Below are 461,373 nucleotides of genomic sequence, written 5' to 3'. Positions count from 1 at the left end.
GTGGCCGAGAAGCGCACCTGCGGCCAGCGCTCCTGCGCCAGCTGGAGGTTGACGCGCGACGGTGCCAGGTACACCAACTCGCCGGCCGCGTCGATCGCCAGGTTCATGGCGTTCTTCTCGCGGAACTCCTCGAGCTTCTTCGAATCGTCGCAGTGGATCCAGCGCGCGGTCGAAACGCCGACGGCCTCGAATGACGCATCCACGCCGTATTCGTCCTTGAGGCGGTAGGCCACCACGTCAAACTGCAGCACACCCACCGCGCCAAGCACGAGGTCGTTGCTCATCAGCGGCCTGAAGAACTGCGTGGCACCCTCTTCGGACAGCTGCGCCAGGCCCTTCTGCAGGGCTTTCATCTTGAGCGGATCGCGCAGTCGCGCGCGGCGGAACAGCTCCGGCGCAAAGTTCGGGATGCCGGTGAACGAGACCATCTCGCCTTCGGTGAAAGTGTCGCCGATGCTGATGGTGCCGTGGTTATGCAGGCCGATCACGTCGCCCGGGAAGGCGCTTTCGACGATCTCGCGGTCGCTGGCCATGAAGGTCAACGCGTTGGCGATGCGCACTTCCTTGCCCGTGCGCGTCTGGATCATCTTCATGCCGGCGGTGTACGTGCCCGAGCACACGCGCATGAAAGCGACGCGGTCACGGTGCGCCGGGTCCATGTTGGCCTGGATCTTGAACACGAAGCCGCTGAGCTTTTCTTCGGTCGGCTGGATCTCGCGCGACAGCGTGGCGCGGGGCTTGGGCGAGGGCGCGTGCTCGATGAAGAAGTCGAGCAGCAGCTGCACGCCGAAGTTGTTCACGGCCGAGCCGAAGAACACCGGCGTGAGCTTGCCGGCGAGATACTGCTGCAGGTCGAACGGATGCGACGCACCCTGCACGAGCTCCAGTTCGTCACGCAGTTCGCGCAGCGCCTCGGCACCGACAACCTCTTCGAGGCCCGGAGCATCAAGACCCTTGAAGATGGTCGAATCCTGGCGCGTAAAATTCTTGCCCTGCTCGAACACGTGCACTTCGTCGAGCAGCATGTGGTACACGCCCTTGAGGCGCTTGCCCATGCCGATCGGCCAGGTCAGCGGCGCGCAGGCGATGCCAAGCACCGACTCCACTTCGTCGAGCAGCTCGATCGGCGAACGGCCTTCGCGGTCGAGCTTGTTGATGAAGGTCATGATGGGGGTGTCGCGCAGGCGACAGACTTCCATCAGCTTGATCGTGCGTTCCTCGACGCCCTTGGCGCAGTCGATCACCATCAACGCGGAGTCGACGGCGGTGAGCACGCGGTAGGTGTCTTCGGAGAAGTCCGCGTGGCCCGGGGTATCGAGCAGGTTGACGATCTTGCCTTCGTACGGGAACTGCATCACCGACGAGGTCACCGAGATGCCGCGCTCCTTTTCGAGCGCCATCCAGTCCGAGGTGGCGTGGCGCGCGGCCTTGCGGCCCTTCACGGAGCCGGCCATCTGGATGGCACCGCCGAACAGCAGCAGCTTTTCGGTGAGCGTGGTCTTGCCGGCGTCAGGGTGGCTGACGATGGCGAAGGTACGGCGGCGAAGGGTTTCGTCGAGATGCGTGGACATGGGGAGCAAGGCTGGAAGGCGAACCCCTAATGATACCTCGCGCGCCCCCGGGCTGCCCGCCGACCGTCTCAGGCCGTCAGCAGATCCTCGTAGAATGCCCCGTAGGCCTCGGTCGGGTGGGCGATCTGGATCTCCAGGATCCACAGGCCGCTGGCCGGCGTGGCGGGCAATTCACCCAGGTCGCCGCCCTTGTGGACCGAATGGGGGAAATCGCTGACGCGGTGGCCCTTGATGGCGTGGTTGAACCGCCAGCCCATGGCCTGGGCCTGTTGCCCGGCGTAGGCGTAGAGCGCCTCGCCGGTCATGCCCTGGGTGCGCCAGACGCTGGCGACGTCGTTGAACAAGGCCCTGGCGGCATCGGCGCAGGCCTGTTGCTCCGGGGCGTGGCCCACCGTGAAGGTATCGCCGACGTCGCCCTCGTGGCCGTCAAACACCAGGCCCAGGTCGATGAAGTAGATGTCGTTCTCGCCGAGGCGAACATCCGGGTTGGATCGTTCGCGATAGATTTTCGTCGTGTTTTCGCCGATGCGGATGAGCACCGGGTGCCACAGGCGCTCCATGCCCAGGCTGGCAAAGACCTGCATGGCTTCGGCACGGGCTTCATCCTCGCTGATGCCCGGTCGCATGCGTTCCTTGATGCCTTCGAGCGCGGCCCAGCTGAGCTCGCGCGACTTCAGCATCAGGCTTGCGTCGAAACGATGGCCGACGGCTTCGCGCTGGGGGACGGGGGTATCGGTCATGGCGGGCTCACAGCAGGGTCAGGGTCAGGCCGATGGCGGCCGGGAGTGCCTGGATCCAGAGGATCTTGCGGGAGGCGGTCATGCCCCCGTAAATGCCTGCCACCACCACGCAGCCGAGGAAGAAACGCGCCACGGCCAGGCCATCCGGCCCCAGCCACAGGCTCCAGAGCAGGCCGGCGGCAAGGAAACCGTTGTAAAGCCCCTGATTGGCGGCCAGCGTTTTTGTCTGCTCGGCGAACTCCGCGCTGAGGCCGAAGGCGCGACGACCCGTGGGACGGGTCCAGAGGAACATTTCCAGGACCAGGAACCAGACATGCAGCAGCGCGACCAGCGCGATGACCAGGGTGGCGAAAAGGGACACGTCAGCTTCCTGCAAAGTGGAGCGCAAAGTGTACGTCAGGGCGTCGGCCGTCCAGGCGATTGTGGGGCGCGGTGTGTCGGCGTAGCTTGAAACAGCTGGGATTCTGGAGGCTGCCCTTACAGGGGCACGGGACATCCCCCGGCGGTTCCTGGCCCTCGAATCCATTGTGGAGGGACAGACATGAAAACGTCCGTACGTGCCGCCGTCCTGGCGGCCTGCCTTGCGCCCACGTGCCTCTGGGCGGCGAGCGCCTTCGACGGCGCCTGGAAGATGGACCTGAGCAAGGCGCAGTTGTCCAGCAAGCCTGATGTCCTGGTGATCAAGGACGGCATGTACCACTGCAAGACTTGCGTGCCGGCCATCGACATCAAGGCGGATGGCACCGATCAGCCGGTAAGCGGCCACCCGTATTTCGACACGCTGGCAATGACTGTCGTCGACGATCACACCGTGCGCGAAGTGGGCAAGAAGGGCGGTCGTGATGTGCTGACGGAAACCACGGTGGTATCGGCTGATGGCAAGACGGCTACCAGCGATTTCAGCGACAGCAGTGCGGGCAACGGCACGCCGGTGACGGGTAAGGCCACCATGGCAAAGGTGGCCGCGGGTCCGGCAGGGGCCCATGCGTTGTCGGGCTCGTGGCGTACCACCAAGTACGAAGGTGTTTCGGATAACGCACTCACCATGAACTTCAAGGAAGACGGCGGCATGCTCAGCATGGACAGCCCCATGGGAACGTCTTACAGCGCCAGGCTCGATGGCAGTGACGCGCCGTACAAGGGCGACCCGGGCATCGACTCGGTGGCCGTGATGAAGAAGGGCAAGAACACCATCGTCGAAACCGACAAGCGCCAGGGCAAAGTGATCGACGTGGTGACGATGACTGTGCAACCCGATGGCAAGACCATGAAGGTCGGCATCGAAGACAAGCTGCATGGGACGCACAGCGAGTTCATCGCGATGAAGCAGTGACGCAAGCGGGGCGGTCGCGCGTGCGGCCGCCCTTCGGCGTTACTTCGCTTCCTTGAGAGTCACCACCAGCACATCGCGATGCGCAGGTCGGGTGGCGTCCTGTGGCGTCACGGCGGTTACCCCGTGGCAGACCCGGGCGTCGTCCACCAGTGCGGCATCCAGCGGGCGCGTCAGCGTGAAGCTGCCCAGCTCAGTGCCATCCGGCAAATGGATGGTGGTGGTGCCGCTTTCGATGTTCTCGCGATCGATCAGCAGCACCAGCACGTAGTTCACCCCGTCCCGGTGCACGCCCTCCGGCGTCGGCTCGCCGAGCTGGAGGGCGCTGGCTTCGATGCGGAACTGGTGGATTTCCACCCGCCACTGGGCGACCTGGGGTGCCAGCGGGCCGAAGAAGTCGCGGGCGTGATGGAGGATGGCCCGGAGGCTGGCGCCTTCGCCGATCGTCATTTCCACCGGGGCAAACCAGCGCTCGATGCCGCCCTGCAGGGCGTTGTAGTCCAGGCTCTGGTAGTGCGGCTGGTGGGTCAGGCGCTCGAACGGGCCCGTCGGGCCCGCCCGGAAGACCGCATGCCGCCGCCGGCGCTGGCGACCTTTGGCGGCCAGGTAGGTATCGGGCTCAAGGGCGTTCCAGCTCGCCACGAAGGCCGGCCAGTCGGCTGGGGTGCCCTCGGGCCAGAGCAGGTCAGCCATGGCGGGGCCATCCACGAAGGCAAAGCCATCTTGTTGCAGGAGCTGGGCGACCTCGGGGTCGGTGGTGGCGTGGGACATGGGGTCGCGGGGAGGTTGGGGAGCCCTAAGGATAGCGCCGATTGGTCCGGGAGGCCTTGGTGGGGTTGGCTTTCGCCGGGTCGCCCGGGGCGGCTTTCAATTGGATGTCCAAACGAAAGATGGACATATAGACGTCTAAACGGCTATTGACATGCCGGCAGATCGCGCCTAAAGTCCATCCCACTCATCGAGACCGGCTGAGGGACAGGCCCTTTGAAGCCGGGGCAACCTGCGGAGCGATTCCGCGACGGTGCCAACTCCTGCGGAAGCGCTAAGGCGCAGCCGAGAGATGGGGGAGCTCAGCGCTCGGCGTTCTGCCGTCGCTGCAAGCCAACCTCTCCAGGTTCCGCAGAGTCGATGCCGACCGGAGAGAAATGCGATGTCCAACCCGTCCCAAGCCCTTGCCTCCAGCGATGCCAGCCACTGTCCGGTAGCGGCTGCCGTGCGTCCGGACCTCACCACCCAGCGGAGCTCCCGTCGCATCACGTTGTCGCCGAAGTACGGCCAGCGCGCCTGCGAAGTGGACGTGCGTTACACCTGGTGTGGCGCGCCTGACGCGCCGACGGTGATCGTGCAGGGCGGGATCTCCGCCACGCGTGACGTGGTGGCGCTGGACGGCGAGGAGGCCGCGGGCTGGTGGCAGGACACCGTTGGCGCCGGCAAGCCGGTCGACCTTGAGCGCTACCGGGTGCTGTGCATCGACTGGCTGACTCCGGCGGACCTGGATGGCGCCAGCGCGGTGTCGAGCGAGGATCAGGCGGATGCCCTGGCCTCCCTGGTCGATGCGCTGGGCATCGTCCGCGTCCATGCCTTCATCGGCTCGTCCTACGGCGCCATGACCGGCCTGGCCTTCGCGGCCCGCCATCCCTACGCCGTGGATCGCCTCGTGCTGCTGGCCGGGGCACATCGTCCGCATCCGCTGGCCACTGCGCAGCGCTCCGTGCAGCGCGGGATCGTTCGCCTCGGTCAGAGCAGCGGCCAGCCGGAACAGGCGCTGGCGCTGGCCCGTCAGCTGGCCATGACCACGTATCGCGGTAGCGAAGAGTTCTCGCGCCGTTTCACGGCCGCTCCGGAATTTCGCGACGGTCGTTTCCACTTCCCGGTCGAGGATTACCTCGAGCACGCCGGTCGTCGCTTCGTCGAGCGTTTCGATATCGAGCGCTACCTGTCGCTGTCGGAGTCCATCGACCTGCACGACGTGAAGCCCGAACAGGTTGCCACGCCCGCCACGCTGATCGGTTTTCCCTCCGATCGCCTGGTGCCGCTGTCGGATCTGTGCGAACTGCAGCGCCGCCTGCATGGCTCGGCGACGCTGGAAGTCCTCGAATCCCCCTATGGCCACGACGCTTTCCTCAAGGAAGCCGACCGCCTCGCGCCGTTGCTGCGCGAAGCACTGGCCTGAGCTGTTTCCCCGATACCAAGACCCACGCAACACCGCAGCACACGGAGATCCACCATGAGCGACACCATCGCCCCCTGTACCCGCGCCGTTCGCGCCGGCATCGAATCGGACACGCAGCACGGCGCCGTCGTGCCGCCGCTGCATCTGTCGACCAACTACGCTTTCGATGGCCTGGGCGGCAAGCGTCCGTACGACTACTCGCGCAGCGGCAACCCGACGCGTGACCTGCTGGGCAACGCGCTGGCCGAGCTGGAGCAGGGCGTGGGCGCCGTGGTGACGGCCAGTGGCATGGCCGCGGTAGCGTTGGCGCTGGAGCTGGTGCCGGCCGGCGCGAAAGTGCTGGCGGCGCACGATTGCTACGGCGGTACCTGGCGTTTGCTCGACGCGTGGGCAAAGAAGGGCCGCTTCTCGGTCGAGTTCGTCGACCTGACCGATAACGCCGCGCTGGCGGCGGGCCTGGCTTCGCGCCCGGCGCTGGTGTGGGTCGAAACCCCGTCGAACCCGCTGCTGCGCATCACCGATGTGCGCCACGTCGCCCAGGCCGCGCATGCGGTGGGTGCGTTGGTCGTGGTCGACAACACCTTCCTGTCGCCGGCCCTCCAGCAGCCGCTGGCGCTGGGCGCAGACATCGTCGTGCACTCGACGACCAAGTACATCAACGGCCACAGCGATGTGGTGGGTGGCGCGGTAGTGGCGCGCGACCAGGCCATTGCCGATCAGCTGAAGTGGTGGGGCAACTGCAACGGTCTTACCGGTGCCCCCTTCGACAGCTTCCTGACGCTGCGCGGCCTGCGCACGCTGGGCGTGCGTCTGCGCCAGCATCAGGAAAGCGCCGCGCGCATCGCCGAGCTTCTGGACGGCCATGCGTCCGTTCGCAAGGTCTACTACCCGGGTCTCGCGAACCACGCAGGCCATGCGCTGGCCGCACGCCAGCAGCAGGGTTTCGGCGCCATGCTCAGTTTCGAAGTCGAAGGCGACGTGCCGCAGATCGAAGCGTTTGTCGATGGTCTGCAATTCTTCTCGCTGGCCGAGTCGCTGGGTGGCGTGGAAAGCCTCGTGGCGCACCCGGCGTCGATGACGCACGCCGCCATGGCACCGGAAGCGCGCCGCGCCGCCGGTATCGCCGATAGTTTGCTGCGCCTTTCCGTGGGTATCGAAGACGGCGACGACTTGCTGCGTGATCTCTCGGCTGCACTGGATCGTGCCGCTGCTTCCCGGGACGGCAAACGTCGGGTGAGCGCATGAGCGCGGTGCTGGCGTCCGAAGCTGTCGTTCCCGTCGCGGTGCCTCAGGTCGACGGTACGGCCATCGTGCTGCTGGGTACCGGTGTTGTCGGTGGGGCGCTGCTGAAGCTTCTCAATACGCCGGCCGCGAGTGCGCTGCGATTGGTTGGCGTAGCGAATTCACGTCGCCAGCAGACCGATCCCGAGCACCTTGCCGATCGCGGTCTGCGCGAAAAACTCAAAACGCATGGTGAGCCACGCGACGATGCGAGCCTGCTTGATGCGCTGGAGCGCAGTGGTGCTTCCATCAAGGTGATCATCGACGCCACGGCTAACAACGCACTCGCCGCGCGTCATGCCGAATGGCTGGAGCAGGGCTATCACGTGGTCACGGCCAACAAGGCGCTGGCCGGCGGTGCACTGGCCGGCTGGCGCGCCTTGCAGGCGGCGCGCGAGAAGCGCACGTACGGCGATGCGGCGACGGTCGGTGCCGGCCTGCCGGTGCTTTCCACGCTGCGCCGCCTGCGCCAGTGTGGCGACGCCCTGCTCACCCTCGAAGGTGTGTTCTCCGGCTCGCTGTCGTATCTGTTCAATCAGTACGACGGCAGCCAGCCGTTCTCGGTGCTGCTCGCCGAAGCGCGCAAGCTCGGCTACACCGAGCCCGATCCGCGTTCGGATCTCTCGGGCGAAGACGTGGCGCGCAAACTGCTGATCATTGCGCGCAATGCGGGTTTTGCGCTCGGTACCGATGAAGTGGAAGTCGAGAGCCTTGTCCCCGAAGCCTTGCGCGGCGTGGACACCGAAACTTTCCTCGCACGCCTGGAAGAACTGGACGAGCCCCTGGCTCGTCGACACGCCGAGGCGAAGGCACGCGGTGGCGTGCTGCGCTTTCTGGCGCGGCTGAATCAGCGCGGCAAGGCGCGCGTGGGCCTGGTGGAAGTGCCCGCCACCCATCCGGCAGCGCGCCTCTATGGCACTGACAACCAGTTCGCTCTCACCACCACGCGTTATCACTCCCAGCCGCTGGTGATCCAGGGGCCGGGTGCGGGTCCGGAAGTGACGGCGCAGGCGCTGCTGGGTGACGTGCTCGCGATTGGGTGAGAGGAGGTCGCCCGCTACGCGGGCTGTAAACGGTGAACAGTAAAGCGTGGGTTCGGGCAGCCGGGATGCTCTTCTCCGTTCACCGTTCACAGCGCCAAAGGCGCGACATCCCCGGCGGCGCCAGCCGCCGCAAACAAAAAACGCGCGGCTTGCGCCGCGCGTTTTTTTGCATCTGCTGATCGGTAACCGGTCAGTTGCCCGATGTGTGTTCCAGCTCGGCCGCTTCGACCGACGGCGTACGCCAGCCGGACTTCACGCCCCACACGTAGAACACCAGGCCGACGACACCGACCACGACCAGATCCATGCCGTACGACAGGTAGCCGTGGCCGCCGAACATGTCGCTGCCCGCCCATGACACCAGGGCCAGGGTCGGCAGGTAGCAGATCAGCCACCACGCGCCCTTCAGCTGGCGACCGAAGTCGTGCCAGCCGCTCTTGGCCTGGTAGTAGAAGTACACCGGCAGCGCGACGACCATCAGCAGGATGATCTCGCCGGTCAGCGGCCAACGTGCCCAGTACAGCAGCTCGGTGGCGAGGATGAAGGCGACGCCGGCAAGCACGGGCAGGCCGACGATGCGCAGCGGGCGGTGCAGATGGGGCGCGGTGCGGCGCAGCGTCATCGCGCTGACCGGGCCGGTCAGGTACGAAATGATCGTGGCCACCGAGATCACCGCAGCCAGCGTGCCCCAGCCGCGGAAGAAGAACAGGAACGCGAACGAGACCACGAGGTTGAGCCACATGGCCGGACGCGGCACGCCCCACTTCGGATGGATCGTGCCCAGCACCTTCGGCATCGTGCCGTTGCGCTCCATGCCGTAAATCATGCGGGCGGTGGTCGCGGTGTAGGTGATGCCAGTGCCGCTGGGGCTGATGAAGGCGTCGATGTAGAGCAGCATCGCCAGCCAGTGCAGGTTGACGATGATCGCCAGCTCGGCGAACGGCGAGCGGAAGTCGATGCCGTGCCAGCCGGCCTTGGCCAGCATCTCCGGCGGGACCGCACCGATGTAGGCGACCTGCAGGATGATGTAGACGATGGTGGCCAGGACGATCGAGCCGACCACGGCGAACGGAATGCTCTTGCCGGGGTTGTGCGCTTCGCCCGCCAGGTTCACCGGGCTCTGGAAGCCGTTGAAGCTGAAGACGATGCCAGCGGTCGCCACGGCCGTAAGCACGGCCGCGAGATCCAGCGCATGCGCGTCGCCATGGATGCCGACGGAGAAGTTCTCCGAATGGAAGCCGCTGGCGATCAGCGCCAGGCCGGTGGCGGCCGGTACGACCAGCTTGAAGACCGTGATGGCGGTGTTTGAGCGAGCGAACAGCTTCACGCTCCAGAAGTTAAGCAGGAAGTAGATGACGACCAGCACGGCAGCAATGGCCAAGCCCGGATGTGTCAGCTCACCGCCTCCATTGGGCATGTGCACATACATGTCCTGCGCCCACTTCCATGGCCACGAGGCCATGTACTGCACCGACGCTTCGGCTTCCACCGGGATCACCGAAACGATGGCGATCCAGTTGGCCCAGGCGCCGATGAAGCCCACCAGCGAACCGTGCGAATAGTGGCTGTAGCGCACCATGCCGCCCGATTCCGGGAACATGGCGCCCAGTTCGGCGTAGGTCAGCGCGATGGTCATGATGATCGCTGCGCCGAGGACCCAGGCCCAGACGGCGCCAGGACCGGCCAGGCCGGCCGCTTTCCAAGCGCCGAACAGCCAGCCCGAGCCAATGATGGATCCCAGGCCGGTAAGCATGAGCGCGAAAGGACCGACTTCGCGTCGGATGTTGCTGGAAGAGGACATGCAGGCTCCCGCAAGAATGAATCGAATGGGCCGCCCCTGGACGGCACAAGGGCGCGATGATGACAGGGCCGGGACGGGCTGTCAGCCTGCAGAAGTCATGCTGCGGTGCGGCGTGGCGCCGTTCGCGGGGGTATGGGGCGAAGTGCTGCAAACGGCTCGAAGTGCCTGATTTCGTGGGGTCGGCCGCACCCGGTGCGTACGAAATGCGGCACCCACGCCACGTCCCCGGTAAGCCGGGAACGCAGTGATTCAGATGGTTCGCTCTTCAGAAAAGGACGAATGTCGGCGCGAGCGTTGTTGTAGCCCAGGAAAGAGGCGGAGTCCGCCTCAGCACTCGATCACGTTCACCGCGAGGCCACCGCGCGAGGTTTCCTTGTACTTGTCCTTCATGTCGCGCCCGGTGTCGCGCATTGTCGCAATCACCTTATCCAGGGATACGCGATGCTTGCCGTCGCTCTTGAGCGCCATGCGGCTGGCGTTGATCGCCTTGACCGAGCCCATGGCATTGCGCTCGATGCAGGGGATCTGCACCAGGCCGCCGATCGGGTCGCAGGTGAGGCCCAGATTGTGCTCCATGCCGATTTCGGCAGCGTTTTCCACCTGCAGCACGTTACCGCCCAGCGCTGCGGTCAGACCGCCGGCTGCCATGGAGCAGGCCACGCCGACTTCGCCCTGGCAGCCCACTTCGGCGCCGGAGATCGAGGCGTTCTCCTTATAAAGGATGCCGATGGCGGCAGCCGTCAACAGGAAGGCGATGACGCCATCGTCGTTCGATTTGGGGCAGAACCGGTGGTAGTAGTGCAGGACGGCGGGCACGATGCCGGCCGCGCCGTTGGTCGGGGCGGTGACAACGCGGCCACCGGCGGCGTTTTCCTCGTTCACCGCCAGGGCGTACAGATTGACCCAGTCCAGGATGGTCAGCGGGTCCTTGAGCGCCGCTTCCGGTTGGGCGCGCAGTTCGTCCGCCATCGCAGGTGCGCGGCGGGTCACTTTGAGGCCGCCCGGCAGAACGCCCGGCGAGCGCAAGCCGCGGGCAACGCAGTCCTGCATGGCCTTCCAGATCACCAGCAGGCCCTCGCGCGTTTCCGCCTCGGGGCGCCACACCTTTTCATTCTCGAGCATCAGCTCGGCGATGGTCAGGCCGTGCTGTGCGCACAGTGCGAGCAGTTCGTCGCCGGTGGAGAAGGGGTAGGGCTGGGCCGTGGTATCGGCCACGATTCGATCTTCGGCCGCCTCGTCCTGGTTGACGACGAAGCCGCCGCCCACTGAGTAATAGTCGCGCGTGCCCAGCTCATTGCCATCGGCGTCATAGGCCGTGAAGCGCATGCCGTTGGTGTGGAAGGGCAGCTTCTGGCGCTTGTTGAAGACCAGGTCGCGTTTCTCGTCGAACTCGATCTCGTGCTTGCCCAGCACGCGCAGGCGCTTGGTATGGCGGATGCGGTCAAGCGTTTCGGGGATCTGGTCGGGATCGACGGTGTCCGGATGCGCACCCTCGAAGCCCAGCAGGACGGCCTTGTCGGTGCCGTGACCGCGCCCGGTCATCGCCAGCGAACCGTAAAGCTCCGCGCGCAGTCGCGCCACCCGGTTAAGCACGCCTTTTTCTTCGAGCCAGCGCTCGGCGAAACGAGCGGCGGCGCGCATCGGACCCACCGTATGGGACGAGGAAGGACCGATACCAATCTTGAAAAGGTCGAAAACGCTGACGGCCATGGCGCACTGCGAGGCTGGGGAATGAACCGGCTATTCTACGCGTCGCCCTCCCGTCTGGCAGTCCATACGCTGCCGTCTGTTGATCCCATGACCGATCTGATCCTTTTCCAGCGCGACTACTGCCATCTCTGCGACCAGGCCCTGGCCGTGATGGCGCAGGCGCGCGCACCGGATTTCGACAGCGTGTGGGTGGACGACGATGAACAGCTCGAAGTGCGCTACGGCGTGCGCGTGCCCGTGCTGCGCGATGAGCGTGATGGGCGCGAACTCGACTGGCCGTTTGACGCCGAGGCCGTGCGCGCTTTTCTTGCCGAACGCGCTTGATGCCGTCGGCCGTTCGCGACAGCAACGCGAAAGCCACGCGGTTTTACTGCCCGCCGTACGTATCACGCTCCCGGTAGAAATACCTAAGCGACTGAGTTTGCGTAGATTTACCTAATGCATTCCCGCGCGGCGCGGACGCACAATCCAGCCGCGTGGTGCCGTCGCGACAAAACTCAGCCAGGTAGTGAAGCGACCTCCATGGTGGGCCGCCTGCTCAGGGTGCAGGTGACAGTTGGGGATACAAACGGTCGCCAGTGTTTATTCGCGTGATAGCCCTGGCGTTTGCCCGGCCGCTTGTCGAATCGGCGTTGCAGACATGTCGCGAATGATTTCCCTGCATTTCGGATCCTTCAGCGCGCGGCCTCGTCCGTGGCGACTGGCTGAGCCTCTCAGGGCCTGCCTGGCCTGTCATCACCGTCCTTGCCATCGCACTGGCCGTGTTCGATCCGACCCGTGCCCAACCGCATCGACATCCATCGCGTCAGCCATAGCCGCAGGATCACCGGAGATTGTCGCGTGAAGCCGAAACTACGCTGGATTTGCCTCGCGTGCGCCACGGCGCTGGTTGCGCTGCATGGCTGCAAGGATGAGAAGGGCGGCGCGGCCGGACCCCATGCCCTGCCGGTGGGCGTGGTGACGATCGGTCAGGCCGACGTCCCCATGGTCTATGAATTCGTCGGTGAGACCGAAAGCTCGCAGGAAGTGGAAATCCGCGCGCGCGTCAGCGGCTTCCTGGAGCAGCGTGTCTACACCGAGGGCTCGATGGTGCACGCCGGCGATGTCCTGTTCCGCATGGACGCCAAGCCGTTCAAAGCCGCACTCGATGCCGCCCAGGCCGAGCTGCGGCAGCAAAAGGCACGCTTGCAGACGGCCCAGGCCAACCTCAATCGCGTGAAGCCACTGGCCGCCAAGAACGCTTTGAGCCAGAAGGACCTGGACGATGCCACCGGCCAGCAACAGGCCGCGGCCGCCGCTTTCGAGCAGGCGCGCGCCAACGTCACCAGCGCAGAGCTCAACCTGGGCTATACCACGATCACCTCACCCGTTGATGGCCTCTCCAGCTTCGCCAAGAAGCAGGACGGCTCCTATATCGATGCCACCAACAGCTTGCTCACCTACGTCGCAAAGCTCGATCCAATGCGGGTCAACTTCAGCCTGTCGGAAAACGAATTCCTGCAGTTCCGCAACCAGACCAAGAGCGGCGTGCTCAAGACACCTGCCAAGGGCGGCCTGGATGTACAGATCCTCCTGGCCGACGGCAGTGCGTACCAGACGCACGGCAAGATCTCCTTCTCCGATGCTGCGCTCAACTCCGAAACCGGCACCTATTTGATTCGCGCTGACTTCGCCAATCCCGAGGGCGTGCTGCGACCGGGCCAGTTCGTGCGCGTAAAGATCCGTGGCGCGCGCCTTTCCGGCGCGATCTCGGTACCGCAGGTCGCGGTGCAGCAGGGTGACCGCGGTGCCTATGTCTGGACCGTGGACAAAGACGGCAAGGCTGCCCAGCGCGTGATCGAAAGCAGCGGCTGGAACGACACCGCCTGGATCGTGCGCTCGGGCCTGCATGCCGGCGACCGCGTCGTGGTGGACAACATCGTCAAGCTCGCCCCCGGCATGCCGCTCAGCCCTCATCCCGCCACGGCGGCCGAGCAAGGCGCTGATATCGCCAGGGCCGGAAGCACCGGAGCGGCGCAATGAGCCTCTCACGGTTCTTTATCGATCGACCGATCTTCGCATCGGTGATCTCGATCATCCTGGTGGTGGCCGGCCTGGTTGCGATGATCGGATTGCCGATTGCGCAGTTTCCGGAGATATCGCCACCGCAGATCACGGTGACCGCAACCTACCCAGGCGCCAGTTCGGACGTCATCGCACAGAACGTCGCGGCGCCGATCGAGCAGCAGGTGAATGGCGCGGACAACATGATGTACATGAGCTCCACCAGCTCATCGACCGGCAACATGACGTTGACGGCCTATTTCAATATCGGCACCGATCCGTCGCTCGCACAGGTGGACGTGCAGAACCGCGTAAACCTCGCCTTGCCGCAGTTGCCTGATGCCGTGACCTCGCAAGGCGTCTCGGTGCAGAAGCGCTCCTCGGCTTTCATGATGGTGATTGCCATCTATTCGCCGGACAACTCGCTGGATCAGCCGTACGTGGCGAACTACGCCAACGTGTATGTGCTCGATGCGATCAAGCGCATTCCCGGCGCCAACCAGGCCTCGATTTTCGGCACCGCCGACTACGCCATGCGCATCTGGCTCAAGCCTGATCGCATGGCCAAACTCGGCGTGACCGCAGGTGACGTGAAGAACGCCGTCGCCAGCCAGAACCAACAGTTCTCCGCCGGTCGCATCGGCCAGTCGCCGACGCCCACGCCGGTGTTGCAGACCTTCCCGATCGCCACCAAGGGTCAGATGACCGAACCCTCGGAGTTCGAAAACATCATCCTGCGTGGCGGCGCGAGTGACGCAGCCGCACTGGTTCGCGTGAAAGATATCGGGCGCGCCGAACTGGGTTCGAAAGACTATGGTCTGCGCGGCCGATACAACGGCAAGACCGCAACGTTGATTGCCGTTTACCAACAACCGGGTGCCAACGCGCTGGATGTGGCCAAACAGGTGCGCAAGACGCTGGATGACCTGAAGAAGAGCTTCCCCCCGGGCCTCGACTACCAGATTGCGCTGGACACGACGGAGTTCGTCAACGAGTCCATTGCCGAGGTGATCCATACGCTGCGTGACGCGGTAATCCTGGTGATACTGGTCGTTTACATCTTCCTGCAAAGCCTGCGCGCTACCCTGGTGCCGCTGCTGGCGGTGCCGGTGTCGATCATCGGTACCTTCATCGGCATGTCGGCGCTGGGTTTCTCGGTGAACATGCTGACCTTGTTTGGCATGGTGCTCGCGATCGGCATCGTGGTCGACGATGCAATTGTGGTGATCGAAAACGTCGAACGAAACATGACGGAGTTTGGATTGCCGCCGAAGGAGGCGGCCAAGCGGGCCATGGACGAGGTGAGCGGGCCCGTTGTAGCCATCGTCCTGGTGCTGCTGGCGGTATTCGTGCCAGTGGCCTTTCTCACGGGCATCACCGGACAGCTTTACAAGCAGTTCGCTGTGACCATCGCGATTTCGGTGGTGCTGTCGGGCGTGGTGGCGCTGACCCTGTCGCCCGCGCTGGCGGCCATCCTGCTCAAGCCCGGATCGCACAAGAAGAACAAGTTCTTCACCTGGTTCAACACCAAGTTCGACAAGTGGACCAACAGTTACGGCCGTGGCGTGCAGCTGGCGATCAAACGCGTGACGATGTCATTGTTGCTGATCGGCGGCATGCTCGTGATTACGGGTGGCCTGTTCAAATCGATTCCATCGTCGTTCCTTCCGGTGGAAGACCAGGGCTACCTGCTGGCGGCGGTGATGCTGCCCGATGCGGCCAGTCTGGATCGCACCGGCGATCTCTCCAAGAAGGCCGAGGACTGGTTTGCCAAGCAACCGAGCGTGAAATCCGTGGCGGCGCCTATTGGCTACAGCCTGATCGATTCGCAGAACAAGGCCAATGCGGGCACCTTGTTCGTGACGCTCAAGGGTTTCCATGACCGCGACCAGACCGCCAATGACCTGATCCGCGAAGGCAGCAAGGAATTTGCCAAGTACAGCGATGGCGTCATCGTTCCCATCAACCCGCCGTCCATTCCTGGCCTGGGAACGACCGGTGGTTTCGAGTTCTGGCTGCAGAGCACGGGCAATGGCAACTACCAGGCGTTGGAAGCCAAGGCACGTGAATTCATCGCCAAGGCCAAGCAGCGTCCGGAACTGCGCGGCATCAACTCGACCATCAACACCAAGTCGCGTCAGTTCATGGTGGAAGTCGATCGGGAGCGCGCGGAATCACAGGGCGTGGCCGTGCAGGACGTGTACCAGGCCCTACAGGTGATGTTTGGTTCGCTTTACGTGAGCCAGTTCCCCAAGAGCAGCCGCCTGTTCCAGGTGATCCTGCAGGCCGAGCCCAGTTATCGCATGAAGCCGGATGACTTGCTGAACCTGTACGTGCGCAACAAGGATGGCCAGATGGTGCCGATCAAGTCGGTCACCACGACGCATTTCGTGCCGGGTGCCGATATCGTCACGCGCTTCAATAATTTCCCTGCAGCGAAGATCACCGGTGACGCAGCCGAAGGCTACAGCTCGGGCCAGGCCATCCAGGCCATGGAGCAGGTGGCGAACGAAGTGCTCGGCAGTGGCTATGCCTTTGCATGGAGCGGCCAGGCGTATGAAGAGAAGTCGGCTGGTTCGACGGCGGTGGCGGTGTTCGGTTTCGCCATCCTGATGGTGTTCCTGATTCTCGCGGCGCAGTACGAGAAGTGGTCGTTGCCGCTGGGCGTGATCATGGCCGTGCCCTTCGCGTTGTTCGGTGCGCTGGTCGGCATCCTGCTGCGCGGCATGGAGAACGATGTCTATTTCCAGATTGGCTTGACGGTACTGATTGCGCTGGCGGCAAAGAACGCCATCCTGATCTTCGAGTTCGCGGTGGAGATGGCGCACAAGGAGCACATGTCGCCTTACGAGGCGGCGATCCATGCCGCCAAGATGCGCCTGCGTCCCATCATCATGACCTCGCTGGCCTTCATCCTGGGTTGCGTGCCACTCGCCATCGCCAGCGGCGCATCCGCCGCGAGTCGCCGGTCACTCGGCACCGGCGTGATCTTCGGCATGCTCGGCGCCACGGTGATCGCGGTGTTCTTCATTCCGATGTTCTACTGGGGTCTTGAAGTGATGTCCGGGCGCAAGAAGAAGCAGGCCGAGGACAAGCCGGTGGAACCGGCGTCGACACCCAGCTTGCCGACGCCGGGCGAGGAGGGCTGACATGAAGATGCGACGTCACGTCTTGCTGACCTGCATCCTGGTGAGCCTGATGGCCGGCTGCGCCGTGGGTCCGGATTACCACCGTCCCGAGGTTACGTCTCCGGAGTCCTATCGCTTTGCCGATCCGAATGCGACCAGCAGCTTCAACGCCGAGTGGTGGCATCAGTTCAACGATCCCGTGCTCGATCAGCTGGTGAGCAAGGCGGTGGCACAGAACAAGGATCTGGCCATTGCCACCGCGCGCATCGATGAGTATCGCGGCCGGGTGATGGAAACCAGTTCGCAGCTCTATCCTCAGATTGGCCTGGGGGCATCGGGCGGGCGCCAACGCAACGCCGCCACCAAGCTCACACCCAACTATGAGACGTCGCAGGTGCAGGTGGCTGCGGCGATGTCGTGGGAGATTGACCTGTTCGGGCGGCTGCGTCGCCTCAGGGAATCGGCCAAGGCCGACCTGCTGTCGACCGAGTTCGCGCGGCAGGGTACCCTGGTGTCGTTGGAGGCCAGCGTGGCTTCGGCCTATATCACCCTGCGGGATCTCGACCAGCGTCTGGTGATCGCCCAGGCAACGGTTGCCACCCGCCTGGATGCACTGAATTTGTTTCAGGAGCGGTTTGCCGGTGGCGTGGTGTCCCAGGTGCAGCTGTCGCAGGCCGAGTCGGAATACGCCGTGGCGCAGACCTCCGAATCAGCCATCGCCCAGCAGATCGCGCAACAGGAAAACGCCATATCGCTGTTGCTTGGCGAAAATCCTGGGCCGATTCCGCGCGGCAAGTCCATCGATCAGATCAGCCTCCCGGCGATTCCGGCGGGATTACCCTCGGCATTGTTGCAGCAACGTCCTGATATTCAGGAGGCGGAGCAGAACCTGGTCTCTGCCAATGCACAGATTGGCGCGGCGCGCGCGCAGTACTTCCCTGTCATCAGTCTGACCGGTCTGCTGGGACGTGCGAGTACGGGACTGGGTTCGTTATGGAGCGGCCCGGCCAAGATGTGGTCGTATGCCGGCGCGATCAGCCAGCCGATTTTCACGGGCGGCGCGATTCGCGGTTCGGTGCATGTCGCCGAGGCTCGCCAGCAGCAGGCGCTCTTCGCGTATCAGGCGGCCATCCAGAACGCCTTTGCCGATGTCGACAATGCGTTGGTGGGCGAGCAGCGCTCCAAGGAGCAACTGGTTTCCACCAACGACCAGGTCAAGGCGCTGGGGCAGTATGCGTCCCTGTCGCGCGATCTCTACGAAGGTGGCTACACCAGCTATCTGGAGGTGCTCGACGCGGAGCGCAGTCTCTTCAACGCACAGCTCACGCAGTCGGGTCTGCAGGCACAGCAGTTGATCGAGGTGATCAACGTCTACAAGGCGTTGGGTTACGGATGGCCGGCAGGGAAGGAGGGGCTGGCGGACGATCGTCCCCAGTGAATCACGGGCGGCGACCGCCGCCCAGGTGGCCCATGAAGGTGCGGGCGACGATGTCATCCAGATCCACGACGGTGGTGGCACCGGCGCCCAGCAACATGCGGCGGCGCAGGTCACTGTCGCTGAAGACGACGATTTCGAGCGCCGGGTTGACGGTGCGCGCCATCAGGGTGATGGCGAGGTTGTGCGTGGCGTCGGTGCCGGTAAGCAGGAGCGAGCGGGCCATGTCGAGCTGCGCCCGGCCGATGACCTTGTCGAAGGATCCCGGATCACCGCAGATGGCCAGATAACCATCCTCGGTCGCTTCGGTAGCGCGCTTTTCATCGATGTCGATGATCAGCACTGTTTCACCGAGTTGGCGCACATGGCCTGCCACCAGGCGTCCCACGGGGCCGAACGTCGCGATGACGACGTGGCTGCTCAGTTGGTCGAGCTTGCGCGACATGGCGCGGTTCTCCCGAAAGGCCGTCACCGCGTCGCTGGAAAGCACGCCCGACAGCGTGGTGATGGCGTAACCGACGAAAATCATGGCGACGACCGCGCCCAAGGATAGGAAAAGCTTCTGCGGTACGTTGAGGTCGGCGAACGAACCCAGCGTGGCGATCAGGTTGACCGCGTTCCACACCGCGTTCTGCAGTTTCCCCATGGGCGGTGCGGTGGTGCTGTCCAGGAACCACACGCCCAGCGTGAGGATCGCGATCGCACCCAGCAGCAGGCCCACCAGGCGCTTGCCTCGACGCCGCCATTCCGTCAGCCGCCGTCCGCCCAGGCGTGGCTCGTCGATGCGGTACATGCCCGTCGTCAGCCCGGACTAGAAGCGGTACTTCAGCAGGACCTGGCCGCCACTAAAGCGGAACGTCGCGTTGCCGCGGAAGCGATCCTTGTTCACGTCCGCGTCGATCTTGTTGTACGAGTACTGGGTGATGACGGCCCAGTTTTCGAACGGATAGAACTCCACGCCCACGCGTGCGTTATAGAGCGTGGCATCGATGTCGGCGATGTTCGCCTTGAACGCGCCAAGGTCGGCCGTCAGTCGGGCCCATGAGGCCATCTGGTAGCGGAATGCCACGCCGATGGACGGATCGGGCAGGTCGGTATTGGCCTTGGCTTTGGCCTGGCGTGTAGCCGTCCCTCCGCCGCCGGGACCATTGGCGCTCACGGTGCCGTCGAGCTTGAGGTCGAAGCTGTAGGCCTGCAGGCCGCCGGTCAGTGCAAAGGCCGCTTCGTCACCGATCCAGGCCCAGTAGCGATAGGTAAAGCCGAACGTATCGAGCGTGAACTTCGAGCGCAGCGTCGAGCCGACCACCAGTTCCTGGTTGTTGAACTGCAGGTTACGCGTGAGCGTGCGGTTGCCGTCGGTGGAGTCGTGGTAGTAGCTGAACTCGAACTCATGGCGATCCCAGGGTCGCCACGACACGGCAAAGTAAGGCAGGTAGCGCGAGTCGTCCTGGCCCAGGTCGCGTGAGAAGTTCAGCGTGGTACCGGAATTCTTGACCTGGCCATCGGCGCGAAGTCCGCCGTCGAAATTGTTGGCGAAGAAGCCCGCGCTCACCGAAAAGGTGTCCAGCATCGGGTGGTCATCGGCATGCACGACGGGAACGGCAAACGACAGGCTCAGTGCAAGTGTTGCGACGATCAGACGAGGAGAGCGCATAAGACCTCCGATGGCTAATGATCATCCCGAACGTGCGTGTGGGGCGCGATCATTCTCCGCCGAGTCTTGCGAGGAAACCATAGCGCGGAGTGTCTATGCGGGATATTTTTCGACGCTTTCTTGCGGGCGTTTTTCAACTCCAGTGTTCTTACTTAAGAGGACACAAGTAGTCCCACGGTAGTGCCCTGCGGTTTGTACTTAGGCCGACGGCGAAGGCAAAAAAAACCGGGGCGACGGACCGGCCGTCGCCCCGGTGGGATGGGTGAAATTACTTCGCCGTGAGTGTCAGGTGTGCGTTGATCTTCACGTCGGCACCGATCACGGAGGTGTCGGCGTAGTCGCCCGTGCCGACGCCGAAATCCAGGCGCTTCACGCTGCCACTGACGTCGAGCGTTGCGCCACTGCCAGCCGGCTTGAACGTCACGTTGAGACTGACCGGCTTGGTCACGCCGCGCAGCGTGAGATGGCCGTCGGCGATGACCTGGCTGCCGCTCTGGCGAAATGCCGTGGTGACGAAGTGCGCCTGGGGGAACTTGGCGACGTTGAAGAAGTCCGCGCCGGGAAGTGCTCCGTCGCGATCGCTGTCGCCCGTCTTCACGCTGGCCAGATCCACCGTGACGTCGAACCTGGACGCGGCCACGTTGGCGGCGTCATAGGTGATGGCCGCATTCCATTTGTTGAAGCTGCCATCGAACGTGGCGCCCTGAAAGGTGCCGGTGAAGCCGAGCTTGCTGCTGGACGGCTGCACGGTGTACTCGGCGGCCTGGGCGGCGAAGGGCAGGGCCAGCGCCAGGACAAGTGGCGCGAGCAGGCGTGCGTAGGACTTCATGAGCGGTCTCCTTGGGTGGGGGCATCGTCGCGCACGCGGCGGAAGGGGAGCATGCGGCGGAGGGTGTTATCGCGTTCGAACAGGTGATGCTTCAGGGCGCCACCGACGTGGGCGACCAACAGGAGCACAAGCAGCCAAAACAGGTATTCGTGCACCGAATGGGCCTGGTCCTTGAGCTCCGGGTTGGCGGCAGCGATGGCCGGCAGGTTGAACTGCTTGAAGAACTGAAGCGGCTTGCCGGCGACCGAATTGAGCCACCAGCCGCTGAGCGGAATCAGTGCAATCAGCACATACAGGCCCAGATGCACCGCGTGCGCGGCCCATTGTTGCCAGCGCGGGGCCGGGTCTTCGGCCGGTCGCTTGTCGAACGCCCGCCAGATGACGCGCAGCAGGAAGAGTGCGAGCACGGTCAGGCCAAACGACTTGTGCAGTGCAAGCCAGGTGATCTTCTGCATCGGATTGGCGGCCAGGTCCATGCACAGGCCAAAGATGCCATTGCCCAGGATGATCAGCGCGGTGATCCAGTGGAAGAATTTCGCCACCGATCCCCACTGCTGACGGGTGCTCAACAAACTCATGGTGTTTCCTTTTCCTTGCCTGCGTTGTCGTCCTGGATGGCTTCCAGCTCCAGCCAGATGCTGACGCTGCTGCCGATGGCGTTCGGGTTGGATGTCATGCCGAATTCGTTGCGGTCCAGGGTGGCGATGCCCGAAAAGCCGGCCACCTTGTGCATGCCATAGACCGTCGTGCCAATGCGATTGACCGTAAAGGAGATCTCGATGTTCCGCGTCACGCCCTTGAGCGTGAGTTGGCCGTGCAGGATGCCGTGGCTGTCGTCCTTGCGTTCGACCGACGTACTGACGAAGTGGGCGTAGCGCTGGCCGGCGCCATCGAGGAAGCCGGGCTTGAGGACGGCCTGGTTCCAGGCGGCATCGCCCATGTCCAGCGAGCCCAGATCGATATCGAGCTCGGTCGCGGCCCGGTCCCACGCCTTCGGATCGAAGCGCAGCCAGCCTTTGGCGATATGCAGCCGCCCGAACGGCCGTGAGTAGCCATTGTGCGAAATGCTGAAGAGGATCTGGCTGTGCACCGTGTCGTAGCGATAGGTGTCATCGGCGGCCATCGCGGCCAGCGGCAGCGCGGCGAGAACGATGCAGGCGAGCCATCGGCGAAGGCGGGTGAAGGCAGTCATGGCGAAAGTCTGGATGAATGTCGGTGAACGTACCAGCGGCAACGACGGGAACGGATTGTTTCTTCTGTGTGCCTGATCAAGGGCGGCAAGGATGTAAGCCGTCATTCGGTGATGGCGCTGATTCGGACCGGGCCGCCCAGGTCGCGCCGACGTCGAAAGTCGGCGCGCTCGTTCGTCGCGTTGGAGTGGACCCGCTTGCCGGCGGGTCGTGATGGCCGGCAGCCGACGTCGCTGGACAGGGGTGGCATATAGGTCGAAAGACACCTGCCCATGGCACACCCTGCGGCGTTATGTTGACGAATCTGACGAATGGGTACAATAATGAGAATGAACGTTCATTCTCTACTTCCCACGGTCGCCCCCACCCCAGGGACGAGGTCTTTCATGTCTTTCACATGCCCCTACATGCGCCCGCTCAAGGCGGGTGCGCTGGTTTTCGCTTTGGTTGCCCTCACCGCCTGCGGCAGCCATGCCGCTGCCCCCCAGGCGGGGCCTGCCGAGGTCACCGTGGTCACGCTCAAGCCGCAGCCGGTCACGGTGTCGCGTGAGTTGCCCGGGCGCACTCAGGCTTTCCTGATTGCCGAGGTCCGGCCGCAGGTCAATGGCGTGATCAAGCAGCGCCTGTTCGTCGAAGGCGCGCTGGTGAAGGCCGGCCAGCCGCTCTACCAGCTGGAAGATGCGCAGTACCGCGCCGATCACAACAGCGCCAAGGCAGCGCTCGCCAAGGCGAAAGCCGCGCTGTATTCGGCCGAGCTCAATGCGAAACGCTCCAGTGAGCTGGCGCGCATCGATGCGGTGAGCAAGCAGGACGACGAGACGGCAACCGCGGCGTGGCGCCAGGCGGAGGCCGACGTGGCCGCCGCGCAGGCCTCCGTGGAGAGCACGAAGGTGACGCTCGACTTTGCGCACATCGTGTCGCCCATCACCGGGCGCATTGGCAAGTCCAATGTCACGCAAGGTGCGCTGGTGACCGCGAACCAGGCCGACCCCATGGCGCGCGTGCAGCAGATCGATCCGGTGTACGTGGACGTCACCCAGTCCAGCGGCGAACTGCTGGCGTTGCGCAAGCAGATCGCTTCAGGCGCCCTGAAGCAGGCCGACGGCACGCCGGTGAAGATCCTTCTCGAAGATGGCAGCCGCTATGCGCATGACGGCAAGCTGCAGTTCTCGGATGTCAGCGTGGATCCGACGACGGGCAGCTTCGCGCTGCGTGTGATCGTGCCGAACCCGGAGCACATCCTGATGCCGGGCATGTACGTTCGCGCCGTGGTCGACAAGGGCACCAGTCCGCAGGCGCTGCTGGTGCCGCAGGCCGGCATCACGCGTGACGCCAAGGGCGGCGCCACCGCCATGGTGGTCGACCATGACGGCAAGGCCGCGCTGCGCGACGTGCAGGTGAGCCGCACCATGGGCGACAAGTGGCTGGTCGACGGAGGGCTCGCCGCCGGTGACAAGGTCATCGTCGAGGGCTTGCAGATGATCCAGCCGGGCATGCCGGTGCACGCCACCGAGGCGGGCGTCGCGGCCGCGCCGGCAAGGACGGCCGCGGCGGCATCCAACGCTGCGGCGGCTCACTGAGGGATCCGACCCATGGCCCGATTCTTCATCGATCGACCCATCTTCGCGTGGGTCATCGCGATCATCATCATGCTGGCCGGTGCGCTGTCACTGGTACGCCTACCCATCTCCCAGTACCCCCTGATCGCACCGCCGCAGGTGGTCATCAACGCGAACTACCCCGGTGCGTCCGCGCAGGCCGCGGAAGACTCGGTGACGCAGATCATTGAGCAGAACATGAAGGGCCTCGATGGCCTGCTGTACATGTCGGCAACCAGTGACTCCGACGGTTCGGTGCAGATCACGCTGACCTTCCAGAACGGCACCAATCCCGACATCGCCCAGGTGCAGGTGCAGAACAAGTTGCAGCTGGCGACGCCGTTGTTGCCGCAGATCGTGCAGCAGCAGGGCATCAACGTGGTGAAGTCCAATTCGGGCTTCCTGATGGTAGTGGGCTTCGTATCCGAAGACGGTCGCCTTGACGGTGATGACATCGCGGACTTCGTCACGGCCAATCTCGTCGATCCGCTCAGCCGCCTCGAAGGCGTCGGCAGCATCGAAGTGTTCGGCTCCAAGTACGCAATGCGCATCTGGCTGGATCCGAACAAGCTCGACACCTACAAGCTCACGCCCACCGAGGTGGTGACGGCGCTGCGCGCGCAGAACCAGCAGGTGGCAGTGGGGCAGATCGGCGGCAATCCGGCGGTGAAGGGCCAGCAGCTCAACGCCACGGTGATTGCGCAGCAGCGCCTGCAGTCGCCCGAGCAGTTCCGGCAGATCGTCGTGCGCAGCAATACCGATGGCTCGGTGCTGCACCTGGGCGACGTGGCGCGCGTGGAGCTTGGCCTGCAGGACTATGGCTTCACCAGCAAGTACAACGGCAAGCCGGCCACCGGCATCGCCGTGTCGCTGACGTCCGGCGCCAACGCGCTGGCGACGGCGGGGCGCGTGACGTCGGCGCTCAAACAGATGGAGCCTTCGTTTCCGCGCGGCGTGAAGTCGGTGGTTGCTTTCGACACCACGCCGTTCGTGAAAGTCTCCATCGAGGGCGTGATCAAGACGCTGCTGGAAGCCATTGTGCTGGTCTTCCTGGTGATGTATCTGTTCCTGCAAAACTTCCGTGCCACGCTCATTCCCACTATCGCTGTACCGGTGGTGTTGCTCGGTACGTTTGCCGTGCTCGCGGCGCTGGGCTATTCGATCAACATGCTCACCATGTTCGCCATGGTGCTGGCCATCGGCTTGCTGGTGGATGATGCGATCGTGGTGGTGGAAAACGTCGAACGCGTGATGAGCGAGGAAGGGCTGTCGCCACTCGAAGCCACGCGCAAGTCCATGACGCAGATCACCGGCGCGTTGATCGGCATCGCCATGGTGCTTTCGGCGGTGTTCGTGCCGATGGCGTTCCTCAGCGGTTCAACGGGCGTGATCTACCGGCAGTTCTCGGTGACCATCGTGTCTTCGATGGCTTTGTCCGTGCTTGTCGCCATCGTGCTGACGCCAGCGCTCTGCGCGACGTTGCTTAAGCCCATCGCCAAGGGACACCACGCGTCGGAGCGTGGCTTCTTTGGCTGGTTCAACCGACGCTTCGACCAGGGCACGAAGAAGTACCAGGGTGCGGTCAGCGGCATCGTCGGGCGCGGGCGTCGCTTCCTGTTTGCGTTCGTGGTGATGAGTGCCGTCATGGTGGTGGTGTTCCTGCGCCTGCCGACCTCGTTCCTTCCGATGGAAGACCAGGGCTTCGCTTTCACCATGATCCAGACGCCTGTGGGTGCAACCACTGAGCGCACAAGTCATGTCGTTGAGACCGTCGAGAAGCACTTCATGGAAGATCCGGCGGTTGACTCGGTGTTCTCCGTGCAGGGCTTCAGCTTTGCCGGTGGCGGGCAGAACGCCGCTATGGCCTTCGTGCAGTTGAAGGACTGGAGCAAGCGAAAAGCAGCTGACCTGAGCCTGGATTCGGTGATCGGTCGCGCGATGGGTGCCTTCAGCCAGATCAAGTCGGCGCTGGTGTTTGCGTTCGCGCCGCCGGCCGTGCCCGAGCTCGGCAATTCGGCTGGCTTCGATTTCTATCTGAAAGACAACGCGGGCCTTGGCCACACAAAACTCGTGGCTGCGCGCGATGCGTTCCTGCAGGCGGCAGGTCAAAGCAAGGTGCTGGCGAATGTCCGCGCCAATGGGCAGGACGACACGCCGCAGTTCCGCATCGATGTCGACTACAGCAAGGCCGCGGCGCAAGGGCTTTCCATTGGTGAAGTCAACGACACCTTGTCGATGGCCTGGGGCGGGCAGTACGTCGATGACTTCATGGATCGCGGGCGCGTGAAGCGCGTTTTCGTCCAGGCCGATGCACCCTTCCGCATGGCGCCGGAAGACTTCGAGAAATGGTCGGTGCGCAATGCCGCTGGTGCGATGGTGCCGTTCCGGGCCTTCGCCAGCTCGCGCTGGGATTTCGGTTCGCCGCGCCTTGAGCGTTACAACGGCGTGTCCGCCATGCAGATCAACGGCGAAGCGGCACCGGGCGTGAGTTCGGGCGTCGCCATGGCCGAGGTGGAGAAGCTCGTGTCGCAGCTGCCGGCCGGCATCGGCATGGAATGGACCGGCCAGTCGTACCAGGAGCGCGAGGCAGGATCGCAGGCGCCGCTGCTTTACACGTTGTCGGTGCTGGTGGTGTTCCTCTGCCTTGCGGCGCTTTACGAGAGCTGGTCGGTGCCGACGGCCGTGTTGCTGGTCGCGCCCCTGGGCATTCTCGGCACGGTGACGGCGGCGACGCTGTTCGGGCTGGATCGCGATGTGTACTTCCAGGTGGCGATGCTCACGACGGTTGGCCTGTCGAGCAAGAATGCGATCCTGATCGTTGAGTTCGCCAAGGAGAACATCGAAAAGGGCATGGACCTGGTGGCTGCCACGTTGCTGGCGGTACGCACGCGCCTGCGCCCCATCCTGATGACGTCGCTGGCCTTCGGCCTGGGCGTGTTGCCGCTGGCGCTGGCCAGTGGTGCCGGCTCGGGCGCGCAGCGTGCGATCGGTACGGGCGTGCTCGGCGGCATGATCGCTGGCACCTCGTTCGGCCTCTTCTTTGTGCCGCTTTTCTTCGTGACCGTGCAGCGTGTGTTCGGCAAGACCAAGGCCGTGGCTGGCGACATGCCAGCGGCGGGAGAACTGAATCATGAGTAAGCCCATCTTCGCCGCATGCGGCATGGCCATCGCCCTGGCCCTCGGTGGCTGCGTCAGCATGGCGCCCAGGGTCCCCGCGCCGCAGGCGGACATTCCCGCTTCGTGGCCCCTGGCAGAGACAACGCCCGTGGGGCCGGGCAGTGCGACAGACATCGGCTGGCGCCAGTTCTTCGCCGATCCGAAGCTCGTGCGCCTGATCGAACGGTCGCTCGATAACAATCGCGACCTGCGCGTGGCCGTGCTCAATGTCGAGAAGGCCCGCGCGCAGTACCGCATCCAGCGCGCCGATCGCGTGCCGTCGGTCAATGTGGTTGGGCAATCGACGCGCACGGGTGTCAGCGGCTTGCCCGTGTCCGAAGTGGATCGTGTCGACCTGGGCACGACGGCCTTTGAACTGGATCTGTTCGGTCGCGTGCACTCGCTGAGCACGGCGGCACTCGAACGCTACCTGGCTGAAGACGCTGCCCAACGCAGTACGCAACTGAGCCTGATTGCCGAAGTCGCCAATGCCTATCTGACGCTTGCGGCCGATCAGGAGTTGCTCAAGGTGGCGCAGGCGACGCGCGACAACCAGGAATCGGCATTCAAGCTGACCCAGCAACGCCATGCGCTGGGCGGTGCGTCGAGCCTAGACGTGAGCCAGGCGCAGACGACGGTGGAGAACGCGCGTGCGGACGTCGCGCGTTACAACGGCCAGGTAGCGCAGGACATCAATGCGCTGCGACTCCTCGTCGGCGCGCAGCTGGACGACGACCTGTTGCCGGATGGCCTGAATGGCGACGTCACGATGCTTGGTGCCTTGCCGGCCGGGCTGCCTTCCGATGTCCTGCTTCGCCGTCCGGACATCGTGCAAACCGAGCATCTGCTGCGTGCGGCCAACGCGGATATCGGCGCCGCACGCGCGGCGTTCTTCCCGTCGATCCAGCTCACCGGGAGCGTCGGCACGGTCAGTAACGAGTTGTCGGGTCTGTTCAAGAGCGGCAGCGGCACCTGGACCTTCCTGCCGCAGATCACCGTGCCCATTTTCCAGGGCGGTCGCCTGACGGCGCAGCTGGCGGGTGCCAAGGCGGACCAGCAGATTGCGCTGGCCCAGTACGAGAAAGCGATCCAGTCCGGTTTTCGCGAGGTATCCGATGCACTGGCGCTGACGCGTACGCTGGCTGACCAGCGAGTCGCCCAGGAGGCCCTGGTGTCCGCCGCGGCGCGGGCGGATGAGCTGTCGCGCGCGCGCTACAAGGCCGGCCGCGACAGCTACCTCGTGTCGCTGATCTCGCAGCGCGAGCTGTACACGGCGCAGCAGCAACTTATTGCGGTGCGCCTGGCGGAGCAGAACAATCGCGTCACTTTGTATAAAGTGCTCGGAGGCGGCTGGAATCCACGCGCACCATGAATGACGAGACATCCGACGACAAGCCACTGAGCGGCCGGGCGAAGGCCCAGCGCGAGCGCATCCTCGCGGCCGCGCAGCATTGCTTCGTCAAGTTCGGATTCCATGCGGCAAGCATGTCCAACATCGCGGACGAGGCCGGCATGAGTGCGGGCCTCATCTATCGCTACTTTCCGAACAAAAGCGCGATCGTGCTCGCCATCATCGAGCGCCAGACGGACATCGAGCTGGAGGACATGCGCGAGTTCAGCGCTGCGACCGACCCGGTCGAGGCCATCGTCGAGTGCTTCGCCACCTGGAGCCGTCCCACGCCGGACATGCGCATGATGAATGCTGCGCTGTTCCTGGAGACCTGCGCGGAAAGCACGCGCGATGACGCGGTAGCACAGGCGACGCGGACGGCGGACCGCATTGGCATGGACGCTTTCCAGGAGCTTCTGACCAAGCCGGCGTCGGAAGGTGGCTTTGGGATGTCGCCTGAACTGGCACAGCGCCGGGCGCTGGCCTTCCTCTGCCTGATTGAAGGCCTGGCGGTACGAGCGGCGCGCGACCCGGACCTGGACCTCGGCCAGTTGCGCGATGCTCTCCGGGACGTCGTCCCCCGGCTATTCCAGCCGTAGGCCTGCGGCCCGGCCCAGGCCTTCACATCGGCCCCTCTCGGCAGCCTGCTCCAGATTTGGCATGATCACCGGCTACTGGGGGAGATCATGCTGTCGTCATTGCTGCTCGGCATCGCGCTTCTTGCATCCCCGGCGACCGCGCAGTCCAGCCAGGGCAGTGCGCCCGTCGCCAGCGACGGCATGCTCGCCACTCCCCAGTTTCGCAGCTACGGCACGGCCAACGGGCTGCCCAGCAGCAGCGTCTACACCGTGGCGCAGGGGCCGGACGGCGCCATGTGGTTCGGCACCAAGGGTGGCATTGCCCGGTATGACGGCGTCGGATTCCGGGTGTTCCGCCATCTGGCGGACGATCCCAACTCGCTGCACGACAACGGCATTTCCACCCTCATGGTGGACAAGTCGGGCCATCTGTGGGCGGGTGGCCTTGAAGCCGGCCTCAACCGGTATGACCCCATCACCGAACGCTTCCAGCACTGGGGACACGACCCGTCGAACCCGGACAGTCTGAGCAGCGACAAGGTCTGGGTGATCAAACAGACCTATGACGGCTCGATCTGGGTTGGCACGGCCCATGGCCTGGATCGCATGCGCCTGGACGGGCACAGCTTTGATCACATCGCCGCGCCGGGGCCGGATAACGATGCAGCGGGGTTCGGTGCCGTCGCCGCGCTCTTCATGGATGCCCGCAAACGCCTGTGGATCGGCAGCGCGAAGGGCGTGTTCATGCGTGACGAGCAAGGCAACATCCGGCCGATTCCGCAGGAGCACAGCAGCGAACCGATCGACGCCTGGCGCATCGAAGGCGATGGCGATGAAATTCGCATCGCATCGGCGCGCGGTCTGCTCACGGTAGGCGCCGATGGCATCGCGCGCATGTTTTGCGACGACATTGCCCAGATCAATGTGCTGAGCAGCGCCCGCGATACCGAAGGTCGCCTTTGGATCGGCACGCAGCGAGGCCTGTATCTGCAGGAGGCGCCGGGGCAGGCAGTGAAGCCCGTCGCCAATCAGCCGCTGCTGGCAGGCAACCTCCCTGGCACCTGGGTGTGGAAGGTGCAGCCTGATCGCGAAGGTGGGTTGTGGATAGCGTTGTTCGATGGTGGCGTTGCGTATCTCGCGCCGGGTTGGAACAACGTCAGCCGTTTCACGCACGTGCCTGACGAGCCGACCAGCCTGCGTGACTCCGTCGCCACCGCGTTGGCGCGCGGGCGCGATGGGCGCGTCTGGGTGGGCGCCCGCAGCGGTCGCGTGGACAAGCTCGATCCGCACACGGGCGCCGTGGAACATGTGTTGTCGGACATGCGCGGCGATGTCGTGGGCATGACCGAAGATGCGCAGCGGCGCTTGTGGATCGCCGTGCAGGGCGGCTTGTATCGTTATGCGGACGGCAAGCTCGATCGCGTGTCTTCGGCCGACAGTGGCATGGCCCATCCGCTCGAAGTGGAGCTGGGTCCCGACGGCAAGTTGTATGCGCGCACTTTCAGCGAGGGCCTGTTCCGCGTCGATCAGGAGACGCTGGCAGTGACGCCGGTGGCGATCAAGCCAGCCGATGAAAAGGCGCGCTGGGGCAGCCAGCTGACACTCAAACGCGGCGTGTTCTGGTACGCGAGCGATGGTGGCCTGCGCCGGCTCGATGCCGGCAACGATCACTTTGAACCGGTGCCCGGCATCAGCAACGAACGCGCCGTGGATGCCTTTGACTTCGACAAGGACGGCATCTGGCTGGCGCGTCCCGATGGTCTGGAGCATTACCATCACCAGGGCGATGCGATGGTGCTCGATCGAAAGGTCGATGCGCACCATGGCTGGCCGTCGATCAACGTGGTCGATCTTGCGGTCGATGACGAGGGCCGGGTGTGGATGCTCGGTCGTGATGGCATGTGGCGCTTCGATACCGAAACCGGACAGTTCCGATCGTTCGGCTTGCAGGATGGCCTGACCAACGGCGAGTTCTTCCGCGGCTTCGCGCGCATGCCGGATGGCAATATCTATGCGCCGACCATGGGTGGCGTCGTCGGCTTCAATCCGAACCAGGTGGACGCCGAAGTGCATGCGCCGCAGCTGGCGCTGACGGGACTGGGTCTGCGCAGGCAAGGCGTGTTGCATGCGCAACCGGTCAGCCATGGCGTCCTGGAGCTGGGATGGCGCGACCGTAACCTCAATGTCGAGGCGCGCGTCTTTTCGTACGTCAACATCAATGCCAATCGCTACCGATTCCGCCTTGGTGGCCTCGATGCCGATTGGGTCGACACGGGCAACCGCGGCGAGCGCGAATTCGCCAACCTGGAAGCCGGCGATTATTTGCTCGATGTGATGGCGGCCGGTGCCGATGGCGAGTGGGGCAAGCTCAGCACGCCGCTGCGCATTCACGTGGAGGCTGCACCATGGGTGCGTTGGTGGGCATGGTGTATCTACGTTGCCCTCGTGGCGATGCTGGCGTGGGTTGCGTTGTTGATCTGGCGCCGTCGCCTCGCGCAGCGCCATCAGATCCAGCTGGCCGAACAGCGCAGTCGACTCGCCGAGCAGGCGAGCGCGGCGAAGACGCAGTTCCTCGCGACGTTGAGCCATGAAATCCGCACGCCGATGACAGGCGTGATGGGCATGGCCGAATTGCTGCTCAGCACGGACCTGGACAAGCAGCAGCTCGAATACGCCGAAGCGATTCGTCGTTCGGGCAGCATGTTGCTCAAGCTTTTGAACGATGCGCTGGATCTGGCGCGGATCGAGGCGGGGAAGCTGTCGCTCGACGTCGCGCCGTTCGATCCGCGTGCCCTGGTCGAGGAAGTCGCCTTGCTCGAACGTGGGCAGGCCTTGTCCAAGGGGCTGCAGTTCAACGTCGACATGGCCGACAGCCTGCCGCCGCGGGTGTTGGGAGATGCACTGCGCATCAAACAGATACTGCTGAATCTCGCGAACAATGCATTGAAGTTCACCGAGCATGGCAGCGTCACGCTGCGTGCGACGTTCGACGAACGAGGCTTGCATCTGAGCGTCATCGACACGGGCCCCGGCATTCCCGAGGCCAGCCAGGCGCGCCTGTTCCAGCGTTTCGAGCAGGCGACGGGGCCACAGCGTCGCGTCGGTAGTGGCCTGGGTCTGGCGATCTGTCGCGAGCTGGTGGCGCTGATGGGTGGGCATATCGAACTGGAGTCGCGCGTGGCGCACGGCTCGAGCTTCCATGTGCGGCTGCCCCTGGATGCGCTGCACGCGCCGGAGCCGGTGCACGCGCCAGCGGCAGCGCGTGCTCCTGCCAGCGGAGGCCTGGATATCCTGCTGGTCGAGGACGATGTGATCGTCGCCGCGGTGGTTCGCGGCATGCTCGAAAAGCAAGGGCATCACGTCATCTTCGTCGGCAACGGGCTGGCGGCCATGACCGAGCTGACGCAGAAGCGCTTCGATGTCGCTCTGCTTGATCTCGACCTTCCGGGCGTCGACGGCTTCCAGATCGCCCGACTGATTCGCCAGCGCGAAACCGGTGTCGAACGCATGCCCATCGTGGCGATTACGGCTCGCTCCGGTGGCGACGAGGAAGTCCATGCGCGCAATGCCGGCATGGACGCGTTCCTGCGCAAGCCGCTCACGGGTGAGCAGCTGGCGGATGTGCTGGCGGAAATGACGGGCGAGCGGGCGTAAGCGCCCGCCGTTACATGTCGTGCTTGCTGACGTTCACGCCGCGGCGCGCGTATTCCTTCCAGCGCTCGCGCGAGCCTTCGCGTTCGGCCGGATCGGCCGCCACCACTTCCAGCACGCGATCGAACTGGCCCGTGGGGCAGGTATCGCGAAGGTTGATGACCATCGGTCGATCCGGCGTATCGATGCCCGGCGGGACGATCAGCACCGCGGTGTTCTGGTCATCGTCGTCACCGGCAAGCTGGTGCGGGATGAAGGCATCTTCGTCGAAGGCCCAGAGCAGTTCGTCGATGGCCTCGGCCTGCTCGAAATCGCGGGCGAGGATCAGGGTGGGCTGTTGGGCTGAGAACGCCTTGCGTGCCAGCTCGCAAACCAGCAGCAAGGGCTGCTCGCGGAAACGCGGTTTGTCGATCAGGTAGAAGTCAGCGCGCATAGGGTGTGAATGGTGAATGGTTAATGGGTGGCTGTCGCGACTTGAGAACATTGGCCTGCTCGTGCGGGAAGGGTGTCGGCTAACGCAGACACCCCATTTCCCCATTAACTATTGACCATTTACAGGCCGGCCGCGCGATCGATCAACCACTGCGCGAGCAACGGCACCGGCCGGCCCGTCGCCAGCCCCTTGCGACCCTCGTCCCATGCCGTGCCGGCGATATCCAGATGCGCCCAGCGCTGGCCTTCGGTGAAGCGTGCGAGGAAGCAACCGGCCGTGATGGCGCCGGCGTTCTTGCCGCCAATGTTGGCGACGTCGGCGAAACCGGAGTCGAGCTGCACCTGGTAGTCGTCCCACAGTGGCAGGCGCCAGGCGCGATCGAGCGAGGCTTCACCGGCGGCGAGCAGTTCGGCGGCGAGATCGTCATGCTTGGACATCAGGCCGCTGGCGTGCTTGCCCAGCGCGATGACGCAGGCGCCGGTCAGCGTGGCGGCATCGATGATCACCTGCGGCTGGAACGTCTGCGCGGTATAGGTCAGCGCATCGCACAGGATCAGGCGACCTTCGGCATCGGTATTGAGCACTTCGATGGTGAGGCCGGAGAGGCTGGTCAGCACATCGCTGGGACGGTAGCTGTCGCCGTCGGGCATGTTTTCCACGGCCGGCACCACGCACACCAGGTTGAGCGGCAGGTCCATTTCCACGGCAGCAACGAAGGCACCGAGCACGCCAGCGGCGCCGCCCATGTCGAACTTCATTTCTTCCATGCCCGGGCCCGGCTTGAGGCTGATGCCGCCGGTATCGAAGGTGATGCCCTTGCCAACAAAGGCATACGGCTTGTCGCCCTCGTTGCCGCCCTGGTAGTTGAGCACCACCAGCTTGGGCTTGTTGGCCGCGCCACGACCGACGGCCAGCAGCGAGCCGAAGCCGAGCTTTTCCATCTCGGCGTCGTCGAGCACGTTGCAGCTGACCTTGGCGTGCTTCTCGCCCAGCTGCGTCGCCTGGGCGGCGATGTAGGCGGGATTGCAGATGTTGGGAGGCAGGTTGGCCAGTTCGCGCGCGAAGCGCACGCCATGGGCGATGGCGATGGCCTGATCCAGCCCGGCCTGCGCGTCATCAGCGCCGGCGAACGTGACCTTGGTCAGCTCGGGCTGGGCGGCCTTCTCGCGCGGCTTGAAAGTGGCGGTGTAACGGTAGGCGGCATGGTCCGCGGCCAGGGCGGCGGTGCGCACGCGCCAGGTGGCGTCCCGGCCGGGGACGTCCGCTTCGGTCAGGCAGGACACGGCGGCGTCGATCGGCAGGCGGCCGAGGGCACGTGCCGCCTCGAGGCAGACCTTCTGGAACTTGGCACCGTCAAACGACTTCTGCGAACCCAGGCCAACCACGAGGACGCGGCGGGCGGCCATGCCTTCGGGCGCGAACAGCACGTTGGTGGACGCGGCCTTGCCGGTGATGTCGCCGCTTTCCACCTGGCGCTTGATGGCGCCGCCACTGGCCGTGTCGACGCGGGCGGCGGCGCTGGTGAGCACGCCGTTTTCATACACGCCGACCACAATGCAAGGCGTTTCAACGGTTTCGGGAGCCACGGGGCCAAGGCTGAACTGGAGCGTCATCGATAAGATCCTGCGAAGGTCGCGCGAAGAGGCGGACAAGCTAAACTTGGGGTTTGCCGGCCCGGTTGGGGCGAGGCACGGAGCCCTTCACTTTACCTCATGCTGAGCATCCTCGACCGATACTTCCTGCGCGAGCTGGCCCAGACGGTGGCCGCGACAGCTGTCGTGCTGCTGGTCATCATGGCCGGCTCAGCGTTTGCGCGCGTGCTCCAGCAGGTGGCGAACGGCAGCTTCCCGGCCAGCGTGATGTTCCAGGTGCTGGGCCTGAACATGCTCGACGGCCTGTCCAACCTGCTGCCGCTGGCGGGCTTCCTCGGCGTGTTCTGGTCGCTCGGTCGCATGTACCGCGAGAGCGAGATGCACGTGCTGGCGTCCTCGGGGATGGGGCCGCGTGGCCTGTTGCGTCCGATCGGCATCCTCGCCGCCGTGCTGGCCGCCATGGTGGCCATGGTCTCCACCTGGCTGGGACCCTGGGCGGCGCGCACCTCCGACCAGCTCGTGGCCGAGGCCAATCGCTCGGTCATCGCCGCCGGTCTGGATGCCGGTCGTTTTACCGAACTTCCGGGCAAGGGCGGCATCATCTTTGTCGACACGCTGAGCCGCGACGGCAGCCAGCTGGGTAATACGCTGCTGGTCACGGAGCGCCCGGGCAAGGACAAGGACAGCCCGGCGGTGGTCAAGCTGGTGACCGGCAAGAGCGGTCAGCTCTATCAGGACACCAACGGCGAAGGCCGCTTTTTGTCACTGCGCGATGGCTGGCAGTACGAAATTCCGCTCGGTGGCGACAACTGGCGCAAGATGCAGTACGAGCGCAACGATGCCTCGCTGTCGAACGTGCAGAATGACGACAGCGATGAGGATCCCGCACACACCGTTCCCACCTTCGACCTGGCGCGCGTGACCACGCCCGACGGTCGCGCCGAGTTCGCCTGGCGCATTACCGTGCCGGTGATGTCGATCGTGCTGATGATGCTGTCTCTGCCGCTGTCGCGCCAAAGTCCGCGTGAGCCGCGTTACGGCCGCATGTTGCTTGCCGTGCTGGCGTTCTTCCTCTACTTCAATCTGCTGGCGCTGTGCCGCGCGCAGATCATCAAGGGGCATTGGCATAACGCCGGTTCGATGTGGGCGGTGAGCCTGCTGGTGTTCGCCGGTGCCGCCTGGATGTTCCGCAACCAGTACGCCGCGCGCAACGTGCGCAAAGGCAAGGCGTAATGGCCGTGTCGCTCAAACTCAAGCGGGTCGATTATCTGATCGGCACGACGGTGCTCGGTTCGCTGCTGATGGTGTGGCTGTTGCTGACCGGCCTTGATGCCGTGCTGCAGTTCCTGCGCCAGCTCGGTGCGGTGGGCAAGAACGGTTACACGCTCAACAACGCGGTGATCTACATCCTGGTCACTTTCCCGCGTCGCATGTACGAGATGTTTGGCCATTCAGCGCTGATCGGCGGCCTGCTGGGCCTGGGCGGCCTGGCCTCCAGCGGCGAGCTGACGGCCCTGCGTGCAGCGGGCATGTCCAAGTTCCGCATCGGTGCATCGGCGGTGGGCGTGGTGGCGCTGTTGATCGCTGGCGTGGTGATCCTGGGCGAGACGGCGGCGCCCTGGGGCGATCGCCAGGCGCAGGCGATGCAACTGCGCATGAAGTCCAGCAACCTGGGCATGGCCAGCAATACGGGCCTGTGGGCGCGCGATGGCGAACGGATCATCAACGCGAAGGCCGCCATGGCCAAGCAGACTGGCACGCACAACACCGTGCAGCTGGCAGACGTGCGCGTTTATACGCTGACGCCCAACGGCGAGGTGTCGCGTTTCGACTGGGCGAAAACCGCCGAGCACGACGGTCGCCAGTGGGTGCTGAGCGGTGTGCGTTCGACGACACTGGATGACGCGGGCACGCACAGCACGACAGCCGCCACACAGCGCTGGGATTCCACGCTCAATCCGCAGGTGCTGGAGCAGTCGGTGATCCAGCCGCAGTACCTGCCGATGCGCGACCTCAATCGCAACATCGAATACCTGAAATCCAACGGCCAGAATCCCGGCGTCTACGCCGTGGCCTTCTGGACGCGCGCGCTGTATCCGCTGAATGTCCTCGTGCTGGTGCTTTGCGCCATGCCTTTTGCCTTCGGCGCACTGCGCTCGGGTGGCCTGGGCAAACGCATGTTCATCGGCATCCTGCTCGCCATCGGCTGGTACTTCCTGCAGAAGGCGATGGTGAATTTCGGTACGGTGTACGGCATTCCGCCGCTGGTCGCGAACCTGCTCCCCGCCGTCGTGCTGGCGGTCGCGGCGTGGTTGTACTTCCGCAAGAACGGATAGCGGGCCTCAGGCCAGCTCTTCGCCTTCACCCACGGGTTCCGCGTCCGGCGCGAACTTGCCATCTTCGGCGAGGCGGGCGAACAGTCCGCCTTGCGCGATCAGCGCATCGAATCGTCCGCGTTCCACCAACCGGCCCTGATCGAGGACGAGGATCAGGTCGGCGTGACGCACGGTGGACAAGCGGTGCGCGATCACAAATGTCGTACGTCCCTTGGTCAGGGTCGCCAATGCGCGCTGGATGCGAACTTCAGTGGCGTTATCCAGCGCACTGGTCGCCTCGTCGAGCACCAGGATGGGCGCGTTCTTGAGCATGGCGCGCGCGATGGCCAGGCGCTGGCGCTCGCCACCCGACAAGGAGCGGCCACGTTCGGCGACCAGGGTTTCCATGCCTTCGGGTTTGCGTGCGATGAAGACGGCTGCCTCCGCGGCGGCCACGGCTTGTTCGATCTCGTCAATGGGCGCATCCGGCCTGCCGATGCGCAGGTTTTCGAGGATCGAGCGGTAGAACATGCCCGGGTCCTGAAACACGACGCCGACGTTGCGACGCAGTGAGTCGAGCGTGACATCGCGGATGTCGTGCCCATCGATGGTGATGCGTCCGGCGCTGGGGTCGTAGGCGCGATAGAGCAGGCTCAGTGCCGTGGTCTTGCCCGCGCCGGTGGGGCCCACCAGCGCGACCGTGCTTCCGGCGGGCACGTTGAAGCTCAGTCCATGCAGGGCAGGTTGCACAGGGTCGTAGCCGAAGCTGACGTGTTCGAAGGCGACGTCGCCGCGCACGCTGACCAGTTCAAGTGCATCGGGGCGTTCGACGATGGCCGGACGCTCGTCCAGCACCGCGAAGAAATCGCGCAGCGACTGTGTCTGAAAGAACAGGCCGGAAATGAACGAGGCGAACTGCTCCAGTCGCCCGATCAAGAGCATCGAAAAACCGACGAAACTCACGATGCCACCCACGGTGATTTCGCCGCGCGCATGCAGTGACGCGCCCAGCGCAAAGATCGCGACGATGGTGAGGGTGCTCGCGGCGCGATTGAGCACGGAGAGAATCGCCCAGCCGCGCAGCACGGGATACTGGGCGGCAAGAACCTGCCGCATCATGCCGCGCAAGTCGGCCGCCTCGGCGGCGAGGCGCGTAAAACTCTGCACGATGGAAACGTTGCCGAAAACGTCGCCGGCACGCGTGGCAATCTCGTGATGCAGTTCTTCCACCTCGGCCTGCGCACGATGCGTCTTGCGAATGGCGAAGGCGTTGGAGAATGCAAAGATCGCCATCAGCGCGATCATCAGCAAGGCCAGCTTCCAGTTCATCCACAATGCGAGCGGGATCATCACGACGATGGCGAAGAGCGTCGCGAGATGTTCGCGAAAGAAACTCAGCCACAGGCCAAACAGATTGCCGACGCCATTGTTCATGATGCGGGCAAGGCGCCCGGTGTGGTGCTCGCTGTGGAATCCGATCGACAGCGATGCCGCGTGTTCGAAGAACAGGGCGATGGCGGCCAGCCGCCGTCGATGGGCAAGGCGGTCCGCATGCAGCGAAGCCCAGACACCCGCGGCCACGCCAACGAACCCCACCGCCGCCCAGAGCGCGATCAGGCGTGGGGCAGCCCCGGGCGTGGATGCCCCAAGGGCGTCGACCACCTTGCCAAAGAGCACCGGCTCGATGAAGAACACGCCGGCCAGGGCCAGATTGGCGACCGCCAGGGTGACGGCCAGACGCCGTTCGGGAGCGAGCAGGGCCAGCACGCGCATATACAGGCGGAGCAGGGACATGTGCGGGATCCAGGCGATCGGGGCGCGGCGAGTCTAGCGGCGCCAAGCCTTCGGGCTCGTGAAGCCGGGGGTGCTTGTCGTCTGGTGGCGGTGGCGCGAAGCTAGGCCTCTTTTTGGCAGCGGCGGTGCGGTATGAACTGGGTGGATCTGCGCAGTGACACGGTGACCCGGCCCACGCCGGCCATGCGGGCGGCCATGCTCGACGCCGACGTCGGCGATGATGTCTATGGGGAAGATCCGACGGTCAACGCGCTGCAGGCACGTCTGGCGGCTGACCTTGGTTTCGAGGCCGGCCTGTTCGTGCCCTCCGGTACGCAGTCCAATTTGCTGGCCCTGATGTCGCATTGCGAGCGCGGCGACGAGTATCTCGTCGGTGCCGATGCCCATACTTACAAGTTCGAAGGCGGTGGCGCGGCGGTGCTCGGCTCGATCCAGCCGCAGCCGATCCCGCACGATGTCGATGGCAGTCTGCCGCTGGACAAGATCGCCGCCGCGATCAAGCCGGTGGACCCCCATTTCGCACGCACGCGACTGCTGGCGCTGGAGAACACCTGGCATGGCCGCGTCTTGCCCATCGAGTATCTGCGCGATGCCAGCCACTTCGCACGCGAGCGCAAGCTGGCCTTCCATCTGGATGGTGCACGTTTGTTCAATGCCGCCGTGGCTTCTGGGTGCCCGGCGCGAGACATCGCGAGTCTGTTCGACAGCGTGTCGATCTGTTTGTCCAAGGGATTGGGCGCACCGGTCGGCTCAGTGCTGGTTGGCTCCGGCGCACTTATCGAGAAGGCGCGTCGCTGGCGCAAAGTTGCCGGTGGTGGCTGGCGTCAGGCCGGCATGTTGGCCGCGGCGGGATCGTATGCGCTCGACCATCATGTGGAGCGGTTGGCGGAAGACCACGCGCGCGCGGCGTCAATGGCAGAACGGCTGGGCCAGATCGCTGGCATCAAGCTTTTGGGTCAGCACACCAACATGGTGTTCATCGATGTGCCCGCCGAGCGCTTGCGTGAACTGGATGCTCATTTGCGCGAGCAGAAGGTGCGGATCAGCATCGGCTATTTGCCGACTTTGCGGCTCGTGACGCATATGGACGTCGATGACGAAGGTCTCGAGCGGACAGTGGGAGCGTTCCGGACGTTCTTTGCCAGGGGCTAGCAAGGTGTCGACGACGGGATGCGTCATCACACGGTTATCGGAAGGGAGCCAGCCGAGCATCGAACTCAGCGCATTGGAGAAGGCTGTCCTCATGAAAATCGCCAGTCAGGTCAATGACTCGCGTTTAAGTGACGCGCTTGTGACGCAGGTGAATGCGGTGAATGTCTCTGCTCGAACTGACAAATCCGGAGGCGGCTATTACCTCGATTTCAGTGGTTTGGAAGGGCTTTCCACGGATTGCCTGGCAAGACATCCGTTGGAGTTGGACGTGGCGGCACCGGATGGCAAGAACCGCCTCTTCTTCCATCTCTATCTGGAGCACGGGCGCATGTCATTCATGGAGCTCTCTTCAACCGGAGAATGGCCTGAAGACGAAACCGAGATTCGACTGGACGTTGGGTGACATCAACTTTTGGTGGCAGCCCAGGCTGGCCGACCTGCCCCTGATGTCGTCATTCCGGCGCAGGCCGGAATCCACCATGGGCGACTACCTTCCGACGTGGAAACAAAGGCGCGGGGACGAACTTTGTTTGCACTGATTCAATTCTGTCGCCACTGGAATCCGGCGTTCGCCGGAATGACGACGGATGGGGGGCTCATCTGTCCGACGATGCCCGGCATTCGATGCGCGGGCAGTCAGACAGCGAGATCCATCACTTCACCGCCACAAGCGCCTGCTGCTTGCGAATGAATTCCCGCACCTGCGGATAAACCACTTCGCGCCAGCGGCGACCGCTGAAGATGCCGTAATGGCCGGCGCCTTCGATCACCTTGTGCGCCCGTCGGTCCGCCGGAATGCCGGTGCACAGATCGTGCGCCGCTTCGGTCTGGCCCAGGCCGGAAATATCATCCAGCTCGCCTTCAATCGTGAGCAGGGCACTTTGCTTGATTGCCGACGGTGTCACCCGCTCGCCGTTCACGTCCCACAGGCCGCGCGGCAGCAGGAACTGCTGGAAGACGGTTTCGATCGTGTCGAGGTAGTACTCCGCCGGCATGTCGAGCACGGCGTTGTATTCGTCGTAGAACTTGCGGTGGGCAGCAGCGTCATCCTGATCGCCGCGCAGCAGGTTCAGATAGAAATCCCAGTGCGAGCTCAGGTGGCGGCCGGGGTTCATGGCGACGAAGCCGGCGTGCTGCAGGAAACCCGGGTAAACCTCGCGCCCGCGGCCGGGGTAGTTCGGCGGGACAGTGTGGATCACGTTGCCCTTGAACCAGCTCAGCGGCTGTTTGGTGGCGAGATTGTTCACGCTGGTGGGATTGCTGCGCGGATCGATCGGGCCGCCCATCATCGTCAGGCTCAGCGGCGTGTCTTCACCACGCGCGGCCATCAGTGACACGGCGGCGAGCACCGGTACCGTGGGCTGGCACACCGAGATCACGTGCAGCTGTCGCGCGCCGATGAAACGGATGAATTCCTCAATGTAGGCGACGTAGTCGTCGAGACGGAACGCGCCGTCGCTGAGCGGCACCATGCGCGCGTCGACCCAGTCGGTGATGTAGACCTTGTGGTCGCGCAGCAGGGTGCGCACGGTATCGCGGAGCAGGGTGGCGTGGTGGCCGGACAGCGGGGCCACGACGAGCACGACCGGCTCCTCTTTCATCTTTTCGATGGTGTCCGGATCGTCGCTGAAGCGCTTGAAGCGTTTGAGCTGGCAGAACGGCTTGTCCAGCGCCACGCGTTCGACGATGGCGATTTCCTGGCCATGCGATTCGATCTTGTGGATGCCGAATTCAGGTTTTTCGTACTCCTTGCCCAGTCGATGCAGCAACTCGTAACCGGCTGCCATGCGCTGCGCGCCGGGCAACTGCGAGAAGGGACTGCCCTGGTCGGTCAGCAGGTGCGCGGTGGCATCGGCGTAATAGCTGAGCGGGCCGAGGATGGAGCGCTGCCATTCGTGGATCTGGTAGAGCATGCGAAGAGACCGGGCGGTACGAAAGGTCGCATCTTACCCGGTCTTGTGTGGCATTGCTGCGACGCCGCAAAATTTGTGTTAAGCCGATCAATCGCTTAGGGCGATTTTGATGCAGGGCGCCGTTCGCGGGCGTTCTCAGGCGACTGCGCGATTCAAAGGATGCGGCGGATTTCCGTGCGCGCGACCATGTCGTGGATGGCACGATGGCGACGGTCGAACAGCCCGACACCGAACCAGATGGCCCAACCGGCCACGACCGCCCAGAGCGCGAACCGGGTGCCGGACCATGTCGCCAGTGAGAGCAGGAGGATCGGGGCGCCCGCGACGAGCACCCGAATGATGGCCTGACCAAGGGCAATCCGCGAGCCGTCCTCGCGCGTCAGGCGCAGGCGCCAGGCGCGCATGCCCAGCGTATGACCGCCCCGCATCCACGAGATGACGAAGTAAGCCGCGACGACCAGACCCTGCAAGGGCTGGTACCACCACGGGATGTCCGTATGCGCGCCGGTGTGGATCAACTCGCCGCCCGTGATGCGCTGGCAGACGTAGCCGACCATCATCACGATCGCGACGACCGCAAGCAGGTCGTAGACCATGGCAACGAGGCGGCGCCAAACGGGGCAGTACACAGCTTGCGGGGAGGTGCTCATGAAGTGGCTTGCGTCCGGTGCGCGCGATGTCCAGCATGTCGCGCATGTCAGAAAAGACCGTAAGTATCGCCGAAGCCGACCAGCGCAGCATTGCCGCCTTCGTGGAGCGTGTGTGGTCGGAAGATGGTTTGTCAGATCGCACGCTGGAAGCCTATCGCCGCGATCTGGAGGGTTTGGCGCGCTGGCTGGGCCGGCAGGGCGTGGGCCTGGAATCCGCGGGACGCGAGCATCTGTCCGCCTACCACGGCGCCCAGCCGGTTGCAGTGCGCTCCCTGGCTCGCCGCCAGTCGACGTTCCGCCGCTATTACGGCTTCCTGGCCCGGGAGAAACCGGGGTTCGAGGATCCGACCCTGCTGATCGAGCGGCCCAAGATGCCCCGCAGCCTGCCCAAGGCGCTGGCCGAGCGTGAGATCGAGGGCTTGCTGACCGCGCCTGACGTCGAGACCCCGCTGGGCCTGCGTGACCGGGCGATGCTCGAGTTGATGTATGCCTCGGGTCTCCGTGTGTCGGAACTGGTGGAGCTGCCATTGTCCGCGCTTAATCCACGCCAGGGCGTGCTTCGCGTGACTGGCAAGGGCGGCAAGGATCGTCTGGTGCCGGTGGGCGAGCTGGCGCTGGAGCGCATTCAGTCCTATCTGGCGGCCGTGCGTCCGACGCTGGCCCGGGGGCGGCAACCGGTGGCGCTTTTCCTCACCAGGCGCGGTGAGGGCATGACGCGCCAGATGTTCTGGACCCTGGTGAAGCGTTACGCACAGCAGGTGGGCATCGTGGCCAAGCGGATCTCGCCGCATGTGCTGCGTCACTCGTTTGCGACACACCTGCTCAATCACGGCGCCGATCTGCGCGCGCTGCAGATGTTGCTGGGGCACAGCGCGCTCAGTACCACGCAGATTTATACCCTGGTGGCCAAGGAAGGTCTCAAGCGCCTTCACGCCCAGCATCACCCGCGCGGATGACGATGTTTGCCGCAGATGGGGCGGTGCTCCGCCCGGTTTGCGAAGTTTCTGAGCAGGTCGTTCAGGCGGCTGTGCGAGAATGGATTATTCCCCCTGCGGTTCCGCCTGGAGCCCTGTAAGCGAGGTTCCCATGTCGAAGAAATGGTTGCTGGCGATTGGCGTCAGTCTGTTGGCGGCTCAGGCGTTTGCGGCCGAGCCGGCGTCGCCGGAAGACACCGTTCGCAAGGCCGTGCTCAGCATCGCCAACGTCAAGATCGATTCGCTCAAGCCGGCGCCGATGCCTGGCTATTACCAGGTGATCGCTTCCGGGCAGATGGTTTACGTCAGTGCGGACGGCAAGTACCTGTTCAACGGCGACGTGCTCGACGTCGGCTCGCGCAAGAATCTCTCGGATGCTGAGTGGGCCGCGTTCCGCAAGGCGGAGCTTGCCAAGTTGCCTGTATCCGACCGCATCGTGTTCGCGCCGGAAAAGCCCCGATACACGGTGACCGTCTTTACCGACGTCACCTGCACCTATTGCCGGGCGTTGCACAAGCACATCGAGGACTTCAACAAGGCCGGCATCGCCGTGGAATACGTGGCCTGGCCGCGCGAAGGCGTGACCACTACGGCCGGTCGCCCGACCGACACCTACAAGGAAATGGTGTCCGTGTGGTGCGCCGCCGACCGCAAGTCGGCCTTCACGGAAGCGAAGGCGGGCAAGGCGCCCAAGTCCAGCAACTGCGATAACCCGGTCAAGGCGGAGTACGACCTGGGTGAGCGCCTGGGCGTGAACGGTACGCCCATGGTCGTGGCCGAGGATGGACGGGTGCTGGGTGGCTACATGACGCCGGCACAGATGCTCGAGAAGCTCACGAACAAGGGTTCGTAAGGTTACCGTCCCCGGGTCTTGGCGGGTAAACCGAATACGAGGGCGCGCAGTCGAAGGGCTGGCGCCCTGGTGGCGCGTGCCGTTGCCAATGCTGTAGCCGGGTGGGGCATCGGACCCGCACGATCACGGTCACTTGCCTGCATTTCGCCGAACTTGTCGTTTCGGCGCCCGGGGGAGCCGGGCGGCCCTCACTGCCTCCTCACCATGTTGTCGTGCAGCATCAGGTAGAATGGGCGTTTTCCCACGCATAGCTCCGTTCCCCGCATGATCGCACTCGACGGGCAGAGCGCCCTCTCGCCGTTTCGCCTCGAACGCCTCAACGCACGCCTGGATGCCCTGCATCGTGGTGCCCGCGTGCAGGCTTCGTGGTTCGTCTATTTCATCGACGCCGACATCGCCCCGGAAGGCGAGGTGCGCCAGCGATTGCTGGAGGTGCTGGAGGCCAGGGACGCGGCGGTGGGCCAGGCTTCGTTCTGGGTGGTGCCACGACTGGGCACGATTTCGCCCTGGTCGAGCAAGGCCACCGACATCCTGCATGGCGCCGGCTTCAAGGTTCGGCGCGTCGAGCGCGGGCTGGGTTACCAGGTCAGCGGCATGCCGTCCCCGGGTGACGACACCTACGATGCCGTGATGGCGGTGCTCTGGGACGCGATGACGCAATCGGTGCTGCATGCCATCGATGACGCGAAGGGCTTGTTCCTCGCCGGGCAACCGGGCCCGCTGGTCTATATCGAGCTGGGCAAGGATCCGCGCGCCGCACTGGCGACGGCCAACGCCGAGCTGGGCCTAGCCCTGGCTGACGACGAAATCGACTACCTCGCCGAGCGCTATGCCGAGCTGGGTCGCGATCCGACCGACGCCGAACTTTTCATGTTCGCGCAGGCCAACTCCGAGCACTGCCGCCACAAGGTATTCAACGCCAGCTGGACCGTGGATGGTCAGGCGCAGGACAAGAGCCTGTTCGCCATGATCAAGAACACGCACCAGCACTCGCCGGCCTACACGCTGTCCGCCTACAAGGACAACGCTGCGGTGGTGGAGGGCAGCGATGGCAATCGCTTCTTCAGCGATCACGATGGCATCTGGCGCGGTCATCCCGAGCGCATCGACTACGCGATCAAGGTGGAAACGCATAACCACCCGACGGCGATCGCGCCGTGGCCGGGTGCGGCGACCGGTGCGGGTGGTGAGATTCGCGACGAAGGCGCTACCGGCCGTGGCGCCAAGCCGAAAGCCGGCCTGACGGGTTTCTCCGTATCCGATCTGCGCATTCCGGGTCATCCGCAGCCGTGGGAGGTCAATCGACCGCTGCCGCCGCGCATGGCCAGCGCCTTCGAAATCATGCGCGATGGCCCGCTGGGTGCCGCCGCGTTCAATAACGAATTCGGTCGTCCCTGCCTGGGCGGCTATCTCCGTACCTTCGAGCATGAAACCGGCGAAGCCGGCCTGCGTCGCGGTTACGACAAGCCGATCATGATTGCCGGCGGTCTCGCCAACATTCGTTCCGAGCATGTGCAGAAGCGCTTGCTGCAGCCGGGTCACAAGGTGATCGTGCTGGGCGGCCCGGCCATGTTGATCGGACTGGGCGGTGGTGCGGCCTCCTCGGTGGCGTCGGGCACATCGAGCGCGGAACTGGATTTCGCCTCCGTGCAGCGCGACAACGCCGAGATGGAGCGTCGCTGCCAGCAGGTCATCGACAGCTGTTGGGCGCGTGGCGACAAGAACCCGATCGTCAGTGTCCATGACGTCGGTGCGGGTGGCCTGTCGAATGCCATTCCGGAATTGCTCAACGACGCCGACGTCGGCGGCGTGATCGATCTTTCGAAGGTGCCTTGCGACGACCCGTCGCTCTCGCCCATGCAGGTGTGGAGCAACGAATCGCAGGAGCGTTACGTGCTGGCCATTGCGCCGGAAGACCTGCCGGAATTCGAAGGCTACTGCGCCCGTGAACGTTGTCCGTATGCCGTTGTCGGCGACGCCACGGCCGAGCGCCGCCTGACTGTGCGCGATCCGCGCCGCGATCTGTTGGTGATCGACCTGCCGATGGACGTGCTGTTCGGCAAGGCGCCGCGCATGCATCGTGACGCCAAGCGCGTGAAGCCGCGCATCGACCTGGTGCCGGATCTCACTGGCATCGGCATGGATGAGGCACTGCTTCGCGTGCTGCGCCTGCCGACCGTGGGCAGCAAGAGCTTCCTCATCACGATTGGCGATCGCACCGTCGGTGGCCTCAATCATCGTGATCCGATGGTCGGCCCATGGCAGGTGCCGGTGGCCGATTGCGCGGTCACCATCGCGGATTTCGACGGCTATCGCGGTGAAGCCATGGCGATGGCCGAGCGTGCGCCGGTGGCCTTGCTGAGCAGCGCCGATGCCGCGCGCATGGCGGTCGGCGAAGCGATTACCAACATGGCGGCAGCAGCGATCGATTCGCTGGGCGAAGTGCGCCTTTCGGCCAACTGGATGGCAGCGGTGAACCATCCGGGTGAAGACGCTGCCCTGTTCGACGCGGTCAAGGCCGTGGGCATGGAGCTGTGCCCGGAGTTGGATATTTCCATTCCGGTCGGCAAGGACTCGCTGTCGATGCAGACGGTGTGGACCGAAGGCGACCAGGCGCAGCGCACGGTATCGCCGGTGTCGCTGGTGATCACCGGCTTTGCCCGCGTGTCGGACGTGCGTCGCACGCTGACGCCACAGATCCGCCTGGATCGCGGTGATTCCGACCTGTGGCTGGTCGACCTCGGTGACGGTCGCGACCGCCTTGGCGGTTCCGCGCTGACGCAGGTGTTCAATCGCGGTGGCGGTGTGCCGCCGGATCTCGATGACGCCAAGCGCCTGAAGGGTCTGTTCGACCTCGTGCAGGAAGCGAACAAGGGTGGCCTGATCCTCGCGTATCACGACCGCTCCGACGGCGGCGCCATCGTTACCTTGCTCGAAATGGCTTTTGCCGGTCGTTGCGGTCTCGAAATCCAGCTCGAAGGCTGGGGCGAGGCGACGCTGCGCTCACTCTTCAACGAAGAGCTCGGTGCGGTGCTGCAGATCTCACGCGCCAACCGCGAGGCCTTCGAAGCCCTGCTCATCAAGCATGGCCTGGCCGGCATGAGCTACCGCATCGGCCAGCCGAAGGAAAAGCTCGGCATCAAGCTGTTCCACGGCACGGAAAAGCAGTTCGCCTGGAAGTGGACCGATCTGTTCGGTGCATGGAACGAAACCAGTCATCACATGCAGCGTCTGCGCGACAACCCGCTCAGCGCCGACCAGGAGCACGAGTGGCGCCTGGATGATGACGATCCGGGCATCAGCCCGAAGCTGAGCTTCGATCCGGCGGACGATATCGCCGCGCCGTTCATCGCCAAGGGCGCGCGTCCGCGGGTGGCGATCCTGCGCGAACAGGGCGTCAACGGCCAGGTGGAAATGGCGGCGGCGTTCACGCGTGCCGGTTTCGAGGCGGTGGACGTGCATATGTCCGATCTCGCCAGCGGCCGCATCTCGCTGGCCGATTTCCGTGGCATCGCGGCTTGTGGCGGCTTCTCGTATGGTGACGTGCTGGGTGCCGGCCGTGGCTGGGCAACATCGATCCTGTACAACGAAAAACTGCGCGCCGAGTTCACGGCCTTCTTCGCCGACAGCACCAAGTTCGCGCTGGGTGTGTGCAACGGTTGCCAGATGCTGTCGCAGCTCAAGGACATCATCCCGGGTGCCGCGCACTGGCCGAAGTTCCTGCGCAACACATCCGAACAGTACGAAGGTCGCGTGTCGACGCTGGAGATCCTCGATTCGCCGAGCATCTTCTTCAAGGGCATGCAGGGCTCGCGCATTCCGGTCGCCGTTGCGCATGGCGAAGGCCGCGTGAGTTTCCCGCAGGTGTGCAGTCCGTCGAAGTCGGGCGGCGCGGTGCGCTTCGTCGACAACCGCGGCAAGCCAACGGAGCACTATCCGCTCAATCCGAACGGTTCGCCGGGCGGCCTGGCTGGCTTCACGGCGGCCGACGGGCGCGTCACCATCATGATGCCGCACCCGGAGCGCGTGTTCCGCAGCGTCCAGATGAGCTGGCACCCCGATCAGTGGGGCGAGGACTCGCCCTGGATGCGCATGTTCCGCAATGCGCGGGCATGGTGCGGCTGATCCAGCGAAAGCCCGTCCTCATGGACGGGCTTTTTTCATGCCGGCGCGTGCAACCATGATCGCGCCGCCCGGGCACGGTGCCGCTGTCTGGCTTTTGCTGGCCGGTTGGGTGGTCTTGCTGGCGTTGCTGCCCTGGTGGCTTGGGCTGGCGCTGCTGATCTTGCTGGCGGCCGCCGTCGTCTATTACGCCCATCGCTCGGCCAGTCTTGCCGAAAGTTGTGGCACGGCACTCAAATGGGGCTTGCCGGGCTGTCTGTTCGCCGTGCAGCGCGCGTTGGGCGGCGATCTGCTGGCTTGGGGTGCGGCGTTGCTGGGCGCGCTGGTGGGTTTCTCACTCGTCGCCCTGCTCGAATCGCTGCTGTTTCGGCGCCATGCTCCTGCGCCGAAGGTCGCACATGCTCCATCCGGCCCGATGCCGGAATGGAAGGACATGGCCATGGCACCGATCGGGCCGCCGGGCCACATCATCGAGCTCGAACGCCCGGATTGGCAGGAGGCCCAGGCAACCCAGACGGATTCGCGGGGCCGTACGTTTGGCTATGAAACCGAGACGGCCGGGCAGGGTATATACCGCTTCGAGGGCGGGCGTCAGTTCGAAGGTCTCAGTGCCCGATACACCATCGGACCTCACGGCCGGTGGTTCGTGGCGAATTTACCGAAGGGAGAGGGCAACCTGCTTTACGACCGCAGGACAGGCAGAGCCTGGCGGCTTCGGCACTGGCAGTTATGCGGCTGGGAGGACGAGATGCCCTGGTTGTCGCGTCAGGTGGATGGCGTCCCCGTGCCACTCCATGAAGTTCTGGGGCAACCGGCCGACTGAGGGAGTGTTCACGCCCCCCACACGTCGACGCGTTGCGGGAGGACATACCTCGAACGTCCTGTCCTCCGAAGCAGGTTCTTACGCATGGCTTGCTATCGCCGCGACCTCCCGTCCCTCATACTTGCGCTGTTATGACGAGCACGCTTTCCAGTACCGATCCACTCGCAGTGAGCATCATCATTGTCGCGGCCGACAGCGGCCCGACATTACGCGAGGGTGTGCGCCATGTTCTGGCCTGCAAGGTCCCTCTCGAACTGATCCTGGTCGACAACGGTTCTTCCGATGGCATCCCCCAGGCGATCCAGCGAGCGCACCAGAACGATCACCGCCTGCGCTGCCTCTACAACCACGCGAACCTGGGTTTCGGCCCGGCCGTGAATCGTGGTGCGGCCCTGGCGCACAGCGACGTGCTTCTTATCCTCAACCCGGATTGCATGCTCGACGAAGCCAGCCTGCGTCGCCTGCTCCAGTTGCTGGAGGAAACGCCCAAGGCAGGGCTGATCGGCGCCGTGGTATGTGATGAGCAGGGTGTGCCGGACCCGGCTTCTTATCGTCGCGATCCCTTGCTGCGTCGGGCATTGCGCAGCATGTTCGGCGGCGACAAGAGCGGTGAAGGCGTGCACATCGCCGGTGGCATGCCCGACCATCCCGTCCAGGCCGAGGCGGTATCCGGCGCGTTGATGGTGATGCCACGCCGCGTCTTCGAGTTCTTGCGGGGATTCGATGAAGCTTACTTCCTGCACTGCGAGGACCTCGACCTGTGTCGCCGCGCGCGCGATGCCGGTTACCAGGTGTGGCTCGCTGGTGACGTGCGCGTCCTGCATGGCAAGGGCGGGTCGAGCCGGCATCGGCCGGTCTTCGTCAGCTGGCATAAGCATCGCGGCATGTGGCGTTGGTTCCGCAAGTTCGATCCGGCGTCGCGCCATCTGTTCGTGCGCATCTTCGTCTGGAGCGGCATCTGGGCGCATTTCGTGTTGAACCTGCCACGATTGTGGCTGCGCCTCTTGCGCTACAAGCCGCGCACCGACACGGCATGAGTCAGCCGATCCATCACCACGCCAAACTTGCCATGCTGGGCCTGATCGCGGTCACCGCCATCTGGGGTTCGACGTTTTTCATGATCAAGGATCTGGTCGACCGGATGCCTCCGGCCGACTTTTTGGCGGTGCGCTTCCTGATCGCGGCGCTGGCGATGATGGCGCTTTTCTTCAGGCAGGTGGGGCAGTTGACCGCGCGCGAATGGCGCCAGGGCCTGCTGCTGGGAACCGTCTACGCGATCGGACAGCTGACTCAAACGGCGGGGCTGGCGCACACCGAAGCGAGCATCAGTGGATTCGCGACCGGCATGTATGTGGTTTTTACGCCACTGCTTGGCACGGTGTTGCTGCGCCAGCGACTGCCGCGCATCACGTGGGTGGCCGTCCTGCTTTCGGTCGGTGGCCTGGCGGTGCTCGCCTTGCGCGGATTGAGCCTGGGTTTTGGCGTGTGGATCACGCTGGCTTCCGCTGTGTTGTATGCGATGCATATCGTGGGACTGGGCCTTTGGTCGCGACCGGGTAGCGCGTTTGCACTGTCTACCGTGCAGATGATCGCCATCAGCGTGATCTGCATGCTCGCCACGTTGCCGCACGGCCCCATGTTGCCGCCGGATGGCAAGGCCTGGCTGGCCGTCATCTATATGGCGCTGGCCGCCGGCGCCGGCGCCATGCTCGTGCAAACCTGGGCGCAGGCGCACCTGTCGGCCACGCGCGCAGCGATCGTCATGACCCTGGAGCCCGTTTTCGCGGCGGCGTTTGCCGTGATGTTCGGTGGCGAGGGTCTGACGTGGCGCATGATCGTTGGCGGCGTGTTGGTGCTGGCCGCCATGTATCTGGTGGAGCTGGTGCCACGGCGCGATCCGGAGCTGCACGCGGAGGCGCTGCACCACGAGGTGTAGCGCAGCTCGCCTGGAGGGAGGTGCGGCGGTGTAAGGGCGATGCCAGCCTCCGTCGCCTGATCGCCTCAAGGGTTTGTCGTATCCTCGTTGTGCATGGCGTCAGCGTTGTGTGCTGGCCCAACCATGTCGTTTGACGACGTTCCGTTGCCAACCGGAGCTTTCGTTCGCGTGTTGATGCGAATCAGGCTGCCGTCGATCGTGATGCCGCGCTCATCAATGACAATCGATCCGCCGGGCGCGCGAATCTCGATACGTTCCCGCGCATCCAGCTGGTAATGCGCAGTCTTGCGCTCAATGCCTTGCATGGCATCCAGCCGCTGGCGACCCTGCACCACTTTCCATGCATTGCCGCCGACGCTGACGCTCTGGTTGGCGGCAATGCTGTCGCGCCGGTGATGGCCGATGCTCTCGGTTTTGTCATGGCCCACGATGACGTGCTCATTGCGCTCGACGCGGCTCGTGGCATCCCTTCCGATCTGTTCGTGCCGGTCTTGTGCCACCGATACACGTTCGTCATGGCCCACATGGCGACGCGCATCGTGGCCGACAATCGTCGTGTCGTCATGCTCCACCGCATCCTGTCGATCATGGCCGACGAACGAATCCTGGTCATGATCCACGCGACTGCGCAGGTCTCGCCCCGCGCGAAGAAGCATTTCCTCCTTGCCTGCGGCGTCTTCGAAGCTCAGCTCGTTGATGACGTCGCCCCCGAGGCTGCGGCTGCGCAGGGTGATGCGCGACGGTTCCAGTGGCAGGTCCTGCGGCGGCATCTGGCTGGGAGTGAACGTGCTTCCGATGATGACGGGCTGATCGCAGTCGCCCTGCAGATACGACACGATCACTTCCTGTCCCACCCGGGGCACCGCCATTTGCCCCATGCCGGCGCCTGCCCAGCCCTGGGCGACGCGAATCCAGCATGAGCTCTCTCCATCGCGCGCGCCGTCGTGGTCCCACGCAAACCGGACTTTCACGCGCCCCAGTTCGTCGCAGTGGATCGGTTTATTCGCGGGACCCACCACGGTGGCCAGGTGCGGCCCTGACACCCTGGGCTTTTCGATGAGCGGCGGCCGCCAGGTGGCGCGGTCGGGGATGACGTGCGCCGTGTAGCGGTAATCGGTGCGCAGCCGTGCATCGGCACCCATGGCACCTTCGGCGGGGCGCTGCACGCCACGATGCACCATGCGGACGACACGCCAGCCACGATTCCAGTCGGCGCGCGGGTGGTTGACCAAATCAAACGCCAGGCCCGGCTGCAGGCGGGCATCGTTACCCTCTACGGCGGCGCTGACTTCGTTCTTCGCACCGGAAGGGTAAGCCGGCGTTGCGTCAGGCGCGGCCGACCCGGCTGCATCCGGCGAGGATGCCCAGTGCGCGATCGGTGAGCCGTCGTCGGCAGGAGCGACTTGAGGACCCTGCGCATCGCGATACTCGGCATAGCGAAGCGACCACAATCCGGGCTCGCCACCGGGTTCCGGATGCCGGGCGTGGAAGGGCACCGTCTCGCCGGCGACCAGGCCATGGATGTAGAGATCGTCGCCCTGGACCAGGGTGTGCCCATCCGATGCGTGTGCAAATGCGTAGTACAGGCCGCACTCGGCGCTCAGACGCTCGAAGAAGGCACGATCGGATTCCCCCGCCTGCACGCAGTAATCGCGCGGCGGATAGTGACCGACCAGTGATTGCTCGAAACGCGTGAGGCGATGCCGCTGGAGAATGGATGCGGCGATCTGCGGCAGCGATTGTCCCTGGTGTATGCGCCACGCGCTGGTGCGCGAGAGTTTCGCAAGCACCGGCTCGACCACGGCCCGATAGCGTGCGTGGGTTGCCTCATGCGAGTTCTGTTCGAAGCGGGATACCACGCCGTGGACATAGCGCTGAGGCTCGTCCGCCACCCAGATCGTGAACAGCGCCGACTGATCGAGGATGCGCGAAAACTCGACGCCGGTGTCCGCCGATACCAGCTCCAGTTGCAGGACAAAGGACTCGGACAGGCCTTCCTCCAGTCGGAACGCCATCACCTGGAAGAAGGCGTCGGGCACGCCTTCGCTGGTGAACGTAAACGCAAAACGGCCCTCGGGGGACATCGCCGGCTCCTTGGCGCGTGAAGGGGCGCCAAGCATGCCAAGGCGACGCCGGACGATGAATCCGGAATCTTCCTAGTTTTGGATGCGCATCGGCCGTATGAGTGGCGGCGTCCGCATGGGGGTTACCGTTTTGTCGGTCGCGGCTGCAAGGCAATGCGTACCAGGTACACCACGATCACTACGTTGCCGACCAGCGCGCCGAGCTTCAACCAGCTGAAGTGCATGACCGATTCATAGAGTTCGATCGGAATCAGCGAGCCGGTCGCGATGACGGTGAACCATTCGGCCCAATGCTTGCGCAACCACAGGCCCGTGCCTTCGGTGGCGAAGATGGCGGCATAGCCGAGCGCAACGATGCCGATCGCCACGAACTTGCTCGGTCCCCATTCCTCGAGCGTGTGCACGAGCTGCCAGCGAAAGTTGTTGGTGTCCGAGAGCGACAGGTGTTCGAGCCAGTGCACGAGGTGTTCGAAATTCGCCTGCTGTTCCAGCCGGAAGGCGACGATCGCGACCAGGATAAGGCACACCGTTTTGATCGCCTTGTAGATGGCGATGATGCGCAGGCCCAGGCTGTGCTGCGCTTCGACCTCTGACGAGGGTTCCGTCAGGTGGTGGTGGCCTTGGGTCATGGGAGGCGGGTGTGGGATCGGGGAGACCGAGTCTAACGGCCCGGGAAAGAAAAGGGCCATGCCTGTGACGGCATGGCCCGGGTTGGTCGGGTGGTACAGCCGCTCAGCAGCAGCGTCCGCCCATGCCTTTGTAGCGGGCTTCTTGGCGTTCGCGGAAGAATTGCGCGTAAGTGGGCACCGGGCGCTCCGGATGATGCTCGCGCAGGTGCTTCACGTACACGTCGTAATCCGGCACGCCGCAGCACAACCGGGCCGTTTGCACGGCCCATTTGCGGATGGACTGGAAGCTCGGTTTCATGGCTTCACCTCTCATCGGGCTGGCACGCTCGCCAGGGCCACGTAGGGCTCTTCCTGAGCCGTGGGGTGGTTGACGCCCCAAGCCTTGACGATCGCGCGGATAGCAAAGGCCGTCATCACCACGATCAACGCCATGAAGATGCCCGTCATCGTGGCGTCCACATAGTTGTTGGTGATGATGCGCTGCATCTCTTCTGCCGTCTTTGCCGGCGCAAGCACCTTGCCGTCAGCCATAGCCTGCGCGTATTTCTGTGCGGCAGCTGTGAAGCTGATCGGGCCGGTGAGTTTCTGCCAGCCGGCGGTCAGCGTGCAGATGATCAGCCAGATGGCCGGGATGCCCGGCACCCAAACATACCGCTCGCGCTTCTGCTTGACGGTGACCACGGTGGCCAGCATCAGTGCGACAGCGGCGAGCATCTGGTTGGCGATGCCGAACAGAGGCCACAGCGTGTTGATGCCGCCCAGCGGATCGACGGCGCCCTGATACAGAAAGTAACCCCACAGGCCGACGCAGATGGCGGTTGCGACCAGATTGCCGGTCCACGATTCAGTGTGCTTGAGCGGCTCGTGAATGAGGCCGGCAATCTCCTGGATCATGAAACGACCCACGCGCGTGCCCGCATCGACCGTCGTCAGGATGAACAGCGCTTCGAACAGGATGGCGTAGTGGTACCAAAACGCCATCATGCCTTCGCCCGGGATGATCCCGTGCAGCAACTGCGCCATGCCTACGGCGAGCGTGGGCGCGCCACCTGCGCGGCTGAGAATGCTGCTTTCGCCGATGTTCTTGGCGGTCGTCAGCAACTCGTCCGGCGTGACCACGAAGCCCCACTGGCTGATCGCCGTGGCGGCATCCTGCGCCGTCGTGCCGATCAGCGCGGCCGGCGAATTCATGGCGAAGTACACACCCGGATGCAGCGAGGAGGCCGCCACCAGGGCCATGATGGCGACGAAGGCTTCCATCAACATGCCGCCGTAACCCACCATCCGCGCTTCGCCTTCATTGGCGAGCAGTTTCGGCGTGGTGCCCGAGGCGATGATCGAATGCCAGCCTGAGACCGCACCACAGGCGATGGTGATGAAGAGGAACGGGAACAGGTTGCCCTGGAACACCGGGCCGGTGCCATCGATGAACTTGGTCACCGCCGGCATCTGCAGCGTCGGTGCCGCCAGGAAGATAGCCAGTGCCAGCAGCGCGATCGTGCCGATCTTCAGGAAGGTCGACAGGTAGTCGCGCGGTGCCAGCAGCAGCCACACTGGCAACACCGAGGCGCAGAAGCCGTAGCCGATCAGCAACCATGCCAGCGCCTTGGCATCGAAGTCGAACATGGCTGACAGCGTGGCCGAATCGGCGACATGCTTGCCGTACCAGATCGACAGCAGCAACAGCACGAGGCCGATAATCGACACCTCGAGAATCTTGCCCGGTCGGAACCAGCGCAGGTACACGCCCATCAGCAGGGCGATCGGAATGGTGCAGGCCACCGTAAACGTGCCCCAGGGGCTGTGCGTCAGCGCCTTCACCACCACCAGCGCGAGCACCGCCAGCACGATCATCATCAGCACCAGCACGCCGAACATCGCCACGACGCCGGCGACGGGCCCAAGCTCATCGCGCAGCATGTTGCCGAGTGAACGCCCGTCGCGACGGATCGACAGGCCCAGGATCATGAAGTCCTGCACCGCACCGGCAAACACCACGCCGAACAGGATCCACAGCGTGCCAGGCAGATAACCCATCTGCGCGGCGAGCACGGGGCCGACGAGGGGGCCCGCACCGGCGATGGCCGCAAAGTGATGGCCGAACACCACCCACTTGTCGGTGGGCACGTAGTCCAGGCCGTCATTGCGCAGCACGGCGGGTGTGGCGCGCGACGGATCGAGCTTCAGCACGCGCTCGGTGATGAACTTGCTATAGAAGCGATAGCCGATGACGAAGACGGCAATGGATGCCGCCACCAGCCAGATCGCGTTGATGGGCTCCCCGCGTCGCAGCGCGACGACGCCCAGACACCATGCGCCCACGATGGCGATGGCGACCCACAGGATCTTTGCTGCGGGGCTTTGTTTCATGACAGCCGTTTGCATGGAAGGACTCCCTCTGACAGTCACTCGCAAGGGTCGTCCTGCCCGCTGCGGGGGTCAATGCCATTCTGGGCTCCGATGTATTAGCCATTGGTCGAATATTCGTGCAGCGCTTCACCCGGAGCCGTCACCCACAAGCCGCTACACTTGTAAGAACTACACGTAGGTACCCGGCAGCACGTGATGGGTTGCCGATGGTCCGGCGACGATGTTGCAGTTGCAGCATGGCTCCCACTTTCCCGCGAGGCCGACATGATTCGTGAAATCCTGAAGATGGGTGACCCGCGCCTGTTGCGCGTGGCGCCGCCGGTACCCGACGCGATGATGGGCAGCGAGGAACTCGATGCGCTGATCGCCGACATGTTCGACACCATGCACCACGCTGGCGGCGTGGGCCTGGCCGCGCCGCAGATCGGCGTCGACCTGCAATTGGTGATCTTCGGATTCGACAGCTCCGAGCGTTACCCCGGTGCACCTGCGGTGCCGGAGACCATCCTGCTCAATCCGCTTATCACCCCCTTGTCCCAGGATCTGGAGGAGGGCTGGGAAGGCTGCCTTTCGGTGCCGGGACTTCGCGGTGCGGTCAGCCGGTTCAGCATGATTCGCTACCAGGGCGTCGACCCGAAGGGCCAGCCGATCGACCGGCGCGCCGACGGCTTCCATGCCCGCGTCGTGCAGCACGAGTGCGATCACCTGATCGGCCGGCTGTACCCGTCGCGTATCACCGATTTCACGAAGTTCGGCTACACGGAAGTGCTTTTCCCGGGGATGGATCCGGGCGTCGACGAATAATCGGGCCGCGCGAGGCTCCGGGCTGCGCCTCAGGCAGCTGCCTGGCCGCCTGGCGCCTGAAAAATTGACTCCCGCGCCGAAGCTGGCGACCCTAGGCCATCGAAGCGGCCCCAGAGCCGTGTTCCGATCCACTTGCCAAGGGGAGCTTCCAGCATGACGAGGGCATACGCGTGAGCGCCAATCTCGCGACGGGCGCGGATTCGCGCAAGGAACTGACGGTACGAGGGATCATCCTCGGCGTCGTCATCACGGTGGTCTTCACCGCCGCCAATGTGTTCTTCGGCCTCAAGGCGGGCCTGACTTTCGCTACGTCGATCCCCGCCGCGGTGATTTCAATGGCGCTGCTGCGGCAGTTCAAGGGCTCGACGATTCAGGAAAACAACATCGTGCAGACGATCGCTTCGGCGGCGGGCACGTTGTCGTCGATCATCTTCGTGCTGCCGGGCATGATCATGATCGGTTGGTGGAACGGCTTCCCGTTCTGGACGTCGTTCGCCGTCTGCGCGCTGGGTGGCGTGCTGGGCGTGATGTACTCGATTCCGCTGCGCCGCGCTCTGGTGACCAATTCCGACCTGCCGTACCCGGAAGGCCTGGCGTGTGCCGAGGTGCTCAAGGTCGGTAGCGGTGAGCATGACGACGGCAGCGTGGAAGAGGGCCGGGCGGGGCTGATGGCCGTGTTGTGGGGTTCGGTCGTTTCTGCTGTGTTCGCGATCGTCGTTACCACGCAGGTGTTTGCCGCGAGCGTGGTCAACTACTTCCGCGTGAACGACAAAGGAGCCGTCTCCGGCTTCGACCTCAACCTGTCGTTCGCGCTGTTCGCGATCGGCCACCTGGTTGGCTTGTCGGTCGGCATTGCGATGCTGGTCGGTGCGCTGATCGGCTGGGGCTGGGGCGTGCCTCATTATTCACTGCTTGAGCCGGCCGCCGATTCGTTGGCCGCGCTGGCGCAGGCGACGTGGAGCCACAAGGTGCGCTACATCGGCGCGGGCGCCATCGGCGTCTCGGCCATCTGGACGCTGGCCAAGCTGGTCAAGCCCGTCATCAGTGGCCTGGCCGGCGCCATGGCAGCGGCACGTGTGCGCAAGGCGGGCAACGCCGAATCGCTGCCGCGTACCGAGCGTGATATTCCGATTGGCATCGTCGGCGCCGTGACCCTGGCCTGCTTCGTGCCGATCGCATGGCTGCTCGGCTATTTCGGCAAAACCGCAGGCCTGGGCGACCAGGTCGGCGTGCTGGCCATCGGCGGCGTGGCATTCGTGGTGCTGATGGGCTTCTTCGTGTCGACCGTGTGCGGCTACATGGCTGGCCTGATCGGTTCGTCGAACAGCCCGCTGTCGGGCGTAGGCATCCTGGTGGTCATCGCGGCGGCGCTGTTGCTCGTGGCCTTCGTCAAGCCGCACGTGGGGCCCGAATCGGGCAATGCGCTGGTGGCCTTTGCGCTGTTCATCACCTCGGTGGTGTTCACCGTGGCGGCCATTGCCAACAACAACCTGCAGGACCTCAAGACAGGTCAGCTGGTTGACGCCACCCCGTGGCGTCAGCAGGTCGCCCTGGTGATCGGCGTGGTCGCCGGCGCCGCGGTGATCCCGCCGGTGCTGGACGTGCTCAACAACGCCTACGGCTTCGTTGGCGTGGCCGGCGCCGGTCCCAAGGCCCTGCCGGCACCGCAGGCGGGCCTGATCTCGGCGCTCGCCCAGGGTGTGATCACCAACAATATCGACTGGAGCCTGATCGTCACGGGTGTCTGGATCGGCATGGCCGTGATCGCCATCGACGAACTGCTGGCCCGTTTTGGCAAGGGCACCCGTCTGCCGCCGCTGGCCGTGGGCCTGGGCATTTACCTCCCGACGGTGAGCACCCTGATGGTCGTGGTCGGCGCAGTGGTTGGCTGGTACTTCGACCGGCGCGCGGATCGCGGCCCCCGGCCCGAAGCAACCAAGCAACTGGGCGTGCTGCTGGCATCGGGCCTGATCGTTGGCGAGAGCATCGTCGGCGTGCTGGTGGCCTTCGTCGTCGGTGCACTCGGGTCGCCGGACAAACTTGCCCTGGTGGGCGAGGGCTTTGCCAGTTCGGCCCAGTGGCTGGGTGGCCTGGTGTTCGCCGCCATCGTGGTGGTGCTGTATCGCTGGGTAGCCAGGATGGGTCGCGCCACCTGACCCCCTGGCTGACGGACTGCCTTGCTGGGCCCCGGCGCACGTCGGGGCCCTTTGGTTTGCGGCTCCCGAATGCCTGACATGCCGGTGTCACCTGTCCCGGCCATCCACCCCTTACACTCCCGCCCGTCCGTCCCCGGCAGCGCATACCGATGCGCATTGTCGGGCCTGCGGAAAAACGGGGGAGATCGGCATCCAGTTCGAACGGATGCAGGTCCGACAGGCTATTCTTAATCTCTGTGACCCGTCGGTTTTCATCCGGCCCGGCCCTGCTGCGCGCCAGACGGCGACGGGGGCTGGGGATGACGCGACCGTCAGGTCTTTTATGGCATGCATCGCATGTCCTTTCGATGTGGAGGCTGGGGCAGCGTGGTGGAGCACAGAGGGGCGGAGGCCCCGGATCCGGCGGAGGCCTTGGTCACTCCGAGCGCGGGCACGGTGTGGATGCGCCGTCTTGCCGGGCCTTTGCTGTCGGTCGGCATGCTTTGCCTTGCCTTGTGGGCGTTGCGTGCGCTTGCCAGCGAAGTCAGCTATCGCGAAGTCGCGCGCTATGTCCACAGTCTGGAAAACCACGACATCATCCTTGCCGTCCTGCTGACAGCCGCCAGCTACGGGGTGATGACGCTGTACGACTGGTTCGGCCTGGCTTCCATCGGCAAGCGCCTGCCGCGTGCCCAGGTCACCCTGATCTCGTTTATCAGCTATGCCTTCAGCAATGCCCTGGGCATGGCGCTGCTGATCTCCGGTTCGATCCGCTACCGCTTCTACATCCAGGCCGGACTGAGTACGGCGGAAGTCGCCAAGGTCGTCCTGTACTGCACGCTCAGCTTCTGGCTGGGACTGTTCGCGCTTACCGGCGTCACCTTGTTGCTGGTGCCGGTGCCGCCATTCATTCCACTGGCGGGGCTGCGCATCCCCGCCGGCATCGTGCTGACCCTGATTCCCTTGCTCTGGCTCGGTGGCAGTCGCCTGATCCGCAAGCCGCTGCGCGTGTGGCGATGGGGCGTCAGCCTGCCGTCACCGCTGGTCGCGGCGCGCCAGGTGCTGGTGGGTGCGATCGACTGGGGTCTGGCGGCGTGGGTGCTGTACCTGTTGATGCCCAACGAAGTGGACACCGGCTTCGGCCACTTCCTGGCGATCTTCGTGCTGGCGCAAATCGCGGGCCTGGTCAGTCACGTGCCGGGCGGCCTGGGTGTGTTCGAGGCGGTGATGCTGGCCGGCTTCGGCGCCACCGGTAACCAGGGCCTCGAAGCCCCGATCCTCGGTGCGCTGGCCGCCTATCGCCTGATCTACTACTTCTTGCCGTTATGTGCGGCGACCGTGGTAGTGCTGTTGCGAGAAGCGCGCGGCCTGCGTCGCAAGTCGCTGCTCGCGCCGTGGTTCACCGAACTGCTGCCACCGTTCTTTGCCGGTCTCACCCTCGTGTCGGGCGCGGTGCTGCTTTTCTCCGGTGCGACGTCGGCATTGCCGGGACGCATGGAAGTCCTGCGCCATGTCCTGCCGCTGCCGGTGCTGGAAGCCTCGCACTTCCTTGCCAGCATGGTCGGTATGTGCCTGTTGATCCTGGCGCGTGGCCTGCAGCGCCGCCTGGACGCTGCCTACGTGCTGACCCTCGTCCTGTTGCTGCTCGGTGCGGTGCTCTCGCTGCTCAAGGGCATCGACTACGAGGAAGCCACGTTGCTGTCGTTGCTGGCCCTGGCACTCGCACCGGCACACCAGTTGTTCTATCGGCGTGCATCGCTTTTCAGCGCCACCTTTTCGATGGGCTGGATCATCGCCATCCTCGCCGTGCTCGGCTGCGCCACCTGGCTGGTGATGTTCAGCTACAAGCACGTCGAGTACAGCAACAACCTGTGGTGGGAATTCAGCTTCTACCACGGCGGTGCGCCACGCGCCCTGCGCGCGCTGGTCGGTGCCACCGCGGTGGGCCTGTTGTTCGCGCTGGCCAACCTGATTCGCCCGGTGCGCCCCACGCCGCACCTGCCGACGGAGACCGAACTCGATCGCGCGCTTCCCCTCATCAAACACTACTCGTCGGCGCAGGCGCACCTGGCCCTGATGGCAGACAAGACCCTGCTGTTCGATGACGAGGGCAAGGCCTTCGTGATGTACGACGTTGAAGGTCGCAGCTGGGTCGCCATGGGCGATCCGATCGGTAACGACGAGGACGCGCGCCGCGAGCTGGTGTGGAGTTTCCGCGACCTCGCCGAACGGGCCGGTGGTTGGCCGCTGTTCTACCAGGTGCGTCCGGAGGATCTGGATCTTTACCTGGAAACCGGCATGAACCTCATCAAGATCGGTGAGGAAGCACGCGTTGAGCTGGGTGGTTTCAACCTCGACGGCAAATCAAAGAAGGTCTTGCGCAACACGGTCAACAAACTCAAGCGCGACGGCATGCGCATGGAGATCGTGCCGGCCGATGCCGTCGCCGCGCTGATCCCGCGCCTCAAGCCCATTTCCGATGCCTGGATGCGCGACAAGGGCGTACGCGAGAAGGGCTTCTCGCTGGGCACCTTCGATCCGCGTTATCTGGCGCGCACGCCGATGGCGCTGGTGTGGCAGAACGACCAGCTGGTGGCCTTTGCCAATCTGTTCCTGACCGACAGCAAGGACGAGGCATCCATCGACCTGATGCGCCACGTGCCCGACGGCACGGCCGGCATCATGGATTTCATGTTCATCGAGCTGATGCAGTGGGCGAAGGGCGAAGGCTTCCGCTGGTTCAATCTCGGCATGGCGCCGCTGTCGGGCCTGCAGAATCGCCGCAATGCACCCCTGTGGAGCCGCCTTGGCGCGATGCTGTTCGGGCGTGGCGAGCGCTTCTACAACTTCCGTGGCCTGCACAAGTACAAGGACAAATTCGATCCGGAATGGGAGCCGCGTTATCTCGCGGTGCCGGCCGGCATCGCCTTGCCCCTGGTGCTGGCCAATGTAGCCAGTCTGATTTCCGGTGGTCTCTCCGGCATGGTGCGTCGATGAAGCGAGTCTTCAAGTGGGTGCTGGTGGTATGGCTGCTGCTGATCCTGGCAGGGCTGTTGGCATGGCATCCCTGGCACCACGCCAGCATGGACGATTCGCTTGTGGTGCTGCCCGCCAAAGAGGGCGTGACGCCGGCAGCCGGGCGTGAGGATGTGCTGACCGTGTTCTATTCCGGCGACGGTGGCTGGCGCGACCTGGACAAGACCATGGGCGGCATCCTCGCCGATCACGGCATGCCGGTACTGGGCGTGAGTCTCCTCAAGTACTACTGGCGCGATCGTTCGCCCGAGGCGTCGGCCGCCGACCTGGATGCGCTGATCAAGCGCTACGGCGATCAACTGGGCAAGAAGCGCGTGTGGCTGATTGGCTTTTCGTTCGGTGCCGATGTGCTGCCGTCGGTCGTGGATCGACTGCCGCCGGAGACGCGTGCGCGCATCGCCCAGGTCGTGCTGCTGTCGCCCAGCAAGGACGTGAACTTCGAGATCGAGATGCAGGGTTACATGGTGGAGGGATGGTGGAAAACCCAGACCCAGAACCTGATGCAGTCGATCAATCCGGTCCACCATTACGATGCCTTGCCGCCGTTGCTGGCACTGGGCGGCAAGCCGCCTGTGATCTGCTACTACGGCAAGGAAGACGAAGACGACACCATTTGCGCGCGCACCGATCTGCCCTCGTGGATCACCGTGCACGTCAAGAAAGGCGATCATCACTTCGATTACGACTACGAAGGCCTGGCGCGGCAGATGATCGAAGAATTGCCGGCAAGTACCACGGCAACGCCCTGAAGATCCGCATCTACTCCAGTAAATCTACGTCGTAGAACTACTGGGCGCCTCCGCGACCATCGTGTCACGCAGGGAACAGCTGCGCGCAGCTGCGAAGTGAAAACTCGCACACCTCGCCGTCAATGGAGGTGCAGCGATGACCTGCCTTTTCGCCCATCAGTCTGCTGATCGCCAGTTCAAGGCGGCGTGGTGCGCGCATTTGCCTGCGCTGCAAAGACATGCGCGGCGACTTACACGCGGCGATGCCGATCAGGCGGACGACTTGCTGGCCACGACGGCACTCAAGGCGCTCACCTACATGCGCCGTGCACCGCAGTGGCTGGAGCATCCGAAGAGCTTCCTGTTCGTCATCATGCGTCACGCGCATCTCGATGGCATCCGTTCACGACGTCGCGAAGAGGACTTGATCGACACCAGCGTCGACATTCAGTCGGAGCGTTGCGAAGTCGATGATGCCTGCGCGCCCTCGGCGCTCGAATGCACGCAATGGCGGGAAAAACTCGCGCATATCGATCTGGCCGTGCGCGCCATGCCCGCGGCCCAGCGCCATCTTTTCGTGCTGCGATTCCTTGAGGATCGCTCGTATCCATCGATTGCTGCACGGTTGGGCATCCATCAGGACCTGGTGCGCAAGCGCGTTCAGCTGATTCGTCGGCGCCTGCGCCTGGCGCTTGCCGAGCCGATGGATGCCCCGCGTGTCATCCCGACGCCCGCGCCGTTCACAGATTCGCGTGGCCGTCGTTACGACAGAAGCAACGCCACACGCGACGACTCGCACTCCACGCACCGCAAAGGACACGTCCATGTCTGAGGTCAATGCGCAGATCACCGATGCCGTCACTCAGACCAATGTGAAGGTCGTGGCGGAAGCCCCCGCGCAGGCCATTGCGGCGCTTTATCAGGTTGCCAGCCACTCCGCGGGCATGGCGTTGCAGAACGCCGTCCACGCCCAGCACGCGCTCAACCAGATCTCCACCGCCGTCGTGTCGCGCGCGGTGACGATGATCATGGACGTGGGCACCAAGTGACTGGCCCGGCGCGCTGAGGAGAGACCGACATGACGCCCTGGTCTTCATGGACGCGCATCGGTGCCGGGCCGCGAGCCGCCGTGGGAGAGGGCGGTGAGGACGCGGGTGGCGGCAGTGGCCAGGGCGCGAACGCGAGTGGCGCGTCGCAAGCCGGTGGGTCCACGCCGCCATCTGCTCCACCCGCGCCACCGCCGAGCACGTTGGCGCACATGACGTCGCGCATGCTCGCAGGAAGCATGGGCGCCAGTGCCAACACCACCGCCCTCAATCCGTCCATCGTGCAAGCCGTGCAGATGACCAATGCCGAGACGACCGGGTACGCGCCGAGTCAGATCGCCATCGGTCCGGACATGATGATCAGCCAGGCCGCGGGACTGGTTGCGCATTCGGCGGCGAACTATTTCGACGGTGTCAGCAAACTTGTTCTGGCCAGCCAGGGCGTGCTGCTCAAAGAGCTCGCGCAGAACCTGGTGGAGCAGAACATCGAGGGCGCTGCCGAAGATGCGCTTGGCATCGTTGCCACGGACCTGCTGTTGGGCGCGGCCGCCGCCGTCGCCGCGGCAGCAGGCGCGATGGAGGCGGAGTCCGCCAGTTTTGCCATCGACAAGATCGACAAGAGCATCGCTACGTACAGCAGCCTGCTTTCGAAGAAACCTCCGGCAGAACCCGCAAGCGCCCCGGCCAGTTCGCCTGCCAGCGCGCCGGCTCCTGCGCCCGCCGATCCTCCCGCCACCACGTGAATGGAACTGAGCCATGGCCTACTTCCAGCTGTCCGAGCCCACCGAACTCTATGTGTACCCCTTCGACTACCACAGCCACATTGGCGGGGTCCTTCCCGTGCGGCAGAAAGGTGCGCCGAGCCTGGTCGGTTGGTTGGGGAAGGGTGACGAGGACGATGGTGAGCTGTTGTTGTTCGAGCATGCGATCAAGTTCATGCAGTCAGCTGGCAATCCCTTGTCACTGCTTGCCTCCCGCACGGGAACGACGACCTATGAACGCGGCGAGTGTGCCGCCGAGAACATCTACATCGCCTGTATTGCGTTGGCACAGAAGCTCTCACTGGGCGCAGTGACCGAGTCCCTTCCGCCCACGGACATGCGCCTCTACCAGCGCGTGCTGGAGGGTGTCAGACATGAAGCGAAGCAGCAGCCACTCGCGCGCTGGTTATTGCCATGGCTGCGTTATTTCAACAGCAAGATTTTCTCGAGCAACAAGTACACGCCATTCGACGATGCGTACAAGACGCGCTCGGTCCTGACCGATCAGGTGAGGGCCGAGCCTGGCAAGGGCGAGGCAAACTTCAAGGCGTGGATCGATGCTTCGCTCGATTATCTCTATGTCGAGGGCATTCACTGCACGCAGATTCCCGCTGGCTTTGGCGATATCCCGCTGCTGGACGCAAGCATTCAGGCGTTCAACAAGACGAAACATGTGTGCTATCGGGCACTGGTGCATAGCCCGAACGCCTATGTCGGTGGCAAGAAGTTCCAGGATGATCTTGAGAAGATGCTTCCCGTGCTCACCGATGCTGCGCTACCGGCGACTATCGGCCTGGATCTGCTTGGTGTGGAAAACCGCGTGGCGGATTATCAGAAACTCTTCGAGTTTCTTGCGGAGCGTCAGAGGCGAATCAGGAAGCACTATGGGCCCGACAACGACAAGCAAAGTGCCAGGTGCATCATCCACATACACTGTGGCGAAGGAGCCGGGGCAAGTCACGACAACCGTTCGTTGATCGGCTACTACGTGACAAGTCGACGTCGATGGCCTGGACAGGATTTCTGGCACGCCATGTCGTCCTGTATTCGTGACTGCGTGGAAACGGCGGTCGAGCGTCTGGCTGAGGTCGAAGGCGATCCCTCCGGTCCGCACGGGGCGCACGGACGCAAGGGCAAGGTGCACGGGCTGTCGGGTTTGTTCGATGAGTTGTTCAAGTACAACTCGCTTACTGTCGATGGGTGCAAGTTGCTCCGCTTTGACATCACCAGTGCGCGAACCCGTGCCCTGGTTGACTACAACGGCAAGCGCAGCGTCATGGCGTTCAGCGAAGCGCTGGATGCGCCCTCCAGCGGGAACGGTAGCCCAAGCTGGTACAAGGTTCTCAGCGAACTTGATGATGTCTATGCATTTCGTCTCGGTCACGCCTACTACTACCGCAGCTTCATTGCGGCGAAGTACCCCTTGTTGGTTTTTGACACCAATCTGGGAAGCAATGCCATTACCGGAGCCGCCGGATTCTTCGAATCCGCCGAAGCTTATCGGATCAATCGTGGCTTCAGGCATATGGACGGCTATATCGATACCAGCGTGATGCCCGCGGTCACCGATGCCATCGCCTACATGTCCAGCGACAGCCTCACCGAATCACAGATTGCGTTCTTTCTCGAAACCAGCCAGGTGCAGAAGCCGCTCAGGGAAGTGCTGGAGAATGAGGCCGTGGCTGCCCGGATTTCGCAGTATGTGAAGTCCGCGCTGGCGCCGATATCGGATGACGGCGAAACGTTGGGCGCATTCTTCGGCGCGTACAAGGAGCTTGTCCTGGCGACGGTCGGTACCGTGGACTTGAGTTCGTACCGTTACCAGGCCATGACCCGCGTGCTTGCACTGATGCGCAACTGGCGCTCGTACCTGCTCGGAGCTGACGGACAGGGCGTGGAACACACGCGTATCCAGAACGAATTCCTGCGCATGGTCATCCTGCTGGCTTACAACCTGCAGCCGGCCGGGAAGGAGGTCATCGAGCAGATCATGCTGGATAACCTCCAGTCGCTACTCATCGTGATTGCGTCCAACTACTGGCAATACACGGTCGGCCCCTACGACGGAATGATTGATTCCAACAAAAAGGGTCTGACGAAGTTCGAGGGATTCAAGGCGCCTGCTTCAGTGATCACGCTGAGGCGGGAAATCATCGGCATCTGAAGCCTCGGGGCGACGCGATATGGCACGGGAGTCGCAGGACGAGATGATCGATTTCATAGCCGCTTCCGGGCTCGATCGTGCAGCCGGGAAGCCCGGCATGGCCGACCGACCCACACCCTCCGGGCGTGGCAAGCGCCGCCCGATGTCACGCGAACAGAAGTTGATGCTTGCACTGCTTCGGCTGGCGCTGCGCCACCGCTGATGACCTGGTGAGGACGAATCCATGAGCGCCACTGACCAACAGAAACTCGCGGGCCTGGCGGATCTGATCAAGCTGTTGCTTTCGCTGACCCAGCAGACGCAGGCCCAGCAGCGCGTGAGTCCGCCTCCCGTCGCACAGGCGCCTGCGCAAGCGACTCCGCCCACGGGCGCCGCCGGGTCGCTGCTGGGCGCGGCCGAGGTCGTTGAGAAACAAAGCGCGCATGCCGTCGAATCGATTCGTGGCGGCATGGACGCCGCCCGCGCCGCGCTGGTGCAGCTCGCCCAGGCGCGCGACCAGGAACAGCAGGCGCTTGAGCGCGTGATGGTCGCGCTGACCGAACTGAAGAACCTGCAACCGAAAGCCGGGTCCGCGCCCGCGCCCTCCGCCGTGGTCACACCTGCGGCGCCACCTCCTGCCACGCGCAAACGCTGATCCGTCGCGGGCAGTTGTTCGACCTCTCGTACGGATCACCGTACTCACCAAGGAGCATCGCTATGCCCATGCCCATTCCCGTCAACTCGCAGGTCACCGACGCCGTCACCCAGACCAATGTGAAAGTGCTGGCCGACGGCCCCGCTCTCGCGATGGGTTCGATTTTCCAGACCCTTTCGCACTCCACCGGCATTCTCTATGAGAACGCCGTGTCCGCCGCGCAGCAACAGAACACGCTCGGCCAGGCTGCCTCCAACCAGGGCGTGATGCAGATCTACAGCCTCGACACCACCGCCACGGCGGCCGCCACCGAGAAGGTGGCGCAGGGTGGCGTGGCCGACAACCTGACCAGCCTGCTCAGCGTGATGAACGCTTTCAATCCGCAGTAAGTCGCGGCCATCGGTCGCCCTGGGCGCCCGCTGGACCGATACCTTCGAAGCATATCGCGGCCTAGCCGCCTTTCCGCAAAGGGAGTTCGATCATGACCGTTAACAGCCAGATCACCGATGCCGTCACCCAGACCAACGTCAAGGTGGTCGCCGAAGCACCCGCCATGGCGATGGGTTCGATCTACCAGACCATGGCCCATTCCACCGGCATCCTGTTCGAGAACGCCGTGTCGTCGCAGCAACAGCAGAACACCCTGGCGCAGGCCGCGGCCAACCAGGGGGTGATGCAGATCTACAGTCTCGATACCACCGCTACGGCGGCGGCCAGCGAGAAGGTGGCGCAGGGCGGCGTCGCCGATAACCTCACCAGCCTGCTCAGCGTGATCAACGCGTTTCGCAATAGCTGACGCCACGTTTGCGCGGCACAGGGCCGGGCAGGGCGACCTGTCCGGTTCTCGCCCGATCGCGGCATCACGTCGCCGTTATTGGCGCGCGGGCAAGGTGCCGTCCACGGGATCAGGGATGTGGGATGAACGTACCCGACGTGGAGTCGGGTATCGGGCGATCACGACGCGTGACCGGCGCGCGTCGACGTGATCGTCGGAACCGGTGCGCGGACGCCCTTTGGCGTCATGCACCGTCCTTCGGTGCCATAGCCATCTGCCTGGCGCGACGTTCCAGGTCGCCAGCCAGCGGATGATCGGTGGCTCCCGTTGTTCCTGGGGGTAGGCCTGCGTGGCCCGCGCGGGTCGATGGCTTTCTGCACGACAGGGGTATTGGCGGGCGTCAGCACAACTATGAGCCGGGTTCTCGACATCGAACGGCGCCAGGCGCTGCTGGCGAAGTCGTCGCTGTTTCAGGGGCTGCCAGAATCCCTGGTCGACGATATGGCGCGTGGCGCGATCGGGCGCGAGCTCGAAGCGGGCGAGCTGGTGTTTCGCAAGAACGACCCTACCGATTTCGCGGCGCTGGTGGTGGAGGGGCTCATCTACGCCATCGTGTACGGGCCGGACGGCCGTGAACTGATCCTCGACAGCGCCGAAGCCGGGCAGTCCATCGGGGAAAGTGCGCTGTTAGGTGCGCATTGCCATTACTTCAGTGCCGTCGCCGCGGGTGCCGCCATCGTCTTGTTGCTGCGGCGGTGCCACCTCCTTCGCTTGATGACGGAGCCGGCATTCATCGACCGGGTGCTTTCCTTGCTGGCACGCCGCGTCAGCCGCTCGGCCCTGGCGCTTGAGACGCTTTGCCTCTACAGCCTGGAATCCCGTCTGGCGCGATATCTGCTGGATCTCGCCGAGCGTAGCGGGGACGTCGCCGATGGTGTTCGCGTGGTCCTTCCCAAAACCCAGACCATCCTGGCGGCGATGCTCAATGCGAGTCGCCCCAAGATCAATGCCATGCTTCAGGACTGGCAGCGATCCGGCCTGATCGATCGAATGCGCAACGAACTGACCATCAACGACCTGGCTGAACTGAGGCGGCGCGCATGGTCGGAGTGACGGGCGCGCGAAATGACGCATGGGCGGGGACGCCGATATGGACGGGGCGCCGTCCATGCTCTTGTTGATGCGCCCGGGCGCGTAGTCGCCTGGTCTCGCGCAGACCCGCTGGCACAAGGGTTTTTTGCGAACATTCCTATCTATGCTCGCTTCCGGCACGCGTCGATTTATAGGGTTGGACTCGCTATGGCGAAGCCACCTTATGCTTCGCATTACGTTCCGGTAGCAGCCGACGGGGATGCCGGCTCGCCGCGTGGATGGTGGCCGCCGCCCGGGTGGAGCCGGGGTGGAATGCGGAGAGCTTCCGTATCCCCTCGCGTAAAGGACCTTCTTTTATGACGGCGCCATTTCATGGCACGAAGCGCGCACTTTGCATAGCGCTTTCATTTTCGATCTACAGTCATCCGTACGCCGCGTTCGCCAAGCCGGTGACGGGTCAGTCATCGTTCGGCGGTGGTTCGACGACGGCAACCTCAAGTCCGTCCACGAGCACGTCAGGCGGATCCCCGTTTGGCGGTGGCTCATCAATCAGCACAGGCAAACCGTCGGCAGGCGCTACGGGCGACTCTCCGTTCGGTGGCAGCGGCTCTTCGTCCGGCACGAGCAAGCCACCGAAGCCCGCCGATCAGGCGCCCATTGGTGGTGGCACGCCCTCGACGGCAACGAGCAAGCCTCCGGCGACCAGCAACAATGCGCCGATTGGCGGCGCGCAGACGCCCGGCACCACGAAGCCGCCGGCAGCGTCGACCGTTCGTAACGATCTGGTGGGTGACCTCAAGGGGCAGGTCGATTTCGCGCAGACGCATGTCGTTGCGTCCAAGCGCCGCATCTTCGACCCGTTCCTCGTGCCCGGGAAGGAGGCGCTCGTTCTCTTCACGCCCGAAAGCTCGCTGGCTGGCGTCAACCTCGTCGTGGAGCTCGACGGCACCCGTCACGAATTCCGCATGAACGATCCATCGGACATGCCGCGTACCGCGCGATTCGACGTTTCCCATACGTATTCGGGCGAGTACGTCAAGGGCGAGTATGCCGCCTATCGGGCCAACGCGTTCAGTTTCCAGATTCCCTGGAACCTTTTCCATGCCCGCGCACGGATCAGTTTCGAAGAAGTTGGCGGCAAGGGTGCGCCCATCAAGGCACCGGGTTCCGAAGAGTATGTGCGCAGGGGTTCACTACCGTCCGAACATTTCGTCTTTATGCAGCAGGAGAGCGAAGGCCTGGTGCTGATGAACATCAAGGGTTGTGTATTCAAGCCCGAAAATGAGTGTGATGTCGATGTTGCGCAATTTGATCAGGAGCTGAATCCGGAGCTGGCAAAGTTGGCGGCCCGCGAGATGTTCTCGTACTTGCCGGTGCAAAGGCTCCACCTTGGCACGGGCAAGGCGTACTGGCCTTACGCGGTTGCACTGGGACCTGATTCGAAGCCGCATGTTTACAACGCCTCCAACTGGTCAAGCTGGGCCGAACATGGCGACGTTACGCTTCCGGCAAAGCTTGGCATGGGTGCCTATTGGCGCCAGGCGTCGGATCTGGCCAACAAGGCGGAAGGTCGTTACGTGGCCATCACGGGATCGATGCTGGACGGGCCGGCGGGGATGAACATGTTGCCGCCGGGTGTTGCGGCAAGCTGCAATGGAAGCAGCTGTCATTATCCGAGCCGGCCCCATGGGTTCTGGCACGAAACGGGTCATGGCCTGGGCCTGCCGCACGACACGCCTGGCCGCTACGAGGACTGGGCCTATCGAGGCTACGACCACACGCTCGTGCCCAACGTCTACCCGGACGCCGTGAAGCAGGGCTGGCCGGTCGATCACCTGGGCAATTACTACTTCGGGCATCCGCTGGGTTACCTGTCGGACGCACACTGGGCGACGGGCACGGCGTCGGCACCGCTCATTGATGAGTTCGAGTCGCTTCGCCGCTGGAACGCGAATAAAGCCGCGGCATGGAATACGTACGTTGTGCCGTACACGCATCAGCAGACGCTGAAGGTGCAGCAGCGCTTTGGCTCATTCCCGGCAGGCGTTGCGTTTGCGGGACCGGGTGACGACCATCGTCCCTCGAGCGGGAGTAGCCACGACAACTCAGTAACTGGCGGCAAGAAGGCTCATTCGGGCGACATCCGCACGGCTTCCATGGAGCTCTTGCAGTCCGGTGCGGCACCGACGCGAACGGGCGTGCCCATTCATACCATTGTCGCCACGTTCTCTGACCCCTCGCACAACGCGGATGGCATCAACCAGATTTACCCGGCCATTGTGTCGAACTACGGTGACGTCTTCGACCTCTCCGATCTGACCCACGCTGCGCGCAGCCGGTCGGCTTCGGGGCACCAGGACAACCGGTCGAGCGATCAGTACCTGCTTTCGCTCGATGGAACTTGCCTGATCCAGCAGGGATCGCAGGCCAAGCGCGGCGATTGCCTTTCTTCCGAAGCCGTGCTGAATTTCGAAGAGCTTCAGATCAGTGATTCGAGCGAAGCAAGCATGGGACCCATCCTGGCTATCAAAGGACAGGACGGCCAGTGCCTTAACAATGCGCTTGCATTCGTCACCTGCCATACCGGGGATCGCACGATGCAGTGGCGCGGCCGCACGGATATCACGGGCGACCATGCTGCACTGAAGTTGCAGAATCCGGTCAACGGCCTGTTCATGACGCCCGCCGGTAGCGACGCATTTGAGATGCAGGCAAACAGCGACGGCAATCTCATGTTGCGTGTCGACGTCGGGTCACAGCTTCCCTTCCATCGCTATGAGTTGAAAGTGGATTACCAGGGCGGTGCTTCGGAAAACGTCGTCCTGTACGACGGCGTGATGAAGAAGGATGACCTGGTCAGTCGGGCGGTCAACCTCGATTCCGGGCGCAAGCCATCCAAGGTCGCGTTGCTGGTGGATGGTAAGCAGGTGTTCGAGCGCGCGCTGGAAGCCAATGACTTGCCGCCGGCCATCCATGTCGGTGCCGAATTTGGCTATCCGGCCGCCGACGAATTGCTGCCGATGAAGTGGCTCCGATCATCTTCGACCGGGCATTGCCTCAGGACGCAGTCCAATCGTCTGGTGCAGGGCAGTTGTGATGTCCGTGCATCGTGGCGGGTCAAGGGAGTCGGCGCCCATGACGCCGTGCTCGACACCGTCGAGTTGAAGGCTGCTTCGGGTGATTGCCTGCGCTACAACATGGTACTGGGCACCTGCGCCGGAAAGCTCGACGATCGTCAGTGGCTTACCCGTACGGATCTGACCGGGTCGGAAGGCAAGGTCTACCTCCAGGGTGCGCGCGAAGGAAAGTTCCTTTCGGCATCGATGGACGGGACGCTGAGTCTGGCCGATCTCCATGCGGCGACTGGACAGGTCTTTGAATCCGTTACGCCCGGTGTCGCATCGTGGTTGCGGTCCCGCGAAACGGGCAAATGCCTTGGCGTTTCCGGCGGCGTCATGGTCCAGGGGCGCTGCGACAGCTTCGCCAACAAGTGGCAGATCATCGATGACGTTGCCCAGGGCGCTTCTTTCATCCTTATGTCGACCGGCCAGCAGTGCGTGGATCACCAGCTCTCCGCGAAGACGTGCGCGCGCGCGGATGAAGCGTCGTATCAGTGGCGGGGGCGTGCGGACCTGACGCAAAGCGATCGCGTCACGCGACTGCAGGATGGCGTGCTCGGCCGCTTCGTGACGGCATTGGGTTCGGGCAAGGTCACCATGGGCGGCCTGGCCAACGGTGCCGGCCAGGAGTTCGAGCGGCTTGGGCTTGCGGATGTGGCTCAGGCCTACCAGTTGCGTTCGGTGCAGAGCGGGAAGTGCCTTGCACGCGGCGAGAACGGCCTGACGCTGGGAACCTGCGCGGGTGAGCCGTCGGTGTGGAACGTCCTCAAGCGTGAGCACGAGGACGCGGGGACCTCTCTGTTCGCACTGGTTGATCGCGGCAATTCGCAATGTCTGTCTGGCGATCTGTCGATGAAAGCCTGTTCGGATGACAACCGACTCAACTGGCGTGGACGCGAGGACCTGACGGGCTCCGATACCCGTATCAAGCTTCAGGCCTGGGAGCACGGCACGTTTGTCACGGTAAACGAGTCGGGTGAGATCAGCCTCGAAGGTAACTGGGGCAGCACGAACCAGCACTTTGACCTGGTACCTCTGCCTTAAGAACCCATAAGGAATGCGGTCGATGTGCCAGGGTTCGCCCTGGCACATTTTTTTTGGCCGTTACCCCGGCGCGGCGATAGGTGTCATGGCCAGCCGCGCACCCCTGGGCGCCACTCGTGCCTGGCCAGTACTTCCTTGGCCATGCATGACTTCTGACGGGTTGGCCCCGGCGACGGCAATGCTACGGTGCCGACTTCGCCATCGGTGGAGGGACGGTGCATGGATCGTCGTGACTTTCTTCGTTCGTCGCTCGCTGCCGGTGCCGCCGCCAGCCTCTGGACCGGACTGCCGGCCCAGGCCCAGGCTTCCGGTTCGCCGAAGAGCCCGCAGGATCCGCAAGGCATCAACAAGGCCGTCGTCCTGATGGGCGATGACGTGCCGCATTACGGGCGCGACCAGGTGGCGCATCTGGACGACATCCTCGCGCGGAAGGACAAGTTCCGCGATTCCTACCTTCGGCATGGTGCCGTCGAGGAACTGGAGGCGCGCTTTGCAGCGTTGCTTGGCAAGCAGGATGCTGCCTTCATGCCGACGGGAACGCTGGCCAACCAGGTCGCCATTCGCCTGCTTTGCGGCGAGAAACGCCGCGCCATCGTGCAGCAGGAAAGCCATGTCTACATGGACGAGAGCGACGCCGTGAGCACCTTGAGTGACATCAACCTGCTTCCCATCGCGCCTGGCAAGGCGACGCCAACGATGGCAGAGTTCGACGCGGCCCTGAAAGTATCCGACGACGCGGTGTATCCGATGCCGGTGGGGGCGATCTCGATCGAAAGCCCGGTCCGTCGTGCCGACGGTGCGTTCGTGCCGCTGGACGTCATCCAAGGCGTGGCGGAAAGGGCAAAGGCCAAAGGCATCGGCATGCACCTTGATGGTGCGCGGCTGCTCCTCAATAGCGGCGCGCCTGGTTTCGACGTGAAGTCGTACAGTGCGCCCTTCGATACGGTTTATGTATCGCTCTACAAGTACCTGGGCGCGCCGTTCGGCGCGATCCTCGCCGGTTCTAAGGAAATGATCGAGAAGGCCCGCGCCACGCGGCACATCTTTGGTGGCACGATCGCGCAAGGCTGGATGTCGGCGGCCTTCGCGCTGGATGCGCTGGATGGTTTCCAGGATCGCTTCGCCCGCGTGAGGGCCGCTGGCGATGCCTTGCTCGACGGGCTCGCCAGGCTGGATGGCTACACGGTGCAGCGTGTTCCCCATGGCACCAACATCCACTTTCTGCAGGTGAGCGAAGCGCGGCAGGCCGGCTTGCAGGAGCGCCTTAAGAAATCCGGCGTGATGGTGGGCGGTCTGCGTGACAATCGCCTGATGCTGACCTTCAACGAATCGCTGCTGCGCAAGCCGACGCCAGAGGTTGTTCGTGCCTTCGCTGGTTGAGCCTGTACCTTCATCGTCACGCAATCCGGGGATCGACCTGCTGCGTGGCCTTGCCATCTTCCTGGTCGTGCTGCATCACATTGGGCTGCGCATTCCGCTGAAGAAAACGATGCTGGCGGAGGTGTTGCCGACGCGGTTGCTCAGTGCCTTGAACTTCAATGGCTACCAGGGCGTGTTTGTTTTCTTCGTGATTTCCGGGTTCCTGATCGCCGGCAACAGCCTGCGGCGATGGGGTTCGCTGGAGCGGATCGACATGCGGGCGTTCTATGCCCGGCGATTCGCGCGCATTGCACCGTGCCTGCTTGTGCTGCTGGCTGTGCTGAGCGTCCTGCATCTGCTGGGTGCGCAGGACTACGTCATTCAGCGGGAGGGGCAGAGCCTGCATGGTGCCCTGTTGTCAGCGTTTGGCCTGTACTTGAATTGGTACGAGGGGTTGACGGGATACCTGCCTGGCGGATGGGACGTGCTGTGGTCGCTGTCCATCGAAGAGGCGTTTTATGTCGGCTTCCCCGTCGCTTGCCTGCTGTTGCGCAAGGAGCGCGTGTTGTTGCCGCTGCTGCTGATCTTCGCGATGGCGCTGCCGTGGTTCCTGTCGTCCATCGAGGGCAATGAGGTCTGGAAGGAGAAGGCTTACCTTCCGGGCATGGCGGCTATTGCACTGGGCGTGGCGATCGCCATCGTCGTGGCGCGCTGGACCCCGAAGGCCTGGGTCGCGTGGACATTTCTTGGGATGGGTGTGGCGGGGCTCATCACTGGCTTCATTGGACTCAAGTTCCTTTGGCCTTTGCTTCACGACGGCGTGATGTTGCTGCTGACGCTCTCCACGGCACTGACGCTGATGGCCATGCACTGGCGGCGCGAGGCGGGCGCATCGATGCGCATGCGTGGTTTGGGTTGGCTGCGTCGCTGGGGGCAGCTGAGCTACGAGATCTACCTGACCCACATGTTCGTGGTGACCGCGCTCGTGCAGATCTACAAAGCCTATGGCGAAAACATCGCCTGGGGCTGGCTCTGGTACGTGCCGGCATTGCCGGCTTGCTGGCTGCTGGGCACCTTGGTGGAGCGTTGGGTGTCCGTGCCGAGTGAGCGATGGCTCAAGGTCCGTTTGGGACTCGATCACCGGGTGGCGGCGCCTTCGCTCGCGGAGAACGCGTCGGCATGAAGCATGGTCGCGCGATGGCGCGACCTCTTCGCCTAGCGGAAGCGATTGATCGTATCGCGAAGTTCGATGGCCGCATCGCGTGCGCGCGCGGCGAAATCCTCGCCGTTGCCGGCGTAAAGAATGGCGCGCGAGGAACTGATCATCAGGCCCGTGCCGTCGGCGCTGCGGCCGTGCTTGAGCACCGCTTCCACGTCGCCACCCTGGGCACCGATGCCCGGGACGAGCAGGGGCATGTCGCCGACGACGGCGCGCACCTTGCCCAGCTCTTCCGGCCACGTGGCGCCGGTCACCAGCGCGCAGTTGCCATGCGTGTTCCAGTCGCGCGCGACGGTCTCGGCGACGCGCAGGTAGAGCGGTTCACCGCCGCAATCGAGCGCCTGGAAATCGGCGCCGCCCGGGTTGGACGTGCGGCACAGCAGGATCACGCCCTTGTCGGCCCGGTCCAGGAACGGCTGGATGGAGTCGCGACCCAGGTAAGGGTTGAGCGTGACCGCATCCGCCTGGAAACGATCGAAAGCTTCGGTGACGTAATGCTGGGCCGTGCTGCCGATGTCGCCACGCTTGGCGTCGAGAATCACCGGGATGCTCGGATGCCTGGCGTGGATGTGCGCGACCAGGCGCTCGAGCGCCTCTTCCGCACGCAGCGCGGCGAAGTGTGCGATCTGCGGCTTGTAAGTGCATACGACGTCGGCGGTAGCGTCGACGATGGCGGCGCAGAATTCGAAGACGGCGTCGGCGCGGTTTTTCAGATGCGCGGGAAACTTCGCAGGCTCCGGATCGAGGCCGACGCACACCAGTGAATGGTTGCGCTGCCAGGCGGCTTGCAGGGAGTTCATGAAGTGCATGGGTGGGCTCCTTGGTGCCGCGGGCTCGCGAGTTTGAAAGACAGCTTGATCGTTCGCTCCGACTCCCTTCCCCGAAGGGAAGGGAGTCGGAGGGTGCGGGCTTACGCCAGCTTCTTGTACTTCACGCGGTGCGGCTTGGACGCTTCGTCGCCCAGGCGGCGCTTCTTGTCGGCTTCGTACTCGTTGTAGTTGCCGGGGAAGAATTCGACGTGCGAGTCGCCTTCGAACGCGATGATGTGCGTGGCGATGCGGTCCAGGAACCAGCGATCATGCGAAATGACCACGGCGCAGCCCGGGAACTCGAGCAGCGCGTCTTCCAGGGCGCGCAAGGTTTCGACGTCAAGGTCGTTTGACGGTTCGTCGAGCAGCAGCACGTTGCCACCCTGCAGCAGGGTCTTGGCCATGTGCAGGCGACCGCGTTCACCACCGGACAGCTGGCCAACGATCTTCTGCTGGTCGGTGCCCTTGAAGTTGAAGCGGCCGATGTAGGCGCGCGACTGGATCTCGAAGGTGCCGATGGTCAGGATGTCCGAACCGCCGGACACTTCCTGCCACACGTTGTTCTTCGGATCGAGCGCGTCACGCGACTGGTCGACATAGGCGAGCTTGACCGTGTGGCCCAGCTTCACTTCGCCCGAATCGGCCTGCTCCTTGCCCATGATCATCTTCATGAACGTGGATTTACCGGCACCGTTCGGGCCGATCACGCCGACAATGGCGCCCGGCGGGATCTTGAACGACAGGTCTTCGATCAGCACGCGATCGCCGAACGACTTGGTGACGTTCTTGAACTCGATCACTTCCTGGCCCAGGCGCTCGCCCGGCGGAATGAAGATTTCATTGGTTTCGTTGCGACGCTGGTACTCGACCGAGTTCAGCTCCTCGAAACGGTTGAGGCGCGCCTTGCCCTTCGACTGACGGCCCTTGGCGGCCGAGCGCACCCACTCCAGTTCCTTTTCGATGGCCTTTTGGCGGGACTTTTCCTGCGAGGCTTCCTGCTTGAGGCGGGCGTCCTTCTGTTCCAGCCACTCGGTGTAGTTGCCCTTCCACGGAATGCCGCGACCGCGATCGAGCTCGAGGATCCACTCGGCGGCGTTGTCGAGGAAGTAGCGGTCATGGGTGACGGCCACGACGGTGCCCGGGTAGTTCGAGAGGAACTGCTCCAGCCAGTCCACCGACTCGGCGTCCAGATGGTTGGTCGGTTCGTCGAGCAGCAGCATGTCCGGCTTGGACAGCAGCAGGCGGCACAGCGCCACGCGGCGCTTCTCACCACCGGACAGCGGCCCGATCTTGGCGTCCCACGGCGGCAGGCGCAGCGCGTCGGCGGCCACTTCGAGCTGGCGCTCGAGCGCGTGGGCGTCGTTCACGGCGAGGATGTTTTCCAGCTCCTGCTGCTCGGCGGCGAGCTTGTCGAAGTCCGCGCCTTCTTCACCGTAGGCGGCATAGACCTCTTCGAGGCGCTTCTGGGCATCCAGAATGACGGACACGCCTTCTTCCACCGCTTCGCGGACGGTCTTCTCCGGGTTCAGATCCGGCTCCTGCGCCAGGTAACCGATCTTGACGCCCGGCTGCGGGCGGGCTTCACCCTGAAAATCCTTGTCGACGCCAGCCATGATGCGCAGCACCGTGGACTTGCCCGCGCCGTTCACGCCCAGCAGACCGATCTTGGCGCCGGGGAAGAAGGACAGGGAGATGTCCTTGATGATATGGCGCTTCGGGGGAACGATCTTGCTGACCCCGTTCATGGTGTAGATGTACTGCATGGAGCCTCCGGAGGCGTGCGTTTGGCTGGCCCGCGGACGGGTCAGGCGCTTTGCATGGGTATCAAACCCTGCATTATAGCCGTTTGTGGGGTCGCTCCGGTGACGTCCATGCCCCGAATTGGCGGCCGTTCCGCCCGCAATCAGCCTCAACAGGGCATGGCCTTGCCCGGCCCGGGTCGCACGCTGCGGACCTTCGATGGCGGGGAGCGGGAACGATGGCGGGAGCGTTATGGGTGAGCACGTCGCGCTGGCTGGCGCCGGTGGTGGCCCTGGACGAACGTGTGGCCGGATGGGCCGCAGGGCAAGGCCGCTGGGCGGTCTTCCTGCACGAGTTCGTCTGTTTCGGCATCCGCCAGGCACGGGCCTGCCTGTTCGGTGGCTGCCTGCTTTTCCTGTTGCTGGCGACCTGGGTCTGGTACCCGGATGACGCCTGGCTGGCGCGCTACGACTTCCTGGTGCTTGCCGCCCTCGGGCTGCAAGTGGGCCTGATCGCACTGGGTTTGGAGACGGTCGAAGAGGCCAGGGTCATTTTCTGCTTCCACGTCGTCGGCACGATCATGGAGATCTTCAAGACGGCGATGGGGTCCTGGGTGTATCCGGAGGCCTCGGTGTTGCGCATCGGTGGCGTGCCGCTTTTCACCGGGTTCATGTACGGCGCGGTGGGCAGCTATATCGCACGGGCCTGGCGACTGTTCGATTTCCGCTTCACGCACCATCCGCCGTTCGCGGCGACCGCGTGGTTGGCCGTCGCGATCTATGTGAACTTCTTCACCCATCATTTCTTGCCGGACATGCGCGGGCTGCTGTTTGTGGCGCTGGCGGTTCTGTTCGGGCGGACCTGGGTGTACTACCGCATTCGACACGTGCACCGACGCATGCCGTTGCTGCTGGGCTTTGTCCTGGTGGCGCTTTTCATCTGGCTGGCCGAGAACGTCGGGACGTTTGCCGCCGCCTGGCGTTATCCGGCGCAGCGTCACGGATGGTCGGTGGTGCCCCTGAGCAAGCTGGGCGCGTGGTTGTTGCTGATGATCATCAGCTACGTGCTGGTGTCGGGGATACGCCGGAGCAGGAGGTAGCGGTTTCAGGTCCTGGGCTTGGCTGCGTCGAAAAGCGTTCCGGCCGTGCGCGTGTGCAGCGATGCGGCGTCGTAGCCTTCGGGAAGCATGCCGGCGATTTCGAGCATGACCGCACCATGCAAGGCCGCCCAGATCTGATGGCCGAGGATGGGTGCGTCGGCTTCCAGCACACCTTCGGCGATCATTACTTCGACGTGCGCGGCAATCGTCGCCCACATGCGCTCGAACGCTACGCGATAGGCGGGGTCGTCGCGTCGCGTCTGCGGAAACTCGAACATCAGGCGGTACGTTGCCACGTTATGGCGTGCGAACTGGATGTAAGCGTCGCGCACGGCGCGGCTTCGCGTGCGGCCATCGCCCGGCGAATCGAGCGCGCGCTCCAGGGCTTCGGAGCAACGATTCAGGCCGCGAGTTCGCACGGCCGTGATGATGTCTTCCTTGTTGTCGAAGTAGCGGTAGGGCGTCATGGTGCCGACACCCAGCTCGCCCGCCAGCCGGCGCATCGTTACCGCAGCCGGGCCTTCCTCCACATAGATCCGCGCCGCCGCTTCGCACATGCGTTCGCGGAAGGCTTCGGTTTCCAGTTCGCTGAGCGCGCGGGGCATGTCAGTGCGCTTCCACCTTGAGCGTTTTGCGGAAGAAGTTGAACGCGTCTTCGTTGATCTGGTCGTGCCATTGCACGCGGTCGACGCCTTTGGGATCCGCGCACAGCACCGGAATGTCCTTGATCAGGTCCGGCGTGCAGGGCACGAGGAAAACCCAGTGATCGGCGTTGGGGATTTCCTTGACCGCGTAAAGCTGCTTGATGAGCGGCTGGATATGGCGCGCATTGAATGCCGGCTTCAGCACGCTGTCGTGCTGGCCGTAGTAGAGATAGATCGGGGCGGTGACCTTGTCGAAGGCGTGCTCGTCGAAGATCAGGCTGAGCGGTGCCATCACGAACGCCGCCTTGACGCGCGGATCGGCGGTGGGGCCGTACTTGTCAAGCTCCGCCTGCATGCCCTGGGCGTATTGCAGCAGCGAACGGCCTGATTGGGCCGCTTCGGCGCGCAACTCGCCGACCTTGCCGCAGATGTTGGCATCGTCCGCATGCGCCTCGCAGTAGCTGACGAAACGATCGAAGCGCGGCATCGCGCCGACCACCATCAGGCTGGTGTAGCCACCGGCGGAAAAGCCGGCGACGCCCACGCGGTTCGGGTCGATCAGCTTCTGCCAGCGCGGGTCGGCCAGCAGCATCGAGATCGTGGCGCGCACCTGCACCGGACGACCGGCCAGCACCTCGATATGACCGACGCCGCTGGTGTCTTCGAAGTCGTCCTTCGGATGGTTGAGCGTGGCGACGATGAAGCCGCGACTGGCCAGGTAGGTCGCCATGTCGTGGTGGCCCAGGCGTGAACCGCCGTTGCCGTGTGAAATGACGACCAGGGGTTTGGCGCCGGGCAGGGCGGGCGTGCCGAAATTGGCCGACACGTCATAGGGCCCGATCTGATTGAGCTTCCCGACCGGCGTGGCCGAGGGATAGAACACGAAGCCATCGGTGGTCTCGCCGCTGACCGGATCGGGGATCTTGATCGGCGCGATGCCGACACCCGTGATGGCGCCGGCCGATGCGACGAGGGGAAGCCACAAGGCCAGGAACAGGGTGAGGCGGTACAGCAGGCCGGACCGGGTCATGCGCAGTTCCTTTCGGGGATGTCGTGCAACGTACGGTACGATGTACGCAATGCCTCTGCAAGTGCCTCCAAGGTGGCCCCCATACCACATGGCAGCTACACTTTTGGGTTCCAGCCCCTTCTTCCGCCCCCTACGAGGTCAGGATGTTCCCCAAGAACGAGACGATTGCCGGTTACGACGATGAACTGGCCCAGGCCATTGCCAACGAAGCCCGTCGCCAGGAGGACCACGTTGAACTGATCGCCTCGGAGAACTACGCCAGCCCGCGCGTGATGGAAGCGCAGGGCAGCGTGCTGACCAACAAGTACGCCGAGGGTTACCCGGGCAAGCGCTACTACGGCGGTTGCGAGTACGTGGACGTGGCCGAGAAGCTGGCCATCGACCGCCTCAAGGAGCTCTTCGGCGCCACCTACGCCAACGTGCAGCCGCACTCCGGTTCGCAGGCCAACCAGGCGGTGTACTTCGCGCTGCTGCAGCCGGGCGACACCATCCTGGGCATGAGCCTGGCGCACGGCGGCCACCTGACCCACGGCGCGTCGGTCAACATCTCCGGCAAGCTGCTCAAGGCCGTGCAGTACGGCGTGAACGAGCAGGGCCTGGTTGATTACGACGAAGTCGAGCGCCTGGCGCTTGAGCACAAGCCGAAGATGATCGTTGCCGGTTTCAGCGCCTATTCGCAGGTGATGGACTGGGCGCGCTTCCGCGCCATCGCCGACAAGGTCGGTGCCTACCTGTTCGTCGACATGGCCCACGTTGCCGGCCTGATCGCCGCAGGCGTGTACCCGAACCCGGTGCCGCACGCGCACGTGGTGACCTCGACCACGCACAAGACCCTGCGCGGTCCGCGCGGCGGCATCATCGTGGCCAAGGACGCTGGCGAAGAGATCGAGAAGAAGCTGCAGTCGATCGTGTTCCCGGGCATCCAGGGCGGTCCGCTGATGCACGTCATCGCCGCCAAGGCGGTGGCTTTCAAGGAAGCACTGGAGCCGGCGTTCAAGGATTACCAGACCCAGGTCGTGAAGAACGCCAAGGCCATGGCCAAGACCTTCATCGACCGCGGCTACAAGATCGTCTCCGGTGGCACCGAAAACCACCTGATGCTGGTCGACCTGATCGGTCGTGATGTCACCGGCAAGGAAGCGGAAGAGGCCCTCGGCCGCGCCCACATCACGGTCAACAAGAACGCGGTGCCGAACGATCCGCGCAAGCCCTTCGTCACCTCGGGCCTTCGCGTCGGTACACCGGCCGTCACCACGCGTGGCTACAAGGAAGCCGACGTGGTCGAGCTGACCGGCTGGATCTGCGATGTGCTGGACAACCCGAAGGACGAGGCGGTGATCGCCCGCGTGCGTGACCTGGTCACGGCGCAGTGCCGCAAGTACCCGGTGTATGGCTGATAGCGCCACGGGTCTCCGTGGCTGGAGCAAGGTAGCCTTCGCGCTTTTGGCGGTGGGCTACCTGGTTCCGTTGGTGATGTGGTCGGCCGTGTTCACGGGGCTTTCGGTTTACTTCCTTGCCGAATCAACGGGCATCATCAAGTTTCAGGCCGACCCCGCGATGTCTCTGTTCTCCTGGGCGGCGCTGACCGTCCTGGTGGGTCTGGTGATGCTGCCGTCGGCCGTTCTGGCGACGGGCCTGACTTTGGGCTACTGGCGCAAGGGGTTCCATTGGCTGACCGCCCGGTGGAAGGGACTGCTGGTGGCGGGGCTCTTTGGCCCATTGGCTATGGTGGTCTATGTGGTGATGATGGCCGGGATGGCCTATTCCACCAGCCAGGACGGACTGGGTATGCCGTTGCCGGAAGGCTTCTGGCAGCGGTTCGTCCTGAAGCATGCGCTGACGATCCTGTGGTCCTTGCTGTTCCTGCCTCTCCTGGCATGGATGCGTTTTTCCGCGCGGCGACGTACTGTTTAGCCCCATGCATTGTCCGTTTTGTCAGCACGAAGATACCCGCGTCATCGATTCCCGCCTGGCCGAGGACGGCTCGACCGTGCGTCGCCGCCGTGAATGCCCCCAGTGCGGGGAGCGCTTCAACACCTTCGAAACCGCCGAGCTCAAGCTCCCGACCATCGTCAAGAGCGCCGAACGCCGCGAGGCCTTCGACGAGCGCAAGCTGCGCGTGAGCTTCGATCGCGCATTGCAGAAGCGCCCAGTCTCCAGCGACGAAGTCGACCTGGCCGTGCGCACCATCATCAACGACCTGCGCAAATGCGGTGACCGCGAAGTCCCGTCGCGCCAGGTGGGTGAGTTGGTCATGCGCGAGCTGAAGAAACTGGACCAGGTCGCCTACGTCCGTTTCGCCTCGGTCTATCGGAAATTCGAGGACGTCCAGGCGTTTCGCGAAGAAATCGAGAAGCTCGAGCGTGACTTGCCGGGCCTCGAGTCTCTGCAGCTGTCCCTGCTCGGTGAAGCCGCGGCGCGCCGCAAGAAGTAAGCGCGTCGCGTAGACTGTCGGCCGCCTTGGCCCTGGGTTGCGCGATGAATTCCCCGTTTGACGCCACCGATCATGCCCTGATGGCCCGCGCCCTGCGGCTGGCCGGGCGGGGCCTCTTCACCACGCAGCCGAATCCCCGGGTGGGTTGCGTCATTGCCCAGGGTGAGCGGGTGGTCGGCGAAGGCTTCCACCTTCGTGCCGGCGAGCCCCACGCCGAAGTGCATGCCTTGCGCGCGGCGGGCGAACAGGCGCGTGGCGCCACGGCCTACGTCACGCTCGAGCCCTGCGCCCACCATGGCCGAACGCCGCCCTGTGCGGATGCCCTTGTCGCAGCGGGTGTCGGACGTGTTGTCGTCGCCGCGGAAGATCCTTTTCCGCAGGTCGCCGGTCGCGGCATGGCCAAACTGCGCGATGCGGGCATCGTTGTCGAAAGCGGCCTGCTGCGCGATGCCGCGCGCGAACTCAACCTCGGTTTCTTCAGTCGCATTGAACGCGGACGACCCTGGTTGCGCGTGAAGCTGGCCATGAGCCTGGACGGACGCACCGCACTATCCAACGGCAAATCCCAGTGGATTACCGGAGAAGCCGCACGCGACGACGTGCAGCGCTGGCGGGCGCGCAGTTCCGCGATCCTGACGGGCAGTGGCACCGTGCTGGCCGATGACCCCCGGTTGACGGTCCGCCTCCGGGACGGCGCGTCCTTTGCGCCACCGACGCGGGTGGTGCTGGACCGGTTGCTGCGCACGCCGGCTGGTCACCATGTGCTGGACGACGCGGCGCCCACCGTGTTGATCCATGACGAGGGCATCGACGCGCCATCGCATTTGCAGGGCCATGAGCGCGTGGCGCTGGCGACGCTGGCTGGGCGCATGGACCTGAGGCGTGTCATGGCATGGCTGGGGTCGCGCGGTTGTAACGAAGTGCACGTCGAAGCGGGGCCGACGCTTTGCGGTGCGCTGCTGGCGGATGGCCTGGTGGACGAAGTGGTGCTCTACCTGGCCCCGATGTTCCTCGGCGACGATGCCCGGCCGCTGATGCATCTGCCGACGCTGTCAGATATGTCGCAACGATGGGACATGCGCGTGACGGATCAGCGGATGGTGGGGCAGGACCTTCGGCTGGTTATGCGTCAGGCCTGACGGCTTTTTCCGGGAAGGGCAGGGAAGCTGTCCTGGCCACCTTCTCCCTGCCCGGGAGAAGGACGAGAATAGGCATCTCGCACACCTTTGCCCGCCGCCGTGACCCACCTGCACACGCCACTCTCCACGACCGAGCTCACGCAGTTTCGCGACCTGGGCTATCTCGTCCGGGATGTGATCGATGCGGATACCGTGGCGCGCTATATCGAAGCCGTCGAAGCGGCCCATCGTGCCCGCCCGAATGCCGGCCGCATGATGAACCTGCAGTTCCTGCAACCCGGCAGGGATGTCAGGGCCATCCAGGACGTGATCTGTCATGACGGCTTGCGAGCCATCGCTGCCGGCTTGCTGGGCGAAAGGATCGTCATCGATGGCGCTTCGCTGTTTTATGCGGAGGCGGGCGTCGACTACCGGCAGGGCTGGCATCGCGACCTGATGCAGGTGCCCGACGACCGGATCGATCCGGCGTGGTTCACCCCGGACTACCACTACAACTACGTGCAGGTGAACGTGCCGCTCACCGTCGATCCCTGCCTGTGGATCGTGCCCGGCAGTCACCGTCGCCCGCTCAATGCGCAGGAACGCAGCATCTTCGGTAACGACCCTCGCATCGCGCCCGTGGGCGCGGAGCTTGACGAGGGCATGCAGCTGGTGCTGCAGCCGGGGCAGGCTGTGTTCTACAACAATTACGCCGTGCATCGAGGCTTTGGTGGCGTGTTGCAGGACAAGCGCATCACGATCCATCTTGGCTTTCACTCGCGCGAGCACGCGCCGACCTGTCACTTCGGCGTGCTCGATCATCGCGAGTACACCGACGAGTATCTGGCGCACTTGTCGCCCTCCGTGCGCGCCGCTTTGCGCGAGCACATCGACGAGCGTGCGAGGTATCCGGAAGTCGACGAGTACCACGCATGGCACCAGCAATTCATCACGCGGGAGTTCGTCACCCAATGAACGGAAAAACAGTGCGCTGGGGCATTGTCGGTTGCGGCAACGTGACCGAAGTGAAAAGCGGGCCGGGCTTCCAGAAGGCGCCCCGTTCGCAACTGGTGGCCGTGATGCGCCGCGATGGCGCCAAGGCGAAAGACTATGCCGAGCGCCATGGCGTGCCGCGCTGGTACGACGATGCGGCGGCTCTGATCAACGATGCGGACGTCGATGCCGTGTACGTTGCGACACCGCCGTCGACGCATAAGCAGTACGCGCTTATGGCCATTGCGGCAGGCAAGCCCGTGTACGTCGAAAAACCCATGGCGATGAACCATGCGGAATGCGAGGACATCATCCGCGCCGGTCGCGAGGCGGGCGTGCCGGTATTCGTCGCGTACTACCGCCGCATGCTGCCGCGCTTCCACAAAGTGCGTGAACTATTGCAGGCCGGTGCGATCGGTAAGCCGCGCATCGTCAACGTCGTGCTGCACGAGCCGCACCATCGGCGTTACCACGATCCGGCGAATCTGCCCTGGCACGTGCAGACGTCTATTTCCGGTGGCGGTGTGTTCATGGATATCGGCTGCCACACGCTCGATATCCTCGACTGGCTGCTGGGGCCCATCACCCAGGTGGAAGGGCAGGCGAGCAACCAGCTTGGCGCCTATCCGCCCGAAGATACGGTGGCCATGTCATTCGGATTCGAAAGCGGCGTGCTCGGCACCGGCGTGTGGAATTTCGACAGTTTCAAATACCACGACAGCATCGAGCTGGTCGGCGATGAAGGGCGGCTGGCGTTTGCGACCTTCGGCGACGGTCCGATCACCCTGGAGACCAGGCAGGGTGTGCAAACCTTCGCCGTAGCCAACCCCCCGCATATCCAGCAGCCGCTGATCGAAACCATCGTGGCCGAACTGACGGGAACGGCGGGGGTCTGTCCCTCGACAGCCGAAACCGGCGCCCGGACCACGTGGGTCATGGACCGGGTGCTCCATGTCTGGCGCGCCCAAACGGGCCAGCCCTGAGGCGGATACGGCAACGCAGTGTCCGGCTGGGTGGACAGCGCGTCGGAGCGCCCTGGCCGGAAACTGATAGAATCGGCAGGCCGGTGACCCCGGCAACATTTGAATCAACGTCTTCAGGGCGGGGTGCGATTCCCCACCGGCGGTAGGTGAAAAGGCGGCGCTAGCCGCACGGACACGAGCCCGCGAGCGCCTTCGCCACCCGGTGAAGGGTCAGCAGATCCGGTCAGATGCCGGAGCCGACGGTTGGAAGCTGGTGGCAGCTTCCAGAAAGTCCGGATGAGAGAAGACGGTACGGCGCCCTCCCTCGTGGAGTGCGCGTGCCATGCGCCTTGGGGCGTTTTTCGCTGGCTTTTCACTGCGGGAAACGTTTCATGATGACTCCAATCCTGTTTGGCCTGACCTCCTTCCTTGCGGAGGTGCGCTGATGTTCACGGGCATCATTCAATCGGTCGGTCGCATCGCGCGACTGGAAAGCCGTGGCGGCGACGTCCGCCTGTATGTCGACACCGCCGACCTCGATCTCGCTGACGTGCAGTTGGGCGACAGCATCGCTGTCTCGGGCGTGTGCCTGACGGCGGTGACGCTGGAGGCGCGAGGCTTCAGCGCCGACGTTTCCAACGAAACCCTGTCGCTGACCACGCTGGGCAAGCACAAGCCGGGCGATCCGGTGAACCTGGAAAAAGCCTTGCGCCTGGCTGACCGGTTGGGCGGACACCTGGTGTCTGGCCACGTCGATGGCGTCGGCAAAGTCGTGTCGATCGCGCCAGACGGCCGCTCGTTGCGATGGACGTTCGAAGTGCCGGCTGCGTTGTCGCGTTACATCGCGCACAAAGGCTCCATCTGCATCGACGGCACCAGCCTCACGGTGAATGAAGTCGATGGCCATCGCTTCGGTGTGAACCTTATCCCCCACACCGTGGAACACACAGCGTTCCATGCGCGTCGCGCAGGTGATCCGGTGAACATCGAAGTGGACGTTGTCGCGCGCTACATCGAGCGACTGATGGGCAACGGTCAGGCGCCTCGCATTGACGAAGCGTTCCTGAAACAGCATGGTTTTGCGTAGGCCGCAAATGGCCATCGAATCATAAGATTACGAGTACTGGAATCCTCTCATGGCATTCAACACCATTCCCGAAATCCTCGAAGACATCCGTGCCGGTCGCATGGTGGTGATTCTCGACGATGAAGATCGTGAGAACGAGGGCGATCTGATCATGGCGGCGCAGATGGTGCGCCCGGAAGACATCAACTTCATGGTGCGCGAAGCGCGCGGCCTGGTGTGCCTCACGTTGACCGAGCAACGCACGCGCCAGTTGGGCCTGCGTCCGATGGTCAGTGACAACACTTCGTCGTACCACACCAACTTCACCGTTTCGATCGAAGCGGCAGAAGGCGTCACCACCGGCATCTCCGCCCACGATCGCGCGCGTACGATCCAGGTGGCGGTGAAGTCGGATGCCAAGCCGAAAGATCTGGCGCAGCCGGGGCACATTTTTCCGCTGACGGCGCAGTCTGGCGGCGTGCTCACCCGGGCCGGCCATACCGAGGCCGGTTGCGACCTTGCTGCATTGGCCGGACTCGAACCGTCGGCCGTGCTGATCGAAATCCTGCACGAAGACGGCTCGATGGCGCGCCGCCCCGAACTGGAAGTGTTCGCCGCCAAGCACGGACTGAAGATCGGCACCATCGCCGACCTGATCCGCTATCGCCTGCAGAACGAGAAAACCGTGCAGCGCGTGCACGAGGAGCAGGTGGAGACCGAATTCGGGCCGTTCCGCCTGGTGGCCTATCGCGATGCGATCCACCAGGGCCTGCATTTCGCGCTGGTGCGCGGGAAGGTCAATGATGGCGCGCCGGTGCTGACGCGCGTGCATGTGCGCAACACCTTGTCCGATGTCTTGCACCTCCAGCGCGACGATCTTGGCCTCACGGTGACGGCGGCCCTGCGTCGCATCGCCGATGAGGAGCGCGGCGTGATGATTGTCCTTTCGGGTGAGGACACGGCGGATGCGCTGTTGCGCCGCCTGAGCCGCGAACCGGCCAATGTCGCCCCGGAAGAGGCGCAGCAGCAGGAATGGCGTCAGCTTGGCCTGGGCGCGCAGATCCTGGCTGACCTGGGCATCCATCGCCTGCAGGTGCTGGGCACGCCGCGCAAGCTGGTGGGACTGGCCGGCTTCGGTCTGGAAGTGGTCGGGTACGTCTGATCGCTGGCCGTGAATGGCCAGCCGCACGCCATGCGGCAGGCCACATAATGACCGCCACCTGTCGACCACGATCGAGCTCATGGACCCCTTGCGCATACGACTGATCGCCCCCTCCGGTTACCCCCACGATCGCGCCGCCATGGCGCGTGGCATGGCGCGCCTGGAGGCAGCGGGAGGCGCAGTCGAAGGGAAGGAGGCGCTGGATCGCACCGAGCTCCGTTTTGCCGGTAGCGACGCCGAGCGGGCCGCTGAACTCAACGCCCTGGCGCGCGACGAACACCCGCCGCATCTGGCCATGGCCGTGCGCGGTGGTTACGGCGCTACGCGGCTGCTGGAACACGTCGACTGGGCCGCACTGGGTGCCCGCCTGCGCGAATCCGGCACCTTGCTGATGGGGCACAGCGACTTCACTGCCATCCAGCTCGCCCTCCATGCGCTGGGCGGCGCCCCGATCACCTTCGGCGGCCCGATGCTCGGCGCGGACTTTGGTCGTCCTGAGCTTCATGGCTTCATGTGGGAGCATTGCTGGCGCACCCTCGGGCAGCCCACATCGACGGCACGCTGGACGACCGGCGAGCAGCAGGTCGACGTCGAGGGCCCGCTGTGGGGTGGCAATCTCGCCGTCCTGTGCAGCCTGATCGGTACGCCGTATTTCCCGCGCATCGATGGCGGCATCCTGTACGTCGAGGACATCGGCGAGCCACCGTTCCGCATCGAGCGCCTGCTGTACCAACTCAAGCTGTCCGGGGTTCTCGATCGCCAGCAGGCCCTGCTGCTGGGCCACTTCACGCACTGCCGCCCCGCCCATTACGACAACGGCTACGACCTGCCGGAAGCCTTCGCCCAACTGGCGCGCGAAACCCGCGTGCCGGTGGTGCACGGGCTGCCCTGGGGGCACGAGCCGGACAAGCTGACCCTGCCATTCGGGGCCCAGGCGCGCCTGCGGGTGGCTGGCGGGTCGGCCGAACTGAGTTTTTCGGGCTATCCGCACCTGCCAGCGAGCGTGGTGCGGCCGGATCCGGGCAGGCTCCCCGAAATCACGTAAAATAGCCGGCCCCCATGGGCCCGGCCCATCGAAGGATACCCATGACCATGAAGATCATCGAAGGCGATTTCGCCACGCCCAAGGGCCGTTTCGCCATCGTCGCCGGCCGATTCAACGGCTTTGTCGTCGAGCCGCTCGTTGCCGGCGCCCGTGATGCACTGGTGCGCCACGGCGTGAAGGAAAGCGATATCGACCTCATCCGCGTGCCGGGTGCCTGGGAAATCGCGCTGGCCGCGCACAAGGTGGCCAACACCGGCAACTATGCTGCCGTGATTGCGCTGGGCGCCGTCATCCGCGGTTCCACGCCGCATTTCGACTACGTCGCCGGCGAGTGCGCCAAGGGCCTGGCCCAGGCGGCGTACGCATCCGGCGTGCCGGTCGCGTTTGGCGTTCTGACCACCGACAACATCGAACAGGCGATCGAGCGCTCCGGCACCAAGGCCGGCAACAAGGGCGCCGACGCCGCCATCGCCGCTTTGGAGATGGTCAACTTGTACGGGAAGCTGTGATGAACCAGCGTCCGGAAGGCATCGACCTGGCCGCGCGCTCGCGCGCCCGCCGCCGCGCCCTGCAGGCGCTGTACGCGTGGCAGATGAGCGGCAGCCACATGAATGCGGTCATCGACCAGTTCCGCCACGAGCAGGACATGGAAGTGGCCGACCTGGAGTATTTCGAGGATCTGCTGCACGGCGTCGAGCGCCATGTCGAACAGCTCGATGACGCGCTCAAGCCCTTCGTCGATCGTGACGTCGGCCAGATCGACCCGATCGAACGCGCGGCGCTGCGCCTGGCCGCTTACGAGCTGAAGTACCGCCCCGACGTGCCGTACCGCGTGATCATCAACGAGGCCATCGAAGTGACCAAGCGGTTCGGCGCCGATCACGGCCACAGCTATGTCAACGGCGTGCTGGATAAACTCGCCACGCATCTGCGCACGGCGGAGAAAAAGGCTTGAATCAAGCCCTGGTGGACGCGATCACGGCACATGTGCCGGTCCTTGAGACCGAACGCCTGCGCCTTCGCGCTCACCGAATCGACGACTACGACGCGTGTTATGCGACGTGGTCCGATCCCGCGGTCACCCGCTTCATCGGCGGCGTGCCGCAAACCACCGAACAGGTATGGGACCGCATGCTCCGCTCGCTGGGCATGTGGGGCATGCTCGGCTACGGCTACTGGGCCGTCGAAGAAAAGAGCAGCGGTCGCTACGTGGGTGACGTCGGCCATGCCGACCTGCGCCGGGACATCGAGCCTTCGCTGCGCGGCATGCTGGAATTCGGCTGGGTGCTGGCGCCGTGGGCGCACGGCCAGGGCTACGCCAGCGAGGCTGTGAATGCAGCGACGTCGTGGTCGCGCGAACATCTGCCAGAGCTCAACGCCGTGTGCATCATCGCGCCGGAAAATGCGCCTTCGATCCGCGTTGCGGAGAAAGCCGGTTTTGCCAAGTGGGTGGATACGACTTACCACGGCAGCCCGATCGGCGTTTATCGGCGGGCGTAGTTCCCCCCGCATCGTCATGCCTGCGCAGGCATGACGATTGGGTCAGGTGCGGTTTGCACTTCACGTGCTTCGAGTCATGGGGATTGCGGGCGCATGCCCATCATCCGGTCCTGCTTGCTACCTTGCATCACTTCCCGGCGCACGTCGCATGCTGGTTATCGGCGATGCCGGCAACCAGCCACTTGCCGTCACGCTTCACCAGATGCGCGATGTCGGTGCCGCAATGGTCGACCTTGCCATCCACCAGGAACTCATACGGCGCCCAGATGATGGCGATGTCGTCATCAATACGGATCAGCGGATCGTGGATGCGCTCGGCCAGCTGCTGCGTGCCGGTCGTGGGAATGCGGTCGATGAACGCATCGAAGTGAAGCTGCGAAATCTTGTCCGCGCGCTTGAGCGTGATCATGCCGCCCGGCAGCAAAGCCGCGCGCATCATGTTGTGATCGCGTTTGCCGATGCCATCGAGCAGGGCCTGGAATGGCGCGAGCACGGCCTGTTCTTCCGGCGTCGCGGCGGCAACGGGCAAGGCAGCGCAGGCCAGCGCGGCGCAAGCACCCAGGGTCAGCAACGAGCGGCGAACGGCACGACGATTCATGATCGACTCCAGGCGTGTCAGATGGTCCCGCGATTCTAGGTAGACGCCGGGCCTGCCACAGCCATGACTAATGGGCGGGGTGTTCGGCGGCCATCGGCTTGCGTAAGCCCCGGGCAGGTGGTCTGCTTGCGAGCTATGGAATTTCGTCTGATCGACCGCATTCGCGCGCACACGGCCCAGCAGCGCGACGACGTGAAACTGGGCATTGGCGACGATGCGGCCGTATTGGCGGTGCCAGCGGGGCAGGAGCTGGTGGTGGCCATCGACACCATGGTCGAAGGCGTCCACTTTCCGCGGGGTACATCGCCGGAAGACATCGGCTGGAAGGCGCTGGCGGTGAACCTCTCCGACCTCGCGGCCATGGGCGCGACGCCAGCCTGGGCGCTGCTGGCGCTGACCATGCCGCGCAATGACGCTGCGGTGACGGCGGACTTCGTCGACGGCCTGGCCACGGGTTTCTTCGAACTGGCGCAGTCATGGCGCCTTGCCCTGGTGGGTGGCGACACCACCAGCGGGCCTTTGTGCCTGAGCGTTGCCGTGCACGGCTTCGTTCCGCCGGGGCAGGCGCTGACGCGCAGCGGTGCGCGGGCTGGCGACATCGTGCTGGTTACCGGAACCCTCGGCGATGCGGCGGCGGGGCTGCACCTGCTGCAGCGAGGTGAACACGAGGCGGCGCTGATCGGGCGTCTCAATCGTCCGACGCCACGCCTGTCGGCGGGCTTGGCATTGCGAGGCCAGGCCTCCGCCTGCCTTGACGTGTCCGACGGCCTGATCGCTGATCTGGGGCACGTCGCCGAAGCGAGCGGACTCGGCGCACACATTGACGCCGGCCTGTTGCCGCTGTCTCCATCCATGCTCGCGATGTTTGATGACGAGCAGGCGCGCATGTTCGCGCTGACCGGCGGCGACGACTACGAATTGTGCTTTACGGTTCCGGCCAACCGCGTTGCGGACGTTCAGGCCGACCTGGCGCGTATCGGTTGTGGCGCCACGCGGATTGGTCGCATGGTCGAAGGGGCAGGTGTGCAGGTGCTGGACGCCAACGGCGAACCCATGGCGATCTCGCGCAAGGGCTGGGATCATTTCGCCGCATGACCGACAAGAAAATCCTCACCGCCGAGCAGCGACGCATCCTGCTTTCTTCCCCCGCCGGATGGCTTGCCTGCGGCTTCGGTTCCGGCCTGACGCCCAAGGCGCAGGGCACGTTTGGTTCGCTCGCGGCCCTGCTGCCGTGGCTGCTGCTGCGGCATCTGTCGCTGCCGGTGTATGTGCTGGTCCTCGTCGTGGCCTTTGCCATCGGCGTCTGGGCCTGCACCGTCGCTGGCCGCGCGCTGGGCGTCGACGATCACCGTTCGCTGGTCTGGGATGAATTCGTCGGACTCTGGATCGCACTGATTCCCGCGATGCTGGCGCCCTGGTGGATGGTGATCGCGGGCTTCGCGCTGTTTCGCCTGTTCGATGTCGCCAAGCCGTGGCCGATCAGTTGGCTGGACCGACGCCTCAAAGGCGGACTGGGCGTGATGGTGGATGACGTTGTCGCAGGTGTTTTCGCCGCGATCGTGCTGGCGATCCTTGGCGCGGTTTTCGCGGGGACGTAAGTCTTACCCACGCTCCGCCAGCGCCTTCAGTGACGCAAGCACTTCACCAAAATCCGAGGTGATTGCCGGTCCGATGTCACTGGCATCCGGCCCGGTAATCATCGTTCCGTAAGTCACCTTTGAATGGTGTGCGTCGATCGCCTCGATGCGATGCGTCACCACCACGGTGGTCTCGTCGATCGTGGTTTCGTCGGTAAAGAGTCGATCGGTCTGCACTTCGATCAAAGTGCTGGTGAACGCATCGACCCCCGGCGGCTTCATGGTGAAGCTCGTTCCCTCGGAGAACGAGCCATGCAGCTCAATATGTTCGATACCGGCATTCCAGCGTTTCCAGCCGGGTACATCCGCGAAGATCGTCCAGATCTTCGCCGGCTTCGCGGCGATTTCGATGCTCTCTTCATGCGTCCACACGGCGTGCTCCGGGGCGTCCTGTGAAAAGCCTGCACTATTCCGGCACGCGTGTGTGGTCAAGGTCAACGCGTGGCGTGCCCAGAGGGCGGTCCCAGGTATCAAGACGAAGGTTCTTGCCGAGATACGATGCCAGGGCAGCATCGACAGGGTCATCCACACGACCGCCCAGGGATCGCGCCAGCGCCGCTTCAAGCAGGTAAAGCGTCGCCAGGCGCGCTTGCGGTGCTTCGAGCTGATGGCCCGAGTCCGGATCCACCAGCAGGGCGACGGGCTTGTGCGCCGCCGCCAGCTGGCCCGCATAGTCGGTGACGCTGGCGACCGAAACGAGGTCATCCTTGGCGCCCGCGATCAGTACCAGCGGTCGATTCATCTGCGCGATGGCGCGCGCCGGCGCCTCGCGACTCAGCCGGTCCATTGCAGCTACGTTGTCGACGCCACTTCCCAGTTCGCTCAGCTCCGCACCCACCGGGATGGCGCCCGGTGAGGTGGGATTCGCGGCGATCTGCCGGAATGCCGCGGCGAGGTCGGGCGGTGACGCCATGCCCACGCCTGCCAGGAAGCGGGCGCTGTCGTAGGTCAGTCCAAGCAGCGTCGCGAAGCCACCGTAGGAATGCCCGACGATGGCCTGCCGGTGTCGATCACCCACCCCCTGCGCGAGCAACCAGTCCATGCCTTCGAGCATGTCGCGGTAATTGCGCCCATGTCCCCAGTCGCCGTGAGCGGCGAACAGATACGTGCGACCGTAGCCCACCGACGTGCGGTAATTCGGTTCGAACACGGCATAGCCGCGATTGACCAGAAACTGCGTGATCATGTCGTAGCCCGGACGTGTCTGCGCCTTCGGGCCACCATGAGGCCGGAGCACCAATGGCACCTTCGCAGGATCAAGGCCGGGCGGGAGGCTGAGGAAGCCGTACAGTCGCATGCCATCGCTCGCCGTCCAGCTGACGGGAATGCGGTAAGCCATCGCGGTTTCGGGAAGCTTGCGCGCGGATGTTTGCTGGTCTTCTGCAATGGGCGTCAACGCCTGCTTGCTCGGATCGAACACGAAATAGCGGTCCCGTTGCAGGCGGTCGCTGCGCTCAATGACAAGAAGTACACCATTGCTTGCCCGGTCGACATCGAGGTTGGAGCGCGCGAAGTGTCGATCCAGCCATTGCATCGCGGGTCGCAGGTCGTCGCGCACCGCATAGGTGTGATGTCTGTCGGTGTCGTAAGCGGCAAAAAGGGGCTGCGCCGTGCGTTGATCCAGGGTCACGTCCGCCAGATCGGCGATGCCTTCCGGATCTTTGTGCAGCGTGGTGCTCCGCTTCGTCGAAGGGTCGATGGCGACCAGTTGCTGCAGGTCGCTTTCCCGCCCGCTGCGCATCAGCAGGCGGCCATCCGCCATCACTGCGATCGGCGCGCAGCGGGTGAGGGCGCTGCAATCGAAAAAGCGTTGCCATCCGGTGACGGTGTTCCGGCGCACATGGCGACCCTGCATGTCGGCGGTGCTGACAAAGGCGAGTTTGCCCTCGCGATCAAACGCCAGATCGGCCGGAGCATCCACGTCGTCGTAGAGCACCTCCTGATGCTGGTCGGTCGTTACGCGCAGCAGGCGAAAGTGCTTGCTTTCGGGGTCGCGCTCGCGCACCAGGAAACGGTTCGGAAACGTGGCATCGGGTCCCAGCAGCAACTGCTCACGAACCGCGTCGAGAGAAGTCACCCACCGTGCTTCGCCTCCATCCATCGGCAGCACCGCGACACGACCACGTTGTTCAAGCAGAAGCTGCTTGCCGTCGGCCATCCATTCCAGTGAGCTGGCCTGCGTGGAGGCAAGGAGCTGGCGAGGCTTGCCGGTGGCCACGTCCATCAACCAAACGCTGCTGCCATTGGGCTGAACCCATATCCAGCTCACATGCAGGCCGTCGGGTGACAGTCGCACGAAACGAAGACCCGTTCGCGTCTGGAAATCAGCGCGTGGCAGGAGCGGTGCGGTGGGTTGCTCGCGGGATTCGCGCAGTACTTGCTGCAAGCGATCCGCCGGGCTGGTGGCAGAAGCCGTGCCGAAGGGAAGAAGCAGGGCGCACAAGGCCACCGCCCTCAGCGAGGTCGTCAGGACAGGCATGGGTTGTCTCCGGTGAAGGCGTCGCACCGGGCGACGCCCTGGATGGGTCAGGCAGGCGCGCTGGCGGTCCGGGGCAGCACTGGCTTTGCCGTTCGTTCGCGTGATGGGTAAAGGAGCAGGCAGGCAATCAGTCCGGGAAGACCGACGATGCCGTTTGCGACGATCCAGGTGAGACGCGACGTCCGGCTCATGCGCACGGCGGACAGCCACCACGCTGTTGCCGCCAGGCACAACAGTCCGAGCGTCGCGATCATCATCCCGATCGATGTTGGCAGGCCTTCGGCGTCGTCAGAGGCGATCCAGCCAAGTCGGTGCTGCAAGCCGTAATAGACCGGCGATGCCCACCAGCCCAGATGGCGGAACCACACGGGGTAGTCGCGGCCGAGTTCGCGGCGATTCAATAGCTCAGCACGCCCGTCTTCATGGATGCGATAGACCGTCTGCCAGGCGGCCACGTCCTGGTGATAGCTCTGCCGGCCGTGCAGGAATGACACCAGATAGCCGTCGAGCAGTTCGGCCACGTCGACACGCCCCATGTTGTCGATGGCGCCATCGAGCGGAAGCACATATTCGTCATGCAGGACATCGCGTTGCTGCGTGAGGTCATGGGCATTGACCATGTGCAGTCGACGCGAGCCAAGGATCATCACGCGCCCGCCCAGGGTTTTCGGCGCCGCGGTGAAGTGTTCGTCGTCAGGAAAATTCACGCGAAGATGCATGGACTGATCGTTGGCGTCGAACTGGTAGAGCTGGTGCTCGGTGATCAGATAGCGATCTTCGAAGACAAGCGGGGGCTGCTCGAAGCGATCGGCATCCGTGAGTGTTCCCTGCACGATGCCATCGCGCCCCAGCCATCCGGCATCGCTCTGGTCTGTAAGCCGGATGCCGTGGAACGCACCGTGGTCATGACTGAAACTCCACCGCACATGGCGCGTTTCGTCCTCGATTTCCAAGGGCATGGGCGCACTGATCTGGCCGTAGCGCGGATAGTTCGCTACACCGGGACCCCAGGCGGCCTGTTCGGCGATGCCGGCCTGCTCGCGCAGCAGGGCGTGCGCCGGCGCCAGGCCAATACCATGGCGAAGAAGCGTCGCGCTGTCTGCCCGCTCCGCTTCCGCATAGCCACCGCTGGGCGGGATGCCATTGAGCGGATGGCGGCCGATGGCCATCAGGCCAAATTCGGTGCCGAGCGTCAGTGCCCAGTACAGCGCAATCGTCACACCTATCTGCATGAGCACGATCACGGTGACGTGTGCGATGGGGGAACGTGGCATCCCTTGCAGATTCGGTTTGAAGAACGCAAGTAACACGCCTCCCGCGAGGGCAACAACCGCCAGCTGCACGAGCAGCGCGTAGACGCCGCTGAATGGCGCGAGCATCGCCAGTGGCAGGCAAAGCAGGAACACCATGCCGCGCCGTGGAGCAAGCACGATGCAGGCACAGGTGAGATAACTGGCGAAGGCGATCGCCCAGCCACACATCGGCAACAGCCAGTGACGGGCGTCGACGATGCGTACGGTCATCCACTCCACGCCAAGCAGCGCAAGTAGCACGGGCAGGGCGATGGCAACAAACAGTGCGCAGGCCGCTGCGCCGGAAAGCGCCATGGCGATGCCGGCGGGAGCGACCGGGCGATGCAAGAGATACAGCCATGCGTTGGGCCGGCGATGCATCGCCATCTGCACGGCCGCCAGCAGGATGCCCATGAAGGCCGCGATGAAGGCGCCAACGCGATAGACCAGCAGCGGTTGCTGAAGCAGATCGACCATCCGCGTCATGAAGGCGAGCAGAAACAGTGTGACGGCGCCGACGATGCAGGCGAGGCGCATGAAGCGTCGCCATTCGGCCTTGAACAGATCAACCATGGCGGGCCTCCCTGGCCAGCGGAGCCGCGTGGTCTTTCGCCAGGAAACCATTGACGGCGCTATCGAGACTCACCGGCATGCTCTGGACATGACGTGCGCCGTTCTCGCGCAGGAAGGCAGCGAAGTCGTCGTCCTGGTCGAGGACGGTGTAGTGGTAGAGGTTGTCGATTTTCTGCGCAAGCAGGAGGCCGGGAATCTGCGCGCGCTCCGGGCCGCGGAAGGGAATGTCGGCGACCCAGTGACGGACGCGTTCGCAGAACTCATCGGGCGGCGACATGTGCTTCAGTTCGCCGCGTTCGAGAATGATCAGGTTGTCGGCGAGGCGTTCGATCTCTTCCATCTGGTGGGAGCAATAGATCACCGTGCAATGCTCGGCAGCGTTGGAGTCCAGCAGCGACTGCAGGAAGGCGCGCTTTGCGACGACGTCGAGTCCCAGTGTGGGCTCGTCAAGGATGAGCAATTCAGGCGACTGGGCCAGCGCGAGCGCAAGGTTAAGTCCGGCGCGCTCGCCGCGTGATAGCTGGCTGATCTTCTGGCGCGGACCGACGTGATAGTGGCCGAGCACATCGCGGTACATGTCTTCGTTCCAGCGCGGGTATTGACGGCGCTGCATGTCAGTCACTTCGTCAGCACGCATCCAGCCCGGCAGGGTGTGCTCTTCGTTGACGAAGCCAATGCGGGCGCGGTGGCCTGGCGTGAGTGAATGACTGTCCTGACCGAGCAGACGGGACCGGCCTTCGGTTGGCGACAGGAAGCCAAGCAGGATGCGAAACAGTGTCGATTTGCCTGCGCCGTTGGCGCCCACGATGGCGTGGATCCGCCCGCGGGGAATCTGCAAGGAAAGGCGGTTGAGAGCGAGCTTGTCGCCGTAGCGTTTGGTCAGCTCGCAAGTTTCGATGACGAAGTCCGACATGGCTCAGGCGCTCTTGCGCGTGTCGAGGGCCCTGAGCTCGTCGCTCAGGCGTTCAAGCACGGTATCGGTAGGGTAATCGAGCGAGACCACATCGTTGACGAAGCGCTGGATGGCATCGTCCAGGCGACGCTCGCGTTCCTTGCTGTTGAGGCGTTGGCGCGGCGCGGCGACGAACAGGCCCAGGCCCGGGCGCGATTCCAGCCAGCCTTCGGCCACCAGTTCGGCGTAGGCCTTGGCGACCGTGTTGGGATTGATGGTCAGCTGCTGGGCGAGGCCGCGCACGCTGGGCAACTGCCAACCCGGCGTGAGTTCGCCGGTGGCTACTTTCATGCGGACGCCATCGATGATCTGTTTGCTGATGGAGCGTACGTCGCCTGTGGCGATTTCGATCATCAGGGGTTGCTGTCGGGCCATGGTCGATCCAGCTGTACTATGTGTACTAGTACAGTACGAACGTGGTGGCGCCGAAGTCAATAGGCCTGTTGGACGCTTCACGCGCGCCTTGGCATGCTCCCCGGTCTGGCTTACCCCTTGAGGAGATTCCCCATGCTTTATCGCCGCCTCGGCACATCCGGCCTGCAACTTTCCGCGCTGTCGTTCGGCGCATGGGTCACCTTCGGGCAACAGGTGGGGCGCTCGCTTGCGCGCGACCTGCTGGCCATGGCCCACGATCGTGGCGTGAACTTTTTCGACAACGCCGAGGTGTACAACCACGGCGTCGCCGAGACCCTGATGGGCGATGTGCTCGCCGACCTGCGTTTCCCGCGCGACAGCTACTGCGTGTCCAGCAAGGTGTTCTTCGGTTCACGCGCCAATCCATTGCCGACGCAGCGTGGCCTCTCGCGCAAGCATGTGATCGAAGCCTGTCACCAGGCATTGCAACGCCTGCGCGTCGAGCACCTGGATCTTTACTTCTGCCATCGCGCCGATCCTGACACGCCGATCGAGGAAACCGTCGCCGCCATGGACATGCTCGTGCGCCAGGGCAAGGTGTTGTACTGGGGTACCAGCGAGTGGTCGGCGGACGAGATCCGCGAGGCCCACCGCGTCGCGCGCGAAAACCACATGGTTGCGCCGCGCATGGAGCAACCGCAATACAACCTGCTGCACCGCGAGCGCGTCGAAAAGGAGTACGCCGACCTCTACGGCGCGTTCGGCATGGGCACCACGATCTGGTCGCCGCTGGCATCGGGCCTGCTGACCGGCAAGTACAACGACGGCATCCCCGATGAGTCGCGTCTTGCGCAGCCGGGCTATGAATGGCTGCGCAGCGCGGTGCTGGAGGAGGGTGGTGATCGCCTCACCAAGGTACGCAAGCTCGCACCGATCGCCGCTGACCTCGGCGTCACGCAGACGCAGCTCGCCGTCGCCTGGTGCCTCCTCAATCCGCACGTGTCGACGGTGATGCTGGGAGCGAGCCGCCTGGAGCAGCTTGAACACAATTTGCGCGCGCTGGATGTCGTCGCGAAGCTGGATGATGCGGTGATCAAGCGCATTGAGGCCGCGGTGGGGTGAGGGTTTCGCGTGCTGCGCACGCTGTAAACGGTGAACAGTAAACGGTAAGGGCGCGTCGTCCCTTCGCTCTTGGCTCTTACCGTTTACAGCCCACAACGTGGGCGAGTTTCCCTGTTCACAGCCCCGCAGGGGCGCCCACCCTTGACACTCAAATGCGAATCATTATCATTCAGGACGACACCCACCACGGAGAGTGCGTATGTCGGCCTCGACCCTTTCGCTGCTGCCCCAGCCTTCCGATCTGCTGGCCCGCCCCCTGGGCCTGCTGCGCCTGAAGAAGTCCGTCCCGCCGGCCGACAGTGCGCGGCGCGTATCCAGCCAGGCGCTGCTCGATGGCGCCCGTGAGGTGGTCATTACCCATCAGGGCAATGAGTACCACCTGCGCCTGACGCGCAACGACAAGCTCATCCTCACCAAGTAACTCCCCCGGGCAGGGACGCCCACCGCCGGCGCCCGTCGGCGGACCTATTCGTCAGGCCTGCCTCATCCGCGGTGATCGCGGCCACGGCATGCCCGGTTTTCGCACAGGAGATCGCCATGTTCGGTTGGTTGACCCGCTTTCCCTGGTGTTCACGCACACATGGTGCGTGCCAGCGCTGGCTGGCGTTCGATCCCGGGCAGCTGGCCGCGCATTTGCCGGCGCTGGGAAGCGTTTTGTACCAGTGGACTCGGGACGCCGAGTACGACGCCATGGCGCCGACGCGTGGCTGGCTGGTGCAGCAGCCGCACCTGCGAGCAGTCGTGGGTGTCACTCATATCCAGTGCGTGAGCATGGTCGGCGCGCGCGGGCCACGCGAATGGTTCGATTGCATCGACATGGCAGGGCAGGTGCGCGCACGTATCTACTTGCTTCCGGATACCGACTACCTCGCCTGGGATGCGCTCATGGCGTCGGGCACGCCGGTACAGGCGCCGCCGTCATGGCGTCCCACCTATAGCCATCGTCGCGCCACCGCGAAACCCGTGCAGTTTCAGTGTCGAACGCTGCCGGGCCTGACTCTGCTGCAGGCGCGTCGTGTCGAGGTGCTCTCGACGTTGGGGCGTGACGTGGCGGAGGAGTGCGCCGGAGCTGAAATGCCGGGGCGCTAACCGTCACTCACGTTGCGGATGTAGAGGCCAGAAACCTGCGTGGCCGGCCACCATCACAATCTGCTTCAAACGGGAAGGGCTGCACAACCTGGTGTGCTGTGGCCCTATTTGTCCAGGGATAGGTAAAGGCCCACGAAGAGCTGAATCATGAACAGCGAGGCCGTCACATACAGCAGGCGTTTCGTTGAATGCACTGCACGCAATGTGTCAGCGCTAAGCGTCGCTCGACTTGCGGCGTGCACGGGTTCAATCATCACCTTGTAGGCAACCCGAAGATTGCTCATCTTCATGACCGAATCCCGCTGAATCTGACGCATCGTTTCCGGGCTTTCGCTGCCCAGTCGGTTCGACAGCTGATGAAGCTTGAAGAAGTAGGTCAGCGTCATGGCCACAATGATGAAGAACAAGCCAAACATCAGCGCTGCAAGCCACTCGTTCAAAGTCATAAGCATATCCCCCGTCACGATTCGAACCCGGGGCAGCGTACCCGTTCCGGACCCAGGTATCTCCTTGCCGGCATAAACCTGGCACAGCGGCCGATGCGCTTCTAGCTGCTGATGAAGTGAAGCCGGCATCTTTGGCGGGCATGACCTCCGGCCTACGCTTGCTCCGTGTCCGTCCACACAAAAACCGTCCGGACACTATCCGCCCCTGTCCGCCCCACTGTCCGCGGACATCGTCCTGTCATCTTTCGCCGCATGTAACCCGCTGATCTGTTGAGCAAATCGCGGTTGGCACGGCGATTGCTCTACTGACTCCGGGGCCACCTTTCCGTGGCCAGGGACAGTTCCATGATTCGCGATACCTCTGCTCAAGACCGCCTGGTCGAAGTCAAGCCCAACAAGAAGCGCCGCTATGCGCTGATCGGCGCGGGCGTGGCCGTGGCGGCGCTCCTGGCGATGGTCCTGCCGTGGGCCAGTCGCATCTTCTCGGCCGATGCTTCCGTCAGCAGCACCCGTCTCGCCTTCGCTACCGTCGAGCGCGGCACGTTCGTGCGTGACATTGCGGCCGAAGGCAAGGTGGTCGCCGCTGTCAGCCCGACGATGTACGCGACGTATGGTGGCGCCGTCACCTTGAAGGTGCACGCCGGCGACGTCGTCAAGAAAGGCCAGATCCTCGCCACCATCGACAGCCCGGAGCTGGCGAACAAGCTGGCGCAGGAGCAGAGCGCCGCCGATGCGATGGAGGTCGACTACCGCCGCGCCCAGATCGATGCGCGCAAGAAGACGGGCGAGCTGCAGAAGGCCTTCGACAATGCGCGCATCGACCAGACCACGGCCGAGCGCGACCTGGATCGCTACCAGAAGGCATTCAGCAAGGGCGCCGTGCCGGATATGGACGTCCAGAAGGCCAAGGATGTCTTGCAGAAGGCACAAATCACCACGCAGCATGCCAAGTCCGATCTTGGCATGGACAACGACAGCCTCAAGTTCGATATCGAATCGAAGAAGCTGGCTCACGATCGCCAGGTGCTGCTGGTCAAGGATCTGCAACGCCAGGTCGACGACCTCAACGTGAAGTCCCCGGTGGACGGCCAGGTCGGCCAGCTCTTCATCGCTGAGCGCGCCACGGTTGCCAAGGACGCCCAACTGCTGAGCGTCATCGACCTGAGCGCACTGGAAGTCGAAATGAAGGTGCCGGAAAGCTTTGCACGTGACCTGGGCATCGGCATGGGCGGTGAAATCAGCGGCAATGGCAAGACCTGGAAGGGCCTGGTCAGCGCGATCTCGCCGGAAGTGGTCAACGGCGAAGTGGCCGCACGCCTGCGCTTCGAAGGCGAAACGCCCAAGCAGCTTCGCCAGAACCAGCGTCTGTCGGTGCGCGTGCTGCTCGATCGCCGCGACAACGTGATGACGGTGCAGCGCGGCTCCTTCGTCGACGAATCCGGTGGCTCGTATGCCTACCTGGTCAACGACGGCGTGGCCGCCAAGACGCCGATCCGCGTGGGTGCCAGCAGCATCGACAAGGTCGAAATCCTCGATGGCCTGAAGGAAGGCGACCGCATCGTGATCTCCGGTACCGATAGCTTCAAGGGCGCGGCACGCGTTGCCATCAGTCGCTGATCGCCTGAAATAAATGTGCGCGATGTCTAAACCATCGCGCACGCAACTGCATCAAGTAGTGACACCACCGCCACTTCCATGAGGGAAGCAACAATGCTCAAGATGACTCATCTGTCCAAGGTCTATCGCACCGAAGTGGTGGAGACCTATGCGCTGCGCGACTTCAACATCGACGTGAAGGAAGGCGAATTCGTCGCCGTGACCGGTCCGTCGGGCTCGGGCAAGACCACCTTCCTGACCATCGCCGGCCTGCTCGAAACCTTCACCGGTGGTGAGTACCACCTCGACGGCGTGGAAGTGAGCAACCTCAATGACAACGCTCGCTCCAAGATCCGCAACGAGAAGATCGGCTTCATCTTCCAGGCCTTCAACCTGATCCCCGACCTCAACGTGTACGACAACGTTGAAGTCCCGCTGCGCTATCGCGGCATGAAGGGTCCGGAGCGCAAGCAGCGCATCATGGACGCACTGGAGCGCGTGGGTCTGGCCTCGCGTGCCAAGCATTATCCGGCGGAACTCTCCGGTGGTCAGCAGCAGCGCGTCGCCATTGCCCGCGCACTGGCCGGCACGCCGCGCCTGCTCCTGGCCGACGAACCGACCGGTAACCTGGACACGCAGATGGCCCGCGGCGTGATGGAGCTGCTCGAAGAGATCCATCGCGAAGGCGCCACCATCGTCATGGTGACGCATGATCCGGAGCTGGCCGCACGCGCCCAGCGCAACGTGCACATCATCGACGGCCAGGTCGTGGACCTCGCGGAAGATCCGCGCTTCCACCACCAGCAGCAGAACGCACGCGCCGGCTCCCCGGCCTGATCCTTCGCGTCATCCAAGGACACCTCCCGCTTCGGCGGGAGGCCTTACCCCCTGACGGACACACGGTATGTTCGCCTATTACTTCCAGCTTGGCGTGCGCAGCCTGCGCCGCAATCCCGTCCTGACCGCGCTGATGGTGATGGCGATCGGTTTCGGCGTGGCCGCATCGATGATCACCTACTCGGTGTTCCGCGCGACCTCGAACAACCCGATTCCCAGCAAGTCGTCGCAGCTGTTCGTGCCGCAGGTCGACAACTGGGGGCCGGAAGACAATGTTCATCGCAAGGGCGAGCCGCCGAATGCGATGAGCTACCAGGACGCCGTGGCACTGATGCGCGAGCATCGCGCACCGCGCCAGACCGTCCTGTATCCGCTGGGCCTGAGCATCATTCCTGCGGATGCGAACAAGGCGCCGTTCCACGAGAACACCTACGCGGCGTATGCGGACACCTTCAAGATGTTCGACATCCCGTTCATCTACGGCGGTGGCTGGACGGCCGACGAAGATAATGCGCACGCCCAGGTTGCCGTGATTGGCAAGCAGCTTAACGACAAGATGTTCCAGGGCCAGAACAGCGTCGGCAAGGAGCTGAACCTCGACGGTCGCAGCTACAAGATCGTCGGCGTGATGGACTCCTGGAATCCGCAGCCGTTGTTCTTCGATGCGGTGAACACCGGCGGCTTCGACGATCCGACGCAGTTGTTCGTGCCGTTCACGCGCGCCATCGACCTGAAGCTCAGCACCAACGGCAACAACAATTGCAATGCTGACCCGGGTCCGGGTTGGGATAACTACCTGCGTTCGGAATGCGTGTGGCTGGCCTACTGGGTTGAGCTGCCGAGCAAGTCCGACCAGGAAGCCTTCCGCTCCTACCTCACGGGCTACGCCGCCGAACAGCAGCGCGCCGGTCGCTTCAAGTGGGCGCCGAATGTTCGCCTGCGCAACGTGGAAGAGTGGCTGGATTACCAGGAAGTGGTGCCGACCGAAGCGAAGGTCTCGCTGCTGGTGGCCTTCGGTTTCCTGGTGATCTGCCTGGTCAACACCATTGGCCTGCTGCTGGCCAAGTTCATGAAGCGTTCGTCGGAGATTGGTGTGCGCCGTGCGCTGGGCGCTTCGCGCCGCGAGGTGTACGCACAGTTCCTGATCGAAGCGTCGACGGTGGGCCTGGCGGGCGGTGTGCTGGGGTTGATCCTCACCGGCCTTGGCATGCTCGGCGTGACCGTTGTGTTCGACCAACAGGTCGCGCGTCTGGCAACGCTCGATGTCTCCCTGGTGCTGCTCACCCTGGTCGTGGCGGTGGTCTCGACTCTGCTGGCGGCTTTCTATCCCACGTGGCGTGCGGCGCAGGTGCAGCCTGCCTGGCAGCTGAAATCCAACTGAGGCGACGACCATGCTGCAGATCAAGCCCATTCTCGCCGCTCTCAAGCGCCACAAGGCCGGCACGATCCTGATTGCCGTGCAGATCGCGCTGACCCTCGCCATCGTGTGCAACGCGCTGTTCATCATTCAGCAGCGCGTCGATCGCCTCTCTCGCCCGACCGGCATGGACGAGCGCAATCTCATTGCCATCGAAAACCGCTGGGTGAGCAAGAAGGAAGAAGACACCTCGTCGCTCAGCCGCACCGATCTGGCCGCGCTGCGCAGCATGCCCGGCGTGCAGGATGCCATCATGATCAACTCGTTCCCGCTGCGCGGCGGCGGCTGGTCGACCGGCATTCGCCTGGTGCCTGACGAAAAGGTCAAGTCGAAGGCGCAGACCACGCTGTATTTCACCGACGACCACGCTATTGCCACCATGGGCGTGAAGCTGATTGCCGGCCGCAACTTCCTGCCGTCGGAAATCACCTCTGTCTCACCGCGCGAAGTGAAGACCACGCCCCAGGTGATCGTGACCAAGGCCCTTGCCGACAAGTTGTTCCCGGACGGCTCGGCGCTCGGCAAGCAGGTCTACATGAACGACTCGACCAATCCGCCGGCGACCATCATCGGCATCGTGGAGCGCACGCAGGTGCCGTGGTCCGGCCTGTGGGCGAATGACTTTGTCGAGAACGCCATGTTCCTGCCGGTCCAGCTGACGGGTGACTACGCGATCTATCTGATCCGCGCCAAGCCGGGCCAGCAGATGAACGTGTTCAAGGATGCGCCGGCGACGCTGATCAAGACCGACCGCCTGCGCGTGTTCTCCTCGGAGCGTGGCGTGCGCACGTTCGAGCAGGTCCGTGCCAACAGCTATTCGACCGACCGCGGCATGGCGATCCTGATGGGCGTGATCTGTTTCGTGCTCCTGGGCATCACTGCGGCGGGCATTGTGGGCCTGACAAGCTTCTGGGTGGGGCAGCGTCGCAAGCAAATTGGCGTGCGTCGCGCACTGGGCGCCACCAAGAACGACATCCTGAGCTACTTCCTCACCGAGAACCTGATGATCAGCGTCGCTGGCGTCGTCATCGGTGCGGCGCTGGCCATCGGGCTCAACCTCTGGATGGTGACGCAGTTCGAGATGGCGCGCCTGTCGATGATCTACGTGATCTGCGGTGTCATCGCGCTGCTGTTGCTCGGCCAGGCGGCGGTGCTGGCGCCGGCGATGCGCGCATCGCGAGTGTCGCCGGTCGAAGCGACGCGTTCTGTCTGAGTCTGACGTTGGTGACCCTGTTTCACTCTGACGCGAGGAAAGCATGAGCGGCATGTTTGTCCATAACCTGCGACTTGGTGCGAAGAGCCTGCGCCGTAATCCGGTGCTGACGGCGCTGATGATCATGTCGATCGGTATCGGCGTGGCCGCCTCCATGATCACCTACGCGGTATTCAGGGCGGTGTCGGGTAATCCGATACCGCAGAAATCCTCGGTGCTGTTCGTGCCGCAGATCGACAACTGGGGGCCTACGTACAACCGCGCCGGCGAGCCGCCGCCGGCGCTCAACTATACGGACGCCATGGCGCTGATGAAGGCGAAGAAGGCCGAACGGCAGACGGTGTTCTTTCCGATCTCCGCCTCGGTGATCTCCACCACGACCGAGCGATTGCCGTTCAAGGTGCGCGGGTACGCCACTTTCGGCGATTTCTTTCCGATGTTCGAGGTGCCGTTCCTGTATGGCTCCGGCTGGAGCCACGAGAGCGATGACGCCCACGAGGCGGTGGCCGTCATCAGCAAGGAGCTCAACAAGAAGCTCTTCGATGGGGCCAACAGCGTCGGAAAGGACATTCAGCTGGACGATGGCACGTACCGCATCGTCGGTGTGACGGACACCTATGACCCCAAGCCGCGCTTTTTCGACATGTTCAACAGCGACGGCTATACCGATCCGGCCCAGGTCTACGTGCCGTTCCATCACATGATGGACCTGAAGGTGGATACCTGGGGCAACAACACCTGCGGTGGCGGTCCGAACCGCGGCAACGACTACCAGAGCTGGTTGCGCGGCGAGTGCGTGTGGCTGGCCGCATGGGTCGAGCTGCCGACCAAGGCGGACGAGGATGCCTACCGCAGCTGGCTGCGTGGCTACGCGGAAGAACAGCAGCGTTCCGGGCGCTTCGGATGGGCACCCAATGTGCGCCTGCGCAACGTGGTCGACTGGCTCGACTACCGTCATGCCGTGCCGCCGGAAAGCCGGATCGCGCTGACCATTGCCGTGAGCTTCCTGATCATCTGCCTGGTCAATACGGTGGGCCTCTTGCTCGCGAAATTTATGCGCCGTGCTCCGGAAATTGGCGTGCGTCGTGCGCTGGGTGCCTCGCGAGCGGAGATCTACAAACAGTTCCTGGCCGAGGCAGGCATGGTCGGACTCAGTGGCGGTGTACTCGGGCTGATTCTCACAGGCGCCGGCATGTTCGGCACCGGTCTGGTGTTCGGCAAGGAGATCGCCAAACTGGCGCAACTCGACTTCTCGCTGGTGTTGCTCACGCTCGTCGTCGCCGTGCTCAGCACGCTGATCGCCGCCTTCTATCCCACCTGGCGGGCTGCGCAAGTGCAACCCGCCTGGCAGCTGAAGTCGAACTGAGGAGCGCGCCATGCAGATCAAGCCGATCCTCGCCGCACTGCGCCGCCACAAGGCGGGTACCTTCCTCATCGCCATGCAGATTGCCCTGACGCTGGCGATCGTGTGCAACGCGCTGTTCATCATCCAGCAGCGCGTGACCCATCTCTCCGAGCCCACCGGCATCGACGAGGCGGACATCTTCACCATCCAGAACGAATGGGTGGGCAAGCACACCGACGTCGAACTGAATGCGCAGATGCAGGCCGATCTCCAGGCCATGCGCAGCGTGCCCTCCGTGGCGGATGCCACCGCGAGCAACTCCTTTCCGCTGCGCGGCGGCGGCTGGGACGACGGCATCAAGCTCGACCCCGCCCAGGTGCAGGATTCGTCAGGTACGGCGATCTACTTTGCCGATCCGAACACGATTGACACCTTTGGGTTGAAACTGATTGCGGGCCGCAATTTCACGGCCGATGAAGTGCGCTCGATGGGCATGCGCGACAACCTGAAGCCGGCGTCGGTCATTGTGACGCGGACGCTCGCAGACAAGCTGTTTCCCGATGGCAGCGCTTTAGGTAAGCCCATTTATCTGGCGGGCGAACAAACCACGATCGTCGGTATCGTCGACATGTTGCAGACCCAGAGCGTGGATCGTTGGGCGTCGAGTTTCCGCTACCGTTCGCTGCTCGTGCCCGCGCGCCTGACGATCGAGTTGGGTGGCTTCTACATCGTGCGCGCCAAGCCCGGGCAGCGCGACGAGGCCATGAAGGCCGTCAAGCAGGCCTTGTTCGCACAGAACCCGCGACGTGTCATCGACGACGAGGTCGGCATGCTGACCTTCGATCAGGTGCGCGCCATTGCCTATGACCGCGACCGCGGCATGGCCATTCTGATGGGCATCATCAGCGTGGCGTTGCTCGCCATTACGGCAGCAGGCATCGTCGGCCTGACCAGTTTCTGGGTAGGGCAGCGGCGCAAGCAGATTGGCGTACGCCGCGCGCTGGGTGCCACGCGTCGCGACATTCTCGGCTACTTCATGACCGAGAACCTGCTGATTACCTCCGGCGGAATCATCGCGGGCGCCCTGCTCGCCGTGATCATGAATCTCTGGCTGGTCACCCGATTTGAAATGAGCCGCCTGTCGCTGGCGTACCTGCTGGTGGGCGTGATTTTGCTGTTGCTGTTGGGGCAGGGTGCGGTCCTCGCGCCCGCGATGAGGGCTTCCAAGGTTTCGCCGGTTGAGGCGACGCGGTCGATCTGATCGACGCGACAAAGGGGAGGGTAAACGGATGTTTGGTTACTACTTGGATCTCGCCTTGCGCAGCTTGAAGCGTAACAAGGTGCTGACCGCGCTGATGGTGCTGGCCATTGCCCTGGGCATTGGCGCCTGCATGACCACCTTCACCGTGCTGCACGTGCTCTCGGGAGATCCCATTCCGAGCAAGAGCGCACGGCTGTTCTATCCGCAGCTTGACCCGCAGGATATGGACGGCTATCGCGAAGGTGGCGAGCCGCCGGATCAGGTCACCTGGATCGACGGCATGAACCTGCTGAAGGCCAAGCGCGGCGCGCGCCAGGCGCTGATGACGGGTGGCGCGGTGCCGATTCAGCCGGCGAAGGCGGATATCGACCCGTTCTACAGCGACTCGCGTTACACCACGTCCAATTTCTTCGCGATGTTCGACGCACCGTTCCTGTATGGCCATGGCTGGTCGGATGCGGATGACGAGAGCAAGTCGCGTGTCGTCGTCATCACCCGCACCCTCAACGACAAGCTGTTTGGCGACAAGGACAGCACCGGTCAGACCATCCGCTTGCAGGATGCCGACTTCCGCGTCATCGGCGTGCTCGACACCTGGCGCCCGAACCCGCATTTCTACGATCTCAATACCGGCAACTACACCGAGCTCGAAGAAGTCTTCGTGCCGCTGTCCACCTCGCGCGATCTGAAGATGCCGCGCAACGGCAGCATGGATTGCTGGGGCAAGGGCGGTGCGGATTCCGACCATCTGGAAAATGCCGAGTGCGTCTGGATGCAGTTCTGGGTGGAGTTGGCCGATGCGTCGAAGGCGGCCGAGTACAAAGCGTTCGTCGAGAACTACTCCAAGGAGCAGAAGACGCTCGGTCGCTTCCAGCGTCCGGTGAACGTCAAGCTGCGCAACGTCAACGAATGGCTGGACTACCAGAAGGTCGTGCCCAGCGACGTGCGCCTGCAGAGCTGGCTGGCGCTGGGCTTCCTGATCGTCTGTCTGGTGAACACGATTGGCCTGATGCTGGCCAAGTTCCTGCGCAAATCCGGCGAGCTCGGCGTGCGTCGCGCGCTGGGTGCGTCCAAAGGCGAGGTGTTCAAGCAGCTGCTCATCGAGGCTTGCATCATCGGTATGGCAGGCGGTATCTGCGGCCTGGGCCTGGCCTTCCTGGGTCTGTGGCTGGTGCGTCAGCAGCCGGCGGACTATGCCTCTCTGGCCCATCTGGATCTCAGCATGCTGGCCATCACGTTCGTACTCGCCCTGGTTTCGAGCCTCCTGGCCGGTCTGTTGCCCGCGTGGCGTGCCTGCCAGATCACCCCCGCCCTGCAGCTCAAGAGTCAGTGAGGAACGACATGGAAATCTTCCCGATTCTTTCGACTCTGCGTCGACACAAAACCACCGCGCTGCTGGTGATCCTGGAAATCGCACTGACCTGCGCCATCGTGTGCAACGCGGTGTTCCTGGTCACGCAGCGTATTGAGCGCATCAACATGCCCAGTGGCGTGGCCGAACAAGAGCTGATTCAGGTGGCGATGGCGGATATTGGCAAAACCACCGATGAACACGCGCGTTCCCTGCAGGATCTGGCCGCCTTGCGCGCCATTCCGGGCGTCAAGGAAGTGGCGTCGGTGAACCAGGTGCCCTTCGGGCGCTCGTCCAACAACAGCGGCATCAAGATCGACCCGAAGCAGAAGCTGAGCACGCTCAACGCCACCAACTACTACGGCGTGAACGTCGCCCAGACGCTAGGCGTGCAACTGGTTGCCGGTCGCCTGTTGCAGGAAAGTGACTACGTCACCATGGACGACGCCAAGAAGGCGTTCATCTCGGGCAAGACCGAGGGCCTGCCGCATATCGTGGTCATCACCCAGGACATGGCCGAGCGCATGTGGCCGGGGCAGTCGGCCCTGGGCAAGCAGCTGTGGATGGGTTCGGACATGCCGCTGCAGGTGGTTGGCGTGGTGAAGAACCTGGTTCGTCCGTCGATCTGGAAAGACGCCGAAGCGCAATACAGCATGATGATTCCGATCGGCGTGGACGATGGCCAGTACATCATTCGCACCTCGCCGGCGGATCGCGAACGCGTACGTGACGCGGCGCTTGAGACGCTGAAAAAGAACAACCCGCATCGCATCGTCTGGAAGAAGGAGCTGTGGACCGACGTGCGCGCCAAGTACTTCCAGGGCGACCGCGCGATGACCGGCTTGCTGATCGGCGTCTGCGTCGCGCTGCTGGTTGTCACAGCGCTGGGCATCGTCGGCCTGGGCAGCTTCTGGGTGGCACAGCGTCGCCGTCAGATCGGCGTGCGTCGCGCACTGGGTGCCACGCGCGGACACATCCTGCGTTACTTCCAGACCGAAAACTTCCTGCTGGCCACCATTGGCATAGTCATCGGCATGGCGCTCGCTTACGGCATCAATGTATTCCTGATGTCGAAGTACGAGCTCCCGCGGTTGCCCGGTTTCTATCTGCCCATTGGCGCTGTCGCCTTGTGGCTGATCGGGCAGGCCGCGGTACTTGGTCCGGCTATGCGTGCAGCAGCCGTGCCGCCTGTCGTGGCGACGCGTTCGGTGTGATTTGAGTTGAAACGGGCCCGTCGTACGGCGGGCCCGATCCATGGAGATTCGGATGTTCGGTTACTACCTCGATCTTGCGCTGCGTAGCCTGAAACGCAACAAAGTGCTGACGGCGCTGATGGTGCTGGCGATTGCCGTCGGCATCGGTGCCAGCATGACCACCTTGACGGTGTTGCACCTGTTGTCCGGCGATCCGTTGCCGGGTCGTAGCCAGCACCTGTTCTACGCCCAGGTCGACGGCAACCCGAATCCGGGCGACTTCAAGGAGCCGCTCGACATGCTGGACTACCAGTCCGCCATGGACCTGTGGAGCACGCACAAGGCGGATCGGCAGGCGATTCTCAATACCAGCGACATCAAACTGCGTTCGCCGGAATCGAAGCTGCCACCTTTGCTGCTTCAGATGATGTCGACGCATACTGACTTCTTCGCCATGTTCGATGTGCCGTTCCAGTATGGCGGTCCGTGGACGGCGCAGGATGACGCAAGCCGATCGCGTGTAGTCGTCATCTCCAGTGACCTCAATCAAAAGCTCTTCGGCGGCACCAATAGCGTGGGCAAGACGCTGCGCCTGCGTGACACCGATGCCCGCATCATCGGTGTGCTTGCACCGTGGCGTCCATCACCGGTGTTTTACACAGTGGCGGGCGGTCGGTTTTCGGCTGGTCAGACGTCTGGCTTCTACGGCAAGACGCAGGACGTGTTCGTCCCGTTCCTCAGTGGCCTCGATATCAATGATGGCAACTTCTCGCAATTCACTTGCTGGTCTTCGGCGCCCAACCCAGGTCATCTGATCAACTCGCCCTGCGTGTGGCTGATCTTGTGGGTGCAGCTCAATGACAGTAGCAAGGTCGCCGAGTACAAGCGGATGCTCGATGGTTATGCAGCCGCCCAGCATCAGCTTGGTCGCGTTGCACGCCCGCAGAACACGCGCCTGCGTGATTTGATGTCCTGGCTGGATTTCAACGGCGTGGTACCGAGTGACGTACGGCTGCAGACGTGGCTGGCCTTTGCCTTCCTGGCGATCTGCCTGTTCAACACCATTGGTCTGTTACTGGCCAAGTTCCTGCGCCGTGCCGGTGAGATTGGTGTGCGCCGTGCATTGGGGGCCACACGTGGTGCGATCTTCGCGCAGTGTCTGGTTGAAGCCGGTGTCGTGGGTCTGGTGGGCGGCATCCTTGGGTTGTTCTTCACCCTGGGTGGTCTGGCCGTGGTGCGGTCGCAGCCGGTGGAGTTTGCCGACCTGGCGCACCTGGATTCGTCCATGTTCATCATCACTTTTGCGCTGGCGTTGCTGACCAGCCTCCTGGCTGGTCTGCTCCCCGCGATCCGTGCCAGTCGCGTCGCCCCCGGCCTGCAGTTGAAGACGCTCTGAGGAGGGCGACATGCATATCAAGCCCATACTCAGCGCACTGCGCAAACACCGCCTGGCGACCCTGCTGATCGCGCTCGAGATTGCGCTCGCCTGCGCGGTACTCTGCAACGCCTGTTTCCTCATCGTGCATCGCATCGAAATGATGCAGATCGACAGCGGCGTGGAAGAAGCGTCGCTTGGAACGATTCAGATCGACGGTTATGAAGACAATCAGGCAACGGATCTCAATGCACGCATTCTGACCGGTCTGCGTAGCATCCCCGGCGTGCAGTCGGTCACGCAGCTAAACTCGATCCCCTTCGGCCGTCGCCGCGGCACCATGGGTGTCATGCGCGATGTGGATGGGAAGACGCGCGCCGGTGTCGTCGAAATGTACCTCGGTGGCCCCGGCAGCTTTGACGCGCTTGGCCTGCGTCTGGTGGCCGGTCGCAAGCCGACGGTGGACGAATACCAGACGTTCAACGACTTGCTTCCGCATGCGGCCCCGGTGGTCACCACACGTGCGTTCGCCGAACACGTTTGGCCGGGCGAAGACCCGCTGGGTAAGTTCTTGTACTCGGGCGACTGGCGCTATCAGGTCGTCGGCATCGTCGATCATTTCACGGTGCCTCAGCCCGGTGGGATGACGGGTGTGGGTAGTGAATGGTCGGTCTTCGTACCCGGTGGCTCGGGCCGTTTCCTGGCTGGCAGTTATCTGATCAAAGCCGCCCCTGGCGATCTCGAACGGGTGATGCGCCAGGCCAAGGACAGTATTGCCACCATCGCGCCGGACGTGGTGCTCGATCAGGATTACAGCAAGAGCCTGGGCGATCTGCGTCACTACTACTTCCGTCAGGACCGCACCATGGCGGGTATTCTGATCGGCGTGATTTTTGCCCTGTTGCTGGTGACGGCTCTGGGCATCGTGGGCCTGGCGAGCTTCTGGGTACAACAGCGCCGCAAGCAGATCGGTATCCGCCGTGCCATCGGCGCGACGCGGGGCGACATCCTGCATTACTTCCAGACAGAAAATTTCCTGATCGTCACAGGCGGCATCGCGCTGGGCATGTTCATGGCTTATGGCCTGAACCTGACCCTGATGCACCTGTACGAACTGCCGCGCTTGCCGTTGTTCTACTTGCCGTTGGGCGCGGCAGTGCTGTGGGGGCTCGGCCAGCTGGCCGTGCTTGGGCCTGCCATGCGGGCGGCGGCAGTCCCGCCGGTGGTAGCGACGCGCTCGGTGTGAAACCATGCGCGGCGGCGCAGGCAGGGTGGGGACTCTGCCTGCGTCCGTCCCGTTTCCCTGCGAGGTTCGTCATGAAGCATGCGTTGCGCGCGTTTTGCACGAGTGGGTTGGCCCTGGCCTGTGCGGCCGCATTCGCCCAGTCGGGCTCTCCGGATGTGGCAGCGCGGGTGAAGGCGCTGCATACCCTGCTCGATGAGCAGTGGCAGCACGAACTGGCGGTGTCGCCTGAGACGGCGACGCTTCTGGGCGACCTCCGCTACAACACGCGCTGGAGCGACTATTCGCCCGAATTCGCGGCGAAGGAGCGCAAGCTCAACGAACAGTATCTGCAGCGCTTCGAAGCCATCGACGCCACGGGCTTCAGCGACGACGAGCGACTGAACCAGGAGCTCATGGTTCGCCAACTCAAGGACGCGATCCGCAGCTACGACGCCAAACTGCATGAAATGCCGCTGGATCAGTTGAATGGCGTGCAGCTGTCGTTGCCCGGCTTCGTCAGCTCCATCCCGTTCGACAACGCCAAACAGTACGACGACTACATTGCGCGTCTGAATGCCATTCCGGACGTGCTGGCCCAGGTCACCGCCATGGCACAGCAGGGCAAGCGCGATGGCCTCATGCAGCCGCGCTATCTGCTGGATGCCGTGGCCGGCCAGATCGACAGTATAGCCAAGCCGGCGGGCCCCCAGAATGCGTTTGCCGAGCCGTTGAAGCAGTTTCCTGCGAGCATCTCCGCCGCTGATCGCAAGCGCCTGCAGGACGCCATCGTCAAGGCCATCGATACCAAGGTGCGTCCGGCGTATCGCAAGCTTGGCGACTTCGTGCGCAAGGACTACGCGCCTTACGGTCGCACTGAACCGGGCGTCTGGCAGCTGCCCAATGGCGATGCGATGTACCGCCTCAACGTCGAGCTGATGACGACGACGCACGAGACACCGGAGCGCATCCATGAGATCGGCCTGGCTGAGGTCAAACGCATCGAAGACGAGATGACGGCCATTGCGAAGGCCAAGGGTTATCCGGATCTCGCCAGTTTCCGCGCGGCTCTGAAAACCGACGCATCGCTGCATCCCAAATCACGGGAGGACCTGCTCAATCGCTATCGCGGCTTCGTCGCGCAGATGGAGCCGGAGTTGCCCAAGCTCTTTGGTGTGCTGCCCAAGACCGAAGTGAAAGTGGTGCCGGTCGAGACCTATCGCGAAGACGAATCGCCGGCCGCCGAATACCACCAGGGCACGCCGGACGGTTCGCGTCCGGGCCAGGTGTTCATCAATACCGGCGATGTCGAACACCGCACGATTCTCACCATCGAATCGACGGCGTATCACGAAGGCATTCCCGGCCATCACATGCAGATTTCGATCGCGCAGACGCTGCCGAACCTGCCGACGTTTCGCCAGCAGGCCAGTTACAACGCTTACCAGGAAGGCTGGGCGCTCTATGCCGAGCGCCTGGGCAAGGACATCGGCTTCTATCGCGATCCGCTGTCGGACTACGGCCGCCTTTGCGATGAGTTGTTGCGCGCCAATCGTCTGGTGCTCGATACGGGCGTCCACTACAAACACTGGACGCGGCAGCAGATGGTCGATTTCTTCCATGCGCATTCCAGCGACGACGAGCCGGATATTCAGGCCGAGACCGATCGCTATATCGCGTGGCCGGGCCAGGCCCTGGGCTACAAGATGGGTCAGCTGAAGATCCTGGCGCTGCGCGATCGCGCCAAGGCTGAGCTGGGCGATCGTTTCGACATCCGGGCTTTCCATGACCATGTCCTGGGCGGTGGGGCGTTGCCGCTGGACGTGCTTGAGGAGCGGATCAACGCCTGGATCGAGGATTCGAAGGGCGGCCGCCGGCCGAAAAACACACGGGTCAATTCCCAGGTTGCCCCCTGAACGACAGGGGTTTACGTCCCTGTCGTTCCCTGAACGACACTGGGCCAATAGTCATAGCAACGTTTTGCCGGCACGATGCATCCAAACCGGCATGCCAAAGAGTCCGATGCGCACAGTCCTGATCATTGACGACAACCCGGCGGTGGGCGAAGCCCTGTCGCTGGCCCTGTCCCTGCACGAAATCCGCCCGCTGACCGCGCTGACGCCGGAACAGGGCCTGGAGCTGCTCGAGCGCGAACGCATCGACGTGGTGATCCAGGACATGAACTTCACGGCCGACACTACGTCGGGCGAGGAGGGCATCGCGCTGTTCCGCGCCCTCCGCCAACGCCATACCGACCTGCCGGTGATCCTGCTGACCGCATGGACCCACCTGGAGACGGCCGTGGAGCTGGTGAAGGCCGGTGCGGCCGATTACCTGGCCAAACCCTGGGATGACGCCAAATTGCTCGCCACCGTGGAAAACCTCCTGGAGCTGTCCGAGTCCACGCGTGAGGTCGCGCGTGCCCGCAACGAGCGTCGTCGTCGCCGCGAGGACCTGCAGCGTCGTTACGACCTGACCGGTCTGGTATTCGCCTCCGAAGCCATGGCGCGCACGCTGGAGCTCGCCTGCCAGGTGGCCCGTTCCGAAGTGCCGGTTTTGATCACCGGTCCGAACGGCGCGGGCAAGGAGCGCATCGCGGCCATCGTGCATGCCAATTCGCCGGCCAGGCGCGGCACCTTCATTGCGGTCAACTGCGGTGCATTGCCGGGCGAGCTGATCGAAGCGGAGCTGTTCGGTGCGGAAGCCGGCGCTTACACCGGTGCCAACAAGGCGCGCGAGGGCCGCTTCGAGCTGGCTGACGGCGGCACGCTGTTCCTGGACGAGATTGGCAACCTGCCGCTGTCGGGCCAGGTGAAACTGCTGCGCGTGCTCGAAACGGGGCAGTTCGAGCGCCTGGGGTCCGGTCGCACGCGCCAGGTGAAGGTGCGCGTGCTCAGCGCCACCAATGCCGACCTCAAGGCCATGATCCGCGCCGGCACGTTCCGCGAAGATCTCTACTACCGCCTCAACGTGATCGAGGTGAATCTGCCGCCGCTGTCCGAGCGCACGGATGACATCCTGCCACTGGCGGAATTCTTCCTCGACGGACGCGCCGAGCTGGGCGATGCCGCCCGCGAGGCGCTGCTGACCTATTCGTGGCCCGGCAACGTGCGTGAGCTGAAGAATGCCATCGAGCGCGCGGCCCTCCTGGCGACCGACGGCCGGGTGAATCCGGAGCAGCTCAACCTGCCGCAGTCGCCGGTGGTGTCCAACCGTAACCTGGACGAGCCGAGCAAGGAGGCCGTCGAGGCCGCCCTGGACAAGGCCGAGGGCGTGGTCAGTCGCGCGGCCCAGGCGCTGGGGCTTTCGCGGCAGGCGCTGTACCGTCGCATGGAGCGCTACGGGCTGGCCACGAGCTGACGTGCCATAAGACATTTGCCTCGACGATGGCCGGCATATCAAGATGCCGGTCAACGCCGCCACCAGGATGTCTGACCATGCGCATGCCGATGTTCGCTGGCCCGGCCTTCCTCCTGGTTGCCGCCTCGTTTTGCGCGGGCGCGCAGACGGCGCCGCAGGCCAGCAGCAAGCGCGATACCTGGTCCGCGCCGGTGAGTGCCAGCAGCGTGACGTACCAGAGCACCCCGGCATCCGTTCGCGACGTCAGTCAGGAGTCGCATTTCAAACCGAAGGACGATTCCCGCCGGATCAGCGTGGAGTCGCAGCACCGTCCGAATGGACGTCCGCAAACGTTGTGCCAGCAAAATCCCACGGCCTCCACGTGCCGTTGACCTGAACTTTTCCGGGGAGCTTGGCGTGCTGCGTCGCCTCAATACGCTCGAAACGCGCCTGGCGCTACTGCTGTTCCTCGCCTATGTCTCCGGCGCGCTGATCTTCATCGGCGTGACGCAATGGCCGTTGCCGATGATCCTCCAGTGGATCCGGCAGGACCTGGGCGTCACCCTTGAAACACCGGCGCACATGAGTGTGTGGACGGGTTTGCTGGTGAGCGCCGGCATTGCCCTGTTGCTGTCCATTTTCCTGGCGGATCGCGTCATGAGTCCGCTCAACCGGCTGCTGCGTGCGCTGGAAGGCGCCGTCACCAGCTATCGCGATGGTGACTTCAGCTTTTCGATCGCCGCGACGCGCACCGATGAACTGGGCAAGCTGATCCGCATGCACAACGCGCTGGGCCAGACCCTGCGCGAGCAGCGCCAGCATCTGGCACAGCGCGAGCTGTTGCTCGATACCGTCGTGCAGAACACACCGGTGGCCCTGGTGCTCACCGATGCGAGCGGGCGCGTCACCTACGCGAATATTGCCGCGCGCCATCTTTTCAATGAAGGCCGCACGCTGCACGGCCTCGACTTCAACGAGCTGATCGAGACGTCGCCGGAAGCCCTGCGCCGCGCGGTGAAGAGCGGTGAAGACGCCTTGCTGACCGTCGAGATGGATGGCAGCGAGGAAACGTTCCATCTGTCCCAGCGTAGTTTCCGGCTGCAGGGCCGGCCGCATCGCCTGCAGCTGTTCCGGCGCATGACGCGCGAACTGTCGCGCCAGGAAGTGGCGACGTGGAAGCGCGTGATCCGCGTCATCAGCCACGAGCTCAACAATTCGCTTGCGCCGATTTCCTCGCTGGCGCACTCGGGCGCCGAGCTGGCGCGACGCGGCGATACCGCGCGATTGCCGGGCGTGTTTGCCACCATCAGTGAGCGCGCAAAACACTTGCACGGGTTCATTGCCGGCTACGCCAGTTTTGCGAAGTTGCCCGCGCCGCAGCCGGTGGAAATCCGGTGGCAGCCATTCCTTGAAAGCCTGGCCTTGCATTGCCGCTTCATCCTGACCGGAAGCCTGCCGGAGCAAAACGGCTGGTTCGATGCCGGGCAGATCGAGCAGGTACTGATCAACCTGGTGAAGAACGCCCACGAATCCGGCAGTGCCGAAGACGGCGTCAGTATTTCACTGGCCGTGATCGGCCGTGATGTGCGCATCGAGGTGGCCGATCGCGGGCCGGGCATGAGCGAAACCGTCCTCGCGCAAGCCTTGTTGCCGTTTTACTCGACCAAGCGTTCGGGTACCGGCCTGGGGTTGGCGCTGGCGCGGGAAATCACCGAGGCGCACGGCGGCCGCATCACGCTGGCCAATCGCGAAGACGGCGGTCTGCGGGTCAGCTTGCTGCTGCCTCTGAAGCAGGCCTGAGACCGGGCACGGCGGACCATACGGCCGCGTTCTTGCGTCCGACATGAAAGCCTAACGCTGATATTCGCGGGACTCGCCTATACTCCGCCTGCCATCAGAGACAGGAGTCAGGGGAATGGGTCAGTTGCTTGCGTTGGTTGTCGTCATTGCTGTCGTCATCGTGCTGTCGAAACTGGTGCGCATCGTGCCGCAGGGCTACGAGTGGACCGTGGAACGCTTCGGCAAATACACGCGGACGCTGACGCCCGGATTGCATTTCCTGATTCCCATGGTCTACGGCATCGGCCGCAAGATGAACATGATGGAGCAGGTGCTGGATGTCCCCTCGCAAGACGTCATCACCAAGGACAACGCCGTGGTGCGCGTGGACGGCGTGGTGTTCTACCAGGTGCTCGATGCGGCCAAGGCGGCGTATGAAGTTGCCAACCTCGAACAGGCAGCGCTGGCGCTGGTGATGACCAACATCCGAACCGTGCTCGGTTCGATGGACCTGGATGAATCGCTCAGCCAGCGTGACGCGATCAATGCGAAGCTGCTGAACGTGGTGGACGAGGCGACCCATCCGTGGGGCGTCAAGGTCAACCGCATCGAGATCAAGGACATTGCGCCGCCGCGCGACCTGGTGGATTCCATGGCGCGCCAGATGAAGGCCGAACGCGAAAAGCGCGCGCAGATTCTCGAGGCGGAAGGTCTGCGCCAGTCGGCGATCCTTCGTGCCGACGGCGAAAAGCAGTCGACGATCCTGGCAGCCGATGGCAAGAAAGAGGCCGCTTTTCGTGAGGCCGAAGCGCGCATCCGTCTGGCCGAGGCCGAAGCGCAGGCGACCAAGCTGGTGTCCGACGCCATCGCGAGCGGCGACGTCAACGCGCTCAATTACTTCGTGGCCAACAAGTACGTCGAGGCGCTGAAGGAAATGGCGCATTCGCCGAACCAGAAGATGCTGCTGTTGCCGATGGAAGCCACCGGCGTACTCGGCTCGCTGGCAGGCATCGCCGAACTGGCCAAGGAGTCACTGTCCCAGCAGCAGGAGACGACGGCCGCGCGTCGCGCGCCGCCGCGTTGAGTCTTCGCGTCTGGGAAGGGGGCGGCGCGAGCCGTGGACACGAACACATGCGGAGCGTTTCATGTTGAACGACCTGGGCTTGCACTATCTGTGGTGGATCCTGGCCCTCGTGCTGATTGCAGCCGAGACCCTGTTGCCGGGCTATTTCCTGTTGTGGATCGGCATTGGCGCGGCGTTCACGGGCCTGGCCATGCTGGTCTTGCCGGGCCTGGGGCTGCTGACGCAGGCCGTGCTTTTCGGCGTCTTCGCCTTCCTGTCCTGCGCGGGCTATTGGTACCTGGTACGACCGCGCCTGCAGGCACGCGAACCGGGCGATGCGCGCCTCAACCGCCGTGGCGAACAGAGCATCGGCCAGCATTACGTGCTCGCGGAAGCCATCGTCAATGGCCGCGGCCGTGCCCGCGTGGGCGACACGCTTTGGACCGTGAGCGGACCGGACCTCCCCGTCGGTGCGACGGTGGAAGTGGTTTCGGTGGATGGCAACACGCTCAGGGTGAAGGCGCCCGGGTGAGCATGGGTTCCCGGTCTGGACGGCCAAACGTATTCAAGCCGCGGCGATCCGGGTAAGAATGCGCCATGAGTTTGCCCAGCACCTCCACGCCATCGTCCTTGCCCACCGCGCCCACTGTGGCGAAGGTGACGTCGCAGTTTGCGACGACGGCACTCAATACCCGTATCGCCTTTCTGGTTGAGCTGGCGCGACGGCTCCATCAGTACGGCACGTCCGCGCCGCGCCTGGAAATGGCGATCTCTGGCTCGGCGCAGCGGCTGGGCATGACTGCCGAGGTCTGGTCGAGCCCGACGGCGCTGATCATCTCCTTCGCGGACATGGGGCAGGGTGACGAAGGTATCGCGCAGGTGACCCAGGTGATGCGTCTGTCGCCTGGTGACGTCAATCTGGCGCGCCTGTGTCAGGCCGATCAGATCGCGGACCAGGTGATTGCCGGTGAACTGGATATGCGCGAAGGCTTTCGCCTTCTTCGCGAGCTGGGCAGGCCTGACACGAAACGCGAGCAGGCTGGCGTCATCGCAAGCTATGGTCTGGCATCCGCCAGCGTGGTTGCCCTGCTGTTGCACAGTGCCTGGCCCGACCTGCTGACGGCCGCCGTCATCGGCCTGATTATCGGCACGATTACCGTGCTCTCGGCGACGCGGCCACGACTGGCCGTGGCCAGCGAGGCGATCAGTGCGCTGGTGGGTACCGTGTTCGCGATCATGGTCAGCGCGTTCGTGATTCCGCTGGCGATCAAGTCGGTGGTTCTGGCGAGCCTGATCGTGCTGTTGCCCGGTATGGCGCTCACGACGGCCGTACGCGAGATTTCGAGCCAGCATCTGGTGTCTGGCATGGCGCGCATGGGTGGCGCGGTTGCAACCTTGCTGAAACTGACCTTCGGCACGGTGGCCGGTACCCAGTTGTGTGCGGCTTTCGGCATCTACCCGCGCGACTTCCTGCTGCCGCCGCTGCCCGCGTGGACGGATTATCCGGCGCTCATCGTGGCGGCATTCGCCTTCGCTGTTGCCTTCCGTGCAGCGCGGCGGGACTGGCTGGTAGTGATGGCGGCGGTCGTGCTCGGATATCTCGCGACCCGCTGGGGTGGTGCGATTTCCGGCGCGTTGCCGGCGGCGCCTTTCGGTGTGTTCCTCGGCGGCTTCATGCTCAGCGCGCTGGCGAATGTCTATGCGCGCTATGCGCATCGACCAGGCGCGGTGATTCGCGAGCCGGGCATCATCCTGCTGGTGCCCGGAAGCGTGGGTTTTCGCAGTGTGTCCTATCTGTTGGAACGCGACGCCTCACTCGGGCTGGATACGGGCGTCCTGCTGGTAACGCTGCTGATTTCACTGGTAGCGGGTCTTTTGTTCGGTGATCTCATGGTGCCGCCACGTCGTTCGCTGTGATCGCAAACCGGATGTCCGGATGCGAAAACGCCGGCTTCATGCCGGCGTTTTCGCAATCCTGATTGGCGGAAGTCAGATCAGGAGATCCTTTTCCTTCTTGCCGCCTTTCAGTGCGTCGTTGAACCAGCGCGGACGCTTGCCACGACCGGACCAGGTTTGTTCCGGCAACGCCGGATTGCGGTACTTCGGCGGAACGATGCCGCCGGACTTGCGTACCTTGACGCGACCCTGGCCGAAGATGTCCTCGAATGTATAACCCTCGGCCTTGATCAGGGCGTGGATTTTCTCACGCAGCTTGGACACCTTTTCCTTGCGCAGTTCCTGCTGGCGGACGGTGGCTTTGTTGATCAGGTCATTGAGCTGGTTGTGATTGAGATTCTTGATGTCTACTGCCATGACTATCTCCCGGGAAGTCCATGAGCCAATGCGTGAAAATATATTCTTTAAACTGGTTACAGCGTCTAATGGCTCTGCGATTCTGTACGAATGAAACCGCAATTGCAAAGTAGCCTGCTAATACCGGGGATTATGATTGTCTTAACTTTCTCGGATATTTCCAATTAATGACCGGAAAGCGAGAATGAGTGCAAGATTAATAATGTCGTATTTTGGATATGAAAACGGCCGCATTATGCGGCCGTTTCCTAACGGGATTTCCGAATCAAGCCTGGGCGAGCATTAGGCGGTCGGATCGAGAATCGAGAAAAGCTCGTCGCGCGTAATGGCGCGCGCTTCGGCTTCGTCGCGGGCGCGATATTCCAGCGTGCCGGCAGCCAGGCCACGCTCGCTCACGACCACGCGATGCGGGATGCCGATCAGTTCCATGTCGGCGAACATCGCACCCGGGCGCAGGCCGCGATCGTCGAGCACCGACTCCACGCCACGCACGGTCAGTTCGCGGTGCAGGGATTCGGCGGCTTCGGCAATCTCGGGGCTGTTCTTCGGATTGATGACGCAAACGGCGACGCGCCAGGGCGCCATCGCTTCGGGCCACACGATGCCGGCGTCGTCGTGGCGCTGTTCGATGGCGGCCGCCACGATGCGGCTGACGCCGATGCCGTAGCAGCCCATCGTCATGACCTGCTTCTTGCCCTGCTCGTCGAGGACCGTGGCTTCCATCGCCTGGGCGTACTTCTGGCCGAGCTGGAAGACGTGGCCCACTTCGATGCCACGGGCAAAGCGCAACGTGCCCTGGCCGTCCGGCGAGGCGTCGCCTTCGACCACGTTGCGGATGTCTTCCACGCGCGTCATGCGCGCGTCGCGATCCCAGTTGGCGCCTACGTAGTGCGTGCCGTCGGCGTTGCCGCCGCAGACGAAATCGGCGAGCAGGGCGGCATCGCGGTCGACGATGACCGGAATGTTCGCCGGCAGACCGACCACGCCGATGAAGCCGGGACGGGTGCCGGTGGCGGCGAGGATCTCTTCTTCGCTGGCGAGCACGGAGTCGCCCGGCATTTCGGCCAGCTTGCCGGCCTTCACCAGGTTCACTTCGTGGTCGCCGCGCAGGCACAGCGCCACCAGGCCTTCGCTTCCGCGTACCAGCAGCGTCTTCAGGCACTGCTGCGGGCTGACCTTGAGGAAAGCGGCCACGTCTTCAATGGACTTCTGCGTGGGCGTATCGACGCGCTGCAATTCAGCGGTGGCGGCGGGGCGCGTGCCGCTCGGCGCGAGTGCCTCGGCCTTTTCGATGTTGGCCGCGTAATCCGAACCGTCCGAGAACGCGATCGCGTCTTCACCGGAATCAGCCAGCACCTGGAACTCGTGGCTGGCATTGCCGCCAATCGCACCGGTATCCGCCTGCACCGCGCGGAACTTCAGGCCCAGGCGCGTGAAGATGCGCGTGTAGGCCTGGTACATGGCGTCATAGGTCTGCTGCAGGGATTCCTGCGACAGGTGGAAGGAGTAGGCGTCCTTCATGATGAATTCGCGCGCGCGCATCACGCCAAAGCGCGGGCGGATCTCGTCGCGGAACTTGGTCTGGATCTGGTAGAAGTTGACCGGCAGCTGCTTGTAGCTCTTCAGCTCGTTGCGCGCGAAATCCGTGACGACTTCTTCGGCCGTCGGCGCGTAGCAGAACGACTGCTCCTTGCGATCCTTCAGCTTGAGCAGCTGATCGCCGAACTTGTCCCAACGGCCGGATTCTTCCCACAGCTCCTTCGGCTGCACGGTCGGCATCAGGATTTCAATGGCGCCGGCGCGGTTCATTTCTTCGCGAACGACGTGCTCCACCTTGCGCATCACGCGCAGGCCCAGCGGCGCCCAGGTGTAAAGACCGGCGGCCAGCTTGCGGATCATGCCGGCGCGCAGCATCAACTGATGGCTGGCGATCTCGGCATCGGCGGGGACTTCCTTGACGGTGGCCAGGTGGAATTGGCTGAGGCGCATGGGGCGGGGTTCCGGCGTCGAAAGATGCCGATTATAGCCGGTGGGGTGCGCCGGATTGCGGCGCGTGCGCAAGGAATGGCCGCCTTGCCATTCCCTGCGCCACCGTGGACCTTACTTGCCGGAGCAGTACTGCTTTTCTTGTTCCTCGGCCAGCGCGATCTGGTTGATTCGCTGAGCGTCGTCGACGGTCTTCTGCTGGCCGTTCTCCTGCAGGAGCAGCGGTTGCTTGCCGCGCAGCATGGCCAGGTTCTCGCGGAGGTTGGCGCAGAGCTTCTGGCGATTCTCCGGGGTATCGGACATCGGCTTGGCTTCCGCCGGCCTGGCATCGGCCCTGGCCGTACTGGTGGCCGGCGGCGGCGTGGCGGGCGTGCCGGATGTCGGGGTGCCCGAGGCCGTGTTCATGCGCTTGAACTTGGTGCCGGCCGGCGGCGGGTTGTCCGAGTAATGGACGGTGCCGTTGGCGTCGGTCCATTTGTACGCCTGGGCCATGACGAGCGGGGCAAGCAACAACAGGGCGGCGGCGGTAAGCAGGCGGCGCATGGGGGTCTCCGGCAGGTCCTGAAAGATGGCGCCCTTGTTAACACCGCGTCGAGCGGGACTCAAGGGACGCACTTCATGGTTCTTCAAAGGTGCCATCCCGGTCGCGGAAAGGGAGGGGCCGGGCTGCCCCGGGCGATGGTTTACACTGGGCGCATACCGCCACGGATTGCTTCATGAGCGAGAGCACCACCGCCCGCCCGCCCCGACATCGGGGTATCTACCTGTTGCCGAACCTGGTGACCACCGGGGCTATGTTTGCCGGTTTCTACGCCATCGTGGCGAGCATCGGCGGCAATTACAGCGATGCGGCCATTGCCGTGTTCGTAGCCGCGTTGCTCGACGGCATGGACGGTCGGGTGGCCCGGGCCACTGGCACGCAAAGCGAATTCGGCGTCCAGTACGACTCCCTTTCTGACCTGGTGAGCTTCGGCCTGGCGCCGTCCCTGGTCATGTACAACTGGTCGCTGTCGACCTTGAAGGACTTCGGCCCCACCTGGGGCAAGATCGGCTGGGCCGCCGCCTTCATCTATGCAGCCTGCGCCGCCCTGCGCCTGGCGCGGTTCAACACCCAGGTCGGCGTGGTCGACAAGCGCTACTTCCAGGGCCTGGCCAGTCCGGCCGCGGCGGCGGTGTGCATGTCCTTCGTCTGGTCGATGGACAAGTTCGGCATCATTGGCGAAGAGGTCTGGTACATCACCCCGGTGTTGGCGGTGGTGGTGGGCCTGCTGATGGTCAGCCGCTTCCGTTACTACAGCTTCAAGTCGCTGCCGATGGGCGACCGCGATCGCGTGCCCTTCCTGTGGATCATCGTCGCGGTGCTGGTGCTGGTGCCGTTCGTGATCGACCCGCCGCGGGTGCTTTTCGTGGTATTTACGCTGTACCTGTTGTCCGGACCCGTGATGACCCTTTGGGGGCGTGCCACGCGTCGCCGTCGCCGCACGCCCGCATGAATGCCATGAACGCAGCTCCCGTCGATCAGCGAACCCGTGCCCTTCGTGCGTTGGGCGTGACGCCGTGGGTGTTGCGGACTGCCGTTCCGGCGGACGACGTGCCGGCGCCCGGACCCGCGGCCGCCGTCGTCGAGGCTGCGCATGGTGACTGCGTCGTGTTGCTGCCGGCCGGCAGCGATCCACGCGCGCTGGACGTGCTCAGCCGCGCCTTGCATGCGTGCGGGGCCGTCGTCGCTCGCGCGGCTCGCCTGGAAGTGCGTGAAGGAAAGCTCCCCTCCGTGCCTGCCGCCAAAGCTTATCTGGCCTTCGGCGAAGCGCAGGCACACGCCCTGGGACGTGAACTCCCGGCGGCCTTGCTGCAGCAGGCGCACATCGTGCTGGCGGACGAACCCGCTGCGCTGGTAGGTTCGCCGGCCGCCAAACGCCGGCTGTGGAATGCGCTGCGCACGCTTCGCCGCGCTCTGGCCAGGCAGACCGACTGATGGTGGCGGTAGCCCGACCGCAGGCCGAAATCCGGGCCATGCGCAAGGAAGACCTTCCCGGCGTGGCCGCCATGGAAACCGCGTCCTACGAATTCCCCTGGACCCTGGGCATCTTCGCGGACTGCCTGAAGGCGGGGCATCCGTGCTGGGTGCTGTGGGTGGGCGAGGACATGGCCGGATACGGCGTGCTGTCGGTGGCAGCGGGCGAAGCCCATGTGCTTAATGTCTGCATCGGTCCCGGCTATCGCGGTCTGGGACTGGGCCGTCACCTGCTCAAGCGCCTGCTCGACATCGCGCGCTGGCACGGCGCGCAGCGCGTGTTCCTGGAAGTGCGTCCGTCCAACGACACGGCGCATAAGCTCTACGACTCGATGGGTTTCACCGAGATCGGCCGGCGCCCGCGCTATTACCCGGCCCACGATGGCCGGGAAGACGCGATCGTCATGGCGCTCGATGTTCCGTCGGCCCGAGAGGGCGGCCTCGGTTCATGACCTATTCGGTAGCGGCAAGCGCCGCTGCCAGGGCGGGGTCTTCGCCACGACGCAGCTGCTCGGCGCTTGTTACCAGACGAAGATCCGGCTCGATGCCCACGCCTTCGAACTTCGAGTCGTCGCCAAGCAGCATGCGCTTGGCGCCGATGCGCATGCTCATGCCGTTGCCGAAATCGATGCTCCTGGGTTGGCCCGAGGAGCCGTAGGTCGTGTCGCCGATCAGCGTCGCGCGTTTCGTCGCCCTCAGCGGCATGACGAAGTCTTCGCAGGCCGAGGCGCAGTTCTGGTCGATCAGCACGATGAGCTTGCCGGTGTAGACCGGCTTGCCGGGGCGTACGAGGGCACCGGGTGCGTAGAGCATCGGACGACGGAAATAACTTTGCATGCCGTCGGCGAAACCATGGAACTCCGCATCGTCCTTGACCGACACCTGGTCGACAAAGGCGCCGTACGTCTTGAGTAGCCCCACCGACATGGCCGACATCTCGGCCCAGCCGGTGTATGGCTTCACGATCAGCGCATCGAGCAGTTTTGCCGGCGTATTGCCGCCGCCGTTGCCGCGCACATCGATGATGAGAGCCTTCGCGTCGGCATGGGCCTGCACGAAGGCGATAGCGTCATTCTCGAACTTCGGCTGGCCGAACTGCGGAATGCTGGTGTAGTAAACGCCTTCGGGAAGTTGCTTCGGCACCGGTGGTTCGTTCCAGAAACCCGGCTTGTCCTTGCGATTGAGTGTGACGGTGCGCCCGTCGCCGAGCCCCAGCTTGAACTGCATGGGGAAGAACTCGGGGATGTTGAAGAGCTTGCCGCGTCTTGCGCGTTCGGTCGAGGCGGCGATGGCGTCGCGGTGTTTGGCGTAGAAGGTCTCGATCGGCTCGCCATCGACGCTGGTGATCACCGATCCGGCCGGCACGGACGCGCGCTGTGAGTTGATCACCAGCCACTGGCCGTCGCGTACATCGATGGCCAGGCCCGTAGCTGGCCCGGATTGCTGGCTGAGCCACTTGTCGCGGAAGTTGGTGTGGCCATTGCCGAGTTTGGCGATCAGCGTCATGGTCGCCAGATCGAAGGCGCGGCGATCGTCCGTTCGGGCGATCTGCGTCACGTACTCGTCGAACGCCTTGTCGAAATCGAGCTCCGGCACGGCCTGCCAGTGTGCGAAATACGTCGCTACCGATTCTTTGATCGTCGCGGCGACGCGCATGCGCGTTTCGATCGAGACGTGTGCGGCATCAGGGCCGAAGTCCGTCGTTTGTGCCTGCGCAGAAGCGCCCAAGGCGGTGGCAAGCAAGGCAACGGCCAGCGTCGAACGTGTGAAAGCGGACTTCATGTCGTACTGCTCCCCCGATGATGTCAGGAGAGCAGCTTACGCAGGATCGCGTTGACGGACATGGGACATTCGTCCGGGTGAAGGCCGGCACTGGCCGGCCTTCGTCGATCAGCCGAGCTTGGTCGACTGATCCCGCAATGCCGTCAGCTGGGTGCCCCAGTCGGCGATGCGCTGGCGCTCCTGCGCGACGACTTCCGCCGGCGCGTTGGCCACGAAGTTCGCGTTGCTGAGCTTGCCTTCGCACTTCTTGATCTCGGTTTCGATGCGGGCGATCTCCTTGGCGAGACGCGCCTTCTCGGCACCAAGATCGATCAGTCCGGCCAGCGGAATCAGCACGCGCAACGAACCGACCACGGCGGCTGCGGCTGCGGGTTCATCGGCACCGGATTCGATCCACTGCGGTGCCTCCACGCGGGCGAGGAAGCTGATCTGCGTGGCGAACTTGGCGGTGCGGGCACGATCGCTGGCGTCGCCGTCGGCGAGCAGCAGCGGGATGACCTTGCCCGGCGCGATGTTCATCTCGGCGCGGATACGGCGAATACCGCTGAGCACCTGCTTGAACCATTCGATTTCTGCCGTGGCGGCATCGTCGCTGGCGATCTCGCTGGCTTTGGGCCACGACTGGCTCAGGATGCCGTCGGCCGCGATCCCGAGCTTCGGTGCCACCGACTGCCAGATCTCTTCCGTGATGAACGGAATGATCGGATGCAGGGCGCGCAGCACGGCCTCGAGCACCACCACCAGCGTGTGACGGGTGGAGGCAGCGGCTGCCGCATCGTCGCCATTGAGCGCGGGCTTGGACAGCTCCAGGAACCAGTCGCAGTACTCGTTCCAGACAAACTCGTACAGCGCCTGCGCGAGCATGTCGAAACGGTAGGTGACGAAGTGCTGTTCCACCTCGACCAGCGTCTGCCTGAGGCGCGTGAGAATCCAGCGCTCGGCTTCCGTCACGGGCGCGCCCGCCGGTGCCGGCAGCTCGCCTTCGGGCAGGTTCATCAGTACGAAGCGCGCGGCGTTCCACAGCTTGTTGCAGAACGCCTTGTAGCCTTCGGCACGCTTGATGTCGAAGTTGATCGTGCGGCTGTAGCTGGCGAGCGCGGCGAAGGTGAAGCGCAGCGCGTCGGTACCGATCGCCGGAATGCCGGCCGGGTAATCCTTGCGGATGCGCTTTTCGACTTTCTCGCGCACCTGCGGAATCAACAGCGACTTCGTCGACTTGGTGACCAGCGGCTCCAGCTCGATGCCGTCGATGAGGTCCAGCGGATCAAGGGTGTTGCCCTTGGACTTGGACATCTTCTGGCCTTCGGCGTCGCGCACGATGGCGTTGATGTACACCTCGCGGAACGGCACCTTGCCGGTGAAGTACTTGGTCGCCATCACCATGCGCGCGACCCAGAAGAAGATGATGTCGAAGCCGGTGACGAGCACCGCGCTGGGCAGGAAGATCTTGTCCATCTCCCAGTTCGCGACGACTTCACCGCGCTCGTTCGTCACCGGGCCGTTGGCCGGCCAGCCGAGCGTGGAGAAGGGCCACAGCGCGGAGCTGAACCAGGTGTCGAGCACGTCTTCATCCTGGCGCAGTTCGCCCACCGGCGTGATCGTGGCGTGCGCACGCGCATCGGCTTCGTCTTCACCGACGAAAATGTTGCCGGCTTCGTCGTACCACGCCGGGATGCGATGGCCCCACCAAAGCTGGCGGCTGATGCACCAGTCCTGGATGTTGTCCAGCCACTGCGTGTATGTCGTGGACCAGTTTTCCGGCACGAACTTGATCTCGCCGCCGCGCACGGCATCCAGCGCCGGTTCGGTGATGGCCTTGCGACCGCCGGGGCGGCCGTCCTTCTGGACGTCCGAAGTGAGGTCGACGAACCACTGGTCGGTCAGCATCGGCTCGATCACGGCGTCCGAGCGCTGGCTCACCGGCACCTGCAGCTTGTGCGGCTTGGTTTCAACCAGCAGCTCCTGCGCTTCGAGGTCGGCGAGCACCATCTTGCGCGCGTCGTAGCGATCCAGGCCCTGGTACTTCGCCGGTGCGTTGCCGTTGACCTTGGCGTCGAGCGTGAAGATCTCGATGGGCGGCAGGTTGTGGCGCTGGCCGATGGCGTAGTCGTTGAAGTCGTGCGCGGGCGTGATCTTCACGCAGCCGGTGCCGAACTCGCGATCGACGTAATCGTCGGCGATGACGGGAATCTGGCGACCGCTCAACGGCAGGTCGAGCATCTTGCCGATCAGGTGCTGATAGCGCTCATCTTCCGGATGCACGGCTACGGCGACGTCGCCCAGCATGGTTTCCGGACGCGTGGTGGCGACGACGAGGCTTTCGTCGCTACCGCTCACCGGGTAGCGGATGGACCACAGGTGGCCGTCGCGCTCGACGTTGTTCACTTCGAGGTCCGACACGGCCGTCTGCAGCGCCGGATCCCAGTTGACCAGGCGATTGCCGCGATAGATCAGGCCCGCGCGATACCACTCGACGAACACCTTGCGCACGGCCGAGGACAGGCCCTCGTCCATGGTGAAACGCTCGCGCGACCAGTCCGCGGCCACGCCCAGGCGACGCATCTGGTTGGTGATGGTGGAGCCGGATTCTTCCTTCCACTGCCAGACGCGCTCGACGAAGGGCTCGCGGCCCAGGTCATGGCGCGATTTGTTCTCGGCGCCGAGCTGGTTCTCCACGATTTTCTGCGTGGCGATGCCGGCGTGGTCGGTACCCACCTGCCACAGCGTGTTCATGCCACGCATCCGCTGGTAGCGGATCAGCATGTCCATCACCGTCTGCTGGAAGGCATGGCCCATGTGCAGGGTGCCGGTGACGTTCGGCGGGGGCAGCAGGATGCAGTAGGGCTCGCCACGACCGGACGGCTGGAAATCTCCGCTGGCTTCCCAGCGGCTGTACCACGTCGACTCGATCTGGCGGGGCTCGAAACTCTTGTCCATGGGGGCTCGCAATGGCGCGCGCCCGGGAAACGGGCGCGGAAGGGGCGTCAAAGGAGCAATTGTAAGGGGAGGGGGGCGAGGGTGCCAAAACATCCGGGGTCGCCGGGGCGCAAAGCCTGCGGCGGACCCGTTGGTGAGGGCGATCGCCCGTCCCCGGTGCGTCAGGCCGGCTCGAGCATCGCTTGCCCGGCCGGGGGCGCCTCGAACTGCCGGGCCTGTCGATGGGCGACCTCGCCGACGACGTGCGCGAAGACCAGTGTCACAGCCAGATTCAGCACGCAGGCGGCCAGCTGCATGGCATTGGCCTGCAGCAGGGCCGGCAGGTCGCTCGCCCCGCGAGTCCAGGCACCCGCGAGATAGCCGGTAAATGCGCCGGCAAGCCACAGCCCCCACCAAATGCGCAGCGTGGGCGCAGGTGCGTCCGGGTTCCAGTTCAGGCCGTCGAGGCTGGCCTGCCAGATTTCGGCCATGCTCCGGTAGGGCATGACGAGATTGGCGAACGGAACGCAGTACCAACCCACGCACCATCCGGGGGTGAAGTTCAGTCTCTTGACGCCCTGGGCCCGGAGATTGGCATGGGCGCGATAGAGCCACGTGCCGGCCACCACGTAGGTGGAAAGCAACACCAGGATGAAGATGACGGCCAGCATGCCGACGATCGCATCGCTCTGATGCGCCGAGGCGACCACCAGGTCGCGCGTTTCGGCCGTCATCGCTTCCACGTTATGGAGCACGGCTCGCTCGTGGTGGTGCGCGGCCATCCGCGCCAGGTCGATGGCGACCAGAAAGAACAACAGGCCACGCAGCAGGCGAGTGCGCGACCGCAGGCTGCGGTAGTCGTAGGACTTCATGGTTTTCCCCCTTGGTGAGGGCACTATTTCATGCCGTCAAAGGGGATGTCGAGCGCGCCTGCGATCAGCCGACCGGTTCACCGCCCCAGCTCACCGGGTCGACATCGTCCACGGTCTGCGAAAACGTCCATCGGTGGCCGCCCGGGTCACGCACGGAATACTGGCGCTCACCGTAAGGAAAGGTCTCCGGCGGCCCGGCCACGTCGGCACCGGCCGCGGTGACGCGCGCGTAATGCGCGTCGACGTCATCGACGCGCAGCATCACCGAAAAGGAGGGGCGCGGCTTCGGCGCGGGCGAACCCGCGTCGGAAATCACCAGGTCGGCATTGCCGAACTGCATCTGGATGCGGTGGTCGGCAATGCGCAGGCGCTCGCGCAGGCCGAACACGCGAACCAGCCACGCGGCGGCCTCCGGAACATTGTCGTAGCCGAGCACCGGGATGACGGTGCTGGCCGGCATGGAACGGTTGCTGCGCATCGCTGCCTCCCGACGGCAACGATGCCGCCCATCAAGACCCGCGAATCGTACGCCCGTAGGCGTGCACTTCGTCGACCAGCACCTTCACATGGTCGGGCTCGACTTCCGGCGTGATGCCGTGGCCGAGGTTGAAGATGTGGCCCGGATGGTTGCCGTAGCTGTCCATCACGGCGCGTGCTTCGCGGCGGATGGTGTCGGGATTGGAGCGCAGCACCGCCGGATCCAGGTTGCCCTGGAGTGCGACGCGGCCGTTGACGGCGCGGCGTGCATCGGCGAGATCGACGGTCCAGTCCACGCCCAGGCCGGCGCAGCCGGTGTCGGCCATGGCCGACAGGTGGCCATCGGCGCCCTTGGAGAACAGGATCACCGGCAGCTCGCGTGCATGGGCGTCGGCCTTGAGGGCCTCCACCACCTGTTGCATGTAGCGCAGGGAGAATTCGCGATACGGCGCCGGGCCGAGCATGCCGCCCCAGGTGTCGAAGATCATCAGGGCCTGGGCGCCGGCGGCGGCCTGGGCCGCCAGATAGGCCGCGACCGAGCGCGCGAGGACATCGAGCAACTGATGCGCCATCGCCGGTTCGTTCCAGCACATGGCCTTGAGCGTGGCGAAATCGCGCGAGCCGTGGCCTTCAACCATGTAGCAGGCGAGCGTCCAGGGGCTGCCGGAGAAGCCGATCAGCGGCACGCGACCGTGGAGTTCCTTGCGGATCACGCGCACGGCGTCCATCACGTAGCGCAGCTCGCCTTCCATGTCCGGCACGCCGAGCTTGTCGATGTCAGCCTTGGTGCGCACCGGATGCGCGAACTGCGGACCTTCGCCCTGGGCGAAGCTCAGGCCCAGGCCCATGGCGTCCGGCACCGTCAGGATGTCGGAAAACAGGATGGCGGCGTCCAGTTCGAAGCGCTCGAGCGGCTGCAGCGTCACTTCGCAGGCCAGCTCCGGATTCTGGGCGAGGGCCATGAAACTGCCGGCACGCGCACGGGTGGCGCGGTACTCCGGCAGATAACGGCCGGCCTGGCGCATGACCCAGATGGGCGTGGTGTCGGTGGCCTCCATGCGCAGCGCGCGCAGGAAGCGGTCATTCTTGAGGATCTCAGTCATTTCAACGTCCGAACGGGCCATCCAGGCCCTGGCTGAACATCAGGCGGTAACCGCGCTTCAACTGCGCGTCACGTGCCTTTTCGAAGGCTGCCATGGCGTCGTCCCGCTCCAGGAACTGCTCGCGCTTCATGGAGACGCGGCCGCCCTGCACGCCTGATTCGCGGTACAGGGTCCAGCCGCCGAGCAGATCCTGCTCCAGCACGATCTGCACGTAGCGGGGCGCTTCGCTGGAGGTCGGTGCGGTTTGCAGATAAAGGCGCATGGACAGGCGTCATGGAAGTGCGGCACGGCGCCGCAAGGGGGCCATTCTAGGTGGCCTGCCCTCGGGTAGCGAGTGCAGGGGTGACGCAGGGGGCGCCATGGCGCTCAGGCTCAGGTGTCGATGGCAGCCTTCAGCGTGGAAAGCACGGCGTCTTCCTGCACGCCGCCGACGATTTCGGCCCGGCCGATCCCGCGCCACAGGATAAGCCGCAGCATGCCGGCGGTGTTCTTCTTGTCCAGGCGCATCAGAGCCAGCAGCTGCTCCGGCGCCATGCCGGCCGGAATAGCCGTTGGCAAACCCAGCACGGTGAGCAGGCGAAGCAGGCGCGCGGAATCGGCGCCGCCGCTCATGCCCAGTCGCTCCGACAGCTGCGCGGCCAACACCATGCCGACAGCGACACCTTCGCCATGTAGCAGCGTCTTGTACTTGCCGGCCGTCTCCAGCGCATGGCCGAAAGTGTGGCCGAGATTGAGCAGGGCGCGCTCGCCTTGCTCGGTTTCATCGCGTGCAACCACGCCCGCCTTGTAGCGCACCTTGCGCGCGATGGCTTCGATCAGTGTCGTGCTGTCGCGCGACGCGATCGACGCCGCGTGCTGTTCGAGCCATTCGAAAAAGGGCAGGTCACCGATCGCTGCGCCCTTGACGACTTCCGCCAGCCCGGCGCGGTATTCACGATCCGGAAGCGAAGCGAGCGTGTCGATATCGGCGATGACGGCACGCGGCTGATGGAAAGCACCGACCAGGTTCTTGCCGGCCGGGAGATTCACGCCCGTCTTGCCGCCGACTGAGGAGTCGACCATCGACAGCAAGGTCGTCGGCATCTGGATGAAGTCGATGCCACGCATCCAGCATGCCGCGGTGAAACCCGCCAGGTCGCCAACCACGCCGCCGCCCAGCGCAATCACGCAGGCATCGCGCGTGGCGCCCAGCAGGGACAATGCGTCCAGCGCGCGGCCGACGTTGTCGAACGTCTTGTGCGCTTCACCGTCGTCCAGCAGGAACGACGACCAGCGCAGGCCGTCCAGCCCCTTGGCCACGCGGTCGAGATACAGCGGAGCTACCGTCGTATTGCTGATGACCAGCGCATGGCGGCCGCGCAACGCCGCGCGCCAGCGGGCCGTGTCCTCAAGGAGGCCGGGACCGATCCAGACGGGGTAACTGCGCTCGCCGAGCGCGACATCGATGGTGGTGATCATGGGGATGACTCGTGGGCAACGGGGTCGCGTTGCCAGGATTGATCGATTAGCGCGATGCAGCGTTCGCTGACTCGTGGCAGGTGGTCATCTTCGCCAGGAAGCATCAGTTCGGCCACTTCGGCGTAGAGCGCCGTGCGCACCTGCGCCATGGCCTCGAGGCGGGCGCGGCGGTCGTCGACAGCCAGCAGCGGGCGGGTGCGGTCGCGCGCCAGGCGCTCGAGTTGCTGGTCCACCGTCACGGGCATCCACAGCACGAAGCCGCGGTCGCGCAGGTGGCGACGGTTGGCGACATCGAGTACGGCGCCGGCGCCGGTGGCCATCAACACGCCGCGCCGGGCGCTCAGTGCTTCGAGCAGTTCGCTTTCGCGACGGCGAAATCCTTCTTCGCCCTCCATCGCGAACACCGTGTTCACGTCGGCACCACAGCGTTCTTCAATTTCCTGGTCGAGATCGACGAAAGCCAGCCCATAATGCGCGGCGAGGCGACGTCCGATCGTCGTCTTGCCGGCGCCGGTTGGCCCGACGATGAACAGGTTGCAGGAGGGATTCATATGGCGACTTTAGCAGCAGGCCACGCATGACCGAGCGCGTTTTACTTGCCGGATGCGGCGATCTGGGCCTTCGCGTGGCCGCGCGCCTGCAGGATCGCGGCCATGAAGTGTGGGCTTTGCGACGGTCGCCGCGTGAGGACCTTTCCGAAGGCATACGCTGGCTGCGCGGTGATCTGACCGCGCCGTCGACGCTGGCGGGCTTGCCCGTCGGCTTCACCCAGGTCGTGTACTCGCCGACGCCCGGAGCACGCGAGGAGGCGGCTTATCGCGCCGTCTTCGTCGATGGTTTGCGCCATCTGGTGGAGGCGGTGGCAACGAAGGACGTGAAGCGCTGGCTGTTCGTGTCCTCCAGCGCGGTGTACGGCGAGCATGGCGACGCCTGGGTCGACGAAACCACGCCGACCGATCCGCCGGGCTTCAATGGGCGGATCCTGCGGGAAGCCGAGCAGTGGCTGGCTTTGCAAGGCCTGCCTGCCGTGTCGATGCGACTGGCCGGGATCTACGGAGCGGGCCGCACGCAACTGCTTGATCGCATCAGGGCCGGCGTGGCGCGGGTGCCGCGTGGGTCGCCCCACTGGTCCAATCGAATCCATGCCGACGATGCCGCGGCGGCCATCGCGCATGTGTTGTCCTTGCCTGAAGTCGACCCGCTTTATCTGGGCGTGGACGACACACCCTTGCCGATGGACGTGCTCTATGACGCACTGGCCGACCTGATGCACGTGCCGAGGCCCGCTGAAGGTCCCGCACCCGCGGGCATCGGCAGCAAAAAGTTGAGCAATGCGCGACTTAAGGCCACCGGTTTTCGTTGCCAGTGGCCGGATGCACGCGAGGGTTATCGCGCGCTCGTGTAGGCTCGGCGCAATCCCAAGGAGGAACGACATGGCCAACCGCATTTCCCCCACCATGGTCAGCACCAGCAACGAAGTGCCCGGCTTCCGCATCGTGCGGCCGATGGGCATCGTGCGCGGCATTACCGTGCGATCGCGCAGCGTCATCGGCAATTTCGGCGCCGCGCTGCAGACGCTGGTTGGCGGCAATATCACCATCTACACGGAGCTGTGCGAAAAAGCGCGCGAAGAAGCTTTCGAATTGATGCTGCAGCACGCCGCCGAACACGGCGCCAACGCGGTGATCGCCATGCGGTATGACGCCAACGACGTCGCCGAAGGCGTGACCGAGGTGCTGGCTTATGGAACGGCGGTGGTCGTGGAGCCCATCACCGGCTGACGGTGACGGGACTCGCCGACTCAGAAGTGGCTCAGCCCGGTGACATGCCGCTGCGTGTCGTATTCCACGCAACTGTCGGCCTGCGCCGGCAAGGTGGCCAGGGCATGGCGGCTGAGTCGCTCGAAGTGGGCGAGAAAGCGAACCATGGCCTCGGCGTCCATGGCGAGCGGGGCGTGCCGGGCCAGCAGCTCGGCCTCCTGCTGACTGCGCCACTTCTGCACGACAGCCCAGTCTGGCGCCTGCAACACCACCAGGGCGTCGAGCTTGCGCCATAGCGGCTGGTAGCCGCGCAGCTGCTTGTTGACCCAGTGGCGCCAGGTTCCCTCGGGGTCCTCGGTGCGTTCCAGGTCGTTGACCGGCACGTCCAGCTGCGCCTGGGTCTGCGGCTTGATGCCCAGGGCCCAGCCTTCGAGGATGACCAGCTTGGGCGGACGGGTGACCTTGGGCCAGCGCGACGGGGGCATGCGGGTATCGCGGCCCTTGTCGAAGCGGGGGTAGGACACCGGGAGTTTGTCCGAGGCCTGGGGCAGGGCGGCGAGCACCGACATCAACAACTCGATCTCGTGCGTACCGGGCACGCCGCGGGTCCGCAGGAGGGGGTGAACCTGCTGCGCGAGCACCTCGCGCTCACTCCGGCTGTAGTAGAAATCGTCCAGTGAGAGCACTTCCGTGGGCAGGCCCCGGGCTTCGGCCTGGGCTTTCAATTCGCGGGCGAGGGTGCTCTTGCCACTCCCTTGCAAGCCGGAAATTCCCAACAAATACGGGCGCTTGGATCGCGCTATGCGTCCGGCGTACTGGTCGAGCAAGAGGCCCGCCAGGGCCGAATTCTGCGTGCTAGCATCATTAACCATGCGCGCCATGATGGCGCGAGGCGGCCACGATTCAAGACCCATGTTGAAACAAGAGATCCTCGACACGTTTTTGCAGCTTCTGGAAGAGGCCCGTACGGGCGGCGATCCCGAACCCACCGCGATGAACCTGGCAACCTGCGACGGCGCGGGCCGGGTGAGTGCGCGCATCGTCCTGCTCAAGGGGGCCGACGAACGCGGCCTGCGCTTCTTCACCAACTACGAAAGCGACAAGGGCAGCCAGCTCGACGCCCATGCCCAGGTCGCCCTGTGCTTCCACTGGAAGCAGTTGCGCGAAGGCGTCCAGGTCCGGGTCGAAGGGACGGCCCGCAAGCTGGTGGCCGAAGAGTCCGACGCCTACTTCGCCAGTCGACCGCGCGGAAGCCAGATCGGCGCCTGGGCCTCCTTGCAGTCCCAGACCTTGCCGGACCGCGAAACCTTCGAACAGCGCCTGGCCCGGTACGAGCACGAATTCGAGGGCCGGGACGTGCCTCGCCCTCCGCACTGGGGTGGCTTCGTCGTCGAGCCGGACATGGTCGAATTCTGGTACGGCGCCGAGTTCCGCTGGCATGAGCGCGTCCGCTGGAGTCGCCACGGCCAGACCTGGACGCATCGCCTGCTGTATCCCTGAGGATCCACCATGAGCCGAGCCACGACCGCCGAGCACGTTGCCCAGACCGGTTTCACCGTGCACACGCGCGGTCGTGGTTTCAGCGAAATCACTGAGAAAGTGGCTGAGATCGTCTCGGCCAGCGGCATTCACACGGGCATCGCCCATGTATTCACCGCGCACACGAGCTGTTCGCTGATCATCTGCGAAAACGCCGACCCGGCGGTTCGTGGCGATCTGGAACGCTGGCTGGCGCGCGCTGTGCCCGACGGCGACAGCATCTTCGAGCACGACGCGGAAGGCCCCGATGACATGCCGGCTCACATCCGCTCGATCCTCACCGGTGTCAGCCTGACCTTGCCCGTCCATGGCGGCAAGGCTCAGTTGGGAACCTGGCAGGGCGTGTTCCTGTGGGAACACCGCGTCGACCCGCATCAGCGCAAGGTCACGGTAACCGTCCTGGGCCACTGACGCGGCGCTGTTCAGCCCTGACGCTGTACCCACTCGCGGATGATGAACTGCACGGCGTCGAGCCCGTCGGTCAGCGCGGCGGGACCCGGTTGCAGAATCATGGGCGACTTGATTTCGTGAAGTTCGCCATCGCGCACCGCGGGGATCGCGTCCCAGCCCGGTCGTGCCGCCACCAGCTCGGGGCGAAAGCGCTTGCCGCACCACGAACCGAGAATGATGTCCGGGGCACGTTCAATCACGGGTGCGCCCGTGGCAAGGATGCGGTCCTTGGCCAACGATGCCTGCGCGTGCTCGGGGAAAATGTCGTCACCACCGGCGATGCCGATCACCTCCGTGACCCAGCGGATGCCGGTGATCAGGGGCTCGTCCCATTCTTCGAAATAGACCTTGGGTCGGACCGCGTAGCCGCTGCTTTCCTCGCGTGCGCCATCGATGCGCCGCTGAAGCGACGAGGCGAGCGCCTCGGCCTTCGACGCGACACCGACCAGGCCGCCGAGCCGGCGAATGTAATCAATGATCCCTTCGACGCTGCGGTGATTGGCAATCCACACTTCCACGCCAGCCTTGATCAGCGCCTGCGCGATGTCGGCCTGGATATCGGAAAAGCCGATGGCGAGATCCGGCTTGAGCGCCAGGATCTTGTCGACCTTGGCGCTGGTGAAGGCGCTGACCTTGGGCTTGTCGCGGCGGGCTTCCGCCGGGCGCACGGTGAAGCCGCTGATACCTACGATGCGATCCTGTTCGCCCAGCAGGTACAACGTTTCGGTCGGCTCCTCCGTCAGGCAGACGATGCGGCGCGGACCGGTCATCACAGGCCCAGCACGAGGCGCGCGCACTGATCGCGCAGGGGATCGATGACCAGCATGCGCGCAAGGGTCAGTCCAATCAGCACGGCCCACGGGCCGAAGTCGAACATGCCCACCACGAGCTTCCCGCGCACCGGACGCAGCAGGGGGCTGACCAGTGTGTCGCACAGGCGCATCACCGGGTGATAGCGATCGACCTGGAACAGGCCCATCAGTGACCAGACGAAGATCACCACGATGTAGAACAGCAAGATGAAGTCGGCCAGTTCTACCAGCGACAGCAGCATCAGGCCCAGCGCGTTGGGCGCGATGCCCACCATGGCGAACTGGATCAGCCGCTTGACCAGCATGATCGCCCACGCCACCACGATGGCGGCGAGGTTGATCCGTCGCCAGTTGGGCAGCACCCGGCGCAGTGGCGCCAGCACGGGATTGGTGTAGCGGTAAATGAACTGGCTGACCGGATTGTGGAAATCGACGCGGCTGGCCTCGGCGACCAGGCGCAGCACGAACAAGGTGGCGAGCGCGCCGAAGACGATGTCGAGCAGGAACGAGAAGGCGTTGAGCAGGTAGTTCACAGGGACTTGTCCAGGTCGGCGGCCATCTGTTCGCCACGGCGGGTGGCGGCGGCAACGGCACGGGCAACGATGCGATGCAGGTCATCGCCGGCGAAGCTGTCGAGCGCCGCCTGGGTGGTGCCGTTGGGCGACGTAACGCGCTGGCGCAGGACGCCCGGCGCCTCACCATCTTCGGTCAGCATGCGGCCGGCACCCAGGCAGGTCTGCGTGGCCAGGGCGCGGGCGGTGGCGCGCGGCATGCCCTGGGCAACGGCAGCGTCTTCCAGTGCCTCGACGATGGCGAAGAAGTAAGCGGGGCCCGAGCCCGAGATCGCGGTGACGGTATCCATCAGGCGCTCCTCGGCGATCCACTGGGTGATGCCCACGGCGGCCAGGATGTGTTGGGCCTGGGCACGCTGGGGCGGACTGACGCGAGCGTTCGCGCACAGGCCGGTGGCGCCGGCGCCGATCAGGGCGGGGGTATTGGGCATGCAGCGGACGATGGGCAGGGCGCCGAACCAGCGTTCGAGCTGATCCAGCCGGACGCCGGCGGCGATCGAAATCAGCATCGGATGCTGGCGCGCCAGCACTTCCCTCATCTCCTTCTGAAGCGAAGGCATGATCTGCGGCTTAACGGCCAGCACGACCACATCGGCGTTCGCCGCCGCCAGGTGGCTTTCGGCATAGCAAGCCACGCCGAACTCACGCCCCAGGTCCTGGCGCGCGTCGGCCCGCGGCTCGGCCACGCTGATCGTCGAGCCGGCCACGCCGGTCTTGATCAGGCCGCCAATCAGGCTGCGCGCCATGTTGCCGCCGCCGATGAACGCAATGTGGGGCATGGGATTCCTTCCGATGTTGCTTGGGCCGAATACCTTAGCAGGCGCGGGGAGCCAGGGGCCGTGAGGGGTGGGGTGACGACCGGCCAGGCGATGGCCGGCCGCCGGACCTGACGTCTTACTTCACAACTTCAGCCATAGCGCGCCTGAAAGACTGGCCCCCCGACACATCGCACGAGTAGTATCGGGCCGCTTCTTGGGGGGAATGGCGTTTTCCAGTTTCGGGGTGTGCCGGCAACGCCGGCGGGCTTCCTACGGGGTCGCGATCCTCACCAGGACGGCAAAGTCACTGTGCCATTCTGACGATCGGTTGAAGGGGAACCCGATGGATATCGCCGAACTGCTTGCCTTCTCGGTGAAGAACAAGGCGTCGGACTTGCACTTGTCGGCCGGCCTGCCGCCGATGATTCGCGTGGACGGCGACGTTCGCCGCATCAACCTGCCCGCGCTGGAACACAAGCAGGTTCACTCGCTGATCTACGACATCATGTCGGACAAGCAGCGCCGCGACTACGAAGAATTCCTTGAGGTCGACTTCTCGTTCGAGATTCCCGGCCTCGCCCGATTCCGCGTCAATGCGTTCAACCAGAACCGTGGCGCCGGCGCGGTGTTCCGTACCATTCCTTCGGAAGTGCTCACGCTGGAAGACCTGGGTGCGCCCCGCGTGTTCCGCGAGCTGATCGAGCAGCCGCAGGGCCTGATCCTGGTGACGGGGCCGACCGGTTCGGGCAAGTCCACCACGCTGGCAGCGATGGTCGACCACATCAACAAAAACGAATACGGCCACATCCTCACCATCGAGGATCCGATCGAATTCGTGCACACCTCGCAGAAGTGCCTGGTCAACCAGCGCGAAGTCCACCGCGATACCCACGGCTTCAACGAAGCACTGCGTTCGGCGCTTCGCGAAGACCCGGACTTCATCCTGGTGGGTGAATTGCGCGACCTTGAAACCATCCGCCTGGCGCTGACCGCCGCGGAAACCGGTCACCTGGTGTTCGGCACCCTGCATACCAGCTCGGCCGCCAAGACCATCGACCGTATCATCGACGTGTTCCCTTCCGGCGAAAAGCCGATGGTGCGCTCGATGCTGTCCGAGTCGCTGCGCGCGGTGATTTCGCAGTCCCTGCTGAAGAAGGTCGGCGGTGGTCGTCTCGCCGCCCACGAAATCATGGTCGGCATCCCGGCGATCCGAAACCTGATTCGCGAAGACAAGGTGGCGCAGATGTATTCGTCCATCCAGACCGGCCAGCAATACGGCATGCAGACGCTGGACCAGAACCTGCAGGATCTTGTGAAGCGTGGACTGGTCACCCGCCAGCAGGCGGCGCAGTATGCGCGTAACAAGGACGTCTTCAAGTAAGGGCGGTGAAGAGGGGACGGTGAACGGTAAACGGTAAGAGCGTCTGCCGTTTCGTTGCCTCAACTTGCTCTTACCTGTTCACTGTTTACTGTTCACCCTTCACGTCTCCAAAGGAGACACCCCATGAGCGATTTCGACTTCACCTCGTTCCTCAAGTTGATGGTGCACAAGAAGGCATCCGACTTGTTCATCACGGCCGGTGTCGCGCCATCGATGAAGGTGCAGGGGCGCATCGTGCCCATTACGCAGAGTCCGTTGTCGGCGCAGCAGTCGCGCGACATGGTGCTGAACGTGATGACGCCTTCGCAGCGCGAGGAGTTCGAAAAGACGCACGAGTGCCAGTTCGCCATTTCGGCGCAAGGCGTGGGTCGCTTTCGTGTCTCGTGCTTCTACCAGCGCAACTGCGTGGGCATGGTGCTGCGCCGGATCGAATCCAAGATCCCGACGATCGAGGAGCTCAGTCTCCCGCCGGTGATCAAGCAGCTGGCGATGACCAAGCGCGGCATCATCATTTTCGTGGGTGGTACCGGTACCGGTAAGTCGACCTCGCTGGCGTCGATGATCGGTTATCGCAACCAGAATTCGACCGGCCACATCATCACTATCGAGGACCCGATCGAATACGTGCACAAGCATGAGAGCTGCATCATCACGCAGCGCGAGATCGGCATCGATACGGACAACTGGGAAAACGCGCTGAAGAACACGCTGCGCCAGGCGCCGGACGTGATCATGATCGGCGAAGTGCGTACGCGTGAAACGATGGAGCACGCGATCAACTTCTCCGAAACCGGTCACCTTTGCCTGTGCACGCTGCACGCGAACAACGCCAACCAGGCGATGGACCGTATCCTGCACTTCTTCCCGGAAGACCGTCGCTCGCAGCTCTTCATGGACTTGTCCCTGAACCTCAAGGGCGTGGTTGCGCAGCAGCTGATCCCCACGCCCGACGGCAAGGCGCGTCGCGTGGCGGTCGAGGTGCTGCTGGGCACGCCGCTGGTGCAGGACTACATCCGCCAGGGCGAGATCCACAAGCTCAAGGAAGTCATGAAGGAATCGACCAATCTCGGCATGAAGACCTTCGACCAGAGCCTGGTCGAGCTTTATCACGCCGGCGAGATCTCCTACGAAGACGCGCTGCGTCACGCCGACAGCTCCAACGAAGTGCGCCTGCGCATCAAGCTGGCCCAGGGCGGCGATGCACATACGCTGTCGCAGGGCCTCGATGGCGTGGAGCTGGAGGAGACGCGCGATTCCCGTGGCATGGGCAATGGCATGCTCAATCGATAAGCCGGTGAGCTTGCCCCGAGTGCCATGCACCGGGTTCCTCCGAAAAAGAAAGGCGCCCAAGGGCGCCTTTCTCGCATCCGCAGCGGTGGTTACTTGGCGACGTCGCTGACGGTGACACCCGACGCATCGACCTTCTTCACACCCTTCACGTGCTTGGCCACGCTTTCGATCTTGGTTTTTTCCGCCGCGCTGGTGGCCGTGCCCGTGATCGCCACGACACCGTCCGTCGTAGTGACCGACAGGTCGCTGCTCTTGACGTTCTTGGCGGTCGCCAGTTCCGACTTCACCTTGGTGGTGATCCAGGTGTCATCCACCTTGCCCGGTACCGTCTGGTTATCACTGGCCTTGGCCGGCGGCGGGCTCGCCTCCTGAGCCGACACCTGGGTCAGCGGCACCATGGCGACAAGCGCGGTCAGGCCGGCGGCGAACAGGGCTTTGCGGAACGAATTCTGGGTCTGCATGGCACTCTCCTGTGGCGGTAGTCGTTCGACGGCGACGCGTTGCTGCTCGCCTGTCGCCATAGCAGCACCGCCCAGATGAACGAAACCGGGATGAGAGCCGGTCGCATTCAGCGCGAACTCGTGTTTGCGAAATCGATGTCGTATCGAGGTTAGGCAAGCGATTTTTTGCGCCGGCCTGGCAGGACCGTGCGCGGGCGAATAGAACTTTTTCGTCAGATATTTAGCCGTTTCGCGGCGCAGCATCTTGCGGATGTCTGTGACATCCTTACGAAAAATAAGTTACGAATTTGTTGTGCGTCGTAGGTTATTGCGCTATACATCGGAACGCTCTTAGGAGCTGGACGGTACTGAGGGGGCTCTGGTTTGACCCGCAATCCAAGCGGCTTCGCCGTCCAGCAAGACTGATTCTTCAAGGAGCAAGGGCCCATCCCGGGCTCGTTCGACCCACATCCCCGGTTCGCAAGACATTGCGAATCTGTTCTGAATACAAAGTTGATGGGAGTACAACTAGTGAATTCTTTCGCTGCTTTTGCGAAGCGGCCGTGGGGGCGTTCGTCCCTGGCCCTGGCCGTTGCTCTGGCTTTCTCGAGCACCGGCGCCCTTGCCCAGTCCAACATCACCGGCTCGATCTTCGGCCAGGTGGCCGCGCAGACGGGCACGACGGTCGAGATCAAGAACCTCGACACCGGCCTGAGCCGCACCGTTACGGTCGACCAGAGCGGCCGCTACCGCTTCAGCTCGCTACCGACCGGTCGCTACACCGTGACCCTGAAGAACGGCGATGCCACCGTCAGCACGCGTGACAACGTCGAGCTGAGCATTGCCGGCGGTACCGAAGTCTCGTTCGGCGGCGCTTCGGCCTCGGCCCAGAACGCACAGAACCTGGAAGGCGTGTCGGTCGTCGCTTCGGCCCTGCCGGCCATTGACGTGTCCTCGGTCGACACCCGCACCGTGCTGACCTCCGAGCAGCTCTCCAAGCTGCCGATCGCTCGCGACATCGGCGCCGCTGCGCTGCTCGCTCCGAGCGTGGTTGCCAACAGCAGCTACGGCGCACCGAGCTTCGGTGGTTCGGCTTCGTCGGAAAACGCCTACTACATCAACGGTTACGCGGTGACCAACCCGCTGACCTCGATCGGCTTCAGCACGCTGCCGTTCGACGCGATCGACCAGCAGCAGGTGCTGACCGGCGGCTACGGCGCTGAATTCGGTCGCTCCACCGGCGGCGTGGTCAACGTCGTGACCAAGCGCGGCAGCAACCAGCTCAAGGGTGGCATCTACACCATTTGGGAACCGGAAGGCACGCGCGCCAACCCGCGCAACAACTACTTCCCGAACACCGGCTTCTACGGCCAGAACACCACGCAGAACACCGACGGCAAGCTGTACCAGTACAACAACCGCAACCAGTACTGGAAGTCGACCGTGGGCGCCTACATCAGCGGCGCGCTGATCAAGGACAAGCTGTTCTTCTACCTCAACGGCGAAATGAACCGTCGTGAGGGCGCCAGCGTCATGTCGTTCTCCAACTCGGCCGTCTCCGCCTCGCGCATCGGCTACAACGACTACTCGTACGAGATGCCGCGCTGGACCGCGAAGCTCGACTGGAACATCACGGACAACCACATCGTGGAACTGACCGGTGTTTCGGACAAGACCGAGTACACCTCCGAACGTTACGCCTACGACTACAAGACGCTCAGCCACGGCAAGCGCAATGGCGGCGTCTACACCAAGGACGGCGGCGACCTCTACATCGCCAAGTACACCGGCTACATCACCGATGACCTGACGATCTCGGCCCTGTACGGCACGCAGAAGATCGACCACGTTCAGAAGAACGACGGCTACGATCCGGCTTGCCCGTACATCTCCGCTGGCGCGACCGCGCAGGCTCCGGGCCAGGTGTACGGTACCTGCCAGACGGCAGTGACCCAGTACATCCAGCAGGAAGGCGCGAACGACAAGACCAAGGGCTGGCGCCTGGACATCGAGTACCGCATCGGTGACCACGACATCCGCTTCGGCTACGACGCCCAGAACGCGAAGTCGTACACCGGTCGTCGCCTGGCCGGCGACTACGGCTGGTACTACGGCTGGCAGGCCAACGCCAATGCTCCGATCGATGCCAGCCTCGGCGTGATCGGTTCGCCGGCTTCGGCAGGCGGCCTCGGCGCGAACGGCTACTTCGTCTACAAGTACTACAGCACCCAGCGCGCCGGCGTCGAAACCGACCAGGCTGCGCAGTTCATCGAAGATCGCTGGCAGATCAACGATCGCTGGTTGCTGACGGTGGGTCTGCGTAACGAGCAGTTCACCAACTACAACAAGAACGGCGATGCTTACATCAAGCAGCGTCACCAGCTGGCTCCGCGCCTGGGCGTGTCGTGGGACGTGTTCGGCGATTCGACCATGAAGCTCTTCGCCAACGCTGGTCGCTACCACCTGGCCGTGCCGAACAATGCTGCCGTGCGTAGCGTTTCCGGCTCGCTGATCTCGAGCGAATACTTCACCTACACCAGCGTCGATCCGGCCACCGGCATCCCGCAGGGTCTGGTCAAGATCGCCATGGATCCGACCAGCAAGTACATCTGCCCGAACACCGGCGGCGTGTCGTCCAACCTCGAGTGCGGCGATGCTCCGGATCCGCGTACCGTGGCGGCGAAGAACCTGCGCGCCCACTTCCAGGACGAGTACATCCTGGGCATGGAGCAGCAGATCAACACCGAGTACAACTGGGGCGTCAAGGGTACCTATCGCAAGCTGATGAGCGCGATCGACGACACCTGCACCCAGGTGCTCGGCGGCAAGTGCCTCACCTTCAACCCGGGTCGCGGCAACACCTTCGATTTCCTGCAGCCTGACGGTTCCATCGTCACCAAGCACTACACGAAGGAAGAGCTGGGCCTGCCGGACCTGAAGCGCAAGTACTACGCGATCGATCTGTACCTGGAGCATCCGTTCGCCGACAAGTGGTACGGCCGCGTGGCTTACACCTACTCGCGCAACTGGGGTAACACCGAAGGCCAGCTGGCTTCCGACCTCGATACCGGTACGGGCGGCCAGACCGACGTGTCGCGTACGCAGGACTGGGATCTTCCGCAGCTGATGGTCGGCTCCAACGGCCTGCTGCCGAACCACCGCGCGCATCAGCTGAAGGCCTACGGCTACTACCAGCTGACCGAAGAGTGGCGTTTCGGCGCGACCGTCATCGCAGCGTCCGGTCGTCCGAAGAACTGCACCAGCTACTACCCGACCGCCGACGCCGGCCTGTACAACAGCTCCACGTACTGGTTCTGCGGCCTGCCGGGCAAGCCGGGCTACGAGATCTCGCCGCGCGGTTCGCACGGCTCGGCTCCGTGGACCTACCAGCTGAACCTCAACGCGGCCTACACGCCGGGTTGGATGGATCACAAGCTGACCCTGCAGATCGACGCGATCAACGTGCTGAACCGTCAGACCCCGACCATGTACAACTACCGTTATGCGTCCAACCGCACCACGGTGAACCAGCTGTACGGTCGCGAGCTGAACTACACGGAACCGCGTTACTTCCGCCTGACCGCCCGCTACGATTTCTGATAGCGGCATCCATGCCCGGCATCGCAAGGTGCCGGGTGTCGGAAGAAAAACCACTGGCCCCGGCCGGTGGTTTTTTTTTGGCGATGCGGGTCGGTTGCGGCATGGCCTGACCCCTTGGGGCGACCATGGCCCGTGCCCGTGGCATGACGCAGGTGACCCTGCCTTTGAACAACCACGGGCGACGGTGGCTTCGCGCTATACAAAAAAAGGGGCGCCTGAGCGCCCCTTTTCATGGCGATGGAACTGACGACTTACTTCAGTTCGGTGTGACTGGTGATGACCAGTCCCGCGTCTTCCATGCGGGCATCGCCGTCGATGCTCTTGATGCGCTCGACCTGCGCACGCATCGAGTCGAACTGCACCTTGGCCCGCTCCATGGCGTGCTTCTGCTCGGCATCCTGGTCCTGGCCGGCTTCGCCGCCGATGGCATCGCGCAGGGAGAGCATCGCTTCGGCCCGCTGCTGCATGGTCTTCACCCACGACAGGTACATGTCGCCGGTGAGGTGCACGCGGCCCAGGACGCCCGCATCACCGCCCTTGGCCTTGAGCATGTCGCCGAGTTTTGCGTCCTCACCCTGGCCGACTGAAGCGGCGAGCGCCTTGTCTGACATGGCCAGCGAGATGGGCTGGCCCAAGGCAGCCGTCGCTTCCTGCGGCAGCGCCACCGGCGTGCCGTCAGCTGCCAGCTTCAGCTGCGCGAGAACGGGCGAGGCCATCTTGCCCATCGCCAGCAATGCGGCCGGATTCGTGCTGCCGACCAACACGCGACCGGTGAAGTGCGGCGGGGTGTCCTGCGCGGAAACGTCGTAGCTGTCCAGCGCGATACGCAAACCGACCAGATCGCCGATGGGCGGCATCGCGGCCTGCTGGGTCGCATCGCCCAGGCGTGAGAAGCTGTCGTTGAGGTCGGTGAACGCCGGGCATGTGAAAGGCTTGGCCGCTACGGCCTGGGCCTGCGCCGACATCAGGGGACGGATCACCGACATGGGCAACGCGATCGCCGCGTCGAACGGGGCGGTGGCGTCGGCGCCGAGGCCTGGCAGTTCGACCTTCACGCCAGCAAACGCCTTGGTGATGTCATCGGCCAGGGCGACGTCCCAGCGAAGGTCCTGGTGCCTGGCATCAAGGCGGGTGTAGCCGAAGCTCATCGAGGGCACGCGGCTGGCGATGCGCGCGGCTTCGCTTTCGCATGAAGCGGGGATGTTGAGCTGGTTAGCCACCGGCTCGCCGGTCTTGGCCGATTCCTGTTCGACATGCGCCTTGAACAGGGCGGCAAACAAAGGGTCCTTGCCACTGGCGGCCAGGGGCAGGGCGCGCGCCAGGTCGATTTGGCCGATGGCCCACGGCTGGTAGCCCTTGTCCTTGGCGATCTTTTCCAGGCGCTCATCGTCCTGCAGGTTCTTCGCCGGTCGATCCATGCCCAGTGCCAGGCGCAGCATCGCCTTGTCCGCTTCAGCAGGAAGGATGGTGATCACCGCCTGCTTGCCGACGGTCGCCAGGATGACCTGCGTACCGGTTTCGGCCGTCACGTGCTTGCGATAGGCCTGACCATCGACGTCGGCGGTATCGAGCTTCTTGCCATAGGCGGCTTCAAGGCGGCCGATGAAGGCTTCGAACGCTTTGGGGTCGGTGACGTCGAAGCGCATCACGGGCGACAGCCCAAGACCGTACAGCGCCGTGCGACCCTTCACATTGAGGCCAACGTTGCCGGCGAATGCCTCGATGGTCTTGCCGTCGAGCTCGGTGATGAAGGCGTTGAGCAGGCGAGCGCTATCGGCGTCCTTTTCACCCAGGTCCTCAGCGATCGACTTCATCTGCTCGACCTGTGACTGCAGCTGCATGTCAGCCTGCGCCAGGATGGCCTTGCTCGTTTCGTCGTCCAGCGCCTTGAGGTTGGCGAATACGTACGGCGTATCTGCCGGAACGTAGGCCAGCGGGGCGTCCTTGTCCTTGTGGCCACAGGCGGCAAGCAGAACGCCTGCCACGGCCAGCGCAAGAGTGCGCTTGGTGAATCGCATGATGGTTCCCTGGGTTAAGAAAATGTTGCAGCGTGGGCCATTATGCCCTTTTCCCGCAGCGTGGTGCGGAAAAAACCGGCCGGCACAGGCGACGTCCGGCCTTTCCCGGCGCGGCTTGCGGGGAAAGCGTCGATTCTGTGTGAATCCCCGGAAGAGGGTGGGCGAGCCAGCCCGGATTCCGGGTGCAAGGCTCCCGCCTGCGGGCGTCCTGGCAGGAGCGCTGGCGCGCTAACGCGCCAGCATTTCGCCCAGCACGGCCATGCGCACGAAGACGCCGTTGCCGACCTGCTCGAGGATCTTCGACTGCGGGCCGTCGGCCACTTCCGAGGCAATTTCGATGCCGCGATTGATGGGACCTGGATGCATCACCAGCGCCCCTTTTCCGGCGAGGGCCAGGCGGCGGTTGTCGAGCCCGAAATGTTCGAAGTAGGCCTGCTCGTCAGGCAGGTCGGTGGCGATCATGCGCTCCTTTTGCAGGCGCAGCATGATCACGGCGTCGACGCCCTTGATCGCTTCGTCGAAATTCGTGAATCGCTGGCAGCTCGGCAGCTCGTCCTCGTCAGGCATCAGGGCCGCCGGGCCGCACAGGCGGATGTCGCGTGCACCAAGCGCCTTGAGCGCATGGACGTCCGAACGCGCGACGCGCGAATGCTTGACGTCGCCGCAGATGACGACGCTCAGGTCTTCGAAATTCGGACGGTGCTGGCGAATCGTCAGCACATCGAGCAGACCCTGGGTGGGATGGGCGCGATTGCCGTCGCCCGCATTGATCACCGACACGCCGCTCATGGCGTGACGCACGAGTTCTTCAGGCGTGCCCGACACCTTGTGGCGCACCACGATCGCATCGAGATGCATGGCCTCGAGCGTATGCAGCGTGTCGTACAACTCCTCGCCCTTGCTGGTGGAGGAAAAGCCGATATCGAAATTGATTACGTCGGCGCCCAGGCGTCGCGCGGCCAGTTCGAACGAAGTGCGCGTGCGCGTCGACGGCTCGAAGAACAGGTTCAGTACGGTGCGACCCGTCAGCAGGTCCAGCTTGCGCGTGCCATGGGCACAGGCGTCACGCATGGACATGGCACGGTCGAGCAGGCGTTCGATCGTGGCGCGGGGCAGGTTCTCGAGCGTGGTGAGGTGGCGCAGGCGAAGACTCATGGCGGCGTCGGGCTGATGCTCAGGTCAGTGGATGGGATCGGCTGAATCAGGCGCAGCGGCAGCCTGGGTCAGCCAACGCTCAAGAATCACGGCGGCGGCTTCCGCATCGATCGCCGCCGCGTCGCGCCGCTTGCGCAGCCCCGCGGCCCGTGCGTCGGCAAAACGCTGGGCGGCTTCCTGCGAAGTATGGCGCTCGTCGATCAGGGAAACGGGTAGTTGGTAGCGCTTGGTGAGTTGTTCGGCGAGTCGGCGTGCGCCTCGACTGGCGGGCTGCTCTTCCCCGTCAAGCGTCAGCGGAAGGCCGACGACCAGGTGATCCGGCGCCCATTCCTTGCGCAGGGCGTCGAGCTTCTGCCAGTCAGGCTGGCCGTCGCGCACGGGCAGCGCCGCCAGCGGGCGCGCCATGCCGGTGAAGCGGTTCCCCACCGCGACCCCAATCAGGCGGCTGCCATAGTCGAAGCCGAACACGCAGCTCATGCGTGTCCCGCGTAACCGGGCAGTTGCAGCGGGTCGACGCCCACCAGCCCTGCCGCGGCACTCCAGCGCTCTTCCAGTGGCGTGTGGAAGACCACGCGCTCATTGGCTTCGACGGTCAACCAGGTGTTGTCCTTGAGTTCCTGCTCGAGCTGGCCAGCGCTCCAGCCGGCGTAACCGAGCGCCATCAGGGCCAGGCGCGGGCCTTCGCCGGCGGCCATGGCGACGAGGATGTCGCGCGAGGTGGTGACTGACCAGTCGGCATTGATGCGGTAACTCGATTCCCAGTGGCCGGGTTCGCGGTGCAGGACGAAGCCACGCTCCTGCTGGACGGGTCCGCCGATCAGTACCGGAAGGTCGGCGATTTCCAGGTCCTGGCAGTCAAGTTTCATCTGCGCAAGGACATCGCCCATCCGGTATTCAGACAATTGATTAACCAGGAGCCCGACAGCGCCATCCTCGTCGTGCTGACAGAGAAATGCGACGCCGCGTGAGAAGGGCGGCTCGGCCAGGCTCGGCATGGCGATGAGGAAATGACCGGCTAGCGATGGGGAGCGGGGGACGGACATGGTGTCATTGTAGGAGCCTGCATCCGATCTCTCCATAGCCAGGCATCTGATCGCCAGAGCCTCTGTTGTGAGATGAAAGCCTGTCGGCGTTGGCAGGACGGCGTGAGCGAAAGCCGACACGACGCCGGCTACCGGCCCGCCTCGTCCCTGCCGCCCCCCTTTTCATCCCGGAAGGCCCGCGATCCATCACAAGCGGCTTTTGATCCGGGGGCATGCGGTTCACGCTTTGCCGAGGATTCCCGCATCGAGGACGCTGTCATGAAACGCCGAGAACTATTGAAGGCCGCGCTGGCGCTTCCACTTTTGCCCATGGCTGTGTCCGCGAATGCGTGGGGCCTGTCATCTCGCACCGCGGTGGGCAAAGTGACAGCCTGGTCACGCGTGCGTCCCGGCCAGGCGGGCTGGCCTTCCGCGGCGCAGTGGGCCGAGCTCGGGGAGCGCCTGGGTGGACGCCTGCTTCAGCCCGTATCGCCCTTCACGAAGTGCGGTGGATCGCCGTCGGCGGAATGCACGGAAGCCCTCAGGCAGATCAAGAACCCCTATTACATCGGCGATCACCCGGCGCTGACGCAAACCAGCGGCTGGGTGGATGCCTGGACCTCCCAGCCGAGCGCCTGGGCCGTGGCCGCCGAATCGACGTCGGATGTGGTGGCGGCGGTGAATTTCGCACGCGCACACCGTCTGCGGCTGGTGGTGAAAGGTGGCGGCCACAGCTACCAGGGCACGTCGGCGGCCCCGGATTCCTTGCTGATCTGGACACGCCGCATGAACCGGATTGAGCTGCACGATGCCTTCGTCGGTCAGGGCTGTGGCGGGCGCCAGGAGCCTCAGCCCGCCGTGTCGATCGGGGCGGGAGCTATGTGGGTCGATGCCTACGATGCCGTGACGACGCAGGCAGGACGATACGTGCAGGGTGGCGGCTGCATGACGGTGGGCGTGGCGGGGCTGGTTCAGAGCGGCGGTTTCGGCAGCTTCTCCAAGCAGTACGGCACGGCAAGCGCGGGCCTGATCGAAGCGGAGATGGTCACGGCCGACGGCAAGGTACTGATCGCCAACGCCTGCACGAATCCCGACCTCTTCTGGGGCATCAAGGGCGGGGGCGGCGGAAGCCTCGGCGTGGTGACGCGCCTGACCCTGCGCACGCGCGCGCTGCCCGACACGTTTGGTGCCGTATTCGGCGCCATTCGCGCGGCCAGTGCCGAGGCTTATCGCGCCTTGATCTCACGCGCGGTGTCGTTCTACGCGGAGGCCTTGTGCAATCCGCACTGGGGCGAGCAGATGGTTTTCCGCGGCGATAACGTCTTGCGCATCGCGATGGTGTTCCAGGGATTGTCCAAAGCCGATGCCGAAGCGGTGTGGAAACCGTTTCTCGACTGGGTGGCGTCAAACAGGGATTACTCCTACGCCGAACGTCCGCAAGTGCTGGCGCTGCCGGCACGACATTTCTGGGACGCGGAGTTCCTGCGCAAGCACGCGCCCGATGTCATCGTTCCCGACGCGCGCGATGGCGCGCCACGCAATCACGTGATCTGGTCCGGGGACGAGGGCCAGGTCGGCCAGGTGCTTCAGGGCTATCGTTCGGGATGGTTACCGTCGTCGTTGCTGCGCCAGGGCGAGCAATCCCGCCTTGTCGACGCGTTGTTCGCATGCACGCGCCACTTCGGCGTGGGCCTGCATTTCAACAAGGGACTCGCCGGTGCGCCCGCTGCTGAAGTCGCTGCCGCGCGCGACACGGCCACGCACCCCTCCATGCTCGATGCCTTCGCGCTGGCGATCACGGGCAGTGAAACCGACCCTTATTTCCCGGGGATGCCGGGCCCGGGCCCGGACGTTGCGCAGGCGCGCGATCGCGCCAGGCGCATCGATGCCTGCATGGACACGCTGCTCAAGGTTGCGCCGGGTGCCGGGTCCTATGTTTCGGAAAGCAACTATTTCGAACCGGACTGGCAGCGTTCGTTCTGGGGCAGCAACTATCCGCGGCTGCTGGCGGTGAAGAAGCGCTACGACCCGGATGGCCTGTTTTTCGTGAGGCACGGCGTCGGCAGCGAAGGCTGGAGCGAGGATGGTTTCAGCCGGGCGTGAGGCCGTGCTTCGAACGCCTTATCGCGTATGCAACACGTCGCCGGCCTGGAACTGCCATGTGCGGGTGATGTGCAACTCGTCCACGCGCTCATTGCCGTCCGCCGGCAAGGGCGGGAACGGCGCTGACAGTCGCACGATGCGCTGTGCCGCCTTGTCTAGCAGCTCGTGGCCCGAGCTGTTGATGACTTCGATGCCCATCACCTTGCCGGTGCGATCGATGGTGACGGTCAGCAGGACGTCGCCGTGCAATTGCTGGCGTCGTGCCGCGTCGGGGTAGTTCAGATTGCCGATGCGCTCGATGCGGTCGACCCAGCCGCGCATGTAGGCGGCGTAAGCGTATTCGCGCGTCGAGGACGAGATGAACTTCTTGCGAGGACGCTTGGCATAGGCTTCCTGCAGCGAGCGACGCTCGGCGGCCAGCTGTGCTGCTTCCTGCTTGAGGCGGTCTTCGTCGGAGGCGGGAAGGTCGCTGGGATTGCGCGCGGTCTTGGCCTCATCCGACGACACCGTGAAGCGGCTCTTGCCGCTGGTAACCAGCAGCTTGTCCGGCGTCGCCTCCTGGGGGGAGGCGACGGTGGCCTGCTGTTCCTGCTGCGCAGTGCCCGGCAATGGCTTGGGCATGGGGCCCGACACCGGCTGCGACGGACGCGCCACCTTGTCGCTTTCGCCGCCACCCTTGTTGTTTGCCTGGGCCAGGAAGTCCGCCTTGTCCGGCGCCTCGCGATTGGCCACGTCCACCAGCGTCACGTCGAGCGTGGGCAGGCTGGGCTTGCTGGGGATGTAGCCGAAAGTGATGCCCAGAATGAGCACCCCGTGCAACAGCAGCGAGAACAGCAAAGTGGCGCCGATCAGGTCGGTGCTGGTGGTGCGAGGTGCGGCGGTGCTCACGCGTGGCGGTTTCCGGGGGTAATGCGCTCGATGACGTCGAACAGCTGTCCGGCAATATTAAGCCCGAACTGTTTGTCCAGTTCGCGCACGCAGGTCGGGGATGTGACGTTGATCTCGGTGAGGTAGTCGCCGATCACGTCCAGGCCGACGAAGATCAGTCCTCGACGACGCAGTTCCGGGGCGATCTGCGACACGATCCAGTAGTCGCGCTCGCTAAGCGGCACGCCTTCGCCCCGGCCACCAGCGGCGAGGTTGCCGCGGAAGTCCGATCCTTGCGGGATGCGCGCCAGTGCATACGGCACCGGTTCGCCATCGACCACCAGGATGCGCTTGTCGCCCGCGCTGATCTGCGGGATGAACTTCTGCGCCATCACGAACTGCTTGTGCTCCCCATGCGGGCCGGCCGCGAGCAGGGTTTCCAGCATGGAATTGAGATTGGTGTCGCCGGCCTTCACCCGGAAGATGCCCCGGCCGCCCATGCCGTCGAGGGGCTTGAGCACCGCCTCGCCGTGCTCGGCCACAAATCGGCGCAGGTCAGCGGCATCGCGGCTGACCAGGGTCGGGGCCATGCACTGGGGGAAGCTGGCGGCGTAAAGCTTCTCGTTGCAATCTCGCAGCGCCTGGGGGTCGTTGACCACCGTGGTGCCGGCCCGCTGGGCGAGCTCGACCACCATCGTGTCGTAGATGAACTGGGCGTCGACCGGCGGGTCCTTGCGCATCAGCACCACATCCATCTCACGCAGGTCGCGCCACTGGGCGTCGCCCAGGGTGAACCAGCCCGAGGGGTCTTCCTTCACGGAAAGTGGCGCCAGCCTGGCGTAAGGCACGCCGTCACGGATGGCCAGGTCGCCTTGCTCCATGTAGAAAAGCCCGTGGCCGCGCCGCTGGGCTTCCAGCAGCATGGCAAAGGTGCTGTCCTTGGCGATCTTGATGGCGCTGATGGGGTCCATCAGCACCGCGACCGAGAGGGCCATCGTCATTCTCCGGTAGTGGGGACCCTGCAGACTTGCCCGGTTGGGGCTGCCGGCAGGGCGGGTACGCGATGTTCGCCGACGGGCTTGCCGCGCGGCAAGGCGAAAAGTTCCGGCGAAGCATCAATTAGGTGACGTAAGACGCTGGCTAAAGACTTTTGTCTTGACGCCAAGACAGGCAGGCGGTAAACAGCATCGGACAAGCGTCTGCCGACGAGCAGGCGTTCAGGGCGGGATTTTTTTGCAGGATTCTTAACGACCACATGGAGCAGGCGATTCCAAGTTGCCGGCTTTGTGTCTTACCTGAGCCTGGGGCGGGTCGCAGGGGGGTGTGTGAACTTGAACATAAGTGGAAACGGCCTGGCCGGTCTGAAGGTCATGGTTATCGACGACTCGAAAACCATCCGCCGGACGGCGGAAACCTTGCTTAAAAAGGAAGGTTGCGACGTGCTGACTGCCGTCGACGGATTCGAGGCGCTGGCCAAGATCTCCGACCAGAAGCCCGCCATCATCTTCGTGGACATCATGATGCCGCGCCTCGACGGTTACCAAACCTGCGCGCTCATCAAGAACAATCCACAATTCCGGGGCACCCCCGTCATCATGCTGAGCTCCAAGGATGGCCTGTTCGACAAGGCCCGGGGACGCATCGTGGGCGCCGAACAGTATCTGACCAAGCCGTTCACCCGAGACGAGCTGCTTGGTGCCATTCATCGACATGTCAGCGCGGTATAAAGCCGGCGACTACAGGGTCTGAGGGGGACCTGTGGCCAATATTCTCATCATCGACGACTCGCCGACGGACGTGCGCGTGTTCACCACGCTGCTCGAGAAAGCCGGTTACAAGGTCGACAGCGTCGGCAACGCCGAGGAAGGCATCGAGCGCGTGCGCTCGGAACTGCCCGATCTGGTCATCATGGACGTCATCATGCCCGGCATGAACGGCTTCCAGGCCACGCGTACGCTTACCCGCGATCCGGTCACGTCCAACGTGCCGATCGTGATGATCACGACCAAATCCATGGAGACCGACCGTGTCTGGGGTTTGCGTCAGGGTGCCCGCGCCTTCATCACCAAACCGGTGAATGAAAAGGAGCTGCTGGCCTGCATCAACGATCTCCTGCCCAGCGCAGCCTGAGGCCATGATGAGCCAGGTGCAGACGCTCAGCCCGTTTGAAATCCTAGCCCGCTATGAGCGCCTGTCCCTGGCGCACGCCTCCGACACACCCGAAAAGCTCGAAGCCCCCGGCCTCTGGCGAGGCATCGGTTACCGCGTGGGTTCGCGCCTGTTCGTCAGCGGCATCGACGAGATCAGCGAACTGCTCGCCGTGCCGACCCTGACGCCCGTGCCGGGCACGCAGGCCTGGCTGCTGGGCGTGGCGAACGTCCGCGGTAACCTGGTGCCGGTGATCGACCTGGGCCGCTTCCTGTTCGGCGAACGTACGCTGCATTCGGAGCGTGCGCGTTTGCTGATGGTGCGACAGGGCAATGGCAGCGTGGCTTTGTTGGTGGACGAAGTGTTCGGCCAGCGCACGGTGGACGCGCAACAGCGCGTCGGTGCCGAGGCTGAGGACGATCCACGCCTGAGCCGTTTCGTCGACGATCGCGTCGGCGAGCCGCGCCTGGCAGTGTTCAGCATGAATCGTCTGGTGCGCGCACCGGACTTCCGGCAAGCGGCGGCCTGACGTAATACGCAACACAAGTTTGTAGGACCGGTGCCGGAAGCGGCCGGAAACAGGGGCAAAGTAGTCCCAGCCAGCGCCGGCAACCCCGGCGTGGTGTAGACGGGTGAGGAAACGAACATGAGCACTACAGGGGGCGTCGGCAAGGAACGGGGCTATACCAGCCTCATCGTCTTGCTGGTTATTGCGATCGGCTTCGCGGCGCTGGACTTCTTCATGCTCAACTCGAAGAACTCCGAGGACCGCCAGGCCATTGCCTTGACGACACAAATCCAGGTGCTTTCGCAGCAGACGGCGAAATATGCGCTGGAAGCGTCCGACGGTAACGTCGACTCGTTCAAGGAACTGGAAACCACCCGCAACGCCATCGACTCGGCCGTTCAGCGCCTGAACAAGGGCGACACGAAGAGCGGCATGCAGGCGTACGGTGACGCCAGTTCCACCCCGGCCGGTCGTGCGGTGAACGCACTGAGCAACGCCTGGAAGCAGCTCGACGCCGACATCGGCAAGATCCTGTCCAACAAGGCCCTGGTGCTCGATTCGGCCCAGCGCGCCGGCACCCTGTCGCGCGAACTGCCCGTGCTGAACTCCAGCATGGAGCAGGTGGTGAACATCCTGCAGCAGCGCGGCGGTAGCGCGGAGCAGACGTACACCTCGGCCCGTCAGATGCTCCTGGCTGACCGTATGATCCGCCGAGTGCAGGAAGTGCTGCAGGGTGGCGACGCCTCCCAGCCCGCCGCCGACGGCCTGTCGCGCGACGGCCAGCTGTACGGCTCGGTGCTCAAGGGTTTGCTCGAGGGCAACGCCGACGTCGGCGTCCGCTCGATGAATGACTCGAACGCCCGCAAGATCCTTACGGACATGCAGACGCAGTGGGACGGCCTGCAGGAACCGGTCAGCAAGCTGATCGGCGCCGCCGGCAACCTGTCCGAAGTGAAGCGCGCAGGCAACCAGGCTTCGCTGGATTCGCAGAACGTGCTGCTGCGCGCCAACGAGCTGGCCGACCAGATCGCCAAGCTGCCAATGCGCCGCCTGTTCCCGAACGTGTGGTGGGGCGTGATCGGTGCGCTGGGCGCGGTGGGCTTCGCCCTGGTGCTGGTGTTCACCCTCGTGCGCGACCAGCGCAAGCGCTTCCAGGAATCGGCCGAACTGAACACGCGTAACCAGGAGGCCATCATGCGCCTGCTGGACGAAATGGGTTCGCTCGCCGAAGGTGACCTGACCGTAAAGACCACGGTGACCGAAGACATCACCGGCGCCATCGCCGACTCGGTGAACTACGCCATCGACGAATTGCGCACCCTGGTGACCACGATTAACGAGACCTCCGAGCAGGTGTCGTCGTCGGCCCAGGAAACGCAGACCACCGCCCGCCACCTCGCCGACGCGGCGCAGAGCCAGGCGCAGCGCATCAGCACGGCGACCACCGCGATCAACCAGATCGCCAGCTCCATGGATAACGTGTCCAAGGACTCCGCCGAGTCGGCCGACGTGGCCGAGCGCTCGGTGAAAATCGCCTCGCGTGGTGCCGAAGTGGTGCGTGAAACGATCTCGGGCATGGACTCGATTCGCGACCAGATCCAGGAGACCTCCAAGCGAATCAAGCGCCTGGGTGAGTCCTCGCAGGAAATTGGCTCGATCGTGGAACTGATTAACGACATTGCCGAGCAGACCAACATCCTCGCCTTGAACGCCGCCATCCAGGCCGCGTCGGCGGGCGAAGCCGGTCGCGGTTTCGCGGTCGTGGCGGACGAAGTGCAGCGACTCGCCGAACGCTCGGCGAGCGCGACCAAGCGAATCGAAACGCTGGTGCAGGCGATTCAGTCCGATACCAACGAAGCGGTGAACTCGATGGAACAGACCACCGCGGAAGTGGTGGCCGGTGCACGCAAGGCGGAAGACGCCGGTAGCGCACTGGGAGACATCGAGCGCGTGTCGCATGACTTGTCCGCGCTGATTCAAAACATCTCGACCGCTGCACGTCAGCAGTCGGTGGCGGCAACGGACATTTCGCAGTCGATGAACGCGATCCAGGAAATTACCTCGCAGACTTCGCAAGGCGCGAGCCAGACGGCCGACTCGATCGGTTACCTGGCGCAGCTGGCCAGCGATCTGCGGCGTTCGGTGGCTCACTTTAAGCTGCCGGGCTGAATCAGGGCATGGGCGTGAACGTTCGCGAACACGCCCGAGGACAGGGGGGCAACCTCGTCGGTTGCGTAACGCTTTGTTGCGTGGCCGCTGAGAGGGGCGCATGAGACTTCAAGACCACATCGATTTCACCACCCTGCAGTGGGTCAAGCCTGAGCTTGACGAGACGCTGTCCATCGCCCGTGAGGCGCTGGAATCCTACGTCGACAATCCGGGCAACAGGGATGTCATGCGCTCGTGCGCGGACAGCCTGCACCAGGTGCAGGGCACCTTGCGCATGGTCGAGCTCTACGGCGCCGCCCTGGTGGCCGAGGAGATGGAAACCCTTGCCATCTCGCTGCTCGAAGATCACGTCGCCCAGCGGGAGGAAGCGTATGCCGCGATGATGCGCGGCCTGATGCAGCTGCCCGATTACCTGGAGCGACTGTCCAGCGGCCACCGCGATGTGCCGGTGGTCTTGCTGCCATTGCTCAACGACCTGCGCGCCAGTCGTGGCCAGCAGGCGCTGCACGAATCCGCGTTGTTCTCGCCGAACCTTGAAGTCACCCTGCCGGACGAAGCGCCGGCGGCGATGAACCAGGAAGAGGCCGAGCGCGCGCACGGCAAGGTTGCCGAACTGCGACTTCGCTTCCAGCAGCAGTTGCTGGCCTGGTTTCGCGGTCAGCAGCCGCAGCAGCAGCTCGCCGCGATGGCGCAGACGCTCGATGCGATTGCCGCGTGCTGCTACAGCATTCCGGGACGTCGCCTGTGGTGGATCACCGCCGGTGTGCTCGAAGGTTTGCAGCAGGGCGCCCTGAAGAGCCAGGCAAGTGAAGTGCGACAGCTGATCGGCAAGGTCGATCGCAGCATTCGCCAGCTCATCGAAAACGGCGAGAACAGCATGCGCGGCGGCGACGCCGACGAGCTGGCCAAGAAACTGCTTTACGTCGTGGCCGAATCCAAGCAGCGCACGCCGCGCATGGAACAGCTGCGTCGCACGTACGGTCTCGATGCTTTGCTGCCCGATGCGAGCGAGCTTGAACACGCGCGCGGCTCGATGTCCGGCCACAACCGTGCCTTGCTCGACTCCGTGGCCAAGGCCCTGAAGGAAGACCTGCTTCGCGTGAAGGAAGCGCTGGACTTGTTCCTGCGCCAGAGCGACGCGGATCCGGCCCAGCTCAACGGTCAGACCGAAATCCTCGAGCGCGTGGGCGACACGCTGGGCATGCTCGCCCTGGGTGTGCCGCGCCGCGTCGTCAACGAACAGCGTCGCGTGCTGGAAGAAATCGCCAGCCGCATGCGTGCACCCGACGAAGAGTTGCTGCTCGACGTGGCCGGTGCGCTGCTCTATGTCGAAGCCTCGCTCGATGACCACATCGAAAGCCTGGGCGCCGATGAGGAAGTGAACGCCGAAGCGCCGAGCAGCATGCTGCCGCGCAGCGAAGCGCGCCACATCCTGGCGACCCTGATGCAGGAAGCGACGGCCAACACCGGCAAGGTGAAGGAGGCCATCGTCGCCTTCGTCGAATCCGGCTGGCGCCATGAAGAACTGACCGACGTGCCGGCGCTGATGGACGAAGTGTCCGGTGCGATGCGCATGCTGTCGGCGCCGCGCCCGGCCGAACTGGCCGAAGGCATTGGCCGTTTCGTCGGCAACGAACTGCTGTGCGACCGTCGCGTGCCGACAAGCGTGCAGATGGACCACCTCGCCGATGCGCTCGCCGCGCTCGAGTACTACCTGGAAGCCGCGCGCGAACATCGCGGCGGCCTCGAACACATCCTGGACGTTGCCGAGCACAGCCTCAGCACGCTCGGTTACTGGCCGCCTCCGCCGGTTCGCACCGTGCTGGCTGCGGAAGAACCGGCCGCGCCGGCGGCACCGATCCATCCGTTCTCCTTTGCCAACGAACTGGCCGACGAGCCGGAGCTGTCCGAGAGCGTGAGCCTCGCCGACGGCACCGACCTGGGCAGCCTGGTCATCGGCAGCGCCTCGACGCCGATGCCGGCGCAGCAAGACATTGGCGGCCTGCGCCTGGCCGACACCGAACACTTCACGCCGCATGCGATTACCGCTGAGGGCGACGACTGGGTCGAGATCGAAGAGGAAATCACCGAGGAAGTGCCCGTGGCCGAAGGTGGCCAGGCGGTCCACGGTGGCTTCCAGCTCACGGCTGACGGTATCGACGACGACATCCGCGAGATCTTCCTGGAAGAAATGCAGGAAGAGATGGAAAACCTGCGCAGCGCCGAAGATGCGTGGCTGGCCGAACCGGAAGTGCTCGGTCCGCTGACTTCGATCCGTCGCTCGTTCCACACGCTCAAGGGCTCCGGGCGCCTCGTCGGCGCGCAGATGCTCGGCGAGTTCTCGTGGAAGGTCGAGAACATGCTCAACCGCGTGCTGGATCAGTCCATCGCGCCGAACGAAAACGTACAGGCGGTGGTCCACCAGGCGATTGCCGCGCTGCCTCAGTTGCACGCGTCGCTGAAGGGCGAGGGCAACATCACGGCGCCGCTGCACGCCATCATGGATGCCGCCGAGCGCCTGTCGGCGGGCGATCCGGAAGCCACCATCGCCGCGCAGGCGCCGATGACGATGCAAACCGTGACGCGCACGGTGCGCCGTCGCGTGCCGCGTGCCCATGTCGCTGCCGAGTCCATCCCCGCCGCAAGTCTGGCCGGCATCGGATCGGTCGACGAAGCGCCGACTGAGCCGGTCGAAAACGTCATCGCCGCACCGGTGATGCCGCCGGTCGACCCGGTCCTGCTGGAAATCCTGCGCAGCGAAGTCGCGCAGTACCTGCAGACCATTCGCCACAATATCAACCGCACGAACGACGAACTGCGCGTGGACGACGGCCTGTTGCGCGCCGTGCATACGCTGCATGGCGCCATCGCCATGGTCGATATCCCGCTGCTCACGCAGCTGCTGTCGCCGCTGGAAAGCCTGCTCAAGCGTCTGCGGGCGGCGGGTCAGCCGTTGTCGGCGGAAGGCGTGAACCTGCTGGGCCAGAGTGCCGACGCGGTCGATTTCATCATGACCCAGTTCGACGTCGCGCAGCCGCAGTTGCCTGACCTTGACGCACTGATCCATCGCATCACCGAATTGCGCGACAGCCAGCCGGAGCCGCAGGTGGCTCACGTCGTGTTCGAGCCGCACGCGGACGAGCTGGCGGAAATGGAAGCGGCCGACGAAGGTGCGCTTGCCGCAGCGCTCGATGCCGCGATGCCGGTCGATCACGACGCCGTTCCGTTCCTGGAAGCGTCCGACGAGGCGGCGAAACTCGACGCCACGCGCGAAGCGGCGCAGAAGGATCAGCCGGTCGACGACTACACCGCGGAGCTCATGGCCGCGCTGGGCGAGTTCGACGCAACGAAGGCCGATATGTCGGCGGCCACGCCGGCCGACGGCATCGCCGCATCGAATGAAGATGATTTCGCCGCGCTCTTCGGCGATCTGATGGACGAGCCCGAGGCCGTCGTCGAATCGACCGACGCGCCGTCGACCGAGTCGCCTGAGTGGCTGGCCGATGAAGCGACCGGTGAAGCGACGAGCGCCGAAGCACCGGCAACGACCATCGACGACGCGTCGGCGGACGATGCCATCGAGGAAGTCGACATGGTCGACGTGGCTCTCAACGACGAGGAAGACTCCCACGTCGAAGCCACGGGCGACACGCTTGCCATCGCGGATGACGCCGAACTTGACGCGCTGACGGCACCGCCGGTGGTGGAAACCGTCGAGCCGGCGCACGAGCCCGAGCCCGTCGTCGAAGAAGCTGCCGCTGCGCCGATCACCGTCTCGGCCGAGCGCATTCCGGTCAGCGACGATGCCGATGCGACGTGGTTCAACGGCGAGATCGATCCTGACTTGCTGGAAATCTTCGTCGAGGAAGCACGCGAAATCCTCGATCACTCCGACAGCGTGCTGGCGCAGTGGCGCGCCGAGCCGACGGAGCCTGCCCACCTTGCCGAGCTGCAGCGTGACCTGCATACGCTCAAGGGTGGCGCGCGCATCGCCGGCATGGTGCCGGTCGGTGACCTGACCCACGCCATCGAAACCATGCTCGAAGCGCCGATCGGGCGCGACCCCGCTCGCGTGGGCGACGTGATCGGTGCGCTGGAGCAGGGCTTTGACCAGTTGCACCAGCTGGTGCAGCGCGTATCGCAGGGCCGTGGCATCGCCTATCCGCAGGCGATGATCGACCACTTCGTCGGCATGGCCGGCGATGGTGTCGCCCAGCACGTGCCGACGCCGCTGGCGGCCGATCAGGTGCTGCCCGAGCTGTTGCCGGAAGAGGGGCAGTTCGACGAATTCCGCAGTACCCAGGAACAGATCCGCGTACGCGCCGATCTGCTCGACAGTCTGGTCAACCATGCCGGTGAGGTGGCGATCTACCGCTCGCGCCTCGAACAGCAGGTCGCCGGCTACCGCTTCAACCTGGTCGAACTGGACCAGACCGTGCAGCGTCTGCGCAGCCAGCTGCGCATGCTGGAAATCGAAACGGAAGCGCAGATCATCGCGCGCTTCCAGCGCGAGCATCGCGAAGCCGGCATGTCGGTGTTCGATCCGCTCGAGCTCGACCGTTACTCGCAGCTGCAGCAGTACTCGCGTGCACTGGCCGAGTCGGTATCGGACTTGGTGTCCATCCAGAGCATGCTCGACGAGCTGACACGTCAGGCAGAAACACTGCTGATCCAGCAGTCCCGCGTGAGTTCGGAACTGCAGGAAGGCTTGCTGCGCACGCGCATGCTCCCCTTCGACACGATGGTGCCCAACCTTCGCCGTACCCTGCGCCAGGCTGCGCAGGAACAGGGCAAGGGTGCGCAGCTGATCGTGGAAGGCGCGCACGGCGAAATGGATCGCAACCTGCTCGATCGCATCAAGGCGCCGTTCGAGCACATGCTCCGCAACGCCGTCGCCCACGGTATCGAAGCGCCGGAAGATCGCGTGAAGTCGGGCAAGTCGTCCGAAGGCACGGTGCGCATTCGCGTGGCGCGTGAAGCGACCGAGGTGGTGGTGCGTGTCACTGACGACGGCCGCGGCCTCGATCGCGAAGCCGTGCGCAACCGCGGCATCGAACGCGGCCTGCTGCGTTCCGATGCGCGACCGAGTGACGATCAGCTCCTCGCCCTCATCACCCAGCCGGGCTTCTCGACCGCCAGCAGCGTGACGCAGCTGGCCGGCCGTGGCGTCGGCATGGACGTGGTGGCAAACGAAATCAAGCAGCTCGGCGGCTCGCTGGCGGTGGAATCGCAACAGGGCAAGGGCACGACCTTCGTGTTGCGCCTGCCGTTCACCCTTGCCGTCACGCAGGCCATCCTGGTTCGCATCGGCGAAGCGACCTTCGCGATTCCGATGACGTCGGTACAGGGTGTGGCGCGCATCTCGCCGTCCGAACTGGCCGAACGCCTGGCCGAAGAGGAGCCGAGCTTCCCGTACGGCGGCGAGCAGTACGGCATCCATGACCTGTCCGAGTTGCTGGGCATCCCGTCGGGCCACAACACCGACGAGGCAACGCTACCGCTGCTGCTGACACGTTCGGGCGACCTGCGTGCCGCCATCCGCATCGACGCGGTGATTGGTTCGCGCGAAATCGTGGTGAAGTCGGTGGGCCCGCAGGTGAGCTCGGTGCCGGGCATCCTCGGCGCGACCATCATGGGTGACGGCTCGGTGCTGATCATTCTTGATCTCGCCCCGCTGGTGCGTCACGGCATCGTGCGCCGCCAGGAGCGCCTGGCCGAAGGGCTCAGTGCGGTTCCGGCGGTCGTCGTCGAAGAAGTCCGCGGACGCCCCGTGGTCATGGTGGTCGACGACTCGATCACGATGCGCAAGGTCACCGGTCGCGTGCTGGAACGTCACGAGTACGACGTCGCGACGGCGAAGGATGGCATGGACGCGCTGGAGAAACTCCACGAGCGCGTACCGGACCTGATGCTCCTCGACATCGAAATGCCGCGCATGGACGGTTTCGAACTGGCGACCGCGATGAAGGCCGATCCGCGACTGCGCGACGTGCCGATCATCATGATCACCTCGCGTACCGGCGACAAACACCGTCAGCGCGCATTCGACATCGGCGTCGACCGCTATCTCGGCAAGCCGTACCAGGAAGCGGAGCTGTTGGCGCAGATAAGCGAAGTGCTGGAGCAGCGTGCCATGGAGTCCACCCATGGCTGATGCGGCACCGGCAGTCGCACTGTTGTTCGATGATGTCGAGCTGGGCGGTCACTTGCGCGAAGCTTTGCGCGAACGCGGCGCCCGCATTGTTCATGAAGGCACGCTCGCCGCGCTGACCCGCGATGCGCTCGCGTCGGCAGGCGCGCAAGTGGTCGTGGTGAACCTCGATGACGACGCGGCTGACGAACTGGATCGGCTCTACGACGTCATCGATGGCGATCAGCCGCGCGTGGTGTTCAACGACGCGCAGGCCAGTCGCGGACTGGATGGCTGGGATCGCGCCCGTTGGGCTCGCCACCTGGCCGTGAAGGTGATGGCTGAGGGGGATATCGATCCGCCGCGTCCGGCAGATGCCCCTGCGTTCGAACCATCGCTGGAACGCACGCCCGTCGCCGCGCCCGAACCGGTTACTGATAACGAACCCCCGATCACGGTGGATACGGCGTCGGCCGAGTTCGCCACGTTTTCCTTCGCCGAGCCGACGGTGGATGAGGCCGAGCCTGCGTCGAGCTGGACCGCAGTCGACGTGCCGGTGCCGACGGAAGCCGAGCAGACCGCCGAAGCCTCCGAATCCCTGGCTGCCGAACTGGAAGCGTTGCTTGCCGCCGATGACGTCGAGCTTGCCGAGGATGATTTCGGCAGACTGAAGTACGACCTGGGCGACGTCGAAGTGACCTTGCACGACGGTGACTTCGGCAGTGACGTTGCCTTGCACGACGGTCATTTCGGCGCACCCGAATCGTTCGAGACGCAGGGCCCTGCACCGATCCCGCCGCCACTTCCCGTCGCGGAGTCGATGCTGGACGCGACGTCGGCTGCACGCCCGTCGTTCCAGCTTGATCACCTGTCGCTCGCACCGCTCGATGACACCTTCATGCCGTCCAGCGACGTGGTGAAGGTCGAGAAAATGTCAGCATCCGAAGCCCTGCATTCGGGCTGGTCGCTGGTCGATGATGAAACCCCGCTGACGTCGGGTGCGAGCGCGACGGCGGCCAGTGCGCCGGCCAGCAGTTTCGCGGTGGAGAAAGTCAGTGCGGCCGATTTTCTTGCGCCGGAAGGCGGCGACGAAACCGAATCGTTCCTGCAGCCAGGCATGAGCCTTGAGCTGGTGTCGATCGAGGAAGCCATCGCGCCACAGGATTTCGAACACGGTGGCAATGAATTCCAGCTCGGCGAACTGGAGGCTGCGATCAGTCGCGTCTTGTTGTTGGGCGCCACCAGCGAAAGCACCGATTCGGTTTGTGCGTTCCTGGCAGCCTTGCCGTCGAGCCTGCGCATGACCGTGCTGCACATCCAGCATCAGGGCCTGGACCAGGCCGATGCCGTTGCCGATCGCCTTGCGGCGCATTCGGCGCTTCCGGTGCGCGTGGCGACACCGGGCCTGCGTGCCCGTTCCGGCGAAGTGCTGGTGGTGCCGGCAGGTCGGCAGGTGCGCTTGTTGCGCGATGGCAAAGTGGAGTCCGACGTCGTGGATATCGGCGCGCAAAGCCCGTCGATCGACAGTGGCTTCACCACGGCGGCGAATGTCTTCGGTCGCAATGCGCTTGCCATCGTATTCACCGGACCGTCCACCGATGCGGTGGCGGGCGCGCAGGCGATCCATGATCGCGGCGGCAAGGTCTGGGTCGAGCTATCCAACGGCGAACATTTCGCCGATATGGTGCATGGCGTGGAAGCCGAGCGCCTCGCAAGTTTTTCGGGAACGCCGTTTGAATTGGCGGCACATTTGGTCGAGGAGTTTTCGGTGGAGGCACTGCGATGAGCGAGCAACCGTTGCCGCGCGAAATTCGTTGCGTACTGGTGCCAGTGGGAAACCTGCGTCTCCTCTTGCCCAACGCCACGGTGGCGGAAGTCATTACGCTGCCCGCGCCCGAGCCGGTGGAAAACGCCCCGGACTGGCTGCTGGGTCGTATTGCATGGCGTGGCTGGCGTGTCCCGCTGGTGTCGTTTACCCGCCTGGCGCACGCCGAAGAAGGCGATCCCTCGCTGGCCGTTCGCGTGGCCGTGCTGAAGGCCCTGGGCGGGCATGCCCGCCTTCCGTTCATTGCCGTGGTCACGCAGGGTTTCCCGCGCCTGACCACGCTCAACGCCGAGCTGATCATCCCCACGCACGACGGCACGCCACTGCCGCCGGGCGTGAAGGCCGAAGTGCTTGTGCGTGATGACGTGGCCGTGGTGCCCGATCTGGAAGGCATCGAGCAGGAGCTGCTTGGCCTGCTGGAGCTGGCGGACTAAATCCAGCCCGAGGAGCCGACAAGCCGCTCGCGTTGCGTGTTGCATGGGGAGATCCGTCCCCGGGCGGTGGGCAAGGCGCGCGGCATTCTGGTGCCTCAGATATCGCCGTGCAGCGCCTGCAGCGCGGCCAGGGCCGCCAGCCCCGCCGTCTCGGTCCGCAGGATGCGCGGACCCAGGCGCAAGCCACGGAAGCCGGCACCCGCCAGGGCGCTGACATCACGCTCGCCGAGCCCGCCTTCGGGGCCGACGACCAGGATACCCATCGCGTGGCGGAAGCTCAGCGCTTTCGCCTGCACGTCTCCTTCGGGAAGCAAGGCGAGGCGCTCGCCTTCATCGCCCAGGTCGCGGAGCCACGCTTCAAGGGGCAGGGCAGGGAGCACGTCCGGAACGAAGGCACGACCGCTTTGTTCGCACGCACTGGCGACGACCGCGCGCCAGTGCGCGAGGCGCTTTTCGGCGCGGGCAGCATCGAGTTTCACTTCCGATCGTTCGGTGATCAGCGGCACGATGCGGGCAACCCCCAGTTCGGTGGCCTTTTGCACGATCAGGTCCATTTTTTCGCCGCGCGCGATGCCCTGCGCCAGCGTCAGCCGAAGCGGCGACTCGTTGTCGACGGCCATCGCTTCGAGGACGCGCACGGTGACGTCGCGCTTGGTCGTGGCGATGATCTGAGCGCGGTAATCCTTGCCGTCGCCATTGAACAGCGTCAGTGGATCGCCCGCGACCATGCGCAGCACGCGTGCGACATGTTCGCCCGCCTGTCCCGGCAAGTTGAACTCACCGGCAGGGGCGAGCGGCAGATCGACGTGGATACGGATGGTGCGCATGCTCAAGGACGGGTCGGAAAGGGCGCGAGGATAGCTTAGTGCGCGTCGTCAGGCATGTCCGGCTGAACCGGCGCGAGATGGCGGATTCTTGTGGCTTGCTTGCGGGAATGTCGAGGCGCAACATGAGGTTACCGTCCCCTGCGCCACCGCGAGGTGACCGCCATGCGCCATCGTGTCATTGCCATGCTGATCGTCGGGATTGCCGCCGCCGCGATCACGCTGCCCGTCCGCTCCCAATCAACGACGCCGCCCGCCGGTGACGCCAGCCTGCGCGCTGTCCCTGGGGGTCGCGTGAGCGCCTATCCCGAACAACCGCAGGCAGCGAAGGATCCGGACTGTCTCAAGCCAACCGGCAGCGCCGTCCAGACCCAGGGCGGGCACTGCATGCCCGTGAACGGCAAGACCTATACGAAGGAACAGCTCGATCGCACGGGCGAGAAGAACCTCGGCCCGGCGCTGCAGAAGCTTGATCCCAGCATCACCACCAGGGGGCGCTGAGCTCAGCCGGCCAGCGCCACCTCGATGCCTGCCGTGGCGACGTCGACCAGATGGTCGATGTCCGCTTCCGTCACCACGTAAGGCGGCATGAAGTAGACGATGTTCCCCAGCGGGCGCAGCAGGGCGCCGTGCTTGAGTCCGTGCAGGTACACCTGCAGGCCGCGACGCTCGCCCGCATCGAAGGGTGTTCGTGATGCCTTGTCGCGCACCAGTTCGATGGCGGCGATCATGCCGGTCTGGCGCACGTCACCCACCTGCGGATGGTCGCGGAACGGCGCCAGGCGCCTTGCAAGGTGATCGGCGAGGACGCGGTTGCGCTCGAGCACGGGGTCTTCCCGGAAGATCTGCAGCGTTGCCAGTGCGGCGCGGCACGCCAGGGGGTTGCCGGTATAGCTGTGGGAGTGCAGGAACGCCTTGCCGGCGCTGTACTCGGCGTAGAACGCTTCGTAGATGGCGTCGCGCGTCAGTACGGCAGAGAGCGGCAGGAAGCCGCCTGTCAGGCCTTTCGACAGGCACATGAAATCCGGTGTCACGCGGGCCTGCTCGCAGGCGAAGAGGGTGCCCGTGCGCCCGAAGCCCACGGCAATCTCGTCGGCGATGAAGTGCACGTTGAATTCGTCGCAGAGCTGGCGCAAGCCGGCCAGGTAATCCGGGTGGTACATGCGCATGCCGCCGGCGCACTGCACGAGTGGCTCCACGATGACGGCGCAGGTTTCGTGCGCCTGTTCTTCGAGAAGCTTCCGCATGGCGGCGAGGCAGCGCTGCGCATAGGCCCTGTCCGTCTCGCCCGCTTCGGCTTCATAGGCATCGGGTGAAGGCGCCAGCGTGGGCGTCAGCAGAAGCGGCGCATAGGTTTTGCGGTACAGCGCCACGTCACTGACGGACAACGCACCGAGGGTTTCACCGTGATAGCTGCCGGTCAGTGCGATGAAACGCGTCTTCTCGCCGAAGCCCTGGTTGAGCCAGTAGTGGAAGCTCATCTTGAGCGCGACTTCGATGGCGGCCGAACCGTTGTCGGCGAAAAACACCTTGTCCAGGCCCGGTGGCGTGATCTGCACGAGCTGTTCGGCCAGCTCGATGGCGGGCTCATGCGTGAAACCGGCAAAGATGACGTGTTCCAGCGTATCCAGCTGCTGCTTCAGTGCCGCACCAATGCGCGGGTTGGCGTGGCCGAACAGGTTGGTCCACCAGGAGCTGATGCCATCGAGGTATCGCTTGCCGTCGGCGTCCACCAGCCAGGCGCCTTCGCCACGCACGATGGGGATCATCGGCACCAGGCCAGCATGGTCGTGCATCTGCGTGCAGGGGTGCCAGACGTGGCGGAGATCGCGTGCCGCAAGGGCGGTATTGCTGAGGGCTGCTGCATTCATCCGGGTATGATCGGCGGGTGGGTGCGTCCGCTCAAGTCCTGCGGCCCGCCTCGCAAGTGTCGTCAGGAGGTGGGTGTTTGAAGGTTTCGCGTGTCGTCGCCGTCGTGTCCGTGGCCCTGCTGCTGGTATTTGCCCTGTTCTGGTGGCTACCGGCCCGCTGGGTGAAACCGGCGCTGGACGCCCGCCTGCACGGCCTGCGACTGGAGGCGGTCAGTGGCAGCTTGTGGCAGGGACAGGCCGGATCGGTGCTCGGCCCGGACGGCAAATCGCTGGGTGCGCTGCGCTGGGAGCTGTCGCGCGCCATCCTCTTGGGTGACCTGAAACTGAGTTTCGACCTGAACGGCCCGGGTCTTGCCGCGCGGGGCAGCATGCACGGCAACGATGCCCAGGCCCAGGTCTGGGAGCAGGTTCACCTGAGCGGCGATGCGCGTTTCTTCGCCCGCCGGTTTGGCCTTCCGGACGGCTATCTGGAAGGTCAGCTGCAGGCAGATATCGGCCATGCCGAGCTGCAGGGCAACTGGCCGCTTGCCCTCGATGGCACGGCGCAATGGAAAGACGGCGTGCTGACCACCCGCGCGGGCAAGGTGCGCGTGGGCGATCTCCATGCGGCGGCCTCCGGCGCGGAGGGCGTCGTGGACATACGCCTGAACGATGACGGCACCGGTCCACTGGCGCTCGATGGCCACTGGCAGCTCAGCCCTCTCGGCTGGCGCGTGGACATGACGGCCCAGGCGCGATCCGGCGATCCGGTAATGCAACAATGGCTCCGCACCCTGGGCAAGCCCGACACATCGGGCGTCATCCATATCCAGCGCAACGGCGGCGTGGCCGGCGCACTCGCCACCAAAGGGAAGTCATGAGCAACGTGAATCTGGCCAGTGCCCTGTCGGCAGCAAGGGAAGCCGCCGCCGCCGCGGCCGAAGTCATCCTGCATTACTGGCAACGTGGCGTGGACGTGGAGTGGAAGAGCGACGCCACGCCGGTCACCGTTGCCGACCGCGAGGCCGAACTGGCCATCCGGAAAATCCTGCACGAGGCCTTGCCGGAAGCGGCGATCTACGGCGAAGAATTTGGTCACGATGGCGGTTCCGACGGCCTGCTCTGGCTGGTCGATCCACTCGATGGCACCAAGAGCTTCGTGCGACGCACGCCGTTCTTCTCGACCCAGATCGCGCTGATGCGCGAGGGCGAACTGGTGCTGGGCGTGTCCAGCGCGCCTGTGTATGGCGAGACTTTCTGGGCAAGCAAGGGCGGCGGCGCCTGGTTCGAGGGCCAGCGCGTACACGTGGCGGCGACCGACACGATGGCCCATGCCTCCCTTTCCACGGGCAACATCAAGACGCTGACGCGCGACGCGCGCTGGGAGGCACTGGGTGGCCTCATCCGCGACAGCAGCCGCATTCGTGGTTACGGCGATTTCTGCCATTACCACTTGCTGGCGCGCGGCGGCCTCGACCTGGTGATCGAGTCGGACGTGAACATCCTCGATGTAGCCGCACTGGCGGCGATCGTGCACGAAGCCGGCGGCATCTTCACCGACCTCGAGGGGCGCGCCCTGGGCCTGCACAGCACCAGCGCCCTGGCTGGAACACCGTCGCTTCACGCCCAGGCCCTGGCCCGCTTTCGTGCGGCGCAGGGAGGGTAGAATAGGCGGATGCGCAAGCCACCGATCATCCATGCGACCCGCGACGTCCACGACAGTCACTTCCTGCATGTCGAACAGCTGGACCTCGAATTCTCCAATGGCGAACGCCGCACGTACGAGCGCCTGAAGGGCAGCGGCCTGGGTGCCGTGATCATCGTGCCGATGCTGGACGATGAAACCGTGCTGCTGGTGCGCGAGTATGGCGCAGGCGTCGGTCGCTACGAACTGAGCCTTCCCAAAGGCCGCCTGGACCAGGACGAAACCGCCGAGCAGGGCGCCGATCGCGAACTCAAGGAAGAAGTGGGTTACGGCGCGCGCAAGCTGAAGATCCTGCACAACCTGTCCCTGTCGCCGTCTTACATGACGCACATGGCTCACGTGGTGCTCGCGCAGGATCTGTATCCCGAGCGGCTGGAAGGCGACGAGCCTGAAGAGCTCGAAGTGGTGCCGTGGAAGCTGGACAACCTGCACGAACTGATCGCACGCGACGACGTCACCGAAGGTCGTTCGATCGCGGCGCTGTTCATGGCGCGCGAGTACCTTGCCGGCCGCTTCAATCCATGAGCGCACCGCTGTCTCCGGTTCTGACTCGGCTTTGCCGGATTGCACGCGATGCCGGCGAAGCGATCCTTGCGGTCTACGCCGAAGAATTCGCCGTCGAGCGCAAGGCCGATCATTCGCCGGTGACGGCGGCCGATCTGGCGGCGCAGCGTGTCATCGTGGCGGGGCTTTCGCAGCTGGATGAAGTACTGCCGGTGTTGTCCGAGGAAGCGCGCATCCTGCCCTGGGCAACGCGGCAGGCCTGGCAACGCTACTGGCTGGTCGATCCGCTCGATGGCACGCGTGAATTCGTCAAGCGCAACGGCGAGTTCTCCGTCAACATCGCGCTGATCGATAACCACGAGCCGGTCATGGGCGTGGTGCTGGCACCCGTGACGGGCGATCTGTACGCCGCCGAGCGCGGCCACGGTGCCTGGCGCCAGACGGCCAGGGACGGTGCGTGGGAACGTCTTGCCACGCGCCCGCTGGCGCAGCCCGCTGTCGTGGCGGGCAGCCGTTCGCATGGTGGTCTCGCCGCCGGGCTGTTGCAGGAGCTGGTTGGCGATGATTACACCTCGTTTCCGCTGGGCTCGTCGCTGAAGTTCTGTCTTGTGGCGCGCGGCGATGCGGACGTCTATTTGCGCCGCGGCCCGACCAGCGAATGGGACACGGCCGCCGCGCACAGCGTGCTGCAGGAAGCGGGCGGCGACGTGCTGGACCTGCACGGTCGCACGCTGCGCTACAACACCAAGGATTCCCTGCTCAATCCCGAATTCCTCGCCATGGGCGATCGTGCGATCGACTGGCGCGAGCGACTGCGGCAAGCCGAGATCGAACCGCATGAGTGAAGTCCCCGTCCGTCACCGCTTAGAAGATCTGCTCGCCATCATGGCGCGCCTGCGTGATCCGGAACGTGGCTGCCCGTGGGATGTCGGGCAGGACTTCTCGACCATTGCGCCGTACACCATCGAAGAGGCCTACGAGGTCGCCGATGCGATCGACCGCAAGGACTGGCACGACTTGCGCGACGAGCTGGGTGACCTGCTGCTGCAGGTGGTGTTCCACGCGCAGATGGCGAAGGAAGCGGGGCTGTTCGATTTCAACGATGTCGCCCATGCGATCAGCGACAAGATGATCCGTCGCCATCCGCATGTCTTCGGCGACGTCAGCTACGACGACCTCGACGCCCAGAAAGCGGCCTGGGAACAGATCAAGGCTGAGGAACGCGCCGCCAGGGGTGCGCAGCACGATGACAGCGCGCTGGCGGGTGTTTCAAGCGGGCTGCCCGAGTGGAAGCGTGCACTGAAGCTGCAGCAGCGCGCGGCGACGGTGGGCTTCGACTGGCCCGATCCCCATCCGGTGCTCGATAAGCTGGCCGAGGAAGTCGAAGAAGTCCGGCACGAATTTGCCAACGGCGCATCGCCCGAGCGCCTGCAGGATGAAATCGGCGACGTGTTGTTCGTCGTCGTGAATCTCGCCCGCCATGCCGGCGTGGATTTCTCGCGGGCCTTGCGGCATGCCAATGCCAAGTTCGAACGGCGCTTCCGCCTGATGGAAGCGCTCGCTGATGCGCAGGGCCAGGCACTCGCGGAGCGCGATCTCGACGCGCAGGAAGCGCTGTGGCAGGAAGCCAAACGCAGCGAAGCCAGGCGCTGACGCCAACCCGGACATAAAAGAGGCGCGAGGTCTGGGGTCCCCGCGCCTCAAGGCGCCCTTCGTCCATCAGGGTGATGGCGTGCGTTGCAACGTAGTTATCGTTATTTCGATCCGTATCGCGCATGTCCTTGCCGGGCGATGCGCGCGATGCCGGACGTATCAAAGCCTCCGTTATTGCGCAGGCGGCGGAGGCGGTGGCGTATTGCCCGCGCGCTGCTGCCAGGCCGCGCGCATCTTTTCCATCTCGTCGCGACGCTTTGCTTCCTGGGCCAGGTTTTCGTCCAGGCTCTTGCGCAGCGTCGCGATCGCCTGATCGACATTGGTGGGCGCAGCTTGCGCGCGGGCGAGCTGGTGATAGACGTAGGTGCGAACGCGCGGATCCTGCGACTTGGCCAGCACGCTGTTGTAGAGCGCAGGCAGTTCCTTGGCCCGACCGGATTGCACGTACAGGCGCTCCAGGTCGCGCAGATCGCCGATCACCGGCGAGTCGGGCGGTCCAAACCGGCCGCCAAACATCATCCCGCGATCGTCATCGTCGCGCGGGCCGCGCTGATCATGGCGGTCACCCCCACGTGGCGCTGCTTTGGCAGGTGCGCCGCTCTTCGCCGGGGGCGGTGCAGGGGCATCCTGGGCGAGGGCCAGCGAGGTGGCGCCAGCCAGGGTCAGGGCAAGCATCGAGGCAAGCCGGGTAACGGGCTTCATGGTCGGGCTCCTTCGTGAACTCAGGAGCGCAGAACGGCTGTGGCGCTGGCTTGGTTGACCGCGCCCGTCAGGAAGGCGTGAAATGCGGGCTCCGTCGAGGCATGACCGGCGTCACTTCACGAACGCCGCCGCATCTGCAACCTTTTGCACCTGGCATGCATCTGATTGTCCGAACCGATCAATTCCCGGAGCCCGCCCATGCGTCACCTTTTCCTTGCCTCCCTCCTGCTATTGCCGTTTGCGGCGCATGCTGGCGACAGCAACTGCAGGCACACCGCCCCGCGTGAACTCAAACTCGATCTGGCCGGCGTCAAGTCCGTGCAGGTGGAAGTGCGCAGCTATGACCTGCACGTCAACGGCGTCGCGGGCTCGACGGGCGAAATCAAAGGCGTCGCCTGTGCCTCTGACGAAAAGCTGCTGCCGGATCTGGTGATCACGCAGCACAAGGAAGGCGACCAGCTCATCGTGGAGATGGGGACGAGCGGTCGGCACATCAGCATCAATTTCTTCGGCAGCACCAGCACGGGCCTGAAGGCGGACATGACGCTGCCGGCGAACATGCCGCTCACGGTCAACGTTGGTTCGGGCGATGGCTGGGTGAACAACGTGGCCAGGCTCGATTCGCGCGTTGGTTCGGGCGACCTGCATGTCACCAAGGTCAGCGGTCCGGTGTCCGCCAGCGTCGGTTCGGGCGACATGGACGTGAAGGATATCGGTAGCCTGGACCTGGGTGCCGTCGGTTCGGGCGACTTCAAGGGCCAGGGCATCAACGGCGATGCGCGCATTGGCAGCATCGGTTCCGGTGACGTGGAGCTGCGCGACGTGAAAGGCAGCGTTCGCGCCGATACGCTGGGTTCCGGTGACCTGACGGTCAAGGGTGTCGGCGGCGATCTGTCGCTGGGCGCCAAGGGCAGCGGCGACGTGAATCACTCGGACGTGCGTGGCAAGGTCAACGTGCCGCGCGATCGCGACTGATTGAAGCGGACATCGTGAGCGACGACAAAACCCCGGCGATCGCCGGGGTTTTGCTATCCGACATAGCGCCAGACGACGTACACCAGTGGCGCACAGACCAGCAGGAATGGCACCGAGACCTGGTGCAGGACTTTCATGCCGCCGGGCTGATTGGCCAGGCGCAGCGCAATGAGGTTGGCCAGCGAGCCGATCGCGCCGCCGAAGCCGCCAACGTTGACTGCGACGGCCAGCGCCATGGCATCGGGCGCATGTTCCATCAGGAGTACCGTCGCAGGCACGTTGCTGATCAGCTGCGATCCGAGGATGCCGCTCACATAAAGATTCAGCGGCTTGCTCAGGTCGATGTGATCCAGTGCAGCCTGCACCCAGCTGAGATTGGCGAAGTGCCCCAGTCCCAGGAAAATCGCGGCGAAGGTGAGGAGCAGCATCCAGTCGATCCGTGCCAGCAGCCGCCAGTCGAAGAGGGCGAATGGCACGATCAGGAGGGCGGCGCTGAGCACCGCGTGGCCGTGATCCATCATCACCACCATCAGGGCCAGTGCGACCAGCGATAAGGCGGCTTGCGATACCGATACCGGATGGCCATCCAGATGCTCGGGCTTCATTTCGACGCGACCCTTGGGCAACCAGAACCAGGTCACCAGCAGCACAAGCGCGAACATCGTCAGGAAGACGGGCAGCATGACCGCGACGAAATGCAGGAACGGTACGCGCACGTACTGCCACAGCAGCAGGTTCTGGGGGTTGCCGATGGGCGTCAGTGTCGAGCCGGCATTGACGGCCAGTGCTTCGAGCACCACCACGCGCAGGACAGGCAGGTTGGAAATGCGCCCGATGGCGAGCGTGAGCGGCACGATGAGAAACAGGCTCACGTCGTTGGTGAGCACCATCGACAGGACCGCGGTCAGGCAGATCAGCAATACGCCGACGACGCGCAGTGAATGCGCCCGCGCCAGCAGGACGGCGGCCAGGCGCTGGACGAGCCCGCTATCGCGAATGCCCTGGATGGCGATTAGCAGGCCGAGCAGGCCGGCCAGCGTGGAGAGCTGCAGCCAGCGCTGGTAGTCGGCGAGCGGGCGCGGGTCCACGATCGCCAGCACGATGGAAAGGGTCGCAAAGGCCACCAGCAGCCATTCGCTTTTGACGCGTTCGCGTACGTTGCTGAAGATCATCGTCCGCCCTTCGCCAGTGACACGGCGCGACTTTAGCAGCGGCCCGCCCGCGAGCGGGCCGCTGTCGTACGGTCAGCCTTCGCGCAGCAGGCGCATGGGTGAGGTCCGGGTCACCTTGCGCGTGCCGGCCAGGCCAAGCAGCATGACCACCACGGCGGCGGCCAGCGCGGACAGCACCAAAGGTCCGATCGGAGGGACGAAGCCCTCGATGTGGAACACCGCGCGCCCCATCCACCACCCGGTGCCGGCTGCACCAACCGCCGCCGTGAGGCCGGCGACCAGTCCTAGCAGCGCAAATTCGCACGCCGCCGCCGCGCGCAACTGGGTTCGTCGCGCACCCAGGGTCCGGAGCAATGCTGCTTCGTGGCGACGTTCGGCGGCGCTCGCCGCCAGTGCTGCGGCGAGCACCAGCGCACCGGCCAGCAAGCTGAAGCCGAGCACCCAGCGCACGGCGTGGCTCACGCGGTCGACGATTTCGCGCACGCGGTCAAGCAAGGCATCCACGTCGATCAGGCTGAGGTTGCCGAAGTCGCGCGACAGCTTCGCCATGTCCTGCGCGTGCCCGCGTGGCACATAGAAACTGGCGATCCAGGTGTGTGGCAGGTTGCTGGCGTGGGCCAGATCGAGCAGCAGGAAGAAGTTCACGCGGAACGAACTCCAGTCCACCTGGCGAATGCTGCCGACGCGTGCATCGATGGTGCCCTCGCCGACACTGAAGCTCATCGTGTCGCCGACCTTCAGCGCAAACATGTCGCGCCACATCGTGTCGATGGAGACTTCCGGCTGCGCCGGATGCGCACCGCTCCATGTACCGGCAACCACCTGGTTCGACGGCGGCAGGTCGTCGGCCCACGACAGGCGCAGCTGACGATCGCTCCAGTCCTTGGCACGCTCGTCCTTGAACTGAAGCTGGTCGATCGGCTTGCCGTTGATGGCCGTCAGCTTGCCTACCGCCAGCGGCAGCATGTTGAGCTGTTGCGAGCCGATGCCTGACAACGCTTGCTCGAATGGCGCGCGCTGATCGTCCTGCAGGTTGAGGACGAACCAGTTCGGCGTATCCGCCGGCAGTTCTCGCCGCCAGCCCTCCAGCAGCGCGGGTGCAACGATGGCCAGCAAGAGCAGCGCCACCAGGCCAAGGCTTAGTGCCGTTGCCTGCAGCAGGCTCATGCCGCGCCGGCGCGCGAGCGCCGCAAGCCCCAGGCGCAGGGCCGGGTGCGCGCCCGGTGCGACGCGCCGGGCCGTCCAGAGCAGCACGGCGGCAAGCAGCGCGGCAACGGCGGCAACGCCGACCAGGCTGACGGCCAGGATGCCCGCCATGCGTGCTGAGCCGCTCTGGCTCCAGATCAGCAGCAGCGCCACGACGATGGGGATCAGGTACAGCGCGTCGAAACGGCGCACCTTGCTGGTCATGCTGTCACGGAATACGGCGACGGGCGGGACTTCCGCCAGCCGCGTCAACGGCGGCAAGGCGAAACCCGCCAGCACCGCCACGCCCATGGCGGCGGATGCGAAGGCAGGCCCGAGCGGCAGGTCCACCGGAACGCTGGTGAACAAAGTGCTTGCAAACGACCACGCCGCCTGCGCGATGCCCAGCGAAAGCACGATGCCAAGCAAGGACGCAGGAATGGCGAGTGCGGCAAGCGTGCCGAGCAGCAGGCCGAGCACGCGTCGACGCGGTGTGCCGATGGCGCGCAGCAAGGCCACTTCGTTGGTCTTGCGTCGCGCGTAACGCTGCGCGGCCAGGGCGATCGCCACGCCCGCGAGCAGAGCCGAGAGCAGGGCAGTCAAGCGCAGGAAGGCGCTGGCGCGATCGAAGGCGCTGCGCATGCGTTCCTGCGTTTGTTCCGGCGTGATCAGCTCAGCGCCCTGCGGCAACGTTTGTGCCTGGACCCAACTGCGCCACCGGCTCACGGGGCCCGGGTCCCCCGAGACCAGCAAACGATGTCGCGCCCGGCTACCGGTTCCCAGAAGGCCGGATTGCTCCGCGTCGGCCAGGCTCATGATGGCGCGAGGTGCCAGCGCGAATAGTTCGCCGCCATCAGGCTGGCGCACCAGTTCGGCGGCGATGCGCAGTTCGCGGCCGCCCAGCTGCACGTTGTCGCCGGGCTTGAGATTGAGTGCCACCAGCGCGCGATGATCGAGGTAGACCTCGCCCGTGGCAGGACCGTGTCCAACGTAGTCGCCCTTTTGCGGATGGCGAAGTTCCAGCTTGCCGCGCAGGGGGTAACTGGCATCACTGGCTTGCACGTCGAGCAACTGGCTCTGTTCGTGGGCGAAGGCCACGCTCGGAAAACTGGCGCCGTGCGTGGTGCTGAGTCCTTGTTCCTTTGCCTGTTCAACGTACTCGGCGGGGAGTGGCTGGGGTGATGTCACCCCGAGATCGCCGCCGATCAGTTCGGCCGCGTTGGCGAGCATGCCGCGCTCCATGCGCGTGGCGAGGGTGGAGACCACGCCGAGGGCGACCACGGCCAGGGTGAGCGAGGCCGCGAGTGTCCTCAGTTCCGGCAGGTGCCACTCGCGGCGAAGGCTGCGCAGGGCAAGGCGCAGCAGCCTCATGCGGCTACCCCGGCGCTGCGCGAGATGATGCGACCGTCGTCGAGTTCGACGTGGCGCGTGCAGCGCTCGGCGAGCATCGGATCGTGCGTGACCAGCACGAGCGTCGTGCGGTGGTCGCGATTGAGGGCGAACAGCAGGTCGCTGATGTGATGGCCGGTGCGCTGGTCCAGATTGCCGGTGGGTTCATCGGCGAACAGCAGGCGCGGGCCATGGACAAAGGCGCGCGCAATGGCGACGCGTTGCTGTTCGCCGCCGGAAAGCTGGGCGGGGTAGTGGCGCCGGCGCGGGGTGAGGCCGACGGCCTCCAGGGCGTCGCGCGCGCGCTTGCGAGCGTCGTCGGCACCTTCCAGCTCCAGCGGCAGCATGACGTTCTCTTCGGCGGTCAGCGCCGGAAGCAGGTGAAAGGACTGGAATACGAAACCCACCAGCCGGCGCCGGAGATCGGCGCGCGCTTCTTCGTCCAGCTGTTCCAGCGCGTGGCCGTCGAGGCCGATATGACCCTGGCTGGGCGTGTCCAGGCCTGCGAGCAGGCCAAGCAGGGTGGTCTTGCCTGAACCCGATGCGCCGACGATCGCGAAGCTTTCGCCATCGCGCACGTCCAGGCTGACGCCACGCAGGATGTCCAGCTGCCCCTCGGGGCCGCGCACCGACTTGGTAACATCGCGGGCAACGAGAAGCGGACGGGAAGATTCACTCATGCGTCGGATCCTTTGGCTTGCGCTGTGGCTGTTGTGTGTCGGGACACTTCACGCGGCGCCGACGAAAACCATTCTGGTGCTTGGCGACTCCTTGTCCGCCGCCCACAACATTGCGACGGAACAGGGTTGGGTGCACCTGCTGGAAGTACGTCTGAAGCAAATGGAGCCAGGTTGGACTGCGATCAATGCCAGTATCAGTGGGGAAACGTCTCTAAGTGGTCGCAACCGGCTCCCGAGTCTCCTGGAACGCTATAAGCCGGCCGTCGTAGTGATTGAACTTGGCGCAAACGACGGCCTGCGAGGCCTGCCGCTGCCGGCCTTGCGGGAGAATCTTTCCACCATGATCGATGCGGCCCAGAAATCCGGGGCCAGGGTCCTTCTGCTGGGCATCGAACTGCCCGTGAACTACGGTCCTCAGTACCGGGATGGCCTCCGTGCCATCTACGCCGATTTGGCGAAACAGAAACATGCGGCCCTGGTGCCTTTCCTGCTCGAGGGCGTCGCCCTGGATCCCAAACTGATGCAGGACGACGGCTTGCACCCCACGGCAGCGGGCGAGCCGCGCGTGCTGGATAACGTTTGGGGGGCATTGCGGCCGCTCCTGAGGTAAGCCTGTACGACTTACAGATAGCTGACGCAGTACCGAAAATTCTCCGTGAATTTTCACGTATTACTCACCGGGTGCCCGGTTAGCTTTCACGTATGTGAAATTCTCACCCCCAGGGAGGTGACTCGGATGAGTTCACGCGACGAACAGGCCGGATTGATTTTGCTGGTGGAAGACAACCGCCAGATTGCGGAAATGGTGGGCGAGTTCCTCGAGCGCCGTGGCTATTCGGTGGATTACGCGGCCGATGGCGTCAGTGGCCTGCACCTGGCCGTCTCCAACAGTTACGACGTGGTCGTTCTCGACCTGATGCTGCCGGGCATGGATGGCCTGGAGGTCTGTCGCAAACTGCGCAAGGAGGCCAAGAAATCCACGCCCGTGCTGATGCTGACGGCCCGCGACACGCTGGAGGACAAGCTGGTGGGCCTGGAGGCGGGCGCCGATGATTACCTGGTGAAGCCTTTTGAAGTGCGCGAGCTCGAAGCACGCCTGCGTGCCTTGATTCGCCGCGATCGTCGCCAGGTGTCCACCGAAGTGCTGACGGTCGGTGACATGACCCTCGATACGGCCACGCTGCGCCTGGTGCGCGCCGGCCAGGAGCTGACGGTGTCGCCGATCGGCCTGAAGCTGCTCGCCATCCTCATGCGCGAATCGCCGCGCGTGGTCAGCCGCCGCGACATCGAACGCGAAATCTGGGGCGATACCTTGCCGGACTCCGACACCTTGCGCTCGCACCTTTACAACCTGCGCCGGGTGATCGACAAGCCGTTCGATCGTCCCCTGCTGCATACCATCCACTCCGCAGGCTACCGCCTTGCCGATCTCGAAACGGAAGTGGCATCGGCCGGCTGACCGCCGGTCGATATCGCCCTGATGTAACCAATGACCGCCCGGGGTTACCCGCCATCGACGGACATGTTCCGTCGGGATGCCTTCCATCGCCGTATGGCGTGGATTTTCGGCCTGCAACTGCTGGGCATGGTCGCCGTTGCCCTCATCAGCTACTACGAGCTGGGCCCGTTGTGGATGGTGCTGATGCTCATCATGTTGACCACGCTGTTGGGTTGGCTCATGGCCCGGCGGCAGTGGCGACAGGTGCGGCGCCTGGCGCGTGCGATCAAATCGTGGGACGAAAGCAAGAACGATCTGCGCCCGTGGCAGCCCGGGCAGCTGCCGCGCAGGACCGATGCCGACGTGGCCGCGTTGGCGGAAGGACTCTATGCCTTTGCCAATCGCATCGCTGGCTACAACCAGCGCGAGCGCAACTTCACGCGCGATGCCAGCCATGAGCTGCGCAGCCCGCTGACGGTTATCAAGATGTCGGCGGAGATGTTGTCGGACGAGCCGGGCATCGGTGAATTCGGCCAGCGCTCCCTGCAACGGATCAAGCGCGCGTCACGCGAAATGGAAGCCCTGGTCGAGGCTCTGCTGATCCTTGCGCGGGAATCCGATCGCGGGCTGACATCGGAGGATTTCGTCGTCAACGACGTCTTGCGCGACGAGCTGGCCGATATCCGCGACCTGCTTGAAGGCCGCGACATCACGCTGGAGTTGGACGAGCCCGTTCGCTTTGCCTTGCACGGCTCCCCGCGCGTGTTCGCGGTGCTTTGCTGGCAGCTCATTCGCAATGCCTGCCAGCAGATGGAGCAGGGCGTCATCGCCATCGCCGTGATGCCGGGTGCCATCACGGTGACCAATCGCATCGATGAAGCGGCGGCAGGGCAGGTCAACCGCCATGGTTTCGAACTGGCCATCGCGCAGCGCATCAGTGAACGCTTTGCGTGGCCTCTGGAACTGCAGACCCGCGAAGGGCGTCAGCACGTGGCGCGGATTCGTTTTCCGCAGACGGTGGCGGTTTCCTAGAGGAACGGTAAACGGTAAACGGTAAGAGCGGTGCGCGCCTTGCTCTTACCGTTTACTGTTCACTGTTCACCAGCCGCGCTTACTTAAGCGCGGCGGCCACCTTGAACGCACAGCCCGTTTTCGCCCGGACGTCATCAACACTCACGCCTTCCTGCAGTTCGATCAGCGTGAGGCCTTCACCCTTCGCAACTTCGAACACGCACAGGTCGGTGATGATCAGGTCGACGACCTGCTTGCCGGTGAGCGGCAGATCGCACTCGTTCTTGATCTTGGGTGAGCCGTCCTTCGCGGTGTGTTCCATCAGCACCACGACGCGCTTCACGCCGCTGACCAGATCCATCGCGCCACCGGGGCCCTTGACCATCTTGCCCGGCACCATCCAGTTGGCGAGGTCGCCGTGGCAGGAGACTTCGAGGCCGCCGAGGATCGACAGGTCGATGTGTCCGCCGCGGATCATGGCGAAGGATTCGGCGCTGGAGAAGAAGCTCGAGCCGGGCAGGGTGCTGATGGTCTGCTTGCCGGCGTTGATCAGGTCCGGATCGACGTGTGCGTCGTCCGGGAACGGGCCGATGCCGAGCAGGCCGTTTTCGGACTGCAGGGTGACGTCGATGCCGTCCGGGATGTAGTTGGCGACCAGGGTCGGAATACCGATACCCAGGTTCACGTAGAAGCCGTCGCGCAGCTCCTTCGCGGCGCGCTGCGCCATGGCGACGCGGATCGGACTTTCCTTGCCCGTGTTGGCGCCAGCGACCGTACGGAATTCGATGCGCTTCTCGTACTTCTCGCCCTGAATGATGCGATCGACGTAGATGCCCGGCACATGGATCGCATCGGGTTCAAGCGTGCCGACCTCGACAAGTTCCTCGACTTCGGCAACGCAGATCTTGCCGCACGTGGCGATCATCGGATTGAAGTTGCGCGCGGTCTTGCGGAACACCAGGTTGCCCAGGCGATCGCCCTTCCACGCCTTCACGATGGAGACGTCGGCGTGGATAGCCTCTTCAAGCACGTATTCCTTGTCACCGAAGACCTTGGTCTCCTTGCCATCGGCCAGCTTGGTGCCGAAGGCGGTGCGCGTGTAGAAGCCCGGGATGCCGGCGCCACCGGCGCGCAGCTTTTCGGCGAGCGTGCCCTGCGGCACGAGGTGCAGTTCCAGTTCGCCCGCCAGGACCTGACGTTCGAATTCCTTGTTCTCACCGACGTATGACGCATAGACGCGCTTGACCTGGCGGGTCTTGAGCAGCGGACCCATGCCGAAGTCGTCCACGCCGGCATTGTTGCCCACGATGGTGAGTCCCTTGGTACCGGCGGCGAGCAGGGCCGCGATCAGGTTCTCGGGGATGCCGCAGAGGCCGAAGCCGCCGGCGGCGATGGTCATGTCGTCGAACAGGAGGCCGTCGAGTGCCTTCGCCGCGCTTGCATAAACCTTGTCCATTGCGATGCCTTCTTGCAGGGAGAGCCAGTTGCCAAGGATACGACGGATCGGCGGCGGCTCATGCTGTACGAAGGTCCCACGCGCCGCCGCATGGCGTGGCGACCCCGGTTGACAGGATCGATTACGCGTGTAAATGTACTTTCCACTTACACATGTAAACGATCACCATGTCGATCAGCGAAGCCGAATCTGTCGTGATGGAAGTGCTTTGGCGCGCCGCGCCACGCACGGCCGAGGACATCCTGGCCGAAGTCGGCCCCCAGCAGGGGTGGCAGGAGGGCACGGTGAAGTCCCTGCTCAACCGCCTGCTGAAGAAAAAGGCGGTCAGGGCGGAAAAGGATGGCCGGCGCTACCTCTACAGCCCGCGCCTGACGCGCGGGCAATACGTGTCGCAGGAGAGCAAGGGCCTGCTCGACCGCCTGTTCGAAGGGCGGGTGGCACCCCTGGTCGCGCATTTCTCCGAGCAGCACAAGCTGAGCCGCAAGGACGTCGCCGATCTGAAGAAGTTGCTGGAGGAGCTCGACGATGAACAGTCCTGAGGGGTTTTCGTTGCTGCTCAGGCTGCTGCTCGGGTTCACGCTCGCCGCGGCACTGGTGCTTGGCGTTCGCATCCCGTTTCGACGTCGCTTCGGTGCATCGGCTGGCTTCTGGCTTTGGGGAATGGTTCCCGTCGCCATGGTGATTGCCGCGTGGCCGCATGCCCCGCTCCCGTCGGTGTGGCTGGCGCGTGTCGGAATCGCTGAGACGGCGGGACATGTACAGACGACCGCCACGGCGGTTTCCGCAGGGTCGGTGTCGCGGACGGTCACGTGGTTGTGGCTGCTTGGGAATGTGTTGATGCTCGTCGTCGGTGCGCTGGCGCAGTGGCGATTCCTCTCAGCGCTCCAGCGAGGCAAGGCCTGCGGGCGTACGGAAGCGGGGGTGGAAATCCGCCGGTTGGAAACACCACGCATGGGTCCGGCCCTGGTGGGCTGGCTTCGTCCTGTCATCGTGTTGCCAGCGGATTTCGAGTCGCGATTTCTCGCCGCCGAGCAGCGTCTGATCCTCGCCCACGAGTCCATGCACGCACGGCGTAACGATGGTCTCTGGAGTCTGCTTGCCCACGTTGTGCTGTCGATCTGCTGGATGCATCCACTGGCCTGGATGGCGCGCAGGCGCTTTCGCCTTGACCTGGAGCTGGCATGCGATGCGGCTGTGATGCGCACGCACACCGCTGAGCGTGGCGTCTATGCCAGCGCGCTGCTCAAGGATTCACCCATGGCCGGATTCCTTCCGGCAGGCAGTACCTGGTCGCCCGTCCACCCACTGAAGGAACGCATTGCCATGCTCAAGCAACCCCGGCTTCATCCCGCGCGACGCGCCGCAGGTCAACTCGTGCTCGCCCTCGGTGGCGTGGTGCTGGGCGGCGCGGTGTATGCCGCCACGGGCGCGGCGACGACGAAGCACGAGTACCAGCTGGACTTCTCGGTGACCCGCGCCTGGGACATGCCGGGCAAGCGTCATTCGGAGCGCGCGGATTTGTCGCTCTGCATGCCGGCGGGTGAGGCAGGCACCATCAAGGTACGCGACTGGACCGCCGATGCCACCGTGACGCCGCAATCGGATGGCCGCATGGCGGTGAAGATTGCCGTGAACGACGTCAGCGGCAGCGCAAGCACCGAGTCGACGGGCGCACTTGGCGAAAAGCTGCACAGCGTTACGAAGGCAGGCAAGGTTGACTACAGCTTCGACATGACTCCGCGCGAGGGCTGTCCGGCGCGCGACCAGGCCGCGAAAAAGGCCTGATCGACGAGGCGCAGCCGTACGCTTCCGTACAGCTGCGCCTCTGATTTTGCACACATTTACGGCTTTCCCCGCCGCTATACTGGACTCCGAATATCCGGGGAGAGTCGTCCGTGAAGTTGCGTTACCTGTTTGTTGCCCTGGCCGCGATGGGGGTCGCCAGCATGAGTCATGCCGCCGCTCCTGTCCTCGCCATCCATGGTGGGGCCGGTGTCATCAAACGGGACATGAGTCCCGCGCGCGAAAAGGCGGCGCGTGCTGCGCTGACCCTCGCGCTGCAAAACGGTTACGCCCAGCTGAAGGCGGGCAAGTCCGCCGTCGATGCGGTTGCCGCGGCCATTACCGTGCTGGAGGATGATCCCAACTTCAACGCCGGTCGCGGTGCAGTCTTCACGCACGACGGCAAGAACGAACTCGACGCCGCCATCATGGATGGCTATTCACTCAAGGCTGGTGCCATTGCCGGCGTGCATCGCGTGAAGAATCCCATCGTGTTGGCCCGTGCCGTGATGGACCGCAGCAACCATGTCATGCTGATGGGCGAGGGCGCCGAAGCCTTCGCCAAGGAGGTCGGCGGCATCGACATGGTCGATCCCTCCTATTTCCGCACCGAAGAACGCTGGCAGCAGCTGCAGAAGGCGTTGAAGGAAGACGCCGAGAAGAAGCCGCATGCGGATGTCGAGACGGCCAAGCATTTCGGAACCGTGGGTGCCGTGGCGCTCGACTCGCAGGGGCGTCTCGCCGCCGGTACGTCGACGGGCGGCATGACCGACAAGCGTTGGGGTCGCGTCGGCGATTCGCCCATCATCGGCGCTGGCACTTACGCCAACAGTGGATGTGCCGTCTCCGGCACCGGCTGGGGCGAGTTCTATATCCGTACGGTGGCCGCGCATGAAATCTGCATGCGCGTGACGCAGATGCGCGTTCCCCTGAAGCGCGCCGCAGCCGAAGTCATCAATCAGGAAATTCCGTCCATGGGCGGCAACGGCGGCGCGATCGCACTGGATGCGAACGGTACCGTGTCGATGCCGTTCAATACCGACGGCATGTTCCGCGGATGGATCGGTGCCGACGGTGTGCCGCATGTGGCGATTTATGGCGACGAAGATGACGGCACCGCCGATCCGCTGCCGACACCGGATGCGGGGACCTGATCGACCTCAGGGCCTGGCGATCGTGCCCAGCCTCTGGGGCGTCAGCTCGCCGCTGATGCCTTCACGCGTGCCGTCTGCACGAATCACCAGCGTGCGCGGCGTTTCACCACCCCACTTTGGATCGATCAGGAAGTTGATGCGCTCCGGGCTTGCTTCGGCATAGGCGTATGCCGGCAGATGATCGACGCCCGCCGCCTTGAGGCGTGCCGAAATGGTCGGCGCCTCGGTCATGCTGTCGGTCGCCACCGCGATGACCTGCACTTCGGGATGTTGCTGGTGAAGTCGGTCCAGCGCCTGCAGATTGCTCTCGCAGTAAGCGCAATCGAGCGCCCAGAAGGCCAGCACCCGGGTACCGTGGGCCGGCGGTGCTACCAATGAAGGGACATCGTTGGCTGCCAGCGTTTTGATCGGGTCGGCATGCGCCAGGAGGGGCATTGTCAGAGCGAGCATGCAGAGCCAGGGGCGCATCACAGGGTCTCCGTGGGAATCAGCCGGAAGCCTGGTTGCGTGTTCCAGGCGACGAAGGCGCGATCCTTCCACAGCAGCAACTGGGGGGATGCCGCGGCCTGTGTCGTGTTCGCTATCTGTCGCGCATCGTCAAAGGTCAGTCCGCCATCGCGAGAGGTGCGCAGCATCAGCGCGAAACCGTCGGCGCTGACCTGGTTCCATACGATCCAGACCCGCTTGCCACTCACCGCGACATCCGCATGCGCGGCGCCGGCATGCGCGAGTGGCAGGGCGTGGGCAGGTGCCTTGCCGGGCTGCAGCTGTCCGTACCAGATGGTCGGCTGCTCCTTGGCGTCGTACCACACGGCATGGCGAACGCCATCTTCGCCAATCGCCAGGCCCGGGCCGTGATGCGGACAGCCGGCGATATGCCAGTCACTGAACGTCGCGCGCTGCGGCGTGGCGTTCTTGCCGTCACCACCCAGTTCGGCATAGGCATGGTCGCGAATATTGTCGCCATAGATGCTGCGGAAAAACGCGCCGATGTTTCCATCGGGCGTCCGTGCCATCGCGATGCGGCAGCATTCGCAGCTCTGGTCGATGAGCTTCTGTTCCGGGGCAAACGATTGGCCGTCATTGGAGGAAACGCTGGTATAGATGGCTGCGCCGAGATAGGGCTTGTCCGCCGCTGTGGCCGCCTCGACATCGCGCTTGTCGATCCATGCCATCACGATGCGCCCCTTGGCATCCACGGCCATGGCATCGAAGCGATGGGTGATTTCCGCGCGGTCCCGATGCACGGTCATGGGCTCGGAGAAGTGCGCGCCCTGATCGGTAGAGCGGGCGAAGCGCACAAATCCCGTCCAGGGCTTGGCGCGCGGCTGCGACCAGCTGACGTAGATCTCATGGTGCTTGCCGAAGGCGATCTTCGGGCGATTCTCGCCTTCGGCATAGATCGGCTCGGCTTTGGTGTTTACGGGGACGGGATCGCTGAGTGTTCGACCGAAGTCATCCGAATGCCTCAGTCGCACATGACCCTCCTGCGCATCGACGATCCACAGGCGCCCCTGGCCATCGATGGCCGCACTGGCACCCAGTTCGGGGCCCTTGGGCATGGGCATGTTCATGCCGTCGTGGGCCGCCACGCTCAGCGTGGTCAATGTGGCAAAAAGAGCAGCGAATGATCGGCGCATGGCAGGCCTCAGTAGTCCCAGCGCACTTCGCCGAACCAGGTGCGGCCGGCGTACGGATGGTAAACCCAATAGTGCTCGTTGGTGAGGTTGTCCACGCCCACGGAGGCCGTCCATTGGTGCGCGAAGTTCCAGCGCACCTTGGCATCGGCGACCGTGAATGCGCTGACGGCACCGTAGGTATTGACGTAATCGCTGTTGTCCAGCGTGCCGTACTGTCGGCCGGAATGACGCACCGCCAGGGAGGCATTCCAGTCGGGGGCGAAGCGGTAGTCCGTGACCAGGGTGGCGCGCACCTTGGGGATGCGCGGGAACCACTTGCCGTTGGCGAGCGGGTACTGGCGATCGTTGAGCGTCTTGGCATTGTTGAAGGCCGCGCTGGCCTGCAGGTCCAGGCCATCAATCCAGACATCGCGCAGGACCAGTTCGCCCTCGATACCACGCATGCGCACCTTGTCCACGTTCTGGATGTTGGTGACGGTCGGCGTGACGGTGATGTCGGTCTGCGAGTACAGCGAGTTGGCGATGCGATCCTGGAACAGCGATACGCGCCAATAGCCGTTGCTCACGTGGCGCGTCAGCGTGAGGTCGTTCGACCAGTCCGATTCGGGCTTGAGGTTCGGGTTGTTGTTGACGATGGCGTTGGCCGAGATGCTGCCCTGGAACAGCTCGTTGACCGTCGGGTAGCGCACGGCCTTGCCGCTGGCCAGGCGCAGCTGCCACGCATCGGCGAAGTCCCAGCTCAGGGCCGCCTTGGGCGAGAAGTCGTTCTGCTTGCGATCGGCGTAATCGAGCGTCGTGCTTCCGCTGCTGCGCGAGCCACCGTAAGCGCGCCATTGTTCCCAGCGGCCGCCCAGCGTCAGCGCCCACGCTGGCGCAAAACTCCACACGTCCTGCAGATAGAGCGCGCGCGTCTGCGTGCGGCCGCCGAACGCACTCGTCTGCAACCCATCGGCAGCGCCGCGCCAGTCGCTGGCATTGCGCACGGTGGAGTCGAGCAGGTAACGGTCGTAGTGCGCACCGGCGTACAGCATGTGCGATTCACCCAGTGGACCGGAGGTGCGTGCGTCGAACGTCTGCCAGCCCGAGCCACCCATATCCGCTACGCTGCCCGGGCCGCCGACGTTGGCGACGGGTGGCGTAAGGCCGGCCGTATGCGTTTGCGACTTGATGAAGTCGTAGTCGCTGGCGACCGCCGTCCAGCGCCAGCCGTTGTCGAACTTCCCGTTGAGCTCGAGGCCGTAGAGCGCGTGGGTTTCGAGCGTTTGCGTAGGCGCCAGTCCGCTCGTCGGCAGCGTCCATGTCTGGCCGTAGGCGCTGATCACACCGGTGTAGACGAGGTTGCCTTGCGCATCGCGAATCAGGCTGCGCGTGCGGTCTTCCGCGTGGTTGTGCCACCAGCCCAGCGTGAACAGGGCAGAGATATTGTCGGTGACATCGACACCGACTTTCAGCTTGGCCTGCGTCTGCTCCGTGTGCTCGATGGTGTTCGCACCGTACACGAGGCGAGGCGAGCCATTGGGATTGCGATCGAGCGTTGCACCGGATACCGGTACGGCCGCATTCGCGGTACCACCGGCCTTGGCCGTCGCGTACTGCATCGGCTGGCCGTTGTTGTCGAGTTTGTTGACCGAGAGCAGCCAGCTCCAGCGCCCCTGCTTGTTGCCCAGAGTGGCGGCGATGTTGCGGCCGTTGTAACGGCCGCTGCTGCCGTAGTTGTCGCTGAAGTCCTGGCTCATGAACTGCGCGCTGGCGCTCGCAACGAGCTTTTGTGGCAAGCGCGTGTGGATGAGCACGGTGGTGCCCATCGAATTGCCCGGATAAAGCGCGGAATACGGACCATAAAGCACATCCACGGCACCGATTTCCTCAGGCGCCACCATGCCCCAGCGCGGTGCGCCATCCCAGCCGTTGGTCATCAGGTTCGAGAGCAGGAGCCCGTCGGCATAGACAAGGCTGCGCGCGCTTTGCAGCGTGCCGGCATTGCGGCCGCTGATGACAGCATTGGGATCCCCGATGTAACGCTTGCGCACCTGCATGTTCGGCGCGTACTTGAGCGCGTCCGAACTGTCGGTGATGTTGTGCTTGAGGAGGTCTTCGCGCTTCACGCGAACCTGCACCGCCGGTGTTTCGGTGACATGCGTGTCACTGGCGTGGACGTGCACCGCTTCCAGCGTCGTGGAAGCCTGTTGCGGAGGCGTGTCGTCGGCGTGCGCGGCGGTGCCGGCCATGCATGCGGCGAGCGCCAGGGCCAGCGAACGGGGATGGGACGAAAGCTTCAAGGGGGCACCCTGGACCATGGTCTAGGGTTCGCAGGATAGCCGGAGATCGGCATCCCGGAAGGTGGCGCGATGTCGCGGTTGAGTGCGCTAACCGGTGAGGCGCAGGGAGTCGGTCGGCAAAGTGGGTTAGGAGAGGTGAAAGTCCGGGTTTCCGGGCGTAGATTTCGCCAGTCTGGCGCAAGCTTCGCATCGAAAACCCGACATTTCGGACCCGGGGAAGGTCGGATCAATCCTCGCTATCCGGCCTCTCACGTACCGGATGCTTGCTCAGCTTGCGCTGCAGGGTGCGCCGATGCATGCCCAGGCGACGGGCGGTCTCGGAGATGTTGCCATCGCATTCGGTGAGCACGCGCTGGATGTGTTCCCACTCGAGGCGACGCAGCGCCAGCGGCACATCCGGTGCGTCGATCACTTCGTCATCGCCGCCGCTGCTGCTGTCGCCATCGAGCAGTGCGCGCACGACGGCATCGGCGTCAACGGGCTTGGCGAGGTAGTCATGCGCACCGCGCTTGATCGCTTCCACGGCCGTGGCAATGGAGGCGTAGCCGGTGAGCAGCAGCACGCGCATGTCGGGCACCAGCGACTGCAATTCCGGGATCAGGCGCAAGCCGTTTTCATCGCCGAGCTTGAGATCGAGTACGCAGTAACGCGGATGGTGACGACGCGTGAGTGCACGTGCCTCATCGGCATTGGTGGCCGTGATCACCTCGAAGCCACGCGAGCTCAGGGCGCGTGCCAGAACGCGTGCAAACGTGGCGTCGTCATCGACGATGAGCAAGGGTTGGGCGGTCACTTCGGTCATGGTCTCAAGTCCGATGGTTGCGTGTCGTCAGTAAGTGTTCTTAAGCGGATTCATTGTTGCTGCCCACAACCGCCAGTGGCAGGCGCAGGTGCATTTGCGCGCCATCGAGCGTGTTGGTGGCGGTGAGCTGGCCGTCCAGTCGTTCTGCCGTGGCTTCGGCAAGCGCGAGGCCAATGCCGAGGCCTGTCTGCTTTTGCGACTGACCCAGCGGTGACAGCTCGCCCGTGGCTGCAAAGCCCGGGCCGTGGTCGCCGACGATCAGCTCCAGCCACTCGCCATGGCGGCGCGCGACGAGCATCACGGCGTGCGACTGATTCATCGCCGAGGCGTCGACGGCGTTGTTCAGCAGATTCAACAGCGCGTGGCGAAGGCCAGGCGGTGTGCGAAGCACGATGCGCGCGGCATCTTCATCGAGTTGCAGATCGAGTTCGGCTTCCGGGCGCAGCAACTGGAAGCGCTCGAGGCAGCCATGGATGAACGCAGCCAGCGTGACCTTCTCCGGCTCTTGCGAAAGCTGCGCCTTGCCGAAGGCCACCATCTCGCGAAGGATGGTGCGGCAACGTTCGACCTGGTCTTCGAGCAACTGCAGGTCTTCGCCCAGAACGGCGTCTTCCGCATGCTCGCGGCGCAGTTCAGGCAGCAGCGTGCGCATGGTCGACAGCGGCGTGTTCAATTCATGCGCCGCGCCCGCGGCCTGGGTTGCGATGGCGAGGATGCCTTCGTCGCGCAGGGCACGTTCGCGTACGCGCTGGACTTCCAGTTGTTGCAGGCGCACCGATCGCGCAAGGCGATTGATGAAAAAGCCCAGCAGCAAGGCGGTGATCACGAAGTTCACGCCCATGCCGACGACATGCAGGGAAAAGCCGGAGCCGGCGTGGACCGGCATGGGTAGTGGCACATACCAGCGCAGCAGGACGACGTAGGCGATACCCGCGAGAGCTGCCACGGCGAGCACGGCGGGCACCGACAATGCCGCGGCGCTCAGGGCGATCGGCACCAGCAGCAGCGTGATGAAGGGATTGCTGGCGCCGCCGGTGAAATACAACAGGTAGCCCAGCACGAGCGTATCGACGGCCACGTGCACGATGGTTTCCCACTCGCGCACCGGCCAGGGCTGGTTGACGCGCCACGCGGCGAAGACGGCGAAGACGCCCAGCGAGCCGACGCCTACCAGCAGCGGCAGCATGGGAATGCCCAGATCCATCCAGAAAGCGCAAACCAGCACGGCAGCGCTCTGTCCACCGATGGCACAGATGCGCAACCAGGCAAGGGTGCGCATCAGCGTGGTCGGCCCGATGCGGTGCTGCAGGAGGCGGCGATTGCTCATGCGGGCATTTTACGGGGTCCGTAAGCCCGGGATGATGGGAGTCACCGGCCTGCGACAGCAGGACGCAGGGGCCGGATTGCCACACCGGCCCCTTTTGCCCCGTTCAAGCCTCGGCGGTGCGAGCTTCGGCGTGGCTGTTCGCCAGGCGGTTCATCAGGGGCAGCATGCCCAGTGCCAGCACGGTGCAGCCGATACCCACCAGGCCCAGCTGATTGAACAGGCTGATGTAGATGGGCAGGGACTCCACCGGGTTCGTCACTTGCTTGGGCACGCTGGCGAGGTTGGCCACCATGCTGCCCAGGTACTGCGAAATGCCGACGGCCACGTAGTACGCGCCCATCATGAAGCCGCCCATGCGCGCCGGCACGAAGCGGGCAATCATGGCCAGCCCAAGGCCGCTCACCAGCAGTTCGCCCAGCGAGTAGAAGCCGTAACCCCAGACCATGGTCCAGGACGACACCTGGCCGTCCACGGCGCTCTGGGCGCCCAGGCCGTACATGAAGAAGCCCATGGCCACGGCGCCGAAGCCCAGCGCGAACTTGAACGCGACGGACGGGTCCTTGCCGATACGGCCCAGCGAGTTGTACGCGAAAACCAGGACCGGGCTCAGCAGCACGATCCAGATCGCGTTGAGGTTCTGGAACTGCTCCGGAATCCAGGTGAAGAGCTCAAAGCCGAACACCCGGAAGTGCAGGTCGACATTCTTCTGCGCGAACAGGTTCAGCGAGGTCGCCATCTGCGCGTAGAAGATGAAGAAGAAGATCGTCTGGAACGTCAGCACCAGGGCGGCAATCAGCCCTGCGCGTTCGCTGCGCTGGCTGCCCATGATGAGGTGAGCGAAGATGCCCAGGATCACGACGCCCGCGATGAACACGGCGGCCTTGGCCAGCAGCAGGCTCTGCAGGATGCTGGCCGAGAGAAACACCATGCCGATCGACGCGACGCCAACCATCAGCGCGCGCTTCATGTCGACTGGCTTTTCGTCAGGCGCCGAGCCGATGTGGGACAGCGTGCGGCTCATCAGCTTGTAATTGCCCAGGCCCAGCACCAGGCCGATCGCACAGGCGCCAAAAGCCGTGTGCCAGCCCATCGCGTCGCCGTAATGCTCACCGACGTAGTTGCGGATCCACGGCGTGGCCGTCATCGACAGCATCGAGCCGACGTTCACCGCCATGTAGTAGATGGTGAAGGCGCTGTCGATGCGGGTGTCATCCCCCTCGTAGATCTTGCGCACGAGGTTGCCCGCGTTCGGCTTGAAGAAGCCGTTGCCGACGACGATCACGCCCAGCGCGCCGTAGAGCAGGGTGGGGTTGTTCGACGGGATCCACAGCATGGCGTAGCCCAGGGCCAGCACCACGGCGCCGGTGATCATGGTGCGGCGCGTGCCGATCAGCTTGTCGCCGATCCAGCCGCCGATCGCGGGGGTGGCGTAGATGAGGGCTGCGGCAGCGCCCCAGACCAGGTTCGCGCGGGTATCGGCGAAGCCCAGCTTTTTCATCATGTAGGTGACCATCAGCACCTGCATGCCGTAGAAGCCGAAGCGCTCCCACATTTCGATCAGGAAAACGGTGCTGAACGACCTCGTCTGCGAGACGGGCGGGGTGTGTACTTTTGCCATGTGCATTCCGAAACACGGTCAAGACAACGACCGCGCTGCGGCCGACCATTTGCGAGCCTGAACGGATCGCAACGGATAAAGGGTAACGCAACAGGCATCTCATGACCCGCGCGACGCGCGACGAGATTTCTTGCGGCGGCAAAGGGTTGCAGTGATCAGCCTGTTCCGCCTTCAGGCATGGGCGCGGCCGGTGCCAGGATGACAAGACGGTTGTGGCATCATGTCGCGCTTCATTTCCGGCCCAGGATCGTTTCCCGTGGCCCGCCTCCGCAGCCATGGCTGCCACGACCCTGGACGATCCTGCATGGCAGCCTCTGGCATTCGCGGACCCAAGCAAATCTGGAATGCCTTCAAGTGGTCGATGAAGGGCTTGCGCGCCGGTTGGGTGCACGAAGCTTCCTTCCGCCTCGAAGCCTGCCTGGCCGTGGTGCTGGTTCCGGCGGGTCTCTGGCTGGGCAATGGCGCGCTCGAGAAGCTTGCGCTGGTCACGCCGGCCATTCTGGTCTTGTCCGCCGAGCTGCTTAATTCCGCTGTCGAGGCTGTTGTCGACAAAGTCAGCCCCGAATTCCATGAACTGGCGGGCCGCGCCAAGGACATGGGTTCCGCTGCCGTCTTCCTTCTGCTTGTGCTGACGGGCCTGGCCTGGGTGCTCGTGCTGGGGCCGCGCTTCTGGTGAGGGGTGAACCCTCCGATTGCGCCGTACCCACCCACAATGCTGCAATGCTCCCTTCCACCGGATTGGAGCACCCCCATGAAATTCCTCCGTGCCGTTGCACTCCTGTTGGTCGTCGCCGGTCTTTCCGGCTGTGGCTACAACGCCATGCAGCGTCAGGACGAAGCCGTGAAGGCGGCTTGGTCGGAAGTGATCAACCAGTACCAGCGCCGCGCCGACCTGGTGCCGAACCTGGTCAATACGGTGAAGGGTTACGCCCAGCATGAAGAAAGGGTGCTGACGGAAGTGACCAATGCGCGTGCCAAGGTGGGCACGATGCAGTTGTCGCCGGACGCGCTGAACGACCCCCAGAAGCTGCAGCAGTTCCAGCAGGCTCAGGGTGAGCTGTCCAGTGCGCTGTCGCGCCTGATGGTGGTCAGCGAGAACTATCCGCAGCTGAAGGCTGATGGCCTGTTCCAGAATCTGCAGGCCCAGCTGGAAGGCACGGAGAACCGCATCACCGTCGCGCGCAATCGCTATGTGAAGGAAGTGCAGGAGTACAACTCCATGATCCGCACCTTCCCGAACAACCTCACCGCGAAGATCTTCGGCTATCAGGTGAAGCCGAACTTCACCGTGGATAACGAGAAGGCGATTTCCGCCGCGCCGACCGTGGACTTCGGCAACAGTGCCTCCCCGGCACCGGCCGCGACGACTCACTGAGATGTTCCGGCGCCTCGCACGGCTGCCGTTCCTTGGCCTGGCCCTGCTGCTGTTCGCGGCAGGGCCGGGCCTTGCGCAGGCACAGGACGCCGCGGTCCCCAAACTCACCCGGCATCTCACCGACCTCACCGGCACGCTGACGCCGCAGCAGGTCGATCAGCTCGATGCGCAGCTCGTCGCGCTGGAGAAGCGCAAGGGCGCGCAGCTGGTGGTGCTAATGGTGGGCACGACGCAGCCTGATGACCTCGAGGGCTACTCGCTCGCGGTGGCCGAGGCCAACAAGGTGGGGCGCAAGGGCACGGATGACGGCGTGCTGTTGATCGTCGCCAAGAACGATCGGCGCGTGCGCATCGAAGTGGGCTATGGCCTGGAAGGTGCCATTCCCGATGCCGCGACCGCACGCATCATCCGCGAATACATCGCGCCGAAATTTCGCGCCAACGATTACTTCGGTGGCATCAACGATGCCGTCGGTGCGCTGACCTCGCTGATCGATGGCGAAGCGCTTCCGCCGCCGGTGGAAAACGATCGTCGCGAACATCGCGGCCTCGATTTTGGGCATGTCCTGCTGATCGGCGTGTTCGCGGCCTTCTTCCTGCGTGGCATCTTCGGACGGACCTCCGTCTTCGTTCGTACACCGCTGGGTGCGCTGATCACCGGTGGCCTGTTGTGGCTGCTGGCCGCGACGTTTGGCGCTGCCATCCTGGGCGCCATCGTTGGCGGCGTCCTGATGATGTTGCCGGCCGGCGCCGGGCGCTCCATCGGCGGCGGTGGCTGGGGTGGTTTCGGTGGCTGGGGCGGCGGCGGTGGTTTTGGTGGCGGCGGCTTCGGCGGTGGCGGCGGTGGTGGATTCAGCGGTGGCGGCGGCAGCTTCGGCGGCGGCGGTTCTTCGGGGAGCTGGTGACATGGGTGTCGGCCAACGTTTCTTCATGAACGCCTTCGGCGGCTGGCTTCAGCTGCGCCGCAGTTTCCCGCCCGCGCTACTGGATGACATGACCCGCGCGATCGCGGCGGGCGAGGGCACGCACCAGGGTGAAGTCTGCTTCGCCGTTGAATCGCGTCTTGCGCCCATGGCCGTGCTCGAAGGCCTCGATGCACACAAGCGCGCCGAACACGTGTTCAGCCAGCTGCGCGTGTGGGATACCGAGCACAATAACGGCGTGCTGTTCTATGTGCTGATGGCCGAGCATCGCATTGAGATCGTCGCGGATCGGGGCATTGCCGCTCACGTCGACGCCAGTGAGTGGGATGCCATCTGTGCGCACATGCGCGAGTGCTTCGCACGCGACCAGTGGCGCGAAGGTTCGCTCGACGGCATTGCCGCCGCGCACGCCTTGCTGACAAAGCACTTTCCATCGGACGGCTCGTCGCGTCGCGACGAATTGCCGGATCGCCCCGTGGTGCTTTGATTTCGCCGTCAAGTCATCACGGACTAAAAAAAACGGGCCCGAAGGCCCGTTTTCTTTTCATCGCAATCAGAACTTCTGGTTGTAGCTCACATAGAAGTAGCGATCGATATCGAACGACGGGTTGTACGGCGGGCTGCCGCTGCCCGAGGCCGTTACGTTGTAGTAGTACGGACCCTTCTTGTTGAAGATGTTGTTCACACCCACGGAGAAGGTGCCCTTCCATGGTGCCGTGTAACGGAACTGGGCGTCGTTGAACGCCACCGAACCCTTGCGGCTGACGCCCACGCCAACCAGGCCCGGGGCCACGTAGTCAGGCATGTTGCACTCGATGTCCACATCCCAGCACTGGTCCTTCAGACCCGAGTAGTAGCGCACCGTCCAGCTTGCGCCGAACTGCTTCCAGTCCCAGTCGAGCTGCAGGTTCGAACGCAGGCGGTACAGACCCATGGTGCCGGCGTTGAGGTTGCCCGAACCGTTGGTCATGAAGCCCACCGCATTGACGCGCGGCATGCCCGGACCGCTGACGGTCTCGTACTTGGTGAGGTACGTGCTGTCCGACGCGATGCGGAAGCGGCCGAACGAGGTTTCCGGCAGGCGGTAGTGAATACCGACGTCGTAGCCCTCGGTCTTGAGCGAGCCCAGGTTGGTCAGGCTTTCGTTGAGCGAATCGACCACGCCGCTGCTGTTGCGCGTGAAGCGATCGCAGAACGACGGATCGTTCGACACGTAGCAGTAGTTGAGGATGCTCGACGCGTTGACGGCGGTGATGATGTTCTTCACGTAGATGTTGTAGTAATCCACGGTGAAGTCGAGGCCCGACACCTGGTGCGGGCTGTACACCAGGCCAACCGTACGCGTGATCGAGGTTTCCGGCTGCAGGTTCGGGTTGGAGCCCGAGATGAAGGCCGTCTTGGACTGGCCACCCTGCGAGGTCACCGGCTGGTTGCTGCCGCTGTCGATCTGGCGATAGTTCGCCGGCACGCCTGCGACGGCGCAACGCGCAGCCACGTCAGCGTTGCCTGCGGCCGAACCCACGACCGAATCGCACGGGTCGAGGTAGGTTTCGAAGCTCTGGCCGCTGCCACCGTACAAGTCGCTGATGGTCGGTGCACGGAAGCCTTCGGCATACGTACCGCGTACCATCAGGTCTTCGAACGGACGCCAGCGGAAGCTGTACTTGTTGTTGGTGGTGCTGCCGAAGTTGCTGTAGTGCGAGTAGCGCGACGCAACGTTGATGCCCAGTTCCTGGGCGCCCGGCAGGTCACGCAGCAGCGGGACGTCGAGTTCGAGGTAGGCCTCGTTGACGATGTAGCTGCCGTTGGTCGGGTTGCTGGCCAGGTTGGTGGTCAGGCCGGCCGAGTCCATCGCATCCGGGTTGAAGCTGCCCTTCTCGCGACGGTGCTCAATGCCACCGGCGATGCTGACGGTGCCGCCCGGCAGGTCGAACAGACCACCGGTGAGGTTGGCCGAGAAGTCATCGGTCTGCGTGGTCTGGCGCGAGGTGCCGATGTAGTTGACGTAGTTCCACACCGAGGACGGCGTGCCGCCCGGACCGGCGAGGATGTTCCACGGCACGCAACCCGCTGCGCGGGCCGAAGCGTCGGCGCACACGACCTGGCCGTCGACGATGCTCGTCGGGCCCAGCGCGTTCTGCGCGTTCGGCAGGTAGAAGTTGCCGTTGGAGGTCTGCTTAACCTTGGCCTTGGAGTAGTTGTACGTGGCGTCCCAGTTCCACTCGTGGCCGAGGAAATCGAAGAAGCCTTCGGCGCCTACGTCGATGTGCGCCAGCTTGGTCTTGGACCAGGTGGTGCGCGGCATTTCGACGGTGCGGCGATAGAACTCGGTCTCGTAGCCCGGGAACGGGTTGTAGGCGTTGTTCGGATCGATCACCAGGCCGGTGCTCGCCGTCTGCAGCGGATAGCCCGACAGCGTGCTGGAGGTATCGCGCACGCTGTAGCTGGCGGTGCCGCGCAACGTGATGTTGTCGGTGAGCTTGTAGCGTTCCTGCGCGAACAGGTTCTTCAGCTTCGTACCCGCGCGGAAGGTCATGTCGCCCTGCGTGTTGTACAGGTCGCTCGGAGCGCCCACGAAATCGTGGTAATCACCGATGTTGGCGGGATTGCCGCCACGGTTCAGGACATAGGCGTTGGGAACCCAGTCACCGTCCTTGTTGTACGAGCCGGCACCGGCAGTGCCTTCGGCACGCGGATCGGTGACACGGCCCCACGGACCGCCGCCCAGGCCGTCGTCGATGTGGCGCGGGCCGTACTGGTAGCGGGTTTCGTCGCGCTTGTTGTTCCAGACCGGCTGCTGATCCTGATACGACGCACCGAGGATGAGCGAAGACTTCTCGGTGTTGTGACCCCAGGTCACGTCGATGTTCTTCTGCTGGCCGTCGCCCTTGCCGTTCTGGCCGTAATAGGCGTTGACCTCGGTGCCGTCGAAGCGGTCACGCGTGATGATGTTGACCACGCCGCCGATGGCGTCGGAGCCATAGATCGACGAGGCACCGTCCTTGAGGACGTCGATGCGATCGATCATCGACACGGGAATGGTCGACAGATCGGTCAGGCCGCTCAGGCTGGTGGCCCAGCGACGACCGTTCACCAGCACCAGCGTGCGCTGCGAACCGAGGTTGCGGATGTTGACGTAGCGACCGCCGACATCGGCGCCCGAGGAGAGGGTGTCCTGCGGGGTGATGTCCGGCGTGCCGGCGGACGGCATGCGGGCCAGGATGTCGTTCACGTTGGTAAGGCCGGTGGCCTGGATGGCCTGGCGATCCATCGTGAAGATCGGCTGGGACGTTTCCACATCCACGCTGCGAATGCGCGAACCGGTAACGGTGACGGTATCCAGGCTCTTGGCGTTGGCCTGGTCGGCGGCAGGAGCGGGGGCTTCCTGTGCGGCGACGGACCACGCGTTCAGCGCGAAGGCTGCCGCGATGGCCGTAGCCAGCAGGGTCTTTTGCTTCATTGTTTTGCGAACTCCGAACAAACAATAGCCAGCCGCCAGCAACAGAGCTGGTCATCTGGGTATCGGGAATGGCACGCCCAGTCGGGGAAACTCGCGCGCCGCGGCATCGCCGGCGTCGTGGGGGAACGGGCGATGTAAGTCCGAAGTTAAAACAATGTGCAGGATGCCGCAACCTTACTGTCATGTAAGGTTAATCCCGCTAAGTGCTTGCACGGCATGAGAATCATCGCTCAGAAAAGGGAGAAGGGCGCCGGAGCGCCCTTCTCATGCCGATCTCGTCAGTTCTGAGATACCTGCGAAGCGGAGCCTCTGGCACCCGGCCCGATGTTCTTCTCGATGAACCCGGCGAGCTTATCCAGGAACTCGGTCTGGTTCTTTTCATCGTAGAAGCCATGGCCTTCGCCGGCCTTGGTGAACCACTCGTACTGCTTGCCTGCCTTGTCCAGCGCGGAGCGCAGGATCTTGGCCTGGGAGAAGGGCACGGTCTGGTCGTCTTCGCCGTGCACGATCAGCAGCGGGACCTTGATCTTGTCGACGTGGGTCACCGGGGACATGTCGGTCAGCTTGGCGATATCGTCGCCCAGCGTCGTCTTGTTGTAACTGCGGGCGCCCTTGCCCCTTTCGCGGTCTTCGTCCTTCTTGATCTTCGCCCAGTCATAGACGCCGCCGCCGCTGGCAGCGCACTTGAACATGTCCGGCTCACGCTCGACGGCCATCAGTGCCGAATAGCCACCGAAACTCCAGCCGTAGACGCAGATGCGTTTCGCGTCGGCGTACTGCTGCTCGATCGTCCATTTCACCGCGTCGATGATGTCGTCCTGGACGCGGGTGCCCCACTTGAGGTCGCCGGAGCGGGAGAAGTTCGGGCCACGACCGGTCGAGCTGCGGTAGTTGACCTGCAGGACGAGGTAACCCCGGCTGGCGAGGAACTGGGCATCGGAATCGAACGACCAGTCATCCGATGACTCCGGTCCGCCGTGCGGCAGCAGCACCATGGGCAAGTTGGTCTCGCCCGCACCTTTGGGCATCGTCAGGAAGGCTTCGAGTTCCTGGCCATCGCTGGCCTTGAAGCGCACCGGGCGGCGTTCGGCCATCGTCGCCGGATCGATCCACGGCCGGGTCGCAAACAGTTTGGTGACCTTATTGGTGCGTGTGTCGATGAGATAGAACGCACCGGGATTGCGGTCGCTGAACACGCTGAACAGCAGGATGTTTCCGTCCTCGGAGTAATTGAGGAACGAAACCTTTTGGCCCGGGAAAGCCTTCGACAGGGCCATATGCAGTTTTGCGGGTGCCGAGTCAGGCTTGATGTAAATCGGTTTGGGAATGCCTGTGCTCACGTAGGCAACGAATGGTTCGCGCGTGATGGGTGTCAGCATGAAGTCGCCAATCTCGCCGAAATCGGCTTTGGCAATCGTCGTGCGATTTGCGCCGCTTTCGTCTTGCTCGATCAGGTCATAGGGGCCACCGTCACGACTGTATTGGGCATAGAAGCGTGAGCCATCCGCCGTGTAGGCCACCGGCCAAAGCCAGCCTGGTTCTTCGAGCTTGGTCCAGTTGCTGCCGTCGCGCCGATAGATGACGTACTTGAACTGGTTGTTTGTACCAAACGAGAAACGGACCTTGCCTTCATTGTTCTGGATGAAATCGAGCCCGAATACGCTGATGTCGCCGACCAACGTGCGGACGCTATTGGTTGCATTGACGTCATAGAGGGACGAAGTGCTGTCGTTTCCCCACTCATGGGCGCGCATGTAGAAATGGCCGTTTGACCGAATCGGCATGCCGTCGATGAATCCCCAGCCCCAGTCGTTGCCGCGCGTGGTAGCTCGCGTGCCGTACTTTCCGGCCTCCGGGCCGTACAGATAGTCCTGGTGCTTGCCATCAACATCCGTGGCCAGGATCTCGCCAGTCGAGTAAGCCTTGTCCAGGGCGCCGAGCTGCTTCCCCTTTTCGACGATCAGTCGCGTATCGCTAACCCATCGAATGCCATAGGGAAGCTCGTAACGCGGCAGCCGGATGACGCTGATCGGCTGGCTCATGTCGCTGACCTTGTAGATATACAGCGCGTGGCTCTTGCCCTGGTCACTGTCGACGCGGGCCGCGATGTACTGGCCGGTGGGCGAAAGGCTGGGATTGAACACCTCGCCGTGCCGCGCAAAATCGACAGTCGGAATCAAGTCGCCAGCGGCAGCGACGGCAGGCAACAACAGACAGGCCGCGGACAGCACGGTCCGCACCAGACGATACGACATGAGTTTTCCCCTGAAGCGTGCCCCATTGCGATAGCCAGGCCGGCGGGGCATCGCGGCTGGCGGATGGTGAGGGCGCTTCTTGGGGTAAAAACCTGGCCTTCCTGCGTCGCCGCTCCCCGGCTTTGACGCGCCATCCACGGACGAGTGTAGCCATGATGCACCGCGATGCGGAAGGGGCGGTCATGGCGGCCCGGGCCGGCTACACTGTGCCTTTATCGCCATAAGCTTGCCCATGCTCGCGCCCTTTATCGTCGATATTCCCAAGGTGGCCTTCAGCCTTGGTCCCATCCAGGTCCACTGGTATGGCCTGATGTACCTCGGTGGCTTTCTTGGCGGCTGGCTGCTGGCTGAGCTGCGCCGTCGCCAGGGCCGGTTGCCGGTCACTCGCGATGCACTGGGCGACCTGTGCTTCTACGTGATGATGGGCGTGATCGTCGGCGGTCGCGTCGGTTACATGCTGTTCTACACGGACATCAACTGGATCTGGACCAACCCGCTGGCGCTGTTCCGCGTCTGGGACGGTGGCATGAGCTTCCATGGCGGGCTGCTGGGCGTGTTGGCGGCGATCGCGTGGTGGTCGCGTCGCCAGCAGGTGCATTTTTTCGACACCGTGGATTTCATCGCGCCGCTGATTCCGATCGGCCTGGGCCTTGGCCGCCTGGGCAACTTCATCAATGGCGAGCTTTGGGGCAAGCCCAGTAGCGTGCCGTGGGCGATGATCTTTCCCGACGCACCGGATCGCCTTCCGCGTCATCCCTCCCAGCTCTATGAAATGCTGCTCGAGGGTGTCGTGATGTTCACCGTGCTGTGGGTGGTGTCGATGAAGCCGCGCCCGCGCTACTTCATTTCCGGCCTGTTCGCGCTGATGTACGGTTGCTTCCGCTTTGGCGTGGAGTTCGTGCGCCTGCCGGATCCGCAGTTGGGCTACCTGGCGTTCGGCTGGCTGACGATGGGTCAGATCCTTTCGTTGCCGTTGATCCTGGTGGGCCTGGTGTTGCTGGCCATGTCGCGCAAGGCGCCGACGTTGCGTACCTATTCCGTGAGCCTTCCCGGCAAGGAGTAAGCCATGCGTGCCTATCTCGACCTGCTGCGTCACGTCCTGGAAAAGGGCACGGTGAAGGCCGATCGCACGGGCACCGGCACGCGCAGCGTGTTCGGCTGGCAGATGCGTTTCGACCTCAATGAAGGCTTTCCGTTGGTCACAACGAAAAAGCTGCATCTGCGGTCGATCATCCATGAACTGATCTGGTTTCTTCGGGGCGACACCAACATCGCCTACCTGAAGGAGAACGGCGTCAGCATCTGGGACGAATGGGCCGATGCCGACGGTAACCTGGGGCCGGTGTATGGCGAGCAGTGGCGCGCGTGGCGTACCGCTGACGGGCGCGTGGTGGATCAGATCCGCTGGGTGGTGGAGGAGATCCGTCGCAATCCGGATTCGCGGCGCCTGATCGTCAGTGCCTGGAATGTCGGCGAGTTGCCACGCATGGCACTGATGCCGTGCCACACCATGTTCCAGTTCTACGTCGCTGACGGGAAACTCAGCTGCCAGCTTTACCAGCGGTCGGGCGATATCTTCCTGGGCGTGCCGTTCAACATTGCCAGTTATGCCTTGCTGACGCACATGGTGGCGCAGGTGTGTGGTCTGGGCGTGGGTGACTTCGTGCATACGCTGGGCGATGCGCACCTGTACAGCAACCATGTTGAGCAGGCCATGCTGCAGCTGACGCGGGAACCGCGTCCGCTGCCGAAGCTGCATTTGAATCCCGACGTGGCATCCCTGGGGGACTTTCGCTTCGAGGATGTCAGCATCCTCGACTATGCGCCGTACCCGGCCATCAAGGCGCCCGTCGCGGTTTGAGATGAAGCGGCCCCAGGGCCGCTTTTTTTTGCGGGCGCGTCCCTGGCGCCAGGCGGTCGCCAAGTAGCTGCATGAGGCTCTGGTACAGGGTTAAACCGGCCAGCGACCGCAAGCGTTGGCCGAAAAACCACGGGAACGCAGGCACGTGCCCGGCCATCGGTACGACTTGTGCAAGCTCCCACCGGCCCCGGCTGACATGAAGATAAAAATAATCGTCATGGCACGAGTCCAGTAGTATCGTGCGACAGCGTGGTGGCTGGTCCCCACAGGCCGCGATGCCTCCCAGCTGCCAACGCCTAACGCTTTTGGAGAATCCATGGCCATTTCGTTGATTGCCGCGCTCGATGAGAACTTCGCCATTGGTCGCAAGGGCCAGCTGCCCTGGCATCTGCCCGATGACTTGCGATGGTTCAAGGAGCTGACGCTCGGCAAGTACGTGCTGATGGGCTACAACACGGCAGTGTCAGTGGGCAAAGCCTTGCCGGGCCGTACCAACCTTGTGCTGAGCCGCAAGCACGAAGCGCCTTTTCCCGGCCAGATCACCGTGCGTTCCATCGAAGAAGGCCAGGCGCGTGCCGGTGGCACCGGCCTGATGGTGATTGGCGGTGGCGAGGTCTATGCCGACGCGTTGCCCAAGGCGCGCCGCCTTTACCTGACCTGGGTGAATGCGGCTGTGGACGGCGCCGATACCTTCTTCCCCGGCGTGCATTTCAGCGACTGGACCGAAGTGTCGCGCGTGCATCACAAGAAGGATGCCGATCACGCCTATGACTTCGACATGGTCGAATACATCCGCAACACGTGAGCCTGGATCGCACCCACCCGGCCATCCATGTGCTGGCCGGGGTCATGGTCGATGGCGCCGGCAAGGTCTTGCTGGCGCAACGGCCGCCGGGCAAGCACCTGGCGGGTGCCTGGGAGTTTCCCGGCGGTAAGCGTGAGCCCGGTGAAGCGCCGCTGGCGGCCCTGGCGCGGGAGCTGCACGAAGAACTGGGCATCCTGCTGCAGGGTGCCGAACCACTGATACGGGTGCCCTGGCAGTACGACGACAAGTCCCTGTTGCTGGATGCCTGGATCGTACGGGCCTGGGCCAACGAGCCGGCGTCGCTGGATGGGCAGGCGCTGCGCTGGTCCGATCCGTGGAGCGTCGACATCGCCGACCTGGCGCCCGCCGACCGCGCCATCCTTCAGGCGCTTCGACTGCCTGCGACCTATGCCATTACGCCCGCCGATATCGAACCGGTCGATGCCGATTTCGTCGGGCATCTGGTGCGAACCGCGCTTGAACGCGGCGAACGGATGATTCAGTTGAGACTGCCGCGGTGGTTACCCGGGCAAGTGCGCGCCCTGGCGGCTGCCGTGCTGCCGGATGTTCGCCTGCATCGTGCACACGTGCTGTTGAATGGCGATATCGAGGGCGCGCTCGCCCTGGGTGATGGCGTGGGAGTGCATCTGCCCGCGCGTCTGGCGAGGGTGGTCAATGAACGACCGTTGCCTTGGGGGCAACTGGTGGCGGCGAGTTGCCACGATGCCGACGAGCTGGCGCATGCCACGGCGATCGGCGCCGATTTCGCGACGCTTTCCCCCGTGGCATCCACGCCGTCCCATCCCGGTAGCGCCGCCCTGGGCTGGGATCGGTTCCAGCAATGGCTGGAAGGCGCGGCACTTCCGGTCTATGCGCTCGGCGGGATGCGCCTTGACCACGTCAACCAGGCGCGTTCGCTGGGGGCGCAGGGCGTGGCCGGCATCCGCGGCTTCTGGCATTCAGCCGCCTGAGCGATGCGAGTCTGCGAGCGCCAGGTACCTGCGGTGCAATCGTTCGACCCTGTCATCCAGTTCTGATTCGTCGCCGGCGTTTTCGATGACGTCGTGAGCGTGCGCAAGCCGATGCTCGCGCGCTGCTTGCCGCTCGATCATGCGCTGCGCGAGCGCCGCATCGATGTTGTCGCGTTTCATCAGGCGTTCGAGCTGATCAGCCACCGGTGCATCGACAACCAGTACCCGGTCAACCCAGCGATAGTGGTCCCAGTTTTCCACCAGGAGCGGGATGGCCAGCATGCAGTACGGCCCGCGATCGGCTTCCACGTGCTGGCGCAACCACTGCCGGACACGCGGGTGGGTGATGGCTTCCAGCGCCTTGCGGGCGTCGTCGTCGCCAAACACGCGCTGGCGCATGCTTGCGCGATCGAGGGCGCCGGAGGCATCGAGCACGGCGGGGCCGAAATGGCGGACGATCTCGGCAAGTCCTTCGCTACCGGGTTTGACCACCTCGCGCGCCGCTACATCGGCGTCGTAAACGCCAATGCCGTGCGCCTCGAACCGCCGCGTCACCGCGCTCTTGCCGGAGGCAATGCCTCCCGTGAGTGCGACGACATAGGGCGAGCGCATCGACATCAGCGCATGCCGGTGAGATGCATGTAGGCCTGCATCAGCTCATTTCCCGCGATGAACCAGATCCAGCCAGCCATGGCGATGAACGGTCCAAAGGGCATGGGGACTTCCCGATCATGCTTGCGCAGGGCGATCAGGGTGCCGCCCATCACAGCGCCGACCAGCGAAGAAAGAAGCACGATGGGCAAGAGCGACGTGGGGCCCATCCAGGCGCCGAGCGCGGCCAGCAACTTGAAATCGCCGAAGCCCATGCCCTCCTTGCCGGTGGTGAGCTTGAACAGCCAGTAGACGCTCCAGAGACTCAGATAGCCGGCCGCAGCGCCGATGATGGCGGGGCCTGGCTGGACGAACATGCCGATCAGGCTGAGCAGCAGGCCCAGCCACAGAAGGGGCAGGGTGAGCTGGTCGGGCAGATACTGGGTGCGGAAGTCGATGCCGGACAGCGCGATCAGCGTCCAGGTCAGCGCCAGGCCGGCCGCGGCCGCCCAGGTCGGGCCGAACTTCCATACGACGATGGCGCTCAGGATGCCGCTCAACAGCTCGACCAGCGGGTACTGGATCGAGATCGGTTCTTTGCAGTACCGGCAGCGCCCCCGCAGGAGCAGCCAGCCAAGCAGCGGAATATTGTCTCGCGCCGCCAGCGGATGCTTGCAGTTCGGGCAGTGCGACGGTTCGCGCACGATGCCCGGCGGCAGCGCGTTCTCCTCTTCCGGGAGCGACAAAACCTCACGCGCCTGCTGGCGCCACTGGGCTTCCATCCGCGCCGGTACACGCAGGATCACCACATTGAGGAAGCTGCCGACCAGCAGGCCGAGTACGGCTGCGATGGAAATCCAGGCCCAGGGTGAAAGCTCAGGCATGCGTTGGCTCGTTGGCTATAAAAAAGGCCCCCCTCCCAGCGGGAGAGGGGCCTGGACTGAATGGAGATTACACCGTGCCGGCGAGCTTGAAGATAGGCAGGTAAAGCGAGATCACCATGCCGCCCACGAGCACGCCCAGGATCACCATGATCATCGGCTCGAGCAGGGTGGACAGCGTGTCCACCTGGTTGCTCACCTCTTCCTCATAGAACTCGGCCACTTTGAAGAGCATGTTGTCCAGCGCGCCGGACTCTTCACCGATGGCCGTCATCTGCACGACCATGTTCGGGAACAGACCGGTCTGGCGCATGGCCAGCTGCAGCTGGTGGCCGACGGCTACGTCGTCGCGCATCTGACGAATCGCGTCGCCGTAAACAATGCTGCCGGTCGCGCCAGCCACCGCCTCCATGGCTTCGACCAGCGGCACACCCGCGCGGAAGGTCACGCCCAGGGTGCGGGCAAAGCGGGCGATGGCCGACTGGCGCAGGATGTTGCCCATGACCGGCAACTTCAGCATCACGCGATCCATGAAGTGCGCGAACTTCTGGGAGCGTTTCTTGGCCATCACCACGGCCACAATGCTGCCTACGATCAGGCCAATCACGATGTACCAGTTGTGCTGCATGAACTGCGAAGCGCTGATCACGAACTGCGTCGGGGCGGGAAGCTCGGCGCCCGCATCGCGGAAGGTGGTTTCGAACACCGGCACCACGAACAACAGCAGGATCATGCTGACCAGCAAGGCGACGGCCAGCACCATCACGGGATAGAACAAGGCCTTCTTGATCTTGCTCTTGATGGCCTCCATGCGCTCTTTGTAGGTCGCCACCGTGTCAAGCACCGTGTCGAGCACACCGGCGGATTCGCCCGCATGGACCAGGTTGCGGTAAAGCTCGTCGAACTGCACGGGATACTTGCCGAGCGCCTCATGCAGGGCGGCACCGCCCTCGATGGTTTGCTTGACGTCCACCAGCATGTTCTTGAAGCGAACGTTCTTCTGGCCGTCGGCGATGATCTCGAAGGCCTGCACCATGGGCACGCCCGAGGCCATCATGGTCGCGATCTGGCGGCTGAAGATCGCCACGTCGCGCGCGGAGACCGAACTGCCGCTGGCGCCAAACAAGGGTTTGGCACGCTCGCGGACCGTCTGGGGGTTCATGCCCTGGCGACGGAGCTCGGCCTTGACCAGCGAAGCGTTCTTCGCCGGCATTTCGCCCTTCATGCGCTTGCCGCGTTTGTCCAGGGCGACCCAGTCGTACATGGTCAACTGGCTGACGGTGGCACGAGCGGCCCCGCGCTGGCGCGCGTCCTGTTTGAGTGCCGAAACAGTGGCCATACGGAATTCCCCCTTCCCCGGCGGCCAGGTCGCAAAGTGCGCCGGCCCGCTCATTTGGTGCAGCTTACGTCAAAAACCTGACCTATTCCGTGCCCGGGAACGCAACTCGGCTGCCTGCTGCGTCCCGTTCCGGCGGGTCGGTGGCTCTTAGTCCTTGGTGACGCGGTCGATCTCGGCAAGGCTGGTCACGCCGTTCTTGACCTTCAGCAGCGCTGATGCGCGAAGGTCGTTGACGCCAGCCTTCTTCGCCACCTCGGCGATTTGCAGCGCGTTGCCGCCCTGCAGCACGATCTTCTGGATGTCTTCGAGCATGGGCATCACCTGGTAGATGCCCACGCGGCCCTTGTAGCCCTCGTTGCAGCTATCGCAGCCCACGGCCTCGTAAACCGTCAGGCCCGCGTCGATTTCTTCTTGCGTGAAGCCCGCCTGGAGCAGCGTCTGCGCCGGCAGGTCCATGGGCTTCTTGCACTCGTGCAATCGGCGCGCCAGGCGCTGGGCAATGACCAGCGTCACTGACGAGGTGATGTTGTACGGCGCGATGCCCATGTTCATCAGACGAGAGATCGTCTGTGGCGCGTCGTTGGTATGCAGGGTGGACAGCACCATGTGGCCGGTCTGCGCCGCCTTGATGGCGATTTCGGCGGTTTCGAGGTCGCGGATTTCGCCGACCATGATCACGTCCGGATCCTGACGCAGGAAGGAGCGAAGGGCTGCCGCGAAGGTCATGCCGCGCTTGGTGTTCTGCTGGACCTGGTTGATGCCTTCCACGCGGATTTCGACCGGGTCTTCGACCGTCGAAATGTTGCGTTCGTTGGTATTGAGGATGTTCAGCGCCGTGTACAGCGACACTGTCTTACCGGAGCCGGTGGGGCCGGTCACCAGCACCATGCCGTAGGGCTTGTGGATGGCATCCAGGTACAGGTTCTTCTGGACTTCCTCGTAACCGAGCTTGTCGATGCCCAGCTTGGCCGACGAGCCGTCCAGGATACGCAGCACGATCTTTTCGCCGAACAGCGTCGGGAGCGTGCTGACGCGGAAGTCGACGGCGCGGCTCTTGGACAGGTTGAGCTTGATACGGCCGTCCTGCGGCACGCGGCGTTCGGCGATATCCAGGCCGGACATCACCTTAAGGCGCGATGAGATGCGCGAAGCCAGCTTCATCGGCGGGCTGGCCACCGCACGCAGCATGCCGTCCATGCGAAGGCGCACGCGGTACTGCGTTTCGAAGGGTTCGAAATGGATGTCCGAGGCGCCGCGCTTGATCGCGTCGACCAGGATCTTGTTGACGAACTTCACCACCGGTGCGTCGTCATTGGCGGTGGCATCGATGCCGGTGGTCTCGCCGCCGTCATCGTCGCCGGCTTCCAGAGCCAGGTCGTCAAGATCGCCGCCGCCGAGATCGGGCATGCTGTTGCTCATCGAGCTCAACGCCGATTCGATGATGCGATACAGCTGGGCCCGCTCCACCAGGATCGGTTCCACCATGCAATTGGAGTGGAACTTGATCTCGTCCAGCGCATGCGACTGCATGGGGTCGGCAATACCGACGAACAGACGCTTACCACGACGGAACAGGGGCAGGGCATGGTGCTTGTTGATCAGCGCTTCACTGATCAGGTTCAGCGGCATCATGGCCGGCTGAATGGCGGACACATCCATAGCCGGCATGCCGAACTCGGCCGACGCCACCTGGGTGAGCTTCGCGCTCTCGACCAGGTTGTTGTCCAGCAGCCAGGCCATGAGCGAGGTCTTGTTCTGCGTGGAATCGGTGACGGCCTTGCGGACGTCCGCCTCGGGCAGAACCCCGTCCGATACCAGTCGTCGGGCCATGCCCGACAGGCCAGCCAGCGACGGTTGCATTTGCGTTGACATAAAAAAGCTCGCCCAGCCCCCTGATTGGAAGGGAATTTACCCCAGATGCGATGACAGGTCACCCGGCGGATGGGGGAGTAGCGGGTGATTTTCTGCACAGTTTGGGGGTAGGGCCGGCGGCAGCGCCGTTCTGATGGCGGCGCTGGCGGACTTGGAGCGGCCATGACGGGCCGGAAGTGGATAAATCCCCCGGAATCCGCCGACTTCGCCACAGCCCAGTCGCTTCGGGCCGCGTTATGATCGCCGCTCACTCTCGGGGGAGTTATTTTGAGCCGTCTCAGCATTGTCCTGCCTGCCAAGAACGAGGCAGCCGCCCTGAAAGACCTGTTGCCGCGCCTGCGCGCCGCCCAGCCCGAGGCTGAAATCATCGTGGTGGACGACGGATCCACCGACGATACCCGCGACGTTTGCAGCGGTGCGGGCGTCCTGTGCCTGTCGTCCCCGTATTCCATGGGCAATGGCGCGGCCATCAAGCGCGGGGCGCGTGCGGCCTCCGGGGAAGTGATTGTCTTCATGGACGGCGACGGCCAGCATGATCCGGCGGATATCGCCCGGCTGCTGGGCAAGCTGGACGAAGGCTTCGACATGGTCGTCGGCGCCCGCGACTGGGGCAGCCAGGCCGGCGTCGGTCGCGGCGTGGCCAATACCATCTACAACTGGCTGGCGACGCGCATGACTGGCCACCAGGTGGCGGATCTGACGTCCGGATTCCGTGCGGTACGGGCCGGACGATTTCGAGAGTTCCTGCACCTGCTGCCGAACGGCTTCAGCTATCCCACGACCAGTACGATGGCCTTTTTCCGCAGCGCCTATCCGGTGGCTTATCTCCCCATCAAGGCGGCGCAGCGTATCGGCAAGAGCCATATCAAGCCGATTCGTGACGGCATCCGCTTCTTGCTCATCATCTTCAAGATCGCGACGCTCTACTCGCCGTTGAAGCTGTTCGCACCGGCAAGCGCCATCTTCTTCTTGCTGGGCCTGGCCAATTACGCCTGGACCTACTTCCATTACGGTCGACTGACCAACATGAGTACGCTCATGTGGAGCGCGGCGGTCATCGTGTTCCTGATCGGCCTGATTTCCGAGCAGATCACCGCCCTGACTTATCGTCGCGATGAGTGAAGCCGCCAAGCCGGCCTTGCTCGTGCTCGCGTCGACCTATCCGCGCTGGAAGGACGACCCGGAACCGGCTTTCGTGCATGAATTGTGTCGCCGGCTGACGCGATGGTTCGACGTGACCGCCGTGGTCCCCGACGCGCCGGGCGCGGATCCGCATGGCGACCTCGATGGCGTGCATGTGGTGCGCTTTCGCTATGCGCCCCGCGCGTGGCAAACACTGGTCAACGATGGCGGCATCGTCGCAAACCTGCGGCGCTCGCGATGGAAAATTCTGCTGCTCGCGACGTTCATCATGGGGCAGTGGTGGGCGGCACGCCGGATCATGCGCCAGTCCAAAATCCGGCTGGTGCATGCGCACTGGTTGCTGCCACAGGGCTTGATTGCTGCGTACGGGGGCAGGCTTCCTTTCGTCGTCACCTCGCATGGCGGGGATTTGTTCGGGCTCAAGGGGCGCATCGCCACGGTGCTGAAACGTAAAGTGGCGGCGCGGGCATCCGCTATGACGGTGGTCAGTTCGGTCATGGCCGAGGAAGCCGCACGCGTGGGACTGAAGCCGCCGTCGATCGATGTCATCCCCATGGGGGCCGATCTCGCTGAGCGCTTTCGTGAGCAGCCAGACGTGGTTCGGGCGACTGACGAACTTCTTTTCGTGGGGCGGCTCGTCAGCAAGAAAGGCGTCATTCACCTGATCGATGCCATGCCGGCCATCCTCGCCAGGCGCCCCGGCGTCCATCTGAAAATCGTCGGCTTTGGGCCTGAAGAAGCCACCTTGCGGCAGCGCGTGCAAGCGCTTGGCCTTGGCGACCGCGTGGTTTTCGTGGGCGCCATCGCGCAGAAGGAACTTCCCGCCTACTACGCACGAGCGAGTGTCTTCGTTGCGCCGTTTGTGCGCGATGCCTCCGGTGATCAGGAGGGGCTGCCTGTCGCCCTCATGGAAGCGGCGGGGTGCGGTTGCCCGGTTGTTGTCGGCGATGTGCCCGGCGTGAGGGATCTGCTGGGCGATCTTGCTGATCGCTGCAGTGTCGACGGACGGAACCCCGCAGCGATTGCACAGGGCGTGCTGGGTGTTTTGGCAGCACCGGCGGAGGCTGCGGCATCAGCAGCCCTGATCAGGCGCACGGCGACTTCGCTGGTGGACTGGGACACGATTGCCGCGCGCTATGCGCGATGCTTGCTTGGCGCTGTTGACTCTTCACGGTAGGCGACGAGGACTCATGGGAAAGAAGCAACCGAAGCTCGTCCTGCGCGAAAGTGCCGTGGCCGATGCCACGCGCGAATGGGCGCCAGGCGCTTTCCTCGAAATGGGAGCGGGTACCGGCCACATGTCGCAGCTCTTCCTCGATCGCGGCTTTACCGGCATTGCCTACGATCTGGGTGAGGACAGTCGCGAGATGATTCGCGCGAACTTTGCCCCTTATGGTGATCGCGCCCGAGTGATCGACAGTCAAGCGCTGATCCATCAGGCGATCAGCTTCCGAAGCTCCGGCTCGATGGCTGCGATCTGCTGCGACCATTGAAGCACGTCGATGGCCGGCAGCTCGCGATGATCAAGCTGGTGGGCAACGACCGTGGCCAGGCTTTGCGCATCTCCGCCCTTGAACCGCATCGACGGGTAGGCCGCAAACAGCGCTGCCATGGCGCCCACGTCGGCGACAGCGAGAGGTAGCTTGCACCCGAGCATCTCATAGGCTTTCTGCGGGAAGCAGTACTTGCCGAAGGGCGTGTCGAGGACGCTCATGATGCCGACGTCGAGCGCACGAAAGACATCCGCGACGCGCGTGTGCGGAAGCGCGCCGAGGTAGTGCACGCGATCACCTTGCGGCAAGGCCAGGGAAGGATCCGTCGGGCCTGCAAGCACGAGATGCACATCGGTGCGGCGCGCGGCGAGCAGCTTCCACGCTGCGTACAGCACTTCGATACCTTTGTCCTTGTAGAGGCCGCCCGCCGTTCCGACGAGCGATACATCTTTGGGCAGGCCAAGGCTATCGCGTGCCGTCGCCTGGTCGCCGGCACAGAAGACGTCCAGGTCGACCGAGCTTGGCATGGCGATGACTTTGCCCTTGGCGTGGTACTCAAGCGTTACCAGCTGGGCGAGCAAATCGCTGGTCGTCAACACCAGTTGCGCATGGCGCACGGCATGGCGCAACGCGGAAACAAAGCCCGGAATACGGCCCTGGCCAAAACCTTCAAAATTGTCGTAAAGGTCGGCGACATAGGGGCGCCCCAGCTTTCGCGCGAGCCAGCCTCCCAGCACGACCTGCGGAATGTCTGAAGCGCCGATCACGATATCCGGCTGAAATGCTCGTAGCTCCCGCAGCATGCGCGACGGATAACCCAGCGCTCCCGGCACATGCCATTTTCCAAGCGATGCGGATTGCCAGTGCAGGGAGCCCGGCGCGGCCTCATGTTCCCAGCTGCCTTCGTCGTGCCCCTGGTAACTTAGACAGTAGCCACGCACCTGATGCCCGAGGCGTGCCAACTGGAACGGGATCTCGTACAACCTGGCATAGCGATCCAGGATGACGTCCTTGCCCATGTATTTCCGTTTGCAGAGAAACGCAACGCGCATCGGTCAGCCGCCAAGGATGGTGCGGGCAGCGGCAAGTGCAGCGCCCACCACCTGGTCCATGTTGTAGTAGCGGTACTGGGCCAGTCGACCGACAAAGGTAACGTCAGTCCGTTCCCTGGTCAGCGCTTCATAGCGCTTGAACAGCGCCTCGTTCTCCGTGCTGGGCACCGGGTAATAGGGGTCGCCCGCTGCCTCGGGGTACTCGCGCACGATGGACGTGCCCGCATGGACCTGACCCGTGAGGTGCTTGAACTCGGTGATGCGGGTAAAGGCGTGATCATTCGGGTAGTTGATCGTGCCCGTTTCCTGGTACTGATCCACATCCGGCAAATGGTCATGCTCGAAGCGGAGTGAGCGGTAGGGCAAGTGACCGAACCGATAGTCGAAGAACGCGTCGATCGGGCCCGTATACACCGTGTGCGCCGGCTGCATGCTCTGGCGCACTTCGAAGTAATCGATACCCAGTTCCACGGTGATATTCGGGTGGTCAAGGAGGTTTTGGAACATGGCTGTATAGCCATCTGCGGGCATGGCCTGGAACGTGTCCGTGAAGTAGCGGTCGTCGGAGTTGGTGCGAACCGGAATGCGCGCCGCGACACCTGCCTTCAGCTCGGAGGGATCCATGCCCCACTGCTTGCGCGTGTAGTTCAGGAAGAACTTTTCGTAAAGGTCGCGCCCCACGGAATTGAGCACCACATCTTCACTCGTACGGACTTCCTCGACAGGAATGCGCACCTGCTCGTAATAGGCCTCCGCCCCAGCCTCATCGAGGTCGAGGCCATAAAGCTGATTCAGCGTGTCCCTGTTGATGGGGAACGGATAGCGCACGCCATCCACGACGCCACGCACGCGATGCTCGTAAGGGCGCCATGCAGTGAATCGGGACAAGTACTCGAAGATCCGCTGGCCATTGGTGTGGAAGATATGCGGGCCGTAGCGGTGGATCAGAATGCCATGCGCGTCGGTTTCATCGTAGGCATTGCCGGCAATGTGCGGGCGCTTGTCGATGACATGAACCTTGCGGCCAGCCTCGGCCAGTTCGCGCGCGACGACGCTGCCGGCGAAGCCTGCGCCGACGATGAGGGTGGTGTCTTGACTGAGGAAAGGTGCCATCGGGTCAGCGCTATGGAGTGATACGCCAGGTGGAATGGCGAATGCCCTTCCTGCCCAGAAGTCCGTCAATCATGCCTGCAACCACGGCCCGAAGTTGGGCCCACTTTCTCGGTTCGCTCCAAAGCGCCGCCACCAGCCGGACGAAGGTGCCGGGAAGGGCTCGCGTGATCAGCCCGACGGGGTCATATTGCCGTGCATTCAACAGTCGGTTGCGGGTGTCGTAATAGCGTTTCCAGGGGGGGATGCTCAGGAACGCGACAGAGACGCCGAGAACATGAAGCTTGCGAACAACCGAGGCTGGATGCTCGATCCTGCTCCTTCCCGCGATATAGATGCGCGCACCCGCGCGGCGGGCACGAAGGCAGTACTCGATGTCGTCAGCAGCAATGAAGTAATCGCGATCTGGCAAGCCCAGGCGGCCGGCCAGCTCCCGATGAATGAGAAAGCCGAGGAACGGCAGCGAAAGCGTTTCGGCAAGGGCGGGGACGAGCCTGGCTTCCCGTACCTCGACGGGTTCCGGCGTCAGCAGGGTCGTGGTCCAGGCGGATCGATCACCCGCTACTGCCAGGGACCCATACAGGTGCTCCCGGCTTGGGGATACGGCGAGTAGCTCGGCGAGCGCATCGTCATGAGGCTCTGCGTCGTCGTCCATCATCCAGAGCCAATCCGCGCCGAGTTCCAGTCCCAGGCGCATCCCATCGGAGAATCCTCCTGCGCCTCCGCCATTGAAGGGGAGAGTCACTGCGGTCATGGCCACGGTCGCGCTACCCACGCGCTCAAGAAGCCACGCACCGGTCCCATCAGTCGAGGCGTTGTCCACCACGAGGATGTGATCAGGGGGGCGGGTCTGTCGTTCCAGAGCAACGAGACACCGCGCAAGCAAGTCGCGACGATTGAACGTCACAACAACAGCGACAATGTTGGATGAAGTGTCTTCGGGCATGGCAGCTGTTCAGATTTTTCGGCGGTAGTCGTCGCCCACCAGGCGACGGCGCAAGTCACGCCAGAATGTTACCGCCCTCCTGGCCGGAAGCAGCAGCCATTCGATGACAAGGGGAGGGATGTGGCGAACCACGGGGAGGTGAAAATGAGCCGCGGCGGGGCGGGAGCCAGGCTCGAGGCGCCTGGCCTCCCCGGCGACGCCTGCCCAGTGGAGCGGAGCGTAAGGAAAACCCCGGTGTACGAAATGCCAGATGGCTGATGCTATGGCTTCCTTGCGAGCGCCCTCCATGCGCCCCGTCGCCTCAAGCCGGTCGCTGAGTTCGATCAGCAAGTCCACCGTGCTTCGGTCGCGCGAGCGCATGGCCGACGTTGGCGAGACTCGTTCCTGGCTGTGTTGGAACCAGACACCCACGGGTTGATTCAAGTGAACCCATTTCCACTCCCGATGCATGGCCAGGGAAACCATCCATGCGTAGTCCTGGCCGCGGCGAACGGCAGGGTCCCACGTGACGTTGCCCAGGGCCGACCTCAGGAACAGGTTTCCCACGGGCAATTGAAATCCGGAATGTCTGACACTGGCGCAAACGAAGTCGGTGGAGCCGGCGGTAGCGGCGTGGCCCAAGGGTCTTTGCAACTCGTCGATCAAGGCAACGACACCGGACGACATGTCAGCTTGCGAATCCTCGAGTGCCTTCAGTTGCTCGGCGGCAGCGGGCAACAGGAAATCATCATCGTCCAGGAAGCGAACATACTTCCCTTGCGCCATGGTCAGCCCGTGGTTGCGCGCGGCATTGCCATTAGCCTCAGCCAACGGACTAAAGACAACCCTGATGTCCTCCTCGTAAGTGGCTGCGACACGAAGCCAATCCGAATCGGGGCCATTGGGAACCACAATGACTTCAGTCGCGTCACCGTACGTATCGATCGAACTTTGGATGGCGCGCGAAAGGAGTTCCGCGCGTCGGTGCGTAGGTATGACGACGCTAACCAGAGGAGGGTGCATTCGAGTGCCCGGTTAGGAGTGCTTGATGTGGAGCAACTCGAGCACGGTGCGTACCCAGGTGCGATTGATGAGGAAACTAAGTGCGAGGTAGCCCAGTCCGAAAACAATGCCGCCGACCGTTAACCGAAGCAGGGATTCATGGAGATGATCCAGCGCGAAGTACGCCAGGACGCCCGCCCCGAACGCGCCAAGCATGGGCGCCGAAATCGCCAGAAAATTGGCCATCAACGACAGGCCGCACGAGGGTTTTACAAGATAATGCCAGCTTGGCGCCAGCTGCAGTACCTGGATGATTAGCAGGGTCCACGCCAGACCCTGCAGGCCATAGTGACTGGCGGCCAGCCACAGCAATGGCGGAACAACGGCAAGCATCACCAAATTCCACCAAAGAGCGCGTCGCGCACGTCCGGTCGCGTACAAGAGGCTACCGGTGGGATTGATAATGGATCGTACTGCTCCCCAGGCAGCGAGTAGCTGGAGATACGGCACGGCGCCGGACCACTGGCTCCCGTAAAGGACAGAGATGATGTCCTGCGCAAAAAGTCCCAAGGCGACATAGGCCGGAAAATTGATCGACGCCGTCATGATCAGCGTCTGTCGGTAGACCTCCGCAAGCGCCTTCTTGTCGGATTGAAGTCGCGCCATGACGGGAAATCCAATTCGCGTAATGACTGGATTGACTACGAGCGACAGCTTCATGCTCAGGTCGCGCGGCAAGGAATACGTGCCCAGGGCCAATGGCGTCGCAACCAGTCCACCCACGAACAGGTCGGATTGGCGAAGCAAAGTGTTGGCGACGTTTTCTGCCGTCAGGTAGCCGCCGTAGCGAAGGAATGGGGTGACTTCTCTCAGATCCCACACTCGCCGTGGCACGTTGCCATGTGAAAGGCGGAGCCAGGCCAATAGTGAGCCCGCTGTTGCCGTAGCCAGAGCGCCAAGCACGAGTGAATAAACACCGCCGCCACCGACCGCAACAGCAATGGCGATCACCAGTCCAAAGGTGGTTGCAACAATTTCATTGAAAGCCAGTGTTTCAAAATTCAGTGACTTCTCGGCAAGCACATTGAGTTGTTGGCCCAATGACAGCACGAAGAACATCGGGCTGACGGCGAAGAGAAGCGGAGTTAACGCAGGCTGCCTGTAGATCAGCGCCATCACAGGGGCAAGCATCGCGAACGAGATACTCAGCAGCGCGCCAAGCGTCACGTTGAAACAAAAGAGACTTCCTTTAGCCCGCTCCGAGACGTGTTCAAAATGGATCAGTGCGCGGCTCACTCCGAAGTCTGAAAACAGGGTCGCGATCGCGAGCATTGCACCTACAAGCGCCATCAGACCGAAGTCGGAGGGGTGAAGCAGGCGCGCCAATGCGACTGTCTGTAAGAGCTGAAGGGCCGTACGGATGACGGCCGAGATTGCCGTCCAGCGACTGGCGGAGATCGCTGTCTTACGAAGGCTCATGGTTTGCGAGCCGTGGCAAAGTAGCCGGCGGTTTCACGATCATCGTGCGATATGGCATCAAGCAGCCTCCCTGCCATTTGGTTAAGCCACCAAAAAGGAACTAGAAGGCTGCGCGCAATGCGGCGGACGAGCAAAGGCCCTCGTACAAGGCGCAGCGTCTGATAATTCAGCTTAAGTAGCCACATGGACCAAAAGCCAGTCGTTGCCTGAACGCTAATGTCGACGAATCCCGCCTTGGAAAGCTGGTACTCAAGTCCATAGCGCGTGAAACGCTGGTAGTCCCAAGGCGCCTCGTGCACCCACCATTGGAAGGGTGCGGAGACTATGAATTGCCCACCACGTTTCAGGATTCGTTCTGCCTCCCGCATCATGACTTGAGGCTCTTTGAGGTGCTCAATGACTTCAAGCGACACGACGTTGTCGATGGATTCACTGGCTATCGGCAACGGGCGATTCAGATCGGCAAGAACATCGCCTCTGAACTCGTGAAGTGAGTTTGCCCAGTCGATGCCATAGTAATGGTCAGCAACCGACAGGAAATCCTCTCCAAATGGTTTGGGGCCGCATCCAAGATCTAGGACTACGCCGCGCACACTAGGAAGGGTTGCGGCGATCAAGTCATTGATCCGCTTCTTGATTAGCCAGTTGTGAGTCGTGCGTCGCTCTGGATACATGAATTCTATTTGTCACAAAGGTCAGCCATAGATCAAATGCTTCGGAGACATTCGAGGTTCGGAAGCGTCGAGGTCTAGAAGATCAAACTGATCAGGTCCCATAAGGAAAGTGTTGAAGTGAGCGCGCTATCTCCTATGCGCGGCATGGGTCAGGCTTGACTTAGGGTAGGGCGGCTCGTGATACAGGCATCAATCAAAGCTCTGGTGCGCCTGAGCTGGTTCTGCCGGCCAAAATGATCACTGACTATTTTTCGAACCGAATTCAAGTCGCATTGAGGTGGTGGCGAAGCGGGGTCAAAATCGGTGACAGACACAACGGGAAGGTCAAGGTTTCCCAGCGAACAAAAGAGTGGATTTTCTTCGCGAAGGACCACCGTAGTTCCTGCATAAAGCGCCATGAGAATATTCCCCAAGCCTTGTTGGCGGCGCTGATTCATGTACAGGAATCTGGCGTTAGACATAACGCTTTGATAGGTAGAAATGTCCATGAAACTCAAGAGTGGCTTGAAGCGACCGGCAAATCGGCGCTCCCCCTCCTGTACGACCAGATTTGCGTATTGAGCGGAACCATAGCTCAGGGGGCACACCACGACACCGTCGAACTGCAAGTCTGAAAGATGGGCGAACGCGTCGAAGTGATTTGACTCCGGCGTGGCACTGTTTCCAACAATAATTGCGTTGGTGCCTTGATTCGTTTGTCTGGTGGGAAACGAGGCAATGGTTTCGTGCACGCCGTAATTCCAGTCACGCAGCGAGAAGTGCAGGTCGCCTCTGTGCAGGATTGACGTGCCTTCCTCAGGCAAGACGGGTGCAAAGTGATGGATCTTGTTCAACATGGATACTTCAACCGATCGGCCAGGCCCCACTTGCGACAGCACTTTGTCCAGCTTGAGCCTGGACTTTAAAGATGACAGGCGCGCAAATGCCCTCTTGATCCTCGCGTTGAAGTGAACTCGATCCAGGTTGGTCGACTCAGGCGATTGCGTTGCATTGGCAACCGCGGCGGCCGTCAGGGGGAGGATGCGATCGCCGCGCTTGGAGATAAGTTCGTAGTAGTCGAATCCCCATCCGATCCAGCAAAAGTTGACGGATTCCGGTGCCTTCGCAACCACTGCCCTCGCATGGTCGGTGAGTGCATGAATGAACACGACGTCAAACGTCGCCAGACTGGAGAGAAAGTTCGAGCCGAGCATCGTGGAAATTGATACGCGCTCGGGCTCAAATCCCCGTATGTACTTCAAGGTTGTGGGTGGGTCGAGAAGAAAGTAGCGGCTATCCCCTGGCGCAACCGCTTCAAAGGAGTCGTGTGCTGAGTCTATGAACTTCTCGTCAATGAACAGGTGAGCGAGCGTTGCCATGCGTCATTGCCTATTTCAATCGAACAGCGGGCACGCCGCCGAACACCGCGCCCGAAGGGACGGATTTGGTAACGCATGCCCCTGCGGCGACAGTCGCTTTGTCACCAATGACCAAGGGTTCGCTGGGAGTGCCATTGATAATCGTGGCGCCTGCGCCGATGAACGCCCCATTCCCAATATGAACATTTCCGCAGACCGTAACGCCGGGGCAAAGAGTGGAAAATTCGCCGATGCAGACGTCGTGACTGATCGTTGTTCCGACGTTTATGTACACGTGCCTGGCAATGCGTGTATTGACGGAAACGACGGTGGATGCGCAGATCAGGCAACCGTCCTCGATGTGGGAGGAATCCGAAACCTCGGCCCTGGGGTGCAATAGAGTCATGGGCTGCAATCCCAGCGTTTCAAGGCGATGGCATGCAAGCTCTCTCAAGGTGGGGCTCCCCACTGAAATGGCGTACGCGGCCGACGCTTCGGTTGCAATGGTTGATAGCAGAACGACGGGGACGCCATTGATGTCGGAAGTTAGAAATTCGGGCTTGTCGACCACGAATGTCATTTTGACGTCTGAAGAGAGAGTCTGTCGCGCGAGCCAGAGTATTTCTCGGCCAGCCCCTCCCGCACCGAATATGTAGAGAGCATTCACCTTCTGCATGGGGTCTATGGCTCTGCAATCGTGCGAATAATTGACACAATGGTGTTGATGTCTTCTATGGAGATCATTGTGCCGGTCGGTAGCACTATGACGCGAGATGCGACGTCCTCAGTGTTTCTCAGGGCTTGCCCAGCAGTTGGATTCAGCGTCCTATAGGGCTCCATCAAGTGGCAGCCTGGCCAGAAGTACTTTCTCGCGAGTATGTTTTCCGCGTGCAGGCACTTGATGATGTCATCCCGCGAGAGGTGGCTTTCGCGGGCAATCTCCAGGACGACATACTGATAGTTGTTCCGTTCACTTCCATCAAATGGAAGGATGCGTAGGCCGGGGATTGAAGCAAATCCTTCCGCATATGCTTGGTGGTTATCGCGATTCTTGCGAACTACGCTGTCCACGACCTCGAGGTTGGTAAGGCCCATGGCAGCGCATATCTCAACCATCTTGCCATTGGTGCCGGGATGAATGACGTTGTCATAGCCTGCGAATCCAAAGTTCCTCATCAGACGAGCTGTTTCGGCAAGGCCGTCGCTGTTGGTGACAATAGCGCCACCTTCAAACGTGTTGTAGAACTTGGTTGCGTGAAAGCTCAGTACTTCGGCCTGCCCGAAACTGCCAATCATGGTTCCCTTGTACGAACAACCAAACGCATGTGCCGCATCGAAAATGAGCGAAAGATTGTGCTCGTCCGCAATTGCCTGCAGGTCATCAACGGGTGCGGGACGCCCCCAGAGGTGCACGCCGATGATTCCGGACGTTCGCGAGGTGATCGCATTGCGTACAGATGATGGATCCAGGTTGTGTGTGTCAGGGTCAATATCGGCAAACACTGGCGTAATGCCTTGCCAGTGAAGCGCGTGAGCGGTTGCTACAAAGGTGTAGGAAGGTACGATGACCTCGCCCGTCATGCCAGTAGCGCGGATGGCAATTTCGAGAGCAATGGTTCCGTTGCACATGGCAACGCAGTGTTTAACACCAAGATACTCGGCAAGTCGGGACTCAAGCTCACGAACCATGGAGCCATTGTTCGTGAGCCAGCGAGACGACATGATGTCGCGAGCTCTTGCGAAGAAGACGTCTTCCGGCCCAATGTTCGGACGACCCACGTGAAGCGGCTGCTTGTATGCCGGCGCTGCACCATTGATCGCGAGATCGGATTTGCCAAGAATGCGCTTATGAGCGGACATGTCCGTTGATGTCGGGTGCGAGTTCATTTACGGGTCCTGGTTGGGCGCGCTGCTGCTTGATGCTGTGCCGGGTGTCTTTGGGCCTGATTGCGCTTCGGATCTGTTGCGAAGATCGGAGATGGCGTGATCAAGGCTCCCGCCGACGTTCATTTGGGCAAGATAGTCAATTTCATGGCTGGCTTCATTGGTCTTTCCGAGGGCGATTAGCATGCGCGCGTGCGTGATCCTGTAGGCAGGCTCATTTGGTGCCCGGATGATCGCGTCCCGAATGGTTCCTTCTGCGAGATCACGTTCACCCAGAACATTCCAGGCGTAGTTGCTATAGATTGCGAGCAGGCGCGCACTGGGTCGCTCGTGCGAGAGCGCAGCAAGAAATACTGAAGTCATTCGCTCCTGCGGGAGTTCGCAGCGCTTTTCGATCATGCACTGGGTAAGTGACTCGAGCGAACTCTCATCCTGAACGCCTGGCTTTTTGCCTTTGAGCTTTGCGTACATGCTCGACCACCACCGATCCTGAAGTGGCACGCCCATTCTCGCATTCATGAAGATGAGTGCCTGCTCAGGAAGAATGGTTGAGCCAGGCAACGAGGCGGATTTCTCCAGCGGTTCATAAGCCGCTTTCGTATAGGGGGACTTTGGGTTGTACTGCGAAAGCAAAATATACATGCGGCCTAGCTCATATTGCGCCCTGGGGGAGTTCGGCCCGCGGGCTGCAAGATCGATCGCCAGGCGCAGTGGGGAGCCCCATGCGTATGATGTGAATGACGTAAGCGCAATCCAGTATGCGACGAGCACGCCGAAGAGCAGGTGTCGCGGCGCAAGGCTAATGCGGCTGGATGCTGTTTCATGCTGCTCGGGCTTTGGACTGGAAGCCAGAACGGGAACTATGGTCAGCATTAAGCCGAATGTGGCGAAGTAGTTTCGGTGCTCGTAGACCAGTTCAAGCGGAAGTACGGTGCCTGTTAGCAAATGACAGCCAAGGAAGTATGCGATGCCCAATGAGGCCGCTGGGTAACGCTTTCTTAGCTTCCAGCAAGTTAGTGCAAGGGCTGCAAGGAAGACTATGGACGCCAGTGTGGTCCACGGGTTTAGCAGGCCAGCCGATACCGGGTAGTCGTCATGATAGAAGGACAGGCCGCCTGGTGCGGGTGCTAAGGTCCAAGCGATGTAGTCAACGACAACTCTTGCTTCCGTGAGTAAGCGCGTGCTCAGGGTGAAGTCCCTGTTGCTCCAGTGCGATGACTGAATCAATGCGGGAGCCTGCCACGCTAAGCCGAGAATCAAGGGAACGCCGAGAGTGGCGATGAAAATTGTCGAGATGGTTTTGTCTATCCGGGACGAATTTGCGCGGAATCGAAACACGATCCATTCGGTCAGGAATGCGTAGAACGGCAACATGACTGCCGTTTCTTTGGCAAGCAGGCCGATCGACGTGCAGCCGACTATGCTCGCAGCGCATAGAAACGATCCTCCTTTGCGCATCGAGAGCATGCGCTCCCTTCCCTGCAAATAGAGAGCGAGACCAAGGAAAATGAACGTCGCTGCAAGTGCCTCCATTCGCTGCACAACATAGAGCACCGATGTGAGGTTTATGGGGAGGACCAGCCATGCGAAAGCGATCCATGCCGCAGTAAGGCGGTCTGCTTCTGAGGTCGTTGTTGTCTGGATATGCGGCCCGCGACTTGCGCGAATTGACCGGAGAATCGAGCCGGCCAGGAAGTAGGCCAGGCAGCCGTTGATTAGGTGAAGCCCCAGGTTGGTGAGCTTCATCCAGAACGGGTTTAGGCCCGAGATGAGAAAGTTGATGGCGAAACTTAGCGATGCTAGTGGTCGCTTGAACTCACTGGATGGTGATGACAGCGCTGCTCGTACGAGCGATCCAAGTGATGCGTCGGAAGGTTGTACCCCTTTGTTGTCGACGATGTTGGGGAAGTCGTCAAATAGGTAGGCCCCGCTCAGGCCCGGCGCGTAGATCACGATGGTCAGCAGCAGGCCAATCAGGAGCAGCCAGCGGTTGGCATTGGGCAACGGTTTGCGCATCATTCCTTGCTTCTCGCTTGGGCCGCGATGTCTTGCGCTAGCGTAGCGCGCAGCCGTACCAGTTCGCGATTCCAGTAGTCCTGGCGCTCAAGTACCCAGGCATGGATGCGTGGCATGCCGAACGGCGGCCGGGACTCCCTTAGTCTTCTGGCTTCGAAATAGTCCAGGTGCGCCAGTGCCAGGGCAGGGTAGCCCGCGGTGGCCAGTATCCCGGCGTGCTGGAACGCCGCCGATGCGCGAACCTGTTCGTCGAGCGCTTTGTTGAAATTGTTCAGGGCAGCCTGTCCCCCGCCGCCCCGGGCGAGTATCCATTGTCCGCGCAGGGAGTAAAGGTCCTGCCTCCGTCCAGGTTGACTGGTCAGATAAGGGTTGGATTGCGCTGCGTCGAGCATGTTGCCAAGAGCATCCAGTCCGAGCGCGGGGCAGCTGCTCTCGCGTGCTTGCCAGATCGCTGAGCCCATCCACTTCATCAAGAATGCGCCCGGGTCCCGGGTGGTACGCAGGGCGTTCAGTGCGGCATCAACGGTGGAGTTGTCGACGCTTCCCATGCTGCAGCGTGCAGCCAGAAGGTTGAGGGCGATTTGCACCTCATTAGGTGCCAGCTTTTGTGCGGGCACCAATCGTGCGACTGCTAGCTCGGGATGACCCATTTGCATTTCAACCAACGCAGCGTTGGTCATGGCGCGTGGGGAGCCGGGATTCATGCGTGCCCACAGCAGTGCCTGCTCATTCTCGTTGCCCCAGAGATCCGCGCGGGCCCATGTCATGCAGGCAAGGCCGGCGATGAGGATGCAGCCGAGCGTCGCGCGGAGCGCCATCGGTGGGGCAGTGAGGCTGGCGATTGGCACCGCCGGGGTTGTCGACCGGACTCCGCAAAGCCAAAGCGACAACGGCCAGAACATCAGAGCCGCAGGCAAGTAGTTTCGATGTTCGAAGTAAAGTTCCAGCGCGACTGTGGAAGATTCGAGCAGGTGAGCTACGAAAAAGAACAGGATCGCCAATGCAAGCGCCGGCCGTGTACGGCGTAGCTTGATTGCCATGGCGATAAGGGCGGCCACGCAGATCAAGGAAATTAGTGTGGTGATCGGCGAGATCAGCGATGTTGAGGCATGCACCTGGTCGTTGAAAAGGCCTGTGGTGTATGGGCGCGGCAGCCATAATAGATCCAGGTACTGCATGAGCACGCGTGGCTCGGTCATGAGGCGTTGCACAAGCGTCCACGGACGCACAGCGGAAATGCCACGAAAGATGCCGTGCCAACCCTCATAGGCGAGATAGGCAAAGACGAATAAGGTTGGAACCACCGCGAACAAAGTCATGCCGACGCGATAGCTGCGCAACGTGGGTCGTTGCGGAATGAAGCATTCGATCAGCAGGATCAATGCGGGCAGAAGGATGCCGTTGGCCTTGCAAAGAATGCCTAACAAGGTGCAAAGCGGCAGGCCTGTGATCAGCCAAAGCCAGGCGCGAAGCTTATCGTTGCGTGATGCCGCATCTCGGCCCTTGAGCCAGCATAGCGCGCCGATCATGGCGAAACTGAAGGGCAGCATGGCCTCACGCTGCACCACGTACAGCGTGGTCGACACTAGTAGCGGATGCAGCAACCAGAAGGCGCCACCAAGCACGGCGGCCGCTTCGATCTGTCGCGTAGCGCGCTGATTTTCGACGGTGGGCGAAAACAGGCGCAGGCCCAACTGACGCAGCAACAAGGCCAGCAGGGTGCCGTTGAGCAAATGCAGGATCAGGCCCGTGCGCTTGAACGGATAGGGTGAAGCTGGCCAGTCTTGGGCGTCGATCAGAAAGCTGAGCAGAGATAGCGGGCGCCCCGTAGGGTCAGCCGTACCCGAAGTGATGTATCGCCAGAACGCCGGCCAGTTGTCGATGGGGCCGCTGGCACCCAGCGAGGGCAGGTTGGCGAAGTCGTCGAACAGAAAGGCGCCATGCAGTCCGGGTGCATACACGAACCAGGCGATGCAGATGATGGCGAGGCCGGCGAGCAGGGTCAGCCAGCGCGAAGACAGCGACGCAGTAATGATTATCCCCTCCCAAAACATCTGGGGCCGCACAAGGCGGCCCCAGAGAAACTACCGTGCTGCTACCGATTAACGGCAGGAGGCGGGCAGGTACTTCGCGTCGAGCGGTTTAGCGGCACCCGTGACCTTGCAGGTCCAGGCGACCGAGCCCACGCTGGCGGTCGGCGAAAGGATCAGTTGCTTGCCAGTCGCCTTGGCGTTGATCTTGGTGCCGAAGGCAGGGTTCTGGTCGGGACCGTACTTCACGGTGATGATGCCATTGGCCACCGTCACGCTACCCACGTAGTTGCCGCCGATGCTGGACGGGCTGGCGAGGCCGGCCGAGGCATTGTTGGTCGGCAGGGTGCCGTGGTTGGTGAAGAACTCGGCGATGCCGGTCTTGGAACCGTCAGCCAGGCTCAGACCTTCCGAAACCTGCGAACGGATGGTGTAGTCCTGGTAGGCCGGGATGGCGATGGCGGCGAGGATCGCGATGATCGCAACCACGATCATCAGTTCGATCAGGGTAAAGCCCTTCTGCACGTTCTTCATGATGGTTCCTCTGTTTCTTGGTTAGCTAACCGTAGTGATGCCCCCTGAGCCCCAGTCCCGAATCCCCCTAGGCGGGATTGGACCCCATAACTTGCGGTCGGAACGACCAGGAAGCTCGCGGCAAATTCAAGCAGCTTATATGCCATGTTTGCCGCCTTTATATTCCCGCATGAGAGCGGGAGCGGCGATTGTGCCCCGCGTCACGAATGTCCACAAGCTGATGGGAACTGTGCCGGCGGATACCCCAAAATGTGACATGTAAGACGTCTGGGCCGGGGTGTCGGCGCAGGGCATCAAGTGACGTTTTTTGTCACCGGCTGCCCTTGTGACTGCTTACTTGCGGCAGCTTGCCGGCAGGTACTTGGCGTTCAGGGTGCTGGGAACGCAGGTCCAGGTGATGCTGCCGGTATGAGTCACTGGCGAAAGAATCAGCAGTTGACTGGCAATCTGCTTGTTGGCCCTGGGGCCCTTGAACGCAATGGAGATCTTGCCCATGGAAGCATCCACGCTCGACACGTAATTGCCTACGATCGATGTACTGCTCGCCAGGCCCGCCGAAGCATTTTGACTCGGGTAGCGGCCGCGATTGGACAGAAAGTCCCATACGGCTGCCTTCGCACCGGTACTCAGGCTCATGCCTTCGGAGACCTGCGCGCGGATGGTGTAGTCCTGATAGGCCGGGATGGCGATTGCCGCCAGGATGGCAATGATTGCCACCACGATCATCAACTCGATCAGTGTAAAGCCTCGAACTGGCCGCAACGGCGACATGGACATATCCCCCTGGAAGATGTCGCATGGCCTGCACGAGGTGTACCAACGGGCTCAGTCGCGGTGAGCCTCGTCAGAAATTGTGAATTAGATCACCGCTTGGGCGACTATTGCCTGGCCTTCGTTTTTGGACCCGCGCAGAAATCCAGTCGGGGCCTCGCTCAGAAACAAAGCTACTGATCGTCACGCTAGGGGGCGTCGCGCCGTGAGCCATCCGGCGCCTGTCAATCTGCGCGCTGGTACGCAGCGACGACCAGCGGCCATTCGCAGCACGACGGTCAAGGCATCTGGCAAGACCTGGCAATGAGGGTCAATGAATGCCGGTCGATAGAGTCGTCGAAAAGATGCAGCCGGACCGACAGGTAGGGGCTATCGGACGTCGCGAAGACTGTCGGCGACGACAGTCGCTGCATGTGCCATAGGCATCCTTAAGGGCACGCGCTCGCTTCGAATCACTCATCGCTGCGCCAAGTCCCTTTATCCGATACGTTCACTGCCGCTCCTGGTGTCGAGTGAGGCGACTCATGCCTCACCTCACCCCATGCATCCACTTCTTGACAACGGGCGCCATCACCAACGCCACCACGGCCGACCCCAGCCCCAGCCACACCATATGCTGGAACAACTCCCCATATTTCGCCGTCGCCACCGCCAGGTCGATCTTCCCAACCGGCGGAATGTCGAGCGCCGCGAACTTGCCGAAGATGGCGGCCAGCTGTTCCGACAGCGACGTGCCGAGCCACCAGGCGCCCATCATCAGGCCGGTCACGGCGGGCACCGATAGCTGGGTCACTGCCGAAAGGCCGATCGGTGACAAGGCCACCTCGCCAATCTCGATCAGCAGATAAGCCAGCACGATCCACCACACGCTTCCCAGTGCATCCGGCGTCACCGTCTGGTTCGCCGCCATCAGCGGCAGGAAGGCCAGTCCCGCAAACGCCAGACCAATCGCGCTCTTCACCGGCTTGGACGGATTCATGCCGAAGCGATCAAGAAACGGCCACAGCCACGCCATGATCGGAGACAGCAGCACGATAAAGAGGGCACCGAGGTAGGTGAGCGAACTGGCGTTCTGCGGCAGCACCACGCAGTCGCGCACGATCAGCACCATGCCCATCAGCGTCAGCGAGCCGAGCAGGAGACCGGGCAGGCGGCCGCTGCGCATGCGCAGGGCGGCAGCCACCATGAAGGGGCTCAGCACCAAAGGAATCACCGACCACGGCACCGGATGCCCCTCGCGCGCCACCAGGGACGGGAACAGGTCCTTGGTCAGCATGCGGTCGTTGAACAGCACCCACGAGCCGTACGTCTGCTCATACAGCGAAAAGAACAGCAGGCAGATGGCGACGAAGAACACGCAGGCGATCATCTGCTGTCGCTGCACCTTCGTGCAGCGCACAGTGACATACCAGCCGAGCCAGCCCAGCCAGCCGGCCATGGTCGCCAGCTGCAGCCAGAGCACGGCGTGGCCGAGCTGCATCAGGCCCCAGAGCAGCGGCAGCGCCAGCGCCGAGCACAGGTAGATCGTCCACTCGAGGTTGATCGGGCCGAGTACCTTGCGGCGCAGGGCTTCCGGGTTGGTGGGTTCCGCGTGGCCCTGCAGGTACTTCTGTCCGGTCAGGAAAACCGTCAGGCCCGCCAGCATACCTATGCCCGCCGCGCCAAAGCCGTAACCCCAGCCGAAGCGGCCGCCCAGGTAGCCGCAGATCAGCGCGGAAAACAGAGCACCCACGTTGATGCCGGCATAGAACAGGGTGAAGCCCGAATCCAGGCGCGGGTCGTCCTTGGGATACAGCTTGCCGACGACGGTCGAGATATTGGGCTTGAGGAAGCCGACGCCGCTGATGATCAGCGCAAGCGACAGGTAAAACACGCTCAGCGCGAACAGGTCACGATGGACGATGCCATCGGGTCCGATGGTGGCGGCGTGGCCCTCCACGGCCATGCCCAGGTGTCCCAGGCAAAGCAAGACTCCGCCGAGGACCACCGCCTTGCGCATGCCCAGGAAGCGGTCGGCCAGCAGGCCGCCGAGCACCGGCGTGGCGTATACCAGCCCGCCATAGGCACCGATCACCGACAGGCTTTCAACGTCGTTGAAGCCATGGTGCTTGATCAGGTACAGCGCCAGCAGTGCCTTCATGCCGTAAAACGAAAACCGCTCCCACATCTCGGTGAAGAAGCAGACGTAGAGCCCTTTCGGGTGGCCGAACAGCTCGTCGGCGCGGGTATCCGGGAGGGATGGGATGGCAGGGGCGTGCGACTGGGTCATGGCAGGGCGGGCGGCACAAAAGAGCCGAGTATAGCCAGCCGGACCCGCCTTGCTTCCGGCCCGCCGCCCCCGTACCGTCATGACTTTGCAACGCCAAGGGAATCCCCCGATGAAACCCCTGTACCTCGCGCTGGCGCTTTCGCTGGCGTCCACGGCCGCCGTGGCCGCGGACCGTGGCCCCCATCCATTCAATATCCGCGACCTGGTGATGATGGATCGCGTCGGCGATCCGCAGCTGTCCCCGGATGGACGCTATGCGCTGTACACGGTGCGCAGCACCGATTACGCCGCCAACAAGGGCAACACCGCCATCTATGTGCTCGACCTGGAGCAGGGTGGCCAGCCGAAGAAGATCATCGAGAAGGGTTCGTCGCCGCGCTGGGCGGCCGACGGCTCGGTGTATTACCTCGCCGCGAAGGATGGCGTGTCGCAGCTGTGGCACTGGGGCTCGAAGGAGCCGGCCAAGGGCTTGCTCGGCAAGACCGCTGCGGCACCGAGCCAGGTCACGCATGCGCCCATCGACGTCAATGGCTTCAAGCTGTCGCCCGATGGTAAGCAAGTCCTGCTGACGTTCGACGTCTTCACCGATTGCGCCGACCTGGCCTGCACCAAGGAGCGCCTCGACGGTCGCGAAGCCGACAAGTCGACCGGCACGGTCTACACCAAGCTCTTCGTGCGTCACTGGGATACCTGGGCGGACGGCCGTCGCGCCCAGCTCTACATCACCGACGTCCATGGCGCCGAAGAACAGCCGCGCCTGCTGACTCGCGGCATCGACGGCGACGTGCCGAGCAAGCCGTTTGGTGGCGATGACGAATTCAGCTTCTCGCCCGATGGCAAGACCGTGTACTTCGGTGCGCGCATCGCAGGCAAGACCGAGCCGTGGTCGACCAACTTCGACGTCTACAGCGTGCCGTCCGACGCCTCCGAAGCGCCGAAGAATCTGACCGCCGCCAATCTTGCCTGGGACGCCGGTCCGGTCGCTTCGCCGGATGGCAAGACGCTGTACTACCTCGCCATGAAGGAGCCGGGTTCGGAAGCCGATCGCTTCGGCATCACTGCGCTGGACCTGTCCTCGGGGCAGGCCCATGAAGTGGCACCGAACTGGGATCGCTCTGCTGGCGGCCTGAAGATCTCCGCGGACGGCAAGACGCTTTACGCCACCGCCGACGACAACGGCCAGCATCCGCTGTTTGCCATCGATCCGGCCACCGGCAAGGTGACCAAGCTGGTGACCGACGGTGCCATCGGTGGCTTCGCCATCGGCAAGACGCGCCTGCTGCTGTCGCGCGATGACCTCAAGCGCCCAGCCGATCTCTATGTCGCCGACCTGCGCGGCAAGAGCCTCAAGCAGGTCACGCACTACAACGCCGAACGCCTCAAGAACACCCAGATGGGCGAGCCGGAGTTCTTCACCTTCAAGGGTTGGAACAACGAGACGGTGCAGGGATATGTGGTGAAGCCGGTCGGCTACAAGTCGAGCAAGAAGTACCCGGTCGCCTTCATCATCCACGGCGGCCCGCAGGGTGCGATGAACAACGCCTGGAGCTATCGCTGGAACGCGCAGACCTACGCGGGCCAGGGCTTTGCCGTCGTCACGGTGAACTTCCACGGTTCGACCGGTTACGGCCAGGCCTTCACCGAATCCATTTCGGGCGACTGGGGCGGCAAGCCGCTCGATGACCTTAAGGCCGGCTGGAAGGCCGCGCTCAGCAAGTACAGCTTCCTCGATGGTGATCGCGCGTGTGCACTCGGCGCCAGCTACGGCGGCTTCATGGTGTACTGGATCGCCGGCGTGTGGAACGAGCCGTGGAAGTGCCTGGTCGACCACGACGGTGTGTTCGATGCGCGCGCCATGTACTACGAAACCGAAGAGCTGTGGTTCGAAGAGAAAGAAAACGGTGGCACGCAGTACGAGCACCCGCAGAACTACGAGCGCTTCAATCCGGTCAATCATGTGAAGGATTGGCGCGTGCCGATGCTCGTCGTGCATGGCGGCAAGGACTATCGCATTCCCGACACGCAGGGCCTGAGTGCGTTCACGGCCTTGCAGCGCCGTGGCATTCCCAGCCAGTTCCTGCACTTCCCCGATGAGAACCACTGGGTGCTCAAGCCGCAGAACAGCGTGCAGTGGCATGAGACGGTGAATGCGTGGTTGAAGCAGTGGACGGCACCTAAGCAGTAACGATGCGAGTCAACGAAAAACGGCGGCCCATGGCCGCCGTTTTTCTATGGGTCATCACTGATCGACTAAAACCACTTCGCCCGCCTCAAGCCCACATAGATTCCGCCCACCAGACAGACCACGGTGATCATGATCGCCGGATAGGCCCACGGCTGGCTCAGTTCGGGCATGTGGGTGAAGTTCATGCCGTACCAGCTGGTGATGAGCGTCGGCGCAGCGAGCATGGCGGCCCAGCCGGCGAGCTTCTTCATCACTTCGTTCTGGTTGAAGGTCACCAGCGAGAGGTTGACGTTGATCGCCGCGGCAAGCATTTCGCGCATCGCGCTGATGGATTCATTGACGCGGAAGACGTGGTCGTACACGTCGCGGAAATACGCCCGCAACTCGTCCTGGATCAGGTGCGGGTGCATGCGCACGAGCTGGCTGATGATGTCCTGCAGTGGCGCCACGGCCAGCCGCAAGGTCATCAAGTCACGCTGCATGTCGTACAGGCGACGGACCGTGGCGCGACGGAAGGTGTCCGCGAAGATGTCTTTTTCGAGCTCCTGCAATTCTTCCCGGAACTCGCGCACGATCGGCAGCAAGTTGTCGACGATGAAGTCGAGCACGCCATAGAGGCCATAGCTCGGGCCGAGTGCGAGCAGCTCCGGGGTGTTTTCACAGGCGCGGCGGGCTGGCGCGTAAGAGAGCGAGGCTCCGTGGCGCACGGTTACCAGATAGCGCGGCCCGAGGAAGATATGCGTTTCGCCAAACGCGATGTGGCCGTTGACCAGCTGCGCCGTCTGCACCACGACGAACAATGAGTCGCCGTACGTCTCGATCTTGGTGCGCTGATGGGCGTGCTGGGCATCCTCGATCGCAAGATCATGCAGGTCGAACTCCTCCTGCATCTTCAGCAGCAAGGGCTCATCCGGTTCATGCAGTCCGACCCAGACAAACGTATCTGGCTCCTTCAGGACATCGCTGATCGCATCAAGCGTAATGTCGCCGATACGCTTGCCGTCGCGCATGTTGTAGGCGACGCAGTTGATGACGCCCGACTTACTGTCGGGTGCGGCGGTGGTGATTGTCGTCGGAGCCATGCGCACATGATGCCTAGCGCATCATGGCGGGGCAATTGCAGTGTGACTGGCGTGTGATGGCGACGGTCAGCCGACGCGCCGCAAGCCTCGGCGCAGGCTCCAGGCGAGCGCCAGCCAGACCGGAAGCCCGAACAGCAGCCACGGCTGGTTCTCTTGCACCACACCCGGCAACAAATGGAGGCCGAGCGCAACCAAAAGCGCGATCAACTGCATCGCGATGACGGCATCGATGCGGCGGCTGGCGGCCACGCCGCGGCGCGCGCGCCAGACGGAGGGGATCAGCACGAAGGCCAGCGGGCTGAACATCAGCAGGTTGGCGTTGGCCCAGGCGGAATGGTGCGTGGTGAGCGTCCACAGGATGATCAGCAGCAATCCGACGACACCTGCGGCAACCAGATAGACCGTACCGAGCAGCGCGTAGCCGAGCGGCCAGAAGCGGGCGCATCCAAGGATAAGCAGCGCAAGGATCAGGCCGGCAAGGGCGAGGGTCGGTCGCAGGTCGGGCGCTTGCTCCGGCGGCACGTCGAGGCGATTGGGCGAAAGGATCTCGCCTTCACCTGCGAGGGCACGCTGGCCGCCATGGCCGTCAGCCACCATGACATGGGCGACTTCACGCTGCAGCACCATCGGCAGGAAGCTTTCCTCCCAGGCAGTGAGCGGGCGATCGGCATAGGGGCCGAGGCCCAGATCCAGGACCAGCATCAGCCAGGGCTGCGCGCTCATCAGGCGGGCGGTTTGCTGGCGGTATGTCATGCCGCCGGCACGCGCCTGCATCTGTGCCTTCAGTACGCCACCCAGGGCCTTGTCGAGCGCATCGCGCACGCGCGTGGTGCAGTTGTCGGCGTAGTAGTCGTAGTCGTAGCGCGCGTTCTCGGGCTTGAGGTTCCACAAAAGGAAATCCCGCAGCGCGGCCGTTTGATCGGGCGTCAGGTTGAGCACCTGACGGGTGATCGAGCGGCCGGATTCACGGTAGTAGCGCTGGTCGGATTCGCTGTAACCGGCATCCATCAGGTAATGCATGCGGCCGCGGGCAAAGTTGAGCAGGAAGCCGCGTTCGTCGAAATCGAAGACGCCGTAGTTGAAGTCGACGGATTCACCGCTGACGGTGTCGCGCACCTGGATCGCATCGTGGCCGAAGCGTTCCCAATAGGTTTCGCCGGGTCCGTAGGTGATCAGCGACACTTCGAGATTGGCGCCGGGTGCGTTCGACACGCTTGCATGTGCGATGGACGCCCATCCCAGGAAAAGGGTGAGGACGCAGCACAGTCGGGCAATCAGGCGCATGGACGGTTCCGGCAAGGCAATGGCGGGAACTGTAGCGGGGCCAGGTCGGGGTGAGAAGTTTTGAGGATCAGGCTCGTTCCCGCAGGGGGAACGAGCCGTGGGCTATTCCGCCGCCAGACGGCTCACGCGGAATTCCTGGACGCGACGATCGTCGGCCTCGGTGACGTGGAACAGGTAGTCGCCAATGGCGATTTCCTCGCCGACCTCCGGCAAATGACCGAACTCGGAGGTGGCCATGCCACCCACCGTGTCGAACTCCTCGTCGGAGAAGCTGGAGCCACTTTGTTCGTTGAAGTCGGCGATCGGCGTCAGCGCGCTGACCAGCCAGCCGCCGCCGGCTTGTTCGTGCATCAGCTCCGGCTCTACCTCGTCGTCATGCTCGTCGTCGATCTCGCCGACGATCTGTTCGAGCACGTCCTCGATGGTTATGAGGCCTGCGACGCCACCGTACTCATCCACCACCAGCGCCATGTGGTTGCGGGTGTGGCGGAACTCGGCCAGCAGCACGTTGAGGCGCATGGCCTCGGGGATGAGCACGGCAGGGCGCAGGATGCTGCCGATGCTGAAAGGCTCGTCGTTGCCGACGAATCGCAGCAGATCCTTGGCCAGCAGGATGCCAAGGATCTCGTCCTTGTCGTCGCCGTGCACGGGGAAGCGGGAGTGGCCGGATTCCACGACGGTGTCGAGGATCTCGCGCAGGGGGGCGTCGGCCGAAAGCATCACGATCTGCGCGCGCGGGACCATGACATCGTCCACGCTCAGTTCGGTGACCTTGATGGCACCCTCGACCATGGTCAGGGTGTCGTTGGACATCAGGCCGTTGGCCTGTGCCGTGCGCAGCTCTTCAATGAGCTCCTGGCGATTGCGCGGTTCGCCGGAAAACAGGTGGCCCAGTCGATCCCACCACTTGCGGTGAGCCGGGCCGCTGGTACTGCCAGGGTCCTCGTTCATTACTCTTGCGGATGCTGCCCGGAGACGGGCGGAAAGGTCAGTCTAGCCGAAATCTTGTGACAATTCAGGATCTAAGGCTGGGACAAGGTCTCGGGCGGTTGTGCAGAAGCCCTTCACGGGCTTCGCCGGGCACCCGCGCCACCTTGTCCGTCAGTGCTCCTGATACGGATCGGCGATCCCCAGGCCCGCCAGCACGCGGGTCTCCAGTGCCTCCATTTTTTCCGCCTCGTCGTCTTCGATGTGGTCGTAGCCGAGGAGGTGGAGCACGCCATGGACGGTCATGTGAGCCCAATGGTCGCGGGGCTTTTTGCCCTGTTCGACGGCCTCGCGGGCAACGACCGGCGCGCAGATGGCGAGGTCGCCGATCAGGGGAAGCTTCACCCCCGGCGGCAGTTCGGCGGGGAAGGAGAGCACGTTGGTGGCGTAGTCCTTGCCGCGGTAGTCACGGTTGAGGGCCTGGCCTTCCCCGGCATCGACGATGCGGATCGAGAGTTCGGTGGCCTTGCGCCGGCGCGCGCCATGCAAGGCCGCCTCAACCCACTGCCGGAAGCTGGCGGCCGAGGGCACGCCGGCGCGGGGTGCGCCATAGCCTACGGTCAGCTGGAGCTCGGGGGCTTCGCGGCTCACCGCTGTTCCTCGCTGGCCTGCTCGAAGGCCTCGTAGGCGCGGACGATCTTGGCCACCAGCGGGTGGCGAACCACGTCACGCGAGGTGAAGAACGTAAAGCTGATGCCGTCGACGCCACGCAGCACTTCGATGGCATGGCGCAGGCCCGAGCGCACATGGCGGGGCAGGTCGATCTGGCTGACGTCGCCGGTGATCACGGCCACCGAGCCGAAGCCGATGCGGGTGAGGAACATCTTCATCTGCTCAACAGTGGTGTTCTGGGCTTCATCGAGGATGACGTAGGAGTCGTTGAGCGTTCGGCCGCGCATATAAGCCAGCGGCGCGATCTCGATGACGTTGCGCTCGATCAGCTTGGCGACTTTTTCGAAGCCGAGCATTTCGTAAAGCGCGTCGTAGAGCGGGCGCAGGTAGGGGTCGACTTTTTGCGACAGGTCACCCGGCAGGAAGCCAAGCTTCTCGCCGGCTTCGACGGCGGGGCGCACCAGCAGCAAGCGCTGGACGCGGTTGGCTTCCAGTGCTTCGACGGCGCTGGCGACGGCAAGATACGTCTTGCCGGTACCGGCGGGGCCGACGCCGAAGTTGATGTCATGCGACGTAATGGCATGCAGGTAGCGCGCCTGGTTTGGGCCGCGGCCCTTGATCACGCCGCGCTTGACCTTGATCACCACCTCTTGCGCGCCTTCAGCGGCTTCGGCGGTGATGGCGTCGATACCGGATTCGGCCAGATGCAGATTGATGCGCGCGCCGGTCAGCGATTCGTTGTCGGTGGTGGCGTAAAGCGCCTGCAGGACCTTTTCGGCGGCCCGCGTGGCCGCCTCCTCGCCGATCACCTGGAACAGGTTGCCGCGATGGTTCAGTTCCACGCCCAGGCGCAGTTCGATCTGCCGCAGATGTTCGTCAAAGGGGCCGCAGAGGTTGGCGAGGCGGGCGTTGTCTTCGGGTTCTAGCGCGAAGTCGCGCTGATTGAGCTCAGTCATAGGCGCGCGAGAGTAGCGCGGGCGATGTGTAGGCGGCTACTTCCCGTTTCATCCGCCGTGGATGGGGTGGACGCCAATCTCAGGCCCGGAAGCGGCACTTGCGATTAATTAAACAGGTAATTAATTTAAGTTACATGACTTCAGCCAAGACCCCTCGACGCGCCAGCGGCAAGCGTGGCGCCGGACGCCCCGGCCGGGACGAGCCGGACCTGCGGGCGCGCCTGCTGGACGTGGCGATCAATCGCTTTGCCCAGGAAGGCATTGCGGCCACGTCGCTACGGACGATTGCGCAGGAAGCCGGGGTGACGCCGGCCATGCTCCACTACTACTTCGGCGACAAGCAGGCACTCAAACAGGCCCTGATCCAGGAGCGCCTGTTGCCGGCGCTGGCTCCTACCCGTGCGGCGCTGGCGGAGAAGCTCTATCCCGCGGACCTCATCGCCACCTTCGTGGGCGGCATGAGCGAAGTGGTCTCCCGCAATCCGTGGCTTCCGCCGCTTTGGGTGAGGGAAGTCCTCTGCGAAGGCGGCGAACTGCGCGAGATCCTCTTCAGCGAGATCCTCCCGAACCTTCCCCGCATGTTGGCGCAGCGATTCGCGCAGGCGCAGGAAAACGGCCTGCTCAATCGCGCGCTCGATCCGCGTCTGCTGGTCGTGTCGCTCGTCGGCCTGACGCTGTTTCCCGCTGCAGGCGCACCCATCTGGCGACGCGTATTCGAGGCGGACGATCTCGATCCCCAGGCCATGGCCCGGCACACGCTTGCCTTGTTGTCGTCAGGCATCGCCGCTCCAAACGAGGAGTCCTCTCCATGAAGATTCGCCCCTGGACTGCGGTCCTCGCCGTCCTGCTGTTGTCGGCTTGTTCGAAGTCGCCCCCGCAGGCACTTGGCACGCTCGAATTTGATCGGATCACGATGCCTGCTCCGGTCGCCGAGCGGGTCGTCGATATCAGCGTGCGTGAAGGCGACACGGTGAAAGCCGGCCAGCCCCTGCTGAAACTCGATCCTGCGCAGACGCAAGCCAACCTCGCGGCCGCCCAGGCGCAGGCCACGCAACAGCAGGCCGCACTGCTTGAACTGCAAGTGGGGCCGCGCAAGGAGGACATCGCCAAGGCGCGGGCCGATCTGGCTTCCGCGCAAGCGCAGGCGCGTGATGCACGTGCCTACTACCAGCGCTTGCTACCCCTGGAACATGACAATTACGTCGCTGGATCCGACATCGACCGGGCACGCGCCGCCGCAGGAAACGCCGATGGGCAGGTGGCGGCGGCGAAGGCGGCGCTGGATGAACTGCTCAACGGTACGCGTCCGGAACAGATCGCCCAGGGCGAATCCGCGCTGGCTGCCGCGAAGGCACAGGCGCAGGCACAGCAAGTGGTGCTGACCAAACTCGACGTGGTCGCGCCACGCGAAGCTCGCGTCGATAGCCTCCCGTATAAACTCGGAGACCAGGCTCCCATCGGTGCGCCCTTGGTGGTGCTGCTGGCGGGCGATGCTCCCTATGCGCGCATCTATGTGCAGGAACCCATGCGTGCGAGCGTGCATGTTGGCGATCGCATGCGGATCCATGTCGACGGGCGCGACCAGGTGTTCGAAGGCAAGGTGCGCATGATTCGCAGCGAGCCGGACTTCACGCCGTACTACGCACTGATTGGCGACGACGCGCAGCGCTTGAGCTATCTGGCTGAAGTCACGCTTGGCGCCGACGCGGCGCAGCTTCCCGCGGGTTTGCCCATTCGAGCCGAGTTGGTCGGGGGCGGCAAATGAGTGCGGACATGCGCGAGGAGATGGCGATTCGCGCGCGCGGGCTGACCAAGCGTTTCGGTGAGTTCACGGCCGTCGATCATGTCGATCTGCAGGTCCCTGCCAAACACGTCTATGGGTTTCTCGGGCCGAACGGTTCGGGTAAGTCCACCACGATCCGCATGCTTTGCGGCTTGCTGACGCCGACAGAAGGTGACATTGATGTGCTTGGCCTTCGCATCCCGGAGCAGGCCGAACAACTGCGCTCACGCATCGGCTACATGACGCAGAAGTTTTCGCTCTTCGAAGACCTTTCCGTCCGCGAAAACCTGGAATTCATGGCCGCGGTGCAAGGCGTACCCAAGGCGAAGATGAAGGGACGCGTCGACGAACTGATCGAGCAGTACCACTTCAGCGATCGCCAGAAGCAACTCGCCGGCACCATGAGCGGTGGCCAGAAGCAGCGCCTGGCGCTGGCGTGTGCCGTTATCCAGGATCCAGAGTTGCTGTTCCTCGACGAGCCGACCAGCGCGGTCGATCCCGAATCGCGGCGCGACTTCTGGGAAAAGCTGTTCGAACTGGCGGACGCCGGCACCACGCTGCTCGTGTCGACGCACCTGATGGATGAAGCCGAGCGTTGTCATCGGCTGGCCATTCTCAACCATGGCGTCCTCGTCGCGGATGGCACGCCGGCGGAGCTGACTGGCAAGCTCGAGGGGCGCGCGTTCGTCGTGGAAAGCACCGATCCGCGCCGCGTGCAGAAGGCCTTGGTCGATCAGCCAGCCGTGCTTGGTGTGGCGCAGGTGGGCAACGTGCTTCGCGTCCTGATGCAGCCGCAGGAGCAGGGCGACGGCCTGGGTCAGCTCAAGCAGATCATCGGCAAGTCGGGCCTGCAGGCGCAGGTGCAGGCCGCAGAGCCCAATCTGGAAGACGTCTTCGTTGCCGTGACACGGCAGGCCGGACAGCGCGAGGACCAGGCAGCATGAGCTGGCGTCGCCTCTGGGCCATCGTGGTGAAGGAGTTGCGGCAGATGAGCCGCGACCGCGTGACGCTGGCGATGATCGTAGGCATTCCGGTCATCCAGCTGGTGCTGTTCGGGTATGCGATCAACACCAACTTGCGCGGACTGGATGCCGGGATCGTGGATCAGGCCAATACCAGCGGCTCGCGCGCGCTGGTGATGGACATGCTCGCTACGGGCGTCATGTCGCCCCGTTATCACGAGACCACGCCCGAAGCGTTGATGGCGCTGCTTCGACGCGGCGACATCAGCCTGGGCGTGACGATTCCGCCGGACTTCGAGCGACGTCGCATCGACGGCCGTCCCGTTGCGCAGATCCTGGTCGATGGCAGCGACAATGTGGTGCAAAGTGCCGCGGCCCAGCTTGCGCAGGTGCCGGTCAACAGCGCTGCGCCGGACACGCGTTCGCCCATCGTCAGTACGCCGCCCCAGGGCGCGATCAGTATCGTCAGTTTCTATAATCCCCAACGACGTTCTGCTGTGAACATCGTGCCGGGACTGGTAGGCGTCATTCTCACCATGACCATGGTGCTGTTCACCGGCATTGCCATCGTGCGCGAACGCGAGCGCGGCAACATGGAACTGCTGATCGCCACGCCGCTGACCAGTGCGGAACTGATGATCGGCAAAGTGCTGCCGTACATCGCCATTGGCCTGATCCAGGTGTCGGTCATCCTTGCGCTGGGTCGCTGGCTTTTTGACGTGCCGATCAGCGGCAGCCTGCTGGACGTCTATCTGGCAGCCATGTTGCTGATCCTTGCCAACCTCACCCTGGGCCTGCTGATCTCCACGCGCGCGACCTCCCAGTTCCAGGCCATGCAGATGACATTCTTCATCTTCCTGCCATCGATCCTGCTTTCGGGTTTCATGTTCCCGTTCGCGGGCATGCCGCGCGTGGCGCAGTGGATTGCCGAGGTGCTTCCGCTCACGCACTTCCTGCGCCTGATTCGCGGCGTAATGCTGCGAGGTGCGGGACTGTGGGAGATGTGGGTGGATGTGCTTGCGCTGGTGGCCTTTACCGCCGTGATGATGACGGCGGCGATCCTGCGGTTCCGCAAGCGGCTAGATTGAGCGGCTGCTGGCGCAGCCTGTGAACGGTAAACAGTAAACGGTAATAGCTGAGGCAGCGAGCACTGGCTCTTACCGTTTACCGTTCACAGGCTGCGCCAGCAGCCGAATTCACAGCGAGCAAAGCGAGCGACTTCACCCCGCTGCGAGGCGGCCGCGCAGGGAATTCGTCATGGCTTCGGTGATCACTACGTCCACGAACTGGCCGATCAACTTCGCTGGCGCGGGGAAGTTCACGAAGCGCATGTTCTCGGTACGGCCGGTCAACTCGTGCTCGTTCTTCTTGCTGACCTTTTCCACCAGCACGCGCTGCACCGAGCCGACCATCGCTTCGTTGATCTGACGCGCGTTGTTGTTGATCGTCGCCTGCAGGCGTTCGAGACGCTGGTGCTTCACCGCCATCGGCGTGTCGTCGGCCAGGTTGGCCGCCGGGGTGCCCGGGCGCGAGGAGAAGATGAAGGAGAAACTCTGGTCGAAGCCGACGTCATCGATCAGCTTCATGGTCTTTTCGAAGTCATCGTCAGTTTCGCCGGGAAAGCCGACGATGAAGTCCGAGGAGACGCAGATGTCCGGGCGCACGGCCCGCAGCTTGCGGATCTTCTGCTTGAACTCGATCGCGGTGTAGCCGCGTTTCATGGCACTGAGAATGCGATCGGAGCCGGCCTGCACCGGCAAGTGCAGGTAGTTGGCCAGCTGCGGCACGTTGGCGTAGGCCTCGATCAGCGAGTCGGAGAACTCCAGCGGATGCGAGGTGGTGAAACGGATGCGGCCGATGCCCTCGATCTGGGCGATGGCATGGATAAGCACGGCAAGATCGGCCACGCCGCCGTCATGCGTGGCGCCGCGGTAGGCGTTCACGTTCTGGCCGAGCAGGTTCACTTCGCGCACGCCCTGGGCGGCCAGCTGAGCGACCTCGACGATGACGTCGTCGAAGGGGCGGCTGATTTCTTCGCCGCGGGTGTAGGGCACCACGCAGTACGAGCAGTACTTGGAGCAGCCTTCCATGATCGACACGAAGGCGGTTGGGCCTTCAGCGCGCGGCTCGGGCAGGCTGTCGAACTTCTCGATTTCCGGGAAGCTGACGTCCACCTGGGCCTTGCCGGTGCTGCGCTTGGCTTCGATCAGTTCCGGCAGGCGATGCAGGGTTTGCGGGCCGAACACCAGGTCCACGTACGGGGCGCGCTTGATGATCGCCTCGCCTTCCTGGGATGCCACGCATCCGCCGACGCCAATCAGGACCGGCTTGCCGCCCTGTTTGTGCTCCTTCCAGCGACCGAGCTGGCTGAACACCTTTTCCTGGGCCTTTTCGCGGATCGAGCAGGTATTGATCAGGATGACATCCGCCTCGGACTCGTCCTGGGTGAGCTCCAGGCCATGGGATGCCTTGAGGACGTCGGCCATCTTGGTCGAGTCGTACTCGTTCATCTGGCAGCCGTGGGTCTTGATGAAAAGCTTGCCGCTCATGGCTTGGTACCGGTGGGAGTCTGAAGGGCGGGAGTCGCCGAACCGCGTAGTTTACGCCGGGGCAGGGCTGGCTGCCACCCGTCTCGCTTGTGGGATCAGGGACTTGCGCAGGTTTGTGGAGGGGCGCCGATTGTTTGTCCGGGCGCACGAATCGGAATGTTTCCGCTTGGCGGCGGCCTGCGCGTGGGCGCACACTCCGCGCCATGTTGGATGCCGTGCGACATGGGGGAAGCGGCGCACCCTCGCGGAGTGGACGCTCCCGGGCCCTTGGAGGCCGGGTGGCGCGCCTGTGCGTCCTGCTCCTGGCGGCGGGTTGGCTTGCTCCTGCGCATGCGGGCGGGCTTTACCGCTGTACCGGGGTATCGGGAGAGGCGGTCTATAGCAGCAGCACCCAGGGCTACCAGAACTGCCAGCGCATGGCCTCGGTGCCGGACGCGCCTGTCCGCCGAAAGGCTGCGCCGGCCTCCTTGCCCGCGAAACCCGCCGCACCCACCGCCTCGCTGGCCTGGGTGAAGGGGAGCGTTACCACCACGGCCCAGCCCGTTCCGCCGGGTCAGCTGGCGTCCACCGCCGAGGTCAGAGGTTCAGCGCAAACCCGTTCGCTCGAAGACAAGGTGCCGGCGGGCAAGGCCGGACAGTGGGCATACAGTGAATCGCGCAAGCCGGATGCGGATGCCGATGCGCAGACCGCCACCGTGTCGGTATCGAGTGGCGACCGCGTCCTTCGTGGCGCGGTCTATCGCGTGGTGCGCGCCGATGGCAGCGTGGAGTACACCAACCTCACGCCAAGCGGTCAGAAGGGACGTACGGTGACCATGTTGTTCACCTACATCTCGACGTGCGTCGCCTGCAATCTTCATTCGCCGATCCACTGGGACAGCGTGCGCCTCAACATGACGGCGTACGCCGACACCATTCGCTCGGCGGCGATGGAGTTTGGCGTGGACGAGGCCTTTCTTCGCGCCATCATCCATGCGGAAAGTGCCTATAACCCGCGCGCACTGTCGATCAAAGGTGCGCAGGGCCTGATGCAGCTGATGCCAGGCACAGCAGGCGACATGGGTGTGCGCGACGCTTTTGATGCTGACCAGAACATCCGCGGCGGCGCGCGTTACCTCGCGTTGCTGCTCAGGAACTTCAAGGGTGACGAGCGCCTGGCGGCGGCGGCCTACAACGCAGGCGCTGGCGCCGTGCAACGGTATAGCGGGGTGCCGCCCTATGCCGAAACCCAGGTTTACGTCGAGCGCGTGGGTACGTTGCGCAAGCGCTACGGTCTGGCCATCCGTCAGCCGACCACCGCCAGCGCCGCGGGTGTCGGAGCGGGACAGGGCTAACTGGCTCGCCGATGGGTGCGTTCACCCATGTGGTTTTTTGACGCAGGTGCTGATGAGGGTGGTGCTTATCTAGCCATCCAGTGAGGCCGTCGGCGTCATGGGTGGCCGCTGCGCCAGAGTGACTTCGGCATGGAACGGCGCGCCATTGCGCAGTCCCGAGACCTCCACCTTGCTGCCGGGCTGAAGCGCGGCCTCGCGACGGCGCAGGTCGGCAGGGTCGACGATGTCGTTGGTGCCGATGCGCAACAGGATGTCATGGGGCTGGAGGCCAGCCTGGGCGGCCGGGCCGCCCGGATAGACGTCGGTTACCTGGGCGCCACGCGCCGCCGCCGGAAGCCCGCTGTCGGCGGCGACCGGCACGAAGGTGTAGTCCACGCCCAGCCAGCCCCGCACGACATGGCCGCTGTCGATGATCTGGTCCAGTACCCGCTTGGCGCTGCCCACGGGGATGGCGAAGCTGATGCCCTCGGCGTTGGCGGCCTTGCCGATCAACAGTGTGTTGATGCCGACAAGCTCGCCGTCGGTATTCACCAGCGCACCGCCGGAATTGCCGAGGTTGATGGCCGCATCCGTCTGGATGAAGTCCTCCGGGCTGGAGCTGCTGAGCTGGCGCCCGATGGCGCTGATGATGCCCATGGTCACCGTCTGGTTGAGTCCCAGGGGGTTTCCGATGGCCAGGACCACGTCGCCCGTGCGGGCCGGGTGGTCCTCGGCCGTCCGGATCACAGGCAGGTTCGGAACGTCGATCTTGAGGACGGCAAGGTCGGTTTCGACGTCGGCGCCGACCAGTTGGGCGCGCGCGACGCGGCCGTCATAGAGCAGGACCTGGATGTCGTCGGCCTTGGCAATCACATGGTTATTGGTGAGCACATAGCCCTGCTGGCTCACGATCACGCCTGAGCCCAGGCTTTGTTCACGCCGCTTGTACAGGGCAGGGCGGCCACCGAAAAGGCGCTGCAGCACGGGGTCGGAATACATCTGCACGCCCTGCTCAGTCACCATCTTGTTGGCGTAGATGTTGACCACCGATGGGGCTGCCTTGCTTACCGCATCGGCGTAGGATGCCGGGCCTGATGCGCGTGAAGGCGCTGTCTGGCTCGATGGCGCGGAGGCCGCCGGGCTGTGGGGCAGCCCCACCGCGGACCGCAGACGATCCCCTACGCCAGGCCAGATAAGGCTGACCACGAAGGCCAACGCCAGCCCAAGGATGACGAAGCGGGCAATGAAGGCAATCGTGCCGGCGGCATGTTTCATGTCGTGGGATGGTCGGTGGCGAGCGGAAGTGGATCGACGCAGGCGCCTGTCCAGTTTTATTGTACGAGGCAGGGGCTGACGCTACACTAACGCGATTTTTGCGGCCCCTAAAGCCGCACCTCAATGGCATGCAATACCGGAGAGCCTGATGGCGAACGAAGTCGTCGATCACGGCCGCCGCCGTTTCCTCACAGCGACCACGGCAGTGGTTGGTGGTGTTGGAGTCGTCGCGGCAGTCGTGCCCTTCATCAAATCGTGGGAGCCCAGTGCGCGGGCTAAGTCCGCTGGCGCGCCGGTCACGGTCGACATCAGCAAAATCGAGGCAGGTCAGAAAGTGACCTACCCGTGGCGCGGTCTCCCGGTGTTCGTGGTCAACCGTACCAAGGAACAGCTGGACGCCCTGCCGAGCCAGGACGGCCGCCTCGTCGACCCCAAGTCGAACGGCAGCTCGGCTGAGCAGCAGCCTGCGTACGCCCAGAACGAAACGCGTTCGATCAAGCCGGAATGGCTGGTCATGGTCGCGCTGTGCACCCATCTGGGTTGCGTGCCGGACTTCGTGCCTGTCATGAAGCCCGAGCCGTTCGATCCGGAATGGAAGGGCGGTTTCTACTGCCCCTGCCACAAGTCGCGCTATGACATGTCGGGCCGCGTGTATGCGGGCGTGCCGGCGCCGAAGAACCTGCTGGTGCCGCCGTACCACTTCGTGGACGACACGCACATCCAGATTGGCGTGGATCCGAAGGAGGCCGGCTGATGGCTAACGTGTTCACGCGCATTGGCGATTGGGTCAACGAACGCGCGCCGAATCTGGCGCCGACCTATCGCAAGCACATGACCGAGTACTACGCACCGAAGAACTTCAATCTTTGGTACTACTTCGGCTCGCTCGCCCTGTTGGTGCTGGTCAACCAGATCGTCACCGGCATCTTCCTCACCATGAACTACAAGACCAGCGCGGCGGAAGCCTTCGCCTCGGTCGAGTACATCATGCGTGACGTGGAGTGGGGCTGGCTGATCCGCTACATGCACTCGACCGGCGCCTCGCTGTTCTTCGTCGTCGTGTTCCTGCACATGTTCCGCGGCCTGATGTACGGCTCCTACCAGAAACCGCGCGAACTCGTGTGGCTGCTGGGCATGCTGATCTTCCTGGTGCTCATGGCCGAAGCCTTCATGGGCTACGTGCTGCCGTGGGGCAACATGTCCTTCTGGGGCGCCAAGGTGATCATCTCGCTGTTCGGCACGGTGCCTTACATCGGCAGCACCCTGGTCGAATGGATCATGGGTGACTACCTGCCGGCGGACGCCACGCTCAACCGCTTCTTCGCGCTGCACGTGATCGCGCTGCCGCTGGTGCTGCTGCTCCTGGTGGTCCTCCACCTGGCCGCACTGCACGAAGTGGGCTCGAACAACCCGGACGGCGTGGAAATCAAGAAGGGTCCGAAGGGCAACCGCTGGGATGCGAACAAGCCGGCTGACGGCATTCCGTTCCATCCGTACTACACGGTGAAGGATCTGTTCGGCGTTGGCTTCTTCCTGATCATCGCCGCCTTCATCATCTTCTTTGCGCCGACCTTCGGTGGCTGGTTCCTCGAGCACGACAACTTCGTGCCGGCGAACAACCTCGTGACGCCGTCGCACATCAAGCCGGTGTGGTACTTCACCCCGTTCTACGCGATTCTCCGCATGATCCCGTCGTTCTTCAGCACGGCGATCTGGGGCGTGATCGGCATGTTCGGCGCCATCGTGCTGCTGTTCCTGATGCCGTGGATCGATGCCGGCAAGGTGCGCTCGATCCGCTACCGCGGCACGGGCTACAAGGTCTCGCTGGGCCTGTTCGTGATCTCCTTCTTCGCCCTCGGTGCCGTCGGCGCCGGCGTGGTGGCGGAACTGATCCCGGCCTGGTTTGGCAACAGCGTTGACGTGACCTTCTGGGAAAACCTGTTCGGTCGCGTGATGACGCTGATCTACTTCGGCTACTTCGTGTTCCTGTGGGTCTACTCCCGCGGCAAGGAAAAGACCAAGCCGGTTCCGGAGCGGGTGGTGTTTGACCATGACTAAGCGACAGACCTTGATGAAGCGATATATCACCTCTCTCGCCCTTGCCGTCGGCCTTCTGGCCGGCAGCGCCAACGTCATGGCGAACGAGGAAGGCGGACTGCCTTCGGCCAACACCAACGTCGCCGACAAGGCGTCGCTGCAGCGTGGTGCGAAGCTGTTCTTCAACTACTGCGTGGGCTGCCACTCGCTGAAGTACGTGCGCTATTCGCGCATCGCCGAAGACCTCGGCCTGAGCGAGAAGGAAGTGATGGACAACCTCAACTTCACCGGCGCCAAGTTCGGTGAGGCCGTGGTGTCCCACATGCCGGAAGAGTCGGCCACGACGTTCTTCGGCAAGGCACCGCCGGATCTCTCGCTGGAAGTGCGCGCCAAGGGTGCGGACTGGGTGAACGCGTACCTCAACTCGTTCTATCTGGATCCGAGCCGCCCGGTGGGCTGGAACAATACCGTATTCCCGAACGCCTCCATGCCCAATCCGCTGTGGGAACTGCAGGGCCTGCAGGTCGCTCACATGGGCAAGGAAGGTGGTGAGGAAGTGGTTGAGAAGCTCGAGCTCTCGCAGCCCGGCAAGCTCACCCCGGCCCAGTTCCAGCAGGCTACCCGTGACCTGACCACGTTCCTGGAATACGCTGCCGAGCCGGCCGCACTCCAGCGCCAGAAGTACGGCATTTGGGTGCTGTTGTTCCTGGCGGGCTTTACCTTCCTGGCATACATGCTAAAGAAGGAATACTGGAAGGACGTCCACTAAAGACGTCGCTCCGTAGTCAACATGCGGCGGCCCTGGGCCGCCGCATGTACATTGTCGATGGGGAGACAGCGCATGGTCCAAAGCGCACGTTCGCGATCCGTACTCACCCTCTATAGCACCGCCGACGACGTGCAAAGTCACCGCACGAGGCTGGTACTGGCGGCAAAGGGCGTCACCTACGACCGGGTGATCGTCGATCCGAACAAACCGCCCGAGGACCTTATCGACCTCAATCCCTACGGTGGAACACCCACCCTGGTGGATCGCGATCTGACGCTGTATGGACCATCCGTCGTCTGTGAGTACCTGGACGAACGCTACCCGCACCCCCCGCTGATGCCAATCGATCCGCTGTCGCGCGCGCGCCTGCGCCTGGCCTCACTCCGCGTGGAAATGGACTGGCTGCCCGAACTGGACGCGATCAGGAGCGGCTCCCGAACCGCCGATGCCTCCCGCAAACGCCTGCGCGATCATCTGCTTTCCTCACTACCGCTGTTCAAAGCCGCCCGGTTTTTCCTGAATGCGGAGATGAGCCTGGCCGACTGCCTGGTGGCGCCGGTCATATGGCGGTTGCCCTGGCTCGGCGTGGATCTCGGGCGTGAGGGCAAGCCGATTCTCGACTACGGTGAGCGGTTGTTCCACAGCCAGGGATTCTCGCGCAGTCTCACGCCCGAAGAACGGGCCATGCGGCCCTAGGATGCGTCGCTGCGGTGCACTGATGCTTCCCGGGGGCCATGACGTGAAGGTCAAAGCGTGCTGGAATGCCCGAGTCAGGCGCACGACGTAATAGCAAGGACGAGTAGAGCCTCCGAAACATGGCCGCCCGGACGGGGTGGATCGCCCAAGGCGATGCGCCCGATCAACGAAGGTGCGGCAGGCAAGTCAAGCAGATCAGGAACGGCTCTCGAAATGAGCAACAACGAAAAACACGTACCCATGACCTCCAACCGCCCCTACCTCCTTCGGGCGATCTACGACTGGATCACCGACAACAACCTCACGCCTTATGTTCTGGTGGATGCTGCGCGCGAAGGCGTGCGTGTGCCGCCGCAGGTGGTAAAGAACGGCCAGGTCGTCCTCAACCTCGCCATGCGTGCGGTCGCCAATCTCGACCTCGGCAACGAATGGATCAGTTTTCAGGCGCGCTTCTCGGGCGTGAGCCACGCCATCCTGATTCCCGTCCAGGCCGTGCTGGCGCTGTACGCGCAGGAGAATGGCCAGGGCATGATGTTCCCGGCTGACGAGGGTGGTGATACGCCGCCGCCAACGCCGGAGCCGCCGGACGATCAAGGGCCGGGCAGCGATGGTGAGGAGTCAGGCGAGAAGCCCAAGCGCGGTGCGCCCTTCCTTCGTGTGGTGAAGTAATTCCGAGGCTTCAGGCCTTCTCTCCCAAGGAGAGGAGGTCGTTTGAAGTGCGAGAGGGGTGGTGGGTTGTAGTGGGACCGGAAGTTCGGCGCCTCGCCCACGCCCCGGGGCCGCTGCCGTACACATCTGCGCATCCCACCCACTTGCGTACCCGGGTCGGCCTCACGGTGCCACGGAATCCACTCAGTGAAGTCGCCGCGTGTCGTCCGGCAGTTCGCCCAGGCGGCGGAACGGAACGACGTTGCTGCCGGTCTCGCTGCCCTCCGCCGTGCGCGTCTCAATCGTCGGCAAGCTCACGCCGGTGAGTTGGCCGCCAGCGAACCAGATACGTCCCGGCTCCCGATCGTTGCCGTCGATGCTGACTTCGAACGCATAGCCGCGTTCGAAGACGCGCTGGCCGTCCAGCTTGCGTAGCCGAATGCCTCGCAGGCCAACGGTCTCGTCGAGCAACTGCAGCCCATGGCGTTCGCACTGGCGTCGGGCCTCGGCAATGGCCAGCTCGCGCAGGCGACTCATCTTGAGCCACAGCCCGGTGATGGCGGCCAGGACGATCAGCCAGATCAGGTCGGAATACTTTCCCATGCGCCGAGTGTGTGGTCGGGCAGGGCGGCCTGCAAGGCCGCCGACCCATCAGTCGAGCTGGAGCCGCAGCGACAGGTCCACGGCGCGGACGTGCTTGGTCAGCGCGCCCACTGAGATGTAGTCCACTCCCGTTTCGGCGTAAGCGCGAATCGTGGTCAGGTCGACATTGCCCGACACTTCAAGCGCGGTCCGCCCTGCTGTGACACGGACGGCTTCGTGCATGGTCGGAATATCGAAATTGTCGAGCATGACGCGGTCGACGCCCGCCTCCAGCGCCTGGTTCAACTCGTCGAGATTCTCCACCTCGACTTCCAGGAGCAGCGTCGGATGCAGGCGCCGCGCCTGCGCAACGGCCGCCGCGATACCCCCCGCCGCCATGATGTGGTTTTCCTTCACCAGGATGGCGTCGTACAGACCCACGCGATGGTTATGACCACCGCCGCAGCGAACCGCGTACTTTTGTGCGAGGCGCAGGCCCGGCACGGTCTTGCGCGTATCGAGCACTTTGACACCCGTGCCTTCGACGGCAGCGACGTAGGTGGCCGTTGCGGTCGCGGTGCCTGACAGCAGCTGGAGGAAGTTAAGCGCCGAACGCTCGGCCGTCACCATCGCGCGCGCGTTGCCGCGCAATTCGCAAATAACGCTGCCGGCCCGCGCGCGCATGCCGTCTTCGAGCGACCAGCGAATGTCGATGGTCGGATCGAGTCGGCGAAAGCACGCGTCGAACCAGGGAATGCCTGCCATCACGGCATCCTCGCGACATGTCAGTCGAGCATGCGCGACGCCGTCGGCGGGCAGAAGCGTGGCTGTGGCGTCGCCGGTGCCGATATCTTCGGCGAAGGCGCGTTCGACATCCGCCTGCACGAGGTCAGCGGGCAGTGGGGCAAGCATCGATTGGGAAGTCATCAAGGAGCGGGCGCGGGGGCCGTTACGGGTTGGCTGAGGCGACCGACAATAGCGTCCAGCGCGCGATCGAACAACGCCGTGGATTCGAGAACACGGGCCCGTTGCTTCACCAGCTCGTTGGCCAGTTCCTGCGGCGCGTAGTCCGCCACCTTCAGGCCGCGACGATTGACGAAGAGATAGCGGCCGCTCATGGGGCTGATCCACGACAGCTTGGCGCGCTCGATGGTGTCGCCGCCCGTGACGAACTCCAGCCAGATACCCGGCTTCAGGTCGAGCACCAGACGCAGCTCCGGCGAAGCTTCCATCTGCTGCGGCTCAATCGGCGCCGGATCCGGCTCGGCATCGCTTTCGGCGATGGGCTGGATGTTGTCCGGGATCGGCAGCGTGGCGGCTTCTTCGGCAGCCTGCACTTCGGCGATCGGCACGGCTTCGCCGAGCTGGTGGCGATAATAAGTGTGCAACTGGGCGAGCAGACGCTCGATGTCGTTTTCCTGGAACGCGACATTGGCGAGGCCGCGACGCAGCGAGCGCTCGATACCCGGAAGCATCTGGCGCAGCGCGCGACGATCGTCCAGGCTGCGCGCAGGGCGCGTGCTGGCAATGAAGTCGTTGACGAAACGCAGCGCGTCACGGAACTCGTTGGACTCATCACCCTGGCGCAGGATGGTGAGCACCATGTAATTGGCCCACGCGCGCGACAGGATGCCGTGGATCAGTGGCGGCAGCGAGTGATCGCCGATTCGCGTGAGGATTTCGCGCGCGGCGCGACGGCGCGCCTGGTCGAGCTTTTCGCGGCCGCGGGTGGACTCGGCCACGCGCTGCTCGGCGAGCTCGGCGCGACGGCGGCTGAGGTCCTGGAATTCCTGAAGTTCGATGTTGAGGCGATCGAAGATGCCCAGGTCGTCGTCGAATTCCTGCAGCAGGGCGTCGACGATGACCTTGATCTTGTCGTGCAGGCGATGATCGCGATCGGCTTCCGGCGACCAGGCCTTGGCGGCATCGGCAAGATTGTCGAGCAGGCGGCGAGCCGGATGCTGGCGATGCGCGAACAGGCGACGATCAAGAATCGCAGCCTTGAGATAGGGGATCTGCAGGCGCGCGAGCATCACCTGCATTTCGGTCGGCAGGTTGCGGTCTTCGAGGATGAACTCGAACAGCATGCCGACGAGATCGATGGTGTCCTCGTCCATCGTGGCAACCTGGCCCGGCCGTTCGCCGCGCAGGGAGCCAATCTGTGAGAGCAATTGCTCCTTGAGGTGCACCACTTCCTGCAGCACGTTAGCGGTGGGCTGCGGGCCGCGCGGCGGCAGCGGGGCGACCGTGGCCGCCTGGCTTTGCAGCACGCTCAGCGCGCCGATCAGTTCATTGACCGTGGGCACCTGCAGCGGGCCGCCAACGGGCAGGTTCTCCGGCATGCCGCCACGGCGCGCGCTGAACAGCGTGCGCAGCGTCTGCAGCAATTCGTTGGACGCGCCATCGTCGGCCAGCGGCATGGACGCGTTCGCCGAGCCTTCGGACGCGGTGGCACCTCCGGCGGGCGCGCCACCACTGCGCTGAACCTCGTGGCGAAGCTGCGGCAACACGCCGGCATTGATCAGTTCCGCATTGATCTCCTGGTACATCTCATCCAGCGAGGCCAGCACGTAACGATCGAACAGCTTGTAGATGATGAGTTTGACGCGCATCTCCGCCGACAGTTCGCGCATCGCCTGGCGGAACGCCTGGGTCAGCGCGGCGGGTGCCACCGGGTTGATGGCGTCGTCAACGCGCGTGCCGCCGTAGATCACCGAAAGGCGCTGGTTCACCGCGAACAGATCGCGGGTCAGGCGCGTTTCGTTCTTGCCGATCATGCTGGTGATCGCAAGCGATTCTTCCAGCTCGTTGTCGGCAACGAGGGTCAGCTCGACCGAGCCGATCGGCAGCGGCACGCCCGAAGGCGAGGTGCGCTGCTGCGAACTGAACTCGGCCAGCCCGCGCGCGACGTAGGTGATGAACTGGCGCTCGATGGCGGGGCGGCGCTTTCGCACCTCACGCATGCCGTCGAAGTAATGCATCTGCGCGGCATTGTTCTCGGCCTTCTCGGCGAGATCGAACAGGGCGTCATCGACGTGTTCGAACATGCCGTTGACGAGGAGCTGCAGACGGCGGGATGCGATGTCGCGTACGGTGTTCAAAAGGGCGCCACCGCGCTCGCTGGAGGGGTCCAGGCGCTGGCTAAGGCTCACGATGTTTGAAGGCTCACTGGCGTCTTTCATCGCCACACCCCTGAAGTGCTGCCAACGCGCGATGCCGGCCTACTGGCCGCATGGGCAAAAAGATACGCGAAAACCGGGCGCCATGTCATTCGCCAAAAGGCTATGAACGCCGACTGGATCACATTTGTTACGGTTGGGCCGGATGCGTCGAAAGTCCGGCGTAAGTTCACGCGGCGGCGGGAAAATCGCGCAGCTGCGTCGTGCCGATGCCTTCCTCGGGCAGCATTACCGGAATGCCGTCCTCGATGCGGTAAATGACCTTGCGGTCCACCGTGATCAGGCCCTCGCCGATCGATGCCTTGACCGGGCTGCCGGCGACCGTGTCGACCTGACCCTGGGCGATGGCGCCGTTGACGGCGTCCAGTTCGTTCTTGCCGAGCAGGCGAACGGGGGTCTTGCTGACCGGGCAGCACAGGATGTCGAGGAGGCGCTTGTCCATACGGCGGATCGTTCTGGTGACGCTGAAAGTCCGTACAATAGCCCCTTTTGGATGGCCGGACCATGACTTCGACAGCCAAGCCGCCCAAGGTCGGCGTTGTAATGGGCTCCCGTTCCGACTGGGAAACGATGGAGCACGCCTCGAACGTGCTGAACGAACTGGGCGTACCCCATGAAGTTCAGGTCGTCTCCGCCCATCGCACCCCGGATTTGCTGTTCCAGTACGCCGAAGAGGCGGTGGCGCGCGGGATCGAGGTGATCATCGCCGGTGCCGGTGGTGCCGCCCATCTGCCGGGCATGCTGGCGGCCAAGACCCGATTGCCGGTGTTTGGCGTGCCGGTGCAGTCCAAGGCCCTCAATGGCATGGATTCGCTGCTGTCGATCGCGCAGATGCCCGCCGGTATCCCGGTGGGCACCCTGGCCATCGGTCGTGCCGGTGCGGTCAATGCCGGGCTTCTGGCCACCGCGGTCCTGGCCCTGCATGACGCCGGTCTCGCCGATGCGCTGGACGCCTACCGCAGTCGTCAGACCCAGACCGTCCTCGCCAATCCGGATCCTCGCCAGTGAACGATCGTCGTCAGCCCGTCCTGGGCATTCTGGGCGGCGGTCAGCTGGCTCGCATGCTGGCCCTGGCGGCCGCGCCGCTGGGCGTGCGCGCCCTGGTCGTCGATAGCGCCGCCGATGCCTGTGCCGGGCAGGTCGCTGAACTGGTCAAGGCGGACTGGACCGATTACGCCGCGCTGGAGGCTTTTGCCGGGCAGGTCGACGTCGTCACCTTCGACTTCGAGAACGTGCCGGCTGACACCGCGCACTGGCTGGCCAAGCGGGTCGCCGTGTTCCCGGCACCGCGCGCGCTGGCCGTCGCCCAGGATCGCCTGGCCGAGAAGACGCTTTTTCGCGAATGCGGCCTGCAAACGCCGGATTTCAAGGCGATCGACACCCGCGCCGAACTCGACGAGGCATTGGCCCTGATCGGTGCCCCGGCGATCCTCAAGACGCGTCGCCTGGGCTACGACGGCAAGGGCCAGTTCCGCATCCGCAGCCTGGCCGACGCCGATGCGGCGTGGGCGGCGCTGGGTGCGCAGGCTTCGGCCCATGGCCTGATCCTGGAAGCCTTCGTACCGTTCGAGCGCGAGCTGTCGGTGATTGCCGTGCGCGGCCGCCATGGTGAATTCCGCACCTGGCCGCTGACCCAGAACTGGCATACCGATGGTGTGCTTTCGCTGAGCCTGGCGCCCGCGCCGGACGTCGGCGCGCTGCAGGATCGCGCCACCGAGCTGGCCCGCACGCTGGCGGAGAAGCTCGACTACGTCGGCGTGTTCGCGCTGGAGTTGTTCGTCAAGAACGGTGAGTTGCTGGGCAACGAGATGGCTCCGCGCGTACACAACTCCGGCCACTGGACCATCGAAGGCGCAGTCACCAGTCAGTTCGAGAATCACGTGCGCGCGGTGATCGGCTTGCCCTTGGGTGATACGTCGGCGCGTGGCCTGTCGGCCATGTTCAACTGGATCGGCGAATTGCCCGATGCCGACCCCGTGCTCGAAGCCGTCGACGCCCACTGGCATGACTACGGCAAGCAGCCGCGCCCAGGTCGCAAGGTCGGGCACGCCACGGTCTGCGCACCGAACGCCTCGGTGCTGATGGAGCGACTGGGCGGCATAGCGCACGCCCTGGGCCGCGATCAGCAAGTGGATGCCGCATTGCGAGCCGTCGCCAAGTAAGCATTCGCCAGCTTGCGACCACAAAAAAAGCGAGGCATTACGCCTCGCTTTTTTTAGTCAGGATGACGGGAGGGGGCGGTTTTCTGAGCGTTTCCCGTTCCCCCGTTACCTGTTCACTGCCTTCAGGCCAGGTTCTTGGCCGCGAAGTCCCAGTTCACCAGATTCCAGAACGCTTCGATGTACTTCGGGCGAGCGTTGCGGTAATCGATGTAGTAGGCGTGTTCCCACACATCGCAGGTGAACAGCGGCTTGTCGCTGCCGGTGATCGGCGTGGCGGCGTTGGAGGTGTTCACGATGCCGAGCGAGCCGTCCGGACGCTGCACCAGCCAGGTCCAGCCCGAGCCGAAGTTGCCGACGGCCGACTTGGTGAATTCTTCCTTGAACTTCTCGAAGGAACCGAAGGCCTTGGTGATGGCATCGGCCAGCTTGCCGCTGGGCTCGCCGCCGCCCTTGGGGCTCAGGGAGTTCCAGTAGAAGGTGTGGTTCCAGATCTGGGCGGCATTGTTGAACACGCCACCGGACGACTTCTTGATGATGTCTTCCAGCGCAGCGCCTTCGAACTCGGTGCCCTTGATGAGGTTGTTGAGGTTGGTCACATAGGCCTGGTGGTGCTTGCCGTAGTGATACTCCAGCGTTTCGGCCGAAATGTGAGGCTCAAGCGCGTTCTTTTCGTAAGGAAGGGCGGGGAGTTCGATCGCCATGGTTCTGGCTCCTTGGGCGTTGGCTAAAGGAAGGGGGGAGTCGGGATCGAGGCCGCCGGGCGGCGGCCGATGCTCGACTGATACACTACGCATCCGACTGCATTGTAATGATGAATACCCCAGCTATGGACGTTAACGAGCGAATCAAGGCGGTGCTTGCCGAGCATCCCATCGTGCTTTTCATGAAAGGCACGCCGCAATTCCCCATGTGCGGCTTCTCCGCGCGTGCGGCGCAGGCACTGAAGGAGGCCAATGCCAGCTTCCATGCCGTCAACGTCCTGGCCGATCCGGAATTCCGTGCGGCATTGCCGCATTACGCCAACTGGCCCACGTTTCCCCAACTTTTCATCCAGGGCGAATTGATGGGTGGCTGCGACATCGTCGAAGACCTCAAGGTCTCCGGTGAACTGGCGCGCATGGTGGTTGACGTCAACGGAGCAGCGCAGGCATGAATCTTCCCCTCGTCAACCTTCCCGCTGGCTGGTCGCTGGCGCAGGGCTCGCTGGCCGGTCGCGTCATCATCGTCACGGGTGCCTACGGTGGCCTGGGCACGTCGGTGGCTCGCGCGGTAGCCCAGGCGGGCGCGACGGTGATCATCACCGGCAAGCGCAAGCGTCAGCTCGAGCAGCTCTACGATCAGATGGTCGCCGACGGTCTTCCGGAGCCGGTCATCCATCCGCTCGACATGGAGGCGGCAACGCCCAACGACTACCAGGCGATTGCCGACGGCGTGGCGCGTGATTTCGGTCGCCTTGACGGCATCGTGCATACCGCCGCCAGTTTCAACGGCCTCACGCCGATCGCCATGCACAAGCCCGATGACTGGCTGCGCGCCCTGCACGTGAATGTGTCCGCGCCTTTCGCGCTGACCCAGGCCTGCATGCCGTTGCTGATGAAGTCGCCGGCGAGTTCGGTGGTCTTCGTGCTGGACGATCCCGCGCTGGTGAGCAAGGCGCACTGGGGTGCGTATGGCGTGTCGAAGGGCGCGCTGGAGCGCTTCGTCGAGATCCTGCATCAGGAAACCGAAAACAGCCTCATGCGTGTGCACGCACTGTTGCCTGCGCCGATGCGCACGGCCCTGCGTCGTTCGGCCTACTTCGGCGAAGACACCAGCAAGCAGCCGTTGCCCGATGCGACGGCCGACGCGGCGGTCTACCTGCTCGGCGACGACGGTGCCGCAGCGCGTGGTGCCGTGCTCGACCTGCGTCAGGCATAAGCGGATGGGTCACGTAAGTTCGAACCGCGCATGCCGGGGGGCATGACATGCAGACGCAGATGACTACGTTGTCCGCAGCGATCCTGCTGTTTCTCATCATGGATCCGCTCGGCAATATCCCGATCTTCCTGAGCCTGCTCAAGGATGTCGCGCCCAAGCGCCGTCGCCGCGTCATGGTGCGCGAACTGTTGATCGCGCTGGGCGTGCTGGTGGGCTTCCTTATCGGCGGCCAGCACATCCTCAAGCTGCTGCAACTGCGGCAGGAATCGATCAGCATCGCCGGCGGCATCGTGCTGTTCCTGATCGGTATCCGCATGGTGTTTCCGCCGGCGGATGGCGGCGGCATTTTCGGCAAGCAAGGGGAGGGCGAGCCCTTCATTGTGCCGATGGCGATCCCCGGCGTCGCCGGGCCGTCCGCCATGGCGGCGTTGCTGTTGCTCACGAATACCGAACCCGGTCGTACCGCGGATTGGGCCATCGCGCTGTTGGGTGCGTGGCTGGCAACGTCGGTGATTCTGTTGTGTTCGACCTACCTGTTCCGCTGGTTGGGTGAAAGCGTTCTCACTGCGCTTGAGCGCGTGATGGGTATGCTACTTATCGCATTGTCCGTGCAGATGTTTCTGGGTGGTGTGGCGGCTTACCTTCATCTGGCCATTTGATGCGCCAGAACGGGGCGGTCGTTTGAAACGCAGCTGTTTCGGCAGGCTTTTCGGGGACTGCCCTTTGTCGATCACCTTGCTGTCATAATCCGCAGCGAGCATGGGTGAAGTCATAAGGAGACGATCATGCTAAGCGTCGAGAAGACTCTCAATGAGCGTCTGCCATGGCTGGCACAGCACCCAGGCGTCATGCGCCCTCTGGCCGGCGTGCTGGGCAAACTTGCCGACGAGCAGGGTTTCAACCGGATCCTTCATCGGCTTGCCGATGCCGAGGGCTTTGATTTCGTCGAGCGCTCGCTGGAACTGCTTGGGACGAGCTATTACGTCAATCCGCGTGAACGGGAGAACATTCCCGTAGAAGGCGGCGTCCTCATCGTCGCCAACCATCCACTCGGGTTCCAGGACGCGCTGACCTTGCTTCAGTTGGTCGGTTCCGTGCGCAGCGATGTGCGCATGCTTGGCAATGAATGGCTTAGCGCGGTTCCCCAGATGGATCGCCTGCTGCTGCCCGTCGACGTGTTCGGTAAGGGCGCGGCGTCGCGCATGCGTGAGATCTATCGCGCACTGGAGCGCGGCGAGGCGTTGATCATTTTCCCTGCCGGCGAAGTCTCGCGCGTCCGCGCTGATGGCGTGCGCGACGGTCGCTGGTCTGATGGCTTTGCACGCATTGCCGCGAAAACCAACACGCCGGTGCTGCCCATCCATGTGGCGGCGCGCAACTCGGCCATGTTCTATGGCCTGTCGATGCTCGCCAAGCCGTTGAGCACCGCCATGCTGCCGCGTGAAGCGGTGGCGCCTTCGAAGCGTCGCGTGGGCTTCAGCGTTGGCGCGCTGGTGAGCGCGGAAGAACTCGGGCAGCGCAGCGGTGGTTCGTCCGAGCAGGCCGCCAAGCTGATGCGACGTCACGTGTATCGCGTGGGCCGTCGTCGCGGCCTGATCTTTGGTGGCCAGGTGCCGGTGGCGCATCCGGAGCCGACCGAGCGGGTGGCCGCGGAGCTTGCAACGCACGCCGAAAAACTGGCCGACCTCAACGACGGCAAGCAGATTTACCTCTTGCAAGGTACGTCGAACAGTACGGTGCTGCGTGAGATCGGCCGCCTGCGCGAACTGACGTTCCGCAAGGTGGGCGAGGGCACCAATGCGCGCCGCGACCTCGATATCTACGACACGCATTACGAGCACCTGGTGCTGTGGGATCCCAAGGCGCTGCGCATCGTGGGGTCGTATCGCTTCGGCCACGGCGGTCGCCTGATCAACGAGCGCGGCATGTCGGCGCTCTACACCTCCAGCCTGTTCAATTATTCGCCGGCGCTGGAATCACGCCTGGCGCAGGGCCTGGAGCTGGGGCGCAGCTTCATCGCGCCGGCTTACTGGCGTTCGCGTGCGCTCGACCAGCTGTGGCAGGGCATCGGCCTGTACCTGCAGCGGCATCGCGAGCTGCGGTACCTGTTCGGCCCCGTCAGCATGTCGGTGAGCATTCCGCGCGAAGCGCGTGAATGGATCGCCGCGGCGCATAAGCACTACTTCGGCGCACCTGGCCTGGCGGCCGCGCGCCAGCCGTTTGTCATCTCGCCGGACGTCATCGACATGGTGCGTCACGCGCTGGAGGGCCTTGATCCGGCTGCCGGCCTCGGCAAGTTGAAGCATCACCTCGATGCGTTGGGTGTCAGCCTGCCGGTGCTCTATCGCCAGTATGTGGACCTGGTTGAGCCGGAAGGCGTGCAGTTCCTGGACTTCGGCGAAGACCCCAGCTTCTCCGGCTGCGTCGACGGCCTGGTCATGCTGGATCTTGCGAATCTCAAGCCGGCCAAGCGCTCCCGCTATCTCGGAAAAGGCCCGCAAGAATCTTAAGGCGGCTCAGATACTTCCTGCGATTGTTAACGAAATGGACGGGTCCGAAAGGGCCCGTTTCTGTGTCAGCCTGTCTCAGGGCAGGTGCGAAGCGAACCCTACCTGTGAGCCCAACTGGCTGTTTTCACATCGCTTAACGGAGTACCAGTCGGTGACCTCGGAAAAATTCCGAGATAAAAACGACGTGAAACCGTTACAGAAGTGTCATACAATACCGTTAAAGTCCGCTTAACACTTTGTTGGCAGGCGGGGCGGTCTCGCCGCAGAAGTTGCAGGACATTTAGTAAGAACTTCCCGGGGAAATCACAATTCCGGTGCTCCTTGCGTGCCTGGTTCAAGCCGGGCACCGGCACGTTTTTTTGATTTCTGCCTACCGATTTTTTCTAAGTTGCGTGCCCAAGGGGTCGATCAAGTGAATAGCCGAATTCGTGCAAAAGTCTTGCCGTATGCCATTGCGTCACTACTGGTGATGTCCGTGCCCGCGATCGCTCAGGACACGTCGTCCTCGATCAGCGGCCGCATCGTTGACGCCAACGGCCAGCCGGTTGCTGGCGCCTCCGTGCAGATCGTGCACGAGCCGACCGGCACCACGAAGTCCACCACCACCGATGCCAACGGTCGCTACGCTGCGCAGGGTCTGCGCGTGGGCGGTCCGTTCGACGTGAAGGTGGACAAGGACGGTCAGCACAGCGAACAGAGCAACGTCTATCTGCAGCTCGCGCAGGACACCGCCGTCAACCTGACCGTCGGTGCATCTGCTGCCAACGCGCAGAACCTGGCTGGCGTGACCGTGTCGGCCAACTCGCTGTCGCAGACCTTCACGCCCGACAACAAGGGCATCAGCACCAACATCTCGCAGCGTGAGCTGGAAGCCACCCCGACCCCGGGCCGCTCGATCCAGAACATCGTGCGTCTCGATCCGCGCGTTGTCGTTACCGACCGTTCGCGTGGCGAAATCTCGGCCGTCGGCCAGAACAGCCGCTACAACAACATCACCGTTGACTCGGTCTCGGCGAACGATCCGTTCGGCCTGAACGCCAACGGCCTGCCGACGCTCGGTACGCCGATCTCGCAGGACACGATCCAGGAATACAACATCTCGACCGCCAACTATGACGTCGCCACGCGTCGCGGTCTGGGTGCCACGGTCAACGCCGTGACGAAGAGCGGCACCAACCAGTTCCACGGTTCGGTGTACTACGCCTTCCAGAACGACGACATGATCGGCAAGAACGAGAATGACGTTAAGTACAACGGTTTCTCGCGCCAGTGGACCGGCGGCGGCACCGTTGGCGGCCCGATCATCAAGGACAAGCTGTTCTTCTTCGCTTCGGTGGAAAAGAGCGTGCAGGTCGCTGCCGGTAGCCCGTACGGCCCGCAGGATTCGGGCGCTGCTGCCCCGATCGCCGGCCTGACCCAGGCCCAGGTCGATGCCATCCGCCAGGTCGCTGCCACCAAGTGGGGCCTGACCGATCTCGGTAACGTCGGTGGCGGTAACGCCAACCTGGAAGACAAGCGCTACCTCGGCAAAATCGACTGGAACATCACCGACAACCACCGCGCCAGCTTCACCTACAGCCAGACCAAGGAAAACAAGCCGATCATCACGGGCAGCAACACCAAGCTCGTGCTGTCCAGCGGCTGGTACAAGACCAACGTCGACAGCAAGAGCTACGCGCTGCACTTCTACGACGACTGGTCCGACATCTTCTCGACCGACACCACGCTGTCGTACGCCAACTTCAACCAGAGCCGCGGCCCGTACAACGGCGTGCCGATGCCTGACATCACCGTGTACCCGGTCAACTTCGGTGGCCCGGCGGTGGAGTTCGGTACGGAATACTCGAGCCAGGCCAACGTGCTGAAGGTCAAGACCTTCAACGCTGCGTGGGCCGGTACGTTCTACCTCGGCGACCACACCGTGAAGGGTGGTTTCGACTTCGAGCGTAACGAGTACTACAACCTCTTCATCCAGAACCTGTACGGCAGCTACATCTTCGAAGACCTCAGCACCCTTCCGGGTCAGACGGGTCTGCAGAACTTTGCCAACGGTTACTACTACAGCTACCGCTACAACCGTCCGTCGGACGGTCTGAGCCTGGCTGACACCGCTGCTGCCTACAACCTGAACCAGTGGGGCATCTTCCTGCAGGATACCTGGCAGGTGAACAACCACCTGTCGGTTCAGTACGGCTTCCGCGTCGACATCCCGCTGATGAGCGACAAGCCGATCTACAACCCGACCTACGCCGCTGCGTACGGCCGCACGAACCAGACCACGATCAACGGCAATCGCGTCATCCAGCCGCGTCTGTCGTTCAACTACAACTTCGACACCGAGCACATGACCCAGCTGCGCGGTGGCGCGGGCCTGTTCGTGTCGAACACCCCTGGCGTGTGGATCGGCAACATCTTCTCCAACTCCGGCATGACCCAGCAGCAGTACTACTGCGGCCCGGGCGGCACGGCGCCGTGTAAGTTCAACTGGCCGAACGCCAACCTGCCGGCCTTCAGCCCGGATCCGAACGACCAGAACAGCGGCAAGTCGGGCCAGATGTCGGTCAACACGATCTCGCCGGGCTTCCAGATTCCGACGGCATGGAAGATCTCCTTGGGCTTCGACAAGGAGCTGCCGTGGTACGGCCTGATCGCGACGGTTGATTACCAGCACATCAAGCAGCGCGACGCCATCCTGTACCAGATGCAGAACCTGGGCGCCCCGACCGGCGTTACGCCGGACGGCCGCAACTCGTACTACAAGCGTCTTGACCTGGATCCGCGCGCTTCGGGCAATGCCATCAAGGCGAATGCCAATCCGGCCTTCGGCGACGTCATCAATCTGGCCAACACCAGCCGCGGCAAGGCCGACAGCCTGACCCTCGCGCTGAAGAAGCCGTTTGCTGATGACTGGTCCGCCTCGATGGGTGTGACCTGGAGCCGCTCGACGGAAGTCAACCCGGGCACCTCCAGCGTCGCCCTGTCGAACTGGCGCTACAACCAGGTCTACAACGCCAACGAAAACGTCGCCAGCGTGTCGAACTACTCGATCCCGCTGCGCGTGATCGCCGGCCTGAACTGGCAGCATCGCTTCTTCGGCGACTACGCCACCAGCGCCAGCATCTTCTACGACGGCCACTCGGGTTCGCCGTATAGCTGGACCTTCGGCAACGACGCCAATGGCGACGGCTACGTCAACGACCTCGTCTTCATTCCGAAGCCGGGTCAGGTTGAGTTCCGTCCGGGTACGTCGCAGGCTCTGATTGACCAGTTCTACAGCTACATCCAGAGCAACGATTACCTGAAGGATCACGCCGGTGGCGTGGCCAGCCGTAACGGTGACCGCGCGCGTTGGATCAACCAGATCGACCTGAGCTTCAGCCAGGAAATCCCGGGCATCTTCCCGGGCAACAAGGGCATCATCCGCCTTGACGTCTACAACTTCACGAACATGCTCAACAAGAAGTGGGGCATCGAGAAGCGCAATCCGTTCTCCAACAACGGCCGCTACCTCGCCGACTACTACGGCGTGGATCCGACCACCGGCAAGTACATCTACGACATCACCTGCGGTGGCAAGCCGGCGTCGTGCGCGAACTACATCACCAACGGCAACTACAAGCCGAAGGACGTGCCGACGTACATCAACAACAACGACGACCTCGCCCAGCGCTGGTCGATCCTGTTGACCCTGAAGTACACCTTCTAAGCATCCCTGCTTCGAAGACGCTTCAAAGGACCGGCGCCCTCAGGGGCGCCGGTTTTTTTTGTGGCCGCTGCTGAACGGCGCCCGGAGCCGCAAGATGCTGCGCGCACGCAGTTGCTTGATGCAAAAGGCCCTTTATGGCAACATCCTCAGGCTCAACTTGTGGCGCGCAAGGCGCCAGGGACTCCCACGGGCGGAGTCACAAGGACAAGCCATCGGCGAAAGGCTGGCCCCGATTACAGGGCGCCGGCCTTTTTTATGGGGAGGTTGACCGACCTCAACCCGCGGAGTGAAGCTATTCGGCCGCCCCTGACTCGGGCGGCGTATTGCCACGGACTGACGTGGCCGAAGGAGATTCGATGAGCGTTTTCCAGCCAGGTTCCACCGGCAAGCAGGCCACCGTGAGCGCGCGTATTTCGCCCGCCGGCGGTCTGGATATTCTTTCCCGCAACGAAGTGGTGCGCCTGCGCGACGCCAGTGGTTCGGGCCTGCACGCCTTGCTGCGCCGCTGCGCGCTGGCCGTGCTGACCTCGGGCAACATCAGTGACGACCCGCGCTCGATGTTCGAGCAGTACCCCGACTTCGACATCCAGGTGCTGCAGCAGGATCGCGGCATCAAGATCGAGCTGAGCCACGCGCCGGCCCAGGCTTTCGTGGATGGCCAGATCATCCGCGGTATCAACGAGCTGCTCGTGGCCGTGGTGCGCGACATCGTCTACGTGTCGACGCAGCTGGAGCAGGGCGGTTTCGATCTCGACGATTCGGTCGGCATCACCCACGCCGTGTTCGAGATCCTGCGCAACGCGCGCATCCTCAAGGCCCAGGTCGATCCGAACCTGGTGGTCTGCTGGGGTGGCCACTCGATCTCGCGCGAGGAATACGACTACACCAAGCAGGTGGGTTACCAGCTCGGCCTGCGCAGCCTCGACATCTGCACGGGTTGCGGCCCGGGCGCCATGAAGGGCCCGATGAAGGGCGCCACCATCGCCCACGCCAAGCAGCGTCGCCGCAACAACCGCTACATCGGCATCACCGAGCCGGGCATCATCGCCGCCGAGTCGCCGAACCCGATCGTCAACAACTTGGTGATCATGCCGGACATCGAGAAGCGCCTCGAAGCCTTCGTGCGCGTCGGCCACGGCATCATCGTGTTCCCGGGCGGCGTCGGTACGGCCGAAGAGATCCTGTACCTCCTCGGCATCCTGCTGCACCCGGACAACGCCGGCATTCCGTTCCCGCTGATCTTCACGGGTCCGAGCCAGAGCGCGGCGTACTTCGAGCAGATCGACCGCTTCCTGCGCCTCACGCTGGGCGACAGCGTCGCGCAGCACTACCAGATCATCGTCGACAACCCGGCCGCCGTGGCGCACGCCATGGTCAAGGGCATCGACAAGGTGCGCAACCACCGCCTGGACAACAAGGACGCGTTCTTCTTCAACTGGGCCCTCAGCATCCCGCATCAGTTCCAGGTGCCGTTCCGCCCGACGCACGAAAACATGCGCGGTCTCGCCATCCACCGCGACCGCCCGCGCCACGAACTCGCCGCCGACCTGCGTCGCGCCTTCTCGGGCATCGTCGCCGGCAACGTGAAGGAAGAGGGCGTGCGCGCCATTGAAAAGCACGGCCCGTTCGAGATCGACGGCGACGCCGACGTCATGACCTCCCTGGATGAGCTCCTCAAGGCCTTCGTCGTCCAGCACCGCATGAAGCTCCCCGGCGGCACTGCGTACGTCCCGTGCTACAAGGTGATCACGCAGGGCTGATTTCCGCGTGAAAAACCATGGCCGGACGTCTTGACAGCCGCCCGGCCATTCCCCAAACTATGCAGCTCACCCCCGCCCGAATAGCTCAGCTGGTTAGAGCACTTGACTGTTAATCAGGGGGTCGTTGGTTCGAGTCCAACTTCGGGCGCCAAATTTAAAGGGTCTACCTCCGGGTAGGCCCTTTTTGTTTTTCAACACATTTTCAACGCCAGCGGAATGACATGCCTCGAAGCTGCGTCATTGCTGGGCTTCGGCGAAAAGAGCCCACTTGACGGCGAATGCTGCTGCCATTGGCGACGCACTCAGTCAGGGCAAAAAAAGAGCCGCCAGAATCAGGCGGCTCTCGGTCATCACTGGTGCTGAATGACAGTCAGCTATGGGTCGAAAGCGGACATTAGCAGGGGTCACGGCCCCCAGTAGTCGAACCTGAAAACTACGCCGTGTGGGATTTCGAAGGTGATCGACCCACCGCATTCGATTGTGTGCCTTCCCGGCTCGATGGGGGCGACCTCTCCAATCCGGTGACCCCACACTTGACCATCCACCTTCATCGGGCCACAGCTTCCCCCGTTGTCGTCAACGACCGCTAGGTAGGTCTTTCCATCGGGCGATGGACCGATGGAACCTCGAAGTGGACGTTCCGAACAGGCAGCGAGAAGCGCCGTCGTTGCCACTGCTAACGCTGCAAATCGCATCGCCCTACCTCCATGTGATGCAAGTGTCCGCTATGGGTTGAAAGCGGACGTTTCCGATCCTAGTGCTTTCGTGAGATCGGATGTCCAAGCTTGGCCAAGATCGCCGAGGCAACGGTAATGAGCAGCCAGAGGGCGATGAAAGCCCCTGCGAAGCGTAATGGAGTCGTGAACCAAGCGCCGATGCCACTCGTAGGCGCTAGCTGCCCGATCGCCCATTCTGCTATGAGGGCAAGAGCGAAAAGAGAGCCGCAGATGATCCCTGTGGGCGTCAATGTCGCCTTCGGCATTCGTCTATCCCCTTCATTGTCCAATGACATTATCGAAGCGGATTTCGGACGTCCGCTCCGGGTCGAAAGCGCACCTTACAGGAACTCATCTTAGCCATGCGCCGGTCGGTCCGGGCAGAAGTGCCATCGGTTAACTTGCGGGAGGATGGATTACCTGGTGTAAAGATAGACGACCAACGACGCAGGACTGCTGCTCAGATCATCAAGTGTGTGAAAAACTGAGGGCGCTAAGCCATTGAACTGACGTGACCGTTGCGTTGACTGTCAATCAGGGGGCGTTGGTTCGAGTCCAACTTCGGGCGCCATATACTGCAAAGGGCTGCGAGCAATCGCGGCCCTTTGCTTTTGTCCATCATTCGGGCTTCTGTCTTTTATTCGTTCCCACCGGTGTCACCGCAGTTGGCTTGCACACCGGTTTCGGTACGGGCTGAACATCCCGGTCGTGCTGGCCAGGGGTGCCAGGGGTGCTTGCGGCTTATTCTGGAAAGGTCCGCTTGCGACCCAATGTCGAACCCTGCGGCGCAGAGAACCCTCTCGGGTCATTGGGTGCGGGCCATCCCGTCGCCAATGCCAAGGCACAGCCTCAACGACATGACAGCTCCTTCCATTGTGCCCGTGGCTCTGTTGTCCTGCTCGTCGCATTCGGACTGGAGCGTTGCCGACGGAACTTGCACCATCCGCCGTAGCAGGTCGTGATTGGTGATGTAGCCATGCAGGCACAACAATTCAAACCATGGCGACGGCATCGATCCCTCCCGGATGGGCTGGTTGCGGTTGGTCGATGGTGTTCCCGGAAAATTGGGTGGCCATCATGGATGGTCTGGCGCAGAGTTGCCGGTACCAGGCGGACAGTCGCGGGCGCCCTGGCTGGAAGTCATGGACGCGACGAAACTCGACCCAACTGAGGGCGCAGGCCAGCGCGATGTCGCCGACATCCAGGGTGTCGTGGTCCTGGACATAGTCTTCCAGGTAATCGCAGGTCGCGATCACCTTCTGGAGCTGACCTTCGAGCATCGTTGGCCACCTCAAGGCTTCGGGGCGTCGTGTCGATTCCCATCTGGCTGCGATGCCAGCGTCGGCCAATCCCGTCGCCACGGCTTGGTTGCGCAGGGCCTGAAAGCGCCGTGATCGCTCGGAAGGAATGAGCATGGGCCGGTCATGCAGGCCATCGAGGTATTCGCAGATGACGCTGGAGTCGAACAGTACTGTCCCGTCATCGCATACCAGCACCGGCACCTTGCCTAGCGGATTGAGCGCGAATACGTCCCCGTTGCGGTGGACTGGACTGGTCTCGTGGTGGATGACTTCGATGCGTTCGGCCATCCCGGCTTCGTGGGCGAACACCAGAACCTTGCGTGCGTACGGCGAGTGCGATTGGTAGAGCAGCTTCATAGGTGATGCCATCAGGTGACGAGTGCAGGCCATGCTAGAGTTCCGGCACGCGGCCTGACCGCGACTTGGGGCGGCTTGGCGAGCGTTTTCCCCGCTTACATAGGAATCTGCGCGCAGATGACCAGCGAACTGGACAAACCCGATCGTCGAATCCTGGCCATCATCCAGAAGGATGCACGTCGATCAGCCGAGCTGATCGGTTCGGACGTTGGCTTGTCCGCTTCCGCCGTGCAGCGGCGCATCGTTAGGATGCGCGAGGAGGGTGTCATCCTGGCGGAGGTCGCGCTGGTCGACCCCAAACAGGCCGGCATGCCGCTGACCATGATTGTCGACGTCGAAGTCGAGCGTGAGCGGCCGGAGCTCCTGGCAAGCCTGAAGCTATGGATCGCCAGCGAGCCCTGCATACAGGAAGCGTGGTATGTCACCGGCGCCGGTGATTATGTACTGATCATAGTGGCGCGGGACGTCGAGGACTTCGAGGCCTTGATGCAGCGCATGGTGACGGAGAACGCCAATGTGCGCCGCTTCCAAACCAGGGTTGCCCTGAGCACGCTCAAGCGCGGCATGTTCGTGCCGCTCGATCCGCCGGCGGAGCCAGGCATGCACGCGTCGAATGCACTGCGGCGGAAAAAGGAGGCATCTTCGCCGGCCATCAATCGAAGTCGGAGAGGCAGATCATTGTAATTGGAGAGGGCGAAACTTCGAGGCCGCGAACATGCGGATGGCTTGCTTCCACTCGGCATCGAGCGTCACTTTCAGGAATGATTGACCGGGCATGCCAAGCAATGCAGGGTCAGGGGCTACGCAAGGCCGACCTGTTGCGTCTGCTCACGCGCGACTTAACCGGGCCAGGTTCACTTCATGTGCGTGGGAAGTGAACCTGGTTCATGCAAGCCTCGCTTCTTCAAGCTTCGGTCCGGGGCTTTGTCATTTGTCGTGAACCAACGGAAGCACCCGCTCGCGCAACACCTTGTACTCCGCATCCACGACGTCCTGATTCGGATCATGCCCGGCGCGATCCAGCAACACCCAGCCCTTGTCCGGTGCGGTGATGGCGTCGTAATAGCGTCGCGCCAGTTCAGGGGGCGCTAGCAGATCATGTGCGCCCTCGACGAAGTACACCGGGATGGCGAAGTCGGTGCCGAGTTTGGGCAAGTCGACTTTTGACAGCATGCCGTCGCCGTGAAGGCCGACGAAATTCAGGAAGGAATAGTCTTCGCCTGCTTCGTAGTCTGCCTCGGCTTTGGCGGTCGTATAGGCGGGTGCGCGATGCCAGGATTCGGGCGGTGGCAAGGTCACCTTCGCTTCGTACTTGCGAATGATGCGGCGCACTTTTCCGAAGCTGCGCGGATCGGTCCACGGCGGCGCGCCGACCTGGTGGAGCACGGCGAGCGAGTCCTTGTCATCGGCGTCCGTCGTCAATGCAAGGAGCTTCTTGTAGCTTTCGCTCTGCATCTCGATGGAGTTGACGACCTGCGAGGTGCCGACATACGCATAGAAAAGCTCCGGATGCGCCTTGGCCATGTGCACGGCAAGAATCGATCCCCACGAGCTGCCCCACAGGATGACCTTTCGCTTGCCGTAGCGCCGGGCCAGATACGCGGCCAGTTCGTTGCCGTCCTGGGCCATCCGTTCGATGGTGAGTTTTTCATCCGGCGCCGGCGGGTTGCGGCCGTAGGTCATGCCAGCGCCGCGCTGGTCCCATTGCACCACGATGAAGTCGCGTTGGCCGGCGCCGTAGACGCTGTCGGAGATGCCGCTGAGTGGATTGCCGGGGCCGCCACTGATGAACAGCAGGACGGGCAGGGCGCAGCTGTCCCCCTTTGCGGTCACCCATTGCTCGATGCCACCGATGACCACGAAGCCTTCGTCGTCGACCTTGGATGATTTGCCCTTGCATGAGGGCGAAAGGCTGGTTGCTTGCGCGTGCGTCTGGCGAGAGGCTTCGGCGGCCGTTGCTGTAGCGCCTAGGGCCAGTGCCACCGGCCACAAGGCCAGTGCGATCCATCGCGTCATCATCGTTCATCCCCTGAAATGGCTGGTAGATCAGCTGACTCGGACTATATCCGGTCTGACGCAGGCGCCATGTGTGGCTAGTCATGGGTTTTCGGCGGGTACGACTGGCTCTTTGTCATATGGTCGGCGTGACAGGGCCCGGGCTAGTCTCCGGCAGCCACTTCGATCCAAGACGGAGACCGGGCCATGCGCAAACTGTTGAAGTACACGGTAGTCGTCGGAGCTGGCGTGGTGCTGACCGGCTCATCGCTGGTCACATCCTTCGCATCGGACGCCCAGGCGTTCGATCCCCGGCTGCTGACGTCGGCGATGTGCGGTGGCAAAGCGGCCACTTCCGCGCTGAGGCAGCATCTGGTGCTGGCCGCGGCCATCGCCGGCCCCGTGGGCGCGACTTCGAGTGCGATGCCGCTCTTTCCCGATCTCACCGTGGCGCGCTTGCCCATTTCCACGAAGAGCGAATCGGCGCGACGCTATTTCAATCAGGGCATGCTGCTGACCTATGGGTTCAATCACGCCGGCGCCGTGCGCTCTTTTCGTGAGGCGCAGAAGCTCGATCCGCAGTGCGCGATGTGCTTGTGGGGCGAGGCGGTGGCGTTGGGGCCCAATATCAACGCGCCGATGGACGATCGGGATCGCGATGCCGCGCTGAAGGCCATGGAGCGTGCGCAGGCACTTCGCGCAAACGCCAAGCCACTGGAACAATCGTTGATCGACGCGGTGGCGCTTCGCTATTCACGCGATCCGAAAGCGGACCGCGCCGCACTCGACGTGGCCTACGCTGACGCCATGCTCGACGTCGCACGCCGCTATCCCAACGACGACGATGTCGCCGTGCTCGCCGCCGAGGCCGCCATGGACACCACGCCGTGGAACTACTGGGAAGCAGACAAGCGAACGCCGGTGGGCCGAAGCGGGGAGGCTGTCAAGCTGATTGAGACCGTTCTTGCGCGCAACCCGGATCATCTTCAGGCTGCCCATCTTTACATCCACCTGATCGAGAACAGCGCCGACCCGCGCCGCGCCGAGGCGGAGGCTGATCGCCTGGCGAAGCCGCTCGCGCCCAGCGCCGGCCATCTGGTCCATATGCCCTCGCACATCTACATGCTGACGGGGCGATACGCCGACTCGATGCGCGTCAACGTGGCGGCTGCGCGATCGGACGAGGCGCTGATTCGCAGCACGGACGATCACAGCCTCGTGCGATATGGCTACTACCCGCACAACATCCATTTCATCGTGGCGTCCGCGCAGATGGCCGGTGACATGGATACCGCCATCCGCGAGGCGCGCCGTTTGCGCGCCGTGCTCGATCCGGATACTTCGGCGCGCATCGCATGGATCCAGGCGATCGACGCGGCGCCTTTCCTTGCCATGGCCCAGTTCGCGAAGCCCGAGGCGATTCTCGCCATGCCGCCGGCGGACTCGCGTCTTCCCTATGCCCAGGCCATGCGTCTATACGCGCGAGCCGTGGCCTATGCCCAGCTCAAGGACCGGGCTGCATTCGATCGGGAGATCACGGCGCTGGTTGCGCTACGCCAGTCCGATGCGTTCGCGGCGATGATCGAGCAGGGCGTGCCGGCCCCCGATCTGCTGTCGCTGGCCGAAGCGGTTGCTCGTGGGCGATTCGCGCACGCGCAGGGCAAGTACGACGAGGCCGCAACGCATTATCGGAACGCCATCGCGTTCGAAGGCAAGATTCCTTACCAGGAGCCGCCCTACTGGTACTACCCGGTGAGCCAGTCGCTGGGCGCGGCCTTGTTCGCGGCGAAGCACTATGACGAGGCCAGCAAGGCGTTTCAGGCGGCGCTCAGGCAAACGCCCCGAAACGGTTGGGCGCTGTATGGCCTGGCGGAAAGCGAGGCTGCGCTGGGGCACGATCGCGAAGCCGCCGACGCGCGCAAGCTCATGGGCCAGGCATGGCAGGGCAACGCGGACTGGCTGCGCATGGAGCGGCTCTGATGGCGAGGGAGTGAATCTCGTGCTTCGTTAGCATCACCATCTGATGCGTCGCGATCCTGGTCGGTCGGTCAAATGCACCTCCAGGTGCACCAAAGCCTTTCCCCGGTCGGCGTTTCGGTGAGCCCGGGATGGATTCTTGGCGAAAGCGCGAATCCTCATCCCTGGCCACCGAAATGTCCTATTCATCATTCCTTCTTCACGGCGTTATTGTCGTTAGGAAGTGCCGGGCGGAAAGCTCGCGCACTTTCTATCCGACGATGCACGCCGAAGCGATCCACTTGCGACGCTTCAGGCGGCCACGCGTGTCGTCGTGGGGCTCAGGGGCCGTGTGCCGCAAGTCTCCTACGGAGCGGAATGCCCGCGGATCCTGGGTGAAATCATCACTGGCGCAGCGCTGCCGCGCCGCGCGTGTGGTTCCGTGGCGTCCATGGGGCCGGGAAGACAACGATGCGTTATGCGGTGGAGATAGCCAAGCGGGATGAGACGTTCGTGGCGACGTGCCGGGATGTTCCTTCCTTCCGGATGGAGAGCGGCACAAAGCGTGGCATCACGCACTCACTGGCGGCGGGCATGCTGGCGGCCATGCAGTCACACATGGAAGACATGATGCCCATCCCCGTCCCCAGTGAGCGCGAGTCGCATGAATCCTGGCTGGATCTGATGGGAAGTCGCGCTGCGCAGCTGGATCTGTATGAGGCCTTTCGCAACGAGGTCCAGGTGGATCCCGCGCTGCTGTCGAGGGTGGGCTTGTCCTGGAACACCATCCGGCGGCTGACCGATCTGTCGGGTCCGGCCAATCTGGTGCATATGGAAATGGCGCTGGCCAAAGTCGGCTATCGCATCCGCGTATCGGTCGAGCCGACGGCGGTGCAGGCGCGCAAGATGCGCGATCGCGCGCGCCTGGATGTACGGTCCGTGCGACCCTTGCCGTAGTCGGTACTCGCGCGACGCGGCGCCAGTCACCGTCCTCTGCCTGAATTCACGAGGGCATTAGGTTCGTCGCGGTAAACCTTGATGCGATCCCGGACATTCGCTGGCAGGTTTCCCTTGGCGCGCATCCCCGACGAGTCCCATCCCAGTCAGGCATCACCCGATGCGGCGCAACGAAACGCGCGATCGACGCAAGCCGCATCCATCGGGGCTTTGGTGCTGTTTGTGGTGATCCTCGCGATCAATTCCGGGACGCTCTGGCTCTCGCGGCAGGGTGGGGCTTTGCCGTCGATCTGGGTGGCCAATGGCGTCGTGGCCGGCGTCCTTTTGTCGACGGCTCGCAGGCATTGGAGTGTCCTGTTCTGCGCGGGCGCCGCAGCCATGTTCCTGGCGCACGCGCTGGTGCTGCAGGGCATGCCGGGCCATTACTGGTACGTGCTCGCGAACCTCGTGGAAATCCTCGTCGTCGCCTCGATCATCCACTTCTACTTTCCTACGATCAGTGGCGATCTCGGTGGCTATCAGCGTCTCGGGTACGTTGCCATTACAGCCACGCTGGCGGGTTGCGCCGTGTCGACGCTGCTGGCGGTCGTCGTGCAGAAGCTCAGTGGCGATTCGATGCTGTTCACCCGGGCCGACGAATGGTTTCGGCCGCACCTGTTAGGCATGGTGATTGTCGGAACGTTGACTCTCGTGGCGTTTCGGGAGCGCGGAAAGCTACTGGGGGGCAGGGGGCGACGCGTCGCCATGGTGCGTGACCTGGCGTTCCTGGCGGCGCTGACGCTCGGTGTCTTTGCGCAGTCGCGCTATCCGCTGTTGTTCCTGGTGTTTCCACCCCTGCTGTATCTCGTATTCCGCTACCGGTTTCCCGGACTCGTGCTGGGCGTGGTGACGGTCACGCTCATTACAAACATCGGCACTGCGCTCGGCGTGGGGCCGTTCGCGCTGATCGTCGGCAGCACGATTCAGGAGCGCGTGCTGATAGCGCAGGTCTTTCTGGGAGTGACCTGTCTGGTGGCGGTTCCCGTGGCGCTGGTGCTGGCCGATAGTGAGCGCCTCTCCCAGGCGGTGGCCGATCGCGAGAATCTTTACAGCCTGCTGGCCAACTACGCGAGCGATCTGATCGTTCGCATCGCAAGGGACGGCACGCGCCATTATGTCTCGCCGTCCGTCAGGGACATGCTGGGGTGGACGCCCGACGAGTTCGCGTCGAACCGGGGTGGCCTCATTCATCCGGATGATCGCGCGGCGGTCGACGAAGTCCTGGCGCTGCTGCGCGAAAGCGGCAAGTCGACCATCGTGCGGTATCGCGTCAGGAATCGCGCGGGTGGTTACCAGTGGCTGGAGGCGATTGGTAAGCTGGCGCCCAGCCCGGATCATCCCGGTGAGATTGAAATCGTCTACGCCGCGCGCGATATCACCGAGCGCGTGCTGGCGGAGCAGGCGCTGGCGGACAGCGAAAAGCGACTTCGCACGATCGCCGACAGCATGCCGGCCATCATCTCGCATATCGATCGCGACGAGCGCTACACCTTCGTCAATGCTTATGCGTATCAAGTCACCGGGCGCGCCGCTGAGCGCTACATCGGCTATACGGTGAAGGAGTCGCGCGGTCCGGACGTCTATGTGTCGCTCAAGCCGCACATCGATGCGGCGTTGTCCGGACATGCCAGCACGTTTGAGTACGAAGTCGAGTCGCCGGTGGGGAAGCTATATCTTCAGGCAACCTACGTGCCCGCGATTGCCGCCGATGGCGAGTCGACGGGTTTTTATTCGCTGACGACCGACATCACGCCGATCAAGCTGGCCGAGCAGAAGCTCGATTTCCTGGCGCACCATGATGCACTGACGGGTATTGCCAACCGGCTGTCGTTCCGCGAGCAGATCATGGCGTCGGTTGACCGGGCAAACATCACGCATCTGCCACTGATGCTTATCATGATCGACGTCGATTACTTCAAGCACATCAACGACACGTATGGGCATGCCGCCGGTGACGTGGCGCTGACCGAAGTGGCGTCAAGACTCAAGGCCAGCATTCGCAAGACCGATCTTCTGGCGCGCCTGGGTGGCGACGAATTCGTCGTCTTGTGTCACGACATTGAAGACGTCGCAACTGCCAGGCAGCTGGCGCAAAAGATCATCGATGCCATGGTGCCCCTGGCACCGATCGGTCCGGCGGGCTTTCGGATCACCTTGAGCATGGGTGTTGCGCTTTATCGCGATGCGCCGTCCGTTGAAGCGCTGTCGCAGCGAGCTGACGAGGCGCTTTATGAGGCGAAAGCGGCGGGGCGCAATGGCTTTCGCATCGTCACCGAAGGCATTTGAGGCGAACGGGCCGAATCGGACGGTCCCCCATCATTTGGACGTCGCACGTCAGGGACTGGCCACGCGCGGCAGCGCCTTGGCAGGGCCATCGCCACCTTCGAAGTAGTCCAGTCGCGTGACTTGACCGGAAGCGTTACGCACGGGAAGGAAGTAGCTCAGCTCATCGGGTTTGAAATACAGGCGGCCATTGGCTGTCGCCTGGAGTGGCACGGCGTGTCGTCCAGTCACCTGCGCGAACAGTCGACCGTCGGTCACTGTCAGAGTGCGAACCTTCGTCGCATCCATGCGGTAGTTGCCCTCGAGCGCGCGCATCGCGTCGGTACTCAGGGGCACCTCCACGGGCGTCTCGTAGGCCTGTCCCAGGGCGATGGCGGCAAGTCGCCGGGCCATGGTGCGGGCATCGGCTTCATCGTCGTTGGCGAGGACGACGATGGTGATGTGCTCCTTGGGCAGATAGGCGAGTGCGGAAGCAAAGCCATTGATCTGGCCCGTGTGGCCGATCATGTCCTGGCCACGGACTTTCCACAGATACATGCCCATGCCATACGGGTGTGCCGGATCGCTTGCATTCGCCAGGCGGGTGGGCGTGGACATCCACGACAGTGATCGCGAGGAGATCAGCTTGCCGGTTTGCAGCGCCCGCATCCAGTGGAACAAGTCGTCGGCATTGGAATCAAGCGCGCCTGCAGCAGCGGGGATCGACGCAGAGATAAACGAGGCGTTCTCGACGTTGTGATCGGGATTGTCCGTGGAGTACCCGGCGACGCGATCCGGCACGATGGGCGAGGTGTCGCCATAAGCGGTATGTGTGAGCTGCTGTGGCGCAAGCTGGTCGTCACGGATGGCTACATGCCATGGCTTGCCGGTCACCTTTTCGATGATGGCGCCAAGCAGGATGTAGCCGCCGTTCGAGTAAGACATTTGCGCGCCCGGCGCGAAGGCGGGATCGCGATCGGCGACGGCTGCGACCAGGTCTGTCGTGCTCAGGTTTCTCGCGAAGAATCCTGGCGTGGGATTTCTGGCGTGATCGGAAACGCCGGCCGTGTGGTTGAGCAGCTGGCGGATATGGATTGCCGTGCCGTTCGGGAAGTTGGGGACGTAGGTTTCGAGTGTGTCATCAAGCGAGAGCTTGCCGGCTTCGGCCAGATGCAGCACCTCCACGGCCGTAAACATCTTGGTGATGGATGCGATGCGATAGATTTGCCCGGGGTGCAGCGGAACGCCCAATTCGATCTGCGCGCTGCCACGGGCCTGGTGGAAGACGATCTGATCGTCGCGGGCGATCAGGAGCTCGTATCCAGGCCCATCGGCCCTGGCGCTGCGATCGAGAAGTGCCTGAGCCTCGGCACGGATCTGCCGGTCGGAGGTAGCGGTTCCTGGCGACGCCATGATCGACGGCATCGCGAGACAAAGGAGAAGCGCGGCAATCGCCTTCCGATACGTTGTCACGCGCATGCCGCTTACTCCGGGCAGAGAGCCAGCCTCGACTTTACGTGCGAGGCGGGCGAGCTACCACGGGACTGATGGCATGCCGGCCCACCGTTCATTGGGCATCGGTGAGCCAGGCGACGATCCGCTCGATATCGGTGCCGCCGTGCCATCCGTGCAACGCGATGCGCAGGTAGCCTTCGCGTGTGCTGGTGTGTACGTGATGACGAGGTGCGCTGCGCAGCAGCGCATGGCATCGATCCTGCGGGAGCGCAAATGACAGGATTGAACCAAGGCGTCCCGCGTCCAGCAGATCGGTCAGGCGTTTGGATTCTGCCTGCCATGCGGGGAGCGGTGCCAGTCGCGCGAGCAGGGCGCGCTGGAGCCCGGCAACGTGGGCGTGAATCACGGCGGCGCCGCCTGCTCCGGTCATCAGGGCCAGCGATGTAGCCAGCGCAGCGCACGAAAGAATGGACGGGCTGCCAGCCTCCAGGCGCCGGCCTCCCTGCGACCAGAGATCACCCAGGTCGTGTCGATGCCCTGACTGCGAGAAGGCTTCCGGTGCCGAAAGCCAGGTGCCGATGGGCAGCAGGAGCGAACGCAACACCGGGGAGGTCCAAAGCAGGCCCTGGCCCTGCATGCCAAGCAGTCCCTTGTGGCCGCCGGTGGCGAACGCACTGACGCCTTCCAGCGACAGTGGCACGGTGCCGGCACCTTGTATGCCATCGACCACCAGATGCACGCCGCGCTCGCGGCAGGCGCGGCCCAGTCGCGCCAGATCCATGCGGGTACCGTCCTGATAGCGCACCCACGACACGGCAACAATCCGCGTATGGGATGTGATGGCATCGATCAGTGCCTGTTCGGGCTGTATCCCGCCATGGGGTGTGCAGGGATGGTCGTCCCCATGCCCCGGCCATAGGGCCACTTCGTTACACGACACGCCTCGTGCGGCAAGGGCGAGCCACGGCAGGCGGTTGCTGGGAAATTCGCCCGCGGGCAGCAGCACCTGGTCGCCTGGCTGCCAGGGGTAGCCCATGGCAACGGCCTCCAGCCCCGTGGTGGTGCAGGTCGTCAGGCTGATGTCGTCGGCATGGGCGCCGAAGAACAAGGCGGCCTGCTGGCGCAAGTAAGCGGCCACATCGAGGAAATCCCGCTCCCAGTCCATGTCCCAGGGCCGAAGTTCGGTGTCCACGATGCGCCGCGTGGCCTCGAGTGATGCCCGTGGCAGTGGGCCGTCCTTGCAGTGAGACAGCCACAGGACCTCATCCGGCATGTCGAAGAGTTCGCGAGCGAAGAGCGGGGTGAGGGCCACGTCGATGTCCGAAAGATGGGAATGCTTGCGTAGTTATACCTAAGCCGGAACCGCAATTTGTCGATTGTCTGCCCCGCGCCCGTCTCCCAAGCTCAAGGGCATGACTGGCATCCAGGGATGCATGCAATGAAAGTGAAGGGACCCCGCTCGCGACGCTGGCTGTTCGTCATTCCGCTGTGCATGGCTGCGACGGCGCACGCGCAGGCGACGAAGCCTGGCAAGTATGCAATGACCACGCCCATCCCGCCGCAGATCACCACGCCCGCGGAGGCTGATACCAGCATCGGCAAGCTGACGTTTGACGACGGCGTGCCGACGGCAGAAACGACCCAGCGTCTTTACGACAACCTCGACACGCTTCGTGCCGTGGAAGTGTTCCTCAACGGCATCCCGGGCGCGTCGATGGCGTCCATCCGCAAGGGGCTGCGTGACGTTGGAGCGGTGGACAGCACCGTGGGCGTGTACGAGACGCTGATGGATTCGAAGTCGATCTACCTCACGCCCAACAGCGAGACCATCTACTTCTGGAATTGGATGGACCTGAAAGACGGCCCGGTGGTGGTCGAGACGCCGCCGAACATCCTGGGAGTGGTCGACGATTTCTGGTTTCGCTACGTGACCGACATGGGCAATGCCGGGCCCGACAAGGGCAAGGGCGGTAAGTATCTGTTCGTTCCTCCGGGGTACAAGGGCGACATTCCGGACGGTTATTTCGTGGTAAGGCCCCCGACATTCGGCAACCTTGTCTTCGGCCGTGCGTACATGGAAAAGGGAGACACCAGGCCGGGCGTCGCCAGCCTCAAGAAGGGCCTTCGCATCTATCCGCTGTCGAAGGCGTCCCATCCGCCGCAAACGAAGTTCATCAACTTGTCCGGAAAGGTGATGAACACAGTGCATGCAAACAATGTCGAGTTCTATGACGAGATCAACCAGATCGTGCAGGAGGAGCCAGCCGGTGTTTATGGGCCTGACATGACAGGCTTGTTTGCTTCCATCGGCATGATCAAGGGCAAGCCGTTCGCACCGGATGCCCGCATGAAGAAGATCCTTGTTGATGGGGCCGCCATTGGTAATGCCACAGCGCGCGCGATCGATTTCCGTGGGCGCGATCCGGCATCAAAGATTTATCCGGATCGTCACTGGAACACGCCTTTCATCGGCGGAAGTTACGAATGGCTGGGTGATGGCGCGCGCCTGTTCGACGCACGCACCATGTTTTTCTATGCCGCAACGATCGATACCCCCGCCATGGCCGTCGCCATGCCTGGCATCGGATCGCAGTATGCCGCGGCGAACCTCGATGTGAGCGGCAAGCCATTCGATGGCGGGAAAGCGTATCGCCTGCATGTGGCGGCCAACGTGCCCGTGAAGGACTTCTGGTCGGTGGTGGTGTACGACACGCAGACGCGCTCCATGCTGCAGACCGACCAGCAGTTCCCCAGCCTGTCCAGCGAACGCGGCCTCAAGCCCAACGCCGACGGCACCACCGACATCTACTTCGCGCCGAAACGTCCCGGCGATGCCGCGAACTGGATCCAGACCATTCCCGGCAAGGGCTGGTTCTTGATCTTCCGGCTCTATGGGCCTTTGCAGCCCTGGTTCGACAAGAGCTGGTCACTCGAAGACATCAAGCCCGTGAATTGATTCCTTTCCTGATTTCTTCTTGCCAAGGATTCGTGTCATGAATGCAACGCGCCTCCGTCGTGTACTCACGCTCGCCTCGGCCATGACATTTGCGCTTGTTGCGCTGAATGCCTCCGCGCAAAAAGCAGGTGGTCGTGGGTGGCTGGATAATGATCACTTGCAGACGCGCTATGGTGCGCTTGAGTTCAAGGGCGGCTATCCCACCGACGAGACGGCCAAACGCCTGCGTGATGCTGTCGAGCTCAATCGCGCCATCGATGTTTACATGACACAGATGCCCACGGTGTCCTGGTATGCGGTGTGGAAAGGGACGGCCGACGCGGGCAGCAAGCAGCCCAACCAGATGATCATCTGGGAAACGCTGATGGATGGTCAGACACTCTTGCTGACCGGCAACACCGAGACGGTTTATGGATTGGCATCCATCGACCTGCGCAAGGGTCCCGTAGTCATTGACGTGCCGCCGAAGATGCTCGGTGGCGTGAGTGACATCCGGCAGACCGAGATCGCCGGGCTTGGGCCGACGGGCGTCGACAAGGGGCAGGGTGGCAAGCTGCTCATCCTGCCGCCGGGCTACAACGGGCAGGTGCCCGACGGCTATATCGTCCGTAAGTCGGCGAGCTATCGTGCGGTCTTCGGTGTGCGCGGATTCCAGGTCGACGGAAGGACCGATCAGGCCGTTGCCTTGATGAAAAAGGCACGCATCTATGCACTGGCTGATGCTGCCCATCCACCGGCGCAGGTGTTTTTCAACGGCTCCGGCAAGGAAGTCGATACGGTCTTTCCGGACACCGTGGCCTTCTTCGACGATCTGGGCACGCTCGTAGCCGACGAACCGGCCGATATCTTCACCACCAACGACCGCTTCGCCATGTCGAACATTGGCATGGTCAGCGGCAAACCATTCAAGCCTGGCGACGCGCAGCGCAAGCTGCTGAACGAGGCGGCGCAGCTAGGCGGCGCTTATGCGCGTGTGAACGGCTTCGCTTCCGATGATCCGGATCGCATGGCTTATCCCGATCGCAAATGGGAGTACACGTTTATTGGCGGTAGTGCGACCTGGGATGCGCAGGGCTACGTCAATGCCGACCGGCGGGCGGCGTTCGCCTACTCGGCCATTGGCATGTCGCCGGCCATGGCTGATAAAAGCGTGGGGCAGGGTTCGCAGTACATCTGGAGCATGCGGGACAGCCAGGGGCGGTTTCTCGACGGCGGCAAGAACTACAAACTGCACGTGCCAGCGCATGTTCCGGTGAAGAATTTCTGGTCCGTCGTCGTGTATGACGCCGTCAGTCGATCGCTTTTGCGTACCCAGCAACGGTTGCCCTCGGTCAGCACTTATACGGGGCCAGTGGCCAACAGCGACGGCTCGATCGACATCTATTTCGGACCGAAGGCGCCGGCGGGCAAGGAAAAGAACTGGGTCCAGACCGTGCCGAACAAGGGCTGGTTCACCCTGTTCCGCTTCTATGGTCCGCTCGAGCCCTATTTCGACAAGAGCTGGAAGCCAGGGGATATCGAAGAGGTGAAGTGAGCTGGCCGCCGCGTCACCTGTTGGGCAGCGCGCATGGGGCGCGTTGCTCGGGATCGGCTGTGAATGCCCGGATCCTGCCCGGGTTGGAGACGGTCAGGACCAGCGCGTGCGACGCGTCGCCACGGTGGCAGATCAACAGCGAGGCGTTGGTCCCGTCCGCGTCGCCGCGCGGGCGGAACGCAATGCTTCGGCGGCCGTTGGAGCCCAGTACGGTCATGTTCCGGGAGGATGGCCCGGAGACATGGACTGGCGCACCCTCCAGGCGGGTCTGGTCGCGGGCATACCCCACTAGCCAGCCAGCGCCCCATTGGTCCTTGCCATCGCACGTGACGCCGTCCGCGCTGGGGCATGCCACGACGCGGCGCCGGCTGCGAATGGCCAGCTCACGGGCATGCTGAAGCGATGCCTGCAGTGCGGCAGCGGTCGACCTTATGGCCTGGTGGCGCATCATGTCCCGCAAGGGCGGCGTGGCCAGCACGGCCAGGACGCTGAGTACAGAGAGCAGGAGAACAAGCTCGACGAGGGTGTATCCGTGGCGGAAAGGCGGGGAGGGCATCCCGCATGCTAGGCACTATCCCGCGGCCACTTCATCGGCCGTTTCCGCCTGAAGTGTCAGTGACTGCTGACAAAGCCTGTCAGCATGAGGTGTTTAGAATGCCCCATCGCGACCTCATGTAGCCCCCCATGACCGACCGCTTCCAGCTTGTCTCCCCCTACCAACCCGCAGGCGACCAACCACAGGCCATCCAACGCCTGACGGAGGGTTTCGAGAACGGCTTGGCGGCCCAGACCCTGCTGGGCGTAACCGGTTCGGGCAAGACCTTCACCATCGCCAACGTGATCGAGAAGGTGCAGCGCCCGACCATCGTCATGGCGCACAACAAGACCCTTGCCGCTCAGTTGTACGGCGAATTCAAGGAGTTCTTCCCGCATAACGCGGTGGAGTACTTCGTCAGCTACTACGACTACTACCAGCCCGAAGCCTATGTGGTGGCGTCCGACACCTTCATCGAAAAGGACGCGTCGATCAACGACCACATCGAGCAGATGCGACTGGCGGCGACCAAGGCGCTGCTGTCGCGCAAGGACTCGCTGATCGTAGCCACCGTGTCGGCGATCTATGGCCTGGGCGATCCGGAGGACTACCTGTCGTTGCGCCTGATCCTGGCGCGAGGCGAGCATATTGACCAGCGCGCACTGATCCGTCAGCTGACAGAGTTGCAGTACTCGCGCAACGAACTGGACCTCCGTCGCGGTACGTATCGCGTGCGCGGCGAGATCATTGATGTCTTCCCTGCCGAGTCGGAAACCGAGGCGCTGCGCATCGAGCTGTTCGATGGCGAGGTGGAAAACCTGTCGCTGTTCGATCCCTTGACCGGCGAAACCATCCGCAAGGTGCCGCGCTACACGGTCTATCCGCGTACGCATTACGCCAGCACGCGTGAGAGCGTGCTCAACGCCATCGAAACGGTGAAGGTCGAGCTGAAGGAGCGCCTGGAGCAGTTGTACAAGGACAACAAGCTCGTCGAAGCGCAACGCCTCGATCAGCGCACGCGCTTCGATATCGAGATGATGGCGGAGGTCGGCTATTGCCAGGGCATCGAAAACTACTCACGTCACCTGACGCGGCGCCAGGCCGGCGAGCCACCGCCGACCTTGTTCGACTACCTTCCGGCGGATGCGCTGCTCGTGGTCGACGAATCGCACGTCACCATTCCGCAGCTCGGGGCGATGTACAAGGGCGACCGCTCGCGCAAAGAGACGCTTGTCGAGTTCGGCTTCCGCCTGCCTTCGGCGATGGACAACCGGCCCTTGCGTTTCGAAGAGTGGGAACGTCGCGCGCCTCGCACCATCTTCGTATCAGCGACTCCCGCCAACTATGAGCTGGAGAAATCCGGCGACCAGGTGGTCGAACTGGTGGTGCGTCCGACGGGCCTGATCGATCCCGAGGTCGAGGTGCGCCCGGTGCGCACCCAGGTCGATGACCTGCTCAGCGAAGTCCACAAGACGGTCGCCCTGGGCGATCGCGTGCTGGTGACGACGCTGACCAAGCGCATGGCCGAAAACCTCACCGAGTACCTCAGCGAGCATGGCATCAAGGTGCGCTACCTGCACTCGGATATCGAAACGGTGGAGCGCGTGGAAATCATCCGCGACCTGCGTCTGGGTGAGTTCGACGTGCTGGTGGGCATCAATCTGCTGCGAGAGGGCCTGGACATGCCCGAAGTCTCACTCGTGGCGATTCTCGATGCCGACAAGGAAGGATTCCTGCGTTCGACCGGCTCGCTGATTCAGACCATCGGTCGCGCGGCGCGCAATGTGCGGGGCAGGGCGATCCTTTATGCAGACAAGATCACCCGCTCGATGCAGGCCGCCATGGACGAGACGGCACGCCGTCGCGAGAAGCAGGTCGCCTACAACGAGGAACACGGCATCGAGCCGCAGTCGGTGGTGCGGCGGATCACGGACATCATGGAGGGCGCGCGCAGCGAGATTCCGGGACGCGGCAGTCGCGGCCGTGGTGCCAAGGTGGCCAGGGCCGTGGCCGAGGCGCAGGCGGACTATTCGAACCTGAATCCGGACCAGGCGGCCAACATGATCAAGCGCCTGGAAGCCCAGATGCAGAAGCACGCCGAGAACCTTGAATTCGAGGAAGCGGCGAAGATCCGCGACCAGATCCACCAGCTGCGTGAAAAGGCCTCGCGCTGATGCTTGCCCCGGCAGAACAGACCCCGTATACTGCGCGGCTCGCGCTGCCCGTCAGCGTGAATCCGCGCGGTTAGCTCAGCGGTAGAGCACTACCTTGACATGGTAGGGGTCACAAGTTCGATCCTTGTACCGCGCACCAATTCGAAACCCATTGATCCAATGGGGCAAAAGAGGAATCCGAAAGGATTCCTCTTTTTGTTTGCCGATGAAGAACGGGTGCGCGAGCAAATCTCGACCGCAGCGTCCAGCATGCGCGCCCCCTGGGTTCGTGGCCAAGTCCGGGCCGCTCGGCACGACATGCTGGCTGCAGCGCCATGCCGCCCCTCAGGAAACACCTTCTTCCCGAATCGCCTCAGAACCCCATAATGGGTTTGCTTGCGATCGACATGGGCGTCTTGCGACCCACGAGCGGGGGCTCGTGACAGTGGCATACAGGGGGAAGGCAATGGCGAGGTTTGAAAACATCAAGGGCGTACTTGCGGGCGCCATGACGGAGTACACCCGTCCCTGGAAAGTCTGCACGCTTCTGGTCGGAACTGGGCTGCTCGTCGCCGGCTCCTTTTATTTCCCGGCCCCGGACTGGGACATTCCGATCAGCTTCATCATGGCGATACTCGCCTACCTCACCGCGCCGTGGAGCCTGAGGGTCATTCTGGAGCGCCAATGGGCGCGCTGGCCGGCGATGGCGTTCTTCACCTGGTTTACGGTCGACGGTTGCTACGCGATCTATTGGCATGCCAGGAATCCCGTGGCGCTGGAGCAAATGCGAAGCGCTAACTTCCCGGCCTCGCTTGCCCTCTACGGGATGTGCGGTCTGCTTTGGCTCTACCGCGGCAGCCTTTCGCAATATCGGTCAGACGTGTTCGCCTTGATGGCGGCCATGAAACGGCCCAAAGGGTGAGTCCGGGCGGATGGAACGGGGGCGAATCATCGCTCCCCATGTCACGGTGATCAGGCCAGCCACGACATCCTGATCGCATCGCCAGCGGATCTTTCGCTTCCGCGTGCGGTTCAAATTCCGTTGAGAATCCCGGCTGAACCATCGGCTCGTCCGGACAATGTCATGCCTCGCCCTCGCGCTGATGAATGGCCATGACAATCTACTGCGGCAGCACTACGCACCACGCCCAAGGCGTGTCTTTCGCCCATCCGGTCTGTTTTGCAGGCGGAGCGCCGCAGTGGATCGGTGAGGTACGGGCGACAGCGACTTGTTCGCGTGCTGGCCGGGGCGCCAGGGGGCATCAGCGATGAGTCGTCCCGGCACTTCGCATACGACCTTAGCCGACCGCACGGCGCCCGCGACCGATGACAAGCTCGAGGTAGTCACCTCATCGACAGATCGCGGGTTGCGCGCGCTGGCGATGGCCATCGCTGCGCAATCGTCCTGGCGCAAGGCGTGCTATCGCGCCGCACACGAGATCGTGCGTGATCCGACGTCCCCCGCTGCGGTGGCTGGCGTCGGCGACGAGGCGAGCGCCGTCGTGGTCGCGATGCGCACCCGGCCTTCAGGCGAATGAACATGACGGAATACTTTGCGGATGCTGCCGGCGGCCTCCCGTTCGACCATCTTGCGGAACTGAGTTACGAGGCGCCTTCCTCGGGTGTCCGCACGCTGAGTCGCGACGAAGAGTGCCACTGGATGCTCAAGTACGTGCCCCTCGTGCGACGCATCGTGCGTGGCCTCACCTCGCAAGTCAGCGCCACCATGGAGCGGTGCGACATGGAGCAGATCGGTCTGATGGGCTTGCTCGAAGCCTTGCGGCGTTACGGGGAGCCGGACAACGGCTTTGGCGTCTACGCCACCATGCGCATTCGCGGGGCCATTCTGGACGACCTGCGTCGACAGGACTGGTTGCCGCGGGCGAAGCGACAGGCGGTGCATCGCTTTCGCTCCGTCGAGCGAGAACTTCGGATCAGGCTGGGGCGTGAGCCGACCCGCGATGACGTCTGCGTAGCCATGGAAATCACGCCAGAGGCGTATGAACGATTGATCCAGGATGACAACGCCCAGACCTTCGCCAGCATCGACGACATCGTTACCGACGTTCTCGACGGGATGCAGGGGCCCGAAGACGGCGTCGCTGATTTGCAGTTGGTTCGCCTTGCGCTATCGATCCTGACCGAGCGAGAGCGCCAGGTCATTGGACTCTACTACCAGCATGACCTGAACCAGTCGGAGATTGCCAAAGTCCTCGATCTGACGCCCGCACGCATTTGTCAGATCAGCCGGCGCGCGCTTCACAAAATGCGCCATCACCTGCAGAGCGCCGCCTGATGAAAGCCCGGGCATGTGCTCCTTCCACGAATCTCTGCGCTGATTGCGACACGCCAGCAAGAACTCACGAACTTCGCTAAGAGATCTAAGAAGAGACTCAAACTTTAGGAATGTTCCCGTGGGAATGTTGATGGCGCATACATAGGATATTTCGCCATCCATGGTTGGAAACGGACATTGCGCCGTCGCCAGCCAAGCCACTTGGGACTATTCCGATGCGTATTGCGATTCTCGAAGACACCGTCAAACAGGCCCATGCCATGGCGCGCTGGCTTGGTCATGCCGGTCATGAATGCATCGTCAGGCATGACGGTACGGGCTTCATCCGCCTTCTGGAAACGCAATCGGTGGATTTGCTTCTTTTGGACTGGGACGTGCCGGGACATAGCGGCCTGGAGGTCGCGCGCTGGGTACGGGCGCATTGTTCGCGGAACATCCCGATGGTTCTGGTTACGCAGCACGACGATGACAGAAGCATCGTCGAAGGCCTGGAAAGCGGCGCGGACGACTATGTGGTGAAGCCCATCGGCGAAGCCGCGCTGGTGGCGCGTGTGAAGGCGCATCTGCGTCGGTGTTATCCCGGCTGCGATGCCGGAGGCAGGACGCGTGTGGGGCGGTATATCCATGACCCGGCATCGCGGACGGTGACGATCGAAGGGCCGGCGGGATGTCAGTCGGTCTCGCTGTCTGCCCGTGAATCCGAACTGGCAGGCCTTTTCTTCTCTCAGGTCGGCAAGGTGCTTTCGAAGGATTCGCTGATCCAGAAGATATGGAGCTGCGTGGATCGAAAGCACGACGCGGCGCTTGCAACGTACGTAAGCAAACTGCGCAATTTGCTCCAGCTTCGCTCCAAAAATGGACTGCTGATCTCCACGGTCTACAACCATGGCTATCGCATGGAGCTGGTTCTCGCAGGTTCCCCTGTGGTTGCTCAGCAGCGATGGCTTGGCAACGTGCCGGTGCTGGCGGGCGGGTGACGCATGCTTATGCGCCTGGGCGCTGACGCCTGGAAGCGGGTGCTGTTCGTTACGGTCGTGTGTGTCGCCGTGGCGTGTGGTAGCCAGTCGTGGATTTCCCCAGTCACGGGAGCGCTTGATCGCGTCCTGTTCGACGCGGCGGCCGAATGGGTGGTGCCCTCAAGGACGTCCCATGTTGCCGTTGTTCATGTGGATCCGGCATCCGCAGGGGCGCTGGCGAACCGAACACAGGCATCGTCAATCAGCGACCTGTTGCGCCGGCTGGACCGGGCGGCGAGCGTAACGCTCGAGCCCGAGGTGATGCCCTCTCACGACATCGGCGAGCTTTCGGATGCCATCGCGGCGCACGGGCGCATTGTCCTGGCGTTGCCTGCCATGTGGGTGGCTCGGGATGCGTCCACGCCGCAAGAGGGTGTGGCTGGCGCTGGGCACCGGCAGGTGGTGACGGGCCATCTTGGGGCCGTTCGCGGATTCGTGCCGTGGGCAATCTCCGGCGCGTCGCATCCGCATGCGGTGCTTGAATCGATGCGCGTCGCGAGGAAGGACTTCAGGACACCAGCCGATCGCGAGCTCGTGGAGCGACTGGCGTCGGGTGCCGTGCTTGCATTGTCCGCGCCGGATAGCGTGCCGCAATACGCGCTGGGCGATGTGATTCGTGGTGGTGTTCCCGACGATGCCTTTGACGGAAAGATGGTTTTCGTAGGGCGTTCGGGTTCGAACGAGGCCAGCTTCCGAACATCCTCGATCCGGCCGCAGTGGCTTTCGCCGGTGCAAGTCGAAGCATTGATGGCCGAAGCTGTGGTCGATGGCGGCTTGGTCCAGGTGGTGTCGGGTCCGTCGATTGTCATCCTTCACCTTCTGATGGCTCTGACCCTGGTCCTGATCTGTTCGCTCGGATCCACCTGGCGTCTGCATCTGGCCGTGATGACATGGTTCGCGGTGACGCTGGTCATGCCGGTGGCCACCCTGGCCATGGGTTCGTGGGTGGGGTTGGGCGTTCTGCCAATTGCCTACGCCCTGATCTACGCTTACTTCGCGTGGGAAAATCTTCATAACGCACGTCGTGCATGGCGACAGGAAGTGCGGGACATGCAGGCGAATCCGCCGCTTCTTGGCATGCCTCTGCCTGTGGAGCAGGAGCATCGCAAGGTGCGCGGACCCGCGGGAGAGATCCGCAGTCTCGTCATGGCGATGCGTCGCTTGCAACGCACGGCCATCAGCATGATCGATCATCTGCCGCATCCCGTCCTGATTGTCCGTGACCATCGCGTGCTGCTTTGGAATGAAAATGCCGCGCGAATCATGGCGTCGACTGACCGTCACGGCGATACCCGTCCGATCGCGATGAAGTGGGAAGCCGCGCTCAGATGCGCGCACGGCAATGGCGAAGGGCATCAGGAAATCCGGATCGGTGACCGCGAGATGCTCATGCTTGAAACACCCTTCTGCATGGGCGAAGTTGAGAGTTCACGAGAAGACGCTGCGTGCCGCTTGCTATGCCTGGTCGATATTGCCGGCGTGAAGGAAGGCGTGACGCAGAGCAGGCAGGCGTTGACACACATGGCGCACGACATGCGCAGCCCACTGTCGACGATGCTTGCGTTGATCGAAGAGCACGGTGAAAGCCAGGCGGATGCCGTCGACCCTGGGTTCCTGGAAGACCTGCGTCGCCAGGCTGACTATTCCCTGCGCGTCGCCAGCGAGTTCCTGGCACTTTCGCGCGCGGAGCAGATGTCACGTGTGCAGTTTTCGCCGGTTGTCCTCAGGGATCTGGTGGAGGAGGCCGTGGATCAATGCCAGCCTGAGGCGGATCGTCGCCGGATCGTATTGCAGGGGCCATCATGCGTGCCCGAAGAGCCGATGGCGGAGGTCTGCGCCGACTTGCTCGTGCGCGCGTTCGTCAATGTCATCGACAACGCCATCAAGTATTCCGCCGATGGCAGCATCGTCGACATTTCACTGACGTCGTCAGGGCATGCGCAATGCGTCGTGCGTGTGGTGGATCAAGGCGAGGGCATTGCACCAGAACATCTGGATCGTCTCTTCGAGCCCTTTTATCGCGCCGGACGAAAGGGTCTGGCTGGCGGCGTGGGCCTGGGTTTGCCGTTCGTACAGCGTGTGGTGCAGCAGCATGGTGGCAGCGTTTGCGTCACGAGTGACCTGGGTGTCGGCACGACATTCGAACTCAGCTTTCAGCGCATGGCGCTGCAGTCTGCCGCGTAGTGAGGCGGACCATCCAGTCGCGTGACGTGCATGGCCGCGACCCTGTGTCACCCCGTGGTATTGGCGGGCGGCAATGCTGCCGTCGTAACATGATCCCATTGCCCGTTTGGAAACGTTGCCATGGCCTACCTCTGGATCAAGAGCCTTCACTTGCTGTTCGTCATGGCCTGGGTGGCGACGGTCTTCTACCTGCCGCGCATCCTGGTGAATCTGGCGGAAGTCGGCGACGCGCCGGCGTTGAAGGCGCGGCTGGAGCTGATGGGTACGCGTCTGTATAAGTTTGGCCACAACATGTTCGGCATGGCCTTTCTGTTCGGGCTGACCTTGTGGCTGGGTCCCAAGGTGTTCCCCAATACGCTGCCCAACGTCGTTGCCGGTGGCTGGCTGCACGCGAAGCTGGCGCTGGTCGTCGTCCTGCTCGCCTATTTCATCTGGAGCGGACGACTGGTGAAGCGCAGCGCGAAGGGTGGCGCGTTGCCGTCGGCACGTGCCTTGCGCATTGCCAATGAGCTGCCGGTGTTCGTGCTGCTGGGGATCATCTTCCTGGTGATCGCCAAGCCGTTCTGAGGGCGGTCAGAACCGAGGCGCGATTGCGCCTCGGTCGCTCATCGACTTAGTGCTGGCGGCTTTTGTACCACTCGACGAACTTCGCCACGCCTTCCTCGATGCTGGTGCCCGGTGCATAGCCCACGTCGCGGCGCAGGGCCGACACATCCGCCCAGGTATCGGGCACATCGCCGGGCTGCATGGGGAGAAGGCGCTTTTCGACTTCGCGACCCAGGTTTTTTTCCATCAGCTCGATGAAATGCAGGAGCTGCACCGGCTGGTCGTTGCCGATGTTGTACACCCGATAGGGCGCATTGGACGTGCCGGGGTTCGGCCGTTCCGGGTTGTAGGTCGGATCAGGCTGGGCAACATGGTCGAGCGTGCGGATGACGCCCTCGACGATGTCGTCGATGTAAGTGAAATCGCGACTGTGGTTGCCGTAGTTGAAGACATCAATCGGTTCGCCGCGGCTGATGCGGTCGGCAAACAGCATCGGCGACATGTCCGGGCGGCCCCAGGGGCCGTAGACGGTGAAGAAGCGCAGTCCGGTCGTCGGCAGGCCGAACAGGTGGCTGTAGGTGTGCGCCATCAGTTCGTTGGCCTTCTTGCTGGCGGCGTACAGGCTGACCGGGTGGTCGACCGCATCTTCCACGGCGAAGGGCAGCTTGCGGTTGGCGCCGTAGACCGAGCTCGACGAGGCGTACACCAGGTGTTCAACGCCGTGGTGCCGACAGGCCTCCAGGATGTTGGTGAAGCCGACCAGATTGCTTTGCACGTAGGCCTGGGGGTTTTGCAGGGAGTAGCGCACGCCGGCCTGGGCCGCCAGGTTCACCACGCGCTGAGGCGCGAAATCGGTAAATGCTGCGTTGACCACGGCGGCATCGGCAATGTCACCGCGCACATGGGTGTAGGCCGGATGGGTCTGGAACCGGGCCAGGCGGGCTTCCTTCAGCGACGGATCGTAGTAGTCGTTGTGGTTGTCGATGCCGTAAACCTGGTCGCCGCGGGCCAGCAGGCGTTCGGTGAGAGCGGCGCCGACGAAGCCGGCGGTTCCGGTGACAAGAATGCGCATGTGCGGGTCCTGGAGGGCAGGGCGCTATTGTATCGGTTGCCGAAACCTGAATTGACAGGTCGATCTGCGGTAAACTAGCGTTCCGTGACCCAAACCGGACGACAAGGTGGCCCGCGTGTAGACGCCGGCCGAGCGTGTGACATGGCAACTACCACTTTCCACTGCTGACGCCGCCACGCCTTGTGCTGACACAAAGGGCGCCTGGCGCTCTTTATTTTTGCCCCCATCTGGCGGGCAACGCTCCAGAAACTTCAAGCAAGCGCCCCTTTGATGGGTGCAGATCAGGATTTGCGATGATTGAGATCACGCTCCCCGACGGCAGCAAACGCCCGTTCGACCATCCCGTCTCCGTGCAGGACGTGGCTGCCTCCATTGGCGCCGGTCTGGCCAAGGCCACCCTGGCCGGCAAGGTCGACGGCAAGCTGGTGGATGCCAGCTACACGATCAACCACGACGCCAGCCTGCAGATCGTCACCGACAAGAGCCCCGAGGCGCTGGAAATCCTGCGTCACTCCACGGCGCATCTCCTGGCGCAGGCCGTGCAGCGCCTGTACCCGGGCGCGCAGGTCACCATCGGCCCGGTGATCGACAACGGCTTCTTTTACGACTTTGCCTACGAGCGTCCCTTCACGCCGGACGACCTGGTCAAGATCGAAGACGAGATGAACAAGATCGTCAAGGAAGAACTGCCCGTGACGCGCAGCGTGAAGTCGCGCGACGAGGCGGTGTCGTTCTTCCGTGGCATCGGCGAGGAATACAAGGCTGAAATCATCGAGAGCATTCCCTCGAACGAGGAGCTGTCGCTGTATTCGCAGGGCGAGTTCACCGACCTGTGCCGCGGCCCGCATGTGCCGAACACGAGCAAGCTCCGCGCCTTCAAGCTGATGAAGGTGGCCGGCGCCTATTGGCGTGGCGATTCCAACAACGCGATGCTGACGCGCGTCTACGGCACGGCGTGGCTCAACGACAAGGATCTCAAGGCCTACCTGCTCCAGCTGGAAGAGGCCGAAAAGCGCGACCATCGCAAGATCGGCAAGGCGCTTGATCTCTTCCACCAGCAGGAAGAAGCGCCGGGCATGGTGTTCTGGCACCCGAACGGCTGGGCCATCTGGCAGGCCGTCGAGCAGTACGTGCGTGGCGTGTATCGCTCCAGCGGTTACCAGGAAGTGCGCGGTCCGCAGATCATGGACGTGAGCCTGTGGAAGAAGTCCGGTCACTGGGACAACTACCAGGAAAACATGTTCTTCACCGAGTCGGAAAAGCGTACCTACGCGCTCAAGCCGATGAACTGCCCCGGCCATGTGCAGATCTACAACACCAGCCTGCACAGCTACCGCGACCTGCCGATCCGCTACGGCGAGTTCGGTGGCTGCCACCGCAACGAGCCCTCGGGCGCGCTGCACGGCATCATGCGCGTGCGTGCCTTCACGCAGGACGACGGTCACATTTTCTGCACGGAAGACCAGATCGAATCCGAGGTTACGGCTTTCCACCAGCAGGCCATGCAGGTGTACGCGGACTTCGGCTTTGACGACATCGCCCTGAAGATCGCCTTGCGCCCTGACAAGCGCATCGGCAGCGACGCCGTGTGGGATCGCGCCGAGGATGCCTTGCGTGCCGCGCTGGGCAAGGCGGGCGTGCAATGGGAGGAGCTGCCGGGCGAGGGCGCCTTCTACGGCCCCAAGATCGAGTACCACATGAAGGACTCCATTGGCCGGGCCTGGCAGGTCGGCACGATGCAGGTCGACTTCATGATGCCCGAGCGCCTGGGCGCCGAGTACGTGGACGAGCACAGCCAGCGCCGCCATCCGGTGATGCTCCACCGCGCCATCGTGGGCTCCATGGAGCGCTTCATCGGCATCCTGATCGAGCACCATGCCGGCAACCTGCCGGCCTGGCTGGCCCCGGTCCAGGCCCAGGTGTTCAGCATTACCGACGCCCAGGCCGGCTATGTCAGCGAGGTCACGCAAGCCCTTGTAGACAAAGGTTTCCGGGTTAAGGCCGATTTGCGCAATGAAAAGGTCGGTTATAAAATCCGCGAACATACGTTGCAGAAAGTCCCGTACCTGCTCGTCGTAGGTGATCGCGAGAAGGAATCCGGGGCGGTTTCCGTCCGTACCCGTACCGGTGAAGACCTGGGCAGCATGCCGCTGGCCGCCTTCATCGAGCGCCTGGAGGCCGAGACGCGTCGCTAAGTCGACGCCCGGCCATATTCGTTAATCTTCTGGAGGATTGTGGTATCGCTACCACCGACAACAAGGGCAATCGCCGAAACCATGAAATCCGCGTACCGCGCGTACGTGTGATCGGGCCGGATTCCGAGCAGCTCGGCATTCTGACCCGCGATGAGGCACTCCGCGCCGCCGAGGAAGCAGGGCTCGACCTGGTCGAGATCCAGCCCAACGGTGACCCGCCGGTCTGCCGCATCATGGACTACGGCAAGTTCAAGTTCGAAGCCCAGAAGAAGGCCCAGGCGGCCAAGAAGAAGCAGAAGCAGGTCGAGATCAAGGAAGTGAAGTTCCGTCCGGTTACGGACGTGGGCGACTACCAGATCAAGCTCCGCAACATGCTTCGCTTCCTCGAAGAGGGCGACAAGGTAAAGGTCACCATCCGCTTCCGCGGTCGCGAGATGTCGCACCAGGACCTCGGCCAGAACCTGGCCAAGAAGATCCAGGAAGATATCGGCGAGAACGGCGTGGTGGAGTCCTTCCCCCGCCTGGAAGGTCGCCAGATGGTGATGATGATCGGGCCCAAGAAGAAGTCCTGAGGGGCTTGTTCAGGTTCGGATCGACGGGAGCGGCGGCCTGGGGTCGCCGTTTCCTTTTTCGAGGCCGGGCAGGGGGTTGGCTGGCGAGAGGGTGGTTTCGGCGTGGCCCATGTCCGTTGGCTTGTGGATCCCCGCTTCAGACGTTCCCAACCACTGGCGCCCGCCCTCGATTCCCGCTAAACTTTCCAGTTCGACCCACCAGGACGGGTCGTGAACCGATCATGGCAGGACGGAAAGCGTGGCCCACGGGCTGCCGCCAGATCAGTCAGAAACCGAGATACGGAGCATTTCCATGCCCAAGATCAAGACCAACCGGGCGGCGGCGAAGCGTTTTCGCAAGACCGCTTCCGGTAAGTTCAAGGCCGGTCACGCCTTCAAGTCGCACATCCTGACGAAGAAGTCGACCAAGCGTAAGCGCAATCTGCGCGCTACCAACCACGTCAAGGCATGCGACACCAAGGGTGTGGCACGCATGTTGCCGTACTTGTAAGGCGGAGGACTGAACCATGGCTCGTGTTAAGCGTGGCGTTACCGCCCGTCGTCGTCACAAGAAGATCATTGGCCGCGCGAAGGGTTACTACAACGCCCGTCGCAAAGTCTTCCGCGTTGCTAACCAGGCCGTCATCAAGGCCGGTCAGTACGCCTATATCGGTCGCAAGCAGAAAAAGCGTCAGTTCCGCGCCCTGTGGATCACGCGTATCAATGCTGCTGCCCGTCAGTTCGGTCTGTCGTACAGCCGCCTGATCAATGGCCTGTCGAAGGCTGGCATCACGGTCGACCGTAAGGTCCTGGCCGACATTGCCGTCCACGACATCAAGGCTTTTGGTGCCATCGCGGAAAAGGCGAAGGCCAGTCTGGCCGCTTGATCGTCCCGGCGCACTGCGCCCAGGCGATATGATGTAAATCAAGCGGGGAGGAGGCCAACGCCTCCTCCCCGTTTTTGTTTGGCCGCCACACGGCGGCAGGGAAGCGGAACGGAAGGGAAACAGTGCGGGGATTCCCCGCTTCTCCTATTCCCGACTCCCGATTCCCGATTCCCAGCTCCCAAAGGAATCGCATCGATGGACGATTTGGATAGCCTTGCCTCGAAGGCACTGGCAGACATTGAGGCAGCCGGTACGCTCGATGCGCTCGAAGCGCAGCGCGTCGGTTTGCTGGGCAAGAGCGGTGTCATCACTGCCGCATTGAAGTCCCTGGGCGCACTGTCGCCGGACGACCGCAAGGCCCGTGGCGCCGAGGTCAATCGCGTCAAGGAACGCCTTGCCGATGCCCTGTCCGTGCGCAAGCAGGCGCTGGAGCAGGCCGAGCTCGATCGCCGCCTGGCATCCGAAAAGCTCGACATCACCATGCCAGGCCGTGACGGCGAGCGCGGGGGTATCCATCCGATCACCCGTGCACTCGAGCGCATCAGCGCGATCTTCGCCCGCCTGGGCTACCAGCGTGCCGATGGCCCCGAGATCGAGGATGACTGGCACAACTTCGAAGCGCTGAACTTCCCGCCGCATCACCCGGCGCGCGCCATGCACGACACGTTCTATTTCGGTGACGGCCGCCTGCTGCGCACGCATACCTCGCCGGTGCAGATTCGCTCCATGCAGGGGCGTCAGCCGCCCATTCGCATCATCGCGCCGGGCAAGGTCTATCGCAGCGATTCGGACCAGACGCATTCGCCGATGTTCCACCAGATTGAAGGCCTGCTGGTGGATGAAACCTCGAGCTTCGCCGATCTGAAGGGCACGCTCGCCGAATTCATTCGCGCCTTTTTCGAGCGCGATTTCGAGATGCGTTTCCGTCCGAGCTACTTCCCCTTCACCGAACCGTCGGCCGAAGTGGATATCCGCTGGGATGCCGAAGACGGCTCGACGCGCTGGCTCGAAGTGCTTGGCTGCGGCATGGTACATCCGAACGTGCTGCGCAATTGCGGCATCGATCCGGAGCGCTATACGGGCTTTGCGTTTGGCCTCGGCGTGGAGCGCTTCGCCATGCTGCGTTACGGCGTGTCGGACCTGCGCGCGTTCTTCGAAAACGACCTGCGTTTCCTCAAGCAATTCGCCTGAGGTTCGTGGCGTCCGCCAGGCTGCGGCGATCAACTGGCTCCTGTTGATCGTCCGTTGTCCTGAGTTCCGAACGTTACGTCGTCCGATCCACTGTCCTACCTTCCCGATTCTCGGATAGACCCATGAAATTCTCCGAAAACTGGCTACGCGAGCTGGTCGACATCAAGGCAGACCGTGCGCAACTGGCGCATGCGCTGACCATGGCTGGCCTTGAAGTGGAAGAGCTCACGCCACTGGGCGAAAGCCTCGATGGCGTGGTCGTCGCGGAAATCGTCGCGGCCGAAAAGCACCCGGAGGCCGATCGCCTGCAGGTGTGCAAGGTCGATGCGGGCCATGGCGAAGTGCTGCAGATCGTCTGTGGCGCGCCCAATGCGCGCGTCGGCATCCGTGTGCCGCTGGCCAAGGTCGGCGCGACGCTGCCGGGCGGTATCGTCATCAAGGCAGCCAAGCTGCGTGGCGTCGAGTCCTTCGGCATGCTGTGCTCGGCCAAGGAGCTGGGTATCGATGCGGATGCCTCAGGTTTGCTCGAACTGCCAGCCGATGCGCCCATCGGCATGCCGCTGGCCGATTACCTGGGTCTGCCCGATGCCAGCTTCGAGTTGAAGCTCACCCCCAACCGGCCCGACTGTCTTGGCTTGGTCGGTCTGGCACATGACGTGGCCGCCCTGTTTGGCAGCCGCGTGAAGGTGGCCGAACAGTCTGCCGCACCAGTGACCGGCGATGCTCGTCGCGGCATTCGCCTTGAGGCTGGCGCCGACGCTCCGCGTTACCTTGGTCGCGTGGTCGAGGGCATCGACGCCAGGGCCCGCACGCCGCTGTGGCTGGCAGAGCGCCTGCGCCGTGCCGGGCTGCGCCCGATCAGCGCCATCGTCGACATCACCAACTATGTGATGCTCGAGCTGGGCCAGCCGATGCATGCCTTCGACAACGACAAGCTGCACGGTGACATCGTGGTGCGCCACGCTCGCGAAGGCGAAACGCTCAAGCTGCTTGATGGTTCGGAAGCCAGGCTCGACAAGGGCTTCGTCCTCATTGCCGACGATCAGGCCGGACTGGCCGTCGCTGGCGTCATGGGTGGCTTCGAATCGCGCGTCACCGATGACACGCAGAACGTTTTCCTGGAATCCGCGCATTTCGCGCCGGCTGCCATCATGGGCCGTGCGCGCAAGCTCGGCATGCATACGGATGCATCGCATCGCTTCGAGCGAGGCGTCGACCCGGAACTGCCGCGTCGTGCACTGGAGCGCGCTACGGAACTGCTCCTCTCGATCGCCGGCGGCAAGGCCGGTCCGGTGCTTGTCGCCGAAAACCTGGCCGATCTGCCCACGCCGGCCACCGTGACCCTGCGCCGCGCGCGTCTGGCCCGCGTGCTGGGCGTGACGGTGGGTGACGCCGAAGTCGCGCGTATCTTCACTGCGCTGGGCATGAAGGTGCAGGCAATCGGTGAGGGCTGGACGGTGACCGCGCCGACCAGTCGCTTCGACATCGAGCGCGAAGAAGACCTGATCGAAGAGGTCGCACGCATCTTCGGTTACGACAACATCCCGACGCATACGCCAGCCGGCGCCCTGACCCTTGGCATCGAAGCCGAGGCGCGCATTGGCGAGCTGGCGCTGCGCGAGCAACTGGCCGCCCGCGACTACTACGAAGCGGTCAACCTGTCCTTCGTGTCTGCCGAACTGCTGGCTCGCTGGGGCTTCACCGAAAACCTGGTGCCGCTGGCCAATCCGCTGTCTGCTGATCTGGCTGTCATGCGCCCGTCCTTGCTGCCGGGCCTGATGGAGGCGCTACGCCATAATCGCGCGCGCCAGCAGGAGCGCGTGCGCCTGTTCGAAGTCGCGCGCGTCTTCGCGGCCGGCAACCCACCGGTCGAAACGCCGAGCCTGGCCATCGTCGCCAGTGGCACGGCGTCGGCCGAGCAGTGGGGTGAAGCATCGCGTCCGCTCGACTTCTATGACCTCAAGGGTGACCTGGATGCGCTGATTGCCTGGGGTGGCGAGCCCCAGCGCTGGTCCATCCATGCCGACCAGCTGCCCGGTTGGCTGCACCCTGGTCGTGCTGCCCGCGTGGTGCGTGACGGCGTGACGGTGGGCTTCCTCGGCGCCCTGCATCCCCAACTGGCCAAGGTCCTCGACCTGGGTCCGGACGTCCACGTGCTTGAGCTGGCCCTTGAGCCGGTCCTGGCCCGTCGCCTGCCCCGGTCGGAGCCGGTTGCCCGATTCCCGTCGGTCCGTCGCGACATCGCCATGGACCTTCCGGAAGAGGTGCAGTGGTCACAAATTGAGCAGGTCGTTCGAGGCACCCTGGGTGGCAAACTCAAGGAGCTGCGCCTGTTCGACCGCTATAGCGGAAAGGGGGTCGAGATTGGCCGAAAGAGTCTCGCTATGGGCTTGATTTTGCAGGACGCTTCACGCACGCTTACCGACGAGGACGCGGATACCTGCGTACGTGATGCAGTATCTGCGTTGGAGACAGCATGCAAGGCAAGATTGCGAGGATGACATGGCGCTGACCAAGGCGGAGATGGCCGAGCGCCTCTTTCTCGAGGTGGGCCTCAATAAGCGAGAGGCAAAAGAATTCGTGGACGCCTATTTCGAGGTGGTCCGCGAAGCGTTGGAAAAGGGCGAGCAGGTCAAGCTGTCGGGTTTCGGCAATTTCGATCTGCGTCAAAAGAACCAGCGTCCGGGGCGCAATCCCAAGACGGGCGAGGAGATTCCGATCTCCGCTCGTCGCGTGGTGACGTTCCGACCGGGCCAGAAACTCAAGGTGAGAGTCGAGAGCTATGCTGGACCAAGGGAATAACACCGAACTCCCGGCCATCCCGGCCAAGCGCTACTTCACCATTGGTGAGGTCAGCGATCTGTGTGGCGTCAAGCCGCATGTCCTGCGCTATTGGGAGCAGGAATTCCCGGCCCTGAACCCGGTCAAGCGCCGGGGTAATCGCCGCTACTACCAGCGCCACGACGTTCTGATGATCCGTCAGATCCGCGGCCTGCTGTATGACGAAGGCTTCACCATCACCGGCGCCCGCGCGCGTCTGGAAGGCCCACAGGCCCGCATGGAAGCCAGCATGTCGCACCAGATCGTCCGGCAGGTCCGCATGGAACTGGAAGAAGTCCTCGCACTGCTGCGCCGTTAATGGCGCAGCGCTGCAACGTTCATTCACACCAGTCCGGCAAACTGCTAGACTTACCAACTCACCGTTTCGTCGGGGCGTAGCGCAGCCTGGTAGCGCATTTGCCTGGGGGGCAAAGGGTCGTCGGTTCGAATCCGGCCGCCCCGACCAATTCGGTTAGGTTTCAAAGAAAAGGCGTCCCATCGGGGCGCCTTTTTTGTTTCAGGCAAGTACTAAACAAACCGCGGAATCGGCCCCCACTGCGGCGTCATGCGATCCCGCAGATCGAACATCACCTCATCCACGTAACACCATCCCCATCCCTCCGGCGGGTCATAACCCTCGATGATCGGATGGCTGGTCGCATGGAAATGCTTCGTGGCATGACGATTCGGTGAGTCGTCGCAGCAGCCCACGTGGCCGCAGGTGCGGCAAATGCGCAGGTGGACCCAGGGACTTCCCGACTTGAGACATTGCTCGCAAACCCTGGCACTGGGTTTGACGTCCTGGACGCCGGAAGGGTGAGAGCGGAGTACTGTCATGGAGACGGACACGATGGCCGTGTGCAACGTCTCCCTACGTATCTTCCGGAACCTTCTCGTCCGAGTTAATGCAAGTTTGCGAAAGCGTGGCCCAGTCGGTCACGATCCCATCAAAGTCCCTGAGACGACTTCTCCATATTGCCGTTCCGGTTTGCGGGATACGCCCGCAGAAAAGAGTCGTAACCATTGGAGTTGTCGGGTCGACGATGTAGCGGATTGTGCTTTCGCAATCTATCCAGCCCGCCGGGCAGTCGAGGGGTTCGAACTCAACCGTGATAGGTATTTCTGGATGACCAGTGATGTCGATACTGACAGGAGCGCTTTCCGTCTCATTGGCGACGACATCGGAAATGGATTCGATATCGAACTTCGAACAATCCCAGCCGTTGGAGAAAGCTCGGTAGCCCTTCGCAATGCCTCTTGTTGCCGCTACAACAAAGTCGTTGTCTTGCATGGCGGCTGCATCTTCGGGATTGGAATGAAAGCCGACCTCGACGATGACTGAGGGCATCTTCGACTCCCTGTTCTCGGCATAGTTTGAGTCCCGCGCACTTTTGTCTATCAAGTAGTCGCGGTACTTGTCCAGGGTGTCCACTTGTTCGCGCATATAACAAAGAACGCGGTCTCCTAGCGTTTTACTTGTCGAGTCCTTAAGTTGGTAAAATGCTCTCGCGCCTCGGATAGTGGGATCTCCATCGCCATTTGTGTGTAGATTGATAGCGGCGTCTGCGCCAATATGATTGGCGAAGAAAGGTCTGCTATAAACATCTTCCTTTTGCTCGCGATCGTGCTCTGAAGATCCCTTCCTTGAGTTCCATATCTCAGGATTGTTTGGATAGGCTCGTTCGAGGTTGTAGCGCGCACCCATTTCGTACCAATGTTTGCCACTTGGTTGGTGAATACCTATATACATACCGCGCGGGTAGATGGCTCCGACATCGCTTCTTATCTGCAGCCACGCGGAGACCATCAAGGCGTAGTTCGGAGTCGTTAGATCCTCGACCATTCCATTGTGCCAATCTCTCTGCAACCGCCAGTCCTTGTAACCGTGGTGGTAGTAGTAGCCATGCCCGGCCGTCACTGCAATCTTCTGTGATGATTTTGTGTTGATTGAAGAGTGTGGGGTTAACGATGGTGGCGGGGCGCGCCACGCTTCGGGATGGTAGAAATAGGCGTCCTTACCGCCAAAGAGGAGGAGAATGCCAGTCACTTGGGCAACTCCCTTCGTCACCTGATCGGCAGAAGTCAAGAATTCGCCTTGAAGATCTTCGAGCTCCAGCTCGAGTGAGTATGGGCCCATTGCTGTGCCAAGGTCGACGACTAGGCGTCCACTCGCGGCATCCAGGCTAACCATTGCAGACGCCGGTAGCGGCAGCGGGCTTCTTAGTTGATGCAGGCTGAGGCGGTAGGAGATGTCTTGCGAAATCCGCGCTTCAAAGTCGGCCTTGCGCGCGTCCGGCAGTAGCGCAATTGGCACACGCTGGTCATGAATGTGGTTTGTCGCACTTGCTTTCGAAGGCAGTTGCAGTGACGTAACTAAGGCTACGGCAAGTGCGAAATTTACTGCAATCCTGGGGGTGTGAGGATATTGAGATAAGGGAGCTTTCCCTGGCATGTGTTGCGTCCTTGACGCGGCTTATGTGTCCATCAAGGTTAAGGAGGGGAGCTATTGCCGGATAGCGGTGTTCACCATCGATCCGAGTCATCCTTCAATTGTCTTGCGTAAGGGTGGGACCGGGTCAGCGGGGGCAGGTCTGGACCGGCCAGACTTCCGTAGACACCTATTGGCCGTCCGGCGCGTAGTGATGTTCCGGCTTCAGGCGACGTTGGTCTCGCATGGGAAATGGGGCTAATCAAACAAACCGCGGAATCGGCCCCCACTGCGGCGTCATGCGATCCCGCAGATCGAACATCACCTCATCCACGTAACACCATCCCCATCCCTCCGGCGGGTCATAACCCTCGATGATCGGATGGCTGGTCGCATGGAAATGCTTCGTGGCATGACGATTCGGTGAGTCGTCGCAGCAGCCCACGTGGCCGCAGGTGCGGCAAATGCGCAGGTGGACCCAGGGACTTCCCGACTTGAGGCATTCCTCGCAACCCCTGGCGCTGGGCTTGACGTCCTGGATGCCGGTGAGGTGGGAGCAGTTGGCGGTCATGGCGGAAGCCTTGTTTGACGTTTGGACGGCTAAACCTTCAGGACGATCTTGCCGATGTGCTCGCCTGCTTCCATGGCGCGATGCGCATCGGCGGCACGACTCAGAGGAAACACCTGGTCGACGATCGGCAGGCAGCGGCCTGCTGCGAACACAGGCCAGACATGAAGGCGCAGGTCCGCGGCGATTTCAGCCTTCTCGGCTGTCGAGCGTGCCCGCATCGTCGAGCCCGTGACACAGGCGCGCTTGAGGACGAGCGCCTGCAGGTCGACCTGCTCGACGACCGTTCCACCAAGGAATCCAATCACCACCAGGCGCCCATCGCGCGCCAGTGCCGCCACGTTTCGTTCGAAGTACGAGCCGCCAATGATGTCGAGAATGACGTCGACGCCGTGGCCCTCTGTCTTCTCCTGTATGGCCAGCGCGAAGTTCTGTTCGTGATAGTTGATCGCCTCGGCACCCAGCTTCCGGATCGCCGCGCACTTGCGCTCGCTGCCGGCCGTGGCGAAGGCCTGGATGCCGAACTCACGGCACAACATCAGGGCCGTGGTTCCAATCCCGCTGGTGCCGCCATGGACCAGAACGCGCTGTCCTTTCGACGCGCGGCCGATGCGAAACAAGTTCGCCCACACCGTGAAGAACGTTTCGGGAATGGCTGCGGCATGGATGGCGTCGACGCCAGGCGGGCGGGGCAAGGTCTGGCCAACGGGAAGCACGCAGTATTCGGCATAGCCGCCACCATTCGTGAGCCCGCACACTTTTTCACCCAGGGCGAAACCGTTGGTGTCGTCACCAAAACCCACCACTTCGCCAGCCACTTCCAAACCGGGGGTGGGGTGTGCGCCGGGAGGCATGGGGTAGCGCCCCATGCGCTGGATCACATCGGGCCGGTTCACCCCAGCGGCTTCGACGCGGACAAGCACTTCGCCGCGACGCGGGTGCGGTACATCAACGACGCGCGGATGAAGGACATCCGGTCCACCGGGCGTCGAAATGACGATCTCGGTCATCCGTTCCGGGATGGCGACGGTATTCATGGGGTGGCTTTGGCACGTGGGGTGGAACCCACGTTACGCCAGCGCCGGGTGAAGGGCGCGTGTGCTTGTCGGAGGCGAAGGCGAAGCGGCATCACGCCGCCCGCCGCCATCGCTCGCCCGATCAATGTGTTGTCGCATCGCCAGCCAGTCGCGCCTTGAGCGGCGCCAGGTCAAGTAGCATCAGCGTTCGGTGGTCGCCCATGTCGACCACGTCCTTCATGTCATGCTGCAACGTGTTGCGTGTGTGACCGAGCAGCACCCGGGGCACGGGCAACTTGTCGGCCGCATCGATGGTCACGATGTTCTCGATGGCATCCACCACCAGGCCGTACTTCTCGCCGTTCTCCTCGATGATCAGCACCTTGGTGTCCGCCAGATCGACATGGGGCGCGATACCGTAAAGCGCGCGAAGGTCGATGATCGTCACCAGCGCCTGCCTCAGGTTGAGGATGCCGCAGACGTACGCCGGAGCGCCCGGTGGCCGCACGATATCAGGCGAGAAATCGATCACCTCCCGCAGTTGTTCAATGCGCACGCCGATGAGATGCTCGAGCCGGAACGTGACATAGGTTTCACGCGCATGCTTGCGGCGATGGCCACCATCGTCAGGCGTGGACGTGACGTACAAGTCACGATGATGGCGGATCAGCTCATGGATCGTCCCGTCGGTGAACAGCCGTTCGCGAGCAATAAGGATGATGTCCCGCTGTGCGCCCCCGCTGATGCAACCGCTGAAGAACGACGTCCCTTGCTGCGTGAATGCCGGAATGGGCAGCACGTCTTCCGGGTGGTAGCTGACGATGCTTTCGACTTCGTCAGCGAGCAGCCCGAAGTGGATGTCCTGCTCCTTGATCACGATGATCCGCCGCTCGTCTTCCACGTGTGCACCTTCGACGGTGCGCGGCGGAAGGCCGAGGAAGCGGGCGAAATCCACCACGGGCACCGTATGGCCGCGAAGGTTCAGCGTACCCAGGCAGAACTCACTGGACAGCACGGTGCTCTGCAATTCAGGCACACGGATGATTTCGTGGATGGCATCCATGGGCAGTGCCAGTCGCGCGTCACTCACACGAAAGGACACGCACTGGCGACGCAGGCTCTGGGCGATCCGCTGCTGGTGCTTGCCACCACCCTCCTGAATCCGCGGCAAGTGACTTAAACCGGTGAGGCTAGCCGGTGAGAGGATCTGGAGAATACGGTCGCCTTGGTCGAGCTTCAGCGCACCCGAGATCATGGGTGTCCCGGTGTCTTCGTGGCCAAAGGCGATCTTCTGCGAGCCATGCACGCGAAGGATTTCGCCCGTAGCGTCAAAGAGCAGGCCGACTTTTGCCTGGTCGATATCAACGATCGCGATCTTGGCTTGCTCGCGCACCGAAGCATCGGGAAGCTTCAGCAGTTCGCCCAGATGAATGATCGGTACCAGCGTACCGCGCAGATTGAACAGGCCAAGCAGGAAATCCGGGGCCAGCGGCACCTGGGTCACGCTGGAGGGGTAATTCACTACCTCCTGCAACGAGGAAACCGAAAGCGCCAGTTCCGTGTCGGCCAGGTGAAACGACCCGAACAGTTCGGTCGCGTCGGATACGGTTGATGAGTTGTGCTGTTCCATGGTGTTATCCGATCAGGCAGGGCGGGCCACTTGGCGGACCGCATAGTTGTAGCTGCCGCAGTCGATGATGATCTGGCGGCCGCATTCGCCGCCGACGTCCTCATGCACCACGCGGATCCCGGATGCTGCCAGCAGGCGCTTCGCCGCCTGCACGTTCTGCTCGCCAATCAACCCATGGCGCGGCATCACCTTGTGCTGGACCATGCACGCGCCGCCGGCCACTACGGCTTCCACGTGCCGGAAGTGCCTTCGTTCCAGGCCCATCAGGGCCGTGAGCGAGGGCAGGGCATCGGTGACGTATTTGGCACCCACGGAAGCCTTCTCCGCCGGTGATTCCGGCAGCAGGCAATGCGCCAACCCGCAAATCCCGCGGTTACGCCAAAGGAGGCCAATGCCCACGCACGAGCCCAGGATGGCGCGAAGGACATCGCCCTGGCTGCCGATGCCGATCTCGCACATCCGTACCTGGATATCACGGCCCTCGAGCATGACCGGTCCGGTTGCGATAGATCAGGGGTTGCTCGAACTCGAAGCCGGTCTTGAACCGTCCCAGTGACTCCGATTCCCCGATGATCAGCACGCCATCGTTGACCATCGCGCGCCGGACGTTCTCCAGGACAACCTGCTGGCCTTCCTCATCGAAATAGATGAGTACGTTGCGCAGCAGGGCGAGGTCCACGCGCACACCGCCCTCCATGCGCTTGTGCAGGTGATGCTCGCGAAAACTGATGTTGCTGCGCAGCGCAGGCAGGACCTCCGCCTCGCCATCGGTCGCGCAAAAGTACTTCTCGAGCATGGCCGGACGCGATTTGCGCAGTCCCTCCACGTTGCGACCGCCATAGCGCCCGCGCTGGCCGACCTGCAACACGTCAGTCGCGATATCGGTGGCAAGGATGCGATAGCGAAAGCCGGGGTGACGCTCGCGATATTCCTCGCACAACATGGCCAGCGAATAGGCCTCCTCGCCCGTCGAGGCGGCGGCCGACCATATCTGCAAGGTGCCGCCAGGATGCGCGGCATGCCAGTGCGGCAGGTACACCTGCCACAGGTAATCCCAGATACGGGGCGTGCGGAAGAACGAGGTTTCGTTGGTGGTGACCAGGTTGATGAAATGGCTTAGCTCGTCGGGGCGGTTTTCCAGTACGCCCAGGTAGTCCTGGTAGCTTTCCAGCGAAAGGGCCTGCAGGCGCCGCCGCAGGCGACCCTGCAGCAGCGTCCACTTGCGCTCGGGCATGGCGATGCCAGTGTGCCGGTACACGCGCTGCAACAGCGCGTGTTGCGTGCTCCGGTCGACCTCGCAGTCGATGTCCATGAGGCCTCCGTCAGACGATGAAACGTGAAACGGTCTGGTTCAGTTCGGCCGCGCCCTGCATCAGCGTGGTAGTCGAGCGGGCGATGGTGTCGCAGGCGCCGGCGGATTTTTCGGTCTCTTCCGCCACCTGCTGGATTGCCGTGCTCACTTCGCGCGCTGCCACCAGTTGCTCGTCCGCGCCCAGTGAAATCTCGGAGATCGCCTGCGTGGTGCGGCTGACCCCGGCGACGATCTTCTCGAAGGCTTCGCCCGCCTGCTTGGAGATGTCACTGCCCTGTGCGACGCGCTTGACCGATTCATTGATGAGTTTGGAAATCTCCTTGGTCGCCTGGGAGGAGCGCTCCGCCAGTTTGCGCACCTCGTCGGCCACCACGGAAAAGCCCAGGCCATGTTCGCCGGCGCGTGCCGCTTCGATGGCGGCATTGAAGGCGAGCAGGTTGGTCTGGCTCGCGATTTCACCAATCACCTTGATGATCTCGCTGATGTCTTCGGATGACTTGTTGATCAGCTCCATCGACTCGATCGACTTGGTGATGGCCTTGGCGCCGCGCTCGGCTTCCTGCTGCGTGTCCTTGGCCAGCTGATCCGCGCTGCGGGAGTTGTTGGCGATAGAGTTGATGGAAGCGGTGAGCTCCTCGATGGAAGCATTCATTTCTTCGACCGTGGCGCCAAGCAACTGTGCGCCACCGGCGACCGTGTTGGCGCGGCCGGCAATGTCCTGGGATGAGCCGGAAAAGGCGCCGGCCGATTCGACCACTTTGCCGATGACGCCGCGAAGGTCGCTCATCATCTGTGCAATGCCGTCCGCGAGGTGATCGATCGGCTCGTTGCCGGATACGTCAATGTCGCCCGTCAGGTCGCCTTCCGCTGCGCGGCGCACGGTGGCGAGCAGGGCTTCCACCTTGCGCTGGTCGGCTTCGGCGCGGTGCTTGACGCTTTCTTCCAACGCAACCTGCGCGCTGACGTCGGTGGCAAATTTCACTACTTTGTAAAGGCGGCCGTTGCCGTCGAAGATCGGGTTATAGGTGGCCTGGATCCAGATCACCTTGCCGCCCTTGCCCTGGCGCTTGTAGCGGCCTGCATCGTATTCGCCGCGGTTGAGCTTGGCCCAGAACTCGCGGTAGTCGGCGCTGGCGGTGTAGACGTCCTCGCAGAACATGCGGTGATGCTTGCCTTCGATTTCGTCGATGCTGTAGCCCATCGCGGCAAGGAAGTTGTCATTGGCGTTCAGCACGTGGCCGTCGAGATCGAATTCGATGACAGCCTGAGCTTTGTCCATGGCACTCACCTTGCCCTGGTACTCGGCACTTTGCTGGCGAGCGGCCGTGATATCGGTGGCGAACTTGATCACCTTGTATGGCTTGCCGTCTTCGTTGAAAACCGGGTTGTACGAGGCATTGATCCAGACCTCGCGACCGTCGCGCGCGAGTCGCTTGTACTCGCCCTGGTCATACTTGCCGGCGGCGAGCTTGTCCCAGAATTTCTTGTAGGTTGCGCTGGCGGCGTACGCCGGTTCGCAGAAGATGCGGTGATGCTTGCCGCGGATCTCGTCGAGCTTGTAGCCCAGGGTGCTCAGGAAGTTGTCGTTCGCGTGAAGGATGTTGCCTTTGAGGTCGAACTCGATCACCGCCTGGACGCGATTCAGGGCGTCGGTGATGGCCTGCAGTTCCATCTGCTTTTCAAGCTGAAGTTCCGGTGTTTCGTTTCCCATGGGATTCTCCTCGGTTATCGGGCGGGACCGACGTTGTCGCCGGTCAGCAGTCAACAGAAAAAGAGAGATAGCCCGTCGATAGCGCTGCTCCCCGCAGGCCTCCATCGATGTGATGCGCGTTGTGATGGCGTGCGACGACCGGAAGGCTGTTCGAAGCGGTCCTATCCGCACCAGCCGCTGACGCACGCCTACTCCCCCATCCGGGTATCGGCCGGGTAATAGGTGGCTTGAGGTGCTGGCGGGACGAAAGTTATTGCGACTGACGTGAAGCTTGCAGCCTGCTTTGCTGAAGCTTAGGGGAGGTGGTTTAGCTCGATCCAAACGACAACGGCGCCTCCTGCGGCGCCGTTGTCATGTGCCATCGGGTGGGCGTCAGTACAAGACGCGGCTGCGGAGCGTGCCCGGAATGGCGGCGAGTTTGTCCTTCAGTTCGGCAGCCTGCGCCGCATCGGCGGAGACGTCGATCACCACGTAGCCGACCTGCGAATCGGTCTGGAGGAACTGCGCATCGATATTGATGTTGCCCGAGGAGAACAGCTCGTTGATGCGTGAAAGCACGCCCGGGACATTGCGGTGGATGTGCAGCAGGCGGCGGCTGTTGGGGTGTTCGGGCAACGTCACTTCCGGGAAATTGACCGCCGAAAGCGTCGACCCGTTGTCGCTGTAGCGAACCAGCTTGCTGGCCACCTCGATGCCAATGTTGTCCTGCGCCTCCAGCGTACTGCCGCCGATGTGCGGCGTGAGGATGACGTTGTCCATGCCGATCAGCGGCGAGACGAAGGCATCGTCATTGCCCTTGGGTTCGACCGGGAACACGTCCACTGCCGCACCGGCGAGATGCTCGCGACGCAGTGCATCGGCGAGCGCCTCGATATCCACCACGGTGCCGCGTGAGGCGTTGATCAGTAGTGCGCCCTTGCGCATCTGCGCAATTTCGGTGGCGCCGATCATCATCTTGGTCGCGGGTGTTTCGGGCACGTGCAGCGTCACCACGTCAGCGCGCTCAAGCAGATCGTCGAGGCTGCTGGCGGCACGGGCATTGCCCAGCGACAGCTTGGTTTCGATGTCGTGGAAGATCACGCGCATGCCCAGCGCTTCGGCGAGCACGCCCACCTGGGTGCCGATATGGCCGTAGCCGACGATACCCAGCACCTTGTCGCGGGTTTCGAAACTGCCGGCTGCCGACTTGGTCCAGCCGCCGCGATGGCACAGGGCATTCTTCTGGGGGATCCCGCGCAGCAGCATGATGGCTTCGGCGATCACCAGTTCGGCGACGCTGCGGGTGTTGGAGTAGGGCGCATTGAAGACCGGAATGCCCGCTACGCGAGCCGCTTCCAGGTCGACCTGGTTGGTGCCGATGCAGAAGCAGCCGACCGCGATCAGGCGGCGGGCGTGCTCCAGTACATCGGCTGTGAGGTGCGAGCGGGAGCGGATGCCCACGATATGGGCTTCGGCGATGCGCTCCTTGAGCTGGGCCTCGGGCAGGGACTTCTCGTGGTACTCGATCTGGCTGTACCCCGCCCGGCGGAAGCTCTCCACGGCGCTCTTGCTGACGCCTTCAAGCAGCAGAACCTTGATGTCTTGCTTCGGAAACGAGGTTTTCATGGAGTTGTGCCAGGTGAGCTGCCGAAGCGATCACTATGCGGCACCGCAGCACTGGACCGCAACGGGCTGGGCTGGCAAATTGAGGGTGATTCTTTCGGAGTCCTCATGACCGCCGCACGCCTGGCCTCCCTGGCCTCCCAATTGCCGGCCTTGCGCCTGTTGACCGACCCGTCCGATCTGGAGCACTACGGCCGCGACTGGACCCGCCGCTGGACGCCCGCTCCGCTGGCAATTGCCCTTCCGGCCAGTGTCGAGGAGGCCCAGGCCGTCGTGCGGTGGGCGTACGAGAACGACGTGGCGTTGGTGCCTTCCGGAGGCCGTACGGGCTTGTCCGGTGGCGCGGTAGCCGCCCATGGCGAGCTGGTGCTGAGCCTGGAGCGCATGAACAAGGTGCTGGCTTTCGATGCCGTCGACCGCACGCTGACCGTCCAGGCGGGCATGACGCTTCAGGCCGTGCACGACGCGGCAGGCCAACACGGGCTGATCTACCCGGTCGACTTCGCGGCGCGTGGCTCCTGCGCCATCGGCGGCAACATCGCCACCAACGCGGGCGGCATTCGCGTCATCCGTTATGGCAATACCCGTGAGTGGATTGCGGGGCTGACGGTCATCAACGGGAAGGGCGAACTGCTTCATCTCAATCGCGGACTGATCAAGAACTCCAGCGGTTACGATCTGCGCCACCTGATAATCGGTTCGGAAGGTACGTTGGGTGTGGTGGTCGAGGCGACCCTGAAACTGACCGATCCGCCGGCGCCTTCGCAGGTCATGCTGCTGGCCTTGCCCGACATGACGGCGTTGATGCATGTCTTCGCGCTGTTCCGCGCACGCCTGTCGCTGCAGGCATTCGAGTTCTTCACCGATGTCGCCCTGCGACATGTGCTCGCGCATGGCGCGCAGCGCGCTATCGACGGCGACCATCCTTATTACGTGGTCACCGAGTTCGATGCTGACGAAGAAGCGGCACTGGCCGTTTTCGAACAAGGCATGGAGCAGGGGTGGATCCACGATGGCGTGATGGCGCAAAGCGATGCCCAGGCGGCTGCCTTGTGGCGCCTGCGCGAGGGCATCACCGAAAGCCTTGCCTCCCATAAGCCGTACAAGAACGACATCTCCCTGCGCATCAGCGCGCTGCCTGGATTCCTTGCCGAAATCCAGGCCTTGCTGGGCGAGGAATACCCGAACATGGACGTCGTCTGGTTCGGGCACATTGGCGACGGCAATCTGCACATCAATGTGCTCAAACCCGCCACCCTGAGCGACGCCGACTTCATCGCCCAGTGCGACGTAGTGACGAAGCACCTTGCACAAACTTTGCAGCAACATGGCGGCAGCATCTCGGCCGAGCACGGCATCGGACTGGTCAAGAAGCCCTACCTGGAAAGCACCCGTACCGCCGAGGAGATTGCCTTGATGCGCGGTGTAAAGCAGGTGTTCGATCCCAAGGGGCTGTTGAATCCGGGCAAGGTGTTTTGAGCGGGGTCGGGCTGGCTGAACGTGCCTCGTGATAGCCTGTCCCGATCCCCTCCACCGGAAGCCACGCCATGGACCGCCGCACTCTCTATCCTGAAATCGAGCCGTTCGACAGCGGCATGCTGAAGGTCTCCGATCTTCACACGCTGTACTACGAACAGAGTGGCAATCCGAACGGCAAGCCGGTGGTCTTTCTGCATGGCGGTCCGGGCGGCGGCACCAACCCGCGCTGCCGCCGCTTTTTCGATCCGAAGGTGTATCGCATCGTGCTGTTCGATCAGCGCGGTTGTGGCAAGTCGACGCCGCATGCAGAGCTGCACGACAACACCACCTGGCATCTGGTCAACGACATCGAGCGCGTGCGCGAGCACCTGGGCATCGATCGGTGGCAGGTATTCGGCGGCTCCTGGGGCTCCACGCTCGCGCTGGCGTACGCGCAGACGCATCCGGACAAAGTGACGGAGCTGGTGCTGCGTGGCATCTTCATGCTGCGTCGCTCGGAGCTGGAATGGTTCTATCAAAAGGGTTGCGACGCACTGTATCCGGATGCATGGGAAACCTATCTCCATGCCATTCCGGAAGCCGAGCGCGGTGATCTGATGAGCGCCTACCATCGACGCCTCACCAGCACCGATCCGAAGGTGCGCGTGGAGGCAGCGCGTGCCTGGTCGGTGTGGGAGGGCGCCACGAGTTATCTTTATCAGGACGAATCGCATATCGCGTCCAGCGGCGAAGACGAGTTCGCGCTGGCGTTCGCGCGCATCGAATGCCACTACTTCGTGCACGGTGGCTTCTTCGAGCACGATGACCAGCTGCTGCGCAACGTCGATCGCATTCGGCATATCCCGACCACCATCGTGCAGGGTCGCTATGACGTGGTGTGCCCCATGCGCAGCGCGTGGGACCTGCACCGCGCCTGGCCGGAGGCCAAACTGCACGTCGTGCAGGACGCCGGTCACTCCGCGTTCGAGCCGGGCATCACGCATGAACTGCTGGAAGCAACGGATCGCTACGCGGGCTGACCCTTCCGCTGTCGCACTAAAAAGGCCGCGCTTCGCAGCGCGGCCTTTTTGTTTTCACGGCTTGACGGTCAGTGCTGCTGGTTCTGGCCTTGATGGTTCTGGCCCTGGTCGTTCTGGTTGCTCTGATGGCCTTGCAGCGAGGGCGCAAACAGGTCAACCACGAAGCCATCATGATCGGAAGCTCCGATCGCCTTGGTCCAGTCCGTCGCCCTGGCGGCGTCGTCCAGTGTTTGCGCCGGGGCGTCGAGGTCGGCGCGGCCGTACTGCATCTTCATGAAGCGCAGGGAAGCGGCCCAGTTCAACAAGGCGTGGTCGAGCACCTGCACCGTCGGCACGGAGCGACCCGTGTTGCCGGAGCCGGCCTTGGTGTAGCCCTGGATCTCGCCGAAGTTCTCGGTGAAGAGGAAGGAGTAGCGATCGTTCTCCGGTACCGACTCGACGGCGTTCCACAGCGCCGGACGCACGATATTGTTGCCCAGCTTCAGCTGGTTCTCGCTGTCCTTGTAGCGGCCCGAGATCAGGCCGACCACGTCCACCCAGCCATCGCTGAACTGATAGGCATTGAAGTCGCCCACCACCAGCAGCGGCATCAGCGGATGGGCCTGCTGCAGCTTCTGCACCTGGACGGCCAGCGACTTCGCCTGTTCGAAGCGCTTCTGGCGATCACGCACGGCCGTGGCATTGTCCTTGTCCACGTTGGTGCGTGCCTTCGGATGCACTGAGATCACCTGGAAGCGCATGCCGCGCGACTGAGCCGTGAGCAGGAGCGGTGGGTGATCGTGGACAAAGGCGGTGCTGCCGTTGTCGTTCCAGGTTTCGTCAGCCGCCAGCTGGCGCACGGACAGCACCTGCACGCGATCGGTGCGCACGAGGAAGCCGACGTTGATGCCGCTCGGATCGTGGCCGGGCACCAGATAAGCCTGGTACTTCGCCGGATAGTCGTCGCCGAGCTGCCTGGCCAGGCCTTCAAGCACCGTCAGGCTCTTCACTTCTTCCACCGACAATACATCGGGCAGTTTCAGCACGCTGCCGATATAGGCGGACAGGCGCTGGGTTTTCAGCACGACCTGGTCGGGCGTGGGTTCCGTGCTGTCGCCGCTGCAGGTAAAGGTGGTGTTGAACTCGCTGTCGCAGAAGCGCTCGGTGTTGAGCGCGCCGATGCGCACGGCTTGCGAAGGCGTGGCCGATACCGCACGCGGCAGCGGCGCGGCCTGCTTGATCGTGATTGACGTCGGGATGAAGGTGTAAGCGCCGAAGTCATAGGAGATCACGCCTTCCGCGCGGAACGTCGTCCCGGCAACATAGGGGGTATTCACCGGCACCGCACCGAAGTCCGCAGTGTTCATCTTGAACACTTCCGGATTGCCGCTCCAGTTGGGCAGTTCGACGCCTTCGGGCACCGGCACCGAATAACGCACGCCGGGCAGGCGCAGCGAGCGCTTGCCATTGGCGGTGATGCTCACTTCGGCGTAGGGCTGGGTGCTGAAGCGCTTGTTGCCGGTGTTGATCATGCCGTTGTCGATGCGCACGCGCATGCCAACAAAGCACTGGAAGTTCGTTGCGCCACAGGACAACGTGTCCGGGTTGGACGAGGGCGTCTTTTGGTCGAACACGACCGGTGCCGGCAGCCTGGCGTTGTGCGCAGTCACCGTGACGGTCGGGCTCTTCAGTTCCGTGAGGTTGTAGTAGCTGTCCACCACCGCGTCGACGTCGACAACGTCGCCCATGGCAACCGCAGGCTTGCTGCCGGTGAAGACGTAGATGCCGTTGGACGTGAGCTTGTCATCGTCGGCGCGCTTGTCGGGCGTCTGCATGTTGAAGCCGGCCGGGCCCACGGCGGTGACGATGTTGCCGCGCGTCATCACTGATTTGCCGAGCAGGGGCGAGGCCTGTTCACGACCCTGGATCTGCCAGATCTCCGCGGCCACCGGAATGTCATAGAGGATGGCGCCGATGGCGGTATCGCGCGTGATGGTGACGCCGCCGATGGCATCGCTGAGGTGAACCGTAAACGCCTTGTCGCTCGTGCCGGTGCTGCGACCATGCACCGTGACGTTGAACGTCGCCTGCTTTTCGCCTTCGGCAAAGTTGACCGTGGTATCGGCAGCGATGTAGTCCCCATGGGCAACCGTCGCGGTATCGTCCTGCGTCACGGCGTGCACGCTCACGCCGCCCGCGGGTGCCGGCTGGTTGAGCGACACGGTGAATGCCATGGTGACATCCGTCGCGCCATGCACGGTGGCCGTGGCGTCGGCGATCGAGACGGCGGGAGCCATGACGGCGCATTCGCTGGCGGCGTTGTGCGGTGTCGTGGGCGTGACTACGACGAAGTCGGCGCTGTTGTCGCCGGTGTTCTGCGGAAAGCCGGCGCTGTTGATGATGCGGCTGTAGCCCTTGTCCGCATTGGTGCTTCCGAGCGAGGCCAATGGCGTACCGGCCTTGTAGGCCGAGCCGGTGCTCAGGCCCACCTGATCGACAAGCGTGCCACCGGCATCAAGGAGGGCGAGACCACCGTCGTCGGTGACACCGGTGCTGTACTTGAAATCACCCGCCACGGCGCCGGAATACCCACCACTGGCGCTGTTGGTCAGCAGGACGTGGCAACCCGGAGCGATGCTGCTGCCGGCGGCGAAGGTCAAGCGCGTACCCGTGGTACCGCTGGCGTTGGACGCATTGAGCTTGTAGCCCGAAAGATCGACCGCCGTGCTTCCGGCATTGAACAGTTCGACGAATTCGTCGTTGCCGCCTGCGGGGCCACGGACGCGAAACTGACTGATGCTGAGGTCGGTGGCTTGCGCCGCGACGGATGCAAACAGACCCACGAGCGCGGCCACCAGGGCGCGCTGCCTGTGCTTGAACAGCATGATGTTCCCCTCCTGGGTATGGGACAGAAAACGCAACGTCTTTCGAAGCTAGCAAGCTTCAGCGACAGTTTTCTGACGCCGTCGTGAGGGCGAAGTGGAGGCCGTTCGGAATTGTGATGCAGAGTGTGAAGAAGCGAAGCGATCCGTAAGCATCACTTCGCTTCATGCACGGATATCAGCCTGGCAACTGCTTGGTGCCGAAGATCTTGTCACCCGCGTCGCCAAGACCCGGCAGGATGTAGCCGTGCTCGTTGAGTCGGTCGTCGATCGAGGCGGTATAGATCTCGATATCCGGATGCGCGGCCTCGATGCGCTTGAGGCCTTCGGGCGCCGCGACGAGGAACAGACCCTTGATGCGTTTGCAGCCAGCGGCCTTGAGCATGTCGACGGTGGCAACAAGAGTGCCTGCCGTGGCGAGCATCGGATCGACGATCAGCGCGATGCGTTCATCCATGCGGCCGGTGAGCTTTTCGTAGTACGCGATGGGCTGAAGTGTTTCTTCGTCACGCTGCAGGCCGACCACGCTGACCTTGGCCGCAGGGATCATATCGAGCACGCCGGTAAGCATGCCCAGGCCCGCGCGAAGGATCGGGACGATCGTGATTTTCTTGCCCTTGATCTGATGCACCGTCAGCGGGCCCGCCCAGCCGTCGATGTGCTTGTCCACCGTCTCCAGGTCCTTGGTCGCTTCATAGGTAAGCAAGGCGGCGACTTCAGAGGCCAGTTCGCGGAATTCCTTGGTACTGATGCCCGCGCGGCGCATCAGGCCAAGCTTGTGCTGGATGAGGGGGTGGCTGACTTCGACGATTTTCATGGGGCGACCTGCAGGGCTGTGCCGGCCATTGTCGCGCAGCCGTGTGCCCGGGGCGAGAAGTCCGCCGGCTCACGTGCGCGGGAAGCCCTGCAGCGCACGTGAGCCGGCGGCCGGGTCTTGCGATTACGGATGCGCCGCCGCGTCGCCCTTCAGGCAGCTGCTCATGAACTGCTTGCGCGCGTCGCCCTTGAGGCTCTTGGCCTGCGGGTCGGCGTTACAAGCTTTCATCTTTTCCTGCTGGGTCATGGGCTTGGCGGCCGGGGTGGCGTCGCCCTTGAGGCAGGCGCTCATGAAGGCCTTGTGCTCGTCGCCCTTTTTGCCCGCGGCCTGCTTGTTGCAGTCGGACATGCGCTGCTGCTGCGGGGTCAGTTCCTTCTTGGCCGGCGCGGTGGTGCTCTGCGGGCCGGCGAACGCGGTGGATGCAAAGGCCAGGGCGACGCTGGCAACCAACAGACTGGTACGCAAGGACATGGCAATACCCTCGGGAGATGACCGGCGAGTGCCGGCGTCGCAGAGTCTATGCCTGTCGGGGCGACTGGGAAGAGGGTGCCTGCAGGATTCTTAGCATGGATTCATCCGGCGCCCGGGATATCGGGCGCCGGATGTCATTCCATCAGGCCGCTTCGGCCTTGAGCTTGCGCGGGCCCTGAAGCAGGGCGTGGCGCACGCTGGCAACCACCAGGTCGACTTCGGCGCTGGTCACATTGAAGTGCGGCGTGAAGCGCAGCGAGTTGACGCCACCGTGGATGACGCCGATGCCGCGCTCGCGCAGGAACTCTTCCGTGGAGCCGGCGCCGTAGCACTTGAACTCCGGCGAAAGCTCGCAGGAAAACAGCAGGCCGGTGCCCTGCACCTTGGTGATCAAGCCGCCCAGCTCGTTCTTCAGGCCATTGAGCTTGTCGACGAATTCCTTTCCGCGCTCACGGATATTGGCGCGCACGGCATCGGTCAGCTGACTCATGGTGGCCAGCGCGACTTCGAGCGCGCGCGGGTTCGCAGTCATCGTGTTGCCGTAGATGCCCTTGCGATACAAGCTTGCCGTGCGCTCGCTGACGGCGAGCACCGAGAGCGGATACTGGCCCGCGTTGAGCGCCTTGGAGAAGGTTTCCATGTCCGGTGCCGCCAGATGGCCGAAGCCCGGATAGTCGGTGATCGAAAGTACGCCATGCGCACGCAGGCCGGCCTGGATGGAATCCACCAGCAACATGCTGCCGTGCGCTTCGGTCAGGCGACGGGCGGCCTCGTAGAACTCCGGCGTGACCGCACGACCCGGGTCGCCTTCACCCATGACCGGCTCCAGGAACATCGCCTCGATAAACCAGCCGTGCTTGTCGGCATCGGCGAAGGCGGCTTCGAGTTGCGCGACGTCATAAGGCGCCACAGTGATCAGTGTGTCTTCGTGGCGATAGCTGGCCAGGTGCTGCTGATACGTCTTGCGCGTGGAGTCGGAATACAGCGCCGGCTTTTCGGTACGACCGTGGAACGCGCCCTTCACCGCAAGACGCTTGATCGTGCGCCCGGCATAGCGGCCGCCGGCATCCGTCATCAGCTTCGCATTGACGTCGGCGATGCGGCAGGCCAGCGACACCGACTCGGAGCCGGAGTTGAGGCACAGGTAACGCGCGTAGGGACTGCCGCCACGGGTGTGGCCCAGCTCGGCGTTCAGCGCCCTGGTCAGGCGCATCTGCGCGACATGCGGCGTCATGACGTTGGCCATCACCTGCGGCCGGCTCATCGCTTCGCGAATGACTTCGTCGTTGTGGCCGAAACCGAGCATGCCGTAGCCACCGTTGTCGTGCACGACGGCACCCTTGAGGGTAACCACCCACGGCCCACGCGCGGCGGCCGGCAGATAGGGGTTCACGCCATCATCGGGGTAGAAATTGACGAAGCCCGCTTGCGCCTGAATCATCTGTTCGGCTTCGTCGAGCTTGAGAAAATCGGAAAACTCTTCACGCATCGCGCGATGGATGTCCACCGCTTCCGAGATCGCCTGCGCCAGCTGAGGGTGGCTGGCGGCAAAGCGCTCGATGGTGGCGTCGTCCAGACCGGTGGTCTGCGGCGCGCCGCCGAATTCGCGCAGTTCGCGCAGCTGATCGATCACACCCATGATGATTCCTCCTTCGGATCACGCGAGCCCGTCATGGGGATGACGGACCCGTCGACTTGCAAAAAGAAAACGTCGTGGAAAGAGCACGTGACAAGCCGGTGCTCCCGTTCCAGTCAGGTATGTCGTCCAGCGCGCAGCATGTAACGACGATGTCCCGAGCATATCGCGCCCGCCCTTTGGCCGTAACCCCCGGGATGACGGATGTCATCCGCGCTATCTGACGACGGCGACTGCCCCGCAGGCCTTGCGGTGCCTAGGCTTCTGGGTAACGGAGGGCACCATGAACACTACTGTCGCACCCATCGCGCAACTGTCGTCTGTCGTGAAGCGCTACGGCAACCTCACGGCCGTGGATCAACTGGATTTGATGCTGCATCGCGGCGAACTGCTCGCGTTGCTGGGTCCCAATGGCGCCGGCAAAAGCACCGCCATCGGACTGCTGCTGGGCCTGAATCGGGCCGACGAGGGTAAGGTGGAGCTGTTCGGCCGCGACCCCCAGGACATCATGGCGCGCCGCCGCATCGGGGTCATGCTGCAGGAAGCGGCGCTGCCGGCCACGCTGAAAGTCGGCGAACTCATTCGCGTGACGGCCAGCTACTACCCGGCGCCGCGCAGCCTGCAGGAAAGCGCCGAACTGGCCGGGGTCGCCGATCTGCTCCAGCGCCCCTACGGCAAGTTGTCCGGTGGCCAGAAGCGGCGTGTGCAGTTTGCCCTGGCGCTGTGCGGTCGCCCGGAGCTGCTGTTCCTTGACGAGCCGACCGTCGGCATGGACATCGAGGCGCGGCAGAAACTCTGGGCGGCGATCCGGCACCTGATTTCCGAAGGTTGCAGCGTCGTACTCACCACGCATTATCTGGAAGAAGCCGAAGCGCTCGCCGACCGCGTCTGCGTGATCGCACGCGGCAAGGTGATCAGCGAAGGCACGGTCGATGACCTGCGCGCACGGGTTTCGCTCAAGCGCGTGCGTTGCGTGACGCGACTGCCGATCGAGCAACTGATGCACTGGCCTGACGTCGTCGAGGCGCGCATGGATGCCGGTCGCGCCTGGATGTCCACGGCGAATGCCGAAGCGCTCGTGCGCCGGCTGCTGCACGCCGACGAGCAGCTTTCCGAACTCGAAGTACAGCGCGCCGGCCTGGCCGAAGCGTTCACCGAACTCACGCGCGATGCCGCGCAAGCCAACGATACCGAGCGGGAGGCCGCCTGATGAACACCGTTGCCCAGGTTTTGCCCACGATGTCCGCTGATGCAAGCCACATGCCCCGCAGCCGCGTGCTTCGCGCCTATCTCGAAGAGGCGCGCGCGGAGTGCCTGCGCTATCTGCGCAGCCCCGGGTTCCTCATCCCCACGATGTTGCTGCCGACGGTGTTCTATCTGATGTTCGGCATCTTCCTCGGCAGGGCGAACGGGCCGGATGCCCCGCGCTACCTGCTGGCCGCCTATGGCACGTTCGGTGTGATGGCGCCGGGCCTGTTCGGGTTCGGCCTGGCTCTGGCGATGGAGCGCGACAATGGCCTGCTGACGCTGAAGCGTGCGCTGCCCATGCCACCCAACGCTTACCTGCTGGGCAAGATGTCGATGGCGATGGTGGTGGCGGCGTGCGTGGCCATCTTGCTGCTTTCCATGGCGACATTCCTCGCCCACGTGCCGCTGACCGGAGCGCAGATGCTGGCACTGTTCTTCACCGATATCCTGGGCGTGTTGCCGTTCTGCGCCATGGGCCTGTGGCTGGGCACGCTGCTGAAGGGCCAGGGCGCGCCCAGCCTGGTCAACCTCGTGTATCTGCCGATGTCGTTCCTGTCGGGTCTATGGTTCCCCCTGAACATCATGCCGCGCTTCATCCAGGAGATCGCGCCCATCTGGCCGAGCTACCACCTCAATCGCCTGGCGCTGTCGGCCGTGGGGCTGGGTTCGACCGACGGGACGCTGGTGCGGGTGATCGTGCTCATCGGCTTCACGGTTGCCTTCGTCGGACTGGCTGCGCGCCGCCTGCGTCGCCACGGTTGAAGTAGCATGAGCAGGCGTGTCATCGGGGGTAGGGCAATGGACGTCATTCGTGCGTGGTTTCAGCCGGCCCCGGATTCACGGGTGGCCGCCACTCGCCGGCAGGGCAAGTCATCCGGGGTTGAGGCGGTGCACCTGCTTTGGTCCGCCTGGGTGTTCATCACGCCGGCGCTGGGTGGTCGCTATGACCTGCAGTGGGTGCTGATCACGCTGGTCAGTTACCCGGTCTTCGTCATGCTGTTTGCCAAGACCATGCTGGCGTCACGGCGCACGGCGCCTCGTTACGCGCTGGCCCTTGCCAGCATGGGCATTGCGCTGGCGCCCTGGTATCCCAGTGGCATTGCCTACTTTATCTACGGCTGCGTCACTTCCGCGCTGTCAACCACGCGCGGCTTTCTCCCGCTGCTGTTGCGTCTGATGGTGCTTAACGCCATCTACCTGCTGGTGACCTGGAAAGTGGGTTATCCGTGGCAGGCGATGCTGTCGGTGCCGTGCATGACGCTGATCATCGGATCGGTCAGCTTTGTCGAGCGCATGCAGCATGAGAAGGACGCCGCGCTCAAATTGTCCCAGGATGAAGTGCGTCGCCTCGCGGCCACCGCCGAGCGCGAGCGTATCGGGCGTGACCTTCACGACCTGCTGGGGCACACGCTGTCCCTGATCACGCTGAAGCTCGAACTTGCCCGCAAGCTGCATGATCGCGATCCGGAAGCGGCGCGTCGGGAAGTGGAGGAGGCCGAGAAGGTGGCACGCCACGCACTGGCCGAGGTTCGCTCCGCCGTCACGGGTATACGCGCGACCGACCTGGCTGCCGAGCTGGCATCGGCGCGTCTGCTGCTGGAATCGTCCGGCGTGCATTTCGATTACAACGTGCCGCCGACGGGCATACCGCCGGAGATCGAGCGGAGCCTGTCGCTGGTCATGCGTGAGGCGGCGACGAATATCGCCCGCCATGCGCAGGCCAGTCGCGCGCGCATTGAGCTGTCGCGTGACGACCATGTCCTGCGCCTGTGCATCAATGACGATGGTCGCGGTGGCATCGTCGAAGACGGCAACGGGTTATGCGGCATGCGTGAGCGCATACGCGGCATCGGTGGAAACCTGAGCATCGACTCACCGCGAGGACGCGGTACGACGCTGCTGGTGACCGTGCCACTCCAGCAACACCTGCATTCGCCGGCGCTGCCGCCAGCGACGCACGCCGCCTGATGATCCGCATGCTTACCCCGCGACCGGATTCGCTGCTGGGGCAGTTGAATTCGCCCATGCACCTGATTCGTGCCGCGTTCGGACAATCGCTGTGGCTGATCGTGCTGTTCCTGGTGCCCTGGGGCGCACGCGGCTTCGCCTGGTTCTGGTTCCTGCCGACGCTGGCCAGCGTGGCGGTGTACCTGTACCTGCACGCCCAGGTATTCCTCGGGCCCATGCGTCGCCTCGTTTGGTATGCCGCCGGCATGGTCCTGCTCGGACTGGCCGTATGGCCGGTCAACAGCGTGGGCTTCGGGTACCTGATCTGTGCCGGTTCGGCCTTGTCGACGGCGCGCTCGCTGAAGCACTGGCTGGTCGGGGTGGTGCTGATCACCCTGATTTCGCTGCCGATGGTGTTGTGGCTGCAGGCGCCGATGTGGGTGATGCTGGTGGTGCTGGTGTCGGGCATTCTTGGCGGTTCGAACAATTACCTTTACATCCGCAACTTGCGAAAGGATGCCCAGCTGCGTCTTTCGCAGGATGAAGTTCGCCGGCTTGCCACGCTGGCCGAACGCGAACGCATCGGCCGTGACCTGCATGACTTGTTGGGTCACACCTTGTCCCTGGTGGCAATCAAGTCCGAGCTGGCACGACGGCTGGCCATCAAGGATCCGGAGCGAGCGCAGCGGGAGATGACCGAAGTTGAGCGCGTCGCGCGGCACGCGCTTTCCGAAGTGCGCGCGGCGGTGACCGGCATGCGGCGCAGCGATCTTGCAGCAGAGCTGGTGTCGGCGCGCCTGATGCTCGAGGCATCGGGCGTGTCGTTCGAAGCGGCGTTTCCGGCGGGCATGTGCCTGCCGGCATCGATCGAAACGTCGCTCGCGCTGGTGCTGCGCGAAGCCGTGACGAATATCCACCGCCATGCCGATGCGCGAACGGCATGGGTCACCTTTGCGCTCGATGACGGGGCGTTTCGCATGTGCATCAGGGATAACGGGCGCGGCGGTCTCGGGGCGCACGGCAATGGCGTGAGCGGGATGCGCGAACGCGTGCGCGCCTTGCACGGCACGCTGGACATTGATTCGCCGCCGCGTCGCGGAACCACCCTGTCGGTTTGCGTGCCCGTCAACGAAGCCACGGCCGGCCACGTGCCGGAAGAAGATACAACGAGGACGTTTGCATGATTCGAGTGATGCTGGCCGAGGATCAGGCCATGGTGCGTGGCGCGTTGTCGGCGCTGCTCAACCTGGAGTCGGATATCGAAGTGCTGGGCTCCGCCGCGGATGGCGAGGCCGCGTGGCGCGAGCTGCAGCGGCTGAAGCCTGACGTGCTGGTGACCGACATCGAGATGCCGGGGCTGACCGGGCTCGAGCTGGCGCAGCGGATTCAGCGCCACGAATTGCCGATGAAGGTCATCATCGTGACCACGTTTGCGCGCCCGGGCTTCCTGCGTCGCGCGCTGGACGCCGGCGTATCGGGTTATCTGCTGAAGGACGCTCCGGCCGAGAACCTCGCTGAAGCCTTGCGCATGGTTCATCGCGGTGGCCGTGCGATCGATCCCCAACTTGCGCTGGAAGCATGGTCAGAAGCGGATCCGCTGAACGATCGTGAGCGGCAGGTTTTGCGCCTGGCAGGCGAAGGGCAATCGGCGAGCGATATCGCCACGCAGTTGAACCTTTCGCATGGCACGGTGCGCAATTACCTTTCCGAAGCGATCGGCAAGCTGGGTGCGACCAATCGCATCGAGGCTTATCGCCTGGCGCGTCAGAAGGGTTGGCTTTGATTTCACCGCGTGCGCGCTGGCTGATCGGCGTGCTGCTCGGCGTCGTGCTGTCGGCCTGCCACCACCCGGTGACATCGATCGAGAACGACGCGTACGTATGGCAGCGTCAATGGAACGCCCCGGTGCGCGAAGCCGTCCTGCGCTCGGCCGACCTGGTAAGTCACTGGCGCGTGCTTGCGGCCCAGCTCGATGCGAAGGGGCACTGGGTGGACGTGGCGTACGACCGCGCGACGCTGGCGAAAGCAGGCAAGCCGGTGATCCTTGTCGTGCGCATCGACGGGCAGTTGAGCGAATGGCATGCGGATGAGGTCATCGCCCATGTTTTGGCGCTCCGCGCGCAAGCGGATGGATGGCGGGTGTCGGGCATCGAGATCGATCACGACTGCGCCACGTCAAAGCTGACGGCCTATACCTCATTGCTGATGCGACTACGCCAGGCACTCGGTGACGCGACTTCGCTCTCGATCACTGCGCTGCCGACCTGGATCGGGTCTCCTTCACTCGGCCCCCTGCTGGCGCAAGTCGACGACGTGGTGCTTCAGGTGCATGCCGTGCAGTCGCCGACGGCTGGATTGTTCGACCCGGCGCTTGCGAAAGTGTGGGTGGATCGGTTCGCAGCCATCGCACCGCACGGTTTTCATGTCGCCTTGCCTGCCTATGGCACGCGCGTGAGCTGGGACGCGCAGGGCCGGCCGGTCGCCATCGCGAGTGAAACGTCCACGCTTGACGGGGCGGATGACGGACACGAGCTTGCCGCCACGCCGCAGCAAGTGGCAACGCTGCTATCCGCCTGGCGCCACGAGCCGCCGAAAGGGTGGCGCGGCGTCGCCTGGTTTCGATTGCCGACGTCGCAGGATGCGCGTGCCTGGAGTCCCGGGACGTGGCGTGCCGTCGTGGAAGGGAGGGCGCTCGAGCCCGCGCTCAGCGTACAGTGGCGACCCAACCCGAACACCGGTTCGCTGGACGTCGTGCTGCGCAATGACAGCGAGTTTGATACCGAGTTACCTGGGCGCATCGCGCTCCCTGCGTCATGCACCCTGGCTGATGGTGCCAATGGCTACATGCTCGACACGAGGACGCACGCCTTGACGCTGGCGCAGTCGGGGTGGTTGCGTGGTCAGGGGGAGCGCATCATCGGCTGGGTCCGATGCCCGATGGATTCAGTGCCCGGGGCGGTGACGCTGAACGCTCGCCCGTGAGTAGATCGCGGGTCCCCATCGATTTGTCGCATCATTCGCGCATGCAACGCCAGATAGGGATATTCATGAACAAGCGTGTGTGGCTGTCGCTCGCCATCGTGGCGGGCGCGGCGGGCGTGGCCGCCTGGGCCTGCGGTCCGGACTTTCCCAGTCAGTTGCTTGATCGTCGCGAGCAGAACCTCAAGGCCACGCCGCGCAACAGCTTTGCCTTCGAGGCGAACCAATGGGTGCCGCCAACGGGCCAGTTCTTCGTGCGCGAAGACGGCGACGCATTCGATGCTCCGCCTGCGACGAGCGAAGCCCGGTCAAATGGCCTGACGGAGGCGCAGTGGACACGCGTCAAAGCGCTGCGGGAGGCCGATGCGGGCTCGACGGCTTATGCCGACGGCAAGGATTTGCCTGAGGATCTTCGGCTCTACTCCGCTGGCGCCGTGGATGTCGCGTTGGCCCAGCGCGCATGTGCTCCGGCGCGCAACGACGGCGATGACGCCTCCGCGGTGGACGCTGCCCCCTCATGCGACGCCTTTGCCGCGCCGTCGATGGGCCCGGCATTGGAGTCCTTCCAGAAAGTGCTGGCCTTGCCCGCCGACAAAAACCGCACGCGCGCTGCCTGGGCAGCTTTTATGATCGGGCGTATCCATGCTCAGCGCGCCATGGCGCAGGCGGGCCAGCATGATGTGTTCCTTCAGGAGCGTGATGCCGCGACAGCGGCTTTCGTGGCGACCCGTCGCCTGGTGACTGAAGGGGCTGACGATTCGCAGGGCCTGGCCGTGGCCAGCCTGGGCGAGCAGGCCCGGCTGTTCCTCCTTGATGGCAAGACGATCTGCGATTGGCGAGGGCTGGTGCGCGACCATGGTTGCGGGCCGGGTATGGCGCCGGATGATTTCAAGCATGCCGTCGCGCTGTATGCCGCTCAGGCCGGTTACGGATCGCGTGCCGCCGTGGAATCGTTGGCGGCGATGGCACAGAACGTGTTGCGTGACGACAAGCGAGTCGCCGCGGTGATCGACGATCCCATTTCCCAGCGTGCGCTCGTCGCGTATGCGCTTGCACGCATGGGGGATGATGCAGGCGACAGCGTTTCCCCGCAGGCACGGGCTACCACCGCCCGCCTGCGGGCGCTGGTAGCCGCCATCGAAGCGCGCGACCTTGGTGAAGTGGCAGGCGCGGATCGTCTTGCGGCGCTGGCCTATCGCACGGGGCGTTACGATTTTGCCGCGAGGCTCGTGGGTAAGTCGCAAGGCGCGCTTGCAAGCTGGGTAGCCGCGAAACTTGCCCTGCAGAAGGGTGATCTCGCTGCGGCGGCCGCAGCGTATGCCGACGCTGCGCGCGCTTTCCCCAAGGCGAACGATCCCCAGGCAGCACTTGAGCCTTCCAATGTATTGCTGGCGAAGGGTGAGCAAGGCGTGCTGTCGCTCGGACGCGGCGAATACCTGCAGGCCATGGGGTTTCTTTACGTCGCCGCACAGGGGGTGGGTGCTGATGGCAACGTGCACGTCGAAGACGCCAGCGGCGGTGCCGGGTACGGTAACGACGCGATGTATATCGCCGAGCGCGTGCTGAGCATCGATGAGCTGAAGGGTTTCGTCGATGCTCAGGTACCCGCTTCGCCGGTGCCCAAACCCGCCACGCCTGCGACCTCGGCCGATGACGAGTACGCGAGCTACGTGCCCACGCCGCTGGCTGACAACCTGCGCTGGCTGTTGGCGCGCCGGATGATGCGCGCCGGCCGTTACGACGACGCCATCGGCTATTTCCCCGCCAGCGGCGACACGCGGTTCGGCGACGTGGACATGCCGGCCAAGGCGCGCCAGTTTGCCGAGGCGGTGCGCGACGGCGAACATGCCTGGACGGACAATGCGAAAGCCCAGGCCCGTTACATGGCGGCGACGATCGAGCGCGATCAGGGCATGGAGCTGTTCGGTTACGAACAGGCGCCCGATTTCAGCGACAACGGCGGCAGCTACCAGGGAGGCAGCGGCCATTCGCTGGACGATCTCAAGCAGTCGTTCGTCACCACTGGCGAGCGCGAGCGCTTCGTCCGAACCACCGCCAAGCCGGATCGACGATTCCACTATCGCTACCTGGCCGCCGATCGTGCCGCCAGCGCAGCCGACCTGTTGCCGGCGCGGTCGCAGGCGTTCGCCGCTGTCCTGTGCAAAGCCACCGGCTGGATGCTGGAAGGGCCGCCGGATTACGAAGACAACTACGAGCATTACGGCCAGCCTGCACCGACCCAGCCGCCGGAACGCCTGCGTCGGGCGCAGGCGCTTTATGCGCGCTATGTGAAGGAGGGGCCCTATGTCGACTGGGCGACCAACTTCGGCCGCAATTGCGAGGAACCTGATTTCGCGCGCGCCAGGCACCTCCAGTGGCGGCTGGCCATCGACGGCGGCAAGCAATGGCTCAGGCGGCATGGGCTGCCCGGCGGGGGCGTGGTGCTGGTCGCATTGGTGGCCGCGGGCCTGTTGTGGCGCCGACGACGGGGCCAAAGGGTTGCTTAAGGTGCCGTTCGCGCGGCGGTGCGGGATAATGGCCCGTTACCGCCGCGCACCGCGCCGCCGCCGAGTCCTGCCTTGAAGAAGTCCGATTTCGATTTTGACCTGCCTCCTGAACTGATCGCCCAGGCGCCGCTGCCCGAGCGTTCGGCCAGCCGCCTGCTGCTTCTGGATGTCGAGCGCAAGGCGCTTGAAGACCGGATGTTCCGTGACCTGCCTGGTCTGCTTCGCGCAGGTGACTTGCTCGTGTTCAACGACACGCGCGTGTTGCCGGCGCGTCTTTATGGCCGCAAGGAAAGCGGCGGCGCCGTGGAAATCCTGATCGAGCGCGTTACCGGCGCGCATGAGGCCACGGTCCAGCTGGGTGTGAGCAAGAAGCCGAAAGAGGGCGGGCGCATTGAACTTGCCGACGGCAGCTTCGCCACGGTGCTGGGGCGCGATGGCGCTTTCTTCCGGCTGCGCTTCGAATCGCCTGATCCGCTGGAGCGCCTGTTGCTCCGCCTCGGCGAAATGCCGCTGCCGCCCTACATCGAACGCCATGCCGATGCCTCCGATCTCGAGCGTTACCAGACGGTTTTCGCCCGAGAACCCGGAGCCGTCGCCGCGCCCACGGCGGGCCTGCACTTCGACGAGCCCATGCTGCAGAAGTTGCGCGACCTGGGCGTTGAGTTTGGTTACGTCACCTTGCATGTCGGCGCCGGGACTTTCCAGCCCGTGCGCGCGGATGACATCAAAGATCACCAGATGCATCGCGAGTGGCTCAACGTGGGCGCGAGCCTCGTCGAGCAGATTCGCCGCACGCGTGCCAATGGCGGGCGCGTCATCGCGGTCGGGACGACGGTGGTGCGCGCGCTCGAAAGCGCCGTTCGCGACGGCGAGCTGCAGCCGTTTGCCGGTGAAACCCAGATCTTCATCTTCCCCGGTTACCAGTTCACCAGCATCGACGGACTGATCACCAACTTCCATTTGCCGCAGTCGACCCTGCTGATGCTGGTGTCGGCGCTGGCGGGACGGGATTTCGTACTGGACGCCTATCGGCATGCCGTTGAGCAGCGCTATCGGTTCTTCTCTTACGGCGATGCCATGGCGATCCTGCCCCCGGCCAGGGACTGACGGGGTGGGGCGCGGCCCCGATACCGGCCGAAGGGGCACCGTGGCGCCCGATCGGCGATAATCGCCCCATGACTTCCCTCCAATTCGACATTTCCGCCACCGACGGCGCGGCCCGGCGTGGTCGCCTGACCTTTGCCCGTGGCACCGTGGAAACACCGGCCTTCATGCCGGTGGGCACCTATGGCTCCGTCAAGGCGATGACCCCGCGGGACATCACCGATATCGGTGCCGAAATCATCCTGGGCAACACGTTCCATCTGTTCCTGCGCCCAGGCCTGGAGATCGTCGAGCAGTTCGGCGGCCTGCATAAGTTCATCGGCTGGGACAAGCCGATCCTTACCGACTCCGGTGGTTTCCAGGTTTTCTCCCTGGCCCATAAGCGCAAGATCACCGAGGAAGGCGTGACCTTTGCCTCGCCGGTCGACGGTTCGAAGGTATTCCTGTCGCCGGAAGAGTCCATGCGCATCCAGAAGACGCTGGATTCGGACGTGGTGATGATCTTCGACGAGTGCACGCCGTACCCCGCGACGGAGAAGGTGGCCTCGACCTCGATGGAGCTGAGCCTGCGCTGGGCCGAGCGTTCGCGCCGCGCCTTCGACGATCTGAAGAACCCCAACTCGCTGTTCGGCATCGTGCAGGGGAGTGTGTACGAGAACCTGCGTCGCCGATCGGCCGAGGGGCTGGTGGGCATTGGCTTCGACGGCTATGCCGTGGGCGGCCTGGCCGTGGGCGAGCCGGAGGCCGAGCGCAATCACACGCTCGACTTCACGGTGCCGCTGCTGCCGCAGGACAAACCGCGCTACCTGATGGGCGTGGGTCGTCCGGAGGACATCGTCGAAGCGGTGCGCCGTGGCATCGACATGTTCGACTGCGTGATGCCCACGCGTAACGCGCGCAACGGCTTCCTGTTCACCGACCAGGGCACGCTGCGCATCCGCAATGCGAAGTTCGCCATGGATACGCGGGTGATCGAAGAGGGGTGCGACTGCTACGCATGCAGCAACGGCTTCAGCCGCGCCTACCTGCGCCATCTGGACCGCTGCAACGAGATCCTCGGCAGCCAGTTGGCCACCATGCACAACCTGCGTCATTACCAGCGCCTGATGGCGGGGCTGCGCGGCGCCATCGCGGATGGCAAGCTGGACGACTTCGTGGCGGAGTTCTACGCCAGGCGGCAGGCGGGGACCTGAGGAAGGGCTCGGCCCTGCGTCTCCCCGCGTGAAGCCCTCCGGACCGGCCGCTGCGCGTTGGGGCCCGGTTCGACCCGCGGTCGCAAGGCCCGTGAGAACCTCTGCGGGATCCTGCGGTCCCAGCCCCGGGTCGGGCGAGAATGTGTGACGCGCCCTTGCATCTGACCCGATCACCCGCCATAAGCTTGGTCGGATTGCCTTCACATTGCCTTAAGGCGCCGTGCTAAGGCCCCGGGGGGCATGGCATAATCCAAGACCTTTTATCAGGCGTTCGGGGGAAATTCCTTTGAATGCCGCTATTTGCGAGACAAGATGATGAATCTTCCGACCTCCTTCCTGATCGCCCAGGCCGCTCCTGCTGCGGGTGGTGCTGCCGCGCCGAACCCGATCATGACCTTCCTGCCGCTGATCGTGCTCTTTGCGGTGTTCTACTTCCTCATGATCCGCCCGCAGATGAAGCGCCAGAAGGAGCACCGCAACATGGTCTCCGCGCTGTCGAAGGGCGACGAAGTGGTGACCAATGGCGGCATCGCCGGTCGCGTCGACGAAGTGGGCGAGTCGTTCCTCACCGTCGAGATCGCTCCGAACGTGAAGATCAAGGTGCAGAAGGGCGCCGTGTCGCAGGTGCTGCCCAAGGGCACGCTGAAGACGTCCTGATTCGGTACGGGGCGAGGGGCCCCGTATCTCTTTGAAGAAAACGCTACCGCCGTGGCCTCAGGCCGCGGCATTGACGGATGCAAGGCATGAGTGATTTTCCTCGCTGGAAATACGCGCTGGTCGCCATAGTGTTGGTGGTCGGCATCATCTACGCGTTGCCCAATGTGTTCATGCCGGTGCCCGCCGTGCAGGTCACGGCCAATCGCAATGGCGTGGTGGACCAGGCGCTCGAGCAGAAGGTGATCGCTGCCCTCAAGCAGCAGAATGTCGCCTACTCGAACATCGAGATCGCCAAGGACCACGTGCTGGCGAGCTTCGCCAATGGCGACGTGCAGAAGAGCGCATCGGACGCCATCAAGGCGGCCCTGGGCGACGACTACACGGTGGCGTTCAACCTCAAGTCGACGGTGCCGTCCTGGCTCACGTCCATCGGCGCGCGTTCCATGCCGCTGGGCCTGGACTTGCAGGGTGGCGTGCACTTCCTGATGGAAGTGGACCAGAACGACGTGATCGACAAGCAGGAAACGCGCTACGCGGATGACATCCGCAGCATGCTGCGCGAAAAGAACATTCGTTACGACTCCGTCGCGCGCAACTCGGTGCGTGGCCAGGGCGTGTCGATCATCCTTCGTTCTGCCGAAGACCGCACTGCAGCGGGCAACGCCATTGCGCAGGAATACCCGGACCTCGCCACGCAGGATGGCGCCAGCACTGGCGACCGCTACGTGCTCAATGCGCTGCTGCGTCCGAACAAGATCCGCGAGCTTTCGCTCAACGCCGTGCGCCAGAACCTTGGCACGCTGCGTAACCGTATCAACGCACTGGGCGTGTCCGAGCCGATCATCCAGCAGCAGGGCGACAGCCGCATCATCGTCGAGCTGGCCGGCGTGCAGGATACGGCCGAGGCCAAGAAGCTGATCGGCGCCGTTGCCACGCTGGAATACCGTGGCGGCTACGGCCAGCCGCAGCAGGCCATCGAAGCCGCCCGTACCGGCAACATCCCGCCGGATGCCCGCCTGTACAAGGGTCGCCAGGGCGAGCCCTACCTGCTGAGCAAGAAGGTCATCGTCACCGGTGACGAACTGGCCGACGCCGCTTCCGGTGTCGATCAGCAGTCGGGCCGCCCCAAGGTGGACGTCACGCTGAGCGCCGCCGGCGCCAAGAAGATGCTCGACTACACCAGCGCCAATGTCGGCAAGCCGATGGGCGTGGTCTACGTCGAGCGCGTGTTCGAGACCAAGCTGGTCGATGGCAAGGAAGTGCGTACGCCCAAGATCACCGAAGAGGTGATCAGCTACGCCACCGTGCAGGGTGTGTTCGGCAAGAATTTCCAGACCACGGGCCTGGCCAGCACCAAGGAAGCCTCCGAGCTGGCGCTGTTGCTGAAAGGCGGTTCGCTGGCTGCTCCGATCGACATCGTCGAGGAGCGCGTGATCGGACCGAGCCTGGGTCAGGACAACATCTCCAAGGGACTCAACGCCGTGCTGATCGGCCTGGGCCTGGTGCTGCTGGCCGCGGCGATCTACTACAAGCTCTTCGGCCTCGTCGCCGACGTGGCGCTGTTTTTCAACCTGGTGCTGCTGGTCGCTGTGATGTCGGCGGTGGGCGTGACGCTCACCATGCCGGGCATCGCCGGTATCGTGCTGACCCTGGGTATGGCGATCGACGCCAACGTGCTGATCTGCGAACGCGTGCGTGAGGAACTGCGCAACGGTTCGTCGCCGCATGCGTCGATCCGCGCCGGTTACGACAAGGCGTGGGCGACCATTCTCGACGCCAACGTGACCCACCTGATTGCCGCGCTCGCCCTGACCACGATGGGCTCGGGCCCGATCAAGGGCTTCGGCGTCACGCTGCTGATCGGCATCCTGACCTCGATGTTCACCTCGGTGACGGTGACGCATGCCATCACGGCGGCGATTCATCACGGTCGCAAGCTCAAGACGCTGTCGGTCTGAAGAGGAACAGACACACATGGAAATCTTCAACCACAACAGCAACATCAACTTCCTGGGCATGCGCAAGTTCAGCATCGGCCTCGCCGTGCTGCTGATGCTCGCGTCTATCGTCCTGATCGCCACGCGCGGCCTGGATTACGGCCTGGACTTCACCGGCGGCGTTTCCGCCGAAGTGGCCTACACGCAGCCGGTAGCGATCGGCGACGTGCGTGAAGCACTCGCCAAGGCGGGCATGGAGCACGCCGTGGTGCAGAGCCTGGGCGGCACCAGGGAAGTCTCCATCCGCCTGCAGCCCACGCAGGCGATGATGGACGATGGCGGCAAGGTGAACCTGGACAAGGTCTCCGACGTGATCGGCAAGGCCCTGCACGCCTCGCGTGCCGATGCCTCGATCAAGAGCCGCTCCTCCGTGAGCTCCCAGGTCGGTGACGAGCTGCGCAGCGATGGCGTGATTGCGGCCATCTTCGTCATCGTCGGCATCGGCCTCTACCTGTGGATCCGTTTCGAACGCCGCTTCGCCATCGCCGCACTGGCGACCGAAGTGCACGACGTCCTGCTGACGCTGGGCATCCTGGTGCTGATGAAGCGTGAGTTCGACCTGACCGTGCTGGCCTCGGTGCTGGCGGTGATCGGTTATTCGATCAACGACAAGGTGGTGGTGTTCGACCGTATCCGCGAACTGTTTCGCCTCGCCCGCAAGGCCGAGCCGGTGGACGTGCTCAATCGTTCGATCAACACCACGCTGTCGCGAACGATCATCACGTCATTGTTCACCGGCATCACCATGGCGGCCCTGTACTTCATCGGTGGCCCCGTGGTTCACGGCTTTGCCGTCACCATGCTCATCGGCATCGTGGTCGGTACGCTGTCCTCGATCTTCGTGGCCAGCCCGATCCTGTTGTGGCTGGGCGTGTCCAAGAAGGACCTGATGCCGCAGACCAAGGAAAATCCCGAGCTGGCGCGCCGGCCCTGATCAGGGCCTCACCGCTCGATATTTAGAAACGGCCCGGATTATTCCGGGCCGTTTTTTATTGCGATCGGGAAAATCACCAGGTAATCGGATTCTTTCCCAAAAGACATTGACTTGCGGGTAACACACTTTTGCGTGACCGCCGCGTGAAGTGCTGAAAGTCATAGGCCATCAGTAAGGCCTAGTCGCATGTTCTTACGGCAAAAATACGCGACGCAATGAGTGCCTCAATACGTTGATTCGTAATTACCCGGGTGCCAAATCGTGGGTTATGGCGCTCGGAACCCGCGAGATTACGGGTTTCATTAATTAATTGTTGACTTCTCGTGAGCGACCGTCTTATGTTCGGAATGTTCCTGTCACGACAGTTCAACGACAGACTGATTTGGTCCCGATTGGGGCCGCAAGAAGTCGTGGTCCTGGCGGGGCATGCAGAGGGTGGTCTGCAAAGGGGGATTCCTTTCAGACGCATGACTTTGCAGAAGTTTGGCCTGCTGCGTATCGCAGTGCGGTATGCGGTTTTGCTTAATTTTGCCCACCCCCCAGTGGGCTTTTCGGGGAGATCCAAATGAGTTTTCGTTCGTTGAATCGCGCGTATGCGCTGCGTCATACCGCCTTGGCGGCTGCGCTGGCTCTGGGCATGACCGGAACGGCCTTTGCCCAGTCCACCACCGGCAACATCATCGGCCAGGCTGAAGCGGGCGACACCGTCACCGTCACCAGCGCCACGGGTCTGACCCGTCAGGTGCAGGTGGATGCGTCCGGTCGTTACTCCGTCAACAACCTGCCGGTGGGCAACTACTCCGTGACCCTGCAGAAGGGTGGCGCGGCAGTCGATACCCGCAAGGACGTCTCGATCAAGGTCGGTTCGTCGACCGACGTGTCCTTTGCTTCGGCCGCCAATGCTTCGTCCCTGTCCGCCGTGACCGTCACCGCCAACGCGCTGCCGGCCATCGATGTGACCGGTGTCGATTCGCGCACGGTCATCACCTCCGAGCAGCTCGCTCGCCTGCCGCTCGCTCGTAGCGCCGAAGCCATTGCGCTGCTGGCTCCGGGCGTGGTCCAGGGTTCGGGTTACTTCAGCGGCAACCTCGGTGGCCCGGTGGTGTCGTTCGGCGGTTCGTCCGTCACTGAGAACGCCTACTACATCAACGGCTTCAACACGACCGATCCGCTGAGCGGCTTCGGTGGTCTGAGCCTGCCGTACGGCGCGATCGACCAGCAGGAAATCCTGCAGGGCGGCTACAGCGCTGCTTACGGTCGTTCGGACGGTGGCGTGATCAGCCAGGTCGGCAAGCGCGGTACCAATGAATGGCACTTCGGTGGCCAGGTGCTGTGGACCCCGATCGGTGGTCAGTCCGACCCGAAGAACTACTACTACGTCAAGAAGGACGGCTCGCCGAATGGCATGCGCCAGTTCCGCAATGACAACAAGTCCTGGACGACCACGGTCGACGCCTACGTTGGCGGCCCGCTGATCAAGGACAAGCTGTTCTTCTTCGCCGCCGTCGAAGGCCAGCGTCAGGAAGGCAAGGGCGCCAGCCTGAGCAATACCGCCGCCGGTACCGGTCCGGACACCGCTCCGCGCACCAACGTGTCGAAGATCGACAGCCCGAAGTACTACGCCAAGCTGGACTGGAACATCACCGACAGCAACATCCTGGAAATCACGAGCGCTTCGAGCAAGTCCTCGTACTCCGGCGTGCTGAACCAGTTCGACTACGCCACGCTGACCAACGGTGCATTCGCCAACCGCGACACCCAGGTCAAGAACGGCGCCAACCTGTACTCGGGTAAGTTCACCAGCTACATCACCGATGACCTGACCCTGTCGGTCATGTACGGCAAGATGAAGGGCACGTACTACAGCTACACGCCCGACTACGACACCCAGAACGCCTACGTGTTCCAGGGTGACCAGCAGAACCCCGATCTGAATGGCGGTCGACCGATCACCGGTCCGCAGACCACCTCGACGATCAGCCTGCCGGGCCACAAGTCGACCAACACCAACCTGCGCGTTGACCTGAGCTACAAGCTCGGCGATCACACCCTCACGGCTGGTATCGACAACCAGGACGTGCGCAACACCGACGCCGGCACCATGTTCCCGTCCAACGGCCTGGGCTACGCCTGGGAATACAACGCGGTCGAGGATCCGGGTACGTTCATCATCGGTGGCCCGGGCACGACCAACAACGGCGCTGACTGGCACAACTTCCCGTGGGTTGCCAACACCGGCTCGCAGCCGGGCGGCGAGACGGGTTACTACGTCGCCAAGTACCGCTACCACGACAACGCCTCGGTCCGCGTGGCGCAGCGTGCGCAGTACATCGAAGACACCTGGCAGATCAACGATCGCTGGATGGTCAAGCTGGGTCTGCGTAATGACCAGTTCACCAACTACAGCGCCGCCGGCGAGCCGTACCTGCGCCTGACCAAGCCGCAGTGGGCTCCGCGCGTGGGCTTCAGCTGGGACGTCAACGGCGACTCCAGCTTCAAGGTCTACGGTAATGCCGGTCGTTACTACCTCGCGATGCCGACCAGCGTGGCCCTGCGCTCCGCCGGTTCCTCGCTGTACACCCGTCAGTACTACACCTACACGGGTATCGACGCGAACGGTGCTCCGACGGGCCTGACCCCGATCGCCACCAGCCTGGGTGCCGACGCTCCGTTCTCCGCGAACGGCGAATACGGCCAGCCGCGCGATCCGAAGCTGTCGTCCGCCAAGGACCTGAAGTCCGAGTACCAGGACGAGTTCATCCTGGGCTTCGACAAGAAGCTCAACGACAGCTTCAACTACGGTGCCAAGGCCACGTTCCGCAAGCTGCGTAACGCGATCGACGACATCGCCGACAGCCCGTCGATCCTGCAGAAGATGAACGAGATGGGCATCGACCCCAACTCGTACGATCCGGGTCAGATCCCCGGCTCGATCCTGATCAACCCTGGCAAGAGCGCCACGTTCTACGTGCCGAAGCTTGCTGGTGGTTACTACGAAGTCCCGATGGACTGGAAGAAGGACTTCGGCTTCAACACCACGATGAAGCGCAAGTACTACGGCCTGGACCTGTACCTCGAGCATCCGTTCGACGGCAAGTGGTACGGCAAGGTCGACTACCTGTGGTCGCACAGCTTCGGTAACTCCGAAGGCCAGGTCCGTTCGGACATCGGCCAGGCCGACGTGTCGGCCACGATGGACTGGGACTACGCTTCGATCATGGACTACGCCAATGGCGCGCTGGCCAACGATCGTCGCCACCAGATCAAGGCGTACGGTTCGTACCAGATTGCTCCGGAGTGGATGCTGTCGGGTAACGTCGCCATTGCTTCCGGTGCGCCGATCCAGTGCCTCGGTGCCTATGGTCCGGACGGCACCTTCCCGGGTCTGGGTTACGGTCCGTACTACCACTTCTGTGGTGGCGAGCCGTCCATCCCGGGCGAGAAGCGCACGCCGTGGACCTATCGCCTCGACCTCAGCGCCGAGTACCGTCCGGATTGGGCGGACAAGAAGCTGGGCTTCAACGTGATGATCTACAACGTGTTCAACAGTCAGAAGGTGACGCAGTACTACGGCATCTCGACGTCGAAGAGCTTCATGCGTCCGATCACCACCCAGCCGGCCCGTTATGTCCGCTTCGGCGTGACGTACGACTTCTAATCGAAGTTGTTGGGTTAGTTATGAAGAAACCGCCGGGCTTGCCCGGCGGTTTTTTTATGGGGCGACGGAGACTGCCAGTGGTTGATCAGTGAGTTGAGGCTGTCCTCCCTCACCAGGGAGTCGATCCATGCCCGCAAAAAAAAAGCCGTCAGGCGCGCCTGACGGTTGTTCAGTGAACGACTTGCGATTCGCGCATCACCGGGAGCAGAAGCGCAGGAGGGTAAAGCGTCGCTCCAGCTATCCCGCGGCGCCTTCGCGCACTGCGTCAACCTTGACGTCGGCAGGCGTAGTCGAAACAGGCGCGTGATGCCCCACGCCATGCACGTCCCATTGATCGACCGGTATCGGTTCGTAGTCTGGACCGAATGCGACCTCACCCAGTTTCCACCCTGACGGTCGGGTGACTGCGCCGAGGAAGCGCCGGAATGCTGCCCAGTGCAGCCCGACCAACCCGCGGTCGTTATCCGCATCCACCGTGGGATCGCCGACACCCGTCGGACGCGGCGCCATGCCATAAAGCGCCGTGCCAAAAATCACATCCCACAAGGAAAACACCTGCCCGAAATTGCAGTTGTGCAGACCGGGTCGCTCGGGATCGACCAGCATGTGATGCAGGCGATGGAACTTCGGATCGACGAACATGCGACCGAACACAGGGCCAAAACCGATGCGCACGTTGGCGTGCGAGAAGTTCTGCACCAGTTCGCCCAGCAGCATCAGCCATGCGAATTCCGTCGGCGCAACGCCGATCGCCAGACCCACGACAGCCAGCACCATCGACTGCAGGAAGCCGTCGACGAGGCTGCCTCGATCGTTGGTCCAGCAACTCATCTGCCGCTGGCTGTGATGCATGCTGTGCAGCGCCCACCACCATGGCAGCGCATGTTGCAATCGATGCATCCAGTAATAGACCAGGTCGTAGATGACGTAGTAGACGACGAACAAGGCGAGCGGATGATCGTTGAGCGCGGGAATCCAGCGCGTAATGCTGAACAGCCCTTCGTCGCCACCGCTGTCGCCGCCACCGCCGAAGTAGTTGCTGATGGGCGTGAGGATCAGGTAACTGAAGAGCGGGAAGATACCCAGCAGCATCAGCAGCGTGTACTGCATGTCCACCTTGGTGAGGCGGCGGTCCTGCCATTTTTCGGCAGGCAGCAGGCTTTCCAGCGGGCGAAACAGGAAGGCGATAATGCCGATCTGCAGCGCGGCGATCATCAGCGACTCGGAGATTTCGTCCGGATCGCCGGCCAGGCCGTTGAGATGCAGGAAGGTGAGCAGCGGCACGATGCCGTGCGCGCTCAACCAGCTAACCGTATGCGACCACCATTCGAACATCGTGACTTCCGGGCTGTACGTGGCGCAGCCGGGCGAAGCGGGGGGCGGCTGCGCGAGGGCCCGGCGCATGGCCGGGCGGGGGGACACAAGGATACGCCTGCTTCGCTTTCACGCCCATGTCGCGCGGGGCGCAAGCATTTGCGGGTCAGCGCGTGATTCGCGCATCCAGTTCGGCGAGTCGCTCTGGCGTGCCCACGTCGGTCCACGCGCCCCGGTAGTGCGTGCCAGTTGCCAGGCCGCGGTCCATGGCATCGCGCAGCAATGGCGCCAGTTTGAATCGCGGATGTGCACCTGGTTCGGTCGCAGCGTTTTCCGCGACGCGCTCCCAGTCATGCAGGAGTTCGCGTCGGTAGACGCCGATGCCACTGAAGGTCAGGCGGGGTTCGCCTTCCCGGGATAGCGCGCCGTCGTCGCGCACATGGAAATCGCCGCCGGGATGATGTTCAGGGTTATCCACCATCACCAGGTGGGCGAGCCCCCGGGGTTCGACGGGAAGCTGGGCCAGATCGAGATGGGTCCAGATGTCGCCGTTGATGGCCATGAACGGCTCGGGGCCGAGCAGGGGCAGGGCGTGCAACATGCCGCCGCCGGTTTCCAGTGGCGTGGTGCCTTCATAGGCATAACGAATGCGCAGGCCCCAGTGCGAGCCGTCGCCCAGCACGTCGGGAAACTGGCCAGCCAGGTGCGATGTGTTGATGACGACGTAGCGAATGCCGGCAGCCGCGAGCTTTTCCAGGTGCCACACGATCAGCGGCTTGCCGCCGGCGACCAGCAAGGGTTTGGCCGTGCGATCCGTGAGCGGGCGCATGCGCTCGCCCAGCCCGGCGGCGAAGATCAGCGCGTGCCTCACGCATCCACCGGCTGGCGCAGGTCGCGGTTGCCCACGGCAGCGAGCAGTAGCTCGGCAAGGTCCTTCAGTTCCGGATAGCCGGACGCCACGTCGATGACATAGTCGAACACGCGCGGCAGATCCTGCAGGTAGCCGCTCTTGCCATCGCGATACCAGAGCCGGCAGAAAATGCCGAGTACCTTGATATGGCGCTGCAAGCCGATCAGGTCGAACCAGCGACGGAAGGTTTCCGCAGACACCCCGGCGGAGATCAGGCCGGCATCGACCAGGCGGTTGCGATAGGTTTCTGCCCAGGCCTCGACGCGCGTTCGATCCCACACGATGTAGCAATCGCGCAGCAGCGATGCCAGGTCGTAGGTGATGGCGCCACGCAACGCGCCCTGGAAATCGATGACGCCGGGATTGCGTTCATCGGTGATCAGGAGATTGCGGCTGTGGAAATCGCGATGGACGAACACTTGCGGCTGGGCCGCCGCATTGCGCACAAGCACATCGAAAGCCGCCTCCAGCACATCCCACGATTCGCAGGCGATGTCGTGGCCAAGATGCTTGCGCAGGAACCACTCGGGCATGATTTCCAGTTCGCGCACCAGGAAGGCACGGTCGTAAGGCGCCAGGCCTGACGCCGGGGCATGCGCCTGCATGCGCAGCAACGCATCCATGGCGTCGCCATACAACGCGTCTGCGGTGCCCTCGTCGAGGGCTGGCAGGTAGAGCCGGTTGCCCAGGTCCTCGATCAACAGGAACCCCTGATCGAGGTCGCTGGCGTGCACCCTGGGCACATGGAGGCCGGCGCGGTCGAGCAGGGTGCCGATCTCCACCCACGGGCGCGGATCTTCCAGCGAGGGCGGCGAATCCATGACGATCCAGCTCTTGCCGCCATGCTCGGCCCGCCAGTAGCTGCGGAAACTGGCATCGGCCGAGGCGGGCGCCAGCTGGAGATCGGGAGCGGCGAGGGCGCTGCGGGCCCAGGCAAGGCGGGTGGCGGTGCGGTCGGGGCTGGTGGTCATGGCATGCAAAGACGTGGCATGCCGGCAGCTTAGAGGTTGTCCATGACTTTTCGAAGCCCGGGGCGGGGAAGTGGCGAGCAACGCACTGCCAAAGCCCGCCGCCTGCGGTAACCTGCCGGGCTTACGTCGATGGGTAGGTTTATGGACAGCACAGCAACGCGCATTGGCATCGTGGGTCTGGGCTATGTCGGTCTGCCGCTTGCGGTGGAGTTCGGCCAGCACTTCGATACCGTCGGCTTCGACATTGATCGTGCGCGCGTGGACGAGCTGCGATCTGGCAGCGACCACACGCTGGAAACCTCCACCGAGCAGCTGAAGGCAGCGACGCGACTGACGTTCACCGCGCGCGTCGACGATATCCGCGACTGCAACGTCTACATCGTGACGGTGCCCACACCCATCGATGAGGCCCAGCGTCCGGACCTCACGCCGCTGCGTTCGGCCTGCACCATGCTGGCGAAGTTGCTCAAGCAAGGCGACATCGTCGTGTTCGAATCCACGGTGTATCCCGGCACCACGGAGGAGGTCTGCGTGCCCTTGCTGGAGGCCGGCTCGGGCCTGGTCTTCAATCAGGACTTCTTCTGCGGTTACAGCCCCGAGCGCATCAACCCGGGTGACCATGCTCGCCGCGTCACGGACATAACCAAGCTCACCTCCGGCTCCACGCCCGAGGTGGCGACGCGCATCGACGAGCTCTACCGGACGATTATCCGCGCGGGCACGCACAAGACTTCGTCGATCCGCGTGGCCGAGTCCGCCAAGGTCATCGAGAACATCCAGCGCGACGTCAACATCGCGCTGGTCAACGAACTGGCCCTGATCTTCCATCGCCTGGGCATCGACACCAGTGAAGTGCTTGCGGCGGCAGGTACGAAGTGGAACTTCCTGCCGTTCCGTCCCGGTCTGGTGGGTGGCCACTGCATCAGCGTCGATCCTTACTACCTCACGCATAAAGCCGAGGTCACCGGCTATCACCCGGAGCTGATCCTCACGGCTCGACGCATCAACAGCCGCATGGGCAGCTACGTCGCCAATCGCGTGATTCGCCTGATGAGCGAACGCCGCCTCCACATCGTGGATGCGCGCGTACTCGTGCTGGGTTTCGCGTTCAAGGAAAACTGCCCGGACCTTCGCAATACGCGCGTCGTGGATATCGTGCGGGAGCTGGAGTCGTCGCACGCGCAGGTGGACGTGCTCGATCCATGGATTGATCCGGCGGAATCCGAGTCCGAATATCGCGTGCGTCCGATCGACGCAGCGCAGCCGGGTACCTACGACGCCATCATCCTTGCCGTCGCGCACCGCGAATTCCAGGACTGGGGTGAAGCGCGCATCCGCGCGTTCGGCAAGCCGGGTGCCGTCATTTTCGACGTCAAATCGGTGTTGCCGCAGGCGGCCGTCGACGGCCGCCTCTGAGTCGGAAGTCGCCGTCTCAGGACGAAATGCAATTGTCTAACAGGTGCGGACTCGCCTAAAGTCCGCGCATGTCGTCTCCGTCACTCATCCGTTCACTCCGTCGCCGCCTCCTGGGCGTGCGGTGGCTGTTCGCGCTGGTGCTGCTGACGAAACTGGCGCTTGGGACGGCCTGCCTCGCTGCAGACGGTGAGTCGGTCGTATTCATCCCGGCCGCGCAGGTGAGCATGCTCGCCGCGGTTGACGACAACGGTGCCGGTGACTGCTGGCACGAAGGAAGCGGTGGTTGTCACTGCAACTGCACGCATGCCACGCCGCTCGCGAGCGACTTCGAGATGGCATCGCTGCCACCTGTTGCATCGCATCGCTTCATTGCGCCCATCGTAGCGGCCACGGCATCGCCCTGGCGAAATCCGCTGCGCCCGCCCATCGCCTGAATCGGTTCTTGATCGGCTGAGCCGCTCCGTTTTCGGGGCGGTGCATGTCGCCACCGTGCAGCCCGACTGCGCGTGATCCCGATTTCAGGAGTTTGATCCATGCATTTTTCCAGGCAGGCGCCCGTGGGCGCCCTGCTCGCCATGCTGTGTTCCGTCGCTTTGGCGGGCACGGGCGACGTCGCGCGCGCACCGGCAGACCTTCGCGCAGCCGTCGAATCGCTTTGGCGAGCCAATCCCGACGTAGCCGCCGCTCGCGCCGAGCTCGACGCCGCGCGAGCGCAGACCCGTGCGGCGGGGCAACCCATCTATAACCCGGAGCTCGAGCTGGCCGCCGAAAATGCCGACGTCGATCGGCGAACGGCGAGCCTCAGCCTTGGCCTCGATCTCTCCGGCAAACGCAACGCGCGCACCGCCTTGGCCAGTGCCAGGGCCCGCGTTGCCGAGGCCGGCTACGTCCGTGCCCGCCGTGACGTGGCTGTGCGCTGGCTCAAGGCCGGCGTGGCTTCGTCGTTGGCGGAGCGCGAGACGCAACTGGGCGCGCAGCGGCTTGAGCTCATGCGGCGATTTGCCGAACTTGCCGAGCGTCGCTTCAACGTCGGCGACATCAATCGATCCGAGCGCGACCTGGCCGAACTGGCATGGGTGGAGGCGCAAGCGCAGCAGGCGGCCCTCAGAGGCAGGTCGGCGGGCGCCCTTGCCAGTGTCGCGGCGCTGGGTGGTCCCAGGGCCGACGTCTTCCGGGCATGGCTGGCGGCGGGACTTCCCGCATGGAAAGCGATCGACACGCCAACACCCGTAGACGTGCCGGAGCTCGTGCAGGCACAGGCGCGCGTCGATGCGGCCGATGCGGCGATCGGTGTAGCGCGGCGCGCGCGCGTCCCGGACCCGGTAGTGTCGGTGACGGGCGGGCGGGTGCGCACGGCGCCGGGCTTGAGTGACAACGTCGTCGGACTCAACCTGAGTCTGCCGCTCCCGATACGCAACAGCTATCGCGCGGAAGTGGACGCCGCGCGCGCGGAAGCCTCCGCCGCTTTTGCCGCGCGTGATGCCGAGGCACTTGCGGCCGTGGCGCGCGCACAGGAAAGCCGTGCGCGTCTCGAGGCACTACGTGAAGCCTTCGGTGCCTTCCAGGGCAGCCGCGCCGCGGACTTCGCGCAACGCGCCGCCTTGCTCGACAGCTTGTGGCAGTCCGGCGAACTGAGCACGTCCGAATACCTCGTCCAGCTCAAGCAGAGCCTGGACACCGCGCTCGCCGGCGTCGCCCTGGAGGGCGAGGCGTGGCAGGCCTTCATCGATCAACTCAGCACCTCCGGGACGCTCGACGCCTGGCTGGGCACCCAGGGCGCCAAGGAGCAGCCATGAACCCCTCGATCAAAATGACCTTTTGGCTCGCACTGTTCGGGATCGCCATGCCGACATGGGCCGACGAAAGCACCGGCGCGAAGGTTTTGCTCGATGCCAACGCACGTCGTGCCGAAGGCGTGGAAACGATGACGGTGTCCCTGCGCAGCCTGCGCAGCGAATGGAAGGCGCCGGGCGAGGTACGCGCCAATGCCTATGCGACGGTGCTGGTAACGCCGCGCGTGCCCGCGCAAGTCTTGCAGCGCCATGCACGTCTCGGCGATGAGGTGAAAGCCGGGGAGCCACTGGTCACCCTGTCGAGCGTGGAAGTGGCGCAAGCGCAGGGCGAATGGCTCGTGGCCGAGCGCGAATGGCAGCGGGTAAGCGCGCTGGGACCGGAGGCGGTATCCGGCCGTCGCTACACGGAAGTGAAAGTGCAGCGCGACCAGACGCGTGCGCGCCTTCGGGCGTACGGCTTGAGCGACGCGCAAGTGAGCGCATTGTCACGAGCAGGTTCGGCCGGGGCCGACGGCAGTTTCGCCTTGCTCTCGCCGGCGCAGGGCCGCGTCACCAGTGATGACTTCCTTTTGGGTGAGCGCGTCGAGCCTGGCAAGACACTCTTCACGCTGGTCGACGAAGGCAGCGTGTGGGTGCAGGCGCAGCTTTCTCCGGCCGATGCCGCGCGGCTGCGGCGGGGTAGTCCTGCGCGTATCCAGGCGCATGGCCAGTCGCTCGAAGGGCGCGTGGTGCAACTGCCACATCAGACGAACGAGCAAACGCGCACGGTGCCCGTACGCGTGGAAGTGGCAAACCGCGACGACCTGCTGCATAACGGCGAACTCGTTGACGTCTTCCTGGCAGGCAACGAGCAAGGCAAGTCGCTGGTTGTCCCCGACAGCGCCATCGTTCTCATGCAGAACCAGTCGACGGTCTTCGTCCAGGTGGCGAAGGATGCCTTCGAGGCACAACCGGTATCGGTGGGGACGAGCGAAGGTGGATGGACGTCCATTCGCGACGGACTCAAGGCCGGCCAGGTGATCGTGGGCAAAGGCGCATTCGCGCTCAAGGCACGAATGCTGAAATCCCAGCTCGGCGGGGATGGGCACTGACATGCTGACCCGACTCGTCGAACTTTCGCTGCGCTACCGGCTGCTGGTGATCATCGCCTTCGTGGTCATTGCCTTCCTCGGCTGGCGCGCGGTGCATTCCGTGCCCGTTGATGCCTTTCCCGATGTGACGCCCATCCAGGTCAACGTCTACACCGAATCGCCGGGGCTCGCTGCCGAGGACGTGGAACTGCTGCTCACCACGCCCGTGGAATCGTCCCTGGCCGGCCTGCCCAAGGTGCAGGAAATCCGTTCCGTGAGCCTCTTCGGCCTGTCCTACGTGTCGATCTATTTCGATGACGACATGGACATCTACTTTGCGCGTCAGCTCGTGAACGAGCGACTGCAGCAGGTGGGCGATCGCTTGCCGGCGGGCTACGGAAAACCCGACATGGGCCCGAATACGTCCGGCCTGGGACAAGTGTTCTGGTACACCGTGGAGAAAACGGGATCGAGCGACACGGCCGATGACATGAACCTGCGCACGCTGCAGGACTGGACCATCCGCGTGATCCTTCGCACCGCGCCGGGCGTCGATGACGTGGTGTCGTGGGGCGGTGGTGAGCGTCAGCTTCAGGTGCGTGTCGATCCCGCCCGGCTAATGGCGCATGGGCTGGGGTTCCGGGAAGTCATTGAAGCCCTGGCCAGCAACAACGGTCAGGTCGGTGGCAACTATGTCGATGTCGGACGCGAGCAGTACCTCGTGCGCGGCCTCGGTCTGCTGCGCAATGAACGCGACATTGGCGCCATCGCATTGAAGTCACATGACGGCACGCCGGTTTACCTGCGCGATGTGGCCACCGTGGTCCAGGCCCCGGCACCGCGTTTCGGCGCAGTCACCCGCGATGGCAAGGAGGTCGTCATGGGCCAGGCCCTCGCGCGCATCGGCGAGAACGCCAAGAGCGTGGTGGATGCGGTCAAGGCGCAGCTCGATACGGTCCGCAAGGCCTTACCCGACGGCGTGGAGATCCGGCCGGTCTATGAGCGCACCGATCTGGTCAACAAGGCCGTCGGCACGGCGATGCGTGCCCTGATCGAAGGATCGATCCTGGTTGCACTGGTGCTGTTCCTGTTTCTGGGCGAACTGCGCAGCGCCATCGTGGTGATCGTCGCCTTGCCCATGGCGATGTTGATGGCCTTCATTGGTATGGACCAGACAGGGCTCTCATCCAATCTCATGTCACTGGCAGGGCTGGCGATCGGCATTGGCATGATGGTCGACGGCGCCGTGGTCATGGTGGAGAACGCGTACCGCATCATGGCCGAGCAGCGGGCGCTTGGCGGACGCGTCGACCGCGCGCGGGCCGTGCTGGTGGCCGCGCGAGAGGTAGCCAATCCGATCACCTTCGCCATTGCCATCATCATCGTCGTATTCCTGCCGCTCTTCAGTCTGGAGGGGCTGGAAGGCCGCATGTTCAAGCCGATGGCCTTCAACATCAGTTTCGCCATGGCCGGTTCGCTGCTGCTGTCGCTGACGTTGATCCCGGTGCTGTGCACGTTCGTGCTCAAGCCCGGCGAAGAGCGTGACACGTGGATCGTCGCGCGCATCAAGCGGATATACGTGCCCGTGCTGACCTGGTCGCTTGCACATCGTGGCAAGGTCCTGGGGATGGCCTGCATCGCGTTGCTTGGCAGCCTTGCGTTGTGGCCGTTCCTCGGCAAGGAGTTCATGCCGAACCTGCGCGAGGGCGCCATCATGTGGCGCGTGACGTCCGTGCCTTCCGCATCGCTGGATGAGTCCATTGCGGTTTCCCATCGCATCGCGGCCTTGCTCAAGCGGGATTTCCCCGAAGTGGAGACAACGCTGTCGATGATTGGGCGCGCCGAGAAGGGTGAAACAGCGGACGTGAACTACATGGAGGTCTATACGCCGCTCAAGCCTGCGGAGGGCTGGCGCAAGGGAGTCACCCTGGAGTCGCTCGAGCATGACATGCAGGAGGCGCTGGAGCGCGAACTGCCGACGTCCGTGGTGGGCTTTACTCAGCCGATCCAGATGCGCATCGAGGAACTCGTGTCGGGCGTGCGTGCGACGCTGGCGCTGAAGCTTTACGGGGACGACCTGGGTGAACTCGATCGCCTCAGCGCGCGCCTGAAGAACAGCCTGTCGTCCGTGGCCGGGGTGACCGATCTGTCGCTGGAGGCAAACCTCGGCAAGCCGCAGCTCCGCATCAGCGTCGATCGCGACGCGCTCGCGCGTTACGGCCTGAACGCTGACGATGTGTTGACCATCGTTCGCAACGGCATCGGCGGGGAGGCGGTGGGCACGCTTATCGACGGCGTGCGCCGGTTCGATATCACGGCGCGCCTTGATACGGAGGCGACCGGGTCGCTCGAAGCGATTCGTGCCATCCGGCTTCGCGCACCCAACGGTAACGTCGTCCAGCTTGACCAGATCGCCGAGGTCAGCACGGCCGAGGGCTACTCGTTCGTTCGCCGCGAACAACTGCGGCGCTACGCGGTGATCCAGATGGACGTGCGGGGGCGCGACGTCGACAGCTTCGTCAAGGACGCCAATGCCGCCATCGCACGCGATGTCCCTTTGCCGCCGGGGTACTGGACCGAGTGGGGCGGTGCGTTCGAAAACCAGCAGCGTGCCATGTCCCGCCTGGCGATGATCGTGCCGGCGACGATCTTCTTCATCTTCATCCTGCTCTACACAGCGTTCAATTCGGTGCGCACCGCCGGTTTGATCCTCGCCAACGTTCCTTTCGCCACCATCGGCGGCATGGTCGCGTTGGCGGTGACCGGGCAGTACCTGTCCGTACCGTCGGCCATCGGCTTCATTGCCGTGTTTGGCGTGGCGATGCTCAACGGCATCGTGCTGGTGAGCTTCCTCAACGAGCTGCGGGCGAAGGGTGCAAGCGTTCGCGACGCCGTAGTGCAAGGCACGGTGCTGCGCTTGCGCCCGGTGCTCATGACGGCGAGTGTCGCCATACTTGGGTTGATGCCCATGCTGGTGTCGTCGGGTGTTGGCGCGGAAACGCAGCGGCCCTTGGCGACGGTGGTCGTCGGAGGCCTGCTCACGTCGACGCTGCTGACGCTGGTGTTGCTCCCGGTGCTCTACGAGTGGATGGAGTCGCGTCAGGCCAGGGACTGAACCAAAGGAAGGGGGCGCCCGCGTGGCGCCCCCTTCTGGTTCACAGGTTGTATGCCTTCTCTTCGTGCAAGGCGATGTCGAGCCCAACCATTTCCTGTTCGTCGTCCACGCGAAGTCCGATGACGATGTCGATCAGCTTGAGCAGTACATAGCTGAGCACCGCACTCCACGCGATGGTGAACGCCACGCCTTTGGCCTGGATCCCTAGTTGCAGCCAGGGCGAGGTCACGGTGCCGAACCCACCCAGGAGCGGTGCCGCAAAAGGACCCGTGAGGAGGCCGCCGATGATGCCGGCTACGGCATGCACGCCAAAGACGTCCAGCGAGTCGTCATAGCCGAGCTTGTGCTTGAGTCGCGTTGCGCTGAAGAAACAAAGTACGCCAGCGACAAAACCCAGGACGAGGGCGCCGCCCGGTCCCGCCGTGCCTGCCGCAGGCGTCACGGCGACCAGTCCGGCTACGGCGCCCGAAACAATGCCCAGCACGCTGGGCCGACCGTGCGTGATCCATTCGGCGATCAGCCATCCCAAGGCCGCGGCGGCCGTCGCAACCTGCGTCACCAGCATCGCCATGCCCGCGCTGCCGTTGGCCGCCACCGCAGAGCCTGCGTTGAAGCCAAACCAGCCCAGCCACAACAGGCTGGCGCCGACGACGGTGTAGCCGAGGTTGTGCGGTGGCATCGGGACGTGCGGATAACCGCGGCGCTTGCCGATCACCAGGCAGGCCACCAGGCCAGCGATGCCCGCGTTGATATGCACCACGGTGCCACCGGCGAAATCCAGCACGCCAAGGTCGCCAAGGAATGATCCCGGCCCGCTCCACACCATGTGCGCCATCGGCAGGTACACCACGATCAGCCACAAAGCGCTGAACCACAGCATCGCGCTGAATTTCATGCGCTCGGCGTACGCGCCGACGATCAACGCGGGTGTGATGATGGCGAAGGTCAGCTGGAACATCACGAACAGCGATTCGGGCACGCTGTTGTAACGCGTGTCGGGCGTGAGTCCGGCCAGCATCGCGCGATCGAGTCCGCCGATGAACGAATGCAGGTTCAGCGTGCCGGCCCTCATCCCTTCGGTGCTGAAGGCGAGGGAAAAGCCAAAGGCGATCCACAGCACCGTCACCATCGCCGTGATGGCAAAGCACTGCATCAATACCGACAAGAGGTTCTTCGCCCGCACCATGCCGCCGTAAAACAATGCGAGGCCGGGAATGGTCATCAAGAGCACCAGCATCGTGGCGGTAAGCATCCACGCCGTATCGCCACTATCGAGATGACCCGTTACCGGTTCACTCCAGGCCGATGCCGAAGCCAGCACCGCCAGAACCCCCATGCCAAGGCGGAGCATCCCGTTCCTCCGTTCCCCATTTCCCGTTCTTCCGCTCTCAAAGCGCATCGGAGTCCACCTCCATCGTGCGAATGCGGATGGCCTGCGCCAGGTCGCTGATGAAGATCTTGCCGTCGCCGATCTTGCCGGTGCGCGCCGCGTTGGTGATGGCCTCGATGGCCAGGTCAACCTGCTCATCGGAGACCGCCAGCTCCACTTTCAGCTTCGGCAGGAAGTCCACGACGTACTCCGCGCCCCGGTAGAGTTCGGTGTGCCCGTGCTGCCGGCCGAAACCCTTCACTTCGGTCACGGTCATGCCGGCGATGCCGGCGTCGGAGAGTGCCTGGCGGACGTCGTCCAGGGTGAATGGCTTGATGATCGCCGTGATCCACTTCATCCAAGGTCCCTCCCTTTGCTGGGTATGACGCAGCGCAGCAGGATGCGTGCCAAAGGGGTGGGGCGTTTGTCCTGCCGGGCAATCAGTGGGTTAGGCTGTTGCGCCGTGGAGTCAGGCATCGAAATGGCGCTTTCGGACGGGCGATTGCCTCATCGTGGTGCAACGCGCCAGATTGACCAGGTAGTCGCTAATTAGTACCATTTTAGTCCCGATTCGACGCCCGTCCCCGCAGCCATGCTCCGCGTCAGCCGACTGACCGATTACGCCACGGTGGTGATGACCTGCATCGCCACCCATCCGCACGACGTGCTCAGCACGGCGCAGATCGCCGATGAGACGCGTTTGGAGCTGCCTACCGTGAGCAAGCTGCTCAAATCGCTGGGACATGCCGGGCTCGTCGAATCTTTCCGTGGCGTCAACGGCGGCTACCGGCTCGCCCGCGAAGCCAGCGACATCTCGCTGGCGGATATCGTGGAGGCGATGGAAGGGCCCATCGGCATGACCGAATGCGGTGTTTCCGACGACACCCAGTGCGAGCGCGCCTCGCAATGCACGGTGCGCGGCAGCTGGCAGCTGGTCAGCCATGTCGTGGATAACGCGCTGCGTTCGATGAGTCTCGCCGACATGCTCCAGCGCCACGTGCGACCCCATGAAACCACCGTGGCACTCAGTGCCGTGAAAGGCAGGACCATCGTATGACCACCGAACGCAGCGACAACACCGCGACGGCGCTCCGCGACAACGCGGAAGTGGCCGAGGCGCTCGGGCGCCGCTACGAGGCCGGCTTCGTCACCGATATCGAAACCACCAGCCTGCCGCCGGGTCTCGACGAGGACACCATCCGCCAGCTCTCCGCGATCAAGCAGGAGCCGGAGTGGATGACGGAGTGGCGCCTGAAGGCCTATCGCCACTGGCTGACCATGCCGACGCCCGACTGGGCCAAGCTGAATCTCCAGCCGATCGACTACCAGTCGATCAGCTACTACGCCGCGCCCAAGGCGGGCCCGAAGTCGCTGGACGAAGTCGACCCGAAACTGCTGGAAACCTACGACAAGCTCGGCGTGCCGCTGCACGAGCGCGCCAAGCTCGCCGGCGTCGCGGTCGATGCCGTCTTCGACTCGGTGTCCGTCGGTACTACCTTCCGCAAGGAGCTGGCCACCGCCGGCGTCATCTTCTGCTCGATGAGCGAGGCCATCCGCGAGCACGGCGAGCTGGTGCAGAAGTATCTCGGCAGCGTGGTGCCCACGGGCGACAACTTCTTCGCGGCGCTCAATTCGGCGGTGTTCTCCGACGGCTCGTTCGTGTTCGTGCCCCGGGGCGTGCGTTGCCCGATGGAGCTGTCCACGTACTTCCGCATCAACGCGATGAACACCGGGCAGTTCGAGCGCACCCTGATCGTGTGCGAAGACGACGCGTATGTGTCGTACCTCGAAGGCTGCACCGCGCCGATGCGTGATGAAAACCAGCTGCATGCCGCCGTGGTGGAGCTGGTCGCGCTGGAGCGCGCGCAGATCAAGTATTCGACCGTGCAGAACTGGTACCCGGGTGACGAGAACGGCGTCGGCGGCATCTACAACTTCGTGACCAAGCGTGGCGATTGCCGTGGCGCGGATTCGAAGATCTCGTGGACGCAGGTGGAAACCGGTTCGGCCATCACCTGGAAATACCCCAGCTGCGTGCTGCGTGGCGATCGCTCGGTGGGCGAGTTCTACTCGGTGGCGCTGACGCACCATCGCCAGCAGGCCGACACCGGCACCAAGATGATCCACATCGGCAAGGACACCAAGTCCAAGATCGTCTCCAAGGGCATCAGCGCCGGTCGCAGCTCCAACGCGTATCGCGGCCTGGTGAAAGTGGAGAAGGGCGCCGATGGCGCGCGCAACTACACGCAGTGCGATTCGCTGCTGATCGGCAAGAAGTGCGGCGCGCACACCTTTCCGTACATGGAAGTGAAAAATCCTTCGGCGATCGTCGAGCATGAAGCGACGACCTCGAAGATCTCCGACGACCAGCTGTTCTATTGCCGCAGCCGTGGCATCAGCGAAGAAGACGCCGTGTCGATGATCGTCGACGGCTTCTGCAAGCAGGTGTTCCGTGAGCTGCCGATGGAGTTCGCGGTCGAGGCAAAAAAGCTGCTCGAAGTGTCGCTGGAAGGGGCCGTGGGATGATCCGCGCGATCATCTTCTCCCAACAGCTCAAGGTCTGGCTCAACGGCGCCCGGGAAGGCGACGTCGGTGCCGGTTCCATCAAGAACTCTGCGGAATTGAAGTGACATGCTGAAGATCGAGAACCTGCACGCCCGCGTCGAGGGCAAGGACATCCTCAAGGGCCTCAACCTCACGGTGAACCCGGGCGAGGTGCACGCCATCATGGGCCCCAACGGCGCCGGCAAGTCGACGCTGGGTAATGTGCTGTCCGGTCGCGACGGTTATGAAGTGACTGAAGGCTCCGTCATCTTCGAAGGACGCGACCTTCTGGCGCTGGAGCCGGAAGAACGCGCCGCCGCTGGCGTGTTCCTCGCGCTGCAGTATCCGGTCGAAATCCCGGGCGTGAACAACACTTACTTCCTGCGCGCCGCGCTCAATGCGCAGCGCAAGGCGCGCGGCGAGGCCGAACTGGATTCCATGCAATTCCTCAAGCTGGTGCGCGAGAAGCTCAAGGTCATGCAGATCTCCGACGAGCTGCTGCATCGCGCCGTCAACGAAGGTTTCTCGGGCGGCGAGAAGAAGCGCAACGAGATTTTCCAGATGGCCGTGCTGGAGCCGAAGCTGGCGATCCTCGACGAAACCGATTCGGGCCTGGACATCGACGCACTCAAGCAGGTGGCGCAGGGCGTCAACGCGCAGCGTTCGCCGGAGCGTGCCTTCCTGATGATCACGCATTACCAGCGCCTGCTCGATTACATCGAGCCGGACTTCGTGCACGTGCTGGCCGACGGTCGCATCGTGGAAAGCGGCGACAAGTCGCTGGCGCTCAAGCTTGAGCAGCAGGGCTATGCCTGGGTGAAGGAAGAACCTGCCGTCGCCGGAGCCCGCGCATGAACGAGGCCGTGCGCACGCCGTTCGTCGAGTCGCAGCTGCAGGCAGTGGCGCCTGGCGCCGGCCCGGCGTGGCTGGACGCGGTGCGTCGTGAGAGCCTGGCGGCCTTCGAGGCATCGGGCCTGCCCGAGCGTAACGAAGCCTGGAAGTACACCGCGCTGCGCGCGCTCGGTCAGCGTCGCTTTGCGACGGGCGACTCGCAGGCCGCGACGCGTGCCGTGGATGAGGTTGCCCTGGCGCTGCCAGGCGTCAATGGCGCGCGTCTCGTGTTCGTGCATGGCATCTTTCGTGCCGACCTTTCACGGATCGAATCGCAGGACGGACTGACGATCCAGCCGCTGTCGGACGCCCTGGCGGGTGACTCGGACTGGCTGCGCTTCGCGTTCTCGAATCACGCAAAGGACGCGTCCGAGGCGTTCACGCAACTCAATGGGGCGCTTGCCACCGATGGTGTCGTCGTTCGCGTTGCAGCAGGCGTAACCATGATCAAGCCGGTCCACGTGGTCTTCGTCGGAGCACCGGCCGAAGGCGATCTGGCATGGCATGTGCGCAACGTGATCGAAGTGGGGCAGGGTGCGTCGCTGTCGCTGGTTGAGCATTTCCTCGCCGCAGGTCCCAACGCGCACATCGGTACCGCAGTCACCGACGTGGTGCTCCGCGAGGGCGCTCGCCTTCAGCAGCTGGCGATTCAGGATTCGGCCGAAGGCAGCTCGCTGATCCGTCGCAGTCACTATCAGCTGGGTGCACAGGCGCATGCCCTGCTGCACGTACTGGAGCTGGGCGGTGGCCTGGTGCGCCACGACCTGCGCGCCGAACTGAATGGTGACAACGCGCGGTTTGACTCGCGCGGCGTGTTCGCGCTGCACGGTCGCCAGCATGTCGACACCCAGCTCGCCATCCGCCACCAGGCACTGAACACGCAATCCGAGTCGATCTGGCGCGGCGTGGCCGACCAGCGTTCGCGTGGCGTCATTCGTGGCGCCATCGTTGTGGCCGAAGGTGCGGATGGCAGCGATGCCATGCTGAGCAGCAAGAACCTGTTGCTCTCGGGACAGGCCGAGATCGACACCAAGCCCGAGCTCGAGATCTACGCCGATGAAGTGAAGGCCGCGCATGGCGCCACGGTCGGTCAGCTCGATGAACGCGCCATGTTCTACCTGCGCTCGCGCGGCATTCCGCACGCGCAGGCGCGCGCCCTGCTGACGGCGGCGTTCTGTCGCGCCGTGTTCGAGTCGATCGAGCTGGACGCATTGCGCGAGCACGTGTCCGACCTGCTGCTGGCACATCTGCCGACCGAGAATCTCGCCTGAGCGCTTCGGCGCCGGATGGAGTGTCCATGAACGCACAGACTCAAACCTTGCCAACCGCCTTCGATGTCCAGCGCGTCCGCGAGGATTTTCCGCTGCTGTCGCGTAGCGTGCATGGCAAGCCGCTGATCTATCTGGATAACGCCAATACCAGCCAGAAGCCGCTCAGCGTCATTCGCGCGGTGGACGAGCATTACCGGATGCACAACGCCAATGTGTCGCGTGCCGTGCATCTGGTGGGCGAGGAAGCGACGGCGGCTTACGAAGGCGCGCGTGATCGCCTGGCACGCTTCATCAATGCCACCTCGCGCAACGAGCTGATCCTCACCTCGGGCACGACGCAAGCCGCGAACCTCGTGGCTTACAGCTTTGCCATGCCGAAGCTCCAGCCGGGCGATGCCATCGTCACCACGGTGATGGAGCACCACGCCAATATCGTGCCGTGGCAGATCATCGCCCAGCGCACGGGGGCCACGGTCAAGGCTGCGCCCATCGACGAGCGCGGCGAACTGATCGTCGAGAAGTTCTTCGAACTGCTGACGCCCGAAGTGAAGCTGGCCTGCGTCGGGCACGTGTCCAACGTGCTCGGTACGGTCAACCCGATTCGTGAGCTCGCACGCGAATGCCGCAAGCGTGGCATTCCGCTGTTCGTCGACGGCTCTCAGGCTGTGCCGCATCGCCCGGTGGACGTGCAGGCGCTCGGCTGCGACTTCTATGCACTGACCGGCCACAAGATGCTCGCCCCGACGGGCACGGGTGCCCTGTGGGCGCGCAAGGAGCATCTGCAGGCGATGCCGCCGTTCTTCGGCGGCGGCGAGATGATTCGCGAAGTGAGCTTCAGCGGCACGACGTTCGCCGAGCCGCCGCATCGCTTTGAGGCCGGTACGCCCAACATCGCCGGTTTTGCCGGTGTCACGGCGGCGATCGACTACTACGAGTCGATCGGTTTCGATGCGATCCATGCGTGGGAGCAGCAGTTGCTCACGTACGCCACCGATCGCCTGCGTGACATCCCTGGCCTGCGCATCATCGGCGAGGCGCGCGAGAAGGAGCCGGTGATTTCGTTCCTGATCGATGGCGCCCAGGCGACGGATCTCGCCACCTTGCTCGATCTGCAAGGTGTGGCGGTGCGCTCGGGCCATCATTGCGCCCATCCGCTGATGCAGTTCTTCGGCGTGCCGGCAACGCTGCGCGCGTCACTCGCGTTCTACAACACGCGCGAAGAGATCGATGCGTTTGTCACGGCATTGCTGAAGGTACGTTCGCTGCTGATGTGATGCGACGAGGGCGCCCGTGCCCTCATCGCATCCAAGGCCGACGGCATCAGCGCGCGCGCTGTTGCTTGATGTATTCGAGTTCACCGAGCGACTTGGGTTCGTTCGGCGTGATCTTCAGGCATGCCTTGTATGCCTTTTCTGCTTCGTCGAAGCGGCGCAGCTCGACAAGAGCGAAGCCCTGCCCGCGATAGGCGACGCATTGAAGATGCTTCACATGCTCGGGATCGGCGTCGAATTCCGCGAAGCCGACGGCCGATTCGTACGCCTCCAGTGACGCCTTGAAGTCACGCTTCTGCCCATAAGCGAATCCCAGTTCACTTTGGTACTGGGCGTCCATCGGGGCGAGCGCAAGCGCCTTCTTCAGCTCGCGGATCTCGTCGTCGAACTGATTCATTTCACCGTAGATGTAACCACGGCCCCAATAGGCCATGGCCCATGCCGGCCCAAGCACGATGACTTTGCGCTTGCCACCCTTCGCCGGGTCGAGCATGGCGTAAAGAAGGCCATCGGTCGTACCGCGCGCGCTGAAGTAAAGGTCGTCGCTGTGACCGTACTTGGCCTCGTACTTTTCGATGACTTCAGTCAGCGGGTCGAGCGCCGCTTTCGTCTTCCCGCCCAGCATCTCCTTGATGGCATCCCGGACTTTGATGACGTCAGCGTCTTCGGCCTGGTCCTTGCCGGGGTCCATGATGGTGATCGTCTTGTTTTCGGCGGTGGCCTGGATCTTGTCGCCCGGTTCGGCAGGCTTCTGTGCCGCTGTTTCCTGGGCCTGGACCATCGTGGCAAACAGGCAGGCAAGCGCGATGGTCGCGCCGATGATTCGCTTGGACACGGTCTTTCCCCTGGTGTTCTCCCTAGGCTGAAGCCTAGCCAATCGCCACGGGCATCGCCAAGGTCCGGCGCAAAAAAAAGCGCCGCGGCAACACCGCGGCGCTTCCCATCAGGGATGGGTCAAAGCCTTACCAGATCTTCACCTGCTTATCGTCCGAACGAACCATCTTCGTGCCCGCCTTGCACTGGAACGCCTGCGCAAAGGCAGCCATGTTCGACGGGGCGCCGATGGCGCGGAACTGCGCCGGGGCGTGCGGATCGGTGTTGAGCAGGGTCAGGGCGGCTTCCGGACGGATGTTGCCGCGCCACACGCGTGCCCAGTTCAGGAAGAAGCGCTGGTCCTGGGTGTAGCCGTCGATCTTGCTCTTGGCTTCGGCAGGGTTCTTGGCCAGGGCCATCTGCAGCGCGTCATAAGCGGCGTTGAGGCCACCGAGGTCGCCGATGTTCTCACCCATGGTCAGCTTGCCGTTGACGAACTTGCCCGGCAGCGCTTCATAGCTGTCGAACTGCGCGGCCAGCTTGGCCGTGCGCTCGTCAAAGGCCTTGCGGTCGGCGTCGGTCCACCAGTTGACGTTGTTGCCCTGGGCGTCGAACTTGCTGCCCTGGTCGTCGTAACCGTGACCCATTTCGTGGCCGATCACGGCACCGATGCCGCCGTAGTTGAGCGCGTCATCGGCCTTGGCGTCGAAGAACGGCGACTGCAGGATGGCGGCCGGGAACACGATCTCGTTCTTCTGCGGGCTGTAATAGGCGTTCACCGTCTGCGGGGTCATGCCCCACTCGTTGCGGTCCACCGGCTTGCCAATCTTGGCGACCATGAAGTCATAGTTGAACTTGCCCGCCGACGCGACGTTGGCGTAGTAGTTGCCCGGCTGGATCTGCAGGCCGGTCCAGTCACGCCACACATCCGGGTAGCCAATCTTCGGCGTGAAGCTCGCCCACTTTTCCAGCGCCTTCTGCTTGGTGGCGTCGCTCATCCACTCCAGGTTTTCAATGCGTGCCTTGTAGGCCATGCGCAGGTTGTTCACCAGTTCTTCGGCGCGCGTCTTGGAAGTCGGCGAGAACGTCTTGGCGACGTACAGCTCACCCAGGGCCATGCCCATGCTGCCGTTGACGGTGCCCAGCGTGCGCTTCCACAGCGGCTGCATTTCCTTCTGGCCGTTGAGCGTCTTGGCGTTGAACTCGAAATCTTCCTGCACGAAGGCCTTCGACAGGTACGGCGCCGCACCGTCGATGGTGTGGAAGCGCAGGTAGGCCTGCCAGTCGGTCACCGGCGTCTCGGCCAGCATCTTGTCCACTTCGGCGAAGAACTTCGGCTGCGACATGGAGAAGATGCCCTTCACGTCGGCGTTCTGGGCCTTGAAGAAGGCGGACCAGTCGAAGTGCGGGGTGCTCTTGTTCGCGTCGGCCACGGTGACCGGGCGGTAGCGGTTTTCCGGCAGGCGCAGTTCGGTCGGGATCATCGAGGCGGCGGCGAGGCGGGTCTCGAAGTCCATCACGGACTTAGCCTGGGCCTGCGCGTCGGCCGCGCTGACGCCGGTCAGCTGCAGGGTGCGCGCGATGTGCTGCACGTAGGCCGCGCGGATCTTCTCGAAATCCGGCTTGCTGTAGTACTCGGCGGTGGGGAGGCCCAGGCCACCCTGGCCGACGTAAGCGATCTGCTGGTTGGAATCCTTGAAGTCGCCATTGCCGTAGAAGCGGAACAGCATGCCGTCGCCCTGCGCGTAACGGGCCGTGATGAACGCCGCCACATCGGCACCATTCTTCAGGCCGTCGATCTGGGACAGCTCCGGCTTGATCGGATCGAAGCCGGCCTTTTCGATGGCCGCCTGGTCCATGCCAGCGGCGTACAGGTAGCCGATCTTCTGCTGGATCGAGCCGGCCTTCGCCTTGGCGGCACCGGCCGCTGCGGATTCGACGATCGTCTTCTGCACATTGAGGCTGTCGTCGCGCAGGGCGTCGAAGGAGCCCCAGCGGGTGCGGTCGGCGGGAATCGGGTTGGCAGCGACCCACTTGGCGTTCACGAAGCCATTGAAGTCATTGCAGGCATCGATCTTGGTGTCGATTTCCTTGACGTTGAAGCTCGGTGCGGTGGCGGCAAAGCTGGTGGTAGCCAGCGCCAGGCCGACGGCCAGCGTCAGCGGCTTCATGATGCGGTGTTTCATGGACTGCTCCCCTGATATTGGTGATGACTGGCGCGGTCTTCTCCTCGAGACCTGCGCCGACCTTGCAGGCTGATTCCCCACAAGGGGGGCGCAACAGTGTCGAAGGTCATTCTGCCGGGTAAGAAAAAACCGAATCAAGCGGGCCGCCGCCATTCGCAGGGCAATGGCCCTTCCATACGCAAGGGCATGCCAGCGCGCATGGCAGGCCTTATCATGTGCGACATGTCCGAATCCCATACCTTTGCTTTCCGCACGGCGGTCCCCGCCGATATCGCCGCCGTCGTCACGCTGGTGGAGTCGGCCTACCGGGGTGACTCCGGTCGCCGCGGCTGGACCACTGAATCCGACCTGCTCGACGGGCAACGCACCGACAGCGACGGCGTTGCCGGGCTGCTGGGTCGCGACGACAGCATCGTCCTGCTGGCCGAGCGCGACGGCGAACTCCTCGGGTGCTGCCACATCGAGCATCAGGGCGACGCCGGCTACTTCGGCATGTTCGCGGTCAACCCGACCTTGCAGAACGGTGGCGTGGGCCGCGCCTTGCTGACCGAAGCCGAGCGCCTGGTGCGCGACCGCTGGCAATGCCTCGCCATGCGCATGACGGTGATCGAGCAGCGTCCCGAGCTGATCGCCTGGTACGAGCGTCGTGGCTACCAGCGCACCGGTGAGTTCCGGCCGTTCCCGTATGGCGACGCGCGTTTTGGTCTGCCTCGTCGCGAAGACCTGCGCTTCGAATGGATGGTCAAGACGCTAGTGGGAGCCGACGCATGAGCGACGACGTTTCCAACTGGGTCTATGTCGGCACGCGCAGCGAAATGTTGCCGGGCGAATTCCGCGTGGTGTTCGACGGCGACACGCCGATTGCCGTCTACAACATCGACGGCGACCTGTACGCCGTTGAAGACGTATGCACGCATGACGGCGGTGACCTCGCCGGTGGCGAGGTGCATGGCTTCGAAGTGGAGTGCCCGAGACACGGCGCGCGTTTCGATGTGCGCACCGGTGCGGTCATGTGCCCGCCCGCTTACGAGCCGATCGCCAGCTTTCCGGTGAAGGAAGCGCACGGCGGCATCTGGACGCGGGACGATCGCTAGGGGCGTTACATCCGCCACACAAACGACAACGACGTCGTCAGCTGATCGGCTGAGCCGTACTCCCTGATCAGCGGGCTGTCGGCAGCGTCACCCAGCAAGCGGGTGTACTCCAGTGACAGCGCAAATCCCGTATGCACGCTTGTCGGGATGAAGGCGCTATAGGTGAAAGTAAGACCCTGGGTTCCCCCAGTAGGGCTCCACGGCTGCACGCCGAGCGCCTGCGCCTGGGCTGGCGTGAGACCGAAGAAGCGCCGCATGGCCGGGCCGTTCATCCCCTGCCACTGCAGCTCCACCGAGTGTTCCATGTAGCCGATCTTGGGCAGATCCAGGTCGGCGTAGATATTGAGGTACGCGCCAGCGCCCTGCGTGTCGTGGCTGAGGTTGGCGCCGAAACTGAAAGGCTTGCTGAGCTGGTATTCGATGTAGCCACCGGCCTGCAGTCGTGGCGAAAGCGTATCAATCTTGCCTTCTAGCCTTGGGCCAAGGTCGTTGCGCTCGCGGCCCCACAGGTAGTTACCGTAAAGGCCGCCATGCAGCTTCGGACCGCCGATCAGATCGAGGTTCGCACCGTCGACAGTTGAAAGCGTGAAATGGTCGGGCCAGTCGATGTACACGAATGGTACCGGCTGGTTGCGCATGTTTTCGGCGCCGATCCATGCGGGCATATGCTGAACGCCGGGGCCGAGAAGGACCGTCAGCGCCTTGTCATCCAAGGTGTCGCTTTCCTGCGCGTGCGCTTTTGCCACGGCGACCATGCTGGCGAACATGACCGTCAGAACCAGGCCATGCCTGGTGCCTTGTCGCCTCACGGCTTGGTCGCGCCTTGCTTCGGCGAGCCAAACTGCACGATGACGCGCTGGCCGATGCGTACGCTTTGCGGTGCGGGTTGATCGAGTGCCAGTACGCATTCGACCGTGCGCGTATTCGCGCGCACGAGCGGATCGTCTTCCAGCGTGCTCGAACCGAAGACTTCGCCGATGCGCACGACGTGCGCCGCGAGCGTCGGCATGCCGCTGCCACTGTCGTCGACCACGTTGGCCGCCATGCCTACGCTGACAGTGCGGACAAAAGATTCGTTGAGTTCAGCGCGCACGATGCGCGGCAGGTCGGGCAGCAGCACGAAGGCCGGGCCACCCTGGGCGGACACGCTCGCACCGACCTGCACCGTGCGCTGCACGACCTGCGCATCGATGGGGGCGACGAGGGTGCGCTGCGAAAGTTCGTAACGTGCCGCGGCGACCTTTTGCGTGGCGAGTGCCGAAGCCGCGCGTGCGTTCTCAAGCTCCGCCTGCAACTGCGTGGCAGCTTCGCGGGCGTCGTCAGCGCTCTGCACATCACCTGCACCGGCCGCTGCGGCGGCAGCGAGGCGCTGCGCGCGCTGGTTGGCCGTGGCGATGCGGGTATCGAGGCTGCGCGTTTGTGCATCGGCCTGACGCTGTTCGGCTTCGGCGGAGTTCACGGCAAGTCGGGCCGGCTCGTTGTCGAGCGTGGCCAGCACGTCGCCTTTCTTGACGTGCATGCCCTCGTGCGCGCTGATGCTCGTGACGATGCCGTCGCGCGGCATGGCCAGGCGAAGCAGGCCGCCTTCGATATCCATGCGGCCGCGAGCCACGGCGACGTAGGCGGGCTTGGCCGCGGCGACCGGCGGTGCGGCATCGTCATGCGAACACGCGACAAGGGTGGCGGTGGCGGTGCCGAACACGAGCAGGGAGAGAATCAGTCGCGGGCTCATGCTGAGGTTTCCTTCAGACCGGGTACGGCAGTGGGCAGCGAAGGCTGGCTGCGGTCACTGAGGATACGGCCGTCTTCCATGGCAAGTACGCGGTCGGCGTGGCCGACCAGGCGGGGATCGTGGCTGACGCAGAGCACCGTGGTGCCATGCGCTCGCGCGATACGGTGAAGAATGTCGATGACCACCTGGCCATTGGCGGCGTCCAGCGCGCTGGTCGGTTCATCGGCGAACAACAGTTCGGGGCGCTTGGCGAGCGCGCGAGCGATGGCGACGCGCTGCTTTTCGCCGCCGGAAAGCTCGGAGGGGCGCAGGCGCATGCGCGGCCCGAGACCGACTTCTTCCAGCGATGCGGTCGCGCGTTGCCGCGCTTCGGCCGGCGACAGCCCGAGATAGCTGAGCGGTAGTTCCACCTGCTCCAGCGCATTGAGGGCGGGGAACAGGTTGAAGCCCTGGAACACGAAGCCGGTATGCAGCAAGCGGAATCGTTCGAGCGCGCGCATGTCGAGTTCGCCAAGGTCCTGGCCGAGCGCCGTCACCTTGCCCCGGTCCGGCCGTTGCAGGCCGCTGAGGATGGCGAGCAGGGTGCTCTTGCCGCAGCCGGAGGGCCCGGAAATCAGGGTAAGTTCGCCGGCGCGCATGTCGATCGACAGATCGTGCAGGACTGTCGTGTGGATACGGCCGGATTCGAACGCCTTGGTCACGTTCGTGGCCTGCAGCGAAATGCGACCGTGCGGGTGGGGAACCGATGCCATGGTCACCTCAACAAGGTCGCCGGATCGGCGCGACGCAGGCTGCGCATCGCGGCGAGGCCGGACACGATGGCCAGGCCCATGCCCAGCAACAGGCACGCAGCCGCCACGATCGGATCGAGCGCGACCGGCACGCTGCGGCTTCGCGCAATGGCCAGGAACAGGATGCCCAGCACCATGCTTCCCGCCAGGCCGATGGCGCCGACCCAGAACGCCTGCTCCATGACGACTTTGCGCAATGCGCCCACGCCCACGCCCAACGCGTTGAGCGTCGCGTATTCGCGCACCGAACCAATGACAGCGGCGACCAGGGTCTGGCTGGTGATCACCGCGCCTACCAGGAACACGATGCCGGCCAGGAACAACACGCCGGCACCGGCGCCGGTGTCGAACATCCAGTACAGCTGCGAGCGGCGCGCGAAATCGCGTGCGGTCCAGACGTCGTAGCTGCCGAAGGAGCCATCGCCTCGCAGGCGTTGCGCCACGGCATCGGATTGCGAAGCGTCGCGCACGCGCGCCACGAAATAGGTCATGCGATTGAAGTTGGTGGGATCCGTGTCGAGCGAAGCGGCGGTGGCGAGCGACGCGACGACATTGACGCCGCCCAGCGCACGCAGGCCGCTGCTGACGCCGACCACGCGTACCCGATGACCATTGATGACGGCGGTATCGCCAATGCCGACGCCAAGGCTTTCGAGATCGGCCTTGTCGACGATCACGGCGTCGGGCTCATCGAGCATCGCGCGCAACGGCGCGGGCAGGGCATGGGCGAACATCATGGCGTCGGGCCGGGTGCTGATGCCGGACACAAAGACGGACACACCGCCGGTGTCGTTCGGACCACGCCAGTCGGCGTCGACCCAGTGGAACGGCTCGACGGCCATCACGTCCGGATCCATGCGCAGGCGCATTTCCACGCCGTTATCGATGGGGCGCCCGAGGTTCACGCTCTGCGTGCCCGGATAGCCGGCCCACAGGTCGGCTGACGAACCGGTGATGTACACGCTGGCGCTGCCGAAGATGCCGAGCACCAGCGCAGCCTGCAGCAATTGCAGCAAGCCGGCGAAACCCACGGCGAGAATCGCCGGCAGGAAGCGGCGCCATTCGTAAATGAGTGTCTTGCGTGCGAGCGCCACCATCAGTTGGCACCCTTGGTATCGGGCAGCGGCGCGCCGCCCAGTGCCTTGTAGAGCGACACGTAGGCGAGATCGCGAGCGGCCACCGCGCCGATCAGCTCCATGTCCGCGCGATGCATGTCGATCAGGCTGTCCTGCAGGTCCAGGTGACTGCCCAGGCCCAGTTCGGTGCGCTTGCCCATGGCATCGCTGGTCTGCCTGAGGGCATCGCGTGCGCGCTGCATCGCTTCTTCGCGCGTGCGCAGCTCTTCAAGGTCGCCCATGGCGATTTCCGTTTCGGCCACGCCCTGCAGCACCGCCTGGCGATAAGCAAGCACGGAGGCCTTCAGTTCATGATCCTTGGCGTGCGCCGTGGCCACGCGCTGACCCCAGTCGAACAGGGGGATGTCGATCACCGGACCCAGCGAAAAGATCGCCTCGCCCGTGTGGGCGCGATGGTTGCGGGCGATGTTGGCCGACCACTGGATCGACGCACCGATGCCGATATGCGGATAGATATCCGCGCGGCTGATGCCGAGTTCGCCGGCAGCGCGGAGGACCTCGGCTTCGGCGCTGGCAATTTCAGGCCGCGTGCGCAGCATGTCAGCCGGTGCTTCCGTCAGCTGCCAGCTGCCCAGGTGTGGCTGTGCGCCCGGCTCGAACCACTGGGGATCGGGTTCGCTCTGACCCATGAGTACCGCCAGCATCTGGGCCTGGCTGTTGATGGCCTGGCGAGGTTCGCTCAAGGCCGCTTCCGCGCGGGCCAGCTCGGCCCGGGCACGGCCGGCCTCCGCAGGCGATGCCAGCTTGAGGTCGACCCGCGTCTGCACGAGTTTGGCGCGCTGGGCTTGCGCGTCGTAAATGGACTGCAGCAGTTGTCCCTGGGCCTGGGCCGAACGGAGCTCGATCCAACGACGCGTGATTTCGGCCACCAGGGAAACCTGGGCGCCGCGCAAGGCGGCGGCTGCGCTGTTGACCTGCGACTGAGCGAGGCGGTCCGTGCCCTGCCAGGAACCGAACAACGGCAGCTCCCACATGGCATCGAAGCCGACGACGAAGTACGACGCGGTGGTATCCGGGTCGATGACGTCGTTGGTGCGCGCATGCAGGTTGGGCAGGTAGGCATCCTTGGCGTGGGGATACAGGATGCGTGCGGAGCGCAGTCGTTCGGCGGCCTGCTGGACGTCGAGGTTGCTTTGCATCGCGCGCTCGATCAGCGCGTCAAGTTGCGGATCACCCAGCGCCTTCCACCAGTTCTGCAGATCGGTGGTCGGCGTGCCGGCGGGTGCCACGTGACGCCAAGTGTCGGGCACCGGCGGCTTGAGGTCAGGCGCAGGCGTGGAAATGCAGCCGCCCAGAGTTGTGAGCAGCGCAGCGAGGGCGACGTTCCGCAGGCCGTTGCGGTTGAGGCGGCCATTCCATGGCATGACAGACGTCGACGATGAGGCTGGACGCAAAGACACAAGACTCTCGGATCAGGGGGTGACGGGGAGGGGGCCCAGACAGGGTGGTGCACGACACCATGCGATGGCGTGAACCGACTGACCTGGTGGAGTCCACCCGCTTGAATCCGCCAAAGCATAACCGCGTTTGCTTAGATCAGGTTTACGGCGTGCGTGAAGGTCTTCCTGCGGGAACGACCGCCCGGAGGGCCGGAAGTTCGGGCATTGGCCTACGATTTTTCCTCGGCCAAACGTCATGTTGGCGTGGAAAGGAGGCCGAAAGGGGCCCACGCCTAAGGTGGCACCATCCCGACTTGGCTGGAGTGGTTCGCGTGGCTTCCTGGAACATCCTCTGCGACTTTGATGGCACGATCTCCGTGGAGGACGTCATCGACTCGCTGCTTGACCGCTTTGGCCGCCCCGGTTGGGAAGCGCTGGAGCAGGACTGGCGCGCCGGGCGCATCGGTTCGCGTGAATGCATGACCGGCCAGGTGGCTCTGCTCGAGCTGACCCGGGAGCAGCTCGACGAGCACCTGCAGGGCCTGTGGATCGATCATGCGTTCCCGCAGTTCGTGGCCCGCACCCGCGCCGCCGGCATCCCGATGCGCGTGGTCAGCGACGGTCTCGACTATGCCATTCACAAGATCCTTGGCCGTTATGGCCTGGATGACCTGCCGCTGGCCGCGAATCATCTGTCGCCGGCCGCGACCAAGGATCACTGGCAGCTCACCTCGCCGTTCAAGGCCGAGGGCTGCCGCAGCGGTACCTGCAAGTGCGCCTGCGTCGAGCAGGCCCGCGGTACCGGTGCACGCACCTTGTTGATCGGCGATGGCGCCTCGGATTTCTGCGCCGCCGACCGCGTTGATTTCGTCTTCGCCAAACACCGCCTGATCGAGCATTGCCGCGCTGCCGGCATCCCCTACGTGCCGATCACGGGCTTCGAGGACGCGCTGGAATTGCTGCCGCGCCTGCTTGATGGCAGCCTGCTGGCTGAACATGGCCACCCGCGTGTGGCCGTGGCCGCCAACTGAGTATTCTCTTTTACTGATTTGCTTCCGCTATCCGGACTCATTGCATGAATGCCTACGACCCGAACGCCGCCGCTGGCGTGATCCCCGATGCCCAGCTGCTGGCCGATGAAGCCCAGTACAGCTCGTTTGGCGACACCGTCCACTACGTCGACCCGCCGAAGATCTTCCGTCACGGCGAGGGCAGCTGGATGTACGACACGGCCGGCGTGCCGTTCCTCGATCTGCAGATGTGGTACTCGGCCGTCAACTTCGGTTACGGCAACAAGCGCCTGAACGACACGCTCAAGCGCCAGATCGACGTGCTGCCGCAGGTTGCCAGCCAGTACCTGCACCAGACCCGCATCGAGCTGGCCAAGACGATTGCCGTCGATGCCCAGGAGAAGTTCGGCCTCAAGGGTCGCGTGCACTTCAACGTGGGTGGCGCGCAGGCGGTCGAAGACTCGCTGAAGCTGGTGCGCAACTTCAAGAACGGCAAGAGCCTGATGTTCGCCTTCGAAGGCGGCTATCACGGTCGTACGCTGGGCGCCTCGTCGATCACGTCGAGCTACCGCTACCGTCGTCGCTTCGGCCACTTCGGCGAGCGCGCGATGTTCATCCCGTTCCCGTATCCCTTCCGTCGCCCGAAGGGCATGACGCCGGAAGAGTATTCGGACGCCTGCGTGCGCCAGTTCGAGCGCCTGTTCGAAACCGAATACAACGGCGTGTGGGATCCCAAGGTCAATCAGGCTGAATACGCCGCGTTCTACGTCGAGCCGATCCAGGGCACGGGCGGCTACGTCATCCCGCCGAAGAACTTTTTCAAGGACCTCAAGAAGGTGCTGGACAAGTACGGCATCCTGATGGTCGTCGATGAAATCCAGATGGGTTTCTGGCGTACGGGCAAGCTGTGGTCGATCGAGCACTTCGGCGTGACGCCGGACGTGATCTGCTTCGGCAAGGCGCTGACCAACGGTCTGAACCCGCTGTCGGGCCTGTGGGCTCGCGAAGAAATGATCAACCCGGAGATCTTCCCGCCGGGCTCCACCCATTCGACGTTCAACTCCAACCCGCTGGGCACCTCGCTGGGTCTGGAAGTGATCCGCATGGGTTACGAGCTGAACTACGAGAAGACCGTGGCCGAGAAGGGCGCGCACTTCCTCGATGCGCTCAAGGACCTGCAGAAGCGTCACAAGGAAATCGGCGACGTCGATGGCCTGGGTCTCGCCCTGCGCGCCGAAATCTGCACCGACGACGGCTTCACGCCGAACAAGGCGCTGCTCGACAAGATGGTCGATATCGGCCTGGCCGGTGACCTGGAGCACAACGGCAAGAAGATCGGCCTCGTGCTGGATGTGGGCGGCTGGTACAAGAACGTCATTACGTTCGCGCCGTCGCTGGACATCACGCACGAAGAGATCGACCTCGCCATCTCGCTGCTGGACCAGCTGATCACCAAGGCCAAGAAGGCCTGATCGACGCCGCTGGTGGAACAAAAAAGGGGCGCTCCGCAAGGGGCGCCCCTTTTGTTTGCGTCGGTCGCCGGGGCTAGGCCTGATCGCCGCCCACTGCCGGAAAGGCGACCTCGACCCTCAGGCCACCCAGCGTGCTGGCCAGGTAACGCACCTTGGCGCCATGTCGCTCGGCAATGCGCTGCACGATGGCGAGGCCGAGTCCGGTGCCTTCCTCGTTGCTGCCCGGAACGCGGAAGAAGCGCTCGCCGAGCCGGCTGAGAAACGAGGCCGGCACGCCGGGCCCGTTGTCTTCCACGCTCAGGATGACGTGCTTGTCCTGGCGGGCAACGGCGACGGTGACTTCGGCATGGCGTCCCGCGTAGCGAAGGCTGTTGTCCAGGAGGTTGTCGACCAGCTCCTGGAGGCTGGCCAGGTCGCCCTCGATCCATACCGGATCCGAAGGGCCCTCATAGCCCAGATCCACGCCGGCGGCGATCGCTTCGTGCACGCGCAATGCAAGGATTTCGGGAATGAGGCGTGCCAGATTCACGGCGCGATGGGAGGAAGCATCGCGTTCGGGCGACTGCGCGCGCGTCAGGGCGAGCAATTGCGTCGATGTGCGGGTCGCGCGTTGCGTCAGCCGGTTGATGTGCTGGAGTGCATCGCGCACCGTTTCTGGCGACGGATCGCTTTGCGCGCGCTCAACGTGTACGCGCAGGCCCGCCAGTGGCGTGCGCAACTGATGCGCGGCATCCGCGATAAAACGCTCCTGCAGGGCAAGCATGCCGCGTAACCGGCCAAACAGCGCGTCGATCGTACGGGTCAACGGAAGAATTTCCACTGGCACGTCTTCATCGCCGATGGGGGCGAGATCGTGCTCGCGCGTGGCCAGTCGCGTGGTCAGCGGCTCGAGTTGGCGCAAGCCCACGCGCACGCCGATCCACACCAGCACGAACACGGCAGCAATCAGCAACGCCTGCGCGGGAATGCTGAGCAGGAGGATTTCGCGGGCACGCAGGCGGCGGTCGCGCAGCGTCTCGGCCACGGTGATGACCAGCTGGTCACCGACTTCGTCGCCGTTTTCAATGATGGCGCTGGCGGCACGCAGGCGGCGCTCCCCATCCTGCGCGTCGAACAGTTTCGGTTCGCCGTTGATGGTCAGGTTGAGACCCGGTGGCGGGGCCAGTTTGTTACTGCCGGCCAGCACGCCGTAGCGCCGGCTGGTGATGCTGAAATAGTTGATGCTGTTGTGGCCTTCCGGGTCGTACTGCAGCAGGAAGCGGGCCTGGTCGGATATGGGGCCGTCGGTGTCCTGGTTGCGCATCATCTGCACCAGCGTTTCGGTGCTGCCTTGCAGGTCACGGTCGTGGACGTGATTGGAGTAGATCAACGCGCCGGCATAGGTAATGAGGCTCTCGACGAGCAACAGCACCATCAGGGGAATCAGCAGGAAGGCGAGCAGGCGCCGCCGGAGGCTCTGGCGGCCATCCGGTTCGAGCTTTCGATACAGCCAGGGCTGGCGCGAGTGCCCGGCATCGCTCATGCGACGCCGTCCTTGGCCTCTTCCAGCAGATAGCCCAGGCCCCGGATGGTGCGGACCTGGGTGCCGGATTCGGACAGCTTGCGGCGCAGCCGGTAGATGGCGATATCCAGGCCGTTGTCGGTCAGCTCCTCATCCCAGTTACACAGAGCCTCGACCAGCTGCGCGCGGCTGGTAACACGGTCCGGCCGGGCGGCGAGGGCTTCAAGCAGGCCGAACTCGCGGGCGGTCAGTTCCAGAGGGTCTTCCCCGACCCAGGCGCGGTGGCCGGGCAGGTCCAGTCGCAGCTTGCCCAGAACCAGTTCCGGCGCGCCCTGCGAGGTGTACCGACGCAGCAGCGCGCGGACGCGGGCCTCGAACTCGGCCAGGGCGAAGGGTTTGACGAGGTAGTCATCCGCGCCAAGGTCCAGCACGCGCACGCGTTCTCGCAGGCCTTCGCGGGCCGTCACCACCAGCACCGGCAAGCCACTGCCGCGTTTGCGTACCCGTTGCAGCACTTCGCTGCCGTCCAGCTGGGGCAGGCCCAGATCGAGCACCAGCAGGTCATACGGCGTGTCGCGCAGGGCCGCATCGGCGCGGGCGCCGTCGGCTACGTGATCAACCGCATGGCCGCTCTGGCGCAGCGATGCACTGACGCCGGCGGCGATGGCCGGATCGTCTTCGGCAATCAGGATGCGCATGTCGTCCTCCGTTGACGCGATGGGCCGGCGTGGGGATGGCCGGACCGGGGTGGTAAAAATTGCGAGTGATTCTCATTTGTGCCACTATCCGCGACCATGCCGCTGCGGTATCGCCGGCAGCTTAAAACCGTTCCCGCGACGTAGCGAGCGCCCATGCTGGGTCGGTTCGCTTCCGGGACGGTTTCGAGCCAGGTGGCGGTCAGGTGGGACACGACGCAAGCGGGGCAGTTCACGGCTCGCCCGCACATGAAGGTTTGGCTACGGGCGGAACGGATGGACGGGGATCGGACAAGCTTGCACAGACCGGCGCGGCCGCAGCGGGCCTTCTGGCTCAAGCAACTGCATCGCTGGCACTGGATCAGTTCCGCGCTCTGCCTGATCGCCATGCTGCTGTTCGCCATCACCGGCATCACGCTCAACCACGCTGCGCAAATTGAAGCCAGGCCGAAGACCGAGCATCGCCAGGCGCAGTTACCGGCGCCGCTGCTCCGGGTCATTGAAGGTGAGGACGAGCGCAAGGGCCAGGTGCTTCCTGCGTCCATCGTCGACTGGGCGAGCACGCAGGTGAAGGTGAGCCTGGACGGTCGCAAGGCCGACTGGTCGTCCGACGAGATCTATGTGTCGATGCCACGGCCGGGCGGCGATGCCTGGCTGAGCATCGATCGCCTCTCCGGCAAGGTCGAATACGAAACCACGACGCGCGGCTGGATCTCCTACCTCAACGACCTGCACAAGGGCCGCAACGCGGGCCCGGTGTGGGGCTGGTTCATCGATATTTTCGCGCTGGCCTGCGTGATCTTTTCCGTCACCGGCCTGTTGTTGCTGAAGATGCACGCCGCGCAGCGCGGCGCGACCTGGCCGCTGGTGGCGTTTGGCCTGGTGCTGCCGCTGGTGCTCGCGCTGCTGTTCATCCATTGATTCAACTACTGACCCACGAGCGTCCCCCGACATGCGCCGTCTGACTCTTTCGATTCCCGCCCTTCTCATTGCCGCGCCGGTGCTGGCCGCCGATCTCAACGTCACGGTGCAGATTCCGCAGCTGGATGTCGCCGAGTACCACCGTCCCTACACGGCGGTGTGGATCGAGCGCGAAGACCACAGCGTCGCCGCGCAGCTGGCCGTCTGGTATGCGCAGAAGGAAACCAAGGAGGGTGCGGGCACCAAGTGGTTGCCGGAGCTGCGCCAGTGGTGGCGTCGTGGTGGCCGCGACCTGCAGATGCCGGTCGACGGCGTATCCGGCGCGACGCGACCGGCGGGCCAGCAGCAGCTGAAGTTCCAGGAAGGCAAGGCGCCGCTGAACACGCTGGCGCCCGGCAAGTACGAGCTCGTCGTCGAAGCCGCACGCGAAGTCGGCGGTCGCGAAGTGGTGCGCGTGCCATTTAGCTGGCCGGTCAGCGCGCCGCAGCAGCTCGATGCCAAGGGCAGTTCCGAGCTGGGCGCCGTCAAGGTCGACCTGGTTCCCTGATTTCATTTTTGCTCGCGCATCTGCGCGGACCCACCGACTTCACCCTTCGGGAGTAGCGACATGTTCAAGCGTTCTCTGACCCTTACCGCCATGGCCCTGGCCTTCGCGCTGCCTATGGCCGCTCAGGCACACAAGATGTGGATGGTGCCCTCGGCCACCAACGTGTCCGGCGCCGATCCGTGGGTGACGGTGGATGCGGCCGTCTCCAATGACCTGTTCTATCCCGATCACGTGCCGGGCGATCTGTCGCGCCTGGTGATCACGGCACCGGATGGCCAGCCGGTGAAGGCGGAGAACACCAACACCGGCAAGTACCGCAGCGAATTCGATGTGCATCTGACCCAGCAGGGCACGTATCGCATTGCCATGGTCAATGAAGGCATCTTTGCCAGCTACGAAATGGACGGCCAAAAGAAGCGCTGGCGCGGTGACGCGGCCGGCCTTGCCAAGGAGCTGCCGGCGGGTGCGAAGAACGTCGAAGTGAGCGAAGCAGTCAATCGCGTCGAGACCTTCGTCAGCAACGGCAAGCCGAACGAAAGCGCCCTGAAGCCGACGGGCAAGGGCATCGAGCTGGTGCCGGTCACCCACGTCACGGACCTGGTTGCCGGTGAAGGCGCAACCTTCCAGCTGTTGATCGATGGCAAGCCGGCGAGCGACATGAAGGTCACGGCGATTGCGGGTGCCACGCGCTACCGCAATGCGCAGGACGAATTCGAGGCGACCACCGGCAAGGACGGCAAGTTCACGCTGAACTGGCCGAAGGCCGGCATGTACTGGATCAACGCCAGCACGCAGGACAACAAGACCAGCGTGAAGCAGGCCAAGCAGCGTCGCCTGTCGTACTCGGCCACGCTGGAAGTGCTGCCGCAGTAAAGCGCCCCATGTCGCTGACGGTCGAGTCGCTGTCGGGCGACACCATGGGAACCACCTGGTCGGCACGCGTCGTCGTGCCGGCCGGCGTCTCGCTGGATGACTTGCAGGCGGGCGTGCAGGCGCAGCTGGATCGCGTCGACGCGCAGATGAGCACGTATAAGGCCGACTCCGATCTGTCGCGCTTTAACCAGGCGCCGGCCCAAACCTGGGTGGCCTTGCCCGGCGAGTGCTTTGCCGTCGTTCAGTACGCTTTGCGTGTGGCCGAACTCACCCAAGGCGCCTACGACCCGACGGTTGGTCCGCTGGTCAATGCCTGGGGTTTCGGCCCCGATGGCGTGCGTGCCGATGCACCGCCGGATTCGGTATGGATGGCAGCACGCTCACGCGTCGGCTGGCAACGTGTCCTGCTTCGCGAGTCCACTTGCGAGGCATGGCAAGCCGGCGGCACGTATCTCGATCTGTCGTCGGTCGCCAAAGGCTTCAGTGTCGATGTCGCGGGCGCGTGGTTGACGGCGCAAGGGATCGAGGCCTGGCTGATGGAAGTGGGTGGTGAAATGAAAGGGCACGGGCGCAAGCCCGATGGCATGCCATGGCGTGTGGGCATCGAATGGCCCGACGGGTCGGGGCAGCACAGCCAGATTGTGCCGCTGGAAGGGCGCGCGATTGCCACGTCCGGCAACTACCGCCGCCATTTTGCGCAAGGGCAACAGCACTTCGCGCATCACATCGACCCACGCAGCGGCATGCCGAGCCAGAACCGCGTGGCGTCGGTCAGCGTTCTGGCGAACAGCGCGATGGAAGCGGATCCCTGGGGCACGGCGATGACCGTTCTCGGGCCGGATCGCGGGCTGTCCCTGGCTCGCGAGCTCAGGCTGGCCGTGCTGATTTACGTGCAGGTCGCCGACGATTTCGACGAGCGCATGTCGTCAGCCTTCGCTGAAGCACTGCGCGCGGGTTAGGGCGAGACATGCGCGATCGGGCCTTGTGGGGCAATGTTGGTCTGGGCGCGGTGCTGGTTGGCATCGCCGCTTGGCTGTGGATGTTGCATGTCGGTGGCACGCCATGGACCTGGCCTGATGCCAGTCGCATCGGGATGGCTGTCGGCGTCATCGCGCTTTGGCTGGGTTTGACGTGGGCGCTGGCGCGTGCGCGGCGACCGCGGGTCGCGGTGGATGTGCCGTCACACACGGGCACGGGAACGCTGCTGATCGCCTGTGCGAGTCAGACCGGCTTTGCCGACCAGCTGGCGCAGCAGACCGAACTCAGTCTTGTGCAGGCGGGCATGCGCGTGCAGCGCGCCGAGCTCGGTAGCCTGACCGATGCCGATCTGCGCAACGCGGGCCGCGTGCTGTTCGTGGTCAGCACGACCGGAGAAGGCGATGCACCCGATAGTGCGGCGCGCTTCTCCGATCAGACGATGCGGGCGCCACGCGACCTGCACGGCGTCACCTACGGCGTGCTCGCCCTGGGTGATCGCGACTACGAAGACTTCTGTGGCTTCGGCCGGCGACTGCATCACTGGCTGGTTCAAAGTGGCGCGCAGCCGCTGTTCGATCCGGTGGAAGTGAACAACGGAGACGATGGAGCGTTGCGCCACTGGCAGCATCATCTGTCGGTGCTTAGTGGCGCGGTCGATCTTCCCGACTGGCAGCGTCCCGCGTACCAGACGTGGACCCTGCGCGAACGCCAGCACCTGAATCCGGACAGCCTCGGAGAGGCGTGCTATCACCTGGTGCTTGAGCCGCGCGAGGCCATCACGTGGCAGGCGGGCGATATCGCCGAAGTGGAGCCCCGTCATTCGGCAACCAGCGTGCAGGCATGGCTGGATCGCGCGGGTGTCGATGGCGCGCTCATGGCGGACGGGGAAAGCCTGCGCTCACGCATGTCGCGCAGCTACCTGCCGACGTTGCCGCTGACTTCAGGTGACACTGCCACGCTTCTGGCCAGCCTGAAGAATCTCCCGCATCGCGAGTATTCCATCGCCTCGCTTCCGGCCGACGGCGCCGTGCATTTGCTGGTCCGCCAGATGTGGCGCGACGACGGGCAACTGGGCCTGGGTTCCGGATGGCTGACATCGGGCGCGCAGCCAGGCGACGAGGTCGCGTTGCGCATCCGGGCCAATCCACAGTTCCATGCGCCGGCAGGCGATGTCCCGATGATCCTGATTGGCAACGGGACGGGCCTGGCGGGCCTGCGTGCCTTGCTCAGGCAACGCGAATCGACCGGCCATCATCGGAACTGGCTGGTCTTCGGCGAACGTCAGGCGGCCCGCGATTTCTTCCATCGGGAAGATATCGAGCGCTGGCAAAGGGAGGGGCACCTTCAGCGGCTGGACCTTGCGTGGTCCCGCGATCCCGGCAATGGGCGCTATGTCCAGCAATGCTTGCGTGATGCGGCGGATGAGGTGCGCCACTGGGTCGACCAGGGCGCGGCCTTGTTCGTTTGCGGCAGTCTCGCCGGCATGGCCCCAGGCGTGGACGCTGCCCTGCGCGACATCCTTGGCGAAAGCGCCGTTGAGCAATTGCGCATCGACGGCCGATACCGCCGGGACGTCTATTGATCGTCCCGGCGCGCTCCGGCTTTCGACGCCAAACCATGACCTCTGGCCTATGCCGGCGCTGCCGTCGATAGCGCACGCTGGCGGCTTGTTTCGGGGAGATACAACATGGGGAAACAGTGGGGCAGGTACGGCTGCCTGGGTCTGGTGCTGGCGCTCGCCGCATCGGTCGCAGCCACCGCACAGGATGCGGCGACACCCGCGACACCGGCCAGCAGCAAGGCGCCGGTCACAACGACCAAACCCGTCGTCAACGCCACGCCGCCAAGCGCGGACGCTGCGGCAGCGCCGGTTGTCGAACAGGACATTCCGCTCGCCGGTTACGGCGCGGCTGGCGTCAAGGAGCCAAGCAGCCCACAAGCCTGGGGCGGTGAGCGCACCGGCCAGGAAGCGACCTTGTCGGATCGCGTCGTCAGCTATCGCATCGATGCCGAACTGGATGCCGCCAGGCATGCGGTAACCGGCAAGCAGCAGATGACCTGGCGCAACCGCAGCGATCGTCCGGTACGCAGCGTGTACCTGCACATGTACCTCAATGCATTCAAAAACCAGGGCAGCACGTTCTTCACCGAGCGTAACGTCCTGACCGCGCATGGTCATTCGCGTGGTGCGGCCGTGCTGGAAAAAGGGCAGTGGGGCCACATCGACCTGCAGCGCGTGCAGCAAGGCGAGAACTCGCTGAAGTGGGCGTTCGTGCAGCCCGACGGTGGCCCGAAGTCCGACCAGACGGTGGTGCGCGTTGACCTGGCGCAGCCGGTTGGCGCCGGCGAAACGCTGACGCTCGACATCGACTTCCTCAGCCAGCTGCCTCGCGTCGTTGAGCGCACCGGCTGGTGGGGAGATTTCAATCTCGTCGCGCAATGGTTCCCGAAGATCGCGGTGCTGGAACTGCCGGGTGAGCGCGGAGCGAAGCAGGTGCAGTGGAACGCGCATGAGTTCCACTTCAACAGCGAGTTCTACGCTGACTTCGGCAGCTACGACGTGCGCATGACGGTGCCGTCCGACTACACCGTCGGTGCGGTCGGCGAGCAGCAAGGCGAGCCGGTGCAGAACGGCGGCAAGACGACCTATCACTTCATGCAGGGCGACGTGCACGATTTCGCCTGGGTGGCGGCGAAGGGTTTCCGCACGATGGATACGACGTACAGCGGCCCGGGCGTTCCCAAGGTGGCCGTGCGCGTGATCTATCCGCCGGAGTACGAGGCCAGTGCCCAGCCGGTGATGAAGGCAACGACCGACTCACTGGAGTATTTCTCCCGCACGCTCGGCGCCTATCCGTACAAGACCGTGACGGCGGTGGTGCCTCCGTACAACGCCTCCGAAGCTGGTGGCATGGAGTATCCGACGTTCTTCACGGCGGAGGGTTACAAGAAGATCGATCCGCGTACGGCTGACCAGTACATGATCGACTTCGTCACCATTCACGAATTCGGCCACGGCTATTTCTACGGCCTGCTGGCCTCGAACGAATTCGAAGAGCCGATGCTGGACGAAGGCCTCAATGAGTACTGGGACCAGCGCATGCTTCGCGAACGCAAGCAGCCGCTGCTGGTGCCGAGCTCGTTCCTGGCCGACCTCGGCATCCGCCCGCAGATGGATGTCTTCGTGCAGGAGCGTCTTGGCGCCGGCCTGAAGTCGCCCTACGATCCGCTGTCGCAGAACGCCTGGATCCGCTTCTCCAGCAGCAGCTACGGCACCGTGTATTCGCGCACGGCCACGGCGATGCATGACCTTGAAGAACGTCTGGGCACGCCCGTGCTCGAGCGCGCGTTCAAGGAGTACTACAAGCGCTGGCACTTCCGTCATCCGTCCGCGGCCGATTTGCGCCAGACCCTGATCGACGTCTCGGGCAACGCGCGCGCGGTCAATGAAATCTTTGACCAGTATGTCTATGGCACGGCGATGATCGACGACCGCATTGCGTCCATCGATAACGACGAAGTGCTGCCTCTGGCCGGCGTGTTCGACGAGAACGGCACGCGCACGGAAGTGGTGTCGGATGATCTGGACAAGAAGCTCGACAAGCAGCGCAAGGCATGGGAGAAGGCGCATCCGGATGCAAAGAAGGGTGAAGGTCCGTTCCCGTGGCGCGGCACTGTCACGGTAGTGCGCGATGGCGCACAGGTGCCGCAGCTGCTTCGCGTCACTTTTGCCGATGGTTCGCACGAGGACGTGAAGTGGGACGATGAGCGCAAGTGGGCTCGTTTCGTGTTCGAAAAGCCGTCGAAGATCGTGTCGGCGGAACTCGATCCGGATCGGAAGATCCTGCTCGATGCCAACAAGCTCAATGACAGTCGCACCGTAGAGGCGCATCCGGCCGCAGCCCGTCGCTGGACCTCCGATGTCACGGCCCTGCTTCAGGCCTTCTACTCCTTCCTGGTGACGCTGTGATGGCTTACAAGAACGCTCGTCGTGTTTCCATGGGCGCCCTGTTCGGGGCGTTGTTCCAGGCCCTGCAGTGGCGCTTGTTGCTGCTATGGATCGTGTTGATGCTGATCCCGGCCATCGTGGTGGCGTTGCCGCTGATGGGCTCGTTGAACGACATGCTCAGCCATTCGGTGCATGCCGACAGCTTTGCGGCCGGTTTCGATGCCCTGATGTTTGGCGAAGTCGTGCGCGGAATTTCGGACAGTAGCAACGCCATTCGTGGTGCGGTCGCTGCGGGCGTGATCATCACTCTGCTGCTGTCGCCGCTGTTCAACGGCATGATTGTCGGCTCCGGTCGTGCGGGACAGTCGCTGGGCTTCAGCACCCTGTGGCAGAGCGGTTTCGTCGAGTACGGCCGCATGTTCCGCTTGATGTTGTTGTCACTGGTACCGTTCGCGATCGCCGCGTTCGTGATCAAGACCGGGTCGGGCTTCGTCGATGACAAGGCCGATCAGGCCGTGCTGGAAGCGCAGGCCACGGCGGCCAGACACACGATGATGTGGGTGACGGGTCTGGTTGTCGTGCTTGCTCATGTCATCGCCGAGTCGGCGCGCGCTGCCTATATCGCCGATCCGCAGCTGCGTTCGGCGTTGGTGGCCCTGGGACGCGGATTCATGCAGCTGTTGCGTCGACCCCTGAGCAGCGTCTTTGCGTTCCTGCTGGTGTCCGTCATTGGGTTCGGCATTGCGTTCGCGCTCGGCGTGGCGCGCGCCCATACCACGGCATTTGGTGGCATGAATCTGCTGCTGGCCTTCGTGCTCACCCAGTTGGTGGTGTTGGCGATCGGCTGGACTCGCATTGCGCGCCTGTTCTCGCTGGCGGTGGTGGCACGTTCACTGGGGATGGGGCGCCGCGGCGCGGCACTGTGATCCCGGCACGTTGACGCAGGAGCGGCGAGGTTGCCGCTCCAAAAAAAGCCGGTGGTCATGCCACCGGCTTTTTTGTGTGCATTGCGCGGTCGCTTCAGTGGTTCAGGCGAACCAGGACGATTTCGCCGCCGCCATCAATGCGCCAGCTTTGCCCGCCAACGGGCTCGATCCAGGCGGATTCACCCTGCGCGAGCGGCAGCTGTTCGTCACCGGTCTTCAGCGTGGCCTGGCCCGCGAGCACGTGCATGAACCAGCGTGCCGAAGTCGAGCCGCTCATGACCATGGCGCCGTTCAAGGGCCGGGCGATGACTTCGCCTTCCGCCTGTCCGCGCAGCATCAGGTTGAAGGCGCGCGTGGGTCCATCGGCCAGTACGGCGCGCGGTGCGTCGACGCCGTCGAAGCTTGCGCGCTGCAAGCGCAGGAGTGGCGTCACCTTGTCATGGGCAAAGTGCAGGCTGACCGGCGCGTCCAGCGGCACGAACTGGCGGCGGGTATCGGCCAGGGTGGAAAAATCGCTGTCCTGGTCGATCTGAGCCAGACTCAGGCGCCATTGCCACGCACTGCCATCTGGCCCCGTGGCAAGCACCGTAGTGGATCCACCGCCGTTGGCCCAGGGTTCGACGCGCAAGGCGTCGGTGGGCAGGCGGTGGAGTTGCGTCACGCGTAGGCCCGGCGCTGTTCGCGGAAGGGCGGGTAGTAGGCGAAGACGTGGTTATGGCAACCGCAGAAATCGCGGTCTTCGATGTGTTCGCCGCCAATGCGTTCGGCCAGGCGATCGGAGACTTCGTTGCCGATGCGCACCAGGCTGATGACGCGAGGCACATGCAGGTTGCGCCACGCAAATTCGAGAATCGCCTGACAGGCTTCGGTGGCGTAGCCCTGGTGACGATGCCGGGTCTTGAGCATCCAGCCCAGTTCCAGATCAGGCCAGCCTTCCGGATTCATCAGGCCGGCGCGCCCAAGGAACTCGCCCGTGATCCGGTCCTCAATCGCCCACATGCCGTACCCGCGCAACTGCCAGTGTCCCAATAGCATCGCGAGGGAGCGCCATGCATGGCCGCGGTCCAGCGGTTCGCCATCACCGACCCAGCGGGTGGCCTGGGGATCGGCAAGCATTTCGGCGTAGTCGTCGAAGTGACGGCCATCCAGCGCCACCAGTTTCAGGCGCTCGGTTTCGAGGGTAGGGATTTCGAACATCACGGCATCAAGCAAAGGCGGCGCCGTCCACGAGAGCGGACAGGGCACGGGTAGAGAGGGCGAGGCTTTCCGCCCAGGAGAGACCGACGATTTTTTCACCAGTCTGGCTATCGACGAAGTCCTCTTCCTGGCCCGGAGGCAGGAGGTGGCGGTAGTCGATGGTCACTTCGGTGCCGGCGGGAAGGTCGCGCGAGGCGAAGACGAAGCCCAGGTGCCAGAGGCCCGTGGGCGAGAAGCTGTGGTTGAGATAGCACTCGTCCGGCCAGTCCGGCGAGACGGTATAGCGATCCTCGAACCAGCGCGCGCTCGCGTAGAGCTGCGACTTCAGGGCGGGGTCGGCCATCAGCTGGCCCAGGGACCAGGTGCTTTCAATGGTGTCGGGTGCGGTGATCACCCGTCCGGCTGCCACGTCCTCTTCCAGGAACAAGCCTTTGCCGGCGCCCCCGATACCCGAGGCGGCGATGCGGTAGCGCGGAAGAATCATGGCAATAAAAGTGCACACGGCGTGAAGGCGTGCGCAGTGTAGCGCAACCGGCACAGTCCGCCAGTGGCTGGCCGGTCGCAGTTGGGGTGAGATTTTTCCTTAGGTGGCGGCTACTTACTTGGCGGCCGGTTGAGCGGGTGTCGCCTTCGCGGCCGCTGGCGCAGGTCGTTTGGTCGTTGTCGGGCGGTTCTCGGCGACCTGGATGTAGCTGCGGTTTCGTTCCAGGGTATCGGCGCCGATGCCCTTGATCTGGGCCAGCTCATCCACGTTCTTGAAGGGACCGTTGGTTTCGCGCCAGGCGACGATGGCGCTGGCTTTGGAAGGCCCGATGCCGTCAAGCGACTGGGCGATGGTGGCCGCGTCGGCCGTGTTGACGTTGACCGGCGTGCCGGCCTGGGCAGAAAGCGAAACAACCAGCGCCATGGCGCCGGCGGCAAATTTGCGAAGCATGATGAGTCCTTCATGTGGGGGAACGCGGCACCTTCCGTGCCGCCCGAGCACCTTGCCTGTCGGCCGCGCAAAGGAATGCCGGTGTCCGGCGGATCGCCGGGTCCGTGGGGTGCCCGCCTTCGTGTGGGGGACAGCGCCTGCTTTGTCGGTCCCTACGTGGGCTTGATAGGTCGCACTGTTACAATGCGAGTTTTCCCGATCACCTAGGAGTCGCCTCATGGATACCGCCCGTCTTTCCAAGTTTGTCAGCGGTCTGTGGGATGACGAGATCGTGCCGCAGCTGGTCGAGTACATCCGTATTCCCAACAAGTCGCCGATGTTCGATCCGAAGTGGCAGGAACACGGCTACATGGATGCCGCCGTTAAGTTGATGGAAACCTGGGCGCGCTCCAAGCTCGCCAAGCTGCCGGGTGCGACCCTCGACGTGGTCCGCCTGGAAGGCCGCACGCCACTCATCTATATCGAAGTCCCGGGCCAGAACGACGACACCGTCGTGCTCTACGGCCACCTGGACAAGCAGCCGGAGATGACAGGCTGGGCCGACGGCCTCGGTCCGTGGACGCCGGTCATCAAGGGCGACAAGCTTTACGGCCGTGGTGGCGCGGATGACGGCTATGCCATCTTCGGCTCACTCGCCGCGCTGCTCGCGCTGCAGGAGCAGGGCATCCCGCACGCGCGTTGCGTGATCATGATCGAAGCCTGCGAAGAGTCGGGCAGCTACGACCTGCCGTTCTATGTCGATCACCTGGCCGACCGCATCGGCAACCCGTCGCTGGTGGTGTGCCTGGACTCGGGCTGCGGCAACTACGACCAGCTGTGGCTGACCACCTCGCTGCGCGGCATGACCGGCGGCGAGCTGACCGTGCAGGTGCTGGAAGAGGGCGTGCATTCGGGTGATGCCTCGGGCGTGGTGCCGTCCAGTTTCCGCATCCTGCGCGAGCTGCTGTCGCGCCTGGAAGATCCGGAAACCGGCACGATCAAGCCGAAGGAGTTGTACGTCGACGTCCCGCCGCAGCGCATCGAACAGGCGAAGAAGTCCGCCGAAGTGCTGGGCACGGCCGTCTACGACAAGTTCCCCTTCGTGAAGGGCATGCAGCCGGTCACCGAAGATCTCACCGAGCTGGTACTCAACCGCACCTGGCGTCCGCAGCTGGCAGTCACCGGCGTCGACGGCATGCCGCCGCTTGAAAGCGCGGGTAACGTGTTGCGTCCGAAGACGGCCGTGAAGCTCAGCCTGCGCGTCCCGCCGACGCTGAGCGGGTCCAAGGCCGGTCAGTTCGTCAAGCAGTTGCTTGAGAAGGACCCGCCGTACGGCGCAAAGGTCACCTTCAAGCTGGAGAAGGACGGCAGCGGCTGGAATGCGCCGCAGTTGTCGCCGTGGCTGGAAAGCGCGGTGGCCGAGGCTTCGCAGAACCATTTCGGCGCCCCGGCGGCTTACATGGGTGAGGGCGGCAGCATCCCGTTCATGGGCATGCTGGGCGAGAAGTTCCCGAAGGCGCAGTTCCTGATCACCGGCGTGCTCGGCCCGCATTCCAATGCACACGGTCCGAACGAGTTCCTGCACATTCCCACCGGCAAGAAGGTGAGCATGGTGGTGGCTGAGGTGGTCGCCCGCCACTTTGTCGAGAACGGCAAGGCGTAAGGCCTGGAATACGAGTGTGCGCCGCGTCGTCCGCACGGCGGTGCGCGGCGCACGCTTCCCTTTCCTCCCGAGCTGACGCGTTCGACGACATGCCCAACGAAACCGCCCACCTGGCCGCCAACCTGGCGGCTATCCGCCAAGGCATCGACGCGGCCTGCCGCCAGGCCGGCCGCGACCCGTCCGAGGTGACCTTGCTGCCGGTCAGCAAGACCTTTGGTCCGGATGTCATTCGAGCCGCCGTTGGCCTTGGCCAGCATCGCTTCGGTGAAAACAAGGTCCAGGAGATCCGCGACAAGGCACCTGTCCTGGCGGACTGCGGCATCGACTGGGTGATGATCGGTCACCTTCAGACCAACAAGGCCAAGGACGTGGCGCGCCTGGCCAGCGAGGTGCAGTCGCTGGACCGCATGGATCTGGCCGAAGCCCTCGATCGACGCCTCCAGTTGGAAGGTCGAACCATGGACGTGCTGGTCCAGGTGAAAACCTCCAGTGAGGAGAGCAAATATGGCCTGGCACCCGACGCGCTCCTGCCATTCCTCGAGCAACTGAAGACCTTCGGCACCCTCAGGCCCCGCGGCCTGATGACCCTCGCCATCCATTCCACGGATCCGGTTGAGGTGCGCTCCTGCTTCCGCCGCCTGCGCGAACTGCGCGACCAGGCCCAGGCGGAAGGCTTTGATATACCCCGGCTTTCCATGGGGATGAGCGGTGATTTTCCGATCGCGATTGCCGAGGGTTCGACCGAGGTCCGGATCGGCACTTCGATCTTCGGCCTACGCCCCTACGGCGACGCTTATTACTGGCCTGAAACATAAATCGAGTTCATTAACACGCCGAATTGACCATTCGCGAGCGCATGTTCCTGATGTGAATCAGTCGTTTACATGAAGGTTCTATGAAAAATGCCTTTCTGAAACGATGGAGTTCAGTTAACAGGGATCGAACATACGGCCTATATCCCTTTGCTAAGTTCACTCCTTCATCACGGTCGTCGGCAGTGCAGGCGGCTAATCACATGAACAGCAAAGGGATTTCTCCCGCATGCCAATCAAGCGATTGACCGTAAACTCAGTGCTGGTAGCTGCGCTCCTTGCGTCCGCTCCGCTTTTCGCCAGCCCGAGTCAGACCCAGATTGCACCGGCAGTCGCCACCGTTACTCCGTCGCTCCAGAACCAGCTGTCGATCTTCGCTCCGGCCCCGGTTCTCAGTCAGTCCGTCCTCCCCGCTGCTCCTGCCATCGCTGACAGTGCGTCGTCGGCCGATATCGGTGATGCCGGGATGGCGAACGCCAGCGACCTGCGCAAGACCCTGATTGGCCTCGCCATGAAGCTGCGCGATATCCGTTACGTTCGTGGCGGTCGCGATCCCTCCACCGGTTTCGACTGCAGCGGCTTCGTTCGCTACGTTTTCGCCCATGCTGTCGGCATGGAACTCCCGGCCAATTCGGCTTCCCAGTTCCTCGCCGGCCTGAAGGTCAACCGCTCCGAGATGAAGCCGGGTGACCTGGTGTTCTTCCGGACCGCCGGTCGCCGTGGCCAGGGCCGTATCTCGCACGTCGGCATCTATATCGCCAACGGCCAGTTCATCCATTCGCCGTCGCGCGGCAAGACCGTGCGCGTGGACAGCCTCGAGGAATCCTATTGGGCCAAGCGCTTCGCCGGCGCCAAGCGTCCGGAAGCGATGGCTCAGAACGGCTGATTCCACCGGTTTCCGCAGTCCAGGGCCGCCCCATAGGGCGGCCTTTTTTGTGCGACCTCTTGCCACGGCGGTAAGCGCCCGAGGCTTGATCTGGATCAGTCGCGTGCCCAGCGCGCGATCCCAGACTGCGTCCATGTGCCCAGCCACCGACCTTCCTGCGTACGAGCCGTCGCTCATCCAGCGCTACGACGTCCCCGGCCCGCGTTACACGAGCTATCCGACGGCGCCGCAGTTCCGGCCTGACTTCGGCGAAGCGGCACTGCGCGAAGCGGCCGCGGTGTCGAATCGCGAGCCGCTGCCGCGACAGCTCTCCTTGTATGTGCACGTGCCGTATTGCATGAGCCCGTGCTTCTACTGCGGCTGCAACCGGCTGATCACGCGTGACATCACCAAGGCGGATCGCTACCTGGAGCGGCTGTTCCGCGAGATCGACCTTACGGGCTCGCTGTTCGACCGGGACCGGGCGGTGCGTCAGCTGCATTTCGGCGGAGGCACGCCCAACTTCCTCGACTTGCCGCGGATGGCGGCGTTGGTGGGCCGGCTGGCTGAGCGCTTCAGTTTACTTTCCGGCCAGGAACGCGAATACGGGATCGAACTGGATCCACGCTACTGCGGCGGCGATTACGTGCGTGGATTGGGTGAGCTCGGCTTCAATCGCGTCTCGGTGGGCATCCAGGACTTCGACCCGGACGTGCAGGTGGCCGTGAATCGCATCCAGAGCGTCGCCCAGACGCGCGAGGTGCTCGACGCCGCCCGCGCTTCTGGATTCACCTCGTGCAGCGTGGACCTGATCTACGGACTGCCACGCCAGACCCTGGCCGGCTTCGGGCGGACCCTGGGTGAAGTGATCGCGCTGGCACCTCACCGAATTGCCGTCTACGGCTATGCGCACCTGCCGGACCTGTTCAAGGCGCAGTCCCAGATCGATGCCGCCGAGCTGCCCGATGCCAGCACGCGCCTGGAACTGTTCGGACTGGCCCTGCGTCGCCTGAGCGAGGCCGGTTACGTCTACGTCGGCATGGATCACTTTGCCCGCGCCGATGATGAGCTGGTGCGCGCCCAGCGTGCCGGCACGCTGCAGCGCAACTTCCAGGGTTATTCCACGCATGGCGATTGCGACATCGTGGGCCTGGGCGTCAGCGCGATCGGCCGGGTAGGGGACACCTATAGCCAGAACGAACGCGACCTGGGCGCATACTTTGCAGCCATCGATGCCGGGCGGCTGCCGGTCGCCAAAGGCCTGCGACTGAGTCAGGACGACCTCATGCGTCGCGAACTGATCGGCGAACTGATGTGCCTGGGGAGTGTCGACATGGGGGCATTCGGCGTTCGCCACGGGCTCGATTTTCCCGTGTACTTCGACGCTGAGCTGCGCCGCCTGGCGCCGCTGGTCAAGGATGGCCTGGTCGAGTGCGACGAAAGCATGGTCCGGGTGACCCCGCGCGGCCGTTTGCTCCTGCGCAATATCGCCATGTGCTTCGACGCCTATCTCCACGCGGCCGCCGAGCCGCGCCGCTTCTCGCGCGCTATCTAGGTCAGGGGTTCACCACCAGCCGGCCCGTCTGGTGCTCGCCATGGCCCGGGTACGAGCAGAAGTACACATAGGGTTCGCCTGCGCGAAGCGACAGCGTCGAAAAGGTCACGGCCCCACGCTGGCCGGCCTTGACCAGTGCCGTGGCGCCCAAGATCCGGTGATCACCCCGCGCCACGTAGTTCCTGTCCATGCCGGCCCTGAGCCCGTCCGCGATGACGGCGGCGCGGTCCTGTTCACGCGTCAGGACCCAGTTGTGACTGGTGACGGCCTGGTCGGGCCGGCCGGCATGGTGAACCGTCACCGTGACGTCCGGGCAAACCCCGGGCACCTCCACCCGATTCGGGCTGAATCGCAGCGCGTCGTCTGCTTCGATCCTGAATTCACACACGTTGCCGCCCGGGGCGGCTAGCGTGGAAGCGACCAGTAGCCTGGCAGCAAGCCATGGAAGTGGCATGGGATTCGTCGGCTCCGTTCCGGCAAAAGCGTCGGAGCTTGGCGAGTCCGGGGCGCAGGTGCCCTGATCTGGATCAGTCGTGGATGAGGCGAAAGGTGTTGTCGATTCGGCGCGAGCCCATTCGTCGACAGGTGGAAGGCTTACTCAAGGAGATCACATGTCGCTCAAGCTCTATGCCCACCCGTTCTCGTCCTACAGCCAGAAGGCGCTGGTCGCCCTCTATGAGAACGACACGCCATTCGAGTGGTGTGAACTCGAAAGCCACTCTCCCCACCATCTGGCCGAGTTCGCCAGGATGTGGCCGATCAAGCGTTTCCCGTTGCTGGTCGATGGTGACCGGGTGGTGGTCGAGGCGAGCACGATCATCGAACACCTGGGCCTTTATCACCCGGGCCCCGTCAGCCTGCTCCCGGCCGATCCCAAAGCAGCGCTGGAAGTGCGCAGCATGGATCGCTTTTTCGACAACTACGTATCCACGCCGCAGCAGATGATCGTGTTCGATGCGATTCGCCCCGAAGAGCATCGCGATCCCTACGGCGTGGCGAAGTCGCGCGAGATGCTGGATACGTCCTATGCATGGCTGGACGCATGGATGGCCGAACGCACCTGGGCTGCGCACGAGCAATTCAGCATGGCCGACTGCGCCGCCGCACCGTTCCTGTTCTACGCGGACTGGACGCATCGCATCGATCCCAAATTCCGCCATGTTCTCGCCTATCGCACGCGATTGCTGGAGAGACCCTCGTTTGCGCGTGCGGTCGACGAAGCGCGGCGTTACCGCTCCTATTTCCCGCTCGGCGCGCCCGACCGGGACTGATCTTTTACCCCCACTGGGAGATGTCCCATGACGCAAGCCACGCCCCTGGTCCCCGCCGCGGAGCTCGCCCGTCGCAATGGCCTGACCATGCCCAACGAATCGCCGGACTACCGCCACGCACGCGATGCGCTGCTCGCCGAGGAAATCGAACTTCGTCGGCACATCGAGCGTGTGGCGGCGATGCGTCGCGCCTTGCCGCCCGGTGGCGAGGTAACGGCGAACTATCGCTTCGAAGGCGCCGAAGGTCAGCTCGATCTCGCCGGGCTGTTTCGCGATAAGTCGACGCTGGTGATCTACAACTACATGTTCGGTCCGCAGCGCGAACGCCCGTGTCCCATGTGCACCTCGTTGCTCAGTGCGTGGAACGGCGAGGCGCTGGACATGGACCAGCGCATTTCGCTGGCGGTCGTCGCGCGTTCGCCCTATGAGCGGCTGGCGGCGTTCGCCAGGGAGCGCGGCTGGAAAGACCTCCGGCTGTACAGCGACCTGAGCGGTGATTACAGCCGCGATTACCACGCTATCGATGCCAATGGCGGCGATGAGCCGGCGCTGTCGGTATTCACGCGCCGCGATGGCGTCATCCGGCATTTCTGGAGCGGTGAGATGGGGGGTGTCACGGCGGACCCGGGCCAGGATCCGCGTGGCGCGCCGGACCTCATGCCGCTTTGGACCGTGCTCGATATGACGCCTGAAGGACGTGGTAAGGACTGGTATCCGAAGCTGAACTACTGACGCCGATCCCAGGGAGCGACATGCCTGCCTGGCAGGCATGTCGCCCGCTCCTGGCCCGCGTGGGTACCCTGGCGGGTGCTTCCCCCGCGGAAAGTGCCTGCTTCGAGTCTGGCAGAATGGGCCGTTCGCTCTCGCTTCGCGGTCCCCGATGCCCGACTTCTTCAAGCAAGTGGCCTTGTTCGTCCTCACTGCGCTGGCAGAAATCGTCGGCTGCTATCTGCCGTGGCTGGTGCTGCGGGGCGGGCGCAGCGCGTGGCTCTTCGTGCCGGCGGCGTTGTCCCTGGCCGCGTTTGCCTGGCTTCTCACACTGCATCCCGCTGCGGCGGGACGCACGTACGCGGCCTATGGCGGCATCTACATCGCCGTTGCGCTGGCGTGGCTGAGAGTGGTCGACGGCGTGCGCCTCACGACGTGGGACGTCGCTGGCGCCTGCGTTGCCTTCGCGGGCATGGCCATCATCCTGCTTCAACCATCTCCCTGACTCCGGACCCTCCATGAATCCCTTGGCAATCCTCCTGCTCGGCATGGCCATGTCCACGGATGCCTTTGCCGCTGCACTCGGCAAAGGTGCCGGCATGCTGCGCCCGCGCCTGACCGAAGCCCTGCGCATCGGGCTCATCTTTGGTGTGGTCGAGGCCATCACGCCCATTGTCGGTTGGTTGCTTGGCGCTGCCGCCGCGCGCTTCATCCAGGCATGGGATCACTGGATCGCATTCGGCCTGCTCGCTGCGCTCGGCCTGCACATGATCTGGAAATCGATCTGGGGCGCGGAGGAGGAGCACGAAGAAGCGCAGGCACGTCGCAACGGTCTGCTGGCGCTGGCGCTCACCGGTCTGGCCACGAGCATCGACGCCATGGCGGTGGGCGTGGGCCTCGCCTTTGTCGACGTGAACATCCTCGTCGTCGCCGCGGTGATCGGGCTGTGCACGTTCACGATGGTGACCATCGGCATCATGGCCGGCCACGTGCTGGGCACGGTCATCGGCAAAAGGGCGGAAACGGCTGGCGGTGTCGTTTTGATCCTGGTGGGCGCGACGATTCTTTACGAACACCTGCACGGCGCTGCCTAAGCGCCGATCCGCCTCAGTTCTTCGGATTCCACCACGCGCACGCCTTCGCCGGGCGTGCAGGCCAGGCGCCAGATCGCGCGGGCAAGGGATTCCACCCGGATGCCGCGCCACCGTCCGGGCAGCAGCAAGGACAACGGCGTTGCCAGTCGCTCGCCCAGACGAAATTCCTGGCGCTGGCCGACGATCAGCGACGGGCGGACGATGGTCAGTTGCGGCCAGTCCTGCTTGCGCAACGCAAGTTCCATCTCACCCTTTACGCGGGTGTAGAACGTTCGCGCCGTGGCATCGGCCCCGAGCGAACTGATGACAACGTAGTGCCGCGCACCCAGGCGTCGCGCGCGCATGCCGATGGCCACGGGAAGATCGAAATCCGTCATGCGGAAGGCTTCGCGCGACCCGGCGTGCTTGATCGTCGTGCCGAGGCAGCAGATGGCGATATCCATGGGCGGCGTCAGGCCCGGGAGCAGGCGCTGCAGCGGGCCAACGGGATTTTCAAGTCGCGCCGCCATGGGCAAGGGGTGGCGTGTAGGCGCGACGATGCGCTGGACCGACGCATCGGCTTTCAATGCCTGCAGCACGAAGCCACCGGTCAGGCCGGTGCTTCCGGCAAGAAGCACGTGGTGGGGTGTGGTGTCAGGCATGCGGGCGATCACTGGCAGGTGTGGCAAGCAGCCTGCCACACGCAGAATTCTCCGCGCGTGATGATTTGCTCAAGAAGCGAGGTGATCCGTCGTTATTGCGTCGCCTGTGATGTCGGGCGCCGGGCGAAATCCGCGCCGGCTTTCCATTTGGGGTAGGTCGTTTCCATGGAAAGGCGCCCACCCACCATGAACAGCGCACGCAGATCCTCGACTTCGCCCTGGAGATTCCAGTGCGCTTCGTCGTTGGGCGCGTCGCCATCGAGCATGCGCAGATAGTCGCCGAAGCGCTTGTGCCCGGCGGCCGTCCCGCCCTGGACCAGATCGAGACCGGAGCGCGCGTAAAGCACGGGCACGCCATGGCTGGCGAAACTCAGCTGGTCGGAGCGATAGAACACGCCTTGCACTTCCATGTCAGCCGGCGTCAGGCGGCGATGCTGCGCGCGCAGTGCATCGGCAAAGTAATCGTCGAGATCGGATTTGCCGAAACCGATGACGGCGGCATCGCGGCTGGGCCCAAGCGTCGGCAGGGCGTCCATGTTGATGTCAGCGATGGTGTGGTCGAGCGAGATCACCGGGTGCTTGACGTAGTACTGCGAGCCGAGCAGCCCCGAGCCTTCCATGGTGAAGGCGATGAAGTACACGGTGCGATGCGCCTTCGGTGCCTTGTGAGCGAAAGCTTCGGCCATTTCCAGCAGGCCGCCGAGACCGGCGGCGCTATCGGTCGGCCCACGCAGGTGCGGGTTGGACGCGGCATCTTCCGTATGCGTCGAAAAGATGATCGCTTCATCGGGCTTCTTGCTGCCGACGACTTTGGCGATCACGTTGTGCGACACGCCATGCTGGATGGTGCTGTCAAAGCGCGTGGAAAGCTGAGCCGGAATGTTCATGGCCTTGAAGCCGCGCTCATGCGCCGCCTGCGTGGCCTTGATGAAGTCGATGCCTGCATAGGCGAACAGCGAGCGCGCCGCATCGGCATTCAGCCAGCCGGCAATGGCAGTGCGATGCGAGGAGGTACCCGGGTCGGAATAACGCGTGCCGGACCAGTGCGTCACCAGCCCGTTCCAGCCGACGCCAGCCGCCTGCGGATCGTGGATGACCAGGGCCGCCGCCGCACCATGCAGGGCGGCCTGTTCGACTTTGTAGCTCCAGCGGCCATACGTCGTGGGAATGCGGCCGCCAAACAACTGGGCGTCATTACTGTCCCAACCCGGGTCGTTGGCGAGGATAACGACCGTCTTGCCGTGAACGTCGACGCCGGCATAGTCGTCCCAGTGCTGCTCAGGCGCGACGATGCCGTAGCCGACGAAAACCAGCGAGGCTGCGTCCAGTTCCGAGTGCGCATGGCCGGCAGGGGAGTTGACCACCATGTCCTTGCCGAACGCGAGCGAGAGCGTGCCCACCGCACCGGCGACATCGAGCGTGACTTGATCCGGCTTGTCGACGGTACTCGCAATGAACGGGACATCCTGCACCCAGCGGTCGCCGTTGCCCGGCGCCACGCCGATGCGCTCAAACTGCTGCACCAGGTATTCAATCGTGCGTTGTTCGCTGGCGCTGCCGGGCGTGCGATGGCGATAAGGCTCGGATGAAAGCACGCGCACATGCGCGGCCAGATCGTTCACCATGATGCCTGGCGAAAACGTCGTGGCGCCGGGCCCGAGTTCCGAGTTGTCGGCGACGCTCGATGGATGATGCTGACATGCGGTCAACATTCCGAGCATCGCCAGCGAAGCGATCAGCCGACGCATTCCCTGTTCCAGTCAACAACCATGGGTACACTGTAGCGTTGCTGGAAGTCGCTGAAAACGCGCAAGATTCTGCGAAAAAATCGCTCGGATTCTTGATGTCGATCAGGGCGGCGAAGCCAGCCAACGCGCATATAAATCTATGCACGTTGGCTGACAATGCCCTTACTTTCCGAAGTGATAACTCGCTTCGATCCACCATTGGCGACCGTACGGATCGTAATTTCCAACCGGGTAGAACGGCCATCCGCTACCGGTCTTGTCCGCTGGCGGCGCTTTGTTCAGCAGGTTGTTCACGGTAAGCGCGATGCTCGTGCGGTCGTTCATCTGCCACGCCACGCTGGCGTTGTAGCGGAAGTACGGGCCAATGCGACCGCTCTGGTCGGCGTTCATGAGGCTGCCGTAGCGAATGCCATACAACGTGGTCGTGAACGCCTTGTATTGCCAGGTCACGCTCGCGTTGAATTTGCTGCGCCATTCGAAGGTGCTGCCCGAATCGCTTTCGCCCGCGCCATTGCGAAGGTCCAGAACGACGCCGCCGGGAAACTGCTGATAAGTGTGGGTCAGGACAAGCGTGTAGTTCGCACGGACGGCGAAGTTACCCGCGTCCATCGTCGTCCAGCGATAGTTGCCACTGGCGTCGATGCCGCTGGTGCGCTCGCTTGCCGCGTTGATCGGATTGACGAAGATGCGCGTCGCCGTCAGGGGATCCACCGCGTCCGGTGCATTGCGTTGCACGCGCGCCAGCGTGGCCTGGCACTGGGCCGACGTGATGTCGACGGGGAGGCCGGTTTGCGTCTGGCCCAGGCGGCAATCGGCTTCATCGCGAAGCACGCCATCGGCGCTGAGGTTGGTCACCTCGTTGTCGATGCGCACGTTGTAATAGTCGACCGACACATCGAGCTGCTGGCTTGGCGACCACACCAGGCCATAGCTGTACGAGCGGCCGTTCTCGGCTTTCAGCTTGTTGCTGCCGTAGCTGGTGTAGTTGATGCTCTCGTTGGCGAAATCGCAGCTGCCGAATGGCTGGCCGGCAACGCGGCACCGGTAGTCATCGGTCAGGCCGGGAATGTAGCCATGGGTCGCGCTGGCAAAGATGTAGTTCATGTCCGGCGCGCGGAAACTGGTGGCGTAATTGCCGCGCAGAAGCAGCGAATCGAACGGACGGTACTCGAGGCCCGCGCTCCACGTGGCCTTGTGGTCGCTGCGACCGGCGTAGCGATAGTCGTCGTAACGCGCCGCGAGCGTGGCGATGAGCCTGTCCTGCAGGGGAAGGCTCAGCTCGGCGCCGATGGCGTATCGGTCACGCGTGCCGCTGGAGGGAAGGCTGCCGTTGTTGTTCCAGAACACGCCTTGCGCGAGGCGGGCATCCGGCGTGTTGCGATAGCCCTGGCTACCCGCTTCGACGACGCCGGCGAAACCGGCCGATCCACCCGGCAGGTTGAACAGGTCGCCCTGGTTCACGCTCAGGCTGAAGGTCTGCACCCAGGCGCTGTTTTTGCTCGAGTACGTGTCAGTCAACTGCTGCCACGACGAAGGCGTCAGTGGGTCATACAGGCTGGCTGCGTTGGGCGAGTACACCGGGATGCCGCCCTGCGTACCCGTTTGCGGGCCGAGGAAATAGTCATCCAGCCCGGCAAGGAAAGCGCGGCGGGTGGTGGTGTTGTCGTACTCAGAACGGTTGTATGCCGCTTCGTAGTTCCAGCCATCGCCGACACTGCCGCGCACGCCCAGCGTGGCGTTCCACGCGCGCTCGAAGAAGTGCGTGCCCGCCTGCGTGCGACCGCCAATTTCTTCAGGCGAGAAACGTCGATACCAACGCTCCGGCGTGCCCGTGGCGCTGTTGATGAAGTAGCTGTTGTTGGCGGCGAGCGACGTCCAGCTCGGTGCACGCGTGGTGTTGTCGATCTTGTCGACACCGAGCATGAAATCGCCGAACAGTTCGGTCGTGTCGTTCAGCGCGTAATGCAGGCCGGTGTAGGCATTGACGTTGCGCTGCCTGGTCTGCACCGTCCAGAACGTCGGTGGCGCGCGATCGCTGCCGCAGTAGTAGCCAAGGCGCGGGTTGTAGGCGCGGCGAACCGTGCCGCCATAGAGCGAGCTGAGGTTTTCGCACGTGCCAGCGCCCGGGTCGATGTACTGGCCGGTCTGCATGTTGCGTCGATAGAAGACGGCTATGGGAAGGGTGGGTTGGCCGTTGAGGCTGGGATCGCGCGAAAGCGAATCCATGAAGCGACGATCCGTACCCCAAATGGGTTCGCGATGGGTCACTTCGACTCCGAATACCGCATCGAGCTTGCCCCAGCTGTGCCCGCCGCCGATCTGCAGGCGCTGGTTGCTTCCGCCGCCCCCTTGCGTGCTTCCGGCACGCAACGACACGTCCACGCCTTCGGCTTTCTTCTTGAGGATGATGTTGACGACGCCGGCAATGGCATCGGATCCGTACACGGACGACGCGCCGCCCGAGAGCACTTCAATTCGCTCGATCATCACGGCAGGAATGTTCGACAGATTGACGAAGTTGACCGAGCCGTCATAGGCGACGGGATAGTCGGCCACGCGTCGCCCGTTGACGAGCACGAGCGTGTGGTTTGGGCCCAGGCCGCGCAGGTTGATGGTGTTAGCGGCAGGCGTGAACGTGTTGCCGAAGTCTTCGCCCTGCGTCATGCCCGTGTTTTGGGTGAGCGAATTGAGGGCATCGTAGACGCTGCGGAAACCTCGCGCCTGGATGTCCTGCGCGCTGAGCGTCACGACGGGCGAAGGACCTTCAAGATCAACGCGTGGAATGCGCGAGCCGGTAACGGTGACGGCTTCGAGCTGTTTGGGGGTGCTATCGGTATTGTCCTGCGCAAACAACGGGGAAGCGGCCAACGACGCAGCGATGGCCAGCGGGAGCAGGCTTGGCTTGAACATGGATTGCCTTGTTATGGGTGCGCTCGTTGCCCCGGAGCGGGGTCAGGTCGGAGCGTGAGTGATGCAGCGGGGGAGCTGCCGGGAATGGCCGTGGGGAACGGCGAAAGACGTGGGCTGGGTCAGCCGCGACAACACAGGCGACAACAACACGAGCCGTTACGAACGGTCATGGCGGTGTGGCGTGCGAAGGAAGACAGGCGAAGCGACATACGTGATCCGGCAGCGGGCCGCTGAGGCGGCTGAGTGCGGGGCGGGCGCCCCAGGGGTTTCGTCAGGCGATGATCAACAACAGCAACAACACATCGCGTGGAAGCGATGCGCGGTGCGTGCGTTGGCCTGGAAACCCTGGATGGTCACGGGAAACGTCGAGTCCTGTGGAAGATGCGCTGCACGCGCTGGCGTGCAAATGGACGTCTATTTGTGCATTGCGTCAACGCGGTGTCAACCCTCGGGTGGCATCGACGTTGCGGCTGGCGGTAGCCATGCCCCCTAAATCCCCGTCGTGCCGGCCTTCAGGCGACTTCCCGGCTCGATGTGGCGGATTGTCGCAGGTTGGGCGGGGCGTGCATCCCGGCCGGGATGCGTCGATCACTTACACGGGGTAGGCTTGGCCTTCCCCGCTGGACTGCCCTATGCCGACAAATCTTGCTCCGGTCACGCGCAACCTATTGATTGCCAATGTGATCGTCTACCTCTTGCAGATGTGGAAGCCAGCCATGCTGGCGCCGTTTGCACTGTGGCCGCTTGGCAGTGGCGCCTTCGAACCCTGGCAGATTGTCACCAGCGCGTTCATGCACAGCGGCCTGCCGCACATCTTCTTCAATATGTTCGCGCTGTACATGTTCGGTGGGCAGATCGAGCGGCTGTTCGGGGCGCGGAACTTCACCATCTACTATTTCACCTGCGCCATCGTGGCCTCGGTGCTCCAGCTTCTGGTGTTGCGCTATATCGAGCAGGATTTCCAGACGCCTACGCTCGGTGCGTCTGGCGCGGTCTTCGGCCTGCTGCTCGCCTTTGGCATGATGTACCCGCGCGAGCGCCTCATCCTGTTTCCTGTTCCGATTCCCATCCCGGCGTGGCTGTTCGTCACCGGTTACGGCCTGATCGAACTGTTCTCCGGTGTCACCGGCTGGGCTCCCGGCGTCGCGCATTTCGCGCACCTCGGTGGCATGCTCGGCGGCTTCCTGCTGATCCAGTACTGGCGCGGCAAGTTCCCCATCAAACCGTCGCGCCAGCTCTTGCGCTGACACCTCTTTCCACGCCTTCTGCTTTCTTTCCATGACTGATCTTCATCGCAAGCTCCAGCCCCGCCATATCACGTTCATGGCGTTGGGCATGGCGATCGGCGCCGGCCTGTTCCTCGGTTCGGCCAGCGCCATCAACCTCGCCGGTCCCTCCGTGCTCTTCGCCTACATGTTCGGCGGCGTGATGATCTTCATCATCATGCGCGCGCTGGGCGAGATGGCCGTGCACGAACCGGTGGCTGGTTCCTTCAGCACCTACGCCCACAAGTACCTCGGGCATTTCGCCGGTTATCTCACCGGCTGGAATTACTGGTTGCTCATGGTGGGCGTAGGCATGGCCGAAAGCACGGCCGTGGGCATCTACATGCGCCAATGGTTCCCGGAGTTGCCGCAATGGATCTGGGTGTTCGGCAGCGTGGTGATGATCGGTGGGCTCAACCTCATGGAGGTGAAGGTCTACGGCGAGATGGAATTCTGGTTCACCATGATCAAGGTGGTGACCGTGGTGCTGATGATTCTTGGCGGCGCCGGCATGATCTGGATGGGTTGGGGTAATGCGGGGCAACCGCTGGGACTGAGCAACCTGTGGTCGCACGGTGGGTGGTTCCCGAACGGCATCACTGGCATGGTGCTGTCATTACCCGTGGTGGTCTTTGCCTTCGGCGGCATCGAAACCATCGGCATGGCCGCGCGCGAAGCCACGCAGCCGGAGCGCACGATTCCGCGTGCGGTGAACTCGGTGCTCTGGCGCATCCTGATTTTCTACGTTGGCGCCCTGTTCGTGATCATGGCGATCTATCCGTGGAACCAGCTCGGCACGCAGGGGAGTCCCTTTGTTACGACGTTCTCGCGCCTGGGTATCCGTGAAGCGGCAGGCGTCATCAACTTCGTCGTGATCACGGCAGCGCTTTCAGGGTTCAACAGCACGACGTTCAGCGGCAGTCGCATGTTGCAAAGCCTTGCCAGCAAGGGGCAGGCACCGGCCGTGTTCGGCAAGGTCGGGGAGCACGGCGTGCCGGTGCGCGCGGTCCTTGTGACGCTGGCCTGCCTGATCGTGGGCGTGATCCTCAACTACCTGCTGCCGGAGCGCATCTTCGCGATGATGATGTCGGTGCTGGCGTTCAATACGGTGTGGACGTGGGCGATGGTGTTGATCGCGCACTTCAGCTTCCGCCGCCGGCATGGCGCCACGGCGTTTCCGTTGCGCCTCTGGCCGCTCAGCAGTGTGGTCTGCCTGGCGTTCCTGGCATTTGTCGTGGTGATGCTGGGGTACAGCCCGGATACGCGCGTGGCGCTTTATGTGGGTGCAACGTGGGTGGTGGTGCTTAGTGTGGCGTGGAAGGTGTTTGGGGTGGGGCGGGCTGGGCAGGTTGTCCCTGCCTGATTGAAATCGCCGTCATTCCGGCGATTGTGTGTAGACCGGAGACTTGGGTAACCGGCGTGCCGGGACATGGTGGACACGTTTACGCCGGATCACGTAAGTCCGCGACGTCGATCCAGTGAGGGTGGGAGTACAGGTCGTACACGCCCATCCTTGACGTCCCGGAACGGGATGGCCACGTGGCGACCACGCACGGATGTCGCCTCTCACTCTCACGTCGTCATGCCGGCGAAAGCCGGCATCCAGGGGCGGCCACGTTCATCTGTGTGTTACCGCGACCGGGCCGCTTACGCAGCGGGCGTTTCGACCTGGCTGCCGCCGGCCGAGGCCCAAAATAAAAGTAACCCAAAGAAAATGGCCTGAGAGCGGGGTGCGCGCTCACGTTAGAGACGTGTCTCACGGGACGCGCAGGCTCAAGTGATCACCGGTGAGGCCAACTAACGTCCGACCGTTGGCTATCCGCCCCACCGCTGAAAGCGGGGCGCAGAACGATCGGCGGTCGGCCCGGAAGGGGGGGCGCAGCGAATAATCCAGGGGTGACCACGCACGGTTTGCACCGAACATCCAAAAAACACCGTCATGCCTGCGCAGGCAGGCACCCAGTGACGACCTCACACGGTTGTCGCCCCACCCTCTCACGTCGTCATGCCGGCGAAAGCCGGCATCCAGGGGCCGCGAGGCTGGTCGGTGCGCTACCCAACCAGGTCTCCTCCCTGCGGTAGCGGTGTAAACCATGCCCGGCACACCTGTCAGCCAGGTCTTCAGTCTGTACACGCAAGCCGGAATGAAGGCCGGTTCAGGGGACGCGTTTTGCCCGTCACCTCAGCGCCAGGAAATCCGCACTCACCACGAAGCGCACCGCATCCAGTCGCAAACGCGATTGCGGCAGGGCCGTGAGCAACTGCGTGCGCTCATCCGCCACGGTGGCGATTTCATTTTCGCTGATGGCCGGATTCACCATCTTCAGCGCGATCAGACGTGCAAGCTCGGCGTCCAGTATCTGGGTGGCTTCTTCGGTGGCGGCAACGATATGTCCTTTGGCACGCTCACCGGCGGCGGATTCCGCTTTCTCGAGCATCGGCGGCACCAGTTTGGCGAGGAACTTGCGGTAGCGCGCCACTTCGATGTTGCGATCCGCCGCCTTGCGCAATGACCCGTCGCTGGGCTGGAAGTCTTCACGTTCTGCCAGGCGCGTATCGATCGTGACGGTGATCGGCAGCGTCGGCAGGAATCGCTCGGCATCGAGTTTGCGATCGGCGACGCACTCGAGCAGGAAGACCGCCTGCAGCAACGCGGTGCGAGGCGGAAGCGCATCGTCCACCATGAACGCGGCGTTGCCGTGCTCACCCGACAGCGCCAGGTCCATGGCGGCCTGCACCATGGGGTGATCAAGGCGCAGCAGGGGCAGTTCTTCCCGTGCCAACGCCACGTCGCGCGCAAACGTCACCGATACCGGGCCTTCGGCGAAGCCGGGCAGCGCATCGGTGGAAAGGTACTGCGGATCAAGCAGGATGACCTTGCCGCCGAGTTCTTCGGCGTGGATGCCGTATTGCTCAAGCAGGCGCTGCACGAAGGCATCGCGACCCGGATCGACTTCTTCGCGCGCAAACGCCTGCTGCAGGTCGTCGGCGTGGAGGTCGCGACTGGCGGCGAGTTCGAGCAGGTGGTCGCGACCCTCGCGAATGAGCGCGGCCATTTCCTCGTGGCTGGCGCGCGTTTCGGCCAGCAGGACGTCGAGCTCCTGGTCGCGGTTGTCGTCGCCGCGTGCGTGCTCATCGGCGAGGCGTGCAAGCGGCTCGCCATAGCGGCGCAGCAGTTCGCGGCCGTCGGCGGGGCTGAGGCGGAAGGCGTCGATGCCTTCGTCATACCAGCGTGCGAGCACGTGCTGCGCGCTGTCGGCCATGGCGAGGATATGGATGCTGATGTCGTGCTTCTGACCAATGCGGTCCAGTCGGCCGATGCGCTGTTCGAGCAGGTCCGGATCCAGCGGGAGATCCCACAGCACCAGGCGATGCGCGAACTGGAAGTTGCGTCCTTCCGAGCCGATTTCCGAGCACAGCAACAGGCGTGCGCCGTCCGGCTGTGCGAAGTAAGCGGCGTTGCGATCACGCTGCACGATGCCAAGGCCTTCGTGGAAACGGGCTACGCCGACGCCACTGCGGGTGCGCAGTGCTTCTTCGAGCGCGAGCACCTTGGCCTGGCTGCGGCAGATCAGCAGGAATTTATCCTGCGGATGGTCATCGAGCAGCTTGACCAGGGCCTCGAGGCGCGGGTCGTTGGCGTAGTCGATCTCCAGCGACGGCGACGGCTGCTGGATATCGGCGTGGAATTCGGCCAGCAAGGCCTGGCGACTGTTGTCATCCAGCGTGTCGGCGTCCAGTACGTGCCACACCGGTACGCGCTTGGGAAAACCGCCAATGCCGGCGCGGCGATTGCGGAACATGGCGCGTCCGGTGCCGTGGCGATCGATGAGCGCGGCAATCAGCTCGCGCGCATTCTCAGGCTTGGTCGTGTTATCCAGGCGCGCCACCAGGGCGCCGTCGCCGGCAAACGCATCGCGCAAGGCGGCGAGTTGGTCCGCTTCGAGCGTTTCGCCGTCCAGGAGGCGGTCCGTGATGCGCGAAAGCTGCTGGAAGCTGTCCGATTCGGCGAGATAGGTATCCAGGTTGTGGTAGCGCTGCGGGTCAAGCAGGCGCAGGCGGGCAAAGTGGCCGCTGCGGCCCAGCTGTTCCGGCGTTGCGGTCAGCAGCACGACGCCCGGCGTCACGGAAGCGAGCTGTTCCACGAGGGAATAGCGCGGACTGGCCGCCTCCGGCGTCCAGGCCAGGTGGTGGGCTTCGTCCACGACCATGAGGTCCCACGGCGCCTCTACCAGCTCGGCGGCGCGCTTGGGGTTCTGCTCGAGGAAGGTGAAATCCGCGATGACGAGCTGTTCGTCCTCGAAGGTGTTGCCACCATTGGCGGAAACTTCCAGCGCCTCGCAGCGTTCTTCGTCATAGATGGCGAAGCTGAGGTTGAAGCGACGGAGCAGCTCGACGAACCACTGATACACCAGGGTGTCGGGCACCAGCACCAGCACGCGCTGCGCGCGACCGGTAGCAATCTGGCGCGCCATGATCATGCCCGCTTCGATGGTTTTGCCCAGGCCGACTTCATCGGCGAGCAGCACGCGGGGTGGCCGGCGGGCGGCGGCAATGCCGGCCACGCGCAGCTGGTGCGGCACCAGGCCGATGCGAGCGGCACCGAGGCCCCATGCGGCGGAGCGGCGGGCTTCGGCGCGGCGCTTGAGGCCCTCCACGCGCAGGTCGAAGTGGGCGACCGGGTCGGTGCGGCCACCGATCAGGCGGTCGTCGGCCTGGCTGACGCTCTGCTCGTCGTCGAGCTGGCCTTCATGAAGCTCACGGCCTTCGCCCCGGTAGATCAAGAGGTCATCCTTGATCTCGACGCGCTCGACCAGGAAGGCGACGCCCTTGCCGGCCACGCGTTGCCCGGCGCGAAATTCCGCGCGGACCAGCGGGGCGGAATCCACAGCGTAGGGACGCAGCACGCCGGCCTTGGCGAACAGCACCTGCACGCCGCGTCCTTCCACGCGCAGCACGGTGCCGAGGCCCAGTTCGGGTTCGGCAGTGGAGATCCAACGTTGACCGGGAACGAACATCGCAGTTTCGCAAAGCCACAAAAGGGGCGGAGATTATCCGCCCACTGGCTTTGGATGCCTAGTTTTTCGTCCCGGGCTACTGGCAGGCCGCCCCGGCGGCGAGCTGGCCGGAGCTGATCCTGCCCGACGTGGACACATTCAGCAGGATGCCGGGGATGCGCGAGGTGTTGATGCCGAGCGCGTCGGAGCTGGCCTGTTTGGCACAGGTGATGAAGGTCACGTCGGCGCCGCTGAGCAATTCACCGCGTGAATTGAAGGTGAGGACGCCCGCTGTGGAAGCACGCATGGAGGTACTGGTGGACATGTCCGGAGCCTGGCGCTGCAGCGCGTCAGTGGCGCCCGCCACGGTGGCCGCATAGGCCACGCCGGCCGTCGATGCGCTGTAGACGACCCAGCCCTTGTCATAGGTGCCGGAGGTATCGCAGGTGTTGTCGGTGGTGTTGGCGCGGGGGCACACGGAGACGTAGCTGCGCGTGGCGGCTGCCTGTCCACGGGCGTACTGCAGGTCCGCCATGATCGAATTGGATTCGGCGATGGCGCGGTTGCGCCGCATGAAATCCCGCAGGCTCGGGTAGGCAAAGCCGGCCAGGATGGCCAGCACGCCGACCGTGACCATCAGTTCCAGCAGTGAAAAACCGCGTTGGCGCGTGCTGGACATGGCCTCATCCTTGTCCGCAGAAGTCGTGGACGCGCTTGCTGGCCGCGGCACGTGCGGCGTCGCGCTGCGCGGGTGTCAGCTTGGTTGCCTGTTCGACCTCGGCCGGCTGGCTGAGCGTGCCGCCGCTGACAATCATCCCCTTGCCGCCAAGCACCGCCAGGTCGCGGCGCGCGGAGTCGCACGCGGCCGACCGATAGGCCTTGTCATCGGCGGCAAATCCACTCGATGACGCTGCGGCCGGTTTGACGTCAGCGACAGGCACCGAGGTGCCGGCATGGACATCGAACTTGCTCGACTTGCCCTTGGCCGGTGGCTGCTCGCTGTAATGGACCACGCCATTGGCATCAACCCACTTGTACAGCGTCTGGGCAAAGGCCAGCCCGGCCGACAAGGCCAGGCCCGTTGCCATGATCATGCGCATCGACGATCGCATATCACTTGCTCCAGCAGTTGTTGGCATCGGTGCTGCCGCCATTGGACGTCTGCGCGCCGGCGCGAGTCAGGCTGAACGACTGGCAGGTGTCCTGGGTTTGCGTGCCCTGGGCCCTGGCCGTCAGCGTGTACGCCGTGGAACTTGCCGAGGCGACGCTTATCGTGAACAACGGGCCTGCCATGGCGGAGCTGCCATTGAGCGCTGGCAGCGTGCTGGCGTAGGTGTTGTTCGAGTAGAAGTAATTCTCTTCACGCGATGCCAGGTCGGTCAGTGCCCGCGTCGCATCAGTGCGATGCGTGCGCAGGACGTACTTGCGATACGAGGGCAGGGCGATGGCTGCCAGGATGGCGATGATCATCACCACCACCATCAGCTCGATCAGGGTGAAGCCGCGAGTGCGCTGCATGAGTTCGCTCACAGGTTGGTGGTGGGTTCGCGCCAGGAGATCTCGCCGCTGCTGACGGCCTTGATCGCGGAAATGTCCTTGCACACGGTGACGCCACCGACGTTGAAGCAGGCCTTGACGCTTTCGCCTCCGCCGGCCGCCGTGCCGACGTGCAGCACGGGTGCCGACGCGCGACCGCTGCCGAGCGAAATGCTCTTCAGCACATAGGCCGTGCCGCCCGTGCCCGTCGCCGTGCCGAAGTACTCGGCCATGGTGGGATCGGCCGTGCCGGTGATGTAGTTGACGCCGTACAGATAACTCGTGCCAGGCACCGGCACCGGATTGCAGTCGGTCGTATGCGCAGCATCCTTGGCCGCCTTGTTGGCGGGGATATACGTCGGTGTCGTCAGGATGCCGCCCAGCAGGGTCTGGCTGTTGACGACGCGCTCCGACGGCTGCTGCACCGTGAGATCCGTGTTGCCACCGGCAAGCTTGAACGACCAGCCGGAGTACGTGTAACAGGTGACGCCCGACGTCGTGGAGGTGGCCAGCAACGCGCTCTCCAGACCGGTGAACGTGGTAACGCCGGTGAGACCCGAAACCGTGCCATCGGTACTAACGGAGGCATTGGTCTCGTCGTACAGCTGAGCTGTCGTGGCTTCACTTTGACAAGCCGCGGGAAAACTCGTCAGCAAGTTGTTGTCGACGACGCCATAGATGTAATGCTGCTGCGTGCCCTGCGCGGTGGTGCCGCTGTCGTCATCCGTGGTGTAGGAGCGGCCGCTGCCGAAGAACACCATCGGTCGCTGCACCTGGTCCAGCGCCACCGTGGGACGGATGGTGATCGGCGTACCGGTATTGATGACTTCCTTGATCGTCCACTTCGCCGGGTCACTGACGTCGGGCACGGTGGCGGACATGTCGCGTAGATCGATCTTCCACAGGCCGCCGCCATAGACCTGCGGCTTGGCCGGGGTGCTGCCAGGGGCCGGTGGATTCGTCACGGCACCGAAGTAGATCGACTCGGCGCTGTCGTCCAGGTCGAAGTCAGCGGACACCATGTCGCCGGCGAAACTGTTGGCCAGTGTGCTGGTGAAGCTGGCCGCGGGCGTGGCGCTGTTGGCATAGATGGTGGCCAGGTCGTACACCCAGGCCTGCATGTAGCCGCCGGCCGGTGCCGACACGGGCTTGGTGCCATTGGCGCCGCCATCGTCGGCCGAGCCCGATCCAATGCTCAGCAGGAAATGCAGCTTGCCATCGCTCTCCTTGTGCACGGCAAACGCCGGTGCCGGGGAGGTGAACGTGCCCGTGGTGATCTCGCCCAACACGGTCGGGGCCTGCTCGGGGTCGGTGACATCGAGAATGATGTAGGCCGAATTCGAGACCTGGGTGCTCGCGGCCTTGCCATCGCCATAGATGTCGAAGCTGATCGGGCCACCGCCGAGGCGGAACGGCACCACCATCACCGTGCCCCAGCCGCAAACGTGGCCCTTGGTGTCGATGTCGGCTTTCGCGGGCGTGCCGGCAAGGCAGGTCGTGCTGTCGGTCTTGCTGAAGATCTTCACGTCGGAAATGACGGGTGAGCCGTCCACGTAGAACATGTGCTTGTAGCCCTTGTCCGCCAGCCAGCGCAGATGGGGCAAGAGATTGTCCGGAATGAACGCCCAGGCTTCCTGCCCAAGCGCCCAGTTGTTGCCTGTCGTCGACGACGGGCTGCCAGTGGTGTAACCGCTTGGCAGCTGGCGATACAGCGTCGGATTGACGGCAGGCGTGGTGCCGCTGGCCGCCTGGCCCGGGATGTAGAAGCCGCCGTTGAACGCATGCAGCATGCCGTCGTTTGCGCCGACATAGATCATCTGGCGGCGATTGCGATAGTTGCCGCGGAACGCGGAATAGGTGAAGTCGCTGTAGAGCAGGTCATACGACTCGGCCGGCGTGCTCACGATGGCCGGTGACGAATCGACGATGTCGCCCAGGCGGTAGGTGCCGGGAGAAGCAATGGCTGTGCTGGTGCGATTGCGGTACGTCGGATCCTCGTTGCCGCGCACCCACAGCAGGAGCTGCTTGGCCAGGGTGGCATTCTGTTCGTTGAGCAAGCCGTAGTTGCCGTTGCGTACCTTGTTGACCGAGTCGTACGCGCCGCAGAAGCCCGACGTCGCGCTCAGCGTGTACTTGCCTGACGAATCGCACGAGGCAGCGTTCCACACGAAGTCGGTCTGCGTTCCGTTGACGATCGTGCCGTTGGCAGTACTGCCATTCGGCGCCGCAGTGAGGTAGGTGAAGATATAGCGTTCGCCCGTGTTGCTCGAATCGCTCGCGTCCGCGCTGTACGTGCGTTGCGTGCCAATGCGGGCGATGGCGGCCTGGCCCGTCGACGTCGATGCGTTGTACTGCGCATTGAGCAGCGTCGCCGCATCCCATGCGGGCACCAGCGGATTGGTCGCCGATACGGCGGCACAGGCGGCGGTGCTGGTCGGATCGAAGGTGCCGCCCGCGGGAGCCACAGGCTGCACTGTACAGATGTAATTGGTGCGGGCACCCGGGAGCGCGCCCGCCGAGTTGTCCGGCCCCGCGACGACGTAAGGCGCATTGGTTGCGTTCAGGACCTGGTGGCCGCTGCTGTCCACGGTGCCTTCGCGTTCGTAACCGTCGCTGTCAACCCACAAGGCCTGCAGCTCGCCGTTCCACACGACGCCATTGCGCTGCATGTAGTAGTTCACCTGGTACGACAGGCCATTGCCCTTGATGTCGTTGCTCGAGGAGGGCGTGGTGGCATTGCCGAAGTCGTTCGCGGCCGACGAGGTGATGCTCTGGAACACCGTATCCAGCTGCGCCTTCAGCAGGCCCGCGTTACGTGCAAAAAAGTAGTTGGGCGGATCCTGCCCGGGCAGCAACGTTGGCGCCGTGCCGGTATAGCCGCTGTACTTGGCGGCGTACCAAAGTGGTGCCTGCAGGTTGCCGGCTGGCTTGTCCGTTCCCAGCGTGAAGTGCTGCACCTGTGGCGCGTTCTTGCAGTCACTGACGTTGCCCAGCAGGCTGCAGTTGAACACCGCATTGTTGCCGCTGTTGATGTACATCTCCGTCAGGCCATCAGCCGTGGATCCGCTGATGCGGAAGCCAACGTACATGCCCGACGAACTGAAGCCCGTGACTTCGCTGCGAACGACGATATCGCTGTCGGTCGGCGTGAAGTTCAGCTTGCCGGCGGAGGTGCAGGCGGGGCTCGTTACGGTCGTGTCACGTCCGGTCGAGACGGAGCCGTTGAAAATCTCGGGATCGCAGATCTTCACGCCGCCCGTCACCTTCGTGGACGGCATGTTGCAACTCGCACCCACGCAGTAGGACACGATGTGCTTGGCATCCTGGTCATGGTCGGAACCGTACTGCGAGTCTTCCCAGGTGAAGTAGAAGCTGCCAACGTTCGGATAGGTCGACGTGGCGATCATGCCGTACTGGTTCTTGCCCGCGATGTCGGCGGGGGGAACCAGGCTGACGGCACCGACGTAGCAACTGCTGAAGACCTTTTGATTGGCGGGGTCGGCGCGGCAACTGGGAATGATGGACAGGGTGCTGGTGGAGACCGGCACGTCGAATGACGGCAGGTTCTCCGACAGCGATACGCCGTAGGTCTTCACCTGGAAGTTGCTGACGACGTGACCGTCCGTGCGGATGGGCTTCTTCCATGCACCGTACGACAGGCCGCTCAGGAGGTAGCCGCCTTCTTCGCCCGGCTCGCCATTGCAAATGCCAACGACACTCGAAAGGTTGCTGGGGAACGTCGCCGGCTGGCAAATGGCGATATCACTGCTCTGCGCATTGGCGACGGTCAGGTCACCGTTGAACGGCGCCGTCGTGGGTGGTGGGCTGTTGTAGTAGGTCGACAGGATGTACTTGCCGGACAGGTTTTCCGACGTGCCGATGGCATTGGTATTGGCGGTGGCATCATCGTTGGTCACGCTGGGCACCCAGGCCGTGGTGCCGTCGAACGTGTTCAGGCCGCTGGACACCATGACGATGGCGCAACTTGCGCAGGCGAGGTTGCGCTGCGTGCTGCTGCCCGTTGGCGTGCCGTACGGGTCGACCCAGGCCGGGTCGGGAAGGCTGTCCGCCGTGGCCGAATCCTGGCTGGGTGCGGCGACACCCTGGATATAGTTCAGCGCGACGGCATACATGGCTGCCAGCGGATTGCCGAAGTCCGGGCACTCGGTGGGCGTGGCCTGGATGACGTAGGCACGCGCACCCCATGGCGTCGTGGCATTGAGTGCGCAACCCGTCGTGCCCGTACCGTAGTTGCTACCCGTCCAGCCCGTGATCTCCAGCCGGTCGAGCGTGAAAACGATGCCCTCGGTCGGCGTGCCGCTCAGGGTCTTGTAGCAAAACGTGCCATCGACATTGCTGAACTCGTCGATGTCACCCGCGCCCGTCCCGGCGTTGCAGGCGCCCGTCGTCGAATTGTTGGCCAGCTGTCCGACATTGCGACGCAGCTGGCCGTAGCCGCGTGCGTTGATGTCCGAACCGGTCACCAGGCCGAAGCGCTTAACGTTGCTGTCCTTCTTGCTGTACTTCTGCAGGAGGCCTTCGGGCTTGAGCGCCGTGCCGGTCTGCACGCAAAAGCTCTCATTCGGCTTGCCAGTAGCGTTCTGGCACACCTGCACGCGGGCCGTGTAGTTGGTGATGGTGCCGCTGGGATGGATGCCATCCGTCGCACTGCCCGAGCCCTGGCACTGCAGGCTTTCCGTGGCCGACCAGTCGTACCACGTGCCTGAGGCGGCGCGAATGACGGGCGTGCTCTGTACGCCCGACGTGGTGGTTGTGGGTACGGTCCACTTGCCGGTCGTACCGGTCGAGACGTTACAGAAGGTCGTCGTGGCGGTGAACGGACCCAGCGAGGCAATATCGGTCCCCGAATAAACCTTCGCCCAGGCGTGCAGGTCGTCGGTGATTTCGGCGCGCTCAAGCACCGTCTTGGTCGCGGTATCGGTGCTGCGCGTGCCGCCGTAGAACGTCCAGCGGAGAATGTCCAGGCGACTCATCGCGATCCAGTTAAGGAAGTTGCCGCTCCAGTGCTTCTTCGTGCTGTCGCACTTGTGCGTGCCGGTCGTCACCGACTCGGACGCAGCGAACTGGCCGCTCGCATAGGCGTAACAGATGTTCGGGTCGAAATAGCCGTTGTAAGCGAACGAATCCGTATAGGTGGTATCGACGATGCCGTCACCATCCAGGTCGGTGTAGTCGGGATAAGCCTTGTTGAAAAGCTGCTCGTCGCGGGACATCACCAGCATGATCAGTGGCGCGACATTTGGCGCAGCCAATGCGTTGATGCCCGACGGATAGGCTTCGTAGTTGGACATCGACATCGTCGCCGTGTCCGATATCTGTGTCGGCGTGGTCGGCGGCGTGCCAGTCGCGGCGGTAGCCAGATAAATGGCGATCGCGCTGATGATGCCCAGTGGCAGGCCCAGCGACAGGAGGCGGAGAAGTTGGGTCGGCTTCAACATGGAAGAGGCCTTAGTGGGTAATGACTTGCTTGTATTGGGCGATCGTGGCCGCCTGGCCGTTGCCCGGCACGGTGGCCTGGCTGCGGATCTGCAGCAGCAGTGAGGCACCGCCGGTCGCCGTGCCAATGCCGGGGCTGGAGTAGCCCTGGGCCTGGGCACCGCCCGATCCGGCATTGGGCATCACGCCGTCGCGCACGATGGCGATCTTGCTGTTGACTTGCTGGCTGCTTGAGCAGCTTTGAGTGGTAGTGCCTTCGCACACGCTCATCACGACCGTGCTGTCCCACTTGCTTGGCGCGTAGTTGTACGTCGTGTCATGGCTGGAGCACGACTGCGGGAGATAGAAGATCGCCAGCGACGTGCCGCCGCAGTAGTCCTGGAGGCCCGTCTTTGCGGTGCTGTTGGGTTTGAGCAGGTCAACCCATGCCGTGCGATTGGCGAAGGACGTGTTGAGGTCGAACATGCCGTCCGGCACGTCGCCGCCCCACGCCTTGGGCCAGCCGCGATTGAACACGTGATCGTTGATGACCACTTCGGGAATCGCACGCGTGGTTTCCGATGCCTCGAAGGCCTGCTCATGGCGTGCCGTCGCGGTGGATAGATGCATCTCGAGCATCGTGCCGCGCATGACGACGATGGACACCAGTGTCAGCATGACCAGGAAGATCAGGCCGACCAGCAATGCGACGCCGCGTTGACGGTGGCGCATGCGCAGCGTGGCGTAGGTGAGATGGTTCATGGACGTCAGCCTCTCACTCGATTGCGCACCTGGGCGACCTGTTGCAGGCGGGCGCGCGTGAATTGCCACGGCTTGTCGCCGTAAGGCGTGAAGTTGGTGCACTTGGATACGTCCGTGCTGCCGTTGTTGATCTTGTAGACGCAGCTGGCAGCCGTGAACGTGCCCACGTTAGGGATGCCCAGGTTTCGCGTCGGATTGACCGCCACCATTGAAATGCGCACGGACGTGACATTCGGCCATTCCGTCGCCGCGACGGACGACGCGGCCTTATAGGTGGGTGCGGTCGCACCCGTGTCCTGCACGCCGTACTCGAACTTGATCTGCTCGATACCGGTGACGATGGCGTCCGACGCGAACGTGCCATCGGCGTTGAGATGCATGCGCATCAGTGTCGGCAAGGGCAAGCCATTGTCATCGGTGGCCTTGCAGGTTGTGCCCGAGGCGATGACCGAGCACGGGCGCAGGTAGTACACCTCGACCTGGTAGGGATAGGCATAACGCTGGAGCTTCGCGGTGCTGGTGGTCGGGACCGTGCCGGCAAACAGCTGGCCCGCGACCCCCGGCGTCGACAGCAGGAACGTTTCCTTGGCGTTGTTCTTGATGGTGCTTGCCTCGGCAGGCGTCGTTGCATCGGCGGGACCGGGTGACAACTCAGTGGAATCGGCGTAGCGCAGCACCAGCACGTCGGAGCCTTTGACGTAATTGGCGTCGCCGTCGATGCATGGAGCATCGATCGGAAACGCGGTGCCACCGTCATAGCCATACACACCGCCGCCACCGGTTTGCGTGGCATCGACCAGGGTGGCCCAGGCGCCGTTGCAGTTGCCCTTGGCGGTGACGGTGGTGCCGCTGTTGGTCGTCACGGTGTTGAATCGATTGCCGCCCCAGAAGTCGGCCATACGCACCGACCAGCCGATGCGGTCGGTGGCGATGCGCAGGTTTTCCTGCAGGAAGTTGTTGCCTGACTGAACCTGGTAGGCCTTGCGGTTGGAGATGAAAAGATTGATGAGGCCGCCGACCACGATGGCGCCCAAAAGCACGGCAACGGCCAGTTCCACCAGGGAGAAGCCGCGTTGCGAGAGTCCGCTTCGACGTTGCACGGTGCGTGTCCTCACGGCTGGAAGTCGAACTGATAGCTTTCGGTGCTGGTGGACGTCGAGCCGGGCGTGAGGTCGCTCCAGCTCGACTTCACCGTCAGCGTGCCGGTGTTCGAATCCTGCGCTACCGAGGAGTTGGAGCCGGCATTGATGGCGCCCGCGTTGAGCTGGGCGAGCCAGTTCAGGAGGTCACTCTTGGCCGCGACGCACGATGCGACGCCATTGCACGTGGTCGGATCGGGTGCCGTCGTTCCGTCATACAAGTAATAGCTTCCCGACAGATCGCCGTTCTTGCCAGAAATAAGGTCCTGGCTCGCCACACCCCACACACCGGCGGGATTCGCACGCATGGCGTCGGCCAGCGAGCGTGCCTGCAGAATGGCGACGGTACGCGCACCCGATTGCTTGGTGAACTGCGAGCCTTTCGCCTGAAGCATGGCGATGCCGAGCACGCCCACGCTGAAGACGATGACGGCAACCATCACTTCGATCAGCGAGACGCCTCGCTGCAGCGATTGCATGCGCATGGTTTTCCCCAACATGCCCCTGTCGCCCCTGCATGGATCGGGCGCGTCGTCAGCGTCATGAAAGCCTTCGTACGCGCAACGGTGTCGATCAATTGGCGCTTAGCTTAGGAGCGAGTTGGCGTGCGGCGCGCGCCGCTCATCGGGCGTTTTTTGCCGCTTGTCAGGGCAAATTCTTACGTCCGCAAACCATTGCGAAGAGAGCGTGAACGGCTTGGCAATTCAGCGTTGCGCGAGGACTTCACGCACCCAGCGGGCGGTGTCGCGCAGCGGTGCCGAGGCGGCTTGATCAAGTTGCGCAGCGAGTGGCGCGAGGTAGTGAGTGGGTGCGAGCGGTACGGCGCGGCGAATCAGGTCGGCGGCATCTTCGACGCGACCGGCGCCGGCCAGGACGGATGCCCAGCTGCACATGCCCCGATAATCGCCGCCCTCGGCCGACTCGCGGTACAGGCGGAACGCGTGTTCGGGATCGGCGTCGACTTCCCAGCCATGCTCGTAGAACTGGCCCAGGAAATGCTTCGCGCGTGCATGCCCCATCGATGCGGCTTGCGTGAAGAGTCGGAAGGCTTCGGCGCGATCCTTGTCGACGGCTCGTCCGTTGGCATGCATCTGGGCCAGGTTGTAGATCGCCCAGTCCAGATCCTGCGCGGCTGCCCGTCGATACCACACCAGTGCCAGTGCGAAGTCCTGCGTGGTGCCCCATCCGTTTTCGTAGCAGCGCCCGAGCATGTTCATCGCCATGGGCACGTCGGCATGCGCCGCGCGCTGGAACCAGTAAACAGCTTCCTGTGCATCCTTTTGCAGACCCTGGCCGTCCAGATACATCTGGCCCAGCCACGCCTGCGCGTCGGCTCGATCACGCCGCGCGGCAGCCTCGAGCAGGCGCGCTGCCGACGCCGGATCCGTCGCCAGCAGTCGATTGATCTCGACGGTATCGAGTTCGGCGGGTGTCGGTTCGCTCAACTTTCGCCCCATTGGCGCAACAGGTTGTGGTACACGCCTGTCAGTTGAAGGAGCGCGTCGGGATCGGTGGAAGCGGTCTGCGTGAGGCCCTGGATGGCGACGTCCAGATCGAACAGGATGCGGCGCTGGCCCTCGTCGCGTACCAGGCTTTGAATCCAGAAGAACGAGGCCACGCGCGCGCCACGCGTCACGGGTTCCACTTTGTGCAGGCTGCTGGCCGGATACAGGATAAGGTCGCCGGCCGGCAGTTTGACGGCATGGGTGCCGAAGCTGTCTTCGATGATCAGTTCGCCGCCGTCGTATTCGTCGGGACCTGCCAGGAACAGCGTGCACGAGAGGTCCGTGCGAATCGGCATCGCCGGCTGTTGGCTGCGGTCGTAGCGAATGGCGTTATCGACATGAAAGCCGAACTGCTGTCCGCCGCTATAGCGATTGAACAAGGGCGGATAGATGTGTCGGGGCAGGGCGCCGGCAAAGAAGGTGGGGTGGCGCAGTACCGCGTCGGTGACGAGCGCCCCCAGTTCTTTGGCGACCGGATGACTTTCATCGAGCTGCGCATTGTCCTTGGCCTGGGCCGACTGATAGCCCGCCGTGACGCGACCGTCGGCCCACTCGGCACCATCGAGTTTCTGGCGAAACGCCTGCACCTGTTCGGCACTCAATACGTCGGAAATATGCAACAGCATCGCGAAACTCCTGGGTTCTTCAGATGGCCGAACGCCGCCCGGAAGGGCGGCGCCGGCATACTGCATATCCTGTAGCGATCAGAACTTGAAGTTCGCGCTCAGGATGGCCGAGCGACCCGGTGCCACGGTGGCGTAATGGGACGCGTAGGCCTTGTCAAAGTAGTACTTGTTGGTGAGGTTCTGCACGTTCAACTGCAGGTTGAAGTGACGGTTGATCGCGTACGAAGCCATGGCGTCGAAGCGCGTGTAGCCGGGCACCCACTTGGTGTTGGCGGTATTGCCGAAGGTCTTGTCCATGTAATACGCGCCACCGCCGATGGTGAAGGCTGGCGTGATCGCATAGGTCGTCCACAGCGTGGCGCTGTTCTTCGGGGTGTTCGGGAACTGGTTGCCCTTATCGCCCGGCGACGCGACCGACACCTTCACCAGCTCGCTGTCGAGGTAGGTGTAGCCGGCGAAGACCTGCCACTGTTCGGTGATGTTGCCGCTGATGCCCAGCTCGATGCCGTCGACGCGCTGCTTGCCGACGTTGGCCATCGGGCCGCCGCGAACGCCGGTGGTAGCGACGCGGGCATTGTTTTTCTCCACGCGGAAGATGGCAGCAGTCAGCGAGACCCGGTTGTTCAGCACATCCCACTTCGTACCCAGCTCGAGGTTCTTGCTGGTCTCGGGCTTGAGGTCTTCGTTGCTCACCGAGATGCCGTCGGCACCGTCACCGGCATCCACGCCCGGCGGGTTGGACGACGTGCCGTACGACAGGTAGATGCTGCCGTTCTTCGAAGGCTTGTAGACGACGCCCGCCTGGTAATTCCAGAAGCTGGAGTCGTTGCTGACCTTGGCCACGGCACCGGTGGTCGTGGTGGTGGCGGTGGAGCGCGTGCTGAAGTTGTCGTAACGCACGCCCAGGTTCACCAGCCACTGTTCGCTCAGCTCGGCCGTGTCGAATGCCCAGACCGAACGCGTATCGGTGGAGATGTGGTTCGGATTCTGGCCGCCGATGATCTGGCCGTAGAACGGATCGTTCGGGTTCGGGTTGATCACGCTGGTGCACCAGTAGCCCGACGGTGCGCCAATGCCGTACTTGCTGCTGCAGGCGCCGTTCGTGATCGAGCCGGTGTTGTGCGTGTCCGTCGCGCTGGTGGCCGGGTCGACCAGGTAGCTGGTGCGATTGGTCTTTTCGTTGCTGATTTCCACGCCCGTGGCGAAGGTGTGCTTGACCGAGCCGGTCTGGAATTCGCCCGTCAGGTCGGTCTGGTTGGTGATCGCCGTGGTCGCGCTGATGCGATTGTTGTTACGGCGCCAGACACCGCCGTTGAGCAGGAAGTTGCCCTGGCTGTCGTCCGGCTGCGTCCAGATGTAATCGTTGGTGCTGCGGGCGTAGACGGTGCTGTTGCGCAGCAGCCAGCCGCTGCCGAAGTCGTGCTGGATGCGGATCGTGCCGATGTCGTTCTTCTGCTTCTGGAAGTCGCGTGCCTTCCAGCCGTAGTACGTGTCGCGCGGCACCTTGATGGGCTCGCCGTTGCCGTTGAGGTAGGCATACGGGCTCGTGGCAGCGAACGGGTTGTTGTACGGGATGCCGCTATCGGGCTCGTCGTCGCTCTGCATGTGGTAGTAGCTGAGCGTGACGCTGGTGGCCGAGTTCATGCCGAACGTCACCGACGGGGCGAAACCCCAGCGGCTGAAGTCCGGGCCGTTGCGGCCGGGGATATCGTTCTCGTGCGCCATGGCATTGATGCGGAAAGCGACGCTGTCGTTCACCGACTGGTTCCAGTCCACCGTGCCGCGACGGTAGTCATCCGTACCCACGCCCACGCTGCCGGCAACGAAGTTCTGCGCCTTCGGCATCTTGGTCACGAGATTCACGCTGCCGCCGACCGAGCCGCGACCCGTGTAGGCCGAACTCGGGCCCTTGGTCACTTCGATCTGGTCAATGTCGAACACTTCGCGCGACTGCGAACCGGAGCTGCGCACGCCGTCGATAAAGAGCGAGCTCTGCGAATCGAAGCCGCGGATGAAGGGGCGGTCGCCATTGGGATTGCCGCCTTCGCCAGCGCCGAAGGTGATGCCCGGCACCGTGCGCAGGGCTTCGACCAGCGAGGTCGAACCGGTCTGCTGGATCACCGACTGCGGGATCACCGTGACCGCGCGCGGGGTATCCAGGAGCGGGGCGGTGAACTTGGGCGACGTCGAGGTGATGGTGGTCGCCTCGACCTTCACGCCTTCGAGCTTCTTGACCTGGTCTTCCTGCGGCTTGTCGGTGGCGACGTCATTCGTCGCGTGGGCGGCGACGGGGAGCAGCGCCAGGCCCAGGGCCGAAGCCAGCAAACGCTTGGGAGAAGAAGCCTGCGAAGTAATGAAGGCTGGTCGTGCGGACATGGATCTTCCTTGGGGCAGAGGGATAGCGGGCGCGCCACCGGGGCGTCGCGCATAGGGGTGTAGGGGAGGGTCCCCGCCTTGCGCCCCGGTGGGTGGTAACCGCTGCGGGCGGTTGCCTGGCTGGGCGTAAGGCCTTTCTGAACGGCGCATACGGTAAAGCAATTGATAATGATTCGCAATAAAAGTGTGACCAGGAATTTGCGAAGGAGGGCGCCGATGGCGTCGCAGGGCCGTTTCCTGGTGAAGGCGGGCCCGACCTTGGGTCCGTGCGGTGGCCCGAGGTTGCGGTCGGTGCCATGATCGGGGGCTGGTCGGGCGGCCCTGCCGTCGAGTGTTCAAGAGATCGAGGAGAGTCGAATGCGCATACTTGTCGTGGGTGCAGGTGCCACCGGCGGTTACTTCGGCGGGCGTCTGCTGGAGGCGGGTCGCGACGTCACGTTCCTGGTGCGCCCGGGGCGCGCGAGGCAGATCGCCGAACATGGCCTGCAGATCAGGAGTCCGGCGGGCGATGCGAGCTTTCCCTCACCGCCGCTCGTGCAGGCCAGCCAGATCGACGGGCCGTACGACCTGATCCTGCTGAGCTGCAAGGCCTACCACCTGCCGCAGGTGATGGAAGACATCGCGCCGGCCGTGGGTCCGCAGACCGTCATCCTTCCCGTGCTCAACGGCATGCGTCACCTGGACCTGCTGGATGCCCGCTTCGGCGCCGAGCGCGTACTGGGCGGCCAGTGCATCATCGCGGCGACCGTCGACGCGCAGGGCATCGTGCGCCATCTCAACACCAACCACAGCATCACCTTCGGCGAGCGTGACGGCAGTCGGACGCAACGGTCCGAGCGCATCGCGGACGCGCTTTCCGACGCGACCTTCGATCTTCGCCATAGCGCCAACATCGTGCAGGACATGTGGGACAAGTGGGTTTTCCTGGCGTCACTCGCGGCGATCACCTGCCTGATGCGTGCGCCGGTCGGCAACATCATGGCCGCGCCCGGTGGCCTGGACGCAACGCTGGGCATGCTGGATAACGCGTATGCGGTGGCCTCGGCCAACGGCCACGCACCGAGTGAAGTGGTGATGGAGCGTGCGAAGGGTGTACTGACCGAGCAGGGTTCTTCGCTGAGCGCATCGATGATGCGCGACCTGGAGCAGGGCAGCCCGGTGGAAGCCGATCACGTCGTCGGCGACATGATTGCGCGCGGCAAGGATGCCGGTGACCTGACGATGCTCCGGTTGGCCTTCGCACACCTCAAGGCCTACGAGGCGCGCCGCGCTGCGTGAGCGGATCCCCCGCTAGTTGGCGGGGGAGGGATTCGTGGACTTCGCCGGCAACCACAACTCCATGACGTTCGCAGCGCCGCCCATTCTTGCGGGCATCGGATAAGCCTTGAAGGGGCCGAGTCCGTCGTAGGCTTTGCCAAGATAGTCGACCAGCCTGTTGGCGCAGTCGGCGCTGCCTGCGCGGTAGAGCAAGGTCGCCTGCGTCCAGCGCCCCGGCGCCGTGCGGCCGTTGCGCTTGGCGGTTTCCGTCACGTTCTCGATGCCCGGCGTGCTGATGCCGATGGCGCTGACATTCTGGATCAATGCACCGGCATCGGCGCGCTGTGCTTCGTCATAGATCTGGGTGTAGAGGATGTAGGTGCGAGAGGAGCCGCTGCACGCGGTGATCGCCGCATTGAAGGCATCGCGCGCATCTGCCGTGATCCCGGTCCGGTGTGCCTTCTGTGACGCTGTCTCCGCCAGCTCGCTGGTGGCCTGCGCCTTCTTGCTGGCGATGTCGACGGCCCGCGTGGCTTGCTCCACGGCGCGTCTGGCCGCCTCCGTATCGACGTCAGGCGCTGACGGGGTAGCCGGTGCGGCCGCGGTAACGGGCGCGGGCGCGGGAGCGGCGGCAACCGGGGGTGGCGGCGGTGACGGAGGTGGCGGCGCCGAACCTGCGGCTTCGACGTACCCGACCGACGCCGGCGCGCGCGCCTCGGCCTGGCTTTGCCTGAGGACTTCGGCATGGCGTTCGACCATGGCGAGCTTCTCCCTGGCCGCCTGCTCCACGGCTTTGGCGGCGGCCAGCGACTGCTGCGCCTGCTTGTCCTGGGCCGCAAGCTTTCTGGCTTCCTCGGCGTCCTGGCTCTGGGTGACGGCGGTCGCCGGCATCTTTGGCGGTGACTTGAGCGCGAACGCGCGGTAATCCGCATGCGACTGCTCAAAATGCATGTCGGTGGCACCGGCGCCCTGCAGGCTTGCGAGGTTTGCGCTGCATGAATCTTTCAGATCTTCGTCCTTGCTGGGGCAAAGATCCTGCAACATGGCAGCGATATCGCTGAGTACGCGTCGTTGCTCATCGCTGACCGACATGTTGTTGGCCATGTTGGTGAGCAGGTTGACGCGTGCGTCGAGTTCGCGGTCGTAGCCCTTGGCCTTGCGGGAGTCCGAGTTGAGGTCGCTCATCAGTGCACGCGCTTCACCGCCAAAACTCGTCATCTCCTGCGTGTTGCCCTGGCTGCGTCCGTCCCAAACCTGCCACGCGGCGAGAAGTCCGGTGAGAATGGCGCCGATACCCAGCGACGTGCCTACGGTGGTCGCGATGCGCTGTGCACGCGTGAGTTTGGGCTTGTCGGGCGACAGCGCCTGCGAGTTGGCACCTGCCACGCGGCCCTGCGCCACCCACTGCGGAAGGCTTGCCAGCAACGTCTCGTCGATCACGCTGCCAAGGGTCGATCCGAGGTGCTGGTAGCTCTCCCACTGCTCTTCGCTGAAGAACTGATTGGCCGTGCTTTGCTGTGGAAACGTCGGGTTGCGATCGGCGTAACCGGCAACGTCGAGCGGCAGGCGCTTCTTGCATCGCGGCTTGACGATCAACAGGCAACCCGTGGTGGCGTCGTCGTAGGTGATGCGAGCGAGCAGCAGGTAATCATTGCCGCTACCGGGCTGGATCGTATCGGGCGTGCCCAGGTATGGCGCCCAGGTGCCGGTAAGGTGCCGGATGCTGGACGGCGTGATGAACTCAATCGTGGCGTCGTGATCGATGCGGGCCTTGCGAATGAGGTTTTCGACGTCGGCAAAGATGTAGTCGGGATCGGCGCCGCAATCGGCCAGCACGATCAACGGAAGCTTGCGCTTGAGTAGCGCGTACACGCCCGTGTTGTCGAAATGCCCGCCGTCGGAGATGTACCAGCGCGATGCCTGCAGGCCTGGAAAGCGCGCAAACATCTCGTCGAACATGGCGAGGTATTTCTGAAAGGGCAGTGCCATGTTGCCCCAGCGACTGAGCAATCCGTGTTGCCAATAACCCAGGCGCAAGCCGCTGAGAAAGATCATGGCTGCCATGCCGGGCTTGGTCAGCGATCCCATGCCCGACCCCACGGCGGCACCGGAGATAGCCACCCATTCGGCCAGCGTTGACTGCTGCCAGTGAGGGTTGGTGATGTCGGCGGGCAAGCGCGTGCCCGTCTCGGCGCCCAGGGCACTGATCGTCAGGTTCACGCCCTTGCGGTCGGCGTTGTAGTTGCCGGTGCGATCATCTTCGGTCTGGTTGATGCAGCAATTGATCAGGTGGATGGGGCCACCGGATTCGTGCGGTTTGTAGTTGGCCAGCAACGTGTCGTCGCCGTCGATCAGGTCGGACACTTGCTTCACGCCCGCCGTGCTCTCGCGCGAGCGTGTGTCGGTGATCGAGCCCGGGAAGCGCCATGAGGTGGTAGTGCGCGACGCCACGCGCGATTCGTCGTTGCCGACCGAGACGAAGGTTCGTGCCAGGCGCGATCGATAGAACGGGTGGAGCGACGAGCGATTGAGCTGGTTCAGGATGAACCCGTTGAAGAGCAGGAACAGGACCGTGGTACCCGCGACGCCACCCCACCGCCCCCAGGCATTGGGAAGCGGCGATCCGGGGAACGTATCGGTCGTGGAGAAGACGAACATCTGGAGCAGGGTCAGCCACATCAGCATGATGAGCACGACCACCACCATGCCGGCGATGTTGGCTATTTGCGCCACGGGCAGTTGCTTGACCCAGCTGCTCCTGGACTGCAGCAAGGGAAGCACCACGCGCGCGCCGGCCACCAGCAACGAGACGGTGCCGATGCCAATGCCCAGGGGCGAACTGATATGGCCGTTGAGGACACTGGTGAACAGGAAGCTGAAGTACCAGCTGACGGCGTCCAGGGCGCCAAATGCCGCCAGTGCGAGGAATACGGTAAGGCACCGCGCCAGCGTGTGCGTAAGCATGACGCGCGAGCGCTCGTCGCCGATGGTTCGCGACATGCCTTTGGCAATCAGCCAGCCAAGCGGTGACAGCAGGAAACCCAGCCCGAGAACGCCGGAGAGCCAGGCCATGAACATCACGGAGCCTTCGTTATCCAGCGTCTTGCCCAGCTCAACGGCCTGGCTGAAGGCATCCTGTGCCGACGAAGAAACGTGCCAGGCGTAAGCGCCCACGCCGAGCGCCAGTAACGCGGTCGCGAATCCTGCGCCGCGCTGCTTGCCGAGGAACCAGTAAGCGTACGCCGCGGTGAGCGCGATAACCGCCGGCACCACCATCAGCCACCACCACGGGCTGCCGGGCAAACCAAGCTGATGTCCCTTGATCAGGGCGCTGCCCAGTCCAAGGTGGAGCAGGGTGATCAGGCACGAAAGCGCCATGCTCATGACCAGCACTTCGAACTGCGTCACCAGGAAACTGCGCAGTTGTCCTGCGGTGGCGACGATCAGGTCCGCGGCGCCTGCGGGAGTGAGGTAGCGGCCGTTGTTGCGCAGCCACCAGAGCCAGAGCGACTGATCGTTGGCTACACCGGCTTCGACGGCTTCAGGCGTGGCGCTGGTGCTGTCGTACAGACGACCGACACTGGAGCCGGCATAGCCGCCGCCGGACACCGTGGAGAGGTAGTCGACGCGTTTGAACACGCCATTCTTGGCCAGTGCGCGCATGAGGCCGATGCAGAACGTTGCGCTGCGAATGCCTCCACCCGAGAGCGCAAGGCCCACGGCGGGAAGATCCCTGTCGACGTTCGCTTTGTCTCGCCGTGCATCGCGCAGTACGCGTTCTTTGGCCAGCAGTGCCGCTTGGGTCTGCGCTGCTGACTCGCGTCCGTTCCCCGTCATGTCCAGGCCTCCACCAGAACAAGGCGTCGCGGTGCCTGCACAGCCAGGCTGAAGCTCCTCGCTGACGAATGGCCCCCCGGCCATCCCCGCCGCCTTCGCAAGTTCAACACGTTCGCGGGGAAGGGGGCATCGGTCGGAAGTGGTAAGCAGGCCGGGCCCTCAAAAAGAACGCCCCGCTTTCGCGGGGCGTTCTGGACTTCATCAGCACCAGACGTGCTGTCTTACCAGATCTTCACCTGCTTCTCGCCTTCGCGAACCATGGCGTCGCCCGGCTTGCACTGGAACGCAGCAGCAAAGGCTTCCATGTTCGACGGCGCACCGATGGCGCGCAGCGAAGCGGGTGCGTGCGGATCGGTGTTGAGGTACAGGATGGCCTGCTTCTCGCGCACGCTGCCGCGCCACACGCGCGCCCAGTTGAGGAAGAAGCGCTGGTCCGGCGTATAGCCTTCGGTCTTGGTTTCGTTCGAGCCCGGGTTCTTCGACAGCGCGGTCTGCAGCGCGTCGTAGGCCACGTTCAGGCCGCCCAGGTCGGCGATGTTCTCGCCCAGGGTCAGCTGGCCGTTGACGTGCAGGTCCGGCTTGTCCTGGATCGGCGCGTACTCGTTGAACTGAGCGACGAGCTTGGCGGTGCGGGCGTCGAACTTGGTGCGATCGTCCTTGGTCCACCAGTTCTCGTTGTTGCCGGCGCCATCGAACTGGCTGCCTTCGTCATCGAAGCCATGGCTGGCTTCGTGGCCGATCACGGCACCGATACCGCCATAGTTGATGGCGTCGTCGGCATCGGCGTCGAAGAACGGCGGCTGCAGGATGGCGGCCGGGAAGTTGATGGTGTTGTCGGTCGGGTTGTAATAAGCGTTGACCGTCTGCGGGGTCATGCCCCATTCCTTGCGGTCGGTCGGCTTGCCGATCTTGGCGATGTCGTAGTCATAGTTGAACTTCGACGCGGCTTCGGCGTTGGCGTAGAAGCTGTCGCCGACGTTCAGGCCGGACCAGTCACGCCACTTTTCCGGGTAGCCGATCTTCGGCAGGAAGGTGTTCCACTTGGCGACAGCCTTTTCCTTGGTGACGTCGCTCATCCAGTCGAGCTTCTCGATGCGCGCCTTGAGGGCGTTGCGCACGTTGTCGACCAGTTCCTGCGCGCGTTCCTTGGCTTCGGGCTTGAACACCTTGGCCACGTACAGCTGGCCGAGCGCTTCGCCCATGCCGCCGTTGACGGCGCCCAGCACACGCTTCCAGCGCGGCTTCTGCATCGGCTGGCCGGCGAGGGTCTTGCCGTAGAAGTCGAACTTGTTGTCCTGGAAGTTCTTGCTCAGGTAGTTCGAAGCGTCGCTGATGGTGTGGTAGCGCAGGTAGGCCTGCCACTGCTCGATCGGAGCCTTGGCCAGCTGCTTGTCGAACTCGGCGAAGAACTTCGGCTGCGACAGCGAGAAGCCCTTGTCGATGGTCACGCCCTGGGCGGCAAAGAACTTCTCCCAGTTGAAGTGCGGCGTGACCTTGTCGGCTTCCTTGACGGACACGAAGTGGTACTGGTTCTTCGGATCGCGACCTTCGACCGGCGACAGCGATGCGGCGGCCAGCTGCGTTTCGAACTTCAGGACGTCGTCGGCCTGCTTCTTGGCGTCGGCTTCGGACACGCCCGTCAGCTGCAGGGCAGCGGCGATGTGCGCCACGTAGGCGTCGCGGATGTCCTTGTACTTGTCGCTGGAGTAGTAATCCTTGGTGGGCAGGCCCAGGCCGGATTCGTTGGCGTAACCGATCTGGATTTCGGCGTGCTTGAAGTCAGCGCCCGAACCGAACTGGAACACCTGGCCGTCGCCTTCGGCGTAGCTCTTGGTGATGTAGGCGGCCACGTCGGCGCCGTTCTTCAGCGCGGCGATCGCGTCGAGCTTCGGCTTGATCGGATCGAAGCCGGCCTTTTCGATGGCGTCTTCGTTCATGCCCGAAGCGTAGAACTGGCCGATCTTCTGCTCGATCGAACCGGCCTGGGCCTGGGCGGCGCCCTTGGCGGCAGCGTCGACGATGTCGTGCTGGGTGTTCAGGCTGTTCTCGGCCAGCTGGTCGAAGGCGCCCCAGCGGGTGCGATCTTCCGGAATCGGGTTGGCGGCAACCCACTTGCTGTTGACGAAGCCGTTGAAGTCCGTACAGGCATTGATGCTGGCGTCCAGCTCACTGACGTCGAACGGGCTCTTCTTGGCGGGGGCGGCAGCAGCGGCCGGAGCGGTGCTGGCCGGGGCCGGCGCAGCGGCCTGTTCGTTCGATTCCTGCTTCCCGCAGGCGGTCAGCGTCAGGGCCAGGCTCACCGCAATGGCGAGCGGCTTCAGGTACGGCTTGGACATGGGTTCCCTCGTTGGTATGGCGCCCTGTGTGGGCGGGTCATTGCTGCATGACGGGTGTCGCCGGCAGGCCGGTGGGACACAGATCACAGTCATGACTTTTGAACGTAGGTCAAAGGTCATGCGTGCAAACAGTGTCAAAGGTCAGGGTGGGTTTGCGCAACCAGGTCCAGCCAGGCGCGGGCGGCCGGGGAGGGTACGCGGCCGCGCGACCATGCCAGCACCATCTTCCAGCGCAAGTCCTTGCCTGCTAAAGGAATGGCGGCGATGCCCTCCAGCGTGCGTTGCGCGAGCGTGAGTTGCGGCACGAGCGCGACGCCGCTGCCGGCCGACACCAGTGCCAGGATGAAGTCCAGCTGCGCGCTGCGTACGGCCTCGTGGGGCACGATGTTCTTTCGGGCGAGTACATCGCGGATCAAGCGATTGAGGGCGAATCCTTCCTCGTAAAAGATCAGCGGCAGCTCGGCCAGCCACTCCAGGCGGAATCGCCGGGCGGTTGCTCGGGGATGGGTCGCGGGCAGGAGTGCGACCATCGGTTCGTCGCGCACGGACTGGAAATCCAGTCCATTGCCTACGGGCTCCAGTGTGGCGGCGACATCCAGCTCGCCGGCCAGCACGGCTTGCTCCAGCCGCCGGCTGCCGTGCTCCATCAGACGGATATCAATCTGTGGGTGTAACTGGCGATAACGTGCGAGCAGGGGTGCGAAAAGCACGCTGCTGCCGAGCGGTGGCAGGCCCAGTCGCAACTCGCCACGACGAAGGCCCTTGAGCGCATCCAGTTCGTCGCGCAAGCGCGCGGCCTCTGCCAGCATGATCACGGCATGGCGCTGCACGACTTCGCCGGCTGCGGTCAGCCGTACGCCCTGCCGATCACGTTCCATCAGCTGGGCGCCCAGATCATCCTCAAGCTGGGCGACCGCCTTGCTCAGCGTGGGCTGACTGGCGTGGGCGTGCGCGCTGGCGCGAGCGAAGCCCCCATGCCGGACTACCTCGAGGAAATAGCGGAGCGATCGCAAGTCCATGGCTATTCCAGTTGGGAATGAAATGGATGAAAACAATTCATTTCCATCATAGTTCCCGCGGGACTAGCCTGCATCCATGACTTCCCTGCATGCCCGTATGCGCCTGTTATCCCGGCGTCGCCCGATGGTGGCCTTGATCGTCCAGGTTGCCCTGCTGGCCATGGTCTGGTTCGCCTGTGACACGGTGGTGCGCGCGCTTCATCTGCCCATACCGGGCAGCGTCGGTGCCCTGGCACTGGTCCTTGCGCTGTTGGCCATGCGTGTCGTCCCCGAAACAAGCTTGCGTCGTGGCGCGGACTGGTTGCTCGCCGACATGCTGCTGTTCTTCATTCCCGCCGTCATGGCCGTCTGGGAACACCTGCCGCTCTTGCGCAGTGAAGGTTTGCGCATCGTGGTGGCCATCGTGCTGGGAACCGTGATGGTGATGGCGACGACGGCGGGGCTGGTCGATCTGGCCTTCCGCTGGAAGCAGCATCGTGCGCGCTGAATTCGTGTCACTCGCCTGGCTGGTCGCCACCCTGGCCGGCTACTACGCACTCAAGCCCGTCTATCGGCGTCATCCTCGCTGGTGGACATCACCCCTGTTGACGGTGCCGGTGTGGCTGGCCTTGCTGGGCGTGATTTTCGGGATGAACTATCCGGCCTACATCCGCGACACGCACTGGCTGGTGCTGATGCTCGGTCCCGCTACGGTGGCGTTTGCCTTGCCGATCTGGCGCTATCGCCATGTGATTCGCGAGCACTGGCTGGCACTGGCGTTGGGTGTCGTCGGTGGCAGCACGGTGGCGATGGGCAGCGCATGGGCATTGGCATCGGCGCTCGGTCTCGACGATGAGGTACGGCGCAGCCTGGTGCCGCGCTCGATCACGACGCCACTGGCGATGGTGGTGTCGTCCGATATCGGTGGCGTACCGGAACTGACGGCTTTGTTTGTGGTGATCACTGGCGTGGCCGGCATCGCTTTGGGCGAGTTACTGCTGAAGTATCTGCCGTTACGTTCGGCGCTCGCGCGCGGTGCCTTGTTTGGCGTCGGCGCGCATGGCGCGGGTACGGCGAAGGCCTATGGCATCGGCGCGGAAGAGGGCGCGGTGTCGAGCCTGGCGATGGTGCTCTCGGGGATCTTGAATGTATTGCTGGCCCCGGTGGTGGCGAAGCTTATGGCCTGATCCCTCTCCCCATGGCCGGGGAGAAGGATCAGCGACGCTTACTTCGACACGTCCTGGAGCGAGGCCGCATCCAGTTTCAACACGGGATACGCACCCACGTTCTGTGCGCTGTACCACGGCGAGCGTTCGAAGAAGAACTGCAGACGCGCATTCGGGCTGTCGGCGAACTTCTTGTCTTCGGCCACCTTCTTGTCGAACTCCGCCTTCAGTGCCGGGTTCTTCGCGATCATGTCGCGTGCGAGTTTTTCCACCACGCGCGACTCGCCGTATTCCTTCGGTTCGAAGATCGCGTTGAGGAAACCCCAGCGCAGCAGCGAGTCCGGGGCCTGCGGTTCGAGCAGATTGATGGCGACATTGGCTTCGCGCTGGTTCATCGGCACGATCACCGAGCCGGCCGGCAGCTCCACGTCGCGCGTCACTTCCTGCTGGTTGAAGCTGCGCAGCATCAGGTGGCTTTCGAAGGGCTTGTCGGCCCACTTCGGGTTATCGAGCTGATAGGCGCCGGCCTTGACCTTCACCGGGTGCGACAGGCGCATGTACTGGATGCCGTGCGCGTCGAGCTTGTCGATCACGTCGGTCCATTGCACGGGGATCGCATAGGCGACCGGCGGTGTCACCGCGACGTCCGGCAGCAGGCCATTCCAGTTCGGAATCGTGTACGACCTGGGCTTGCGCGGGTCGTACTTGATCCAGCCCATACCGGAGATATCGCTGGGCGTGACGGTGTATTCGAAACTCTTGAAGACGTACGGCGTCGACGCCGGATCTTGCTTGAACGTCACTGGCACGCTGGTGCTTGCCTGGTTCGCGCGTGCTACGACAGCCGCATCGGCCGCACGATTGGTCGACAGCAATTCGGCCGCTTCGGCACCGGCGTTCTCGAGCATCAGGTCGACGATGTCATACGTCGCGCGCACGCGCACGGCGTACGACTTCAGCATGTGCGTTTCGACCAGCAGGGCCGGGCGATTCTGCAGCGCGACGTAGCCGGTGGAGAAACGCGGGCCGGAGCCGAAGTTCTCAATGCCCTTGGTTGGATCACGACCGTCTTTGAGTTCCAGATATTCCGACTGCATGTGGCCACGCTTGTCGAATGCGGGCAGCACGCGATCTTTCAGCAGCGACTGCTGCCACTTGGCCACGCCCGGATCGAGTTTGTGCGCGTCTTCGGTATACCAGGTGAGGTCGTACTGGTAATCCGAGCCATCCGTCGTATGGATGTCCATGAAAAGGTCCGGCACCCAGCGCTGCCACAGCTTGAGCCAGCTGTGCATTTCCGGTGCATCGGCCTTGACGTAGTCGCGGTTGAGATTGAGGTACTGCGACTGGCCGCGGAAGCCCATGCTGTCCGGGCCGTTCTGATTGATGCGGTGATAGGGGCTCGAATTCTCATGCCCGTCGACGCTGAAGACCGGGATGAACACCAGCACGACGTTGTCGAGCATGTGCGGCAGCTTGCCAGTGATGGCCCAGTCGCGCAGCAGCATCAGCCCGGCGTCCTTGCCTTCGATCTCGCCGGGATGGATGCCCGCCTGCACCAGCACGATCGGCTTGCCGGCCTGGCGTGCCGCTTCAGGCGTAAACAGTCCTTGCGCGCTGGCGATCACCACGGTCATGGGGCGACCCTCCGGCGACGTACCGTAGGTCTCGACCTTGATCTTGCCGGGTGCGGCGGCGGCGAGCTTTTGCAGATAGGCGACGGTATCGGCGTAGCTGGGCGTGGTCTTGAACTTTGCTGCTTCGGCGGGCGTGGTCCATTCCCCCGCATGCGCGGACATGGCCATGGCGCCCAGCAGGGCGGTGAACAGCAAATGGCGAGCGATCATGCGGTTTCCTTGTTGTCGTCGCGCGATGCGTTGACCGGCGCGGGCAGGGTATCGGGGGCCACGGCGCCACCGGAAATGATGAAGGCCATCGCCTGGTCCATGGTCCAGTCGGTGGGTGTGAGTTCGTCGACGGGCACGACTTCGAGATAGCCGCCGGTGGGATTGGGCGTCGTCGGGATATAGACGGCCGCCATTTCACGGCCCGTGCCTTCCTCGATCATGACGCGCGTGACGAAGCCGACCACTTTCATGCCCTTGCGCGGGAAATCGATCAGCACGACGCGCTGCAGTCCCGAAGGCTTCTGCTGCAGGACAGCCATCAGCTTCTTGGTGCCGCCGTAGATCGTCTGTACCAGTGGAATGCGCGCGAGCAGGCTGTCGAAAGCATGCAACAGGCGCTGGCCGATGACGCGATTGGCCAGCCAGCCCAGGAAATAGAGCGTAACCAGGGTAAGCACCAGCGCCAGCACGAACAGGATCCAGGCGCGGTTGAGCGTGCTGCCCAGGCCTGGAGACACTTGCGTGGCCGCGCCCACGACCGCGCCCACCAGGGGCGCGCCGATGCCCGCGAGCATGCCCAGCACGAACTTGAAGACCACCCAGGTTACCCACAAGGGAATAAAGGTCAGCAGGCCGGTGATGAGATAGCGTTTGATGCGCAGGCGCTTCATGGGGCAGTCGTCCAGCAGGGGAAGCGGCCATTGTAGGCGCACCGGCTGGCCGTCTGGCCGTGACGTTCGGCCCTTTCGCCGGCGGGTGTGATTTTTCCAACGGCCTGGCGAATCATGGGTAGAAGGAAGGGGAATGCCACGACCATGATCGAACGGAACCACCAGCAGCATTTCGAACCACTGCTACGCGAGCATCGACGCCTGATCGCCAAGGTCGCCAGTGTCTATGCCCGCGGCAGCGAGGATCGGCGCGACCTGGAGCAGGAAATCTGCGTGCAGTTGTGGCGCGCCTTCCCGGCCTTCGATCCGGCGCGGGCGAAGTTTTCGACGTGGCTGTATCGCATTGCCCTGAATGTGGCCATTTCGCAGGTGCGGAGGGTGGCCTCACGTGACGATTCACGTTTCGAGCCGCTGGACGTGCATCACCTGGAAACCATCGGTGGCGATGCTGCACCGGAACAGGATGAGCGGCTTGTGGCGCTCTACGCCTTCATCGAAGAACTCGATCCGCTCAATCGCGCGCTGATCCTGCTTTACCTCGAAGACCGCAGTTATGCGGAGATGGCGGACGTGCTCGGCATCAGCGAAACCAATGTCGCGACCAAGATCGGTCGCATCAAACAAAAGCTGCGCAGCCAGATGGCGGCGACGGAGGCATGACGATGGAACTGGATGACATGAAGCAGGCCTGGCAGGCGCTCGATCGCCGCCTGGCCGACCAGCAGGCATTGAACTGGCAGATCTATCGCGACGGCAAGTTCGACCGGATGCGACGGGGATTGCGCCCGCTGGTGTGGGGCATGGCAGCGCAGATGGTGCTGGGCATCGCCTTCCTGTTGCTGGGCGTGGCGTTCTGGACGAGCCACCGCGATACCTTGCATTGGGTCATCTGCGGGGTGTCCGTGCAGGCCTTCGGTATCCTGGTCATGGCGTTTACCGGTCGCCTGATCTCGTTGCTGCACGGCATCGATTACTCAGCACCCGTCCTCGAAATCCAGCAGCGGCTGGCCAGTGTGCGACGCTGGCGGGTCAAGGTCGAGGCGCCGGTCTTTTCGACGCTCGGTGCGGTTATCTGGATCCCGCTCCTGCTGATGTGGTTCCAGTGGGGCGTCGAGTCGGATGGCATGGGTCCGGACGTGCTGGTCATGGCCCCGCAGTTGGTGGGCATCATGGCGATGGCCGCCGGCATCAGTCTGGCCTTGACCTGGGGCACCTACGGCGTGCTGCGATTTGCCGGCAAGCGTCGGTGGCTGGAAAAGAACTTCGTCGGTCGCAGCGTCATGCAGGCCGAGGCCATGCTGGACGAAGTGAAGCGCTTCCAGCAGCCGTAGATTCAGGCCGCCGATGCGGCAGCTTCGCGGGCCTTCGGCTTGAGCCGCACATAGATCTGCTTGCGTACTTTGGCAACCACCTGGCCGCTGGCCGTGGTGATGTCGGTGTCGAACCAGCGCAGTACCTTCTCGCCGTTCGCGGCGGCCGCACGCAACTCATCGATCACCGCCGGTTCCAGCTTGAAGTGCGCGTAAACGTCCTCCTTGCCCGGCGCTACGAATTCGATGGCGCCGGCCTTGTCCCAAACGTAGTAATCCTTGCCCAGCTGGTGCATCACCAGCAGCATCCAGAACGGATCGGTCATCGCGAAGAGGTTGCCGCCGAACTGACTGCGAACGTAATTGCGGTTCCATGGACGAAGGCGAAGCACCACCTTGCAGTCGCTCCAGTCGTCCGACATGTCCGTGACGCGGATGCTGTTGAACAGGAACGGCGGCCACAGGTTCATCAGGCGGCGGAAGGTGGTGGGGCTCATGGGGAATGGGGGCGGTGGAGGGGTGGACGGGTCATCATAGCGGAAACATACGTTAGCGTATGGATAAGGCCGGTTACGAAAAAGGCCCCGGGCAGGGGCCTTTCGTTTGAAACGCGTCGCGAGCTTCAGAACAGCAGCGAGGCCATCCGACGGCGGTAGCGACCGACCATGTCCGCGTCGTCCAGGGTATTGAAGGCTGCCAGCAGCCGTTTGCGGGCGGCGCCGTCGTTCCAGTCGCGGGCGCGCTCCAGGATGGCCAGGAACTGGTCGAGGCCGGCCGGGGCGTCGCCTTCGAGGAGGAGGCGCACACCCAGCAGGTCGCGTGCTTCCCAATCGGCGCCGTCGGCCTGGATGCGCTGCTGGAGATCGCCCAGTGAGGGCGCGCCCACCAGCGCGCGGGCCAGGTCGAGCTGGCTGCGCAGGCGAATCGCGCGGGCATCGGTGGCGAGATTGGCTGGCAGGCTGGTGAGCTCGGCTTCGGCTGCATCGGCCTGGCCGGCCTGCATCAGGGCCAGGGCAAGGTCCAGCTTGAGTTCGGGCTGGTCCGGTTCGGCGGCGATCTGCTGCTGGATGCGGTTGATCGCCTCCTCGGGCGTCTCCACCACAACCGGGGCTTCTTCGACTGCCGCACCACCTTCACCCGGCTGCACATGGCGAAGTAGGAATTCGCGTAGCTGGCCCTCGGGCAGGGCGCCGGCAAAACCGTCGGCGATCTGGCCGTCCTTTACCAGCACCACGGTCGGGATGCTGCGGATGCCGAACATGGCGGCCAGTTGCTGGTTCTTGTCGACATCGATCTTGGCCATGCGGAAGGCGCCGTTGAATTCGGCGGCCAGCTTTTCCAGCATGGGACCCAGGGTTTTGCAGGGGCCGCACCATTCGGCCCAGAAGTCGACCAGGATCGGGGTGGTCAGCGAGGCTTGCAGCACCTCGGCTTCGAAGTTGCTTTCGTTGACGTCGAAGACATGGTCGGTGGTGGCTGCGGTCACGGGTAACTCCGGGGAAGCGAATCGGTTTCAGATCAGGGCATCGGCAAGCATATCAAGGGGCGCCACCCGCCTCGGGGTTGTCCGAAATACGCGGGTGCACGTCGGCCCGGGCCAGGGACGGTGTGGGTCGGTTCAGCGCCGCCGCGGAAGATTTGCGAGAATCCGCCGGATGACGAGCCAGGAACCAGGCACGACCCGCATGGAAACGTCCCCGCCACTGCTGATCTGTGAGCACTGCGATACGGTCTATCGCCGCCGCGAGCTCGGTTGCGGTGAGGTTGCGCGCTGCGTGCGCTGTGCGGCGGTACTCGATCGCTACCATCGGCTGGGTCCGGGCGCGATGTTTGCGCTGGTGGTTACCGCCATGGTCGTCTTCATCCAGGCCAATATCTGGCCCATCGTCACCCTCGGGTTCAATGGCCAGCTGATCAGTACCACGCTGTGGGGCATGATCGTGATGATGTGGCACCAAGATGCGCAGGTCGTTGCCGTGCTCACGGCCGCGACGCTGTTCTTCTTTCCGATGTGCAAGATGATGTTGCTGGGCTGGGTGCTTTTCTTTGCGCGCAACGGCAAGCGGGCGCCCGGGTTCCGGTGGGCGATGGTGACACTTTACCGCGTCGGGCCCTGGACGATGAGCGAGGTGTTCGTGCTCGGCGCGCTGGTGGCGATCGTCAAGGCGCATACCTATTTCGACGTGATCCCCGACCCGGGCATCTTTGCCTACGGGGCGCTGACGCTCCTGATCACGATTTTTGCCGGCATTGACACGCGACGCCTGTGGGATGCCACCGAGGAGCAGTCCGCATGAGCGACGTCTTGCCGCGCGCCAGTGAACTGGGGGTGATCGGATGCCATGTCTGCGGGCTGGTGTGCAAGGACATCGGCGTGGATGGCGCGCATTGCCCTCGCTGTCACAGTGCGCTGCACTACCGTAAGGCGGCGAGCTACTCGCGCACCTGGGCCCTGCTGATTGCCGCTTTTGTGCTTTACATCCCGGCCAACGTGCTGCCGATCATGCGCACCGTGAGCTTGGGCGACGTGGACGACAACACGATTCTCAGTGGCGTGGTCGAGCTTTGGGTCAAGGGATCCCCGGACCTGGCGATCATCGTGTTCACTGCGAGCATCATGGTGCCGATGCTCAAGTTTTTCGCGCTGGTGACGTTGTTGTGGAGTTCGCACCGCAGCAGCACCTGGGCACGGCAGCAGCGGTCCAAGCTGTATCGTCTGGTGGAGTTGATCGGTTACTGGTCGATGCTGGATGTTTTCGTCGTGGCCCTGCTCACCGCGCTGGTGCAGTTCGGCCTGCTCAGCCGGGTGGAGCCGTTGCCGGGCGTGATTTTCTTCGGGCTGACCGTGGTGCTGACCATGTTCGCCTCCATGAGTTTTGACCCCCGGTTGATCTGGGATGGCAGGGAATCCGATGACCGATGAAGTGAAGCCAGGGAACAGCGATCTACCGGAGCCGGTAGTCCACAAGCCGCGCGTCAACGCGTCGCTGGTGTGGCTGGTGCCGATCGTGGCGGCCCTCGTGGGCCTGTCGTTGGTGATCCACGCCTGGATGCAGGCCGGCCCCACCATCTCCATCAGCTTCCAGAGCGCTGAAGGCCTGGATCCGGGCAAGACGCCGGTGAAGTACAAGAACGTGGTGATCGGCCGCGTCAACGCCGTGCGCCTGAGCGAAGACCGCAGCCACGTGGTGGCCAAGGTGTCGCTGGAGAAGAGTGCCGAAGGGTTCGCGACGGCCGATACGCGCTTCTGGGTGGTGCGTCCGCGCATTGGCCTGGGTGGCGTGTCCGGCATCGATACCTTGCTGTCGGGCGCTTTCATCGGCGCCGATGTGGGCGAGTCGAAGGAAAGCCGCAGCGACTTCACCGGCCTGGAAAACCCGCCCGCCGTGACGCACGGCGCGCCCGGCAAGAGCTTCATGCTGCACACCGACGACCTGGGCTCGCTCGATATCGGCTCGCCGGTGTACTACCGCCGAATCCAGGTGGGTCGTGTGGTGACCTATCAGTTGGACAAGGACGGCAAGGGCGTGTCCCTGCAGATCTTCGTCGACGGCCCGAATGACCAGTTCGTTTCCAACGCCACGCGCTTCTGGAATGCCAGTGGCGTGGACGTGTCGGTGGGTGCCGATGGCGTGAAGCTCAATACCCAGTCGCTGGCCACCGTGCTGGCCGGTGGCGTTGCGTTCCAGTCGCCCATGGGGCCGCATGACGAGACGCCGGCCAGGGAAAATGCCGAGTTCCGCCTGTTCGGCGACCAGGCCACGGCGATGGCGCCGCCGGATGGCGAGCCGAAGTACATCCGCATGCGCTTCGATCAGTCGCTGCGCGGGCTGAAGGTCGATGCACCGGTGGAGTTCCTGGGTATTCCGTTCGGCCGCGTGGTGTCGGTGAACCTCGACTTTGACGAGAAGAAACAGACGTTCCCGGTGGTCGTGGGCGCTGTGGTTTATCCGCAGCGACTGGGCAAGGCGCATGACAAGCTGGTCGCGCTGGCCAAAGCGCGCGGTGATGACGCCGAGCTGTCGCAGATGATGGGCAAGCTGGTCGAGCACGGCCTGCGCGCACAGGCGCGGTCGGGCAACCTGCTCACCGGCCAGCTCTATATCGCGCTGGACTTCCTGCCCAAGGCGCCGAAGGTGGCGTACGACCCGACGGCCAAGCCGCTGGAAATCCCGACGGTGCCGGGCAGCTTCGACAAGTTGCAGGAACAGATGGCCGAAATTGTCGACAAGATCCAGAAGATCCCGTTCGACAGCATCGGCCGCAACCTCGACCAGACCCTGGCGGAACTGCATACGACCCTGAAGAAGGTCAACGGCGACGTGCTGCCGGAGGTGAAGACCACGCTCAAGGGTGCGCAGGAGACGCTGGGCAATGCGAACACGGCGCTGTCGCCGGATTCGCCGCTGCAGCAGAACCTCGGCGGCAGCCTGCAGGAAATGCAGCGCGCCGCCCGTTCGCTGCGCGTGTTGACCGATTACCTGGGCAGCCACCCGGATGCGCTGCTGCGCGGTCGCAAGGCCGATCCGGTGCCGCTGGAGGCGCCTGCCGCCAGCCAGCCGCCCGCCGCCAAGAACCAAGGGAGCAAGCCATGATCCACAAGGGAATCCGTATCCTGGCCCTGGGTACCGTGATCGGGCTGTGTGCCTGCGGCGGTTCGGCACCGGTGCGCTACTACACGCTGGTCCCGCCGGTGGGCGGCGAAGTGGCCACGGCCACCGGTGCGGCCATACCCGCCACGCCCGCGTCGTTCCAGTTCGAGCTGCTGCCGGTCGGCGTGCCGGCCCAGGCCGACCAGCCGTCGCTGGTCGTGCGCCAAGGCGGGCAGGGCGTGGCGGTGCTCGATGGCGAGCGCTGGATCGCGCCGCTGGGCGACGAGGTGCGTAACGCCTTGTCGGCCGACCTGGCCGCCCAGCTGCACAGCCAGGACGTGACGGGCCTGGCGTCGACGGGCAAGCCGGTCGCGCGGATCAAGGTGGACCTGCGGCGTTTCGACTCGGTGCCGGGCAGCTACGCCATGATCGACGCGGCCTGGAGCGTGCGCATGCTCAAGGGTGACGGCGTGATTGCCTGCACCAGCCGGATCCAGCAGAACGTCGGCACCACGTATGAATCCGTGGTCCAGGGGCATCAGCGTGCCCTGGCCGAGCTGGCGACGCAGATCGCCACGGCGGCCGTGCCCCTGGCTGCGGGCCAGTCCGCGTCCTGTCCCGCCAGTTAACCGGACCGGGGCCTTTTCGACCCAAGAAAAGGCCCGGTTCTGCTAGTCTGCATCGTTCACCCACAGCCGCCGGTGGACGCCGGTTTGAGCTGTCAGAACAAGACATGGCGCCGGACACATGCAGGACATTCAAGAGCAGGGCAACCCCGACCAGGCCAATGAACAGGCCTACCAGCCGCAGACGGTGGAAACCGCTGCGCAGCAGTACTGGCGCGACCACCGCGCGTACGAGGTGAAGGAGGACGCCACGCGTCCGAAGTTCTACTGCCTCTCGATGCTGCCGTATCCCTCGGGCGCCCTGCACATGGGCCACGTGCGCAACTACACCATCGGCGACGTGATCAGCCGCTTCCAGCGCATGAACGGCAAGAACGTCCTGCAGCCCATGGGCTGGGACGCTTTCGGCCTGCCGGCTGAAAACGCGGCCATCAAGAACAACACCGCGCCGGCCAAGTGGACCTACAAGAACATCGAGCACATGCGCGGCCAGCTCCAGCGCATGGGTTTCGCCTACGACTGGACGCGTGAATTCGCTACCTGCCGACCGGATTACTACCGGTGGGAACAGCTGATGTTCACCCGCCTGATGAAGAAGGGCATGGCCTACCGCAAGAACGCGGTGGTCAACTGGGATCCGGTCGATCACACCGTACTTGCCAACGAGCAGGTCATCGACGGCCGCGGCTGGCGCTCCGGTGCCCTGGTCGAGAAGCGCGAGATCCCGCAGTGGTTCCTCAAGATCACCGATTACGCGCAGGAACTGCTGGACGGCCTGGACACGCTTCCGGGCTGGCCCGATGCGGTCAAGACCATGCAACGCAACTGGATCGGTCGCTCGGAAGGCCTGGAAATCCATTTCGCGGTGGAAGGCGAGGCTGAGCCGCTGACGGTGTTCACGACGCGTCCCGACACCCTGATGGGCGTCACCTTCGTATCGATCGCCGGCGAACATCCGCTGGCGATCAAGGCTGCGCAGGACAACGCGCGACTTGCCACCTTCCTGGAAGAGCTCAAGCACGGCGGCGTGTCCGAGGCCGAGCTGGAGACGCAGGAAAAGCGCGGCATGGATACGGGCCTGAAGGCCATCCATCCGCTTACCGGCGAGCCGATTCCAGTGTTCGTCGCGAACTTCGTGCTGTGGGGTTATGGCACCGGCGCCGTCATGGCCGTTCCGGGCCACGACCAGCGCGACTGGGAATTCGCCAAGGCCTACAACCTGCCGATCAAGCTGGTGGTGGTCGATCGGGCCGTGCTCGATGCGGTCGCGGAAATCCAGCATGACCTGTCGAAGGGAGTGGGCGCCGATCCGATCCGCGCCGCGTTCGAAGGCGGTAGCGTCGATGCCTACGAAACGTCGGCGGCGGTGCAGCTGATCGAAGCATTCGAGCGCAGCATCCAGGAAGACAGCGCGTTCACCGAGCGCGGCTACCTGGTGAACTCCGGCGAATTCGACGGCATGGATTACGGCCAGGCTTTCGAAGCCATGGCCGCGCGCTTCGAGCGCGAAGACAAGGGCGTGCGTCGCGTGAACTGGCGACTGCGCGACTGGGGCGTGAGCCGCCAGCGCTACTGGGGCTGCCCGATCCCCGTCATTTATTGTCCCAAGTGCGACGCCGTGCCGGTGCCGGAAGACCAGCTGCCGGTGGTGTTGCCCGAAGACGTGGCCTTCTCCGGCGTGCAGTCGCCGATCAAGGCCGATCCGGAATGGCGCAAAACCACCTGCCCGCAGTGCGGTGGCGCGGCCGAGCGTGAAACCGACACCTTCGATACCTTCATGGAATCGAGCTGGTACTACGCGCGTTACACCAGCCCGGGCGCCAGCGGCCAGGTCGACGAGCGCGCCAACTACTGGCTGCCGGTGGACCAGTACATCGGTGGTATCGAGCACGCGATTCTGCACCTGCTGTACTTCCGCTTCTATCACAAGCTCCTGCGCGACGCGGGCCTGGTCAACGCCGACGAGCCGGCCACCAACCTGCTGTGCCAGGGCATGGTGATCGCCGAGACGTTCTATCGCGACAACGCAGACGGCTCGAAGGACTGGATCAATCCCGCCGACGTGGAAATCCAGCGCGACGAAAAGGCGCGCGTGGTCGGTGCCTTGCTCAAGAGCGATGGCAAGCCGGTGAAGATCGGCGGCATCGAAAAGATGTCCAAGTCCAAGAACAACGGCATCGATCCGCAGGCGATGGTGGAGAAGTACGGCGCCGACACGGTGCGCCTGTTCTCCATGTTCGCCGCGCCGCCGGAACAGTCGCTGGAATGGAGCGAGGCGGGCGTCGAAGGCATGGCGCGCTTCCTGCGTCGCTTCTGGCGCGAAGTCACCACGCATGCGGCCGGTCCCGACCACGCCGTGGTCGATCCGTCCGCGCTTGACGCTGGCCAGAAGGCCCTGCGTCGCCACGTGCACGAAACCATCCAGAAGGTGGGTGACGACTTCGGTCGCCGCCACTCCTTCAACACCGCTATCGCCGCGCTGATGGAACTGCTGAACGCGCTGGGCAAGTTCAACGACGTGAGTGAGCAGGGCCGCGCCGTGCGCCATGAGGCGCTGGAAGTGATGGTGCTGCTGCTCAACCCGGTCGTGCCGCACGTCAGCCACACGCTGTGGCAGGTGCTGGGCCATGGCGAGTCGGTGCTGGAAGATCAGCCCTGGCCGCAGGTGGACAGCGCCGCGCTGGTGCGCGATTCGCTGACCCTGGCGGTTCAGGTCAACGGCAAGCTGCGCGCTACCATCGAGGTGGCGGCCGGTGCGTCGAAGGAAGAGGCCGAGGCGCTCGCGCTGGCACAGCCGAACGTCAAGACCTTCCTTGAAGGCCAGACTGTGCGTAAGGTGATCGTGGTTCCGGGCAAGATCGTCAACATCGTCGCAGGATGACATTCATGAGCCGCATGTTCAGGACTTCGCTGGTGCTGGTTGCTGCCCTCGCGCTTTCGGCGTGCGGTTTTCATTTGCGGCAGAGCGCCGCCCTCCCTGATTCGATGAAGCGGGTGCACCTCACGGTTGCCGGCGGTGGCGACCTTCAGCGCAACCTGGCCCGCGCGCTGGAAGCTTCCGGCTCCACGCTGGAAGAGAAGCCCGGTCCCGATATCGCCGAGGTGAACATTCCGGTGGCGCGCTTCAGTACCGATACGCTGACGGTCAGCGGCGCGGCGCGCGTGACGGAATACACCGTGCATTACCAGGTGCAGTTCGCCGTGAACGACGGCGCCGGCCACCCGGTGGTCCCGCCGCAGACGGTCAACATGTCGCGCGATTTCAGCTACGACGCTTACAACACCGTCGGTACGACCGCGCAGGTGGAGGAAATCCAGCGCAGCCTCAATGACGATATGGTGCAGGCCATCCTGTTCCGTCTGCAGGCCGCACAGAAGCACGGTGGCACCCTGGCGGCACCGGCACCGGCTCCGGCCACATCGGCCAGCGCGGCGCACTGATGCCGCTGACGCCTCCGCAATGGCAAAAGTCGCTCGCGGGCGACAGCCTGCAGCCGGTGTATCTGCTGGCAGGCGAAGAGTTGCTGGTGCTGGAGGCGGCTGACGCTTTGCGCGCGCAGGCGCGGCGGCTTGGCTATACCGAGCGCGACGTCCTCGACGTGGGCAACCACTTCGACTGGGATGAGCTGGCGCGTTCGGCGGCGGGCATGTCCCTGTTCGCCACGCGACGCTTGCTCGACCTGCGCTTGCCGACCGGACGCCCCGGTGTCGAAGGCGCGAAGGCCATCAATGAGTTTTGCGCCAATCCGCCGCCCGATGTGACCTTGCTGATCACGGCGACCGACTGGAGCAACAAGCACGAAGGCGCCTGGACGAAGAACCTCGACAGCGCGGGCGCCATGGTGGTGTTCCATGCGCCCAAGCCGCACGAGTGGCTGGCGTGGGTCGGTGCGCGCCTGACGTCGCGTGGCCTCCAGGCCTCGCAGGATGCGGTCGCGCTGCTGGCCGAGCGCGTGGAAGGCAACCTGCTGGCCGCGGCGCAGGAGATCGACAAGCTGGTCGTTCTTCGCGGCAACCAGAACACGCGCATCGAAGCGGGCGAGATGGAACATCTCGTCGCCGACAGCGCGCGCTACGACGCTTTCAAGCTTACCGATGCCGCGTTTGCCGGTGACGGTGGGCGTGCGCTGCATATCCTTGCCGGCCTGCGCGCGGAAGGTGATGAACTCATTGCGCTGATGGGCTGGCTGGTCAATCAGCTCCAGCTGGCGCTGCGCCTTGCCAACGCACGCGACTTCGCGGCGCAGGCCCGCGCGGAACGCCTGTGGCCAGCGCGCGAGCAGCTGTTCCGCAAGGCGCTTCGCCGGGCACCGCGCGAACACTGGCTGCAGTGTCTCGCACGAGCCGCGCGCATCGATCGCATCGCCAAGGGTCGTGAAGCTGGCGAGCCGTGGCTCGAGGCCGAGCGCCTGATCGCTGCGATTGCCGAACCCCGGGCTGCCCACGCACTCGCATGAAACCCCTGGCCTTGTTTGGTGGCACGTTCGATCCGGTGCACCTGGGTCACCTGAGCGTCGCCTGGGAAGCCGCCGAGTTGCTCGATGCCGAAGTGCGCCTGATGCCTGCTCACGTGCCGCCGCATCGTCCGGCGCCACTGGCGTCAGCCGATCAGCGCGTGGCCTTGTTGAAGGCCGCGTTGCAGGGGCAGGCGCGGCTGGCGCTGGATACGCGTGAACTTGAGCGGCAAGGTCCGTCGTACACGGTCGACACCTTGCGCGAACTGCGCGCGGAGATCGGCGAGCGTCCCTTGGTCTTGCTCGTCGGCGCGGATGCATTTGCCGGACTGCCAACGTGGCACCGCTGGCGCGAGTTGTTCAAGCTCGCGCATATCGGCGTGTTGAGTCGACCGGGCGCCGATGTCGTCGTGCCGGATGAGTTGCATGCCGAAGTGGCGCAACGCGGCGTGGCCGACGTGCGCTTGCTGCGCGAGTCGTCATCCGGACACATGGCCGAGCTGTCGGTCACGCCGCTCGAAATATCCGCCACGCGCATCCGCGAGCTGCTGGCCGAAGGGCGCGATCCACGCTATCTGCTGCCGTGTGGCGTCTTCGCCGATGCCAGCCTGCTGCAACCCTATCGCTCAGCCCGCTGAGCGCGGTACGAAACGCAGCGCGACCGAATTCATGCAGTAGCGCAGGCCCGTCGGCTTGGGGCCGTCGTCGAATACGTGTCCCAGGTGGCTGTCGCAACCGGCGCAGGTGACGGCGATGCGTTCCATGCCGAAGCTCCGGTCGGTTTTCTCGATCACGTTGGCTTTGGCGATTGGCTGCCAGAAGCTCGGCCATCCCGTGCCCGAATCGAACTTTGTCGCCGCATCGAACAAGGCGGTGTCGCAACCCATGCAGCGAAACAGGCCCTTGCCGATGTGCATGTGTTCGTACGCGCCGCTGAAAGCGCGCTCGGTCCCTTCGCGTCGCATGACATCGAAGGCTTCTTCGGAAAGGCGCTGACGCCACTGCGTGTCCGTGAGCACGAGTTTCTTCACGTGGCACGGGCCCAGGCGCCGGCCGTCGACATCGGCGAAGCATTCGAGCAACAGATCCGGCGCGTCGGCCGCACCTGCGACGGGTGCTGCGATGGCGGCCTCGACGGGCGGTTTTCCGCTACGCCATAGCCACGCGCCACCGAGCGCCGCCGCACTCCCACCGATCGCCAGCATGCGCAGAAAGTCGCGCCGCTGGGCTTGCCTGAGCGTTTCCAGGTTTCGCGTTGTCATGTTCGCTGCTCCGATTCGATCAACCGAAGGTGAAGGCGTAGGCGCGGACGCCCGGATCGAGGAATTCGATCTCGAACGTGCGCTCGCCGGTACCGTTGGCCTGGCGCACCAGCTGGTAGAGGCGCTGTGACGTTACGGTGCCATTGCCGCCCGCATCGATATCCATGCCGTGGTCGTTGCCCGGTGCCTTGCCATCGATTCGCACGCGGAATCGAACCGGCTTGCCGTCAGCACCCGGGCCGAGCACCAGATGCAGGTCACGGCCACGGAAACGATAGACGATGCGGCCGCCGGCGCGATCCAGCTGGGCACTTTCGTCATGGACGGTCCATTGACCGTCGAGCGACCACTGGTGCGCGTTGAGTTGCGACGGCGCGTGGTAGCTCCAGCTGTCGTCGCGTGCAAACGGTCCACCCATGAAATTCTGCGCGCGCTGGTAGCCGACATAGGTTTCCGGCGAGCGGTTGTAGTCGCCTGAGCCGGCGGCTTCCGCGCCCTTTGCCTGCGGGTCGACATAGCCGCCAGGGAGGTTGGTCTGGCCCGCTTCAGTCAGCAATTGACGGATGACGTCTTCGCTTTGCTGGTACTCGCCCTCGCCAAAATGATGGTGGCGAATCTGGCCTTTCGGATCGATGAAGTAATGCGCGGGCCAGTACTCGTTGTTGAAGCCGCGCCAGATGGCAAAGTCGTTGTCGAGCGCTACCGGATACGTGACGCCAAGGTCTTTCACAGCCTTGGTGACATTGCCCAGGTCCTTCTCAAAGGCGAACTCAGGCGCATGCACGCCGATGACAACCAGGCCGTGGTCCTTGTACTTGTCGGCCCAGGCGCGGACATAGGGCAGGGAGCGGATGCAGTTGATGCAGGAGTAAGTCCAGAAGTCGACCAGCACGACCTTGCCGCGAAGTGACATGGTGCTGAGCGGTGCACTGTTGAGCCACGCGGTGGCGCCATCGAGGGAAGGCATGGTGCCTTCCACGCCCAGCGCTTTCCCGGGCTGCACTGCGGGTTGCGGCTTGGGTGCCGGGCGAACCATGTTCACCAGCCGTTGCTCGAAACCACCCGTGCTGGCCAGCGAAACGCGCGTCAGCCAGCCGGTATCGAATCCCAGCGCAATCGCACCCACGCCGACCAGCACCAGGACGCCCAGCGTGCGGCGGATCCATTCGCCGGCGCCGAGCGAGCGCTTCATGGCCGAGAACACCTTGCCTCCGATGACCAGGGCCAGTGCCAGCGATGTGGCCGCACCGAGGGCGTAGGTGAGAAGCAACAGCGTAGTGGTCACGCTGGCGCCATTGAGCGCCGCGGCGGTGAGCAGCAGCCCGAGGATGGGCCCGGCACACGGTGCCCACAGCAGGCCCGTAGCGACGCCCAGGCCCGCCGCCGACCAGATGGAATCGCGGTTGGCGTCTTCGCGCTGCACGAGCTTGTTGCCGAGGGCGACGAAGGGACGGGTCAGCCAGTCGGCCAGGCGTTCGGAGACCAGCGTGAGGCCAAGCAAGGCAAGCACCACGAGAGCCACTACCCGGCCGTACTGGTTGGCACGGATGGCCCAGCCCCCGCCTACGGCCGCCAGCGTGGCGACCAGGGCGAAGGTGAGCGCCATGCCGATCAGCATGGGCAGGCCGTTGCGCGCAAACGGGCGGTCGGCGCGCGAGAACACAAAGGGCAGCACCGGCAGGATGCAGGGGCTGAGGATGGTGATGAAGCCGCCGAAGTAGGCAAGGATCAGCAGGAACATGGCGCGTTTCCGGGTGGACTATCGGGTTATTCGGCGGGCATGGCTGCGAGGTTACTACCCCGCGTGCAGGTAACCTGCGGGCCGCCTCGGGCGAAGGATGGGGAAGACATCGAAGGAAACGAAGGCATGAGTGGCTTGACCGCCAGCGGCAGCATGGGTCTATATGTCGGCACCGCCCATGGCACGCTTGCGCGTTTCCCCTTGTCCGACGATGCCTCCCGACAGCTTGATCCCGGTGACCTGCGCCGCGCGGCCTGGATGGCGGCTGCGCAGACAGGCGACCGGCGTGCCTACGAGCAAGTGCTTGCCGAAGCCGTGCCGTTGATTCGCGCGGCGGCGCGGCGGCAGGGCGTGCCGACGGACAGCATCGATGATGTCGTGCAGGAGACGCTGCTTACCATCCATCGCGTGCGCCAGACCTTCGACCCGTCCCGCTCCTTCGACGCCTGGTTGAACGCGATCGCGTCGCGGCGGGCGATCGACGGCCTGCGCGGACAGGGTCGTCGCGATCGACGAGAAGTGAATGACGAACTGGCTTATGAAAACCATCCCGACGGCGACGACGCCACGCGCGACACGCAGCGCGCGCAGGACGACGCGCGCCTGCATGAGGCCATTGCCGGCTTGCCGCCAGGACAGCGCGAAGCGGTGGAGCATCTGGCCTTGAAGGAGCAATCGCTCGCCGAGGCCGCGCAGGCCACCGGGCGCACGGCCGGTGCCCTCAAGGTGAACCTGCATCGTGCCTTGAAGGCCCTGCGCCAGCGCATCGAGGGAGACGCGTGATGTCCGACACGTCGCGTCACGAGGCACTGATTCAAGCGCTGGGCGAACAGCTGACGCCGGTGCGTCGCTTGCTGTCGCCATGGCGACGCACGCTGGGCTGGATGTTGCTCGTTGCCGTCATGGCGTCATTGCTGCTGTGGCGATTCGGTGCCGAGCCCATGATGCGCCGCTGGGAGCACACGCCGGATCTTGCCATTGCCGCCATCGGCGCCTTGCTGACGGCGATCAGCGCGGCATGGGCGGCGTTCTCGCTGGGTGTGCCTGGACGTTCTCGCGCATGGATATGGCTGCCCGTGCCGCCGGCCCTGCTGTGGATCGGTGCCAGCGGCGTCGGCTGCCTGCGCGTCCTGCTGTCCGGCGACGCGCACGCACACACGGCCGTCGATTGCCTGTTCCTGATCATCGGATTTTCCATTCCGTTGTCGGTGCTGATGATCGTGTTGCTGCGTCGCGCCTGTCCGTTGTCGCCCGTGCGCACCGCCGTGCTGATCGGCCTTGCGAGCGCGGGTGCGTCGGCGGTTCTGCTTGAGATCTGCCATAGCTTCATTTCCACCGGCACCGACCTCGCATTGCATGCCTTGGCAGTATTCATCGTGATAGCTGTCAACGCTGCCATGGGTGGCCGCCTCCTGCAGCCTCGTCAGAATTTGCGTTCCTGACTTTCACGTTCGACGTGAAACCGTGCTGCGGCGCGCAAGCTTTTTGTCTCGATATCGCGGAGACGTGCACTGGCGTGCGCATCGTCGCGGACGCGCATTGCAGCAACTCCCGGCGCAAGTTGGCACGATGCGGGTTTTTCCGCTGAACGGACGTAACCTGACGTCGCATGAACGCGAAGGTCATGGGTATACGCTTCGCTAGCCGGCGGCGCATGAGCCTGCTCTATCGGTGTGTCAGGCAACCCGGTCGAGAAGTCGGTAGAGGCGTATGACCCGTGCGGAGAGGATCGTGCCGCGCAGGTCGAATGGATGTGCTTGCTCGCACGCGTATCTCACCCACGTCAGGAGAAATCCATGAAAGCTTCCCGTTACACCGTGTTGGCCGCCGCTGTGGCCCTGTCGCTCGGCTTCGGCATGCATGCGATGGCGCAGGACGCCAGCAAAGACGCGATGAAGTCCCAGGATTCGATGAAGTCACAGGACGCCATGAAATCGGATGCCATGAAGTCCGACTCGATGAAGTCCGACGCCATGAAATCGGATGACATGAAGTCCGATGCGACCAAGTCGGACGCCGACAAGGCCAAGAGTGGCAAGCATCACAAGCACAACAAGTCCAAGAGCACCGAGCCGGCAGCGACGCCGCCGGCCAGTGGTACCTGAGCACCGTTCGCGTATCGTCAGGGCAGCCCTCCTTCGTGGAGGGCTGCTTTTTTGTGCGGTGTGATGACGCGGGACTATCATGGGCAGTCCTTCAAGAGTGACGCAGCCCATGCATGATTTTCTGAGTCGGTTGGGCATGAGCTTGCCCATCATCCAGGCACCGATGGCCGGGTCGGATACCGCGGCGATGGTCGCGCAAGTGGGTGACGCGGGTGGCCTCGGTTCCATCGGCGCCGGTTATCTCCAGGCGCAGGCCCTGCTCGATCGCGTGAGGCAGGTGCGCGATGCGACGTCGAAGCCCTTCGCCATCAATCTCTTCGTGTTGCCGGAAGCGTTCGAGGTCGATCAGGCCGCCGTTGACTTCGCATGTCGACAGCTCGATCACCTGATGGAGGGCGAAGGCCTGGATGTGCGCTGCGAGTATCCGGCGCGCTGGGCGCCGTCATTCCGCGATCAGTTCGCGGCGTTGTGCGAGGCGCGCCCGCGCGTCGCCAGTTTTGCCTTTGGCCTGATCTCGCCGGAGCAAATGCGCGAACTCAGACAGCGCGACATCCTCGTGGTGGGTACCGCGACGAATGCCGACGAGGCGATGGCATGGGAGGCGCTGGGCGCGGATGCCATCGGGCTGCAGGGCTCGGAAGCGGGTGGTCATCGCGGCGGTTTCCTGCATGGCGATGCTGGTTCGATGATCGGACTGATGGCGCTGATTCCGCAGGTCATGCGCGCGGTGACGATCCCGGTGATTGCCGCTGGCGGCATCATGAACGGCAGGCAGATCCACGCGGCGCTCGGTCTGGGTGCCGTCGCGTGCCAGATGGGTACCGCGTTTCTCGCCTGCGAGGAAAGCGCGGCCGCGCCGGGCTGGAAACGCGACCTGACCGTGTCCCGCGAGCAAGAGGTCGTCACCATCCACAGCATCTCGGGCCGGGCAGCGCGCGGGCTGAACAACACCTGGGTGAAAGCGCTGGAGCCGGTGGCCGATCGCCTGCCGCCGTATCCCATTCTCAACGCGCTCACCTCGCCACTGCGCAAGGCCGCCGTCGCCGCCGGGCGGGCCGATCTCACCAACGAATGGAGCGGGCAGGGTGTGGGCATGGCGCGTGCGGTGAGCGTGGCGCGGCTGATGGCCGACCTGGCGCGGGAGCTGGACGAAGCGCGTCGTGCGTAGTTGACGCAGGATTCACCGGGCGTGCTTGCAGATGGGTCGGCGGGCAGCACTTGAACAGGTGCCCCGGCTGGGGCGTTATACTGCGCCCGCGCCATCCCGCGTATCGATCCCGCATCGAGGCACACGCACTTGAGTCAGACCTCCCAACGTAACAAGTCGGTTAACACCGAATCCCTCCGCAAGCACGTCATCAACGCGCTGGAGGACCTCAAAGCCAAGGACATTCGCGAAATCGACGTCCGCGGCAAGACCTCCATCGCCGACCTCCTGGTCGTCGCCTCGGGCACTTCCGCCCGCCATGTGAAATCCATCGCTGATGAAGTCGTCAAGTTCGCCAAGAAGGCGGGCGTGATGCCGATCGGCGTGGAAGGCGAGCAGGAAGCCGAGTGGGTCCTGGTGGACCTGGGCGATGTGATCGTTCACGTCATGCTCCCGCGCATCCGCGAGTTCTACGGCCTGGAGCGGCTGTGGACCGTGGGCGACCGCGAAGCCGACAACGAAGCCGTCAACGCGGGCTGAGCCTGCGTGACGCTGTGTCCCAAGGTGCCGCCACCGGCGCCTGATCTCCCTTACTCGCCGCCAAATCCCTCCCCATGCGCGCACGCCTGATCGCCGTTGGTGAACGCATGCCCGCCTGGGTGGCGGAGGGTTTCGCCGAGTATCGCAAACGCCTTTCCCATGACCTGCCGCTGGAGCTCATCGAGCTCAAGCCGGGCGTGCGTGGGAAAGGCCGCGACGATGCGCGGGCGATCCTCGATGAAGGCGCCGCGATCCTTGCGGCCTTGCCGCGCGATATCCATGTGGTCGCGCTGGACGGTCGGGGCAAGACCTGGTCGAGTGAGGAGCTGGCACAACAGCTGGAGCGCTGGCGCATGTCCGGGCGCGACCTCGCGTTCCTGATCGGCGGGCCGGATGGCCATGCGCCGGAGGTGCTGGCGCGCGCGGACCAGACATGGTCGCTGGGGCCGTTGACGCTGCCACATATGCTGGTGCGGCTGGTGCTGGCAGAGCAGCTGTACCGGGCGACGACGTTGCTATCAGGGCATCCGTATCACCGGGCGTGAGTTGCTGAGGTTCTCCAGGCCGCTTCGACAGATCACGCTGTTGTCCTGAGAGGTTGCTATTTCCCCTCCCTGTCTTCGTCATGCTGGCGCAGGCCGGCACCCAGTGGCGACCACACACGGTTGTCGCCTCACCCTCTCACGTCGTCATGCCGGCGAAAGCCGGCATCCAGGGGCGATCACGCTCATCTGTGCGATACCGCGACCTTGCCGCTTGCGCCGCGGGGGCGTTTCGACCGACTGCCGTCGGCCGAGTCACTTTTCTTTTGCTGGCCCAAAATAAAAGTAACCCAAAGAAAATGGCCTGAGAGCGGGGGTGCGCTTGCGTTAGATACGTGTCTCACGGGACAGGCAGGCTCAAGTGATCACCGGTGAGGCCAACTAACGTCCGACTGCTTGCTATCCGCCCCACCGCTAATGGCGCTCGCGCACATCCCCGCGCCGTCGTCCACGGGCGACCACGCACGTATTCACGGCATATCCCAAGCATGCCGTCATGCCTGCGATGGCAGGCACCCAGTGGCGACCACACACGGTTATCGCCCCACACTCTCACGTCGTCATGCCCGCGAAAGCGGGCATCCGGTAGCCGTGACGCATAGGGGGCACCCAACCAGGCCTCCTCGCCTCGGCCGAGGTGTAAACCATGTTCTGGCACAGCTGTCTGCCATGTCTCCAGTCCATACACCTGCCCGACATGACGATTTATGAGGGTTCCGCGGGTCAGGGGAGCGGCTATGCTCGGCTCGATCCCCCACCGGCTCCCGCCCATGCCCATCACCGTCCGCCAAGCCACCATCCACGACCTTGACCTCGTGGCCCCGTTGTTCGACGCCTATCGCCAGTTTTACAAGCAGCCGGGGGATATCGATCGTGCGCGACAGTTCCTGGCGCAACGGTTCCAGCATCATGAATCGGTGATCCTGCTGGCGTTCCACGGCGAGGCACCCGTCGGATTCACCCAGCTCTATCCGGTGTTTTCGTCGGTACGCACGGCGCGCACTTATCTGCTCAACGACCTGTACGTGGCGCCTGAGGCGCGGCGACATGGTGTCGCAGGCGCGCTGCTGGATGCGGCCGAGGCTCATGGTCGTGCGATGGGCGTGGTCGGCCTGTCGCTGTCGACGGCGCATGACAACCTCACCGCGCAGCGGCTCTATGAGTCCAAGGGCTGGGTGCTGGATCTCGAGTTTCGCGAGTACAGCCTCACCCTCTAACCGTCAACACCACCATGGTCGTGGCCGCTGTGAAGCCCGTCGTAACGCCTGCGGGCGTACCATCACCGGATTTTCTGGCTTGAGGTAGAACGATGGAGCAGCGCATTCACCACGCCGGTCTGGGCGCCAAGGTGATGTCGGCGGAACAGGCCGCGGAGTTGATCGATCCGGGCATGACCATCGGCATGAGCGGCTTCACCGGGGCGGGCTATCCCAAGGCTGTCCCGCAGGCTCTGGCCGCGCGCATGACGGCGTCGCACCAGCATGGTGAAGCGTTTCGCGTCCGTGTGCTGACGGGCGCATCGACCGCGCCGGAGCTCGATGGCGCACTGGCCCGCGCGGATGGGATCGATCTGCGTCTGCCGTATCAGTCCGATCCGGAGCTGCGTGGCCGCATCAATCGCGGTGAAATGGATTACATCGACATCCATCTGAGCCATGTCGCGCAGTACGCGTGGTTTGGCCTGTTCGGCAAGCTGGACCTGGCGATCATCGAGGCGACGGCGATCCTGCCTGACGGTCGCCTGGTGCCATCGTCGTCGGTCGGCAACAACAAAACCTGGCTGGACCTCGCCGACAAAGTGATCATCGAGGTCAATCACTGGCAGCCGTCCGAGCTGGACGGCATGCACGACATTTACTACGGCACGGCGTTGCCGCCGCACCGTAAGCCGATTCCGCTGGTGAACCCGGACGATCGCATTGGCGAACCTTACCTTCGCTGCGATCCGGAAAAGGTCATTGCGGTCGTTGAAACGCATGCGCCGGATCGCAACAGCGCATTCGCGCCGGTAGATGAAACCTCGCGTCAGATCGCGGGCCACCTGATCGAATTCTTCCGCCACGAGATCGCGCGCGGTCGCATTCCGCCGGAGTTGCTGCCGCTGCAGTCGGGCGTGGGCAACATCGCCAACGCGGTGCTTGCAGGCTTGCGCGAGGCGGGCTTCAGGGGGCTGACCGCCTTCACCGAAGTGATCCAGGACGGCATGCTCGACTTGCTGGCGCAGGGCGTGTTGAAAGTCGCTTCCGCCACCTCGTTCTCGCTCAGTCCGAAGGGCATCGACCAGTTCCTTGCCGACCTGGAGTTCTTCCGTTCGCGCATCATCCTGCGTACGCAGGAGATATCCAATCATCCGGAACTGGTGCGCCGCCTGGGTTGCATCGCCATGAACGGCATGGTGGAAGCGGACATCTACGGCAACGTCAATTCCACGCATGTCGCGGGCACCAGCATCATCAACGGCATTGGCGGTTCGGGTGACTTCGCCCGCAACGGCTTCATGTCGTGCTTCCTGACGCCAAGCACCGCCAAGCATGGCGCGGTGTCGTGCATTGTGCCGATGGTCAGTCATGTCGATCACACCGAGCATGACGTTTCCATCCTGGTGACCGAGCAAGGACTCGCCGACCTGCGGGGCCTGTCGCCGCGTCAGCGTGCGCATGCGATCATCCGCCACTGTGCCCACCCGGACTATCGCCCGCTGTTGCAGGATTATTTCGATCGCGCCTTCCGCGACAGCAAGGGCAAGCACACGCCGCACCTGCTGGCCGAAGCGCTGTCGTGGCATGAGCGCTTCGTCGAGAAGGGCGACATGCGTCCGTAATGGAAAACCTCCGACCGTTCTGACAAGGATCCCGCATGCTCTATCTCGCCTCGCAGTCGCCGCGTCGTCGCCAGTTGCTGGAGCAGATCGGCATCGCCTTCGAGGCGGTCAACGTGGATGTGCCGGAAGTGCGGTCACCGGACGAATCGCCGGTGCACTACGTCAGTCGCGTCGCGCGTGACAAGGCGCGGGCGGGCATGGCGGGGTTGCCTGCCGACGCCATCGTGCTGAGTGCGGATACCGAGGTGGTGCTCGACGACGAAGTATTCGGCAAGCCGGCCGATGCGGCCGATGCCACCGCGATGCTCAAGCGACTTTCCGGGCGCACGCACGAGACCATCTCGGTGGTCTGGGCAGTTCAGGGCACGCGCGCGGAAAGCGAGGTGTGCGTGTCGCGCGTTCGTTTCGCGTCACTGAGTGACGACGACATCGCCGCGTACGTGGCCAGCGGCGAACCGTTCGGCCGCGCCGGCGCGTATGCGATCCAGGGTCGCGGCGCGACCCTGATCGAGCACCTCGAAGGCAGTTTCACCGGCGTGATGGGTTTGCCCGTGTATGAGACGGCGCGACTGCTGCGCCGTTTCGGCGTCCGTCCGGGCTAACGTCAGCTACCCTGGGTCATCACGAACCAGGACACGACGGCCAGCGCGTTGTTGACGCCGTGCGTCAGCACCGCCGGCCAGATCGAGCCGGACTGAATCCGCAGCCACGCCAGGACGCAGCCGAGCAGCAACAAGTTGGGAATCGCGTACCAGAGGAAGGCCAGGTCGGGCAGGTGCACGCAGGCGAACAGCGCCGCGCTCAGCAGGCCGGCCACCCACATCGAGGTGCGGCGGCTTAGCGCGGACAACAACACGCCACGGAACAGGACTTCTTCCACCAAAGGCCCCAGCGTCACGATCAGCAGGGCCAGCGGAATGCGTATGGCTGGCGATGCGGTCGCCCCCAGTTGCTTAATGTCCTGGCTTACTTCGTGCCCTTGTGCCAGCCACTGCGTGAGCAGTCCGCCGATGAAGGGCAGGGCAAGGCCCGCTGCGAACGCAATGACGAAGTAACCCGTGTGGCGCGGCGCGGCGAAGCCGAAGCCGGGTGGTGCAGACAGTTGCCACATCGAGGGCCACAGCCGGCGTGCCAGCACCAGGGTGATGGCCGCCGAAATCACCAGGGTGAGCATGACCATGACCGCGCTGATGTCAGGGCGGGTCAGCGCCTCGTGAATCCTGGCTTGCACATGGCTGCCGCCATGCACGCCCAGTGTTACCGCCATCACCAGGCCGACGACGGCACCGACAGCGAACTGCAGGACGAAGTAGAAAACGATCAGCCCGAGTGCTGCCCAGATCGACGGGAGCCGAGGCGGTGATGCCGGCGGCGTGCTGGATGTGAAGGCGGAGTCAATACGAAGTGCTTCCATGGCGTGTTCCTGCGGCAGGGCGGCAGCAAAACGCGCCGTCTACCGCCGATGACACGCTAGCCGTCCGCTTCGTCCCGGCGCAATCCTGCCCTTTGGCACGGGTATGCGTGACCGGGACGCACGAAGGGAGCAGGCACAGCCTGTATAGTGGGCAACCTTTTCAGGAGGATGTAGGCGCCAAGGCGTCTGACCCATGTTCGCTTTCGACTGGTTGGCTGACCCGACTGCCTGGGCAGGTCTCCTCACCCTCGTGGTGCTCGAGATTGTGCTGGGTATCGACAATCTTGTTTTCATCGCCATTCTGGCGGACAAGCTCCCGCCGCATCAGCGCGATCGCGCGCGCATCATGGGCCTGAGCCTGGCGCTGTTCATGCGTCTGGCCCTGCTGGGTGCCATGTCCTGGCTGGTCAAACTGACCACGCCCATCCTCACCTGGAACGGCTTCTCGCTTTCCTGGCGCGACATCATTCTGTTGCTGGGCGGCATCTTCCTGTTGTTCAAGGCGACACTGGAGCTGCACGAGCGGCTTGAATCCAGTGACGAACATGAAAACGCCAATCGCGTGCATGCACGATTCTGGCTGGTCGTCACGCAGATCGTCGTACTCGATGCCGTGTTCTCGCTTGACTCGGTGATCACCGCCGTCGGCATGGTCGACCACCTGTCGGTGATGATGATCGCCGTGGTTGTGGCGATGATCCTAATGATCAGTGCGAGCAAGCCGCTGACCAATTTCGTCAGCGCGCGTCCGACGGTGGTGATCCTGTGCCTGTCGTTCCTGCTGATGATCGGTTTCAGCCTGGTGGCCGAGGGCTTCGGTTTCCACATTCCGAAGGGTTACCTGTACGCCGCGATTGGCTTCTCGATCATGATCGAGTTCTTTAACCAGACCATGCGCCGCAACCGCCAGCGCAGCCTGTTCAGCAGTCCGCGCAACCTGCGCGATCGCACGGCACGCGCGGTGCTGAAGCTGCTCGGCGCCGGCGGTGAAGAAGAGGAAGACGTGCCGAAGGCGTCCGCGACGGTGGCAGAAACCGGCATGGCGGTATTCGGCAAGGACGAGCTGGCGATGGTGCAGGGCGTGCTGGATCTGGCGCATCGCCCGGTGCGGTCGATCATGACGCCGCGTCCGGAAATCAGCTGGGTCGATCCGCGCGAAAGTGCCGAGCTGTTGCGCGCGGAAGTCACTTCGTCCACGCATCACTGGTTGCCGGTGGCCGGCGACGATCTGGATCAGCTCATTGGTGTGGCGTCGTCGCGCGATCTGCTTGCGAGCCTGCTCGAACACGGGCGGATCGATGTCGACAACGTCGTGCGCCGGCCCATGACCGTGCTCGAATCGCTCAGTGTCCTGCGCCTGATCGATGAGTTTCGTCGCTCGCCGTTGCAGGTGGCCCTGGTGGTCGACGAGTACGGTAGCGTGCTCGGCCTGGTGACGCCCACCGACGTGCTCGAAGTCATCGCTGGCGAGTTCCCGGATGAGGACAGCGGCGATCCGGCGGCCGTGCAGGAAGCGGACGGCACCTGGCTGATCGATGCCAGCCTGGATCTGCGTCGCGTGGAGCATCTGCTCAATCGCCAGCTCAGCAGCGATGGGAGTTTTTCGACACTGGCCGGCTATGTGCTGCAACAGCTTGGACGCCTGCCGGGCGTGGGCGATCGCCTCGCCAGCGAAGGCCTGGATTTCGAGGTGGTTGCCATGGACGGTGCACGTATCGAGCGCTTGAAGGTGAACATCGTCGACTGATCGGGCAACCTGATGCCATCACGGGGAAACGCATGCTGATCGATTTCGGCAAGACTGCCAGTGATTACGCCCGCCACCGCATGGGTTTTCCCGAGGCATTTTTCCAGCACCTGTTCCAGGAGGGGTTGGCCCATCCGGGTGAGGTTGCCCTCGACATTGGCACCGGTACAGGCGTGGTGGCGCGTGGTCTGGCGCTGCGCGGCCTGGCGGTCACCGGTCTCGATCCCTCTGCCGCGTTGCTCGGACAGGCAACCGAACTCGACCGCGCGGCAGGTGTGCAGGTGCGCCATGTGCAGGCCAGGGTGGAAGAGGCGATGCTGCCGGACGCCAGCTTTGACCTGGTGACGGCCGGACAGTGCTGGCACTGGTTCGATCGTCCGGCCGCCGCTGCTCGCGTGCGGCAATGGTTGCGACCCGGCGGTCGGCTCGTGATTGCGCATTTCGACTGGTTGCCGCTGGCCGGCAACATGGTCGAAGCCACCGAGACGCTCATCAAGGCCTATAACCCGGCCTGGGCCCAGGCCGATGGCACGGGACTGTATCCCGCGTGGCTGCGCGACGTGCAGGAGGCGGGGCTGGGCGACATCCGCACCTTTTCCTTCGACGTGAGCGTGCCCTACAGCCACGAAGACTGGCGCGGTCGCATTCGTGCCAGCGCGGGGGTGGGTGCTTCGTTGGATCCCGCAAACGTTGCGCGTTTCGATGCCGAACTTGGCGAAATCCTTGCCAGCCGCTTTCCCGCCGACCCGATGCATGTGCCGCACCGGGTTTGGGTCGTCAGCGCGGTCGCGCCGCTCAGCTGACGGCGATCACGCGCACCAGGCCGATGATGGCCAGGATAAGCATGATCAGCCACGCTGCGCTGGAGAGCACGAATCCACCCTCGCGCCTGGCCGGATCCTTCAGGTAGCCGGCGGCATACCAGATGCGTCCGACGATCCACACCAGCCCAAGCAGGCCGGCCCACAGCGGCGCGCTGTAGGTCGAGGCGAGCCACAGGGTGGGCAGGAACATCACGGTGGATTCGATCGTATTGAGCTGCACGCGGTAGGCACGTTCGAACGACGGATGCCCCGCCGTGGCTGGCGCCTTGATGCCGTGCTTCATGCGGGCGCGACCGACCACCCAGGTGGTGCCGAACAGCAGCAGGATGGTCAGCACGGCAACGATGGCGGGAAGGTGTTGGACCATGAGGCTGGGTTCCGTTGGAGTAGCGCCCACTGTAGTGGACGCCGCGAAGGAAGTGATGACGCGGTGAACGCATTCGCGAGCCTGACATCACCTCTTCACGCGCGCGGCTGGCGGGTTTATCGTCCGGGTTCCCAGGTATAGGCGAGACCACCCATGGACTGGCAGAAAGGCGAACGCAGTCAGAACGTCGAAGTCGACAGTGGTGGTGGCGGGCGCCGTTTTGGTGGTGGCCGCGGCATGGGCATCGGCGGCATCGTCATCCTGGCCATTCTCGGCCTGGTCTTCTTCAAGGATCCGACGGCGCTGCTGACCAATGTCGACACGGGCAGCGGGCAAGCCGCACAGACCGGTGAGCCGGTACAGGTCGATCCGCAGCAAAAGGAATTCGTCAGCGCGGTGCTCGGCTCCACTGAGAAGACCTGGACGGATATCTTTGCGGAGAATGGTCGCCAGTACACGGACCCAACGCTGGTGCTGTTCAGTGGCGGCGTGAACACCGCTTGCGGCGCGGCATCGACAGCCGTCGGGCCGTTCTATTGCCCGGGTGACCAGAAGGTCTACCTGGACCTGGCGTTCTTCCAGGAACTGCAGGATCGATTCCGCGCCTCCGGCGATTTTGCCCGGGCCTATGTCATTGCCCACGAGGTCGGACATCACGTGCAGAACCTGCTTGGCGTGTTCAATCAGGTCGAGCAGGCGCGCCGTCGCGGTGCCGCGATGGAGGGCGCTGACGGCCTCTCGGTGCGCCAGGAGCTGCAGGCCGACTGCTTCGCCGGCGTCTGGGCCAATCGCACGCAGCAGCGCCTGCAGTGGCTGCAGGCGGGCGATATCGAGAGTGCGCTGAACGCCGCCAGCAAGATCGGCGACGACGCGCTCCAGCAGCAGGCGCAGGGCCGGGTCGTGCCGGATTCCTTCACGCACGGCACGTCCGAGCAGCGGGTGAAGTGGTTCAAGGCGGGCTTCGACAGCGGGCGGGTCGATGCCTGCAACACCTTCCGCGGCACCCCCTGACCGGCAGATGCGCGTCCCCCGGGACGCGCTCTAGAATGCGCGCGCCGCGTGCCTTGGGGTGCGCTATTCCGTCGGACTATGGCTCATCCGTGCCTGCGCTGTGGCGCCTGCTGCGCCCACTTTCGTGTTGCCTTCCATTGGTCCGAAGCCGACCCGTTCATGGGCGGCGTCGTGCCTCCTGATCTCACCGAAAAACTGGACCCGCACCGCCTGGTCATGCGTGGAACGCAGGCGCGCCAGCCGCGCTGCGTGGCCCTGCAGGGGACGGTAGGCAAAGACGGGAACTGCGGCGTGTACGAGCGGCGTCCTTCGGTATGCCGGGAGGTTGAGCCCGCCTGGGAGTTTGGGCGGGCCAGCGCGCAGTGTGACAAAGCGAGGGTGGCGCACGGGCTGGCGCCGTTGACCCCGGAGGACTGGGTGGATCCGTCGCACTCCGGGGCGCCACAGGCGGCCTGAGCATCGCGTGGTTGCGAGAGGGCCGTCATGAAGAAGCGCGGCGCCTCAGGCGTTACGGGGCGCCTGCGCCAACCCCGTCAAACCGATAGATATCCATCGCCAGAAAGCCCAGGTCGATGCCTGCGTCGATGCGCTCCGCATGGGCACCTTCACCGGCCGCGCCCAACGCTACGTACAACGGCAGGAAGTGCTCATCCGTCGGATGCGCACGCTCGGCGAAAGGAGCCTGGCGCCGGTAGTCGAGCAGCGCATTCACCTCGCCACGGGCCAGTTTCTCCTCCACCCAGCCAATGAACGGCCGTACATAGGGCGCTTCGCGTTCGTCGCTGTAACCCTGCCGGAAATCGTGCAGGTTATGCGTGATGCTCCCCGAGCCGATGACCAGCACACCTTCCTCACGCAGCGGCGCCAGGGCGCGGCCCACCGCGTACTGATGGGCGGGCCCCAGGTTGGGCTGGATCGATAGCGGCACGACGGGGATGTCGGCATCCGGATAAAGCAGGCGCAGGGGCACCCAGGCACCGTGATCGAGGCCGTGCTGCGGATCGAGTGCGGGCTTCAGTCCTGCCCCGTCGAGCAGGCGACAGACGCGTTCGGCCAGTGCTGGCTCGCCGGGCGCCGGGTATTGGATATCGAACAGCTCGCGCGGAAAACCATAGAAATCGTGCACCGTTTCCGGTCTGGCCGCGCCACCGACAGACGGCTGATGGGCCAGCCAGTGCGCCGTGGCAATCACGATGGCCTTCGGCTTCGGCATGGCGCGCGCCAGCTCGGCCAGGCGCTCGCCGACCTGTCCGGGATGCAGCGCCGTCATCGGCGAACCGTGGGAGATGTAGAGGGAAGGAAGCATGTTCATGCCCCTATGGTGGGGGAGCGTCGGCTTCAAATCATCGGTGTGGCGGGGAACGGAGCGTTGCGCGCCGGAAACAGTGTTCGCCGACCAGGGTGCAGAAAGCGAAAAACCAGCAGGGGCAGGGCCCTTGCTGGCTTTTCGTGATGTCACATCGTGCGGTTATCAGCGCTTCTTGAACGGCTTCTTCCCGTGGCCTCCCTGGCCCTTGAAGCCACCCGGACGATAGCCGCCCGGCTTGCGCTTCGGGGCGAAATCGCCACCGCCGCTGCTGCCGGTATCGGTTTCGACACCGTCCCATTCCTTGATGCGCAGCTGCTGCTGACTGACCCACACCTTTTTCAGGTGTTCGAAGACTTCCTTGGGCATGCCATCGGGAAGGTCAACCAGACTGTAGTCACCGCGAATGCTCAGGCGGCCGATGAACTGGCTTTCCAGGCCCGCTTCGTTGGCAATGGCGCCGACGATGTTGCCGGGCTTCACGCCGTGCTCGTGGCCAACTTCGATGCGATAGGTGCGCTTGCCTTCTTCCGTGCTGTGCGGGCGTACCGGACGCGAGAAGGATTCACGCGGACCGTGTTCGCGGTCGCCGTGGCGCGGCTCGCGCGGGGGGCGGTCACGGCCGTCACGGTTATCGCGGCTGTCGCGGTCGAGGGAGCGGCGATCTTCGCGTTCGCGCGGCTGGTACTCGCGCTTCGGCGGCGGCGTCAGCAGCAGCGGCTGGTCGCCCTGCGAAATGCGCGCCAGTGCAGCGGCAATCTCGATCGCGGGGATGTTGTGTTCCTGCTCGTACTGCTCGATCAGCTGCTGGAAGAATTCCAGCTCGCCGACGGCCAGGGTGTCGCTGATGCGCTGCTTGAACTTGGCGATACGCACGTCGTTGACGGCTTCCACCGTCGGCAGCTTCATCTCTTCGATGGGCTGGCGGGTGGCGCGTTCGATGGCGCGCAGCATGCCCTTTTCGCGCGGCGTGACGAACAGGATCGCTTCGCCACTGCGGCCGGCACGACCGGTACGGCCAATGCGATGCACGTAGCTTTCCGTGTCGTACGGAATGTCGTAATTCATGACGTGGCTGATGCGTTCCACGTCGAGGCCACGCGCCGCCACGTCGGTGGCAACGAGGATGTCGAGCTTGCCGTCCTTGAGCTGCTGGATGACGCGCTCACGCTGTGCCTGGGCGATGTCGCCATTGATGGCGGCAGCAGCGAGGCCGCGCGCCTGAAGCTTCTCGGCGAGTTCTTCGGTGGCCTGCTTGGTACGCGCGAAGATGATCATCGCGTCGAACGGCTCGGCTTCGAGGATGCGCGTCATTGCGTCGAGCTTATGCAGCCCGCTCACGAACCAGTAACGCTGGCGGATGTTGGTGTTGGTCGTGGTCGCCGTCTTGATGGTGACTTCGACTGGATTCTTAAGGTGCTGCTGCGCGATCTTGCGGATCGGTGCCGGCATCGTCGCGGAGAACAGCGCGACCTGACGTTCCGGCGGCGTCGCCTGGAGCACTTTCTCGACGTCGTCGATGAAGCCCATGCGCAGCATTTCGTCGGCTTCGTCGAGCACGAGGAAGCGCAGTTCGGACAGATCGAGCGTGCCACGATCAAGGTGATCGATCACGCGGCCGGGCGTGCCGACCACGATCTGCACGCCACGCTTGAGCGCGTGCAACTGCGGGCCGTAACTCTGGCCGCCGTAAATCGGCAGCACCTGCAGACCCGGCATGTGAGCGGCGTAGCGCTGGAAGGCCTCAGCCACCTGAATGGCGAGTTCGCGCGTCGGTGCCAGCACCAGCGCCTGAGGCTTGCCGGGCTTAAGGTCGATGCGCGAAAGGATCGGCAGCGCGAAGGCCGCCGTCTTGCCGGTACCGGTCTGGGCCTGGCCCAGCACATCGCGGCCTTCGAGCAGGGGCGGAATGGTGGCCGCCTGAATGGGAGACGGCGACTCGTAGCCAACGTCGGACAGCGCGCGTTGCACCTCTGGGGTGAGCGCAAGCGCGGCAAAGCCGGCGACTGCCGGTGCGGAATCGGAAGACGGGGAGGACATGGGAACCTCGACATGGCATGCACGGCGGCATGCAGGAGAATGTTCGCATTGTAGCAGGCTCACCTCGCCTGGACCGCGCTTTAAAGCGGCTCAGACTCAATTATTTCAAGGATTTCGTATGCAAAAGCCCTTAGCTGGCCGGGTGGCCATGGTCACCGGAGCATCGTCGGGTATTGGTGAAGCCACTGCATTGGCCCTGGCCGAGGCGGGTGCCCGGGTCGCCATCGTGGCGCGCCGCCGGGACCGCTTGGAGGCCCTGGCCGGCAAACTTGAGGCACTGGGAGCTGAACCGCTGGTGCTGGCCGCCGATCTGTCGTCGGTGGACGAGTCGCAGCGCGTGGTTCATGAAACGGAATCGCGATTCGGTCGGCTGGACATCCTGGTGAACAACGCCGGCGTCATGTACCTGGAGCCGGTGGCCGAAGCCGACCTGGATCGCTGGCAACACATGCTCCAGCTCAATGTGATGAGCCTGATCGCCTCGTCGCAAGCGGCCTTGCCCGGCATGCGTGATCGCCACGATGGCCATATCGTGAATATCTCGTCGACGGCAGGGCGAGTGGCCAATCCCAATGGCGCTGCGTATTCGGCGACCAAGTTCGGCGTGGTGGCGTTCTCCGAAGCGCTGCGTCGCGAGGAGTACATGCACAACATCCGCGTCACGGTGATCGAGCCCGGCGTGGTGGAAACCGAACTGCGCGATCATATCGGCCACGAAGCCGTGCAGAAGTCGATCAACAGCTGGGCCGAAAGCATGCGTCAGCTGCAAAGTCGCGATATCGCCGAAACCATCCTGTTCTGCGTGACGCGTCCTTCGCACGTCAACATCAACGAAGTGCTCTTGCGCCCGACGGACCAGGAACGCTAACCGGGGTGCCGCACGAGGCGTGACGCGACTATGATCGCGATGTGCAGACAGGGAGCCCCGCATGACCACGCTTGAAACGATTTCCGAACAGCGCTGCTTCGATGGCACGCAGGGCTTCTATCGACACGACTCGCTGGCCTGCGGCGGCGCCATGCGTTTCGCTGTCTATCTGCCCGCGCAAGCGCAGATCGCGCCGGTGCCGGTGCTGTACTTCCTTGCGGGCCTGACCTGCACGGAAGAAACGGCGACGATCAAAGCCGGTGCGCAGCAGCTCGCATCCGAGCTTGGCATGGCGTTGGTCATGCCCGACACGAGCCCGCGCGATACGGGTTTCGAAGGCGCTACGGGTGATTGGGAATTCGGTGAAGGCGCGGGCTTTTACGTCGACGCGACCGTCGCGCCGTGGGCCTCGCGTTTTCGCATGTACAGCTATGTCGTGGACGAACTTCCCGCATTCCTTGCGACGCACTTCCCGGTCGATACGACACGCGCTTCGATCTGCGGCCACTCCATGGGCGGTCATGGCGCGCTCACCATTGCGCTGAAAAACCCGGGACGCTATCGCTCCGTTTCCGCCTTCGCCCCCATTGTGGCTCCCACCCAGGTGCCGTGGGGGCGCAAGGCCCTGCCGCGCTACCTTGGTGACAACACCGCGCGCTGGGCCGAATACGACGCGTGCGAGCTGGTGCGGCTGCATAACTTTCCGGGCAGCATCCTGATCGACCAGGGAGAAGCGGACCGCTTTCTCACGGAGCAATTGCGACCTGAATTGTTCGACCAGGCCTGCGCGGAGTCGGGGCAGTCGCTGCTGCTGCGCCGTCATCCCGGTTACGACCACAGCTATTACTTCATCGCCAGTTTCATCGACGACCATTTGCGGCATCACGCGCAGGCGCTGGGACTGGCGTGATTGCCCCACGCCTGCTGACATCGCGATCGGTGCTGCGACTGATCGACCGCGACGATGCAAAGCGGCTCCTGCGTTTTCGCGTAGAGAATCGTGAGCACCTTGCTCCGTGGGAGCCACTAAGGGAAGCCTGGTACTTCACGCAGGAGCAGTGCCTGCAATACATCGGGGAAGCGCGCGAGGCGATCCGCCTTGATCGTGCGTACCCGTTCCTGATCCTTGATCCTGCCGAGGAGCACATCCTGGGGACCTTCACGTTTTCCAACGTGGTCCGCGGAGCGTTCCAGGCCTGCCATCTCGGTTACGCGATGGGGGCCAGCAACGAAGGCAGCGGCCTGATGAAAGAGTCGCTGGTCGAAGGCCTGGCGTGGGCATTCGGTTCGTTGGGGCTGCATCGCGTCATGGCGAACTACATCCCGCGCAACGAGCGCAGCGCAGGTTTGCTGCGCGCGCTCGGTTTCGAACGGGAAGGCCTGGCGCGGGCGTACCTGCTGATTGCAGGACGCTGGGAAGATCACGTGCTGACGGCGCTGATCCGTCCGGACTGAGCGGCGCGCCGGCGAGCGGGGTTGGCCTGAAACAGGTCGACATACGCATCGCGTCGCTGCCATGCGAGCAGCAGATGCACGATAAGCACGGCGAGACCCGGGCCCAGCAGGTGATGCTCCGTCGCGTGGTAGCTGAAGATCACAACGGTTGGCGCGGCGAGGATAACCAGGCCCAGGGCCGCGAAGCGGTTGAACAGCACCGTCAGGCCACCGATCAGGTACACCACGCCAAGCACGGGCAGGATGAAGCCGCTGCCGACCAGTCCTTGCATGAGGGCCTGCGTTTGCGGCGTCACCGGCGCGGGTGGCTGCCAGAAATGCAGCAGGTCGTTGAGGCCCGAGAAGACGAACAGCGCGCCGAAGGCGAGCCGCAGCACCACCATCAGCCAGTAGAACATCGCTTGCATGACATCACTCCGATACGACGAGCGACGCATGATCGGGAAACCCCGCGGGGTTTCCCATTCCTCGCATCGGCTAGGACTTTGGCTCTAGCCGAATAGTCACGCCTCAGGCCTTGGCGGCCGGACGGCGACGCGGGCGACGCTTGCGATTGCCTTCGCTGGCACGCTCGCCGCCGTTCTGCTGGACGTGGCCATGCGGACGGTGCGTCGGGTTCGGGCGCGGGGGGCGTGCCTGACGCTGGCCCTGCACGGGGCGCGGCGCGCCGGCATCCAGGCGTAGCGGATGCGACGGCTCGAAACCCGCGACGCTGGCAATCTCGATGTCCTGCTTGAGCAGTCGACGGATATCGCGCAGCAGGCCCGATTCCTCGTGGCTCACCAACGACACGGCCAGGCCTTCGGCACCGGCGCGACCCGTGCGGCCGATGCGGTGCACGTAGTCCTCGGCGACCATCGGCAGGTCGAAGTTGATCACGATCGGCAGCTGGTCGATGTCGATGCCGCGGGCGGCAATGTCCGTCGCCACCAGCACCGTCACGCGGCCGGTCTTGAAGTCGCTGAGTGCGCGCGTGCGGGCATTCTGGCTCTTGTTGCCGTGGATGGCGGCGGCACGCATGCCGGCCGATTCCAGGTAGCGCACCAGTTTGTCGGCACCGTGCTTGGTGCGGCTGAAGACGAGCGTCTGGCGACGGCTGTCCTGCGACAGGACGTGCAGCAGCAGGTCACGCTTGCGCGAGGCATCCACCGGATGCACATGGTGGCTGACCGTGTTGGCAACCGTGTTGGGCGGCGTCACCGACACTTCCTGCGGGTTCTGCATGAACTGCAGCGCGAGGGCCTTGATCGGCGGCGCGAACGTGGCCGAGAACAGCAGTGTCTGACGCTGGCGCGGCAGGGCGCTGAGAATGCGCTTGAGCGCCGGCAGGAAGCCCATGTCGAGCATGCGGTCGGCTTCGTCCAGCACGAGCACTTCCACGCCCGACAGGTCGATCGTGCGCTGCTGCATGTGGTCGATCAGGCGACCCGGGGTGGCGATGACAATATCCACGCCACGACGCAGCACCTGCATCTGCGGACCCATGCTGACGCCGCCAAAGATGGTGGCGCTGCTGATACGCAGGTGCTTGCCGTAGTCGCGCAGGTTGTCATGCACCTGGGCGGCTAGCTCGCGCGTGGGCGTCAGGACCAGTGCACGCGGGCGACGCGTCTGCGTCTCGCGGCCGGTCGACAGCTTCTGCAGCAGGGGCAGGGCGAAGGCGGCGGTCTTGCCGGTGCCGGTCTGAGCGGCAGCCAGCAGGTCATGGCCCTGCAGGACCACCGGAATGGCGCCGGCCTGAATAGGGGTGGGGTTTGCGTAGCCTTGTTCGGCGAGCGCACGCAACAGCGCGGGCGCAAGGCCCAGCGATTCGAAAGACATGGTTGCTCCAGAGCGCAACCCGGGACGATGTCGAACCGCGTTGCAGTGTTCAGTGGGGGAGGGTTCGGGGAGACCGAAGCAGGCAAGTCTAGCACGTCTGCGCGACAGCTGCCTCTCTTTCCGCAGTCGAACCTGAACGGATGGGCGGCCGGGGTCCGCGCAGCGTCACATTATCCCGGTCGCTTCGCCACGATCAGGTAGCTGTTGAATGGCGTCGCGCCATACATGGGCTGGGTGTTCACCTGGAGCCCGAGGGCGCGCAGTGGCCCGCACAGCTCGGCATGGTCCGGGTAATGCTTCACGCCGCCGCGGATCAGGCCGCTGGCGCGCAGCCACCATTCTTCGGCGCACGTCACCTGGAAGCGCCAGTTGTCTTCGCGAAGGACCGTGCGAATGATCAGCGAGCCGCCTGGCGCAACGCGTGTTGCCGCCGCCGACAGCAGGGCTTGCTGGTCATCGCGGCCGAGGTAGTGGGCGACGTCGATCAGGGCGACATGGCCGCGAAGGTCAGGCAGCGTGCCGGCGTCGCCGATGCGCAGGTCCAGGAGTTCGGACAGGCCGGCGCGGATGGCCGCCGTACGCCCGGCGCCGATCTTGCGCTCGTCATGATCCATGCCGACATAGCCGCGCAAGGCGCCCTTCGCGTGCAGGTACATGCCGAGGAGGCCGATGCCGCAGCCGATGTCCAGCAAGGGAAGCGCGCTGCCGGTCATGGCGTCGGCGGTTGCGGCGTAAGCCGGATCGGAGGCCAGTTTTCCACGCACGTAGCCGCGCTGGAAATGACCGTCATAGAAATTCGCGATGCGCTGGCGGGTGAGACGATCCATCGTCCTCGGTCTTCAGGCGAAACAGGCGGTGAGCCTAGCCGTCCAGATGTGAACTGCCAATCTGTGGTCTTGCGCTGGCCGTGCCCGATGGTGTCTTGTACCCGATACCTGTCACGGAATCGATTGCCCATGTCGCTGCTGTCGCCGTTGAAGGAACTTGACCGAACCCAGCGCCACACGGTCCTGGCCAGCTTCCTGGGATGGACCCTGGATGCGTTCGATTACTTCCTGCTGACGTTCGTGATCGTCGCCGTGTCGAAGGAATTCGGCGTCGAGAAAGGCGAGGTCATCTTCGGCCTGTTCCTGACCCTGGCAGCCCGGCCGCTGGGTGCGCTGCTTTTCGGGCGACTGGCTGATCGCTATGGGCGACGGCCAATTCTCATGCTCGACGTCGTGCTTTTTTCACTGTTCGAGCTCGCCACGGCCTTTGCCCCGACGCTGGGCGTGTTCCTCGTGCTGCGCTTTCTTTTCGGCGTTGCGATGGGTGGCGAGTGGGGCCTGGGCGCCTCGCTGGCGATGGAGTCGATTCCACCCAAAGCGCGCGGCCTCGTATCCGGTCTGCTGCAAAGCGGTTACCCGTGCGGCTTTTTCCTCGGTGCGCTGGTGAACTGGCTGCTGATCGACCACATCGGCTGGCGCGGCCTGTTCATCGTTGGTGCGTTGCCAGCGCTGCTCGTGCTCTACATCCGCCGCACGGTGCCGGAATCGCCCGTGTGGGAGGCGGCCAAAACCGATCGTCGCGGCTGGCGCGAGGACATGAGGGGGCACTGGAAACTGGCGTTTTACCTGGTCCTGCTGATGGCGGCATTCAACATGTTCAGCCATGGCTCCCAGGACCTGTACCACACCTTCGAGGAGGAGACCCTGCACCTGCCGACGGGTTCGGGCGCCGCGTTCATGCTGGTGGCCCTGCTCAACCTGGGTGCCATGGTGGGTGGCCTGTTCTTCGGCTCCTGGTCCGAGCGCATCGGCCGTCGCCGCGCCATGATCACCGCGGCGCTGCTGGCGATTCCGGTGATCCCGCTGTGGATGTACGGCCCGTCCTTGCTGTGGCTGGCCGTCGGCGCCTTCCTGATCCAGGTGATGGTGCAGGGCGCCTGGGGTGTCGTTCCCACGCACCTGAACGAGCTGTCGCCGGACGCTGTGCGCGGGACCTTGCCGGGCGTGGCATACCAGCTGGGGAACCTGCTGGCGGCCTACACGGCCAACGCCCAGAACCTGATAGCCGGCTGGCATGGGGGTGATCTGGCCTTCGCCATGAGCGCCTGGATCGCCGCGATTGCCCTGATCCTGGCCCTGCTGGTCTGGCTGGGGCCGGAGGCCCATGGGGTGGGCTTTGGACGCCATCGGGCGGCGCGGGAGTGAGGCTGCTAGAATCCCCGCTTTAGCTCACTTGAACGAGACAGGCAATGAAGGCTGGGAAGGACAAGGTCATCTCGCTGCATTACACCCTTACGGTGGATGGCGAGAAAGTGGAAAGCTCGCTCGATCGCAACGAGCCGCTGTGGATTCTGCTGGGCCATGGCCAGCTCATTCCCGGCCTCGAGAAGGCGCTCGAAGACAAGGAAGCCGGTGACAACCTGCAGGCTGAAATCGCGCCGGTTGACGGCTACGGCGAACGCCAGGAAGGCATGATCCAGCGCGTGCCGAAGAAGTATTTCCAGAATGGCGCGAAGCTGAAGCCGGGCATGACGACGGTGCTGGCGCTGAAGGAAGGCGGCCACCGCGTCGTGGTGGTGCACAAGGTCGGCATGAGCACCATCGACGTGGATCTGAACCACCCGATGGCCGGCAAGACCCTGCACTTCGACGTCACCATCAACGAAGTGCGTGACGGCACCGAAGAAGAGATCCAGCACGGCCACGCGCATCCGCCGGGCGCTGAAGCGCACTGAGCGTTTCGGTCATCGTGCAAAAAAACGGCGCCTCAGGGGCGCCGTTTTTTTATGCTCAACCTCGTGTCAAACGAGCACGATCTCGACGTCGACATTGCCACGCGTGGCATGCGAGTAAGGGCAGATGTCGCGGTGCGCGATGTCGACCAGTTCCTGGGCCACCTCACGATCGATGCCCGGCAGATGCACTTCCAGCTTCACGGCGATGCCAAAGCCCGTGGGTTCGCGCGGGCCGATGCCGACGTGGCCGGTCACTGAAGCGTCCGTGATGGCGATCTTCTTTTCGCGGGCCACGAAGCGCACGGCACCTTCAAAGCAGGCGGCATAGCCGGCGGCGAAGAGCTGTTCCGGATTGCTGCCGGCACCGCCCGGTCCACCGAGCTCCTTCGGCACGCGCAGGTCGAAATCGAGGACACCGTCGCTGCTATGGATATGGCCTTCGCGGCCACCTTTGGCGGTGGCAGTGGCGGTATAGAGGATCTTGGAAACGGTCATGGTCATAGGGTCCTTGTGAGGTCAGGAGATCAGGAGCGTGCTTGCGGGGAGAGTTGCGCGGTCAGCTCCTTGAGCTGATCGCGTAGCCGCTGCATGTCCTCGCCGGTCAGGCAAAGGCGTTGGGCCATGCAGGCGGGAATGCTTTCGGCGCGTTGGCGCAGGGCGCGGCCGTCGTCGGTCAGCCGGATTTCCACTTCGCGCTCGTCGCTGCGCCGACGTTCGCGCACTACCAGGCCCGATTGCGCCATGCGCTTGAGCAGCGGCGTCAGCGTCCCGGAATCCAGTTGCAGCCGCTGACCCA

Annotated in this window: 401 protein-coding genes, 3 tRNA genes and 2 riboswitches (2 of these 406 running past the window's edge); of the genes, 236 read left to right on the top strand and 168 right to left on the bottom strand. The window is 63.9% G+C overall.

Annotation, left to right across the window (positions count from 1 at the left end; translation table 11 throughout):
* The 3 genes from EYV96_RS09175 to EYV96_RS09165 form a co-directional block, all read right to left on the bottom strand.
* A protein-coding gene (locus tag EYV96_RS09175) for a peptide chain release factor 3 (RefSeq protein WP_131151115.1) crosses the window boundary here: on the bottom strand, positions 1-1,571 show its 5' portion. 31 nt of this gene lie to the left of the window's left edge; the window shows 1,571 of its 1,602 coding nt (coding positions 1-1,571); its start codon is at positions 1,569-1,571; its stop codon lies beyond the left edge, outside the window.
* Positions 1,572-1,639: 68 nt separating this feature from the next.
* Positions 1,640-2,311, bottom strand: coding sequence for a M24 family metallopeptidase (locus EYV96_RS09170; RefSeq protein ID WP_131151114.1), 672 nt, complete (start codon positions 2,309-2,311; stop codon positions 1,640-1,642).
* A 7-nt stretch (positions 2,312-2,318) separates the two neighbouring features.
* Positions 2,319-2,672, bottom strand: coding sequence for a DUF1304 domain-containing protein (locus EYV96_RS09165; RefSeq protein WP_240732388.1), 354 nt, complete (start codon positions 2,670-2,672; stop codon positions 2,319-2,321).
* A gap of 180 nt (positions 2,673-2,852) precedes the next feature.
* Here EYV96_RS09165 and EYV96_RS09160 point away from each other — a divergent pair, with 180 nt between their 5' ends.
* Entirely contained in the window at positions 2,853-3,644 is a 792-nt protein-coding gene (locus EYV96_RS09160) for a hypothetical protein (protein ID WP_131151112.1), read from the top strand.
* A gap of 39 nt (positions 3,645-3,683) precedes the next feature.
* On the opposite strand, the gene EYV96_RS09155 is transcribed toward EYV96_RS09160, so the two are convergent.
* Positions 3,684-4,412 carry a 2OG-Fe dioxygenase family protein gene (locus tag EYV96_RS09155; protein ID WP_131151111.1) on the bottom strand — a complete coding sequence of 243 codons (729 nt, stop codon included), beginning with the start codon at positions 4,410-4,412 and terminating at the stop codon, positions 3,684-3,686.
* Positions 4,413-4,593: 181 nt separating this feature from the next.
* A riboswitch (SAM riboswitch) is annotated at positions 4,594-4,708 on the top strand.
* A gap of 83 nt (positions 4,709-4,791) precedes the next feature.
* Between EYV96_RS09155 and metX the strand changes: the two genes are divergently transcribed.
* The 3 genes from metX to EYV96_RS09140 are packed head-to-tail and all read left to right on the top strand — an operon-like array spanning position 4,792 to position 8,138.
* Positions 4,792-5,814, top strand: coding sequence for a homoserine O-succinyltransferase MetX (gene metX, locus EYV96_RS09150; protein ID WP_131151110.1), 1,023 nt, complete (start codon positions 4,792-4,794; stop codon positions 5,812-5,814).
* A 54-nt stretch (positions 5,815-5,868) separates the two neighbouring features.
* Positions 5,869-7,059: a cystathionine gamma-synthase gene (metB, locus tag EYV96_RS09145; protein ID WP_131151109.1), complete on the top strand. Its 1,191-nt coding sequence runs from the start codon at positions 5,869-5,871 to the stop codon at positions 7,057-7,059.
* Positions 7,056-8,138: a homoserine dehydrogenase family protein gene (locus EYV96_RS09140; protein ID WP_131151108.1), complete on the top strand. Its 1,083-nt coding sequence runs from the start codon at positions 7,056-7,058 to the stop codon at positions 8,136-8,138. The genes metB and EYV96_RS09140 overlap by 4 nt, the downstream gene beginning before the upstream one ends.
* Positions 8,139-8,328: 190 nt before the next feature.
* Here EYV96_RS09140 and EYV96_RS09135 read toward each other — a convergent pair whose 3' ends face one another.
* Entirely contained in the window at positions 8,329-9,939 is a 1,611-nt protein-coding gene (locus EYV96_RS09135; RefSeq protein WP_131151107.1) for an APC family permease, read from the bottom strand.
* Between the two features lie 327 nt (positions 9,940-10,266).
* Positions 10,267-11,649: an L-serine ammonia-lyase gene (locus EYV96_RS09130; protein WP_131151106.1), complete on the bottom strand. Its 1,383-nt coding sequence runs from the start codon at positions 11,647-11,649 to the stop codon at positions 10,267-10,269.
* Between the two features lie 87 nt (positions 11,650-11,736).
* On the opposite strand from EYV96_RS09130, the gene EYV96_RS09125 reads away from it, so the two are divergent.
* The 4 genes from EYV96_RS09125 (at position 11,737) to EYV96_RS09110 (ending at position 18,258) form a co-directional block, all read left to right on the top strand.
* On the top strand, positions 11,737-11,973 hold the full coding sequence (locus EYV96_RS09125; protein WP_131151105.1) for a glutaredoxin family protein: 237 nt from the start codon (positions 11,737-11,739) through the stop codon (positions 11,971-11,973).
* A gap of 516 nt (positions 11,974-12,489) precedes the next feature.
* Positions 12,490-13,671, top strand: coding sequence for an efflux RND transporter periplasmic adaptor subunit (locus EYV96_RS09120; protein ID WP_131151104.1), 1,182 nt, complete (start codon positions 12,490-12,492; stop codon positions 13,669-13,671).
* Positions 13,668-16,841: an efflux RND transporter permease subunit gene (locus EYV96_RS09115; RefSeq protein ID WP_131151103.1), complete on the top strand. Its 3,174-nt coding sequence runs from the start codon at positions 13,668-13,670 to the stop codon at positions 16,839-16,841. The genes EYV96_RS09120 and EYV96_RS09115 overlap by 4 nt, the downstream gene beginning before the upstream one ends.
* A gap of 1 nt (position 16,842) precedes the next feature.
* Entirely contained in the window at positions 16,843-18,258 is a 1,416-nt protein-coding gene (locus EYV96_RS09110) for an efflux transporter outer membrane subunit (protein WP_205746119.1), read from the top strand.
* A 1-nt stretch (position 18,259) separates the two neighbouring features.
* Here the strand turns inward: EYV96_RS09110 and EYV96_RS09105 are convergent, their stop codons facing one another.
* From EYV96_RS09105 to EYV96_RS09085, 5 genes are all read right to left on the bottom strand, one after another.
* Positions 18,260-19,048 carry a potassium channel family protein gene (locus EYV96_RS09105; RefSeq protein WP_131151102.1) on the bottom strand — a complete coding sequence of 263 codons (789 nt, stop codon included), beginning with the start codon at positions 19,046-19,048 and terminating at the stop codon, positions 18,260-18,262.
* Positions 19,049-19,066: 18 nt separating this feature from the next.
* Positions 19,067-19,909 (bottom strand): hypothetical protein, encoded by an 843-nt coding sequence (locus EYV96_RS09100; RefSeq protein ID WP_131151101.1) that lies wholly within the window; start codon positions 19,907-19,909, stop codon positions 19,067-19,069.
* 268 nt (positions 19,910-20,177) lie between these two features.
* A complete protein-coding gene (locus EYV96_RS09095; protein WP_131151100.1) occupies positions 20,178-20,738 on the bottom strand; it encodes a YceI family protein in 561 nt (186 codons plus the stop codon).
* Positions 20,735-21,316 (bottom strand): cytochrome b, encoded by a 582-nt coding sequence (locus EYV96_RS09090; RefSeq protein ID WP_131151099.1) that lies wholly within the window; start codon positions 21,314-21,316, stop codon positions 20,735-20,737. Before EYV96_RS09090 ends, EYV96_RS09095 begins: the two co-directional genes overlap by 4 nt.
* Positions 21,313-21,930 carry a YceI family protein gene (locus EYV96_RS09085; protein WP_131151098.1) on the bottom strand — a complete coding sequence of 206 codons (618 nt, stop codon included), beginning with the start codon at positions 21,928-21,930 and terminating at the stop codon, positions 21,313-21,315. The genes EYV96_RS09090 and EYV96_RS09085 overlap by 4 nt, the downstream gene beginning before the upstream one ends.
* A 384-nt stretch (positions 21,931-22,314) precedes the next feature.
* Between EYV96_RS09085 and EYV96_RS09080 the strand changes: the two genes are divergently transcribed.
* The 5 genes from EYV96_RS09080 (at position 22,315) to EYV96_RS09060 (ending at position 32,304) form a co-directional block, all read left to right on the top strand.
* Positions 22,315-23,508 carry an efflux RND transporter periplasmic adaptor subunit gene (locus tag EYV96_RS09080; RefSeq protein ID WP_276320309.1) on the top strand — a complete coding sequence of 398 codons (1,194 nt, stop codon included), beginning with the start codon at positions 22,315-22,317 and terminating at the stop codon, positions 23,506-23,508.
* A 12-nt stretch (positions 23,509-23,520) separates the two neighbouring features.
* Complete coding sequence (locus EYV96_RS09075; protein WP_131151097.1) at positions 23,521-26,664, top strand: efflux RND transporter permease subunit; 3,144 nt, start codon at positions 23,521-23,523, stop codon at positions 26,662-26,664.
* Positions 26,657-28,054 (top strand): efflux transporter outer membrane subunit, encoded by a 1,398-nt coding sequence (locus EYV96_RS09070; protein ID WP_131151096.1) that lies wholly within the window; start codon positions 26,657-26,659, stop codon positions 28,052-28,054. Before EYV96_RS09075 ends, EYV96_RS09070 begins: the two co-directional genes overlap by 8 nt.
* Positions 28,051-28,671, top strand: a complete 621-nt coding sequence (locus tag EYV96_RS09065; RefSeq protein ID WP_131151095.1) for a TetR/AcrR family transcriptional regulator — start codon at positions 28,051-28,053, stop codon at positions 28,669-28,671. The genes EYV96_RS09070 and EYV96_RS09065 overlap by 4 nt, the downstream gene beginning before the upstream one ends.
* An 87-nt stretch (positions 28,672-28,758) precedes the next feature.
* A complete protein-coding gene (locus EYV96_RS09060; RefSeq protein WP_131151094.1) occupies positions 28,759-32,304 on the top strand; it encodes a hybrid sensor histidine kinase/response regulator in 3,546 nt (1,181 codons plus the stop codon).
* 10 nt (positions 32,305-32,314) lie between these two features.
* Here EYV96_RS09060 and EYV96_RS09055 read toward each other — a convergent pair whose 3' ends face one another.
* On the bottom strand, positions 32,315-32,734 hold the full coding sequence (locus EYV96_RS09055; RefSeq protein ID WP_131151093.1) for a DNA polymerase III subunit chi: 420 nt from the start codon (positions 32,732-32,734) through the stop codon (positions 32,315-32,317).
* Positions 32,735-32,853: 119 nt separating this feature from the next.
* Positions 32,854-34,347, bottom strand: a complete 1,494-nt coding sequence (locus EYV96_RS09050; RefSeq protein WP_131151092.1) for a leucyl aminopeptidase — start codon at positions 34,345-34,347, stop codon at positions 32,854-32,856.
* 99 nt (positions 34,348-34,446) lie between these two features.
* On the opposite strand from EYV96_RS09050, the gene lptF reads away from it, so the two are divergent.
* Together lptF and lptG are read left to right on the top strand one after the other, a co-directional pair.
* Positions 34,447-35,559: an LPS export ABC transporter permease LptF gene (lptF, locus tag EYV96_RS09045; protein WP_131151091.1), complete on the top strand. Its 1,113-nt coding sequence runs from the start codon at positions 34,447-34,449 to the stop codon at positions 35,557-35,559.
* Positions 35,559-36,662: an LPS export ABC transporter permease LptG gene (lptG, locus tag EYV96_RS09040; protein ID WP_131151090.1), complete on the top strand. Its 1,104-nt coding sequence runs from the start codon at positions 35,559-35,561 to the stop codon at positions 36,660-36,662. Before lptF ends, lptG begins: the two co-directional genes overlap by 1 nt.
* Before the next feature lie 6 nt (positions 36,663-36,668).
* On the opposite strand, the gene EYV96_RS09035 is transcribed toward lptG, so the two are convergent.
* Positions 36,669-38,435, bottom strand: a complete 1,767-nt coding sequence (locus tag EYV96_RS09035) for a glucan ABC transporter ATP-binding protein/ permease (RefSeq protein WP_131151089.1) — start codon at positions 38,433-38,435, stop codon at positions 36,669-36,671.
* Between the two features lie 132 nt (positions 38,436-38,567).
* Here EYV96_RS09035 and ltaE point away from each other — a divergent pair, with 132 nt between their 5' ends.
* Both ltaE and EYV96_RS09025 read left to right on the top strand, forming a co-directional pair.
* Complete coding sequence (ltaE, locus tag EYV96_RS09030; protein ID WP_131151088.1) at positions 38,568-39,587, top strand: low-specificity L-threonine aldolase; 1,020 nt, start codon at positions 38,568-38,570, stop codon at positions 39,585-39,587.
* A gap of 91 nt (positions 39,588-39,678) precedes the next feature.
* Entirely contained in the window at positions 39,679-39,990 is a 312-nt protein-coding gene (locus EYV96_RS09025) for a hypothetical protein (protein WP_131151087.1), read from the top strand.
* 250 nt (positions 39,991-40,240) lie between these two features.
* On the opposite strand, the gene EYV96_RS09020 is transcribed toward EYV96_RS09025, so the two are convergent.
* A complete protein-coding gene (locus EYV96_RS09020) occupies positions 40,241-41,500 on the bottom strand; it encodes a polyhydroxyalkanoate depolymerase (RefSeq protein ID WP_131151086.1) in 1,260 nt (419 codons plus the stop codon).
* A 152-nt stretch (positions 41,501-41,652) separates the two neighbouring features.
* Positions 41,653-42,150 (bottom strand): RDD family protein, encoded by a 498-nt coding sequence (locus EYV96_RS09015; RefSeq protein ID WP_131151085.1) that lies wholly within the window; start codon positions 42,148-42,150, stop codon positions 41,653-41,655.
* Positions 42,151-42,194: 44 nt separating this feature from the next.
* On the opposite strand from EYV96_RS09015, the gene xerD reads away from it, so the two are divergent.
* The 6 genes from xerD (at position 42,195) to EYV96_RS08985 (ending at position 50,858) form a co-directional block, all read left to right on the top strand.
* Positions 42,195-43,106: a site-specific tyrosine recombinase XerD gene (gene xerD / locus EYV96_RS09010; RefSeq protein WP_131151564.1), complete on the top strand. Its 912-nt coding sequence runs from the start codon at positions 42,195-42,197 to the stop codon at positions 43,104-43,106.
* 130 nt (positions 43,107-43,236) lie between these two features.
* The gene (locus EYV96_RS09005; RefSeq protein ID WP_131151084.1) at positions 43,237-43,977 is read left to right on the top strand and encodes a DsbC family protein; all 741 of its coding nucleotides are present in this window, start codon (positions 43,237-43,239) and stop codon (positions 43,975-43,977) included.
* Positions 43,978-44,241: 264 nt separating this feature from the next.
* Positions 44,242-48,102, top strand: a complete 3,861-nt coding sequence (purL, locus tag EYV96_RS09000) for a phosphoribosylformylglycinamidine synthase (protein ID WP_131151083.1) — start codon at positions 44,242-44,244, stop codon at positions 48,100-48,102.
* 37 nt (positions 48,103-48,139) lie between these two features.
* The gene (locus tag EYV96_RS08995) at positions 48,140-48,922 is read left to right on the top strand and encodes a hypothetical protein (protein ID WP_240732386.1); all 783 of its coding nucleotides are present in this window, start codon (positions 48,140-48,142) and stop codon (positions 48,920-48,922) included.
* Between the two features lie 131 nt (positions 48,923-49,053).
* Positions 49,054-49,959, top strand: a complete 906-nt coding sequence (locus EYV96_RS08990) for a glycosyltransferase family 2 protein (RefSeq protein ID WP_131151082.1) — start codon at positions 49,054-49,056, stop codon at positions 49,957-49,959.
* Positions 49,956-50,858 (top strand): DMT family transporter, encoded by a 903-nt coding sequence (locus EYV96_RS08985; protein ID WP_131151081.1) that lies wholly within the window; start codon positions 49,956-49,958, stop codon positions 50,856-50,858. Before EYV96_RS08990 ends, EYV96_RS08985 begins: the two co-directional genes overlap by 4 nt.
* A gap of 65 nt (positions 50,859-50,923) precedes the next feature.
* Here the strand turns inward: EYV96_RS08985 and EYV96_RS08980 are convergent, their stop codons facing one another.
* The 4 genes from EYV96_RS08980 to EYV96_RS08965 form a co-directional block, all read right to left on the bottom strand.
* Positions 50,924-52,942, bottom strand: coding sequence for a type VI secretion system Vgr family protein (locus EYV96_RS08980; RefSeq protein ID WP_165488636.1), 2,019 nt, complete (start codon positions 52,940-52,942; stop codon positions 50,924-50,926).
* Positions 52,943-53,064: 122 nt separating this feature from the next.
* Positions 53,065-53,571, bottom strand: a complete 507-nt coding sequence (locus EYV96_RS08975; RefSeq protein ID WP_131151079.1) for a DUF2127 domain-containing protein — start codon at positions 53,569-53,571, stop codon at positions 53,065-53,067.
* Positions 53,572-53,674: 103 nt separating this feature from the next.
* Positions 53,675-53,869, bottom strand: coding sequence for a YbdD/YjiX family protein (locus EYV96_RS08970; protein WP_131151078.1), 195 nt, complete (start codon positions 53,867-53,869; stop codon positions 53,675-53,677).
* Between the two features lie 11 nt (positions 53,870-53,880).
* On the bottom strand, positions 53,881-55,956 hold the full coding sequence (locus tag EYV96_RS08965; RefSeq protein WP_131151077.1) for a carbon starvation CstA family protein: 2,076 nt from the start codon (positions 55,954-55,956) through the stop codon (positions 53,881-53,883).
* 249 nt (positions 55,957-56,205) lie between these two features.
* On the opposite strand from EYV96_RS08965, the gene def reads away from it, so the two are divergent.
* The 16 genes from def to EYV96_RS08890 all read left to right on the top strand — a co-directional run bounded on the left by def (position 56,206) and on the right by EYV96_RS08890 (position 75,821).
* A complete protein-coding gene (gene def / locus EYV96_RS08960) occupies positions 56,206-56,745 on the top strand; it encodes a peptide deformylase (protein ID WP_131151076.1) in 540 nt (179 codons plus the stop codon).
* A 170-nt stretch (positions 56,746-56,915) separates the two neighbouring features.
* On the top strand, positions 56,916-58,901 hold the full coding sequence (locus EYV96_RS08955; RefSeq protein ID WP_131151075.1) for an OPT family oligopeptide transporter: 1,986 nt from the start codon (positions 56,916-56,918) through the stop codon (positions 58,899-58,901).
* A 411-nt stretch (positions 58,902-59,312) separates the two neighbouring features.
* Positions 59,313-61,877: a bifunctional lysylphosphatidylglycerol flippase/synthetase MprF gene (gene mprF / locus EYV96_RS08950; RefSeq protein ID WP_240732385.1), complete on the top strand. Its 2,565-nt coding sequence runs from the start codon at positions 59,313-59,315 to the stop codon at positions 61,875-61,877.
* The gene (locus EYV96_RS08945; RefSeq protein WP_131151073.1) at positions 61,874-62,665 is read left to right on the top strand and encodes an AcvB/VirJ family lysyl-phosphatidylglycerol hydrolase; all 792 of its coding nucleotides are present in this window, start codon (positions 61,874-61,876) and stop codon (positions 62,663-62,665) included. The genes mprF and EYV96_RS08945 overlap by 4 nt, the downstream gene beginning before the upstream one ends.
* A gap of 136 nt (positions 62,666-62,801) precedes the next feature.
* Complete coding sequence (locus EYV96_RS08940; RefSeq protein ID WP_131151072.1) at positions 62,802-63,476, top strand: RNA polymerase sigma factor; 675 nt, start codon at positions 62,802-62,804, stop codon at positions 63,474-63,476.
* Complete coding sequence (locus tag EYV96_RS08935) at positions 63,469-63,693, top strand: RebB family R body protein (protein WP_131151071.1); 225 nt, start codon at positions 63,469-63,471, stop codon at positions 63,691-63,693. The genes EYV96_RS08940 and EYV96_RS08935 overlap by 8 nt, the downstream gene beginning before the upstream one ends.
* A 29-nt stretch (positions 63,694-63,722) precedes the next feature.
* Positions 63,723-64,433 carry a hypothetical protein gene (locus EYV96_RS08930; protein ID WP_205746117.1) on the top strand — a complete coding sequence of 237 codons (711 nt, stop codon included), beginning with the start codon at positions 63,723-63,725 and terminating at the stop codon, positions 64,431-64,433.
* Positions 64,434-64,446: 13 nt separating this feature from the next.
* Positions 64,447-66,615, top strand: a complete 2,169-nt coding sequence (locus EYV96_RS08925; RefSeq protein ID WP_131151070.1) for a hypothetical protein — start codon at positions 64,447-64,449, stop codon at positions 66,613-66,615.
* 19 nt (positions 66,616-66,634) lie between these two features.
* Positions 66,635-66,817 (top strand): hypothetical protein, encoded by a 183-nt coding sequence (locus tag EYV96_RS18760; protein WP_165488635.1) that lies wholly within the window; start codon positions 66,635-66,637, stop codon positions 66,815-66,817.
* Between the two features lie 21 nt (positions 66,818-66,838).
* Positions 66,839-67,249 carry a hypothetical protein gene (locus EYV96_RS08920; RefSeq protein WP_131151069.1) on the top strand — a complete coding sequence of 137 codons (411 nt, stop codon included), beginning with the start codon at positions 66,839-66,841 and terminating at the stop codon, positions 67,247-67,249.
* A 62-nt stretch (positions 67,250-67,311) separates the two neighbouring features.
* Positions 67,312-67,638 carry a RebB family R body protein gene (locus tag EYV96_RS08915; RefSeq protein WP_205746116.1) on the top strand — a complete coding sequence of 109 codons (327 nt, stop codon included), beginning with the start codon at positions 67,312-67,314 and terminating at the stop codon, positions 67,636-67,638.
* 92 nt (positions 67,639-67,730) lie between these two features.
* Positions 67,731-68,045 (top strand): RebB family R body protein, encoded by a 315-nt coding sequence (locus tag EYV96_RS08910; protein ID WP_205746115.1) that lies wholly within the window; start codon positions 67,731-67,733, stop codon positions 68,043-68,045.
* 390 nt (positions 68,046-68,435) lie between these two features.
* Positions 68,436-69,137 carry a Crp/Fnr family transcriptional regulator gene (locus tag EYV96_RS08905; RefSeq protein ID WP_165488634.1) on the top strand — a complete coding sequence of 234 codons (702 nt, stop codon included), beginning with the start codon at positions 68,436-68,438 and terminating at the stop codon, positions 69,135-69,137.
* A gap of 335 nt (positions 69,138-69,472) precedes the next feature.
* Positions 69,473-73,279 carry a TagA domain-containing protein gene (locus EYV96_RS08900; RefSeq protein ID WP_131151066.1) on the top strand — a complete coding sequence of 1,269 codons (3,807 nt, stop codon included), beginning with the start codon at positions 69,473-69,475 and terminating at the stop codon, positions 73,277-73,279.
* A gap of 219 nt (positions 73,280-73,498) precedes the next feature.
* Positions 73,499-74,659 carry a threonine aldolase family protein gene (locus EYV96_RS08895; protein ID WP_131151065.1) on the top strand — a complete coding sequence of 387 codons (1,161 nt, stop codon included), beginning with the start codon at positions 73,499-73,501 and terminating at the stop codon, positions 74,657-74,659.
* Positions 74,643-75,821: an acyltransferase family protein gene (locus EYV96_RS08890; protein WP_240732384.1), complete on the top strand. Its 1,179-nt coding sequence runs from the start codon at positions 74,643-74,645 to the stop codon at positions 75,819-75,821. Before EYV96_RS08895 ends, EYV96_RS08890 begins: the two co-directional genes overlap by 17 nt.
* Positions 75,822-75,853: 32 nt before the next feature.
* On the opposite strand, the gene pyrF is transcribed toward EYV96_RS08890, so the two are convergent.
* Together pyrF and ettA are read right to left on the bottom strand one after the other, a co-directional pair.
* Positions 75,854-76,666 (bottom strand): orotidine-5'-phosphate decarboxylase, encoded by an 813-nt coding sequence (gene pyrF / locus EYV96_RS08885; protein WP_131151063.1) that lies wholly within the window; start codon positions 76,664-76,666, stop codon positions 75,854-75,856.
* 101 nt (positions 76,667-76,767) lie between these two features.
* On the bottom strand, positions 76,768-78,429 hold the full coding sequence (gene ettA, locus EYV96_RS08880; protein WP_131151062.1) for an energy-dependent translational throttle protein EttA: 1,662 nt from the start codon (positions 78,427-78,429) through the stop codon (positions 76,768-76,770).
* 233 nt (positions 78,430-78,662) lie between these two features.
* Here ettA and EYV96_RS08875 point away from each other — a divergent pair, with 233 nt between their 5' ends.
* Entirely contained in the window at positions 78,663-79,505 is an 843-nt protein-coding gene (locus EYV96_RS08875) for a DUF817 domain-containing protein (protein ID WP_240732383.1), read from the top strand.
* 5 nt (positions 79,506-79,510) lie between these two features.
* On the opposite strand, the gene EYV96_RS08870 is transcribed toward EYV96_RS08875, so the two are convergent.
* Together EYV96_RS08870 and EYV96_RS08865 are read right to left on the bottom strand one after the other, a co-directional pair.
* Positions 79,511-80,110: a TetR/AcrR family transcriptional regulator gene (locus EYV96_RS08870; RefSeq protein ID WP_131151060.1), complete on the bottom strand. Its 600-nt coding sequence runs from the start codon at positions 80,108-80,110 to the stop codon at positions 79,511-79,513.
* 1 nt (position 80,111) lies between these two features.
* Positions 80,112-81,179 (bottom strand): alpha/beta hydrolase family protein, encoded by a 1,068-nt coding sequence (locus EYV96_RS08865; RefSeq protein WP_240732382.1) that lies wholly within the window; start codon positions 81,177-81,179, stop codon positions 80,112-80,114.
* Positions 81,180-81,322: 143 nt separating this feature from the next.
* Here EYV96_RS08865 and glyA point away from each other — a divergent pair, with 143 nt between their 5' ends.
* From glyA to EYV96_RS08805, 12 genes are all read left to right on the top strand, one after another.
* Positions 81,323-82,576 (top strand): serine hydroxymethyltransferase, encoded by a 1,254-nt coding sequence (gene glyA, locus EYV96_RS08860; RefSeq protein ID WP_131151059.1) that lies wholly within the window; start codon positions 81,323-81,325, stop codon positions 82,574-82,576.
* Positions 82,569-83,093, top strand: coding sequence for a hypothetical protein (locus EYV96_RS08855; protein WP_131151058.1), 525 nt, complete (start codon positions 82,569-82,571; stop codon positions 83,091-83,093). Before glyA ends, EYV96_RS08855 begins: the two co-directional genes overlap by 8 nt.
* Before the next feature lie 4 nt (positions 83,094-83,097).
* A complete protein-coding gene (gene nrdR / locus EYV96_RS08850; RefSeq protein ID WP_131151057.1) occupies positions 83,098-83,613 on the top strand; it encodes a transcriptional regulator NrdR in 516 nt (171 codons plus the stop codon).
* Positions 83,614-83,657: 44 nt separating this feature from the next.
* Complete coding sequence (ribD, locus tag EYV96_RS08845) at positions 83,658-84,752, top strand: bifunctional diaminohydroxyphosphoribosylaminopyrimidine deaminase/5-amino-6-(5-phosphoribosylamino)uracil reductase RibD (RefSeq protein WP_240732381.1); 1,095 nt, start codon at positions 83,658-83,660, stop codon at positions 84,750-84,752.
* 99 nt (positions 84,753-84,851) lie between these two features.
* Complete coding sequence (locus EYV96_RS08840; protein WP_165488633.1) at positions 84,852-85,706, top strand: phytanoyl-CoA dioxygenase family protein; 855 nt, start codon at positions 84,852-84,854, stop codon at positions 85,704-85,706.
* Positions 85,703-86,707: a Gfo/Idh/MocA family protein gene (locus EYV96_RS08835; protein ID WP_131151055.1), complete on the top strand. Its 1,005-nt coding sequence runs from the start codon at positions 85,703-85,705 to the stop codon at positions 86,705-86,707. The genes EYV96_RS08840 and EYV96_RS08835 overlap by 4 nt, the downstream gene beginning before the upstream one ends.
* Positions 86,708-86,812: 105 nt before the next feature.
* A riboswitch (FMN riboswitch) is annotated at positions 86,813-86,999 on the top strand.
* Between the two features lie 132 nt (positions 87,000-87,131).
* Positions 87,132-87,773 (top strand): riboflavin synthase, encoded by a 642-nt coding sequence (locus tag EYV96_RS08830; RefSeq protein ID WP_131151054.1) that lies wholly within the window; start codon positions 87,132-87,134, stop codon positions 87,771-87,773.
* A gap of 49 nt (positions 87,774-87,822) precedes the next feature.
* A complete protein-coding gene (gene ribBA / locus EYV96_RS08825; RefSeq protein ID WP_131151053.1) occupies positions 87,823-88,914 on the top strand; it encodes a bifunctional 3,4-dihydroxy-2-butanone-4-phosphate synthase/GTP cyclohydrolase II in 1,092 nt (363 codons plus the stop codon).
* Positions 88,915-88,993: 79 nt separating this feature from the next.
* Positions 88,994-89,959 (top strand): muramoyltetrapeptide carboxypeptidase, encoded by a 966-nt coding sequence (ldcA, locus tag EYV96_RS08820; protein ID WP_131151052.1) that lies wholly within the window; start codon positions 88,994-88,996, stop codon positions 89,957-89,959.
* Positions 89,960-90,006: 47 nt separating this feature from the next.
* Positions 90,007-90,468, top strand: a complete 462-nt coding sequence (gene ribH, locus EYV96_RS08815; protein ID WP_425478730.1) for a 6,7-dimethyl-8-ribityllumazine synthase — start codon at positions 90,007-90,009, stop codon at positions 90,466-90,468.
* Positions 90,468-90,914, top strand: coding sequence for a transcription antitermination factor NusB (gene nusB / locus EYV96_RS08810; protein ID WP_131151050.1), 447 nt, complete (start codon positions 90,468-90,470; stop codon positions 90,912-90,914). The genes ribH and nusB overlap by 1 nt, the downstream gene beginning before the upstream one ends.
* Positions 90,911-91,459: a GNAT family N-acetyltransferase gene (locus EYV96_RS08805; RefSeq protein ID WP_240732380.1), complete on the top strand. Its 549-nt coding sequence runs from the start codon at positions 90,911-90,913 to the stop codon at positions 91,457-91,459. The genes nusB and EYV96_RS08805 overlap by 4 nt, the downstream gene beginning before the upstream one ends.
* 127 nt (positions 91,460-91,586) lie before the next feature.
* Here the strand turns inward: EYV96_RS08805 and EYV96_RS08800 are convergent, their stop codons facing one another.
* Positions 91,587-92,057: a nuclear transport factor 2 family protein gene (locus tag EYV96_RS08800; RefSeq protein WP_205746114.1), complete on the bottom strand. Its 471-nt coding sequence runs from the start codon at positions 92,055-92,057 to the stop codon at positions 91,587-91,589.
* A 135-nt stretch (positions 92,058-92,192) separates the two neighbouring features.
* Here EYV96_RS08800 and thiL point away from each other — a divergent pair, with 135 nt between their 5' ends.
* Both thiL and EYV96_RS08790 read left to right on the top strand, forming a co-directional pair.
* Entirely contained in the window at positions 92,193-93,152 is a 960-nt protein-coding gene (gene thiL, locus EYV96_RS08795) for a thiamine-phosphate kinase (RefSeq protein ID WP_131151049.1), read from the top strand.
* Positions 93,149-93,655: a phosphatidylglycerophosphatase A family protein gene (locus tag EYV96_RS08790; protein ID WP_131151048.1), complete on the top strand. Its 507-nt coding sequence runs from the start codon at positions 93,149-93,151 to the stop codon at positions 93,653-93,655. Before thiL ends, EYV96_RS08790 begins: the two co-directional genes overlap by 4 nt.
* 3 nt (positions 93,656-93,658) lie before the next feature.
* Here the strand turns inward: EYV96_RS08790 and EYV96_RS08785 are convergent, their stop codons facing one another.
* Genes EYV96_RS08785 through EYV96_RS08765 form a run of 5 tightly spaced genes read right to left on the bottom strand, consistent with a single transcriptional unit; the run spans position 93,659 to position 99,365 of the window.
* The gene (locus EYV96_RS08785; RefSeq protein WP_131151047.1) at positions 93,659-94,066 is read right to left on the bottom strand and encodes an SRPBCC family protein; all 408 of its coding nucleotides are present in this window, start codon (positions 94,064-94,066) and stop codon (positions 93,659-93,661) included.
* A gap of 34 nt (positions 94,067-94,100) precedes the next feature.
* A complete protein-coding gene (locus EYV96_RS08780) occupies positions 94,101-96,173 on the bottom strand; it encodes a S9 family peptidase (RefSeq protein ID WP_131151046.1) in 2,073 nt (690 codons plus the stop codon).
* 47 nt (positions 96,174-96,220) lie between these two features.
* On the bottom strand, positions 96,221-98,038 hold the full coding sequence (locus EYV96_RS08775) for a hypothetical protein (protein WP_131151045.1): 1,818 nt from the start codon (positions 98,036-98,038) through the stop codon (positions 96,221-96,223).
* Positions 98,031-98,951 carry an ABC transporter ATP-binding protein gene (locus tag EYV96_RS08770; RefSeq protein WP_131151044.1) on the bottom strand — a complete coding sequence of 307 codons (921 nt, stop codon included), beginning with the start codon at positions 98,949-98,951 and terminating at the stop codon, positions 98,031-98,033. The genes EYV96_RS08775 and EYV96_RS08770 overlap by 8 nt, the downstream gene beginning before the upstream one ends.
* A 3-nt stretch (positions 98,952-98,954) precedes the next feature.
* Positions 98,955-99,365, bottom strand: a complete 411-nt coding sequence (locus tag EYV96_RS08765) for a GntR family transcriptional regulator (RefSeq protein WP_131151043.1) — start codon at positions 99,363-99,365, stop codon at positions 98,955-98,957.
* 132 nt (positions 99,366-99,497) lie between these two features.
* Between EYV96_RS08765 and EYV96_RS08760 the strand changes: the two genes are divergently transcribed.
* The 3 genes from EYV96_RS08760 (at position 99,498) to EYV96_RS08750 (ending at position 101,555) form a co-directional block, all read left to right on the top strand.
* Positions 99,498-100,466, top strand: a complete 969-nt coding sequence (locus EYV96_RS08760; RefSeq protein ID WP_131151042.1) for a potassium channel beta subunit family protein — start codon at positions 99,498-99,500, stop codon at positions 100,464-100,466.
* A gap of 199 nt (positions 100,467-100,665) precedes the next feature.
* Positions 100,666-100,887 carry a hemin uptake protein HemP gene (gene hemP, locus EYV96_RS08755; protein WP_131151041.1) on the top strand — a complete coding sequence of 74 codons (222 nt, stop codon included), beginning with the start codon at positions 100,666-100,668 and terminating at the stop codon, positions 100,885-100,887.
* A gap of 116 nt (positions 100,888-101,003) precedes the next feature.
* Positions 101,004-101,555, top strand: coding sequence for a hypothetical protein (locus tag EYV96_RS08750; RefSeq protein WP_131151040.1), 552 nt, complete (start codon positions 101,004-101,006; stop codon positions 101,553-101,555).
* A gap of 104 nt (positions 101,556-101,659) precedes the next feature.
* Here the strand turns inward: EYV96_RS08750 and EYV96_RS08745 are convergent, their stop codons facing one another.
* Entirely contained in the window at positions 101,660-102,001 is a 342-nt protein-coding gene (locus tag EYV96_RS08745) for a hypothetical protein (protein ID WP_131151039.1), read from the bottom strand.
* A 345-nt stretch (positions 102,002-102,346) separates the two neighbouring features.
* Here EYV96_RS08745 and EYV96_RS08740 point away from each other — a divergent pair, with 345 nt between their 5' ends.
* The 17 genes from EYV96_RS08740 (at position 102,347) to EYV96_RS08660 (ending at position 122,909) form a co-directional block, all read left to right on the top strand.
* Complete coding sequence (locus EYV96_RS08740; protein WP_131151038.1) at positions 102,347-103,618, top strand: efflux RND transporter periplasmic adaptor subunit; 1,272 nt, start codon at positions 102,347-102,349, stop codon at positions 103,616-103,618.
* 93 nt (positions 103,619-103,711) lie between these two features.
* A complete protein-coding gene (locus EYV96_RS08735; protein ID WP_131151037.1) occupies positions 103,712-104,434 on the top strand; it encodes an ABC transporter ATP-binding protein in 723 nt (240 codons plus the stop codon).
* Between the two features lie 67 nt (positions 104,435-104,501).
* On the top strand, positions 104,502-105,815 hold the full coding sequence (locus tag EYV96_RS08730) for an ABC transporter permease (protein WP_131151036.1): 1,314 nt from the start codon (positions 104,502-104,504) through the stop codon (positions 105,813-105,815).
* A gap of 10 nt (positions 105,816-105,825) precedes the next feature.
* Positions 105,826-107,064 (top strand): ABC transporter permease, encoded by a 1,239-nt coding sequence (locus EYV96_RS08725; RefSeq protein WP_131151035.1) that lies wholly within the window; start codon positions 105,826-105,828, stop codon positions 107,062-107,064.
* A 52-nt stretch (positions 107,065-107,116) separates the two neighbouring features.
* A complete protein-coding gene (locus EYV96_RS08720; protein ID WP_131151557.1) occupies positions 107,117-108,430 on the top strand; it encodes an ABC transporter permease in 1,314 nt (437 codons plus the stop codon).
* Positions 108,431-108,440: 10 nt separating this feature from the next.
* Positions 108,441-109,670, top strand: a complete 1,230-nt coding sequence (locus EYV96_RS08715; RefSeq protein ID WP_131151034.1) for an ABC transporter permease — start codon at positions 108,441-108,443, stop codon at positions 109,668-109,670.
* A 28-nt stretch (positions 109,671-109,698) separates the two neighbouring features.
* The gene (locus tag EYV96_RS08710; protein ID WP_131151033.1) at positions 109,699-111,003 is read left to right on the top strand and encodes an ABC transporter permease; all 1,305 of its coding nucleotides are present in this window, start codon (positions 109,699-109,701) and stop codon (positions 111,001-111,003) included.
* Positions 111,004-111,011: 8 nt separating this feature from the next.
* Positions 111,012-112,235, top strand: a complete 1,224-nt coding sequence (locus tag EYV96_RS08705) for an ABC transporter permease (protein WP_131151032.1) — start codon at positions 111,012-111,014, stop codon at positions 112,233-112,235.
* 52 nt (positions 112,236-112,287) lie between these two features.
* Entirely contained in the window at positions 112,288-113,610 is a 1,323-nt protein-coding gene (locus EYV96_RS08700; protein ID WP_131151031.1) for an ABC transporter permease, read from the top strand.
* Positions 113,611-113,620: 10 nt separating this feature from the next.
* Positions 113,621-114,835, top strand: a complete 1,215-nt coding sequence (locus EYV96_RS08695; RefSeq protein WP_131151030.1) for an ABC transporter permease — start codon at positions 113,621-113,623, stop codon at positions 114,833-114,835.
* A gap of 71 nt (positions 114,836-114,906) precedes the next feature.
* Positions 114,907-116,727: a DUF885 domain-containing protein gene (locus EYV96_RS08690; RefSeq protein ID WP_131151029.1), complete on the top strand. Its 1,821-nt coding sequence runs from the start codon at positions 114,907-114,909 to the stop codon at positions 116,725-116,727.
* A gap of 106 nt (positions 116,728-116,833) precedes the next feature.
* On the top strand, positions 116,834-118,171 hold the full coding sequence (locus EYV96_RS08685; protein ID WP_131151028.1) for a sigma-54-dependent transcriptional regulator: 1,338 nt from the start codon (positions 116,834-116,836) through the stop codon (positions 118,169-118,171).
* A 77-nt stretch (positions 118,172-118,248) separates the two neighbouring features.
* Entirely contained in the window at positions 118,249-118,542 is a 294-nt protein-coding gene (locus EYV96_RS08680; protein ID WP_131151027.1) for a hypothetical protein, read from the top strand.
* Between the two features lie 25 nt (positions 118,543-118,567).
* Entirely contained in the window at positions 118,568-119,950 is a 1,383-nt protein-coding gene (locus EYV96_RS08675; protein ID WP_131151026.1) for a sensor histidine kinase, read from the top strand.
* Between the two features lie 115 nt (positions 119,951-120,065).
* Positions 120,066-121,013 (top strand): SPFH domain-containing protein, encoded by a 948-nt coding sequence (locus EYV96_RS08670; protein ID WP_131151025.1) that lies wholly within the window; start codon positions 120,066-120,068, stop codon positions 121,011-121,013.
* A gap of 61 nt (positions 121,014-121,074) precedes the next feature.
* Positions 121,075-121,524 carry an NfeD family protein gene (locus tag EYV96_RS08665; protein ID WP_205746113.1) on the top strand — a complete coding sequence of 150 codons (450 nt, stop codon included), beginning with the start codon at positions 121,075-121,077 and terminating at the stop codon, positions 121,522-121,524.
* 65 nt (positions 121,525-121,589) lie between these two features.
* Positions 121,590-122,909, top strand: a complete 1,320-nt coding sequence (locus tag EYV96_RS08660) for a threonine/serine exporter family protein (protein ID WP_131151024.1) — start codon at positions 121,590-121,592, stop codon at positions 122,907-122,909.
* A gap of 72 nt (positions 122,910-122,981) precedes the next feature.
* On the opposite strand, the gene EYV96_RS08655 is transcribed toward EYV96_RS08660, so the two are convergent.
* The 3 genes from EYV96_RS08655 to EYV96_RS08645 form a co-directional block, all read right to left on the bottom strand.
* The gene (locus EYV96_RS08655; protein ID WP_131151023.1) at positions 122,982-123,305 is read right to left on the bottom strand and encodes an H-NS histone family protein; all 324 of its coding nucleotides are present in this window, start codon (positions 123,303-123,305) and stop codon (positions 122,982-122,984) included.
* Between the two features lie 282 nt (positions 123,306-123,587).
* Positions 123,588-125,294 (bottom strand): proline--tRNA ligase, encoded by a 1,707-nt coding sequence (locus EYV96_RS08650; RefSeq protein ID WP_131151022.1) that lies wholly within the window; start codon positions 125,292-125,294, stop codon positions 123,588-123,590.
* Positions 125,295-125,405: 111 nt separating this feature from the next.
* Positions 125,406-125,834 carry a DUF4124 domain-containing protein gene (locus EYV96_RS08645; RefSeq protein ID WP_131151021.1) on the bottom strand — a complete coding sequence of 143 codons (429 nt, stop codon included), beginning with the start codon at positions 125,832-125,834 and terminating at the stop codon, positions 125,406-125,408.
* A gap of 173 nt (positions 125,835-126,007) precedes the next feature.
* Between EYV96_RS08645 and pssA the strand changes: the two genes are divergently transcribed.
* From pssA to rimI, 3 genes are read left to right on the top strand one after another with little or no spacing between them, the layout of a single operon-like run.
* Positions 126,008-126,784 carry a CDP-diacylglycerol--serine O-phosphatidyltransferase gene (pssA, locus tag EYV96_RS08640; protein ID WP_131151020.1) on the top strand — a complete coding sequence of 259 codons (777 nt, stop codon included), beginning with the start codon at positions 126,008-126,010 and terminating at the stop codon, positions 126,782-126,784.
* A gap of 5 nt (positions 126,785-126,789) precedes the next feature.
* Entirely contained in the window at positions 126,790-127,266 is a 477-nt protein-coding gene (locus EYV96_RS08635) for a P-loop NTPase family protein (RefSeq protein ID WP_338068490.1), read from the top strand.
* Entirely contained in the window at positions 127,266-127,757 is a 492-nt protein-coding gene (gene rimI, locus EYV96_RS08630; protein WP_131151018.1) for a ribosomal protein S18-alanine N-acetyltransferase, read from the top strand. Before EYV96_RS08635 ends, rimI begins: the two co-directional genes overlap by 1 nt.
* Position 127,758: 1 nt before the next feature.
* Here rimI and EYV96_RS08625 read toward each other — a convergent pair whose 3' ends face one another.
* From EYV96_RS08625 to EYV96_RS08590, 8 genes are all read right to left on the bottom strand, one after another.
* Positions 127,759-129,087 carry a S41 family peptidase gene (locus tag EYV96_RS08625; RefSeq protein ID WP_131151017.1) on the bottom strand — a complete coding sequence of 443 codons (1,329 nt, stop codon included), beginning with the start codon at positions 129,085-129,087 and terminating at the stop codon, positions 127,759-127,761.
* 108 nt (positions 129,088-129,195) lie between these two features.
* Positions 129,196-132,024: a valine--tRNA ligase gene (locus EYV96_RS08620; protein ID WP_131151016.1), complete on the bottom strand. Its 2,829-nt coding sequence runs from the start codon at positions 132,022-132,024 to the stop codon at positions 129,196-129,198.
* Positions 132,025-132,185: 161 nt separating this feature from the next.
* Positions 132,186-132,875 carry a DUF4328 domain-containing protein gene (locus EYV96_RS08615; RefSeq protein WP_131151015.1) on the bottom strand — a complete coding sequence of 230 codons (690 nt, stop codon included), beginning with the start codon at positions 132,873-132,875 and terminating at the stop codon, positions 132,186-132,188.
* A gap of 64 nt (positions 132,876-132,939) precedes the next feature.
* On the bottom strand, positions 132,940-133,353 hold the full coding sequence (locus tag EYV96_RS08610) for a VOC family protein (RefSeq protein WP_131151014.1): 414 nt from the start codon (positions 133,351-133,353) through the stop codon (positions 132,940-132,942).
* A 31-nt stretch (positions 133,354-133,384) separates the two neighbouring features.
* Entirely contained in the window at positions 133,385-134,455 is a 1,071-nt protein-coding gene (gene hemE, locus EYV96_RS08605) for a uroporphyrinogen decarboxylase (RefSeq protein WP_131151013.1), read from the bottom strand.
* 1 nt (position 134,456) lies between these two features.
* Positions 134,457-134,717, bottom strand: a complete 261-nt coding sequence (locus tag EYV96_RS08600) for a WGR domain-containing protein (RefSeq protein WP_131151012.1) — start codon at positions 134,715-134,717, stop codon at positions 134,457-134,459.
* A 110-nt stretch (positions 134,718-134,827) separates the two neighbouring features.
* Positions 134,828-135,913, bottom strand: a complete 1,086-nt coding sequence (gene aroB, locus EYV96_RS08595; protein ID WP_131151011.1) for a 3-dehydroquinate synthase — start codon at positions 135,911-135,913, stop codon at positions 134,828-134,830.
* Positions 135,910-136,464: a shikimate kinase gene (locus EYV96_RS08590; protein WP_131151010.1), complete on the bottom strand. Its 555-nt coding sequence runs from the start codon at positions 136,462-136,464 to the stop codon at positions 135,910-135,912. The genes aroB and EYV96_RS08590 overlap by 4 nt, the downstream gene beginning before the upstream one ends.
* A 26-nt stretch (positions 136,465-136,490) precedes the next feature.
* On the opposite strand from EYV96_RS08590, the gene EYV96_RS08585 reads away from it, so the two are divergent.
* Positions 136,491-137,318 carry an NAD-dependent epimerase/dehydratase family protein gene (locus EYV96_RS08585; RefSeq protein WP_131151009.1) on the top strand — a complete coding sequence of 276 codons (828 nt, stop codon included), beginning with the start codon at positions 136,491-136,493 and terminating at the stop codon, positions 137,316-137,318.
* Positions 137,319-137,346: 28 nt separating this feature from the next.
* Positions 137,347-137,694 (top strand): YbjQ family protein, encoded by a 348-nt coding sequence (locus EYV96_RS08580; protein WP_131151008.1) that lies wholly within the window; start codon positions 137,347-137,349, stop codon positions 137,692-137,694.
* Between the two features lie 20 nt (positions 137,695-137,714).
* Here EYV96_RS08580 and EYV96_RS08575 read toward each other — a convergent pair whose 3' ends face one another.
* On the bottom strand, positions 137,715-138,545 hold the full coding sequence (locus tag EYV96_RS08575) for a kinase (protein ID WP_131151007.1): 831 nt from the start codon (positions 138,543-138,545) through the stop codon (positions 137,715-137,717).
* A 40-nt stretch (positions 138,546-138,585) separates the two neighbouring features.
* Between EYV96_RS08575 and pdxH the strand changes: the two genes are divergently transcribed.
* Together pdxH and EYV96_RS08565 are read left to right on the top strand one after the other, a co-directional pair.
* A complete protein-coding gene (gene pdxH, locus EYV96_RS08570; RefSeq protein WP_240732379.1) occupies positions 138,586-139,173 on the top strand; it encodes a pyridoxamine 5'-phosphate oxidase in 588 nt (195 codons plus the stop codon).
* Between the two features lie 9 nt (positions 139,174-139,182).
* Positions 139,183-139,623, top strand: a complete 441-nt coding sequence (locus tag EYV96_RS08565; RefSeq protein WP_131151006.1) for a secondary thiamine-phosphate synthase enzyme YjbQ — start codon at positions 139,183-139,185, stop codon at positions 139,621-139,623.
* An 11-nt stretch (positions 139,624-139,634) separates the two neighbouring features.
* Here the strand turns inward: EYV96_RS08565 and EYV96_RS08560 are convergent, their stop codons facing one another.
* Genes EYV96_RS08560 through proC form a run of 3 tightly spaced genes read right to left on the bottom strand, consistent with a single transcriptional unit; the run spans position 139,635 to position 141,825 of the window.
* Positions 139,635-140,432, bottom strand: a complete 798-nt coding sequence (locus EYV96_RS08560) for a cobalamin-binding protein (RefSeq protein ID WP_131151005.1) — start codon at positions 140,430-140,432, stop codon at positions 139,635-139,637.
* Positions 140,432-141,007 (bottom strand): YggT family protein, encoded by a 576-nt coding sequence (locus EYV96_RS08555; RefSeq protein WP_131151004.1) that lies wholly within the window; start codon positions 141,005-141,007, stop codon positions 140,432-140,434. Before EYV96_RS08555 ends, EYV96_RS08560 begins: the two co-directional genes overlap by 1 nt.
* Positions 141,004-141,825: a pyrroline-5-carboxylate reductase gene (gene proC / locus EYV96_RS08550; protein WP_131151003.1), complete on the bottom strand. Its 822-nt coding sequence runs from the start codon at positions 141,823-141,825 to the stop codon at positions 141,004-141,006. Before proC ends, EYV96_RS08555 begins: the two co-directional genes overlap by 4 nt.
* A gap of 322 nt (positions 141,826-142,147) precedes the next feature.
* Between proC and EYV96_RS08545 the strand changes: the two genes are divergently transcribed.
* Together EYV96_RS08545 and EYV96_RS08540 are read left to right on the top strand one after the other, a co-directional pair.
* Complete coding sequence (locus EYV96_RS08545; RefSeq protein ID WP_131151002.1) at positions 142,148-143,185, top strand: type IV pilus twitching motility protein PilT; 1,038 nt, start codon at positions 142,148-142,150, stop codon at positions 143,183-143,185.
* Between the two features lie 123 nt (positions 143,186-143,308).
* A complete protein-coding gene (locus tag EYV96_RS08540; RefSeq protein ID WP_131151001.1) occupies positions 143,309-144,475 on the top strand; it encodes a PilT/PilU family type 4a pilus ATPase in 1,167 nt (388 codons plus the stop codon).
* Positions 144,476-144,564: 89 nt separating this feature from the next.
* On the opposite strand, the gene EYV96_RS08535 is transcribed toward EYV96_RS08540, so the two are convergent.
* Positions 144,565-144,936 (bottom strand): BON domain-containing protein, encoded by a 372-nt coding sequence (locus tag EYV96_RS08535; RefSeq protein WP_131151000.1) that lies wholly within the window; start codon positions 144,934-144,936, stop codon positions 144,565-144,567.
* A gap of 510 nt (positions 144,937-145,446) precedes the next feature.
* Here EYV96_RS08535 and EYV96_RS08530 point away from each other — a divergent pair.
* Positions 145,447-148,515, top strand: a complete 3,069-nt coding sequence (locus EYV96_RS08530; protein ID WP_240732378.1) for a TonB-dependent receptor — start codon at positions 145,447-145,449, stop codon at positions 148,513-148,515.
* 251 nt (positions 148,516-148,766) lie between these two features.
* On the opposite strand, the gene EYV96_RS08525 is transcribed toward EYV96_RS08530, so the two are convergent.
* The 4 genes from EYV96_RS08525 to EYV96_RS08510 form a co-directional block, all read right to left on the bottom strand.
* Positions 148,767-150,533: a hypothetical protein gene (locus EYV96_RS08525; RefSeq protein WP_131150998.1), complete on the bottom strand. Its 1,767-nt coding sequence runs from the start codon at positions 150,531-150,533 to the stop codon at positions 148,767-148,769.
* 228 nt (positions 150,534-150,761) lie between these two features.
* Positions 150,762-151,688 (bottom strand): aspartate carbamoyltransferase catalytic subunit, encoded by a 927-nt coding sequence (locus tag EYV96_RS08520; protein ID WP_131150997.1) that lies wholly within the window; start codon positions 151,686-151,688, stop codon positions 150,762-150,764.
* A gap of 24 nt (positions 151,689-151,712) precedes the next feature.
* Complete coding sequence (gene ruvX, locus EYV96_RS08515) at positions 151,713-152,165, bottom strand: Holliday junction resolvase RuvX (RefSeq protein WP_131150996.1); 453 nt, start codon at positions 152,163-152,165, stop codon at positions 151,713-151,715.
* Positions 152,162-152,731, bottom strand: a complete 570-nt coding sequence (locus EYV96_RS08510; protein WP_131150995.1) for a YqgE/AlgH family protein — start codon at positions 152,729-152,731, stop codon at positions 152,162-152,164. The genes ruvX and EYV96_RS08510 overlap by 4 nt, the downstream gene beginning before the upstream one ends.
* Positions 152,732-152,989: 258 nt before the next feature.
* Between EYV96_RS08510 and EYV96_RS08505 the strand changes: the two genes are divergently transcribed.
* Positions 152,990-154,813 (top strand): FAD-binding oxidoreductase, encoded by a 1,824-nt coding sequence (locus EYV96_RS08505; protein ID WP_131150994.1) that lies wholly within the window; start codon positions 152,990-152,992, stop codon positions 154,811-154,813.
* An 18-nt stretch (positions 154,814-154,831) separates the two neighbouring features.
* Here the strand turns inward: EYV96_RS08505 and EYV96_RS08500 are convergent, their stop codons facing one another.
* Together EYV96_RS08500 and gshB are read right to left on the bottom strand one after the other, a co-directional pair.
* Entirely contained in the window at positions 154,832-155,701 is an 870-nt protein-coding gene (locus EYV96_RS08500) for an energy transducer TonB (protein WP_131150993.1), read from the bottom strand.
* Positions 155,698-156,675 carry a glutathione synthase gene (gene gshB / locus EYV96_RS08495; protein WP_131150992.1) on the bottom strand — a complete coding sequence of 326 codons (978 nt, stop codon included), beginning with the start codon at positions 156,673-156,675 and terminating at the stop codon, positions 155,698-155,700. Before gshB ends, EYV96_RS08500 begins: the two co-directional genes overlap by 4 nt.
* A gap of 375 nt (positions 156,676-157,050) precedes the next feature.
* Here gshB and pilG point away from each other — a divergent pair, with 375 nt between their 5' ends.
* The 7 genes from pilG (at position 157,051) to EYV96_RS08460 (ending at position 168,894) form a co-directional block, all read left to right on the top strand.
* Entirely contained in the window at positions 157,051-157,407 is a 357-nt protein-coding gene (pilG, locus tag EYV96_RS08490) for a response regulator (protein WP_205746149.1), read from the top strand.
* Positions 157,408-157,438: 31 nt separating this feature from the next.
* A complete protein-coding gene (locus EYV96_RS08485) occupies positions 157,439-157,810 on the top strand; it encodes a response regulator (RefSeq protein WP_131150991.1) in 372 nt (123 codons plus the stop codon).
* Between the two features lie 7 nt (positions 157,811-157,817).
* Complete coding sequence (locus EYV96_RS08480) at positions 157,818-158,357, top strand: chemotaxis protein CheW (RefSeq protein ID WP_131150990.1); 540 nt, start codon at positions 157,818-157,820, stop codon at positions 158,355-158,357.
* A gap of 117 nt (positions 158,358-158,474) precedes the next feature.
* The gene (locus EYV96_RS08475) at positions 158,475-160,505 is read left to right on the top strand and encodes a methyl-accepting chemotaxis protein (RefSeq protein WP_131150989.1); all 2,031 of its coding nucleotides are present in this window, start codon (positions 158,475-158,477) and stop codon (positions 160,503-160,505) included.
* A 100-nt stretch (positions 160,506-160,605) separates the two neighbouring features.
* Positions 160,606-166,659: an Hpt domain-containing protein gene (locus EYV96_RS08470; protein ID WP_131150988.1), complete on the top strand. Its 6,054-nt coding sequence runs from the start codon at positions 160,606-160,608 to the stop codon at positions 166,657-166,659.
* Positions 166,652-168,421, top strand: a complete 1,770-nt coding sequence (locus EYV96_RS08465) for a chemotaxis protein CheB (RefSeq protein ID WP_131150987.1) — start codon at positions 166,652-166,654, stop codon at positions 168,419-168,421. The genes EYV96_RS08470 and EYV96_RS08465 overlap by 8 nt, the downstream gene beginning before the upstream one ends.
* A complete protein-coding gene (locus tag EYV96_RS08460) occupies positions 168,418-168,894 on the top strand; it encodes a chemotaxis protein CheW (RefSeq protein WP_131150986.1) in 477 nt (158 codons plus the stop codon). Before EYV96_RS08465 ends, EYV96_RS08460 begins: the two co-directional genes overlap by 4 nt.
* A 95-nt stretch (positions 168,895-168,989) precedes the next feature.
* Here the strand turns inward: EYV96_RS08460 and EYV96_RS08455 are convergent, their stop codons facing one another.
* Positions 168,990-169,721, bottom strand: a complete 732-nt coding sequence (locus EYV96_RS08455) for a 16S rRNA (uracil(1498)-N(3))-methyltransferase (protein ID WP_131150985.1) — start codon at positions 169,719-169,721, stop codon at positions 168,990-168,992.
* A gap of 162 nt (positions 169,722-169,883) precedes the next feature.
* Between EYV96_RS08455 and EYV96_RS08450 the strand changes: the two genes are divergently transcribed.
* A complete protein-coding gene (locus EYV96_RS08450) occupies positions 169,884-170,219 on the top strand; it encodes a hypothetical protein (protein WP_131150984.1) in 336 nt (111 codons plus the stop codon).
* Positions 170,220-170,221: 2 nt separating this feature from the next.
* Here EYV96_RS08450 and EYV96_RS08445 read toward each other — a convergent pair whose 3' ends face one another.
* Complete coding sequence (locus EYV96_RS08445; RefSeq protein ID WP_165488632.1) at positions 170,222-171,589, bottom strand: adenosylmethionine--8-amino-7-oxononanoate transaminase; 1,368 nt, start codon at positions 171,587-171,589, stop codon at positions 170,222-170,224.
* A gap of 77 nt (positions 171,590-171,666) precedes the next feature.
* Here EYV96_RS08445 and EYV96_RS08440 point away from each other — a divergent pair, with 77 nt between their 5' ends.
* From EYV96_RS08440 to mazG, 5 genes are read left to right on the top strand one after another with little or no spacing between them, the layout of a single operon-like run.
* Positions 171,667-172,449 carry a type II secretion system protein N gene (locus EYV96_RS08440; RefSeq protein WP_165488631.1) on the top strand — a complete coding sequence of 261 codons (783 nt, stop codon included), beginning with the start codon at positions 171,667-171,669 and terminating at the stop codon, positions 172,447-172,449.
* Positions 172,446-173,234 carry an inositol monophosphatase family protein gene (locus tag EYV96_RS08435; protein ID WP_131150981.1) on the top strand — a complete coding sequence of 263 codons (789 nt, stop codon included), beginning with the start codon at positions 172,446-172,448 and terminating at the stop codon, positions 173,232-173,234. The genes EYV96_RS08440 and EYV96_RS08435 overlap by 4 nt, the downstream gene beginning before the upstream one ends.
* A gap of 9 nt (positions 173,235-173,243) precedes the next feature.
* Positions 173,244-173,798, top strand: a complete 555-nt coding sequence (gene nudE, locus EYV96_RS08430; RefSeq protein ID WP_131150980.1) for an ADP compounds hydrolase NudE — start codon at positions 173,244-173,246, stop codon at positions 173,796-173,798.
* Positions 173,795-174,622: a 3'(2'),5'-bisphosphate nucleotidase CysQ gene (gene cysQ, locus EYV96_RS08425; protein WP_131150979.1), complete on the top strand. Its 828-nt coding sequence runs from the start codon at positions 173,795-173,797 to the stop codon at positions 174,620-174,622. Before nudE ends, cysQ begins: the two co-directional genes overlap by 4 nt.
* Entirely contained in the window at positions 174,615-175,430 is an 816-nt protein-coding gene (gene mazG, locus EYV96_RS08420) for a nucleoside triphosphate pyrophosphohydrolase (RefSeq protein ID WP_131150978.1), read from the top strand. The genes cysQ and mazG overlap by 8 nt, the downstream gene beginning before the upstream one ends.
* Positions 175,431-175,601: 171 nt before the next feature.
* On the opposite strand, the gene EYV96_RS08415 is transcribed toward mazG, so the two are convergent.
* Positions 175,602-176,132, bottom strand: coding sequence for a hypothetical protein (locus EYV96_RS08415; protein ID WP_131150977.1), 531 nt, complete (start codon positions 176,130-176,132; stop codon positions 175,602-175,604).
* Positions 176,133-176,330: 198 nt separating this feature from the next.
* Here EYV96_RS08415 and EYV96_RS08410 point away from each other — a divergent pair, with 198 nt between their 5' ends.
* The gene (locus EYV96_RS08410) at positions 176,331-177,107 is read left to right on the top strand and encodes a DUF4097 family beta strand repeat-containing protein (RefSeq protein WP_131150976.1); all 777 of its coding nucleotides are present in this window, start codon (positions 176,331-176,333) and stop codon (positions 177,105-177,107) included.
* 53 nt (positions 177,108-177,160) lie between these two features.
* On the opposite strand, the gene EYV96_RS08405 is transcribed toward EYV96_RS08410, so the two are convergent.
* The 3 genes from EYV96_RS08405 to EYV96_RS08395 all read right to left on the bottom strand — a co-directional run bounded on the left by EYV96_RS08405 (position 177,161) and on the right by EYV96_RS08395 (position 181,533).
* On the bottom strand, positions 177,161-178,279 hold the full coding sequence (locus EYV96_RS08405; protein ID WP_131150975.1) for an SLC13 family permease: 1,119 nt from the start codon (positions 178,277-178,279) through the stop codon (positions 177,161-177,163).
* Between the two features lie 72 nt (positions 178,280-178,351).
* Positions 178,352-180,835, bottom strand: a complete 2,484-nt coding sequence (locus EYV96_RS08400; RefSeq protein WP_131150974.1) for an ABC transporter permease — start codon at positions 180,833-180,835, stop codon at positions 178,352-178,354.
* Positions 180,832-181,533: an ABC transporter ATP-binding protein gene (locus tag EYV96_RS08395; protein WP_131150973.1), complete on the bottom strand. Its 702-nt coding sequence runs from the start codon at positions 181,531-181,533 to the stop codon at positions 180,832-180,834. Before EYV96_RS08395 ends, EYV96_RS08400 begins: the two co-directional genes overlap by 4 nt.
* Between EYV96_RS08395 and EYV96_RS08390 the strand changes: the two genes are divergently transcribed.
* The 3 genes from EYV96_RS08390 (at position 181,532) to EYV96_RS08380 (ending at position 184,003) form a co-directional block, all read left to right on the top strand.
* The gene (locus tag EYV96_RS08390) at positions 181,532-182,143 is read left to right on the top strand and encodes an arylesterase (protein ID WP_131150972.1); all 612 of its coding nucleotides are present in this window, start codon (positions 181,532-181,534) and stop codon (positions 182,141-182,143) included. The two genes, EYV96_RS08395 and EYV96_RS08390, sit on opposite strands and share 2 nt — an antisense overlap.
* A 126-nt stretch (positions 182,144-182,269) precedes the next feature.
* Positions 182,270-182,992 (top strand): response regulator transcription factor, encoded by a 723-nt coding sequence (locus tag EYV96_RS08385; protein WP_131150971.1) that lies wholly within the window; start codon positions 182,270-182,272, stop codon positions 182,990-182,992.
* A gap of 30 nt (positions 182,993-183,022) precedes the next feature.
* Positions 183,023-184,003, top strand: a complete 981-nt coding sequence (locus tag EYV96_RS08380; protein ID WP_131150970.1) for a sensor histidine kinase — start codon at positions 183,023-183,025, stop codon at positions 184,001-184,003.
* A gap of 79 nt (positions 184,004-184,082) precedes the next feature.
* Here the strand turns inward: EYV96_RS08380 and EYV96_RS19025 are convergent, their stop codons facing one another.
* Positions 184,083-185,438: a 3-oxoacid CoA-transferase gene (locus tag EYV96_RS19025; protein ID WP_131150969.1), complete on the bottom strand. Its 1,356-nt coding sequence runs from the start codon at positions 185,436-185,438 to the stop codon at positions 184,083-184,085.
* 167 nt (positions 185,439-185,605) lie between these two features.
* Between EYV96_RS19025 and EYV96_RS08370 the strand changes: the two genes are divergently transcribed.
* The 3 genes from EYV96_RS08370 to EYV96_RS08360 all read left to right on the top strand — a co-directional run bounded on the left by EYV96_RS08370 (position 185,606) and on the right by EYV96_RS08360 (position 188,374).
* Positions 185,606-185,977: a BlaI/MecI/CopY family transcriptional regulator gene (locus EYV96_RS08370; protein WP_131150968.1), complete on the top strand. Its 372-nt coding sequence runs from the start codon at positions 185,606-185,608 to the stop codon at positions 185,975-185,977.
* Entirely contained in the window at positions 185,964-187,223 is a 1,260-nt protein-coding gene (locus tag EYV96_RS08365; protein WP_131150967.1) for a M56 family metallopeptidase, read from the top strand. Before EYV96_RS08370 ends, EYV96_RS08365 begins: the two co-directional genes overlap by 14 nt.
* Before the next feature lie 110 nt (positions 187,224-187,333).
* A complete protein-coding gene (locus EYV96_RS08360) occupies positions 187,334-188,374 on the top strand; it encodes an isoaspartyl peptidase/L-asparaginase family protein (RefSeq protein ID WP_240732377.1) in 1,041 nt (346 codons plus the stop codon).
* A 6-nt stretch (positions 188,375-188,380) separates the two neighbouring features.
* Here the strand turns inward: EYV96_RS08360 and EYV96_RS08355 are convergent, their stop codons facing one another.
* The 6 genes from EYV96_RS08355 to EYV96_RS08330 form a co-directional block, all read right to left on the bottom strand.
* Positions 188,381-188,842, bottom strand: a complete 462-nt coding sequence (locus tag EYV96_RS08355) for a thioredoxin domain-containing protein (RefSeq protein ID WP_131150966.1) — start codon at positions 188,840-188,842, stop codon at positions 188,381-188,383.
* Positions 188,842-190,014, bottom strand: a complete 1,173-nt coding sequence (locus EYV96_RS08350; protein WP_131150965.1) for a sialidase family protein — start codon at positions 190,012-190,014, stop codon at positions 188,842-188,844. Before EYV96_RS08350 ends, EYV96_RS08355 begins: the two co-directional genes overlap by 1 nt.
* 8 nt (positions 190,015-190,022) lie before the next feature.
* Positions 190,023-192,293: a TonB-dependent receptor gene (locus EYV96_RS08345; RefSeq protein WP_338068489.1), complete on the bottom strand. Its 2,271-nt coding sequence runs from the start codon at positions 192,291-192,293 to the stop codon at positions 190,023-190,025.
* A gap of 226 nt (positions 192,294-192,519) precedes the next feature.
* Positions 192,520-193,095, bottom strand: coding sequence for a response regulator transcription factor (locus tag EYV96_RS08340; protein ID WP_131150964.1), 576 nt, complete (start codon positions 193,093-193,095; stop codon positions 192,520-192,522).
* 40 nt (positions 193,096-193,135) lie between these two features.
* On the bottom strand, positions 193,136-194,422 hold the full coding sequence (locus EYV96_RS08335) for an ATP-binding protein (protein ID WP_165488630.1): 1,287 nt from the start codon (positions 194,420-194,422) through the stop codon (positions 193,136-193,138).
* 103 nt (positions 194,423-194,525) lie between these two features.
* Entirely contained in the window at positions 194,526-196,040 is a 1,515-nt protein-coding gene (locus tag EYV96_RS08330) for a peptide MFS transporter (protein ID WP_131150963.1), read from the bottom strand.
* Positions 196,041-196,344: 304 nt separating this feature from the next.
* On the opposite strand from EYV96_RS08330, the gene EYV96_RS08325 reads away from it, so the two are divergent.
* From EYV96_RS08325 to EYV96_RS08310, 4 genes are all read left to right on the top strand, one after another.
* Positions 196,345-196,716, top strand: coding sequence for a diacylglycerol kinase (locus tag EYV96_RS08325; RefSeq protein WP_131150962.1), 372 nt, complete (start codon positions 196,345-196,347; stop codon positions 196,714-196,716).
* A gap of 75 nt (positions 196,717-196,791) precedes the next feature.
* Positions 196,792-197,415, top strand: coding sequence for a LemA family protein (locus EYV96_RS08320; protein WP_131150961.1), 624 nt, complete (start codon positions 196,792-196,794; stop codon positions 197,413-197,415).
* A gap of 1 nt (position 197,416) precedes the next feature.
* Positions 197,417-198,319, top strand: a complete 903-nt coding sequence (locus EYV96_RS08315; RefSeq protein ID WP_131150960.1) for a TPM domain-containing protein — start codon at positions 197,417-197,419, stop codon at positions 198,317-198,319.
* Position 198,320: 1 nt separating this feature from the next.
* The gene (locus EYV96_RS08310) at positions 198,321-198,824 is read left to right on the top strand and encodes a TPM domain-containing protein (protein ID WP_131150959.1); all 504 of its coding nucleotides are present in this window, start codon (positions 198,321-198,323) and stop codon (positions 198,822-198,824) included.
* A 66-nt stretch (positions 198,825-198,890) separates the two neighbouring features.
* Here EYV96_RS08310 and EYV96_RS08305 read toward each other — a convergent pair whose 3' ends face one another.
* Positions 198,891-201,797 (bottom strand): TonB-dependent receptor domain-containing protein, encoded by a 2,907-nt coding sequence (locus EYV96_RS08305; RefSeq protein WP_131150958.1) that lies wholly within the window; start codon positions 201,795-201,797, stop codon positions 198,891-198,893.
* 278 nt (positions 201,798-202,075) lie between these two features.
* On the bottom strand, positions 202,076-204,052 hold the full coding sequence (locus EYV96_RS08300; RefSeq protein WP_131150957.1) for an alpha/beta hydrolase family protein: 1,977 nt from the start codon (positions 204,050-204,052) through the stop codon (positions 202,076-202,078).
* Positions 204,053-204,284: 232 nt separating this feature from the next.
* Here EYV96_RS08300 and lgt point away from each other — a divergent pair, with 232 nt between their 5' ends.
* The 4 genes from lgt to EYV96_RS08280 all read left to right on the top strand — a co-directional run bounded on the left by lgt (position 204,285) and on the right by EYV96_RS08280 (position 207,689).
* Positions 204,285-205,115, top strand: a complete 831-nt coding sequence (gene lgt, locus EYV96_RS08295; protein ID WP_131150956.1) for a prolipoprotein diacylglyceryl transferase — start codon at positions 204,285-204,287, stop codon at positions 205,113-205,115.
* Between the two features lie 3 nt (positions 205,116-205,118).
* The gene (locus EYV96_RS08290) at positions 205,119-205,913 is read left to right on the top strand and encodes a thymidylate synthase (protein WP_131150955.1); all 795 of its coding nucleotides are present in this window, start codon (positions 205,119-205,121) and stop codon (positions 205,911-205,913) included.
* Between the two features lie 316 nt (positions 205,914-206,229).
* Complete coding sequence (locus tag EYV96_RS08285) at positions 206,230-206,718, top strand: dihydrofolate reductase (protein ID WP_131150954.1); 489 nt, start codon at positions 206,230-206,232, stop codon at positions 206,716-206,718.
* Positions 206,715-207,689, top strand: a complete 975-nt coding sequence (locus tag EYV96_RS08280; RefSeq protein WP_240732376.1) for a Nudix family hydrolase — start codon at positions 206,715-206,717, stop codon at positions 207,687-207,689. Before EYV96_RS08285 ends, EYV96_RS08280 begins: the two co-directional genes overlap by 4 nt.
* Here EYV96_RS08280 and coaE read toward each other — a convergent pair.
* The 4 genes from coaE to pilB form a co-directional block, all read right to left on the bottom strand.
* Complete coding sequence (gene coaE, locus EYV96_RS08275; RefSeq protein ID WP_131150953.1) at positions 207,678-208,307, bottom strand: dephospho-CoA kinase; 630 nt, start codon at positions 208,305-208,307, stop codon at positions 207,678-207,680. The two genes, EYV96_RS08280 and coaE, sit on opposite strands and share 12 nt — an antisense overlap.
* Positions 208,307-209,164, bottom strand: coding sequence for a prepilin peptidase (locus EYV96_RS08270; protein ID WP_131150952.1), 858 nt, complete (start codon positions 209,162-209,164; stop codon positions 208,307-208,309). The genes coaE and EYV96_RS08270 overlap by 1 nt, the downstream gene beginning before the upstream one ends.
* Positions 209,165-209,231: 67 nt before the next feature.
* Positions 209,232-210,500, bottom strand: a complete 1,269-nt coding sequence (locus EYV96_RS08265) for a type II secretion system F family protein (RefSeq protein WP_131150951.1) — start codon at positions 210,498-210,500, stop codon at positions 209,232-209,234.
* Positions 210,501-210,647: 147 nt separating this feature from the next.
* Complete coding sequence (gene pilB / locus EYV96_RS08260) at positions 210,648-212,372, bottom strand: type IV-A pilus assembly ATPase PilB (protein ID WP_131150950.1); 1,725 nt, start codon at positions 212,370-212,372, stop codon at positions 210,648-210,650.
* A gap of 267 nt (positions 212,373-212,639) precedes the next feature.
* Between pilB and EYV96_RS08255 the strand changes: the two genes are divergently transcribed.
* Genes EYV96_RS08255 through EYV96_RS08245 form a run of 3 tightly spaced genes read left to right on the top strand, consistent with a single transcriptional unit; the run spans position 212,640 to position 215,008 of the window.
* The gene (locus EYV96_RS08255) at positions 212,640-213,494 is read left to right on the top strand and encodes a glycosyltransferase family 2 protein (RefSeq protein ID WP_131150949.1); all 855 of its coding nucleotides are present in this window, start codon (positions 212,640-212,642) and stop codon (positions 213,492-213,494) included.
* The gene (locus EYV96_RS08250; RefSeq protein ID WP_131150948.1) at positions 213,487-214,692 is read left to right on the top strand and encodes a glycosyltransferase; all 1,206 of its coding nucleotides are present in this window, start codon (positions 213,487-213,489) and stop codon (positions 214,690-214,692) included. The genes EYV96_RS08255 and EYV96_RS08250 overlap by 8 nt, the downstream gene beginning before the upstream one ends.
* 13 nt (positions 214,693-214,705) lie before the next feature.
* Positions 214,706-215,008: a class I SAM-dependent methyltransferase gene (locus EYV96_RS08245; RefSeq protein WP_131150947.1), complete on the top strand. Its 303-nt coding sequence runs from the start codon at positions 214,706-214,708 to the stop codon at positions 215,006-215,008.
* Here EYV96_RS08245 and EYV96_RS08240 read toward each other — a convergent pair.
* The 14 genes from EYV96_RS08240 to EYV96_RS08175 form a co-directional block, all read right to left on the bottom strand.
* Positions 214,951-216,027 carry a glycosyltransferase family 4 protein gene (locus EYV96_RS08240; protein ID WP_240732375.1) on the bottom strand — a complete coding sequence of 359 codons (1,077 nt, stop codon included), beginning with the start codon at positions 216,025-216,027 and terminating at the stop codon, positions 214,951-214,953. The two genes, EYV96_RS08245 and EYV96_RS08240, sit on opposite strands and share 58 nt — an antisense overlap.
* Before the next feature lie 36 nt (positions 216,028-216,063).
* Entirely contained in the window at positions 216,064-217,173 is a 1,110-nt protein-coding gene (gene glf / locus EYV96_RS08235) for a UDP-galactopyranose mutase (protein ID WP_131150945.1), read from the bottom strand.
* A 10-nt stretch (positions 217,174-217,183) separates the two neighbouring features.
* The gene (locus tag EYV96_RS08230) at positions 217,184-218,116 is read right to left on the bottom strand and encodes a glycosyltransferase family 2 protein (RefSeq protein ID WP_131150944.1); all 933 of its coding nucleotides are present in this window, start codon (positions 218,114-218,116) and stop codon (positions 217,184-217,186) included.
* Between the two features lie 9 nt (positions 218,117-218,125).
* The gene (locus EYV96_RS08225; protein WP_131150943.1) at positions 218,126-219,118 is read right to left on the bottom strand and encodes a glycosyltransferase family 2 protein; all 993 of its coding nucleotides are present in this window, start codon (positions 219,116-219,118) and stop codon (positions 218,126-218,128) included.
* A gap of 12 nt (positions 219,119-219,130) precedes the next feature.
* Complete coding sequence (locus EYV96_RS08220; RefSeq protein WP_131150942.1) at positions 219,131-220,576, bottom strand: MOP flippase family protein; 1,446 nt, start codon at positions 220,574-220,576, stop codon at positions 219,131-219,133.
* Positions 220,573-221,250, bottom strand: a complete 678-nt coding sequence (locus tag EYV96_RS08215; RefSeq protein WP_131150941.1) for a class I SAM-dependent methyltransferase — start codon at positions 221,248-221,250, stop codon at positions 220,573-220,575. The genes EYV96_RS08220 and EYV96_RS08215 overlap by 4 nt, the downstream gene beginning before the upstream one ends.
* 149 nt (positions 221,251-221,399) lie before the next feature.
* Positions 221,400-222,608: a TDP-N-acetylfucosamine:lipid II N-acetylfucosaminyltransferase family protein gene (locus tag EYV96_RS08210; RefSeq protein ID WP_131150940.1), complete on the bottom strand. Its 1,209-nt coding sequence runs from the start codon at positions 222,606-222,608 to the stop codon at positions 221,400-221,402.
* 10 nt (positions 222,609-222,618) lie between these two features.
* The gene (locus tag EYV96_RS08205; RefSeq protein ID WP_131150939.1) at positions 222,619-223,263 is read right to left on the bottom strand and encodes an acetyltransferase; all 645 of its coding nucleotides are present in this window, start codon (positions 223,261-223,263) and stop codon (positions 222,619-222,621) included.
* 5 nt (positions 223,264-223,268) lie between these two features.
* Positions 223,269-224,474: a DegT/DnrJ/EryC1/StrS family aminotransferase gene (locus tag EYV96_RS08200; RefSeq protein ID WP_240732374.1), complete on the bottom strand. Its 1,206-nt coding sequence runs from the start codon at positions 224,472-224,474 to the stop codon at positions 223,269-223,271.
* Positions 224,475-226,490, bottom strand: a complete 2,016-nt coding sequence (locus tag EYV96_RS08195) for a hypothetical protein (protein WP_131150938.1) — start codon at positions 226,488-226,490, stop codon at positions 224,475-224,477.
* Entirely contained in the window at positions 226,487-228,553 is a 2,067-nt protein-coding gene (locus EYV96_RS08190) for a tetratricopeptide repeat protein (RefSeq protein ID WP_131150937.1), read from the bottom strand. The genes EYV96_RS08195 and EYV96_RS08190 overlap by 4 nt, the downstream gene beginning before the upstream one ends.
* A gap of 36 nt (positions 228,554-228,589) precedes the next feature.
* Positions 228,590-229,051 carry a pilin gene (locus tag EYV96_RS08185; RefSeq protein WP_131150936.1) on the bottom strand — a complete coding sequence of 154 codons (462 nt, stop codon included), beginning with the start codon at positions 229,049-229,051 and terminating at the stop codon, positions 228,590-228,592.
* Between the two features lie 333 nt (positions 229,052-229,384).
* Positions 229,385-229,822: a pilin gene (locus tag EYV96_RS08180; protein WP_131150935.1), complete on the bottom strand. Its 438-nt coding sequence runs from the start codon at positions 229,820-229,822 to the stop codon at positions 229,385-229,387.
* 529 nt (positions 229,823-230,351) lie between these two features.
* Positions 230,352-232,091, bottom strand: coding sequence for a peptide MFS transporter (locus EYV96_RS08175; RefSeq protein ID WP_131150934.1), 1,740 nt, complete (start codon positions 232,089-232,091; stop codon positions 230,352-230,354).
* 109 nt (positions 232,092-232,200) lie between these two features.
* On the opposite strand from EYV96_RS08175, the gene EYV96_RS08170 reads away from it, so the two are divergent.
* Positions 232,201-234,276, top strand: a complete 2,076-nt coding sequence (locus EYV96_RS08170; RefSeq protein WP_131150933.1) for a S9 family peptidase — start codon at positions 232,201-232,203, stop codon at positions 234,274-234,276.
* A gap of 65 nt (positions 234,277-234,341) precedes the next feature.
* Here the strand turns inward: EYV96_RS08170 and EYV96_RS08165 are convergent, their stop codons facing one another.
* The 5 genes from EYV96_RS08165 to EYV96_RS08145 all read right to left on the bottom strand — a co-directional run bounded on the left by EYV96_RS08165 (position 234,342) and on the right by EYV96_RS08145 (position 239,197).
* On the bottom strand, positions 234,342-235,358 hold the full coding sequence (locus EYV96_RS08165; protein WP_131150932.1) for a magnesium and cobalt transport protein CorA: 1,017 nt from the start codon (positions 235,356-235,358) through the stop codon (positions 234,342-234,344).
* Between the two features lie 66 nt (positions 235,359-235,424).
* Positions 235,425-236,642, bottom strand: a complete 1,218-nt coding sequence (locus EYV96_RS08160; RefSeq protein WP_131150931.1) for a lipoprotein N-acyltransferase Lnb domain-containing protein — start codon at positions 236,640-236,642, stop codon at positions 235,425-235,427.
* A gap of 102 nt (positions 236,643-236,744) precedes the next feature.
* Positions 236,745-237,593, bottom strand: a complete 849-nt coding sequence (locus EYV96_RS08155; protein ID WP_131150930.1) for a CorC family transporter — start codon at positions 237,591-237,593, stop codon at positions 236,745-236,747.
* A 150-nt stretch (positions 237,594-237,743) separates the two neighbouring features.
* Complete coding sequence (gene ybeY / locus EYV96_RS08150; RefSeq protein ID WP_131150929.1) at positions 237,744-238,220, bottom strand: rRNA maturation RNase YbeY; 477 nt, start codon at positions 238,218-238,220, stop codon at positions 237,744-237,746.
* Positions 238,217-239,197 (bottom strand): PhoH family protein, encoded by a 981-nt coding sequence (locus EYV96_RS08145; protein ID WP_131150928.1) that lies wholly within the window; start codon positions 239,195-239,197, stop codon positions 238,217-238,219. Before EYV96_RS08145 ends, ybeY begins: the two co-directional genes overlap by 4 nt.
* 134 nt (positions 239,198-239,331) lie before the next feature.
* Here EYV96_RS08145 and EYV96_RS08140 point away from each other — a divergent pair, with 134 nt between their 5' ends.
* Genes EYV96_RS08140 through EYV96_RS08125 form a run of 4 tightly spaced genes read left to right on the top strand, consistent with a single transcriptional unit; the run spans position 239,332 to position 243,030 of the window.
* A complete protein-coding gene (locus EYV96_RS08140) occupies positions 239,332-240,009 on the top strand; it encodes a TetR/AcrR family transcriptional regulator (protein WP_131150927.1) in 678 nt (225 codons plus the stop codon).
* On the top strand, positions 240,006-240,962 hold the full coding sequence (locus EYV96_RS08135; RefSeq protein ID WP_131150926.1) for an HlyD family secretion protein: 957 nt from the start codon (positions 240,006-240,008) through the stop codon (positions 240,960-240,962). Before EYV96_RS08140 ends, EYV96_RS08135 begins: the two co-directional genes overlap by 4 nt.
* Before the next feature lie 26 nt (positions 240,963-240,988).
* Positions 240,989-241,924, top strand: coding sequence for an ABC transporter ATP-binding protein (locus EYV96_RS08130; protein ID WP_131151548.1), 936 nt, complete (start codon positions 240,989-240,991; stop codon positions 241,922-241,924).
* On the top strand, positions 241,921-243,030 hold the full coding sequence (locus EYV96_RS08125) for an ABC transporter permease (RefSeq protein WP_131150925.1): 1,110 nt from the start codon (positions 241,921-241,923) through the stop codon (positions 243,028-243,030). The genes EYV96_RS08130 and EYV96_RS08125 overlap by 4 nt, the downstream gene beginning before the upstream one ends.
* Before the next feature lie 132 nt (positions 243,031-243,162).
* Here EYV96_RS08125 and miaB read toward each other — a convergent pair whose 3' ends face one another.
* Positions 243,163-244,491 carry a tRNA (N6-isopentenyl adenosine(37)-C2)-methylthiotransferase MiaB gene (miaB, locus tag EYV96_RS08120; RefSeq protein ID WP_131150924.1) on the bottom strand — a complete coding sequence of 443 codons (1,329 nt, stop codon included), beginning with the start codon at positions 244,489-244,491 and terminating at the stop codon, positions 243,163-243,165.
* A 278-nt stretch (positions 244,492-244,769) separates the two neighbouring features.
* On the opposite strand from miaB, the gene EYV96_RS08115 reads away from it, so the two are divergent.
* A complete protein-coding gene (locus EYV96_RS08115; RefSeq protein ID WP_240732373.1) occupies positions 244,770-245,825 on the top strand; it encodes a lytic transglycosylase domain-containing protein in 1,056 nt (351 codons plus the stop codon).
* Between the two features lie 69 nt (positions 245,826-245,894).
* Here the strand turns inward: EYV96_RS08115 and EYV96_RS08110 are convergent, their stop codons facing one another.
* Entirely contained in the window at positions 245,895-247,079 is a 1,185-nt protein-coding gene (locus EYV96_RS08110; protein WP_131150922.1) for a S1C family serine protease, read from the bottom strand.
* Positions 247,080-247,227: 148 nt separating this feature from the next.
* On the opposite strand from EYV96_RS08110, the gene petA reads away from it, so the two are divergent.
* The 5 genes from petA to EYV96_RS08085 all read left to right on the top strand — a co-directional run bounded on the left by petA (position 247,228) and on the right by EYV96_RS08085 (position 251,250).
* Positions 247,228-247,833, top strand: coding sequence for a ubiquinol-cytochrome c reductase iron-sulfur subunit (petA, locus tag EYV96_RS08105; protein WP_131150921.1), 606 nt, complete (start codon positions 247,228-247,230; stop codon positions 247,831-247,833).
* On the top strand, positions 247,833-249,137 hold the full coding sequence (locus EYV96_RS08100) for a cytochrome b (RefSeq protein WP_131150920.1): 1,305 nt from the start codon (positions 247,833-247,835) through the stop codon (positions 249,135-249,137). Before petA ends, EYV96_RS08100 begins: the two co-directional genes overlap by 1 nt.
* A 13-nt stretch (positions 249,138-249,150) precedes the next feature.
* Entirely contained in the window at positions 249,151-249,885 is a 735-nt protein-coding gene (locus EYV96_RS08095; RefSeq protein WP_131151547.1) for a cytochrome c1, read from the top strand.
* Between the two features lie 72 nt (positions 249,886-249,957).
* A complete protein-coding gene (locus EYV96_RS08090; RefSeq protein ID WP_131150919.1) occupies positions 249,958-250,581 on the top strand; it encodes a glutathione S-transferase N-terminal domain-containing protein in 624 nt (207 codons plus the stop codon).
* A 240-nt stretch (positions 250,582-250,821) separates the two neighbouring features.
* Entirely contained in the window at positions 250,822-251,250 is a 429-nt protein-coding gene (locus tag EYV96_RS08085; RefSeq protein WP_131151546.1) for a ClpXP protease specificity-enhancing factor, read from the top strand.
* A gap of 183 nt (positions 251,251-251,433) precedes the next feature.
* Here the strand turns inward: EYV96_RS08085 and EYV96_RS08080 are convergent, their stop codons facing one another.
* The 4 genes from EYV96_RS08080 to EYV96_RS08065 all read right to left on the bottom strand — a co-directional run bounded on the left by EYV96_RS08080 (position 251,434) and on the right by EYV96_RS08065 (position 255,432).
* On the bottom strand, positions 251,434-251,832 hold the full coding sequence (locus EYV96_RS08080) for a DUF3301 domain-containing protein (protein ID WP_131150918.1): 399 nt from the start codon (positions 251,830-251,832) through the stop codon (positions 251,434-251,436).
* 48 nt (positions 251,833-251,880) lie between these two features.
* The gene (gene nadC, locus EYV96_RS08075) at positions 251,881-252,723 is read right to left on the bottom strand and encodes a carboxylating nicotinate-nucleotide diphosphorylase (protein WP_240732372.1); all 843 of its coding nucleotides are present in this window, start codon (positions 252,721-252,723) and stop codon (positions 251,881-251,883) included.
* Positions 252,724-252,737: 14 nt separating this feature from the next.
* Positions 252,738-254,993, bottom strand: a complete 2,256-nt coding sequence (locus tag EYV96_RS08070) for a DUF1631 domain-containing protein (protein ID WP_131150916.1) — start codon at positions 254,991-254,993, stop codon at positions 252,738-252,740.
* Between the two features lie 166 nt (positions 254,994-255,159).
* Entirely contained in the window at positions 255,160-255,432 is a 273-nt protein-coding gene (locus tag EYV96_RS08065) for a Trm112 family protein (protein WP_131150915.1), read from the bottom strand.
* Positions 255,433-255,494: 62 nt separating this feature from the next.
* On the opposite strand from EYV96_RS08065, the gene purE reads away from it, so the two are divergent.
* Positions 255,495-255,998: a 5-(carboxyamino)imidazole ribonucleotide mutase gene (purE, locus tag EYV96_RS08060; RefSeq protein ID WP_131150914.1), complete on the top strand. Its 504-nt coding sequence runs from the start codon at positions 255,495-255,497 to the stop codon at positions 255,996-255,998.
* Complete coding sequence (locus EYV96_RS08055; protein WP_131150913.1) at positions 255,995-257,152, top strand: 5-(carboxyamino)imidazole ribonucleotide synthase; 1,158 nt, start codon at positions 255,995-255,997, stop codon at positions 257,150-257,152. The genes purE and EYV96_RS08055 overlap by 4 nt, the downstream gene beginning before the upstream one ends.
* Before the next feature lie 122 nt (positions 257,153-257,274).
* Here the strand turns inward: EYV96_RS08055 and sodB are convergent, their stop codons facing one another.
* Positions 257,275-257,853: a superoxide dismutase [Fe] gene (sodB, locus tag EYV96_RS08050; RefSeq protein WP_131150912.1), complete on the bottom strand. Its 579-nt coding sequence runs from the start codon at positions 257,851-257,853 to the stop codon at positions 257,275-257,277.
* Between the two features lie 125 nt (positions 257,854-257,978).
* On the opposite strand from sodB, the gene grxD reads away from it, so the two are divergent.
* From grxD to EYV96_RS08015, 7 genes are all read left to right on the top strand, one after another.
* Entirely contained in the window at positions 257,979-258,305 is a 327-nt protein-coding gene (gene grxD / locus EYV96_RS08045) for a Grx4 family monothiol glutaredoxin (protein WP_131150911.1), read from the top strand.
* Positions 258,302-259,069, top strand: a complete 768-nt coding sequence (locus EYV96_RS08040; RefSeq protein WP_131150910.1) for an SDR family NAD(P)-dependent oxidoreductase — start codon at positions 258,302-258,304, stop codon at positions 259,067-259,069. The genes grxD and EYV96_RS08040 overlap by 4 nt, the downstream gene beginning before the upstream one ends.
* 59 nt (positions 259,070-259,128) lie before the next feature.
* The gene (locus EYV96_RS08035; RefSeq protein WP_131150909.1) at positions 259,129-259,728 is read left to right on the top strand and encodes a YhgN family NAAT transporter; all 600 of its coding nucleotides are present in this window, start codon (positions 259,129-259,131) and stop codon (positions 259,726-259,728) included.
* A gap of 126 nt (positions 259,729-259,854) precedes the next feature.
* Positions 259,855-261,579 (top strand): bifunctional ornithine lipid synthase OlsF, encoded by a 1,725-nt coding sequence (gene olsF, locus EYV96_RS08030; RefSeq protein ID WP_131150908.1) that lies wholly within the window; start codon positions 259,855-259,857, stop codon positions 261,577-261,579.
* A gap of 412 nt (positions 261,580-261,991) precedes the next feature.
* Positions 261,992-265,285: a TonB-dependent receptor gene (locus tag EYV96_RS08025; protein WP_131150907.1), complete on the top strand. Its 3,294-nt coding sequence runs from the start codon at positions 261,992-261,994 to the stop codon at positions 265,283-265,285.
* Positions 265,286-265,641: 356 nt separating this feature from the next.
* Positions 265,642-267,045 (top strand): nucleotide 5'-monophosphate nucleosidase PpnN, encoded by a 1,404-nt coding sequence (ppnN, locus tag EYV96_RS08020; RefSeq protein ID WP_131150906.1) that lies wholly within the window; start codon positions 265,642-265,644, stop codon positions 267,043-267,045.
* Positions 267,046-267,119: 74 nt separating this feature from the next.
* Positions 267,120-267,196, top strand: a tRNA-Asn gene (locus tag EYV96_RS08015).
* 1,557 nt (positions 267,197-268,753) lie between these two features.
* Here EYV96_RS08015 and EYV96_RS08005 read toward each other — a convergent pair.
* Positions 268,754-269,419 carry a glutathione S-transferase family protein gene (locus EYV96_RS08005; RefSeq protein ID WP_131150904.1) on the bottom strand — a complete coding sequence of 222 codons (666 nt, stop codon included), beginning with the start codon at positions 269,417-269,419 and terminating at the stop codon, positions 268,754-268,756.
* A 117-nt stretch (positions 269,420-269,536) separates the two neighbouring features.
* Here EYV96_RS08005 and EYV96_RS08000 point away from each other — a divergent pair, with 117 nt between their 5' ends.
* Positions 269,537-270,103 (top strand): Lrp/AsnC family transcriptional regulator, encoded by a 567-nt coding sequence (locus EYV96_RS08000; protein ID WP_131150903.1) that lies wholly within the window; start codon positions 269,537-269,539, stop codon positions 270,101-270,103.
* Between the two features lie 243 nt (positions 270,104-270,346).
* On the opposite strand, the gene EYV96_RS07995 is transcribed toward EYV96_RS08000, so the two are convergent.
* Positions 270,347-271,438 carry an alpha/beta fold hydrolase gene (locus EYV96_RS07995; RefSeq protein ID WP_240732371.1) on the bottom strand — a complete coding sequence of 364 codons (1,092 nt, stop codon included), beginning with the start codon at positions 271,436-271,438 and terminating at the stop codon, positions 270,347-270,349.
* 183 nt (positions 271,439-271,621) lie between these two features.
* Between EYV96_RS07995 and EYV96_RS07990 the strand changes: the two genes are divergently transcribed.
* The 3 genes from EYV96_RS07990 to EYV96_RS07980 all read left to right on the top strand — a co-directional run bounded on the left by EYV96_RS07990 (position 271,622) and on the right by EYV96_RS07980 (position 276,652).
* Positions 271,622-273,394 carry a UDP-N-acetylglucosamine--peptide N-acetylglucosaminyltransferase SPINDLY family protein gene (locus EYV96_RS07990; RefSeq protein WP_131150902.1) on the top strand — a complete coding sequence of 591 codons (1,773 nt, stop codon included), beginning with the start codon at positions 271,622-271,624 and terminating at the stop codon, positions 273,392-273,394.
* A 522-nt stretch (positions 273,395-273,916) separates the two neighbouring features.
* A complete protein-coding gene (locus EYV96_RS07985) occupies positions 273,917-274,327 on the top strand; it encodes a hypothetical protein (RefSeq protein WP_165488628.1) in 411 nt (136 codons plus the stop codon).
* A 114-nt stretch (positions 274,328-274,441) separates the two neighbouring features.
* Positions 274,442-276,652, top strand: coding sequence for a sensor domain-containing diguanylate cyclase (locus tag EYV96_RS07980; protein ID WP_165488627.1), 2,211 nt, complete (start codon positions 274,442-274,444; stop codon positions 276,650-276,652).
* 48 nt (positions 276,653-276,700) lie between these two features.
* Here EYV96_RS07980 and EYV96_RS07975 read toward each other — a convergent pair whose 3' ends face one another.
* Both EYV96_RS07975 and EYV96_RS07970 read right to left on the bottom strand, forming a co-directional pair.
* Complete coding sequence (locus tag EYV96_RS07975) at positions 276,701-278,107, bottom strand: serine hydrolase domain-containing protein (RefSeq protein ID WP_131150899.1); 1,407 nt, start codon at positions 278,105-278,107, stop codon at positions 276,701-276,703.
* A gap of 88 nt (positions 278,108-278,195) precedes the next feature.
* A complete protein-coding gene (locus tag EYV96_RS07970; protein WP_131150898.1) occupies positions 278,196-279,395 on the bottom strand; it encodes an aminotransferase class V-fold PLP-dependent enzyme in 1,200 nt (399 codons plus the stop codon).
* A 126-nt stretch (positions 279,396-279,521) separates the two neighbouring features.
* On the opposite strand from EYV96_RS07970, the gene EYV96_RS07965 reads away from it, so the two are divergent.
* Positions 279,522-281,039: a DUF1254 domain-containing protein gene (locus tag EYV96_RS07965; RefSeq protein ID WP_131150897.1), complete on the top strand. Its 1,518-nt coding sequence runs from the start codon at positions 279,522-279,524 to the stop codon at positions 281,037-281,039.
* A 37-nt stretch (positions 281,040-281,076) separates the two neighbouring features.
* Positions 281,077-282,573: a DUF1254 domain-containing protein gene (locus EYV96_RS07960; RefSeq protein ID WP_205746111.1), complete on the top strand. Its 1,497-nt coding sequence runs from the start codon at positions 281,077-281,079 to the stop codon at positions 282,571-282,573.
* 13 nt (positions 282,574-282,586) lie between these two features.
* On the opposite strand, the gene EYV96_RS07955 is transcribed toward EYV96_RS07960, so the two are convergent.
* Positions 282,587-283,129 carry a GspH/FimT family protein gene (locus EYV96_RS07955; protein WP_131150896.1) on the bottom strand — a complete coding sequence of 181 codons (543 nt, stop codon included), beginning with the start codon at positions 283,127-283,129 and terminating at the stop codon, positions 282,587-282,589.
* Positions 283,130-283,257: 128 nt separating this feature from the next.
* On the opposite strand from EYV96_RS07955, the gene uvrB reads away from it, so the two are divergent.
* The 8 genes from uvrB (at position 283,258) to EYV96_RS07915 (ending at position 291,324) form a co-directional block, all read left to right on the top strand.
* Positions 283,258-285,282 carry an excinuclease ABC subunit UvrB gene (gene uvrB / locus EYV96_RS07950; RefSeq protein ID WP_131150895.1) on the top strand — a complete coding sequence of 675 codons (2,025 nt, stop codon included), beginning with the start codon at positions 283,258-283,260 and terminating at the stop codon, positions 285,280-285,282.
* Positions 285,283-285,346: 64 nt separating this feature from the next.
* A tRNA-Val gene (locus EYV96_RS07945) sits at positions 285,347-285,421 on the top strand.
* A gap of 306 nt (positions 285,422-285,727) precedes the next feature.
* On the top strand, positions 285,728-286,183 hold the full coding sequence (locus EYV96_RS07940) for a hypothetical protein (protein WP_205746110.1): 456 nt from the start codon (positions 285,728-285,730) through the stop codon (positions 286,181-286,183).
* Between the two features lie 346 nt (positions 286,184-286,529).
* A complete protein-coding gene (locus EYV96_RS07935) occupies positions 286,530-286,799 on the top strand; it encodes a hypothetical protein (protein ID WP_131150894.1) in 270 nt (89 codons plus the stop codon).
* 2 nt (positions 286,800-286,801) lie between these two features.
* A complete protein-coding gene (locus EYV96_RS07930) occupies positions 286,802-287,557 on the top strand; it encodes a FliA/WhiG family RNA polymerase sigma factor (RefSeq protein ID WP_131150893.1) in 756 nt (251 codons plus the stop codon).
* A 164-nt stretch (positions 287,558-287,721) separates the two neighbouring features.
* Entirely contained in the window at positions 287,722-288,534 is an 813-nt protein-coding gene (locus tag EYV96_RS07925; protein ID WP_205746109.1) for a response regulator transcription factor, read from the top strand.
* A 3-nt stretch (positions 288,535-288,537) separates the two neighbouring features.
* Positions 288,538-290,757: a sensor histidine kinase gene (locus tag EYV96_RS07920; protein ID WP_131150892.1), complete on the top strand. Its 2,220-nt coding sequence runs from the start codon at positions 288,538-288,540 to the stop codon at positions 290,755-290,757.
* Positions 290,758-290,877: 120 nt separating this feature from the next.
* On the top strand, positions 290,878-291,324 hold the full coding sequence (locus EYV96_RS07915; protein ID WP_131150891.1) for a CopD family protein: 447 nt from the start codon (positions 290,878-290,880) through the stop codon (positions 291,322-291,324).
* A 46-nt stretch (positions 291,325-291,370) separates the two neighbouring features.
* Here EYV96_RS07915 and EYV96_RS07910 read toward each other — a convergent pair whose 3' ends face one another.
* Positions 291,371-292,375 (bottom strand): NAD-dependent epimerase, encoded by a 1,005-nt coding sequence (locus tag EYV96_RS07910; protein WP_131150890.1) that lies wholly within the window; start codon positions 292,373-292,375, stop codon positions 291,371-291,373.
* A gap of 293 nt (positions 292,376-292,668) precedes the next feature.
* Here EYV96_RS07910 and thrS point away from each other — a divergent pair, with 293 nt between their 5' ends.
* From thrS to EYV96_RS07865, 9 genes are all read left to right on the top strand, one after another.
* Positions 292,669-294,570 carry a threonine--tRNA ligase gene (gene thrS / locus EYV96_RS07905; protein WP_131150889.1) on the top strand — a complete coding sequence of 634 codons (1,902 nt, stop codon included), beginning with the start codon at positions 292,669-292,671 and terminating at the stop codon, positions 294,568-294,570.
* A gap of 44 nt (positions 294,571-294,614) precedes the next feature.
* Entirely contained in the window at positions 294,615-295,142 is a 528-nt protein-coding gene (infC, locus tag EYV96_RS07900) for a translation initiation factor IF-3 (RefSeq protein WP_338068495.1), read from the top strand.
* A gap of 292 nt (positions 295,143-295,434) precedes the next feature.
* Positions 295,435-295,632 carry a 50S ribosomal protein L35 gene (rpmI, locus tag EYV96_RS07895; RefSeq protein ID WP_019467379.1) on the top strand — a complete coding sequence of 66 codons (198 nt, stop codon included), beginning with the start codon at positions 295,435-295,437 and terminating at the stop codon, positions 295,630-295,632.
* A 16-nt stretch (positions 295,633-295,648) separates the two neighbouring features.
* Entirely contained in the window at positions 295,649-296,008 is a 360-nt protein-coding gene (gene rplT / locus EYV96_RS07890) for a 50S ribosomal protein L20 (protein ID WP_131150887.1), read from the top strand.
* 195 nt (positions 296,009-296,203) lie between these two features.
* The gene (gene pheS, locus EYV96_RS07885; protein ID WP_131150886.1) at positions 296,204-297,199 is read left to right on the top strand and encodes a phenylalanine--tRNA ligase subunit alpha; all 996 of its coding nucleotides are present in this window, start codon (positions 296,204-296,206) and stop codon (positions 297,197-297,199) included.
* Positions 297,200-297,321: 122 nt separating this feature from the next.
* Positions 297,322-299,700 (top strand): phenylalanine--tRNA ligase subunit beta, encoded by a 2,379-nt coding sequence (gene pheT, locus EYV96_RS07880; protein ID WP_131150885.1) that lies wholly within the window; start codon positions 297,322-297,324, stop codon positions 299,698-299,700.
* 1 nt (position 299,701) lies between these two features.
* Complete coding sequence (gene ihfA, locus EYV96_RS07875; RefSeq protein WP_026635111.1) at positions 299,702-300,001, top strand: integration host factor subunit alpha; 300 nt, start codon at positions 299,702-299,704, stop codon at positions 299,999-300,001.
* A complete protein-coding gene (locus EYV96_RS07870) occupies positions 299,982-300,338 on the top strand; it encodes a MerR family transcriptional regulator (RefSeq protein WP_131150884.1) in 357 nt (118 codons plus the stop codon). Before ihfA ends, EYV96_RS07870 begins: the two co-directional genes overlap by 20 nt.
* A 70-nt stretch (positions 300,339-300,408) precedes the next feature.
* Positions 300,409-300,485 (top strand) — tRNA-Pro (locus tag EYV96_RS07865).
* Between the two features lie 62 nt (positions 300,486-300,547).
* On the opposite strand, the gene EYV96_RS07860 is transcribed toward EYV96_RS07865, so the two are convergent.
* The 9 genes from EYV96_RS07860 to serA form a co-directional block, all read right to left on the bottom strand.
* Positions 300,548-300,856, bottom strand: coding sequence for a UBP-type zinc finger domain-containing protein (locus EYV96_RS07860; protein ID WP_131150883.1), 309 nt, complete (start codon positions 300,854-300,856; stop codon positions 300,548-300,550).
* Positions 300,857-300,890: 34 nt separating this feature from the next.
* Entirely contained in the window at positions 300,891-302,471 is a 1,581-nt protein-coding gene (locus EYV96_RS07855; protein WP_131150882.1) for an N-acetylmuramoyl-L-alanine amidase family protein, read from the bottom strand.
* Positions 302,472-302,709: 238 nt separating this feature from the next.
* A complete protein-coding gene (locus EYV96_RS07850) occupies positions 302,710-303,018 on the bottom strand; it encodes a UBP-type zinc finger domain-containing protein (protein ID WP_131150881.1) in 309 nt (102 codons plus the stop codon).
* A 29-nt stretch (positions 303,019-303,047) separates the two neighbouring features.
* Positions 303,048-304,052, bottom strand: a complete 1,005-nt coding sequence (locus EYV96_RS07845; RefSeq protein WP_240732370.1) for an NAD(P)H-quinone oxidoreductase — start codon at positions 304,050-304,052, stop codon at positions 303,048-303,050.
* A 121-nt stretch (positions 304,053-304,173) separates the two neighbouring features.
* A complete protein-coding gene (locus EYV96_RS07840) occupies positions 304,174-305,661 on the bottom strand; it encodes a chemotaxis protein CheW (protein ID WP_131150880.1) in 1,488 nt (495 codons plus the stop codon).
* Between the two features lie 12 nt (positions 305,662-305,673).
* Positions 305,674-306,150 carry a chemotaxis protein CheD gene (locus tag EYV96_RS07835; protein ID WP_131150879.1) on the bottom strand — a complete coding sequence of 159 codons (477 nt, stop codon included), beginning with the start codon at positions 306,148-306,150 and terminating at the stop codon, positions 305,674-305,676.
* Positions 306,134-306,973: a CheR family methyltransferase gene (locus EYV96_RS07830; RefSeq protein WP_131150878.1), complete on the bottom strand. Its 840-nt coding sequence runs from the start codon at positions 306,971-306,973 to the stop codon at positions 306,134-306,136. The genes EYV96_RS07835 and EYV96_RS07830 overlap by 17 nt, the downstream gene beginning before the upstream one ends.
* 10 nt (positions 306,974-306,983) lie before the next feature.
* Positions 306,984-308,684, bottom strand: coding sequence for a methyl-accepting chemotaxis protein (locus EYV96_RS07825; protein WP_131150877.1), 1,701 nt, complete (start codon positions 308,682-308,684; stop codon positions 306,984-306,986).
* Positions 308,685-309,056: 372 nt separating this feature from the next.
* Complete coding sequence (gene serA, locus EYV96_RS07820) at positions 309,057-310,289, bottom strand: phosphoglycerate dehydrogenase (RefSeq protein ID WP_131150876.1); 1,233 nt, start codon at positions 310,287-310,289, stop codon at positions 309,057-309,059.
* Positions 310,290-310,394: 105 nt separating this feature from the next.
* On the opposite strand from serA, the gene EYV96_RS07815 reads away from it, so the two are divergent.
* Together EYV96_RS07815 and pip are read left to right on the top strand one after the other, a co-directional pair.
* On the top strand, positions 310,395-311,765 hold the full coding sequence (locus EYV96_RS07815) for an FAD-binding oxidoreductase (protein ID WP_131150875.1): 1,371 nt from the start codon (positions 310,395-310,397) through the stop codon (positions 311,763-311,765).
* A 68-nt stretch (positions 311,766-311,833) separates the two neighbouring features.
* Positions 311,834-312,784 (top strand): prolyl aminopeptidase, encoded by a 951-nt coding sequence (pip, locus tag EYV96_RS07810; RefSeq protein ID WP_131150874.1) that lies wholly within the window; start codon positions 311,834-311,836, stop codon positions 312,782-312,784.
* 68 nt (positions 312,785-312,852) lie between these two features.
* Here the strand turns inward: pip and EYV96_RS07805 are convergent, their stop codons facing one another.
* The 4 genes from EYV96_RS07805 to EYV96_RS07790 all read right to left on the bottom strand — a co-directional run bounded on the left by EYV96_RS07805 (position 312,853) and on the right by EYV96_RS07790 (position 318,572).
* Positions 312,853-315,648, bottom strand: coding sequence for a lamin tail domain-containing protein (locus EYV96_RS07805; RefSeq protein WP_131150873.1), 2,796 nt, complete (start codon positions 315,646-315,648; stop codon positions 312,853-312,855).
* 175 nt (positions 315,649-315,823) lie between these two features.
* Positions 315,824-316,462, bottom strand: a complete 639-nt coding sequence (gene upp, locus EYV96_RS07800) for a uracil phosphoribosyltransferase (RefSeq protein WP_131150872.1) — start codon at positions 316,460-316,462, stop codon at positions 315,824-315,826.
* A 123-nt stretch (positions 316,463-316,585) separates the two neighbouring features.
* The gene (locus EYV96_RS07795) at positions 316,586-316,933 is read right to left on the bottom strand and encodes a PsiF family protein (RefSeq protein ID WP_131150871.1); all 348 of its coding nucleotides are present in this window, start codon (positions 316,931-316,933) and stop codon (positions 316,586-316,588) included.
* Between the two features lie 142 nt (positions 316,934-317,075).
* On the bottom strand, positions 317,076-318,572 hold the full coding sequence (locus EYV96_RS07790) for an aminotransferase class III-fold pyridoxal phosphate-dependent enzyme (RefSeq protein ID WP_131150870.1): 1,497 nt from the start codon (positions 318,570-318,572) through the stop codon (positions 317,076-317,078).
* Positions 318,573-318,852: 280 nt separating this feature from the next.
* Between EYV96_RS07790 and EYV96_RS07785 the strand changes: the two genes are divergently transcribed.
* The 13 genes from EYV96_RS07785 to EYV96_RS07725 all read left to right on the top strand — a co-directional run bounded on the left by EYV96_RS07785 (position 318,853) and on the right by EYV96_RS07725 (position 336,793).
* Positions 318,853-319,779, top strand: a complete 927-nt coding sequence (locus tag EYV96_RS07785; RefSeq protein ID WP_131150869.1) for an ABC transporter ATP-binding protein — start codon at positions 318,853-318,855, stop codon at positions 319,777-319,779.
* Positions 319,779-320,579, top strand: coding sequence for an ABC transporter permease (locus EYV96_RS07780; RefSeq protein ID WP_240732369.1), 801 nt, complete (start codon positions 319,779-319,781; stop codon positions 320,577-320,579). Before EYV96_RS07785 ends, EYV96_RS07780 begins: the two co-directional genes overlap by 1 nt.
* A 36-nt stretch (positions 320,580-320,615) precedes the next feature.
* Complete coding sequence (locus tag EYV96_RS07775) at positions 320,616-321,785, top strand: sensor histidine kinase (RefSeq protein ID WP_131150868.1); 1,170 nt, start codon at positions 320,616-320,618, stop codon at positions 321,783-321,785.
* 8 nt (positions 321,786-321,793) lie between these two features.
* Positions 321,794-322,948, top strand: coding sequence for a sensor histidine kinase (locus EYV96_RS07770; RefSeq protein WP_165488626.1), 1,155 nt, complete (start codon positions 321,794-321,796; stop codon positions 322,946-322,948).
* Complete coding sequence (locus EYV96_RS07765; RefSeq protein WP_131150866.1) at positions 322,945-323,547, top strand: response regulator transcription factor; 603 nt, start codon at positions 322,945-322,947, stop codon at positions 323,545-323,547. Before EYV96_RS07770 ends, EYV96_RS07765 begins: the two co-directional genes overlap by 4 nt.
* Positions 323,544-324,746: a DUF3142 domain-containing protein gene (locus EYV96_RS07760; protein WP_165488625.1), complete on the top strand. Its 1,203-nt coding sequence runs from the start codon at positions 323,544-323,546 to the stop codon at positions 324,744-324,746. Before EYV96_RS07765 ends, EYV96_RS07760 begins: the two co-directional genes overlap by 4 nt.
* A 65-nt stretch (positions 324,747-324,811) precedes the next feature.
* Positions 324,812-327,250, top strand: coding sequence for a hypothetical protein (locus tag EYV96_RS07755; RefSeq protein WP_131150864.1), 2,439 nt, complete (start codon positions 324,812-324,814; stop codon positions 327,248-327,250).
* 72 nt (positions 327,251-327,322) lie between these two features.
* Complete coding sequence (gene queA / locus EYV96_RS07750) at positions 327,323-328,357, top strand: tRNA preQ1(34) S-adenosylmethionine ribosyltransferase-isomerase QueA (protein WP_131150863.1); 1,035 nt, start codon at positions 327,323-327,325, stop codon at positions 328,355-328,357.
* Positions 328,358-328,425: 68 nt separating this feature from the next.
* Complete coding sequence (gene tgt / locus EYV96_RS07745; protein WP_131150862.1) at positions 328,426-329,547, top strand: tRNA guanosine(34) transglycosylase Tgt; 1,122 nt, start codon at positions 328,426-328,428, stop codon at positions 329,545-329,547.
* A gap of 315 nt (positions 329,548-329,862) precedes the next feature.
* A complete protein-coding gene (gene yajC / locus EYV96_RS07740; protein ID WP_131151540.1) occupies positions 329,863-330,204 on the top strand; it encodes a preprotein translocase subunit YajC in 342 nt (113 codons plus the stop codon).
* A gap of 86 nt (positions 330,205-330,290) precedes the next feature.
* On the top strand, positions 330,291-332,162 hold the full coding sequence (gene secD / locus EYV96_RS07735) for a protein translocase subunit SecD (RefSeq protein WP_131150861.1): 1,872 nt from the start codon (positions 330,291-330,293) through the stop codon (positions 332,160-332,162).
* Positions 332,163-332,178: 16 nt separating this feature from the next.
* On the top strand, positions 332,179-333,135 hold the full coding sequence (gene secF, locus EYV96_RS07730) for a protein translocase subunit SecF (protein ID WP_131150860.1): 957 nt from the start codon (positions 332,179-332,181) through the stop codon (positions 333,133-333,135).
* A 565-nt stretch (positions 333,136-333,700) separates the two neighbouring features.
* Complete coding sequence (locus EYV96_RS07725) at positions 333,701-336,793, top strand: TonB-dependent receptor (RefSeq protein WP_131150859.1); 3,093 nt, start codon at positions 333,701-333,703, stop codon at positions 336,791-336,793.
* 237 nt (positions 336,794-337,030) lie between these two features.
* Here the strand turns inward: EYV96_RS07725 and EYV96_RS07720 are convergent, their stop codons facing one another.
* The 3 genes from EYV96_RS07720 to EYV96_RS07710 form a co-directional block, all read right to left on the bottom strand.
* Positions 337,031-338,128: a sterol desaturase family protein gene (locus EYV96_RS07720; protein ID WP_131150858.1), complete on the bottom strand. Its 1,098-nt coding sequence runs from the start codon at positions 338,126-338,128 to the stop codon at positions 337,031-337,033.
* Between the two features lie 145 nt (positions 338,129-338,273).
* Positions 338,274-338,978, bottom strand: a complete 705-nt coding sequence (gene murU, locus EYV96_RS07715) for an N-acetylmuramate alpha-1-phosphate uridylyltransferase MurU (protein WP_131150857.1) — start codon at positions 338,976-338,978, stop codon at positions 338,274-338,276.
* Positions 338,975-339,988 carry an aminoglycoside phosphotransferase family protein gene (locus EYV96_RS07710; protein ID WP_131150856.1) on the bottom strand — a complete coding sequence of 338 codons (1,014 nt, stop codon included), beginning with the start codon at positions 339,986-339,988 and terminating at the stop codon, positions 338,975-338,977. The genes murU and EYV96_RS07710 overlap by 4 nt, the downstream gene beginning before the upstream one ends.
* A gap of 141 nt (positions 339,989-340,129) precedes the next feature.
* Here EYV96_RS07710 and EYV96_RS07705 point away from each other — a divergent pair, with 141 nt between their 5' ends.
* The 5 genes from EYV96_RS07705 (at position 340,130) to EYV96_RS07685 (ending at position 347,382) form a co-directional block, all read left to right on the top strand.
* Positions 340,130-341,404 (top strand): nucleotide sugar dehydrogenase, encoded by a 1,275-nt coding sequence (locus EYV96_RS07705; protein ID WP_131150855.1) that lies wholly within the window; start codon positions 340,130-340,132, stop codon positions 341,402-341,404.
* A gap of 68 nt (positions 341,405-341,472) precedes the next feature.
* Positions 341,473-341,838: a hypothetical protein gene (locus EYV96_RS07700; protein WP_131150854.1), complete on the top strand. Its 366-nt coding sequence runs from the start codon at positions 341,473-341,475 to the stop codon at positions 341,836-341,838.
* Between the two features lie 99 nt (positions 341,839-341,937).
* Positions 341,938-343,200 carry a TolC family protein gene (locus EYV96_RS07695; RefSeq protein ID WP_240732368.1) on the top strand — a complete coding sequence of 421 codons (1,263 nt, stop codon included), beginning with the start codon at positions 341,938-341,940 and terminating at the stop codon, positions 343,198-343,200.
* A complete protein-coding gene (locus tag EYV96_RS07690; protein ID WP_240732367.1) occupies positions 343,197-344,288 on the top strand; it encodes an efflux RND transporter periplasmic adaptor subunit in 1,092 nt (363 codons plus the stop codon). The genes EYV96_RS07695 and EYV96_RS07690 overlap by 4 nt, the downstream gene beginning before the upstream one ends.
* Position 344,289: 1 nt before the next feature.
* Entirely contained in the window at positions 344,290-347,382 is a 3,093-nt protein-coding gene (locus tag EYV96_RS07685; RefSeq protein WP_131150853.1) for an efflux RND transporter permease subunit, read from the top strand.
* Between the two features lie 40 nt (positions 347,383-347,422).
* On the opposite strand, the gene EYV96_RS07680 is transcribed toward EYV96_RS07685, so the two are convergent.
* Positions 347,423-348,718, bottom strand: coding sequence for an ammonium transporter (locus EYV96_RS07680; RefSeq protein ID WP_131151537.1), 1,296 nt, complete (start codon positions 348,716-348,718; stop codon positions 347,423-347,425).
* A gap of 52 nt (positions 348,719-348,770) precedes the next feature.
* Entirely contained in the window at positions 348,771-349,109 is a 339-nt protein-coding gene (locus EYV96_RS07675) for a P-II family nitrogen regulator (RefSeq protein WP_131150852.1), read from the bottom strand.
* A gap of 234 nt (positions 349,110-349,343) precedes the next feature.
* Here EYV96_RS07675 and EYV96_RS07670 point away from each other — a divergent pair, with 234 nt between their 5' ends.
* From EYV96_RS07670 to EYV96_RS07650, 5 genes are all read left to right on the top strand, one after another.
* A complete protein-coding gene (locus EYV96_RS07670; RefSeq protein ID WP_131150851.1) occupies positions 349,344-349,808 on the top strand; it encodes an SUF system Fe-S cluster assembly regulator in 465 nt (154 codons plus the stop codon).
* Positions 349,805-351,277, top strand: coding sequence for a Fe-S cluster assembly protein SufB (gene sufB / locus EYV96_RS07665; protein WP_131150850.1), 1,473 nt, complete (start codon positions 349,805-349,807; stop codon positions 351,275-351,277). Before EYV96_RS07670 ends, sufB begins: the two co-directional genes overlap by 4 nt.
* A 105-nt stretch (positions 351,278-351,382) precedes the next feature.
* A complete protein-coding gene (sufC, locus tag EYV96_RS07660) occupies positions 351,383-352,150 on the top strand; it encodes a Fe-S cluster assembly ATPase SufC (RefSeq protein WP_131150849.1) in 768 nt (255 codons plus the stop codon).
* Positions 352,147-353,457, top strand: a complete 1,311-nt coding sequence (gene sufD, locus EYV96_RS07655) for a Fe-S cluster assembly protein SufD (RefSeq protein WP_131150848.1) — start codon at positions 352,147-352,149, stop codon at positions 353,455-353,457. Before sufC ends, sufD begins: the two co-directional genes overlap by 4 nt.
* Before the next feature lie 26 nt (positions 353,458-353,483).
* Positions 353,484-354,731, top strand: a complete 1,248-nt coding sequence (locus EYV96_RS07650) for a cysteine desulfurase (protein ID WP_131150847.1) — start codon at positions 353,484-353,486, stop codon at positions 354,729-354,731.
* Between the two features lie 46 nt (positions 354,732-354,777).
* Here EYV96_RS07650 and EYV96_RS07645 read toward each other — a convergent pair whose 3' ends face one another.
* On the bottom strand, positions 354,778-355,563 hold the full coding sequence (locus EYV96_RS07645) for a tetratricopeptide repeat protein (protein WP_131150846.1): 786 nt from the start codon (positions 355,561-355,563) through the stop codon (positions 354,778-354,780).
* Positions 355,564-355,690: 127 nt separating this feature from the next.
* Positions 355,691-357,727 (bottom strand): M13 family metallopeptidase, encoded by a 2,037-nt coding sequence (locus EYV96_RS07640; RefSeq protein ID WP_131150845.1) that lies wholly within the window; start codon positions 357,725-357,727, stop codon positions 355,691-355,693.
* 222 nt (positions 357,728-357,949) lie between these two features.
* On the opposite strand from EYV96_RS07640, the gene EYV96_RS07635 reads away from it, so the two are divergent.
* Positions 357,950-358,498: a GNAT family N-acetyltransferase gene (locus tag EYV96_RS07635; RefSeq protein ID WP_131150844.1), complete on the top strand. Its 549-nt coding sequence runs from the start codon at positions 357,950-357,952 to the stop codon at positions 358,496-358,498.
* The gene (locus EYV96_RS07630) at positions 358,495-358,821 is read left to right on the top strand and encodes a non-heme iron oxygenase ferredoxin subunit (RefSeq protein ID WP_131150843.1); all 327 of its coding nucleotides are present in this window, start codon (positions 358,495-358,497) and stop codon (positions 358,819-358,821) included. Before EYV96_RS07635 ends, EYV96_RS07630 begins: the two co-directional genes overlap by 4 nt.
* Positions 358,822-358,826: 5 nt before the next feature.
* Here EYV96_RS07630 and EYV96_RS07625 read toward each other — a convergent pair whose 3' ends face one another.
* Genes EYV96_RS07625 through EYV96_RS07605 form a run of 5 tightly spaced genes read right to left on the bottom strand, consistent with a single transcriptional unit; the run spans position 358,827 to position 363,844 of the window.
* The gene (locus EYV96_RS07625; RefSeq protein ID WP_165488624.1) at positions 358,827-359,588 is read right to left on the bottom strand and encodes a MipA/OmpV family protein; all 762 of its coding nucleotides are present in this window, start codon (positions 359,586-359,588) and stop codon (positions 358,827-358,829) included.
* Positions 359,589-359,626: 38 nt separating this feature from the next.
* Complete coding sequence (locus EYV96_RS07620) at positions 359,627-360,553, bottom strand: efflux RND transporter periplasmic adaptor subunit (protein WP_131150841.1); 927 nt, start codon at positions 360,551-360,553, stop codon at positions 359,627-359,629.
* Positions 360,550-361,305 carry an ABC transporter ATP-binding protein gene (locus tag EYV96_RS07615; protein WP_131150840.1) on the bottom strand — a complete coding sequence of 252 codons (756 nt, stop codon included), beginning with the start codon at positions 361,303-361,305 and terminating at the stop codon, positions 360,550-360,552. The genes EYV96_RS07620 and EYV96_RS07615 overlap by 4 nt, the downstream gene beginning before the upstream one ends.
* Positions 361,306-361,307: 2 nt before the next feature.
* On the bottom strand, positions 361,308-362,441 hold the full coding sequence (locus EYV96_RS07610) for an ABC transporter permease (RefSeq protein WP_131150839.1): 1,134 nt from the start codon (positions 362,439-362,441) through the stop codon (positions 361,308-361,310).
* Positions 362,441-363,844: a TolC family protein gene (locus tag EYV96_RS07605; protein WP_131150838.1), complete on the bottom strand. Its 1,404-nt coding sequence runs from the start codon at positions 363,842-363,844 to the stop codon at positions 362,441-362,443. The genes EYV96_RS07610 and EYV96_RS07605 overlap by 1 nt, the downstream gene beginning before the upstream one ends.
* 347 nt (positions 363,845-364,191) lie before the next feature.
* Between EYV96_RS07605 and EYV96_RS07600 the strand changes: the two genes are divergently transcribed.
* Both EYV96_RS07600 and EYV96_RS07595 read left to right on the top strand, forming a co-directional pair.
* A complete protein-coding gene (locus tag EYV96_RS07600) occupies positions 364,192-364,890 on the top strand; it encodes an MtnX-like HAD-IB family phosphatase (protein ID WP_205746106.1) in 699 nt (232 codons plus the stop codon).
* 44 nt (positions 364,891-364,934) lie between these two features.
* Entirely contained in the window at positions 364,935-366,341 is a 1,407-nt protein-coding gene (locus EYV96_RS07595; protein ID WP_131150837.1) for an aspartate aminotransferase family protein, read from the top strand.
* A gap of 73 nt (positions 366,342-366,414) precedes the next feature.
* Here the strand turns inward: EYV96_RS07595 and EYV96_RS07590 are convergent, their stop codons facing one another.
* Complete coding sequence (locus EYV96_RS07590) at positions 366,415-367,863, bottom strand: sensor histidine kinase (protein ID WP_131150836.1); 1,449 nt, start codon at positions 367,861-367,863, stop codon at positions 366,415-366,417.
* Positions 367,860-368,540 (bottom strand): response regulator, encoded by a 681-nt coding sequence (locus tag EYV96_RS07585; protein ID WP_131150835.1) that lies wholly within the window; start codon positions 368,538-368,540, stop codon positions 367,860-367,862. The genes EYV96_RS07590 and EYV96_RS07585 overlap by 4 nt, the downstream gene beginning before the upstream one ends.
* Before the next feature lie 246 nt (positions 368,541-368,786).
* Between EYV96_RS07585 and EYV96_RS07580 the strand changes: the two genes are divergently transcribed.
* From EYV96_RS07580 to EYV96_RS07550, 7 genes are all read left to right on the top strand, one after another.
* Entirely contained in the window at positions 368,787-369,458 is a 672-nt protein-coding gene (locus EYV96_RS07580; protein WP_131150834.1) for a PepSY-associated TM helix domain-containing protein, read from the top strand.
* A gap of 31 nt (positions 369,459-369,489) precedes the next feature.
* Positions 369,490-370,005, top strand: a complete 516-nt coding sequence (locus tag EYV96_RS07575; protein ID WP_131150833.1) for a DUF2271 domain-containing protein — start codon at positions 369,490-369,492, stop codon at positions 370,003-370,005.
* A 60-nt stretch (positions 370,006-370,065) separates the two neighbouring features.
* Positions 370,066-370,878, top strand: coding sequence for a DUF4198 domain-containing protein (locus EYV96_RS07570; RefSeq protein WP_131150832.1), 813 nt, complete (start codon positions 370,066-370,068; stop codon positions 370,876-370,878).
* 8 nt (positions 370,879-370,886) lie between these two features.
* A complete protein-coding gene (locus EYV96_RS07565; protein ID WP_131150831.1) occupies positions 370,887-371,837 on the top strand; it encodes an FAD:protein FMN transferase in 951 nt (316 codons plus the stop codon).
* Positions 371,838-371,845: 8 nt separating this feature from the next.
* Positions 371,846-373,438 carry a sulfite reductase subunit alpha gene (locus EYV96_RS07560; protein ID WP_131150830.1) on the top strand — a complete coding sequence of 531 codons (1,593 nt, stop codon included), beginning with the start codon at positions 371,846-371,848 and terminating at the stop codon, positions 373,436-373,438.
* Between the two features lie 105 nt (positions 373,439-373,543).
* Complete coding sequence (locus tag EYV96_RS07555) at positions 373,544-375,826, top strand: M1 family metallopeptidase (RefSeq protein ID WP_131150829.1); 2,283 nt, start codon at positions 373,544-373,546, stop codon at positions 375,824-375,826.
* The gene (locus EYV96_RS07550; protein ID WP_131150828.1) at positions 375,826-376,731 is read left to right on the top strand and encodes a hypothetical protein; all 906 of its coding nucleotides are present in this window, start codon (positions 375,826-375,828) and stop codon (positions 376,729-376,731) included. The genes EYV96_RS07555 and EYV96_RS07550 overlap by 1 nt, the downstream gene beginning before the upstream one ends.
* Positions 376,732-376,825: 94 nt before the next feature.
* On the opposite strand, the gene EYV96_RS07545 is transcribed toward EYV96_RS07550, so the two are convergent.
* From EYV96_RS07545 to EYV96_RS07530, 4 genes are all read right to left on the bottom strand, one after another.
* Positions 376,826-377,392: a HutD/Ves family protein gene (locus EYV96_RS07545; protein ID WP_131150827.1), complete on the bottom strand. Its 567-nt coding sequence runs from the start codon at positions 377,390-377,392 to the stop codon at positions 376,826-376,828.
* Entirely contained in the window at positions 377,389-377,928 is a 540-nt protein-coding gene (locus EYV96_RS07540) for a GNAT family N-acetyltransferase (RefSeq protein WP_131150826.1), read from the bottom strand. Before EYV96_RS07540 ends, EYV96_RS07545 begins: the two co-directional genes overlap by 4 nt.
* A gap of 7 nt (positions 377,929-377,935) precedes the next feature.
* Complete coding sequence (locus EYV96_RS07535; RefSeq protein ID WP_131150825.1) at positions 377,936-378,412, bottom strand: SET domain-containing protein; 477 nt, start codon at positions 378,410-378,412, stop codon at positions 377,936-377,938.
* Positions 378,413-378,526: 114 nt separating this feature from the next.
* Positions 378,527-378,862, bottom strand: a complete 336-nt coding sequence (locus tag EYV96_RS07530; protein WP_131150824.1) for a ComEA family DNA-binding protein — start codon at positions 378,860-378,862, stop codon at positions 378,527-378,529.
* A gap of 217 nt (positions 378,863-379,079) precedes the next feature.
* Between EYV96_RS07530 and EYV96_RS07525 the strand changes: the two genes are divergently transcribed.
* From EYV96_RS07525 to hemN, 4 genes are all read left to right on the top strand, one after another.
* On the top strand, positions 379,080-380,504 hold the full coding sequence (locus EYV96_RS07525; RefSeq protein WP_131150823.1) for a M20 family metallopeptidase: 1,425 nt from the start codon (positions 379,080-379,082) through the stop codon (positions 380,502-380,504).
* Between the two features lie 89 nt (positions 380,505-380,593).
* Positions 380,594-381,319 carry a YggS family pyridoxal phosphate-dependent enzyme gene (locus EYV96_RS07520; protein WP_131151535.1) on the top strand — a complete coding sequence of 242 codons (726 nt, stop codon included), beginning with the start codon at positions 380,594-380,596 and terminating at the stop codon, positions 381,317-381,319.
* Between the two features lie 226 nt (positions 381,320-381,545).
* Positions 381,546-382,202, top strand: a complete 657-nt coding sequence (locus EYV96_RS07515) for a C40 family peptidase (protein ID WP_131150822.1) — start codon at positions 381,546-381,548, stop codon at positions 382,200-382,202.
* Positions 382,203-382,335: 133 nt separating this feature from the next.
* On the top strand, positions 382,336-383,736 hold the full coding sequence (hemN, locus tag EYV96_RS07510; protein ID WP_131150821.1) for an oxygen-independent coproporphyrinogen III oxidase: 1,401 nt from the start codon (positions 382,336-382,338) through the stop codon (positions 383,734-383,736).
* A gap of 1 nt (position 383,737) precedes the next feature.
* Here hemN and azu read toward each other — a convergent pair whose 3' ends face one another.
* Positions 383,738-384,190, bottom strand: coding sequence for an azurin (gene azu, locus EYV96_RS07505; protein WP_131150820.1), 453 nt, complete (start codon positions 384,188-384,190; stop codon positions 383,738-383,740).
* Between the two features lie 157 nt (positions 384,191-384,347).
* On the opposite strand from azu, the gene EYV96_RS07500 reads away from it, so the two are divergent.
* From EYV96_RS07500 to EYV96_RS07485, 4 genes are all read left to right on the top strand, one after another.
* Positions 384,348-385,007 carry a glutathione S-transferase family protein gene (locus tag EYV96_RS07500; protein ID WP_131150819.1) on the top strand — a complete coding sequence of 220 codons (660 nt, stop codon included), beginning with the start codon at positions 384,348-384,350 and terminating at the stop codon, positions 385,005-385,007.
* Between the two features lie 27 nt (positions 385,008-385,034).
* Positions 385,035-385,739 carry a DUF899 family protein gene (locus tag EYV96_RS07495; protein WP_131150818.1) on the top strand — a complete coding sequence of 235 codons (705 nt, stop codon included), beginning with the start codon at positions 385,035-385,037 and terminating at the stop codon, positions 385,737-385,739.
* A 148-nt stretch (positions 385,740-385,887) separates the two neighbouring features.
* Positions 385,888-386,220 carry a YnfA family protein gene (locus EYV96_RS07490; protein WP_131150817.1) on the top strand — a complete coding sequence of 111 codons (333 nt, stop codon included), beginning with the start codon at positions 385,888-385,890 and terminating at the stop codon, positions 386,218-386,220.
* Positions 386,221-386,233: 13 nt separating this feature from the next.
* Complete coding sequence (locus EYV96_RS07485; RefSeq protein ID WP_131150816.1) at positions 386,234-386,809, top strand: manganese efflux pump MntP; 576 nt, start codon at positions 386,234-386,236, stop codon at positions 386,807-386,809.
* Here the strand turns inward: EYV96_RS07485 and EYV96_RS07480 are convergent.
* The 3 genes from EYV96_RS07480 to EYV96_RS07470 all read right to left on the bottom strand — a co-directional run bounded on the left by EYV96_RS07480 (position 386,806) and on the right by EYV96_RS07470 (position 392,108).
* Positions 386,806-387,450, bottom strand: coding sequence for a Rossmann-fold NAD(P)-binding domain-containing protein (locus EYV96_RS07480; RefSeq protein ID WP_131150815.1), 645 nt, complete (start codon positions 387,448-387,450; stop codon positions 386,806-386,808). The genes EYV96_RS07485 and EYV96_RS07480 overlap by 4 nt on opposite strands.
* A 92-nt stretch (positions 387,451-387,542) precedes the next feature.
* On the bottom strand, positions 387,543-389,198 hold the full coding sequence (locus EYV96_RS07475; protein WP_131150814.1) for a M28 family peptidase: 1,656 nt from the start codon (positions 389,196-389,198) through the stop codon (positions 387,543-387,545).
* 162 nt (positions 389,199-389,360) lie between these two features.
* A complete protein-coding gene (locus EYV96_RS07470) occupies positions 389,361-392,108 on the bottom strand; it encodes a TonB-dependent receptor plug domain-containing protein (protein ID WP_131150813.1) in 2,748 nt (915 codons plus the stop codon).
* A gap of 632 nt (positions 392,109-392,740) precedes the next feature.
* Here EYV96_RS07470 and EYV96_RS07465 point away from each other — a divergent pair.
* Positions 392,741-393,355, top strand: coding sequence for a rhomboid family intramembrane serine protease (locus EYV96_RS07465; RefSeq protein ID WP_131150812.1), 615 nt, complete (start codon positions 392,741-392,743; stop codon positions 393,353-393,355).
* A 31-nt stretch (positions 393,356-393,386) separates the two neighbouring features.
* Positions 393,387-394,736 carry an amino acid permease gene (locus EYV96_RS07460; RefSeq protein ID WP_131150811.1) on the top strand — a complete coding sequence of 450 codons (1,350 nt, stop codon included), beginning with the start codon at positions 393,387-393,389 and terminating at the stop codon, positions 394,734-394,736.
* An 814-nt stretch (positions 394,737-395,550) separates the two neighbouring features.
* Here the strand turns inward: EYV96_RS07460 and rapA are convergent.
* From rapA to EYV96_RS07405, 11 genes are all read right to left on the bottom strand, one after another.
* Positions 395,551-398,391, bottom strand: coding sequence for an RNA polymerase-associated protein RapA (rapA, locus tag EYV96_RS07455; RefSeq protein WP_131150810.1), 2,841 nt, complete (start codon positions 398,389-398,391; stop codon positions 395,551-395,553).
* A gap of 76 nt (positions 398,392-398,467) precedes the next feature.
* Positions 398,468-399,049 carry a GspH/FimT family pseudopilin gene (locus tag EYV96_RS07450; RefSeq protein ID WP_131151534.1) on the bottom strand — a complete coding sequence of 194 codons (582 nt, stop codon included), beginning with the start codon at positions 399,047-399,049 and terminating at the stop codon, positions 398,468-398,470.
* Positions 399,050-399,053: 4 nt separating this feature from the next.
* Positions 399,054-399,482, bottom strand: coding sequence for a DUF4124 domain-containing protein (locus tag EYV96_RS07445; RefSeq protein WP_165488623.1), 429 nt, complete (start codon positions 399,480-399,482; stop codon positions 399,054-399,056).
* A 1-nt stretch (position 399,483) separates the two neighbouring features.
* A complete protein-coding gene (locus EYV96_RS07440) occupies positions 399,484-399,888 on the bottom strand; it encodes a type IV pilin protein (protein WP_131150808.1) in 405 nt (134 codons plus the stop codon).
* Between the two features lie 8 nt (positions 399,889-399,896).
* The gene (locus EYV96_RS07435; RefSeq protein ID WP_165488622.1) at positions 399,897-405,365 is read right to left on the bottom strand and encodes a pilus assembly protein; all 5,469 of its coding nucleotides are present in this window, start codon (positions 405,363-405,365) and stop codon (positions 399,897-399,899) included.
* 10 nt (positions 405,366-405,375) lie between these two features.
* The gene (locus EYV96_RS07430) at positions 405,376-406,104 is read right to left on the bottom strand and encodes a pilus assembly PilX family protein (RefSeq protein ID WP_131150806.1); all 729 of its coding nucleotides are present in this window, start codon (positions 406,102-406,104) and stop codon (positions 405,376-405,378) included.
* Between the two features lie 5 nt (positions 406,105-406,109).
* The gene (locus EYV96_RS07425; RefSeq protein ID WP_131150805.1) at positions 406,110-407,204 is read right to left on the bottom strand and encodes a PilW family protein; all 1,095 of its coding nucleotides are present in this window, start codon (positions 407,202-407,204) and stop codon (positions 406,110-406,112) included.
* An 11-nt stretch (positions 407,205-407,215) separates the two neighbouring features.
* Positions 407,216-407,728, bottom strand: coding sequence for a type IV pilus modification protein PilV (pilV, locus tag EYV96_RS07420; protein ID WP_165488621.1), 513 nt, complete (start codon positions 407,726-407,728; stop codon positions 407,216-407,218).
* Between the two features lie 219 nt (positions 407,729-407,947).
* On the bottom strand, positions 407,948-408,688 hold the full coding sequence (locus tag EYV96_RS07415) for a tetratricopeptide repeat protein (protein ID WP_165488620.1): 741 nt from the start codon (positions 408,686-408,688) through the stop codon (positions 407,948-407,950).
* Positions 408,685-409,374 (bottom strand): Fe2+-dependent dioxygenase, encoded by a 690-nt coding sequence (locus EYV96_RS07410; protein ID WP_131150802.1) that lies wholly within the window; start codon positions 409,372-409,374, stop codon positions 408,685-408,687. Before EYV96_RS07410 ends, EYV96_RS07415 begins: the two co-directional genes overlap by 4 nt.
* Positions 409,375-409,452: 78 nt before the next feature.
* Positions 409,453-411,750, bottom strand: a complete 2,298-nt coding sequence (locus EYV96_RS07405; RefSeq protein ID WP_131150801.1) for a TonB-dependent receptor — start codon at positions 411,748-411,750, stop codon at positions 409,453-409,455.
* A 357-nt stretch (positions 411,751-412,107) separates the two neighbouring features.
* Here EYV96_RS07405 and panE point away from each other — a divergent pair, with 357 nt between their 5' ends.
* Complete coding sequence (gene panE, locus EYV96_RS07400; protein WP_131150800.1) at positions 412,108-413,028, top strand: 2-dehydropantoate 2-reductase; 921 nt, start codon at positions 412,108-412,110, stop codon at positions 413,026-413,028.
* A gap of 12 nt (positions 413,029-413,040) precedes the next feature.
* Here the strand turns inward: panE and EYV96_RS18850 are convergent, their stop codons facing one another.
* From EYV96_RS18850 to EYV96_RS07385, 3 genes are all read right to left on the bottom strand, one after another.
* Positions 413,041-416,844 carry a patatin-like phospholipase family protein gene (locus tag EYV96_RS18850; protein WP_131406488.1) on the bottom strand — a complete coding sequence of 1,268 codons (3,804 nt, stop codon included), beginning with the start codon at positions 416,842-416,844 and terminating at the stop codon, positions 413,041-413,043.
* A gap of 221 nt (positions 416,845-417,065) precedes the next feature.
* Entirely contained in the window at positions 417,066-419,180 is a 2,115-nt protein-coding gene (locus tag EYV96_RS07390) for a M13 family metallopeptidase (protein WP_131150799.1), read from the bottom strand.
* Between the two features lie 134 nt (positions 419,181-419,314).
* The gene (locus tag EYV96_RS07385) at positions 419,315-420,199 is read right to left on the bottom strand and encodes a LysR substrate-binding domain-containing protein (RefSeq protein WP_131150798.1); all 885 of its coding nucleotides are present in this window, start codon (positions 420,197-420,199) and stop codon (positions 419,315-419,317) included.
* A gap of 76 nt (positions 420,200-420,275) precedes the next feature.
* Between EYV96_RS07385 and EYV96_RS07380 the strand changes: the two genes are divergently transcribed.
* Complete coding sequence (locus EYV96_RS07380) at positions 420,276-420,686, top strand: CidA/LrgA family protein (protein ID WP_205746105.1); 411 nt, start codon at positions 420,276-420,278, stop codon at positions 420,684-420,686.
* Positions 420,676-421,365: an LrgB family protein gene (locus EYV96_RS07375; protein WP_240732365.1), complete on the top strand. Its 690-nt coding sequence runs from the start codon at positions 420,676-420,678 to the stop codon at positions 421,363-421,365. The genes EYV96_RS07380 and EYV96_RS07375 overlap by 11 nt, the downstream gene beginning before the upstream one ends.
* 38 nt (positions 421,366-421,403) lie before the next feature.
* On the opposite strand, the gene EYV96_RS07370 is transcribed toward EYV96_RS07375, so the two are convergent.
* Together EYV96_RS07370 and EYV96_RS07365 are read right to left on the bottom strand one after the other, a co-directional pair.
* A complete protein-coding gene (locus EYV96_RS07370) occupies positions 421,404-423,191 on the bottom strand; it encodes a M14 family metallopeptidase (protein WP_131150797.1) in 1,788 nt (595 codons plus the stop codon).
* Complete coding sequence (locus tag EYV96_RS07365) at positions 423,188-423,862, bottom strand: DUF502 domain-containing protein (RefSeq protein WP_131150796.1); 675 nt, start codon at positions 423,860-423,862, stop codon at positions 423,188-423,190. The genes EYV96_RS07370 and EYV96_RS07365 overlap by 4 nt, the downstream gene beginning before the upstream one ends.
* Positions 423,863-424,006: 144 nt before the next feature.
* Here EYV96_RS07365 and EYV96_RS07360 point away from each other — a divergent pair, with 144 nt between their 5' ends.
* Positions 424,007-424,522, top strand: a complete 516-nt coding sequence (locus EYV96_RS07360) for an RNA polymerase sigma factor (RefSeq protein ID WP_131150795.1) — start codon at positions 424,007-424,009, stop codon at positions 424,520-424,522.
* Complete coding sequence (locus EYV96_RS07355; RefSeq protein ID WP_240732364.1) at positions 424,519-425,193, top strand: hypothetical protein; 675 nt, start codon at positions 424,519-424,521, stop codon at positions 425,191-425,193. Before EYV96_RS07360 ends, EYV96_RS07355 begins: the two co-directional genes overlap by 4 nt.
* A gap of 2 nt (positions 425,194-425,195) precedes the next feature.
* Here the strand turns inward: EYV96_RS07355 and EYV96_RS07350 are convergent, their stop codons facing one another.
* Together EYV96_RS07350 and trxA are read right to left on the bottom strand one after the other, a co-directional pair.
* Complete coding sequence (locus EYV96_RS07350) at positions 425,196-425,669, bottom strand: DUF4442 domain-containing protein (protein WP_131150793.1); 474 nt, start codon at positions 425,667-425,669, stop codon at positions 425,196-425,198.
* 125 nt (positions 425,670-425,794) lie between these two features.
* The gene (gene trxA, locus EYV96_RS07345) at positions 425,795-426,658 is read right to left on the bottom strand and encodes a thioredoxin (protein ID WP_131150792.1); all 864 of its coding nucleotides are present in this window, start codon (positions 426,656-426,658) and stop codon (positions 425,795-425,797) included.
* A gap of 199 nt (positions 426,659-426,857) precedes the next feature.
* Here trxA and EYV96_RS07340 point away from each other — a divergent pair, with 199 nt between their 5' ends.
* The 8 genes from EYV96_RS07340 to nadD all read left to right on the top strand — a co-directional run bounded on the left by EYV96_RS07340 (position 426,858) and on the right by nadD (position 435,482).
* Positions 426,858-427,469, top strand: coding sequence for a paraquat-inducible protein A (locus tag EYV96_RS07340; RefSeq protein WP_131150791.1), 612 nt, complete (start codon positions 426,858-426,860; stop codon positions 427,467-427,469).
* Positions 427,466-428,095: a paraquat-inducible protein A gene (locus tag EYV96_RS07335; protein WP_131150790.1), complete on the top strand. Its 630-nt coding sequence runs from the start codon at positions 427,466-427,468 to the stop codon at positions 428,093-428,095. The genes EYV96_RS07340 and EYV96_RS07335 overlap by 4 nt, the downstream gene beginning before the upstream one ends.
* Entirely contained in the window at positions 428,085-429,767 is a 1,683-nt protein-coding gene (locus tag EYV96_RS07330) for a PqiB family protein (protein ID WP_131150789.1), read from the top strand. Before EYV96_RS07335 ends, EYV96_RS07330 begins: the two co-directional genes overlap by 11 nt.
* Positions 429,764-430,393, top strand: a complete 630-nt coding sequence (locus EYV96_RS07325) for a PqiC family protein (protein WP_131150788.1) — start codon at positions 429,764-429,766, stop codon at positions 430,391-430,393. The genes EYV96_RS07330 and EYV96_RS07325 overlap by 4 nt, the downstream gene beginning before the upstream one ends.
* Before the next feature lie 118 nt (positions 430,394-430,511).
* Positions 430,512-433,271, top strand: a complete 2,760-nt coding sequence (gene leuS, locus EYV96_RS07320; protein WP_131150787.1) for a leucine--tRNA ligase — start codon at positions 430,512-430,514, stop codon at positions 433,269-433,271.
* A gap of 5 nt (positions 433,272-433,276) precedes the next feature.
* Positions 433,277-433,831, top strand: a complete 555-nt coding sequence (locus EYV96_RS07315; protein ID WP_338068486.1) for an LPS-assembly lipoprotein LptE — start codon at positions 433,277-433,279, stop codon at positions 433,829-433,831.
* Entirely contained in the window at positions 433,831-434,847 is a 1,017-nt protein-coding gene (gene holA, locus EYV96_RS07310) for a DNA polymerase III subunit delta (protein WP_131150785.1), read from the top strand. Before EYV96_RS07315 ends, holA begins: the two co-directional genes overlap by 1 nt.
* Positions 434,844-435,482 carry a nicotinate-nucleotide adenylyltransferase gene (gene nadD, locus EYV96_RS07305; RefSeq protein WP_131150784.1) on the top strand — a complete coding sequence of 213 codons (639 nt, stop codon included), beginning with the start codon at positions 434,844-434,846 and terminating at the stop codon, positions 435,480-435,482. The genes holA and nadD overlap by 4 nt, the downstream gene beginning before the upstream one ends.
* Here nadD and msrB read toward each other — a convergent pair.
* Both msrB and EYV96_RS07295 read right to left on the bottom strand, forming a co-directional pair.
* The gene (msrB, locus tag EYV96_RS07300; RefSeq protein ID WP_131150783.1) at positions 435,471-436,106 is read right to left on the bottom strand and encodes a peptide-methionine (R)-S-oxide reductase MsrB; all 636 of its coding nucleotides are present in this window, start codon (positions 436,104-436,106) and stop codon (positions 435,471-435,473) included. The two genes, nadD and msrB, sit on opposite strands and share 12 nt — an antisense overlap.
* Before the next feature lie 19 nt (positions 436,107-436,125).
* Positions 436,126-437,847, bottom strand: coding sequence for a cytochrome c biogenesis protein DipZ (locus EYV96_RS07295; protein WP_131150782.1), 1,722 nt, complete (start codon positions 437,845-437,847; stop codon positions 436,126-436,128).
* A 126-nt stretch (positions 437,848-437,973) separates the two neighbouring features.
* On the opposite strand from EYV96_RS07295, the gene EYV96_RS07290 reads away from it, so the two are divergent.
* The 9 genes from EYV96_RS07290 (at position 437,974) to EYV96_RS07250 (ending at position 445,604) form a co-directional block, all read left to right on the top strand.
* Positions 437,974-438,630 (top strand): RNA polymerase sigma factor, encoded by a 657-nt coding sequence (locus tag EYV96_RS07290; RefSeq protein WP_240732363.1) that lies wholly within the window; start codon positions 437,974-437,976, stop codon positions 438,628-438,630.
* The gene (locus EYV96_RS07285; RefSeq protein WP_131150781.1) at positions 438,630-439,289 is read left to right on the top strand and encodes an NrsF family protein; all 660 of its coding nucleotides are present in this window, start codon (positions 438,630-438,632) and stop codon (positions 439,287-439,289) included. Before EYV96_RS07290 ends, EYV96_RS07285 begins: the two co-directional genes overlap by 1 nt.
* A gap of 354 nt (positions 439,290-439,643) precedes the next feature.
* Positions 439,644-439,952, top strand: coding sequence for a pentapeptide MXKDX repeat protein (locus EYV96_RS07280; protein ID WP_131150780.1), 309 nt, complete (start codon positions 439,644-439,646; stop codon positions 439,950-439,952).
* A 136-nt stretch (positions 439,953-440,088) separates the two neighbouring features.
* Entirely contained in the window at positions 440,089-441,120 is a 1,032-nt protein-coding gene (locus EYV96_RS07275) for an NAD(P)H-dependent flavin oxidoreductase (protein ID WP_240732362.1), read from the top strand.
* 129 nt (positions 441,121-441,249) lie between these two features.
* Complete coding sequence (gene rsfS, locus EYV96_RS07270) at positions 441,250-441,639, top strand: ribosome silencing factor (protein ID WP_131150778.1); 390 nt, start codon at positions 441,250-441,252, stop codon at positions 441,637-441,639.
* 74 nt (positions 441,640-441,713) lie between these two features.
* Positions 441,714-442,184, top strand: coding sequence for a 23S rRNA (pseudouridine(1915)-N(3))-methyltransferase RlmH (rlmH, locus tag EYV96_RS07265; RefSeq protein ID WP_131150777.1), 471 nt, complete (start codon positions 441,714-441,716; stop codon positions 442,182-442,184).
* A 767-nt stretch (positions 442,185-442,951) separates the two neighbouring features.
* Positions 442,952-443,398, top strand: a complete 447-nt coding sequence (locus EYV96_RS07260; protein WP_131150776.1) for a GNAT family N-acetyltransferase — start codon at positions 442,952-442,954, stop codon at positions 443,396-443,398.
* A 92-nt stretch (positions 443,399-443,490) separates the two neighbouring features.
* Entirely contained in the window at positions 443,491-445,002 is a 1,512-nt protein-coding gene (scpC, locus tag EYV96_RS07255) for a succinyl-CoA:acetate CoA-transferase ScpC (protein WP_131150775.1), read from the top strand.
* A gap of 35 nt (positions 445,003-445,037) precedes the next feature.
* The gene (locus tag EYV96_RS07250) at positions 445,038-445,604 is read left to right on the top strand and encodes a Maf family protein (RefSeq protein ID WP_131150774.1); all 567 of its coding nucleotides are present in this window, start codon (positions 445,038-445,040) and stop codon (positions 445,602-445,604) included.
* A 2-nt stretch (positions 445,605-445,606) separates the two neighbouring features.
* On the opposite strand, the gene EYV96_RS07245 is transcribed toward EYV96_RS07250, so the two are convergent.
* On the bottom strand, positions 445,607-446,416 hold the full coding sequence (locus EYV96_RS07245) for a CPBP family intramembrane glutamic endopeptidase (protein ID WP_131150773.1): 810 nt from the start codon (positions 446,414-446,416) through the stop codon (positions 445,607-445,609).
* A gap of 193 nt (positions 446,417-446,609) precedes the next feature.
* Between EYV96_RS07245 and EYV96_RS07240 the strand changes: the two genes are divergently transcribed.
* Positions 446,610-448,163 carry a TerC family protein gene (locus EYV96_RS07240; protein WP_131150772.1) on the top strand — a complete coding sequence of 518 codons (1,554 nt, stop codon included), beginning with the start codon at positions 446,610-446,612 and terminating at the stop codon, positions 448,161-448,163.
* A 32-nt stretch (positions 448,164-448,195) separates the two neighbouring features.
* Positions 448,196-448,966, top strand: coding sequence for a class I SAM-dependent methyltransferase (locus EYV96_RS07235; RefSeq protein WP_131150771.1), 771 nt, complete (start codon positions 448,196-448,198; stop codon positions 448,964-448,966).
* On the opposite strand, the gene EYV96_RS07230 is transcribed toward EYV96_RS07235, so the two are convergent.
* Positions 448,959-449,354, bottom strand: coding sequence for an MAPEG family protein (locus EYV96_RS07230; protein ID WP_131150770.1), 396 nt, complete (start codon positions 449,352-449,354; stop codon positions 448,959-448,961). The two genes, EYV96_RS07235 and EYV96_RS07230, sit on opposite strands and share 8 nt — an antisense overlap.
* 153 nt (positions 449,355-449,507) lie before the next feature.
* On the opposite strand from EYV96_RS07230, the gene ypfJ reads away from it, so the two are divergent.
* Together ypfJ and EYV96_RS07220 are read left to right on the top strand one after the other, a co-directional pair.
* The gene (gene ypfJ / locus EYV96_RS07225; protein WP_131150769.1) at positions 449,508-450,365 is read left to right on the top strand and encodes a KPN_02809 family neutral zinc metallopeptidase; all 858 of its coding nucleotides are present in this window, start codon (positions 449,508-449,510) and stop codon (positions 450,363-450,365) included.
* Between the two features lie 78 nt (positions 450,366-450,443).
* Positions 450,444-450,821, top strand: coding sequence for a YkgJ family cysteine cluster protein (locus EYV96_RS07220; RefSeq protein WP_131150768.1), 378 nt, complete (start codon positions 450,444-450,446; stop codon positions 450,819-450,821).
* A gap of 52 nt (positions 450,822-450,873) precedes the next feature.
* On the opposite strand, the gene EYV96_RS07215 is transcribed toward EYV96_RS07220, so the two are convergent.
* Positions 450,874-451,677 carry a dioxygenase family protein gene (locus tag EYV96_RS07215; RefSeq protein WP_131150767.1) on the bottom strand — a complete coding sequence of 268 codons (804 nt, stop codon included), beginning with the start codon at positions 451,675-451,677 and terminating at the stop codon, positions 450,874-450,876.
* A 159-nt stretch (positions 451,678-451,836) separates the two neighbouring features.
* Positions 451,837-453,711: a DEAD/DEAH box helicase gene (locus EYV96_RS07210; protein WP_131150766.1), complete on the bottom strand. Its 1,875-nt coding sequence runs from the start codon at positions 453,709-453,711 to the stop codon at positions 451,837-451,839.
* A gap of 118 nt (positions 453,712-453,829) precedes the next feature.
* Between EYV96_RS07210 and EYV96_RS07205 the strand changes: the two genes are divergently transcribed.
* From EYV96_RS07205 to EYV96_RS07195, 3 genes are all read left to right on the top strand, one after another.
* On the top strand, positions 453,830-454,579 hold the full coding sequence (locus EYV96_RS07205; protein ID WP_131150765.1) for an SDR family oxidoreductase: 750 nt from the start codon (positions 453,830-453,832) through the stop codon (positions 454,577-454,579).
* A gap of 61 nt (positions 454,580-454,640) precedes the next feature.
* Positions 454,641-455,489: an S-formylglutathione hydrolase gene (fghA, locus tag EYV96_RS07200; RefSeq protein WP_131150764.1), complete on the top strand. Its 849-nt coding sequence runs from the start codon at positions 454,641-454,643 to the stop codon at positions 455,487-455,489.
* Positions 455,486-456,034 (top strand): GNAT family N-acetyltransferase, encoded by a 549-nt coding sequence (locus tag EYV96_RS07195; RefSeq protein WP_131150763.1) that lies wholly within the window; start codon positions 455,486-455,488, stop codon positions 456,032-456,034. The genes fghA and EYV96_RS07195 overlap by 4 nt, the downstream gene beginning before the upstream one ends.
* Here the strand turns inward: EYV96_RS07195 and EYV96_RS07190 are convergent.
* The 3 genes from EYV96_RS07190 to EYV96_RS07180 form a co-directional block, all read right to left on the bottom strand.
* Complete coding sequence (locus EYV96_RS07190; protein ID WP_165488619.1) at positions 456,001-456,441, bottom strand: DoxX family membrane protein; 441 nt, start codon at positions 456,439-456,441, stop codon at positions 456,001-456,003. The two genes, EYV96_RS07195 and EYV96_RS07190, sit on opposite strands and share 34 nt — an antisense overlap.
* A 103-nt stretch (positions 456,442-456,544) precedes the next feature.
* Complete coding sequence (locus EYV96_RS07185; protein WP_131150761.1) at positions 456,545-457,855, bottom strand: DEAD/DEAH box helicase; 1,311 nt, start codon at positions 457,853-457,855, stop codon at positions 456,545-456,547.
* Between the two features lie 170 nt (positions 457,856-458,025).
* The gene (locus EYV96_RS07180) at positions 458,026-458,682 is read right to left on the bottom strand and encodes a class I SAM-dependent methyltransferase (protein ID WP_131150760.1); all 657 of its coding nucleotides are present in this window, start codon (positions 458,680-458,682) and stop codon (positions 458,026-458,028) included.
* Positions 458,683-458,811: 129 nt separating this feature from the next.
* Between EYV96_RS07180 and EYV96_RS07175 the strand changes: the two genes are divergently transcribed.
* Both EYV96_RS07175 and EYV96_RS07170 read left to right on the top strand, forming a co-directional pair.
* Complete coding sequence (locus EYV96_RS07175) at positions 458,812-460,047, top strand: MFS transporter (RefSeq protein ID WP_131150759.1); 1,236 nt, start codon at positions 458,812-458,814, stop codon at positions 460,045-460,047.
* 44 nt (positions 460,048-460,091) lie between these two features.
* Positions 460,092-460,577: an FKBP-type peptidyl-prolyl cis-trans isomerase gene (locus tag EYV96_RS07170; RefSeq protein ID WP_131150758.1), complete on the top strand. Its 486-nt coding sequence runs from the start codon at positions 460,092-460,094 to the stop codon at positions 460,575-460,577.
* Between the two features lie 66 nt (positions 460,578-460,643).
* On the opposite strand, the gene EYV96_RS07165 is transcribed toward EYV96_RS07170, so the two are convergent.
* Positions 460,644-461,072, bottom strand: a complete 429-nt coding sequence (locus EYV96_RS07165; RefSeq protein WP_131150757.1) for an organic hydroperoxide resistance protein — start codon at positions 461,070-461,072, stop codon at positions 460,644-460,646.
* 29 nt (positions 461,073-461,101) lie between these two features.
* Positions 461,102-461,373, bottom strand: partial view of a MarR family winged helix-turn-helix transcriptional regulator gene (locus EYV96_RS07160; protein WP_131150756.1) — the 3' portion only. Its footprint extends 175 nt past the window's final position; the window shows 272 of its 447 coding nt (coding positions 176-447); its start codon lies off the right edge, out of view; its stop codon occupies positions 461,102-461,104.

Source organism: Dyella terrae, from assembly GCF_004322705.1.
GTDB lineage: Bacteria > Pseudomonadota > Gammaproteobacteria > Xanthomonadales > Rhodanobacteraceae > Dyella_D > Dyella_D terrae.
The sequence above is the reverse complement of the archived record's forward strand: the minus strand, read 5'-3'. Positions and strand labels throughout refer to the sequence as shown.

Coding starts and splice junctions, on each gene's coding strand:
- EYV96_RS09170 (WP_131151114.1), bottom strand. CDS start 2,311: ATGACCGATACCCCCGTCCCCCAGCGCGAAGCCGTCGGCCATCGTTTC.
- EYV96_RS09160 (WP_131151112.1), top strand. CDS start 2,853: ATGAAAACGTCCGTACGTGCCGCCGTCCTGGCGGCCTGCCTTGCGCCC.
- EYV96_RS09155 (WP_131151111.1), bottom strand. CDS start 4,412: ATGTCCCACGCCACCACCGACCCCGAGGTCGCCCAGCTCCTGCAACAA.
- metX (WP_131151110.1), top strand. CDS start 4,792: ATGTCCAACCCGTCCCAAGCCCTTGCCTCCAGCGATGCCAGCCACTGT.
- metB (WP_131151109.1), top strand. CDS start 5,869: ATGAGCGACACCATCGCCCCCTGTACCCGCGCCGTTCGCGCCGGCATC.
- EYV96_RS09140 (WP_131151108.1), top strand. CDS start 7,056: ATGAGCGCGGTGCTGGCGTCCGAAGCTGTCGTTCCCGTCGCGGTGCCT.
- EYV96_RS09135 (WP_131151107.1), bottom strand. CDS start 9,939: ATGTCCTCTTCCAGCAACATCCGACGCGAAGTCGGTCCTTTCGCGCTC.
- EYV96_RS09130 (WP_131151106.1), bottom strand. CDS start 11,649: ATGGCCGTCAGCGTTTTCGACCTTTTCAAGATTGGTATCGGTCCTTCC.
- EYV96_RS09125 (WP_131151105.1), top strand. CDS start 11,737: ATGACCGATCTGATCCTTTTCCAGCGCGACTACTGCCATCTCTGCGAC.
- EYV96_RS09115 (WP_131151103.1), top strand. CDS start 13,668: ATGAGCCTCTCACGGTTCTTTATCGATCGACCGATCTTCGCATCGGTG.
- EYV96_RS09110 (WP_205746119.1), top strand. CDS start 16,843: ATGAAGATGCGACGTCACGTCTTGCTGACCTGCATCCTGGTGAGCCTG.
- EYV96_RS09105 (WP_131151102.1), bottom strand. CDS start 19,048: ATGTACCGCATCGACGAGCCACGCCTGGGCGGACGGCGGCTGACGGAA.
- EYV96_RS09100 (WP_131151101.1), bottom strand. CDS start 19,909: ATGCGCTCTCCTCGTCTGATCGTCGCAACACTTGCACTGAGCCTGTCG.
- EYV96_RS09095 (WP_131151100.1), bottom strand. CDS start 20,738: ATGAAGTCCTACGCACGCCTGCTCGCGCCACTTGTCCTGGCGCTGGCC.
- EYV96_RS09090 (WP_131151099.1), bottom strand. CDS start 21,316: ATGAGTTTGTTGAGCACCCGTCAGCAGTGGGGATCGGTGGCGAAATTC.
- EYV96_RS09085 (WP_131151098.1), bottom strand. CDS start 21,930: ATGACTGCCTTCACCCGCCTTCGCCGATGGCTCGCCTGCATCGTTCTC.
- EYV96_RS09080 (WP_276320309.1), top strand. CDS start 22,315: ATGTCTTTCACATGCCCCTACATGCGCCCGCTCAAGGCGGGTGCGCTG.
- EYV96_RS09075 (WP_131151097.1), top strand. CDS start 23,521: ATGGCCCGATTCTTCATCGATCGACCCATCTTCGCGTGGGTCATCGCG.
- EYV96_RS09070 (WP_131151096.1), top strand. CDS start 26,657: ATGAGTAAGCCCATCTTCGCCGCATGCGGCATGGCCATCGCCCTGGCC.
- EYV96_RS09065 (WP_131151095.1), top strand. CDS start 28,051: ATGAATGACGAGACATCCGACGACAAGCCACTGAGCGGCCGGGCGAAG.
- EYV96_RS09060 (WP_131151094.1), top strand. CDS start 28,759: ATGCTGTCGTCATTGCTGCTCGGCATCGCGCTTCTTGCATCCCCGGCG.
- EYV96_RS09055 (WP_131151093.1), bottom strand. CDS start 32,734: ATGCGCGCTGACTTCTACCTGATCGACAAACCGCGTTTCCGCGAGCAG.
- EYV96_RS09050 (WP_131151092.1), bottom strand. CDS start 34,347: ATGACGCTCCAGTTCAGCCTTGGCCCCGTGGCTCCCGAAACCGTTGAA.
- lptF (WP_131151091.1), top strand. CDS start 34,447: ATGCTGAGCATCCTCGACCGATACTTCCTGCGCGAGCTGGCCCAGACG.
- lptG (WP_131151090.1), top strand. CDS start 35,559: ATGGCCGTGTCGCTCAAACTCAAGCGGGTCGATTATCTGATCGGCACG.
- EYV96_RS09035 (WP_131151089.1), bottom strand. CDS start 38,435: ATGTCCCTGCTCCGCCTGTATATGCGCGTGCTGGCCCTGCTCGCTCCC.
- ltaE (WP_131151088.1), top strand. CDS start 38,568: ATGAACTGGGTGGATCTGCGCAGTGACACGGTGACCCGGCCCACGCCG.
- EYV96_RS09025 (WP_131151087.1), top strand. CDS start 39,679: ATGAAAATCGCCAGTCAGGTCAATGACTCGCGTTTAAGTGACGCGCTT.
- EYV96_RS09020 (WP_131151086.1), bottom strand. CDS start 41,500: ATGCTCTACCAGATCCACGAATGGCAGCGCTCCATCCTCGGCCCGCTC.
- EYV96_RS09015 (WP_131151085.1), bottom strand. CDS start 42,150: ATGAGCACCTCCCCGCAAGCTGTGTACTGCCCCGTTTGGCGCCGCCTC.
- xerD (WP_131151564.1), top strand. CDS start 42,195: ATGTCAGAAAAGACCGTAAGTATCGCCGAAGCCGACCAGCGCAGCATT.
- EYV96_RS09005 (WP_131151084.1), top strand. CDS start 43,237: ATGTCGAAGAAATGGTTGCTGGCGATTGGCGTCAGTCTGTTGGCGGCT.
- purL (WP_131151083.1), top strand. CDS start 44,242: ATGATCGCACTCGACGGGCAGAGCGCCCTCTCGCCGTTTCGCCTCGAA.
- EYV96_RS08995 (WP_240732386.1), top strand. CDS start 48,140: ATGCCGGCGCGTGCAACCATGATCGCGCCGCCCGGGCACGGTGCCGCT.
- EYV96_RS08990 (WP_131151082.1), top strand. CDS start 49,054: ATGACGAGCACGCTTTCCAGTACCGATCCACTCGCAGTGAGCATCATC.
- EYV96_RS08985 (WP_131151081.1), top strand. CDS start 49,956: ATGAGTCAGCCGATCCATCACCACGCCAAACTTGCCATGCTGGGCCTG.
- EYV96_RS08980 (WP_165488636.1), bottom strand. CDS start 52,942: ATGTCCCCCGAGGGCCGTTTTGCGTTTACGTTCACCAGCGAAGGCGTG.
- EYV96_RS08975 (WP_131151079.1), bottom strand. CDS start 53,571: ATGACCCAAGGCCACCACCACCTGACGGAACCCTCGTCAGAGGTCGAA.
- EYV96_RS08970 (WP_131151078.1), bottom strand. CDS start 53,869: ATGAAACCGAGCTTCCAGTCCATCCGCAAATGGGCCGTGCAAACGGCC.
- EYV96_RS08965 (WP_131151077.1), bottom strand. CDS start 55,956: ATGCAAACGGCTGTCATGAAACAAAGCCCCGCAGCAAAGATCCTGTGG.
- def (WP_131151076.1), top strand. CDS start 56,206: ATGATTCGTGAAATCCTGAAGATGGGTGACCCGCGCCTGTTGCGCGTG.
- EYV96_RS08945 (WP_131151073.1), top strand. CDS start 61,874: ATGAAGCGAGTCTTCAAGTGGGTGCTGGTGGTATGGCTGCTGCTGATC.
- EYV96_RS08940 (WP_131151072.1), top strand. CDS start 62,802: ATGACCTGCCTTTTCGCCCATCAGTCTGCTGATCGCCAGTTCAAGGCG.
- EYV96_RS08935 (WP_131151071.1), top strand. CDS start 63,469: ATGTCTGAGGTCAATGCGCAGATCACCGATGCCGTCACTCAGACCAAT.
- EYV96_RS08930 (WP_205746117.1), top strand. CDS start 63,723: ATGACGCCCTGGTCTTCATGGACGCGCATCGGTGCCGGGCCGCGAGCC.
- EYV96_RS08925 (WP_131151070.1), top strand. CDS start 64,447: ATGGCCTACTTCCAGCTGTCCGAGCCCACCGAACTCTATGTGTACCCC.
- EYV96_RS18760 (WP_165488635.1), top strand. CDS start 66,635: ATGGCACGGGAGTCGCAGGACGAGATGATCGATTTCATAGCCGCTTCC.
- EYV96_RS08920 (WP_131151069.1), top strand. CDS start 66,839: ATGAGCGCCACTGACCAACAGAAACTCGCGGGCCTGGCGGATCTGATC.
- EYV96_RS08915 (WP_205746116.1), top strand. CDS start 67,312: ATGCCCATGCCCATTCCCGTCAACTCGCAGGTCACCGACGCCGTCACC.
- EYV96_RS08910 (WP_205746115.1), top strand. CDS start 67,731: ATGACCGTTAACAGCCAGATCACCGATGCCGTCACCCAGACCAACGTC.
- EYV96_RS08905 (WP_165488634.1), top strand. CDS start 68,436: ATGAGCCGGGTTCTCGACATCGAACGGCGCCAGGCGCTGCTGGCGAAG.
- EYV96_RS08900 (WP_131151066.1), top strand. CDS start 69,473: ATGACGGCGCCATTTCATGGCACGAAGCGCGCACTTTGCATAGCGCTT.
- EYV96_RS08895 (WP_131151065.1), top strand. CDS start 73,499: ATGGATCGTCGTGACTTTCTTCGTTCGTCGCTCGCTGCCGGTGCCGCC.
- pyrF (WP_131151063.1), bottom strand. CDS start 76,666: ATGCACTTCATGAACTCCCTGCAAGCCGCCTGGCAGCGCAACCATTCA.
- ettA (WP_131151062.1), bottom strand. CDS start 78,429: ATGCAGTACATCTACACCATGAACGGGGTCAGCAAGATCGTTCCCCCG.
- EYV96_RS08870 (WP_131151060.1), bottom strand. CDS start 80,110: ATGCCCCGCGCGCTCAGCGAACTGGAAACCGAAGCCTTCCGCGAACGC.
- EYV96_RS08865 (WP_240732382.1), bottom strand. CDS start 81,179: ATGACCCGGTCCGGCCTGCTGTACCGCCTCACCCTGTTCCTGGCCTTG.
- glyA (WP_131151059.1), top strand. CDS start 81,323: ATGTTCCCCAAGAACGAGACGATTGCCGGTTACGACGATGAACTGGCC.
- EYV96_RS08855 (WP_131151058.1), top strand. CDS start 82,569: ATGGCTGATAGCGCCACGGGTCTCCGTGGCTGGAGCAAGGTAGCCTTC.
- nrdR (WP_131151057.1), top strand. CDS start 83,098: ATGCATTGTCCGTTTTGTCAGCACGAAGATACCCGCGTCATCGATTCC.
- ribD (WP_240732381.1), top strand. CDS start 83,658: ATGAATTCCCCGTTTGACGCCACCGATCATGCCCTGATGGCCCGCGCC.
- EYV96_RS08835 (WP_131151055.1), top strand. CDS start 85,703: ATGAACGGAAAAACAGTGCGCTGGGGCATTGTCGGTTGCGGCAACGTG.
- EYV96_RS08830 (WP_131151054.1), top strand. CDS start 87,132: ATGTTCACGGGCATCATTCAATCGGTCGGTCGCATCGCGCGACTGGAA.
- ribBA (WP_131151053.1), top strand. CDS start 87,823: ATGGCATTCAACACCATTCCCGAAATCCTCGAAGACATCCGTGCCGGT.
- ldcA (WP_131151052.1), top strand. CDS start 88,994: ATGGACCCCTTGCGCATACGACTGATCGCCCCCTCCGGTTACCCCCAC.
- ribH (WP_425478730.1), top strand. CDS start 90,007: ATGAAGATCATCGAAGGCGATTTCGCCACGCCCAAGGGCCGTTTCGCC.
- nusB (WP_131151050.1), top strand. CDS start 90,468: ATGAACCAGCGTCCGGAAGGCATCGACCTGGCCGCGCGCTCGCGCGCC.
- EYV96_RS08800 (WP_205746114.1), bottom strand. CDS start 92,057: ATGAATCGTCGTGCCGTTCGCCGCTCGTTGCTGACCCTGGGTGCTTGC.
- thiL (WP_131151049.1), top strand. CDS start 92,193: ATGGAATTTCGTCTGATCGACCGCATTCGCGCGCACACGGCCCAGCAG.
- EYV96_RS08790 (WP_131151048.1), top strand. CDS start 93,149: ATGACCGACAAGAAAATCCTCACCGCCGAGCAGCGACGCATCCTGCTT.
- EYV96_RS08780 (WP_131151046.1), bottom strand. CDS start 96,173: ATGCCTGTCCTGACGACCTCGCTGAGGGCGGTGGCCTTGTGCGCCCTG.
- EYV96_RS08775 (WP_131151045.1), bottom strand. CDS start 98,038: ATGGTTGATCTGTTCAAGGCCGAATGGCGACGCTTCATGCGCCTCGCC.
- EYV96_RS08770 (WP_131151044.1), bottom strand. CDS start 98,951: ATGTCGGACTTCGTCATCGAAACTTGCGAGCTGACCAAACGCTACGGC.
- EYV96_RS08765 (WP_131151043.1), bottom strand. CDS start 99,365: ATGGCCCGACAGCAACCCCTGATGATCGAAATCGCCACAGGCGACGTA.
- EYV96_RS08760 (WP_131151042.1), top strand. CDS start 99,498: ATGCTTTATCGCCGCCTCGGCACATCCGGCCTGCAACTTTCCGCGCTG.
- hemP (WP_131151041.1), top strand. CDS start 100,666: ATGTCGGCCTCGACCCTTTCGCTGCTGCCCCAGCCTTCCGATCTGCTG.
- EYV96_RS08750 (WP_131151040.1), top strand. CDS start 101,004: ATGTTCGGTTGGTTGACCCGCTTTCCCTGGTGTTCACGCACACATGGT.
- EYV96_RS08745 (WP_131151039.1), bottom strand. CDS start 102,001: ATGACTTTGAACGAGTGGCTTGCAGCGCTGATGTTTGGCTTGTTCTTC.
- EYV96_RS08740 (WP_131151038.1), top strand. CDS start 102,347: ATGATTCGCGATACCTCTGCTCAAGACCGCCTGGTCGAAGTCAAGCCC.
- EYV96_RS08735 (WP_131151037.1), top strand. CDS start 103,712: ATGCTCAAGATGACTCATCTGTCCAAGGTCTATCGCACCGAAGTGGTG.
- EYV96_RS08730 (WP_131151036.1), top strand. CDS start 104,502: ATGTTCGCCTATTACTTCCAGCTTGGCGTGCGCAGCCTGCGCCGCAAT.
- EYV96_RS08725 (WP_131151035.1), top strand. CDS start 105,826: ATGCTGCAGATCAAGCCCATTCTCGCCGCTCTCAAGCGCCACAAGGCC.
- EYV96_RS08720 (WP_131151557.1), top strand. CDS start 107,117: ATGTTTGTCCATAACCTGCGACTTGGTGCGAAGAGCCTGCGCCGTAAT.
- EYV96_RS08715 (WP_131151034.1), top strand. CDS start 108,441: ATGCAGATCAAGCCGATCCTCGCCGCACTGCGCCGCCACAAGGCGGGT.
- EYV96_RS08710 (WP_131151033.1), top strand. CDS start 109,699: ATGTTTGGTTACTACTTGGATCTCGCCTTGCGCAGCTTGAAGCGTAAC.
- EYV96_RS08705 (WP_131151032.1), top strand. CDS start 111,012: ATGGAAATCTTCCCGATTCTTTCGACTCTGCGTCGACACAAAACCACC.
- EYV96_RS08700 (WP_131151031.1), top strand. CDS start 112,288: ATGTTCGGTTACTACCTCGATCTTGCGCTGCGTAGCCTGAAACGCAAC.
- EYV96_RS08695 (WP_131151030.1), top strand. CDS start 113,621: ATGCATATCAAGCCCATACTCAGCGCACTGCGCAAACACCGCCTGGCG.
- EYV96_RS08690 (WP_131151029.1), top strand. CDS start 114,907: ATGAAGCATGCGTTGCGCGCGTTTTGCACGAGTGGGTTGGCCCTGGCC.
- EYV96_RS08685 (WP_131151028.1), top strand. CDS start 116,834: ATGCGCACAGTCCTGATCATTGACGACAACCCGGCGGTGGGCGAAGCC.
- EYV96_RS08680 (WP_131151027.1), top strand. CDS start 118,249: ATGCGCATGCCGATGTTCGCTGGCCCGGCCTTCCTCCTGGTTGCCGCC.
- EYV96_RS08670 (WP_131151025.1), top strand. CDS start 120,066: ATGGGTCAGTTGCTTGCGTTGGTTGTCGTCATTGCTGTCGTCATCGTG.
- EYV96_RS08665 (WP_205746113.1), top strand. CDS start 121,075: ATGTTGAACGACCTGGGCTTGCACTATCTGTGGTGGATCCTGGCCCTC.
- EYV96_RS08660 (WP_131151024.1), top strand. CDS start 121,590: ATGAGTTTGCCCAGCACCTCCACGCCATCGTCCTTGCCCACCGCGCCC.
- EYV96_RS08655 (WP_131151023.1), bottom strand. CDS start 123,305: ATGGCAGTAGACATCAAGAATCTCAATCACAACCAGCTCAATGACCTG.
- EYV96_RS08650 (WP_131151022.1), bottom strand. CDS start 125,294: ATGCGCCTCAGCCAATTCCACCTGGCCACCGTCAAGGAAGTCCCCGCC.
- EYV96_RS08645 (WP_131151021.1), bottom strand. CDS start 125,834: ATGCGCCGCCTGCTTACCGCCGCCGCCCTGTTGTTGCTTGCCCCGCTC.
- pssA (WP_131151020.1), top strand. CDS start 126,008: ATGAGCGAGAGCACCACCGCCCGCCCGCCCCGACATCGGGGTATCTAC.
- EYV96_RS08635 (WP_338068490.1), top strand. CDS start 126,790: ATGAACGCAGCTCCCGTCGATCAGCGAACCCGTGCCCTTCGTGCGTTG.
- rimI (WP_131151018.1), top strand. CDS start 127,266: ATGGTGGCGGTAGCCCGACCGCAGGCCGAAATCCGGGCCATGCGCAAG.
- EYV96_RS08625 (WP_131151017.1), bottom strand. CDS start 129,087: ATGAAGTCCGCTTTCACACGTTCGACGCTGGCCGTTGCCTTGCTTGCC.
- EYV96_RS08620 (WP_131151016.1), bottom strand. CDS start 132,024: ATGGACAAGAGTTTCGAGCCCCGCCAGATCGAGTCGACGTGGTACAGC.
- EYV96_RS08615 (WP_131151015.1), bottom strand. CDS start 132,875: ATGAAGTCCTACGACTACCGCAGCCTGCGGTCGCGCACTCGCCTGCTG.
- EYV96_RS08610 (WP_131151014.1), bottom strand. CDS start 133,353: ATGCGCAGCAACCGTTCCATGCCGGCCAGCACCGTCATCCCGGTGCTC.
- hemE (WP_131151013.1), bottom strand. CDS start 134,455: ATGACTGAGATCCTCAAGAATGACCGCTTCCTGCGCGCGCTGCGCATG.
- EYV96_RS08600 (WP_131151012.1), bottom strand. CDS start 134,717: ATGCGCCTTTATCTGCAAACCGCACCGACCTCCAGCGAAGCGCCCCGC.
- aroB (WP_131151011.1), bottom strand. CDS start 135,913: ATGATCACCACCATCGATGTCGCGCTCGGCGAGCGCAGTTACCCCGTC.
- EYV96_RS08590 (WP_131151010.1), bottom strand. CDS start 136,464: ATGAATCCCTCCTGCAACCTGTTCATCGTCGGGCCAACCGGCGCCGGC.
- EYV96_RS08585 (WP_131151009.1), top strand. CDS start 136,491: ATGACCGAGCGCGTTTTACTTGCCGGATGCGGCGATCTGGGCCTTCGC.
- EYV96_RS08580 (WP_131151008.1), top strand. CDS start 137,347: ATGGCCAACCGCATTTCCCCCACCATGGTCAGCACCAGCAACGAAGTG.
- EYV96_RS08575 (WP_131151007.1), bottom strand. CDS start 138,545: ATGGTTAATGATGCTAGCACGCAGAATTCGGCCCTGGCGGGCCTCTTG.
- pdxH (WP_240732379.1), top strand. CDS start 138,586: ATGTTGAAACAAGAGATCCTCGACACGTTTTTGCAGCTTCTGGAAGAG.
- EYV96_RS08565 (WP_131151006.1), top strand. CDS start 139,183: ATGAGCCGAGCCACGACCGCCGAGCACGTTGCCCAGACCGGTTTCACC.
- EYV96_RS08560 (WP_131151005.1), bottom strand. CDS start 140,432: ATGACCGGTCCGCGCCGCATCGTCTGCCTGACGGAGGAGCCGACCGAA.
- proC (WP_131151003.1), bottom strand. CDS start 141,825: ATGCCCCACATTGCGTTCATCGGCGGCGGCAACATGGCGCGCAGCCTG.
- EYV96_RS08545 (WP_131151002.1), top strand. CDS start 142,148: ATGGATATCGCCGAACTGCTTGCCTTCTCGGTGAAGAACAAGGCGTCG.
- EYV96_RS08540 (WP_131151001.1), top strand. CDS start 143,309: ATGAGCGATTTCGACTTCACCTCGTTCCTCAAGTTGATGGTGCACAAG.
- EYV96_RS08535 (WP_131151000.1), bottom strand. CDS start 144,936: ATGCAGACCCAGAATTCGTTCCGCAAAGCCCTGTTCGCCGCCGGCCTG.
- EYV96_RS08525 (WP_131150998.1), bottom strand. CDS start 150,533: ATGCGATTCACCAAGCGCACTCTTGCGCTGGCCGTGGCAGGCGTTCTG.
- EYV96_RS08520 (WP_131150997.1), bottom strand. CDS start 151,688: ATGAGTCTTCGCCTGCGCCACCTCACCACGCTCGAGAACCTGCCCCGC.
- ruvX (WP_131150996.1), bottom strand. CDS start 152,165: ATGAGCTGCGTGTTCGGCTTCGACTATGGCAGCCGCCTGATTGGGGTC.
- EYV96_RS08510 (WP_131150995.1), bottom strand. CDS start 152,731: ATGTCCGTCCCCCGCTCCCCATCGCTAGCCGGTCATTTCCTCATCGCC.
- EYV96_RS08505 (WP_131150994.1), top strand. CDS start 152,990: ATGAAACGCCGAGAACTATTGAAGGCCGCGCTGGCGCTTCCACTTTTG.
- gshB (WP_131150992.1), bottom strand. CDS start 156,675: ATGGCCCTCTCGGTCGCGGTGCTGATGGACCCCATCAGCGCCATCAAG.
- pilG (WP_205746149.1), top strand. CDS start 157,051: ATGGTTATCGACGACTCGAAAACCATCCGCCGGACGGCGGAAACCTTG.
- EYV96_RS08480 (WP_131150990.1), top strand. CDS start 157,818: ATGAGCCAGGTGCAGACGCTCAGCCCGTTTGAAATCCTAGCCCGCTAT.
- EYV96_RS08475 (WP_131150989.1), top strand. CDS start 158,475: ATGAGCACTACAGGGGGCGTCGGCAAGGAACGGGGCTATACCAGCCTC.
- EYV96_RS08470 (WP_131150988.1), top strand. CDS start 160,606: ATGAGACTTCAAGACCACATCGATTTCACCACCCTGCAGTGGGTCAAG.
- EYV96_RS08465 (WP_131150987.1), top strand. CDS start 166,652: ATGGCTGATGCGGCACCGGCAGTCGCACTGTTGTTCGATGATGTCGAG.
- EYV96_RS08460 (WP_131150986.1), top strand. CDS start 168,418: ATGAGCGAGCAACCGTTGCCGCGCGAAATTCGTTGCGTACTGGTGCCA.
- EYV96_RS08455 (WP_131150985.1), bottom strand. CDS start 169,721: ATGCGCACCATCCGTATCCACGTCGATCTGCCGCTCGCCCCTGCCGGT.
- EYV96_RS08450 (WP_131150984.1), top strand. CDS start 169,884: ATGCGCCATCGTGTCATTGCCATGCTGATCGTCGGGATTGCCGCCGCC.
- EYV96_RS08445 (WP_165488632.1), bottom strand. CDS start 171,589: ATGAATGCAGCAGCCCTCAGCAATACCGCCCTTGCGGCACGCGATCTC.
- EYV96_RS08435 (WP_131150981.1), top strand. CDS start 172,446: ATGAGCAACGTGAATCTGGCCAGTGCCCTGTCGGCAGCAAGGGAAGCC.
- nudE (WP_131150980.1), top strand. CDS start 173,244: ATGCGCAAGCCACCGATCATCCATGCGACCCGCGACGTCCACGACAGT.
- cysQ (WP_131150979.1), top strand. CDS start 173,795: ATGAGCGCACCGCTGTCTCCGGTTCTGACTCGGCTTTGCCGGATTGCA.
- mazG (WP_131150978.1), top strand. CDS start 174,615: ATGAGTGAAGTCCCCGTCCGTCACCGCTTAGAAGATCTGCTCGCCATC.
- EYV96_RS08415 (WP_131150977.1), bottom strand. CDS start 176,132: ATGAAGCCCGTTACCCGGCTTGCCTCGATGCTTGCCCTGACCCTGGCT.
- EYV96_RS08410 (WP_131150976.1), top strand. CDS start 176,331: ATGCGTCACCTTTTCCTTGCCTCCCTCCTGCTATTGCCGTTTGCGGCG.
- EYV96_RS08405 (WP_131150975.1), bottom strand. CDS start 178,279: ATGATCTTCAGCAACGTACGCGAACGCGTCAAAAGCGAATGGCTGCTG.
- EYV96_RS08400 (WP_131150974.1), bottom strand. CDS start 180,835: ATGAGGCTGCTGCGCCTTGCCCTGCGCAGCCTTCGCCGCGAGTGGCAC.
- EYV96_RS08390 (WP_131150972.1), top strand. CDS start 181,532: ATGCGTCGGATCCTTTGGCTTGCGCTGTGGCTGTTGTGTGTCGGGACA.
- EYV96_RS08395 (WP_131150973.1), bottom strand. CDS start 181,533: ATGAGTGAATCTTCCCGTCCGCTTCTCGTTGCCCGCGATGTTACCAAG.
- EYV96_RS08385 (WP_131150971.1), top strand. CDS start 182,270: ATGAGTTCACGCGACGAACAGGCCGGATTGATTTTGCTGGTGGAAGAC.
- EYV96_RS08380 (WP_131150970.1), top strand. CDS start 183,023: ATGACCGCCCGGGGTTACCCGCCATCGACGGACATGTTCCGTCGGGAT.
- EYV96_RS19025 (WP_131150969.1), bottom strand. CDS start 185,438: ATGGACAAGGTTTATGCAAGCGCGGCGAAGGCACTCGACGGCCTCCTG.
- EYV96_RS08370 (WP_131150968.1), top strand. CDS start 185,606: ATGTCGATCAGCGAAGCCGAATCTGTCGTGATGGAAGTGCTTTGGCGC.
- EYV96_RS08365 (WP_131150967.1), top strand. CDS start 185,964: ATGAACAGTCCTGAGGGGTTTTCGTTGCTGCTCAGGCTGCTGCTCGGG.
- EYV96_RS08355 (WP_131150966.1), bottom strand. CDS start 188,842: ATGCGCCCCTGGCTCTGCATGCTCGCTCTGACAATGCCCCTCCTGGCG.
- EYV96_RS08350 (WP_131150965.1), bottom strand. CDS start 190,014: ATGCGCCGATCATTCGCTGCTCTTTTTGCCACATTGACCACGCTGAGC.
- EYV96_RS08340 (WP_131150964.1), bottom strand. CDS start 193,095: ATGACCGAAGTGACCGCCCAACCCTTGCTCATCGTCGATGACGACGCC.
- EYV96_RS08335 (WP_165488630.1), bottom strand. CDS start 194,422: ATGAGCAATCGCCGCCTCCTGCAGCACCGCATCGGGCCGACCACGCTG.
- EYV96_RS08330 (WP_131150963.1), bottom strand. CDS start 196,040: ATGGCAAAAGTACACACCCCGCCCGTCTCGCAGACGAGGTCGTTCAGC.
- EYV96_RS08325 (WP_131150962.1), top strand. CDS start 196,345: ATGGCAGCCTCTGGCATTCGCGGACCCAAGCAAATCTGGAATGCCTTC.
- EYV96_RS08320 (WP_131150961.1), top strand. CDS start 196,792: ATGAAATTCCTCCGTGCCGTTGCACTCCTGTTGGTCGTCGCCGGTCTT.
- EYV96_RS08315 (WP_131150960.1), top strand. CDS start 197,417: ATGTTCCGGCGCCTCGCACGGCTGCCGTTCCTTGGCCTGGCCCTGCTG.
- EYV96_RS08310 (WP_131150959.1), top strand. CDS start 198,321: ATGGGTGTCGGCCAACGTTTCTTCATGAACGCCTTCGGCGGCTGGCTT.
- EYV96_RS08305 (WP_131150958.1), bottom strand. CDS start 201,797: ATGAAGCAAAAGACCCTGCTGGCTACGGCCATCGCGGCAGCCTTCGCG.
- EYV96_RS08300 (WP_131150957.1), bottom strand. CDS start 204,052: ATGTCGTATCGTCTGGTGCGGACCGTGCTGTCCGCGGCCTGTCTGTTG.
- lgt (WP_131150956.1), top strand. CDS start 204,285: ATGCTCGCGCCCTTTATCGTCGATATTCCCAAGGTGGCCTTCAGCCTT.
- EYV96_RS08290 (WP_131150955.1), top strand. CDS start 205,119: ATGCGTGCCTATCTCGACCTGCTGCGTCACGTCCTGGAAAAGGGCACG.
- EYV96_RS08285 (WP_131150954.1), top strand. CDS start 206,230: ATGGCCATTTCGTTGATTGCCGCGCTCGATGAGAACTTCGCCATTGGT.
- coaE (WP_131150953.1), bottom strand. CDS start 208,307: ATGTCGATGCGCTCGCCCTATGTCGTCGCACTCACGGGAGGCATTGCC.
- EYV96_RS08270 (WP_131150952.1), bottom strand. CDS start 209,164: ATGCCTGAGCTTTCACCCTGGGCCTGGATTTCCATCGCAGCCGTACTC.
- EYV96_RS08265 (WP_131150951.1), bottom strand. CDS start 210,500: ATGGCCACTGTTTCGGCACTCAAACAGGACGCGCGCCAGCGCGGGGCC.
- pilB (WP_131150950.1), bottom strand. CDS start 212,372: ATGTCAACGCAAATGCAACCGTCGCTGGCTGGCCTGTCGGGCATGGCC.
- EYV96_RS08250 (WP_131150948.1), top strand. CDS start 213,487: ATGAGTGAAGCCGCCAAGCCGGCCTTGCTCGTGCTCGCGTCGACCTAT.
- EYV96_RS08245 (WP_131150947.1), top strand. CDS start 214,706: ATGGGAAAGAAGCAACCGAAGCTCGTCCTGCGCGAAAGTGCCGTGGCC.
- EYV96_RS08240 (WP_240732375.1), bottom strand. CDS start 216,027: ATGGGCAAGGACGTCATCCTGGATCGCTATGCCAGGTTGTACGAGATC.
- glf (WP_131150945.1), bottom strand. CDS start 217,173: ATGGCACCTTTCCTCAGTCAAGACACCACCCTCATCGTCGGCGCAGGC.
- EYV96_RS08230 (WP_131150944.1), bottom strand. CDS start 218,116: ATGCCCGAAGACACTTCATCCAACATTGTCGCTGTTGTTGTGACGTTC.
- EYV96_RS08225 (WP_131150943.1), bottom strand. CDS start 219,118: ATGCACCCTCCTCTGGTTAGCGTCGTCATACCTACGCACCGACGCGCG.
- EYV96_RS08220 (WP_131150942.1), bottom strand. CDS start 220,576: ATGAGCCTTCGTAAGACAGCGATCTCCGCCAGTCGCTGGACGGCAATC.
- EYV96_RS08215 (WP_131150941.1), bottom strand. CDS start 221,250: ATGTATCCAGAGCGACGCACGACTCACAACTGGCTAATCAAGAAGCGG.
- EYV96_RS08210 (WP_131150940.1), bottom strand. CDS start 222,608: ATGGCAACGCTCGCTCACCTGTTCATTGACGAGAAGTTCATAGACTCA.
- EYV96_RS08205 (WP_131150939.1), bottom strand. CDS start 223,263: ATGCAGAAGGTGAATGCTCTCTACATATTCGGTGCGGGAGGGGCTGGC.
- EYV96_RS08200 (WP_240732374.1), bottom strand. CDS start 224,474: ATGAACTCGCACCCGACATCAACGGACATGTCCGCTCATAAGCGCATT.
- EYV96_RS08195 (WP_131150938.1), bottom strand. CDS start 226,490: ATGATGCGCAAACCGTTGCCCAATGCCAACCGCTGGCTGCTCCTGATT.
- EYV96_RS08185 (WP_131150936.1), bottom strand. CDS start 229,051: ATGAAGAACGTGCAGAAGGGCTTTACCCTGATCGAACTGATGATCGTG.
- EYV96_RS08180 (WP_131150935.1), bottom strand. CDS start 229,822: ATGTCGCCGTTGCGGCCAGTTCGAGGCTTTACACTGATCGAGTTGATG.
- EYV96_RS08175 (WP_131150934.1), bottom strand. CDS start 232,091: ATGACCCAGTCGCACGCCCCTGCCATCCCATCCCTCCCGGATACCCGC.
- EYV96_RS08170 (WP_131150933.1), top strand. CDS start 232,201: ATGAAACCCCTGTACCTCGCGCTGGCGCTTTCGCTGGCGTCCACGGCC.
- EYV96_RS08165 (WP_131150932.1), bottom strand. CDS start 235,358: ATGGCTCCGACGACAATCACCACCGCCGCACCCGACAGTAAGTCGGGC.
- EYV96_RS08160 (WP_131150931.1), bottom strand. CDS start 236,642: ATGCGCCTGATTGCCCGACTGTGCTGCGTCCTCACCCTTTTCCTGGGA.
- EYV96_RS08155 (WP_131150930.1), bottom strand. CDS start 237,593: ATGAACGAGGACCCTGGCAGTACCAGCGGCCCGGCTCACCGCAAGTGG.
- EYV96_RS08145 (WP_131150928.1), bottom strand. CDS start 239,197: ATGACTGAGCTCAATCAGCGCGACTTCGCGCTAGAACCCGAAGACAAC.
- EYV96_RS08140 (WP_131150927.1), top strand. CDS start 239,332: ATGACTTCAGCCAAGACCCCTCGACGCGCCAGCGGCAAGCGTGGCGCC.
- EYV96_RS08135 (WP_131150926.1), top strand. CDS start 240,006: ATGAAGATTCGCCCCTGGACTGCGGTCCTCGCCGTCCTGCTGTTGTCG.
- EYV96_RS08125 (WP_131150925.1), top strand. CDS start 241,921: ATGAGCTGGCGTCGCCTCTGGGCCATCGTGGTGAAGGAGTTGCGGCAG.
- miaB (WP_131150924.1), bottom strand. CDS start 244,491: ATGAGCGGCAAGCTTTTCATCAAGACCCACGGCTGCCAGATGAACGAG.
- EYV96_RS08110 (WP_131150922.1), bottom strand. CDS start 247,079: ATGAAACATGCCGCCGGCACGATTGCCTTCATTGCCCGCTTCGTCATC.
- petA (WP_131150921.1), top strand. CDS start 247,228: ATGGCGAACGAAGTCGTCGATCACGGCCGCCGCCGTTTCCTCACAGCG.
- EYV96_RS08100 (WP_131150920.1), top strand. CDS start 247,833: ATGGCTAACGTGTTCACGCGCATTGGCGATTGGGTCAACGAACGCGCG.
- EYV96_RS08095 (WP_131151547.1), top strand. CDS start 249,151: ATGAAGCGATATATCACCTCTCTCGCCCTTGCCGTCGGCCTTCTGGCC.
- EYV96_RS08090 (WP_131150919.1), top strand. CDS start 249,958: ATGGTCCAAAGCGCACGTTCGCGATCCGTACTCACCCTCTATAGCACC.
- EYV96_RS08085 (WP_131151546.1), top strand. CDS start 250,822: ATGACCTCCAACCGCCCCTACCTCCTTCGGGCGATCTACGACTGGATC.
- EYV96_RS08080 (WP_131150918.1), bottom strand. CDS start 251,832: ATGGGAAAGTATTCCGACCTGATCTGGCTGATCGTCCTGGCCGCCATC.
- nadC (WP_240732372.1), bottom strand. CDS start 252,723: ATGCTTGCCCCACTGCCCGCTGACCTCGTGCAGGCGGATGTCGAACGC.
- EYV96_RS08070 (WP_131150916.1), bottom strand. CDS start 254,993: ATGAAAGACGCCAGTGAGCCTTCAAACATCGTGAGCCTTAGCCAGCGC.
- EYV96_RS08065 (WP_131150915.1), bottom strand. CDS start 255,432: ATGGACAAGCGCCTCCTCGACATCCTGTGCTGCCCGGTCAGCAAGACC.
- purE (WP_131150914.1), top strand. CDS start 255,495: ATGACTTCGACAGCCAAGCCGCCCAAGGTCGGCGTTGTAATGGGCTCC.
- sodB (WP_131150912.1), bottom strand. CDS start 257,853: ATGGCGATCGAACTCCCCGCCCTTCCTTACGAAAAGAACGCGCTTGAG.
- grxD (WP_131150911.1), top strand. CDS start 257,979: ATGGACGTTAACGAGCGAATCAAGGCGGTGCTTGCCGAGCATCCCATC.
- EYV96_RS08040 (WP_131150910.1), top strand. CDS start 258,302: ATGAATCTTCCCCTCGTCAACCTTCCCGCTGGCTGGTCGCTGGCGCAG.
- EYV96_RS08035 (WP_131150909.1), top strand. CDS start 259,129: ATGACTACGTTGTCCGCAGCGATCCTGCTGTTTCTCATCATGGATCCG.
- olsF (WP_131150908.1), top strand. CDS start 259,855: ATGCTAAGCGTCGAGAAGACTCTCAATGAGCGTCTGCCATGGCTGGCA.
- ppnN (WP_131150906.1), top strand. CDS start 265,642: ATGAGCGTTTTCCAGCCAGGTTCCACCGGCAAGCAGGCCACCGTGAGC.
- EYV96_RS08005 (WP_131150904.1), bottom strand. CDS start 269,419: ATGAAGCTGCTCTACCAATCGCACTCGCCGTACGCACGCAAGGTTCTG.
- EYV96_RS08000 (WP_131150903.1), top strand. CDS start 269,537: ATGACCAGCGAACTGGACAAACCCGATCGTCGAATCCTGGCCATCATC.
- EYV96_RS07995 (WP_240732371.1), bottom strand. CDS start 271,438: ATGATGACGCGATGGATCGCACTGGCCTTGTGGCCGGTGGCACTGGCC.
- EYV96_RS07990 (WP_131150902.1), top strand. CDS start 271,622: ATGCGCAAACTGTTGAAGTACACGGTAGTCGTCGGAGCTGGCGTGGTG.
- EYV96_RS07985 (WP_165488628.1), top strand. CDS start 273,917: ATGGAGAGCGGCACAAAGCGTGGCATCACGCACTCACTGGCGGCGGGC.
- EYV96_RS07975 (WP_131150899.1), bottom strand. CDS start 278,107: ATGCGCGTGACAACGTATCGGAAGGCGATTGCCGCGCTTCTCCTTTGT.
- EYV96_RS07965 (WP_131150897.1), top strand. CDS start 279,522: ATGAAAGTGAAGGGACCCCGCTCGCGACGCTGGCTGTTCGTCATTCCG.
- EYV96_RS07960 (WP_205746111.1), top strand. CDS start 281,077: ATGAATGCAACGCGCCTCCGTCGTGTACTCACGCTCGCCTCGGCCATG.
- EYV96_RS07955 (WP_131150896.1), bottom strand. CDS start 283,129: ATGCCCTCCCCGCCTTTCCGCCACGGATACACCCTCGTCGAGCTTGTT.
- uvrB (WP_131150895.1), top strand. CDS start 283,258: ATGACCGACCGCTTCCAGCTTGTCTCCCCCTACCAACCCGCAGGCGAC.
- EYV96_RS07940 (WP_205746110.1), top strand. CDS start 285,728: ATGGCGAGGTTTGAAAACATCAAGGGCGTACTTGCGGGCGCCATGACG.
- EYV96_RS07935 (WP_131150894.1), top strand. CDS start 286,530: ATGAGTCGTCCCGGCACTTCGCATACGACCTTAGCCGACCGCACGGCG.
- EYV96_RS07930 (WP_131150893.1), top strand. CDS start 286,802: ATGACGGAATACTTTGCGGATGCTGCCGGCGGCCTCCCGTTCGACCAT.
- EYV96_RS07920 (WP_131150892.1), top strand. CDS start 288,538: ATGCTTATGCGCCTGGGCGCTGACGCCTGGAAGCGGGTGCTGTTCGTT.
- EYV96_RS07915 (WP_131150891.1), top strand. CDS start 290,878: ATGGCCTACCTCTGGATCAAGAGCCTTCACTTGCTGTTCGTCATGGCC.
- EYV96_RS07910 (WP_131150890.1), bottom strand. CDS start 292,375: ATGCGCATTCTTGTCACCGGAACCGCCGGCTTCGTCGGCGCCGCTCTC.
- thrS (WP_131150889.1), top strand. CDS start 292,669: ATGATTGAGATCACGCTCCCCGACGGCAGCAAACGCCCGTTCGACCAT.
- rpmI (WP_019467379.1), top strand. CDS start 295,435: ATGCCCAAGATCAAGACCAACCGGGCGGCGGCGAAGCGTTTTCGCAAG.
- rplT (WP_131150887.1), top strand. CDS start 295,649: ATGGCTCGTGTTAAGCGTGGCGTTACCGCCCGTCGTCGTCACAAGAAG.
- pheS (WP_131150886.1), top strand. CDS start 296,204: ATGGACGATTTGGATAGCCTTGCCTCGAAGGCACTGGCAGACATTGAG.
- pheT (WP_131150885.1), top strand. CDS start 297,322: ATGAAATTCTCCGAAAACTGGCTACGCGAGCTGGTCGACATCAAGGCA.
- ihfA (WP_026635111.1), top strand. CDS start 299,702: ATGGCGCTGACCAAGGCGGAGATGGCCGAGCGCCTCTTTCTCGAGGTG.
- EYV96_RS07870 (WP_131150884.1), top strand. CDS start 299,982: ATGCTGGACCAAGGGAATAACACCGAACTCCCGGCCATCCCGGCCAAG.
- EYV96_RS07860 (WP_131150883.1), bottom strand. CDS start 300,856: ATGACAGTACTCCGCTCTCACCCTTCCGGCGTCCAGGACGTCAAACCC.
- EYV96_RS07855 (WP_131150882.1), bottom strand. CDS start 302,471: ATGCCAGGGAAAGCTCCCTTATCTCAATATCCTCACACCCCCAGGATT.
- EYV96_RS07850 (WP_131150881.1), bottom strand. CDS start 303,018: ATGACCGCCAACTGCTCCCACCTCACCGGCATCCAGGACGTCAAGCCC.
- EYV96_RS07845 (WP_240732370.1), bottom strand. CDS start 304,052: ATGAATACCGTCGCCATCCCGGAACGGATGACCGAGATCGTCATTTCG.
- EYV96_RS07840 (WP_131150880.1), bottom strand. CDS start 305,661: ATGGAACAGCACAACTCATCAACCGTATCCGACGCGACCGAACTGTTC.
- EYV96_RS07835 (WP_131150879.1), bottom strand. CDS start 306,150: ATGCTCGAGGGCCGTGATATCCAGGTACGGATGTGCGAGATCGGCATC.
- EYV96_RS07830 (WP_131150878.1), bottom strand. CDS start 306,973: ATGGACATCGACTGCGAGGTCGACCGGAGCACGCAACACGCGCTGTTG.
- EYV96_RS07825 (WP_131150877.1), bottom strand. CDS start 308,684: ATGGGAAACGAAACACCGGAACTTCAGCTTGAAAAGCAGATGGAACTG.
- serA (WP_131150876.1), bottom strand. CDS start 310,289: ATGAAAACCTCGTTTCCGAAGCAAGACATCAAGGTTCTGCTGCTTGAA.
- EYV96_RS07815 (WP_131150875.1), top strand. CDS start 310,395: ATGACCGCCGCACGCCTGGCCTCCCTGGCCTCCCAATTGCCGGCCTTG.
- pip (WP_131150874.1), top strand. CDS start 311,834: ATGGACCGCCGCACTCTCTATCCTGAAATCGAGCCGTTCGACAGCGGC.
- EYV96_RS07805 (WP_131150873.1), bottom strand. CDS start 315,648: ATGCTGTTCAAGCACAGGCAGCGCGCCCTGGTGGCCGCGCTCGTGGGT.
- upp (WP_131150872.1), bottom strand. CDS start 316,462: ATGAAAATCGTCGAAGTCAGCCACCCCCTCATCCAGCACAAGCTTGGC.
- EYV96_RS07795 (WP_131150871.1), bottom strand. CDS start 316,933: ATGTCCTTGCGTACCAGTCTGTTGGTTGCCAGCGTCGCCCTGGCCTTT.
- EYV96_RS07790 (WP_131150870.1), bottom strand. CDS start 318,572: ATGGGTGTGATCGATCAGCTGCGCGAACTGCGCGAATTCGGCGGCGCG.
- EYV96_RS07785 (WP_131150869.1), top strand. CDS start 318,853: ATGAACACTACTGTCGCACCCATCGCGCAACTGTCGTCTGTCGTGAAG.
- EYV96_RS07780 (WP_240732369.1), top strand. CDS start 319,779: ATGAACACCGTTGCCCAGGTTTTGCCCACGATGTCCGCTGATGCAAGC.
- EYV96_RS07775 (WP_131150868.1), top strand. CDS start 320,616: ATGGACGTCATTCGTGCGTGGTTTCAGCCGGCCCCGGATTCACGGGTG.
- EYV96_RS07770 (WP_165488626.1), top strand. CDS start 321,794: ATGCTTACCCCGCGACCGGATTCGCTGCTGGGGCAGTTGAATTCGCCC.
- EYV96_RS07765 (WP_131150866.1), top strand. CDS start 322,945: ATGATTCGAGTGATGCTGGCCGAGGATCAGGCCATGGTGCGTGGCGCG.
- EYV96_RS07755 (WP_131150864.1), top strand. CDS start 324,812: ATGAACAAGCGTGTGTGGCTGTCGCTCGCCATCGTGGCGGGCGCGGCG.
- tgt (WP_131150862.1), top strand. CDS start 328,426: ATGACTTCCCTCCAATTCGACATTTCCGCCACCGACGGCGCGGCCCGG.
- yajC (WP_131151540.1), top strand. CDS start 329,863: ATGAATCTTCCGACCTCCTTCCTGATCGCCCAGGCCGCTCCTGCTGCG.
- secD (WP_131150861.1), top strand. CDS start 330,291: ATGAGTGATTTTCCTCGCTGGAAATACGCGCTGGTCGCCATAGTGTTG.
- secF (WP_131150860.1), top strand. CDS start 332,179: ATGGAAATCTTCAACCACAACAGCAACATCAACTTCCTGGGCATGCGC.
- EYV96_RS07725 (WP_131150859.1), top strand. CDS start 333,701: ATGAGTTTTCGTTCGTTGAATCGCGCGTATGCGCTGCGTCATACCGCC.
- EYV96_RS07720 (WP_131150858.1), bottom strand. CDS start 338,128: ATGTTCGAATGGTGGTCGCATACGGTTAGCTGGTTGAGCGCGCACGGC.
- EYV96_RS07710 (WP_131150856.1), bottom strand. CDS start 339,988: ATGACCACCAGCCCCGACCGCACCGCCACCCGCCTTGCCTGGGCCCGC.
- EYV96_RS07705 (WP_131150855.1), top strand. CDS start 340,130: ATGGACAGCACAGCAACGCGCATTGGCATCGTGGGTCTGGGCTATGTC.
- EYV96_RS07700 (WP_131150854.1), top strand. CDS start 341,473: ATGTCGTCTCCGTCACTCATCCGTTCACTCCGTCGCCGCCTCCTGGGC.
- EYV96_RS07695 (WP_240732368.1), top strand. CDS start 341,938: ATGCATTTTTCCAGGCAGGCGCCCGTGGGCGCCCTGCTCGCCATGCTG.
- EYV96_RS07690 (WP_240732367.1), top strand. CDS start 343,197: ATGAACCCCTCGATCAAAATGACCTTTTGGCTCGCACTGTTCGGGATC.
- EYV96_RS07685 (WP_131150853.1), top strand. CDS start 344,290: ATGCTGACCCGACTCGTCGAACTTTCGCTGCGCTACCGGCTGCTGGTG.
- EYV96_RS07680 (WP_131151537.1), bottom strand. CDS start 348,718: ATGGGGGTTCTGGCGGTGCTGGCTTCGGCATCGGCCTGGAGTGAACCG.
- EYV96_RS07675 (WP_131150852.1), bottom strand. CDS start 349,109: ATGAAGTGGATCACGGCGATCATCAAGCCATTCACCCTGGACGACGTC.
- EYV96_RS07670 (WP_131150851.1), top strand. CDS start 349,344: ATGCTCCGCGTCAGCCGACTGACCGATTACGCCACGGTGGTGATGACC.
- sufB (WP_131150850.1), top strand. CDS start 349,805: ATGACCACCGAACGCAGCGACAACACCGCGACGGCGCTCCGCGACAAC.
- sufC (WP_131150849.1), top strand. CDS start 351,383: ATGCTGAAGATCGAGAACCTGCACGCCCGCGTCGAGGGCAAGGACATC.
- sufD (WP_131150848.1), top strand. CDS start 352,147: ATGAACGAGGCCGTGCGCACGCCGTTCGTCGAGTCGCAGCTGCAGGCA.
- EYV96_RS07650 (WP_131150847.1), top strand. CDS start 353,484: ATGAACGCACAGACTCAAACCTTGCCAACCGCCTTCGATGTCCAGCGC.
- EYV96_RS07640 (WP_131150845.1), bottom strand. CDS start 357,727: ATGAAACACCGCATCATGAAGCCGCTGACGCTGGCCGTCGGCCTGGCG.
- EYV96_RS07635 (WP_131150844.1), top strand. CDS start 357,950: ATGTCCGAATCCCATACCTTTGCTTTCCGCACGGCGGTCCCCGCCGAT.
- EYV96_RS07630 (WP_131150843.1), top strand. CDS start 358,495: ATGAGCGACGACGTTTCCAACTGGGTCTATGTCGGCACGCGCAGCGAA.
- EYV96_RS07625 (WP_165488624.1), bottom strand. CDS start 359,588: ATGTTCGCCAGCATGGTCGCCGTGGCAAAAGCGCACGCGCAGGAAAGC.
- EYV96_RS07620 (WP_131150841.1), bottom strand. CDS start 360,553: ATGAGCCCGCGACTGATTCTCTCCCTGCTCGTGTTCGGCACCGCCACC.
- EYV96_RS07615 (WP_131150840.1), bottom strand. CDS start 361,305: ATGGCATCGGTTCCCCACCCGCACGGTCGCATTTCGCTGCAGGCCACG.
- EYV96_RS07610 (WP_131150839.1), bottom strand. CDS start 362,441: ATGGTGGCGCTCGCACGCAAGACACTCATTTACGAATGGCGCCGCTTC.
- EYV96_RS07605 (WP_131150838.1), bottom strand. CDS start 363,844: ATGCCATGGAATGGCCGCCTCAACCGCAACGGCCTGCGGAACGTCGCC.
- EYV96_RS07595 (WP_131150837.1), top strand. CDS start 364,935: ATGAATGCCTACGACCCGAACGCCGCCGCTGGCGTGATCCCCGATGCC.
- EYV96_RS07590 (WP_131150836.1), bottom strand. CDS start 367,863: ATGAGCGATGCCGGGCACTCGCGCCAGCCCTGGCTGTATCGAAAGCTC.
- EYV96_RS07585 (WP_131150835.1), bottom strand. CDS start 368,540: ATGCGCATCCTGATTGCCGAAGACGATCCGGCCATCGCCGCCGGCGTC.
- EYV96_RS07580 (WP_131150834.1), top strand. CDS start 368,787: ATGAAGGTTTGGCTACGGGCGGAACGGATGGACGGGGATCGGACAAGC.
- EYV96_RS07575 (WP_131150833.1), top strand. CDS start 369,490: ATGCGCCGTCTGACTCTTTCGATTCCCGCCCTTCTCATTGCCGCGCCG.
- EYV96_RS07570 (WP_131150832.1), top strand. CDS start 370,066: ATGTTCAAGCGTTCTCTGACCCTTACCGCCATGGCCCTGGCCTTCGCG.
- EYV96_RS07565 (WP_131150831.1), top strand. CDS start 370,887: ATGTCGCTGACGGTCGAGTCGCTGTCGGGCGACACCATGGGAACCACC.
- EYV96_RS07560 (WP_131150830.1), top strand. CDS start 371,846: ATGCGCGATCGGGCCTTGTGGGGCAATGTTGGTCTGGGCGCGGTGCTG.
- EYV96_RS07555 (WP_131150829.1), top strand. CDS start 373,544: ATGGGGAAACAGTGGGGCAGGTACGGCTGCCTGGGTCTGGTGCTGGCG.
- EYV96_RS07550 (WP_131150828.1), top strand. CDS start 375,826: ATGGCTTACAAGAACGCTCGTCGTGTTTCCATGGGCGCCCTGTTCGGG.
- EYV96_RS07540 (WP_131150826.1), bottom strand. CDS start 377,928: ATGTTCGAAATCCCTACCCTCGAAACCGAGCGCCTGAAACTGGTGGCG.
- EYV96_RS07535 (WP_131150825.1), bottom strand. CDS start 378,412: ATGATTCTTCCGCGCTACCGCATCGCCGCCTCGGGTATCGGGGGCGCC.
- EYV96_RS07530 (WP_131150824.1), bottom strand. CDS start 378,862: ATGCTTCGCAAATTTGCCGCCGGCGCCATGGCGCTGGTTGTTTCGCTT.
- EYV96_RS07525 (WP_131150823.1), top strand. CDS start 379,080: ATGGATACCGCCCGTCTTTCCAAGTTTGTCAGCGGTCTGTGGGATGAC.
- EYV96_RS07520 (WP_131151535.1), top strand. CDS start 380,594: ATGCCCAACGAAACCGCCCACCTGGCCGCCAACCTGGCGGCTATCCGC.
- EYV96_RS07515 (WP_131150822.1), top strand. CDS start 381,546: ATGCCAATCAAGCGATTGACCGTAAACTCAGTGCTGGTAGCTGCGCTC.
- hemN (WP_131150821.1), top strand. CDS start 382,336: ATGTGCCCAGCCACCGACCTTCCTGCGTACGAGCCGTCGCTCATCCAG.
- azu (WP_131150820.1), bottom strand. CDS start 384,190: ATGCCACTTCCATGGCTTGCTGCCAGGCTACTGGTCGCTTCCACGCTA.
- EYV96_RS07500 (WP_131150819.1), top strand. CDS start 384,348: ATGTCGCTCAAGCTCTATGCCCACCCGTTCTCGTCCTACAGCCAGAAG.
- EYV96_RS07495 (WP_131150818.1), top strand. CDS start 385,035: ATGACGCAAGCCACGCCCCTGGTCCCCGCCGCGGAGCTCGCCCGTCGC.
- EYV96_RS07490 (WP_131150817.1), top strand. CDS start 385,888: ATGCCCGACTTCTTCAAGCAAGTGGCCTTGTTCGTCCTCACTGCGCTG.
- EYV96_RS07485 (WP_131150816.1), top strand. CDS start 386,234: ATGAATCCCTTGGCAATCCTCCTGCTCGGCATGGCCATGTCCACGGAT.
- EYV96_RS07480 (WP_131150815.1), bottom strand. CDS start 387,450: ATGCCTGACACCACACCCCACCACGTGCTTCTTGCCGGAAGCACCGGC.
- EYV96_RS07475 (WP_131150814.1), bottom strand. CDS start 389,198: ATGCGTCGGCTGATCGCTTCGCTGGCGATGCTCGGAATGTTGACCGCA.
- EYV96_RS07470 (WP_131150813.1), bottom strand. CDS start 392,108: ATGTTCAAGCCAAGCCTGCTCCCGCTGGCCATCGCTGCGTCGTTGGCC.
- EYV96_RS07465 (WP_131150812.1), top strand. CDS start 392,741: ATGCCGACAAATCTTGCTCCGGTCACGCGCAACCTATTGATTGCCAAT.
- EYV96_RS07460 (WP_131150811.1), top strand. CDS start 393,387: ATGACTGATCTTCATCGCAAGCTCCAGCCCCGCCATATCACGTTCATG.
- rapA (WP_131150810.1), bottom strand. CDS start 398,391: ATGTTCGTTCCCGGTCAACGTTGGATCTCCACTGCCGAACCCGAACTG.
- EYV96_RS07450 (WP_131151534.1), bottom strand. CDS start 399,049: ATGTCCAGCACGCGCCAACGCGGTTTTTCACTGCTGGAACTGATGGTC.
- EYV96_RS07445 (WP_165488623.1), bottom strand. CDS start 399,482: ATGCGATCGTCGATGCGCATGATCATGGCAACGGGCCTGGCCTTGTCG.
- EYV96_RS07440 (WP_131150808.1), bottom strand. CDS start 399,888: ATGCAGCGCACTCGCGGCTTCACCCTGATCGAGCTGATGGTGGTGGTG.
- EYV96_RS07435 (WP_165488622.1), bottom strand. CDS start 405,365: ATGTTGAAGCCGACCCAACTTCTCCGCCTCCTGTCGCTGGGCCTGCCA.
- EYV96_RS07430 (WP_131150806.1), bottom strand. CDS start 406,104: ATGAACCATCTCACCTACGCCACGCTGCGCATGCGCCACCGTCAACGC.
- pilV (WP_165488621.1), bottom strand. CDS start 407,728: ATGCGCATGCAATCGCTGCAGCGAGGCGTCTCGCTGATCGAAGTGATG.
- EYV96_RS07410 (WP_131150802.1), bottom strand. CDS start 409,374: ATGCTGTTGCATATTTCCGACGTATTGAGTGCCGAACAGGTGCAGGCG.
- EYV96_RS07405 (WP_131150801.1), bottom strand. CDS start 411,750: ATGTCCGCACGACCAGCCTTCATTACTTCGCAGGCTTCTTCTCCCAAG.
- panE (WP_131150800.1), top strand. CDS start 412,108: ATGCGCATACTTGTCGTGGGTGCAGGTGCCACCGGCGGTTACTTCGGC.
- EYV96_RS18850 (WP_131406488.1), bottom strand. CDS start 416,844: ATGACGGGGAACGGACGCGAGTCAGCAGCGCAGACCCAAGCGGCACTG.
- EYV96_RS07390 (WP_131150799.1), bottom strand. CDS start 419,180: ATGTCCAAGCCGTACCTGAAGCCGCTCGCCATTGCGGTGAGCCTGGCC.
- EYV96_RS07385 (WP_131150798.1), bottom strand. CDS start 420,199: ATGGACTTGCGATCGCTCCGCTATTTCCTCGAGGTAGTCCGGCATGGG.
- EYV96_RS07380 (WP_205746105.1), top strand. CDS start 420,276: ATGACTTCCCTGCATGCCCGTATGCGCCTGTTATCCCGGCGTCGCCCG.
- EYV96_RS07370 (WP_131150797.1), bottom strand. CDS start 423,191: ATGATCGCTCGCCATTTGCTGTTCACCGCCCTGCTGGGCGCCATGGCC.
- EYV96_RS07365 (WP_131150796.1), bottom strand. CDS start 423,862: ATGAAGCGCCTGCGCATCAAACGCTATCTCATCACCGGCCTGCTGACC.
- EYV96_RS07360 (WP_131150795.1), top strand. CDS start 424,007: ATGATCGAACGGAACCACCAGCAGCATTTCGAACCACTGCTACGCGAG.
- EYV96_RS07355 (WP_240732364.1), top strand. CDS start 424,519: ATGACGATGGAACTGGATGACATGAAGCAGGCCTGGCAGGCGCTCGAT.
- EYV96_RS07350 (WP_131150793.1), bottom strand. CDS start 425,669: ATGAGCCCCACCACCTTCCGCCGCCTGATGAACCTGTGGCCGCCGTTC.
- EYV96_RS07340 (WP_131150791.1), top strand. CDS start 426,858: ATGGAAACGTCCCCGCCACTGCTGATCTGTGAGCACTGCGATACGGTC.
- EYV96_RS07335 (WP_131150790.1), top strand. CDS start 427,466: ATGAGCGACGTCTTGCCGCGCGCCAGTGAACTGGGGGTGATCGGATGC.
- EYV96_RS07330 (WP_131150789.1), top strand. CDS start 428,085: ATGACCGATGAAGTGAAGCCAGGGAACAGCGATCTACCGGAGCCGGTA.
- EYV96_RS07325 (WP_131150788.1), top strand. CDS start 429,764: ATGATCCACAAGGGAATCCGTATCCTGGCCCTGGGTACCGTGATCGGG.
- leuS (WP_131150787.1), top strand. CDS start 430,512: ATGCAGGACATTCAAGAGCAGGGCAACCCCGACCAGGCCAATGAACAG.
- EYV96_RS07315 (WP_338068486.1), top strand. CDS start 433,277: ATGAGCCGCATGTTCAGGACTTCGCTGGTGCTGGTTGCTGCCCTCGCG.
- holA (WP_131150785.1), top strand. CDS start 433,831: ATGCCGCTGACGCCTCCGCAATGGCAAAAGTCGCTCGCGGGCGACAGC.
- nadD (WP_131150784.1), top strand. CDS start 434,844: ATGAAACCCCTGGCCTTGTTTGGTGGCACGTTCGATCCGGTGCACCTG.
- msrB (WP_131150783.1), bottom strand. CDS start 436,106: ATGACAACGCGAAACCTGGAAACGCTCAGGCAAGCCCAGCGGCGCGAC.
- EYV96_RS07295 (WP_131150782.1), bottom strand. CDS start 437,847: ATGTTCCTGCTGATCCTTGCCTACTTCGGCGGCTTCATCACCATCCTC.
- EYV96_RS07290 (WP_240732363.1), top strand. CDS start 437,974: ATGAGTGGCTTGACCGCCAGCGGCAGCATGGGTCTATATGTCGGCACC.
- EYV96_RS07285 (WP_131150781.1), top strand. CDS start 438,630: ATGTCCGACACGTCGCGTCACGAGGCACTGATTCAAGCGCTGGGCGAA.
- EYV96_RS07280 (WP_131150780.1), top strand. CDS start 439,644: ATGAAAGCTTCCCGTTACACCGTGTTGGCCGCCGCTGTGGCCCTGTCG.
- EYV96_RS07275 (WP_240732362.1), top strand. CDS start 440,089: ATGAGCTTGCCCATCATCCAGGCACCGATGGCCGGGTCGGATACCGCG.
- rlmH (WP_131150777.1), top strand. CDS start 441,714: ATGCGCGCACGCCTGATCGCCGTTGGTGAACGCATGCCCGCCTGGGTG.
- EYV96_RS07260 (WP_131150776.1), top strand. CDS start 442,952: ATGCCCATCACCGTCCGCCAAGCCACCATCCACGACCTTGACCTCGTG.
- scpC (WP_131150775.1), top strand. CDS start 443,491: ATGGAGCAGCGCATTCACCACGCCGGTCTGGGCGCCAAGGTGATGTCG.
- EYV96_RS07250 (WP_131150774.1), top strand. CDS start 445,038: ATGCTCTATCTCGCCTCGCAGTCGCCGCGTCGTCGCCAGTTGCTGGAG.
- EYV96_RS07245 (WP_131150773.1), bottom strand. CDS start 446,416: ATGGAAGCACTTCGTATTGACTCCGCCTTCACATCCAGCACGCCGCCG.
- EYV96_RS07240 (WP_131150772.1), top strand. CDS start 446,610: ATGTTCGCTTTCGACTGGTTGGCTGACCCGACTGCCTGGGCAGGTCTC.
- EYV96_RS07235 (WP_131150771.1), top strand. CDS start 448,196: ATGCTGATCGATTTCGGCAAGACTGCCAGTGATTACGCCCGCCACCGC.
- EYV96_RS07230 (WP_131150770.1), bottom strand. CDS start 449,354: ATGGTCCAACACCTTCCCGCCATCGTTGCCGTGCTGACCATCCTGCTG.
- ypfJ (WP_131150769.1), top strand. CDS start 449,508: ATGGACTGGCAGAAAGGCGAACGCAGTCAGAACGTCGAAGTCGACAGT.
- EYV96_RS07220 (WP_131150768.1), top strand. CDS start 450,444: ATGGCTCATCCGTGCCTGCGCTGTGGCGCCTGCTGCGCCCACTTTCGT.
- EYV96_RS07215 (WP_131150767.1), bottom strand. CDS start 451,677: ATGAACATGCTTCCTTCCCTCTACATCTCCCACGGTTCGCCGATGACG.
- EYV96_RS07210 (WP_131150766.1), bottom strand. CDS start 453,711: ATGTCCTCCCCGTCTTCCGATTCCGCACCGGCAGTCGCCGGCTTTGCC.
- EYV96_RS07205 (WP_131150765.1), top strand. CDS start 453,830: ATGCAAAAGCCCTTAGCTGGCCGGGTGGCCATGGTCACCGGAGCATCG.
- fghA (WP_131150764.1), top strand. CDS start 454,641: ATGACCACGCTTGAAACGATTTCCGAACAGCGCTGCTTCGATGGCACG.
- EYV96_RS07190 (WP_165488619.1), bottom strand. CDS start 456,441: ATGCAAGCGATGTTCTACTGGCTGATGGTGGTGCTGCGGCTCGCCTTC.
- EYV96_RS07185 (WP_131150761.1), bottom strand. CDS start 457,855: ATGTCTTTCGAATCGCTGGGCCTTGCGCCCGCGCTGTTGCGTGCGCTC.
- EYV96_RS07180 (WP_131150760.1), bottom strand. CDS start 458,682: ATGGATCGTCTCACCCGCCAGCGCATCGCGAATTTCTATGACGGTCAT.
- EYV96_RS07175 (WP_131150759.1), top strand. CDS start 458,812: ATGTCGCTGCTGTCGCCGTTGAAGGAACTTGACCGAACCCAGCGCCAC.
- EYV96_RS07170 (WP_131150758.1), top strand. CDS start 460,092: ATGAAGGCTGGGAAGGACAAGGTCATCTCGCTGCATTACACCCTTACG.
- EYV96_RS07165 (WP_131150757.1), bottom strand. CDS start 461,072: ATGACCGTTTCCAAGATCCTCTATACCGCCACTGCCACCGCCAAAGGT.